This is a genomic window from Mesorhizobium sp. 113-3-9 (assembly GCF_016756515.1).
Classification (GTDB): Bacteria; Pseudomonadota; Alphaproteobacteria; order Rhizobiales; family Rhizobiaceae; genus Mesorhizobium.
Genome location: NZ_AP023246.1, coordinates 2,423,786 through 2,865,428 on the forward strand (window position 1 = coordinate 2,423,786; position 441,643 = coordinate 2,865,428).

At 62.7% G+C, this 441,643-nt stretch carries 442 protein-coding genes, 1 tRNA gene and 6 pseudogenes (2 of these 449 cut by a window edge); 226 read left to right on the forward strand and 223 right to left on the reverse strand.

The annotated features are described in order from the left end of the window. Positions 1-520, reverse strand: the 5' portion of a protein-coding gene (locus tag MesoLj_RS11690; RefSeq protein ID WP_140771579.1) for a GNAT family N-acetyltransferase. The gene continues 5 nt to the left of window position 1, outside the view; only the first 520 of its 525 coding nucleotides appear in the window; its start codon is at positions 518-520; its stop codon lies off the left edge, out of view. A 265-nt stretch (positions 521-785) separates the two neighbouring features. Here MesoLj_RS11690 and MesoLj_RS11695 point away from each other — a divergent pair, with 265 nt between their 5' ends. Next, positions 786-1,775 carry a glutathione S-transferase family protein gene (locus MesoLj_RS11695; protein WP_202326073.1) on the forward strand — a complete coding sequence of 330 codons (990 nt, stop codon included), beginning with the start codon at positions 786-788 and terminating at the stop codon, positions 1,773-1,775. Between the two features lies 1 nt (position 1,776). Here MesoLj_RS11695 and MesoLj_RS11700 read toward each other — a convergent pair whose 3' ends face one another. Further along, positions 1,777-2,271 (reverse strand): NUDIX domain-containing protein, encoded by a 495-nt coding sequence (locus tag MesoLj_RS11700; protein ID WP_202326074.1) that lies wholly within the window; start codon positions 2,269-2,271, stop codon positions 1,777-1,779. A gap of 71 nt (positions 2,272-2,342) precedes the next feature. Here MesoLj_RS11700 and MesoLj_RS11705 point away from each other — a divergent pair, with 71 nt between their 5' ends. Further along, on the forward strand, positions 2,343-3,272 hold the full coding sequence (locus tag MesoLj_RS11705) for a metallophosphoesterase family protein (RefSeq protein WP_202327252.1): 930 nt from the start codon (positions 2,343-2,345) through the stop codon (positions 3,270-3,272). Here MesoLj_RS11705 and MesoLj_RS11710 read toward each other — a convergent pair. The 4 genes from MesoLj_RS11710 to leuA all read right to left on the reverse strand — a co-directional run bounded on the left by MesoLj_RS11710 (position 3,256) and on the right by leuA (position 8,677). After that, positions 3,256-3,870: a hypothetical protein gene (locus tag MesoLj_RS11710; protein ID WP_140771573.1), complete on the reverse strand. Its 615-nt coding sequence runs from the start codon at positions 3,868-3,870 to the stop codon at positions 3,256-3,258. The genes MesoLj_RS11705 and MesoLj_RS11710 overlap by 17 nt on opposite strands. A 108-nt stretch (positions 3,871-3,978) precedes the next feature. Next, a complete protein-coding gene (locus MesoLj_RS11715) occupies positions 3,979-4,782 on the reverse strand; it encodes an alpha/beta fold hydrolase (protein WP_202326075.1) in 804 nt (267 codons plus the stop codon). A gap of 225 nt (positions 4,783-5,007) precedes the next feature. Continuing rightward, positions 5,008-6,759, reverse strand: a complete 1,752-nt coding sequence (locus MesoLj_RS11720) for a tetratricopeptide repeat protein (RefSeq protein ID WP_202326076.1) — start codon at positions 6,757-6,759, stop codon at positions 5,008-5,010. 250 nt (positions 6,760-7,009) lie between these two features. Further along, the gene (gene leuA / locus MesoLj_RS11725; RefSeq protein WP_202327253.1) at positions 7,010-8,677 is read right to left on the reverse strand and encodes a 2-isopropylmalate synthase; all 1,668 of its coding nucleotides are present in this window, start codon (positions 8,675-8,677) and stop codon (positions 7,010-7,012) included. A gap of 496 nt (positions 8,678-9,173) precedes the next feature. On the opposite strand from leuA, the gene MesoLj_RS11730 reads away from it, so the two are divergent. The 3 genes from MesoLj_RS11730 (at position 9,174) to MesoLj_RS11740 (ending at position 11,591) form a co-directional block, all read left to right on the forward strand. Further along, complete coding sequence (locus MesoLj_RS11730; protein ID WP_202326077.1) at positions 9,174-10,340, forward strand: ATP-grasp domain-containing protein; 1,167 nt, start codon at positions 9,174-9,176, stop codon at positions 10,338-10,340. Between the two features lie 5 nt (positions 10,341-10,345). Further along, entirely contained in the window at positions 10,346-11,122 is a 777-nt protein-coding gene (locus MesoLj_RS11735) for an esterase family protein (RefSeq protein WP_202326078.1), read from the forward strand. A 154-nt stretch (positions 11,123-11,276) separates the two neighbouring features. Then, the gene (locus MesoLj_RS11740) at positions 11,277-11,591 is read left to right on the forward strand and encodes a nuclear transport factor 2 family protein (RefSeq protein ID WP_202326079.1); all 315 of its coding nucleotides are present in this window, start codon (positions 11,277-11,279) and stop codon (positions 11,589-11,591) included. Between the two features lie 15 nt (positions 11,592-11,606). Here MesoLj_RS11740 and MesoLj_RS11745 read toward each other — a convergent pair whose 3' ends face one another. After that, positions 11,607-13,139, reverse strand: coding sequence for an MFS transporter (locus MesoLj_RS11745; RefSeq protein ID WP_202326080.1), 1,533 nt, complete (start codon positions 13,137-13,139; stop codon positions 11,607-11,609). A 148-nt stretch (positions 13,140-13,287) separates the two neighbouring features. Between MesoLj_RS11745 and MesoLj_RS11750 the strand changes: the two genes are divergently transcribed. The 6 genes from MesoLj_RS11750 to MesoLj_RS11775 all read left to right on the forward strand — a co-directional run bounded on the left by MesoLj_RS11750 (position 13,288) and on the right by MesoLj_RS11775 (position 18,253). After that, positions 13,288-14,175, forward strand: a complete 888-nt coding sequence (locus MesoLj_RS11750) for a LysR family transcriptional regulator (RefSeq protein ID WP_140771557.1) — start codon at positions 13,288-13,290, stop codon at positions 14,173-14,175. Positions 14,176-14,329: 154 nt separating this feature from the next. Then, entirely contained in the window at positions 14,330-14,791 is a 462-nt protein-coding gene (locus MesoLj_RS11755) for a MarR family winged helix-turn-helix transcriptional regulator (protein WP_140771555.1), read from the forward strand. Positions 14,792-14,843: 52 nt separating this feature from the next. Then, positions 14,844-15,407 (forward strand): cysteine hydrolase family protein, encoded by a 564-nt coding sequence (locus MesoLj_RS11760; protein ID WP_202326081.1) that lies wholly within the window; start codon positions 14,844-14,846, stop codon positions 15,405-15,407. A gap of 2 nt (positions 15,408-15,409) precedes the next feature. Beyond that, positions 15,410-15,739 carry a hypothetical protein gene (locus MesoLj_RS11765; protein ID WP_202326082.1) on the forward strand — a complete coding sequence of 110 codons (330 nt, stop codon included), beginning with the start codon at positions 15,410-15,412 and terminating at the stop codon, positions 15,737-15,739. After that, a complete protein-coding gene (locus MesoLj_RS11770; RefSeq protein WP_202326083.1) occupies positions 15,736-17,025 on the forward strand; it encodes an MFS transporter in 1,290 nt (429 codons plus the stop codon). Before MesoLj_RS11765 ends, MesoLj_RS11770 begins: the two co-directional genes overlap by 4 nt. A 148-nt stretch (positions 17,026-17,173) precedes the next feature. Further along, on the forward strand, positions 17,174-18,253 hold the full coding sequence (locus MesoLj_RS11775; RefSeq protein ID WP_202326084.1) for a siderophore-interacting protein: 1,080 nt from the start codon (positions 17,174-17,176) through the stop codon (positions 18,251-18,253). A gap of 22 nt (positions 18,254-18,275) precedes the next feature. Here MesoLj_RS11775 and MesoLj_RS11780 read toward each other — a convergent pair whose 3' ends face one another. From MesoLj_RS11780 to MesoLj_RS11800, 5 genes are all read right to left on the reverse strand, one after another. Next, positions 18,276-19,379, reverse strand: coding sequence for an AbrB family transcriptional regulator (locus MesoLj_RS11780; RefSeq protein ID WP_202326085.1), 1,104 nt, complete (start codon positions 19,377-19,379; stop codon positions 18,276-18,278). Positions 19,380-19,470: 91 nt separating this feature from the next. After that, the gene (locus MesoLj_RS11785; RefSeq protein WP_202326086.1) at positions 19,471-19,713 is read right to left on the reverse strand and encodes a type II toxin-antitoxin system Phd/YefM family antitoxin; all 243 of its coding nucleotides are present in this window, start codon (positions 19,711-19,713) and stop codon (positions 19,471-19,473) included. A 47-nt stretch (positions 19,714-19,760) separates the two neighbouring features. After that, positions 19,761-20,069, reverse strand: coding sequence for a putative quinol monooxygenase (locus MesoLj_RS11790; protein WP_140771544.1), 309 nt, complete (start codon positions 20,067-20,069; stop codon positions 19,761-19,763). A 64-nt stretch (positions 20,070-20,133) separates the two neighbouring features. Further along, positions 20,134-20,916: an SDR family NAD(P)-dependent oxidoreductase gene (locus MesoLj_RS11795; RefSeq protein ID WP_202326087.1), complete on the reverse strand. Its 783-nt coding sequence runs from the start codon at positions 20,914-20,916 to the stop codon at positions 20,134-20,136. Positions 20,917-20,979: 63 nt separating this feature from the next. After that, positions 20,980-21,417 (reverse strand): DsrE family protein, encoded by a 438-nt coding sequence (locus MesoLj_RS11800; RefSeq protein ID WP_202326088.1) that lies wholly within the window; start codon positions 21,415-21,417, stop codon positions 20,980-20,982. A gap of 95 nt (positions 21,418-21,512) precedes the next feature. Between MesoLj_RS11800 and MesoLj_RS11805 the strand changes: the two genes are divergently transcribed. Beyond that, positions 21,513-22,637 carry a hypothetical protein gene (locus MesoLj_RS11805; protein ID WP_202326089.1) on the forward strand — a complete coding sequence of 375 codons (1,125 nt, stop codon included), beginning with the start codon at positions 21,513-21,515 and terminating at the stop codon, positions 22,635-22,637. 135 nt (positions 22,638-22,772) lie between these two features. Here the strand turns inward: MesoLj_RS11805 and MesoLj_RS11810 are convergent, their stop codons facing one another. From MesoLj_RS11810 to MesoLj_RS36615, 3 genes are all read right to left on the reverse strand, one after another. Then, positions 22,773-23,720, reverse strand: a complete 948-nt coding sequence (locus MesoLj_RS11810) for a cation diffusion facilitator family transporter (protein ID WP_274609152.1) — start codon at positions 23,718-23,720, stop codon at positions 22,773-22,775. A gap of 4 nt (positions 23,721-23,724) precedes the next feature. Beyond that, a complete protein-coding gene (locus MesoLj_RS11815; protein WP_202326090.1) occupies positions 23,725-25,914 on the reverse strand; it encodes an anthranilate synthase in 2,190 nt (729 codons plus the stop codon). A gap of 127 nt (positions 25,915-26,041) precedes the next feature. After that, complete coding sequence (locus MesoLj_RS36615; protein ID WP_274609153.1) at positions 26,042-26,167, reverse strand: hypothetical protein; 126 nt, start codon at positions 26,165-26,167, stop codon at positions 26,042-26,044. Between the two features lie 68 nt (positions 26,168-26,235). Here MesoLj_RS36615 and MesoLj_RS11820 point away from each other — a divergent pair, with 68 nt between their 5' ends. After that, a complete protein-coding gene (locus MesoLj_RS11820; RefSeq protein ID WP_140771532.1) occupies positions 26,236-27,006 on the forward strand; it encodes an isocitrate lyase/PEP mutase family protein in 771 nt (256 codons plus the stop codon). 250 nt (positions 27,007-27,256) lie between these two features. On the opposite strand, the gene MesoLj_RS11825 is transcribed toward MesoLj_RS11820, so the two are convergent. The 3 genes from MesoLj_RS11825 to MesoLj_RS11835 all read right to left on the reverse strand — a co-directional run bounded on the left by MesoLj_RS11825 (position 27,257) and on the right by MesoLj_RS11835 (position 32,130). Then, the gene (locus tag MesoLj_RS11825) at positions 27,257-28,312 is read right to left on the reverse strand and encodes a succinylglutamate desuccinylase/aspartoacylase domain-containing protein (RefSeq protein WP_202326091.1); all 1,056 of its coding nucleotides are present in this window, start codon (positions 28,310-28,312) and stop codon (positions 27,257-27,259) included. Between the two features lie 113 nt (positions 28,313-28,425). Then, complete coding sequence (locus MesoLj_RS11830; RefSeq protein WP_202326092.1) at positions 28,426-29,601, reverse strand: MFS transporter; 1,176 nt, start codon at positions 29,599-29,601, stop codon at positions 28,426-28,428. A gap of 165 nt (positions 29,602-29,766) precedes the next feature. Continuing rightward, the gene (locus MesoLj_RS11835) at positions 29,767-32,130 is read right to left on the reverse strand and encodes a membrane-bound PQQ-dependent dehydrogenase, glucose/quinate/shikimate family (RefSeq protein ID WP_202326093.1); all 2,364 of its coding nucleotides are present in this window, start codon (positions 32,128-32,130) and stop codon (positions 29,767-29,769) included. Positions 32,131-32,303: 173 nt separating this feature from the next. On the opposite strand from MesoLj_RS11835, the gene MesoLj_RS11840 reads away from it, so the two are divergent. After that, positions 32,304-32,756 (forward strand): MarR family winged helix-turn-helix transcriptional regulator, encoded by a 453-nt coding sequence (locus MesoLj_RS11840; RefSeq protein ID WP_202326094.1) that lies wholly within the window; start codon positions 32,304-32,306, stop codon positions 32,754-32,756. A gap of 1 nt (position 32,757) precedes the next feature. Here the strand turns inward: MesoLj_RS11840 and MesoLj_RS11845 are convergent, their stop codons facing one another. Together MesoLj_RS11845 and MesoLj_RS11850 are read right to left on the reverse strand one after the other, a co-directional pair. Then, on the reverse strand, positions 32,758-34,134 hold the full coding sequence (locus tag MesoLj_RS11845; protein ID WP_202326095.1) for an FAD-containing oxidoreductase: 1,377 nt from the start codon (positions 34,132-34,134) through the stop codon (positions 32,758-32,760). Continuing rightward, on the reverse strand, positions 34,131-34,592 hold the full coding sequence (locus MesoLj_RS11850; protein WP_202326096.1) for a DUF4126 domain-containing protein: 462 nt from the start codon (positions 34,590-34,592) through the stop codon (positions 34,131-34,133). Before MesoLj_RS11850 ends, MesoLj_RS11845 begins: the two co-directional genes overlap by 4 nt. A 140-nt stretch (positions 34,593-34,732) precedes the next feature. Between MesoLj_RS11850 and MesoLj_RS11855 the strand changes: the two genes are divergently transcribed. Continuing rightward, positions 34,733-35,290, forward strand: coding sequence for a sugar O-acetyltransferase (locus MesoLj_RS11855; protein ID WP_202326097.1), 558 nt, complete (start codon positions 34,733-34,735; stop codon positions 35,288-35,290). Positions 35,291-35,292: 2 nt separating this feature from the next. Here MesoLj_RS11855 and MesoLj_RS11860 read toward each other — a convergent pair whose 3' ends face one another. Both MesoLj_RS11860 and MesoLj_RS11865 read right to left on the reverse strand, forming a co-directional pair. Continuing rightward, the gene (locus MesoLj_RS11860) at positions 35,293-36,624 is read right to left on the reverse strand and encodes an ATP-binding protein (RefSeq protein WP_202326098.1); all 1,332 of its coding nucleotides are present in this window, start codon (positions 36,622-36,624) and stop codon (positions 35,293-35,295) included. Beyond that, complete coding sequence (locus MesoLj_RS11865) at positions 36,621-37,280, reverse strand: response regulator (RefSeq protein ID WP_202326099.1); 660 nt, start codon at positions 37,278-37,280, stop codon at positions 36,621-36,623. Before MesoLj_RS11865 ends, MesoLj_RS11860 begins: the two co-directional genes overlap by 4 nt. 168 nt (positions 37,281-37,448) lie before the next feature. On the opposite strand from MesoLj_RS11865, the gene MesoLj_RS11870 reads away from it, so the two are divergent. Both MesoLj_RS11870 and MesoLj_RS11875 read left to right on the forward strand, forming a co-directional pair. Next, entirely contained in the window at positions 37,449-37,715 is a 267-nt protein-coding gene (locus tag MesoLj_RS11870) for a PepSY domain-containing protein (RefSeq protein WP_140771512.1), read from the forward strand. Between the two features lie 5 nt (positions 37,716-37,720). Next, positions 37,721-38,281 carry a cytochrome b/b6 domain-containing protein gene (locus MesoLj_RS11875; protein WP_140771510.1) on the forward strand — a complete coding sequence of 187 codons (561 nt, stop codon included), beginning with the start codon at positions 37,721-37,723 and terminating at the stop codon, positions 38,279-38,281. A gap of 52 nt (positions 38,282-38,333) precedes the next feature. On the opposite strand, the gene MesoLj_RS11880 is transcribed toward MesoLj_RS11875, so the two are convergent. Further along, positions 38,334-39,329: a GlxA family transcriptional regulator gene (locus MesoLj_RS11880; RefSeq protein WP_202326100.1), complete on the reverse strand. Its 996-nt coding sequence runs from the start codon at positions 39,327-39,329 to the stop codon at positions 38,334-38,336. Positions 39,330-39,455: 126 nt separating this feature from the next. On the opposite strand from MesoLj_RS11880, the gene MesoLj_RS11885 reads away from it, so the two are divergent. Continuing rightward, positions 39,456-40,100 carry a cysteine hydrolase family protein gene (locus MesoLj_RS11885; RefSeq protein ID WP_202326101.1) on the forward strand — a complete coding sequence of 215 codons (645 nt, stop codon included), beginning with the start codon at positions 39,456-39,458 and terminating at the stop codon, positions 40,098-40,100. 66 nt (positions 40,101-40,166) lie between these two features. On the opposite strand, the gene MesoLj_RS11890 is transcribed toward MesoLj_RS11885, so the two are convergent. From MesoLj_RS11890 to MesoLj_RS11925, 8 genes are all read right to left on the reverse strand, one after another. Then, positions 40,167-41,846, reverse strand: coding sequence for a formate--tetrahydrofolate ligase (locus MesoLj_RS11890; protein ID WP_202326102.1), 1,680 nt, complete (start codon positions 41,844-41,846; stop codon positions 40,167-40,169). A gap of 393 nt (positions 41,847-42,239) precedes the next feature. Next, positions 42,240-43,364, reverse strand: a complete 1,125-nt coding sequence (locus tag MesoLj_RS11895) for a DUF2333 family protein (protein ID WP_140771502.1) — start codon at positions 43,362-43,364, stop codon at positions 42,240-42,242. Between the two features lie 103 nt (positions 43,365-43,467). Further along, complete coding sequence (locus MesoLj_RS11900; protein ID WP_202326103.1) at positions 43,468-44,772, reverse strand: DUF6638 family protein; 1,305 nt, start codon at positions 44,770-44,772, stop codon at positions 43,468-43,470. A gap of 9 nt (positions 44,773-44,781) precedes the next feature. Next, a complete protein-coding gene (locus MesoLj_RS11905; protein ID WP_202326104.1) occupies positions 44,782-46,692 on the reverse strand; it encodes an AAA family ATPase in 1,911 nt (636 codons plus the stop codon). A 24-nt stretch (positions 46,693-46,716) separates the two neighbouring features. Beyond that, a complete protein-coding gene (locus MesoLj_RS11910) occupies positions 46,717-47,862 on the reverse strand; it encodes a hypothetical protein (RefSeq protein WP_172348911.1) in 1,146 nt (381 codons plus the stop codon). A 40-nt stretch (positions 47,863-47,902) separates the two neighbouring features. Continuing rightward, positions 47,903-48,991, reverse strand: coding sequence for a hypothetical protein (locus tag MesoLj_RS11915; protein WP_202326105.1), 1,089 nt, complete (start codon positions 48,989-48,991; stop codon positions 47,903-47,905). Between the two features lie 310 nt (positions 48,992-49,301). Continuing rightward, a complete protein-coding gene (locus MesoLj_RS11920; protein ID WP_140771493.1) occupies positions 49,302-49,691 on the reverse strand; it encodes a c-type cytochrome in 390 nt (129 codons plus the stop codon). A gap of 118 nt (positions 49,692-49,809) precedes the next feature. Next, complete coding sequence (locus tag MesoLj_RS11925; RefSeq protein WP_202326106.1) at positions 49,810-50,667, reverse strand: LysR substrate-binding domain-containing protein; 858 nt, start codon at positions 50,665-50,667, stop codon at positions 49,810-49,812. Positions 50,668-50,766: 99 nt separating this feature from the next. Here MesoLj_RS11925 and MesoLj_RS11930 point away from each other — a divergent pair, with 99 nt between their 5' ends. Then, positions 50,767-51,663 (forward strand): DMT family transporter, encoded by an 897-nt coding sequence (locus MesoLj_RS11930; protein WP_202326107.1) that lies wholly within the window; start codon positions 50,767-50,769, stop codon positions 51,661-51,663. A gap of 22 nt (positions 51,664-51,685) precedes the next feature. On the opposite strand, the gene MesoLj_RS11935 is transcribed toward MesoLj_RS11930, so the two are convergent. Further along, positions 51,686-52,297 carry a thymidine kinase gene (locus MesoLj_RS11935; protein WP_140771487.1) on the reverse strand — a complete coding sequence of 204 codons (612 nt, stop codon included), beginning with the start codon at positions 52,295-52,297 and terminating at the stop codon, positions 51,686-51,688. Between the two features lie 277 nt (positions 52,298-52,574). Here MesoLj_RS11935 and MesoLj_RS11940 point away from each other — a divergent pair, with 277 nt between their 5' ends. The 3 genes from MesoLj_RS11940 (at position 52,575) to choV (ending at position 55,680) form a co-directional block, all read left to right on the forward strand. After that, positions 52,575-53,510: a choline ABC transporter substrate-binding protein gene (locus tag MesoLj_RS11940; protein ID WP_140771485.1), complete on the forward strand. Its 936-nt coding sequence runs from the start codon at positions 52,575-52,577 to the stop codon at positions 53,508-53,510. Positions 53,511-53,647: 137 nt separating this feature from the next. Then, on the forward strand, positions 53,648-54,502 hold the full coding sequence (gene choW, locus MesoLj_RS11945; RefSeq protein ID WP_140771483.1) for a choline ABC transporter permease subunit: 855 nt from the start codon (positions 53,648-53,650) through the stop codon (positions 54,500-54,502). Beyond that, the gene (choV, locus tag MesoLj_RS11950; RefSeq protein ID WP_140771481.1) at positions 54,499-55,680 is read left to right on the forward strand and encodes a choline ABC transporter ATP-binding protein; all 1,182 of its coding nucleotides are present in this window, start codon (positions 54,499-54,501) and stop codon (positions 55,678-55,680) included. Before choW ends, choV begins: the two co-directional genes overlap by 4 nt. Positions 55,681-55,715: 35 nt before the next feature. On the opposite strand, the gene MesoLj_RS11955 is transcribed toward choV, so the two are convergent. Then, a complete protein-coding gene (locus MesoLj_RS11955; RefSeq protein WP_202326108.1) occupies positions 55,716-57,125 on the reverse strand; it encodes an ATP-binding protein in 1,410 nt (469 codons plus the stop codon). After that, on the reverse strand, positions 57,122-57,838 hold the full coding sequence (locus tag MesoLj_RS11960) for a response regulator (RefSeq protein WP_202326109.1): 717 nt from the start codon (positions 57,836-57,838) through the stop codon (positions 57,122-57,124). Before MesoLj_RS11960 ends, MesoLj_RS11955 begins: the two co-directional genes overlap by 4 nt. Before the next feature lie 270 nt (positions 57,839-58,108). Between MesoLj_RS11960 and MesoLj_RS11965 the strand changes: the two genes are divergently transcribed. The 4 genes from MesoLj_RS11965 to clpS all read left to right on the forward strand — a co-directional run bounded on the left by MesoLj_RS11965 (position 58,109) and on the right by clpS (position 59,621). Further along, positions 58,109-58,408 carry a hypothetical protein gene (locus MesoLj_RS11965; RefSeq protein WP_115142115.1) on the forward strand — a complete coding sequence of 100 codons (300 nt, stop codon included), beginning with the start codon at positions 58,109-58,111 and terminating at the stop codon, positions 58,406-58,408. 37 nt (positions 58,409-58,445) lie between these two features. Further along, positions 58,446-58,697 carry a hypothetical protein gene (locus MesoLj_RS11970; protein WP_140771475.1) on the forward strand — a complete coding sequence of 84 codons (252 nt, stop codon included), beginning with the start codon at positions 58,446-58,448 and terminating at the stop codon, positions 58,695-58,697. Positions 58,698-58,860: 163 nt separating this feature from the next. Further along, positions 58,861-59,175 carry a hypothetical protein gene (locus tag MesoLj_RS11975; protein ID WP_202326110.1) on the forward strand — a complete coding sequence of 105 codons (315 nt, stop codon included), beginning with the start codon at positions 58,861-58,863 and terminating at the stop codon, positions 59,173-59,175. Between the two features lie 140 nt (positions 59,176-59,315). After that, the gene (gene clpS, locus MesoLj_RS11980; protein WP_140772751.1) at positions 59,316-59,621 is read left to right on the forward strand and encodes an ATP-dependent Clp protease adapter ClpS; all 306 of its coding nucleotides are present in this window, start codon (positions 59,316-59,318) and stop codon (positions 59,619-59,621) included. Positions 59,622-59,878: 257 nt separating this feature from the next. Here clpS and MesoLj_RS11985 read toward each other — a convergent pair whose 3' ends face one another. From MesoLj_RS11985 to MesoLj_RS12000, 4 genes are read right to left on the reverse strand one after another with little or no spacing between them, the layout of a single operon-like run. Further along, positions 59,879-61,957, reverse strand: coding sequence for a hypothetical protein (locus MesoLj_RS11985; RefSeq protein ID WP_202326111.1), 2,079 nt, complete (start codon positions 61,955-61,957; stop codon positions 59,879-59,881). A 3-nt stretch (positions 61,958-61,960) separates the two neighbouring features. Beyond that, entirely contained in the window at positions 61,961-64,783 is a 2,823-nt protein-coding gene (locus MesoLj_RS11990) for a DUF4159 domain-containing protein (RefSeq protein WP_202326112.1), read from the reverse strand. Beyond that, a complete protein-coding gene (locus MesoLj_RS11995; protein ID WP_140771469.1) occupies positions 64,780-65,721 on the reverse strand; it encodes a DUF58 domain-containing protein in 942 nt (313 codons plus the stop codon). Before MesoLj_RS11995 ends, MesoLj_RS11990 begins: the two co-directional genes overlap by 4 nt. Beyond that, positions 65,721-66,725: an AAA family ATPase gene (locus tag MesoLj_RS12000; protein ID WP_056578023.1), complete on the reverse strand. Its 1,005-nt coding sequence runs from the start codon at positions 66,723-66,725 to the stop codon at positions 65,721-65,723. Before MesoLj_RS12000 ends, MesoLj_RS11995 begins: the two co-directional genes overlap by 1 nt. 142 nt (positions 66,726-66,867) lie before the next feature. Here MesoLj_RS12000 and MesoLj_RS12005 point away from each other — a divergent pair, with 142 nt between their 5' ends. From MesoLj_RS12005 to MesoLj_RS12015, 3 genes are read left to right on the forward strand one after another with little or no spacing between them, the layout of a single operon-like run. Beyond that, the gene (locus MesoLj_RS12005; protein ID WP_202327255.1) at positions 66,868-67,497 is read left to right on the forward strand and encodes a DUF1285 domain-containing protein; all 630 of its coding nucleotides are present in this window, start codon (positions 66,868-66,870) and stop codon (positions 67,495-67,497) included. Further along, a complete protein-coding gene (locus MesoLj_RS12010) occupies positions 67,497-68,129 on the forward strand; it encodes a CoA pyrophosphatase (protein ID WP_202327257.1) in 633 nt (210 codons plus the stop codon). The genes MesoLj_RS12005 and MesoLj_RS12010 overlap by 1 nt, the downstream gene beginning before the upstream one ends. Then, a complete protein-coding gene (locus MesoLj_RS12015) occupies positions 68,126-69,391 on the forward strand; it encodes a CCA tRNA nucleotidyltransferase (protein ID WP_202326113.1) in 1,266 nt (421 codons plus the stop codon). The genes MesoLj_RS12010 and MesoLj_RS12015 overlap by 4 nt, the downstream gene beginning before the upstream one ends. A gap of 159 nt (positions 69,392-69,550) precedes the next feature. Here the strand turns inward: MesoLj_RS12015 and MesoLj_RS12020 are convergent, their stop codons facing one another. Further along, entirely contained in the window at positions 69,551-69,736 is a 186-nt protein-coding gene (locus MesoLj_RS12020) for a DUF1059 domain-containing protein (RefSeq protein WP_056578017.1), read from the reverse strand. A 167-nt stretch (positions 69,737-69,903) separates the two neighbouring features. Then, on the reverse strand, positions 69,904-70,818 hold the full coding sequence (gene hemF, locus MesoLj_RS12025) for an oxygen-dependent coproporphyrinogen oxidase (RefSeq protein ID WP_202326114.1): 915 nt from the start codon (positions 70,816-70,818) through the stop codon (positions 69,904-69,906). 209 nt (positions 70,819-71,027) lie between these two features. Between hemF and MesoLj_RS12030 the strand changes: the two genes are divergently transcribed. Next, positions 71,028-71,285 carry a hypothetical protein gene (locus MesoLj_RS12030; protein WP_023770299.1) on the forward strand — a complete coding sequence of 86 codons (258 nt, stop codon included), beginning with the start codon at positions 71,028-71,030 and terminating at the stop codon, positions 71,283-71,285. 6 nt (positions 71,286-71,291) lie between these two features. Here the strand turns inward: MesoLj_RS12030 and MesoLj_RS12035 are convergent, their stop codons facing one another. The 3 genes from MesoLj_RS12035 to MesoLj_RS12045 all read right to left on the reverse strand — a co-directional run bounded on the left by MesoLj_RS12035 (position 71,292) and on the right by MesoLj_RS12045 (position 72,585). Then, positions 71,292-71,492 (reverse strand): hypothetical protein, encoded by a 201-nt coding sequence (locus MesoLj_RS12035; protein WP_202326115.1) that lies wholly within the window; start codon positions 71,490-71,492, stop codon positions 71,292-71,294. Between the two features lie 32 nt (positions 71,493-71,524). After that, the gene (gene soxR / locus MesoLj_RS12040; RefSeq protein WP_140771459.1) at positions 71,525-71,968 is read right to left on the reverse strand and encodes a redox-sensitive transcriptional activator SoxR; all 444 of its coding nucleotides are present in this window, start codon (positions 71,966-71,968) and stop codon (positions 71,525-71,527) included. 158 nt (positions 71,969-72,126) lie between these two features. Next, positions 72,127-72,585, reverse strand: a complete 459-nt coding sequence (locus MesoLj_RS12045; RefSeq protein WP_202326116.1) for a tRNA (cytidine(34)-2'-O)-methyltransferase — start codon at positions 72,583-72,585, stop codon at positions 72,127-72,129. 446 nt (positions 72,586-73,031) lie between these two features. Here MesoLj_RS12045 and MesoLj_RS12050 point away from each other — a divergent pair, with 446 nt between their 5' ends. Genes MesoLj_RS12050 through MesoLj_RS12070 form a run of 5 tightly spaced genes read left to right on the forward strand, consistent with a single transcriptional unit; the run spans position 73,032 to position 78,059 of the window. Then, positions 73,032-73,427, forward strand: a complete 396-nt coding sequence (locus tag MesoLj_RS12050; RefSeq protein ID WP_140772747.1) for a hypothetical protein — start codon at positions 73,032-73,034, stop codon at positions 73,425-73,427. A 53-nt stretch (positions 73,428-73,480) separates the two neighbouring features. Further along, positions 73,481-75,367, forward strand: coding sequence for an ABC transporter ATP-binding protein (locus MesoLj_RS12055; protein ID WP_140771455.1), 1,887 nt, complete (start codon positions 73,481-73,483; stop codon positions 75,365-75,367). Continuing rightward, the gene (locus MesoLj_RS12060) at positions 75,364-77,247 is read left to right on the forward strand and encodes an ABC transporter ATP-binding protein (protein WP_140771453.1); all 1,884 of its coding nucleotides are present in this window, start codon (positions 75,364-75,366) and stop codon (positions 77,245-77,247) included. The genes MesoLj_RS12055 and MesoLj_RS12060 overlap by 4 nt, the downstream gene beginning before the upstream one ends. Positions 77,248-77,251: 4 nt before the next feature. Beyond that, the gene (locus MesoLj_RS12065) at positions 77,252-77,746 is read left to right on the forward strand and encodes a GNAT family N-acetyltransferase (protein ID WP_202326118.1); all 495 of its coding nucleotides are present in this window, start codon (positions 77,252-77,254) and stop codon (positions 77,744-77,746) included. A gap of 1 nt (position 77,747) precedes the next feature. Further along, entirely contained in the window at positions 77,748-78,059 is a 312-nt protein-coding gene (locus MesoLj_RS12070) for a DUF6665 family protein (RefSeq protein ID WP_202326119.1), read from the forward strand. Between the two features lie 3 nt (positions 78,060-78,062). Here MesoLj_RS12070 and MesoLj_RS12075 read toward each other — a convergent pair whose 3' ends face one another. Beyond that, complete coding sequence (locus MesoLj_RS12075; protein ID WP_202326120.1) at positions 78,063-78,407, reverse strand: cupin domain-containing protein; 345 nt, start codon at positions 78,405-78,407, stop codon at positions 78,063-78,065. Positions 78,408-78,782: 375 nt separating this feature from the next. On the opposite strand from MesoLj_RS12075, the gene petA reads away from it, so the two are divergent. The 4 genes from petA to MesoLj_RS12095 all read left to right on the forward strand — a co-directional run bounded on the left by petA (position 78,783) and on the right by MesoLj_RS12095 (position 82,143). Then, positions 78,783-79,283: a ubiquinol-cytochrome c reductase iron-sulfur subunit gene (gene petA / locus MesoLj_RS12080; RefSeq protein ID WP_244735533.1), complete on the forward strand. Its 501-nt coding sequence runs from the start codon at positions 78,783-78,785 to the stop codon at positions 79,281-79,283. Between the two features lie 16 nt (positions 79,284-79,299). Beyond that, complete coding sequence (locus tag MesoLj_RS12085) at positions 79,300-80,601, forward strand: cytochrome b (RefSeq protein WP_140771444.1); 1,302 nt, start codon at positions 79,300-79,302, stop codon at positions 80,599-80,601. Positions 80,602-80,628: 27 nt separating this feature from the next. Further along, a complete protein-coding gene (locus tag MesoLj_RS12090) occupies positions 80,629-81,501 on the forward strand; it encodes a cytochrome c1 (protein WP_140771442.1) in 873 nt (290 codons plus the stop codon). A gap of 96 nt (positions 81,502-81,597) precedes the next feature. Next, on the forward strand, positions 81,598-82,143 hold the full coding sequence (locus MesoLj_RS12095) for an adenine phosphoribosyltransferase (protein ID WP_140771441.1): 546 nt from the start codon (positions 81,598-81,600) through the stop codon (positions 82,141-82,143). Positions 82,144-82,319: 176 nt separating this feature from the next. Here the strand turns inward: MesoLj_RS12095 and MesoLj_RS12100 are convergent, their stop codons facing one another. The 5 genes from MesoLj_RS12100 to MesoLj_RS12120 form a co-directional block, all read right to left on the reverse strand. Next, positions 82,320-82,781, reverse strand: coding sequence for a MaoC family dehydratase (locus tag MesoLj_RS12100; RefSeq protein WP_140771439.1), 462 nt, complete (start codon positions 82,779-82,781; stop codon positions 82,320-82,322). Beyond that, positions 82,778-83,248 (reverse strand): MaoC family dehydratase, encoded by a 471-nt coding sequence (locus MesoLj_RS12105; RefSeq protein ID WP_140771438.1) that lies wholly within the window; start codon positions 83,246-83,248, stop codon positions 82,778-82,780. The genes MesoLj_RS12100 and MesoLj_RS12105 overlap by 4 nt, the downstream gene beginning before the upstream one ends. A gap of 124 nt (positions 83,249-83,372) precedes the next feature. Next, positions 83,373-84,347 carry a magnesium/cobalt transporter CorA gene (gene corA / locus MesoLj_RS12110; protein ID WP_202326121.1) on the reverse strand — a complete coding sequence of 325 codons (975 nt, stop codon included), beginning with the start codon at positions 84,345-84,347 and terminating at the stop codon, positions 83,373-83,375. Positions 84,348-84,500: 153 nt separating this feature from the next. Beyond that, complete coding sequence (locus tag MesoLj_RS12115) at positions 84,501-85,289, reverse strand: APH(3')-II family aminoglycoside O-phosphotransferase (RefSeq protein WP_202326122.1); 789 nt, start codon at positions 85,287-85,289, stop codon at positions 84,501-84,503. A 65-nt stretch (positions 85,290-85,354) separates the two neighbouring features. Then, on the reverse strand, positions 85,355-86,689 hold the full coding sequence (locus tag MesoLj_RS12120) for a uracil-xanthine permease family protein (RefSeq protein WP_202326123.1): 1,335 nt from the start codon (positions 86,687-86,689) through the stop codon (positions 85,355-85,357). A gap of 135 nt (positions 86,690-86,824) precedes the next feature. On the opposite strand from MesoLj_RS12120, the gene guaD reads away from it, so the two are divergent. Beyond that, positions 86,825-88,189 carry a guanine deaminase gene (gene guaD / locus MesoLj_RS12125; RefSeq protein WP_202326124.1) on the forward strand — a complete coding sequence of 455 codons (1,365 nt, stop codon included), beginning with the start codon at positions 86,825-86,827 and terminating at the stop codon, positions 88,187-88,189. A 28-nt stretch (positions 88,190-88,217) separates the two neighbouring features. On the opposite strand, the gene yddG is transcribed toward guaD, so the two are convergent. The 7 genes from yddG to MesoLj_RS12160 form a co-directional block, all read right to left on the reverse strand. Further along, positions 88,218-89,123 (reverse strand): aromatic amino acid exporter YddG, encoded by a 906-nt coding sequence (gene yddG / locus MesoLj_RS12130; protein WP_202326125.1) that lies wholly within the window; start codon positions 89,121-89,123, stop codon positions 88,218-88,220. Positions 89,124-89,217: 94 nt separating this feature from the next. Beyond that, positions 89,218-90,321, reverse strand: a complete 1,104-nt coding sequence (gene ychF, locus MesoLj_RS12135; protein ID WP_172348948.1) for a redox-regulated ATPase YchF — start codon at positions 90,319-90,321, stop codon at positions 89,218-89,220. Positions 90,322-90,415: 94 nt separating this feature from the next. Next, on the reverse strand, positions 90,416-91,138 hold the full coding sequence (gene pth / locus MesoLj_RS12140) for an aminoacyl-tRNA hydrolase (protein WP_140777318.1): 723 nt from the start codon (positions 91,136-91,138) through the stop codon (positions 90,416-90,418). Positions 91,139-91,161: 23 nt separating this feature from the next. Further along, positions 91,162-91,800, reverse strand: coding sequence for a 50S ribosomal protein L25/general stress protein Ctc (locus MesoLj_RS12145; RefSeq protein WP_140777316.1), 639 nt, complete (start codon positions 91,798-91,800; stop codon positions 91,162-91,164). A 344-nt stretch (positions 91,801-92,144) separates the two neighbouring features. Further along, positions 92,145-93,089, reverse strand: a complete 945-nt coding sequence (locus MesoLj_RS12150) for a hypothetical protein (RefSeq protein WP_244735351.1) — start codon at positions 93,087-93,089, stop codon at positions 92,145-92,147. Then, positions 93,086-94,117 (reverse strand): glycosyltransferase, encoded by a 1,032-nt coding sequence (locus MesoLj_RS12155; protein WP_202326126.1) that lies wholly within the window; start codon positions 94,115-94,117, stop codon positions 93,086-93,088. The genes MesoLj_RS12150 and MesoLj_RS12155 overlap by 4 nt, the downstream gene beginning before the upstream one ends. A gap of 292 nt (positions 94,118-94,409) precedes the next feature. Beyond that, positions 94,410-94,850, reverse strand: a complete 441-nt coding sequence (locus tag MesoLj_RS12160; protein ID WP_140777312.1) for a MarR family winged helix-turn-helix transcriptional regulator — start codon at positions 94,848-94,850, stop codon at positions 94,410-94,412. A gap of 150 nt (positions 94,851-95,000) precedes the next feature. On the opposite strand from MesoLj_RS12160, the gene MesoLj_RS12165 reads away from it, so the two are divergent. Together MesoLj_RS12165 and MesoLj_RS12170 are read left to right on the forward strand one after the other, a co-directional pair. Continuing rightward, positions 95,001-95,858: an alpha/beta fold hydrolase gene (locus MesoLj_RS12165; RefSeq protein WP_202326127.1), complete on the forward strand. Its 858-nt coding sequence runs from the start codon at positions 95,001-95,003 to the stop codon at positions 95,856-95,858. Between the two features lie 238 nt (positions 95,859-96,096). Continuing rightward, positions 96,097-96,474 (forward strand): nuclear transport factor 2 family protein, encoded by a 378-nt coding sequence (locus tag MesoLj_RS12170; RefSeq protein ID WP_202326128.1) that lies wholly within the window; start codon positions 96,097-96,099, stop codon positions 96,472-96,474. Positions 96,475-96,696: 222 nt separating this feature from the next. Here MesoLj_RS12170 and MesoLj_RS12175 read toward each other — a convergent pair whose 3' ends face one another. Next, complete coding sequence (locus MesoLj_RS12175; protein ID WP_181180172.1) at positions 96,697-97,926, reverse strand: MFS transporter; 1,230 nt, start codon at positions 97,924-97,926, stop codon at positions 96,697-96,699. Positions 97,927-98,077: 151 nt separating this feature from the next. On the opposite strand from MesoLj_RS12175, the gene MesoLj_RS12180 reads away from it, so the two are divergent. Next, the gene (locus MesoLj_RS12180; protein WP_202326129.1) at positions 98,078-98,962 is read left to right on the forward strand and encodes an AraC family transcriptional regulator; all 885 of its coding nucleotides are present in this window, start codon (positions 98,078-98,080) and stop codon (positions 98,960-98,962) included. 252 nt (positions 98,963-99,214) lie between these two features. On the opposite strand, the gene MesoLj_RS12185 is transcribed toward MesoLj_RS12180, so the two are convergent. The 9 genes from MesoLj_RS12185 to MesoLj_RS12225 form a co-directional block, all read right to left on the reverse strand. Beyond that, a complete protein-coding gene (locus MesoLj_RS12185) occupies positions 99,215-100,150 on the reverse strand; it encodes a ribose-phosphate pyrophosphokinase (RefSeq protein ID WP_097572321.1) in 936 nt (311 codons plus the stop codon). A gap of 168 nt (positions 100,151-100,318) precedes the next feature. Further along, entirely contained in the window at positions 100,319-100,951 is a 633-nt protein-coding gene (locus tag MesoLj_RS12190; protein WP_202326130.1) for a hypothetical protein, read from the reverse strand. Positions 100,952-100,994: 43 nt separating this feature from the next. After that, positions 100,995-102,146 (reverse strand): M24 family metallopeptidase, encoded by a 1,152-nt coding sequence (locus tag MesoLj_RS12195; protein ID WP_140777284.1) that lies wholly within the window; start codon positions 102,144-102,146, stop codon positions 100,995-100,997. Then, positions 102,146-102,940: a peptidoglycan editing factor PgeF gene (pgeF, locus tag MesoLj_RS12200; RefSeq protein WP_202326131.1), complete on the reverse strand. Its 795-nt coding sequence runs from the start codon at positions 102,938-102,940 to the stop codon at positions 102,146-102,148. Before pgeF ends, MesoLj_RS12195 begins: the two co-directional genes overlap by 1 nt. A gap of 114 nt (positions 102,941-103,054) precedes the next feature. Then, the gene (locus tag MesoLj_RS12205) at positions 103,055-104,143 is read right to left on the reverse strand and encodes a class I SAM-dependent methyltransferase (RefSeq protein ID WP_202326132.1); all 1,089 of its coding nucleotides are present in this window, start codon (positions 104,141-104,143) and stop codon (positions 103,055-103,057) included. Beyond that, positions 104,140-105,000 (reverse strand): prolipoprotein diacylglyceryl transferase, encoded by an 861-nt coding sequence (gene lgt / locus MesoLj_RS12210; protein WP_202326133.1) that lies wholly within the window; start codon positions 104,998-105,000, stop codon positions 104,140-104,142. Before lgt ends, MesoLj_RS12205 begins: the two co-directional genes overlap by 4 nt. A gap of 134 nt (positions 105,001-105,134) precedes the next feature. Then, positions 105,135-105,368 carry a BrnA antitoxin family protein gene (locus MesoLj_RS12215; RefSeq protein ID WP_019860643.1) on the reverse strand — a complete coding sequence of 78 codons (234 nt, stop codon included), beginning with the start codon at positions 105,366-105,368 and terminating at the stop codon, positions 105,135-105,137. 191 nt (positions 105,369-105,559) lie between these two features. Next, positions 105,560-105,862 (reverse strand): type II toxin-antitoxin system RelE/ParE family toxin, encoded by a 303-nt coding sequence (locus tag MesoLj_RS12220; protein WP_202326134.1) that lies wholly within the window; start codon positions 105,860-105,862, stop codon positions 105,560-105,562. Further along, positions 105,859-106,119 (reverse strand): type II toxin-antitoxin system ParD family antitoxin, encoded by a 261-nt coding sequence (locus tag MesoLj_RS12225; protein ID WP_202326135.1) that lies wholly within the window; start codon positions 106,117-106,119, stop codon positions 105,859-105,861. The genes MesoLj_RS12220 and MesoLj_RS12225 overlap by 4 nt, the downstream gene beginning before the upstream one ends. Before the next feature lie 157 nt (positions 106,120-106,276). On the opposite strand from MesoLj_RS12225, the gene MesoLj_RS12230 reads away from it, so the two are divergent. From MesoLj_RS12230 to MesoLj_RS12240, 3 genes are all read left to right on the forward strand, one after another. Further along, positions 106,277-106,579, forward strand: a complete 303-nt coding sequence (locus tag MesoLj_RS12230; RefSeq protein WP_140745441.1) for an accessory factor UbiK family protein — start codon at positions 106,277-106,279, stop codon at positions 106,577-106,579. 344 nt (positions 106,580-106,923) lie between these two features. Beyond that, positions 106,924-107,424 carry a YbjN domain-containing protein gene (locus tag MesoLj_RS12235; RefSeq protein ID WP_013893499.1) on the forward strand — a complete coding sequence of 167 codons (501 nt, stop codon included), beginning with the start codon at positions 106,924-106,926 and terminating at the stop codon, positions 107,422-107,424. 11 nt (positions 107,425-107,435) lie between these two features. Beyond that, positions 107,436-107,795: a tRNA-binding protein gene (locus MesoLj_RS12240; protein WP_202326136.1), complete on the forward strand. Its 360-nt coding sequence runs from the start codon at positions 107,436-107,438 to the stop codon at positions 107,793-107,795. A 266-nt stretch (positions 107,796-108,061) separates the two neighbouring features. Here the strand turns inward: MesoLj_RS12240 and MesoLj_RS12245 are convergent, their stop codons facing one another. From MesoLj_RS12245 to MesoLj_RS12260, 4 genes are all read right to left on the reverse strand, one after another. After that, positions 108,062-109,084 (reverse strand): glycosyltransferase family 4 protein, encoded by a 1,023-nt coding sequence (locus MesoLj_RS12245; protein WP_202326137.1) that lies wholly within the window; start codon positions 109,082-109,084, stop codon positions 108,062-108,064. A 221-nt stretch (positions 109,085-109,305) separates the two neighbouring features. Next, the gene (locus MesoLj_RS12250; RefSeq protein ID WP_140777271.1) at positions 109,306-110,721 is read right to left on the reverse strand and encodes an ATP-binding protein; all 1,416 of its coding nucleotides are present in this window, start codon (positions 110,719-110,721) and stop codon (positions 109,306-109,308) included. A gap of 147 nt (positions 110,722-110,868) precedes the next feature. After that, on the reverse strand, positions 110,869-111,588 hold the full coding sequence (locus MesoLj_RS12255) for a response regulator (protein ID WP_115142172.1): 720 nt from the start codon (positions 111,586-111,588) through the stop codon (positions 110,869-110,871). Then, positions 111,575-112,108 carry a MarR family winged helix-turn-helix transcriptional regulator gene (locus MesoLj_RS12260; protein ID WP_172348963.1) on the reverse strand — a complete coding sequence of 178 codons (534 nt, stop codon included), beginning with the start codon at positions 112,106-112,108 and terminating at the stop codon, positions 111,575-111,577. Before MesoLj_RS12260 ends, MesoLj_RS12255 begins: the two co-directional genes overlap by 14 nt. Positions 112,109-112,368: 260 nt before the next feature. Between MesoLj_RS12260 and MesoLj_RS12265 the strand changes: the two genes are divergently transcribed. The 3 genes from MesoLj_RS12265 (at position 112,369) to MesoLj_RS12275 (ending at position 114,502) form a co-directional block, all read left to right on the forward strand. Beyond that, positions 112,369-113,262, forward strand: a complete 894-nt coding sequence (locus MesoLj_RS12265; RefSeq protein WP_140777267.1) for a branched-chain amino acid aminotransferase — start codon at positions 112,369-112,371, stop codon at positions 113,260-113,262. 145 nt (positions 113,263-113,407) lie between these two features. Further along, positions 113,408-113,722 (forward strand): hypothetical protein, encoded by a 315-nt coding sequence (locus MesoLj_RS12270; protein ID WP_140777265.1) that lies wholly within the window; start codon positions 113,408-113,410, stop codon positions 113,720-113,722. A 141-nt stretch (positions 113,723-113,863) separates the two neighbouring features. Beyond that, a complete protein-coding gene (locus tag MesoLj_RS12275) occupies positions 113,864-114,502 on the forward strand; it encodes an MBL fold metallo-hydrolase (protein ID WP_140777263.1) in 639 nt (212 codons plus the stop codon). A gap of 149 nt (positions 114,503-114,651) precedes the next feature. Here MesoLj_RS12275 and MesoLj_RS12280 read toward each other — a convergent pair whose 3' ends face one another. The 3 genes from MesoLj_RS12280 to MesoLj_RS12290 all read right to left on the reverse strand — a co-directional run bounded on the left by MesoLj_RS12280 (position 114,652) and on the right by MesoLj_RS12290 (position 116,017). Further along, a complete protein-coding gene (locus MesoLj_RS12280) occupies positions 114,652-115,080 on the reverse strand; it encodes a BA14K family protein (RefSeq protein ID WP_202326138.1) in 429 nt (142 codons plus the stop codon). A 187-nt stretch (positions 115,081-115,267) separates the two neighbouring features. Then, positions 115,268-115,480, reverse strand: coding sequence for a cold-shock protein (locus tag MesoLj_RS12285; protein ID WP_008877668.1), 213 nt, complete (start codon positions 115,478-115,480; stop codon positions 115,268-115,270). 324 nt (positions 115,481-115,804) lie between these two features. Beyond that, complete coding sequence (locus MesoLj_RS12290; RefSeq protein ID WP_006202520.1) at positions 115,805-116,017, reverse strand: cold-shock protein; 213 nt, start codon at positions 116,015-116,017, stop codon at positions 115,805-115,807. A gap of 502 nt (positions 116,018-116,519) precedes the next feature. Here MesoLj_RS12290 and MesoLj_RS12295 point away from each other — a divergent pair. Beyond that, positions 116,520-116,930, forward strand: a complete 411-nt coding sequence (locus tag MesoLj_RS12295) for a Kazal-type serine protease inhibitor family protein (protein WP_202326139.1) — start codon at positions 116,520-116,522, stop codon at positions 116,928-116,930. Positions 116,931-116,946: 16 nt separating this feature from the next. Here the strand turns inward: MesoLj_RS12295 and MesoLj_RS12300 are convergent, their stop codons facing one another. From MesoLj_RS12300 to MesoLj_RS12325, 6 genes are all read right to left on the reverse strand, one after another. Continuing rightward, the gene (locus MesoLj_RS12300) at positions 116,947-117,564 is read right to left on the reverse strand and encodes a flavodoxin family protein (RefSeq protein WP_202326140.1); all 618 of its coding nucleotides are present in this window, start codon (positions 117,562-117,564) and stop codon (positions 116,947-116,949) included. A 174-nt stretch (positions 117,565-117,738) separates the two neighbouring features. Next, the gene (locus tag MesoLj_RS12305; protein ID WP_202326141.1) at positions 117,739-117,957 is read right to left on the reverse strand and encodes a hypothetical protein; all 219 of its coding nucleotides are present in this window, start codon (positions 117,955-117,957) and stop codon (positions 117,739-117,741) included. A 92-nt stretch (positions 117,958-118,049) separates the two neighbouring features. Further along, complete coding sequence (locus tag MesoLj_RS12310) at positions 118,050-118,187, reverse strand: hypothetical protein (RefSeq protein ID WP_202326142.1); 138 nt, start codon at positions 118,185-118,187, stop codon at positions 118,050-118,052. Positions 118,188-118,228: 41 nt separating this feature from the next. Then, the gene (locus MesoLj_RS12315; RefSeq protein ID WP_202326143.1) at positions 118,229-118,495 is read right to left on the reverse strand and encodes a hypothetical protein; all 267 of its coding nucleotides are present in this window, start codon (positions 118,493-118,495) and stop codon (positions 118,229-118,231) included. Further along, positions 118,492-118,761: a hypothetical protein gene (locus tag MesoLj_RS12320; RefSeq protein ID WP_202326144.1), complete on the reverse strand. Its 270-nt coding sequence runs from the start codon at positions 118,759-118,761 to the stop codon at positions 118,492-118,494. Before MesoLj_RS12320 ends, MesoLj_RS12315 begins: the two co-directional genes overlap by 4 nt. A gap of 169 nt (positions 118,762-118,930) precedes the next feature. Continuing rightward, a complete protein-coding gene (locus MesoLj_RS12325; protein ID WP_140777249.1) occupies positions 118,931-119,137 on the reverse strand; it encodes a cold-shock protein in 207 nt (68 codons plus the stop codon). 329 nt (positions 119,138-119,466) lie between these two features. On the opposite strand from MesoLj_RS12325, the gene MesoLj_RS12330 reads away from it, so the two are divergent. Both MesoLj_RS12330 and MesoLj_RS12335 read left to right on the forward strand, forming a co-directional pair. Next, positions 119,467-119,691, forward strand: a complete 225-nt coding sequence (locus MesoLj_RS12330; protein WP_202326145.1) for a hypothetical protein — start codon at positions 119,467-119,469, stop codon at positions 119,689-119,691. A 186-nt stretch (positions 119,692-119,877) separates the two neighbouring features. After that, on the forward strand, positions 119,878-121,512 hold the full coding sequence (locus MesoLj_RS12335; RefSeq protein WP_202326146.1) for a tetratricopeptide repeat-containing sulfotransferase family protein: 1,635 nt from the start codon (positions 119,878-119,880) through the stop codon (positions 121,510-121,512). Positions 121,513-121,753: 241 nt separating this feature from the next. Here MesoLj_RS12335 and MesoLj_RS12340 read toward each other — a convergent pair whose 3' ends face one another. The 7 genes from MesoLj_RS12340 to MesoLj_RS12370 form a co-directional block, all read right to left on the reverse strand. Then, a complete protein-coding gene (locus tag MesoLj_RS12340) occupies positions 121,754-122,107 on the reverse strand; it encodes a DUF1428 domain-containing protein (RefSeq protein WP_140777245.1) in 354 nt (117 codons plus the stop codon). A gap of 102 nt (positions 122,108-122,209) precedes the next feature. After that, positions 122,210-122,626 carry a VOC family protein gene (locus MesoLj_RS12345; RefSeq protein WP_202326147.1) on the reverse strand — a complete coding sequence of 139 codons (417 nt, stop codon included), beginning with the start codon at positions 122,624-122,626 and terminating at the stop codon, positions 122,210-122,212. Between the two features lie 163 nt (positions 122,627-122,789). Continuing rightward, positions 122,790-122,972 (reverse strand): hypothetical protein, encoded by a 183-nt coding sequence (locus tag MesoLj_RS12350; RefSeq protein WP_056578894.1) that lies wholly within the window; start codon positions 122,970-122,972, stop codon positions 122,790-122,792. Between the two features lie 94 nt (positions 122,973-123,066). Then, on the reverse strand, positions 123,067-123,453 hold the full coding sequence (locus MesoLj_RS12355) for a nuclear transport factor 2 family protein (protein WP_140777240.1): 387 nt from the start codon (positions 123,451-123,453) through the stop codon (positions 123,067-123,069). Between the two features lie 107 nt (positions 123,454-123,560). Beyond that, complete coding sequence (locus MesoLj_RS12360; RefSeq protein ID WP_202326148.1) at positions 123,561-125,087, reverse strand: ABC-F family ATP-binding cassette domain-containing protein; 1,527 nt, start codon at positions 125,085-125,087, stop codon at positions 123,561-123,563. Positions 125,088-125,541: 454 nt separating this feature from the next. Beyond that, entirely contained in the window at positions 125,542-128,712 is a 3,171-nt protein-coding gene (gene uvrB / locus MesoLj_RS12365) for an excinuclease ABC subunit UvrB (RefSeq protein ID WP_244735352.1), read from the reverse strand. A 127-nt stretch (positions 128,713-128,839) separates the two neighbouring features. Further along, complete coding sequence (locus MesoLj_RS12370; protein ID WP_202326149.1) at positions 128,840-130,468, reverse strand: DUF2778 domain-containing protein; 1,629 nt, start codon at positions 130,466-130,468, stop codon at positions 128,840-128,842. Positions 130,469-130,985: 517 nt separating this feature from the next. On the opposite strand from MesoLj_RS12370, the gene MesoLj_RS12375 reads away from it, so the two are divergent. Genes MesoLj_RS12375 through MesoLj_RS12390 form a run of 4 tightly spaced genes read left to right on the forward strand, consistent with a single transcriptional unit; the run spans position 130,986 to position 135,852 of the window. Further along, positions 130,986-131,855, forward strand: a complete 870-nt coding sequence (locus MesoLj_RS12375; RefSeq protein ID WP_202326150.1) for a protein-L-isoaspartate O-methyltransferase family protein — start codon at positions 130,986-130,988, stop codon at positions 131,853-131,855. Positions 131,856-131,909: 54 nt separating this feature from the next. After that, the gene (locus MesoLj_RS12380) at positions 131,910-134,615 is read left to right on the forward strand and encodes a hypothetical protein (RefSeq protein WP_202326151.1); all 2,706 of its coding nucleotides are present in this window, start codon (positions 131,910-131,912) and stop codon (positions 134,613-134,615) included. Further along, entirely contained in the window at positions 134,615-135,550 is a 936-nt protein-coding gene (locus tag MesoLj_RS12385; protein ID WP_202326152.1) for a hypothetical protein, read from the forward strand. The genes MesoLj_RS12380 and MesoLj_RS12385 overlap by 1 nt, the downstream gene beginning before the upstream one ends. Positions 135,551-135,573: 23 nt before the next feature. After that, complete coding sequence (locus tag MesoLj_RS12390; protein WP_202326153.1) at positions 135,574-135,852, forward strand: hypothetical protein; 279 nt, start codon at positions 135,574-135,576, stop codon at positions 135,850-135,852. 28 nt (positions 135,853-135,880) lie between these two features. On the opposite strand, the gene MesoLj_RS12395 is transcribed toward MesoLj_RS12390, so the two are convergent. Further along, positions 135,881-136,810 carry a LysR family transcriptional regulator gene (locus tag MesoLj_RS12395; protein ID WP_202326154.1) on the reverse strand — a complete coding sequence of 310 codons (930 nt, stop codon included), beginning with the start codon at positions 136,808-136,810 and terminating at the stop codon, positions 135,881-135,883. A 100-nt stretch (positions 136,811-136,910) separates the two neighbouring features. Here MesoLj_RS12395 and MesoLj_RS12400 point away from each other — a divergent pair, with 100 nt between their 5' ends. After that, a complete protein-coding gene (locus MesoLj_RS12400; protein WP_202326155.1) occupies positions 136,911-138,110 on the forward strand; it encodes a clavaminate synthase family protein in 1,200 nt (399 codons plus the stop codon). 177 nt (positions 138,111-138,287) lie between these two features. Here MesoLj_RS12400 and MesoLj_RS12405 read toward each other — a convergent pair whose 3' ends face one another. Then, the gene (locus MesoLj_RS12405) at positions 138,288-139,544 is read right to left on the reverse strand and encodes a hypothetical protein (RefSeq protein ID WP_202326156.1); all 1,257 of its coding nucleotides are present in this window, start codon (positions 139,542-139,544) and stop codon (positions 138,288-138,290) included. 172 nt (positions 139,545-139,716) lie between these two features. Between MesoLj_RS12405 and MesoLj_RS12410 the strand changes: the two genes are divergently transcribed. Continuing rightward, positions 139,717-140,772, forward strand: coding sequence for a CapA family protein (locus MesoLj_RS12410; RefSeq protein WP_202326157.1), 1,056 nt, complete (start codon positions 139,717-139,719; stop codon positions 140,770-140,772). A gap of 210 nt (positions 140,773-140,982) precedes the next feature. Next, entirely contained in the window at positions 140,983-141,933 is a 951-nt protein-coding gene (locus MesoLj_RS12415) for a DUF3137 domain-containing protein (protein WP_202326158.1), read from the forward strand. A 13-nt stretch (positions 141,934-141,946) separates the two neighbouring features. Here MesoLj_RS12415 and MesoLj_RS12420 read toward each other — a convergent pair whose 3' ends face one another. Continuing rightward, a complete protein-coding gene (locus MesoLj_RS12420) occupies positions 141,947-142,441 on the reverse strand; it encodes a YegJ family protein (RefSeq protein WP_202326159.1) in 495 nt (164 codons plus the stop codon). 431 nt (positions 142,442-142,872) lie between these two features. Here MesoLj_RS12420 and MesoLj_RS12425 point away from each other — a divergent pair, with 431 nt between their 5' ends. The 3 genes from MesoLj_RS12425 (at position 142,873) to MesoLj_RS12435 (ending at position 145,803) form a co-directional block, all read left to right on the forward strand. Next, positions 142,873-143,115, forward strand: coding sequence for a DUF1344 domain-containing protein (locus MesoLj_RS12425; RefSeq protein ID WP_027047290.1), 243 nt, complete (start codon positions 142,873-142,875; stop codon positions 143,113-143,115). A 423-nt stretch (positions 143,116-143,538) separates the two neighbouring features. Then, on the forward strand, positions 143,539-145,164 hold the full coding sequence (locus tag MesoLj_RS12430) for an FAD-binding oxidoreductase (protein ID WP_202326160.1): 1,626 nt from the start codon (positions 143,539-143,541) through the stop codon (positions 145,162-145,164). 15 nt (positions 145,165-145,179) lie between these two features. Next, positions 145,180-145,803, forward strand: coding sequence for a hypothetical protein (locus MesoLj_RS12435; RefSeq protein ID WP_202326161.1), 624 nt, complete (start codon positions 145,180-145,182; stop codon positions 145,801-145,803). Between the two features lie 4 nt (positions 145,804-145,807). Here the strand turns inward: MesoLj_RS12435 and MesoLj_RS12440 are convergent, their stop codons facing one another. From MesoLj_RS12440 to MesoLj_RS12455, 4 genes are all read right to left on the reverse strand, one after another. After that, positions 145,808-146,329, reverse strand: coding sequence for a hypothetical protein (locus tag MesoLj_RS12440; protein ID WP_140774712.1), 522 nt, complete (start codon positions 146,327-146,329; stop codon positions 145,808-145,810). 135 nt (positions 146,330-146,464) lie between these two features. Continuing rightward, entirely contained in the window at positions 146,465-147,463 is a 999-nt protein-coding gene (locus MesoLj_RS12445) for an alpha/beta fold hydrolase (protein WP_202326162.1), read from the reverse strand. Between the two features lie 118 nt (positions 147,464-147,581). Further along, positions 147,582-148,712: a hypothetical protein gene (locus tag MesoLj_RS12450; protein ID WP_202326163.1), complete on the reverse strand. Its 1,131-nt coding sequence runs from the start codon at positions 148,710-148,712 to the stop codon at positions 147,582-147,584. Positions 148,713-148,718: 6 nt separating this feature from the next. Next, entirely contained in the window at positions 148,719-149,153 is a 435-nt protein-coding gene (locus MesoLj_RS12455) for a DUF4383 domain-containing protein (RefSeq protein WP_172348995.1), read from the reverse strand. 744 nt (positions 149,154-149,897) lie between these two features. Between MesoLj_RS12455 and MesoLj_RS12460 the strand changes: the two genes are divergently transcribed. Next, positions 149,898-150,836, forward strand: a complete 939-nt coding sequence (locus MesoLj_RS12460) for a diacylglycerol/lipid kinase family protein (RefSeq protein ID WP_202326164.1) — start codon at positions 149,898-149,900, stop codon at positions 150,834-150,836. A gap of 93 nt (positions 150,837-150,929) precedes the next feature. Here MesoLj_RS12460 and MesoLj_RS12465 read toward each other — a convergent pair whose 3' ends face one another. From MesoLj_RS12465 to MesoLj_RS12475, 3 genes are read right to left on the reverse strand one after another with little or no spacing between them, the layout of a single operon-like run. Continuing rightward, on the reverse strand, positions 150,930-151,847 hold the full coding sequence (locus tag MesoLj_RS12465; protein WP_202326165.1) for an NAD(P)-dependent oxidoreductase: 918 nt from the start codon (positions 151,845-151,847) through the stop codon (positions 150,930-150,932). Continuing rightward, complete coding sequence (locus MesoLj_RS12470) at positions 151,844-153,058, reverse strand: mandelate racemase/muconate lactonizing enzyme family protein (protein WP_202326166.1); 1,215 nt, start codon at positions 153,056-153,058, stop codon at positions 151,844-151,846. The genes MesoLj_RS12465 and MesoLj_RS12470 overlap by 4 nt, the downstream gene beginning before the upstream one ends. Next, positions 153,055-154,671 carry a GMC family oxidoreductase gene (locus MesoLj_RS12475; protein WP_202326167.1) on the reverse strand — a complete coding sequence of 539 codons (1,617 nt, stop codon included), beginning with the start codon at positions 154,669-154,671 and terminating at the stop codon, positions 153,055-153,057. Before MesoLj_RS12475 ends, MesoLj_RS12470 begins: the two co-directional genes overlap by 4 nt. Before the next feature lie 215 nt (positions 154,672-154,886). Between MesoLj_RS12475 and MesoLj_RS12480 the strand changes: the two genes are divergently transcribed. Next, positions 154,887-155,828, forward strand: coding sequence for a phosphoribosylaminoimidazolesuccinocarboxamide synthase (locus MesoLj_RS12480; RefSeq protein WP_202326168.1), 942 nt, complete (start codon positions 154,887-154,889; stop codon positions 155,826-155,828). A 127-nt stretch (positions 155,829-155,955) separates the two neighbouring features. Further along, positions 155,956-156,351: an acyl-CoA thioesterase gene (locus tag MesoLj_RS12485; RefSeq protein WP_140774704.1), complete on the forward strand. Its 396-nt coding sequence runs from the start codon at positions 155,956-155,958 to the stop codon at positions 156,349-156,351. Positions 156,352-156,887: 536 nt separating this feature from the next. Here MesoLj_RS12485 and MesoLj_RS12490 read toward each other — a convergent pair. Continuing rightward, positions 156,888-157,256 carry a winged helix-turn-helix transcriptional regulator gene (locus tag MesoLj_RS12490; RefSeq protein ID WP_172349001.1) on the reverse strand — a complete coding sequence of 123 codons (369 nt, stop codon included), beginning with the start codon at positions 157,254-157,256 and terminating at the stop codon, positions 156,888-156,890. A gap of 91 nt (positions 157,257-157,347) precedes the next feature. On the opposite strand from MesoLj_RS12490, the gene MesoLj_RS12495 reads away from it, so the two are divergent. Then, positions 157,348-157,953, forward strand: coding sequence for an NADPH-dependent FMN reductase (locus MesoLj_RS12495; RefSeq protein ID WP_056578821.1), 606 nt, complete (start codon positions 157,348-157,350; stop codon positions 157,951-157,953). Positions 157,954-158,028: 75 nt separating this feature from the next. Here MesoLj_RS12495 and MesoLj_RS12500 read toward each other — a convergent pair whose 3' ends face one another. Together MesoLj_RS12500 and MesoLj_RS12505 are read right to left on the reverse strand one after the other, a co-directional pair. Beyond that, on the reverse strand, positions 158,029-158,838 hold the full coding sequence (locus MesoLj_RS12500) for an MBL fold metallo-hydrolase (RefSeq protein ID WP_202326169.1): 810 nt from the start codon (positions 158,836-158,838) through the stop codon (positions 158,029-158,031). A gap of 69 nt (positions 158,839-158,907) precedes the next feature. Continuing rightward, the gene (locus MesoLj_RS12505; RefSeq protein WP_202326170.1) at positions 158,908-159,315 is read right to left on the reverse strand and encodes a winged helix-turn-helix transcriptional regulator; all 408 of its coding nucleotides are present in this window, start codon (positions 159,313-159,315) and stop codon (positions 158,908-158,910) included. Between the two features lie 97 nt (positions 159,316-159,412). Here MesoLj_RS12505 and MesoLj_RS12510 point away from each other — a divergent pair, with 97 nt between their 5' ends. Beyond that, the gene (locus tag MesoLj_RS12510; RefSeq protein ID WP_202326171.1) at positions 159,413-160,393 is read left to right on the forward strand and encodes a quinone oxidoreductase family protein; all 981 of its coding nucleotides are present in this window, start codon (positions 159,413-159,415) and stop codon (positions 160,391-160,393) included. Between the two features lie 79 nt (positions 160,394-160,472). Here MesoLj_RS12510 and MesoLj_RS12515 read toward each other — a convergent pair whose 3' ends face one another. Continuing rightward, positions 160,473-161,351 carry an SDR family oxidoreductase gene (locus MesoLj_RS12515; RefSeq protein ID WP_202326172.1) on the reverse strand — a complete coding sequence of 293 codons (879 nt, stop codon included), beginning with the start codon at positions 161,349-161,351 and terminating at the stop codon, positions 160,473-160,475. A gap of 240 nt (positions 161,352-161,591) precedes the next feature. Here MesoLj_RS12515 and MesoLj_RS12520 point away from each other — a divergent pair, with 240 nt between their 5' ends. The 4 genes from MesoLj_RS12520 to MesoLj_RS12535 all read left to right on the forward strand — a co-directional run bounded on the left by MesoLj_RS12520 (position 161,592) and on the right by MesoLj_RS12535 (position 165,527). Further along, the gene (locus MesoLj_RS12520; RefSeq protein ID WP_202326173.1) at positions 161,592-162,167 is read left to right on the forward strand and encodes a TetR/AcrR family transcriptional regulator; all 576 of its coding nucleotides are present in this window, start codon (positions 161,592-161,594) and stop codon (positions 162,165-162,167) included. 135 nt (positions 162,168-162,302) lie between these two features. Next, positions 162,303-162,857: a winged helix-turn-helix transcriptional regulator gene (locus MesoLj_RS12525; RefSeq protein ID WP_140774696.1), complete on the forward strand. Its 555-nt coding sequence runs from the start codon at positions 162,303-162,305 to the stop codon at positions 162,855-162,857. Beyond that, entirely contained in the window at positions 162,854-163,957 is a 1,104-nt protein-coding gene (locus tag MesoLj_RS12530) for an HlyD family secretion protein (RefSeq protein ID WP_202326174.1), read from the forward strand. The genes MesoLj_RS12525 and MesoLj_RS12530 overlap by 4 nt, the downstream gene beginning before the upstream one ends. Before the next feature lie 7 nt (positions 163,958-163,964). Beyond that, entirely contained in the window at positions 163,965-165,527 is a 1,563-nt protein-coding gene (locus MesoLj_RS12535; RefSeq protein WP_202326175.1) for a DHA2 family efflux MFS transporter permease subunit, read from the forward strand. A 42-nt stretch (positions 165,528-165,569) separates the two neighbouring features. Here MesoLj_RS12535 and MesoLj_RS12540 read toward each other — a convergent pair whose 3' ends face one another. Continuing rightward, positions 165,570-166,826, reverse strand: a complete 1,257-nt coding sequence (locus MesoLj_RS12540) for an RNA polymerase sigma factor (RefSeq protein WP_202326176.1) — start codon at positions 166,824-166,826, stop codon at positions 165,570-165,572. Then, on the reverse strand, positions 166,823-167,227 hold the full coding sequence (locus MesoLj_RS12545; RefSeq protein ID WP_202326177.1) for a YciI family protein: 405 nt from the start codon (positions 167,225-167,227) through the stop codon (positions 166,823-166,825). Before MesoLj_RS12545 ends, MesoLj_RS12540 begins: the two co-directional genes overlap by 4 nt. Positions 167,228-167,424: 197 nt before the next feature. Between MesoLj_RS12545 and MesoLj_RS12550 the strand changes: the two genes are divergently transcribed. Continuing rightward, a complete protein-coding gene (locus MesoLj_RS12550) occupies positions 167,425-168,339 on the forward strand; it encodes a DMT family transporter (protein WP_202326178.1) in 915 nt (304 codons plus the stop codon). Positions 168,340-168,365: 26 nt separating this feature from the next. Here MesoLj_RS12550 and MesoLj_RS12555 read toward each other — a convergent pair whose 3' ends face one another. After that, a complete protein-coding gene (locus MesoLj_RS12555; protein WP_095792834.1) occupies positions 168,366-169,676 on the reverse strand; it encodes a hemolysin family protein in 1,311 nt (436 codons plus the stop codon). A gap of 103 nt (positions 169,677-169,779) precedes the next feature. Between MesoLj_RS12555 and MesoLj_RS12560 the strand changes: the two genes are divergently transcribed. Then, positions 169,780-169,998 carry a hypothetical protein gene (locus tag MesoLj_RS12560; protein WP_202326179.1) on the forward strand — a complete coding sequence of 73 codons (219 nt, stop codon included), beginning with the start codon at positions 169,780-169,782 and terminating at the stop codon, positions 169,996-169,998. 12 nt (positions 169,999-170,010) lie between these two features. Here MesoLj_RS12560 and MesoLj_RS12565 read toward each other — a convergent pair whose 3' ends face one another. Continuing rightward, positions 170,011-170,718: an LssY C-terminal domain-containing protein gene (locus MesoLj_RS12565; protein ID WP_202326180.1), complete on the reverse strand. Its 708-nt coding sequence runs from the start codon at positions 170,716-170,718 to the stop codon at positions 170,011-170,013. 111 nt (positions 170,719-170,829) lie between these two features. Here MesoLj_RS12565 and MesoLj_RS12570 point away from each other — a divergent pair, with 111 nt between their 5' ends. Continuing rightward, positions 170,830-171,540 (forward strand): gamma-glutamylcyclotransferase, encoded by a 711-nt coding sequence (locus tag MesoLj_RS12570; protein WP_202327263.1) that lies wholly within the window; start codon positions 170,830-170,832, stop codon positions 171,538-171,540. Between the two features lie 7 nt (positions 171,541-171,547). Here MesoLj_RS12570 and MesoLj_RS12575 read toward each other — a convergent pair whose 3' ends face one another. From MesoLj_RS12575 to MesoLj_RS12585, 3 genes are all read right to left on the reverse strand, one after another. Further along, the gene (locus tag MesoLj_RS12575) at positions 171,548-172,351 is read right to left on the reverse strand and encodes an extensin-like domain-containing protein (RefSeq protein WP_202326181.1); all 804 of its coding nucleotides are present in this window, start codon (positions 172,349-172,351) and stop codon (positions 171,548-171,550) included. 110 nt (positions 172,352-172,461) lie between these two features. Continuing rightward, on the reverse strand, positions 172,462-173,505 hold the full coding sequence (locus MesoLj_RS12580; protein WP_202327264.1) for an extensin-like domain-containing protein: 1,044 nt from the start codon (positions 173,503-173,505) through the stop codon (positions 172,462-172,464). A gap of 198 nt (positions 173,506-173,703) precedes the next feature. Next, positions 173,704-174,129 (reverse strand): DUF3775 domain-containing protein, encoded by a 426-nt coding sequence (locus MesoLj_RS12585; protein ID WP_140774775.1) that lies wholly within the window; start codon positions 174,127-174,129, stop codon positions 173,704-173,706. A gap of 143 nt (positions 174,130-174,272) precedes the next feature. On the opposite strand from MesoLj_RS12585, the gene MesoLj_RS12590 reads away from it, so the two are divergent. Together MesoLj_RS12590 and greA are read left to right on the forward strand one after the other, a co-directional pair. Continuing rightward, a complete protein-coding gene (locus MesoLj_RS12590) occupies positions 174,273-174,812 on the forward strand; it encodes a tetratricopeptide repeat protein (RefSeq protein WP_140774689.1) in 540 nt (179 codons plus the stop codon). 273 nt (positions 174,813-175,085) lie between these two features. Beyond that, entirely contained in the window at positions 175,086-175,559 is a 474-nt protein-coding gene (gene greA, locus MesoLj_RS12595; RefSeq protein ID WP_008877613.1) for a transcription elongation factor GreA, read from the forward strand. Between the two features lie 264 nt (positions 175,560-175,823). Here the strand turns inward: greA and waaC are convergent, their stop codons facing one another. The 3 genes from waaC to rfaD are packed head-to-tail and all read right to left on the reverse strand — an operon-like array spanning position 175,824 to position 178,728. Further along, a complete protein-coding gene (gene waaC, locus MesoLj_RS12600; RefSeq protein ID WP_202326182.1) occupies positions 175,824-176,801 on the reverse strand; it encodes a lipopolysaccharide heptosyltransferase I in 978 nt (325 codons plus the stop codon). Continuing rightward, positions 176,798-177,805, reverse strand: a complete 1,008-nt coding sequence (gene waaF / locus MesoLj_RS12605; RefSeq protein ID WP_140774687.1) for a lipopolysaccharide heptosyltransferase II — start codon at positions 177,803-177,805, stop codon at positions 176,798-176,800. Before waaF ends, waaC begins: the two co-directional genes overlap by 4 nt. Beyond that, the gene (gene rfaD, locus MesoLj_RS12610; RefSeq protein ID WP_202326183.1) at positions 177,778-178,728 is read right to left on the reverse strand and encodes an ADP-glyceromanno-heptose 6-epimerase; all 951 of its coding nucleotides are present in this window, start codon (positions 178,726-178,728) and stop codon (positions 177,778-177,780) included. Before rfaD ends, waaF begins: the two co-directional genes overlap by 28 nt. A 157-nt stretch (positions 178,729-178,885) precedes the next feature. On the opposite strand from rfaD, the gene MesoLj_RS12615 reads away from it, so the two are divergent. From MesoLj_RS12615 to gmhB, 4 genes are all read left to right on the forward strand, one after another. After that, complete coding sequence (locus tag MesoLj_RS12615; protein WP_140704947.1) at positions 178,886-179,518, forward strand: LysE family translocator; 633 nt, start codon at positions 178,886-178,888, stop codon at positions 179,516-179,518. A 109-nt stretch (positions 179,519-179,627) separates the two neighbouring features. Next, positions 179,628-181,121 carry a D-glycero-beta-D-manno-heptose-7-phosphate kinase gene (gene rfaE1, locus MesoLj_RS12620; protein ID WP_202326184.1) on the forward strand — a complete coding sequence of 498 codons (1,494 nt, stop codon included), beginning with the start codon at positions 179,628-179,630 and terminating at the stop codon, positions 181,119-181,121. A gap of 7 nt (positions 181,122-181,128) precedes the next feature. Then, positions 181,129-181,701, forward strand: coding sequence for a D-sedoheptulose-7-phosphate isomerase (locus MesoLj_RS12625; RefSeq protein WP_140774684.1), 573 nt, complete (start codon positions 181,129-181,131; stop codon positions 181,699-181,701). Beyond that, positions 181,694-182,341 carry a D-glycero-beta-D-manno-heptose 1,7-bisphosphate 7-phosphatase gene (gmhB, locus tag MesoLj_RS12630; RefSeq protein ID WP_202326185.1) on the forward strand — a complete coding sequence of 216 codons (648 nt, stop codon included), beginning with the start codon at positions 181,694-181,696 and terminating at the stop codon, positions 182,339-182,341. The genes MesoLj_RS12625 and gmhB overlap by 8 nt, the downstream gene beginning before the upstream one ends. Positions 182,342-182,356: 15 nt before the next feature. Here the strand turns inward: gmhB and MesoLj_RS12635 are convergent, their stop codons facing one another. Together MesoLj_RS12635 and MesoLj_RS12640 are read right to left on the reverse strand one after the other, a co-directional pair. Next, the gene (locus tag MesoLj_RS12635) at positions 182,357-183,154 is read right to left on the reverse strand and encodes a glycosyltransferase family 2 protein (protein ID WP_202326186.1); all 798 of its coding nucleotides are present in this window, start codon (positions 183,152-183,154) and stop codon (positions 182,357-182,359) included. Between the two features lie 247 nt (positions 183,155-183,401). Then, complete coding sequence (locus tag MesoLj_RS12640; RefSeq protein ID WP_019860544.1) at positions 183,402-183,881, reverse strand: Lrp/AsnC family transcriptional regulator; 480 nt, start codon at positions 183,879-183,881, stop codon at positions 183,402-183,404. A gap of 254 nt (positions 183,882-184,135) precedes the next feature. Between MesoLj_RS12640 and trxB the strand changes: the two genes are divergently transcribed. Beyond that, positions 184,136-185,110, forward strand: a complete 975-nt coding sequence (trxB, locus tag MesoLj_RS12645; RefSeq protein WP_056578751.1) for a thioredoxin-disulfide reductase — start codon at positions 184,136-184,138, stop codon at positions 185,108-185,110. Positions 185,111-185,200: 90 nt separating this feature from the next. Further along, positions 185,201-186,097, forward strand: coding sequence for a LysR family transcriptional regulator (locus MesoLj_RS12650; RefSeq protein WP_027044146.1), 897 nt, complete (start codon positions 185,201-185,203; stop codon positions 186,095-186,097). Positions 186,098-186,154: 57 nt separating this feature from the next. Here the strand turns inward: MesoLj_RS12650 and MesoLj_RS12655 are convergent, their stop codons facing one another. The 3 genes from MesoLj_RS12655 to MesoLj_RS12665 form a co-directional block, all read right to left on the reverse strand. Beyond that, positions 186,155-186,652: a methyltransferase family protein gene (locus tag MesoLj_RS12655; protein WP_202326187.1), complete on the reverse strand. Its 498-nt coding sequence runs from the start codon at positions 186,650-186,652 to the stop codon at positions 186,155-186,157. A gap of 835 nt (positions 186,653-187,487) precedes the next feature. Then, the gene (locus MesoLj_RS12660) at positions 187,488-189,539 is read right to left on the reverse strand and encodes an elongation factor G (protein WP_140774679.1); all 2,052 of its coding nucleotides are present in this window, start codon (positions 189,537-189,539) and stop codon (positions 187,488-187,490) included. 201 nt (positions 189,540-189,740) lie between these two features. Next, complete coding sequence (locus tag MesoLj_RS12665; protein WP_202326188.1) at positions 189,741-191,273, reverse strand: putative bifunctional diguanylate cyclase/phosphodiesterase; 1,533 nt, start codon at positions 191,271-191,273, stop codon at positions 189,741-189,743. Between the two features lie 234 nt (positions 191,274-191,507). Here MesoLj_RS12665 and MesoLj_RS12670 point away from each other — a divergent pair, with 234 nt between their 5' ends. Next, entirely contained in the window at positions 191,508-191,903 is a 396-nt protein-coding gene (locus tag MesoLj_RS12670; protein WP_202326189.1) for a (R)-mandelonitrile lyase, read from the forward strand. Positions 191,904-191,968: 65 nt separating this feature from the next. Here MesoLj_RS12670 and MesoLj_RS12675 read toward each other — a convergent pair whose 3' ends face one another. After that, positions 191,969-193,171: a pyridoxal phosphate-dependent aminotransferase gene (locus MesoLj_RS12675; RefSeq protein ID WP_202326190.1), complete on the reverse strand. Its 1,203-nt coding sequence runs from the start codon at positions 193,169-193,171 to the stop codon at positions 191,969-191,971. Positions 193,172-193,387: 216 nt separating this feature from the next. Here MesoLj_RS12675 and MesoLj_RS12680 point away from each other — a divergent pair, with 216 nt between their 5' ends. The 3 genes from MesoLj_RS12680 to MesoLj_RS12690 all read left to right on the forward strand — a co-directional run bounded on the left by MesoLj_RS12680 (position 193,388) and on the right by MesoLj_RS12690 (position 195,868). Then, on the forward strand, positions 193,388-194,284 hold the full coding sequence (locus tag MesoLj_RS12680; protein WP_202326191.1) for an EAL domain-containing protein: 897 nt from the start codon (positions 193,388-193,390) through the stop codon (positions 194,282-194,284). After that, positions 194,281-195,129, forward strand: coding sequence for an EAL domain-containing protein (locus tag MesoLj_RS12685; RefSeq protein ID WP_140774675.1), 849 nt, complete (start codon positions 194,281-194,283; stop codon positions 195,127-195,129). The genes MesoLj_RS12680 and MesoLj_RS12685 overlap by 4 nt, the downstream gene beginning before the upstream one ends. A gap of 130 nt (positions 195,130-195,259) precedes the next feature. Then, positions 195,260-195,868, forward strand: coding sequence for a glutathione S-transferase family protein (locus MesoLj_RS12690; RefSeq protein WP_202326192.1), 609 nt, complete (start codon positions 195,260-195,262; stop codon positions 195,866-195,868). A 153-nt stretch (positions 195,869-196,021) separates the two neighbouring features. Here the strand turns inward: MesoLj_RS12690 and MesoLj_RS12695 are convergent, their stop codons facing one another. Together MesoLj_RS12695 and MesoLj_RS12700 are read right to left on the reverse strand one after the other, a co-directional pair. After that, entirely contained in the window at positions 196,022-196,309 is a 288-nt protein-coding gene (locus MesoLj_RS12695; RefSeq protein ID WP_342215824.1) for a hypothetical protein, read from the reverse strand. A gap of 162 nt (positions 196,310-196,471) precedes the next feature. Then, on the reverse strand, positions 196,472-196,684 hold the full coding sequence (locus MesoLj_RS12700) for a cold-shock protein (RefSeq protein ID WP_010910991.1): 213 nt from the start codon (positions 196,682-196,684) through the stop codon (positions 196,472-196,474). A gap of 274 nt (positions 196,685-196,958) precedes the next feature. On the opposite strand from MesoLj_RS12700, the gene MesoLj_RS12705 reads away from it, so the two are divergent. After that, entirely contained in the window at positions 196,959-197,285 is a 327-nt protein-coding gene (locus tag MesoLj_RS12705) for a hypothetical protein (protein ID WP_140774673.1), read from the forward strand. Positions 197,286-197,372: 87 nt separating this feature from the next. Here MesoLj_RS12705 and MesoLj_RS12710 read toward each other — a convergent pair whose 3' ends face one another. Continuing rightward, positions 197,373-197,942, reverse strand: a complete 570-nt coding sequence (locus MesoLj_RS12710) for a methylated-DNA--[protein]-cysteine S-methyltransferase (protein WP_202326193.1) — start codon at positions 197,940-197,942, stop codon at positions 197,373-197,375. Between the two features lie 181 nt (positions 197,943-198,123). On the opposite strand from MesoLj_RS12710, the gene MesoLj_RS12715 reads away from it, so the two are divergent. Beyond that, positions 198,124-199,101, forward strand: coding sequence for a lytic transglycosylase domain-containing protein (locus tag MesoLj_RS12715; protein WP_202326194.1), 978 nt, complete (start codon positions 198,124-198,126; stop codon positions 199,099-199,101). Positions 199,102-199,106: 5 nt separating this feature from the next. Next, positions 199,107-199,595 carry a GNAT family N-acetyltransferase gene (locus MesoLj_RS12720; RefSeq protein WP_202326195.1) on the forward strand — a complete coding sequence of 163 codons (489 nt, stop codon included), beginning with the start codon at positions 199,107-199,109 and terminating at the stop codon, positions 199,593-199,595. Positions 199,596-199,967: 372 nt separating this feature from the next. Here MesoLj_RS12720 and MesoLj_RS12725 read toward each other — a convergent pair whose 3' ends face one another. After that, positions 199,968-200,306 (reverse strand): hypothetical protein, encoded by a 339-nt coding sequence (locus MesoLj_RS12725; protein WP_202326196.1) that lies wholly within the window; start codon positions 200,304-200,306, stop codon positions 199,968-199,970. A 160-nt stretch (positions 200,307-200,466) separates the two neighbouring features. Here MesoLj_RS12725 and MesoLj_RS12730 point away from each other — a divergent pair, with 160 nt between their 5' ends. From MesoLj_RS12730 to MesoLj_RS12770, 9 genes are all read left to right on the forward strand, one after another. After that, positions 200,467-200,889 carry a lysozyme inhibitor LprI family protein gene (locus MesoLj_RS12730; protein WP_342215825.1) on the forward strand — a complete coding sequence of 141 codons (423 nt, stop codon included), beginning with the start codon at positions 200,467-200,469 and terminating at the stop codon, positions 200,887-200,889. 131 nt (positions 200,890-201,020) lie between these two features. Next, the gene (locus tag MesoLj_RS12735) at positions 201,021-201,764 is read left to right on the forward strand and encodes a DUF899 family protein (protein WP_202326197.1); all 744 of its coding nucleotides are present in this window, start codon (positions 201,021-201,023) and stop codon (positions 201,762-201,764) included. 73 nt (positions 201,765-201,837) lie between these two features. Further along, positions 201,838-202,239: an endonuclease domain-containing protein gene (locus MesoLj_RS12740; RefSeq protein WP_342215826.1), complete on the forward strand. Its 402-nt coding sequence runs from the start codon at positions 201,838-201,840 to the stop codon at positions 202,237-202,239. A 354-nt stretch (positions 202,240-202,593) separates the two neighbouring features. Continuing rightward, positions 202,594-203,547, forward strand: a complete 954-nt coding sequence (locus MesoLj_RS12745; protein ID WP_244735354.1) for a YihY/virulence factor BrkB family protein — start codon at positions 202,594-202,596, stop codon at positions 203,545-203,547. A gap of 165 nt (positions 203,548-203,712) precedes the next feature. Continuing rightward, positions 203,713-204,135: a pyridoxamine 5'-phosphate oxidase family protein gene (locus MesoLj_RS12750; RefSeq protein ID WP_202326199.1), complete on the forward strand. Its 423-nt coding sequence runs from the start codon at positions 203,713-203,715 to the stop codon at positions 204,133-204,135. A gap of 327 nt (positions 204,136-204,462) precedes the next feature. Next, positions 204,463-204,927: a cupin domain-containing protein gene (locus MesoLj_RS12755; RefSeq protein WP_202326200.1), complete on the forward strand. Its 465-nt coding sequence runs from the start codon at positions 204,463-204,465 to the stop codon at positions 204,925-204,927. A gap of 103 nt (positions 204,928-205,030) precedes the next feature. Beyond that, a complete protein-coding gene (locus tag MesoLj_RS12760) occupies positions 205,031-205,423 on the forward strand; it encodes a RidA family protein (RefSeq protein ID WP_202326201.1) in 393 nt (130 codons plus the stop codon). A gap of 72 nt (positions 205,424-205,495) precedes the next feature. Beyond that, a complete protein-coding gene (locus MesoLj_RS12765; RefSeq protein ID WP_202326202.1) occupies positions 205,496-205,888 on the forward strand; it encodes a RidA family protein in 393 nt (130 codons plus the stop codon). Positions 205,889-205,962: 74 nt separating this feature from the next. Next, positions 205,963-206,145, forward strand: a complete 183-nt coding sequence (locus MesoLj_RS12770) for a hypothetical protein (RefSeq protein WP_244735356.1) — start codon at positions 205,963-205,965, stop codon at positions 206,143-206,145. Here MesoLj_RS12770 and carB read toward each other — a convergent pair. The 5 genes from carB to MesoLj_RS12795 all read right to left on the reverse strand — a co-directional run bounded on the left by carB (position 206,117) and on the right by MesoLj_RS12795 (position 215,750). Then, complete coding sequence (gene carB, locus MesoLj_RS12775; RefSeq protein WP_202326203.1) at positions 206,117-209,620, reverse strand: carbamoyl-phosphate synthase large subunit; 3,504 nt, start codon at positions 209,618-209,620, stop codon at positions 206,117-206,119. The two genes, MesoLj_RS12770 and carB, sit on opposite strands and share 29 nt — an antisense overlap. A 272-nt stretch (positions 209,621-209,892) precedes the next feature. Next, complete coding sequence (locus tag MesoLj_RS12780; RefSeq protein ID WP_202326204.1) at positions 209,893-210,936, reverse strand: SH3 domain-containing protein; 1,044 nt, start codon at positions 210,934-210,936, stop codon at positions 209,893-209,895. A gap of 215 nt (positions 210,937-211,151) precedes the next feature. Beyond that, complete coding sequence (locus MesoLj_RS12785) at positions 211,152-211,907, reverse strand: metallophosphoesterase family protein (protein WP_202326205.1); 756 nt, start codon at positions 211,905-211,907, stop codon at positions 211,152-211,154. 91 nt (positions 211,908-211,998) lie between these two features. Beyond that, positions 211,999-215,238: a caspase family protein gene (locus MesoLj_RS12790; RefSeq protein WP_202326206.1), complete on the reverse strand. Its 3,240-nt coding sequence runs from the start codon at positions 215,236-215,238 to the stop codon at positions 211,999-212,001. 155 nt (positions 215,239-215,393) lie between these two features. Then, positions 215,394-215,750 (reverse strand): ArsR/SmtB family transcription factor, encoded by a 357-nt coding sequence (locus MesoLj_RS12795; protein ID WP_202326207.1) that lies wholly within the window; start codon positions 215,748-215,750, stop codon positions 215,394-215,396. Positions 215,751-215,945: 195 nt separating this feature from the next. Here MesoLj_RS12795 and MesoLj_RS12800 point away from each other — a divergent pair, with 195 nt between their 5' ends. Further along, positions 215,946-217,124, forward strand: coding sequence for an MFS transporter (locus MesoLj_RS12800; protein ID WP_202326208.1), 1,179 nt, complete (start codon positions 215,946-215,948; stop codon positions 217,122-217,124). A gap of 26 nt (positions 217,125-217,150) precedes the next feature. On the opposite strand, the gene MesoLj_RS12805 is transcribed toward MesoLj_RS12800, so the two are convergent. Continuing rightward, positions 217,151-217,606 carry a MarR family winged helix-turn-helix transcriptional regulator gene (locus MesoLj_RS12805; protein ID WP_056578667.1) on the reverse strand — a complete coding sequence of 152 codons (456 nt, stop codon included), beginning with the start codon at positions 217,604-217,606 and terminating at the stop codon, positions 217,151-217,153. Positions 217,607-217,822: 216 nt separating this feature from the next. Between MesoLj_RS12805 and MesoLj_RS12810 the strand changes: the two genes are divergently transcribed. After that, positions 217,823-218,617, forward strand: coding sequence for an SDR family NAD(P)-dependent oxidoreductase (locus tag MesoLj_RS12810; protein WP_202326209.1), 795 nt, complete (start codon positions 217,823-217,825; stop codon positions 218,615-218,617). Positions 218,618-218,857: 240 nt separating this feature from the next. Here the strand turns inward: MesoLj_RS12810 and MesoLj_RS12815 are convergent, their stop codons facing one another. Continuing rightward, positions 218,858-219,457 carry a LysE family translocator gene (locus tag MesoLj_RS12815; protein ID WP_202326210.1) on the reverse strand — a complete coding sequence of 200 codons (600 nt, stop codon included), beginning with the start codon at positions 219,455-219,457 and terminating at the stop codon, positions 218,858-218,860. 94 nt (positions 219,458-219,551) lie between these two features. Between MesoLj_RS12815 and MesoLj_RS12820 the strand changes: the two genes are divergently transcribed. Then, a complete protein-coding gene (locus MesoLj_RS12820; RefSeq protein ID WP_244735358.1) occupies positions 219,552-220,421 on the forward strand; it encodes a LysR substrate-binding domain-containing protein in 870 nt (289 codons plus the stop codon). Between the two features lie 35 nt (positions 220,422-220,456). On the opposite strand, the gene MesoLj_RS12825 is transcribed toward MesoLj_RS12820, so the two are convergent. Continuing rightward, positions 220,457-221,593, reverse strand: coding sequence for an FAD-dependent monooxygenase (locus tag MesoLj_RS12825; protein ID WP_202326212.1), 1,137 nt, complete (start codon positions 221,591-221,593; stop codon positions 220,457-220,459). Positions 221,594-221,680: 87 nt separating this feature from the next. On the opposite strand from MesoLj_RS12825, the gene MesoLj_RS12830 reads away from it, so the two are divergent. Beyond that, positions 221,681-222,328, forward strand: coding sequence for a TetR/AcrR family transcriptional regulator (locus MesoLj_RS12830; RefSeq protein ID WP_202326213.1), 648 nt, complete (start codon positions 221,681-221,683; stop codon positions 222,326-222,328). Positions 222,329-222,367: 39 nt separating this feature from the next. Here the strand turns inward: MesoLj_RS12830 and MesoLj_RS12835 are convergent, their stop codons facing one another. The 3 genes from MesoLj_RS12835 to MesoLj_RS12845 all read right to left on the reverse strand — a co-directional run bounded on the left by MesoLj_RS12835 (position 222,368) and on the right by MesoLj_RS12845 (position 225,393). Beyond that, positions 222,368-223,018 carry a dihydrofolate reductase family protein gene (locus tag MesoLj_RS12835; RefSeq protein WP_202326214.1) on the reverse strand — a complete coding sequence of 217 codons (651 nt, stop codon included), beginning with the start codon at positions 223,016-223,018 and terminating at the stop codon, positions 222,368-222,370. A gap of 117 nt (positions 223,019-223,135) precedes the next feature. After that, positions 223,136-223,978 carry a protein-L-isoaspartate O-methyltransferase family protein gene (locus MesoLj_RS12840; RefSeq protein ID WP_202326215.1) on the reverse strand — a complete coding sequence of 281 codons (843 nt, stop codon included), beginning with the start codon at positions 223,976-223,978 and terminating at the stop codon, positions 223,136-223,138. A gap of 50 nt (positions 223,979-224,028) precedes the next feature. Continuing rightward, entirely contained in the window at positions 224,029-225,393 is a 1,365-nt protein-coding gene (locus MesoLj_RS12845) for an Nramp family divalent metal transporter (RefSeq protein ID WP_202326216.1), read from the reverse strand. A 234-nt stretch (positions 225,394-225,627) separates the two neighbouring features. On the opposite strand from MesoLj_RS12845, the gene mntR reads away from it, so the two are divergent. Together mntR and MesoLj_RS12855 are read left to right on the forward strand one after the other, a co-directional pair. Further along, on the forward strand, positions 225,628-226,080 hold the full coding sequence (mntR, locus tag MesoLj_RS12850; RefSeq protein WP_056578997.1) for a manganese-binding transcriptional regulator MntR: 453 nt from the start codon (positions 225,628-225,630) through the stop codon (positions 226,078-226,080). 94 nt (positions 226,081-226,174) lie between these two features. Further along, positions 226,175-226,363, forward strand: a complete 189-nt coding sequence (locus MesoLj_RS12855; protein WP_140774647.1) for a hypothetical protein — start codon at positions 226,175-226,177, stop codon at positions 226,361-226,363. Positions 226,364-226,393: 30 nt separating this feature from the next. On the opposite strand, the gene MesoLj_RS12860 is transcribed toward MesoLj_RS12855, so the two are convergent. After that, positions 226,394-228,463: a hypothetical protein gene (locus MesoLj_RS12860; protein ID WP_202326217.1), complete on the reverse strand. Its 2,070-nt coding sequence runs from the start codon at positions 228,461-228,463 to the stop codon at positions 226,394-226,396. A gap of 185 nt (positions 228,464-228,648) precedes the next feature. On the opposite strand from MesoLj_RS12860, the gene ypfJ reads away from it, so the two are divergent. From ypfJ to MesoLj_RS12875, 3 genes are all read left to right on the forward strand, one after another. After that, positions 228,649-229,569, forward strand: coding sequence for a KPN_02809 family neutral zinc metallopeptidase (gene ypfJ, locus MesoLj_RS12865; protein ID WP_140774645.1), 921 nt, complete (start codon positions 228,649-228,651; stop codon positions 229,567-229,569). 155 nt (positions 229,570-229,724) lie between these two features. Next, positions 229,725-230,990: a TCR/Tet family MFS transporter gene (locus tag MesoLj_RS12870; protein WP_202326218.1), complete on the forward strand. Its 1,266-nt coding sequence runs from the start codon at positions 229,725-229,727 to the stop codon at positions 230,988-230,990. Continuing rightward, entirely contained in the window at positions 230,987-231,907 is a 921-nt protein-coding gene (locus MesoLj_RS12875; protein ID WP_202326219.1) for an aldo/keto reductase, read from the forward strand. The genes MesoLj_RS12870 and MesoLj_RS12875 overlap by 4 nt, the downstream gene beginning before the upstream one ends. A gap of 170 nt (positions 231,908-232,077) precedes the next feature. Here the strand turns inward: MesoLj_RS12875 and carA are convergent, their stop codons facing one another. Beyond that, positions 232,078-233,295: a glutamine-hydrolyzing carbamoyl-phosphate synthase small subunit gene (carA, locus tag MesoLj_RS12880; protein WP_202326220.1), complete on the reverse strand. Its 1,218-nt coding sequence runs from the start codon at positions 233,293-233,295 to the stop codon at positions 232,078-232,080. Positions 233,296-233,571: 276 nt separating this feature from the next. Here carA and MesoLj_RS12885 point away from each other — a divergent pair, with 276 nt between their 5' ends. Next, entirely contained in the window at positions 233,572-234,021 is a 450-nt protein-coding gene (locus MesoLj_RS12885; RefSeq protein WP_140774641.1) for a GatB/YqeY domain-containing protein, read from the forward strand. 297 nt (positions 234,022-234,318) lie between these two features. On the opposite strand, the gene MesoLj_RS12890 is transcribed toward MesoLj_RS12885, so the two are convergent. Continuing rightward, on the reverse strand, positions 234,319-235,053 hold the full coding sequence (locus MesoLj_RS12890) for an SDR family oxidoreductase (RefSeq protein ID WP_202326221.1): 735 nt from the start codon (positions 235,051-235,053) through the stop codon (positions 234,319-234,321). On the opposite strand from MesoLj_RS12890, the gene MesoLj_RS12895 reads away from it, so the two are divergent. Next, the gene (locus MesoLj_RS12895) at positions 235,046-236,035 is read left to right on the forward strand and encodes an AraC family transcriptional regulator (RefSeq protein ID WP_244735535.1); all 990 of its coding nucleotides are present in this window, start codon (positions 235,046-235,048) and stop codon (positions 236,033-236,035) included. The two genes, MesoLj_RS12890 and MesoLj_RS12895, sit on opposite strands and share 8 nt — an antisense overlap. A 9-nt stretch (positions 236,036-236,044) precedes the next feature. Next, positions 236,045-236,315, forward strand: a pseudogene (locus tag MesoLj_RS36815) (alpha/beta fold hydrolase); the annotation flags it as partial. A gap of 52 nt (positions 236,316-236,367) precedes the next feature. On the opposite strand, the gene MesoLj_RS12900 reads toward MesoLj_RS36815, so the two are convergent. Further along, the gene (locus tag MesoLj_RS12900) at positions 236,368-237,372 is read right to left on the reverse strand and encodes a hypothetical protein (protein WP_202326222.1); all 1,005 of its coding nucleotides are present in this window, start codon (positions 237,370-237,372) and stop codon (positions 236,368-236,370) included. Positions 237,373-237,613: 241 nt separating this feature from the next. On the opposite strand from MesoLj_RS12900, the gene MesoLj_RS12905 reads away from it, so the two are divergent. From MesoLj_RS12905 to MesoLj_RS12920, 4 genes are all read left to right on the forward strand, one after another. Next, positions 237,614-238,522, forward strand: coding sequence for an AraC family transcriptional regulator (locus tag MesoLj_RS12905; RefSeq protein ID WP_202326223.1), 909 nt, complete (start codon positions 237,614-237,616; stop codon positions 238,520-238,522). A 156-nt stretch (positions 238,523-238,678) separates the two neighbouring features. Next, positions 238,679-239,422: an SDR family oxidoreductase gene (locus MesoLj_RS12910; protein WP_202326224.1), complete on the forward strand. Its 744-nt coding sequence runs from the start codon at positions 238,679-238,681 to the stop codon at positions 239,420-239,422. A 217-nt stretch (positions 239,423-239,639) separates the two neighbouring features. Continuing rightward, positions 239,640-240,350 (forward strand): DNA helicase, encoded by a 711-nt coding sequence (locus MesoLj_RS12915; RefSeq protein ID WP_202326225.1) that lies wholly within the window; start codon positions 239,640-239,642, stop codon positions 240,348-240,350. Positions 240,351-240,399: 49 nt separating this feature from the next. Beyond that, positions 240,400-240,957 carry a GNAT family N-acetyltransferase gene (locus MesoLj_RS12920; protein ID WP_202326226.1) on the forward strand — a complete coding sequence of 186 codons (558 nt, stop codon included), beginning with the start codon at positions 240,400-240,402 and terminating at the stop codon, positions 240,955-240,957. Between the two features lie 136 nt (positions 240,958-241,093). Here the strand turns inward: MesoLj_RS12920 and MesoLj_RS12925 are convergent, their stop codons facing one another. Together MesoLj_RS12925 and MesoLj_RS12930 are read right to left on the reverse strand one after the other, a co-directional pair. Then, positions 241,094-242,122 carry a DmpA family aminopeptidase gene (locus tag MesoLj_RS12925; protein WP_202326227.1) on the reverse strand — a complete coding sequence of 343 codons (1,029 nt, stop codon included), beginning with the start codon at positions 242,120-242,122 and terminating at the stop codon, positions 241,094-241,096. 3 nt (positions 242,123-242,125) lie between these two features. Next, a complete protein-coding gene (locus MesoLj_RS12930; RefSeq protein WP_202326228.1) occupies positions 242,126-242,542 on the reverse strand; it encodes a MerR family transcriptional regulator in 417 nt (138 codons plus the stop codon). Between the two features lie 104 nt (positions 242,543-242,646). Here MesoLj_RS12930 and MesoLj_RS12935 point away from each other — a divergent pair, with 104 nt between their 5' ends. After that, positions 242,647-244,896, forward strand: coding sequence for a heavy metal translocating P-type ATPase (locus tag MesoLj_RS12935; protein WP_202326229.1), 2,250 nt, complete (start codon positions 242,647-242,649; stop codon positions 244,894-244,896). A 14-nt stretch (positions 244,897-244,910) separates the two neighbouring features. Here the strand turns inward: MesoLj_RS12935 and MesoLj_RS12940 are convergent, their stop codons facing one another. The 3 genes from MesoLj_RS12940 to MesoLj_RS12950 form a co-directional block, all read right to left on the reverse strand. After that, positions 244,911-246,095, reverse strand: a complete 1,185-nt coding sequence (locus MesoLj_RS12940) for an MFS transporter (protein ID WP_202326230.1) — start codon at positions 246,093-246,095, stop codon at positions 244,911-244,913. A gap of 98 nt (positions 246,096-246,193) precedes the next feature. Beyond that, positions 246,194-246,403, reverse strand: a complete 210-nt coding sequence (locus MesoLj_RS12945) for a DUF2061 domain-containing protein (RefSeq protein ID WP_140774630.1) — start codon at positions 246,401-246,403, stop codon at positions 246,194-246,196. 102 nt (positions 246,404-246,505) lie between these two features. After that, positions 246,506-248,170 (reverse strand): Na/Pi cotransporter family protein, encoded by a 1,665-nt coding sequence (locus tag MesoLj_RS12950; RefSeq protein WP_202326231.1) that lies wholly within the window; start codon positions 248,168-248,170, stop codon positions 246,506-246,508. Positions 248,171-248,557: 387 nt separating this feature from the next. Here MesoLj_RS12950 and MesoLj_RS12955 point away from each other — a divergent pair, with 387 nt between their 5' ends. From MesoLj_RS12955 to rpoD, 5 genes are all read left to right on the forward strand, one after another. Then, positions 248,558-248,926, forward strand: a complete 369-nt coding sequence (locus MesoLj_RS12955; RefSeq protein ID WP_140774628.1) for an RcnB family protein — start codon at positions 248,558-248,560, stop codon at positions 248,924-248,926. A 129-nt stretch (positions 248,927-249,055) separates the two neighbouring features. Further along, a complete protein-coding gene (locus MesoLj_RS12960) occupies positions 249,056-249,304 on the forward strand; it encodes a type II toxin-antitoxin system RelE family toxin (protein ID WP_027026768.1) in 249 nt (82 codons plus the stop codon). Positions 249,305-249,316: 12 nt separating this feature from the next. Then, positions 249,317-249,682: a helix-turn-helix transcriptional regulator gene (locus MesoLj_RS12965; RefSeq protein ID WP_140774627.1), complete on the forward strand. Its 366-nt coding sequence runs from the start codon at positions 249,317-249,319 to the stop codon at positions 249,680-249,682. A gap of 114 nt (positions 249,683-249,796) precedes the next feature. Then, complete coding sequence (gene dnaG, locus MesoLj_RS12970) at positions 249,797-251,731, forward strand: DNA primase (protein ID WP_140774626.1); 1,935 nt, start codon at positions 249,797-249,799, stop codon at positions 251,729-251,731. A gap of 439 nt (positions 251,732-252,170) precedes the next feature. Then, positions 252,171-254,195 carry an RNA polymerase sigma factor RpoD gene (rpoD, locus tag MesoLj_RS12975; protein ID WP_056578576.1) on the forward strand — a complete coding sequence of 675 codons (2,025 nt, stop codon included), beginning with the start codon at positions 252,171-252,173 and terminating at the stop codon, positions 254,193-254,195. Positions 254,196-254,293: 98 nt separating this feature from the next. On the opposite strand, the gene MesoLj_RS12980 is transcribed toward rpoD, so the two are convergent. Then, positions 254,294-255,349, reverse strand: coding sequence for a TauD/TfdA family dioxygenase (locus MesoLj_RS12980; RefSeq protein WP_202326232.1), 1,056 nt, complete (start codon positions 255,347-255,349; stop codon positions 254,294-254,296). Positions 255,350-255,650: 301 nt separating this feature from the next. Between MesoLj_RS12980 and MesoLj_RS12985 the strand changes: the two genes are divergently transcribed. The 4 genes from MesoLj_RS12985 (at position 255,651) to MesoLj_RS13000 (ending at position 257,848) form a co-directional block, all read left to right on the forward strand. Then, entirely contained in the window at positions 255,651-255,944 is a 294-nt protein-coding gene (locus MesoLj_RS12985; RefSeq protein WP_056578573.1) for a GYD domain-containing protein, read from the forward strand. 128 nt (positions 255,945-256,072) lie between these two features. After that, positions 256,073-256,342: a putative hemolysin gene (locus tag MesoLj_RS12990; RefSeq protein WP_202326233.1), complete on the forward strand. Its 270-nt coding sequence runs from the start codon at positions 256,073-256,075 to the stop codon at positions 256,340-256,342. Between the two features lie 35 nt (positions 256,343-256,377). Next, complete coding sequence (locus MesoLj_RS12995) at positions 256,378-257,442, forward strand: DMT family transporter (RefSeq protein ID WP_202326234.1); 1,065 nt, start codon at positions 256,378-256,380, stop codon at positions 257,440-257,442. Between the two features lie 13 nt (positions 257,443-257,455). Beyond that, on the forward strand, positions 257,456-257,848 hold the full coding sequence (locus MesoLj_RS13000; protein WP_202326235.1) for a thiol-disulfide oxidoreductase DCC family protein: 393 nt from the start codon (positions 257,456-257,458) through the stop codon (positions 257,846-257,848). 62 nt (positions 257,849-257,910) lie between these two features. On the opposite strand, the gene MesoLj_RS13005 is transcribed toward MesoLj_RS13000, so the two are convergent. Then, positions 257,911-258,168 carry a DUF2798 domain-containing protein gene (locus tag MesoLj_RS13005; RefSeq protein ID WP_202326236.1) on the reverse strand — a complete coding sequence of 86 codons (258 nt, stop codon included), beginning with the start codon at positions 258,166-258,168 and terminating at the stop codon, positions 257,911-257,913. Between the two features lie 273 nt (positions 258,169-258,441). Here MesoLj_RS13005 and MesoLj_RS13010 point away from each other — a divergent pair, with 273 nt between their 5' ends. Continuing rightward, positions 258,442-259,131: a PadR family transcriptional regulator gene (locus MesoLj_RS13010; protein ID WP_056578565.1), complete on the forward strand. Its 690-nt coding sequence runs from the start codon at positions 258,442-258,444 to the stop codon at positions 259,129-259,131. 69 nt (positions 259,132-259,200) lie between these two features. On the opposite strand, the gene MesoLj_RS13015 is transcribed toward MesoLj_RS13010, so the two are convergent. Both MesoLj_RS13015 and MesoLj_RS13020 read right to left on the reverse strand, forming a co-directional pair. Next, positions 259,201-259,461 carry a YiaA/YiaB family inner membrane protein gene (locus tag MesoLj_RS13015; RefSeq protein WP_027058679.1) on the reverse strand — a complete coding sequence of 87 codons (261 nt, stop codon included), beginning with the start codon at positions 259,459-259,461 and terminating at the stop codon, positions 259,201-259,203. Between the two features lie 62 nt (positions 259,462-259,523). After that, complete coding sequence (locus MesoLj_RS13020; protein WP_202326237.1) at positions 259,524-260,201, reverse strand: PspA/IM30 family protein; 678 nt, start codon at positions 260,199-260,201, stop codon at positions 259,524-259,526. A 178-nt stretch (positions 260,202-260,379) separates the two neighbouring features. On the opposite strand from MesoLj_RS13020, the gene MesoLj_RS13025 reads away from it, so the two are divergent. Further along, the gene (locus MesoLj_RS13025; protein WP_202326238.1) at positions 260,380-261,021 is read left to right on the forward strand and encodes a TetR/AcrR family transcriptional regulator; all 642 of its coding nucleotides are present in this window, start codon (positions 260,380-260,382) and stop codon (positions 261,019-261,021) included. 47 nt (positions 261,022-261,068) lie between these two features. Then, positions 261,069-261,365: an HlyU family transcriptional regulator gene (locus MesoLj_RS13030; RefSeq protein ID WP_202326239.1), complete on the forward strand. Its 297-nt coding sequence runs from the start codon at positions 261,069-261,071 to the stop codon at positions 261,363-261,365. Between the two features lie 209 nt (positions 261,366-261,574). Here the strand turns inward: MesoLj_RS13030 and MesoLj_RS13035 are convergent, their stop codons facing one another. Beyond that, on the reverse strand, positions 261,575-263,167 hold the full coding sequence (locus MesoLj_RS13035) for an ATP-binding cassette domain-containing protein (RefSeq protein WP_202326240.1): 1,593 nt from the start codon (positions 263,165-263,167) through the stop codon (positions 261,575-261,577). Further along, a complete protein-coding gene (locus MesoLj_RS13040; protein WP_202326241.1) occupies positions 263,164-264,774 on the reverse strand; it encodes an ATP-binding cassette domain-containing protein in 1,611 nt (536 codons plus the stop codon). The genes MesoLj_RS13035 and MesoLj_RS13040 overlap by 4 nt, the downstream gene beginning before the upstream one ends. 100 nt (positions 264,775-264,874) lie before the next feature. Between MesoLj_RS13040 and MesoLj_RS13045 the strand changes: the two genes are divergently transcribed. Genes MesoLj_RS13045 through MesoLj_RS13060 form a run of 4 tightly spaced genes read left to right on the forward strand, consistent with a single transcriptional unit; the run spans position 264,875 to position 268,235 of the window. After that, positions 264,875-266,446, forward strand: a complete 1,572-nt coding sequence (locus MesoLj_RS13045) for a cytochrome ubiquinol oxidase subunit I (RefSeq protein ID WP_202326242.1) — start codon at positions 264,875-264,877, stop codon at positions 266,444-266,446. 15 nt (positions 266,447-266,461) lie between these two features. Then, positions 266,462-267,616 carry a cytochrome d ubiquinol oxidase subunit II gene (cydB, locus tag MesoLj_RS13050; protein ID WP_202326243.1) on the forward strand — a complete coding sequence of 385 codons (1,155 nt, stop codon included), beginning with the start codon at positions 266,462-266,464 and terminating at the stop codon, positions 267,614-267,616. A 19-nt stretch (positions 267,617-267,635) separates the two neighbouring features. Then, complete coding sequence (cydX, locus tag MesoLj_RS13055) at positions 267,636-267,767, forward strand: cytochrome bd-I oxidase subunit CydX (RefSeq protein WP_096449042.1); 132 nt, start codon at positions 267,636-267,638, stop codon at positions 267,765-267,767. 24 nt (positions 267,768-267,791) lie between these two features. Continuing rightward, on the forward strand, positions 267,792-268,235 hold the full coding sequence (locus MesoLj_RS13060; RefSeq protein WP_244735361.1) for a hemerythrin domain-containing protein: 444 nt from the start codon (positions 267,792-267,794) through the stop codon (positions 268,233-268,235). A gap of 30 nt (positions 268,236-268,265) precedes the next feature. Here MesoLj_RS13060 and MesoLj_RS13065 read toward each other — a convergent pair whose 3' ends face one another. Further along, entirely contained in the window at positions 268,266-268,988 is a 723-nt protein-coding gene (locus MesoLj_RS13065) for a Crp/Fnr family transcriptional regulator (protein ID WP_342215827.1), read from the reverse strand. A gap of 203 nt (positions 268,989-269,191) precedes the next feature. On the opposite strand from MesoLj_RS13065, the gene MesoLj_RS13070 reads away from it, so the two are divergent. The 4 genes from MesoLj_RS13070 (at position 269,192) to MesoLj_RS13085 (ending at position 274,230) form a co-directional block, all read left to right on the forward strand. Further along, positions 269,192-271,630: a GcvT family protein gene (locus tag MesoLj_RS13070; RefSeq protein ID WP_202326244.1), complete on the forward strand. Its 2,439-nt coding sequence runs from the start codon at positions 269,192-269,194 to the stop codon at positions 271,628-271,630. 20 nt (positions 271,631-271,650) lie between these two features. Beyond that, positions 271,651-272,760, forward strand: coding sequence for a mandelate racemase/muconate lactonizing enzyme family protein (locus MesoLj_RS13075; RefSeq protein WP_202326245.1), 1,110 nt, complete (start codon positions 271,651-271,653; stop codon positions 272,758-272,760). Between the two features lie 116 nt (positions 272,761-272,876). Next, on the forward strand, positions 272,877-273,464 hold the full coding sequence (locus tag MesoLj_RS13080; protein WP_202326246.1) for a DUF308 domain-containing protein: 588 nt from the start codon (positions 272,877-272,879) through the stop codon (positions 273,462-273,464). A gap of 184 nt (positions 273,465-273,648) precedes the next feature. After that, the gene (locus MesoLj_RS13085) at positions 273,649-274,230 is read left to right on the forward strand and encodes a TetR/AcrR family transcriptional regulator (RefSeq protein WP_202326247.1); all 582 of its coding nucleotides are present in this window, start codon (positions 273,649-273,651) and stop codon (positions 274,228-274,230) included. A 72-nt stretch (positions 274,231-274,302) separates the two neighbouring features. On the opposite strand, the gene MesoLj_RS13090 is transcribed toward MesoLj_RS13085, so the two are convergent. The 5 genes from MesoLj_RS13090 to MesoLj_RS13110 all read right to left on the reverse strand — a co-directional run bounded on the left by MesoLj_RS13090 (position 274,303) and on the right by MesoLj_RS13110 (position 279,323). Continuing rightward, complete coding sequence (locus tag MesoLj_RS13090; protein WP_202326248.1) at positions 274,303-275,097, reverse strand: ATP-binding cassette domain-containing protein; 795 nt, start codon at positions 275,095-275,097, stop codon at positions 274,303-274,305. Continuing rightward, entirely contained in the window at positions 275,097-276,194 is a 1,098-nt protein-coding gene (locus MesoLj_RS13095; RefSeq protein WP_056578534.1) for an ABC transporter permease, read from the reverse strand. Before MesoLj_RS13095 ends, MesoLj_RS13090 begins: the two co-directional genes overlap by 1 nt. Before the next feature lie 53 nt (positions 276,195-276,247). Further along, positions 276,248-277,204, reverse strand: a complete 957-nt coding sequence (locus MesoLj_RS13100; protein ID WP_202326249.1) for a rhizopine catabolism ABC transporter substrate-binding protein — start codon at positions 277,202-277,204, stop codon at positions 276,248-276,250. 113 nt (positions 277,205-277,317) lie between these two features. Continuing rightward, the gene (gene iolE / locus MesoLj_RS13105; RefSeq protein ID WP_202326250.1) at positions 277,318-278,217 is read right to left on the reverse strand and encodes a myo-inosose-2 dehydratase; all 900 of its coding nucleotides are present in this window, start codon (positions 278,215-278,217) and stop codon (positions 277,318-277,320) included. Beyond that, the gene (locus MesoLj_RS13110) at positions 278,214-279,323 is read right to left on the reverse strand and encodes a Gfo/Idh/MocA family protein (protein WP_244735363.1); all 1,110 of its coding nucleotides are present in this window, start codon (positions 279,321-279,323) and stop codon (positions 278,214-278,216) included. The genes iolE and MesoLj_RS13110 overlap by 4 nt, the downstream gene beginning before the upstream one ends. Before the next feature lie 107 nt (positions 279,324-279,430). On the opposite strand from MesoLj_RS13110, the gene mocR reads away from it, so the two are divergent. Next, complete coding sequence (gene mocR, locus MesoLj_RS13115; RefSeq protein ID WP_202326252.1) at positions 279,431-280,900, forward strand: rhizopine catabolism transcriptional regulator MocR; 1,470 nt, start codon at positions 279,431-279,433, stop codon at positions 280,898-280,900. A 51-nt stretch (positions 280,901-280,951) separates the two neighbouring features. Here the strand turns inward: mocR and MesoLj_RS13120 are convergent, their stop codons facing one another. Beyond that, positions 280,952-282,658, reverse strand: coding sequence for an AfsR/SARP family transcriptional regulator (locus MesoLj_RS13120; protein WP_202326253.1), 1,707 nt, complete (start codon positions 282,656-282,658; stop codon positions 280,952-280,954). A 140-nt stretch (positions 282,659-282,798) separates the two neighbouring features. Here MesoLj_RS13120 and MesoLj_RS13125 point away from each other — a divergent pair, with 140 nt between their 5' ends. Together MesoLj_RS13125 and MesoLj_RS13130 are read left to right on the forward strand one after the other, a co-directional pair. Further along, on the forward strand, positions 282,799-283,467 hold the full coding sequence (locus tag MesoLj_RS13125; protein ID WP_202326254.1) for a peroxiredoxin: 669 nt from the start codon (positions 282,799-282,801) through the stop codon (positions 283,465-283,467). Between the two features lie 35 nt (positions 283,468-283,502). Further along, positions 283,503-284,636: an NAD(P)/FAD-dependent oxidoreductase gene (locus tag MesoLj_RS13130; RefSeq protein WP_202326255.1), complete on the forward strand. Its 1,134-nt coding sequence runs from the start codon at positions 283,503-283,505 to the stop codon at positions 284,634-284,636. A 69-nt stretch (positions 284,637-284,705) separates the two neighbouring features. Here MesoLj_RS13130 and MesoLj_RS13135 read toward each other — a convergent pair whose 3' ends face one another. Next, positions 284,706-285,908 carry an MFS transporter gene (locus MesoLj_RS13135; RefSeq protein WP_202326256.1) on the reverse strand — a complete coding sequence of 401 codons (1,203 nt, stop codon included), beginning with the start codon at positions 285,906-285,908 and terminating at the stop codon, positions 284,706-284,708. A gap of 148 nt (positions 285,909-286,056) precedes the next feature. After that, on the reverse strand, positions 286,057-286,515 hold the full coding sequence (locus MesoLj_RS13140) for an Lrp/AsnC family transcriptional regulator (protein WP_056578518.1): 459 nt from the start codon (positions 286,513-286,515) through the stop codon (positions 286,057-286,059). A 170-nt stretch (positions 286,516-286,685) separates the two neighbouring features. Here MesoLj_RS13140 and MesoLj_RS13145 point away from each other — a divergent pair, with 170 nt between their 5' ends. Together MesoLj_RS13145 and MesoLj_RS13150 are read left to right on the forward strand one after the other, a co-directional pair. Further along, on the forward strand, positions 286,686-287,420 hold the full coding sequence (locus tag MesoLj_RS13145; protein ID WP_202326257.1) for an AzlC family ABC transporter permease: 735 nt from the start codon (positions 286,686-286,688) through the stop codon (positions 287,418-287,420). Then, positions 287,417-287,716, forward strand: coding sequence for an AzlD family protein (locus MesoLj_RS13150; protein ID WP_140774599.1), 300 nt, complete (start codon positions 287,417-287,419; stop codon positions 287,714-287,716). The genes MesoLj_RS13145 and MesoLj_RS13150 overlap by 4 nt, the downstream gene beginning before the upstream one ends. Positions 287,717-287,745: 29 nt before the next feature. Here the strand turns inward: MesoLj_RS13150 and MesoLj_RS13155 are convergent, their stop codons facing one another. From MesoLj_RS13155 to MesoLj_RS13175, 5 genes are read right to left on the reverse strand one after another with little or no spacing between them, the layout of a single operon-like run. Beyond that, positions 287,746-288,804, reverse strand: a complete 1,059-nt coding sequence (locus MesoLj_RS13155) for an ABC transporter ATP-binding protein (protein WP_202326258.1) — start codon at positions 288,802-288,804, stop codon at positions 287,746-287,748. Between the two features lie 10 nt (positions 288,805-288,814). Further along, entirely contained in the window at positions 288,815-289,747 is a 933-nt protein-coding gene (locus MesoLj_RS13160; protein WP_202326259.1) for a 3-keto-5-aminohexanoate cleavage protein, read from the reverse strand. A gap of 30 nt (positions 289,748-289,777) precedes the next feature. Continuing rightward, entirely contained in the window at positions 289,778-290,626 is an 849-nt protein-coding gene (locus MesoLj_RS13165; protein WP_202326260.1) for a carbohydrate ABC transporter permease, read from the reverse strand. After that, the gene (locus tag MesoLj_RS13170; RefSeq protein ID WP_140774595.1) at positions 290,623-291,558 is read right to left on the reverse strand and encodes a carbohydrate ABC transporter permease; all 936 of its coding nucleotides are present in this window, start codon (positions 291,556-291,558) and stop codon (positions 290,623-290,625) included. The genes MesoLj_RS13165 and MesoLj_RS13170 overlap by 4 nt, the downstream gene beginning before the upstream one ends. A gap of 1 nt (position 291,559) precedes the next feature. Beyond that, on the reverse strand, positions 291,560-292,810 hold the full coding sequence (locus MesoLj_RS13175) for an extracellular solute-binding protein (protein WP_202326261.1): 1,251 nt from the start codon (positions 292,808-292,810) through the stop codon (positions 291,560-291,562). Positions 292,811-292,960: 150 nt separating this feature from the next. Here MesoLj_RS13175 and MesoLj_RS13180 point away from each other — a divergent pair, with 150 nt between their 5' ends. The 3 genes from MesoLj_RS13180 to MesoLj_RS13190 all read left to right on the forward strand — a co-directional run bounded on the left by MesoLj_RS13180 (position 292,961) and on the right by MesoLj_RS13190 (position 296,269). Beyond that, complete coding sequence (locus MesoLj_RS13180; RefSeq protein ID WP_244735364.1) at positions 292,961-293,884, forward strand: BadF/BadG/BcrA/BcrD ATPase family protein; 924 nt, start codon at positions 292,961-292,963, stop codon at positions 293,882-293,884. Beyond that, positions 293,885-294,907, forward strand: coding sequence for an SIS domain-containing protein (locus MesoLj_RS13185; RefSeq protein ID WP_202326262.1), 1,023 nt, complete (start codon positions 293,885-293,887; stop codon positions 294,905-294,907). A gap of 141 nt (positions 294,908-295,048) precedes the next feature. Continuing rightward, positions 295,049-296,269, forward strand: coding sequence for an ROK family transcriptional regulator (locus MesoLj_RS13190; protein ID WP_202326263.1), 1,221 nt, complete (start codon positions 295,049-295,051; stop codon positions 296,267-296,269). A 52-nt stretch (positions 296,270-296,321) separates the two neighbouring features. Here MesoLj_RS13190 and MesoLj_RS13195 read toward each other — a convergent pair. From MesoLj_RS13195 to MesoLj_RS13210, 4 genes and pseudogenes are all read right to left on the reverse strand, one after another. Next, positions 296,322-296,591: pseudogene (locus tag MesoLj_RS13195) on the reverse strand (NAD(P)H-dependent oxidoreductase); the annotation flags it as partial. A 70-nt stretch (positions 296,592-296,661) separates the two neighbouring features. Continuing rightward, on the reverse strand, positions 296,662-297,696 hold the full coding sequence (locus MesoLj_RS13200) for a hypothetical protein (RefSeq protein WP_202326264.1): 1,035 nt from the start codon (positions 297,694-297,696) through the stop codon (positions 296,662-296,664). Next, positions 297,686-299,392, reverse strand: a complete 1,707-nt coding sequence (locus MesoLj_RS13205) for a molecular chaperone HscC (RefSeq protein WP_202326265.1) — start codon at positions 299,390-299,392, stop codon at positions 297,686-297,688. The genes MesoLj_RS13200 and MesoLj_RS13205 overlap by 11 nt, the downstream gene beginning before the upstream one ends. 274 nt (positions 299,393-299,666) lie before the next feature. Further along, entirely contained in the window at positions 299,667-300,308 is a 642-nt protein-coding gene (locus MesoLj_RS13210) for an FMN-dependent NADH-azoreductase (protein ID WP_202326266.1), read from the reverse strand. A gap of 108 nt (positions 300,309-300,416) precedes the next feature. Between MesoLj_RS13210 and MesoLj_RS13215 the strand changes: the two genes are divergently transcribed. Then, entirely contained in the window at positions 300,417-301,373 is a 957-nt protein-coding gene (locus MesoLj_RS13215; protein ID WP_202326267.1) for a LysR family transcriptional regulator, read from the forward strand. Here the strand turns inward: MesoLj_RS13215 and MesoLj_RS13220 are convergent. Next, positions 301,306-301,932 (reverse strand): TetR/AcrR family transcriptional regulator, encoded by a 627-nt coding sequence (locus MesoLj_RS13220; RefSeq protein ID WP_202326268.1) that lies wholly within the window; start codon positions 301,930-301,932, stop codon positions 301,306-301,308. The genes MesoLj_RS13215 and MesoLj_RS13220 overlap by 68 nt on opposite strands. Before the next feature lie 66 nt (positions 301,933-301,998). Between MesoLj_RS13220 and MesoLj_RS13225 the strand changes: the two genes are divergently transcribed. Beyond that, entirely contained in the window at positions 301,999-302,424 is a 426-nt protein-coding gene (locus MesoLj_RS13225; RefSeq protein WP_172349113.1) for a VOC family protein, read from the forward strand. A gap of 9 nt (positions 302,425-302,433) precedes the next feature. Here the strand turns inward: MesoLj_RS13225 and MesoLj_RS13230 are convergent, their stop codons facing one another. Further along, positions 302,434-303,384: a S1C family serine protease gene (locus tag MesoLj_RS13230; protein ID WP_140774587.1), complete on the reverse strand. Its 951-nt coding sequence runs from the start codon at positions 303,382-303,384 to the stop codon at positions 302,434-302,436. 226 nt (positions 303,385-303,610) lie between these two features. Here MesoLj_RS13230 and MesoLj_RS13235 point away from each other — a divergent pair, with 226 nt between their 5' ends. The 3 genes from MesoLj_RS13235 (at position 303,611) to MesoLj_RS13245 (ending at position 306,092) form a co-directional block, all read left to right on the forward strand. Further along, complete coding sequence (locus MesoLj_RS13235; protein WP_202326269.1) at positions 303,611-304,483, forward strand: S1C family serine protease; 873 nt, start codon at positions 303,611-303,613, stop codon at positions 304,481-304,483. Positions 304,484-304,491: 8 nt separating this feature from the next. Further along, a complete protein-coding gene (locus tag MesoLj_RS13240; RefSeq protein WP_202326270.1) occupies positions 304,492-305,124 on the forward strand; it encodes a helix-turn-helix transcriptional regulator in 633 nt (210 codons plus the stop codon). A gap of 101 nt (positions 305,125-305,225) precedes the next feature. Then, positions 305,226-306,092 (forward strand): SDR family oxidoreductase, encoded by an 867-nt coding sequence (locus MesoLj_RS13245; RefSeq protein ID WP_202326271.1) that lies wholly within the window; start codon positions 305,226-305,228, stop codon positions 306,090-306,092. 150 nt (positions 306,093-306,242) lie between these two features. On the opposite strand, the gene MesoLj_RS13250 is transcribed toward MesoLj_RS13245, so the two are convergent. Both MesoLj_RS13250 and MesoLj_RS13255 read right to left on the reverse strand, forming a co-directional pair. Continuing rightward, positions 306,243-306,764: a TIGR00645 family protein gene (locus tag MesoLj_RS13250; protein ID WP_140774583.1), complete on the reverse strand. Its 522-nt coding sequence runs from the start codon at positions 306,762-306,764 to the stop codon at positions 306,243-306,245. A gap of 320 nt (positions 306,765-307,084) precedes the next feature. Next, positions 307,085-309,331 (reverse strand): OmpA family protein, encoded by a 2,247-nt coding sequence (locus tag MesoLj_RS13255; RefSeq protein ID WP_202326272.1) that lies wholly within the window; start codon positions 309,329-309,331, stop codon positions 307,085-307,087. A 198-nt stretch (positions 309,332-309,529) separates the two neighbouring features. Between MesoLj_RS13255 and MesoLj_RS13260 the strand changes: the two genes are divergently transcribed. After that, positions 309,530-309,976, forward strand: a complete 447-nt coding sequence (locus tag MesoLj_RS13260) for a YcgN family cysteine cluster protein (protein WP_202326273.1) — start codon at positions 309,530-309,532, stop codon at positions 309,974-309,976. A 196-nt stretch (positions 309,977-310,172) separates the two neighbouring features. Further along, complete coding sequence (locus MesoLj_RS13265) at positions 310,173-310,529, forward strand: hypothetical protein (protein ID WP_081295150.1); 357 nt, start codon at positions 310,173-310,175, stop codon at positions 310,527-310,529. Positions 310,530-310,685: 156 nt separating this feature from the next. Here the strand turns inward: MesoLj_RS13265 and MesoLj_RS13270 are convergent, their stop codons facing one another. Beyond that, positions 310,686-311,396, reverse strand: coding sequence for an SIMPL domain-containing protein (locus tag MesoLj_RS13270; protein WP_056578449.1), 711 nt, complete (start codon positions 311,394-311,396; stop codon positions 310,686-310,688). A 134-nt stretch (positions 311,397-311,530) separates the two neighbouring features. Here MesoLj_RS13270 and MesoLj_RS13275 point away from each other — a divergent pair. Further along, a tRNA-Ile gene (locus MesoLj_RS13275) sits at positions 311,531-311,606 on the forward strand. Between the two features lie 191 nt (positions 311,607-311,797). On the opposite strand, the pseudogene MesoLj_RS36245 reads toward MesoLj_RS13275, so the two are convergent. Then, positions 311,798-312,238 (reverse strand): annotated as a pseudogene (locus MesoLj_RS36245) (tyrosine-type recombinase/integrase); the annotation flags it as partial. Positions 312,239-312,415: 177 nt separating this feature from the next. Between MesoLj_RS36245 and MesoLj_RS36250 the strand changes: the two are divergent. Then, entirely contained in the window at positions 312,416-312,556 is a 141-nt protein-coding gene (locus tag MesoLj_RS36250) for a hypothetical protein (protein ID WP_244735366.1), read from the forward strand. Positions 312,557-312,802: 246 nt separating this feature from the next. Here the strand turns inward: MesoLj_RS36250 and MesoLj_RS13285 are convergent, their stop codons facing one another. After that, positions 312,803-313,051, reverse strand: a complete 249-nt coding sequence (locus MesoLj_RS13285) for a hypothetical protein (RefSeq protein ID WP_140774580.1) — start codon at positions 313,049-313,051, stop codon at positions 312,803-312,805. Between the two features lie 698 nt (positions 313,052-313,749). Between MesoLj_RS13285 and MesoLj_RS13290 the strand changes: the two genes are divergently transcribed. The 8 genes from MesoLj_RS13290 to MesoLj_RS13325 all read left to right on the forward strand — a co-directional run bounded on the left by MesoLj_RS13290 (position 313,750) and on the right by MesoLj_RS13325 (position 322,204). Then, a complete protein-coding gene (locus MesoLj_RS13290; protein WP_202326274.1) occupies positions 313,750-314,904 on the forward strand; it encodes a zinc-dependent alcohol dehydrogenase in 1,155 nt (384 codons plus the stop codon). 342 nt (positions 314,905-315,246) lie between these two features. Continuing rightward, positions 315,247-315,456 (forward strand): hypothetical protein, encoded by a 210-nt coding sequence (locus MesoLj_RS13295; RefSeq protein WP_202326275.1) that lies wholly within the window; start codon positions 315,247-315,249, stop codon positions 315,454-315,456. A 39-nt stretch (positions 315,457-315,495) separates the two neighbouring features. Next, positions 315,496-316,119 carry a diguanylate cyclase gene (locus tag MesoLj_RS13300; protein ID WP_202326276.1) on the forward strand — a complete coding sequence of 208 codons (624 nt, stop codon included), beginning with the start codon at positions 315,496-315,498 and terminating at the stop codon, positions 316,117-316,119. Between the two features lie 230 nt (positions 316,120-316,349). Beyond that, positions 316,350-317,513, forward strand: coding sequence for a DUF2252 family protein (locus MesoLj_RS13305; RefSeq protein ID WP_202326277.1), 1,164 nt, complete (start codon positions 316,350-316,352; stop codon positions 317,511-317,513). Between the two features lie 275 nt (positions 317,514-317,788). Beyond that, positions 317,789-318,289, forward strand: a complete 501-nt coding sequence (locus MesoLj_RS13310; RefSeq protein WP_202326278.1) for a DUF6894 family protein — start codon at positions 317,789-317,791, stop codon at positions 318,287-318,289. A 64-nt stretch (positions 318,290-318,353) separates the two neighbouring features. Next, a complete protein-coding gene (katE, locus tag MesoLj_RS13315) occupies positions 318,354-320,471 on the forward strand; it encodes a catalase (protein ID WP_202326279.1) in 2,118 nt (705 codons plus the stop codon). A 456-nt stretch (positions 320,472-320,927) separates the two neighbouring features. Beyond that, on the forward strand, positions 320,928-321,509 hold the full coding sequence (locus tag MesoLj_RS13320) for a cupin domain-containing protein (protein WP_244735368.1): 582 nt from the start codon (positions 320,928-320,930) through the stop codon (positions 321,507-321,509). Next, the gene (locus tag MesoLj_RS13325) at positions 321,506-322,204 is read left to right on the forward strand and encodes a hypothetical protein (RefSeq protein ID WP_202326281.1); all 699 of its coding nucleotides are present in this window, start codon (positions 321,506-321,508) and stop codon (positions 322,202-322,204) included. Before MesoLj_RS13320 ends, MesoLj_RS13325 begins: the two co-directional genes overlap by 4 nt. Positions 322,205-322,210: 6 nt before the next feature. Here MesoLj_RS13325 and MesoLj_RS13330 read toward each other — a convergent pair whose 3' ends face one another. Both MesoLj_RS13330 and MesoLj_RS13335 read right to left on the reverse strand, forming a co-directional pair. Further along, on the reverse strand, positions 322,211-323,407 hold the full coding sequence (locus MesoLj_RS13330; protein WP_202326282.1) for a glycosyltransferase family 4 protein: 1,197 nt from the start codon (positions 323,405-323,407) through the stop codon (positions 322,211-322,213). After that, on the reverse strand, positions 323,407-324,231 hold the full coding sequence (locus MesoLj_RS13335; RefSeq protein WP_202326283.1) for an amidohydrolase family protein: 825 nt from the start codon (positions 324,229-324,231) through the stop codon (positions 323,407-323,409). The genes MesoLj_RS13330 and MesoLj_RS13335 overlap by 1 nt, the downstream gene beginning before the upstream one ends. A gap of 179 nt (positions 324,232-324,410) precedes the next feature. Between MesoLj_RS13335 and MesoLj_RS13340 the strand changes: the two genes are divergently transcribed. The 3 genes from MesoLj_RS13340 to MesoLj_RS13350 are packed head-to-tail and all read left to right on the forward strand — an operon-like array spanning position 324,411 to position 328,328. Continuing rightward, positions 324,411-325,580 (forward strand): glycosyltransferase family 1 protein, encoded by a 1,170-nt coding sequence (locus tag MesoLj_RS13340; RefSeq protein WP_202326284.1) that lies wholly within the window; start codon positions 324,411-324,413, stop codon positions 325,578-325,580. Continuing rightward, complete coding sequence (glf, locus tag MesoLj_RS13345; RefSeq protein ID WP_202326285.1) at positions 325,573-326,700, forward strand: UDP-galactopyranose mutase; 1,128 nt, start codon at positions 325,573-325,575, stop codon at positions 326,698-326,700. Before MesoLj_RS13340 ends, glf begins: the two co-directional genes overlap by 8 nt. After that, on the forward strand, positions 326,700-328,328 hold the full coding sequence (locus tag MesoLj_RS13350; protein WP_202326286.1) for a hypothetical protein: 1,629 nt from the start codon (positions 326,700-326,702) through the stop codon (positions 328,326-328,328). Before glf ends, MesoLj_RS13350 begins: the two co-directional genes overlap by 1 nt. Positions 328,329-328,368: 40 nt before the next feature. Here MesoLj_RS13350 and MesoLj_RS13355 read toward each other — a convergent pair whose 3' ends face one another. After that, positions 328,369-328,872, reverse strand: a complete 504-nt coding sequence (locus tag MesoLj_RS13355; protein WP_202326287.1) for a YciE/YciF ferroxidase family protein — start codon at positions 328,870-328,872, stop codon at positions 328,369-328,371. A gap of 162 nt (positions 328,873-329,034) precedes the next feature. Beyond that, complete coding sequence (locus tag MesoLj_RS13360) at positions 329,035-329,754, reverse strand: Crp/Fnr family transcriptional regulator (protein WP_140774557.1); 720 nt, start codon at positions 329,752-329,754, stop codon at positions 329,035-329,037. Positions 329,755-329,888: 134 nt separating this feature from the next. Here MesoLj_RS13360 and MesoLj_RS13365 point away from each other — a divergent pair, with 134 nt between their 5' ends. Beyond that, positions 329,889-330,125: a DUF6894 family protein gene (locus tag MesoLj_RS13365; protein ID WP_140774556.1), complete on the forward strand. Its 237-nt coding sequence runs from the start codon at positions 329,889-329,891 to the stop codon at positions 330,123-330,125. A gap of 482 nt (positions 330,126-330,607) precedes the next feature. Beyond that, positions 330,608-330,718, forward strand: coding sequence for a hypothetical protein (locus MesoLj_RS36820; protein ID WP_446720306.1), 111 nt, complete (start codon positions 330,608-330,610; stop codon positions 330,716-330,718). 418 nt (positions 330,719-331,136) lie between these two features. On the opposite strand, the gene MesoLj_RS13370 is transcribed toward MesoLj_RS36820, so the two are convergent. Together MesoLj_RS13370 and MesoLj_RS13375 are read right to left on the reverse strand one after the other, a co-directional pair. Beyond that, positions 331,137-331,526 (reverse strand): MucR family transcriptional regulator, encoded by a 390-nt coding sequence (locus MesoLj_RS13370; protein ID WP_244735370.1) that lies wholly within the window; start codon positions 331,524-331,526, stop codon positions 331,137-331,139. A 219-nt stretch (positions 331,527-331,745) separates the two neighbouring features. Beyond that, positions 331,746-332,048, reverse strand: coding sequence for a hypothetical protein (locus MesoLj_RS13375; protein ID WP_140774555.1), 303 nt, complete (start codon positions 332,046-332,048; stop codon positions 331,746-331,748). A gap of 198 nt (positions 332,049-332,246) precedes the next feature. Here MesoLj_RS13375 and MesoLj_RS36255 point away from each other — a divergent pair, with 198 nt between their 5' ends. The 7 genes from MesoLj_RS36255 to MesoLj_RS13430 all read left to right on the forward strand — a co-directional run bounded on the left by MesoLj_RS36255 (position 332,247) and on the right by MesoLj_RS13430 (position 342,862). Further along, complete coding sequence (locus tag MesoLj_RS36255) at positions 332,247-332,444, forward strand: DUF1515 family protein (RefSeq protein ID WP_244735372.1); 198 nt, start codon at positions 332,247-332,249, stop codon at positions 332,442-332,444. Between the two features lie 1,329 nt (positions 332,445-333,773). Further along, a complete protein-coding gene (locus tag MesoLj_RS13385) occupies positions 333,774-334,481 on the forward strand; it encodes an outer membrane protein (protein ID WP_202326288.1) in 708 nt (235 codons plus the stop codon). A 343-nt stretch (positions 334,482-334,824) separates the two neighbouring features. Continuing rightward, the gene (locus MesoLj_RS13395; RefSeq protein WP_140774553.1) at positions 334,825-335,160 is read left to right on the forward strand and encodes a hypothetical protein; all 336 of its coding nucleotides are present in this window, start codon (positions 334,825-334,827) and stop codon (positions 335,158-335,160) included. 4,160 nt (positions 335,161-339,320) lie between these two features. Next, positions 339,321-339,536, forward strand: coding sequence for a DUF768 domain-containing protein (locus MesoLj_RS13410; RefSeq protein ID WP_202326289.1), 216 nt, complete (start codon positions 339,321-339,323; stop codon positions 339,534-339,536). Positions 339,537-339,839: 303 nt separating this feature from the next. Further along, entirely contained in the window at positions 339,840-340,241 is a 402-nt protein-coding gene (locus MesoLj_RS36260) for an SOS response-associated peptidase (protein WP_244735374.1), read from the forward strand. Between the two features lie 1,732 nt (positions 340,242-341,973). After that, positions 341,974-342,561 carry a CatB-related O-acetyltransferase gene (locus tag MesoLj_RS36720; RefSeq protein WP_140774547.1) on the forward strand — a complete coding sequence of 196 codons (588 nt, stop codon included), beginning with the start codon at positions 341,974-341,976 and terminating at the stop codon, positions 342,559-342,561. A 97-nt stretch (positions 342,562-342,658) separates the two neighbouring features. After that, entirely contained in the window at positions 342,659-342,862 is a 204-nt protein-coding gene (locus MesoLj_RS13430) for a hypothetical protein (protein ID WP_140774546.1), read from the forward strand. A 543-nt stretch (positions 342,863-343,405) separates the two neighbouring features. On the opposite strand, the gene MesoLj_RS13435 is transcribed toward MesoLj_RS13430, so the two are convergent. Further along, complete coding sequence (locus MesoLj_RS13435) at positions 343,406-343,696, reverse strand: hypothetical protein (RefSeq protein ID WP_140774545.1); 291 nt, start codon at positions 343,694-343,696, stop codon at positions 343,406-343,408. Between the two features lie 202 nt (positions 343,697-343,898). Continuing rightward, complete coding sequence (locus MesoLj_RS13440) at positions 343,899-344,237, reverse strand: hypothetical protein (RefSeq protein ID WP_202326290.1); 339 nt, start codon at positions 344,235-344,237, stop codon at positions 343,899-343,901. Positions 344,238-344,360: 123 nt separating this feature from the next. On the opposite strand from MesoLj_RS13440, the gene MesoLj_RS13445 reads away from it, so the two are divergent. The 7 genes from MesoLj_RS13445 to MesoLj_RS13475 all read left to right on the forward strand — a co-directional run bounded on the left by MesoLj_RS13445 (position 344,361) and on the right by MesoLj_RS13475 (position 356,496). Beyond that, complete coding sequence (locus tag MesoLj_RS13445; protein ID WP_140774543.1) at positions 344,361-345,317, forward strand: magnesium transporter CorA family protein; 957 nt, start codon at positions 344,361-344,363, stop codon at positions 345,315-345,317. A gap of 512 nt (positions 345,318-345,829) precedes the next feature. After that, positions 345,830-346,738: an ArdC family protein gene (locus MesoLj_RS13450; RefSeq protein ID WP_202326291.1), complete on the forward strand. Its 909-nt coding sequence runs from the start codon at positions 345,830-345,832 to the stop codon at positions 346,736-346,738. A 199-nt stretch (positions 346,739-346,937) separates the two neighbouring features. After that, the gene (locus MesoLj_RS13455; protein ID WP_446720307.1) at positions 346,938-349,154 is read left to right on the forward strand and encodes a ParB/RepB/Spo0J family partition protein; all 2,217 of its coding nucleotides are present in this window, start codon (positions 346,938-346,940) and stop codon (positions 349,152-349,154) included. Between the two features lie 158 nt (positions 349,155-349,312). Continuing rightward, positions 349,313-353,632, forward strand: a complete 4,320-nt coding sequence (locus MesoLj_RS13460; protein ID WP_202326292.1) for a strawberry notch-like NTP hydrolase domain-containing protein — start codon at positions 349,313-349,315, stop codon at positions 353,630-353,632. Further along, positions 353,632-354,690 (forward strand): DUF7146 domain-containing protein, encoded by a 1,059-nt coding sequence (locus tag MesoLj_RS13465; RefSeq protein WP_202326293.1) that lies wholly within the window; start codon positions 353,632-353,634, stop codon positions 354,688-354,690. The genes MesoLj_RS13460 and MesoLj_RS13465 overlap by 1 nt, the downstream gene beginning before the upstream one ends. Positions 354,691-355,045: 355 nt before the next feature. Beyond that, positions 355,046-355,975 (forward strand): DUF2493 domain-containing protein, encoded by a 930-nt coding sequence (locus tag MesoLj_RS13470; protein WP_202326294.1) that lies wholly within the window; start codon positions 355,046-355,048, stop codon positions 355,973-355,975. 353 nt (positions 355,976-356,328) lie between these two features. Beyond that, positions 356,329-356,496 carry a hypothetical protein gene (locus MesoLj_RS13475; protein ID WP_181180040.1) on the forward strand — a complete coding sequence of 56 codons (168 nt, stop codon included), beginning with the start codon at positions 356,329-356,331 and terminating at the stop codon, positions 356,494-356,496. A gap of 46 nt (positions 356,497-356,542) precedes the next feature. Here MesoLj_RS13475 and dinB read toward each other — a convergent pair whose 3' ends face one another. Beyond that, the gene (gene dinB, locus MesoLj_RS13480) at positions 356,543-357,628 is read right to left on the reverse strand and encodes a DNA polymerase IV (RefSeq protein WP_202326295.1); all 1,086 of its coding nucleotides are present in this window, start codon (positions 357,626-357,628) and stop codon (positions 356,543-356,545) included. Positions 357,629-357,687: 59 nt separating this feature from the next. Further along, on the reverse strand, positions 357,688-358,194 hold the full coding sequence (locus MesoLj_RS13485; protein ID WP_202326296.1) for an SOS response-associated peptidase family protein: 507 nt from the start codon (positions 358,192-358,194) through the stop codon (positions 357,688-357,690). A 58-nt stretch (positions 358,195-358,252) separates the two neighbouring features. Between MesoLj_RS13485 and MesoLj_RS13490 the strand changes: the two genes are divergently transcribed. Beyond that, positions 358,253-358,840 carry an SOS response-associated peptidase gene (locus MesoLj_RS13490; RefSeq protein WP_202326297.1) on the forward strand — a complete coding sequence of 196 codons (588 nt, stop codon included), beginning with the start codon at positions 358,253-358,255 and terminating at the stop codon, positions 358,838-358,840. Between the two features lie 56 nt (positions 358,841-358,896). Here MesoLj_RS13490 and MesoLj_RS13495 read toward each other — a convergent pair whose 3' ends face one another. From MesoLj_RS13495 to MesoLj_RS13520, 6 genes and pseudogenes are all read right to left on the reverse strand, one after another. Beyond that, on the reverse strand, positions 358,897-359,367 hold the full coding sequence (locus MesoLj_RS13495) for a DUF6496 domain-containing protein (RefSeq protein WP_140774534.1): 471 nt from the start codon (positions 359,365-359,367) through the stop codon (positions 358,897-358,899). A 79-nt stretch (positions 359,368-359,446) separates the two neighbouring features. Then, the gene (locus tag MesoLj_RS13500) at positions 359,447-362,719 is read right to left on the reverse strand and encodes an error-prone DNA polymerase (RefSeq protein WP_202326298.1); all 3,273 of its coding nucleotides are present in this window, start codon (positions 362,717-362,719) and stop codon (positions 359,447-359,449) included. Continuing rightward, positions 362,716-364,236, reverse strand: coding sequence for a DUF6504 family protein (locus MesoLj_RS13505; protein ID WP_202326299.1), 1,521 nt, complete (start codon positions 364,234-364,236; stop codon positions 362,716-362,718). Before MesoLj_RS13505 ends, MesoLj_RS13500 begins: the two co-directional genes overlap by 4 nt. Continuing rightward, a complete protein-coding gene (locus tag MesoLj_RS13510) occupies positions 364,151-364,903 on the reverse strand; it encodes an ImuA family protein (RefSeq protein WP_202326300.1) in 753 nt (250 codons plus the stop codon). The genes MesoLj_RS13505 and MesoLj_RS13510 overlap by 86 nt, the downstream gene beginning before the upstream one ends. Before the next feature lie 116 nt (positions 364,904-365,019). Beyond that, positions 365,020-365,407: pseudogene (locus MesoLj_RS13515) on the reverse strand (ATPase domain-containing protein); the annotation flags it as partial. A 191-nt stretch (positions 365,408-365,598) separates the two neighbouring features. Further along, the gene (locus MesoLj_RS13520) at positions 365,599-366,138 is read right to left on the reverse strand and encodes a sigma-70 family RNA polymerase sigma factor (RefSeq protein ID WP_202326301.1); all 540 of its coding nucleotides are present in this window, start codon (positions 366,136-366,138) and stop codon (positions 365,599-365,601) included. A 287-nt stretch (positions 366,139-366,425) separates the two neighbouring features. On the opposite strand from MesoLj_RS13520, the gene MesoLj_RS13525 reads away from it, so the two are divergent. Further along, positions 366,426-366,965 (forward strand): sigma-70 family RNA polymerase sigma factor, encoded by a 540-nt coding sequence (locus MesoLj_RS13525; RefSeq protein WP_140774529.1) that lies wholly within the window; start codon positions 366,426-366,428, stop codon positions 366,963-366,965. Then, the gene (locus tag MesoLj_RS13530) at positions 366,962-367,579 is read left to right on the forward strand and encodes a ChrR family anti-sigma-E factor (protein WP_202326302.1); all 618 of its coding nucleotides are present in this window, start codon (positions 366,962-366,964) and stop codon (positions 367,577-367,579) included. The genes MesoLj_RS13525 and MesoLj_RS13530 overlap by 4 nt, the downstream gene beginning before the upstream one ends. An 11-nt stretch (positions 367,580-367,590) precedes the next feature. Here MesoLj_RS13530 and MesoLj_RS13535 read toward each other — a convergent pair whose 3' ends face one another. Then, on the reverse strand, positions 367,591-369,015 hold the full coding sequence (locus tag MesoLj_RS13535) for a cryptochrome/photolyase family protein (protein WP_244735376.1): 1,425 nt from the start codon (positions 369,013-369,015) through the stop codon (positions 367,591-367,593). A 281-nt stretch (positions 369,016-369,296) separates the two neighbouring features. Between MesoLj_RS13535 and MesoLj_RS13540 the strand changes: the two genes are divergently transcribed. Both MesoLj_RS13540 and MesoLj_RS13545 read left to right on the forward strand, forming a co-directional pair. After that, positions 369,297-369,533: a hypothetical protein gene (locus MesoLj_RS13540; RefSeq protein ID WP_140774526.1), complete on the forward strand. Its 237-nt coding sequence runs from the start codon at positions 369,297-369,299 to the stop codon at positions 369,531-369,533. A gap of 1,034 nt (positions 369,534-370,567) precedes the next feature. Further along, complete coding sequence (locus tag MesoLj_RS13545; RefSeq protein WP_202326303.1) at positions 370,568-370,894, forward strand: DUF736 domain-containing protein; 327 nt, start codon at positions 370,568-370,570, stop codon at positions 370,892-370,894. A gap of 63 nt (positions 370,895-370,957) precedes the next feature. Here the strand turns inward: MesoLj_RS13545 and MesoLj_RS13550 are convergent, their stop codons facing one another. Beyond that, positions 370,958-371,263: a helix-turn-helix domain-containing protein gene (locus MesoLj_RS13550; RefSeq protein WP_244735377.1), complete on the reverse strand. Its 306-nt coding sequence runs from the start codon at positions 371,261-371,263 to the stop codon at positions 370,958-370,960. A gap of 139 nt (positions 371,264-371,402) precedes the next feature. Between MesoLj_RS13550 and MesoLj_RS13555 the strand changes: the two genes are divergently transcribed. From MesoLj_RS13555 to MesoLj_RS13565, 3 genes and pseudogenes are all read left to right on the forward strand, one after another. Beyond that, a complete protein-coding gene (locus MesoLj_RS13555; protein ID WP_244735378.1) occupies positions 371,403-372,074 on the forward strand; it encodes a hypothetical protein in 672 nt (223 codons plus the stop codon). A gap of 216 nt (positions 372,075-372,290) precedes the next feature. After that, positions 372,291-372,483 (forward strand): annotated as a pseudogene (locus MesoLj_RS13560) (CsbD family protein). A 64-nt stretch (positions 372,484-372,547) separates the two neighbouring features. After that, a complete protein-coding gene (locus tag MesoLj_RS13565; protein ID WP_140774525.1) occupies positions 372,548-372,883 on the forward strand; it encodes a hypothetical protein in 336 nt (111 codons plus the stop codon). Positions 372,884-372,985: 102 nt separating this feature from the next. On the opposite strand, the gene MesoLj_RS36730 is transcribed toward MesoLj_RS13565, so the two are convergent. Continuing rightward, the gene (locus MesoLj_RS36730; RefSeq protein ID WP_342215828.1) at positions 372,986-373,492 is read right to left on the reverse strand and encodes a helix-turn-helix domain-containing protein; all 507 of its coding nucleotides are present in this window, start codon (positions 373,490-373,492) and stop codon (positions 372,986-372,988) included. A gap of 274 nt (positions 373,493-373,766) precedes the next feature. Here MesoLj_RS36730 and MesoLj_RS13575 point away from each other — a divergent pair, with 274 nt between their 5' ends. Together MesoLj_RS13575 and MesoLj_RS13580 are read left to right on the forward strand one after the other, a co-directional pair. Then, positions 373,767-373,961 carry a transcriptional regulator domain-containing protein gene (locus MesoLj_RS13575; protein WP_140774524.1) on the forward strand — a complete coding sequence of 65 codons (195 nt, stop codon included), beginning with the start codon at positions 373,767-373,769 and terminating at the stop codon, positions 373,959-373,961. Between the two features lie 217 nt (positions 373,962-374,178). Further along, positions 374,179-374,517: a DUF2285 domain-containing protein gene (locus MesoLj_RS13580; RefSeq protein WP_244735379.1), complete on the forward strand. Its 339-nt coding sequence runs from the start codon at positions 374,179-374,181 to the stop codon at positions 374,515-374,517. A gap of 406 nt (positions 374,518-374,923) precedes the next feature. Here MesoLj_RS13580 and MesoLj_RS13585 read toward each other — a convergent pair whose 3' ends face one another. Together MesoLj_RS13585 and MesoLj_RS13590 are read right to left on the reverse strand one after the other, a co-directional pair. Next, positions 374,924-375,403, reverse strand: coding sequence for a hypothetical protein (locus tag MesoLj_RS13585; RefSeq protein ID WP_202326305.1), 480 nt, complete (start codon positions 375,401-375,403; stop codon positions 374,924-374,926). A gap of 74 nt (positions 375,404-375,477) precedes the next feature. After that, entirely contained in the window at positions 375,478-375,942 is a 465-nt protein-coding gene (locus MesoLj_RS13590; RefSeq protein ID WP_202326306.1) for an Hsp20 family protein, read from the reverse strand. A gap of 622 nt (positions 375,943-376,564) precedes the next feature. Between MesoLj_RS13590 and MesoLj_RS13595 the strand changes: the two genes are divergently transcribed. After that, entirely contained in the window at positions 376,565-376,774 is a 210-nt protein-coding gene (locus MesoLj_RS13595; protein WP_027145347.1) for a cold-shock protein, read from the forward strand. Between the two features lie 171 nt (positions 376,775-376,945). Continuing rightward, positions 376,946-377,221, forward strand: coding sequence for a hypothetical protein (locus MesoLj_RS13600; protein ID WP_202326307.1), 276 nt, complete (start codon positions 376,946-376,948; stop codon positions 377,219-377,221). A gap of 87 nt (positions 377,222-377,308) precedes the next feature. Here the strand turns inward: MesoLj_RS13600 and MesoLj_RS13605 are convergent, their stop codons facing one another. Then, positions 377,309-378,952 (reverse strand): putative bifunctional diguanylate cyclase/phosphodiesterase, encoded by a 1,644-nt coding sequence (locus MesoLj_RS13605; RefSeq protein WP_202326308.1) that lies wholly within the window; start codon positions 378,950-378,952, stop codon positions 377,309-377,311. Between the two features lie 259 nt (positions 378,953-379,211). Here MesoLj_RS13605 and MesoLj_RS13610 point away from each other — a divergent pair, with 259 nt between their 5' ends. From MesoLj_RS13610 to MesoLj_RS13660, 11 genes are all read left to right on the forward strand, one after another. After that, complete coding sequence (locus tag MesoLj_RS13610) at positions 379,212-380,063, forward strand: MEDS domain-containing protein (protein ID WP_202326309.1); 852 nt, start codon at positions 379,212-379,214, stop codon at positions 380,061-380,063. A gap of 597 nt (positions 380,064-380,660) precedes the next feature. Continuing rightward, on the forward strand, positions 380,661-380,987 hold the full coding sequence (locus tag MesoLj_RS13615; protein WP_140774520.1) for a DUF736 domain-containing protein: 327 nt from the start codon (positions 380,661-380,663) through the stop codon (positions 380,985-380,987). 302 nt (positions 380,988-381,289) lie between these two features. After that, entirely contained in the window at positions 381,290-381,571 is a 282-nt protein-coding gene (locus MesoLj_RS13620) for a helix-turn-helix transcriptional regulator (RefSeq protein ID WP_140774519.1), read from the forward strand. A gap of 16 nt (positions 381,572-381,587) precedes the next feature. Continuing rightward, a complete protein-coding gene (locus MesoLj_RS13625; RefSeq protein WP_202326310.1) occupies positions 381,588-382,637 on the forward strand; it encodes a replication initiator protein A in 1,050 nt (349 codons plus the stop codon). Continuing rightward, a complete protein-coding gene (locus tag MesoLj_RS13630) occupies positions 382,634-383,125 on the forward strand; it encodes a DUF2840 domain-containing protein (RefSeq protein ID WP_202326311.1) in 492 nt (163 codons plus the stop codon). The genes MesoLj_RS13625 and MesoLj_RS13630 overlap by 4 nt, the downstream gene beginning before the upstream one ends. Next, positions 383,122-383,667, forward strand: a complete 546-nt coding sequence (locus MesoLj_RS13635) for a S26 family signal peptidase (RefSeq protein WP_202326312.1) — start codon at positions 383,122-383,124, stop codon at positions 383,665-383,667. The genes MesoLj_RS13630 and MesoLj_RS13635 overlap by 4 nt, the downstream gene beginning before the upstream one ends. A 36-nt stretch (positions 383,668-383,703) precedes the next feature. Then, complete coding sequence (locus tag MesoLj_RS13640) at positions 383,704-384,033, forward strand: DUF736 domain-containing protein (protein ID WP_202326313.1); 330 nt, start codon at positions 383,704-383,706, stop codon at positions 384,031-384,033. Then, complete coding sequence (locus tag MesoLj_RS13645; RefSeq protein ID WP_202326314.1) at positions 384,030-384,806, forward strand: lytic transglycosylase domain-containing protein; 777 nt, start codon at positions 384,030-384,032, stop codon at positions 384,804-384,806. Before MesoLj_RS13640 ends, MesoLj_RS13645 begins: the two co-directional genes overlap by 4 nt. Positions 384,807-385,049: 243 nt before the next feature. Then, positions 385,050-386,789, forward strand: coding sequence for a relaxase/mobilization nuclease domain-containing protein (locus MesoLj_RS13650; RefSeq protein ID WP_202326315.1), 1,740 nt, complete (start codon positions 385,050-385,052; stop codon positions 386,787-386,789). Between the two features lie 141 nt (positions 386,790-386,930). Next, the gene (locus tag MesoLj_RS13655; protein ID WP_202326316.1) at positions 386,931-388,916 is read left to right on the forward strand and encodes a conjugal transfer protein TraG; all 1,986 of its coding nucleotides are present in this window, start codon (positions 386,931-386,933) and stop codon (positions 388,914-388,916) included. A gap of 5 nt (positions 388,917-388,921) precedes the next feature. Next, positions 388,922-389,362 carry a ribbon-helix-helix protein, CopG family gene (locus MesoLj_RS13660; RefSeq protein ID WP_202326317.1) on the forward strand — a complete coding sequence of 147 codons (441 nt, stop codon included), beginning with the start codon at positions 388,922-388,924 and terminating at the stop codon, positions 389,360-389,362. Between the two features lie 93 nt (positions 389,363-389,455). Here MesoLj_RS13660 and ehuB read toward each other — a convergent pair whose 3' ends face one another. Then, the gene (gene ehuB, locus MesoLj_RS13665; protein ID WP_202326318.1) at positions 389,456-390,328 is read right to left on the reverse strand and encodes an ectoine/hydroxyectoine ABC transporter substrate-binding protein EhuB; all 873 of its coding nucleotides are present in this window, start codon (positions 390,326-390,328) and stop codon (positions 389,456-389,458) included. A gap of 514 nt (positions 390,329-390,842) precedes the next feature. Here ehuB and MesoLj_RS13670 point away from each other — a divergent pair. Both MesoLj_RS13670 and MesoLj_RS13675 read left to right on the forward strand, forming a co-directional pair. Continuing rightward, entirely contained in the window at positions 390,843-391,181 is a 339-nt protein-coding gene (locus MesoLj_RS13670) for a hypothetical protein (protein WP_202326319.1), read from the forward strand. A 1,164-nt stretch (positions 391,182-392,345) separates the two neighbouring features. Then, a complete protein-coding gene (locus MesoLj_RS13675; RefSeq protein ID WP_202326320.1) occupies positions 392,346-393,365 on the forward strand; it encodes an ATP-dependent DNA ligase in 1,020 nt (339 codons plus the stop codon). A gap of 27 nt (positions 393,366-393,392) precedes the next feature. On the opposite strand, the gene MesoLj_RS13680 is transcribed toward MesoLj_RS13675, so the two are convergent. The 3 genes from MesoLj_RS13680 to MesoLj_RS13690 form a co-directional block, all read right to left on the reverse strand. Further along, entirely contained in the window at positions 393,393-395,024 is a 1,632-nt protein-coding gene (locus MesoLj_RS13680) for a M20/M25/M40 family metallo-hydrolase (RefSeq protein ID WP_210346667.1), read from the reverse strand. A gap of 150 nt (positions 395,025-395,174) precedes the next feature. Continuing rightward, positions 395,175-395,624 (reverse strand): GFA family protein, encoded by a 450-nt coding sequence (locus MesoLj_RS13685; RefSeq protein ID WP_202326322.1) that lies wholly within the window; start codon positions 395,622-395,624, stop codon positions 395,175-395,177. Between the two features lie 153 nt (positions 395,625-395,777). Next, entirely contained in the window at positions 395,778-396,017 is a 240-nt protein-coding gene (locus MesoLj_RS13690) for a hypothetical protein (protein ID WP_140774505.1), read from the reverse strand. Between the two features lie 107 nt (positions 396,018-396,124). Between MesoLj_RS13690 and MesoLj_RS13695 the strand changes: the two genes are divergently transcribed. Both MesoLj_RS13695 and MesoLj_RS13700 read left to right on the forward strand, forming a co-directional pair. After that, the gene (locus tag MesoLj_RS13695) at positions 396,125-396,340 is read left to right on the forward strand and encodes a hypothetical protein (RefSeq protein WP_202326323.1); all 216 of its coding nucleotides are present in this window, start codon (positions 396,125-396,127) and stop codon (positions 396,338-396,340) included. Next, complete coding sequence (locus MesoLj_RS13700; protein WP_202326324.1) at positions 396,337-396,645, forward strand: hypothetical protein; 309 nt, start codon at positions 396,337-396,339, stop codon at positions 396,643-396,645. The genes MesoLj_RS13695 and MesoLj_RS13700 overlap by 4 nt, the downstream gene beginning before the upstream one ends. A 30-nt stretch (positions 396,646-396,675) precedes the next feature. Here the strand turns inward: MesoLj_RS13700 and MesoLj_RS13705 are convergent, their stop codons facing one another. The 3 genes from MesoLj_RS13705 to MesoLj_RS13715 form a co-directional block, all read right to left on the reverse strand. Continuing rightward, complete coding sequence (locus MesoLj_RS13705) at positions 396,676-396,981, reverse strand: helix-turn-helix domain-containing protein (RefSeq protein WP_342215829.1); 306 nt, start codon at positions 396,979-396,981, stop codon at positions 396,676-396,678. A 35-nt stretch (positions 396,982-397,016) separates the two neighbouring features. Beyond that, entirely contained in the window at positions 397,017-397,850 is an 834-nt protein-coding gene (gene ku / locus MesoLj_RS13710; protein ID WP_446720308.1) for a non-homologous end joining protein Ku, read from the reverse strand. Between the two features lie 77 nt (positions 397,851-397,927). Continuing rightward, a complete protein-coding gene (locus tag MesoLj_RS13715) occupies positions 397,928-402,067 on the reverse strand; it encodes a GAF domain-containing protein (protein ID WP_446720327.1) in 4,140 nt (1,379 codons plus the stop codon). Between the two features lie 77 nt (positions 402,068-402,144). Here MesoLj_RS13715 and MesoLj_RS13720 point away from each other — a divergent pair, with 77 nt between their 5' ends. Further along, on the forward strand, positions 402,145-403,122 hold the full coding sequence (locus MesoLj_RS13720) for an SDR family oxidoreductase (RefSeq protein ID WP_202326325.1): 978 nt from the start codon (positions 402,145-402,147) through the stop codon (positions 403,120-403,122). Positions 403,123-403,375: 253 nt separating this feature from the next. Here MesoLj_RS13720 and MesoLj_RS13725 read toward each other — a convergent pair whose 3' ends face one another. The 4 genes and pseudogenes from MesoLj_RS13725 to MesoLj_RS13740 all read right to left on the reverse strand — a co-directional run bounded on the left by MesoLj_RS13725 (position 403,376) and on the right by MesoLj_RS13740 (position 406,201). Further along, complete coding sequence (locus tag MesoLj_RS13725) at positions 403,376-403,849, reverse strand: MgtC/SapB family protein (RefSeq protein WP_202326326.1); 474 nt, start codon at positions 403,847-403,849, stop codon at positions 403,376-403,378. 223 nt (positions 403,850-404,072) lie between these two features. Then, positions 404,073-405,182, reverse strand: coding sequence for a YihY/virulence factor BrkB family protein (locus tag MesoLj_RS13730; RefSeq protein ID WP_274609155.1), 1,110 nt, complete (start codon positions 405,180-405,182; stop codon positions 404,073-404,075). 235 nt (positions 405,183-405,417) lie between these two features. Beyond that, entirely contained in the window at positions 405,418-405,603 is a 186-nt protein-coding gene (locus MesoLj_RS13735) for a hypothetical protein (RefSeq protein ID WP_140774499.1), read from the reverse strand. A gap of 89 nt (positions 405,604-405,692) precedes the next feature. Then, a pseudogene (locus MesoLj_RS13740) lies at positions 405,693-406,201 on the reverse strand (YciE/YciF ferroxidase family protein). Positions 406,202-406,971: 770 nt separating this feature from the next. Here MesoLj_RS13740 and MesoLj_RS13745 point away from each other — a divergent pair. The 6 genes from MesoLj_RS13745 to MesoLj_RS13770 all read left to right on the forward strand — a co-directional run bounded on the left by MesoLj_RS13745 (position 406,972) and on the right by MesoLj_RS13770 (position 415,339). After that, positions 406,972-407,478, forward strand: coding sequence for a DUF6894 family protein (locus MesoLj_RS13745; protein WP_202326327.1), 507 nt, complete (start codon positions 406,972-406,974; stop codon positions 407,476-407,478). Positions 407,479-409,265: 1,787 nt separating this feature from the next. Further along, a complete protein-coding gene (locus MesoLj_RS13750) occupies positions 409,266-409,574 on the forward strand; it encodes a low affinity iron permease family protein (RefSeq protein WP_244735382.1) in 309 nt (102 codons plus the stop codon). An 87-nt stretch (positions 409,575-409,661) separates the two neighbouring features. After that, positions 409,662-411,062, forward strand: a complete 1,401-nt coding sequence (locus tag MesoLj_RS13755) for a phospholipase D family protein (RefSeq protein WP_202326328.1) — start codon at positions 409,662-409,664, stop codon at positions 411,060-411,062. A 589-nt stretch (positions 411,063-411,651) separates the two neighbouring features. Then, on the forward strand, positions 411,652-413,139 hold the full coding sequence (locus tag MesoLj_RS13760) for an ATPase domain-containing protein (protein ID WP_202326329.1): 1,488 nt from the start codon (positions 411,652-411,654) through the stop codon (positions 413,137-413,139). Beyond that, complete coding sequence (locus MesoLj_RS13765; RefSeq protein WP_202326330.1) at positions 413,136-414,176, forward strand: sensor histidine kinase; 1,041 nt, start codon at positions 413,136-413,138, stop codon at positions 414,174-414,176. Before MesoLj_RS13760 ends, MesoLj_RS13765 begins: the two co-directional genes overlap by 4 nt. Before the next feature lie 86 nt (positions 414,177-414,262). Further along, on the forward strand, positions 414,263-415,339 hold the full coding sequence (locus MesoLj_RS13770) for a sensor histidine kinase (protein ID WP_202326331.1): 1,077 nt from the start codon (positions 414,263-414,265) through the stop codon (positions 415,337-415,339). 281 nt (positions 415,340-415,620) lie between these two features. Here the strand turns inward: MesoLj_RS13770 and MesoLj_RS13775 are convergent, their stop codons facing one another. Further along, entirely contained in the window at positions 415,621-415,926 is a 306-nt protein-coding gene (locus tag MesoLj_RS13775) for a response regulator (protein WP_244735383.1), read from the reverse strand. Between the two features lie 400 nt (positions 415,927-416,326). Between MesoLj_RS13775 and MesoLj_RS13780 the strand changes: the two genes are divergently transcribed. Next, positions 416,327-416,494, forward strand: coding sequence for a hypothetical protein (locus MesoLj_RS13780; RefSeq protein ID WP_181180035.1), 168 nt, complete (start codon positions 416,327-416,329; stop codon positions 416,492-416,494). A gap of 1,783 nt (positions 416,495-418,277) precedes the next feature. Here the strand turns inward: MesoLj_RS13780 and MesoLj_RS13785 are convergent. Beyond that, entirely contained in the window at positions 418,278-418,673 is a 396-nt protein-coding gene (locus tag MesoLj_RS13785; RefSeq protein WP_140774490.1) for a response regulator, read from the reverse strand. A 661-nt stretch (positions 418,674-419,334) separates the two neighbouring features. Here MesoLj_RS13785 and MesoLj_RS13790 point away from each other — a divergent pair. Continuing rightward, entirely contained in the window at positions 419,335-420,492 is a 1,158-nt protein-coding gene (locus MesoLj_RS13790) for an extracellular catalytic domain type 1 short-chain-length polyhydroxyalkanoate depolymerase (RefSeq protein WP_202326333.1), read from the forward strand. 154 nt (positions 420,493-420,646) lie between these two features. Here the strand turns inward: MesoLj_RS13790 and MesoLj_RS13795 are convergent, their stop codons facing one another. The 4 genes from MesoLj_RS13795 to MesoLj_RS13810 are packed head-to-tail and all read right to left on the reverse strand — an operon-like array spanning position 420,647 to position 422,873. Further along, positions 420,647-421,183 (reverse strand): pyridoxamine 5'-phosphate oxidase family protein, encoded by a 537-nt coding sequence (locus tag MesoLj_RS13795; protein WP_244735384.1) that lies wholly within the window; start codon positions 421,181-421,183, stop codon positions 420,647-420,649. 36 nt (positions 421,184-421,219) lie between these two features. Then, entirely contained in the window at positions 421,220-421,876 is a 657-nt protein-coding gene (locus MesoLj_RS13800) for a hypothetical protein (protein WP_202326334.1), read from the reverse strand. Continuing rightward, positions 421,857-422,270 carry a phage holin family protein gene (locus MesoLj_RS13805; protein ID WP_202326335.1) on the reverse strand — a complete coding sequence of 138 codons (414 nt, stop codon included), beginning with the start codon at positions 422,268-422,270 and terminating at the stop codon, positions 421,857-421,859. The genes MesoLj_RS13800 and MesoLj_RS13805 overlap by 20 nt, the downstream gene beginning before the upstream one ends. A gap of 15 nt (positions 422,271-422,285) precedes the next feature. Further along, a complete protein-coding gene (locus MesoLj_RS13810; RefSeq protein WP_244735385.1) occupies positions 422,286-422,873 on the reverse strand; it encodes a hypothetical protein in 588 nt (195 codons plus the stop codon). 98 nt (positions 422,874-422,971) lie between these two features. On the opposite strand from MesoLj_RS13810, the gene MesoLj_RS13815 reads away from it, so the two are divergent. The 4 genes from MesoLj_RS13815 to MesoLj_RS36740 all read left to right on the forward strand — a co-directional run bounded on the left by MesoLj_RS13815 (position 422,972) and on the right by MesoLj_RS36740 (position 426,450). Further along, complete coding sequence (locus MesoLj_RS13815; RefSeq protein ID WP_140774486.1) at positions 422,972-423,235, forward strand: YMGG-like glycine zipper-containing protein; 264 nt, start codon at positions 422,972-422,974, stop codon at positions 423,233-423,235. A 412-nt stretch (positions 423,236-423,647) separates the two neighbouring features. Beyond that, the gene (locus MesoLj_RS13820) at positions 423,648-423,884 is read left to right on the forward strand and encodes a hypothetical protein (RefSeq protein WP_140774485.1); all 237 of its coding nucleotides are present in this window, start codon (positions 423,648-423,650) and stop codon (positions 423,882-423,884) included. A 658-nt stretch (positions 423,885-424,542) separates the two neighbouring features. After that, complete coding sequence (locus MesoLj_RS13825; RefSeq protein ID WP_140774483.1) at positions 424,543-424,938, forward strand: ArsR/SmtB family transcription factor; 396 nt, start codon at positions 424,543-424,545, stop codon at positions 424,936-424,938. A gap of 1,251 nt (positions 424,939-426,189) precedes the next feature. Then, a complete protein-coding gene (locus MesoLj_RS36740; RefSeq protein WP_342215830.1) occupies positions 426,190-426,450 on the forward strand; it encodes a PilZ domain-containing protein in 261 nt (86 codons plus the stop codon). A gap of 290 nt (positions 426,451-426,740) precedes the next feature. On the opposite strand, the gene MesoLj_RS13830 is transcribed toward MesoLj_RS36740, so the two are convergent. The 3 genes from MesoLj_RS13830 to MesoLj_RS13840 all read right to left on the reverse strand — a co-directional run bounded on the left by MesoLj_RS13830 (position 426,741) and on the right by MesoLj_RS13840 (position 428,295). Next, positions 426,741-427,355 (reverse strand): hypothetical protein, encoded by a 615-nt coding sequence (locus tag MesoLj_RS13830; protein ID WP_140774481.1) that lies wholly within the window; start codon positions 427,353-427,355, stop codon positions 426,741-426,743. Positions 427,356-427,543: 188 nt separating this feature from the next. After that, positions 427,544-427,711: a hypothetical protein gene (locus MesoLj_RS13835; protein ID WP_202326336.1), complete on the reverse strand. Its 168-nt coding sequence runs from the start codon at positions 427,709-427,711 to the stop codon at positions 427,544-427,546. 362 nt (positions 427,712-428,073) lie between these two features. Continuing rightward, complete coding sequence (locus MesoLj_RS13840) at positions 428,074-428,295, reverse strand: hypothetical protein (protein ID WP_140774480.1); 222 nt, start codon at positions 428,293-428,295, stop codon at positions 428,074-428,076. A gap of 313 nt (positions 428,296-428,608) precedes the next feature. Between MesoLj_RS13840 and MesoLj_RS13845 the strand changes: the two genes are divergently transcribed. The 4 genes from MesoLj_RS13845 to MesoLj_RS13860 all read left to right on the forward strand — a co-directional run bounded on the left by MesoLj_RS13845 (position 428,609) and on the right by MesoLj_RS13860 (position 431,012). Beyond that, positions 428,609-428,902, forward strand: coding sequence for a hypothetical protein (locus tag MesoLj_RS13845; RefSeq protein ID WP_140774479.1), 294 nt, complete (start codon positions 428,609-428,611; stop codon positions 428,900-428,902). Positions 428,903-430,310: 1,408 nt separating this feature from the next. Further along, positions 430,311-430,520: a hypothetical protein gene (locus tag MesoLj_RS13850; RefSeq protein ID WP_202326337.1), complete on the forward strand. Its 210-nt coding sequence runs from the start codon at positions 430,311-430,313 to the stop codon at positions 430,518-430,520. Positions 430,521-430,533: 13 nt separating this feature from the next. Then, positions 430,534-430,767 (forward strand): hypothetical protein, encoded by a 234-nt coding sequence (locus MesoLj_RS13855; RefSeq protein WP_202326338.1) that lies wholly within the window; start codon positions 430,534-430,536, stop codon positions 430,765-430,767. A 23-nt stretch (positions 430,768-430,790) separates the two neighbouring features. Beyond that, a complete protein-coding gene (locus MesoLj_RS13860; RefSeq protein ID WP_140774476.1) occupies positions 430,791-431,012 on the forward strand; it encodes a DUF768 domain-containing protein in 222 nt (73 codons plus the stop codon). A 486-nt stretch (positions 431,013-431,498) separates the two neighbouring features. Here the strand turns inward: MesoLj_RS13860 and MesoLj_RS13865 are convergent, their stop codons facing one another. From MesoLj_RS13865 to MesoLj_RS13875, 3 genes are all read right to left on the reverse strand, one after another. Further along, positions 431,499-431,762 (reverse strand): hypothetical protein, encoded by a 264-nt coding sequence (locus tag MesoLj_RS13865; protein ID WP_202326339.1) that lies wholly within the window; start codon positions 431,760-431,762, stop codon positions 431,499-431,501. Positions 431,763-431,954: 192 nt separating this feature from the next. Beyond that, entirely contained in the window at positions 431,955-432,098 is a 144-nt protein-coding gene (locus MesoLj_RS13870; RefSeq protein ID WP_244735386.1) for a hypothetical protein, read from the reverse strand. Between the two features lie 469 nt (positions 432,099-432,567). Next, positions 432,568-433,155: a hypothetical protein gene (locus MesoLj_RS13875; RefSeq protein WP_202326340.1), complete on the reverse strand. Its 588-nt coding sequence runs from the start codon at positions 433,153-433,155 to the stop codon at positions 432,568-432,570. A 122-nt stretch (positions 433,156-433,277) separates the two neighbouring features. Between MesoLj_RS13875 and MesoLj_RS13880 the strand changes: the two genes are divergently transcribed. Further along, on the forward strand, positions 433,278-433,490 hold the full coding sequence (locus MesoLj_RS13880; RefSeq protein WP_202326341.1) for a hypothetical protein: 213 nt from the start codon (positions 433,278-433,280) through the stop codon (positions 433,488-433,490). Between the two features lie 163 nt (positions 433,491-433,653). Then, positions 433,654-433,995 carry a hypothetical protein gene (locus MesoLj_RS13885; RefSeq protein WP_202326342.1) on the forward strand — a complete coding sequence of 114 codons (342 nt, stop codon included), beginning with the start codon at positions 433,654-433,656 and terminating at the stop codon, positions 433,993-433,995. Here MesoLj_RS13885 and MesoLj_RS13890 read toward each other — a convergent pair. Together MesoLj_RS13890 and MesoLj_RS13895 are read right to left on the reverse strand one after the other, a co-directional pair. Continuing rightward, the gene (locus MesoLj_RS13890; protein ID WP_202326343.1) at positions 433,966-434,781 is read right to left on the reverse strand and encodes a plasmid partitioning protein RepB C-terminal domain-containing protein; all 816 of its coding nucleotides are present in this window, start codon (positions 434,779-434,781) and stop codon (positions 433,966-433,968) included. The genes MesoLj_RS13885 and MesoLj_RS13890 overlap by 30 nt on opposite strands. Continuing rightward, entirely contained in the window at positions 434,778-436,271 is a 1,494-nt protein-coding gene (locus MesoLj_RS13895) for a recombinase family protein (protein WP_202326344.1), read from the reverse strand. Before MesoLj_RS13895 ends, MesoLj_RS13890 begins: the two co-directional genes overlap by 4 nt. A 313-nt stretch (positions 436,272-436,584) precedes the next feature. Between MesoLj_RS13895 and MesoLj_RS13900 the strand changes: the two genes are divergently transcribed. Beyond that, a complete protein-coding gene (locus MesoLj_RS13900; RefSeq protein WP_140774468.1) occupies positions 436,585-436,902 on the forward strand; it encodes a YMGG-like glycine zipper-containing protein in 318 nt (105 codons plus the stop codon). Here MesoLj_RS13900 and MesoLj_RS13905 read toward each other — a convergent pair. The 5 genes from MesoLj_RS13905 to MesoLj_RS13925 form a co-directional block, all read right to left on the reverse strand. Beyond that, a complete protein-coding gene (locus tag MesoLj_RS13905) occupies positions 436,896-437,525 on the reverse strand; it encodes a class I SAM-dependent methyltransferase (protein WP_140774467.1) in 630 nt (209 codons plus the stop codon). The genes MesoLj_RS13900 and MesoLj_RS13905 overlap by 7 nt on opposite strands. A 291-nt stretch (positions 437,526-437,816) precedes the next feature. Continuing rightward, positions 437,817-439,337, reverse strand: a complete 1,521-nt coding sequence (locus MesoLj_RS13910; RefSeq protein WP_202326345.1) for an ABC transporter permease — start codon at positions 439,335-439,337, stop codon at positions 437,817-437,819. After that, positions 439,334-440,437, reverse strand: coding sequence for a quaternary amine ABC transporter ATP-binding protein (locus tag MesoLj_RS13915; RefSeq protein WP_244735387.1), 1,104 nt, complete (start codon positions 440,435-440,437; stop codon positions 439,334-439,336). Before MesoLj_RS13915 ends, MesoLj_RS13910 begins: the two co-directional genes overlap by 4 nt. Before the next feature lie 79 nt (positions 440,438-440,516). After that, the gene (locus MesoLj_RS13920) at positions 440,517-441,482 is read right to left on the reverse strand and encodes an ABC transporter substrate-binding protein (protein ID WP_202326346.1); all 966 of its coding nucleotides are present in this window, start codon (positions 441,480-441,482) and stop codon (positions 440,517-440,519) included. Positions 441,483-441,638: 156 nt separating this feature from the next. Further along, positions 441,639-441,643, reverse strand: partial view of a trimethylamine methyltransferase family protein gene (locus tag MesoLj_RS13925; protein WP_202326347.1) — the 3' end only. Its footprint extends 1,552 nt past the window's final position; the window shows 5 of its 1,557 coding nt (coding positions 1,553-1,557); the start codon falls outside the window, past its right edge; the stop codon is at positions 441,639-441,641.

Genomic DNA, 441,643 nt, shown 5'->3' on the forward strand with positions numbered 1-441,643 from the left:
CGTGCTCGGCGAGCCTGGCCTGGCTGGCATGACCGACCTCGCCGGTGAGCCTGGCAACCGCGCCCGGCGTGATCTCGTGCGACAAAAGGCGGTCGAGGTCGACGGGACGCGGCATCGAGATCTGGCCGCGCGGGATGCGCTTGAAGCCGAGCGGCCCGTAATAGGGCTCGTCGCCGACCAATATGACGGCCGGCGCCCCGGACTTTGCGGCCGCCTCCAGCGCGATCGCCACCAGCCGGCGGCCGATGCCGAGATTCTTGAAGGCGGGCCGCACGGCAAGCGGCCCGAGCATCAGCGCGCGGCCGGCACCGGCGGCAATGCGGGTCATGCGTACCGAGGCGACGACGATATCGCCATCGACCGCGACAAAGGACAATCCACGCTCATGGCCGCCGGCCTCGCGGATCTTGTAGGCGGCAAGCACGAAACGGCCAGGCCCGAAGGCCTCGTCATTGATGGCTTCGATTTCAGGGTCGTGCGCCGGAGTTTCCGGCAGGTATTTAACGTCGGCAAGGCTCATGGTCTTTGCGTTCCGGTAGAGGAGGAAAGGTTGCTGCGAACGGCAGCATTCGCCAGTCAGCGCTTCAAGCGCGGGCGCCCTTTCGTCGTCGGTCAAACCGGATCAAAGCAAAGTCGAACATGCGGAGTGTCCGCTAGCATCAATTTTCGGCCGCCGCAATCGGCGCCTTCGCTGGCCCTACCGATTGACAATCTGTTCAGCCCTGAATGATTTCCGGCCTGCCGCATCGCGCTCTACATGAGGTGGAAACGCGAAAGGACATCTCATGGGATTGCTGGTCGACGGCAAATGGCAGGACCGCTGGTACGGCACCAAGGAAAGCGGCGGCAAGTTCGTGCGTCCGCAATCGCAATGGCGCGACTGGATCACGCGCGACGGAACGCCCGCCGGAGACCGTGGCCGCGGGTTCAAGGCCGAACCCGGCCGTTATCACCTCTATGTCTCGCTCGCCTGTCCGTGGGCGCACCGGACGCTGATCTTTCGCGCGCTGAAGAAGCTCGAGGGCATCATCTCGCTCTCGGTTGTGCATCATTTCATGGGCGCGAATGGCTGGACGTTTCTTGCCGAAGACGGCGCCACCGGCGACACGCTCTACGGCCTCGATTTCCTGCACGAGATCTATACCAGGGCAGATCCCGCCTATTCGGGCCGGGTGACGGTGCCGGTGCTGTGGGACAAGAAGGAGCAGACCATCGTCTCAAATGAGTCTTCCGAAATCATCCGGATGCTCAATTCAGCCTTCGACGAATGGGGCGACGCCAGCCTCGATTTCTATCCTGAAGCGTTGCGGGGCGAGATCGATGCGATCAACGCGCTGGTCTATCCCGCCATCAACAACGGCGTCTACCGCGCGGGCTTCGCCACCACCCAGGCGGCTTATGAGGAAGCGTTCGGCGAGCTGTTTTCGGCGCTCGACACCCTGGAGGATCGCCTTTCCAGGCAACGCTATCTGGCGGGCGATCGCATCACCGAGGCCGACTGGCGGCTGTTCACCACGCTGGTGCGCTTCGACCCAGTCTATGTCGGCCATTTCAAGTGCAATCTGCGCCGAATCGCCGACTATCCGAACCTGTCGAACTATTTGCGCGACCTCTACCAGGTACCTGGTGTCGCCGGCACGGTGAACCTGCATCACATCAAGGCGCATTATTACGGCAGCCACGAAACGATCAATCCGACACGGATCGTGCCGGTGGGGCCGGAACTGGACTATGGCGCGCCGCATGACCGGGCCCGGTTCGGGGAGCGGGCCTGATCTACCAGTAAGGCGATATCGGCTCTCCGCGAAAAACCTCGGCGATGCGCCGGAGCGTCGCCGGCGTCGTGCCTTCCGGCAAGCGATCCAGCGGGAAGAAACCGGCCTCGGCGATCTCGTGGTCCGGCTGCTTCGGCGCCGTCTGGCTGAAGTGCTCGATCAGGTAGAGGCCGACATGGTCGCGACGGCTGGAGCGGCGGTTGAAATGCATCGATTTGAGAACGGGCGGCGCGCTCAGCGCGATGTTGCCTTCCTCGGCCAGTTCACGCGCCAGCGCCTCGGCGAGCGTTTCGCCTGTTTCGACGCCCCCGCCGGGAAGCTGCCAGCCCGGCACATAGGTGTGCCGGATGAGGAAAACTGAATTGTTGGCGGCGTCATGGATGAGGCCGCGCACGCCGAGCGTCATTGGCCGCCGCAGCACGAAATAGAGATGGAACAGTCTGGCGCGCAGCCCCGGCCAACCGGTCTGGCGGAAGGCATCTTCCGGATTTGCCATCAGGTGCGAAACCGTGGGTGATAAGGAAACCTTGAGTGGAAAGCGGGACGCTGGTCGCCTATGAGGGATGGATGTTCAGGCTCGCGCATATTTCCGATGTCCATCTGGGGCCGCTCCCCGATGTATCCTATCGCGATCTCGCCTCCAAGCGCGTGCTCGGCTACGTCAACTGGCAGCGCAACCGCCGCCGCCACATGCATGACGCCGTCATCGATGCCATCACCGCCGATATCAAGGCGCAGGACCCCGACCATCTCGCCGTCACCGGCGACCTGGTCAATCTGGCGCTCGACGGCGAGATCGAGATGGCCAAACACTGGCTGGAGACGCTGGGATCGCCGCATGATGTTTCGGTGGTTCCGGGAAACCACGACGCCTATGTGCCTGGCGCCTTCGACAAGGTCTGCCGCGCATGGGCGGCCTGGATGAGCGGCGACGGCGTCAACGCGCCGGTCGACCGCAACGCGTTCCCCTATCTGCGCGTGCGCGGCAATGTCGCGCTGATCGGCGTCTCGACGGCGCGTGCCACGGCCCCTTTCATGGCCAATGGCTTCTTCATGGAGGGGCAGGCGGAGCGGCTCGGCAAGATCCTTCGCGACACGGCCGCGCAAGGCCTGTTTCGCGCGATCATGATCCATCATCCGCCGGTGCGCGGCGCCGTCTCGCAGCACAAGCGGCTGTTCGGCATCGCCCGCTTCCACAAGATCATCCGCCGGCACGGCGCGGAGCTCGTCCTGCACGGACATTCGCATCTACCGTCACTGTTCCAGATCGGCCCGCGCGACGCCAAGGTCCCGGTGGTTGGCGTCGCCGCCGCTGGCCAGGCGCCGGGCGGCAAGCATCCGGCGGCACAGTACAATCTGTTCGACATCGATGGCGAAAAGGGCAATTGGCGCATCCGCCTGACGCGGCGCGGCCTGACCGGGCCGGCGATGCCGCCTACCGATCTGCAGACCATGGAACTGGGTGTGGAGGCCAGCGCTTCTATTGCCGCAGGCTGAACACCATAGCCACGAGGCGGTCCCAGAACAGGGCAACCGACACCGCCAGGCCGACCAGGGCGCCGGCAGCGACCAGGCCAAGGCCTGATAGGAAGGCCGACCAGCCCTTGCCGCGCGTCGTCGAGCGCAGCGGCGGCTCGGCTTCCGCCACCTGGGCGCGCCTCATGCCGGCGACGGCCGGTTCGGCCCCGCCTTCCATCATCCTTTGCCGCTCGACGATGCGCTCGGCGACATAGCGTGTCACGGAATCGGCAACCGGCTTCATCTCCGTCGATTCGGCAAGCACCACGCGGCCAATACGGGTGTCCTTGAGGAAGCGATAGGTGCGGCGGTCGCGCCCCATCGCGACATGGCTGACGGCGTCGATCCACAGGCGCGGCTGCAGCCCCGAGGAAACGACGAAATCGAAATTGTCCATGTCGGCGGGCACGTCGGCGAAGACAGGCGCAAGCTCGGCTGCCAGGAGATCGAGGCGCATGCGATGCGCCTCGCGCATGTCGACGACGACATCGTCGCGGTCGGCGAAGGCGTTCTTCACATCACGGATGGCATCGGACAGTTTTCTCGACGGATCGATCTTTTCGCCTGCGTCCTTCATCGGCGTCTGCCTCGCGGGGTTGGTTAACACGCAGTTAACACAGCCGCCGGCAAAATGCACTGGCGAGATGGACGGCGCGCGGCGCGGGCACCGTTGCGCGGGAAGAACTCAACCAGTCGCGGTGGCGAGCCTCGGGCGAATGGGCCTGGCGCGACGGTTCATGTTGCGCTGGATGATATCAGCCACCAGATCGGGTGCTTCCTCGACCAGCATATGGCCGGCCTCCAGCACGTGATGCACATGAAAGCGCGCCGGCAGGTCGTCCGCCTGGGTGAAGGGCAGCACCGCGTCATCACTGCCCCACACCACCATCACCGGCATGGCCAGCCTCTCCAACTGGTCGCGCGGGATGACGCCTTGCCGGTCGTCCCTGGTCATGGCGGCGGCGATCTCGACGAGTTTTTCCAGTTGCCCGGGCCGTTTGCGCATGTCGCAGAGGGTGTCGGCAGCGTGATCAAAAGGCGGTGCCCGTGGCCCCGACATGGCAGCAAGGCAGGCGCGGATCTCGGATGGGCTGTGTGCGCCGGCATAGCGGCGCAACAATGGCCCGTTGATTTCCGGGCCGAAGCCACCGGGCGCCAGCAGGGTTAGCGAGGCCACCTTTTCGGGCTCGGCCAGCGCCATCAGGGTCGCCACCGCCCCGCCCATCGAATGGCCAACGAGATGGATCCGTTTGGCCGCGCGCGTCGCAAGATCGGCAAGAACGGCCCTTGCCGCGACCTTTGCGGGCCCGGCGCCCGGAAAATCGAGCGACAGGCCGTGCCCCGGCAAGTCGTAAGCAAGCGTGCGCATGGAAGGCGCGAGCGAGGCGACCACGTCTCGCCAGCCGTCGGAGCAGCCGCCGAAACCGTGCAGCAGGACGATGGTCTTCGAGCCAACACCCTGTTCGGTGGCATGGAGCGATGAGATCATGATCGCGGAAGGTGCTAGATTGCGGGAAAACTCGAAATGTGGCTGGATTGCTCCTTGTCCAGCCGGATGACCAGTAAAGTTTTCGCGACTGGCGCCCGGGCGCGAGCATGCCATTCCATGGCTTTGCTGGGCAAAGCCGGCTAAATCAGCGCGATTATGGCTTTATCCGCAGCGCGCGGGCGTCCAACTGTCCCATTGGTCCAAATAGGCCCGGTCTATTGGACATCAGCTGGCGTTGCCGAGTCCGGCGGCGCGCAAGGCGCCGACCAGGCGTTCGGTCAGGTCGGCCGGATATTTTCGGTCGATGAAGGTCGCACGCGGATTGGCGGCGAATCTCGGAAACTTGGCGCTCAGCTCATCGATCAGCTTTCGCGCTTGACCGTCCTGGCCGGAGATCCTGGCGCCGATCAGCCGGGCGGCGAGATAGTGCGATTTCGTCGCGGTCGTTCGCAGGGCGGAACTGGCGATGGCCGCCTTGTTCGTGTCGCCGAGCATGAGTTCGCCGGCGAACAGCCCGAAATCCCACCAGGTCGGATGGCCGCTGGAGGCATCCACCGCATGGGCCAGGATCGGCGTCCCCTCGGCGTACCGGCCGGTGAAGATCAGCCCATAGCCATAAGCGGCGGCCATGGCGAGATCGTAGGGGTTGAGGTCATAGGCCTTGCGCATCCAGCGCAGGGCCTCGTCGGCATTGCCGATACGCGAATTGATGTAACCGTAGGAGCGATGCGCATAGGGGCTGGTCGGCCCCATCTGCACGGCGCGATGCGCGAATGTCACCGCCTTCTCTATCGTCGCGTCCGGCGGATAGGCGTAGTGGTCGTTCACGGCCTCCAGATGCAGCGAGGCGAGCTCCGAATAGACCAGCGGCGATCTGGCGCCGTTGTCGGCAAGGGTTTCTAGGCAGCGATAGGCGGCCTCGTGCGTCTTGGCGTTCTGGTCGAGATAATACTTGTCGTTGAGCAACAGGCACTGCGTCAGGGCGGTCTGAATGCCGCTCTGCTCGATGTAGCTGTAGATGGTGCCGGACGCGGGAAGGGCCGAACTCAGTATGCCGGCGATACGGTCCTCGACGGCCGATGGCGCGCTGTCGGCGGTGGTCAGGTTGCGCGACAAAAGCACCCGTCCGGTCGCCACGCTCTGCAATTCGATGGTCACGTCGCCAGCATCGGGTCCAGGCAGGACATCGAAGATGAAGCTTGCCGCGCTGGCGGCCGAATCGGTCTTGTCGACTGTGTCGCGGCCGATGAAGTCGATCGTGTCGAAGCCGCTCAGACCGGCGCGCAGCGCCGCGGCGACGCGGCTGGCGTCGGCGCCGCTGGCCTTGACGGCGATATAGACGAGCGGCAAGGCCTCGCTCGCGGGCGACGATGCGATGCTGCTGGTCAGGCCGGCAGTCTCGACCGCGGCCGGCATGTCGCCGCCCGCGAGCAGCGCGCCGCTGCCCTGACGCATGATCAGAACGCCGAGCATGGCGATGACCAGGGCGATCGCCATCCAGAAGAACCTGAGATGGCGCGCCAGCGAGGGCACGGCAGGCAATGCCGCGGCGGGGTCAGCATCCCCGGATGGTTCGGGCAGAGCGGTCGGCGGTTCGGCCTGTCCGGCAGGCCCTGCGGTTTCCGGCAAACGGATCGCGTTTAGCTCATAAGCCGGCACGTAGCCGCCGCGTGGAATGGCGATGCGGACCGGTTCGGCGATGCCCTCATTGGCGAAATACTGCTGTAGCAGTTCGCGCAGCCTGCCTGCCTGCACTCGCACCACGGCATCGGTCGACGGATCGAAATCGCCGTCCTTGCCGAAGACATCCATGGCGATGGAAAAGCCCTTGAGCCTGTCGGCTTCGCCGGCCTGCTCGCGTTCGACGAGATAACGGATCAGCTTGCGCGCGCGCTCGGATCTTCCGAACGTTTCGCTGGCAAGCAGTCGCTCCAGTGTCTCGCGCACTGCGGGGGCGGCAGGCGTGGCATGCTGCAAGTGTCGATCCTCTCGAAGTCGGCACAGGTTGAGGCGCGATCATATAGTGCCCGCATCGCCACACAAGTATGCAGTCCTTATGCGATCGCGTACCTAACCGGATAATTTTCCGGTGGTTAATGACCGGGGCCGCCGCCGGTCACGGGACGACGCGGGTGGATGTGGACAAGCTCTTGTTCCGGCTTGAAAAAATAGCGGCGCGAGAGCCGGTCGAATCTCTCGCGCCGATAACCGGCAAATGCTACCGCGCCTAGCGGCCGACGATGCGGTTGGCGGCCGAAGTCACTGCTTCCAGCGATGCGGCGACGATGTTGGTGTTGATGCCGGCGCCGAACAGTTTGCCGCCGGGATATTCCATCTCGACATAGGAAATGGCCGACGCATTCGAGCCGCGCTGCATCGAGTGCTCGGAGTAATCGAGCACCGACATCTCGACGCCGACATGACGCGACAGCGCGTCGACGAAGCCGTCGATCGGACCGGTGCCGGTGCCGGATATGGTCACTTCCTTGCCGTTGTCGAGGATGACCGCCTCGACAACGCGCCGGCCCTTCACCTCAGTATCGGGATAGGTGTGGTGGTCGAGGAATTTCAGGCGCGCGCCCGGCTGGTCGACATAGGTCTCGAGGAAGCGTTCATGAATGCGCTTGACCGGAACCTCCTTGCCTTCGGCGTCGGTGATCGCCTGGATCGCCTGGCTGAACTCGATCTGCAAATTGCGCGGCAGGTTCAAGCCGTAATCGGCCTGCAGCACATAGGCGATGCCGCCCTTGCCCGACTGCGAGTTGATGCGGATGATCGCTTCGTAGCTGCGGCCGACATCGGCCGGGTCGATCGGCAGATAAGGCACTTCCCACAGGCTGGTGTTGGCCTTCTTCAAGGCCTTCATGCCCTTGTTGATGGCATCCTGGTGCGAGCCGGAAAAGGCAGTGTAGACGAGTTCGCCGACATAGGGGTGACGCTCGGGGATCTTCAACTGGTTCGAGTACTCGTAGACGTCCTTCATCCGGTTGATGTCGGAGCAGTCGATGCCGGGATCGACGCCTTGCGTGTACATGTTGAGCGCCAGGGTGACGATGTCGACATTGCCGGTGCGTTCGCCATTGCCGAACAGCGTGCCTTCGACGCGGTCGGCGCCGGCCATCAGGCCGAGCTCGGTGGTGGCGATGCCGGTGCCGCGGTCATTGTGCGGATGCAGCGAGATGATCAGATTTTCGCGGTTGTCGAGATTGCGGCACATCCATTCGATGCGGTCGGCATAGACGTTGGGCGTCGACATCTCGACCGTCGACGGCAGGTTGATGATCAGCTTGTTGTCTGAAGTCGGCCTGACGATCTCGGTGACGGCGTTGCAGATCTCCAGCGCCACTTCGAGCTCGGTGCCGGTAAAGCTCTCCGGCGAATATTCGAAACGGTAGCCGCCGCCGGCCTTGGCCGCCATGTCGGTGATCATCTTGGCGGCGTCGGTGGCGATGCGCTTGATGCCGCCGACATCTTTTTCGAAGACGACGCGGCGCTGCAATTCGCTGGTCGAATTGTAGAAATGCACGATCGGGTTGGTGGCGCCCTTCAGCGCTTCGAAGGTGCGGGTGATCAGCTCGGGCCGGCATTGCACCAGCACCTGCAGCGATACGTCGGCGGGGACGTTGCCTTCCTCGATGCACCAGCGGGCGAAGTCGAAATCGGTCTGCGAGGCCGAGGGGAAGCCGATCTCGATTTCCTTGAAGCCCATGTCGAGCAGCAGGCCGAACATACGTGCCTTGCGCTCATGACCCATCGGATCGATCAGCGCCTGGTTGCCGTCGCGCAAATCGACCGAGCACCAGATCGGCGCCTTGTCGATCACTTTCGAGGGCCAGGTCCGGTCGGTGAGGCCTACGGTCGGATAGGGCTGATATTTGCGGGCCGCATCCGGCATGCCCTGGGCTGACTCAGTCATGCCCTTTGCAGCGTTCTTGCCGGCTACTGCGGCATCAGGGCGGATTTCTTCTCGTGCGTTCATCGTCTTGTTCTCCCGGCGGCCCTCGGATCCGTCTTGGACGGATGGGTGGCGAGTGGCGCCTTTACCAGATTTTCGTTCGCTTGATATGACTGCCAAGGAGCATGCGCTTGCGCGGCGGTTCGACCGCCGGGCGCTCCTTCAGCGAACCCGGCGATCGCCGATAAGGCCGAGAAGAAGCAGGGTCGAAGCAAGCGCGCGCACGGTCTCGCCGGCAAAGCCGGTCTGACGGGAAGCGGTGGTGGCGCGCGTGTTCATGCCGGCTCTCATACAGGAGCGGCCCGTGAGAGGCAAGCGGGCCGGGATCCGTCGACTGTTATCCCCAATGCGGATGCTCTTTCCCGCGCGCCGCAAATGCGCCAGACTTGGGCGCCGGCGGGGCTGCGGTGCGCCATCGCCGGGAAGGGGGTCGTCCATGAATTTCGTGTTCTTCTCGCCGCATTTCCCCGCCAACGGCGCCGATTTCTGCGACCGGCTGAGGAAGGCGGGCGCCACCGTGCTCGGCATTGGCGACGCGCCTTACGACGCGCTGGACGGCAAGCTGAAAGCAGCACTTTCGGAATATTACCGCGTCGCCGACATGGAGGACTATGATGCGGTGTTCCGGGCGATAGGCCATTTCATCCACAAATGGGGCCGCATCGACCGCTTCGAATCGCTCAACGAGCACTGGCTGGAACTGGAAGCCAACATCCGCACCGATTTCAACATCTACGGCACCAAGCTCGATTTCGTGAAGAACCTGAAGCGCAAGAGCCGCATGCGCGCCTTCTTCCGCAAGAGCGGCGTCGAGACGATCGCGCAGCGCAAATGTTCCGACCGCGCCGGCGCCATGACCTTCATCCGCCGCGTCGGCTATCCCGTGGTGGTGAAGCCGGATTCGGGTTCCGGTGCCTCGAACACCTTCAAGATCTCCAACGCCAGGGAACTCGACCAGTTCTTCCGGGACAAGCCCGAGGATGTGACCTTCGTCATGGAGCAGTTCATCGAAGGGCTGGTGGTGACCTATGACGGGCTGGTCAACCGCGACGGCGAGGTCGTGCTGGCGGCCAGCCACCGCTATGACCAGAGCGTCATGGAGGTGGTCAACAAGGACCGCCACATGAGCTACACCTGCTTTCCCCGGATCCGGCCTGTTGTCGAGGAGGCCGGACGCAAGATCCTGAAGGCGTTCGACGTGCGCGAGCGCTTCTTCCACATCGAGCTGTTCGAGACCAGGGACGACCGGATCATCGCGCTGGAGGTCAACATGCGGCCGCCCGGCGCCTGGATGACCGACGCGATCAACTACACGTTCGATATCGACGTCTACGCGGCATGGGCCGATATGGTGGTCAAGGACGCTGCCGGCGGGCCCTATGAGGGCAAATATTTCACCGCCTATGCCAGCCGCAAGCGGCACCTCCACTATTTGCACAGCCATGAGGACGTGCTAGCGGCGCACCGCGACAAGATCGTCCACCATCAGCCGATAGAAGAGGTTTTCAGCCGCGCCATGGGAAATTACGCCTATCAGATGCGCTCGAAGGATCAGGCTGATCTGCGTGAGGCGGTCGCCTATATCCACGCTGAAAAGGCTTGAAGGCGATGGACATCTCCTATCATAAGCATTTCGCCCGCAATCTCGGCCGCGACATGGAATACAAGCGCTACGGCCATGCCGGCCGACCGGTGGTGGTGTTCCCGACCTCGCAGGGACGGTTCTATCAGTTCGAGGATTCCGGCGGGGTGGGCGCACTGGCCGAATTCATCGACACCGGCCGCATCCAGCTGTTCACGGTCGACGGCATCGATTCGGAATCCTTCTTCGACAAGCATCACGACGCCGCGCACCGCATCGCCCGGCACGAGGCCTATTTCCGCTATGTGCGCGAGGAGGCGCTGCCGGAATTTTTGTCCACCGCGGCGGCCGCCAATGGCGGGCGCAAGCTGAAGCCGTTGTTTTCAGGCTGTTCGATGGGCGGCTACCACTCTTCGAACTTCGTCTTCCGCTTTCCGGAACTGGCCAGCGGCGTCATCTCGCTGTCGGGCGTCTATTCGGCCCGCGATTTCTTCGGCAAGGCGCTGGAGGGCGACATCTTCTACAACTCGCCGCTCGACTATCTGCCCGGCATCGTCGATCCCAAGCTGCTGGCCCGGCTGAAGGCGCTGAGGCTGATCTTCTGCTGCGGGCAGGGCGCCTGGGAAGAGCGCATGCTGGTCGAGACGCGCCAGCTGGAGCAGATATTGCGCGACAAGTCGATTCCGGCCTGGGTCGACTATTGGGGTGGCGATGTCAGCCATGATTGGCCATGGTGGCACAAGCAGCTGGTCTATTTCTTCGGCCGGTGGCTGGATGATGACCTGATGCATCGGCTCGATTAAGGTGCATTGATATTCAGGTGATGCCGGTCTGCAAACGAAGGTTTCCTGCGCTTCCGGTGCTCACGTACTTCAAGTACGCTCCGCTCCGGTTCTCGGAAACCATCGTTTTCGACTCGGCCTGACCTGAATCTCAATGCACCTTGGGCGCTGACGAATGAACACACCCGACCCCATCCGCCGCTTTGTCGAGGCCACCAACAAGGGTGACGCGGAAGCCTTTCTCGATAGCTTTGCCGACGACGCGTTCCTGAGCGACTGGGGACGATCGTTCCAGGGCCGCGAGCAGATCGCGCGCTGGAACCAGTCGGACAATATCGGCGTGAAGTCACATCTGAGCATCGTCAGCATCACGCCGGCGGACGGCACTTATCGCGTCCGCATCGCCGTCAAGGGCAAGGGCTTCAACGGCGAGGGCGACATGACTTTCACGCTGGATGGAGACCGCATAGCGAGCCTCGTCATCACCTGATGTCGTCGCGGACGATCATGCCTCCTGGCACGCCGGCAGCGGGACTGCCTCGTGTTCCGCCGCCGATCCGCGGCGCAGGCCGAGGAAGACGACAAGGGCGGTGACGATGGTGATTACGGCCAGCACGATCAGCAGCCGGTCGAACGCCGTCTCATAGGCCTCGACCAGAGCGCCGGCATTGGCCAATGGCAGATGTTGCGCCGTTTCACCGACATTGCCGGTGACCAGCAACTGCGCCGCGGAGGCCGTATCCCTGGGAGATGCGCCTCGAGTGGCGAGTTGTACCGCAGTGAAGCCCGACAGGGTCGCCATGACGATGGCCAGCGCCACGCCCTCGCAGGCGACGCGGGTGGTGTTGAAGATGCCGACCGCCATGCCGGCGCGCTCCTTCGGCACGACGCTGACGGCGAGCCCGTCCATCAATCCCCAGGGCAGAGCGATGCCGACGCCGATCAGCATCAGCGGCGCCACCAGAGCGACCGCAACCGGCGGTGTCAGGCTCAGCCAGACGAGGCCGGCGGCAGCGATGAGCAGACCGACGCCGCAGATCGTGGCCGGAGCGACCCAGCGCGCCAGCTGACCGGCGAGCAAGGGCAGGATCAGCAGCGGCCCCGACAGGCAGATCATCAATTGCCCGGCCTTGACCTCGCTCATCCCTTCAATGCCGATGAAACGGATCGGCAGGAGCACGAGCAGGACGACGAAGCCGTAGGCAGGCGCCGCCGCCAGGAACTGGACGCCGACGAAGCGGGGAAAGCGAAACAGGGTGAGATCAAGCATCGGCCGGCGCACGCGCCGCTCGACGATGACGAAGGCGGCGAAGAAGAGGACTGCCGCCGCGAGCAACACGATGACGACGGGATCGGCCCAGCCGGTCTGCGGCGCCTGCAGCACGCCAAAGGTCAGCGCGGCCAGCGCGACGGTGAATGGGCCGGCTCCCGCCCAGTCGAGCCCGGTTGCATCCGGGTCGCGCGATTCCCTGATGGTGCGCAGGCCGAGGGTTGCCGCGGCGATCGCAAGTACTACAACCAGAACAAAGATCGACCGCCAGCCGAATGCGGAGATGAGCAGGCCCGAGGCGATGGGGCCGAAGGCCAGGCCGATGCCGAAACTGGTGCCGAGGAAGGAGAAGGCGCGCAGCCGCAGCGGCCCTTCGAATTCCTGGGCAAGTGCCGAGGCGCCGCCGGCGAAGGCCAAGGCACTGCCGATCCCTTGCGCGGCCCTGAACATGTCGAACCAGACGATGTCGGGCGCCAGCATCGCGCCGAGTGATGCCACGATATAGAGGCAGAGGCCGGCAAGGAAAACGCGTTTGCGGCCGTGGTTGTCGGCCAGCGCTCCCGATGCCATCAGGCCGGCGCCGAAGGTCAGCATGAAGGCGTTCGTCACCCAGTTGAGCGCGATCGGGCTGCCGCCGAGATCGGCGGCGATGCGGGAGAGCGCGACGGCCGGGCCGGTGAAGGTCAAGGGCATGGTCATCGCGGCAAGGCATACCGACAAGAGCACGAGCCATCTCGCGGTCGAGCCGGTTGTGGTCTGCAAGGTCATGGATTTTCCTATCTGAAGCAGCATCGGCCGGCATGGCGCACGGGTTGCGGCGCCGGTCGCAGCCACAAGATAGGTCGGCGGCCTTTCAGGAAAAATGGTATTATATCTCCTGATATACCGGACTAAAACGCTCGAATGGAAGAATGCGATGGATCGTCTCAGCGGCCTCATGGCCTTCGCCCGCACCGCGGAGCTTGGCAGTTTCATCGCCGCCGGGCGGGCGCTCGGTATTTCGGCTTCCGCCGTCGGCAAGAGTGTCGCGAGGCTCGAACAAGAGCTCGGCGTGCGGCTCCTGCAACGCAGCACGCGACGCATCGGGCTGACGGAAGAGGGTAGGCTGTTCAACGAACGGGTTCGGCGCATCCTCGACGACATTGACGATGCCGAAGCGATGCTGTCGCGGACACGAGAGACGCCGCACGGCCGGCTGCGCGTGTCGACCCCGATCGTCACCTACCATCTGCTGCTGCCGGTGTTGTCGGAGTTCATGGAGCGCTACCCCGAGATCGAGCTCGATATCGATTTCAACGATCGCATCGTCGACGTCATTGAAGAGGGCATCGACGTCGCCATTCGAAGCGGCCAGCTGCCCGATTCACGATTGGTGTCGAGACCCGTTGCGCCGTTTCGCATGCTTTTGTGCGCGGCGCCGTCCTATCTCGACCGCCATGGCACTCCCGGCGTGCCGGCAGATCTCATCAGGCATTTCGGCATCAACTTCCGCTTTCTCAACAGCGGCAGACTGCTGGAGTGGCCGTTCATCACCGGCGCCGCCGAACCGCAGATCCGCTCGATGCTGACCTGCAACAATATGGAAGCCTTGAAGGGCGCCACGATGGCTGGCCTCGGCATCGCCTGCATGCCCGATTTCCTGGTCCGCGAGGCGCTGCGCGACGGCAAGCTGCGGATCGTGCTGGACGATCATGTCGACGGCCGTGGCCAATTCCGGATGCTATGGCCGTCCAATCGCCATCTGTCGCCGAAGGTGCGCGTCTTCGTCGATTTCCTTCCCGAGCGCCTCGCCGTGGCGCGATAGGCGGGCTAGCGGGGCACGGGCTTCGGCCGGCTTGGGGCACGGGCTTCGGCCGGCCCGGGGTCACGGCCTTCGGCCGGCCAGAGGTCACGGTCTTGTGATTTCAGATATGAAGTTAAACTTTGAAGTTTAGCTTCATATCTACTACAAAGCCGCCATGAAAGATCAATTGCCCCCGCAGGACGACCCCGAAGCCGCGCATGCGCTAGCCCTGGCGGCCGAGCTTCGGGTGGTGGCCGGCAGGCTGATCCGGCGGCTGCGCGAACAGGCCGATACCGGTGATCTGACCACGTCGCAGAAGTCGGCGCTGCTGCATCTCGAGCGCGAGGGGCCGGCGACGGTGACGACGCTGGCGCGCGCCCAGGACATGCGTCCGCAGTCGATGGGCGCCATTGTGTCAGCGCTGCAACTGGCCGGTCTGGTGGAAGGCGCGCCGGATCCGGCCGATGGCCGGCAGATCCTCCTGTCGCTTACGGCTGCCTGCCGGGACATGATTGCGACCGGGCGGGCGGCCCGACAGGACTGGTTGTTCCGCGCCATCCAGGCGAACCTTGACCGCGAGGAGCAGAAGCAACTCGCGGGCGCCGTCGAATTGTTGAAACGGCTCGCCGACTCCTGACCCTTCAATATCCACGATCCACGCCGCCGTTCGATCGCCGAAAGGAAGCACAATGGCAGTCACCACGCTTGACCCGAAGACCGCACTTATCGTCATCGACCTGCAAAAGGGCATCGTTTCGCTGCCCTGTGCCCATCCGGTCGGCGACGTCATACAGCGGGCCGGCGCGCTCGCCGATGCGTTCCGCGGCCGCGCCTTGCCGGTCGTGCTCGTCAACGTCGCCGGCGCGCCTTCGGGCCGGACGGAGCAGGCGCCGCGCGTGCGGGAATTTCCCGCCGGCTGGACTGATCTTGTCCCCGAACTGAAGCAGCAGCGGGAGGATCACATCGTGACCAAACGCACCGTGGACGCCTTCGTCAACACCGATCTCGAAGCCTGGCTGAAGGGCGAGGGCGTCACCCAGGTGGTGATCGCCGGCGTCTCCACCAGCATGGGCGTCGAAGCGACCGCCCGTCACGCGCGCGATCTCGGGTTCAACGTCACGCTCGCCGTCGATGCCATGACCGACATGAGCCTCGATGCCCACACCAACAGCACCGCGAATATTTTCCCGAGGCTGGGCGAAAACGGCACGACACAGGACATCCTCGATCTCCTGGCCAAGGGGAGTGCCTGACAATGCAATGGATCGATTACGTGTCCTATTTCCTTGGTGGCGCCGTGCTGACGAATGCCGTGCCGCATTTCGTCAGCGGCGTGATGGGGCGGACTTTTCAAAGCCCCTTCGCCAAGCCGCGCGGCCAGGGCCAATCCTCCTCGACAGTGAATACACTGTGGGGATTTCTGAACCTGGCCATCGGTTACCTCCTGGTGGTGCGTGTCGGAGATTTCGACCTGCGATCCACGGCTGATGTCGTCGCGTTGGGGTTGGGCACCCTCCTCATGGGGGTGGCGACGGCACGCATGTTCGGCCGCTTCAACGGCGGCAATGCCCCGGTTGACGGATGAGCGGTCCGGCAAAAGGCACGTTCCGTTCGCTGGCCAATTTCAACTACCGGATCTGGGCCGGTGGCGCGATCGTGTCCAATGTGGGAACCTGGATGCAGCGCACCGCCCAGGACTGGCTGGTGCTGACCCAACTGACCCACAACAACGCGACCGCCATGGGCGTGGTGATGGCGCTGCAATTCGCGCCGCAGATCCTGCTGCTGCCATGGACGGGCTTTGCCGCCGATCATCTCGACCGGCGCAAGTTGCTGCTCGCCACGCAAGCCGCCATGGGCCTGCTCGCGCTCGGCCTTGGCCTGCTCACCGTCGCCGGGCTCGTGCAATTGTGGCACGTCTATGTGTTCGCATTCCTGCTTGGCTGCACGACGGCGTTCGACGCGCCGGCGCGCCAGACATTCGTCTCCGATCTGGTCGGCGAGACAGATCTGTCGAATGCCGTGGCGTTGAATTCCACCTCGTTCAATGTCGCGCGCATGATCGGGCCTGCCGTCGCCGGCGCCCTGATCGCCTCCGTCGGCTCCGGCTGGGTGTTCCTGATCAACGCGGCGTCGTTTGCCGCCGTCCTTGCCTCGCTTGGCCTGCTGCGCCTCAGTGAGCTTCACCTGAAAGACAAGACGCAAAGGAGCCGGGGCAGCCTTGCCGAGGGCTTTGCCTATGTCTGGAAGCGTCCTGACCTCAAAGCCATCCTTTTGATGCTTTTCCTGATCGGAACGTTCGGGCTCAACTTCCCGATCTTCATTTCAACCATGTCCGTTTCCGTCTTTCACGCGGGCGCCGGCCAGTACGGGCTGTTGACGTCGACCATGGCGATCGGATCGGTCACCGGCGCATTGCTGGCGGCCCGGCGCGAGCAGCCCCGCCTGGCGTTTCTTCTGGCGGGCGCCGCGATCTTCGGCTTTGGCTTCAGCCTGGCCGCGATCATGCCCAATTACTGGCTGTTCGGCCTGGCGCTGATTGTCATCGGCGTCTCGGCGCAGACGATGACCACCTCGACGATCGGCCTGGTGCAGCTTTCAACCGAACCTGCCATGCGTGGGCGTGTGATGGCGATCCTGCTGGCCATAACGCTGGGCGGCACCGCTCTCGGCGCGCCGGTGGTCGGCTGGGTGGCCGATGATGTCGGCCCACGCTGGGCGCTCGGCGTGGCCGCCATTGCCGGCTTTGCGGCGGCTCTCGTCGGAGTTCGCTATCTCGCGAGGTATCGCCACTTGCGCGTGCGGATCGAGGCCGGACGTCTCCGCGTCGACCTCGACGATGGCAAAGCCGAGCCGGCAGAGGCCGGATAGTGTCTTCTCCGGCGTCCTGATAAAAATATGATTACTTAAGTCAAGTTTTCGGTGGAAACCCCGCCGGCGCCGTGGCATGCCCCGTGATGGCAACGAGGCCAGGATCTTTCGGCGGCTTCGTTTGAAGCGCTATCGAGGGATTTCGGCGATGGACCAGTTGAGTGCGCAGACCCGCATCAGCGACGAGGCGATCAGGTCGGCGATCGAGCGTCTACGCGCCGAGCACCGCGAATTCGAGATCGAAACCGGTGCCGCCGATCGATGGGAGCTTCGCCTGTATTACGGGTCGGTGAGCGCGATGCGCGAGGGCGACGCCATGCTCATCCGTGTCGCGGCGATCGACGAGACCTGCCTCTCCTACATGAAGATGACGGTTGCCGGCCATGTCGCGCGGCATCTCGGCACGGCCAGCGGATTGCGCTGGCAAGGCGATGGCAGCGACGCCGGCACGCCGGTCTTCTTCCGCGAGATCACGGTGATGTCGTCGGCGCCGATTTCGCCGCACATGCAGCGCCTGCGCTTCGCAGGCACGGATCTCGACCGCTTCACCCATGGCGGCCTGCACATGCGGCTGCTGTTGCCGCCGCGCGGCCGGCGGCCGGTCTGGCCCTCCGTGGGCCCTGACGGCCTGCTTGTCTGGCCCGCGGGGGAGGATGCGCTCACCATACGGGTCTACACGATCCGGGCGATCGATGCGGCAAGCGGCTGGTTCGATGTCGATTTCGTGCTGCATCCCGGCCAGGATACGCCGGCCGCCATCTTCGCGCAGAATGCACGGGCGGGAGACGTGATCGGCATGATCGGGCCCGGGGGCGGCGATGCGCCGGAGGCAGGAACCCTGCTTCTGGTCGGCGACGACACCGCGCTGCCCGCCATCGGCCGGATCCTCGAGCATCTGCCGCCGTCAAGCCGCGCCGAGGCGCTCGTCGAGGTCGATGGGCCGGACGACCGGATCGCGCTGCCGCAAGGCGAGAACATCGATATCAGCTGGTTCTACCGGCACGGCCGTGAAGCTGGCACCGCCGGCCTGCTGCCGGCCGCCCTGCGCGAGCGCAGTCACGCAGCGCTTGCCGACGGCCTCTTCGTCTGGGCCGGATGCGAATTCACCGATTTCCGCGAACTGCGCAAGATCGTGCGCAAGGAGTGGGGCCTGCCACGCGACAGGCATATGGTCACCGCCTATTGGCGTCGCGGCGCGCAAGGCGAGAACGGCGGCGGCGAGGAATAGGGCGCCGATGCGCTGAAGCCGATCAGTCCCGGATGCTTCTGGCCACCAGACGCGCGACGCTCGGGCCGACGAGCAGCACGATCAGAAAGCGCGCTGACTGCAGCGCCATGATGAAGGAGATGTCGACGTTTTGCGCCGCGGCGGCAATGATGGCCACGCTGTCCATGCCGCCAGGGCTGGTCGCCAGATAGGCGGTCAGCGGATCGATGCCCAGGAGATGGCTGATCAGGAAGGCGAGCCCGCCGCAGAATGCGATCAGCGCCACGATCGAGGCGATGATCTGGGGCAAGGCCCGTGTCGCATGGCGCAGGATCGGCCTGGTGAAATTCAGCCCGATCGACCAGCCGACCATGGCGTAGCTGATAGCCAACAGCCAGGGCGGCAACTGCATCTCGACGCCAAGACCGAGATGGATGACGCTGCCGAAGATGAAGGTGCCGAGGAAGGAGGGCGAGGGCAGCCGGCAGAGCTTGCCCGCCAGGCCGCCGACCAGCGCGATGCCTGACGTGGCGGCGAAGGCCTGGGCATCGATCGGCGGAAACCAGATGATGGGCGGGATTTCGATGCCTGACGTGTCGACCCACATCTTGGCGACGATGGCGGCCGTCATCGAAACGAAAATGACGCGCAGATACTGCATGAAAGCGACAAGCCGCTGGTCGGCGCCGAAGGCGCCGGCCATCAGCACCATGGCGGTGGCGGCACCCGGCGAGGAGCCCCAGACGGCGGTGGTGCCGGGCAGGATGCGCCAGCGGCTGATCAGCCAGCCAAGCAGGCTGGAGGCCGCGACCGTGGCGATCACAACGCCCAGGAACAGCGGCCACTCTGCGTAGAAGACGGGAAAGATGTCGGCCGAGATCGACGCGGCGACGAGACAGCCGACAATGGCCTGGGCAGAGCCGAACAGCAGGCGCGGCACGCGCACCGTGGCGCCATTGGTGCCGGCGACGATCGCCGCCAGCATCGGCCCGATCAGCAGCGCCGCCGGCAGAGCGGCGAGTTCGAGCGCACCGGCAAACAAGGCGGAGATGGTGAGCAGGACCAGCCATTGCCACGGCTTGCCCATCCGCGCCATGCGCTCGGTGGCGGGCTGGTCCTGGGGTGGAGACTCTGCCGAGGAATCCATAGTTTGGTCTTAGACCTGGCGCGTGAAAATGCGAACCACGGTTTGCCGAAAAAATGATAGTTTCACGCGTCCAGGCGCCGAGTAACAGCTTTCATATGTCGGCGCCGAACCGTTGCTCGATCTCATCGCGACCCATGCGGTCGAAATCTTCAGCGACGGAAAGGCCGGTCATAAAACCAACCCGTCGCTTCTGCGGTGCGGGCTGATCGATAGGCACGATTCTGGCCAATGGCTTGCCGGCGTTGGTGATGATGAACGACTCACCTTTGGCTACCTGTCTTACGAGGCGCGACGGATGGGCTTTCGCATCGCGAATGTTGACCGTCCGCGTCAAAGGTTGCTCCTCAATGACCGACACTGTGCGGGCCTTAGCTGTCCGGCTCAGCTCGTCTTGCCGTCGACCAACCCGAAGCCGCCGACGGGGTGGGTCTCCACCTGGAACTCGAAGCCGGCGATGAAGGGGCGGGCCTTGGCGATGGCCGCCTGGACTTCCGGAAGCTGCAGGGAGGCCTTGTGGCTTGCCTGATCCGTCCACACTTCGGTCACCCAGATCGCGTCGGCATCGGCCGGATCGGTGGCGACGATGTAGCTCAGGCAGCCGGGCAGGGCGCCGGTGCTGGCGCGCAGCACATCCATGACCGCGTCGCGCTGGCCGCGCGCCGCCCGCATCTTGCCGATCAGTCCGTACATTCCTTGTCTCCCCCTGGGATTGGCGCGAAAGGAGTATGCAGGGCGCCAGTATGCAATTCACGGGTCACGGCATCAACTGGCCGCCATTCACCTCGATCACCTGGCCGGTGATGTAGCCGCTCAACAGGTCCGATGAGAGGAACAGATAGGCGCCGACGCAGTCTTGCGCCGTGCCAGCCCGCCCCTGCGGAATTGTGGCGACCATGCCCTTGATCTGCTCCTCTGTCGAATAGCGCTCGTGGAACGGGGTGAGAATGGTACCGGGCGCCACGGCGTTGACGCGGATGCCGAAGCCGATCAGCTCCTTGGCCATGCCGCGTGTCACATTGGAGACGAAGGCCTTGGCCGAACCGTAGAGACCGGCACCGCCGCCCGCGCCATTGCGCGCGGCGATCGAGGAGGTGTTGACGATGAAGCCGCCCTGCTTCTTCAGCCACGGGATTGCCTTGCGCGAGGCGGTCAGCACCGAGCGGGCGTTGAGGTCCATCACCGCGTCGTAATGCGCTTCGGTCTGCTCGGCGTAGGGTATGCGGCCGAGCATGCCGCCGGCATTGTTGACCAGTCCGTCGAGACGACCGAAATGCCGCGCACTGTCCTCGACGACGCGTTCGACATCGGCGGGCAGAGAAAAATCGCCCTGGACGAGGAAGACCTCGCCGCCGCTGTCGCGAATGGTCTTGCCAAGTTTCTCGGCGGCCTCCTGGCTCGAATTGTAATGCAGCGCCACCTTGGATTTCTGCGCGGCATAGGCCAGCGCGAGTGCCGCGCCTATGCCGGTCGAGGCGCCGGTGACCAGCACCGCCTTGCCGGCGAGATCGGGGATGGTAAGCGCGGTCGTGGTGGGCACTGTCGGTCCTCCGGAGCGTTCAACGGGACCAGCCGTTCCAGGTCCCATGGTCGAGACTGTGCACTATGGCCGGAGATAGGCATAGCCCTGGCTTTGCAGTTCCGCGAGCTTGACGACGCCGCCCTTGTCGGCGGCATGGAAGCCGTCGAGCAGGTCGGCGAGCGAAATGTCCATGCCTTGCATGGTGTTGGCGCAGGCTTGCGGCTCGAGCCCCTGCTTCACCAGGCCGGCGAAGCGGCCGGAGACCGCGGCCGATATGCCCTTAGACTTGAAGGCGGCCAGGGCCGGGCCATGCACGACCAGCACGATGTCGACATTGCCGCCAGTGCCCTCATAGTGGTTCTTGATGTTGCCGAGCACGAAATTGACCTTGTCCACGTCGCTCAGGTGATAGGCGACCTTCAGCCTGACGGGCTCGGTGGCCGCCGCCTGCACCGCCCGCAAGCCAAGAAACGTTCCGGTTCCGGCAAGAACCGCGCGGAACATGTCACGCCGGCGCATGGCTTCCTCCTCCAATTTCACCGCGATTTGCGTGGCTCCGGCCGCAATACTAGCATAAATTGACGCTACGTCCTGTCGATGCGAGGAGGGATCACATGACGTTCAGGGCAGGGGAATGGAGGACGATTGCGGGCGCTGGATTTGGCGTGGTGCTGCTCGGTTTGCTGTCAGGCACGGCAGTCGCCGGCGACACGCTTAAACTCAGGGAACTCAGCCCGAACGGGGCGGATGCCTGTTTCGGCCGGGTCTATGACGCAGCCCATCTCAAGGCGCATCCGAAGCAGAAGGTGGCGCGGATCTTCTTCTACTACGGCCATGACCCGGTCAGCCGGCCGAACGAAGAGCCCACGGCAAACGCCGACACGTCCTACAATGGCTTTCTCTCCACCACGGTGCGTGGCGCCAAGGCGCCGGAATGGGCCGGCGGCTGGTGCAATCATGAATCCGAGGACGGCACATCAGGCCCGATCCGTTGTGGCATGGATTGCGATCGTACGCTGGCCTCGCTGAAAGTCGACGACAAGGGTCGGCTGCTCCTCTCAGATCTGTCTTCCGATATCTACCTCGATCCGGACTCGGAGGAGCAACTCGGCAAGGCGGAATACAACCGCCAGGCGCTCGGCTCGGAGGACGACAATTTCCGCCTTGACCCGATGCCGGCCGCGACCTGCAAGGCCGAGTTCGCACGCATCGATCCCATTGATCCGGCGCTTGGGGACCCGTTGCGCGTGCGGCTGAAGCCAGACCAGCCGTTCTGCTATGGGCGCGACTATGACGCGGCCCATATGAGTTCGCACCCCAACCAGCTGACGCAGTCGATCCGGGTTTTCCGCGGACCGGTGGAGCTGGCATCCTTCGCCTCCAGCGGCGACGCCGCCAACTGGCCCGACGGCGCCGACATTGCCGTCTCAGTGACGACCAGAAAGAATGGGACCAAGGTCACGCAGACCTATTCCTGCCAGGGCGAGGCCGACCAGTGGCGTTGCGCGGCAAGCTCGAAGATGAGCGATTTTGCCTGCGACATCGCGCAGAAGGAAATCTACCTCAAGCGCGGCGCCAACGGCATGATGATGCTGGCCAATCCCAATAGCAGCCTGGCGATCGTCGATCTGTGCTCCAAGGCCGCCGACGGCAAGACGAAGTCGGACGACAAGGTCTATCGGCTGGAGCCAATGCCGCAATCGGCCTGCGCACCTCGAGGCCTGCCGATATTCAGGTGAGGCCGGCCTGCGAATGGCGGCTTCCTGCGCTTCCGGTGCTCACGTACTTTGAGTACGCTCCGCTCCGGTTCTCGGAAGCCACCATTCTCGACTCGGCCTGACCTGAATCTCGACAGGCCTCAGGCTAGCGCGAGGCTACGCGAATGGCACGGCGGTCGTGCCCTTGGGCAGCTTCGCCTCATCGTCGGGCTCGACATGGATGGTGACGCGCACCGAGGGGATTTCGGCTTTCAGCGCGTCCTCGATGCGGTCGCAGATGACGTGGCTGGCGCCGACGGACATGTCGGCGTCGACGACCAGATGGAACTCGATGAAGGTGGCGCGGCCGGCGATGCGTGTCTTGAGGTCGTGCACCTCCAGCGCGCCCTTGCAGTTGGCCGAGATGATGTCGCGGATGCGCATATGTTCCTGCGTGTCGACGGCGCGGTCCATCAGCCCGTTCATCGACGAGCCGATGACGTGCCAGCCCTGCCACAGGATGTTGAGCGCGACGATGACGGCAAGTGCCGGATCGAGGATCTGCCAGCCGGTCAGGATTGCGCCGACCAGGCCGCCGAAGACGCCTATCGAGGTCACCACATCGGTCATGATATGATTGCCGTCGGCGACCAGCGCCGGCGATTTCTCGGCCCGGCCGACGCGGATCAGTGTCCAGGCCCAGAAGGCATTGATGGCGGTGGCGACGCCATTGATGGCAATTCCTTTCCAGGGCTGCTCGAGCGGCGCCGGCGTTTGCCAGGAGCGCCAGACCTCGCTCAGGATCAAAAGCGCGGCGACGACGATCAGCACGCCTTCAAGCACCGCCGAGAAATACTCGGCCTTGTGATGGCCGAACGGGTGGTCCTGGTCGGCCGGCTTGTAGCTGACCTGGATCGCCCAGAAGGCGGCGACCGAGGCAATGACGTTCACGATGGATTCCAGCGCGTCCGAATAGAGCGCGACGGAGCCGGTGACGTACCAGGCGGCGACCTTCAGCGCGAGCACGACAAAGGCGATCACGATCGACCAGAAGGCAAGGTTGGCGACCTTGCGCTTGCCGGCGGCTTTCGTCGCGATCATCATGGCGTTCTCGGCTTCGGCCATTTCGTCAGGCTGCCTTTTCCTTGGCCTTGCGCGGCAAATGGGCGACGATGTTCTCGATGATGCGCATGCCGGCATTGTGGCCGAGCGTCATGATCGATTCCGGGTGGAACTGCACCGCGGCGATTGGCTCCTTGCGATGCTCGAAGGCCATGATCACACCGTCCTCTGTTTCCGCCGTGACGATGAAGTCGTCAGGCAGCCGCACCGGATCGGCAAAGATCGAATGGTAGCGGCCGACGGTGACTTCCTTGGGCAGGCCGGAGAAGATGATACCCGGCTTGGAGACGCGGATGCGCGAGGGCTTGCCGTGCATCGGGATGTGCAACTGGCGCAATTCCCCGCCATAGGCCTCGGCCAGCGCCTGCAGGCCGAGGCAGACGCCGAAGATCGGCAGGTCGCGCGCGCGCGCCTTCTTGATGGTGGCGGCGCAGTCGAAATCCTTCGGCGTGCCGGGTCCGGGCGACAGCACGACGAGATCCGGCTTCAGCCGCTCGAAAACTTCCTCCGGCACCGGCGTGCGCACGGTCGAGACATTGGCGCCGGTCTGGCGGAAGTAGTTGGCCAGCGTGTGGACGAAACTATCCTCATGATCGACGAGCAGGATGTTGACGCCGTCACCGACGCGCGCGGTGGTGCGCTCGGTGCTGGCGGAATTGCCCGTCTTGGCGTCGCGGATGGCGGAGAGCATGGCGGATGCCTTCAATTCGGTTTCGGCTTCTTCTTCCTCGGGAATGCTGTCGAAGAGCAATGTGGCGCCGGCGCGCACCTCGGCGATGCCGTCCTTGATGCGGATGGTGCGCAAGGTCAGGCCGGTGTTCATATCGCCGTTGAAATTGACCATGCCGATGGCGCCGCCATACCAGGCGCGAGGGCTTTTCTCGTTCTGCTCGATGAAGCGCATCGCCCACAGTTTCGGCGCGCCCGTGACGGTGACCGCCCAGGCATGCGAGAGAAAGGCATCGAAGGCATCCATGCCTTCGCGCAGCCGGCCCTCGATGTGATCCACGGTATGGATCAGGCGCGAATACATCTCGATCTGGCGGCGGCCGATGACGCGCACCGAGCCCGGCTCGCAGACGCGCGACTTGTCGTTGCGGTCGACGTCCGAGCACATTGTGAGCTCGGATTCGTCCTTCTTGGAGTTGAGCAGCTTCAGGATCTGCTCGCTATCGGAAATAGCGTCGTCACCGCGCTTGATGGTGCCGGAAATCGGGCAGGTCTCGACACGGCGGCCGTTGACGCGCACGAACATTTCCGGCGAGGCGCCGATCAGATATTCGCCTTCGCCCAGATTGATGAAGAACGAATAGGGCGAAGGGTTGATCGACTTCAGCTTGCGCGAAATCTCGGATGGCTGCGTCTCGCAACGCTCGTAGAACATCTGGCCGGGAACGACCTCGAACAGGTCGCCGCGCTTGAACGAGTCCATCGCGCGCCGCACAAGGTTGGCATATTCGCCAGGCTCATGGTCGCCGCGCGGCGGGATGCGGTCGGCGGTCTGGAACGGCTCGGCGATTTCGTCGCGCGGCAGGCCCTCGGTCGAAAAACCCTCGCCTGAATAATCGTAGCGGTCGGTCCAGGCCTTGGCCGAATAATGGTCGACGACCAGGATCTCGTCAGGCAGGAACAGCACGAGGTCGCGCTGGCTCGGCTTACGCTCGAGCTTGTAGTCGACCGGGTCGAACTGGAAGGCGAGGTCGTAGCCGAAGGCGCCATAGAGACCGAGATTGGCGTCTTCCGCTGTCTTGAACAAAGCGGTGATGGCACGCAGCACGGTGAAGACCGAAGGCACGCGGCTGCGCTCCTCTTCGGTGAAGACACGGCCCGGTTTGGCGACATCGAGGCGGATCAGTTTCCTGGTCGTCTCGGCGATGGTGACGTCGGCAAGGCCACCCAGCGTCTTGGCGATGACCGGCAACAGGGCTTCGCCACGCCCGTTCAGCGCCTCGATGCGCATGGCGCGACCGCGCGCGGAGATGACCAGAGGCGGATCGATGATGGCCGTGTCCCAGCGCGTATAGCGGCCGGGATATTCGTAATTCGAGGAAAACACGGCACCGCGGCGCGAATTCAGCCCGTCGACGTAAGTGTCGATCGCGCCTGCATAGGGCCGGTCGTGGCGCTCGCGGGTGATGGTGATGCCACCCGCCGTCACGAAGCTTTCAGCGCCGTTTTCCAGAACCTTCATCGTCATTGCCGTCTCCATCTGGCTTGTTGGGGCAACGGACCCGGGACTGGCTTGGAAAAAAACAAATGGCCGCCCGGACTTTCCGTTGCGGCCACCCTCTCTTTTCACGCACGCGCGTTCGAACAGGCCGCTGTCAGCAGGCCCACCACCAAATGGTCTTGGTCGAACGCATGTTCATGGCGAAATCCATAGCGGCGAAAAACTGGATGCGCAACTGATTTGAAAAGCCTCTTCGGTGGCCGCCGGTTCCCAGGCTCATGGCACATCGCCAGAGCCGGCGGTCGCGTCTAGGCTGGACCTTCAACAATACGAAAACGGGAAACACCGATGACCGAACAGGCCGAGCGCGCGCGGACGTTCCATTCCCTTCACGTGAAGGGCAACCCGATCGTTCTCTACAATGCCTGGGATCCGGGCTCGGCGAAGATCGTGGAGAAGGCGGGCGCCAAGGCGATCGCCACCGGAAGCTGGCCGGTCGCAGCAGCGTTCGGCTATGCCGATGGCGAGAAGATCCCGCTGGAGCTGGCACTCGACAACATCAAGCGTATCGTGGCGGCGGTCGATCTGCCGGTCACCATGGATCTCGAGGGTGGCTACGGCGTCGATCCGGAATTCGTTGCTCGCACGGTGACGTTGGCATTGCGCGCCGGTGCCATCGGTTTCAATTTCGAAGACCAGATTGTCGGCGGCAGCGGCCTGCACGACATCGTCGTCCAGGTAACGCGCATTGAAGCCGCCGCCGCTGCCGTGAAGGCTTCCGGCATTCCGGCATTCCTAAACGCACGCACCGACATTTTTCTCAAGGCGAAGCCGGACGCGCATGACGACGAACTGCTCGATCAGGCCATCGAGCGGGCGCAGGCATATGAAAAGGCCGGAGCGAATGGCTTTTTCGCACCGGGTCTTGGCGACGAGGGCTTGATCGAGACGCTCTGCAAGTCGACGAACCTACCGGTCAACATCATCGCACTGGCGCATGTGCCGCCGCGCCAGCGGCTGGCCGAACTCGGCGTCGCCCGCATCAGCCATGGCCCGGTGCCTTACCGGCAGATGGCCGAATGGCTGGAGGCGAAAGCGCGGCTGGCGATTTCTGGCTAAGTGAAAGCATCCCCAACTTCGTCATCCTATGGCGGAGCAAGGAGCGTAGCGACGCCGCGCAGACCATAGGATCCATTCCGTGACCTTGCTGGCGGGTGCAGCGGGGCAAAATTCTGCACCGCAGCGGCGCATCGAAGTCGCGGCATGGATCCTCGGGTCTGCGCCGCGTCGCTACGCTCCTTGCTCCGCCCGTGGATGACGAAGCGATGAGCGTTTTCCGCTAATCACCGAGGCAGGTGCCTTCGAGAGCTCAATCCTCCAGCGTACCCGACCTTGCGTCGGCGCTCTTCCTGTCGCCGACCAGCTTCAGAAGGTCCTCGCCGGCGCGGACGATGCGGCGCGAGCGGCGGGTCAGGATGATGCCGTCCTGCGGCGCGAACACTTCCGCGCGGCCATCGGCTTCGCCCGGCGCGTGGACGATGGTGGCGAGGCGCGTGCCCCTGGCGACACGGTCGCCGGGCTTCACGTCATAGAGCACAGCACCGGCCCGTGGCGCGGGCATCATGTCGATGTTTTCCAGGGGGGCCACAGTGCCGGTGAAAGGGCCGGGTGCGGGGAGCGCGCTGTCGGCGATCACGCCGCGCGCCACCAGCAGCCGGTAGAGGCCTTCGGCGTCGGCTTTGGCCAGGGCGCCATCGACGTCGATGATGCCGCGATATTCGACCGTGGTGGCGACACGCCGGTCGAACCTCGCCACATCGGCGGGAACGTTCTGGTACGGCATGATCGAGGCGCCCTCGAAGGTGCCGTCGGTATCCTCGCTCCACAGCACGACCGCATCGACACCCATGGCGGCGGCGCAATCGGCCATATCAGGCCACAGGCTGGTGTGGACGTAGAGATAGGCAAGTCCCTCGTCATCGCAATGCAGGTCGAGCACGATGTCGTGGCCCAGCGACAACTGCACCAGGCGTGACTTCAGCCGCTGGTCAGCGCCGCCAAACGCGGTGTCCGGCAAGAGCTTGGTGTCGGGCGCGGCAAGCAGCGGAAAGCCGCGGTTGAAATTGGTGCGGGTACCCAGATGGAAGCGGCCCTGGTGCTCGCCGAAATGATATTGCGCGCGGCCGATCGGGTTGGCCCAGGGCACGATGGTGATGCTGCCCCTGATGCGGCCCTCGGCCTCCGCCTTGTTCAGCGCCGGCATCAGCGCGTCGATGGCGACGACGCCTGGCAGTTCGCCGGCATGGAGTGCCGCCTGCAGATAGGCCGAGGGCGCCGCCTTGTCGCTGCCTGTGAAGTGGAACACCGGGAATTCGTAGGAAACGCCTTCGCTATCACCGGCGATGCGTTCGATCGATTTCTGCATGACTTCCTCCATCAAGAGCAAGAAGACATGCCCATTTGAGGCCATCGATGTCGATTGGTCCAGCAGGCCGCGCTATGGGCGCAAGATTTCTGTCCCTCTGACGAAAGAGACGTCTATTCCGCGGCAGCCTGGAGCGGGACGGGCGCGCGCCGGTCCAATGCCTGCGACAGCACTGCCACGGTGACAGCCAGCAAGGCGAGCACCGCGCCGACCAGCGGCAGATTGGCGTAAGAAACGCCTGCCGACAGTGCCACGCCGCCAATCCAGGCGCCGCCGGCATTGCCGACATTGAAGGCGCCTTGGTTCAGCGTGGCGGCAAGGTTCGGCCCTTCCGAGGCCGCCTCGACGACGCGGATCTGCAGCGGCGGCACGACGACGAAAATGAGCAGGCCCCACAGGAAGACGATGCCGATGGCCACACTTGCGATGGCGCCGAACTGCATGAAGCAGACGAACAGCACCGCCATCAAAAGCAGCGTGCCGATGACGGTCGGCATCAGCTTCCAGTCGGCCAGCCGCCCACCAATGATGTTGCCGATCGTCATGCCGGCGCCGAAGAGCAGGAGCACCCAGGTAACGGCCGAGGTGGACAGGCCGGACACTTCGGTCAGATAGGGCTTGATGTAGGTGAACACGGCAAACAGGCTGGCCGAGGCCAGCGAGGCGATCAGCATCGCCAGCCAGACCTGCAACCTGCCCAGCACGCGCAGCTCGCCGCGCAAGCCACCGCCGCTCGGCTCCGCGACATCCGACGGCACCAGCCAGGCGATGGCCGCGACCGAGATCAGACCGATGCCGACAACGGCGATGAATGTGGAGCGCCAGCCGAACGCTTCGCCAAGGGCTGTGCCAGCAGGAACGCCCAGAATGTTCGAAAGCGTCAGGCCGGCGAACATCAGCGCCATGGCGCTGGCGCGCTTGTTGCGCGGCACCAGGCTGGCGGCAACGACCGAGCCGATGCCGAAGAAGGCGCCGTGCCCAAAAGCGGTGAAGACACGCGCCGCCATCAGCGTCCAATAATCAGGCGCGATGGCGCAAAACAGATTGCCGACGACGAATGAAGCCGTCAGCCCGACCAGCACCGGCTTGCGCGGCAGATGCGCGGTGGCCATGGCGACGATCGGCGCGCCGAAGACGACGCCCAGTGCATAGCCCGTGACCAGCAAGCCGGCCGACGGGATCGACACGCGAAGGTCGGCGGCGACCTCCGGCAGCAGGCCCATGATGACGAACTCGGTGGTGCCGATGCAGAAAGACGCAATGGCAAGCGCAAGGATCGGCAAGGGCATGGGGCGTCCAGACTGAATCGGTTCAATTCTGAGTCTGCGCGAGGAGCCGTGCCGGGCGCAATGTATATTGCTGCATTGCAGCGATGCAGAAAGCGTGGAGCAGATTGAAACGAGGCGCCGCGGCGCCTCGTTTGCGATCAGCCTTAGGGAACGAGCCTTTCCCGATCATGGCGCCTTTGGCAAGGCATAGGCGATGATGTAGTCGCCACGATCGGGCGACTGACGCGCGCCGCCCGCCGAGACGACGACGAACTGGCGGCCGCTTGCGGGCGAGGTGTAGGTCATCGGCGTCGCCTGCGCGCCGACCGGCAGGCGGCCTTTCCAAAGCTCCTCGCCGGTGGCGACGTCGATGGCGCGCAGATAATAGTCCTGCGTGCCGGCATAGAAGACGAGCCCGCCCGCCGTCGTCACAGGGCCGCCGAGCGACGGCATGCCGATCGGGATCCGCAGGCCGGTCTTCATCTCAAGCGGGCCGGTGTCCTGCAGCGTGCCGGCCGGAACCTGCCAGACGAGTTTTCGCGTGTTCAGGTCGATGGCGCTGATCGTGCCGTAGGGCGGCTGGTGGCAGGGCACGCCGAGCGGCGACATGAAGCCGTTCTTGAGCGCGCCATACGGCGTGCCGAGCTGGGTGCCCAGACCGTCATGCGCCGCCGAGGGGCCATAATTGTCGGCCACCGCGCGCGGCAGCAATTCGACGAATTGCGGCATGCGGATATCGTTGACGATCAGGTAGCCATTGGCCTCGTCGATCGAGGCGCTGCCCCAGTTCATGCCGCCATAATAGCCGGGAAACTGCAGCGAACGCGTCGGGCCCGGCGGTGTGAATTCGCCCTCGTAACGCAGCTTCTTGAAGCCGATACGGCAATAGAGCTGGTCGAACGGAGTGGCGCCCCACATGCTGGCCTCGGTGAATGGCTTATCGCCGATCGAAGGCATGCCAACCGAATAGGGCTGGGTCGGCGACAGGAAATCCTCCTTCGCGCCGCCATCCTGCGGCACCGGCTTTTCCTGCACCTCGGCGATCGCCTTGCCGTCGCGGCGGTCGAGCATGAAGATCTGGCCGCGCTTGGTGACCTGGATCAGCGCCGGCACCTTTCCGCCCTTGCCGTCGGGCACGTCATAGAGCGCCGGCTGCGAGGGGAGGTCATAGTCCCAGAGGTCATGATGCACGGTCTGGAATTTCCAGCGCTCGCGGCCCGTGGCGATATCGAGCGCGACGACCGAAGCGGTGTAATCCTCCGCCGCCTTGCTGCGCTCGGCGCCGAAGAAGTCGGGCGTGGCGTTGCCGGTCGGCAAATAGACGAGGCCAAGCGCGTCGTCATAGCTCGGCGTCGACCAGACGTTGGGCGTGCCGCGCGTGTAGCTCTGGCCTTCCGGCGGCAGTTTGGTGATCGCCGGATTGCCGAGGTCCCAGGCCCATACCAGCTCGCCTGTCCTGGCGCTGAAGGCCCTGACGGCGCCGGACGGCTCACCGGTCTCGACATTGTCCCAGACCCAGCCGCCGACCATGATCAGGTCGCGCATGACGGTGGGCGCCGAAGTCTGGAAGTAGAAACCGGCCTTCACCTCGCCCATGCCTTGCTTGAGGTCGACGGTGCCGCCCTGGCCGAAGTCCGGGCAAGGCTGGCCGGTCTTGGCATCGATCTCGATGAGCCGCGCATCGATGGTGGTCATGACGATGCGCCCGGCACAGACCGCTGGGGCGCCACTGGCCGCGGCATCGGCCGCCGGCTCGTAGTAGCTGACGCCCCGGCAGCGCTGCCACAGCGGCGCCGAAGCCTTCGGGTCGAATTTCCAGCGCGGCTCGCCGGTTTCGGCGTTGAGCGCGTTGACGACATTTTTCGAGGAGCAGGTGTAGACCGTGTCACCGATCTGCAGCGGCGTATTCTGGTCCTCGGCGCCCTTGACCGGTATATCGCCGGTGCGGAAGGTCCAGGCGACCTTGAGGTCCTTCACATTGTCCCTGTTGATCTGACCGATCGGCGCATAGCGCGTGCCGGCGGGCGTGCGGCCGTAATGACGCCAATCGGTGCTGGAGGCGGCCGCGGCAAGCGGCGGCGCTTCGCTGGCGGCGACCATGTCGCGGATCACGCCATGCGGCTGGAAGGCGTAGGCGGCAGTGGCGATCAGGCCGAGCATCAGGACACCGGCAACGGCGAACGGGCCGCGCTTGCCGCCGCCGGATGACGGGAACAGCGGCGCCAGCAGGAGGGCGATCACGGCCAGCACCGCCGGTGCGACCAGCCGCGGCACCAGCGGCCAGAAGTTCAATCCGGCCTCCCACAATGCCCAGGCAATGGTGGCGAGGAAGATGAGGAGGTAGAGCCAGAAGCCTGCGCGCCGGCGCAAGGCGAAGAGGAAACCGGAAACGATGATGCCGGCGCCGGCCAGCGCATAATACCAGGAGCCGCCAAGACCGATGAGCTGGACGCCGCCATATAGCAGCGGCAGGCCGATGATCATCAGCACCAGGCCGAAAAGCACGAGCAGCCAGATGCCGCCGGAGCTGTTGGAATCTTGTTTCGACATATCGGTCCTCACGCTTTTCCGGGGGGCGGCGCCTCGCGGTCGCGGCGGCCGAAAAGGGCCGTCAGGGCGATCTTTGGAGCTCGGTCGTCGGCTTCCGGTTCTTGGCGACTGGGGCTTCGCCAGGGAAAAGAATTTTATCGCAACCTAATAAATAGCATGTTATCTTTTTCACCATGTCCAAGCAAGACCCGGATCGTGCCAGATTTGGCCAACTGGTTATATCAGTCGCAAGGCTTTGGCGGCGCGCGGCCGACAAGGCGCTCGACGATTGCGGCCTGTCGCATGCCACCGCCATGCCACTGGTGATGCTGTCGCGGCTGGGTGACAATCGGCGCCAGGGTGTCCTTGCCGATCATCTTGGCTTCGAGGGGCCGTCCCTGGTACGCATCGTCGACCTGCTGGTCGAGGAGGGGCTGGTGACGCGCACCGAGGATGCCGCCGACAGGCGGGCCAAGATCCTGTCGCTCACCGATGCCGGGCGCGGCCGTGTGACCGAGATCGAGCGCCTGCTGGCGGTGCTGCGCGCCGAGCTGCTCAGCGATATCGGTGACGCTGAACTGAGAGGCGCGATGCTCCTGCTCGGCCGGTTGGAGGCGAAGCTGACCGGACCGGACACCATCGAATAAATCAGGCCAGCGGCTTCAGTTCCTGGGCAATCGTGGGCAGCAGTTCCGAGACGGTGGGGTGGATGTGCACCGCGCGCGCCAGAGTGTCGACGGGTGCCTTGGCGTACATCAGGTCGAGCACGCAATGCACCGCCTCGTCGCCGCCGGGACCGAGCACCGAGCAGCCGAGGATTTCGCGCGTGTCGGCATCGACAAGGATCTTCATGAAGCCTTGCGTCTCGCCCTTTTCCACCGCGCGGCCGACGCGGGTCATCGGCCGCTGGCCGACCAGCGCGCGACGCCCGGATTTCTTCACGGCTGACTCGGTCATGCCGCAGCGGCCGAGCGGCGGGTCGATGTAGAGCGCATAGGCCTCGATGCGGTCGCTGACCTTGCGTGGGTCGTTGTCGAGCAGATTGGCGGCGACGATTTCGTAGTCGTTGTAGGAGGTGTGGGTGAAGGCGCCCTTGCCGTTGCAGTCGCCCATTGCCCAGATGCCCGGCACGCTGGTGCGCAACTGGTCGTCGACGGTGACGAAGCCGCGCTTGTCGACCGCGACGCCGGCTCTGTCGAGGCCGAGATCGTCGGTGTTTGGGGTGCGTCCCAGCGCCAGCAGCACGTGCGAGCCGACCGCTGGCGGCTTGCTGGCCGAGAAAGTCACCGCGATGTCGGTGCCTCGCTTGGCGAAGCCGATGTCGTCGGCGCCGACATGGACCGCGATGCCTTCATTCTCGAGGATCGACAGGATGGCGGCCGAGACATCCTCGTCCTCGCGGCCGGTCAGGCGCGGGCTCTTCTCGATGACGGTGACGTCCGAGCCGAAGCGACGGAACATCTGCGCGAATTCGAGCGAGATGTAGCTGCCACCGACAACGATCAGGTGGCGCGGCAGCACGTCGAGATCCATCATCGAGGAATTGGTCAGGTAGTCGATGTCGTGGATGCCGGGCAGGTCGGGCACGGACGCGCGGCCGCCCGTGTTGAGGAAGATATTTTCGGCGCTCAAAAGGTCGTCGCCGACACGCACCGTGTTGGCGGATTCGAAGCGCGCATGGCCGCGGTAGAGGGTACAGTCCTTCATGCCGGCGATCCATGTCTCCAGATTGCCGCGGGCGTCGTTGGTGACCTTGTCCTTGCGCGCCTTGATCCTGGCATAGTCGACGCCGACCGGGCCACCGAGCGTGACGCCATAGTCGGCGGCGCGCCGCGCCAGATGCGCGGCATAGGCGCTGGCGACCATGGTCTTGGTCGGCATGCAGCCCGTGTTGACGCAGGTGCCGCCGACCAGCTTGCGCTCGATCAGCGCCACGCTCATGCCGGCGGCGGACAGGCGGCCCGCCAATGGCGACCCGGCCTGGCCGGCGCCGATGATGATGGCGTCGAAGGTTTTTGCCGTCATACGACCGCCGCCACGATCAGCAGGCCGCCGATGATCGCCACCGCGTCCTCGATGAAGGCGGCGGGCGGATCCTTGCCGAAGGCGGCCGCCAGCCGGCCGCGCGCTTCGGCGCCGCCCAACGTGCCGATGACCGCGCCGATGGCGCCGGCGATCAGGCCGCCTATGGTGGAACCGCCGGTCGCACCGATCACCGCGCCGCTGAAAGCACCAAGCAGGATGCGGGCGCCGAACTGCTGCGGCACCTTGCGGCTTGGCGTCGACGGCAGCTGGTCGGTGACGAGCTCGACGATGGCCAGGATGGTGAAGATGCCGACGGCGGCCCAATGGCTCATGAAGCTGGCCCAGGTGCCGGCAATCGGCAGCCAGCCCAGATACGCGCCCCAGGCGACCGCGGCCGGCGCTGTCATGGCGCGCAGGCCGGCAATGACACCGATCAGAAGTGCAAGAAGCAAGAGCATGTTGATCCCCCTCGATCACTGGCCAGGACGGCCTTGAGACTACAGGCTACCATAGGTCCGATATTTGACCAGTACTGGGATTGGCGCTTTCCTGCTGGCCGCACTCGTGCTTTTCAAAGACGTCAATGGGAGACCACGCCATGGCTGGAAGCGAGCGCGCGAAGATGGCGGCCGGCGAATGGTACACTTGCCTCGATGACGAGCTGGAGGCGCTGCGCGTCGCGGCGCGCGAAGCCGTGTTCGAGCACAATTGCCTGCCGCCGCGACAGCGTGGCAATCTCGGGCCGGGCCTGAAGGCATTGCTCGGCGGCGTGGGCGAGGGCGCCCGAATCGAGGCGCCGTTCCACTGCGCCTACGGCTTCAACATCGTTCTCGGCGACGGCGTCTTCCTCAATGCCGGCTGCACCATCCTCGACACGGCAAGCGTGCGCATCGGCAGGGGAACGCTGCTTGGCCCCAATGTGCAGATCTATTGCGCCGAGCACCACAAGGAAGCTGCGGGGCGACAGGCGGGGCTTGAGATCGCCAGGCCGGTCGAGATCGGTGCCCATGCCTGGATCGGCGGTAGCGCCATCATCCTTGGCGGCGTCAGCATCGGCGAAGGCGCCATCGTCGGCGCCGGCGCCGTGGTGACGCGTGATGTGCCCGCGAACGAGACGGTGGTCGGCAATCCGGCGCGACCGGTCAAACGCCGTTGACGTTACACCTTGGGAAACCGGATCGTTGCCTCAAAACCATCCTGCCGGCCGGATGCTGGCGAGTTCAGGACCAGCGTCGCATCGATCTGTTGCAGGATCTTGTTGACGATCGCCAATCCGAGGCCTGACCCCTCGGCACGAGTCGCGCCGCGTTCGAACCGTTTGATCAAGCTCTCCGGGGCCGGAACCACCAGGCCTTGGTTGATCACACTGAGCCGGGCGTCCTCGTCGATGCGCACGACAACTTCGCCGCCTTCGGCGCCATGCCGCAAGGCATTCTCGATGAGGTTGCGCAGGACGATGGCCAGCGCATCGGTGTCGATCGCGGCGTATGCCTTGGCCTTCGGCGTTTCAAGGCGAAGGCGGCCCTTGTTCTGGCCGCGCTGCTCGAAGTCTTCGACCACCAGTGCCGCGACCTCGGCAAGATCGGCTGGCTTGCCGGCGACCGCCACTCCGGCATCGGCGCGCGCCAGTTGCATCAGCTTTTCCGACAGGTCGGCGAGGTCGGACAGGGCCCGCTTGATCTGGCGTGGGCGTTTTCGCGAGGCCTCGTCGGGAGCTTCGGCAATCAGGCGCTCCGTCTGGGCCAGCGCGCCGGCGATCGGCGTGCGCAATTCATGCGCGGCATTGGCGGTGAATTCTTTTTCGGCGTCGAGTGCCATGTCGAGGCGCCGCATCAGGCTGTTGACCGACTTGGCAATGGCGGCAAGTTCCGAGGGCAGCTCCTCGGCGTGGATGGGCGCCAGATTGTCGCCGTGGCGGGCGCTGATCTCCCGGCGCAGTGTGGCGATTGGCCTGAGCGAACGCGCCACGGTCAGCCAAGCGACGATTGCACTCAACGGGATGAGGATGATCATCGGCACCAGGAACCCGGTCGCGGCTTCGAATGTTTCCTCGTTGCGCCGCGTGTCGAGTTCGGCGACCTGAACAAAGACCGTGCCGCTGACCGCGGGCTCGGTGTAGATGCGCCAGCCGGCTTCTTCCGAGAACCCTTGCGCCAACCGGGCGGTCAGCGGCTGGGTTGGAGCGCCATAGGAATGCATCAGGATGCGGCCGGCGCCATCGCGGACCTGATAGACCATGCGGCCGCCGTCATCATCCGGAACGGCCTCCGCCAGCCCGCGCGGTGATTGCGACGTGTCGCGCCCGAAGAGATCGTCGATGACGAGCGGCAGCAGGCGGCGGGCTGCTTCCTGCATCGAGCTGTCCATGGCTTCGTTGATCTCCCGATGCAGGGTGATGCTTCCAGTGGCCGCGGCAATCAGACCAAGGGCCACCGTGACCAGGATCAGCGAGGCAACGAGGCGACCGGCAAGGCTGTTGAGGACCCTCATGGAGATGCCAGGCGGTAGCCCAGCCCCCTTACGGTCGTGATCGTCTGGCGCCCGATCTTCTTGCGCAGGCGGCTGACATAGACTTCTACGGTGTTGCTTTCGATCTCCGCGCCGAAGGCATAGAGCGCGTCCTCGATCTGGTTCTTGCCGACCGTCATGCCGGGCCGGCGCAGGAACTGCTCCAGTACCGCCCATTCGCGGGACGTCAGCATGGCCTCAACGCCGTCGACGACAACACGGCGTGATGCCTGGTCGATCTCGACCGGCCCAAGCCGTAGCAAAGGGTTCGGGTTTCCGGCGTAGCGGCGCGCAACCGCTGCCAGGCGTGCGGATAGCTCGCCCAGATCGAACGGCTTGACCAGATAGTCGTCCGCCCCGGAATTCAGCCCCTCTATGCGGTCGGAGAGCTGGTCGCGCGCGGTCAGGATGATGACTGGCGTATCGATGCCCCCGCGGCGCAGCGTCTTCAGGAATTCGAGGCCCTTGCCGTCGGGGAGATGAAGATCGAGCAGGATGAGTTCATAGGAGACGACATGCAGGTGCTCGCCGGCCTCGCCCAGCGTGATGCTCCAGTCCACGGCATGGCCATCGGCGGCAACGTGATCGCGCACCGCCTCGCCCAGCACGGGGTCGTCTTCGATCAGCAGGACGCGCACCTTACCTCCGTGTTCACGGCAACACGCCGCCTTCATGCTGCACAAGGCTGACAGGAAGCTGAACGAAAGCCAATCGCCGCTTTTGCACGAGGCGAGGGGCGTTCAGGTGGCTGTCAGGTTCCACAGCCAAGTTCCGCGACATCGGAATTGGCCGATGGAGAAAACAAGATGAAGACCTTGATCCTGACCGCGCTGGTGATGGCTGTTGCCGGGCCAGCCTTCGCCGCGGACAAATGCGATGTGCCGACCGATCAGTGGCAGCCGCGCGAGGCGCTGCAGAAGAAGCTTGAAAGCGAGGGTTGGAAGGTTCGCAGCATCAAGACGGAGAATGGCTGCTATGAAGCCAAGGCGCTCGACGCCAACGGCAAGAAGCTGGAAGGCGTGTTCAATCCCAAGACGCTCGAGTCGGTCGGCGCCGATTCCGACGACGGTTGATCGCCATGAACGCCACCGTTTCGACACGAGAACAATTGGTCAAGGTCTGGAGCCCTTACGTCCGCCTCTTTCACTGGTCGCTGGTCCTGTGCGTCGCGGTGGCGTGGCTGTCCTCCGGCGAGATCATGAAGGTGCATGAGCTGGCGGGCTACAGCGCGGGCGTTCTGATAGCCTCGCGCTTGATCGCCGGGTTGGCGGGATCGGGATACACGCGCTTCCGTCAGTTCGTTCGCGGGCCGCGCGCGGTGAGCGCTTATCTCGCCGACGTGGCGCAGGGTGATGAGAGGCGCTATCTAGGCCACAATCCTGCCGGCGGCGCCATGGTGCTGGCCCTTCTGGCTTGCGTGGCAGGGATCGCGCTGACCGGCTGGATGCAGACCACCGATGCCTGGTGGGGCGTGGCCTGGGTCGAGGGCACGCACAAGATCCTGGGCAATGGCATCCTGGTGCTGATCGGGCTTCATGTCGGCGGCGTGCTGCTGGCCAGCCTGCGTCACCACGAGAATCTGGTTCGCGCCATGGTCACTGGCCGCAAGCGTGCGCCATCGCCGGAAGACGTTGCCTGATCCCGGCGGTTGGAAATGCAAAGGCGCCGTATCGATACGGCGCCTTTGCCGTTCAGGATGAAAGGACGTGCGCCATGCGCGTGTCCTGATCGGCCCGCCTGGAAAACTCCCGCCGGTATTGCGCCGGCGATGTCCTCAGCCTTGCAGCGAAATGCTGGCGCAGCGATGTGGCGCTGCCGAAGCCGGCCTCGAAGGCCACGATATCCATCGATTTCTCCGTGGCTTCCAGCAACCGTTGCGCCAGTTCGATGCGCTGGCTGGTCAGCCAATCGCCAAAACTGGTGCCGATCGATTTCTGGAAGCGGCGGGTGAAGGTGCGCCGGGTGAGGCCGGCCAATTCGGCGACGCTGTCGAGGCTGTGTGTTTCGCCGAGCGTCGTGCGCACCGCGTCAAGCGCCTGGGTGAAGCGGTCGGCATTCGCGCTTCTTGCCACGGGGCGTTCGATGAACTGTGCCTGCCCGCCCTGACGGTGCGGTGAGAGCACGACGTGCCGGGCGAGCCGCAGTGCCGCCTCGGCGCCATAGCGGGCGCGCACGATATGCAGGCAGCAGTCCAGCCCGGCCGCGACCCCGGCGGAGGTAACGATGTCGCCGTCATCGACATAGAGCACATCGGCATCGACTGAAATGTCGGGGTGCAGGGCCTGCAACTGGTCCGTATAGGCCCAATGCGTGGTCGCCTTGCGGCCCGACAGCAGGCCGGACGCGGCGATGGCAAAGGTGCCGAGGCACAGGCCGACGATTAGCGCCCCGCGCCGGTGCGCGCGGCCGAGTGCTTCGTTGATTGGCCTGGCCAGCGGGGCTTCGAGATCCTTCCAGCTCGGAATGATGACGATGTCGGCGTCATCGAGCGCGGAGAGCCCATGCGGGACAAGGATGCTCAGCCCGGCATCCGTCTCGATCATGCCTGCCTCGGCCCCGCAGACGCGGAAGTCGAAGCGCGGCAGGCCGAGCCTCGTGCGGTCCGCGCCGAACACCAGGCAAGGCACGGAGAGGTGGAACGGGCTGATGCCGTCGAAGGCAAGCACTGCAATGATCGGGGCGGTCATGAGCGTTTCCAGTGTCGGAAGCTGGATTGTCCCAATTCTTTCGAATGATGTCAATCGGGCCACTTTTGGTTGCTTGTCGACCGGTCTATTTTCGGCCCATCGCATTCAAGCCGGAAGGAAAACACCATGTCTGACAGAGCCAACACCACACCGCGCCGCGCACTCGTCGTCGTGGACGTCCAGAACGACTACGATGGCGGCAACCTGGCCATCCAGCATCCGCCGTTCCGCGACAGCGTCGTCAATGTGGCGCGCGCCATGGACGCCGCGGCCGCCGCCGGCATCAAGGTGGTTGTTATCAAGCAGATGGCGCCCGAGACGTCACCGATCTTCGCCAAGGGCAGCCATGGCGGCGAACTGCATCCGGAGATCGCCAGGCGCGGCCGCGACCATTATGTCGAGAAGATGCTGCCCTCGGCCTTCACCGGTACGGACCTCGAGGACTGGCTGCGCGCCAATGCCATCGATACGATCACGGTGGTTGGCTATATGACGCATAATTGCGACCTGTCGACCATCATCCACGCCGTGCATATGGGGTTTGCCGTCGAGTTCCTGTCCGACGCGACCGGCTCGGTTCCCTATGCCAACAGCGCCGGCTATGCCTCGGCCGAGGAGATCCACCGCGTGGTCACAATCATCCTGCAGTCGCGCTTCGCCGCGGTGCTGAAGACCGCTGAATGGGCCGAGTGCCTGAAGACCGGTGCCCTCCCGGAACGCGATACGATCTACGCCTCCAATCAGCGGGCGCTGGCGCGCAACGCCGCGTAGGAATATCCGCAAACACAAAGGGCGCCGCATCTCTGCGGCGCCCTTTGTGTTTGGAATTGAAGGATTTTAGAACAGGCCTTCGATCTGGCCGGCCTCGTTGAGGAATATCTTTTCCGAGGACGGCGCCTTGGGCAGGCCGGGCATGGTCATGACCTCGCCGCAGATGATGACGACGAAGCCCGCACCCGCCGAAAGCCTGACCTCGCGGACCGGCACGGTGTGGCCGGTCGGCGCGCCGCGCAGGTTCGGGTCGGTCGAGAACGAGTACTGGGTCTTGGCCATGCAGACCGGCAGATTGCCGTAGCCGGCCTGCTCCCAGGCGTGCAACTGGTCGCGCACCGACTTGTCGGCGATCGCCTCCGAGCCGCGATAGATGCGCTGGACGATGGTGTTGATTTTCTCGAACAGCGGCATGGCGTCGGGATAGAGCGGCGCGAACTGCGAGGCGCCGGATTCGGCCAGCGCCACCACCTTGTTGGCGAGGTCCTCGATGCCGGCCGAGCCGTGGGCCCAATGCTTGCACAGGATGGCTTCCTCGCCCATCGAGGCGACATAGTCCTTCATCGCCTGGATTTCGGCGTCGGTGTCGGAATAGAAGTGGTTGATGGCAACCACCGCCGGCACGCCGAACTGCCTGATATTCTCGATGTGGCGGCCAAGATTGGCGCAGCCCTTCTTCACCGCCTCGATGTTTTCCTTGCCGAGGTCTTCCTTCTTGACGCCGCCATTCATCTTCATGGCGCGCACGGTGGCGACGATGACGGCCGCCGCCGGCTTGAGGCCCGCCTTGCGGCACTTGATGTCGAAGAATTTCTCAGCGCCAAGGTCGGCGCCGAAACCGGCTTCGGTGACGACATAGTCGGCGAGCTTCAGCGCCGTCGTGGTGGCGACGACCGAGTTGCAGCCATGGGCGATGTTGGCGAACGGGCCGCCATGGACGAACGCCGGGTTGTTCTCCAGCGTCTGCACCAGATTGGGCTGCATGGCGTCCTTGAGAAGCACGGCCATGGCGCCGTCGGCCTTGAGGTCGCGGGCATAGACCGGCGACTTGTCGCGGCGATAGGCGACGATGATGTCGCCGAGACGCTTTTCCAGATCATTCAGGTCGGTGGCGAGACACAGGATCGCCATGACTTCGGAAGCGACGGTGATGTCGAAGCCGGCCTCGCGCGGGAAACCGTTGGCAACGCCGCCGAGCGAGCAGATGATTTCGCGCAGCGCCCGGTCGTTCATGTCCATGACGCGGCGCCACACCACGCGGCGGGTGTCGATGCCGAGCTCATTGCCCCAGTAGATGTGGTTGTCGATCAGCGCCGAAAGCAGATTGTGCGCCGTTGTGATGGCATGGAAGTCGCCGGTGAAATGGAGGTTCATGTCCTCCATCGGCACCACCTGTGCGTAGCCGCCGCCGGCGGCACCGCCCTTGACGCCGAAATTCGGGCCAAGCGAGGCCTCGCGAATGCAGACGATCGCCTTCTTGCCGATGCGGTTGAGGCCGTCGCCGAGGCCGACCGTGGTGGTGGTCTTGCCTTCGCCGGCCGGGGTCGGGTTGATGGCGGTGACCAGGATCAGCTTGCCGTCCTTGTTGCCCTTCACCGACTTTATGAACTCGGCCGATATCTTGGCCTTGTCGTGGCCATAGGGCAGCAGGTGCTCGGTCGGGATGCCGATCTTCTGGCCGATCTCCTGGATCTGCTTTTTCTTGGCGGCGCGCGCGATCTCGATGTCGGACTTCACTTCGGCCATGACGGCTTTCCTCTGGATTGGACGGTGGAGGGGACGGGGTTGATCTCTATCGCACGCAGGTTGGAACCGGGAGCGCGGGCATGTTCTAACCCTGTCGCTGCCGTGGCGTCAACTTTCATGCAACTATGTTTCCTATAGAGAAAATTCCTCTGCGGTCGGCCGACCTGCTCTCGGTTCTTTCTGGCTCCGCTTGCCGCGCCGTATAGAAGCCAGAGCAGGGGCGCTTCCGCCGTCTCAAAACAGCCGCACAATGCACGGAATGCGACAGAAGCGACGGCGCAAATTCGCCATCGCCAGACTAAAGCGCTTCGCGCTTCAGCCTTTTGTCTTGCGCATGTCGTTCTCCCGAAACCGGGACCACTTTTGGGCGACATGCATTGCGGCTGGCGAAGGCTACTGCGTCAGCACGTTGCTGATTTCGACCATGTTGGAGCGCACGCGCAGGATGTAGAAGCCCATCGTCGTCAGGTGCGTCGGCAGCAGCCAGCCATCCTCGCGGCCATTGGCGATGATGAAGGGCTGGATGCGCAGGGCCGAGACGAATTGCGCGTCCATCGTGTCCCACAGGCTCTGCAGGTGCTTTTCCTTGAGGACGTCCTCGAAATCGGCCTGGGCGCCCTTCATCAGCCCGTAATAGGCATAGAGCTGGCCGTAGGCGAACCAGTAGCGGTCGTCGGCGCGGGTGTCGAACCAGCCATTGTTGTGGTTCTCGGCGCGCTCCTTCAGGATGGCGGAAGTCGAGCCGATATCCGATGCGATGCGGTCGATATACTGCTTCAGATTGTCGGCGCGGGCATCGAAAGTGGCCTGGCAGGTGGCCAGCCGTGCGTTGAACGAGCGCAGCTTGCGCACGGCGTCACGATAATAGCTCGGCGTCGGCGTCTTCGGACCGAACGGGCTCACGCCGAAATACCAGGTGTATTCGTCGAACTGCAGATTGCCGCGCGCGTCCTGCAGGTCGGCATCGATCTGCGAGGTCGTGCGCACGCGGCCGAGATTGTCGGCAAGCTCGGTCGCCGTGCGTCGCACCGCCTGATTGATGCCACGCTGGAACGAGGCCTTGTTGTCCATCCACGGCGTGTTGTCCCAGTCGATGCCGAACAGGCCAAGCTTGTAGAGGATCATCGACGAGATCCAGGCATTCTGGTTGACGTTGAAGTCGGTCAGGTCCGCGGCCACCTGGGCAATGCCCGAATTTCCGCAAGTCTTGGCCGTGTCGGTGCCGGTGCCCGCGGTCACCTGCTCACCGGCGGAAACGTTGCGCTTCTCGAAAGTGTAGGTGTCCGGATAGTTGGGGTTGAAATTGTTCCACCACTGGGTGGCGTAGAAGAAGTTGGCGTAGAGGCCGATCAAGACCAGCAGGGCCAGGCCGACCACCGCCTTGAGGATCCAGCCGCGTTGCGTATACCAGCGTCCGGCCCACATGAAAGGCCACAGGATGACGCCGATCAAAAGGCCGATGCCGCGGCCGATCCATTGGAAAATCCGGGTGAAGAAATTGACGATCGGATCGAGCATGGCTGTGTCACCCCCCAGCATGATGCCAAAAAGTTGCAGACTTTTTGGATAACATCATGCGCCAAAACAATAAGTCAGAACGAAATGACGGGTTCATTTCGTTCTAGTCAGTCAGGCCGTAGAGGCGTGTGCGAAACGCCACCTTGTCCTTCAAATATGTGGTTTTCAGAACGTCCACAACATGCGATCGCCAGGCGTCGCTGAAGCCGTCATAGTCCTTGTAGAAGCCCTGCTTGTTGAAAATGTAGCGCGAGACGAAGTCGGTCGGCACGAAATCCGAGATCAGCCGGTTGGTCAGCCAGGCGTCGGGATGATCCGGCTTGGCGCGGATCACCAGGAAGCGCTGCTGCGGGAACACATCCTCGATCTTGAGATGGCCAAGCTGGGCGATTTCCCGCTTGGCGGCGTTGAGGAAGGGAAAGTTGCCGTCCCTGGTGATCAGGTCGGCGTGGCTCTGGATCCAGGTCTGCAGCCAGACCTTGTCGACATCGGTCAAATTGCGGTTCGGCTCGGCGTCGCGAATCAGCGCACGCACCACCATCTCTGCCCGATGCTCGAGATAGCCCGACGCCTCGATCCAGGAGGCGCGCGGCAGTTCGATGCGGCCGGTGCTGGCCAGGAACTTGAACACCTTGTCGGCGTCGTTGATCGAGAGATAGCTCACCTGCCACGGCCGCGAGCGGCGGAAGCCGGGGGCGGCAGGATCGCTGATCACCGTCGTCATGTCGGGATCGACGAACACGTAGAGCCCGCCGAAATGGCTGGTCCAGTAGGCATTGTGGCGGAAGATCACCTGGTCGGGCACCAGCGCGTTCTCGCGGATATCGCCGCAGATCTTCGCCAGGTCCACCATGCGCGTCAGCATGGCATTGTCGCGCCAGGCGTCCGGCTCCTGCTTCAGCCGGTCGACCAGCTTGCCGAGTTCGGCGGCCTTGCCCAGCACATCCTCCGCCGACAGCACCTTGAACTCGACCTGGTTGATCGACAGCAAGTCCTCGATGTCGTTGACCTTGGGAACGGAGTCCTCGATCTCGCCGTAGATGACGTCCTTGATGGTCAGCGCGTCGATGGCGCGCTGGTTCTTGGACATGAACTCGAACATCAGCTGCGAGGTGTTGGAGAAGGCGGTGTGCACCACCGGCAGTTCGATCTGCGACGGCGTCAGGATGATGAAGCGGCGATTGACCTCGTTGGGGTCGAGATAATCGTAGTCGCCGCATTCCTCGGCCACTTCGGGCGAGAAGCCGGTGCGGTCGATCTGGAAACTCTTGAGCTTGGTCGGCTTGAGGCCGAAGGCGGCAAGCGCCTTGTTGTAGCGCTGGATGAGATGCGGCTCGTCGACGGTGAGCAGCCGGCCGTAGATCAGCTCGTTGTCGCGAAGGAGGTCGGGTTTTTTGGCGGGGGTCATTGCGTACCTTTAGGCATTCCAACTGCCCTTCTTCTTCATCTCCTCCATCTCGCGTGCCGCCCTCTCGCGCAGGCGGGCGTCGCGCAGCAGCTTCTCCACGGCTGCGTCGTCGGACTTGTCGGAATAGCGGAACTCCGAGTCGGCGTAGCGGTTGATCTCCTGCATGACCATGTCCATCGAGAACGGACCGCGCAGTTCCTCGATCATCGCCTTCTTCTCGTCGTAGCCCTTGTGCATGAAGGCTTCAGGCTTTTCGAACCAGTCGTCGGGTAGCTCGATGTCCATGGCGCGCATCTTGATGGCGTCGGTGACGTTCTTGATGGCGCGGCCGGTGAAACGGGGCTCGGCATCCTTGATCAGGTGCAGGTAGGTGCCGATGTCTGCCATCGTCTTGGGCGCGCCATTTTCCTTCATATAGCGCTCATAGACCTTCATCAGCCCGTCTTCCTGCGGCTTCTCGTGCTCTTCATAAGCCTCGGTAACGGCGCGCTGGATTTCCTGCGCGGCGTAGAGTTCGTGGTCGCCGAGCGGTATCTTGTGGTTCTTGCCGGCGAGCAGCACGAAGATGTCGATATAGTCGTCGCGGGTCTGGGGTCCGTCGACCAGCCAGCGGGCGCCGGCGCGCTGGCGCAGCGCATCATCGACGTTTTCGGGATAGTTGGAGAACATGCCGAACGAGCAGTTGCCGCGCACAACTGTAGCCGCGCCGGCGAAGGCGTCCATCAGGACGCCGGTGATCTCCTGCTGGCCGGCCGAGGCGCGGTCGTCGGAGCGGCGTGCCGCCACCTGGTCGATGTCGTCGATGGTGCCGAAGCCGATGACGCGCGGGTTCAAGACATTGTTGATGAACTGCCGGCAGTTCTGGCCTGACTTGCCCTGGTAGGACGAAATCTGGTCGACGCCGAAATTCTCATAGGCGAAGGGATAGCCGGCGACCTGGCAGTAGCCGTTGACGAGGCCGGCGATCATCTGGATCAGCGTCGTCTTGCCGGTGCCGGGCGCGCCGTCGCCGATGAAGGTGAACAGGAAGCCGCCGAGCTCGACGAACGGGTTCAGCTCGCGCTCGAAATCATAGGCCATCAGCATCTTGGCGAGCTTGACCGACTGGTATTTGGCGATGTGGTTGCCGACGACCTCTTCCGGTTTCTTGAAGGTCATCACCAGCGGCTTGGAGCGCTTGCCGGGCGCGACGTCGAAGCCGTCGAGGGTGAAGTCGTCGGCGTCGATGCGGATATGGGCGTTCTCGAACGGGCCGATGCCGTCGAAGCGGCCTTTGCGCGCCAGCAACCCATCGATGGCGACGCGGGCGAAGGCGCGTGTCCGCGTCACCAGGTCGGCATCGTCCTTCGAGCCCGCTATCGCCTTGTCGAGGCCGGCCAGGATCGACTTCACCGCATCCTGCGGCGTGTCGAAGAGAAAATCCGGCTCGGGGATGTCGTTGGGCGCCTCGCCGTCGCTATCGATAAGCTGGAACAGATAGGAGGCGAGGCTGAAGGCCGAGATGTAGGCCGAGGCCGAAAGGAGTTTCTTGAAGGCCGACGCCTCGTCGCCCTCGAGCGGGGCGCGGGTGTTTTTCGCCTGCAGGCTTTCGAGGTCCGAGCCTTCGGCGAAAACATCCGATACGGCGAGCGCGATCGCCGTGCCGCGCCGGGCGCGAAACAGAAGCGTGTGCTGCGGGATGGTGAGCAACTGGTCGTCGGGATGGACGGCGCCGACGGTCTTCGACAGCTCGACCTCGCGCGTGCGGCGCACCGAGCCGACCGAGACGGTGGAGACGAAGCGCCGATTGGTGCCGGCCAATGCCGTGCCGGATTCGCGCGAGGGATCCTCCAGCACGACGATGCGGGTGATGAAGCTCTGCGCGGTGGCGCGGTGCTTCTCGATCGCCGCTTCCGGGATGGTGGTCAGGCCGGTGTCCATGAAGGATGCTCCGTGGTGTTACGGTCAGACGTCTGAGATGACCTGTCCGTTGGACAGGATGTGGACCTTGTAGCCGCCGAAGATCTTCTGTGCCTCGCCGGCGGCGTAGAGCGCCTGGTAGGCCTCGTGCGGGATCAGCGCGTGGTTCTCGTAACTCGACACGCCCTGGCGCGCGGCTTCCAGGTCGTCGGTGTTGATGAAGAATTCCTGCGTCGTCTTCTCGCTGGAAAACAGCCCTTTGCGGCCGGGCTTCTCACCCTTGGAATAGACCTCCTGGATGGTCCAGGTCAGCAGCCAGGCGTTTTCCGGCTTGCGCACCTTGGCCAGCACTTCCGTCACCGTCGAATTGTTGTCGGTAATCCCCGCGGAATAGAAGGGGCCGAGCACGACACGGCGCAACTGCTTGGGGTGCAGGGGCTCGAAATCCTTGTCGAGATTGACCGCGATCGTCGCCGGCGACAGCGTGTAGGCGGAATTCTTCTCGGTGAAATCGTCGAAACGGTGCGCAAGCTCGGGATTGAGCAGGCCGTCGACCGGCAACGGGATGTCGACCTTTTCGTTGAGCTTGCCGTCCCGGTCGACGAGCTGGCGGATCATGCTTTCAGAAGAATCCTCCACCGTCACCATGTAGACCAGCGGCAGGTTGGCGCTGCCGTCGAAGGTGGCCCAATGGACGAGATAATAGGGCCGTGCCGTCTTCGGATTGACCGAGACCTTGGCGGTCTGCGCCAGCGTGAAGGGACCAAAGGTCTGCTCGCTCTTGACGTCTTCGAGGTAAAGCCGCTCGGCCATCGACTTCTGCAACGCTTCGGGGAATTCCTTGTGGCGCAGGATGAAGTCGGCCATTTCCTCGCGCAGCTCGCCGGCCAGCGGGATGTTGGCAAGGCGTGCATCAGCCTGTCGGCGGTCGTTCTCCAGTTCGAGCAGGTTCTGGAACACCGGGAAACCGCTTTCGGCGCGCGAAATGCGGAACGTGTCCATGAAGCCCAGCCGGTTGCGCCAGCAGGAGAAGGATTTGTCGAGCCGGGCGATATATTCGGCGACAATCTTGGCGACGATGCCGTGCCGGTAGAGCGGCGAGCGGTCGTCGCGCATGAACACTTCAAGGCCGCTGAGCGCGGCCGTGATTGCCGAGAAATACCGCGCCGCCGCGTCGTTTTCGGGGGTCATGCTGTCAGCCCTGGGATTGTCGCACCGATGCGCGCGGCAATTATGACTGCACGTAGTTGGCCGAATTGTGCTTCTTCAGCACTTCATCGAAGCGGCGGGCAAAGGCGTCGTCGGCCAGCTTCTTGCGGCGCTGGATATCGGCGCTGGCGACCATGTTCTTCTCATGCATCTCGAGCAGGTCGCCAATGTGTTTCTGCGAGGCGGCACCGATGCCGGCCATGGTTTCTTCCGCCGTGTTGTCGACCTGGCTGCCCAGCGTGTTGATCTTGTGGGCGACATCCTGCTGGGCCGCCGTCTTCAGCGAATCTTCCAGCGCCTTGTAGAGCACGATGCGCTGTTCGGTATCGATGGTCAGCTTGTTGATCAGCGTCGACTGCGCGGCGATCTGGTTGTTGAGCGAATCGACGAAGGTCTGGAACATCGAGGTGTAGCGCTCCAGCGTCTGGCTCTCCGCCAGCAGTTCCTGCTCCTTGGCCTGCTTCTCGTTGTATTCGGTGGCGAGCACCGAGCGCTCGCCCTCGAGCTGCGTGCGGTCCTTCTGATTGGTCGAGACGGAGATCTTGTTTTCGATGTCGAGCAGCATCGGGTTGAGCTCCTCGATGCGCTTCTGCACGGCTTCGAGGTTGGACATGGTGGTCTTGCGGCGCTCGATGACCTGCGACAGGCTGGCCTCGGAGGTTTTGTAGCGCTGGTCGAGGACCTCTTTCTGCGCCTTCAGGATACCGACGATGGTGTCGGACTTGGCCAGCAATTCCTGCAGATTGCCGGCCAGCGACATGTTGCGGACGCGGTCGGTGCGCAGGCGCTGCTTGCGCTGCGCGGAAAAGATGCCGACGAAATTTTCCCAACCGGAATAGTTCTTCATGCTCTCGAACTCGGCGCCGAAGACGTTGGTGGCATCCTCGAGGCCGATGATCAGGTCGGCGATGTTGCCTTCCATCACCTTCTGCTGCTTCAGCACGTCCTCGATGCGGGCGTTCTCGATGTCGAAATTGGCATCGCCGATCTTCTTGTCGGCGGTGGCGAGTGTGTCGAGCACGGTGCCGGACTGCTCGATCTTGGCTCGCATATCCTGGACGACCTGCTTGGTCTTGGCAATTTCGGCGTCGAAATTCTGCAATGTCGCCATAGGGGCCTCCCGCTTCGGCTTCCGGTCGCTGGTTGCGAACAGCGGCGAATATATGTGGGGCTTCCGGGGATTGAAAGACGTCAAGACAAGGGTCGCATGAAAACAAAAGAATCCGCCAAGGCCTTGAAAGACAATGCAGGTGGGGTCATGGAGTGATTAGCCGGTCCGTCGGGACTGGTTCAACTGTCATTGAACTTTCATGCGGGCAAAACAGTCAGCCCCCGCCGGCGCGGAAATGCTGAATTCGACAGGGAATTTAACCGGTTGCAGGCAAACAGATTGACGCGGCCGCAGCCGCACCGGCGCGCATTCAGGGCTTGGGATCGGCCTTCAGATAGGCAATGACATTGGCGATGTCGTCGTCGTTGGTCAGGCCGCCAAAGGCCATCTTGTTGCCGGGAACCTTGAGCTTGGGAGCCTTGAGATATTCGGCAAGATTTGCCTCGTCCCAGACGAGACCGGCAGCGCCCGCGCTCTTCATCGCTTCGGAATAATGGCCAAGGAAGCTCTCGGCTGTACCGGCGGTGCGGCCGACCACACCCATGAGATGCGGGCCGACCTTGTCGCGGTCGCTGGCCGCTTCATGGCAGGCGATGCACCGGTTGAAGACGTGCTTGCCCTGCGCGGGGTCGCCGCCGGCATGGGCGGCGATGGAGCTGGCAAGCAGAAGAAGACTGGCTGTGGAAACGGCTCGAAGCATGGCTGACCCCGAAGAGCTTGGCTGACGGCCTTATAGGACCGAGGCCTTAACAAACGCTGCATCGTGGCGGGTTGGCAAGGCGGACCTCCGGCCGATCTCCCACAACCGGATGATGACCTCAGGCCTGCTGCGCCAGATCGCGGCGCAGGAAATCGTGCAGCCGATCGACCGCTGGCGTCGTCGACAGCGGGTTGCGCAGGATGCCGATTTCGAGATCCGGCAGTACTGGAAGCCCTTCATTGCCGCCGATGATGCGCAGCGACGGCGGCACGCTGCGCTGCGCCAAACCGGCGACCGCCAGGCCGGCCTGCACGACCGCGACCAGGCCCAGCAGCGAGGCGCTGGAATAGGTGCAACGATAGGCGCGATCGGCGTCGCCAAGCGCCTGCAGGACACTCATCCTGGCGGCGCAGCCCGGCTCGAACAAAGCGACGGGCAAGGGATCGGTCTGCCAGGCGACGTGGTTGGGCGAGGCGACCCAGACGAAGCGTTCCAGCCGGATCACGTCAAGCGGCTGCTCCGGCAGCCGGGTGACAATCGCCAGATCGAGCCGCCCTTCCGCCAGGGTTTTCACCAGTGCGGTCGACTGTTCGCAGATCAGTTCCACCGTCACCAGCGGGTGATCCTCGGCGAAGCGTGACAGGACGGGTGGCAGCAGGAACGCGGCATAGTCGTCCGGCACGCCAAGGCGCACGCTGCCTGTCTCCTTTGGCCGGGTGACGCTCGCCCATGCCTCATCCGACAATTTCAGCAGCCGGCGCGCATAGATCACGAAATCCTCGCCGATCGCGTTGGGCGTGACGGTTCGCGGACCGCGCACCAGAAGCTGGTTGCCGACCATCTCCTCCAGCCGCTGCATCTGCATGCTGACGGCTGACTGGCTGCGGCCAACACGCGGTGCCGCATTGGACAAGCTGCCGCTCTCGACGACGGCGACAAAGGTTTTCAACAGGTTGAGGTCAAGCGGAGCGGCCATGGTGCTATCAGCATATCGAATAGGTTGCTCCAAATCTATTCGCTTGTTTGAAAGCTGTATTGCTGGCCAGATGGGGCTCGCGCGCTTGAGGAAACGTCGATGAAGGACCTGTCAGCTTCCCGTTTTCCGGCCGCGAGTCTCGCCTTTGCGATGACGATCGCCGGCACGGTCGGCGCCTTCGTCACTGAATCGGGATTGCATCCCGTCACCGTCGTCTTCTGGCGATGCGTGTTCGGCGCCGCGTTCCTCGGCGCTTGGTGCCTTCTGCGTGGCTATCTGCCGGACCGCACCCTGTCCTTGTCCCGCCTCGCGCTGGCAGCGCTTGCCGGGGCCTGCATGGTGCTGAGCTGGACGGCCTTCTTCGCCGGCTTCGCCATGACGTCGATCGCCACGACGACGATCGTCTATCACGTCCAACCCTTCTTCGTGGTCATCATCGGGGTGGTCTTCCTGAAGGAGCGTATCTCGCTCGACCAGATGCTGTGGATGCTCGGCGCGTTCCTTGGCGTCGTGCTGGCCAGCGGGCTGGTGGTTTCCCATGCGCAAGCCAGCACGGCATGGGCGCTGGGCATCGCACTGACGCTGGTCGCCGCGCTGCTCTATGCGGTGGCGACGATCCTGGCCAAGGGTCTGGGCCAGCAGCGCGCAGAGGTCACCGTGCTTTGCCAGACGATCGTCGGAATTGTCATGCTAGCGCCCTTCGCCGGGATCGGCCAGCATGTTCCCGCGCATTCATGGGGCTGGCTGGTCAGCATTGGCGTGCTGCACACCGGTATTGCCTATGTGCTGATGAATTCGGCGTTTCCGCGCCTGACGACGCCGGTGATAGGCATCATCACCTTCATCTATCCGGTCGTTGCCATCATCATCGACTGGGCGATCTACGGGCATCCGCTTGGGCCGGCACAGGCCGCCGGCATGGTACTGATCGCAGTGGCGACGCTCGGTGTCCGGTTGGGCTGGCGGTTTCCGCGACGGCGTGTCTCGGCGGCCTGACGCGGATCACAGGGAAGCGTGTTCAGGGTTCCATGAAGCCGATGAAATCGTCGGGCGCGGCGCGTCCCATTTCTTCCTCCCAATGGCGGCGGCAGAGCGAGACATAGACGTCCTTGCCGATCGCCACCTGGTCGCCCTGGCGCGCAACCTTGCCGTCGGCGCCGAGACGCACGACCATCGTCGCCTTGCGGCCGCAGCGGCAGATGGTGCGCACCTCGCGCAGGTCGTCGGCGATCGCCAGCAGCGCACGCGAGCCAGAGAACAGCTTGCCCTGGAAATCGGTGCGCAGGCCGTAGCACATCACCGGAATGTTCAGCCGGTCGGCTATGCGGGCCAATTGCCAGACCTGCTCTTCCTCGAGGAACTGCGCCTCGTCGACGAAGACGCAATGCACCGTCGTGTGGTCGTGATGCTCGGCGACGCGGGCGAACAGGTCGTCGCCATCGCGAAACATCTCGGCTTCCGTCTCCAGCCCGATGCGCGACGAGATCAGGCCACTGTCGCCCTTGCGGTAGTGGCCGGCGACGAACAGCATCGTGGTCATGCCGCGCTCGCGATAATTGTACGATGCCTGCAGCAACATCGTCGTCTTGCCCGCATTCATCGTTGCGTAGTTGAAGTAGAGTTTGGCCATGCCGCTCTTTTAAGCCGAGTTGCCTCGGTGCGGGGAGGGGCCGCCGCGGCATTCCCCTGAAAAAGCCGGCTCGCTTTCGAAAAAGATGCCAAGCCTCTTAAAAAAACACTTGGCACGATAAAAGCGTCAACCGTGTCGCTGATTGGCCAGTCCGCGCCGTTGATCGTGATTGCCTTGGCGCTTGAATCCAAAACAGAATGGTGTTTGGCTGACGAAACAAGGCGGGCAGAGAAACCGTAACTACGCTTCGCCAAAGAATCACAATGGGAGACTGTCTATGTCGCGTATGAATTCCTTCGTCGCCGGCCTCGGGCTGGCGGCTCTGTTGTCCACGAGCGCGGCCTTCGCCGGTGACGCCGAAAGCTGCAAGACCGTGCGTCTTTCCGATGTCGGCTGGACCGACATCCAGGCCACCACCGGGGTTGCCTCGGTGCTGCTCACCGCGCTCGGTTACGAGCCGAAGGTGATCCAGCTGTCGGTGCCGGTGACCATGGCTTCACTCAAGAACAAGGACCTCGACGTCTTCCTCGGCAACTGGATGCCGTCGATGACCAACGACATCAAGGACTACACCGCCGATGGTTCGGTCGAGACCATCAGCACGAACCTGACCGGTGCCGGCTACGGCATCGTCGTGCCGACCTATGTCGCGGACGCCGGCGTCAAGTCGCTGACCGACCTTGGCAAGTTCAAGGACAAGTTCAACGGCAAGATTTACGGCATCGAGGCCGGCAATGACGGCAACCGCATCATCCTCGACATGATCAAGAACCCGAAGGACAACCTCGACGGCTTCGAACTGGTCGAATCCTCGGAGGCCGGCATGCTGACCCAGGCCGAGCAGTCGATGAAGAACAATGAGTGGATCGCCTTCCTCGGCTGGACGCCGCATCCGGTGATGGGCGCCATGAAGATCACCTATCTCGACGGCATGGGCGACAGCGGCTTCGGCGCCGCCACCGTGTTCACCAATGTGCGCAAGGGCTACACCACCGAATGCCCGAATGCCGGCAAGTTCATCGCCAACCTCAAGTTCAATCTGGACATGGAAGGCCAGATGATGGACGCGATCCTCAAGGGCGGCGACGCCCAGACGGTCGCCACCGACTGGCTGAAGAAGAATCCCGACGCGATTGCGCCCTGGATCGCCGGCGTGACCACCTTCGACGGCGGTGATGCGGCAGCGGCGATCAAGACCGCCCTCGGAAGCTGAGCCGACTTTGCATCCGGCATGACCGGATGAAGATGGGCAGCCGTTTAACAAAGGGCTGCCCTTTTTCACATCCTGTGACAAGATGACGTTGCGACAGCACGGGGCCGAAAGCAGAGCTCCGGTGGAAGAGGGGTGAGATGGATCCGATTTCCAAATTCATGGTCGATCACAAGATCCCGATCGGGGCCTGGGGAAAGTCCTTTTTCGGTTTCCTGACCGACAATTTCGACACCATCTTCAGAGCCTTTTCCAACGGCCTGAATTTCATCCTCGACGGGCTGGTCGACCTCCTGCTGATGGTGCCGCCGGTGCTGCTGGCGCTGGTCATCGCCGTCATCGCCTGGCTGCTGCAGCGCTCGCGGCCGCTCGCCATCGGCGTCTTCCTTGGCCTGATCTTCATCATCAACCAGAACCTGTGGAAGCAGACGGTGCAGACGCTGGTGCTGGTCGTCGCCGCCGCCGCCATGGCCATGGCCATCGGCGTGCCGCTCGGCATCTGGGCGGCGCACAAGCCAAAGGTCTACCGCGTCATGCTGCCGGTGCTCGATCTGATGCAGACGCTGCCGACCTTCGTCTACCTGATCCCGGTGTTGACCCTGTTCGGTCTCGGTAACGCGCCCGGCCTCATCGTCACCATCATCTTCGTCATCCCGACCGCGGTCCGGCTCACGCATCTGGGCGTCGTCTCGGTGCCGAAGTCGATCATCGAGGCCGGCGAGGCGTTCGGCGCGACCAAAAGGCAGCTTCTGTGGAAGGTGGAACTGCCCTCGGCGCTGCCCACCATCATGGCGGGATTGACGCAGTCGATCATGCTGTCGCTGTCGATGGTGGTGTTCGCGGCCCTGATCGGCGCCGGCGGCCTGGGCACCGAAATCAACCGCGCGCTCGGCTCGCGTCGCATCGACCTCGGGCTTGAAGCGGGCCTGGCGATCGTCGTGCTCGCCATCGTGCTCGACCGAATGACCCGCATTGGCGTTGGAGGCAAGAAATGACCGTCGCCGTCGATTTCAAGAACGTCGATATCGTCTTCGGCGCCGACCAGGCCGGTTCGCTGGCGATGATCGACAAGGGCGCCACGCGCGCCGAAATCCTCGAAAAGACCGGCAATGTGCTGGGCTGCGCCGACGCCAGCCTGACGGTGCATGAGGGCGAAATCTCGGTGCTGATGGGCCTGTCGGGCTCCGGCAAGTCGACGCTGCTCAGGGCCGTCAACCGGCTCAACGTGGTGTCGCGCGGCCAGGTTCTAGTCAAGGACGGCGACAAGATTGTCGACGTGGTCACCTGCGACGAGCCGACCTTGCGGCGCCTACGCCAGAAGCAGGTGGCGATGGTCTTCCAGCAGTTCGGCCTGCTGCCATGGCGCACGGTCGAGGAAAATGTCGGGCTTGGCCTCGAACTTGCCGGCGTGCCGGAAGCCGAGCGCAAGGAACGCGTGCACAAGCAGCTCAAGCTGGTCAATCTCGACCAGTGGTCGAAGAAATACGCGCATGAACTGTCGGGCGGCATGCAGCAGCGCGTCGGTCTCGCCCGCGCCTTCGCCACCGAGGCGCCGATCCTGCTGATGGACGAGCCGTTCTCGGCGCTCGACCCGCTGATCCGCACCAAGCTGCAGGACGAATTGCTGCAGCTGCAGGCCGAGTTGAAGAAGACCATCATCTTCGTCAGCCATGACCTCGAGGAGGCGCTGAAGATCGGCAGCCACATCACCATCATGGAGGGCGGGCGTATCGTCCAGACAGGCGCGCCGGAGGACATCGTGCTGCGGCCCGCCAACGACTATGTCCGCGACTTCATCGCCAATGTGAACCCGCTCTCGGTGCTTACCGCCTGGAACGTGATGCGCGACCGCCGCGACCTCGAAGAAGGCAAGGACGGCTGGGTGTGGCTCGACCGGCGCAAGACGACGCGCTTCAAGATCGACGAGCACGGGCTGGTGGCGGCGGCCGAGCGCGACGGCAAGCCGGCGGTGTGGGTATCTTGCGCCGATGTCGAGACCCAGTCGGAGGAAGCGGCGCAAGTCTTCTGGGCCACCCCCGGCACGTCGCTGAAAACCGTGATGCTGGCCATGCACCGCTCGCAGACCGCACCGGTAGCGCTGTTCGACGACCAATCGCGCTTCGTCGGCGCCATTGGTATCAGGGATGTGCTGAGCGCGGTGCTGCGTCGGTAGGCGCCTCGCAATCTCCTGTTTGACGCAATCCCGCGTCAGGCCGCCAGCGGCAGGCGCAGCTCCGTCAGCAATCCGCCGTCCGGATGATTGGACAGGCGGATCTCGCCGCCGGCGGCGCGCGCGATGTTGCGGGCGATGGTGAGGCCCAGCCCGAGGCCGCCGGTCTGGCGGTTGCGGGACTGTTCGAGGCGCACGAAGGAGCCGAACACGGCATCGATCTGGGCCTGCGGTATCCCCGGTCCTTCGTCGCGGATGGTCAGCGTGATCGTGCCGTCCGAGCGGTGCAGGCTGAGATGCGCCTTCTTGCCGTAGGTGACGGCATTCTGCACCAGATTGGTGACGCAGCGCCTGAGCGCCACAGGGCGCGCGATACAGATCAGGCCGCGCGAACGGGTGTCGTCATTGTCGAACGAGACCTCCGGATAGGGGTCGGCGATCGATTCCACGAGCGACCAGAAGTCGATGCGCTCGGGCTTTTCCTCGTTCACCTCGAAGGTGGCGAAGTCGATCACCGAACTGGCGATGCTCTCGACATCGGCAAGATCGTGCGCCAGCGCCTCGCGAACCGCCGATTTGCGCAGCAATTCCAGCCGCAGCCGCATGCGCGTCATCGGCGTGCGCAGGTCGTGCGCCAGTGCGGCGGCAAGATGCTCGCGGTCCTCGACATATTCGCGCAGCCTGGCCTGCATGGCGTTGATTGCTCTCGCGGCAGCCTGAACCTCGCGGCTCCCGCTTTCGGCGATCGGCGGGCTCTTCAGGTCCTTGCCGATCCTGTTCACGGCGGTTTCCATCATCCGGTAGGGCGCCGTCAGCCGGCGCAGCGACCAGATCGACATGATCACCACCAGCCCGGCGATCAGCGCATAGAGCGGCAGGCTGTCGAAGCTCAGGATCGGGCCAATCGGCGTGATCGGCTCGGTGAAGTTCAGCCACTGGCCGTCGGCGAAGCGCAAGGAGGCCGTCAGCTTGTCGCTCTGGGCGAAATCGGCGGCGAGCACCAGAAGGTCGCGCTCCACCTGGCCGATATCGGGGCCGGATGCGGTGCCGCTGGCGTCGTCGGCCTCGCGCGTCGCCGGGTCCCGCCGCACGCGCGCGTCGGTGACGCCGAACTTCGACAGCCGGCCAACGAGGATGTCCTCCAGTTCGGCCAGTTCGTCGTCGCCGGCGATCGAGGAGGTGACGGCGGGCGTGTCCGAGACGGTAAGGGCGTAAGTCGAGTTGAACAGGCCTGCCGCGGTCGCCTTGCGCTCCTCGGGCGTGGCGCCGCTCATCAGCTGCACAAGCGAGAAGGCGCGGTCGTTGAGGCGGTAGAGGTCGACCACGTCGTTGGCGGCGGCGCGGTCGCGCGACACGATATAGAGGGTCGCAACCTGACTGATCAGAAGGCCGGCAATGACAATAAGCAGCACCCAGGCAGGCAAGGTCCGCGGCAGGAGACGTCTCATTCGGAGGTCGTCTCGGGCAGGAACTGGTAGCCGCCGCTGCGCACCGTCAGGATCAGCTTGGGCGTTTTGGGGTCATCTTCCATCTTGCGCCGCAGCCGGCTGACGAGGATGTCGATGCTGCGGTCGAAGGAATAGTCGCTGTCGCCACCGGACAGCTCGATGAGCTGGTCGCGGGTCAGCACGCGCTGGGCGCTCTTGACGAAGGTCTGCAGCAGGTTGAATTCGGCCATGGTCAGCTCGACCCTGACATCGTCGGGCGCGGTCAGCCGTCGCCGCGAACAGTCCATCGTCCAGCCGGCGAAACGATAGATCTGCTTGGTCGCGGCGCGTTTCGGCTCGGCGGCGCCATTACGCCGCAGCACGGCACGGATCCGGGCCAGGAGTTCGCGCGGATCGAAGGGCTTGGGCACATAGTCGTCGGCGCCCATCTCCAGGCCGACCACGCGGTCGGTGGTCTCGGTGACGGCGGTCAGCATGATGATCGGCGTCGTGTACTGGGCGCGCAGGTCGCGACACAATTCCAGCCCGCTCTTGCCGGGCAGCATCACGTCGAGCACGATGAGGTCCACCTGCGAGCGGCGCAGGATGGTCTCCATCTCGGTGCCGTCGGCGGCAACCGAAGTGTGCAGGCCCCGCTTCTGGAAGAACTCCTGAAGCAGGTCGCGGATGCCCTTGTCGTCGTCGACGATCAGTATGTGTGCGTCGGATTTCACGAGGTACCCTGTCCCGGTTGCCGGCCAAGCCATTCCTGGCAGGTGAGCCACACGATAGAATTCGGGCCATATGTTGGCCAGTGCCTTGGATTTCAAGGGAGAACGAATTCCGCCTTCTCCACATGGAAAGCGGTGGGGTCCCGGCAGACACAATCCAGAAACAAAATTCTACAATCGGGAAAAACTCCTGAAAAGGTAAGGCGGCATAACGGTGCCGTGGCGGTCAGGTTATCGGCTGCGACGCTAATCTCCGGGTTTACGGAAAAACCGATGCCAAGGTTGTCGATCAGTTTGTTGGGTGCGTTGCTGGGTCTTGGCCTGGTCACTGCCGCTGTTGGACAATCGGACGCAAAGGCGCCGCTCACCCGGAGCGAACGGTGCGCCAATCTCAGCCACCAATTTGATGAAGCCCTCGAAACCCACGCCACGGCAACGCAGGTCACCGCGGCAAAGGCACTTCAGAGAAAGGGCAACCGGTACTGCGCCGCCAAGAAACAGGCACAGGGCATCCGGATGCTCGCCAATGCTTTGAAGCTGCTTGGAGTGGCACCGAACGACCCGGTCCAGTGACACTCAGAATCGACCCGCATAAAAAGGAAATGAAGCCATGAAAAAGTCCATCCTGTCCGCCACCGGTCTCGCCGTTGCCCTGGCTTTCGCGATGCCCGCTCTCGGCAACGCCGCTGCCACCACGACCGCTGCTCCGGCTGCCTCGACCACGACGACCACCACCGCTCCGGCTGCTGACGCCACCGCCAAGCCCCCGGTGAAGAAGGTCGTCAAGAAGGTCAAGCACAAGAAGGCTCCTGCCAAGAAGACCGTGAAGAAGGCCAAGGACAAGGCTGCTCCGAAGGCCTGATCCGGGTCCGACGACACTTTCCTATCAAGGCCGCTCCAGCCGCACTGGCTGGGGCGGCCTTCTGCCAGGTACCCGATCGAGCGGCTGAGCACCGGCGGCCCACGGCCAGCAATCTCGATCTGACTTAACCCGTTTTCAACGCCGGCCGTGTAGGACAATCCGCATGAAGAAGCGGCTTTCGTCCATTTTGCGTTCAATGGTGATTGGCGGCCTGGTTGCCACCGGTGTCGCCAGGGCGCTGATTCTGCTCACCGCGAGCCCCGTGCCCGATCCTGCCAGTGGCCGCACCGAGCCCTCGCTGTTCGCGCCGATAATCTCCAGCAACTGGGACTACATCACACCTGTCCAGGCGTGGCTGCTGATCGTGCTTCTTACCGTGACGCTGGTCTGCGTCGCCGGATGGCCGATCGCGGCCTGGATGGAACGCCGGGCGGACGCCGGCGCAAACCGCCGCGTCTTCGGCCGCCAGGGCCGTTGAACCGCGGCCGACAATCTCCCACATGATTGTGAATGACCGGGCCCGCCCGCCGGCGGTCCCGCACGCCAATCAAAATGGACGATCGCTGCCGCCCGTGGCAAAATACGCGGCGAAGCCAGATCGCGAGACTGTCGGTTCCGATGCCAGAGATCACCACAAAACCGCGCGTCCAGGTCAAGCCGCAAACCGAACGGCCAAAGCTCTACAAGGTCATCCTCATCAATGACGATTTCACACCGCGCGAATTCGTGGTGACGGTGCTGAAGGGCGAATTCAAGCTCAGCGAAGACCAGGCGCACCGAATCATGATCACCGCGCACCGGCGCGGTGTCTGCGTGGTCGCGGTGTTTACCAAGGATGTCGCCGAGACCAAGGCGACGCGGGCCACCGATGCAGGCAAGGCCAAGGGCTATCCCCTGATGTTCACGACGGAGCCGGAAGAGTGAGGAGGAGGGGTTCTTCCCTTCTCCCCTTGTGGGGTGAGAAGCGGTCCGCGCAGCGGACGAAAAGCCAATTGCTTGGCTTTTCGAGTTTCGAACGCCCTGAGCCTGCGAAGGGCCAGGTGGTGGCCGATCCACCTGCCGGGTCCCCGCTGCTTCGCAGCGTCCCGGCGTTCGCCGGCCTTTCATCGTGCCACTGGCACGATGAATTCGCTTCGCGAACCGGCTGCTCACCCCACAAGGGGAGAAGGAAAAAGGCGCCGCTACCGTCCCTCGCGGTACCACATCGAGCCCATCGCCAGGAGCAGCAGGCCGAGGCCGAGGAAGCCGCCGAACAGGGGCACGCGCGAGACGGCCTTCAGGACGCTATCGTCGGTGGTGCGCAGGCCGATCCAGTCGCTGCCGGAGGCATCGCCGGCCGAGCGCACCGGCACGATGGAAGGTAGGGTCACGCCGTCGCCGGGGGCCGTGGACGAGGCCAGCCGGCGCACGCTGCCGCCAGTGGCTTCAGCCGGCGCCTTCAGCCGGTCCTCGGTGGAGATGACGTCAGCGAATTCCGGGGCGTTGACCGGTCCGACATGGGCAAGCGCGGTGAGATCGCCATTGGCGACCTGGAACAGGCCAATCTCATTGGTCTGGACGCTGCCAAGGAAGACACCGGGCTCGGATTTGTCGAGCTTGACGGTCACGGTCTTGCCGGAGGGCGTGATGATCTGCGCGGGGCCGGGATCGTCGGCCATCGTCTGGCGGCGGATCTCCAGCACCATGCCGCGTCCCTCGGCGGTCAGCCGCTCTTCCTCGAGCTCGGGTTCCTTCATCAGCCAGTGGGCGATGCGCCGGTAGAGCTGGACATGCGGGCCGCCGCCCTCGAAGCCGCGCGCCCACAGCCAGCCCTGGTCGGACAACAGCATGCCGACGCGGCCTTCGCCCTTGCGGTCGAGCAGGAGCAGGGGCCGGTTGTCGGCGCCCTTCATCACCACTTCGCCTTGCGGATTCTGTACGCCGATGGTGCGGAACCAGCGGCTCCAATGCGGCGGCTCGGTGGCCGAACCGTCGAGGCCGCGCGTCACCGGATGACGCTGGCCAAGGTCGGTCAGGCGCGGATAGAACGCTTTTTCGACCACCTCGCCGGTCGGCATGGCGGGCAGGGCCGACATCAGCGGGGTGCGCGCGATCGAAGCCTCGCCGGCATATTCGGGGCCGGCGGCGATCAACAGGGCGCCGCCCTTTTCGACATATTCGGAGATGTAGTCGTAATAGAGGATCGGCAGCACGTCGCGGTGTTGGTAGCGGTCGAAGATGATGAGGTCGAAATCCTTGATCTTCTCGACAAACAGCTCGCGGGTCGGGAAGGCGATCAGCGACAATTCGTTGATCGGCGTGCCGTCCTGCTTCTCCGGCGGCCGCAGAATGGTGAAGTGGACGAGATCGACCGAGGCGTCGGATTTCAACAGGTTGCGCCAGGTGCGCTCGCCGGCATGCGGCTCGCCGGAAACCAGCAGCACGCGCAAATTCTCGCGGATGCCGTCGACCAGCGCGATGGCGCGGTTGTTGGTGTCGGTGAGTTCGCCCGGTTCGCGGTCGATGGCGAGTTCGATGATGTTGCGGCCGGCGCCCGGAATGGTCACCTGGAGCGGCATGGTCTGGCCGACAGTGGCATGCTCGACGGCGACCTGCTCGCCATTGACGGAAACGCGCACATCGACCGGGCCGGCCTCGTTTTCCGTCGAGATGACGCGGTAGGTCATGTCGAGCGGCTTGCCGACAAGGCCGAAGCGCGGTGCGTTCTCGAAGCGGATGCGGCGGTCCTTTTCGTGGTCGTTGCCGGTGATCAGCGCGTGCAGCGGGGCGTTGAAATCGGGCGTGCCTGACGGCGCGTCATGCACCTCGCCATCGGTGATCATGATGGCGCCGCCGATGCGCGAGGGCGGCACGTCGCGGAAGGCGCCTTCCAGCGCGCCGAACAGCCGGGTTTCGGTGCGCTCCTCGGCGGCATCGGACTTGCCGGCCTCGACGACGCGGACGTCGAACTGCTTGAAGCGGCCAAGACGCTGCTGCAGCCCGGCCAGCGCCTCATCGGTCTGCCTGGTGCGGTCGCCGATGTCCTGGCTCTGGCTGCGGTCGACGATCAGCGCAACGACGCTCTTCAGCGGCTCGCGCTCCTCATTGAGGAACACCGGGTTGAACAAAGCGGCAGCAAGCGCCAGCAGGGCGACGAAGCGCAGGACGCCGCCGCGCTGGCGAAACCACAGGCCGACGAGCGCAAGCAGTGCCAGAGGCACCAGCACCAAGGCGAGCAGCAGCCAGGAGATCAGCGGTTCGAGGGAGATGGACCAGTTCATCCGCTATTGCCCCAATCGTTCGAGCAATATGGGCACATGCACCTGGTCGGATTTGTAGTTGCCGGTCAGCATGTACATCATGATGTTGACGCCGGCGCGCAGCGCGTAGATGCGCTGCATCGGATCGGCCGGCACGGTCGGCAGCAGAGGGTCGCCGTTCTCGTCGACCGCCCAGGCGCCGGCGAAATCATTGGCGGTGATCATGATCGGCGAGACGCCGTCGCCGGTGCGCACCGGCCGGTTATCGGCGTTGCTGGCGTCGAGCGATGCCTCGACCCAGAGCGGGCTGCCGGCGAAGCGGCCGGGAAATTCGGGCAGGATGAAGAAGGACTTGGTCAGCACGTGGTCCGACGGCACCGGCTCCAGCGGCGGCACGTTGAGGTTGCCGAGGATGTCGCGCAGCCGCTCGGTCGCCGGGCTGGTGGAATCGGCGCCGATGCCGTTGGCGAACTGGTCGCGCGTGTCGAACAGCACCGTGCCACCTTGCTGCATATAGGCATCGATGCGGGCGATCGCGGCCTGGCTCGGCATCGGTGCCGCCGGATCGATCGGCCAGTAGATCAGCGGATAGAAGGATAGCTCGTCCTTCGAAATATCGACGCCGGCCGGCGCGCCCGGTTCGAGCGCGGTCTTCTCGATCAGGAAGCGCGTCAGGCCCTCGAGCCCGGCGCGGCTGATCGAATCGACGCCCGGCACGCCAGTCAGCACATAGGCGATGCGGGTCTTCGAGATCGCCGCGATCGCTGCCTCGTCGCCCGGCTTGGCATCGTCGGCGCGGGCGTAATCGACATGGCCGAACAGCGTGCCAAGGGCAATCAGGACTGCCGCGGTGGTGGCAACGGCACCGGCACGGCGCGGCCGGCGTGAAAACAGGCCGCCCATCCAGAATACCGCCAGCGTGTCGAGCAGCATCAGCACCAGTGCGGCGGCGACCAGTGCGCCTTTCAGGTTGCGGGATTCGTCGAAAGCATACTGGATCGTGGTGACCGGAACGGCGACTTGCGGGCGCGCCAATGGCTCGAACGTGGTTGCGGCATCAAGCAGATTGTGGGCGAAGACGCCGGTCTCGGAACCATAGAGGCCGGGCGGGTTCTCGAAGGTCACCGGCAGCGGGCCGGCTCCCGGCACCAGCGGCCGCGCATCCGGCGTCGGCGGCACCAGCGAGCCGTCGGCCGCGATCATGCGGTAGGGGGCCAGCGAGGTGGCGGCGGCTTCGGCATTGGCGATCGCCGCGCCCTGGTTGCGCGACAGCTGGACGATGCGGCGCAGCATCTCGACGAAGCTGCCCGAGATCGGCAGGTTCGACCATGTCGCCTCGGGCGTGACGTGGAACAGCACCAGCGTGCCCTTACCTTTCTTCAGCCCGGTGACCAGCGGTGTGCCATCGGCGAGCGCCGCCCAGGTGCGCTCGACGATGTCGGGTGTCGGCTCGGCCAGCACCTGCCTGCTCACGGTGACCTCGGTGGGCGGCGCCAGATCGGCGAAGGGGCCGGCCTTGGGGAATTCGGTGACCGGCTGCGGCGACGTCCATGACAGCGCGCCGCCGAGCGAACGCTCGCCGATGCGCAGGCGAACCGGCAGCAAATCGTCATCATTGCCGGCGGCCGCCAGCCGCGAGCCGGCGAAACGCACGAGCGTGCCGCCATTGTCGACCCAGTCGACCAGCCTTTGCCGGACCTGTGCGGGAATGGTGCCGATGTCGGCCATGATGATCATCGCCGGCTTCTGGTCGAGGATCTGCGGAATGGCGTCGGCGAGATCGGCACTGGAGGGTTCGACCAGGTCGGCGAAAGGCTGCAGCGCGCGCCTGATGTAGTAGAGCGGCGACAGAAGCGGCTGCGCCTGGTCTGCCTCGGCCTGCGACAGCAGCCCGACACGGCGGCGCTTGGAGCTTTCGTCGAGCACGCGCACCGCACCCGCCTGGCGCTCGCCGTCGAGCGCGATCGAGGCGAAATCATTGCGCAGCTCGAAAGGCACGGCCATGGTGCCGGTGGCGGTGGCTTCGCCGGGCGCGAAGGTCAGCGTCGCATCGGCGATGCGGCGGCCCTTGTCGTCGAAGGCGCCGGCGGTGACCTGCGCGGGGGCCGGGTCGCCCGGGGCGCGGATGGCGGTGAGGGCAAAGCCGTCGACCTGGTTGTCGGCGGCGGTCAGGCCGGTCAGCGAAAGCCGGTCGGCGGTTGCCCAGACGATGCGGGCGGCATTTTTCGACAACAGCGTGTTGAAGGCGGCCTCGTCGCCCTTGGCCGCCAGGCCGTCGGCGAGCACGGCGACGCTGGCGCCGGGCAGGCCCTCCAGAACGCCGGCGACGCGGGCATAGACGGCGGGCCGATCGGTCGGGATTGGCCGCGGCTTGGCGGCGCGCAGGCGGTCGAGTGCGGCGGCGGCATCGAAGGGGCCGATCTCCGCATTGGCCTTTTCGGCGGTGAAGGCGATGATGACCGGCACACCGTTCGAGCCGGCGTCGGCGATCAGCCGTTCGGCGGTGGCGACGCGCTTGTTCCAGTCGGCGGCACTGGCCCAGTCATTGTCGATGACCAGCGCAAGGGCTGCACCCTCGGCCGGCAACTTCTCGCGCGGGTTGAAGACCGGTTCGGCCAATGCCGCGACGATGAGCGCGGCCATCAGCAGCCTGAGCAACGTCAGCCACCATGGGCTCTGCTGCGGCGTCTCCTCGCGCTTCAGCACCCGCGCCAGGATCTTCAGCGGCGGGAAGATCTCGCTCTGCGGCTTGGGCGGCGTCAGCCTGAGCAGCCACCATATCACCGGCAATGCCAGCAGGCCCCACAGCACCATCGGAGCGCCAAAGGAGAGCGGCAGCCAACTCATGCGACAGCCTTCCCCGGCTGACCACTGCCTGCGTTCAGCCCGGTAAAGGAGCCATCGGCGGTCATCGCCATGTGCAGGCGCACCAGTGCGTCGGACGCCAGCCGATCGGTGTGGTTGACGGTGAAACTCCAGCCGAGCCGCTTGCACCAGCCGGCCAATTCCGCGCGGCGGGCGGTGTAGAGCAGGCGATACTCGTCGCCGAGCATTTCGGCACGCCCGGCGGTCAGTTTTTCGCCGGTCTCGGGATCGGTGAACTCGGTGCGGCCGGCATAGGGGAAGGTTTCCTCGGCCGGGTCGGCGACCTCGATCAGATGCGCGCGCACGCCGTGGCGGGCAAGCACGTCGAGCCATTCCATCGTCTCTTCGACCGGATCCAGGAAGTCGCTGGCGATGACGATGTCGCAGAACCGCCTGATGTCCGACAGATCAGGCTTGGCCGGCAGGTCACCGGCATGCATCAACTGGGCGGCTATGCGCTCGGCGCCGTTGCGGGCCGTGAATGGATCGGTCAGTCCCGGCCAGGCGATGCGCTCGCCGCTGCGCGACAACAACTCGGCCATGGCCAGCGCCAGCACCAACGCGCGCGACTGCTTGGAAACGCTGGCACCGGTCGACTTGTAGAGCATGGACGGCGAGGGATCTGCCCACAGCCACACCGTATGGGCGGCTTCCCATTCGCGGTCGCGCACATAGGTGTGGTCGTCGCGCGCCGAGCGGCGCCAGTCGATGCGCGAGGAATCGCCCTCGACATAGGGCCGGAACTGCCAGAAATTCTCGCCGATGCCGCGCTTGCGGCGGCCATGCCAGCCGGCGATCACGGTGTTGACGATGCGGCGCGCCTCGACCAGCAGGTCGGGCACAAGCGAAGCCCGCAACCGGCCACGGGCGAGCGCGTCGCGCGTCGCTGCCGGAGCCTGGACCTCGCCGATACGCGTCATCAAATCCCTTTCACAAGCTTCGCCACGACATCGCGCACGCTGGTGCCCTCGGCGCGGGCGGCGAAGGTCAGTGCCATACGATGCTGCAGCACCGGCTCGGCCAGGGCTCGCACATCGTCGATCGAAGGCGCCAGCCGCCCATCGTAGAGCGCGCGGGCGCGCGTGCACAACATCAGTGCCTGGCTGGCGCGCGGGCCGGGGCCCCAGGCGACATGCTTGTCGGTCTCGGCATTGCCCTGGCCCGGACGCGCCGAGCGCACCAGGGTAAGGATCGCCTCGACGACGCTTTCGGGCACCGGCATGCGGCGGATCAGCGTCTGGATCTCCTTCAGCCGTGCCGGCTGCAGCACGTTCTGGGCCTTCGCGTCCTCGATGCCGGTGGTTTCCAGGAGGATGCGGCGTTCGGCCTCGATTTCGGGATAGAGGATGTCGACCTGCATCAGGAAGCGGTCGAGCTGGGCTTCGGGCAGCGGATAGGTGCCTTCCTGCTCCAGCGGATTCTGCGTCGCCAGCACGTGAAAGGGCGCGGGCAGATCGTAGCGGGCGCCGGCGATGGTGACGTGATATTCCTGCATGGCCTGCAGCAGTGCCGACTGCGTGCGTGGCGAGGCGCGGTTGATCTCGTCGGCCATCAGCAACTGGGCGAAGATCGGCCCTGAGATGAAGCGGAAGGAGCGCTTGCCGGTCTCGTCCTGCTCCATCACCTCGGAGCCGAGAATGTCCGATGGCATCAGGTCGGGCGTGAACTGGATGCGGCGCGAATCGAGGCCGAGCACGACGCCCAGCGTCTCGACCAGCTTGGTCTTGGCAAGGCCCGGCACACCGACCAGCAGCGCGTGGCCGCCGGCCAGCAGCGCCACCAGAGTGCGCTCGACGACGTTCTCCTGGCCGAAGATCACCCGGCCGACCCCGTCGCGGATCCTGGAAATGTCAGCCAGCGCCTTCTCGGCCTCAGCGATCATGTCCGTTTCGCTGATCGGGCTTTCCTTGACCATCACGCTCATGTCGTATCGATCCCTTTGGTTGGAAATACCGGCCCGCACCATATCATAGGTTGCCGCGATTCGGCCTCGCGTAGCGCCTATGGTCGAACTTAAATCACAGACTTAGGCTGACAAGCGGAACAACAGTGACTATTTCGTGACGATGACGGAACACGACGAACATCGCCAACAAAGCCTTACGCAGGCAACCGAGGCACGCGGCCTGGAGGCGCTGATCTCGCGCGCGGCGCGGGCCGGCAAGGGCGCGGCCCCCGTCGAACGCTGGAATCCCGACTTTTGCGGCGATCTCGACATGGAGATCAAGGCCGACGGGACCTGGTTCTACCTGGGAACGCCGATCGGCCGCATGCCGCTGGTGCAGCTTTTCTCCTCGGTGCTGCGCAAGGACGCGGACGGCAGGACCTATCTGGTGACGCCGGTGGAAAAAGTCGGCATCCGCGTGGCCGACGCGCCGTTCATCGCCGTCGAACTGGATGTTTCGGGCAGCGGCGAGGAACAGGTCATCACCTTCCGCACCAATGTCGGCGACGTGGTCGAGGCCGGACCGGAGCGGCCGCTGCGCTTCGTCGACGAGAACGAGACCGGCGGCCTGAAGCCCTATGTGCTGGTACGCGGCCGGCTGGAAGCGCTGGTGGCGCGGCCTGTCATGTACGAACTGGTCGGGCATGGCGAGGAGATCGAGGTCGGCGGCGAGACCATGTTCGCGGTCCGCTCGAAGGGCGCCGTGTTTCCAATCATGCCGGCTGGCCAGCTGAAGCGGCTGAGCGCATGATGGACCAGGTGTCACCGGCGCCGTTTTCATCGGCGGATTTCCGCGCGCGCTTTGCCGCGCAGCCGCAAGCGCATGCCGGTGACGACTATGGCGACCATCGCTTCAATCCTGGCCATCCGCGCCTCAACCAGGGCAAGGCGCTGCGCAATGCGGCGGTGCTGATCCCGGTGGTCGATCATGATGGTGAGGCCACGGTTCTCCTGACCAAACGGGCCGAAAAGCTGCGCAGCCATTCGGGACAGGTGGCCTTTCCCGGCGGCACCATCGACCCGACCGACGCAAGCCCGGAAGCGGCGGCGCTGCGCGAGACCTTCGAGGAGATCGGGCTTGGCCGGGACCGCATCGAGATCATCGGCCGCATGCCGGACTATGTCGCCGGCAGCGGCTACAGGATCGCGCCGGTGCTCGGCATCGTCCGGCCCGGTTTCCAACTGACCTTGAACGCCGACGAGGTCGATGCCGCCTTCGAAGTGCCGTTGCACTTCCTGATGGACCCGTTGAACCACAAGCGCGACAGCCGCATGTGGAACGATCTCGAATGGTTCTTCTACGACATGCCCTATGGCGACCGGCGCATCTGGGGCGTCACCGCCGGCATCATCCGTACGCTCTATGAAAGGCTTTATGCGTGAGTGTTTCGATCGCGGGCAGGGCCGACTGGCTCACCGACAAGCATTTGCAGCGCCTGCTTGCCGCCCTGGCTGAAGGCGGCGAGGAGGCGCGTGTCGCCGGTGGCGCCGTGCGCAACACGCTGATGGGCCAACCGGTCGCCGACGTCGACATCGCCACCACCTGTTTGCCCGAGGAAACCATCCGCCGCGCCGGGGCGGAAGGTTTCAAGCCGGTGCCAACCGGCATCGAGCACGGTACGATCACCGTCGTCGCCGGCGGCAAGCCCTATGAAGTCACCACCTTGCGCGCCGATGTAGAGACCGACGGCCGCCGCGCCAAGGTGTCGTTCGGACGCGACTGGAAGCTGGACGCAGAGCGGCGCGACTTCACCATAAACGCGCTCTATGCCGATGCCGATGGCTCGGTCGTCGACCTGGTCGGCGGCATCGCCGACATCGAGGCGCGCCTTCTTCGCTTCATCGGTGATCCGGAGGCGCGCATCCGTGAGGATTATCTGCGCATCCTGCGTTTCTTCCGCTTTTTCGCCTGGTATGGCGAGGGCCGGCCGGACGCCGAAGGGCTGAAGGCCTGCGCCCGGCTGAAGGAGGGTTTGGTCCAGCTTTCGGCGGAGCGCGTCTGGTCCGAGCTGAAGAAGCTCTTGTCGGCACCTGACCCGTCGCGGGCGCTGCTGTGGATGCGGCAGGCAAGTGTGCTGACCACCGCGCTGCCGGAAAGCGAGAAATGGGGCATCGATGCCATCCATGGGCTGACCAAGGCCGAAAAGGATCTCGGCTGGGCGGCGGATCCGCTGCTGCGGCTGGAGGCGATCGTGCCGCCGGATGCCGCGCGCATGCAAACGCTTGCCGAGCGGCTTCGGTTTTCGACTGATGAAGCACACCGCCTGCGCTATTGGGCACTCACCACCGCCGTCGAACCGAAGATCACCGAGGGCGAACTGGCCAAGCGGCTCTATCGCGGCGACCGCAAAGGGTTTGTCGATCGCCTGCGGCTGTCGCTTGCGGCGGCGCGGGTGCGCGCTGTCGAGAACAATGACGCGCTGCTGGAGGCCGGCGGCTTTTCGCGCCTGCTGGCCTTCGCGCTCAGATGGGAAAAGCCGGTGTTTCCGCTGAAAGGCGCCGATCTGACGGCGCTCGGCGCGACCCCTGGACCGAAGCTGGGCGAAATCCTCAAGAACCTCGAGGCGGAATGGATCGACGCCGGATTTGCACCGGATCGCGGCGCGCTGCTCGAACGCGCCGCGCAAGCCCTGAACGCCGGATAGGATATTAGAGCACTTTACCGTTTCACGGAAACGGCGAACCGCTCTAACCCCTTGTTTTGACGCAATTCCCAAGGGCAAGCGCTACGCGCTTGTCCCGGGAAAACCGCTCACATTTTCCTGGAATTGCTCTAGCAGCGATTCCTCGGGGAATGCTTCAAGTCAGGCTGCGTCGCGGACTTTTTCGATGCGCGAGCGGATCGCCTCGATCATCGTTTCGCGGATAACAGTCTCGCCATGCGTCTCGCGCATATGCTCGACGGCACGGCGCATCACTTCGGCTTCCTCGTCGGCACGGGTGTGCCAGTCACAGCCGGGAACGAGCGACCCGCAGTGGAATTGCTTCATCGGATTTCTCCTTTTTCCTCCGTGGAGCCGGTCAAGGCTCCACCACTCTTTGGCCCACGGTCGATTACAAGGTGAGGCCTTTGGACCATGAGCGGGGCAAAGACGATAACACGGAAGCGGCGGTCTGGTTGCATCAAAGCTCCGTGCGCCTTGCGCTTACCTGACATTTACGGCCAGCGGACCTCAGGCGGCAGGCTGGACAGGATCGAGGCGACATTGCCGCCGGTTTTCAGGCCGAAGATGGTGCCGCGGTCGTAAAGCAGGTTGAATTCGACGTAGCGGCCACGGCGGATGAGCTGTTCGTCGCGGTCGCCGTCGGTCCAGTTCTCGTTGAAGTTGGCGCGCACGAGGTGGCCATAGACGACAAGGAAGGAGCGCCCGACATCCTGGACGAAGTTGAAGTCGGCATTCCAGCCGCCTTTCTCCTCGCCCGAATGCAGCCAGTCAAAGAAGATGCCGCCGGTGCCGCGCGGCTCGTTACGGTGGGCTAAGAAGAAGTACTCGTCGCACCAGGTCTTGAATTTCGGATGGTCGGCGACACCGGCGTTCTTCTCGCACGCGAACTGCATGGCGCGGTGGAAGGCGACGGTATCGGGATCGTCCTGGGTGCGGCGGCGGTCGAGCACAGGGGTCAGGTCGGCGCCGCCGCCGAACCATTGGCGCGAGGTCACCACCATGCGTGTGTTCATGTGCACGGCCGGCACGTTGGGATTCCAGGGGTGCGCGATCAGCGAAATGCCGGACGCCCAGAAGCGCGGGTCTTCCTCGGCACCGGGCATCTGCTTCCTGAATTCAGGCGAGAACTCGCCATAAACGGTCGAGGTGTGGACGCCGACCTTCTCGAAGACGCGGCCATGCATCATCGACATGGTGCCGCCGCCGCCCTTGCCCTGGTCACGCTCCCAGGGCGTCTTCTCGAAACGGCCCGGGGACCATGAGGCCAGTGGACCCTGGAGATCCTGCTCGATCTGCTCGAAGGCGCCGCAGATGCGTTCGCGCAGCGCCTCGAACCACAAGCGGGCCTTCATCTTCTTTTCTTCGATGTCGGCGGGCAGGCCGGCAGGTATTTCGGGTCGTTCCAAGTGCCGTCTCCGATTGCGGGGCGGTGAGTCGACAAAAGACTCGTCTTTTCCGGGCGCGATCCCTAATCTCTTGAGGAACAGGGTCAAGTCCCGCTGCGGCGCCGCGCGTCTATTGGACGCGCAGGGAAGGCTGCGGGACTTTAGTTTTGCGCGTGATCCTTTCCGAAACCTGGCTTCGGATCATGCGCTGCGGTGCAAGGAGTTTTTTCGTGCGCACCCCGGCTAGACCGCCGCTGGATGGCTTGAAGAAAAGGCTCGATCAAAGCCGGGCCGAGCGCGCACGCATGCCGCGCGACGGTTTCCTGCGCGAGACCTTCGTCCTGCCGCGCTCGGATGCGCGGCTCAAGGCCAAGGAATGGTTCGAGCGCTTTCCCAAGCAAGCCTACTGGACCGAGATCGAAAGCTGGTTCGAGCGCCCGGGTGATTTGATCGAGTTCACCATCAGGCGGTTGCCGGCGGCGGATTGATTGCTGTCACGACGAGAACAGGTCGCGCAATCCTGGAGAATCCAAGATCAGGTTCTCGCCAAGCAGCCGCCCGAATTTCTCGAACCCCATGTTCCGCGCCTCCTCGAAACTCACTGAGGTGTACAGGGTTGGCATGCCGCCGGAGTCGACCCGGTAGATCGTGATCAGCTGCGTCCCTTCCTCTGCTTGAATCAGATGTCCCAGCACTCACCTACCTCCTTTGTCGGGCCGCATTCCACTCAGCGTGCCACCAGCCGTCTCGCGCCGGTGCCTTCCCTTGCCAGCCGGTCGCCCTTGTTCCTCAACGGGCATTTGTCGATAGACATGCAGCCGCAGCCGATACAGTCGGTCAGCCCGTCGCGCAGTTTCTTCAACTGAGCGATCTTGTGGTCGAGCCCATCGCGCCAGGCTGTTGAAAGCAGGCTCCAGTCGTCGCGCGTCGGCGTGCGGCCTTCCGGCAGTGATGCCAGTGCCTCGCCGATCTCGGCAAGCGAGATGCCGACCTCCTGGGCGATCCGGATGATCGCCACCCGCCGAAGCACATCGCGGCCGTAGCGCCGCTGGTTGCCCGACGTGCGATGGCTGCGGATCAGCCCGCGCGCTTCATAGAAATGCAGCGCCGATACCGCGACGCCGCTGCGCATGGCCACCTGGCCGACCGTCAATTCCGTTACTGGAGCCATTTCCGATTTTCCGCTTGACCTCAAGTTAAGTTGAGCTTGTAGCGAAGAAATGCTGATCGGGCAAATGACAGGAGAAGGCGATGTGCGCCTGGGTGAGAATGACCGGAGAAACCACTGTCGTCGGCGACGGCAAGGGCGTTGTCGATGGGCCACGGGTGCTATCCGAGCTGCCGGATGGCTTCGCCCGCCACCATGGCGACGGACAACGCGACGTTGATACTGCGCGCGGTGCCCTGCATGGGGATGGTCAGCCGCGCATCCGCCGCCTGATGGACAGGATCCGGCACGCCTGCGGATTCGCGGCCAAACAAGAGGATGTCGCCGTCGGCGAAGGTGAAGCCGGTATAGGCGGTCGTGGCTTTGGTCGACAACAGCACCAGCCGGTGCGCGCTGGCCTTGCGCCAATCCTCGAAGGCCTGCCAGTCGACATGGCGGGTCAGGGCAGCCATTTCGAGATAGTCCATGCCGGCGCGCTTGAGCGCCTTGTCGGAGAGCGGAAAGCCGGCCGGCTCGATGATGTCGACGCCGAGCCCGAGGCACGCGGCGAAGCGCAGGATTGTCCCGGTATTGCCGGCAATGTCAGGCTGGTAGAGCGCGATGCGGAGACGATTGTTCATTTCCGCGTCCTTCTAATAAGTGGCAGATCGGCCACAGGGGCCTCTCGGTTTTGGAAATTCCTGGACCTGCGGGTGGCCATATTTTGCGAAGTCGGGTATACGGCCAGCATTGTCAACCCGAACCGATGGAGGGGTAATTCATGATGACCATGCACATCCAGCGCCCCTCTCGTGGGCTTGTACGCCTGCCGGCGGTTTCGGTACGACGATTCTCCTGACTCTCTAAGACTTGATCGCACCGATTCCCGCCGAAACACCTTTTCGGCTCTCGAAGGAATCCTGCGATGTTTTTCAAAAAGTCAAAAGGGCTGAACGCCCAATCTGAACATGTCCAGACCGATGCCTGGCGTCGTGTCCGGACCGACGCAACCCATGCCTCCGGCCGAATGCCGGCGGAGGATGTTGCTTCGCCTTTTTATCTCTATTTTCACACGGAGGACGGACCGATGTTCGATCCCTACAGAATACCGGGCTCCAGGAGCCTGCATATCCACCGGCTGCCGACCTGGGCGCTGCTGATCGGCGACACCTATTCGTCGGCGGTTCATGCCGAAGTCCGCCGCCGCCCGCATCGCGGCATGCTGCCGGATGTCGATTTCTCGCGCGCGGTTCCCGATCCGAGCCGACCTTCGCTGGTGCGCCGGATCATCCGGCTGATCCGACCGGGTGCGAAAATCCGGCTTGTCGATACCGCGCCGTCAGGATCGGCAAACGAGCCTGTCGGCGAAAAGCCCGCGAACCCCTATATAGCGCGAAGCAGGGCCGACGGTCCGGGTGATTCCGGACCGTCGGCCCTCGGCGCCATGCGGGCCGGGGACTTCGTACGTCGCCAAGCCGCGTAAGCGGAAAACAGATTGGCCGCGTGAGCGGAAAACAGAATTTACAGGCATGACTTATGTTGTTGTTTAGCTGGTTTGAAAGAAGGCTCGATCCGTTCCCCGCTGCGGAACCGGTCGAGCCGCCCAAGACCCTGGTTGCCTTCTGCCTGCATTATACGCGCGGGGCATGGCCCTATATCCTCATCGATGCGGTGCTGGTGACGGCGATCGCCATCGCGGAAGTGTGGATGTTCGGCTTCCTTGGCCGCATCGTCGACTGGCTGTCGGGGCAGAATCGCGAAACCTTCCTGCAGACGGAGGGCTGGAAGCTCGCCGGCATGGCCTTCATCGTGCTGTTCGCGCTGCCGGGCACGGTGTGGCTGCATTCGCTGCTCAACCAGCAGACGCTGATGGGCAACTATCCCATGCGCATCCGCTGGCAGGTGCACCGCTACCTGCTCAAGCAGTCGATGAGCTTCTACCAGGACGAGTTCGCCGGCCGCATCGCCACCAAGCTGATGCAGACGGCACTCGCCGTGCGCGAATGCGTCATCAAGGTGATCGACGTCCTGAACTACGTCATCGTCTACTTCCTCGGCATGCTGTTCATCGTCGGGTCGGCGGACTGGCGGCTGGCCGCGCCGCTGGGCGTCTGGCTGGTCGGCTACATACTGTTGCTGCGCTTCTTCATTCCCCGGCTGGGCAAGGTCGGCGAGGAGCAGGCCAATGCGCGCTCGATCATGACCGGCCGCGTTGTCGACAGCTACTCCAACATCCAGACGGTCAAGCTGTTTTCCCATGCGCGCCGTGAGGCCACTTTCGCCAGGGAAGGCATGATGGGCTTCCTCGACACGGTCTACCGGTCGATGCGGCTGGTGACGGTGCTTTTCGGCACACTCTACATACTGAACGCGCTGCTGCTGTTCTCGGTCACCGTCATCTCGTTGTGGCTGTGGATGGGGCAAGTGGTGACGATCGGCGCGGTCGCCGTGGTCATCGGCCTGGTGCTCAGGATGTGGGGCATGTCGCAATGGATCATGTGGGAAATGTCGGGCCTGTTCGAGAACATAGGCACGGTGCATGACGGCATCGCCTCGATCTCGCTGCCGCGCCTTGTCGAGGACAGGCCGGATGCGAAGGAGATCGCCGTTTCCAAGGGTGAGATCCGTTTCGAGGATATCCGCTTCCACTACGGCAAGCAGAAAGGCGTCATCGAAAACCTGTCGCTGGCGGTGAAGTCCGGCGAGAAGGTCGGCATTGTCGGCCGCTCGGGCGCCGGCAAGTCGACGCTGGTCAATCTCTTGCTGCGCTTCTACGACCTGGAGGGCGGCCGGATCCTGATCGACGGCCAGGAGATCGCCGGTGTGAAACAGGATTCGCTGCGAGCCCAGATCGGCATGGTCACGCAGGACACCTCGCTTTTGCATCGTTCGGTGCGCGAGAACATCCTCTATGGCCGCCCCGACGCCACCGACGAGATGCTCGTCGAGGCGGCGCGGCGGGCAGAGGCTCTGGACTTCATCGGCGGACTTTCGGACCACAATGGCCGCAAGGGGTTTGACGCCTATGTCGGCGACCGTGGTGTCAAATTGTCCGGCGGCCAGCGGCAACGCATCGCCATCGCTCGCGTTATGTTGAAGGATGCACCGATACTTATCCTTGACGAGGCGACGTCGGCGCTGGATTCCGAGGCCGAAGCGGCCATCCAGGAGAATCTCTACAAGCTCATGCAGGGCAAGACCGTCATCGCGATCGCGCACCGGCTGTCGACCATCGCGGCGATGGACAGGCTTGTGGTGATGGATCAGGGTCGTGTCATCGAGGAAGGTTCGCACGACGAACTGGTCGCCAAAGGCGGGCTTTACGCGCAGCTCTGGCAACGCCAGTCGGGCGGGTTCCTGCTCGAGGATATACCGGCCGAAGTCGCCAACGACGCAATTGCAAAGGGCCAAGCTGCCGAATGATGACAGCCGTCTATCGCTGGTTCGAGAACTGGGTCTATCCGTTCAGGGAGCCGGCGAATCTTCGGCCACCGGCGAGCGTCGGCGGTTTTCTCTGGCATTATGTCGGCCAGGCGAAATTCGCCTTCTTCGCCATGCTGGTCATCGGCGGCATCGCGCCGCTGGTCGAAGCCGGCCTGTTCTACTTCGTCGGGCGGCTGGTCGATATTCTCGACCAGCTTCCCGGCGAGCGCAGCTGGCATGCGCTGTGGACCGCCGCCGGCCCGGAGCTTGTCTTCATGGTCGTGGTGGTGCTGGTCATCCGCACCATCGTCGTCGGCCTGTCGGCGCTGGTCGACGAGCAGACCATCACGCCCGGTTTCTACAATCTGGTGCGCTGGCAGGCGCATCGCCACGTCTCGCGCCAGTCCTACGCATTCTTCCAGAACGATTTCGCCGGCCGCATCGCCACCAAGGTCTGGCAGGCGGGCCAGGCCACCGGCGACCTGATGGAGAGCTTCATCGAGGTCGTCTGGTTCATGCTCGTCTATACGGTCACGACGCTGGCGCTGGTCGCGGGGCTCGATCTCAGGCTGGCGGCGCTGGTGGTGATCTGGATCGTGGCCTTTGGCTGGCTGGCCAGGCTCTATTTGCCGGCGATCCGCAAGCACGCCGAGGCGACCGCCGAGGCGGGCTCGATGATCAATGGCCGCATCGTCGATTCCTATTCCAACGTGCAGACGCTGAAGCTGTTCGCGGCCGATGGCGACGACCGCTACATCAGGAACGGCTTCGACATCTATCTCGACGCGCTGCGTCCTTTCACCCGCAGGCTGACCGGCGTGCGCATGGCGCTGACGACCTTGTCGGGCATCATGATCACGGCGATCGGCTGTTTTGCCGTCTATCTCTGGGTCGAGGGCTCGATCACAGTCGGCGCGGTCGCCTTCACGCTGTCGCTGGTGCTCAGGCTCAACATGCTGCTCGGGCGGCTAATGATGCAGCTCAACAGCATTCTGCGGAATCTCGGCGTGCTGGAGAATTCCAAGGCGCTGATCTCGCAGCCGCTCGGGCTCACCGACGCACCCGATGCGAAGGAGCTCGTCGTCGCCGGCGGGCGCATCGACGTGAAGAATGTCGAGTTCCACTACGGCAAGGGGTTCGGGGTGCTGAACGGCATCGACCTTGTCGTGCGGCCGGGCGAGAAGGTCGGGCTGGTCGGGCCGTCGGGTGCGGGCAAGACGACGCTCGCCAATCTGATCCTGCGGCTCTACGACCTGGAAAGCGGCTCCATAACCATCGATGGCCAGAATGTTTCCCAGGTGACGCAGAACTCGTTGCGCGCCAATATCGGCGTCGTCAGCCAGGACACCGCCCTGTTCCACCGCTCGCTGCGCGACAACATCAAGCTCGGCATGCCCGACGCGACCGATGCCGAGGTGATCGCGGCGGCCAGGAAGGCCGAGGCGCATGATTTCATCCTGGGCCTGCGGGACAACCGGGACCGTGCCGGCTACGAGGCCTTTGTCGGTGAGCGCGGCGTGAAACTGTCGGGCGGCCAGCGCCAGCGGGTGGCGATCGCGCGTGTCTTCCTCAAGGACGCGCCGATCCTGATCCTCGACGAGGCGACCTCGGCGCTCGATTCCGACATCGAGGCGGCGATCCAGGAGAACCTCACCCGGTTGATGGAGAACAAGACGGTCATCGCCATCGCCCACCGGCTGTCGACGATCGCCGCGCTCGACCGCCTGGTGGTGCTAGATGGCGGCCGGATCGTCGAACAAGGCACGCATGACGAACTGGTGGCGCTCGACGGGCTCTATGCGCGGCTGTGGAAGCGGCAGTCCGGCGGCTTCCTCTATCACGAGGAAAGCGTGCTCGAAGAGACGCGGCCAGCGGAGTAGGCGCATGGGTGGAACGCTCAAGGCCAGCCCAGGGATCGGTTATGAGATCAAGCGGCTGCGGCCGACCACGCCGGCCTTCGACAGGCTGAAGGACGAGAGCCGGCTGGAAGGCTATTGGATGCTGGTGCGGCTGGCGGATGGCTGGACACGCGGGAATAGCTCTGGCGGCCGCAACAAGTTCCTGAAGCGAGGCGAGGCGCTGTTCGGGGCATGGCATGGCACCGAACTCGCCGGTGTGTGCGGGCTGAACATCGATCCTTATGTCGAGGGCAGGGAGCATGGCCGGGTCCGGCACCTGTTCGTCGGCGCGCCCCACCGTCGCGCCGGCCTTGGCCGCATGCTGGTCGAGACCGTCATCGATCGGGCACGCCGCTATTTCACCGTGTTGAACACCCGCGCGCCGCCGGAAGCCTTCATTTTCTATGAACGGCTTGGCTTTCAGCGCGTGGAAGGCGAAGAATTCGTCACCCACCGCATGGTGTTCGGAAAGGGGAACTGAAATGTCCTTGCGTCCGCCATCTGATCTTGCCGGCACCTCGGCCGCTGAAGCGGCCTTCGACGCGCTTGGCCATGAGGTCCTGGCCGAGAAGGCGGCCGCGCTCGGCCGTGCCGGACAGCGCGTGGAAGAAACCCTGGCCAGACTGCGCGACAATGGCGACGAACAGTTGCGCCCCCTTCTGCTCAAGGAGGCGGCCGCCGCGGTGCATGGCTATTTCATCCAGCGAGAACTGTGCGGCCTGCGAAAGCACGACGCCGTGATCCGCGAATACGACATCCCCAAAGCCGTCCTGGTCAGGCTCGGCGCCATGTAGGGATCACTCCAGCCATTTCGTGATGAAGCTGCCGTTCTCGTGGATGTCGGTGGTCTCCAGCGGCCCCGGACCGAGATTGGTGAATTTGTGCGGCGTGTGAGGTGGCACGATGACAATCTGGCCGGCGGAGGCCTCGATTTCCTTATCGCCGATGGTGAACAGGCTGGTGCCCTGGTGGATGATGAAAATCTCCGCATAGGGGTGGGAGTGCAGCCGCGGGCCGCCGCCGACATCGGGCAGGTAGTTGAAGATCAGGCAGGAGTTGGAGCCGTAGGCGCCGCATTGCAGCTCGCCCTTCCAACGGTCGGAACGAACGGCCCATTCCTCGCGGTCGATGACGTGCGCCATGCCAGCGAAGATAGATCACACCGGTGTCCTGTGTCGAGGTAAACAAGGACGCCGGATTTTGCTGATATTTCCCGGTTGTTTAGCCTCCTTTCGCGGCCGTTGCCCGCCTTGCCGCGCAATAGGGGATTTTGTCCCCGCGACAATCTGCCCTTGTGCCTTGACCCGTCTGGACAAAAACGGGCTTCACGCATAAACCGAAGTCCAAATGCCGGAGGAATTCGCTAGCCTGTTCGCCATGCGCTGTCGGGTTGGCGTGATTGAGCGGGGAACAAGGCTCGGCCACCGGCGCGGAAGAGGCGAAAGGATCAGGCACCCGTGAGCGCAACCGACATCCACGATCCCAATCGTCGAGATTTTCTTTACGTCGCCACCGGCATGGCGGCCGTGGTCGGAGCCGGTGCCGTCGCCTGGCCGTTCATCGACCAGATGCGCCCCGATGCCTCGACGCTGGCGCTCGCCTCGGTTGAAGTCGACGTCGCCTCGCTGACGCCGGGCATGTCCTTGATCGTCAAGTGGCGCGGCAAGCCGGTGGTGGTGCGCAACCGCACCGAAAAGGAAATGAAGGACGGCGAGGCCGTCAACCTTTCCGATCTCAAGGATCCGATCGCCCGCAACGCCAATCTGCCCGCGGACGCGCCGGCGACCGACGCCAACCGCACCACGCCCGGCAAGGAAGCCTGGATGGTGATGGTTCAGGTCTGCACGCATCTGGGTTGCATCCCGCTCGGCCAGGAAGGCGATTTCGGCGGCTGGTTCTGCCCATGCCATGGTTCGCAATACGATACCGCCGGCCGCATCCGGAGAGGCCCGGCGCCAGAGAACATGGCTGTGCCGGTATTCAAGTTCATTTCCGATACCAAGATCCTTATCGGTTGAGGCAGGGGATATTTCGATGAGCGAGGGACACTCGACCTATACGCCCAAAACCGGTCTCGGACGCTGGTTCGACGCCCGCATGCCGCTGCCGCGGCTGGTTTATGACAGCTTTGTCGCCTATCCGGTGCCGCGCAACCTCAACTATGCGTGGACCTTCGGCGGCATCCTGTCGATCATGCTGGTGGCTCAGATCCTGACCGGCATCGTGCTGGCCATGCACTACTCGAACGACACCACGCTCGCCTTCGATTCGGTCGAGAAGATCATGCGCGACGTGAATTCCGGCTGGCTGTTGCGCTACATGCATGCCAACGGCGCCTCGTTCTTCTTCGTCGCCGTCTATATCCACATTTTCCGGGGCCTCTATTACGGCTCCTACAAGACACCGCGCGAACTGCTGTGGATCCTGGGCTGCATCATCTACCTCCTGATGATGGCGACCGGCTTCATGGGCTACGTGCTGCCATGGGGGCAGATGAGCTTCTGGGGCGCCACCGTCATCACCGGCTTCTTCAGCGCCATACCGCTGGTCGGCGAGTGGATCCAGCAATTGCTGCTTGGTGGCTTCGCCGTCGACAATCCGACGCTCGGCCGCTTCTTCGCGCTGCACTATCTGCTGCCGTTCATGATCGCAGGCGTTGTCGTGCTGCACGTCTGGGCGCTGCATGTCGTGGGCCAGTCGAACCCGACCGGCATCGAGGTCAAGTCGAAGACCGACACCGTCGCCTTCACGCCTTACGCGACTATCAAGGACGCGTTCGGCATGATCGTGTTCCTGTTCTTCTTCGCCTATTTCGTCTTCTACCTGCCGAACTATCTCGGCCATCCGGACAACTACACGGTCGCCAACCCGCTGAAGACCCCGGCCCACATCGTCCCTGAATGGTACTTCCTGCCGTTCTACGCGATCCTGCGCGCCATCACCTTCAACATCGGGCCGATCAACTCCAAGCTCGGCGGCGTGCTGTGCATGTTCGGCGCCATCGCCATGCTGTTCCTGGTGCCGTGGCTCGACACTTCCAAGGTGCGCTCGGCCGTCTACCGGCCCTGGTACAAGCTGTTCTTCTGGCTGTTCGTGGCCGATGCCATCCTGCTTGGCTGGCTGGGCTCGCAGCCGGCGGAAGGCAGCTATGTGTTCATGGCGCAGATGGCAACGCTGTTCTACTTCGCCTTCTTCCTGATCATCATGCCGGTTCTCGGCCTGATCGAGACGCCGCGCAGGCTGCCGAACTCGATTACCGAGGCGGTGCTGGAGAAGAACAAGGGTGGCAGCGGGCATCCGGCGGGCGCCACGGCCGCACCACAGACCAAGGGCTGAGCGGTAGAGAATCTAAGGGGATTTGGCATGAAAAAGATTCTCACCTCGCTTGCGCTGGTCGGCCTTGTGGCCGCCGGCACTGTGGCTGCAGGTACTTGGGCGTTCGCGGCCGAGGAGGCGCACAATGCGGCGGCTCCGACGCATTTCCCGATCAACGAGCCTAAGGAAATGGACTGGAGCTTCACCGGTCCGTTCGGCACCTATGACAAGGCGCAGCTGCAGCGCGGCCTGAAGGTCTACAAGGAAGTCTGCTCGGCCTGCCATTCGATGAACCTGGTGGCGTTCCGCACGCTGTCGGACCTCGGCTACAACGACGCGCAGATCAAGACGCTGGCGGCCGAATACACCATCCATGACGGCCCCAACGATGCCGGCGACATGTTCGACCGTCCCGGCAAGCCGTCGGACCATTTCCCGGCGCCGTTCGCCAACGAGCAAGCCGCTGCCGCCTCCAATGGCGGCGCTGCCCCGCCAGACATGTCGCTGCTGGCCAAGGCGCGCGGCGTCGAGCGCGGCTTTCCGCAGTTCGTCTTCGACATCTTCACCCAGTATGACGCCGGCGGTCCCGACTACATCCATTCGCTGCTGACCGGCTACGACCAGACGCCGCCGGCCGGCATGGTCATCCCGGAAGGCACGCACTACAACCCGTACTTCATGTCGGGCGTGTCGCTGAAGATGCCCAAGCCGCTCTCCGACGGCCAGGTGACCTATGATGACGGCTCGCCGCAGACCGTCGACCAGTATTCCCGCGACGTGGCGGCCTTCCTGACATGGGCAGCCGAGCCGCATATGGAGGCCCGCAAGAAGATGGGCTTCCGTGTGCTGGTGTTCCTGCTTCTGTTCGGCGCGCTCGTCTACATGACCAAGCGCAAGGTGTGGGAAGGCGTGGCGCACTAAGCAGCGCCGGCACCTGAAAATGCAAGGGCGCCGAAAGGCGCCCTTTTCTTTTCGGCCGCTTACCGGCAAAACTGTAAGGCAACGGAACAATTGCCCATGAAATCCTCCCTAGAAGAGACGCTGCTCTCGGCCATCCGCACCATTCCGGATTACCCCAAGCCAGGCATCCTGTTTCGCGACATCACCACGCTGCTCGGCAATGCGCGCGCTTTTCGCCGCGCCATCGACGAGCTGGTGCATCCCTATGCCGGGCAGAAGATCGACAAGATCGCCGGCATCGAGGCCCGCGGCTTCATCCTGGGTGGGGCCGTTGCCCATCAGCTCTCGGCCGGCTTCGTGCCGATCCGCAAGAAGGGCAAGCTGCCCTATGAGACGGTGCGCGTCGCCTACAGCCTGGAATACGGGCTGGACGAGATGGAGATGCACAAGGACGGCGTTTCACCGGGCGAAAAGGTGATCCTGGTCGACGATCTGATCGCCACCGGCGGCACGGCGGAAGCGGCGGTCAGGCTTCTGCGCCAGATCGGCGCCGATATACTGGCGGCATGCTTCGTCATCGACCTGCCGGATCTGGGTGGGCGCGCCAAGCTCGAGGCGCTGGGTGTTCCGGTGAGGACGCTGATCGGGTTCGAGGGACATTAAGGGAGCGGTTCTTCCTTCTCCCCTTGTGGGAGAAGGTGGCCTCGCGAAGCGAGGTCGGATGAGGGGTGTTCCAGAGAACATCAACGTCTCACTCCGCTGGAACACCCCTCATCCGTCTCGGCGCTAACGCGCCGATCCACCTTCTCCCACAGGGGGAGAAGGAAGAAGCGTTGCCACTACTCCACCTTCACCAGCACGGCGCTCTCGAACTCCAGCACCTTGTCACCGGTCGAATCGAAAGCCTCCGAGCGCAGCGACAAAAGCCGCCAGCCTGGACGCGACGAGACCGGACGGTGGGACAGCGCGGTGCGGGTGAAGGTGACGGTCTCGCCGGCGAAGACCGGTTTCAGCCATTTCAGGTTCTTGAAGCCGGGCGAAGGGCCGAATTCGGGCGCCGGGCCCGGACCGGTCCACTCGGCGCCCATCCGGCTTTCGAGGTTGAGCTTCATCCAGGTGGCGGCGGTGTGCCAGCCGGAGGCGCAAAGCCCGCCGAGCAGGCTTTTCCTGGCCGCCTCCTCGTCGATGTGGAAGATCTGAGGGTCGTATTTGCGGGCAAACGCCTTGATCGCCTCGGCTTCGAACTTGTGCGAGCCGAGCGTGACGGTGGTGCCGATGCGGAAGAATTCGTCCAGGGTCATGCCATATTCCCCGCCGCGTCACGCGTCAGGAACATGACGGAGTTCTCCAGCTCGAAGACGCTTTCGCCACGCTGGTTGACCAGCTCGCTGCGCAAGGTGATGAAACCGAGATGCGGCTTCGACTTCGACAGGCGCTTGGCAAGCACGACCATGGTGCCGACCAGCCTGTCGCCGGCCAGGACCGGCTTCTTCCACCTGACCTGGTCGACGCCGGGCGCACCCTGGCAGGTGGAGTCCAAAAGGAATGTGTCGCACCACATGCGCATGAACATGGCGCAGGTGTGCCAGCCGGAGGCCGAGAGGCCGCCCAGGATGCTGGCCTTGCCGGCTTCCTCGTCGAGATGCATGGGCTGGGCATCGAATTCGCTGGCGAATTCGATGATCTCGGCGGCGGTTACCTGTTTGGTGCCGAGGTCGAACGAGGCACCCTCGACGAAATCCTCATAGGCCCATGTCTTTCCGGTCATGGTCTGCAATCCCTGCGGAACGCGCGACCCGCATGGATCGGCAAACCCGGATGCAGGCCACGGGCGATTTGGTCAAGTCCTTTCTGGTAAGCCAGCGTCAGGGAAAGGCTGCCGGCGGCAGCGGTCAGAGCCAGCCGCGGCGGCGGAAATACCAGAAGGGCAGGATCGCCGACAGGATCATCAGGCCGATGGCGAAGGGATAGCCAAGCTGCCATTTCAGCTCGGGAATGATATCGAAATTCATGCCGTAGATCGAGGCGACCAGCGTCGGCGGCAGGAAGATGACGGCTGCGACCGAGAAGATCTTGATGATAGCGTTCTGCTCGATCGAGATCATGCCGAGCGTGGCGTCGAGCAGGAAGGAGATCTTCTGCGACAGGAAGGTGGCGTGGTCGGCGAGCGACAGCACGTCGCGCGACAAGGTCTTGATGCGGGCGCGCACGTCCTTGCTCATCTTGGTCTGGGTGGCGACATGGGCGAGGAAGCCGGCAAGGCGCTGCAGCGAGATCAGGCTGTCGCGCACGGAAGAGGCGATATCCTCCTTGCGGCCGATGGCTTTGAGCAATTCCTGAAAGTCGCGGTTGCGCTTCGACACCTTGGTGGAGCGTGCCTGGAATATGTCGCGCGAAACCCCCTCGATGTCGCGGCCGGCGCGCTCGAGGATGTCGGCGAGACGGTCGACGATCGCCTCCAGCAGGCCAATCAGGATGGTGTCGCCGCTGGTGCAGCCGGTTGCCACCTTCTCGGCGCGCTGCGGGAAGGTCTTGAACGCCTTGGGTTCATGATAGCGAATGGTGATCAGCCTGTTGCCGGCCAGCGCGAAGGTGACCGGCGACATCAGGGGATCGTCGACCTCGGTCTGCGCGGGCAAGGTGGCGGTCATGAAGTAGGCGCCGTCCTCGATGTAGAGGCGGCTGGAAATCTCGATCTCCTCCATCTCCTCGCGGCTCGGGATGGCGACGCCGAGCCAGCTTTCGATGGTGGCCTCTTCCTCCTTGGTCGGATTGACCAGGTCGGCCCAGACGACCCTGTCACCATCCGCCAGCAGGTCGTCGACGACGCGCAGGCGATCATTGTCCACGACAAATGCCTTGATCATCGCCAGATCTCCCCTGCGAAGGTGCGTTCGGATTGCGCGTCGTGTCGGATTGCACGGCTCTTCGTCGTGTGCGCGACCGTGTGCCAGCCGCTTAGACCCGTGACATGACAAAATCAAGACAAGCCCCACCAGGGACAGGCCGGTATCGGCCGCTCAGAAAAACTCGTCGAGGAGCCGATACCAGGAGAGCTTCGCCGGCTCCGCTTGCGGTGGTCCGTAGCGCTCGAGAAAGGGCTCTATCCAGGTCTCGCCGATGTTATAGCGGATGCTCGAGCAGGCGAGCGCCAGATCCTGGTGGCGATCGGCGACGCCCAGCCGGCCGCAATCGATGAAACCGCTGAAACGGCCGCGGGCAGCCATGACATTCGGCAGGCAGGCATCGCCATGGGTGACGACGAGATCCTCGGTCGTTGGCTTCAGCGCCTCAAGCTCGGCGAAGGCTTTTGCGGCGGTCCAGCCCTGCCTCTCATCGTCGAAATCGCTTTCGTCGACCTCGCCGGCCTCCATGCGGGATCGCGCGGCCGCGATCCGCCTGAAGAGGCGATGGTCGAAGGGACAGGAGCCGATATCCAGCGCGTGCAGATCGCGAAGCGCGCTGGACATGATCTCGATGACATCAGCCGGATCGATCGGCGCCGACGCCAAATCCTCGCCGGCGACGGCCGGCATCAGCAGCCAGTCGTGACCGGCATGGCTTTCCAGGGCGATCACATCGGGGCAAGCGATGCCTTGCCCGGCAAGCCAGCGCAACCGCGCGGCTTCATCGGCGAGTTCGGCAAAGGGACCGTTCCGCTCGCATTTCAGGAACAGGGCCGGCTTGTCGCCGGCTACCAGCCGGAACACGCCGGCCTGTGATCTGCCGATGGTTTGCCGGTGCCAGCGATAGCCGGAGAGCCTGTTCTTCAGCTCCTGCGGCAGTTCATTTTCGGGGGCGAAGTTCATCGACAAGGATCGGGAGGCCGGGGATTGGGGAGGCCGGGCCTCTGGTGCCCGGCCTCCCGGTCTCTCTATCGGGCGTTCGGCAGGATCTGGTGGAGCACGATGGCCCAGACGGCGCCGAAGGCGATGGATGAACCCAGAATGTACTGCACGATATCCGGAAGCGTCTTGACGAAATCCGGTGGCGCCAGCGTGGCAAACAGTGCCATCAGGATCGGCAGGCCGATGACCAGCATGTTCCTCTCGGTCAGCGGCGTGCCGCGCACCACGCGAAAACCGTTCATGGCGATAACGACGCAGAGAACGCCGAAGACGCCGCCGATGACCGGCCCCGGGATCGAGGCGATGACCGCCGAGAGCTTGCCGATCAGTCCGAACAGCACCAGGAAAATGCCGGCCGCGGCAAAGGCGGCGCGGCTGGCGATGCCGGTGATGGCGATGATGCCGGCATTGGACGAGTAACCGGTGACCGGCGTGCTGCACAGCAGGGCGCTGATCAGGCAGCCGAGGCCTTCGCCGGTGGCGCCCCTGTCGAGCTGGTCATCCGACAGCGGCTTGTCGATGACGGCGCCGACCGCGAACCAGGTGCCGGTGGTCTCGGCAAGGACGACGATGTAGACGATCAGCATCGTCAGCGTCGCCGACAGCGAGAAGGTCACGTCGAGGTTGAGGAATGCAATGCGCGGCATGGAAAACCATGTCGCGGCGGAAACGCCCGTCATGTCCAGCTGGCCCATGAAGGCGGCTGCGACGCTGCCGGCCACAAGCGCGATGATGACGGAAAGCAGGCGCAGCCACGCGCCCTTCGCGCCGAGTGCCATGCCGGTCAGCATGCAGCCGACAAGCACCGCCGCGGCGATGAAGGCGAGGATGATGTTGCCGCCGACGGTGGCGGGGCCGTGGACGGCGAAGACGCTTTCCTTGAGTGCCACCGGCATCAAGGCGACGCCGACCACGATGATGATGGCGCCACCGACGATGGGCGGCACGAAACGGTTGACGAGGCGATGGAAGATCCTTGTCGGCGATCCGAGCAGCATGACCAGTATGGCGCCGGGAATGAGCGCGCCGATCACCGCCGACAGCCCGCCAATGCCGCCGCCGGCGCCGAAGGCGATCGCCAGCACCGCGCCGATCGGGACGAAGGAGGGTCCTTGCACCACAGGCAGCCGCATCAGGAACTGCGACTGGATCAGCGTCGCGATGCCCGCCGCCACGAAGGCCGACTGGATGAAGGCGCCGGCATCGCCGACGCTGAAGGCGAGCACCGATGCGATGATGAACGGCACGATGTAGACGTCCATCGCCAGCACATGCTGGAGGCCGAGCAGGGCGGCCTTGCCCAGGGGCAACGGATCGTCCGGCTGGGCGATCAAAGTGATTTCTGGCGCAACGCGTTCCATGATGTCCCCTCTGGAAATCTCTACACGATCATGTGATCAGTCGCCGGCAAAGGACAGCGGCACAAAGGTTTGCCAACTGCTTTTTAGTGGGCCACGCAGTGACGGTCTCACGCGCCAGCGCAACCGGAGCGACAGATGACAAGAGAACCTTTCACGCTGCTCGGCACTGCCTTCCACACGCCGGAGCGCGGCAGGCTGGAGGTGCTGGAAGATCATCTCTTCAGCATCGATGCGCAGGGGCGGATCGCCGAGATCCTGGCGCCCGGCCATCCGGACTATGCGGTGCGGGAAAGCGATGCCCGCCTGTCCGGTACGCTGGTGCGGCTTGCTGACGGCCAGTTCCTGCTGCCCGGCCTTGTCGACCTGCACATCCATGCGCCGCAATGGCCGCAGATGGGCAAGGCGCTGGATGTGCCGCTCGAAGTCTGGCTGCAGAAATATACATTTCCGCTCGAGGCCCGCTACGCTGACGTCGACTATGCCCGCGAGGTCTATGCCGATCTGGTCGACAATCTCCTGGCCAACGGCACCACCACCGCGCTCTATTTCGCCACCATCCATGTCGAGGCGAGCCTGGCGCTTGCCGGGATTTGCATGGAAAAGGGCCAGCGCGCCCTGGTTGGCAAGGTGGCGATGGACGATGCCCGGCAGTGCCCGCCCTTCTACCGCGACGCCGATGCGGCGAGTGCCGTTTCGGAAACCAGGCGTTTCATCGTGGCGGTCCAGTCACTGGATCCTGGCGAGAGGCCGCTGGTCCAGCCGGTGATCACGCCGCGCTTCATCCCGAGCTGCACGGATGCGGCCTTGCAGGGGCTGGGTGAACTCGCGACCGAATTCGGCTGCCATGTGCAGACGCATTGCTCGGAGAGCGACTGGGCAAAGCAATTCGTGGAGGAGCGCTTCGGTCAGACCGATGCGGCCAGCCTGGACGGTTTCGGCCTGCTCACCCGGCACACCATCCTGGCGCATTCGAATTTCATCGACGGCCAGGACATGGACCTTATCAAGGAGAAGGGTGCCGGCGTCGCCCATTGCCCGCTCTCCAATGTCTACTTCGCCAATGCGGCGTTTCCGCTGCGCGCGGCGCTCGACCGGCAGATGCATGTCGGGTTGGGAACGGATATTTCGGGAGGCTACAGCCCGTCCCTGTTCGACGGCTGCCGGCATGCTCTGTCGGCGTCGAGGACGCTGCAAAGCGGCGTGCATGCCGGCCTGCCGCCCGAGCAGCGCGGCGCGCCCGGCGAGCCGATCACGCATCAGGAGGCGTTCTGGCTGGCAACCGCGGGCGGTGCCGAAGCGCTCGACCTGCCGACAGGCAGTTTTCGCGTCGGGCACGAATTCGACGCGCTGTTGATCGATACCGGGGCGCGCGCCTCGAACATCCACATCAACGCCGCCGACGACACGCTTGACGATGTCTTCCAGAAGATCGTGCTCAACGCGACGCGGGCGAATATCGCCTCGGTCTGGGTGAGCGGCCGGATGGTGGCGGGGCGATGAAGGGTGGCGCCCCGCGAAGCGACCTGGACTAGGCGCGCGCTGCTGTTTCCGCAGCGGCCGCTCTTTTTGGCTTGAGCAACATGTCCTTGGCGGCAATCAGCGCGCCAACGGTGATCAGCCCGCAAGCCAGCGCCACGGACCAGTGGAAGACGCCGAAGCCCGCCAGCAGCAGCACGATCACCGAGAACAGCGGCGCGGCATACGAGATCGCGCCCAGGATCATGATGTCTCCGTGCTTGCAGCCATAATCCCATGCGTAAAAGCCGGCGCCGAGAGGGATCACGCCCAGAATGGCGATGGCGCTCCATTGCGTCGGTGTTTGCGGCCAGACCGTGGTCTCAAGCGTGAGATGCAGCGTGAGGGCGACCGCCGCGGTGATGAGGCAGTAAACCGCGACCACATCGGTCGGGACCTGGCCAAAGCGGCGCGACAGGACGGAATAACCGGACCAGACGAAGGCACAGAACAGCGCGATGACGTGGCCCGGCTTCACCCCATCGGCAAGCCCGACGCTGCCGCCCTTCGTGATGACGACGATGGCGCCTGCCAGGCCGAGGACCACACCCGCAATATGGTGAGGTTTAAGCCGTTCTCCCGGCAGGAAGGCGGCGAAGACAACGATCAGCAACGGCCAGAGATAGGCGATCAGGCTCACTTCGACGGGCGGGGCCGACTGGATCGCGAAAAAGTAGGCGCAATGGTAGATGCACAGCCCTGCCGTGCCGATTGCCCAGACCTGCCATGGCTGCCGCAGCGACTTGATCGCCGAGGGCCGAACGATCCAGCTGGCCGCTCCGACGGAGCCGCCGAGCAGAAATGTCATGGCGGCGAGTTGAAAGGGCGGAATCGGTCCGGCCGCGGTCGAAAGCAGCGCGAGGAACGACCAGGTCAGAATGGCCGAGAAACCGACCAGGGTTGGGATCGTCCTGTTCATGTTCGCCCTTCCGCTTCATTGATTGGATAGCGGAAAGGACCGGCTGATGGCAGCCGCGTACGGACTCACCCTGTCGGGAATGCGACGCGGCTGTTCAGGTGTTGAACTTGAACAGCATGATGTCGCCGTCCTGGACGACATATTCCTTGCCTTCGTCGCGCGCCTTGCCGGCTTCCTTGGCCGCCACTTCGCCGCCCAGCGTGACGAAGTCGTTGTAGGCGATGGTCTGGGCGCGGATGAAGCCGCGCTCGAAATCGGTGTGGATGACGCCGGCGGCCTGCGGGGCCTTGTCGCCCTTGTGGATGGTCCAGGCGCGCGTCTCCTTCGGCCCGACGGTGAAATAGGTGATGAGATGCAAAAGCTCATAACCGGCGCGGATCACCTTGTTGAGGCCCGGCTCGTCGAGGCCGAGGGAGGACAGGAATTCCATCTCTTCCTCGTCGGAGAGCTGCGCGACTTCGGCCTCGATCGCGGCCGAGATCACCACCGTGCCGGCACCCTGCGCGGCGGCCATCTTCTCCACGGCCCGGGTGTGCTCGTTGCCGGTGGCGGCGTCGGCCTCGGCGACGTTGCAGACATAGAGCACGGGGTGCGACGTCAGGAGGTTCAAGCCCTGCAGGATGCGCAAGTCTTCGGCCGAGATGCCTTTGAGCAGCACGCGGGTCGGTTTGCCCGCCTGCAGCAGTTCGAGCGCGGCCTCCATCATCGGCAGCACGGTCACCGCTTCCTTGTCCTTGCTGCCGGCGCGCTTGCGGATCTGGACGATGCGGCGCTCCAGGCTGTCGAGGTCGGCGAGCATCAGCTCGGTCTCGACCGTCTCGGCGTCGGCGACAGGGTCGATGCGGCCCTCGACATGGGTGATGTCGTCATCCTCGAAGCAGCGCAGGACGTGCACGATGGCGTCGACCTCGCGGATGTTGGCGAGGAACTGGTTGCCCAGCCCTTCGCCCTTGGAGGCGCCGCGCACCAGGCCGGCAATGTCGACGAAGGAGATGCGGGTCGGAATGATCTCCTTCGACTTGCCGATGGCCGCGATCTTCTGCAGGCGCGGATCGGGCACCGCCACCTCGCCGGTGTTCGGTTCGATGGTGCAGAACGGATAGTTGGCGGCCTGCGCCGCCGCCGTCCTGGTCAACGCGTTGAAGAGCGTCGACTTGCCGACGTTGGGCAAGCCAACGATGCCGCATTTGAAACCCATTGTGTCCGGTCCTATCGGGAAAACGAAATTTGATGAGGGCTATGGGCGATAGGGGTGATCAACGTCAAGCCCTGTAAGGCCGCATGCGTGGCGCTCAGTCCTTGTTGCCGAAGAGTTTCTTCAGCATGGCGGCCATCGGGCCGGATTCCGGCAATTTGACCGCCGGCTGCTGCGGACGCGCCTGGCGGACGTGACTTTGCTGCTTGGGTTCCTGCTTCCGCGCCGGCTTTTCCGGTTCGGGCGCGGCCTTGCCCTGGACGGCGAGGGCGGCCTTGTTCATGAAGCCGGATTCGTCGCCCTTGACGATCATGGCGGCGTTGTCTGCGATCGCGTCGAGCAAGGGATCGAGCCATTCGCGGTCGGCCTTGGCGAAGTCGCCGAGCACATGGTGCTGGACCATTTCCTTGACACCGGGGTGGCCGACGCCGATGCGCACGCGGCGATAGGCGTTGCCGACATGGCCATCGATCGAGCGGATACCATTATGGCCGCCGGCGCCGCCGCCGGTCTTGATGCGAAGCTTGCCTTCGGCAAGGTCGATCTCGTCATAGAAGACGGTGAGCGCGGAAACGTCGAGCTTGTAGAAGCGCAGTGCTTCGCCGACCGACTGGCCGGACAGGTTCATGAAGGTCTGCGGCTTGATCAGGATGATCTTTTCGCCACCGAGCGTGCCCTCGGCGATCAGCCCCTGGAATTTCTTCGACCAGGGCGAAAAGGAATGGCGGCGGGCGATAGCGTCCGCCGCCATGAAGCCGACATTGTGCCGGTTATCAGCGTATTTCGCACCCGGATTGCCGAGGCCTGCAAAGACAAGCATCGTCTGCTCCGGGCGGGAAAGAGTTACTTCTCTTCGGCGGCGGGAGCCGCCTCAGGTGCGGCCTCGGCCGTCTCTTCCGTCTCCGGCTTCATCGCCGACGAACCGGCAATGGTCGCGATGGTGAAATCGCGATCGGAGATCACCGGCTTGACGCCGGCCGGCAGCTTGACCGCCGAGATGTGGATCGAGTCGCCGATATTGGTGCCGGTGAGATCGACGGTGATGAATTCCGGGATCGCATTGGCCGGGCAGTGGAACTCGACTTCGTGACGCACGATGTTGAGCACGCCGCCGCGCTTGATGCCGGGCGACTTGTCCTCATTGATGAAGTGGACAGGCACGTCAACATTGACCTCGGTGTCCTTGCCGATACGCAGGAAGTCGACATGGACAGGGAAATCCTTGACCGGGTCGAGCTGGAAGTCCTTCGGCAGGACCTGGATCTTCTTGCCGTCGACATCGATCGTGGCGACCGTGGTCAGGAACCCGCCGCCATGGATCTTGTAATAGATGTCCTTGTAGGTGAGAGCGATCGCCAGGGGAGGCTGCTTGTCACCATAGATTACTGCAGGCACTTTACCGTTGCGGCGAACTGCACGGGCGGACCCCTTACCGACCTGTTCGCGCGCTTCGGCCTTGAGCTCGTAAGTATCGTGGCTCATGGCTTTTCCTTTCGCGTTTTATGGAGCGTTCGCGGTGGGCAATGTGCCCGAGCCGTAAACGTCGAAAGCCGCCGGTCCTGGATTTCCGAATGAAGGCTACCGCTTTGAGACGGACCTTTGTTCGGGATCACAGGGGAAGGCAGCCTTCCGCCGCGTTGCCTCCAAGGGTGTCTACGCGGGTGGCGGCTCTATAGCGGAAGGCAGCGAGAGGCGCAAGCGGTTGGGCTGTAAGGCTTGAAAGGCAGTTCCAGGATCGACGATATACCCGGATGGTCTCATCATCCGACAGTCCGCCAAGGAGTCGCCAAGCCTGCGTTGGGAGAGGCAACGACCGATGGCAGGCATCATTGCCGCGACATAGGTTTTGACAACCAGCGGCGAAGCTTTTGGGTCAAAGTGCGTTTGGATCGTGCCCGGAAGGTAATTTGCACGCGCCAATCAGGAATATCATTCGCGGATTCCGTGCTTGCCGTCCGGGCCTTCCGCGCCAGCCATGGCACGTCGACAAGCGCGCATCCATTGGCCCGCAGCCGGTTGGTGAGCATCTGTTCATTGAGAATAGCCCGGGCCTTGCTTTCGAAAAACGGTAGCGTTTCCGCCGTAAGATCGAACCTTGAATGCCAGACTACCTCTTTGCCGGCTCTGTCGCCGGTGAGCCAACGCAGCAAAAACTGCTGATATTCTTGCGAGATCGGTGCGTCATCACGAAAGGGTTGCCGAGGGTTGCCGCTGAAAATCGGTGCGCTCCTCCCGACGCTTACCAAGGATCCCAGGCTGCTGAGTTGCCGCGGGTGCATCAGGATGAACGAGCTGCGGAGCCAGGCCTGCGAAGCGGTTCCGAAGATCGAGATGGCCTCGCCGTGAAAATCAATGCAGCCCAACGCCCCTTGCAAGCCGAGTAACGCCCGCAACGAGCCACCATCAATCAATTTGAGATGGTCGGATGTCGATGCTGCGAAAGCCGAAGTGGCCAAGTGAATGAGATCGTAGTGATGAAGTTCGGCGCCGATACGGTTGATGCCGAAGTCCCACGCGGAGAACTCCCAATCTTCGTTCGACGCGCCGATCAGTTCGACCCCGCAGTCGAGATCAGAGCCATGACCGACTGGCAGCGAATTGTCGATCACGAGCATGCGATGCGCTACGTCCGGGATCTGGTGGGCGAACATGGCTCGCAAGTCCCGCCATGCGGTCGGATACTTCTCGGTTCCGTGACGCACCAGAAGGGTCAAAACACGAAGCGGCTGGGTGTGCATGGCGAATCCGGACGCGCCGGTTTCCGGCGTCAACGCGTTCTTCCCGTCAAGCGCGAGCGGATTTTTCTCAGGGTCTTCTTGAGACGGGATGGCCGCTTCGGTCGAACTGCCGGTCCGGCGGCCTGGGCGGACGTTTGACGGCGGTCGGACCTCAACGGGTTATGAAATGCTTCCATCTCCTTGCGGACGGCGGCGAATATTGCCTCTCCCTCAGGCCCGCCGCGGGTCTCCCAAAGCTTCGCTCGGTCGGCAATATCGTAGGTTGCCTCCAATTCCGCGCAGACGGCGGCGAATGCAGCGTCGCCATCAAGGCCATCCTGCGCTTCCCATAATTTTACCCGGTCCACTATGTCGTAGACCGCCCGCAGCAGCGCGGTGGCGACAACGTAGTCCGACCGCGACCTGGATTGAGCCAGCCAGTACGCTATGCGTTCTTGTCCGAAAGTCTCCAAGGGGGTGCTGGCGTCGAAGAACGAGACCCTGTCTCGCTCGCTCGTATAACGATTGGTTTTTTCAATCCATTGATGCGCATCCCGATGCGACAGATTGTGGATGCACACGCCTCCATCATGCGGGACATCGTAGACCTCGCTCGTTATTCGTCCGACCTCTTCATGCAGCGTCGAGACGAATTCCGCCGCGCCGCGGCGAAAGGCGCGCACATTGTAGGACGGCCAGTAATACGCACCATCGTCGTGGCGTCCCATAATGTATTCGCGCTTGGGTATGCGAAACACGCCGGCCGGATGGGAGCCGGCATTTTCCCTTACCCAGCGAATAGCCTCGACGCTGAGGCATTCGTCGTGATCCAGATAGAGTATGAAGTCGTGTGAACATGCATCGTAGGCGACAAACCGCGTCTCGGTGGGCAATGGCGACCAGGGCACGGAGATGACTTTGTCGGCAAAGCCGGCCGCGACAGCAGCCGTGCCGTCAGTGGATGATTTGTCGACAACAATGAGCTCATCGACAAAGCGCAAGGAGCGCAAGCAAGTCTTGAGAATTTCTCCACTGTTATAGGTTATGACGAAGCCACTTATCTTGGGGCTGTTGACACCCATTACCGCACCTTTGCCGCAGAATTGCTCGGGCTATACCCTACAGCGGAATAGAGGTCCCATAGGTCAATTCCGCACGAATCATAGCTCCAGTTTCGTTCGCGCGGGTCTGAACACAAGAGGGCGAACGAAGTAAGTATTTCGGTTCCGCTTGATTGCAAGTCCGTCAACGAGCGTTGCGATTGGCTGGCCCGCACTCACCAAATCAATCGACGTTGACATGACGCAAATGCAATCCGCTTTCGCGCCGCATCCGCCGCGAGCGCAGTCCAAGCTGCGCCGAGCCATTCAAGCTTCAGCTGGTGGCGGCCAGATTGCCGCTTAACGCGTCGCGCAGCGCCTGGACCTGGCGGTTCAGGGTGTCGAGCTCGGCGAGCGTCATGCCCGAACGCTCGATTAGCGTCTCGTTCAGGCAGTTGCACTGGACGAGCAGCGCGCGCCCGGCCGGTGTCAGGTCGACCTGGACCTGGCGCTCGTCGGTCTGGCTGCGCTGGCGGGTGACAAGGCCAGCCTGTTCCATGCGCTTGACCAGCGGCGTGACGGTGCTTGATTCCAAGGCCAGCCGGTGGGCGATCCCGCCGACCGACATGCCATCGGCCTCGCCCAGTGCGTTCAGCACGAGATATTGCGGATAGGTGATCCCCATCTCGTCCAGCATCGGCTTGTAGGTGCGGTTGATCGCCATGCTGGTGGCATAGAGTGTGAAGCAGAGCTGGTTGTCCAACGGGAGAGGCACGACGCGTTCCTTGTTTGCCGACGTAGGAAATTCGCTACCACGAAAAATGATATCGCGATACATATTTTTGTAGACAGCGGTTCAAGGCTGCGCTAGTCATATAGTTATCGCGATATTGTTTATCGCGAAAAACAATCAAAGGAGATTGAGATGGCTTCGCAGACAAAATCCGGTTCCGGCAGCGGCACGATCACCACCAAGGACGGCACGCAGATTTTCTACAAGGATTGGGGAACCGGCCAGCCCATCGTCTTCCATCATGGCTGGCCGCTGAGCAGCGATGACTGGGACGCCCAGATGCTGTTCTTCCTGGCACAAGGCTACCGCGTCATCGCCCATGACCGACGCGGCCATGGCCGCTCGACGCAGACGGATATCGGCAACGAGATGGACACCTACGCCGCCGATGTCGCTGAACTCGCGGCGCATCTCGACCTCAAGAACGCCATCCATGTCGGCCATTCGACCGGCGGCGGCGAAGTGGCGCGTTATGTGGCACGGTATGGCTCGGGCGGCCGCGTCGCCAAGGCGGTGCTGATCGGCGCGGTGCCGCCGATCATGCTCAAGACCGCGGCCAACCCCGGCGGCCTGCCAATAGAAGTCTTCGACGGGTTCCGCACTGCCCAGGCGGCCAATCGCGCCCAGTTCTTCCGCGACGTTCCGGCCGGTCCGTTCTATGGCTTCAACCGTCCGGGTGCCGAGGTTTCGCAGGGCGTCGTCGACAATTGGTGGCGTCAGGGCATGATGGGCGGCACCAAGGCGCATTATGATTGCATCAAGGCGTTCTCGGAAACCGACTTCACCGAGGATCTGAAGGCAATCGACGTGCCGGTGCTGGTCATGCATGGCGATGACGACCAGATCGTCCCCATCGCCGACTCGGCGCTGCTGTCGATCAAGCTGCTCAAGAAGGGCGAGCTCAAGGTCTACAAGGGTTTCCCGCACGGCATGGCGACCACCCACGCCGATGTCATCAACGCCGACCTGTTGGCCTTCTTCAAGGCATAGGCCGCACCCGGTATAAAGGGGCACCCGCCATTGCGGCGGGTGCTTCGGTCGGCTTCAGACGGTGCTCATGCCGAATGCGCGCCTGGCAGCGCTGGCGGCCTGTAGCAGTTGCACCTCAGCCGGGCGTTGCATTGCGCGCGGCCGTGAACGATAGTTTCTTGACCGGACAGGCGAGAGACATTGGATCGAGCCTTGTGCCGTCCGCCGGCTCCGGCATTCGTGATCCGGAGGATGGAAGATGAACGCGGAATCGATCGACTATAACGGCCTGATGCAGGCTAACCTTACGCGGGTATTCGGCGAACGCGACGCCGACCGGCGCCTTGTGGCGATCCGCGAACTCTACGCCGGCGATGCCGTGCTTTACGAGCCGGATGCTTCGGCAACGGGCCATGCCGCCATTAATCATTCGGTGAGTAAGCTGCTGTCGAGCCTGCCGCCGACCTTTGCCTTCACGGCGACGGGCCCTGCCGTCGGCCATCACGGCGTCGGGCGGTTGCGCTGGCAGTCCGGGCCGCTCAACGGCCCTGTCGCCGTCACCGGAATTGATGTCGCGCATTTCCACGGCAACCTCATCCAGTCGCTTTTTGTTTTTCTCGACCCCGCCGGCGGCTGACGCGCCCGTTCACTGAACGAGTTGCCATGCCCAAAACCTGCCTGGAAGCCTTGCTTCGCCGCGTGAAAGGGCGGGCAACGCGGCGTCTCATCCTATCGACGCCTACGCTGCCTCCGTCTCTAGCAACGAATGTCTAGAGCTCTTTGTTTTGACGCAATTCCCAAGGGCAAGCGCTAGGCGCTTGTCCCGGGAAAACCGTTTCACACCTTTCCTGGAATTGCTCTAGGCTTTTCTTGCTTCCTTCATGTTCGGCAGGAACACAGTCAGCAAGCCCAGGAACGGCAAATACGAGCAGATCTGGAAGACGAAATCGATGCCTTTCATGTCGGCGACGACACCCAGCACGGCGGCCGCGATGCCGCCCATGCCGAAGGCGAAGCCGAAGAAGATGCCGGCGATCATGCCGACGCGGCCCGGCACCAGTTCCTGTGCGAAGACGACGATGTTGGAGAAGGCCGACGACAGGATCAGTCCGATCAGCACGGTCAGCACCATCGTCCATTCCAGATTGGCGTAGGGGAGCGCCAGCGTGAAGGGCAGGACACCGACGATCGAGAACCAGATCATCGCCTTCTGTCCGTAGCGGTCGCCGAATGGGCCGCCGAGCAGGATGCCGAGCGCCGAGGCGCCGAGGAACAGGAACAGCATCACCTGGCTCATCTGCACCGACACCCCGAACTTATGGATGGAGTAGAAGGTATAGTAGCTGGCGAGGCTGGCGATATAGGCGTTCTTGCTGAGCACCAGCAGGGTCAGCACGATCAATGCCGACATCACCTTGCGGCGCGGGAAGGGGGAGACGAAGCTTGCCGCCTTGCGGTTGCCTTGCGCGGCGCGCAGACGGCTGTACCAGCCGCCGACCTGCCACAGGATGACGATGCCGATCAGCGAGCCGACGGCGAACCAGGCGATGCTGGTCTGGCCGAACGGCACGACGATGAAGGCGGCCAGCAAGGGGCCCATGGACTGGCCGAAATTGCCGCCGACCTGGAACAGCGACTGTGCCAGGCCAAACCGGCCGCCAGACGCGAAGCGGGCGATGCGCGAGGATTCGGGGTGGAAGATCGCCGAGCCGATGCCGATCAGCGAGGCGCCGATGAGGAGCAGGTAGTAGTGCCCCGCATAGGCCAGTACAACCAGCCCGATCAGCGACGCCGCCATGCCGTAAGGCAGGGAATAGGGCATCGGCCGCTTGTCGGTGATCATGCCGATGATCGGCTGCAGCAAGGATGCCGTGACCTGGAAGGTGAAGGTCAAAAGGCCGATCTGCCAGAAGTCGAGGCCGTAATTGTCTTTCAGAAGCGGGTAGATGGCCGATAGCAGCGACTGCATGATGTCGTTGATGCAGTGGCACAGGCTCACCGCCAGGATGACGGTGAAGGCCGTCGCCTGGGCTGAAGCGTGACTGGCGCTCGTTGATGGCGCGACGCTGGTGGCTGTCGTATCGGTCAAGGGTGGCTCCGTGGTCTTTTTGGCGGGCACGCCCGCAGGTAATCTGGCGGCCGCTCCTGCGGCAGCCTTAGGGACGGTTGCCTTATAAGCTGCTTGCAGGGCGACTTCTTTCGTGGTTTGGTCCAATAGTTTCGCGAGTGGGCCATAGCCGATGCCACATGGCAGAGAAATCTTCCACGCCGGCAACGCCGATCTCGGCAAGTTGCACGAGAGCCGCTGGCAGTGGCTGGAACAAGTGGCCGGGCCGGCGGTGGCCTTGCCGACCGAATATCCTGACGGCTACCATGTGCCGCAACATCGACACAGCCGCAGCCAGCTGCTGCACGCGTTGGTCGGCGTCGTGCTGGTAAAGACGCGGCACGGGCGCTGGATGGTGCCGCCCGACCATGCAATGTGGATTCCGGCCGGCATCGAACATTCCGTCGAGATGCTGGGCGACGTCTCGATGCGCTCGGTCTATGTCATGCCGGGTGCGATCCCCGGGCTGCCCGAAGGCTTGCGCGTCGTCGGCGTCACCGAACTGATGCACAGCCTGATCGTGGAGTCGGAGAAACTGCCGCAAGGCGGCGAGTTGGAAGGACGCGGCGGGTTGATCATGAACCTGCTGCTGCATGAAATCCCGACCTTGCCGGAACGGCCGCTCGGGCTCCCATTCCCGTCCGATCCGAGGCTGGCGGCGCTGTGCCGTCGCTTCGTCGCGGCGCCTTCGCCGCATGCAACGATCGACGAATGGGCCGATGCCGTCGGGATGAGCCGGCGCTCCTTCACGCGCGCCTTCCAGCGCCAGACCGGCCTGTCCTTGTCGACATGGCGCCAGCAGGCGTGCCTGTTCGCGGCGCTGCCGAGGCTCGCCGATGGCGAGCCCATCACCAGGGTGGCGCTCGATCTCGGCTATGACAGCGTGCCGGCCTTCATCACCATGTTCAAGCGCATGCTGGGCTCCTCGCCGCGCGGATATATGCGCGGCGCGCGCGACAATGGCGAAAGTGTTCGTCGGCCAAGCGTGCCGGCGCGGCTGGAAGGTCCTGCAGCCTAGAGCAATTCCAGGAAAAGTGTGAAACGGTTTTCCCGGGACAAGCGCGTAGCGCTTGCCCTTGGGAATTGCGTAAAAACAAATAGTTAGAGCGGTTCTGCGATTCCGTGAAACGCTGAACCGCTCTAGAGCAATTCCAGGAAAAGTGTGGGCGGTTTTCCCGGGACAAGCGCGTAGCGCTTGCCCTTGGGAATTGCGTCAGAACGAAGAGTTGGAGCGGTTCGCCGTTTCCATGAAATGGTGAAACGCTCCAGACTAGTCGAACAGGCTCGACACCGATTCCTCGGTCGCCGTGCGCGAGATCGCCTCGCCCATCAGGTCGGCGATCGAGATGACGCGGATATTGGGAGCGTCGAGCACGCCTTGAGTCGGCTGGATGGAATCGGTGATCACCAGTTCCTGCAGCTTCGAGCCGCTGATGCGGGCGACAGCGCCGCCCGACAGCACGCCATGGGTGATATAGGCGGTGACGCTGGTGGCGCCGTTGGCCAGGAGCGCATCGGCGGCGTTGCACAGCGTACCGCCGGAATCGACGATATCGTCGATCAGCAGGCAATCCTTGCCGGCCACCGCGCCGATGATGTTCATGACTTCCGATTCGCCCGGGCGCTCACGGCGCTTGTCGACGATGGCCAGTTGCGCATCGAAACGCTTGGCCAATGCGCGGGCCCTGACCACGCCGCCAATGTCGGGCGACACCACCACGACGTTGCCGAGCTGCTTGTATTTCGCCTTCACGTCGCGGGCCATCACCGGCACCGAGAACAGATTGTCGGTCGGGATGTCGAAGAAGCCCTGGATCTGGCCGGCATGCAGGTCGAGCGTCAGAACGCGGTCGACGCCGGCGCGGGTGATCATGTTGGCGACCAGCTTGGCCGAGATCGGCGTGCGGCCGGAGGCCCGGCGATCCTGCCTGGCATAGCCGAAATAAGGAATCACCGCCGTGATGCGCCGGGCCGAGGAGCGCATGAAGGCATCGATCATGATGAGCAGTTCCATCAGATGATCGTTGGTCGGGAACGAGGTCGACTGCAGGATGAAGACATCCTCGCCGCGCACGTTTTCCTGGATTTCGACGAAGATTTCCTGGTCGGCGAAGCGCCTGACGCTGGCCTTGCCCAGCGGGATGTTGAGATAGCGGGCGACCGCTTCGGCCAGCACCCTGTTGGAATTGCCCGCGAAGAGTTTCATGCACCGTTCCTGGTGGGGGATGGGAAGGCCTGACAGACTCTCCCGCACCTTTTAATCGGGCTTTTAGCGGCCCGCGCTGGTATTGCAAGCGCCGAGATCGGGAATCCGCCGGCTAAGCTGAAGAAAGGTTCGTGCCATCGCCGAGAGGCAACACTCGAGCATGCCTTGTCAGCCAGCCTTGCCGCCCAGAAATGCCGCGAACTGGTCGATGGTCTGGTCGGCGATCGCCTGCATGGTGGCCGGCGAGACGCCCTTCCAGCTGTCGGCGCCAGCGCCGGCGCCGGAATTGACCGAAGGCGCCTTCATCTGGCCGTTGATGCGGTGCAGGCGGTTGCCGGCCGGGTCGTAGACGTCCCAGACATAGATGACGGTGGTGTCCTTGCCCTCCGAAATCGCCGAGAAATAACCTTTCAGCACATGAGTCGCGGTCTGGTCGGCGCTGCCGGCAAGCGTGATGCCGCGCTGCCTGGCGCGCGTCTGCAGTTCCGCCGTCAGCGGGGTCGCGGCCTCCACCGAAGCGCCGACGATCGGCGCGATCTGCAGCCGGGTCTTCGACAGGATGGCGGCACTCTGGGCCGAGGTAAGCGGCGTGGTGGTGGTCGCGGACGCCCCCGCCGTGGTGGTCGCAGGCGCAGTTGCCGATGGGGCGGGAATGGTGGCCGCTGTGCTGCCCGGCGCCGCCGGCGTCGAGGTCGCAGGCGGGGTGATGGCGGAAGGTTCGAGAACGTCCTTTGCGTTGGTGCAGGCGGCAAGAGCCAATGCCACAAGCAATGACACGGTCGTCACATGCGATCGTCTCATTTGCCTTCTAACTCCTTGGCGAAGAACGCCTCCCATTATGGATTCACTGTACGATCAAGTCGAGATCATGGCGGGACAGCGGCTTCGGCTGGGATTCGGTGGTCAGGTAGGTGCGGCCAAGCGTCATTGCCGTCTCGGTCTCGGAATCCATGATGATCATGTGGGCGAACAGCGTCATGTGCGGCGCGATCGGCTCGGGGTTGCCCTGGTAGAACATCGGCATGTCCATCCAGGACGGCGTGAAGCGGGCGCCGACGGAGTAGCCGCAGGCGTTCAGCCGGTGCTTGGTCAGGCCGTGTGCCTCCATGGTGCGGGCATGCGCGTCGAAGACGTCGCCGAAGCTGTTGCCCGGCGTCATCGCCTTTTCGACGGCGAGAAGGGCCGCGCGCGCTGCGTCGAACAGCTCCTGGTGGCGCTTCGAAACCTTGCCGGTCAGCACCGTGCGCATCATCGGCGCATGGTAATGATGGAACACGCCGGCCCATTCGAGCGTCAGCTGGTCGTTCTTGGTCAGCTTGCGCCGGCCCGCCTTGTAGCGGCAGAGCAGCGCATCGACACCGGAGCCGATGATGAATTCATTGGCCGGATAGTCGCCGCCACCGGCAAAGACCGCGCCCTGCATGGCAGCCAGGATCAGCGCTTCGTCGCCGCCCTGCTTGATCAGGGGCAGCGCCGCGTCCAGCGCATCGTCGGAAAGGTTGGCGGCCTTCTCGGCCTTGGCGATTTCGGCCGGGCTCTTGAACAGGCGCAGCCGCCCGACGATGCCGGACGCGTCGGCGATCTGGCCAAAGGTCTGCAACTGCTCGTCCAGCCGGCGGCCATTGTACGCGGTCAGCCCGTGGGTGTCGTATTCGACGCCGATGCGGGCGCCAAGCAAATTGAGATCGTTGAGCAAATTGCGCAGGTCGACCGCCGGGTTGGCGCCGTTGCGGTCGGTCCACAGTACGATGTTGTCTATGATGGAGGTGTGGCGCGCCTGGCGCAGGTCGGCCGAGCGGGTCAAGAGCACCATCGAGCCGTCGGCCTTCACCACGAGGCACTGGAAGAAACAGAAGCCGAACGTGTCGTAGCCGGTCAACCAGTACATGCTTTCCTGCGCGAACAGCAGGATGGCATCGAGTTTCTTCTCGGCCATCTCGATCATCAGCCGGTCGCGCCGCGCGTCAAATTCCGACCGTTCAAAATGCAGCGCCATTATTCATTCTCCAAAACGATGGCCGAAACCTGCCGGCCGTAATCGGGCTCCTTGCGGTGCGTGGTGCGCCGGTAGGAGTAGAACAGATCTTCCTCGGCATAGGTGCAGCGGCCAAGGCCCTCGGCGGTCACGCCGGCCCTTGCCAGCCGGTCGACCGTATAGCTGGCGAGATCGAACATGGCATGGCCTGATGTGGTGGAGGGCGCGAAGTAGCCGATGTTTTCGGCGTCGGCCTCGACGAAGCGGGCAATGAATTCCGGCCCGACCTCGTAATTGCCGGGGCCGATCGAGGGGCCGAGCACGGCGACGATGTTTTCGCGCCGGGCACCCAGGCCTTCCATGGCTGCGATGGTGTTTTCCAGCACGCCGGTGAAGGCGCCTTTCCAGCCGGCATGCGCCGCGCCGATGATGCGCGCCCCGGCATCCGCGAACAGCACCGGGCCGCAGTCGGCGGTCGAGGCGCCGATGGCGATGCCAGGACGGTCGGTGACGATGGCATCGGCCTTGGGCCGTTCTCCGGCAAAGGGTTCCCTGGCGATGACGACGTCGGGGGAATGGATCTGCCAGGCGGTCAACAGATGGTTCGTCGGCACGCCCATCCAGGCGGCGACGCGGGCGCGGTTCTCGGCCACCAGCGTCTGATCGTCATCCGATCCGGTGCCGATGTTGAGGCCCTGGTAGATGCCGGTCGAGACGCCGCCCGCGCGGGTGAAATAGCCGTGGCGGATGCCTTGTGACTGCGCCTTGTCCAGCAGCGGGGACCGAACGGGATCCGGTTTGGTCTGATTGAGCATGCGGGCGTTGTTGTCCGTATGGGCGGTTTCGTCAAGAAAAAGCAGAAGCGAGGCGGCCGGCGGTTCGGCCGCTCTCTTGCCGGACGGGAGATTGGAAGGGGCAGCGGCGAAAAGTCAATCCGCTGTCGCGAAGGGCCGGACGGCGGCGCCGCGCGGCACGACCGCAAGCACCTTGAACAGTTCGCCCATCGCCTGCGGCCCGGCGAGGCGCTCGACATCCTCGGTGATCTTGTCGCGGGCGGCCTGGCCGGCATCGGCGCCAAGCCGGCCGGCACGCTCGAGTATGCCCATGCCGAGCAGGAAACCGCCCTGTGTCGACAGATGGGCGTCGAGACCATGCGCGCGCACGATCGCGGCAAGGGCGGAGAAATCGACATGCGAGGTGAGGTCGGCTTCGCCTGGATTGGCCAGCACATCTTCGTGATTGTGCCGGCGCAAGGCCTGCAGCGTGTCGCCGACACCCGGTTGCAAGTGGCCATAGTCGAGGAACAGCCCGGCGCCGCCGTTTCGGGCCATGCGGTCGGCAATGGCCGCCATCAGGGCGGTGCGGGCGGGCGCCACCTCGACGATCGCCCCTTGCGGCGCTTCAGCAGCGTCGACGGGCAGCAGCGTCGGGTCGACCGAGCCGGCGCCGGCGAAGAAACAAAGGGTGTTCTCGTCGTCCAGGCTCACCATGCGCTCGCGCCAGCCGGCGCCGGCGCGGACGAACTGGCGGATCGGTATGGCGTCGAACAGTTCGTTGCCGACTAGGAGCAGCGGCTGATGCGGCAAGGTGTCGATGGTCTCGTGCCAGCGAACCGCAAAAGGCGTCGCGCCAAGCGTCTGTTTCTGGACTTCGGTCAGGCGTGGACTGGTCTCGATCATGGCGAAGGCGGCGCCATTGGCCAGGGTCGGATCAAGCCGCGACAGCGTGCGCAGCATGTCCTTCATCAGCGTGCCGCGACCGGGGCCGATCTCGGCGATGGTGACCGGCATCGGCCGGCCGATCGCTGTCCAAGCCTGGTAAAGCCACACGGCGACGAGTTCGCCGAACATCTGGCTGATCTCCGGCGCGGTGATGAAGTCGCCGGCGGCGCCGAACGGTTCGCGCGTCGTGTAGTAGCCGTCAGCGGGGTCGAACAGGCACAGCGCCATGTATTCGTTGACGGGAAGGGGGCCCAGCGCCTCGATCAGGTCGACGATACGGGTCTTCAGCCGCGTCATGTCGCCTGCGGCTGCGCTTGCGTCACCGGCTTGGCTGTTACCATCGCCCAGATACCGATCAGCACCATCGGGGTCGACAGGATCATGCCCATGGTCAGCCAGTTGGTGCCAAGGAGGTAGCCGAGCTGCTGGTCGGGTTCGCGGAAGAATTCGACAAAGACGCGCGACAGGCCGTAGCCGCAGATGAAGGCGCCGCCGACGAAGCGCGGCGTCTTCAGCTTGAGGCGCGAATGGGTCAGGATGCGCAGGACCAGGAACAGCACCAAGCCTTCGAGCAGGGCCTCGTAGAGCTGGCTCGGATGGCGGGTGAACGGCCCGCCATTGGGGAATTCTATCGCCCAGGGCACGTCAGTCGGCCGGCCCCAAAGCTCCGAATTGATGAAGTTGGCGACGCGCACCAGGCCGAGCCCGACCGGCACGCCGGCGGCCACGACATCGAACAGCGACCAGGTGCGGATGCCGCGCTTGATGGAAAACAGCGTCATGGCGAGGATGACGCCGAGCAGGCCGCCATGGAAGGACATGCCGCCTTGCCAGACCGCGAAGATGTCGAGCGGATGCTGGATATAGCGCGCCAGGTCGTAGAACAGGACATAGCCGGTGCGGCCTCCGAGCACGACGCCGATCGCCGCCCAGACGATGAAATCGTCGAGGTCCTCCGGCTTCATCGGCAGCACGCCGTCGGGCCACAGTTTCGGGTTGGCCGCAAGCCGCTTGGCATACCACCAGGCAAACAGGATGCCGACAATGTAGCCGACGCCATACCAGTGCACCGCCAGCGGCCCGATCTGGATGAGGATCGGGTTGATGTTGGGGAAAGGCAGCGAGGCCAGCGGCAGCAGGAAATATTCGTTCAACGGGGAGCTCTCGGTTGCGTTCGCATTCGGGCGCGGACCATGCGGCAGGGTTTTGGCAGGGTCAAGGCAAGCCGGTCGCCGTCAAGTGTCGCGACGGATCACCATTGCGAGCCGTCGCGCCGTGCGTGGTCAACTCACCCCTTGGCGGCCACCCATTGCCGCAATGCGTCGTTGATCCTGTCCTGCCAGCCGGGCCCGTCTTCCTGGAAATGGTCGAGCACCGCCCGGTCGATTCGGATCGAGACAAGCTCGCGGACATTCGGGGCGGTCGAGGGTTCGCGAACTGGCGCTGCCGGCTTCTTGACCGGCTTGAAGGCCGCTTCGGCGGCTGCGAACGGATTTGTCGGTCGGCGCGGGGGCGTTGCCATTGGGTGATCCTGATTGAAGACGACTCGTGCTTGGCGCAAGCCGCGAGAAAAGACGCCACAATAGGCAACTTGGTGCGATCGCGTAAGAAGGCAGCTGCTTGAACGTCCCGCAGACGCGGGTTCTGTGTTACGCTCGACTTCGAGCGCAGACCATGCCGCAGGACTTTGGCTGGTCACGCAAGGTCGCGCCGTCAATTGTCGGGGAACAAGATCGCCCCTAGGTCCGTTGCACCATGCAGAATATGCAGTATTTCCACGGTATCGGCACTGGCGCGGTAGAAAATCAGGTAGTTGCCATGGACGCGCCGGCGGATGCCTGATGATCGATGCCGCTCAAAGAGCGGATATCGCTCCGGCATGGTGTGCAATTCCATACAATCGCGGCGCAATTCCTGGATGAACGTGACGGCCCGAAATGGGCTGTCGAGCGCGATGTAGTCGCCAATGGCTTCGAGGTCTGCCTCAGCCTGGTTTGTAAAGACCAGCCGCTTCACTTGGTTTTGGCTGCCATTATCTTGTATTTGGCCTCAAGCCTGTCCAGCACCTCGTCGCCGGGCTTAACCCGGCCGGCATCGGCATCCGAAATGCCTTTGGCTAGGGCTGCATCGAGGGCGGCGAGCCGCTTCTCTCGTTCTTCAACGAGGCGAACGCCCTCTCGCAGCACTTCACTCTTCGAATTATAGCGGCCGGTGCTCACGAGCTGGTTGACGATATCTTCGAGACGACTGCCCAAGTCTGCGCTGATGGCCATAACGACGCTCCTGAAAAACATTCAAGAAGAATAATAATAGTTATTGATCGGGTTTGCCAGTGATTTGGGTGGCCGACTTGATGCCGCACCAGCCCTCAACGTTCTTGCATTCCTCGCCCCGCGCCACTACGTCATTTCGAGCAAGCGAGGATTTGCCATGTCGACCGGACCGAACCGCATTCTCGATGAATTCGCCAAGCTGATGACCGACGCAGCCGGGGCCGCGCAAGGCGTTCGGCGCGAGGTGGAGACCGCCTTCAAGGGCCAGGCGGAGCGTATCCTCAATTCGATGGACGTGGTGCAGCGCGAGGAATTCGAGGCCGCGCGCGAGATGGCCGCCAAGGCTCGGGACGAGAATACCCGCCTTGCCGCCCGCATCGAGGCGCTCGAGGCCAGGCTCGCCGAACTGGCCGGCGATGCCGCACCAGCGGCGGCGGCGAAGCCCCGCGCAAAAAAATAATCGTTAAACTTTTCCACATAGTCCGAGCTTGAAAAGCGCTTTGCCGTGAATCGCTTAACGGCATTGCATGAATCTTTGTGACAGCGCCTTTCCACATGCGAATGACGCAGTGCGAAAAATTGGGCTGTTCACGCGACTCCCGATCAATAGACTGAATTTGTTGCATGATTCGGAGCAGGGTCATGCGGCCGGGCGGTGGGGTCCGGTCTGGGGTCTTTGCGTCGAGAAGTAGTCTTTAGCGCGAAGAAAGTCCTGGCCGTCCGAGTTCTAGATCAGATTGTTCGTTGTGTGTGCCCTCCCGCGGAGCGTGTGGCGGCGCTCCTCAGAACGACAGGAAGCATTCCATGGAACTTCTCGAACTCGAATTCTCCCGCGAAATCCATCCGGTGGATGTTATCGAGCAGGTGGCCCACAACAATGACTGGTCCTTCGAACGGGCCGGCGATGATGAAATTTCGATCTCGGTCGCCGGCAGCTGGACCGACTATCACGTCTCATTCTCCTGGATGGAGGATTTCGAAGCGCTGCATCTGGCCTGCGCCTTCGACATCAAGGTGCCGGAGACCCGTGCGCTGGAAGTGATGCGGCTGTTGTCGCTGATCAACGAACAGATGCTGTTCGGTCATTTCGACCTCTGGGAGCAGGAGGGCGCGATCATGTTCCGCCAGTCGCTGCTGCTGGCCGGTGGGGTCGAGCCCTCAAGCCAGCAGGTCGAGGTGCTTTTGTCCTCGGCGCTGGAAGCCTGCGAATGCTATTTCCAGGCTTTCCAGTTCGTCGTCTGGTCGGGAACCTCGGCCAAGGATGCGCTGGCGGGCGTGCTGTTCGAGACCTACGGCAACGCTTGAGCGGTACGCGAATGAGTGCAAGCAAAGAGCGTAAGCCCGAGATCAGTTTTGCCGATTTCGATCGTGTCGACATCCGCGCCGGCACGATCGTCGAGGCCGAGCCGTTCCCGGAGGCGCGCAAACCGGCTATCAAGCTGAAGATCGATTTCGGACCCGACATCGGGGTGAAGAAATCCTCGGCGCAGATCACCAAATATTATGCGCCGGAGACGCTGGTCGGCCGACAGGTGTTCGCGGTGGTCAATTTCCCGCCACGCCAGATCGGGCCGTTCATGTCGGAAGTGCTGACGCTCGGTTTTCCCGACGAGGAGGGCGCCGTGGTGCTGGGCGCCATCGAGCGCAAGGTGCCGGACGGCGGGCGCCTGTTCTAGCCTTCGTCATCCACGGGCGGAGCGGGCGCGAAGCGCACGCGCAGACCCGAGGATCCATGCCGCGACAGTGGCCGAAGAGCGGGGCGGTCCAGAAAGTCGTCTTACCCCTGATCCAGCATAAATGGCTTCGCGGCTACTCATGGCCGCAGAGTCTTCACCGAGCGGACACTTGCAGGCCACGGAATGGATCCTCGGGTCTGCGCGCCGGCTTCGCCGACGCTCCGCCCGTGGATGACGAAGGAGGGAGGCATCCTGTGCGCCAGGCTTCAGGCCGCCAGCTTGCGCGTTGTACCCAGCGCTTCCTCGACCGTATCCATGAACATCTCCGCGCAGGCTTTCCAACTGTAGCGCATGGCGCGTTCGCGGGCCTGGTCGCGGCTGACGTTGAGCGCTGCAAGCGAGGCTTCGCGCAAATCGTTGGAGACCGCGCCGCCAAAGCCGTCGCCGACAATGTCGATCGGCCCGGTCACCGGATAGGCGGCGACCGGCGTGCCGCTGGCCAGCGCCTCGATGATGACGTTGCCGAACGTGTCGGTGCGGCTGGGGAAGACGAAGACATCGGCCGAGGCGTAGATCTCCGCCAGTTCGTCATTGGGGCGGTGGCCAAGGAAATGCGCATTGGGGTAGCGCGCCTTGAGCTTGGCAAGCTCCGGACCCTCGCCGACCACCACCTTGCTGCCGGGCAGGTCGAGGTCGAGGAAGGCAGGCAGGTTCTTTTCGATGGCGACGCGGCCGACGCAGAGAAACACCGGACCGGGGAAGCCGAGATCCTTCCTCTTGTCGGGACGGAAGTGGTCGGTGTCGACGCCGCGCGTCCATGGCCTCAGCTTGTTGAAGCCGCGCGCCGAAAGGTCGTCGGCGAGCGACTGGGTGGCCACCAGCGTGCCCTGGCCGGAATTGTGGAAATCGCGCAGCCAGCGATAGGCCCAGCTCTCCGGCACCGGCAGGCGGGCGCTCAGATATTCGGGGAAGCGGGTGTGATAGCTGGTGGTGAATGGCCGGCCGGCATTGCGGCAATAGCGGCGTGCCATGATGCCGAGCGGCCCCTCGGTGACGATGTGGACGTGGTCGGCCTTGTAGCCGTCGATCAGCTTCGCGACATGGCCGGGCGTGGTCAGCGCCAGGCGGATGTCGGGATAGGTCGGCAGGGGCAGCGTGCGAAAGATGTTGGGCGTCAGGAAATCCACCGCGACGTCGAAGGATTTGAGCGTTTCGGTGAGCCGCTCCAGCGTGTGGACGACGCCGTTGACTTGCGGGCGCCAGGCGTCGGTGACCATCAATATGCGCATGGCGGCCCTTTGCTGGAAAGGTCGACGATTGCCTTGAGACGATGCCGGAACGGCGACCAGCCTGCCGCCCTCGCTTCGCTCCAGCGCACCCGGGTGGGCACGGGGTCGAAGTGAGGCGGTTGGGCCGAATCAAGTGTGGTCGCGCGCTTCATGCGCGCTCTTCACCATGATTTCATGACGGGCGGATGAAGCCTGATGCTTCGCCTGGTACTTGGGCTCGCCTAGGCCGGGACCTTGATGACCGCGCGCAGGCCGCCGAGCGGACTGTCGTCGAGGGTGATGTCGCCGCCATGGCTGCGGGCGATGTCGCGGGCGATCGACAGGCCGAGCCCGGTGCCGCTGGCATCGAGGTTGCGAGCCTCGTCCAGTCGCACGAAGGGCTTGAACACGTGCTCGCGCCTGTCGACCGGAATGCCGGGACCGTCGTCGTCGACGGTGACCACAAGCGAGCCGCGGCCGTGGTTGGCATTGACCTCCACCGTCTTGGCATAGCGGAATGCGTTGCCGATGACGTTGGACAGCAGCCGCGCGAAGGCGTTTGGCCGTACATGCACCGTCGGGTCGCCGGAAAGCGTCGTCGACAGCTTGCATTTGCGCAGGGCGGCTTCCTCGCCGAGCTTCTGGAAATAAGCCTCGAGATCGAAACGTCCCGGGTCCTCGGAGGCTTCGCCGCGGGCAAAGGCGAGATAGCCTTCCAGCATCGACTGCATGTCATCGATGTCCTGGTTGAGCGCCGCCTTGGTCTCGGTCTTGCCGCCTGCCAGTGCCAACTGCAGCTTGAAGCGGGTGAGGATGGTCCTGAGATCATGGCTGACGCCGGTCAGCATGGCGGTGCGCTGTTCTATCTGGCGCTCGATGCGCTCGCGCATCTGGATGAAGGCAAAGCCGGCACGGCGGACTTCCTCGGCGCCGCGCGGGCGAAAATCGCGCGGCATCGGCCGGCCCTTGCCGAAGCTTTCGGCGGCCTCGGCGAGCGTGAGGATCGGCCGGATCTGGTTGCGCAGGAAGGGGATGGCGATCATCAACAGCACCAGCGAGGTGCCGACCATCCAGATCAGGAAGATATGGGTGTTGGACGCATAGGCCTGGCTACGGCGCACGAAGACGCGCAGCACCTTGCCTTCGAGCTGGACGCGCACCTCGACGATGTTGGAATTGCCGACCGTGTCGATCCAGAACGGCCGGTTGATCTGGCGGGTGATCTCGGCCGAGAGAACGTCGTCGAGGATCGAGAAGAACGGTTTCGGGCCGGGCGGTGGCAAGGGATCCGGCGGCAGCAAATCGACCTTCAACTGCATGCGGTCCTGCGCGATGCGGATGATGTTGGCGTAATCGGCGTCGTGCGGGTAGGTCTCGATCAGGTCGATGATGGCGGCTATGTCACGCACGGTGGCCTGCGACAGGCGCTGCGTCACCGTTGCCCAGTGGCGTTCCATGAAAACGAAGGCGACCACTGATTGCAAAAGGATCATCGGCGCGATGACGATGATCAGCGAGCGCGCATAGAGGCGCTTGGGCATGTAAAGCGAGACGAGGCGCCAGAACCGGTTCCAGATGCGCGGCACCGCCTTGAGCGCTCGCGTGGCGCGTGCGCTCAAGCCGTCAGGCCCCGGCTCTTCCAGTTCCGTCGTCGCCATTGGCTCTTTTCATTTCGTCCACGGCACTAGATCAGAACGACGTCTGGTTCAATCGCCTTACTGATCCAACTCTTTGTTGAAGCATGATCTTTTCCGAAAACCGGTTCCCACTTTTCGGGGTCATGCTCCAGAGCCGCAGCCGCCATTCTATTCCACGCTGAGCCGATACCCAATACCGCGCACGGTCTGCAGCCAGACGGGGTTGGACGGATCGCGCTCGATCTTGCGGCGCAGCCTGTTGATCTGCACGTCGATGGTGCGCTCGCCGACTTCCGAATCGTCGCCGACCAGTTCGTGGCGCGGGATGGTCTCGCCGGCCCGCGCCGCGAAGATCGCCAGGATCTCCTGCTCGCGATCGGTCAGCTTCAGCGCCTCGCCGCCTCGCTTCAGTTCGCGCCTGGCGATCTGGAAGGTGTAGGGACCGAAGACCAGCTGTTCGACCTTGGGCGTCGTCGCCGGGCCGCCACGGCGCAGGATGTTGTTGATGCGCAGGATCAACTCGCGCGGGTCGAAGGGCTTGGGCAGGTAGTCGTCGGCGCCGGCCTCCAGTCCGGAGATGCGGCTGTCGGTCTCTGAAAGTGCGGTCAGCATCAGGATCGGCACGTTCTTTTCGGCGCGCAGCGATTTAGTGAGATCGACGCCGCTTTCGCCGGGCATCATGACATCGAGTACAAGCAGGTCGAAATCGAGGCCGGCGAGCTTGCGCCTGGCTTCGCCGGCATTGCCGGCGACGGTGACGCGAAAGCCGTTTTCGGTCAGATACTGCTTGAGAAGATTGCGGATGCGTGTGTCATCGTCGACCACAAGCAGATGCGGCGCGTCGTCGTCCGGTGCGGCCGCCTGATCGACCCTCTCAGTGCTCTCCATGGCTTTTCCCTGACATTTTTGCGGACCCAACGTCGATCTGAGCTCTCAGTTCCGGATTGACCATCGCTTCGAGGAAGCGTTCCACCAAGGTCCGTTCGGCGGCGCCGGAATCTTCCAATGCAGCACGGATGCGGCGCGACTGTGGCCGCGCCAGCGCCAGTGCCAGCGCCCGACCCTTGGCTGTCGGGTAGAGCTCGCGCTGGCGGCGGTCGCGCGGGCCTTGCAATTGCACGACATGGTCGGTGTCGATCAGTTGCTTGAGCACCCGCGCCAGGCTCTGCTTGGTGATCTTCAGCACGTCGAGCAGTTCGGCGACCGTCAGGCCCGGCCTGCGGTTGACGAAATGCAGCACCCGGTGGTGGGCACGGCCGAAGCCATAGTCGGCCAGTATCTGGTCGGGATCAGAGGTGAAGTCGCGATAGGCGAAGAAAAACAGTTCGATGATGGCGAAGTCGATGCCGTCCTCGACTGACATCGCGGTCCTGATCGGTTTTCCGGCAGAAGGGCTTCGATCCGTCATCATTTCTCCATGGGAACGGGAGATTATGTCAGTACTATTGACGTAATTTCCCTGCAATGGTAATTTTTGACAAGCTTTTGGGCGGATTGCGAACGAAAAGGCAAGTCAGGCCGGTTTTTCCGGAATTTCCTGAGTTTGCCAGAGCGCGATTATCCGCCTACGCTTCGAGACACCGGCCGGCGTCTCAAATCGCATGGCGCGGCCAAAAAGAACACGCAACGACACTGAGATATGCGGGCCGTGGCCCGCGGGAGGTTACCATGGCATCCGTTCCCTTCGACCAACTGGACGGCTTCATCTGGATGAATGGCGAGTTCGTCCAATGGGGCGACGCCAAGATCCACGTGCTGACCCACGGCCTGCACTACGCCAGCGCGGTCTTCGAGGGCGAGCGCGCCTATGGCGGCGAGATCTTCAAGCTCAACGAGCACACCGAGCGCCTGCATGAATCGGCGCGCCTGCTCGGCTTCAAGATTCCCTATTCGGTCGCCGAGCTCAACGACGCCTCGGCCACGCTGTTGAAGAAGCAGGGCTTCCAGGACGCCTATGTCCGGCCGATCGCCTGGCGCGGCAGCGAGCAGATGGGCGTTTCGGCGCAGAACAACCGCATCAACGTCGCCATCGCCATCTGGCAGTGGCCGAGCTATTTCGATCCGGCGCAGAAGCTGAAGGGCATTCGCCTCGACGTGGCGGAGTGGCGCCGGCCCGACCCGCGCACGGCGCCGTCGCGGTCGAAGGCCGCCGGCCTTTACATGATCTGCACCATGTCCAAGCATGCAGCCGAGGCGAAAGGTTATGCCGACGCCATGATGCTCGACTGGCGCGGGCAAGTGGCGGAGGCAACGGGCGCAAACATCTTCTTCGTCAAGGACGGCAAGATCCATACGCCCAAGCCCGACTGCTTCCTCGACGGCATCACCCGCCGCACGGTCATTGGCCTGGCCAAGGATCGCGGCCTGGAAGTGATCGAACGCGCCATCATGCCGGAAGAACTCGAAGGCTTCGAGCAATGCTTCCTGACTGGAACGGCGGCGGAAGTAACGCCGGTTTCGGAGATCGGCCCTTACCGATTCGAGGTCGGCGAAATCGCCAAGAACCTTATGAACGACTATTCTGCCGCGGTTCAGCCCAAGCACGCGATCGCCGCAGAATAACGATAGTCACAGCTTTTCACGCAAGCAGGGGCGGTTTTCGAGCCGCCCCTTTTATTCCAGCGTTTCTGCATTTGACTTTCATCCAATTCGGCGTCTCATGATGGTGTCGGCCCGGGAGGCTGGCAGCTATGGAGGGACTAATCATATGGACATGAACACGCTTCTTCCGATCATCATCCAGATCATTACGGGCATCATCGGTGGTCAGGCGGTCGGCGCGGCAATCAAGACGGCGGCGCTGGGGCAGCTTCCCAAAATCCTGGGTGGAGCCGTTGGCGGCGTCGGCGGCGCGGCGATCCTGGGCAGCCTGCTCGGCCACGGGATTGATCCCGCTGCGGCCGCGGCGGCGACGAGCGGGCTGGGCAGCTCGCTTAACCTGCAGAACATCGTCGGTGGCGCCGGCGGCGGCGCGATCCTGACCGGCATCATCGGCGCGGTCATGGGCGCCATGAAGAAGTAAGCCTGACGGTCTCAGGTTTGTTCAAATGGGCGGCTTCGGCCGCCCATTTCTGTTTTTCAGACGACTGACTGTTCGTCTTTCGAGGGGTGGACGCGTTTCGCCGGCACCTCTACATCACGCCAGGGATACGAAAGGACGATCATGGGTCAGCTCAATGCCGGCATCGTGCCGGTCACTCAGTTTCAGCAGAACTGCACCATCCTGTTCGACATGGACGACAAGCGTGGTGTCGTCGTCGATCCGGGCGGCGACATCGACAAGGTGCTGGCGGTGCTGAAGGACAATGCGATCAGGGCCGAGGCAATCTGGATCACGCATGGCCATATCGACCATGCCGGCGGTGCCATGGAATTGAAGGAGGCGCTCGGCATCGACATCATCGGTCCGCACGAAGCCGACAAGCCCTTGCTCGACAATCTGGAGAACCAGGGCAAGCGCTATGGCATTGTCGGCTCACGCGACTGTGTGCCCGACCGGTTCCTCACCGAGGGCGAGACCGTGTCGTTCGGCGGCCACGTCTTCGAGGTGCTGCATTGTCCCGGCCACGCGCCGGGCCACGTCGTCTACTACAACCGCGCGGCCAAGTTCGCCCATGTCGGCGACGTGCTGTTCCGGGGCTCGGTCGGCCGCACCGACCTGCCGGGCGGCGACCATGCGACGCTCATCGCCTCGATCAAGGACAAGCTGTTGCCGCTGGGCGACGATATCGGCTTCATCTGCGGCCACGGTCCCGGTGGCCGCTTTGGCGAGGAGCGCAGGACCAATCCATTCCTGACCTGAATTTCAACACATCCGGGCGCCCAACAAAAAAGCGCTGGCCTTGCGGTCAGCGCTTTTTTTCTGGGGCAGGGAAGCCCTAAGCGCTTTCGCGCTTTGTTTGGTGCAAGTCGTTGTCCCAAAACCGCTGCGCACTTTTGGGCGACATGCACTTAGTTGGCAGTGCAGAAATGCTGCTCGCCGTCATTGCCGGTGAAGGTGCCGGTGCGGGAGTTGAAGGTGCGGTAGCGGTCCGAGCAGTATTCGTACCAGTCACGCGTCCACGGTTCGGCATAGCGATCGGCATAGACCACCCGCGGCTCCGCATAGTAGCGGCGGATCGGAGCCGGGCGGATCCGCACGTCACGATCGTAATAACCGTCATCGTAGTAGCGGTCAGCGTAAGGCGGTGGCTGGTCATTGGCCAGCGCGCCACCGATCAGGGCGCCGGCTGCGAGGCCAAGCACGCCGGCGGCAATGGCGTCGCCGTTTCCGTGGCGATGGTGATGGCGCCACTCATCGGCGTTGGCCGCGGGCAGGGCCACGAGCATGGTCGCGGCCATGGCGGCGGACAGCACGGCTGTCTTGAAAATTCTGTTCATCTTGGTCTCCTTCGTACCGGGCCGTGCAGTTTTGCAGGGGATGCGGTCCGGCTTTACCCAAGACTAATATGCGACCGTGGCTGAACGGAGGCTGAACGGATTTCGCCCCGCCTGTCCGAGAGGGCGTCAAGAACCACGCTCGAAACGAGCTGGGCCGCCCTGCCGGAGCCGACAGCGTGAAGCCGGCTCAGCCCACAGACAGGTTGACAGCCTTGGGCCCCTTGCCGCGCTTGTCCGGCTCGGTGTCGAATGTTACTTTCTGCCCATCTTCGAGACCGGGAAGACCCGACGCCTGCACGGCCGAAATATGGACGAAGACATCCTTCGCGCCATCGTCAGGCGTGATGAAGCCGAAGCCTTTGGCATGGTTGAAGAATTTGACGGTGCCGGTCTGCGGCATGGGAAGCTCCTTTGATCCCATAAACTCCAGTCTCGGGCCGGCAAATGCCCGAGAGGAAATTTGTCCTTTATTTTAGCGCCATCGGCAAGAGAAAGTTTTTTAGGCACTTAAAGCGCGTCACGCTTTAAGCCCTTGTTATGATGCATGTCGTCGATCCAAACCCGGATCCACTTTGAGGCGACATGCATTCATGCTGCATCGCGGGCATGAAAAAGGCGCGACGAAAACCGCCGCGCCTTTCAAAATCTGTCTGCGTGCCCAGAGGCTGGGCAAGCTCTGGAACCTCGTTCGCTCGCCCTCAAGGACGCGCGGCGTGCCGATGGTTCAGGCAGCGCGGAGGTTGACCGCCTTCGGGCCCTTGCCCATGCGATCCGGCTCGACGTCGAAGGTGACCTTCTGGCCGTCGACGAGCGTGCGCAGGCCCGATGCCTCGATCGCGGAAATATGGACGAACACGTCCTTGGCGCCGCCGTCGGGCGTGATGAAACCGAAGCCTTTGGTCGCGTTGAAGAATTTAACGGTGCCGGTCTGGGCCATTGGGGAAACTCCTTCACCCGTTCAGTCTTTGGTGGTCCTGCCCGCCACCTGGCGTCGAGGGCAGTTCCCGGTGGTTGCTTCGGCAGTCATGCATTGGCGCATGGTCAAACCCCCCGCCGAAAACGGGGCCGTCAGAGATTCACAGTATCGGGGAAAGGTCGTCCAAAACGTTCCGCTCTCCGGGTCGCAAATGCCCGAACACGGAATTTATCGCACGGAAACGTGAAGGTTGCAAGATAGCGCCGCGGGCCGCCACACTGGGCGCATCCCGACGCAAGAATCGACCGATCTGAGCGTCGACCGGCCGCAGATAGGCCTGCTTGGCCGGGCGGTCATCGGCCCACGGACGGGGTCACGCATGGGCCAGGGTGGCCAGCGGTGCGATCGAATGCCGCCATGGCCAACCATGCCGATTGCCGTGTGGATAGCCGCGAACGGGGTTGCATTTGAAGGGCGAATGGCGAGGATCGCTATCGGGGATGGGATCGAGGGAGAGATCAGCATGAAATTCCTGGCGTCGGTTTTTTCGCGGCAAGGGTTTGCCGTCCTGTTCCTGTCGGCACTGCTGGCCGCCTGTACCGTCGTCGTCGATGACGGGCCAGGACCTCGTCCACGTCCGCCGCGTCCCGAACCGCAATTCTGCACCAGGCAATACGAACCGGTCTGTGCCCGGCGCGGCGGCGATCGCCAAACCTTCGCCAATGCCTGCCTTGCCGACCGCGCCGGTTACCGCATCGTGCGCGACGGTCCTTGCCGCGACGGCGGTGGTGGCGGCGGCGGGGGAGAGCAGACGTTCTGCACCCGCGAATACGCTCCGGTCTGCGCCCGCCGCCACGGCGAGACGCGCAGCTTCCCCAATGCCTGCGAAGCCCGCGCCGCGGACTACCGCATTGTCGGCGATGGGCCATGCTGAGGAGGCGGGAACTCCGTTACTTGTCCACGCCGATATAGGCTTTGCCCTTCAGCAGGGCAGCCAGATGTGCCGCATTTGATGCCGCCATCTCGATCATTCCGGCGACCTTTTCGGGGGTCGCCGGCAGGTCGACATAGTTGACGTCGCCCATGGCTTCGCCCACCCAGTAGACGCCGCCATTGGCCGGTATGGTGAAGCCGACATCGTTGAGCGCCTGGAAGCATTCGGCATGGCAATGGTGCGCACCATCCTCGTTGCCGACGATCGCCACCAGCGCGACCTTGCCGGCGGCCGGCATACGGCCCTTGTCGTCGGTTTCGGAGAGGAAAGCGTCCATGCGCTCCATGACGCGCTTGGCGACGCTGGAGGGTTGGCCCATCCAGATCGGCAGGCCGAGGATAAAGATATCGGCGGAGATGATTTTCTCGCGCAGGGCGGGCCAGCCGTCGCCCTTGCCCATATCGGAGAGCACACCGGCCTTGATGTCGTGATCGAGGGCGCGCACGACCTCGCCCTTCACCCCATGCGGCTTGAGCGCCGAAAGCAGATCGGCGACGATCTTGTCGGTGGAGGATTTTTCCTTGTCGCCCGAGGCTTTCAGGGAACAGTTGATGACAAAGGCGGTGAGGGACATTGGCGGCTCCTGCGTGTCGATGTGCAGGGTCAACGTCGCGGGCCGGTTGCGGTTGCGCGGCAATGATGCAGGTGTGGCTGCCTGGAGCAATTCCAGGAAAAGTGTGAACGGTCTTCCGTCCGGAGTTGCGTCGAAACAAAGAGTTGGAGCGGCTCGCCGTTTCGGTGAAATGCGCTAGACCGGATACGCTCCGTCGGCCGGACCGGCATAAAGCTCGCTGCCATGCTCATCCGAAATGCGCAGCCGGTCGGGGATTTGCGGCATGGGCAGGCTATGGAACAGAGCCGCCGCGCCCTGCAGGGCGGTGCGTAGCGTCGGTGCTTCCAGCGAAACCCTGTCGAGCGTCGCTTCCTCGGCGTCGCGCGACCGGTAGAACTCGATGACGAAGTTCAAGCAAGCCTCCGTGGCAGGACTTGGCAAGGCCTTTTGTGTCAGTTCGTCGCCTGCTTCGGAGCAGGGATGGGGCGCGCGAAGCACCCAGGCTGTCAGCCCTTCGATTTCGGCTTCAGGCCGCTCTCGGCCTGCTTGACCGACGAGCCGAACGGAGAGGCGGGCTTGGCCGCCACCTTGTCCTTCTTGGGTTTGCGTGTTTCGCGGTTGCTGCGCTGTTGGCCCTTGGCCATATTGTCTCTCCTCGTGCGGGTTGTCTGACGTTGCTGGGGTCTCAGGCCGCCGGATTGTTGCCAGCCACCGGATTGCCGGCCGGTTCGAGATTGTCTTCCGTGGTGACCCGTTCGTGGGTCTCCTGGTCACTGCGGATACGGTATTGCGGCGAGCCGTCCTTGACCGGCAGCCTGCTCTTGATCTCGAACAGTTCGGCCGTCTTGAGGAGGAGGCCGCCACGGCTTTTCATGCGCACGGTCTGGCCGATGGCGAAGAGATGAGAGGGGGTGTCTGTGCGCGGGCGCGCATTCTGCTGGAAACGGATCATGCTGCATTCTCCCGGTCGCGCTTCAGCGCGTTTTCGAGTTCGAGGTGGTCGATGGCGACAAGCTGGCTGGTGTTCGGGTTCTTCACCGCCCTTGCCGGCAGGTGAATGAAAGTGGCGACGCGGCGCCAGGCAATGCGCGACACGCCCTCGATCAGTTCTTCGTCCTGATCGATGTCGTAGTCGCCGGCCGGCAACGGCCCCTCCAGTCCGCCAAGCACGAAGGGGGCAGCGAAATGCGCGATGGAATGGGTGGTTCGGTCCGACATTGTCCTGGCCTTGATGTGCCCACGCGTTGGGCGTCAGGTAAAACCGCTGCCTGAATGCAAAAAAAGCGGGGACAAGCCCCGCTTTCCTATTTCCGGCAATCGCTGGAAATAAGCCTGTTTCGAGAGCTGCCAGTACATCCGTGGTCAGCGTTCATCGAATTCGGCCTGATCAGATCAGTTGCAGATTGGCGGCCGACTCGCGGCCCTTGCCGTCACGCTCCAGTTCGAACTGAAGCTTCTGGCCTTCCGCAAGACCCGGGAAACCGGCGCGCTCCAGCGCGCTGACATGGACGAAAACGTCCTTGCCGCCATCGGCCGGCTGAATGAAGCCGAAGCCCTTCTGGCCATTGTAGAACTTCACGGTTCCGGTGTTCATATCCAGTCTTTCGCGTATTGAGAGATCGTCGCGCGGCGAAGGTGCGGCGCGTCCGGTAGCAACGATTTGGAATGAGATTTGGCGGGTCGAGAACCTCTGACGCCGCGAGATGCCAATTCTGGCCAAAACGATCCTCTTTATATATAGCGATATGGCTGTCTATTCAAGTAGATTTCTGAAATTTTCCGACTTGGATCGAAAAATAGATCGCTATGAATATTCGCGCAATTCTGTTACCGTCTCGGATTATTTCCAAAAAATATTGAAAATTCGCAAGGGTATTTCCCTTGCGTGCCGTTTTTTATTTACTCCGAAATGAGGACAAAACCATGAATTCCACAAGAGGCTCAAGAGGGAAGACCGTCGCGATCAACCCTATCGCCAAGCCGGGCACCATACACGCCATTGCCGTTGGCCCGACCGGCCAGCCTATGATCGTCAAGTCGGCACGGCTGACCATCAGAAGCGATGAGGCGGCAAGGCGAACGATCGCAGATACCGTTGGCGCCATAAGGCGGGCCAGACAGGTCGCCGAGACCAACCGCCTGATCTGATCGCATTCATGGCGATGGAAGGCCGCGGAACCACACGGAGACTTGAACCTGCCGCGCCAATGGCCTAGATCGCGGGAGGCGGACAAACACGGCAGGTTTCCCATTAACAGAGATCAGAGACGAGCGGCGGGTGCGGGAGCCAGGTCTGGCGCGGGCGGACAACCGCCGCTGGGCCTCGACCAGTATGTGCAGCAGGCGCTGCAACTGCACCAGGCAGGGCGCCGGCAAGAGGCTGAGTCAATCTACCGGCAGGTGTTGGCGCGTCAGCCCAGACACGCCGCCGCGGCCCATTTCCTGGGGCTGCTGCTGCATCAGACCGGACGCAGTGAGGAAGGGCTGGATCTCCTCGAACAGTCCGTGAGCCTGCAGCCCACGAATCCCGATTTCCTCAACAATTTCGGCACGGTGATGCGCGACCTCGGCCGCGTTGCCGCGGCCATCGATTTCTTCCGTGGCGCGGTCGATCTGCGGCCGGACCAGCTCGCGGCGCGCGACAATCTCGGCTCGTCGCTGAATCAGCTCGGCCAGTTCGAGGAGGCCGAAGAGATCTATCGCGGCACGGTCGCGCGCAATCCATTCCATGTGCGCGCCCGCATCGGGCTTGCCGAAACCCTGCAGGAAGCCGGGCGGCTGGATGAGGCGCTGGCGGCTTTTCGCGAGTCGCTGACCATTCGCCCCAAGGATGCCGACCTGCTGCACGGGCTCGGCGTCGGGCTTATGGAAAAGGGCAAGCTCGACGAAGCGGCCGATCTGTTCCGACAGGCGCTGGCGATCAATCCCGGCATGGCCACGGCCTGGCTGATGCTGACGCAGGTCAAGCGCCAGAAGGAGCGCGATGCTGAATTGGCCGGCATGGAAGCCCAGCACGCCAAGGCGCCGCAGGACAGCCTGGCACGCATGCAGCTGTCCTTCGGCCTCGGCAAGGCCAATGACGATTTGAAGGACTATGACAGGGCGTTCGATTATTTCGCCGAAGGCAATGCTATTCGCCGCAAGGTTATCAACTACGATCCCGTCAGGACGCGTGCGGATTTCGAGGCGATGAAGACGGTGTTCGATGCCGGCTTCTTCCAAAGGCACAGACCGAGCCCAATCACCGATGACGCGCCGATCTTCGTCGTCGGCATGCCGCGTTCGGGCACGACGCTGGTCGAACAGATCATCGCCAGCCATCCGAAGGTCTATGGTGCGGGCGAGCTCAGCATCCTGAAGAAGGTGGTCGGGAATCAGTTCCCGTCGACCATGCCGGGTGGCTTCCCCTGGGGTGTATCGGACGTGGACGATTCGGATTTTGCCGCGGCAGGCCAAGCCTATCTCGACATGCTGCATGCCCGCTATCCGCATATCAGCCATGTCACCGACAAGATGCCGGGCAACTTCCTGCTTATCGGCTTCATCCACATGATGATGCCGAAGGCCAGGATCATCCACTGCGCCCGCGATGCGGCGGCAACCTGCCTGTCGATCTACAAGGTGCATTTCCGGGGCGACAGCCACCGCTACGGCTACGATCTGGGCGAACTGGCTGACTTCCACAATCTCTACACCGACATCATGGCGCATTGGCACAGCGTTCTGCCCGGCGTCGTGCATGATGTGCGCTACGAGGATTTCGTCGCCGATCAGGAAGGGCAGAGCCGGGCCCTCATCGACTATCTCGGCCTGCCATGGGACGATGCCGTGCTGTCCTTCCACGATACCGACCGGCCGGTGCGCACGGCTTCCGCCGCGCAGGTGCGCCAGCCGATGTATCAGGGCTCGGTTGATCTGTGGAAACGCTATGGGGATCGGCTGAAGCCGCTGCTGGATAGGCTGGATTAGCGCATCGTTCGGCGATGGGCCAGAGCCCTCACCGCTTCGTCATCCTATGGCGGAGCAAGGAGCAAAGCGACGCGGCGCAGACCATAGGATCCATGCCGCGACGTTAAATCATTGAAAACGGTACAGAATTCTGCTCAGCTGCGTCCTTCGATCGAGGTCGCGGCATGGATCCTCGGGTCTTCGCGACGCCGCTTCGCGGCTGCTCCGCCCGTGGATGACGAAGCTGAGAGGGCTCAGCTGCTCAAAGCTCGATGAACGGCTGGAAGCCGCCGAAGATCATGCGCTTCATATCGAAGGGCATGGGGCCCCAGTCGGGTGTCAAGCGCGGGTCGGCCATCACCTTGGCCATCACCGCATCGCGGCTTTGCCTGGATTCATAGACCGCCCAGGCAAAGACGACGATCTCGTCGTCCGTTGCCTGAACGGCACGTGGAAACGAAGTCACCTCGCCATAGGGCACGTCGTCGCCGATGCATTCGACATAGGCCAGCGCGCCGTGTTCCATCCATATGGGGCCCGCGAGGTTGGCGAGCTTCTTATAATCGTCGAGTTTGGCTTTTGGCACGGCAAGCACGAAACCATCGACATAGGACATGATAAACTCCTCTGTTGAAAAATGAGCGCCGGGTCGGCGGGGGTACGACCCGGCGCGGTGAGCGCGTCGGCCCTGTCGGGCGACGCCTGCTCGCCAGGGAACCTATTTCACTGGCGCGTTCATCGCCCAGGCGACGCCGAAGGGATCCTTCACCTGGCCCCAGCGGTCGCCCCAGAACATCACCTGCAGCGGCGTCACGATTTCGCAGCCGGCATCGACGGCGCGTTGCCACCAGCCGTCGATATCGTGGTTGCCGAGATGGAGCTGCAGCGTGTAGCCCTGCGCATCCTTATGCGGGTGGCCGTGTTCGGGATAAGCGTCGCCCAGCATCAGCGTCGAGCCGTTGATGTGGAGGTGGATGTGCATGGTGCGGCCTTTTTCGTCGGCCGGATAGGCAAAGACTTGCTCGGCTCCAAATGCCTTCTTGTAGAATTCGGCGGCCTTGATGGCGCCGTCGACCTGCAGATAGGGGGTCAGTCCGCCAAGCACTTCGGCTCGTGGTGGGGTCTGGTCGGTCATGTCTTCTTGCTCCTCTTTGCGTTTGGCTTGGCCTTGCAAAGCCTAGGACGCACGAGGTGACGGCAATTCTACACGGCCGCGAAAATTTTTTAGCGGGCCGGGCCCGGACACACCGGGCAACCGGAGGTTTTGAGCGACAATCGCATGGACAGGCTGCTCGCGGTCATATGACCTTGGCCGTGAAGGTGGTTGCACGACGGCTGTTCTGGGCGTCGAAGAGTTCCGGAAAGCCGATGTCCTTGCGCAGTTCGGCTGGCAGCGAGAGCAGGATGCGTTCGCTGCGATGGCGGGCACGTGCCGCCGCATATTGGGTTGCGATGCGACCGATGGATGAAAGGACGGACATGACAAGGTTCTCCCTGGGTTGATGCCGGCATCATCGTGTAGGCATCCCAAGGACGAGGCAGGTTCAGGCGATCCGACAGGTCGTCGAAATTATTTCAGATGACCGAGGCGGCCAGTGCCGTGTCGTAATACTCCACCATCTCGATGACCTTGCCGTCGCGCAGGGTCCAGAAGTTGGCGGCGCGCATGACGAATTCCTTGCCGGTGGTTTTTCGCGTCAAATGGATTTCGACCTGCGCCGCGACCTTGTCGCCACCGTCGATAATCTCCACCGGGACGAAGTTCCGGTATTCGAAATCACCGTCGAGCGCCATGAGGCGGGCAAGGAATTCCTGCTTGCCGTTGCCCGTCCCGATATAAGGCGCCTGCGGTTCGGCGACCCAGCGGAAGACGACATCGTCGGAGCAGTGGGCCAGCGCGCCCACGATGTCGCGTTTCGCATAGGCATCATAAAGGGTTTTGACGACGTCCACCGCGCGCATGACCGGTCTCCTCCCTCGGCTTGCGGAACCTTCAGGATGCGCCTTTTTCGGTTGGCGGGAAAGTGCGGGCCGGCAAGCTCGAATGCCGGCCCGGCCGAGGCATCGCCTTAACCACCCGCTTCAGCCACTTCGCGGAAAAAGTCCTCGGGGTCTTCGACCTCGGTCAGGCGCCGCTTCTCGATCAGCCAGAAGCGGTTGCCGATGGCGCGGATGAAGGAGCGGTCGTGCGAGGCGAGGACGCAGCTGGCCTGGTGCTTGAGCAATTCTTCCTCCAGCGCTTCCTGGCCATCGATATCGAGATGGTTGGTCGGTTCGTCGAGCAGGTAGAAGTTGGGGTTGGCGAGCCTCAGCGCCAGCATCATCAGCCGCGCCCTCTGGCCGCCGGACAGGACGCCGATCTTTTTCTCCTGCATCTCGATGACCACGCCGGCGCCGGCAAGCAGCGAGCGGGCGCGCTGTTCGCCGACATCGTAGCGGCGCGACACCATCGCCAGCGGCGTGTCGTCGCTGCTGATGCCCGACAGCGCCTGGTCGCTGTAGCCGAGCACCGTCGACGGCGTCACCTTCACATTCTCGATCGTGTCGGGTTCGACGATGGCGTTGCGGATCAGGCTGACGAAGCGCGACTTGCCGACGCCATTGCGGCCGAGCAGCACGATGCGGTCGCCCTGGCAGATGTGGCGCTTGCCGGTCCTGAACAGCAGCGCGCCATCCGGCGTTTCGACGGCCGCATCGTCGAGCGTGATCAGCACCTTGGCGTGGGTGCCGCGATTGGCCAGTTTTATTGCGCCGGCCGATTTCTCGCGATGCGCTGATACCGCCGCCTCTTCCAGCTTTTCCGCCCGTTCCTTGAGCTGCCTGGTTTTCACCGTCAAAAGGTCGCTGCCGGAATTGATGCCGATGTTGTTGAGCTTGGCGGCCTGTTTTCGCAACTGCTGGACGACCTTCATGTCACGCTCGAACTTGCGAGCCGTAGAGGCGTCGACTTCGTCGAGCGCCTGCCTGGCGCGGGAGTAGGGTAGCGCGAACACCGGCGACTGCTCCGGCCGCAGGAACAGCGTCCGGTTGGTGGTGGCGTCGAGGAAGGCGCGGTCGTGGCTGGCGATGACAACAGGCACTTCGCGCGGCAGGGCGTTCAGCCAGCCTTCCAGCTGGCTGATGCGGGCAAGGTCGAGATGGTTGGTCGGCTCGTCGAGCAGCAGCACGTCGGGATCGGTGACCCAGACGCGGGCAATCAGCGCCAGCCTCTGCCAGCCGCCGCTCAGCGCCCGCATTTCCCGTTCGCGCATCGGTTCAGGCACGTCGAGCGAATCCAGCACCACGTCGACGCGCCACATCTCGCTGTCGGCCTGCTCGGGCGGCAAGGCGTCGGCCACCACCTGATGGAAGGTGCGGCCGAGCAGGGCAGGGGCAACGGCCTGCTCGACATGGCCGACGCGCAGGCCGCGCGTGCGGGTGATGTCGCCGGAGGTCGGTTCCATCTCGCCGGTCAGACATTTCAGCAAGGTCGACTTGCCACGGCCATTGGCGGCGACGATGCCGAGCCGGTCACCAGTGCCGATGGTGAGGTCGAGGTGAGCGAAAAGCGGCGCACTCATGGTGACGCCGAGGGATTTGAGGCTGATCAGGGCCATTTTGATTTCTCTGGTCTTGCCGGAGACATCTCCGGATGCACTTTGACGGTGCACGTGCTGGCCATCAGGCTCGGCGTTGCGCACCACGAAGGGCAGACCAAAAAATCGAAGCGGGAAAAACCCCGGACCGTCCCTGGTCAGCCCTGCAAGCTAGCTCGCAGGGCAGAAATCGGGCCACGCTGACGATGGTGACGAAAAAACGTAAACACGTGAGCCCTCCTTTCAAGACAAGACGATTGAGTGTGTGGAGCGATTACACCAAAGGCGGGGGTGGAGGCAAGTGGAGCGCGCTTTTCCTTCTCCCCTTGTGGGAGAAGGTGGCCGAGCAAAACTCGGTCGGATGAGGGGTGTTCCAGGGAACACCAACGCCTCGCTCCGCTGGAACACCCCTCAACCGTCTCGGCGCTACGCGCCGATCCACCTTCTCCCACAAGGGGGAGAAGGAAGAGGCGCTCTACTTCCCCGGCCTGCCTGTCTTGTCCGGCCGGCGCTTTTCGCGGCGGGCGTCGCCTGGGTCCTCGTAGGAGCCGATACCCGCGCGCTGGCGAACGATTGGTTTGGCGGAATCGTCGCGTTCCTTCGCCACCCCCTCCGTCCTGCCGGCCACCACTTGAGCGGAGATCGGCTGGGGCTTTGCCGGCACCTTTCCTTCGACCGGCTTTTCGGTGCGCCGCACCGTCATCTCGTCGAGCGAGTTTTTCTTGAACAGCGGTTTGACCGGCTCGCCGGGAATGCCGAAATCGGAGCCGTGTGCTTCCTGGGCGGACTGTTTCTTGAACAGCGAGCGCGACACAGCACCCGCCGGCGTCGGCATGTCGGTGCCCGGCCCCATGTCGTCAATCGATGGTTTGGCGAAGAGCGGCTTCTTCACCGGCACGGCGCCATCGGCGCCCATCTCGTCAAGCGCCGGCTTGCGGAAGAGGTTGGGCCGGGCCGCCTTGGCTGCCTCTTCGGCGGCACGTGCTTCGTCGAGTTTGCGGAAACGCTCCTGTTCCTCCGCCGTGCGGTGCTTGGCCACGCCCTTGTTGTGCTTGCCTTTTTCGCGGCCCGAGACCGGGCTTTCCATGTCGGCGTATTTGGCAAGCGGGTCTTCGGAGATCGAGAGTTCCATCTCGCGCAGACGCTTGATCTCGTCGCGGATGCGGGCGGCCTTCTCGAAGTCGAGATTGGCGGCGGCGTCGCGCATCTGCTTCTCCATGGCGTCGAGATGGGCCTTGAGGTTGTTGCCCATCATGGCGCCGGCGCTGTCGGTGAACTGCGAGATGTCGGCGCGGACGTGGTCCTTTTCGTAGACCGAGTCGAGAATGTCCGAGATGCGCGACTTGACCGATTCCGGCGTGATGCCGTTGGCGGCGTTCCATTCCATCTGCTTTTCGCGGCGGCGGTTGGTCTCGGCCATCGCGCGCTCCATCGAGCCGGTGACCTGGTCCGCATAGAGGATGACCTTGCCGTCGACGTTGCGGGCGGCGCGGCCGATGGTCTGGATCAGCGAGGTCTCCGAACGCAGGAATCCTTCCTTGTCGGCGTCGAGAATGGCGACGAAGCCGCATTCGGGGATGTCGAGGCCCTCGCGCAGAAGGTTGATGCCGACCAGCACGTCGAAGGCGCCGAGGCGCAAATCGCGCAGGATCTCGATGCGTTCGAGCGTGTCGATGTCGGAGTGCATGTAGCGCACGCGCACGCCCTGCTCGTGCAGGTACTCCGTCAAATCCTCGGCCATGCGCTTGGTCAGCACCGTGACCAGCGTGCGGTAGCCGGCGGCGGTGGTCTCGCGGATCTCACCGACAACATCGTCGACCTGGCTTTTCGCCGGGCGCACCTCGACCGGCGGGTCGATCAGGCCGGTCGGGCGAATGACCTGCTCGGCGAAAACGCCGCCGGATTGTTCCATTTCCCAACCGCCGGGTGTCGCCGAGACGGCGACGGAGAGCGGGCGCATGGCGTCCCATTCCTCGAAACGCAGCGGCCGGTTGTCCATGCAGGAGGGCAGGCGGAAGCCATATTCGGCCAGCGTCGCCTTGCGCCTGAAGTCGCCGCGATACATGCCGCCGATCTGCGGCACGGTGACGTGGCTTTCGTCGATGAAGACCAGCGCATTGTCGGGAATGTATTCGAACAGGGTCGGCGGCGGATCGCCCGGCTGGCGGCCGGTGAGGTAGCGCGAATAGTTCTCGATGCCGGCGCAGGAGCCGGTGGCTTCCAGCATTTCGAGGTCGAAGCGGGTGCGCTGCTCCAGCCGCTGTGCTTCGAGCAGGCGGCCGGCCCGCTCCAGTTCCACCAGCCGGTGCTTGAGTTCTTCCTTGATCGATTTGATCGCCTGGTTCAGCGTCGGGCGCGGCGTCACATAGTGCGAGTTGGCGTAGATCTTGACGCTTTTCAGCTCGCCGGTCTTCTGGCCGGTCAGCGGATCGAACTCGGTGATCTGCTCGATCTCGTCGCCGAACATCGAGATGCGCCAGGCGCGGTCTTCCAAGTGGGCCGGAAAGATCTCGATCGTGTCGCCGCGCACGCGAAACGAGCCGCGCACGAAATTGATGTCCTGGCGCTTGTATTGCTGGGCGACGAGATCGGCGAGCAAAGCGCGCTGGTCGAGCCGGTCGCCGATCTGCATCTGGAAGGTCATCGCCGTATAGGTCTCGACCGAGCCGATACCGTAGATGCAGGACACCGAGGCGACGATGATTACGTCATCGCGCTCGAGCAGAGACCGTGTCGCCGAATGGCGCATCCGGTCGATCTGCTCGTTGATCGAGGATTCCTTCTCGATGAAGGTGTCGGTGCGCGGGACGTAGGCTTCCGGCTGGTAGTAGTCGTAATAGGAGACGAAATACTCCACCGCGTTGTCGGGAAAGAATTTCTTGAACTCGGAATAGAGCTGCGCGGCCAGCGTCTTGTTGGGCGCCAGGATCAGGGCGGGGCGCTGCGTCTCCTCGATCACCTTGGCCATGGTGAAGGTCTTGCCGGAACCGGTGACGCCAAGCAGCACCTGGGTGCGGTCGCTGTTGTCGACGCCTTCGACAAGATCCTTGATCGCGGTCGGCTGGTCGCCGGCCGGTTCGAAATCCGACACCATCTTGATGGCGATGCCGCCTTCGGACTTTTCCGGCCGGGCGGGGCGGTGCGGAGTCCACAGGACGCCGTCCTTGTGCAGCGGGTTGCCGGATTCGATCAGTGCCGACAGAGCTGCGACCGTAGCGGTGACGCCGCTCGACGTCATCGTCTCGGCTTCTTCGAGCGAAACATCGAGGCCGGCGACCGGATTGAGGCCCGCCGCCGCGCGTTCGCGGGCGGTGGCCGCGCCGCCCATCGAGGTGCCGCGTGCCGTGCGTCCGGGCGCGGCGGAGCGTTCGGGGATCTTCTTCGACGGCTTTGGCGATTTGCCGCCGTCGCCCTTGCCGACCTGGCGCCCTTCGCGTTCTGCCTCCTGCTCGATCTGTTCGGCCCAATCTGCGATCGAACCGCTCAGCGGCGTGCCCGAGAGTTCAGGCTGCGGCATCTCGGCGAAGCCGCCCCTGTGCAGCGGTTCCGAGGCGTCGAGGAAATCGGTCAGCGGGCTGCGCCGCTTCGGTGCGGCGCGGTCGTCATTCGCCGTCGGCGGCGTTCTTTTATCGGGGGATTTGGCCATGACCCGAATATGGGAGGTCTTGGCGAAAATGGAAAGAGCGCGATGAGGCAAGCCGCATGCCCGGATGCAGCTCCTGACAGAAGGCTGTCAGGAGGAGGCAGTGCCAAGGATTGCCTGCCTGTCGCGGTCAGGCGCCGCGCGCGTTGTCCGTCGCCACGCGGGTCGCCGATCCGTTCAGGCGCGGCACCACGACGAGCCGCGTGACCTTGCCCTTCTTGAAGGCGGCGAGGAAGCGGGCATAGTCCCGGAAGACGACACAGCCATTGGACTCGGCGCGGCCGCCGCGCAGCATGTAGGTGTGGGCGAGCAGGCCGTTGCGGTTGTACTTGTTGCCGCCATTCACCGGCGTCAGGCGTATGGCCTCGACACCATGGAAGCGGGATTCGCGCAGCGACAGATTGTAGGTGTTGGGCGGCGTCGGGCCGCGATCCTTGACGTCGACATAGCGCGGCTGGTCGACCATGGCGCCGAGGCCCGAATGTGCCTCGAGCCGCTGGCCGTCGGGCATGTAGACGGTCTTGGCACTGATGTCATAGACGGCGACGCCGTGGCCGGCTCCGCTTCCGGCGGTCGGCCCGTTGAACAGGTTCCTGAATGCCTGGCCAAGGCCGCCAGAGGGCGTGTCCGGCTTGGCGTAGGCCAGCACGTCGCCGCCTTCGCCAGACCGGCCGGCGCGGGCCGGCCTTGCCGGCTGGGCTTGCTGGACCGGCTTTGCCTGCGGCGCCGGCTTCTGCTGGGCGAGCTTGGGCTGAGCAATCCTGGGCTGCGGAGCCGGCTCATCCTGCTCCACGGCCTTGGGTTGCGGCGCGTCATATTGCGGGCGACGGGTCGGCAGCGGCACGTCGTCGGTCAGCGCATCCGGCAAGGAGGCGGCGTCGCCGGGCTGTTCCTGCTGGGTCTCGACAGGCGCAACCGCGACATCGGCTGAGGATTCGGTCATCGGCAGTGGCGAGGCGAATGCCTCATCCTCGACGGGCATCGACTGCACGAGGGCCAGCGCCAGTTGCGCGTTGTCAGGCGTCTCCGACTGGGCAAGGCCCATCGGCGCGGGCGCGGTCTGCACGACAACGGAACCGGTATCGGCACGAGCGAAACGTTCCGCTGCCGGAGCCGGTATGTCATCAGACAGGCTGGCCATGACCTGAACGGAGGGCACCAGCGATGCCTCGGTAATATGCGGCGCGGCCTTGGAAATCACCGGGCGGGCGTCGGCCGTGGCAACAGGCTTGCCGGCACCGGCAAAGACGGCGGCAAGCTTGGTCGGCGACAGCGACGCTTCCACGCGTTCGAAACGCTCCTGCGCCTTCGACTTCAAAATTGGCTGTTCCGGCTTTGCCTGCGCCACGAGGCGCGCGGATTTCTCCGCCAGCGGGCTCACGCGGGCCAGCTTGAAGCAACTGGCGCCGCATTGCACTGCGTGGTCATGCAGGGCCTGCGCGCCGCCATGGGCATTGGCGAGTACGAAGGGCGCCGAGGATCTGAGGAAATGCTGCTTCAGCGGATCGGCCAGCGCCAGCGAGCCAGGCATGGACAGCGTCTGCGGCAGGCCGCCCGATGTCGCCGACAGCGAGGCGCCGACGGAACTGAGGCCGGCCATGGTGCCGATCAGCCAGAGGCCGACGGCAGCGCTGACACCGGGCACCGCGACCCAGCGGACCATCCGTTGCGGGTTGAAGGAAGGGATGCGCGGCGCATCGACGAACTCGCCGCCCTCGCGCTGGTCCCAGATTATTTTTCGTTTACTCGACAACGCCATGCAACCAATCTTGCTCCAATCGGTTTTCCCCGTACGTGGCCTTGTCAGCCGCGACGACCATTCTGTGAGTGATCCCAGGTGGTCCCCGACGCGTTTGCCGCGCCTGTCGTTGGTTGCCGATTGCTTCAAAATATGGACAAAGTTGGTTAACCAATCCCTCTCAAAACCAACCAAGAGACGTGGACTTTGTGCCAAAAAAGGCTCGTCCACGATCATGCACGCGGTATTGCAGCCCTTCCGAAGCAAGTTTGCTGCCTGTTTTTGGCGGCCGAGTCAAGCAAAACGGCCTGCGCCAAATCAGCAAAAAGCCACCCGGGATCACGCCGGGTGAGGGTGCTTGCCGATCGCTTCGGCTGAAAAAGGCCCCGTCGACCGGCCAAACTGTTGCCCTACTGCCACAAAATCCCAGGCCGGGCGGCTGCCTTCCGACGGCCATTGACTCGTTTTGGGAGGCGGTGCAATCGGATTAAAGTGCTTGGTTTTGGGGTGGCAAAGGCCACTTTTGGAGGCTTTTTCCATGAAGCGTCGGGACTTCTTGGCGCTGTCGGCGGGTGCTGCGGCGTTTTCCATTCTTCCGGCCTCGGTCAGGGCCAATGTGCCGGTCCCCTACGACCGCAACGCCGAACTCCCATTCAACGACAAAAAATCGTTCATCGACTGGATGGTGGCCAATCGGGGCGAGGATCCGAAGTTCCTGGCCGAGCGATTCGATCGCTTCCAGATCATGGTCTACAACAAGGACGTGCTGGACGACCGCAACAAGCGTGCTTTCCTCGCCACGCCGCGCGAGGAGTTCGTGCTGCCGCAGAATCTGGCGCGCGCCTATGATCATGCCTTCCTCGACATCGGCTACGGCGTGACCATTTCCGGCCCGCACCTCGTCGGGCGCATGACGACGGCTATCGACGTGCAGTTTGGCGAAGCCGTGCTCGAGGTCGGCACAGGCTCCGGCTACCAGTCGGCCTATCTGGCCAATCTCACCGACAAGGTCCACACGATCGAGATCATCAATCCGCTGGCCCAGCGCACCCGCCGCACCTATGACGCGCTGATCGATCGCGGCTACAGCGTGTTCGGCTCCGTCACCAGCCGCAATGCCGACGGCTATTATGGCTGGGAGAGCGTCGGCCCGTTCGACAAGATCATCGTCACCTGCGGCATCGACCACATCCCGCCGTCGCTGCTGCAGCAGCTCAAGCCCAATGGCGTCATGGTCATTCCGGTCGGTCCGCCGGGTGCCCAGCATGTGCTCAAGGTGATCAAGCAGCAGCTTGCCGACGGCACGTTCAACATCGTCCGCTCGGACATCTACAATGGCAAGGTGGTGCCGTTCGTGCCGTTCACCAAGCTGGAAGGCGACCAGATCGTCGGCACGCACAACGGATGAGTTGCCGCGCCGGTCCAAGCCTGTTGAGCTGAACCGCCGCATCAAGGGGCTTGAATGACGGCTGTCGTATCGACCTCTCGGCCAAGCATCGCCTCGCTGGAGGCGCCGCGGCTCGCGCACTATCTGGCGGTCGGGCTGATCGCCGGCGCGATCATCGCGCTGCAGATCGCGGTCATGCGGGTGTTCGCCGTCGGCAGCTGGTCGCATTTCGGCTCGCTGGTGGTCAGCCTCGCCATGCTCGGCTTCTCCTTGTCCAGCGTCGTCATCTTCGCCGGCAAGGGCTGGTTCGACCGCCATTGGCAAGGGGCCGCCACGGCGGCCCTGCTGCTGATCGGCCCGCTCGCTGTCGGCTCCAACCTCGTTGCCCAGACAGTGCCGTTCAACGCCATCTTCCTGGTTTCCGACCCGGCGCAGAAATGGCGGCTGCTCGCCAATTTCCTGCTCTATCTCCTGCCGTTCCTGGCCGGCGCGTTCTTCCTCGGCATCGTCTTCCTGAAAAGCCGCACCGCGTTCGGCCGGGTCTATTTCGCCGACCTTACCGGCTCGGGGCTGGCCGGCCTCGTGGTTCTGGTATCGCTTTATCTGTTCGCGCCGGAAACCATCATCGTCGTGCCGCTGCTTTTGTGGGCGGCCGGGTCGCTGCTGTGGTTCTTCGCGTTCGGCGCCTGGAAGAGTGTCGTCGCCGGCGTGGTCGTCGCGGCGCTGTCGATATCAGGCTATCTCGTGCTGCCCGGCCTGCTTGGCATACCCGACATCGCCGTGTCGCAGTACAAGGGCGTCGCCTATGCCCGCAACTTTCCCGACGGCAAGCGCATCTACCGCAGCGTCTCGCCGTTCGGCGACCTGCAGGTCTATGCCAGTTCCTACATGCATTTCGCGCCGGGCCTGAGCGACAACGCCGCCTTCGGCATGCCCGAGGTTCCGGCCAACACCTATGTCGGCATGTACCGCGACGGCGACGGGCCGGAAGGCATCATGCGCAATCTGGCGCCGGCCGAGCAGGTCTATTTCCGCTACCTGCCGATGCACTATCCCTATGTGATCAAGGACAAGCCCAAGACATTCGTCGTGCAGTTCGGCGGCGGTATCTCGACGCAGGCCGCACTCAATGCCGGATCGACCTCGGTGACCGTCGCTGAGAGCAACCCGATGACGTTGCGGGCGTTCCGCGATCCGGTGCTGAAGGACGTGACCGGCGACATCCTGGCCGAGCCGCGGCTCAAGGTGATCGACTATGACGGGCGACTGTTCCTTGCCAACACGACAGAGCGCTACGACGTCATCGACCTCAGCCTCGCCGACAGCGTCGGCCTGTCCAATCCAGGCGGCTTCGCCATTTCGGAGAAATACGCCTACACGCATGAGGCGATGCTGAGCTACATGCACGCGCTGGCCGATGGCGGCGTGCTGTCGGTGACCTTGTGGAACAAGGAAGAGCCGCCGAAATCGGTGCTGAAGCTTTATTCGACCATCGCCGAGGCGGCCAGGACGTTCGACAGCCAAGGCGCGGCCAACGACATCTTCGCCGTGTCGAGCTACCTGTCGACAACAACGGTGCTGTTCAAGCGCGGCGGTTTCACCGAGGCCGAAATCAAGACGCTGTGCGACTACACCAGGTCGATGTCCTGGGAGGAAGTCTATTATCCGGGAATGGTTTATGACGGTTCGGGCGCGCAAAAGGTGCTCGACGATTACCGCGCCTCGATCTTCGGCAGCGGACAGGACGCGACGCTGACGCAGCCCGCCGCCGATGCGACAGCGCCAGCCGACGCTACCGCGCCCGCAAACCCCGACTGCGATCCGACGGCTCCTGCCGATCCGACGCTCGATGCCTGTGCCGGCGCCGGCGGTGAGGCCGGCCCGCAGGTGTTGCCGGCGACGGAACTGCAGCGCATGACCTGGCATGCGCTCTTGACCGGTGGCTGGCAGAAGCTTGCCAGCGATTATGTCTTCGACGCACGAGCGCTGAGCAACGACCAGCCCTATTTCGCTGCCTATGTGAAGGTCGCCGACCTGCCGCGCACGCTGGACCGGCTTGACCTGTTCCAGGACGATTGGGGCTACCTGCTGATCTGGGCGACGCTCGGAATCGCCTGCATCACGGCGGCTTCGCTGGTGCTGCTGCCGGTCATTTTCGGCTGGCGCATCGTGTTCTCGCGCTCGCGCGGCAAGCTCGGCACCATCCTCTATTTCGCCTGTCTCGGCCTCGGTTACATCATGGTCGAGGTCGGGCTGATCAGCCGCTTCACCGTGGCGCTCGCCAATCCGACCGTGTCGGCCTCGGTGCTGATCTCCTCGATGCTGGTGTTTTCCGGGCTCGGCAGCCTGTTCGCCGAGCGTATCTTCGACCGCGCCAGGACGCTGCTGCCCGTCGTGCTGCTGGCGGTCTGCGTGCTGCTGTTCGCCTATGGCTTCTATCTGTCGCCGGTGCTCGACTGGATCGGCGCCTATCCCTATGCGGTGCGACTGCTGCTCTGCTTCCTGCTGGTGTCGCCACCGGCCTTCCTGATGGGCATGCCGATGGCCACCGCCATGACCTGGCTGGCGCGGCTCGGCAAGGAGCATCTGTTCGTCTGGGCCTGGGGCATCAATGGCTGTTTCTCGGTCATCGGCTCCGCTGCCGTGCCGATCATCGCCACCAGCTTCGGGCTGAGCGCCGTGCTGCAATGGTCGGCGATCGCCTATCTCATCGCCATCCCTGCCTTCTTCGCCGTGCTGTTGCCGTCGAAGGCGCCTGGTGTGCGGCTGGTGGCGGCCTGATGCCGGACCGGCGCGCCATCGTTGCCGGACTGCTGGCCACGGCGGCGTTTCCGGTGGCAAGCCAGGGGGCGCGCTTGCACAAGGCCATCTCAACCATCGTGCCGTTCAAGGCGTCACCCTTTCCCTACCGGGGTAAGCTGCCCGATGGCTCCGCGCCGTTTCTCGACGTGACGGCGGCGGACGGAAGGCGCGGCCACACCTCGCCGCGCGGCGGCATCTATTGGGAAGACGAGACCTATTCCGATCGCTCGACGCTGCTGGCCGTGCCAAAAGGTTTCGATCTGGCAAAGCCGGCAGTCATCGTCGTGTTCTTCCATGGCAACGGCGCGACCTTGCAGCGCGATGTCGTCGGCCGCCAGCGGGTCGTGGCGCAGGTCGAGGCGTCCGGCCTCAACGCCGTGCTGGTGGCGCCGCAATTCGCCAGCAATGCACAGGATTCCAGCGCCGGCAATTTCTGGACACCGGGCTATTTTGCCAGATTCATGGCCGAGGCAGCGCAAGGCCTGGCCAAGTTGAGCGGCGCCAAGGCGGCAAGGTTCGACGCCATGCCCGTGGTGCTGGTCGCCTATAGCGGCGGCTACAACCCGACGGCTTTCGTACTCAGGAATGGCGACATCAGCGGCCGCCTGCTCGGCGTCCTCCTGCTCGACGCCGTCTTCGACGAGGCCGAGATCTTCGCCAACTGGGTCGCGCAGCACCGGAAGCGTTTCTTCGTCAGCGCTTATGGCAAATCCTCGGCCTCCGGCAATGCAGAGATCAGGCAGTTGCTGGCGGGCCGGGGCATTAACGCCGGTTCCGATCCGCCACGCCGTCTCGAAGCCGGGACGGTTGCCTTGCTTGCCTCCGATGCCGCGCACGACACCTTCGTCACCCGCGCCTTCGTCGGCAACCCGCTGCAGTGGTTGCTCGCCCGGCTGCCCGGGTTCCAGCGCTAGATTTGGAGGTTCAGTTCCCGCCCATGCTTCTGACCGCCATCGTCATTGCCCAGATATTGGACCCGCTCAGGATCCTGCTGGTCGGGATCGCCTATTTCGTCAGCCGGGTGGCCAAGCGGCCAAACGTCGGCTGGCTAGGGTTGCTCGTGGCGATTGTCGTCATCGCCGCCGGATTTCCGTTCATGGTCCTTGGCCAGTCCGGCGACATCGCCTGGACGACCGCGGCGATCGGCGTGATCTCGAACGCGCTGATAGTCGCCGCCCTGGCCGGGCTTCTACGGCTACAGCGGCTGTTTTTCTAAAGCGCTTCGGGCCGCATCCATCAGGGTTTCATCGCGGCAGGGCGCCATCGATGCCGGTGCCGGCCGCTGCCAGAAGCGCCGCCGCCACCGTCGCGGCGCGGCGCGCCTTCGGGCCGTGTTCGGGCCAGACGATGCGGCGCCTGATGGTCAGTGCCGGTACTTCGCGCGCGATCTCGATGAGATGGCCAGCGTCGAGATGGCGGCGCAGCACCAGTTCGCTGGCCAGCAGCGCGCCCATGCCGGCGATCGCCGCCTGTGCGGCGACGATGGTCAATCCGAAGCGCGGACCCTGGTCAATGTCCTTCCTTTGCCGCGCCGCCGCAACGAACCAGTCCCGCCATGTGGGATAGACATCATCGCCCATCATCGGGTCGATATGCAGCAGCGGCATCCTGTCCAGCACTTCGGCCCTGTCCGGCCCGGCATGATCCTGGACCTGCGCCGGTGCGCAGGCGGGGATGACCCGCTCGGTGAAGAGGTCGAGTGAGGCGATGTCGGATGCCGATCCCTTGCGATAGCTGATGGCAAGGTCGACGCCTTCCTCGGCCATGACATCGAGCGCAACGGACGCGACGATGCGAACCTCGAGCCGCCCCAGGGCCGGCCGCACCATGGCCAGGCGCGGCGCCAGCCAGAGCGAGGCGAAAGACGGATCGGCCGAGATGGTGAAGGTTTCGGTCTGGCGTTCGAAGCGCAGCCGGCGCATGCCGGAGGCCAGCGCATCGAAACCGCGATCGATATCGGGCAAGGCGGCCTCGGCGGCGCGGGTGAGCACGATGCCGTTGCCCTCGCGCCGCACCAGCTTGACGCCGAGCCGCTCTTCCAACTGCCGGATCTGATGGCCGATAGCGCCGGGCGTGACGCCCAACTCCTCGGCCGCGCGCGTCAGGCTGCCGGCCCTGGCGGCGGCCACCAGCGCCCGTAATCCGGAAAGCGGCAGATCCCTCAGAGTCATCATGTTTTGAATTTACCTCAAAACTTGTAGAAGGGAACTCGTTTGAGTGCGGGATTTTCCTTGCCTAGGTTGGTCGAAGAAATTCAACCGCAGGGGACACCAGATGCTCGACACGCCAAAGCAACAGCAAAGACATGCCGTCGCGCCAATCCGCGCCATGCGCGCGGAAGGCGCACGCATTGCCGTCGAGCTGGCGGACGGCCGATCGGCGAAACTCTCGACGCGCTGGCTGCGGCTGGCCTGCGAATGCGAGCAATGCGGCGACACCGCCTCGGGCAAGAGGTGGCTGACGCCGGCCGATGTCGACAAGGCAATCCATGCGGAAAGTTTCGATGTCTCCATGCCGGGGCAGGTCACGGCCATCTGGCAGGACGGGCATGTGTCGCATTACGATCCGACCTTCCTGGCAGGGCATGTCGGCGGCTCGGGTCCGGTCCGTTTCCGGCCGCAACTTTGGAACAACGATCTCACCGCACGGCTCGGCCGCTTCGCTTTCGACGCGGTGGTGGCGGATGACGAAGCGCTGTTCCAGTCGCTCCGGGCGCTAAGGGATCACGGCATCGCCATGCTGACCGGCGTTCCGGCCGAGACGGAAGCAACGGCGCGGGTCGCGGGCCGCTATGGGCCGATCCGCGAGACCAGTTACGGCAAGGTGTTCGACCTCATCTCGCGGCCGGATGCGCGGGTGGCGGGCGAGACGGCGCGGGCGCAGATCCCGCACACGGACGAGCCGTTCCGCTACGCGCCGCCGGGCTTCATCTTCTTCCATGCCATCCGCACGGGCGCCGGCGCCGGCGGTACGTCGCTGATGGTCGACGGCTTTCATGTCGCCGAACGGATGCGGACGCGCACGCCCGACCTGTTCGATCTCTTGACGCGGCACGGCGTTACCTTCCACCGCGAACATGAAGGCGAGGTGTTCTTCAGCGCCGAGGCGCATGTCATCAGCCTCGATGCGGCAGGCGCGGTCACCGGCATCCGCTACAATGACCGCTGCCTGGCGCCGCAATGGGCGCCCCTGGACCGGATCGATGGGTTGATCGAAGCGCTGGCCGAACTGACGCGGCTGATCTGCGATCCCCAGAACCAGTTCCAGCACCAGTTGCAGCCCGGCGAAGTGCTGGTCTTCGACAACCAGCGCGTCCTGCATGGCCGAAGCGCCTTTGATCCAACGCTTGCAGTGCGGCATCTCAGAAGCTGCAACATCGACCGCGACGGCGTGCATAGCGCGTTTCGGTCGCTGGCCAGACGGTTCGCGCCCGAGGAGGCCGAGGCGGTGCTGTATCAGGGGGCGATTTTTTGAGGCGCATTGATATTCAGGTGATGCCGGTCTGCAAACGATGGTTTCCTGCGCTTCCGGTGCTCACGTACCCAGAAGTACGCTCCGCTCCGGTTCTCGGAACCCACCGTTTTCGACTCGGCCTGACCTGAATCTCAACACGCCTTGCAGCGCGCTCCTCTCGACTTGAGATGGCTTTTCTTAGTTAAACCACAGCGCGAACGTCAAAAACCCGCCGCCGCCGAACTCTCGTTGGATCTGGTCGAAATCCTCGCTGGTCAGGATCCTGCCGGTCTCGAGATAGGGCGCGATTCCGGGGCCGGTGATCGACAGCACCAGGTCGAAGGGTTTTGGTTCGTCGAAGAAGCGCTTCATGTTGATGCCTTTGCCGGTGATGCGGAAATGCGGCAGCAGCGCGCGGCCTTCGAGCAGGTCCTCGGCCATGGTCAAGGTGGCAAGCCAGGCCTGTACCTGCTCCTCGCCGACTTCGAGGCCGGTGAGCGGGTTCGCGCCCTTCTGTTGTGGGCCGGGCAGCCATTCGCGGTCATTGTCCGTCTCGGCGCGGATCGCCTTCCAGTCCTCGCGCGACAGCCGGATCATTTCGAGCAATTCCTGGCGCGCCGCCTTGCGGCGTTCCGGCTCGACCACCGGCCAGTTGATCATGTGCACCATCGAGATGAAATCGGCGATGCGCCATTCAGAGGAGAAGATGTTCGAGCCCATCTCGCTCGGCGGCGGCACGAGAATGTCCTGCAACGGCAGCCTGGCGCGCGGGAACAGCATGTGGAACGAGCCATCGAAAGTGTTTTTGAAATCATGCGCCAGCCAGAAATCGGCCTGTGCCATCAGGAACTCGGCATAGCCCTGCAGCCAATAGCCATCGGCGCGGTCGAAGCGGAAGGTGAGCGCGGGTGCGCTATCACCTTGCGAGATACTGCCACGCGACAGCGCGGCCATGTTCGCCGCCATGCTCTCATCCGGGGCGATGGTGCCGTCCTCATTGAGGTCGATGCCGACATGGGTAAGGTCGATGACCATGCCGATATCGGCATCGGCCGGCACCGAGCCCAGCGTCGCAGCGGATTTTTCCAGCCGGTCGCGGAAGGCAACCAGTATGGCGCGGAACTCTTCGTAGGTCAGCGGCTCGGGGTCGGGATTGGGCGGCACGGGCAGCTGCATCAGCGGCAGCATGAAGGATTGCGGGCTTTCGAAGCCGTGCCGGTGCAGCCCGCTGGCGAGCAACTCAAGTGCCGTGAAGAATTCGCCGGCGCCGGCGGCATAGGCCGATGCCGGATCTTTCGCCGCGGCGGCCTCCAGCGTCGACAGGGCGCTGTCGCGCGCGGCCACGGTCTTCGCCTCGAATAGCGCGGTTGCCGCGTCGGGTATGGCGGCGCCGGCGGAAGACAAGGGCAAAAGCACAATGAAGGCGGATGCCAGCAGGCTCGAAATTCGGTTCATCTTTCCCCCAAAACATATGTGTCGCGCCGAGCAAATATACACCATTTGTGGCGTCGCGCCCGTCGGTGTCGGTGTGGCCCAGCGGGTCATCGTCGAAGATGTGCGATTGTCGACGGACACGCTTCAACCTGTCCGGCAGACCGTCTACACAAGGCAAACGATTGGGCATCGCGTGTCGAATTATCCGCTTTCCTACAAATTGTCCTGGCTGCCGCGTTTCCTGAAACCGTCACTTGGCGGTGGCGCTGATGGGTTTGCGCCGGCGTCGGGAACGCTCATGGAGCCGCTACCCAGACAGACCGTGCGGCTGGCCTTCGTCGGCGACATTTCGGCGGTGGCCAACCGCCGTGCGCCGGACTGCGACCCGGTGATCAAGGCGTTGCTTGGCGGCGCCGACCTTGTGATCGGCAATTGCGAAAGCCCTGTCGTGGACAGGCCAAGCGCGGTGCTGGGCACGAGGCTCGGCACGCATCATGCGATGAGCGAGCGGTTTCTGGCCGAGGCGCTCGCCGCGACCGGTCTTGCGCGCGAAAAGCTCGTGCTTTCGCTGGCCAACAATCATGTGCTCGACCAGGGCGTCGCGGGTTTCGACGAGACGGTGGCGGCACTGAAGCGGCTTGGCATCCGCACCATCGGCCTGGCCGCCAATGGCCCGGTGCAGACGGTCAAGGTGGGGCCGCTGGAGGTCGGCCTGGCGGCTTTCACGCTGTGGCGCAATGCAGATGAGAGCCTGTTTGCCGGGCGTGTGTCGATGGGCAGCGATCTGGCCGGCTGGCCGCGCGTCGATCTTCTCTGCGCGGTGCCGCATTGGGACTGGGAGTTCCGGCATTTTCCGCGCGCCGGGACGCGGGCATTGGCCAGGCGCCTGGCCGGGCAGGGCGTCGGACTGATCGCCGGCCATCATGCGCATGTGGTGCAGCCGGTGGAACGGATCGGCGACGCGATCGTCGCTTACGGCCTCGGCGATTTCCTTGGCACCGCCTTGGCGCGACAGCCGTGGCCGGGGCGCATTGGCGGGATTTTCGTCGTGGATGTCAGCGCGGAGGAGGGGACGCGTGGTGCTGTAGCTGCTTACCGGATGCAGCCGTTCGTACGGCTGCGGGACCGTGATCACGAGTGGCTGGTGCCGGTGGAGGGGTTGGACGGTGCGATGAGGAGGAAGGTCGAGGGGCGGTTGCGCGCGGTTTTCCCTTCTCCCCTTGTGGGAGAAGGTGGATCGGCGCGATAGCGCCGAGACGGATGAGGGGTGTTCCAGCGGAGTGAGACGTTGGTGTTCCCTGGAACACCCCTCATCCGACCTCACTTCGTGAGGCCACCTTCTCCCACAAGGGGAGAAGGGAAGGTCGCGCTCGTTGCCTACGGCTGGCGACTTTCCCGGAAATGCAGCTATCATGCGATAGTATTGGCAGCGGGGGTGGCGGTGGAAACAGCGGATTTCATGCCTGATGACACTGTCATCGCCGGCATCCGGATGAACATCGAGGCCTATGAGGCGGCGCGGGCCTTGGCGGTGCGGCAGGTGCGCTGGCGGGTGCCGCTGTTCATCGGGCTGACATTGGTGGCCGTGGTGGTTATCGCCTGGCTGTTCAACAAGGTCGCCGATCCCAACGAGCAATGGTTCTCGACGCCGCATGTGTTCCTCTATGTCATCGGCTTCGCCGCTTCGATCCTGCTCTACTTCCAGGCCATCAAGCCGGCGACGCGGCTGCAGCAATCGTTCCGCGACACGCTGCTGCCGATCATCTTCGGCTTCATCCGCGAGGTGCGTTACCAGCATGGCGACAGGCCGAATTCGTTCGACCGGCTGCCGCGCGAGGCGGTCGGGGCTTTCAACCGGCAAGCCTTCGACGATGTCGTTTCCGGCCGCTACGAAGAGTTTCCGTTCGAGCTTTACGAAGCGGAACTGCGGGAAGGGACCGGCAAGGGCTCATCGACCGCCTTCAAGGGCGTCATCGTCGCCTTCGAGGCTGTCGAGCCGTTCCCGGGAATCCTGGTGGCGACGCGGCGCACAAACGCTGTCGTCGGCTTCTTCCGCGGCCTGTTCGGGTCCAAGCTGCAGGAGCTGTCATCGGGGGAACCCTTGCTCGACGCGGCTTATGAATTCCGCACCGACAACATCGAGGCGGCACGGCCGCTGGTGACCGGCCGGCTGGCGCAGGCGCTGAAATGGCTGGGCGAGACCTGGCCGGACGATCCGGCCCGCGTCGCGCTCAATGGCAGCGATGGTTTCCTGCTGTTGCCGCAGGCGAAGAACTTCTTCGAGCTGCCCGAGATTTCGGTGCCGCTCGACTACACCAGGCATGTGGCGCCGATGATCTCGGACATGGGCGCCGTGCTGGCGACGGCCGCGCTGGTGCGCAAGATCGGGGTGAAGGACGAAGCCAGCTAGTCGGCCGTCACGATCAGCAGTCAAATCCGTATTTGCCGCGCATGTAGTCTGCTTCTTCCTTGGGCATTCTCTTGAACATGACACAGACGGTGAAGCTGCCGACCTGCCGTCCGTCCCGGGTGTAGCCCCAATCGGAAACATCGTCCCTGGTGAATTCGATATTCTGGCCGAGGACGACATTGCGAACTTCTTCCGGCTGGTTCGCCAATATGCCGGCAAAGCCGGTCTCGGTGCGGCGGAACGGGATGACCCAGAAGTGCTCGGTGACGTTGCCGTCACGCACCTTGACCTTCAATTTGAACCGCTCGGTGCCGGAGGGAGGCGCTTCGGCCAGGGCCAGGAATTCATCCAGGCCGGCAAGTGCCTGCGCGGTCGCCGCAGTCATTTCAGGATCGCCCGGGGCGAAGGTAACCGTCTTGTCATCGCCCGGATCAGCGCCTTGTGCGCCTGCCAATCCCGGCGCAAGCGCCAGCATCAGGGATATGATGGTTCGAACTGCCAGTTTCATGGTGGCCCCCTGGTCGCAGCGTTGGAATGATCCTGCATTTATTTCGAGTTTGCAACCATAGCGAGAGTTTTTTCCCTTTTTTTGTAGTCCTGGTTGAGCTGATCCGTGAAACAAAACTTGTATCAATGGAAGATCGGCAGGCTGTTGCGTGATGCAATCCGGGGTGGATTGTGGCGGCTGCGTGATGGCCGCGAGGGGGCCGCCGCAATCTGCTAAGCGATTCTTTTCGTGGACGAACGGCGGGCGTCGAGGCCAACGATACGGCTGGAAATCGCGTCGGCCGCATGCAATGTGTCGGAATTAAGCCTATGATTTCCTTTGCTAAAATTCACCGAATGTGATTTGCGGGCGGCAGGCTTTCCGTTTCAGTTTCGGGTCGTCCGGCCCAGTCAAGGCGGCCCGGAAAATTGAAACAGCACGGAGTGCTATCGATGAAGAAGACCCTCGCAACCACCGCCGCTCTGCTCGCCTTCCTCGGCACGGCCTATGCCGCGTCCGTCCAGGGCACCATTCAGGCGGTCGATCCGACGACCAAGTCGATCACGCTCGACGACGGCAAGATCTACCAGCTGTCGCCGGAAGCGAAGATCGGCAAATTGAAGGTCGGCGCCAAGGTGGCGGTAACCGTCGATGACAAGACCGGCATGGTGACGTCGATCAAGAAGGCTTCGTAGAGGCTTCTCCTTCTCCCCGTTCACGGTAGGGCAATCGCATATGAAACTTCTCGAAGGTTTGCCCGGCACGTACCCCCACCCCTAACCCCTCCCCACAAGGGGGAGGGGGACTCTGTAAGCGCTGATTTCAGGAAGTTACCGAGGCTTGATCAGGAAGATGTCAGGGCGCGCGGCAGCGTTCCCTCCCCCTTGTGGGGAGGGTTAGGGTGGGGGCCCTCTTCGAAAGAATCCATATCCGATAGCCCTGCCGTAAACAGGGAGAGGTGCCAGCAGGCGGATGAGGGCAGCGCAACCCAGCGAGATTAGCCCCGTGATGTCGGAACATCAGCCACCCTGATGCCGAACTGGCGCCATGGCTCTGCCCGGCGCCCCTATGGTTTTCGCCAAAGAGCCGCGCTATCCCTTGGGCAATGGGGGATCCGCATGGCTGACGAACATAAAGGGTTTCGCCTGTCGCGCCGGCTGGTGCTCGGCGCGGCGGTGGTCGGCGGCGCGGTGCTGTGGGGCGGCACCACCATGGCGCGGCTGGCGCGCGGGCCTTCCGGGCCGAAGAATGCCGGACGCATCGCCGATATCGACGGCATTGCCCTGCCGCTGAAGCCGATCGCCAGTCCGCCAGCCTATGACCCCTCGCTGCCCTGGTCGGCCAGGGGCGGCGATATCAATGATGCCAGCGGCCTGTCGCGGACGCCGGTCTATGGCGTGGTCGAGGTCAGCGAGGAAGATCATATCGCCAAGGCGTTGGCCTTCGCGCGCGCCAACGGGCTGAAAGTATCGCTGGCCGCCATCCGTCATTCGATGGGCGGGCATGCCTTCGACGACAACGCCCTGGTGCTAGACCTCAGGAAATTCAACAAGGTCACCGTCGACGCCGCGGCCAGGACCATGACCTTGCAGCCGGGCGCGCGCTGGCATGACATCCAGAACCTGCTGCATCCGCGCTTCGCGGTGAAGGCGATGCAATCGACCGACATCTTTTCGGTCGGTGGCTCGCTGTCGGTCAACGCGCATGGCATGGACCATCAGGCGGGCTCGGTGGCCGGCTCGATCCGCTCAATGCGGGTGATGCTGGCCGACGGGTCGGTATCCACGTGCTCGCCGAGCGAGAACACGGACCTGTTCCGCCACGTCGTCGGTGGCTACGGCCTGTTCGGCGTGGTGCTGGAGGCGACGCTCGATATCGTCGACAACGCCGTCTACCGCACCTCGCGCGAAATGATCAAATCCGACGATTTCCCGAAATTCTTCGCCGAGGTGTTGGAGCCGAACAAGGATATCGGCCTGTTCTACGGCCACTTGTCGACGGCACCGGGCAATTTCCTCGAGGACATGATCGTCTATCGCTACGACAAGGTGGCTGACCAGCCGCCGACCGATCAGCCTGAAATCGGCGAGCCGGAGGGCGTCGGACTGAAGCGGGTGATCATCAATCTGGCGAAATGGGGCAGCGTGTTCCAGGAGCTGAAGTGGTTCACCGAAAAGACGCTGGAGCCGAAGTTCGAAAGCTGCACGGTGGCGCGCACCTCCGCCATGGCGCAAGGCGAGGCCTGCTTCGTCACCCGCAACAATCCGATGCACGATTCGGTGCCGTATCTGTTCAACGATCTGGCTGACGAAACCGACATCCTGCACGAATATTTTATTCCACGCGCTGCCTATGTCGGGTTCATCAGCGAAGCGCGTGAGATCCTGAGCAACCAGCAACTGCCGGTGCTCAATGCCTCGGTGCGCATCGTCCACAAGGAGGATGTGGCGCTGACCTACGCGCCGGAGCCCGCCTATTCGCTGGTGCTCTACATCAACCAGCCCACCGATGCCGACGGCAATGCCAGGATGCGGGCGCTGACACGGGCGCTGATCGATGTGACGATCAAGCATGGCGGGCGCTTCTTCCTGCCCTACCAGCTGCATTACACGGCCAGGGAGTTGCTGGCCTCCTATCCCGAACTGCCGGCCTTCCTGGCGGCGAAGCGGCAACATGACCCGACGGAACTGTTTTCCTCGACCTTCTACCGTGCCATCAAGGCGCTGAGCGGGGTTGCGTCGTAAGCAGGAGAACAATCAATGCGTATGGTATCAGCGGCAGCCCTCACTCTTATCGCGCTGTGCGCTGGACCGGCAGGGGCCGAGGACCTCAAGGCGTTCAGGCTGACCATCGACGGCGTGGCGGTCGATATCGATCCCGGTGAGATCACGACCATTACGCTGCCCGGCGGCAAGCAGAGCAAGGTGACGCTCGAGCGCAACGACTTCGCCACCTTTTCCGGCGACAGTTTCTCCTTCGTCCATCCAAGCGGCATTTCGGTGACCAAGACCGATCTGGGCGAAAACATCACGCAATATCTGATGGCCTCGGCGCTGGGCACGATCGTCGTGGTGCAGGAATACGGCAAGATGAACCCGGTGTCGCTCAACCAGCTGATGCTGCAGGAGATGACGAGGGAATCGGTGCAGGCCGGTGCGGAGCTGACGCAGCAGCCGACGACGCGCAAGCTTGCCGACGGCAAGGAACTGACCGGCATCCGCGCCGAGGTGAAGACGCGCACCGATACCGCTCATTTCGAGATCGTCGGCTACGGCCTCGCCGATCAGGGGCTCTTGTTCATCACGCGCGTCGCCGGCGAGGATGCGGCCACCGAACAGCCACTGATCGACAAGTTCTGGGAGAGCCTGAAGCTGAAGATGTAGGGGGCTACAGTCCCGTCGGCACCAGGCCGGCCAGCCAGTTCACCGAGCGTTTGGCCGCGTCGGCGGTCGCGGAAGCCGCGCGGCCGAGATCGGTCTTGACCACGGCATAGCCGTTCTTGGTGCGATAGAGCACGCCGGTTCCGCCATCGACCACCTGTTCATAGGCGACAGGCCGGGCAGCGTCCGCTTCGACCGCCGTCGTCGGCGAGCCGACCGGGACGCTCGGCCGATGGCTCAGTTCCGGCGGCAGCGGGCTTTCTGTCCTGACGACCCTGCTGGCGGGCTTCAGTTCCGGCTGGGATGCAATCGCGGCCAGATGCGAGGACGACGACGAACCCTTGGCGCGGCAGATGCCGGAGACCAGCGGATAGTCGAAGTTGCGCTCGTGCAAGATCTGGCTCTTCATCGCGGCTTCGCATTCGGCGATGGTCGACCATTTGGCGGGCGTCTCGCCGATATATTCGCACAGTTTGGCGTCGCAGTCGCAGCCGACAATGGTCATGGCGACAAGGGCGGTCTTGATCACGGTCTTGTCCCTTCGAGATGCCGCCCGGGCGCCCATTCAGGTGCATGCCGGGCTTTCAGGCGGCTTGCACCCTCCATCGCGCGCGAACAAGGCGGGATTTGGCCGCGATTGTGGAATGAGCATGGCGGCGCGTGTCTATTGGGCTGCCGGCAAGGCCCGTTTGAGAAAATTGGCGATCAGCCGCACCACGTCTTGCGGGCGCTCGACCTGCGGGATGTGGTTGACGTCATCGAGAACGGCCAGCTCGGCATGTGGAAACAGCGAGGCGATCTCCTGGCCCTGTGCGAGGGGCGTGGTCGTATCATCTCGCCCCCATATGACGAGAACCGGCGGCGTGAAGGCGCGATAATTCGCCCGATTGGCGGCAAGCGATTTCCGCTCGTCATTGTAGAGGCCGCTGAACAGCCAGTGGCCAACGGCATTGGTGGTGCCCTTGACGTTCAACGGGCGCGTGTAGATCGCAATGCGCTCCGCCGTGACGAGATCGTCATTCTCGATGAACTGGCGCAAACCGAATCCGGTCATGAACGGATTGGTGAAGGTCGAGGCGGTCAGGAGCTGGCGCGGCCAGTCCCTGTCGAGCAGGGAGGCGAACGGCACGGCCGGCGCCTCGGTCTGGCCGAGGCCAAGCGCCACGTCGAGCAGGATCAGCGCGTCGATGCGATCCGGGGCCGAGAAAGCGGCCTCGATCACACCGCCGCCACCATAGGAGTGGACGCCGACGCTGAAATGGCGAAGGCCGAGCGCGTCGGCGAAGCCGAGGACGCGCTTTGCGTGGGCGGCGCGCGAATAGTCCTGGTCGGCCGGTCTTTCCGAATAGCCGAAGGGCGGCATATCGACGGCGATCACGCGAAAGCCCTGTTCGCCCAGCGGAGCGGCGATATCGCGGTAGGTTTCGGCCCAGGAGACCGTCCCGTGGAACAGAAGCAGCGGTGGCCCGTCGTGCGAGCCCCAGACCTGATAGTGCATCTTCAGCCCGCCGACGGTCGCGAACAGGGCTCCCGGCGGAGCGGCCTCCTGTGGTGACCGTGTTTCGCGCAAGGCCGCGGCGCCGCGAAAGCCGATGGGCGCGACAACGATTAGCACGACCAGCGTGAGTGCGAGCCAGCCGACAATCCGGATCAGTCGACGCATGGCTAAAGCACGTCGCGTTGAAACGGATTCATGCGACGCGCTTTAGATCTTTGTTTTTATGCATGTCGTTCTCCCAAAACCGAGGTCACTTTTGGGCGACATGCATTGGGCTGTCGCCTCAGTAGTCGTAGACGTGTTCGAGCCTGGCGCCGGCCTTCATCAGCGACGGCAGCACCAGGTGCAGCTTGCGCACGGCAACGACCATGCCAGTGCGGCGCGTCGAGGGGTCCGCCGGCAGCGGATAGCTGAACAGGATGCGCATGCCTTCGGGAACGGTGATCGCGTCGGTCGAGAGCATCGTGACCATGATCTCGTCATTGCCGCCGATCTCGACGAAGGAGACACCCTTGTCGATCAGCCGCGGGATCATGTCGGTGAAGACCTGATAGCGCTTGGTGACGAAGACGGTGCCGTCGGCTCCCATGTCGCGTTCCAGCAAGGTGTCGGGCTCGTTGCGGGTGGCTTCGCCGACCGGTCCCTTGGCCCAGACATGGATGTCGAGAAAAGCCGGGTCGGAGGTCGCGGCGAGCGCCTGCTTTATCAGGTCGGCATAGCCCTGCTTGATGGTGTCGGCGAGACCGAAGGCGAGCTTGCGCTCGCTGGTGCGTACGGAGCTGTCTCCTGGCGCCGGCTGCACGGCAAACAGGCCGGCGCGTTTCTCGCCATAGGGGAATTGGTACCACGGCACCTGGTCGAGAAAGCCTGCGTATTCGGCCGCCACCTTGGCCTGATAGATGTCGGCGGCGGTGCGCTTGGCCGATGTCGCCTCGGTGATGCGGCCGACCGTGTTCTCATAGGCCCATTGCAATATATGCTCGATCGAGTGGCTGGTGCCGATGATGACCAGCATCTGGTGGTTGGCGTAGTTGAACTTGTAGGGAGAACTGGCGCGGATCACCGTGGCGTAGTCCTGCCAGAAGCGGCCGACATAGGACCAGTAGGGAAAGCCGCTCGGCTGGTCCTTGGCGACGAAGCCGGCATATTCGCGCGCGGCGTAGACGATCGCCCATTCCGGATAGGTGAGGAAGGTCGATTCCTCCGGCCGCTGGTAGCCGGGGATCTCAGCGCGGACCTTGTCGGCCAGCGCCTTGGGTGGCGCGCCATCGGCAATGCCGGGCAGCGGCGTCTTGTCGAACGATGGAGTCGTCAGGAAGCCGTAGGCGAGCCCCGCGACCGGGATCAGGATGACGATGACGATCAGCCAGAGGATCGTCTTGATGAGGCGCTTCAGCCAGCGGAACAAGAACATGGCCGGTCAGGCCGTGGCGAAGTGGTCGTGTATGCGCTTCGACAACCAGAAGCCGACATAGACGGCGAAGCCGCCAATGACGATGTGCGGCAGGTTGGCGAAGAAGCGGGCGGGGAATTCGATGTCGTTGAGGGAGCGGAAGCCGTTGATGAAGATGCCGGCATCGAGGCAGCCGGAACCGGTGATCAGCCCGAGCACGCCGTCGAACAGATAGACCGAGCCGAACAGCTTGAAATAGAACACCGCCTGGCGATGCGAGATGAAGGCAGCGGCCAGCGCCCAGACACCGGAGAAGGCGTGCAGCAGGTCATCATACCATTGCAGCGAAAACAGGCCGAACAGATTGCCGTTGGCGTCGTTGAACGCCGGTATGTAGCCGACGGCGACGACGGCGAAGAACAGGAAGGCATAGCCAACAGCAAGCTTCTGGATGAGCGTCATGAAGTCTCCCCCTTCTACGAGTTCGTTTTCAAACGGACTCTGACGGCATCGAACGTTAGCCGATTTTGCCGCCGGTTGCAGCCCCAGCCGAAAACACCGTTAAAATTGTGGGAGATAGACCTCAAAGACAGTCGGCGCCGGGATTTCTCCCAGCGCCTCCCTGTCAGATCAGGACACGGTCGCGGCAGCAACTTCCGTAAAGTCGTCGCGCCATGCCGGCCTTGATTTTGACGGTCCTGCCAGCCACCACCCGAAGGCAGCGTCCGTTCCAGACCACGCCGGTCTTGGCCCTTGCAGGCCTTGCCCTGCGTGCCATCGAAGGTTCTTGCCGTCCTTCATGGCAGCATCGGTCCGCCGTCGGCGTTGGCACGCTTTCCGCGGCCCCGTAGGTCTCGGCTACCGTCCCTCAAAACAGGCAAGCCTGCTCTCGCTTCGGGCCGTACGGGCCTCAGGAAATCCGCCTTTCACTTCCGCCTTTCGGCTTGGCGATCGGTAGCCGCCTGAGATGGGTTTAACTTACGCCGGGTAAGGGTCTCGAGGAATGGCCAAGGGCCTGTGGATAGCGGGATTATCGGGGACCGTTTGCCACAAGCCCGGAATTCCGGCGCCGGCTGCCTTAGACAGCCTGCCCGCTTTTCAACGCTCGCAACGACAGCGCCCCTTGCTCCGCCGGCGGGGGCGGGTTTCAATGCCGGCAAAGGATCGGGTGCCGCCTGCAAGGCGCCGTCCGGGGGAGGATACGCATTGAAGGTCGGGGTGGTTCTCAATCCGATTGCCGGTGGCGGCTGGCTGAAGCGGCATTGGCCTGACGTTGCCGCCTCGCTGAAAAAGCATTTTGGCGATTTCGAGCTGCGCGAGACGCAGGCCGAGGGCGACGCCGAACGCCTGGCGATCGACCTCGCGGCAAGTGGCTTTGACCTGGTGATCGCTGCCGGCGGCGACGGCACGGCAAGCGAGGTGGCCGATGGATTGCTGCAGGCATTCCAGGAGAGCGGCAGGACGACCGAACTCGGCCTTCTGCCATGCGGCACCGGTATCGATTTCGCGCGCGGGCTCGGTCTGCCGAAGGCGGTGGACGCGACCCTGAAGCGGATCGCGGAGGCGAAGGCCAGGGCCGTCGATGCCGGCCGCATCTGCTACATCGACGATCATGGGGCGCTGGCGAGCCGCCACTTCATCAACATAGCCAGCCTTGGCCTGTCAGGCGCTACCGACCGCGCCGTCAATGCCGACAAGCGCAAGGGCAAGATGTCGGCCAAGACGCTGTTCCTGTGGCGTACCGTGGTCGAGTTCGTCCGCTACCGCTTCCAGGATGTCCGGATCACGGTCGACGACGGCACACCTGTCGAAGCACGCATGGCGCTGGTGGCGGTGGCCAACGGAAAGTTCTTCGGCGGCGGCATGATGATCGCGCCGGATGCCGAACTGACCGACGGAGAGTTCGACATCGTCATCCTGCGCGCGGCGGGCAAGCTGAAGCTGATCTGGGATATCAGGCTGCTCTATGGCGGCCGGCATCGCAACCATCCGGCAATCACGATCCTGCGCGGCAAGAAAGTGGTTGTCGAACCGCTGGGTGATGGGGCAGAGAACGACGCGTTGGTCGACATAGACGGCGAGTCGCCCGGGCGCATACCGGCAACCTTCGAGATCCTGCCTGGTGCGCTGACGCTCAGATATTGAATCAAGGCGTTGCCAGATTGATTCAAGTGTTTTCGAACCTGAATCCGGCTATCGATTCAAACTATTGAAATCGCTTTGTTTTCTGGCTTATGGTCAGATTTCCAATTTGGCCGGGAAACCCGGCGCGCGCAGGTCGGTACCGACGGCATCCTCAAGCAATTTGACGATCTGGGTCGACCAGGCACCGCCGCCATAGGCTTCCTTGCCCTGTTGAAAAATCGCGTTGACGCGTGACGCCAGCTCGAGCGGCACGCCGGATTGTTCGGCCATGCCCAGCGCAAAGCCAAGGTCCTTCAGGGCCAGGTCCATGGTGAAGCCGATGTCGTAGGAGCCGTTGAGGACGAGCTGGCTTTCGGTCTCGTGGACGAAGCTGTTGCCGGAGGACGCGACAATCGCATGGTAGGATTGGGCGAGGTCGAGCCCGCCCTGCTTGGCCAGCATCAGCGCCTCGCCGGCGGCGACGAGATGGATGAAGGCCAGCATGTTGGTGATCACCTTGATCACCGCCGCCGAACCGGTCGGCCCCATCAGGAAGGAGCGCGCGCACATCGCTTCGATCGCCGCGCGATGGCATTCGTAGAGCACGGCATCGCCGCCGACCAGGGCGGTGATTTTTCCAACCGCCGCCAGATGCACGCCGCCGGTGACCGGGCACTCCAGCGTGTCGACGCCCCTGGCCGAGGCGAGGGCGGCAAGCCGCACGATCTCGTCGCGGCCATTGGTCGACATCTCGATCCAGGTCCCGCCCGCAGGCAGGCCTTCGAGCAACCCGCCTGGGCCGGCCAGCACTGCTTCGCTGACCTTTGGCGAGGGCAGGCAAGAGATGGCGTTGCCGGCGCGGGCGGCCGCTTCCGCTGGACTGCTCGCGGCGGTGGCGCCGAGCGCAACGAGGCGCTCGACCGCCGCCGGATCGCGGTCGAAGACCGTGACCGCAAAGCCATTGCGGATCAGGCTGGCGGCAAGGTTGCCGCCGAGATGGCCGAGGCCGATGAAGGCGTAGCTTTCGCTCACGGCATCAGCGGCGTCTGCATCATCTGCAGATGCAGGTCCTTGCCGGTGTAGGGATGCGCCTCGCACACCGCCTCATTGAGCTCGACGCCCAGCCCCGGTTCCTTCGACGGGATGACATTGCCGTCCTGCCACTCGATCTTCTTCTTGAGTAGCGTGGCGTGGAAACCGTCCCACTGCTTCAGCGATTCCAGGATCAGGAAGTTGGGCAGCGTCACCGCCAGCTGAATGTTGGCGGCACCGACGATCGGTCCGCAATAGCAGTGCGGCGCGACCTGGATGTGATAGGCCTCGGCCATGGCGGCGATCTTCTTGGTTTCGAGAATGCCGCCGGAGCGGCCAAGATCCGGCTGCAGGATGGTCGCGGCGCGGTTCTCGATGACGCGGGCGAATTCGAACTTGGTCGTCAGCCGTTCGCCGGTGGCGATCGGGATCGAGGTCGCGCGGGCAACTTGGGCCATAACCTCCGGCATGTCGGGCGGCACCGGCTCCTCGAACCACAGGGGATCATAGGGCTCGATGGCGCGGGCCATGCGCAGCGCGCCGGAAGCAGTGAATTGGCCGTGCGTGCCGAAGAGGATGTCGGCTCGGTTTCCCACCGCCTCGCGGATCGCCTTGACCATGCGGGTGGAGACATCGATGTCGAGCAGGCGCGGTTGGTGGCCGTCGAAGGCGGTGTAGGGACCGGCCGGGTCGAGCTTGACGGCATTGAACCCCTGCTCGACATATTCGAGCGCGCAGGCGGCCGCCATTTCGGGGTCGTTGTAGACGTTCCTGCCGTCCGGCGCGTCCTCGGAATGGACGCTGCCGGTGTGCGGGTAGAGATAGGTGTAGGAGCGCAGCGTCTCATGCACCTGGCCGCCGAGCAGCTTGTAGACCGGCTTGCCGGCTTCCTTGCCGACGATGTCCCAGCAGGCCATTTCGAGTGCCGAGAAACAGCCCATGCCGGTCACGTCGGGACGCTGGGTGAAGCCGGAGGAATAGGCGCGGCGGAAGAAGTTCTCGATGTCGTGCGGATCGTGGCCGATCAGATAGCGTTCGGCCATGTCCTCGACCAGCTTGGCGGTGACATGGGCGGAGAAAGTGGCGTTGTAGGCCTCGCCATAGCCGACCACGCCACCGTCGGTGGTCAGCTTGACGAAGATGAAATACTTGCCGCCGATGCCGGGCGGCGGGTTGCCGACAACCCAGGTCTTGACGTCGGTGATCTTCATTTTTGGTCCTCCAGAACCAGTTCGGCGCCTTTCCATCCGGTCATGACCGAGGCGGCGTTGGTGTTGCCGGTGATGTTGTCGGGAAAGATCGAGGCGTCGATGACGCGCAGGCCTTCGAGCCCATGCACCTTGAGGCGCGGATCGACGACGGAGCGCGAGGGATCAGGCCCCATGCGGCAGGTCGAAACCGGGTGATAGACGGTGCCGGAGCGTTTCCTGAAATCCGTGATCAGGTCGGCGTCGGACTGGATCGACGGGCCGGGCAGGACTTCTTCCCTGATGATTTCCGCCATGGCCGGCATCGAGGCGATCTTGCGCACGAACTTCACCGCCGCCAGCATCTCGTCGACGTCGGCGTTGGTGGAATAGGCGTTGGCGACGATCCTTGGATATTCCAGCGGATTGCTGGAGCGGATCATGATCTCACCCCGGCTCGACGGACGGCAGTTGGACAGGCCGATGGAGAAGCCCGGCCAGGGGTCAGGCGTCAGGATCGGCCGCTCGCCGCTCTTCGGGATGACGGTCGAGAACGCCTGGAAATAAAGCTGCATGTTGGGGCGCGTAAATGCCGGGTCGGTGCGGAAGAAGCCGCCGCCATGGTTCATCGACAGCGACAGCGGACCGGAGCGGGTCAGGATGTACTGCATGCCGACCAGCAGCTTGCCCCACCACGGGCGCAGGATCTGGTTCAGTGTCGGCACATTGCCCTTGAAGGTGTAGTTGATGCCGACATGGTCCTGCAGATTGGCGCCGACATTCTCGTTGGCATGGACGACCGGGATGCCCAGCCCCTTGAGCAAAGCCGCCGGACCGATGCCGGAAAGCTGCATGAGCTGCGGCGAGTTGATCGAGCCGGCTGACAGGATGACTTCGCGACCGGCGCGAGCCGTCTTCGTCTGACCGTTCTGCAGATATTCGACGCCGACGGCGCGCTTGCCCTCGAACAGGATGCGGGTCGCCAGTGCGTTGGTCTCGACGCGGACGTTTGCGCGCTTCATGGCCGGGCGCAGGAAGGCGCGGGCGGCGGACATGCGGCGGCCGTTCCTGGTCGAGATCTGGTAGGTGCCGACACCTTCCTGGGCAGCACCATTGAAATCAGGGTTGAGCGGCAGGCCGGCCTGCTGGCCGGCGGCGAGATAGCGCCTGGTCAGCGGGTGGACGGCGTTGGTCGTGTTGCTGATGTGCAGGGGGCCGCCGGTACCGCGCCATCTATCGGCGCCCGCCTCATTGTCCTCGAGCGCCTTGAAGACGGGCAGCAAATCGTCATAACCCCAGCCGGGATTGCCGGCGGCGCGCCAGTCGTCGAAGTCCTCGCGCGCGCCGCGGATCCAGACCATGGCGTTGATCGAGCTCGACCCGCCGAGCAGCTTGCCGCGCGGCCAGTGGTCGACATTGCCGCCAAGGCCTGGGTCAGCCTCGGTCTTGTAGTTCCAGTTGACGGCGGGATCGAAGAAGGTCTTGCCGTAGCCAAGCGGCATCTGCACGTAGAAACGGCGGTCCGTGCCGCCGGCTTCCAGCACCAGCACCGAGAAACGGCCCGAGGCCGAGAGTTTGTCGGCGAGCACCGAGCCAGCCGAGCCGGAGCCGACGATGATGAAGTCAAAAGTCTGCATGATGGAAATGGGTGGCTCCGGAAATCTGGCCGCAGCCTAGACGCGACGGGTTCGCCGCGTCGCCGCGCCTTCCGGCATGCGTTGTGAAAAATGCGACTGGGATGCCGGGTCGAGTTGCGGGGAATCCCGACAATCGCGCTTGATATGCATGGGGTCGACAGCTTATGCGAGGGCATTCGTTTGTTCTGGCCACTCTGCGGAAGGCAGGAAATCATATGCGGACCCTGTCGGATGCCTTCATTCCCGAGCTGCCGGGCCACTACAAGGGCAAGGTCCGCGAAAACTACGACCTCGCGGACGGGCGGCGCATCATTATCGCCACCGACCGTCTCAGCGCGTTCGACATCATCCTGACCTCGATCCCGTTCAAGGGCGAGATCCTCACCCAGACGGCACGCTACTGGTTCGAGGAAACCGCCGATATCTGCCCGAACCATGTGCTCGAATACCCCGACCCGAACGTCGTCGTCGGCACCAGGCTCGACATCCTGCCGGTCGAGATCGTCGTGCGCGGCTATCTGGCGGGAACCACCAGCACCTCGATCCTGACCCGCTACAAGCGTGGCGAACGCGACATGTATGGAATGCGGCTGCCGGACGGCCTGCGCGACAATGAGAAGCTGGCCGAGCCGGTGATCACGCCAACCAGCAAGGCCGCGGATGGCGCCCATGACGAGCCGCTGTCGCGAGCGGAGATCCTCGAACAAGGTCTTCTCACGCCGGCGCAATGGGACACTGTCTCGGATTACGCCTTGCGGCTGTTCGCCCGCGGCCAGGCGCGCGCGGCCGAGCGCGGCCTGATCCTCGCCGACACGAAGTACGAATTCGGCACCGACAAGAACGGCACCATTATCCTGGCCGACGAAATCCACACGCCCGACAGCAGCCGGTACTGGATCGCGGCGAGCTACGAACAGGCCCTGGCCAGCGGCACCCGGCCGGACAGCTTCGACAAGGATTTCATCCGCTCCTGGGTGGCGGCGCGCTGCGATCCCTACAAGGACCCGATCCCCAGGATTCCCGGCGAGATCGTCGAACAGGCTTCGCGCATCTATGCACAAGCTTACGAAGCGATCACGGGGAAGGCGTTTATTCCCGACGTTTCCGGTGCGACGGTTCTCGACCGCATCCGGACGAACCTCGCCCGCTATTTCTAGCGGTCAGGCGGGCTGCAATACGGTGTGCGTCGACCGGCCGCCGATGGCGCGTTGACGCGTTCGCGCCGTGACGCTACGGGATCGAGGGCAATCGATCTCGAGCCATCGACCTCAGGGGATTTCTCGCATGGTGCACTACGCGGACGGACGGCCGATCGGAGACCTGACGCTGCGCACGCTAGCCATGCCTTCGGACGCCAATGCTGCCGGCGACATTTTCGGCGGCTGGGTGATGGCGCAGATGGACCTTGCCTGCGGCATCCGCGCCGCCGAGCGGGCCAGGGGCCGCGTGGTGACGGCGGCGGTCAAGGAGATGTCCTTCGCCAAGCCGATGAAGATCGGCGACACGCTGTGCATCTATACCCATGTCGAACGCGTCGGCCGCACTTCGATGACGCTGAAGGTCGAGGCCTGGGCGCAGCGCTATCTCTCCGACCTGATGGAAAAGGTGACGCACGCCGATTTCATCATGGTGGCGCTGGACGGCGAGGGCAAGCCGAAGGCCGTGCCGGCTGAGAGTTGACGAAAGCCCATTCTCGCAAGCCCCCGTTCTTCCAGTCCCAGTTCTTCCAGTCCCCGTTCTCCCAGTCCAGGGGCAATTGTAACATCATCCGCGCGGACGATGCGCTCCGCGACATCCAATGGTTGCCTTCACGTCTGATTGTGCCGGCGTTGGAGGGGCGACAATGCGTCAACACATACTGAACAGCTGGCTGGTGGCAGCCCTTGTCGCCGTGATCTGCCTGCTTGGCGTAACCGCCTATGCGGCAGTCAAAGAGGACCTTCCGCGCACCTCCTGCCTGCGTGCCAGCAAGGGCGTCAGGCAGCCAGCCGCGACATGCGCGATCTGTAGCCCGGCGCCTTGCGAGAGCTTGGCGCCAAGAAGCTGAATGGTCATCTTGGGTTTACGATTGTCTTCATCGAAGCAGCGCCGAGCGTTGGTCGGCCTGAAGCGCCATCGGACAAGGTTGCGAGGCCTCGTTTAGAGAGCCGCGAATTCCCGGCCATCAGACAACTTCACGCAAGGCGAAGCGCCCGACACCTTGCCGTGCAAGGGTTTCAGCCGTGCATGCCGTCGAATTTCTCGCGTGCCGCCCGCACACGCTGCGTGTTCCTGCGCGCCCATTCGCCAAGCGCGCTGACCGGGATCAGCAGTTCGTGGCCGAGTTCCGTCAGCTCGTAGTCGACGCGCGGCGGGATGGTCGGAAACACGGTACGGGTGACGAAGCCGTCGCGTTCCAGCCCGCGCAAGGTCGTGGTCAGCATCTTTTGCGAGATGCCGCCGACAGCGGCGCGCAGCTCATTGAAACGCAACGGTCCGTCGCCGAGTTTGCCGACCACAAGAACGGTCCATTTGTCGCCGACGCGCTGCAGGATTTCGGAAATGGCGCGGCAGTCTTCGGTGCGGTGCGGGTGCCTCAGTAACAAAAAGGTGCCTCCTTGCGTCGCGAGTTGACAGTATCTCATATAGCTCCGGTATCTAAACGATACCAGCATTTTACTGGAATGGAGAGCCCCCATGTCAAAGCCGAAAATCGCCATCATCGTCGGTTCGACGCGCGCCGCGCGCTTCGCCGATGTGCCCACACAATGGATCGCAAAGATCGCCAAGTCGCATGCCGACATCGACGTCGAGATCGTCGACTTGCGTGACTTCCCGCTGCCCTTCTTCGACGAAGTGGCCTCTTCCGCCTGGGTGCCGTCGACCAACGAGGTGGCGCAGCGCTGGCAGAAGAAGGTCGCCGAATATGACGGCTTCATCTTCACCGCCGCCGAATACAATCACGGCCCGACGGCCGTGCTGAAGAACGCCATCGACTACGCCGCCAACGAATGGAACAAGAAGCCGGCCGGCTTCGTCGGTTACGGCAGCGTTGGTGGCGCCCGCGCCGTCGAGCAGCTCCGTCTCCATGCCGTCGAGTTGCAGATGGCGCCGGTCAAGTCGGCTGTCCATATCGCCTGGGGCGATTTCCTCGCCGTGCGCCAGGGCGAGAAGAAGCTCGAAGACCTCGAGCACCTGAACCAGGCCGCCACCGCGCTGGTCAACGACGTTGCCTGGTGGGCCAAGGCTCTGAAGAAGGCGCGCGACGCCGACGTGGTCGACGAAGAAATCAAGGCGGCTTGACCGCCGGTCGAATTATCCTCCCAAGGGATAGGGGGTGGCGCTTGCGCCGCCCTTTTCAATTATAGCGTATAGCGGCTATAGCGGTTCAAATCGAAAGCCGCCGCCAGACCGCACGACACGGCCAATGCCGGGCGAGTCCAGATGCGCGCCGGCAACGAAACAGTGATCGTCCGCCGCAAGCGCCAGCAGCCGCAACCGGCTCTCGCGGGCCTGGTCCTGATCTTCGTCGAATTCCCACGTCACCTCAGGCCGGTCGAACTGAAGCGATGGGACGTGGACGGTGTCGCCCCAGATCAAAATGTGTTCGCCGCCGCTCGAAACGCGAAAGCAGCTGTGACCGACCTCGTGGCCATGAGCGCCGATAATGTCGACATGGGTTCCGAGACGGTCTCCGGCTTCGAAAGGTTGCGCCATCTCGTGAAATCGCTTGAGCCGCGCTTCGGTGCGGAAGAGGCCGAGTTCCTGCCTGGGAACGAGCAGGCGCGCCAGGCGCGGGAAAGCGTCCCGGCCGTCGGCAAGCACAAGCCCATGGATGTGGTCGAGATGCGTATGGGTGAAGCAGACGGTGCGGACTTTTTCGACATCGATGCCGGCTTCGTCCAGCGCCTGGGGAAGCCGGCCCATGGTCGGGTGCCAGGCATTCGCGGCGCCGGTATCGATGAGTATTATCTCATTCCCATCGTCAATCGCGAAGGCGTTGACGGAGAGCCTGAGCTGACCGCCAAACAATGGGACCTGTTCCGGCAAGTCATCGCCAAATGGCTTGGCGCCGCGTTGCCGGAGCCGACCGACCGGCATGTCGACATAGCCGTCACGCAAGGCGGTGATGCGCAGGTCGCCAAGAGTGTAGGTGGAATGAAGTTCGCCCGAAGTTATGCGGTGCATTTGCCGATCCTTTCGGGAGACAGTCTGCGATGGGCAACCGGCGTCGGCAACCCGTCCTGCCAATTCGATTCAGGCCGTGTGTGCGTGCTGCGCCTCCCTTGGCCGGATGATGCAATCGGCGAGGCGATGCTTCTCGTTTAGCTCGTCGGCGTGGTGCTGGCCCCACTGACAGAGCGCAAGCAGGATCGGCTCGAGGCTGAGGCCGAGGCTGGTCGCCGAATATTCGACGCGGGCGGGCACTTCGGCGAAGATCTCGCGGCTGACGAGACCGTGTTCCTCCATTTCGCGCAGCTGCTGGATCAGCACTTTCTGGGTGATATCAGGCATCATCGCCTTCAGCGCCGACAGCCGCCTTGGACCATCGAAGAGATGGTAGAGGATGACCGCCTTCCAGCGCCCGGCGATCACCTTCAGCGCCCGTTCGGCCGGCAGCATCGGCAGTCGCTTGATCGGCTTCTTCCTGGCTGGACCGGCCATGGTCACCTCCTGGTCAGCAGCGGACAAATGAGTGTGTAGTCGCGGCCTCGCAGATAGTGGCAAACCACCAGCGATGCCAGTGCGATTGGAGTTTGCCATGAAAGCCGTTCAACTCAGCCGCTTCGGCGGTCCCGAGGTGCTGGAGGTCGTCGAGTTGCCGGAACCGGCGCCTCAGGCCGGCGAGGTGCTGGTCCGGGTGAAGGCGGCGGGCATAAACTTCTTCGAGGTGCTGATGCGCGCGGACCGCTACGCCGTAACGCCGCAACTGCCGATGTTTCCCGGCGTGGAAGTGGCGGGGGTGGTCGAGGCCATTGGCCAAGAGGTCGATGCGGGGCTGCTCGGACGCCGCGCGGCGGTGCCGCTCTTCGTCTCGCAGCGTCCGCATGGCGGCTATGCCGAGCAGGTGACGGTGCCGGCCGATCTCGTTGTGCCGCTGCCGGATGCCGTCCCGTTCGAAGAGGCGACAGCCCTCATGGTGCAAGGGCTGACGGCCCTGCTTCTGCTGCGCCAAAGCCCGCCGGGGGCCAGGTCGGTGCTGGTGCCGGCCGCGTCGGGCGGCGTCGGATCGCTGCTTGTCCAGCTTGCCAGACAAAAGGGGGCAAGCAAGGTGATCGCCGCCGCCAGCGACAAGGCAAAGTTGGATTTTGCCTTGTCGCTCGGTGCCGATTTGAGCGTCGACTACAGCCAGCCGGATTGGCCGGCCCGTGTCCGCGGGCTTACGGGCGGCGAAGGCGTCGGCATCATCTATGACACCGTCGGCGGCGCGCTGACGGCGGCATCGCTGCAGGCGTTGGCTGCGGGCGGCGAACTGGTGTTCGCGGCGCTCGGCCGCTACGGGCTCGCGGCGTCCGATCTGGAAGCCATGATCGGCCGCAACCAGTCGCTCAGGGGGTTCGCCCTGCTGCCGCTATTGTCCGCGGATGTGCTGCGAGCCAGCCTGTCCGAGCTGTTCCAGCTGGCGGCGAGCGGGCGGCTGCGGATCGCGATCGGCGGCCGCTTCCCACTCGACCAGGCCGGCGCGGCGCACCGACTGCTGGAGGAGCGCCGCGCGACAGGGAAGGTGGTGCTGGTGCCTTAGCCTAATCCGCGGCTACACCATCCACCGCCTGTGGTCACATGCGGTGCGGGCCGGCATGGTGCCAGCCCGCATTATGCATTCAAGCCGCCGCAGGAACCTTCCGGGGTCTGTCGAGAAAGCCGAGGCCAAGACCCTCAAGCAGCTTGGCCTGGATCGGCGCCGCCTGGGCGTTGATGTCGTCTGCGCCGAAGGATTGGCCGACGACCACGCGCGGCGGACGTGCTCCGCTGGGCAATTCCACGATGCGGACAATAGCCTCGGCCACGCCGTGCGGATCGGGGGCGTTCTCGCTCTGGAAGAGCTCCATCAACGTGCCCACCATCTTGGCCGGTATGCCGCCGATCTCGCCATAGCCAGCATCGCGGGCAGGGTCGCCGGGCTGCTGGGCGCTGGCGAAGATGCTCGTCGGATAGTTGCTCGGCTGGACGAGGACGACGTCGATGCCCAGTTGCGACAGCTCGTAGCGATAACCTTCCGTCAGCGCCTCGAGCGCGAATTTCGACGCGCCATAGAGGCCGAAAAACGGGAAGGTCAGCCGGCCGAGGATCGAGCCGAGATTGATCACCAGGCCTTCACCCTGGTGGCGGAATGCCGGCAGCACCGCCCGCATTGTCCGCTGGATACCGAGCACGTTCACATCGAAGAGCGCGCGCAGCTGCTCGGTGGTGAAGGATTCGGAGATGCCGGCGGAGCCGATGCCAGCATTGTTGACGAGGACGTCGAGACGCCCCGCCTCAGCCAGCACCGAGGCCACGCCGCGCTCGACGGAGGCGTCGTCGGTCACGTCGATCTCGACGGTTTGGATTCCCTTGGCGCGCAGCGCTTCCGCATGTGAGCGGTTGCGGCCGGCAATGTCGCGCATGGAGGCGAAGACGCGGTGGCCAGCGCGGGCAAGCGTCTCTGCCGTGTCGCGGCCGAAGCCGGTGCTGGCGCCGGTGATGAGGATGGTCTGGGACATGATGACTGCCTTTCAAGGGCTGGGGAGGGGGGACGACAGTCGAGCCTCTTAGAGGATGGTCGACATCTAAATTAGATGTTGTATGAAATCTAAAATGTCAAGCGGCGTCGTGATCTTCACCAGCCGGGCACGAAAAAGCCGCGCTGGCACTGGCGAAGGGACGTTCCTGGGATTAGATTTCACTTGGCATCTATAGCGGGCGGCCGCTGTTGCCGCTGCGCGGTGGAAAGGGCGAACGGCATGAGAAAATCGAGGGAAGAGGCGGCGGAAACCCGCAAGCGCATCGTGGCAGCCGCATCCGCCGAGTTTCGCCGCAACGGTATTGACGGAACCGGCCTGGCCGACCTGATGGGCGCTGCCGGACTGACGCATGGCGGTTTCTACAAGCACTTCGGATCGAAGGAGCAGGTGGTCGAGGAATCACTGGCGCTGGCCATCGAGACGATGGTGGCGGGGATCAGGGACACCATCGCGGCCGCGCCCGGAAAGGACGGACTGGATGAGGCGATTACGGACTATCTGTCGCCCGAATATCGCGACAATCTGGCGGGCGGTTGTCCGTTTGTCGCGCTGGGCAACGATGTGGCGCGTGGGGGCGCCGCCGTTCGCGAGGTGGCGACGTCGGGCTTTCTCGATCTGGTGGACACGATTGCCGGTCAGCTTCAGGGCCTGTCGCCAGCCGACGCCAGGAATGAGGCACTGGTGATGCTGTCGACGATGATCGGCGCGGTGACCATTGCGCGGTTTGTCAGCAACCCCGGCCTTTCGGACACCGTCCTGCGTCAAGCCCGCCAGCATCTGACCAAGTCATCCTGACGGCACGTCACGGGCATTCTTCCTGCCGATCCGAAGTCGTCACGCTGCGCCGGCTCCAGTGATCACGGCTGAGTGACTTGCATAATGCAACTAACTTGGCTAATAGTCACTTTCATATTGAAAGAGACTCCGGCCATGGTCGCAAAAACAAGCTTCGAAACACGCCCGTGCCCCATAGCGCGCAGCCTCGACGAGGTTGGCGAGTGGTGGAGCATCCTGTTGCTCAGGGACGCATTCCAGGGGCTGACGCGCTTCGATCAGTTTCAAAAGAGCCTGGAGATCGCGCCCAACATTCTGACGCGCCGTCTGAACAGCCTGGTCGAGCGTGGGTTGTTCGAAAAGCGCGCCTACTGCGAGCGGCCGCTTCGCCATGAATATGTGCTGACCGCCAAGGCGCGCGATTTCCGCCCGGTGCTGCTCTCCCTGCTCGCCTGGGGCAACAAGCATCTCGCGCCCGAAGGCCCGAGCCTGGTGGTGGTGGACAAGGCCGACGGGCGCTGGGCCGAGCCCGTGCTGGTCGACCGCGAGAGCGGCAGGCAACTCGACAGCGAGGGTTTCACCATGGCGACGGCGCCCAAGGCCACCGATCGCATGCGGCGGCGCTATCGCTTCAGCAGCGAGGGCTCCGGCCTGCCGCTGATCGACAACACTTTGGTTGATCAAAGCCGCGAAGAGGCGCGGGGCAAATGAACAAGGTTCTCTCGGCTGCCGAGTTGCAGCCAGCGCAGCCGTCGGTCGTCCAGATTCCCGCGCCTGCAAAGAACCGGCGCAAGCCGTTCGTCATGCTGAGCGCCGCGATCGCGATCGGCGTCGCCGGCTGGTATGGCTTTCAGTGGTGGCAGGCCGGCCGTTTCCTGATGTCGACCGACGATGCCTATGTCGGCGGCAATGTCACGCCGCTGGCGCCACGAGTCGCCGGGCACATCGATCAGATCCTCGTCGAGGACAACCAGCATGTCGCCGCCGGCCAGCTCATCATCCGCATCGACGACCGGCCTTTCAAGGCGGCGGTGGAGCGTGCGCAGGCATCTGTCCAGCAGCAGCAGTCGGCGCTCGACAATCTCCGCGCCCAGGTCTCGCTGCAGAATTCGCTGATCGAACAAGCGCAGGCTGATCTCGAAGCCAAGAGTGCCGCCGCAACGTTCACCGAACAGGACGCTCAACGCTATGCGGTGCTGGCCAGCACCAAGACCGGATCGCAGCAGGACGCGCAGAGAAGTCTGGCCGCCGACGGCCAGGCCAAGGCTTCCGTCGCCGCCTCGCGCGCCGGGCTTGCAGCCGCCAAACAACAGCTCAATGTGCTCAACACGCAGATTACGGAGGCGACCGCCGCCGTGGCGGCCGCCAAGGCCGATCTCGATACGGCTGAGCTCGATCTCGGCTTCACGCAGATCCGCTCGCCCATCGACGGCCTCATCGGCAACCGGCTGGCGCAGGTCGGCACCTATGTCTCGCCGGGCAGCTATCTCCTAACGATTGTCCCGGAGACGGGCTTGTGGGTCGATGCCAATTTCAAGGAAGACCAGCTGCGCAGCATGGCGGACGGCCAGATGGCGACGGTCTATACCGACATTGCCCCCGACGCGCCGCTCAAGGGCCATGTCACCAGCCTGGGACCGGCGACCGGGGCGATCTTCAGCGTCATCCCGGCGCAGAACGCGACCGGCAATTTCACCAAGATCGTCCAGCGCGTTCCCGTCCGGATCACCATCGACCCGGATCAGGCGCACAAGGTCGCGCTGCGGCCGGGCCTGTCCACCGTCGTGACGGTCGATACCGGCTCGCACTGAGGACGCCATGCCCGAGCGCGCCGATCCACAATCCTTCATCGCCAGCATCCTGCCGTTCATGGTGATGTGCGTGGGGATGTTCATCGCGCTGCTCGACATCCAGATCGTCGCCTCATCGCTGCAGGATATCGGCGGCGGCCTGTCGGCGGCGCAGGACCAGATCGGCTGGGTGCAGACCTCCTATCTGGTGGCGGAAATCATCGTCATTCCGCTGTCGGGCTGGCTCACCCGGGTGTTTTCGACACGCTGGCTGTTCACCTTCTCGGCGGCCGGCTTCACGTTGGCCAGCATGCTGTGCGGCTTCGCCTGGAGCATCGAAAGCATGATCGTGTTCCGCGCGCTGCAAGGGCTGCTCGGCGCGTCGATGATCCCGACGGTCTTCACCTCGTCGTTCCACTATTTCCAGGGGCCAAGGCGGGTCTACGCGGCCGCGGTGGTCGGCAGCATCGCTTCGATCGCGCCGACGCTCGGGCCCGTCATCGGCGGCTGGATCACCGACACGCTGAGCTGGCACTGGCTGTTCTATGTCAACGTCATTCCAGGCACCATCATCACCGTGCTCGTCGCGTTGCTGGTCAAGATCGACAAGGCCGATCCGTCGCTGCTGAAGGGCGCCGACTATATCGGCATGGTGCTGATGGCCGTCAGTCTGGGCACGGCAGAATACGTTCTGGAGGAGGGTACGCGCTGGAACTGGTTCGACGATGCGACGATCCGCAACGGCGCCATCGTTGCCAGCGTTACCATGGTTCTGTTCATCATCCGCAGCCTGACCTACTCGCAGCCGGTGGTCGACTTCCGCGCCTTCGGCAACCGCAATTTCGCCATTGGCTGCTTCCTGTCCTTCGTCACCGGCATCGGCATCTTCGCAACGATCTACCTGACGCCGCTGTTCCTCGGCTATGTCCGCGGCTACGACGCATTCCAGACCGGGGTGGCGGTGTTCTCCACCGGCGTCGCCTCGATGATCGGCGTTCCGGTCTACATCTTTCTGGCCAAGCGCTTCGACACGCGCTGGCTGATGATGTTCGGGCTTGCCTCCTTCGGCGCGTCGATGTGGAGTTTCAGCGCCATCACCAGCCAGTGGGGCGCGGCCGAGCTTCTCATCCCGCAACTGTTCCGCGGCTTCCCACAGGTCTTCGCGGTGGCGCCGAGCGTCAATCTCGGCCTCGGCAGCCTGCCGCCCGAACGGCTGAAATATGCCAGCGGCCTGTTCAACACGATGCGCAATCTCGGCGGTGCTGTCGGCATCGCCATTTGCGGCGCGATCCTGAACGACCGCACCAACTTCCATTTCCTGACGATCGCCTCGCATCTGACGCCACAGAACGAGGCCGCGATGCGGCTCGTCGACAATGTCGCGCTGCGCTATGGCCAATTGCCCGGCGCCGTCGCAGATGGTCACACGGCTTCGCTGAAGCAACTCTGGGCGCTGGCCTACCGCGAGGCATCGACCATGGCTTATGCGGATGCGTTCCTGGTGATCATGGTCGCCTTCGTCATCGCGACCGCGCTGGTTCCGTTCCTGCGCAATGTCGCGCCGAAGGCGCCGCCGCCGGACGCCCATTGAGGCCAAACTCACCACACCACCAGCAGAGTGCGGGCATGTGGGCTAGTCGCCCGCGCGGGCAAGCAGCAGCGCGCGTTCCCTGTCATTGCCGGTCAATTCCGCGGCCTGGCGGAACGCGGCGCGGGCTTCCGCCCGATATCCCAGTTTCTCCAGGAGATCGCCGCGCACCGTCGGCAAGAGATGCGAGTCCTTCAGCCGCGGCTCGTCCTTCAGCGCCTCGACGATAGCCAGCCCCTGCGCGGGTCCGAACGCCATGCCGACGGCCACCGCGCGGTTGATTTCGACGATGGGCGAGGGGGCCGCCAAGGCAAGGGCCTGATAATAGGCTGATATCGCGATCCAGTCGGTGTCGGCGGCCGTTGCCGCGCGGGCATGGCAGGCGGCGATCATCGCCTGCAAGAGATAGGGCCCCGGTGTCGACGTCAGGGCCAGCGCCCGGTTCAGGCCGTCGAGGCCGTGCCGGATCAGCGACCAGTTCCATCGGGTGCGGTCCTGGTCGAGCAGCAGGATCGGTTCGCCCGCTTTGCCGGTGCGGGCGGGGAAGCGCGAGGCGTTGAGGTCCATCAGCGACACCAGCCCCTGCACCTCGGGCTCATCAGGCATCAGCGCTGCAAGCGAACGGCCGAGGCGCTGCGCTTCGCCGCAGAGATCGGCGCGCAGCCAGTCCGGCCCCGTGGTCGCCACATAGCCTTCGTTGAAGGTGAGGTAGACCACCTCAAGCACCGCGGCGAGGCGTCCGCGCCGCTCCTCGCCACGCGGCGTCTCGAACGGGATGGCGGCATCGCGAAGGGTCCGCTTGGCGCGCACGATGCGCTGGGCGACGGTGGCCTCGGGCACCAGGAAGGCGCGGGCGATCTGAGGCGTCGACAGCCCGCCCAGCAGCCGCAGAGCGAGTGCCGCGCGCTGCTCGGCGGGCAATACGGGATGGCAAGCGGTGAAGATCAACCGCAAAAGATCATCGTCAATATCCTCGTCGAGCGCGGCCTCGATATCGGGCATCTCGCGCTCCAGACCGGCGAGGTCGATGGCAAGTTCGCGGTGCTTGCCATCGATCATGGTGGTGCGGCGCAGCCGGTCGAGCGCCCGATTCCCCGCGACCCGGGTCAGCCAGGCGGCCGGATTGCGCGGAATGCCGTCCCGGGGCCAGCGCTCCAGCGCCAGCAGGAAGGCATCCCCCGCGATCTCCTCGGCCAGTCCGATATCCCTGAGATAGCGGGCGAGCCTGGCGGTGAGCTTCGGCTGCTCGATCCGCCAAACCGCTTCGATGGTGGCCGCTTCGATGGTGGCTGTAGCCGTCAACTCTTCAGCTCGCCAAAACCTTCAGCTACCTTCTGGACGTCCTCGGGGAAATCGCTCATCTCAAAGACGCGTCGAACCTCGATCAGGTCATTCGCGCCGGCGGGGCAGCGGCGGGCCCATTCTATGGCCTCTTCACGCGAGCGCACGTCGATCAACCAATAGCCGCCCAGCACTTCCTTGACCTCCGCGAAGGGCCCATCGGTGACAACAGGCTTTCCGCCCTTGAAGCTGACCCGCGCTCCCTCGGACGGCGGATGCAGCCCGTCGAGCGCCAGCAGCACGCCGGCCTTCTTGAGCTCCTCATTGTATCGCATCATCCCGTCCACCGCCTCGGCGCCGGGCCTGACATCGGGCGCCGCCTCTGCGTAGCCGCCGGGGATCATCAGCATCATGAACCGCATGGTCTTCTCCTTGGTTGGGTTGGTTCGATCATACGACGAACGGGGGATGGCGAAATCGACAGGAGTGGCAAAAAAGTTCAAATCCCCGGTCACGCCAAAGGCCGAGGGTGTTGGACCGCCATATGGGCGAGGCTGCCATCTGGCCCTGCCAGTTTGCCCTGATATGTCAGGCTGCGATCCCTCACTCGAGCAAATCCGTGAAGTCATCCAGCCTGGCCGGCGCAATCTCCCCAACGATCCCGGTGCTTGTCTGCGTGTTTGGCATCTTCCTGCTGTCCGGCATGGACGCGGCGATGAAGGTGCTGGTCATCGCGGTCGGCGTGTACAACACAGTGCTGTGGCGCAGCATGCTGGCGACCTTGGTCGCCGGCGCGGGCTGGCTGGCGGGGCCGCGCTCGCTTCCAACACCCTCGGTGCTGAGGCTGCATGTGCTGCGTGCGGTGGTCGTCAGCTTTGTCCTGCTGTGCTTCTTCTGGGGGCTCGCGCGGCTGCCGCTGGCGGAGGCGATCGGGCTCAGTTTCGTGGCGCCGCTGTTCGCGCTCCTGCTGGCCGTGCTGCTGCTCGGCGAAAGGATACAACGCAAGGCGATCTGGGCCTCTCTTGCCGGCATTGCGGGTGTCGCGATCATCGTGGCCGGCCAGTTCGGGCAGAAAACCTATGCCGGGGATGCGCTGCTCGGCACCACGGCGGTGCTCGCGTCGACGGTGTTCTATGCCTACAATCTGATCCTCGCCCGGCAACAGGCGCTGTTGGCCAAGCCGGTCGAGATCATGCTGTTCCAGAACCTTGGCGTTGCGGTCACCCTGGGTCTTGCAGCACCCTGGCTCGCCATTGCTCTGCCTGGCGATCTCTGGCTTCCGCTCGCCGGAGTGACGGCACTGTCGCTCGCCGGCCAGTTCCTGATGAGCTGGGCCTATGCGCGTGCCGAAGCACAATATCTGATCCCGACCGAATATTCGGCCTTCATCTGGGCGATCGCGCTCGGGTGGTTCTTCTTCGACGAGGCGGTGACCTGGACCACGTTGGCCGGAGCCGGCCTCATCGTGGCAAGCTGCCTGATCGCCGCGCGCTCCAACCCCAGGCTGGCCGAGCCGATCGAAGCCGCGGTTTGATCAAGCCGAATGCATATTCTTGGCGGTCACCGCACCGCTTCGCGGTGGGTGCCGGGCAGGCGGGTGGCGATCAGCTTGTCGATGCGGCGGCCGTCGAGGTCGACCACCTCGAAGCGCCAGCCTTGGGCGTCGACGCATTCGCCGGTCGCTGGCAGATGGTGCATGTGCGACAGCACATAGCCGGCGACGGTCTCGTAGTCGCGGTTTTCGGGCAGGTCGAAGCCCAGAATCTCGGCCATCTCGTCGGCCTGCATGTAGCCGGCGAGCAGCCATGAGCCGTCCTCGCGCTTGACGGCGTTTTCCTCGTCGCCGGCATCGAGGTCGGCGCGGAACACGCCGGTGATGGCTTCGAGAATATCGGCGGGCGTGACGATGCCTTCGAAATGGCCGTACTCGTCATGCACCAGCGCCATCGGCACATCGGATTCCTTGAGTTTATGCAGCACGTCCAGCGCGTCGGCCTGGTCGTAGACGATGGGGGCGGCGCGCACATGCTTGCGCGGGTCGAGTGTGCGGCCGGCAAGGATCGCGGCCAGCACGTCGCGCGTCTGGACGACGCCGACCATCACGTCGACGCCGCCATCGCCCGCCGGCAGGCGCGAATGCTGGGTTTCCATCAGCAGCTTGCGGATCGTCGTGTCGTCGGACTGCAGATTGATCCAGTCGACCTCGGTGCGCGGCGTCATGACCGCGCGCACCGCACGGTCGCCAAGCCGCATGACGCCGGCGATCATGCGCCGCTCGTCGGATTCGATGGTGCCGTGATGCTCGGCCTCGGCGACCAGCATCTTGATCTCCTCGTCGGTGACCTTCTCCTCGCTTTCGCCGCGCTGGCCAAGCAACCACAATATGGCGCGGCCGGAAATGTCGAGCAGGAAGACCAGCGGTGCCGAGATGGTGGCAAGGATGGTCATGGCCGGCGCCGCGCGGGCGGCGACGCGCTCGGGGTCGCGCAGCGCGATCTGCTTGGGCACCAGTTCGCCGACGATCAGCGAGAAATAGGTGATGATGGCAACGACGATGCCGACGCCGAGCGGATCGGCGACGCTTTCGCGCATGCCCGCCGAGGCCAGGAACACAGACAGCCTGTCGCCCAGCGTGGCGCCGGAGAAGGCGCCGGAAAGCACGCCGACCAGCGTGATGCCGATCTGCACCGAGGACAGGAACTTGCCGGGATTAGAGCCAAGATCCAGCGCCCGGCCGGCGCCGTTGACGCCACGGTCGATCATCGCCTTGAGCCGTGCCGGGCGCGATGAAACGATGGCGAGTTCTGACATTGCCAGAAGGCCGTTCACACAGATGAGGACGACCACGATAGCGATTTCAACGTATAGCATGAGGGCTCAATAGCATTGCGGCGGGGCGCTCGAAAATAGCGGGTCATCATTTTTAGAATATGACGCGTGTCTTTCAGACATTATCCCACGACGGCGCCGAAAAATGTTCGACGAGAGCGTCGACGACAACCCGTACTTTTGGCGCAAGCGCACGCGTCACTGGCCAGACGGCGTGCACGACGACGTTTTGAACCGGACAGTCCGGCAGGACCATCTCGAGATCGCCCTGCCTGAGGCGGTCTTCGGCTTTGACGAGGTTCCGCGGGCCTTTCAGCATCCGGAGAAGGGGCCGTTCGACAAGATCATGATCAGCACGGCCTGACCTTGGCGTCTCTCACCGTGGCTGTTTCAGCACGCCAATGATTGCCTTGCCATCGGTGAAATAGGGGTCGCCGCCGCCATTGCGGCCGGTCCTGGTGGCGCCGATGCCCGCCATATCGCTGGTCGATGCCAGCAGACCGGCCGCGTTCAGGTCGCCGATCAGGAAGTCGCGCTCGGCATCGATGTCGGGACCGATGTGATGGGTGATCGCGCCCGTGTCGTGGCTGAGGCCGACGCCGCGATCGAAGCTGGCGGCTCCCAACCAGAGTGGACGGCCGTCATCGCCGACCGTTTCCGTCTGCCAGAAACGGACATGGTGGCGTCGGTCCGCACTGTCGCCGACCGGCTTTTCGAAAGCGAGATCCTGGGCGCGGCCTTCGAACAGGAGGCGGCTCATCGGCGCATCGGGATAGGGACGCGAAAACAGGACACTTTCGCCGATATCGATGGCGGTTCTCAAGGTGACGGCATCGGCGGTGTCCCAACCGGCGACGGCGAAGGCATGGACCACCTCTTTCTCGGTGCCGACCAGGCCGACATTGATCGGGTCGCCGGGAATGCCTTGCGGCGTGTGCGTCACCATCTCGAAGCGCTGGTCGCGAAAGCCGCGCTCCCGGAATGTCCAGAATTCCGGCGCCGCGAAATAGGCAAGCGCGAGCCAGGCGGCCAGCAAGGCAGCTACCCAGATTGCTATGCGGCGCTTTATGCTTCGTTGGCCCATTTGCTGCGGCTCGATCCGTGCGTAGCTGTCCTCTGACAGGCCTTGAAAATCAATGGCCAACCGCATGCGGTTGGTCTATCGTCGGCCATCTTTTGCATTGGGTGGGCAGGAATGAGGCTGGGGCGCAGGTCAATGGCGTTGACCGCCGATCTTGTCGCGCGGGTCGAGCGTGTCGAACCCGACCCCGGTCCCGAACCTGGAACCAGCGAGCACACCGATGCGGAGTTCGATGCCTTGGTCGAACAGCTGCTTTCGCAGTACCGGCCCGAAACTCTCTGGGTCTTCGCCTATGGCTCGTTGATCTGGAATCCCGAGTTCGTCCATGTCGAGCAGCGTCCCGCCACGGCGTCGGGATGGCATCGTTCATTCTGCCTCAAACTGACACGTTGGCGTGGGACGCGCGAATTGCCTGCCTTGATGCTGGCGCTGGACCGTGGCGGCAGTTGCAATGGCATCGTCTACCGGCTGCCCGACGAAGATCATTTCGGGCAACTCGGCCTCCTGATGCGCCGGGAGATCGATGCCAACCCACCAACCAACGTGCCTTGCTGGATCAAGGTCAGGACAAACGAAGGGTCGCTGCGTGCCCTGGCATTCGTCGCTGCTCCAGACGGCAGGGCCTATGCAGGACGACTGCCGTTGGAGCAGGTAGCGGATACGCTCTCGCGGGCAGCCGGGCACTGGGGCTCATCGGCGCAGTATCTTTTCCGAACCGTCAGCAAGCTTGAGGAAAGCGGCATCCGGGACAGGAATCTCTGGCGCATCCAGAATCTGGTGGCTCAGCAGATCACTGCTTCAAGCTCAGGCGCCGATCCCGAGTGATATCTTCTTACCGGCAGGCGCGATAGCCGTTCTTGCGGTTCTTGATGTCGAAGTGGAAATGGTTGCGGTGATCGTAATTGTAGCCAGGGCCGAGCACGGTGGTGAAATACTGGCAGCCGTCGGCGCGCACATTGTTGAGGAAGCCGCGGGTGCGGAAGGCGAAGAGGCCGGGCTTGCGCACGTCGATGTCGTCGCCATTGTTGAGCTCGATGCTCATGACGTCAAGCGCGTTGCCCTTGCCGTGCTCGGACAGCACGCCTTCGCCGGCGATGTTGCGGCAGGAATAGCTGGAGCCCTGGTGGATGGTCTTGACGCCGGAAAAATAGCGCCAGCGGGCGGAAGGAACGAGTTCGTTCTTCGTCCAGGCGGCGAAGGTGGCGGCCATGTCGCAGGTCAGCGTTGCGGCCGGCTTCATCTGGATGCTGCCGATGGAAGTGACCTTGACCGGATAGTCGATGCCGCACTGGCCTTCGTGGATCGGCGCCAGGTCGGTATAGGCGACGTCGAGGCGTTTCAGTTGCTGGCGGCAATCGGTTTCGCTGGCCGGTATCTGCTCGACCGGCGACATCGGCTCGTCCATGCGCGGATAGGCGGCCTGCGTCATGTAAGGGTTGGAGGGGACAAGCCGTTGCATGCCCGTATATTGCGGCACCGCCGACGTTTGCGCGCCGACATCGACGGCCGGCTGCAATGACAGCACGCTGCCGGTGTTGCAGGCCGAGACCGCGGCCAGCGCCAGACTGGCGGCCACCATGATTACGGATTTTGATCGGCGCGCAACCCTGGCGGCGGCGCGGAATGTTCCGGCCATCGGCGGAATCCCTGTTCCCAGATATCCGGTATTTTAACGATCAAGGGTAAAGGAAAACTCAGCGCCCGCGTTCATTCCTGAGGCTGAATTGCGGCGCGCTGCCTGTGCGCCTATTTGCAGAACGTGCCGCCGTGCCTGCGTGGCTCGAGATCGAGATGGAAATGCAAGGCGTGATCGGCGTCGGCGCCCGGCCCGAGCACCGTCTTGAACGGCCCGCAGGCGGCCTTGCGCACGGCGTTGAGGAATTTGGCGTCCTTCTCCGGCGGTGACGGGCTGATCTCGATTTTCCTGCCGTCCGACAAGGTGAAGCCGGCGATGTCGAGCGCGTTGCCGAAGGCGTGCTCAGACAGTTTCCTGGTGCCGTGGCGCGGCCGGCAGACGAAGGCCGAGGCCTGGCTGATCGATTTCACCTCCGTGCCGAACTCGGCCTTGGCTGCCGGCTGAACAACATCGGCGGTGAAGCGGGCGGCCGCCTCGGCCATCGAGCAATTCAGCTCGGTGCCGGGACCGATGGCGACCGACTTGTTGAGCGTCTTGATGACGATCGGATAGGGGATCGAGCAGCCGATTTCGGGATCGCTTTCAGCCTTGTGCTCCTCGAATTCGACGCCAAGCGCCTTCAGCCGCTCGCGGCAGGCGACTTCATCGGCAGGCATGTTTTCGCCGGGCCGGTCGGCCGAGCGCGGGTCGGGAAGCATCTTCCTGTCGCCGCCATCCGCCGGTTTTTCTGGCGGCTGCGGTGCCACATCAGGCGGCTCGGCCTGAGGTTCAGCGGTGTTGTCGGGCCTTTGTGTCGGGATAGGCACCTCCGGTGGCGGCTCCGGCTCGCTTTCCGTTTCGACTGACGGCTCTCGGGCTGAAGGTTCGGGGGGTGACGGCTCGGGACGTGCCTCCCTTGCCTGACGGGACTTTTCTTCATTAAGCTGGCTGGATGCGTCCGGGGCCTTTTCCGTCTTTTGCTCTTCCCCCGTTGCGGCGCCGGTCTTTTGAGCGTCCGCGGGACGCGGCTCGGGCACCGGGACATCGGCGGGCGAAGTCCGCTCGTCCGGCGTTTCCTGTTGTGTCTTTTGCGGCTGCCTGCCCCTTGATCTCACGCGCTGCTTGCCCTTCGGCCTAAGCGGCTGGTCCAGGTGCTGCGTCAATGGCTGCGCCATCCTGGGTGATTGCGGCTGGCTATACCTGTGACGATGCCTGGCGTCGGCCGGCGTCACCAGCAGGACCGCCGCCGCCAGAGGCAGCGCCAGGATGCAAAATCGGGAAAAGCTCAGCGTTGCCATCGCTCCGAAACGGCGCCGGCATGCCGAAGTTGCCTGGATGGGCGCTTGCGGCGATCACAATCGGTTACTTCGGCGTTACGCGCCGATCGCTTCGAGGCCTTCCTCCAGCCAGTCGGCGAGCAGCGGCATGCCAAGCAGGTATTTTGCCGTGCGCTTGTTGGCGCGTTCGCGCGCCGCGGCAAGCGCATCCGCCCATTCGGCGGCATCGTAGTCGCCGCGGCCGACCCACGCGAGAGCGACGAGTTCAGCCGCTTCGTCGACGTTAAGGTCGTTGATCAGTTCGCGCAGCTCTTCCTCGGTCAGGTTTTCCGAACTTTCCTCGGCAAGGCCGTCATGATGATGATTGTCGCGCGTGTCCCCATCGAACTCGATCTCGTGTTCGGCGCCGTCGACATAATCCTCGTTGACGGCGGCACTCAGCGCCTTGGCCTTGAGGATGAACAGGCGCACGGTATCGGGGCCGATCGAGAGTTCCCAGTCCTTTTCACGCCGCCGCTGCACGGGCCATCTCCGTCAGTCGTTTGCCGGATGATAGCGGATTTGCGGCATCCGTCACCTGATGTTCTCCACTCGAATTTTTTTCCGGGATGAAACGCGGGGCGCTTGGCGTTAGTGTTGCATTCTCACCCCTCAAGGAGGCTTCGATGCATAAAAGAATGCTGATCCAGGCCGCGACTGCCCTTGTCGCGCTGCAGTTCTTCGCTGTCCCGGTGTTCGCGGCGGGCAGTAGCAGTGGTGGCAGCGACCAGACCGTCACCCAGTGCAAGAAGGGAGAGGTGTGGGACAAGAAGAAGAAAAAGTGTGTCGCCCCCCAGGAAGGCATGCTGGACGACGATAGCATCTATGATGCAGGCCATGCGTTGGCTATGGCCGGGCGCTATGACGAGGCGATCTCGGTGCTCACTCTTGCAGCCAACAAGCAGGATCCGCGCATTCTCAACTATCTAGGCTACTCGCACCGCCATTCCGGACGTGTCACCGTTGGCCTCGGCTACTACGAGGAAGCGTTGCGCATCGACCCGAACTACACGCTGGTGCGTGAATATCTCGGCGAGGCGCACCTGCAGATCGGTGACCTGGCCGGTGCCCAGCAGCAGCTGATGGAAATCGAGAAGCGGACCGGCAAGGATTCGCGCGAATACGGCATGCTGTCCGAGCAGATCGAGCATTTCATGCGGAGCTGATCAGGCTCCCAGGGCTTGTCGAAGCGGCCGCGAGCGATCGCGGCCGCTTTTTTGTTGCCTCCAGCCTCATTGTCTGCCTCCTCTTGGTGAAAGCGGGGATGATTTTTGCAAAACCGATTTTTGGGCGTGAAAAACCCGCTGACATTGCTATATTGGGGGAAATTGTGGTGAAACGGTTCCGTTAGCCCGAGGCTGCCGGACCGTTTTCTTTTTGTACCCATCGACAAGGCTTTCCCCGAAACGCGGGGGTGGCGGCAGGAAAGGTCAGGCATCATGAACAAGGTCCCGATGACAGGCGAGGGGTTCGCGTCATTGAAGGAAGAACTGCGTTGGCGCCAGCAGGAAGAGCGGCCGCGCATCATCGAGGCGATCTCGGAAGCGCGCTCGCATGGCGACCTGTCCGAAAATGCCGAATATCATGCCGCGAAAGAGGCGCAGAGCCTGAATGAGGGCCGCGTCAACGAGCTCGAGGACCTGATCGCGCGCGCCGAAGTCATCGACGTCACCAAGCTCAGCGGCGACAAGGTCAAGTTCGGCGCCACGGTGGTGCTGGTCGACGAGGACACCGAGGAAAAGAAGACCTACCAGATCGTCGGCGACCAGGAAGCCGACGTGAAGTCCGGCCGTATCTCGATCTCCTCGCCGATCGCGCGTGCGCTGATCGGCAAGGAAGTCGGCGACGCCATCGAGGTCAATGCGCCCGGCGGTGCCAGGGGCTATGAGATCGTCCAGGTGCAGTTCATTTAAGGGATTTGGGCAGGGCTTGGCCCTGAGTTGCATTATGCCAATCCAAGGTTTGCGCTGCCCCTCATTGCCCTGCCGGGCATTTCTCCCCGTATAGTGACGGGGAGAAAGACGCCTTCATCGGCGGTTTCGCTAATTTTTCAACATTGCAAGAAGGTGCGCCGGGCGCTGCGCACAGCTGCCTTCTCCCCGTCACTATACGGGGAGAAGGTGCCGGCAGGCGGATAAGGGGCGGCGCTGGCCTTCCGATTGAATTGATTGAGCAAATCAACTTCTACTGGCTACCTGTCCAAGCTCCAGCAGCCTCTCCGCCTCCGCCACCACCTCAGCCGGCGCCAAACGCCCACCAGGAGCGGCAAGCAGTGTCGATGCATAGGGTCCGCGCGGACCGGTCAAACCCGGCTCCGTCGCCAGGAATACCGCGACGGTTGGCAGGCCGAAGGCGCTGGCGAGATGGGTCAATCCCGTATCCGCGCCGATCACCAGCGTCGAGCGGCCGAGGATGGCGGCGATGTCAGCCAGCGGTGACCTTGGCACTACCACCGTGGACGGCACGGCCTTGCCGATCGCTTCCGCCACGGCCTTTTCACGTTCGTTCGACCAGGTGGTAACCGGAATCATGCCGCGCTCGACCAGCAGGCGGGCCGTTCCGATCCAATCTTCGACGGGCCATTTCTTGTCCTCGCGGCTGGTGCCGTGCAGCAGGAAAGCGGTTTTTCCGATGGCGTTGGCCAGAGTGCCGGGTGGCGGCACGATGCCGGAGTTGAGCGTCGACAGATCGGGCTGATAGCCAAGCGCCAGCCCGAACAGCCGCCTTGTCCGCTCGATGGCGTGCAGCTCGCGCGGCACGGTGTAGGTGACGTCATAGAACAGCGTTGCCGAGGGTTCGCGCGCGCTCGACCGGTCGAAGCCGGCGATCGGCGCGCCAGCCTGCCGCGCCACCAGGGCCGATTTCAGCAGGCCCTGCGCGTCGATGACCAGATCATAGCGGCATTCGCGCAACGTGCGGCGCAACGCGGCTGCCTCGCGCCAGGTACCGCCATTGAAAAGCGCCTTGCGCCAGCGCCGGATCGCCACCGTGTGAATCCTAGCGATCGCCGGGTGCAGACCGACGATGCCGGCGAACGCTTCCTCGACGCACCAGTCGAAGGATACGTCCGGCCGGTTCAGGCTGGCATCCTCGACGGCAGGAAAGGTGTGGATGACATCGCCCATCGACGATGTCTTGACGATCAGGACCTTCATGCCGCTGCCGGAAGTTCCAGCAGCCGGTCCGCCGCCGCGGCGACCTGGCCGACTTCCAATGTCTTCAGGCAGTTGAGATGGCCGAGGGGACAGACCTTCTGGTGGCAGGGCGAACAGGAGAGGTGAAGCCAGACCAGTTCGCGGCGTTCCGCCAGCGGTGGCGTATTGTCAGGCGAGGTCGAGCCATAGACGGCGACGATCGGCGTGCCGACGCCCGCGGCGACATGCATCAGCCCGCTGTCGTTGGAGACGGCGAGCCTTGCCGCCGCGATCAGGTCGATGGCGTCCTCCAGTCGCGTCTGGCCGGCGAGGTCGACGGCACCGGGGGCAAGGGCTGCGATCTCCGCCGTCACGGCGCGGTCGTTCTTCGAGCCGAACAGCGCGACCTTCAATCCCTTGCCCATGAACTCGCGGGCCAGGCCGGCATAGCTTTCACTCGGCCAACGCTTGGCCGGGCCGAATTCGGCGCCAGGCATCAGGGCCACAAATCCCTGTGGGGTCAACCCGAAACGGTGGAGCAAAGTGGCCTGGTTGCCTGCATCCACGGTCAGATGAGGCGCGCGAAAACTGCCGCCCTTGGCGAGGCTGAAATAGGCCTGCGCGGTGCGCCGTTTCACAGCGTCCGGCAGCGGCACGATGTCGGTCAGAAGGCCGTAGCGCATTTCGCGCAGATGGCCGAAACGGCGCGGGATGCGGGCAAAGAACGGGATCAGCGCCGATTTCCAGCTGCCCGGCAGGATATAGGCCATGTCATAGCGGCCGCGCAGCAGGCGGCCGAAGCGGCGGCGATGGGTGAATTCGAGCGCGCCGGGCTTCAGCGGAAAGTCGATCTGCTGGCGGATCTCGGGCATGCGCTTGACCAGCGGTGCGGCCCAGGCCGGCGCCAGCACGTCGATCGCGGCGTTGGGATGCAGCTCCTTCAGCGCCGAGAACAGGCACTGCGCCATCACCATGTCGCCAACCCAGCGTGGGCCGATCACGAGGATCGTTGGGCTTTCAGCCATTCGACATAGTCTCTGACACCGGTTTCCACTGTCCGGAATTGGCCATTATAACCGGCCGCGCGCAAACGGGACATATCAGCTTGCGTAAAGCTCTGGTAGCTGCCCTTGAGGTGGTCGGGGAAGGGGATGAACTCGATCTCGCCCTTGCCCAGCGTGTCGATGACCGTCTCGGCGATGGCACGGAAAGGCTGGGCGCGGCCGGTTCCGCAATTGAAAATGCCGCTCGAGCCGCGGTTCCAAAGCCACAGATTGACGTCCGCGACATCGCCGACATGGATGAAGTCGCGGCTTTGCTCGCCGGGTCCGAAGCCGTCATAGGCGCCAAACAGTTTCGGGTTCTGGCCTTGCTCGACCTGGTTGAACAGATGGAAGGCAACCGAGGCCATGGCGCCCTTGTGCGCCTCGCGCGGTCCGTAGACATTGAAGTAGCGCAAGCCGGCCACAGGCGAATGATCGGTGTCGAAAACGGTGCGCCTGACATAGTCGTCGAAGAGTTTCTTGGAATAGGCATAGACATTGAGCGGCCGCTCCAGCTCAGCTTCCTCGCGAAACTCGGACCCGCCACCGTAGACGGACGCGGAAGAGGCGTAGAGGAAGGGCACGCGCAGCGCGAGACACTGATGCAGCAGCCGCTTCGAGTAGGCGTAGTTCACCTCCATCATGAACTTGCCGTTCCACTCCGTGGTGGTCGAACAGGCGCCCTGATGGAAGACGGCCTCGATACGGCCGAGCTCGCCGGCCTCCAGACGTGGCAGGAAGTCATCCTTGTCGAGGTAGTCGGCTATGCTGAGATCTGCGAGATTGGCGATCTTGTGGCCGTCGGTGAGATCGTCGACGACGAGGATGTCGTCATGGCCCTCGGCGTTGAGCGCGGCGACGATGTTAGAGCCGATCATGCCGGCGCCGCCCGTGACGATGATCATGAAGGCCTCTGGTTGCTTGCGATTCCGGTCCTTATAAGGGAGGTCAGCCGGGCTGTCGACAAAGCAGGTGCGGGAGGGCGGGCGCGCATCACAGTGGCGCCCCAAGGCTTTCGCTTCTGTAAATTCGATCCGCAGGCCAGGATCATAGGGGACAAGAATGCCGTCGACCGAATTGCTCATCGCATTTTTCGCCACGACGGCGATCTTCGCCTACATCCCGGGTCCGGCCATGCTTTATGCCGCGGCGCAGACGATGGCGCGTGGGCGCTGGTCAGGCCTGACGGCCGCACTCGGCATTCATCTTGGCGGCTACGTGCATGTCTTTGCCGCCGCCGCCGGCCTGTCTGTGCTGTTCCACGCCGTGCCGCCGCTTTACATGGCGGTCAAGCTGGTCGGCGCGCTCTATCTGATCTGGCTCGGTGTCTCGCTGTTCCGCAAGCGCGTCGAGGGCGACGTGGCACTGCCCGCGATCGAGCGCAAATCGGCGCGCCGCGCTTTTTTCGAAAGCATCACCGTCGAGGTGCTCAATCCGAAAACCGCGATCTTCTTCATGGCCTTCCTGCCGCAGTTCATCGACGCCTCGGCGGCCTTCCCGGTCTGGCTGCAATTCGTCGTGCTGGGCACTATAGTCAACCTGATGTTCTCGTCGGCCGACGTTGTCTGCGTGTTCCTGGCCGGCCTCGTGATCGGCCGGCTGCGGCGGTCGAGCCGGGCGCAGCGCCTTATGCAGCGGGCCGGTGGCGCGGTGCTGGTCGGGCTCGGCGTCCACGTTGCCCTGCAGAAGAGCTGACGGGCATCGCCGTTGCGCCGGCTCGAATTGCGGTATATCGGCAGGCATGAACGGCCGCCAGCCGACCCCTATATTCCAGAGACGGTTTTCCAAGCGCGTTGCCAGTGACATGATCAAGCACAATCCGCCTTCACCCGAACCCCTGCACCGTGCCATTGCGCGCTTTGGCGACGTCGCCGTGCTGGTGGTCGGCGACATCATCCTCGACCGCTTCGTCAACGGCGTCATCGAGCGCATCTCTCCGGAAGCGCCGATCCCGGTGTTGCACGGGCGCGGCGAGACCTCGGCGATGGGTGGCGCCGGCAATGTCGTGGCCAACATCATCTCGCTCGGCGCGCGCGCCATTCCGGTTTCGGTGGTGGGCACCGACACGGCCGGCAACAGCCTGGTGCGGATGCTGGGCGAGCTTGGCGCCGACACGGCAGGCCTGGCGCAGCAGGGTGGTCGCATGACCTCGTCGAAGAGCCGTTTCAGCGCACTGAACCAGCAGGTGCTGCGCTTCGACGAAGAAGAGATCAAGCCGCTCGGCGAAACGGAGCGGGCCGGATTGATCCGGCATTTTCGCGCCGCACTCGCGGCGGCCGACATCGTCATCCTGTCCGATTACGGCAAGGGCATCCTGCTTGATGGCGTCGCCGCCGAACTGATCGCCATCTGCCGCGAGGCGGGCAAGCCGGTGCTGGTCGACCCGAAGGGCAGGGACTATGCGCGCTATGCAGGCGCGACCGCCATCACCCCCAACCGCAAGGAGCTTGGCGAGGCCGTCGGCCGTGCGGTGTTCGCCGATGACGAGATCGTCGCGGCGGCCCGCGAGCTGATCTCGGCGCACGGCTTCGACTTTGTCGTCGCCACACGCAGTGAAAAAGGCATGAGCGTCGTCGGGCCGGATGAGGCGCGCCACATCGCCACCCAGGCGCGCGAAGTGTTCGACGTCTCGGGCGCGGGCGATACGGTGATTGCAACATTCGCGCTGGCCCTTGCGTCGGGTGCCGATCCCGTCGCGGCGGCCTCGATCGCCAATGCCGCCGGCGGGGTTGTCGTGGGAAAACGCGGCACCGCGCGGCTGACGGTCGAGGAACTCACCGGCGCGCTGTTCCGCTCGCATGGACCGACCGCCCACAAGGACGCCATCCTCGATGCCGCGTCGGCCGCGCGCATGGTGGCGGCCTGGAAGGAAGAGGGCCTGAGCGTCGGCTTCACCAATGGCTGTTTCGACATCCTGCATGCCGGCCATGTCAGCCTCTTGCACGCGGCGCGCAGCCAGTGCGACCGGCTGGTGCTTGGCCTGAACAGCGATGCCTCGGTGCGGCGGCTGAAGGGGCCGGGCCGCCCGGTCAACGATCAGCACGACCGCGCCTGCGTGCTCGCGGCCCTGGCCTCGGTCGATGCCGTCGTTGTCTTCGAGGAGGATACGCCGCTGGCGCTGATCGAGGCGCTGCTGCCCGACATACTGGTCAAGGGCGCGGATTATACGATCGACACCGTGGTCGGCGCCGATGTCGTCCAGAAGGCGGGCGGACGCGTCGTGCTGGTCGATCTCGTCGCCGGCAAGAGCACCACCGGCACCATCGGAAAACTGCGCGCGGGCGGCAGCACCAACTGAGGGTTTCATGTCTGAACTGAATGACTATCTGGTCCGCTCGGCGGCCGCGATCACGGCGATGGTCGAGCGTGACCTGACCGGCGAGATGGAGCGCGCGGCGAGCGCCGTGGTGACGGCGCTTGCGTCGGGCAAGGCCTTCCTGATCGCCGGCAATGGCGGTTCGGCCAGCGATGCCATCCACATAGCCGGCGAACTCGTCGGCCGTTTCCTCAAGGAGCGCAAGGCCTACAATGTCATAGCGCTGCCGGCCAACGCGGCGGTGCTGACCGCCTGGGGCAATGATTACGGCTTCGACACGGTGTTTTCGCGCCAGGTCGAGGCGCATGGCTCGGCCGGTGGCGTGCTTCTGGCGATCTCGACCAGCGGCAATTCGCCGAGCATTCTCGCCGCCGCCGAACAGGCGCGGATGATGGACATGACGGTGATCGGCCTGACCGGCGACACCGGCGGCAAGCTCAAGCCGCTGTGCGATATCCTGCTCAACGTGCCGTCGACCTCGACGCCGATCATCCAGCAGGGGCATCTGTGCCTTTACCACCATCTGTGCGAGGTGGTCGAAACGCGCCTGCACAATGGCTGACGGGGTATTGCACCCGCTGGTCGAGCCGGGGGTGTGGATCGAGCGGATCGGCGACCGGGTTTTTCCGCAGCACGTGCCGGCGCTGTTCCTCGACCGCGATGGCACCATCAACATCGATACCGACTATCCCAGCGATCCGGCCGAGATCGAGCTCAGGCCGCCGATGCTGGCGGCGATCGCAGCCGCGAACGAGGCCGGGATTCCGGTTGTCGTGGTCACCAACCAATCCGGCATAGCGCGCGGCTATTTCGGCTGGAGCGTCTTCGCCGCGGTGAACGGCCGCGTCCTCGATCTGCTGCACGATCAGGGCGTGTTCGTCGACATGGTGCTTGCCTGCGCCTACCACGAGGCGGGTGTCGGGCCACTGGGCGTATCGGATCATCCAATGCGCAAGCCCAATCCGGGCATGCTGATCGAGGCGGGTAAACGCCTTGACCTCGATCTCCAGCGCTCGCTGATCGTCGGCGACAAGCTGGCCGACATGCAGGCGGGAAAGCGTGCTGGCCTGGCACAGGGCTGGCTGGTCGACGGCCAGGCGGCGGTTCAACCCGGCTTCGCCATCAGGCCCCTGCGGGACAGCTGCGACCTCGGTGGCCTGCTCGCAGCCATTGAAATGCTCGGCCGGTACAACAGGTCCTGAGCCAGGACAGGCAGCTCATACAGGATCGTTGCGTTCAGAGGCTTCGTAGAGCTTGGCTTCGGTGGCGAAGGAATAGATCATCACCGACATCGAGTAGACGAAACCGTGCCGGCCGCACAGGAAGTAGCGCTTGGCCAGGTAGAATTTCAGGAAATTGCCGAACGGCGACAGCACCAGCCGCACCAGGCCGGGCTTCTTGCCCTTCTCGACCAGCGTGACGGCCTTGAGGCCGGAATAGGCGTTGGCCCGGGCAAGATCCTCCTCGACCGATATTTCGCGGCGATGCAGCAGGACGCCCTCTTCGATCGTGCCGGTCTCGCCCGGCACGTGGAAAGCTTCGTGCACCCGCGCGGTGAGATCCATGGTGGCGCCTTCCCGGCGGAAAAGCCGCATCAGCCTGTTGTGCAGCACCCAGCGGTGCGCATACCCGTAGCCCTTCAGCCAATCGCGGCGGCGGATGTACCAGCCGCTGACCTTGTTATCGGCAGCAGCCTGCGTGATGGCCACGATCGACTGCCGTAGCTGGTCATCGACGCGCTCGTCCGGGTCGATCGAAAGACACCAGGGCTGCGTGGCATGGTCGAGCGAGAATTGCCGCTGACGGGGAAAGCCCGGCCAGTCATTGTGCAGCAGCTTTATCGGGTAGCCCTTGGCGATATAGCCTTTCACGCATTCGACGGTGCCGTCGGTCGAGCCGGAATCGACAACGATGATCTCGGCGCAGAAATCGATGCTTTCCAGGCACGGGCCGATCATGTCGGCCTCGTCCACGCAGATGATGAGCGCCGAGACCGGGCTTGCAAATCGAGTCATGGTCCCCTTCCCATGGCGGGCCGTCCCCGGAGCAGACGCTGCTTTTGCCATCTGTTCTTACGCAATCCCGGGCGGAAAACCGTTACACATTTTTCCAGCAATTGCTTGAGAAACCAATCAGGCGGTCAGTTCAGCGGCGAAGTCCGGCAGAGCCGTCCAGCCTTGTACATCAGCCTCTGTCGAATACCAACGCGGCACCGGTGTGGCGGAGACCAGGAATTCGCGGGCGCGCGGGCGGTCGTCCGGTTCAGGGGCGCTCGAAGGAGACCAGGCCTTCATCCTTGACCCGGCGGATGGTGAGCGCGGTGCGCACCGTGTCGACATTCGGCGTCGAGGTCAGTTCCTCGATGACAAACGTCTGGAAGGCACCGAGGTCGCTTGCCACGCAGTGCAGCAGGAAATCGGATTCGCCCGAGACCATCCAGGCATCGCGCACGATCGGCCAGCCGCGCGTGCGCTCGGCGAAGGTGCGCAGTTCGGCATCGGCCTGATGGTGCAGGCCGACCAGGCAGAAGGCGACGACATCGAGGCCGAGCGCCGGGGCGTTGAGCAGCGCGCGGTAGCCGCGGATGATGCCGGCTTCCTCCAGCCGCTTGACCCGGCGCAGGCAGGGTGGGGCGGAAATGCCAACGCGGTTCGACAACTCGACATTGGTCATGCGTCCGTCGGCCTGCAATTCGCGCAGGATCTTCCAGTCGATGGCGTCGAGGTCGGCTTTCAGGGGCATGGTTGTCTCTGCTCGGCGCAAGAATCTTTCGCGATTTTGTAATTAAACGACTTTTGTGTTGGCGCCAGCCCTCATCAACGCGATTTTTGAACCGTAACGAAAGCGGCGATCATGCGAATAACCGCTTGGGCCGAAGCTTTCCGGGGACGACGGCCCGTTCGTCTTGCTGGCGTGGTTGGCAACCCTTACATTAAGCGCGAATTCCACGTCTTTCTCCAAGGCACCCCCGATTGTCCGCCCCGCTGAGGCTTTAAATGACCACCAAGCACGCGCCTGTTCTCATCATCGGTTCCGGCCCTGCCGGCTATACCGCGGCGGTCTACGCCGCGCGCGCCATGCTGAAGCCGATGCTCGTCGCCGGCCTGCAGCAGGGCGGCCAGCTGATGATCACCACCGATGTCGAGAACTATCCCGGTTTCGCCGACCCGATCCAGGGCCCGTGGCTGATGGAACAGATGCTCAAGCAGGCCGAGCATGTCGGCACCGACATCATCAACGACATCATCACCGAGGTCGACCTCAACGTGCGGCCGTTCCGCGCCAAGGGCGACTCCGGCACGACTTATACCGCCGATGCGCTGATCATCGCCACCGGCGCGCAGGCCAAGTGGCTGGGCATCCCGACCGAGCAGGATTTCATGGGCTTCGGCGTCTCGGCCTGTGCCACCTGCGACGGCTTCTTCTATCGCGGCAAGGATGTCGCTGTGGTTGGTGGCGGCAATTCGGCGGTGGAGGAAGCACTCTATCTGTCGAACCTCGCCAAGAGCGTGACGGTCATCCACCGGCGCAGCGACTTCCGCGCGGAGCGCATCCTGCGCGAGCGGTTGCTGCAGAAGGAGAATGTCCGCGTCATCTGGGATACGATCGTCGACGAGATCACCGGTCGCCCCGGCAAGGCGCCGCTGCCGCCTTCAGTCGAGGGGCTGAAGCTCAAGCATGCGGTGACCGGCGCCGAAAGCCACCTCAAGGTGGATGGCGTGTTCGTGGCGATCGGCCACGCACCGGCCGTCGAACTGTTCGTCGGCAAGCTGAAGCAGAAGCCGAACGGCTACCTCTGGACGGCACCGGATTCGACCCGCACCGACGTGCCCGGCGTGTTCGCCGCCGGCGACGTGACCGACGATGTCTATCGCCAGGCGGTGACGGCGGCGGGGCTTGGCTGCATGGCCGCGCTCGAGGCGGAAAAGTATCTGGCCGGCATCGAGGTGCATCGCGAAGCAGCGGAATAGATGCCGCTGTAGGTTGTTAAAAAAACGGCTTAAAGACGCCGTGTAAAAGCCTGATTTTTCATTCAGACGCCAAACAGAACGAGGGGAATCATGGCGTTGGACTGGGACAAGCTACGCGTGTTTCACGCTGCGGCGGAAGCGGGGTCGTTTACGCACGCGGCCGAGACATTGCACCTGTCGCAATCGGCGATATCGCGGCAGGTCAGTGCGCTCGAGCATGATGTCGGCGTGCCGCTGTTCAATCGGCATGCGCGCGGCCTGGTGCTGACCGAGCAGGGCGAGATGCTGTTCCGCACGGCGCATGACGTGCTGATGAAGCTCGAGACCATCAAGTCACGCCTGACCGAGACAAAGGACCGGCCTTCCGGCGTGCTCCGCGTGACGACGACCGTCGGCCTCGGCGCGGGCTGGCTGACCGAGCGGGTGCAGGAATTCATCGAGCTCTATCCCGAAATCAGCCTGCAACTGATCCTCGCCAACGAGGAACTCGACCTCACCATGCGCCAGGCCGACTGCGCCATCCGGCTGCGCCAGCCGCAGCAGCCGGACCTGATCCAGCGCCGCCTGTTCACCGTGCATTTCCACCTGTACGCGGCGCCGTCCTATGTCGCCAAGCATGGCAAGCCGGCCTCGGTCGCCGAGCTCAGAAACCATCGCATCGTCACCTTCGGCCTGCCGGTGCCGTCGCATCTGTCGGAGTTGAACTGGCTGGAGACGGTCGGCGATTTCGAGGGCGGCCAGCGCGTGCCGTCGCTGCAGATCAACGACATATTGTCGATCAAGCGCGCCGTGCAGGGCGGCGCCGGCATCGCCATGTTGCCGGACTATGTGATCAGTAAGGACTCCGGCCTGGTGCAGTTGCTGCCGGAAACCGAGGTGCCGTCCTTCGACACCTATTTCGCCTATCCCGACGCGATGAAGAACCAGGCCAAGCTGCACGTGTTCCGCGACTTCATCATTGCCAAGGCCAGAAGCTGGTCCTTCTGAGGGCATTCAGCCTGACCTGAACCTCGACATGCCCTGGGCGGCGCTGCTCGCTGCTCGTCAACCGCGCCAGGGTGTCAGGCGCGGCAGCCAGCCAGGGACGTTGCGGCGGTAGGTTTCATAGTCGGCGCCGTAGCGGCTTGCGAGCGTGGGCTCCTCGTAGAAGCTGACGAAGGAGCCCATGGCTATCGCGCCGATGACGGCATAGGCGACAAGCGTCCAGTTCGAGAACAGCAGTGCCTGGCCAAGGATGATCGACAGCACGGCGACATACATTGGGTTGCGGACATGGCGATAGACGCCGCCGATCACCAGCTTCTCGGTCGGCGCGATGGGGGCCGGCGTGCCCAACCCCTCCAGCGCGAAGCGGGCGAAGGCATGCAGCAGCACGGCGGCCGCGGCGACGATGAGGAGGCCGCCGGCAAGGACAAAGCCCGGTATGGTGGACCACGGCAAGCCCCAACGGTCGCTGAGCAGCCAGGGGACAAGTCCGGCAACCACACCGGGCGCCGCGATCAGGAAAACGCCGCTGCCGGCAATGGCTGAAAAAGGACGCATTGGCTGCTTCCCGCCTGGTTGCCTCAGAATTGAACGGCCGCTGCCTGATTCCAGGTCATCAGGAGTTTTCGGCATTTTGGAGCAAAATCGGCCTGGATTGACGCTTTTCACAACGACAAATGGTCCCCGGCGCGCTCCGTTCTGCGAATTCTGCTGGTCCTATTGGCTTTCGGAATGGGTTAGACCACAGCCTGCGTCTTTTTGCATGCGTGTGTTGCAAAATAGATGCTTGTTTCTTGGGCATGATGAGCAGATACATACATCATCTCCTGGGCGCGTTCTCCTCCCATTAGCGCCCTCGAGTGTTCCCCTCTGGAGGTTAGCCTTAACAGGCACTTCCAATCAAACTCAGCCGGATCTTCGTTGATCCGGCTTTTTTGTTGCCCGGACCTTGCCGGGGCGACCGAGGAATTCACCAGAATTGCCACGTAACAGTGTCATGTAACCTCTGGTAACATGACAACGAAGCCTTCCGATGCTATGTAGAGGCTAGGACGCGGTGTGGTTCGGACGAGGGATGGGGGCATCACTCGGACGGCCCGGGCTCAGGCGGCTACCGCGTCCGAACCTCTTTCCGCCGAAATCCGGCGACGGCATATGCGGCGGACCTGCCGTTTCTCCTCCCAAGAAAACGGTCCGCAAACAAAACGGCGTCCGGCCCCCCGGGCGTCGTTTTTGGTTTTATGCATGTCACTGTCCCGAGGCCGCGGCTCACTCTTGGGCGGCATGCGTCGGTCCCGCTGGTCATGAGCTTCCCCAACTTTGACGCCGCCCCTCACTGTCCCGCCAGCCACCTCTCCCCGTACACAGCGAGAGGTGGCGGATAGCGGCGAAATCAGGCGGCCTTGCCGTTGGTGTTCATCGCTTCGTCGGCGAGACGGCCGGTGAGTTCGGCCATGTGGTCGAAGGCGGCGCGATAGCTGGCGACGCCCGCCGTTGCCGAGCGCAGCTCAATGATCAGGTCGCCGATCTCGGCTTGCGGCATGGTCGCCTCGACGACATCCCATCCGGGCCAGCCGGGCCGGGCGTCATAGCCGAGGATCTGGCCGCGCCGCTGCGGGATGAGCGCGATGATCTTCGAGGTCGCGTCCGACGGCGTGACGATCTCGACTTTCATCACCGGCTCCAGAAGCACCGGCGAGCAGGCGGCCATGCCTTCCTTCATGGCGAGCTTCGCAGCCATCTGGAAGGCCATGTCGGAAGAATCGACCGCATGATAAGAGCCGTCCGACAGGTTGACGGCGACGTCGACCACGGGGAAGCCGAGCGGGCCGGTCTTCAAGTAATCGCGTATGCCTGTTTCGACCGACTGGATGTAGGTCTTGGGCACGACGCCGCCGGTGATGGTGTCGGTGAACTGGAAGCCGGAGCCGCGCGGCAGCGGCTTGATCTCGATCACCACATCGCCGAACTGGCCGTGGCCGCCCGACTGCTTCTTGTGGCGGCCACGCTGCTGCGCCGATTTGCGGATCGTCTCGCGATAGGGCACGGCCGGGGCATGACCTTCGACCGGGATCTGGTTCTTGCCCTCCAGCCGCTCGCGCACGACGCGCAGATGCATCTCGCCATGGCCAGACAGCACCGTCTCGGCCGAGTCCTGGTTGTGGCGCAGGCTGAGCGAGGGGTCCTCCTCCGCCAGCCGCTGGATGGCGGCCGACATCTTGACCTCGTCCTTGCGCTCCTTCGGCCGCAGCGCGAAAGCGAATACCGGCTGCGGTGGCTCGAATGCGAACAGCTGTTTGGTGCCGCCCTTGGCCGAGGTCAGCGTCTGGCCGGTCTTGACCTCGTCAAGCTTGCCCAGCGCCACGGTGTCGCCAGCCTTCGCGGCGGTGAGCTTGAACTGGTCCTTGCCGAGCATCTTGTAGATGCCGGAAACCTTCGCCGTCTCACCGCCGGGCAGCCAGAGTTCAGAACTGTCGGCGACCTGGCCGGACAGGATGCGCGACACCGACAGCTTGCCGCCATGCGGTGTGTGGATCGTCTTCATCACCTGGACCAGGGTGGCGCCACCGTCGGGGGCGCCAAGCCGCTTGCGGGTGGCCTCGATGTCGGGTGCGTCGTGGCGGATCGTCTTCAAGAGGCGCAGCACGCCATTGCCCTTCTCGGCGGTGCCGATCAGCACCGGCGTCACCACGCCATCGCGCAGGTCGGCGGCAAGGTCGTCGAAGATGGCGTCCTTCGGCGGCTCGATCTCCTCGAGCAGCTGTTCCATCAGCTGGTCGTCATGGTCGGCCAGGGTCTCCAGCATGGAGAAGCGTGCCTCCAGTTCGCGCGCCTTGTCGTCGCCCGGTATCTGGGCCACCTCGCTTTCGGCGTACTCGCGGTAGATGTAGGCACGCTCCAGCGCCAGATCGATCGAACCGATGACGACGCCGTCCTTGCGAAGTGGAATCTGGCGCAGCAGGAGCGGCACCGAGCTTGCCGGCTGCAGCATCTTCAGCGTGTCGCGCACGCCCGCTATCGCCTTGTCGACCTTGTTGAGGAACAGGATGCGCGGCACGCCGAGATCGTCGAGCTTGCGCATGATGAGCTGCAGGGCGGGAATCTTCTTTTCGTCGGCCTCGGCCACGACCACCGCGAGGTCGCAGGCGGCCAGCACCGGCTCGGCCTCGAAGGAGAATTCGATCGAGCCGGGACAATCGACGAAGGTGATCTGCTCGCCCATGAATTCGGTGGTGGCGACGGTCGCCTCGACGCTCATGGCGTGGGCGCGTGCTTCCGGCGAATGATCTGAGACAGTACTGCCCGAGGAGACCGGGTTCTGGCGGGGAATGGCGCCCGTACGGGCCAATATGGCTTCGAGAAGTGTCGTCTTACCGCTTGCAAAGGGACCGACTATGGCAATGCATTTCGGTCCCGTGCGTCGTCCTCCGGCGCGAGTACCCATGGCTGACCTCCACTCAGGCGTTTCCCTAGGGACCGACTGGCATGCATGGTTCAGGCGTGGTCAATCGGTCCTGAGCGGCGGCCGGCCTGTTCGACCGTCGCGGGCGGGGTTCTTTTCTTGTCGCCACCTGCCCTGTCGCATCGTCCCACTTGTTTGCCGGCAGGGCAAGGAAAATAGAAATCGGGTGCCCGCACAGTGCCCTCAGGCGCTCAGCGCCATGGGTCCGGCATCATCGATGGCGCGCAAGGGGCCCATCTTGTCGCGCGGCGCCGGCCTGCCGAAGAAATAGCCCTGGAAACGGTTGCAGCCGGCGGCCTTGGCCAGCGTGAACTCTTCTTGTGTCTCGACACCCTCCGCCACGATGGTGACGTCCTGGATGCGCGCGATCTGCGCCAGCGCCGAAACGAAGATCTGCGCCACCTGGTCATGGGCAAGGCTGCGGATGTAGGAGCGATCGATCTTGATGCTGTCGATGGGCAAGGTCTTCAGATAATTGAAGCCGCAATGGCCGGTGCCGAAATCGTCGAGCGCGATGTGGAAGCCGAGGCCGCGCAACGCTTCGAGGCGCCGCAGGATCTCTGGCGTTGCGGCGGTTGCCACCGTCTCGGTAATCTCGATGATGAATTGAGCCGCCGAACGGCCGGTTTCCTTCAGCACGCGGTCGCACATGGTGACGATCTCGTCGCGCTTCAGCTGCTCGCCAGAGACATTGATCGAGATGCGGCGCCCGGGGAAATGGCCGATATCGGCGCAAGCCCGCTTGAACACCCATTCGCCGAGCATGTCGATCAGGGTCGAGCGTTCGGCGATGGGGATGAACTCGGCCGGGGAGATCAGGCCGCGAACCGGATGGCGCCAGCGGATCAGGCCCTCGAACGCATAAATGGACCCGTCCGGGTTGACGATAGGCTGATAGTGCAGCTCGAGCTCGCCGAGATAGACCGCGGCGCGCAATTCCCGCTCAACCAGGCGGCGGTAGCGCTTGTCGGACAGCATCTCCTCGTCGAACACGGTGACGCGGCCACGGCCCGCCGCCTTGCTCTCATAGAGCGCCAGGTCGGCAACCAGCATCAGTTCCGTCGTGTTCGAGGCATGGGCCGGCGCCAGTGCCACGCCAATCGAGATGGAGAGCGGAATGATCTTGCCTTCGTGTGATTTGCCGGCCCGCATGGCATCCAGCAATTGCCTGATATCCTTGTTGATGGCGGCGAGATCGCCGTGCGGGATGATGACGCCGAATTCGTCGCCGCCGAGCCGGCCGACCATGCCGCCGGCAAAGATGCGCTCGGTGGTCTTGACGAGATGCGCCAGGGTGCGGTCGCCGAACTGATGACCGAAGGTGTCGTTGAGCTGCTTGAAATGGTCGAGGTCGATCAAAAGCAAGGCCGCATCGCGCCGGTCGCGCATGGTGCCCAGGCTGTTGCCGAGCGCTTCCAGGAAATAGCGGCGGGTCATCGCCCCGGTCATCGCGTCCCTGGTCAGGAAATGATGCTTTTCCGCCTCGGCGGCGGCGGCGGATCTCAGGCTGTGAACGACGCTGCTGCGCATGTACATCAGCGCCAGCAAGGCGAGCCCCGTGGCCAGGATCGAGACCGCGTAGGCGCTGTTGGAGGGCAGGTTTTCCGACATCTCGGCGGTGCCAAGCAACGCGGCGCCGATGCTGATCAAAAGCAGGGCCTGGATGGCGCGGTAGATCCGGCCGCTATGGTCCTTGATCGTCGCCAGTATGCTCATCTCATCGCCCCCTGCAATGCAGGCTCACGGCTAGTGCGCAGCCGTTAAGAAGACATTGAATTCGCCCTTGTTTCGCCTTGTTGCGCCATGCGGGAAAGGTTCATGGTTAAGGAGAGAAAACCGCGTCTTCGTGATGGCGGGCCGAACGGCCGGTTGCGCCTTGGGTGATATCGGCCGAGAATGCGGTTTGCCCCGATGAGCGGGTCGCCTCACCACCAGTTTCAGGATCAGACGATGAAGATCATTGCTTGCGGCAGCGTGCCGACCATCATAGCGCCGGACAAATACTTCACCGGCCGGGTTCTGCAGACGCCGATCATCGAGACGGAGGCCCCGGCGCGGCTGAGGGCGACGCTGGTGAGCTTCGAGCCGGGCGCGCGCACCCACTGGCACACGCATCCGTTTGGCCAGACGCTCTACGTCACCTCTGGCGCCGGCCTTGCCCAGACATGGGGTGGCCCGATGCAGGAGATCAGGGCAGGCGACACCATCTGGTTCGCGCCTGGTGAGAAGCACTGGCATGGCGCGGCGCCGAAATCGGCGATGACGCATATCGCCATGCAGGAAGCGCTCGACGGCGTCGCTGTCGACTGGCTGGAAGCGGTTTCGGGCGAGCAGTACGGCAACTGAGCGCCGAGGCTTGCGGAAAACCCGGCGATGGCGCCGGGTTTTCAGTTGTCTTCAGGTGGGGCTGATCAGGTCAGGGATGCCGTGAAACGCTGGATGCGCGTGCAGGCCTCCTCCAGCAGCGCGTCCGAGGTGGCGTAGGAGATGCGGAAGTTGGGGCCGAGGCCGAAGGCCGAGCCGAACACCACCGCCACACCTTCCGCCTCGAGCAATTCCGAGCAGAAGGCTTCGTCGGTGTCGATCACCTTGCCGGCCTTGGTCTTCTTGCCGATCAGCTGGGCGCAGGACGGATAGACATAGAAGGCGCCTTCCGGCGACGGGCACGTGATGCCGCGCGCCTGGTTGAGCATCGACACGACCAGATCGCGCCGGCCCTGGAAGATCGCCTTGTTCCTGGCGATGAAGTCCTGCGGGCCGTTGAGCGCCTCGACCGAAGCCCATTGCGCGATGGTGCAGGCGCCCGACGTCTGCTGGCCCTGGATCATGTCCATCGCCTTGATCAACTGGACCGGACCAGCCGCATAGCCGATGCGCCAGCCGGTCATGGCATAGGCTTTCGACACGCCGTTCATGGTCAGCGTGCGCTCGTAGAGCTTCGGCTCGACCTCGGCGATGGTCTTGAAGACGAAGTCGCCATAGGTCAGGTGCTCGTACATGTCGTCGGTCAGCGTCCAGACATGCGGATGCTTGAGCAACACATCGGCCAATGCGCGCAGTTCGGCCTCGGTGTAGGCCGCGCCCGACGGGTTGGACGGCGAGTTCATCAGCAGCCATTTGGTCTTCGGCGTGATCGCCTTCTCCAGCACCTCTGCCGTCAATTTGAAACCGTTGTCGATCGAGGTGTCGGCGAACACCGACGTGCCGCCGCAGATCGCCACCATTTCAGGGTAGCTGACCCAGTAGGGGCGGGGGATGACGACCTCGTCGCCGGCGTTCAGCGTCGCCATGAAAGCGTTGAACAGGATCTGCTTGCCGCCGGTGCCGACAATGGTCTGCTCGGGCTTGTAATCGAGATTGTTCTCGCGCTTGAATTTCTTCGCGATCGCCTCGCGCAGCGGCACGATACCAGACACGGGCGGGTACTTGGTCTCGCCGCGCCGGATCGCCTCGATCGCCGCGTTCTTGATGTTGTCGGGCGTGTCGAAATCCGGTTCGCCGGCGCCGAGGCCGATAATGTCACGGCCGGCATTTTTCAGCTCGCGCGCTTTCTGCGTCACCGCGATGGTGGCGGAAGGCTTTACGCGGGAAAGGGTGTCGGCAAGAAAGGCCATGACCTTTTATCTCTCCTGAGAAGATCGGCGCGGCCAGGAGCGGCCGCGGCGCTTCTCATGTCGCATCATTCCCGCCAGTGCAAGCCTTCTCGGCTGGGCCAGGTGCGACGGCGCGGTCAATGAGGCGTGATCTGCAACACTTAATTCATTAACGGGCGGTAGAGGCTTGCATGGCAGGATCGCAATCCATTCCGCCAATCCGCGGAGCGAGGAACCGTGTCGCGCAGCATCGGGCTTGCCCACATCATCCGTCATGATGACGGCACCTCGTCAGGTGTCTGGGGCCTCTACACGCTGCAAAGTGCCTTCCAGCCGATCTTCGCCTTCAAGGAGGGCAAGCTGTCGGTTGCCGCCTTCGAAGGACTGATCCGGCCGTTCCGTGACGGCGAGGCGCAATCGCCGATGACCTTCTTTTCGACCTGTCCGGCCGCCGACCGCTTGCATGTCGAGGCGCTGACCAGGACGCTGCATCTCCTCAACGCCGGCGCCTGCCTGCCGCAGGAGGCATCGATCTTCGTCAATTTCGACCCGTCGGTGTTCACCGAGCGGGCGGTCGCCGACAATGCCTTGCGTGAAATGCGGCTGGTGCTGCACGAGGCCGGCATCGATCCGGGCCGCGTCGTGTGCGAGGTGACCGAGCAGAGATCGGCATCGCAGGAGACGCTGCACGGTTTCGTCGCGGCGCTGCGCGGCAACGGTTTTCGCATCGCCGTCGACGACTATGGCGCCGACGATTCCGACATCAACCGTATCAAGGAGTTGAAGCCCGACATCGTCAAGTTCGATGCCCTCTGGATCACGCAGCTGATGGAATCCGGCGCCGGTTTTGCCCTGCTGACCTCCATGGTGAAGAGCTTCGAAGAGCAAGGCATCCGCACGGTGTTCGAGGGTATCGAAGAGGGGTGGCAACTGGAACTCGCCGAGAAGTCCGGCGCCTCAATGGTGCAGGGCTTCGTACTGGCGCGGCCCGAGCTGGCGCCAACGAGTTTCCGTGTTTTCGCAAAAAGCAGTCCGGGCTCTGTTGCCGCTGCAAGTGATGCGCCCACTGCCCACACCGTCGCCCGGCGTACGGCGCGATCGACGAAAGCCTTCGGGCGCCGGGTAACGCCATGAGGATCGAGCGACGGCGCAATGTTGGCGACGCGATCTTCGTCGACGAGGTCGGCATCGAATACGGCGTCCATGGCGACTTCCGCCTGCGCAGCGCCTACCAGCCGATTTTCGCGCCGCTCGGCGGCACGCTGCACGCGGTGGCGGTCGAAGGGCTGATCGAGCCGCACCGTGACGGCCGGGCAGGGTCGCCGCGGGCGTTCTTCGAAAGCATTGCGGCATCGGACAGGCTGTTTGTCGAAACCATGTGCCGGGTTCTGCATCTCAGGAATTTCCAAAACATCGGCGTCGACGGGCTCGACCTGTTCTTCAACTACAATCCGATGGTCAACGACCACCCCGGGCGGGCGCTGGCCGAGATCCGGCTGATGAGCCGGCATCTCGGCGAGCTCGGCCTCGCCCCCGGCATGCTGGTCTGCGAAATCACCGAACAGGCGGCGGACAACGCGCTTCTGGCCCGGCTGGTGCGCGAAATGCGGCGCGACGGCATCCGCATCGCCATCGACGATTTCGGCACCGGCCACTCGACCGAGGAGCGGGTGAGCCTGCTCCAGCCCGATATCGTGAAGATCGATGGCGGCTGGTTTGGCGAGTTCTGTCGCCACGCCGCCGCAGAACGCTTCTTCAGGCCGCTGGTGTCCAGCCTGCACGATCGCGGCGCCAGGGTGCTGGTCGAAGGCATCGAGCAGCCCGCCCATCTGCGCGTCGCGCTCGACGGCGGCGTCGACCTGCTGCAGGGTTTCCTTCTGGCCCGGCCGGCGCTGGCCGGCACCATCTTCGACGAAAAGCCGATCGCCATCGATGCGCTGCTGGGCAAGGAGAACAATGTCGTGCCGCTGTTCGGCTAGGCGACCTCGACGATTGGCGAAAGCGGTGCGCTCTCATCAGCGCCGCTGATGGTCGCGCCAAAACAAATCATTGGTTGAAGGCACGGCGGCTGCGATAATCCCCTGCTCAAGGCAGCTCCGGGGATCGTCCATGATACTCTACAGCATGATCGACAGCGGCAATTGCTACAAGCCGCGCCTGCTGATGGCCAAGCTTGGCCTCGCCTTCACCACGATCGAGGTGAGTTCGCATACCGGCGACACGCGAAAGGCCGACTTCGTGGCCAAGAACCCCAACGCAATGGTGCCGCTGCTCGAACTCGACGATGGCCGCCGGCTGGCCGAATCCAACGCCATCCTGCTCTATCTGGCCGAAGGCACGCGCTTTCTGCCGGCGGACAGATACGAGCGCGGGCTCGCCTATCAATGGCTGTTCTTCGAGCAATACAGCCACGAGCCTTACATCGCCGTGCGCAAGGCGCTGCTGACCTTCCCCGAGCGGGCCAGGGACGCCACGCCCGAGCGGCTGGCCGTGACGCTGGAGCGCGGCAACAAGGCGCTCGGCGTGATGAACAAGTATCTGGAGAACAACGCCTTCTTCGCCGGCAACGCCTTCAGCGTCGCCGACATCGCGCTCTATGCCTACACGCATACGGCCGAGCAGGGCGGCTTCCAGCTCGACGCCTATCCGGCGGTCGTGACTTGGCTTGGTCGCGTCGAGGCGGATCCGGGGCATGTGCCGATCGGCTGGGTGGGTTGAGACCTTCTCAATAATTCTACTCTGGCGGCCACCTAGCGCGGTTTTCTGTGCTTCCGGTGCTCACGTACTTAAATGTACGCTCCGCTCCGGTTCTCGAAAACCACGCTATCTGACTCGCCAGAGCGAATTCTTGAAAAGGTCTCGGCGCCGCGGCTAAAGACGTCGAAAGTTTCCGGCTCGAACCTCGGCCAACGCCTTTTCGGCAAACCCGTCCAGTCGACCTGCCTTTGCGTCGGCCTCGATCTGCATATCCCATACATCTGCCTGGAACACCGCGAACCATTTGGCAAAGGCCTTCAGCTCTTTGGGGCTTAGGGCTGCGATGGATCTTTCGATCTGTTCGAGCTTGGTCATGAATTGAAAATAACATGATCGGCGTTGCGAAGCGAAATGGCTCAACCCCAGACAAACAAAAAAGGCGGGATAAATCCCGCCTTCCATGCTTGGTAGCCTGATCGGGAGCGTCCGGTCCGGGCTGGCAGCTATCTGCTGTTCCAGCGTATCGGGTCTTTCCGCTCCGGGCGCGCTTCTCGCGCGACCGTCAGTACATCCGTGACTTGCCGCGCGCCCCGAGCTCTCGCCCGGCGCGCGCCATTCGCAAAATCAGGCTGCCTTGCTCAGAGATCCAGCGGACGACTTGCCAGTGCGGCGGTCCTGCTCGATCTCGAAGTTGATCTTCTGGCCTTCGACCAGGGTCGACAGTCCAGCGCGCTCGACAGCGGAGATGTGGACGAAAACGTCCGCGCCGCCCGCGTCAGGCTGGATGAAGCCGAAGCCCTTGGTGGCGTTGAACCACTTGACCGTTCCAGTTGCCATAAAAATAGTCCTTGCATTTGCTTTGGTTTGACCAGACCGAAGTCCAGCCGGTGTGCATCGAGATTTTGGAGATAGACGTCAGCAAACGCGAAGATCGCGAGGCCCGGATCGATCGGCCGAAATATCAATGGGGCTGATATAGGCTGCTTTCGCACCAAAAACAAGACTGTGTGAGAAAGCCGTGATTGCGGGACTGCCCAACGGCCGCCCCAATCTGGTGAAACCGTTGCCACAGATCGCGCTGTCCTTGGGTCGCGGATCAGGGGAGAGGACCATGAAAACCATTCTGCTTGCCGCCTGCCTGACGCTGGTGGCCGCCGAGGCGCAGGCAATCTCGCGCTACGACCCGACGCATATGAGCTGCGGCAAGGTGCAGTCGACGATCGCGCGCCAGGGCGCGGTCATCCTGCGCTACCAGTCGACGCGCGTGCCGGGGCTGCCGCTTTACGACCGCTATGTGCAGAGCCAGCAGTTTTGCACCATGGGCGAGGTGAGGACGCGGGCCTATGTGCCGAGCGCCGACACCAAGTCCTGCCCGGTCTACAACTGCAAGCGTCCGGACAATGAGCATTTCCGCCGCCGCTTCCCGCGCCGTCACTAAGGCGTGCTGATCTCAGGTGACGCCGGTCTGCGAGCGCTCTCGGCTCGGCCGGACCTGAATCTCAACACGCCTCAAGACCAAGGCCCTCTAGAACCCGAAGGACACCTGCGCCGGGGGCGGCGGGCCGACGCGCACGCCTTCCATGGCCAGCATCTTTTCCTTGGTGACCGAACCGCCGGGTGCGGAGAAACCGCCGATCTTGCCGCCGGCCGCAAGGATGCGGTGGCAAGGAATGACCAGCGGCACCGGATTGGCGCCAAGGGCGGCACCCGTTTCGCGCGGCAGGCCGGCATGGCCGGCGCGCTTGGCCAGTTCGCCATAGGTGGTGGTCTCGCCATAGCTGAGTTTGCGTGCCGCGTCGTAGATGGCGAGGCGGAACTCGTCGACGCCGTCGAGATCGACCGGGACGCCGGAGAAATCGACGTCCTCGCCGGCGGCGTAAGCCTTGATCGAGGCGATCAGGTCGACCACCCATGACGGCTGGGCGGTGGAGGTGGAAACGCCGGCATGGCGCATCAGCCGACGCTCCACCGCTTCGCGGCTGCGTTCGGGCAAGCAGAGCCGGATCAGGCCCTTTTCGCTCCAGGCAATGCCCATGAAACCGATCACTGTTTCTAACACTGCGTGGCCGGCTGTGATCGAAGATGTCGTTTCCATGATGCGCTCCTTTCCGCAAAGCGGCGAAATCCGGGATTCCATCCAGTACATATCAGGAACAATATGGCATCGCCGCCCCGGCCCCGCCACCCGAAAACCACCAGATGGCCCCGATTGCCCCCCAGGAATCGCTGGTGTAAGGGAAATCTTAACGACCCGACAAACCGGACCAGAGCGCGGCTTGCCAGCAAAACATACCCTTATCGCGATCGGCGTGATCATGGCGGCGGCCAGCATGAGCGGCTGCACCTCGACCTCGCAGATGAAAGCCGCGCCCGCCCTGACCGAGACCGCGACTGTCGCCGGTACCGATGCCGGCTTCACCATACCGCTGCCGGACACTGTTTCGGTGCTGCCGCAATCCTCCGGCATCGCCCCCGTCCAGACCGCCGAACTCGCACCTGGCGCCGTCATTTCGGAAGGCGAGGCAGCAGTCTCGCCAGCCAGCCATCCGGCCGCCGCGACCGCGGCCTTTGCCGGCGCGACGCCGACGGCTCCGGCCGTGCCCGCCATCATGATCGCCAGCCCCAGTGCCTGGCAGGCGCCGCCGCCCTCCAAGGCAGGCCAGCCGGTGAAGGCAGCTCAGCCCGTGATCAAGTCCGCCGAGACCTATACGACAGCCGGCCTCGTCGTGCCGGCGGTCGTTGGCGGCCAGAAAGCCATGCCCGGCGTGCAGCAGGTGGCCTATGTCGTGCCGCAGAACCCGGCTTCCCTCGTGCAGTTCCCGTCGGCGCCGCTCAGCCCTGCCGCACCGGAAGAGCACACGGGCATGCGCGGCGACGTCGACCGACTGATCGTCAAATACGCCGCGCTCTATGAGGTGCCGGTGGATCTGGTGCGCCATGTCGTCAACCGTGAAAGCACCTACAACCCCAAGGCCTACAACAATGGCCATTGGGGACTGATGCAGATAAAGCACGCGACGGCGCGCGGCATGGGCTATGACGGGCCGGCCAAGGGCCTGTTCGACGCCGAGACCAATCTCAAATACGCGGTCAAATATCTGCGTGGCGCCTGGCTGGTGTCCGACGGCAACGCCAAGAAGGCCGACTGGCTCTACCAGACCGGCTATTATTTCGACGCCAAGCGCAAGGGCCTGCTCGAGGCGACCGGCCTCGGTGTCGACCGCAAGCGGCGGCGTCTGCAGCCAGACGCCTGAGCGCGATGCCTGAACCGCGCCCGCCGGCCCTCAACGACATCCGGCTGCGCAAGATCCTCGACGAGACGCTCGTTGCACCGCATTGGCCGGACGGTTTTGTGATGCGCAGCTTCGAGCCCGGTGACGCGCCGCCCTTGCATGCGCTGCTGAGCGAGGTGTTCGACGACGACGCCGACGGCCCGTTCGACGAATGGTGGCCGCGCATCTCAGGCGACCCCGAATTCGACCCGGAATTGTGCTTCCTCGTCATCGACGCCAAGGGCCGGCTGGCGGCGGCAGCACTGTGCTGGACGTCTGCCTTCGTCAAGGACCTCGCCGTTCATCCCGAGGCGCGCGGCAAGGGCATCGGCGAAGCGCTGATGTGGCATGCCTTTGTTAGCTTTCGCGACCGGGGCGCTGACCGTGTCGACCTGAAGACCAATACGGTCGAGAATCCCGCCGCGGTACGGCTCTACGAGCGGCTGGGGATGACGCCGGTCGCCTGGGAAGGCTAGATCAGTTCACAGTTCGACGGAAACGGCGAACCTCTCCAGCTCTTTGTTTCGCAATTCCCCAGGGAAAGCGCACCGCGCTTTTCCCGGGAAAACCCGTTCACACTTTTCCTGGAATTGCTCAGGGGGCCGATCGCTTCCTGTCAATTGGTGCCGGCCGATTTTCCCGCCGCCGAGCGGAAACCCCAGCGCTCTGTGAACTGCTTCACAGAGGCGGTTGCCTGCCCATGCTAACGAAGCGTCATGACGCCTTCAGCTGATCCGGGACCGCAGATCAGCTGGGCACAGGAGGAGGCCGCACCGGCATGTGCCTGCCCCTCCACGGCAGGTCCCGGTGCGGGGTTCCGGGGCCTGCCGTACTGCGCGGCCTTCTTTCTAGATATCCGGCGCATTGCCGATCTTCTTCTTGAGCTCGAGCGCCCAGGCGCGGCCCTCATCGCCGCCCCACAGCAGCCAGGCGATATGGCCGGCTGACGGGTTGTCCTCATTGCCGTAGTTTTTACCGCGTTTGTCGACCTCGTGGCGCGCGAAATAGCTGACCATGCGGCGGATGGTGGACGGCGCGAGCTTCTCGCGGTTCTTCAGCTCCGTCGCCCGTGCCACGCCGATCTCGGTGCCGCCACGGCCGAACCGCTCGCGCAGCCTAAGCCCCCTGGCGGCATTGTCGGCCACCACTTGCGGGCAGCGCAGGTCGATCTCGTCGGCGTCGTGCATTCTTCTCCCCAGTCCCGCAAGCCCTAGCCGATGGAAGCAATGCGGGAAAGGCGGTGGGGTTCCAACAGGCGAAAGAAACTATCCACCAAGGTGGCACGTCGCATCTTGCCCGAGGTGGCTTGACGGTTAAGCTCCGGTCTCGACTGAAACCGGAGGAAACATGATGCGGCTTATGCTCTCCACCCTTGCCACCCTGGTCCTTGCGGCCCCGCTCCTTGCCGGCGCCGCGCGGGCCGCCGACTGCGCCAATGCGCAGGACCAGGCGACGATGGATCAATGCGCCGGCAAGGATTTCGATGCGGCCGACAAGAAACTCAACGAGGCCTACAAGCAGATCCAGACGCGGTTCAAGAACGATGCGGCATCGAAGAAATTGCTGGTCGATGCGCAACGTGCCTGGGTCGGCTTCCGCGACTCCGAATGCAAGTTCCAGGGCGGCCCGATCGACATGGCGGGCAGCGTCTATCCGATGGTCGTCACCAATTGCCGGACATCGCTCACCAACAACAGGCTCAAGGATTTCCAGGGTTATCTCAACTGCCCTGAAGGCGAATTGAACTGTCCGGTGCCGACGGCGCAGTAGGGTCTTCGGGAAGGCGTGCTGCCCCGTCGCCGCAAGCCGCGCAAGAATGTCGGAACCGATCGCGGCCAGACGTCCTTGGGTCGCAGAGCAACCGCGCCGGGACGCCGGCGCGCGGACCCAAGGAGCCGGTCATGATTACCTTTCCCAACGAATCCGCCAGATACCGCACCGCACGCGAAAAGCTCCTGAAGAAGGAAATCGAGCTGCGCCGTGCCATGGAAGCCGTGGCCGAGGCGCGCCGTACGCTGCCGCCGGGCGGGCTGATCCGCCAGGACTATGTCTTCGATGCGCTCGATGCCGGAGGCAGTCCGGCGAAGGTGAAACTGTCGGAGCTGTTCGCGCCCGGCAGGGATTCGCTCATCCTGTACAACATGATGTTTCCGCGCCATCCGCTGGAAACCCGCGATGTGGCGATATCAGGCGGCACGGCAAGGCTCGCCCGGCCGGACCAGCCATGCCCGTCCTGCACGGCGCTGCTCGACCAGTTCGACGGCGCGGTCGGGCATCTCGAAGCGGCGGGCTTCAATTTCGCCGTGGTCGCGAGAGCCGCGCTGGAAAACCTCGTCACGCTCGGCCGCGATCGCGGCTGGCGCAACATGCGGCTGGTGTCGTCGGCCGCCAACAGCTTCAAGCGTGACTACAATGCCGAGGATGCCGACGGCGCGCAGATCCCGCTGCTGTCGGTGTTCCACCGGGACGGTGATGGCATCCGCCATTTCTGGTCGTCCGAACTCGGCTTCGCGCCAACGGAGCCCGGCCAGGACCCGCGCGCCATCGGCACCTGCGAGACCCTGTGGAACCTGATGGATTTCACGCCGGAGGGCAGGCCGGATTGGAATGAGCAGCTGCAGTATGGGGTGGGGTGTTGCCATTGAGGGGTGCGGCCTCCCTTCTCCCCTTGTGGGAGAAGGTGGCCTCGCGAAGCGAGGTCGGATGAGGGGTGTTCCAGTGAACGCCAACCTCACTTATTGTCTCGCAATGCCACACCAACCTGTCCTGCCAGAAAAGAGACGTTTTGCCCGAACCTTGCGGCACGAGCCGACCGAGGCCGAGGACAAGCTTTGGCATGAGTTGCGCGGTCGAAAACTGGATCGGATCAAGTTCCGCCGCCAAGTGCCGATTGGACGTTTCATTGCTGACTTTCTATGCGCGGAGGCAATGCTGATCGTTGAGATAGACGGTAGCCAGCACGCAGACTCTGTCCACGATCGTGAGCGGGGCGCCGAAATGAAGTTGCGAGGGTTCCGCGTGTTACGCTTCTGGAATGATGATGTGTTGCGAGAGATGGATTCAGTCTGTGACACCATCATCGCCTATGTTCGGGACACAAGTTTGCAGCCATGGCGCTGATGGAGGTGCCTTCTCTCGCTGAGAAGAAAACGGGGCGGCAGTCGTTCTGCTTCGTCTTCCGGCATTGAAGGGGTTTTGAACAGGCGCATCGCCAAGCTGGAACACCCCTCATCCGACCGAGCTTCGCTCGGCCACCTTCTCCCACAAGGGGAGAAGGGGGTTCTTGGCTGCTCGCCTTGCGCACGGTTTCCGCACCATTGATCGTGCGCCTCACATCGCTGGTGAAGCTGTCGCTCAGATCGGCCGGAACATCGGAAGATGCGCCGCATTGATAGTAGACGGTTTGCGACCCCCCTTCACGGATTCGAAGTGCGACTCACAACTAGAAACGTATGGGACCTGGTGCGAGAAAGCGTGGTTGGCTTTGTCAACGACAATGCCCTCAGTCATGGCGCGGCGATGGCTTTTTATGCCGCAACGTCGCTGGCCCCAGTCCTGATAATTGTCGTTGCGATAGCTGGCATAGCCTTTGGTCATGACGCAGCGCAGTTGGCTTTGTCTGCCCAGATATCGGGGCTGATGGGTTCAGAAAGCGCAGCACTCCTTCAGACAGCGCTCGAAGGGGCATCCAGCAAATCATCGGGGACCCTGGCGGCCATCGTTGGTGTGGCCACCTTGCTCGTCACCGCCTCCGCGGTCTTTGGCGAGATGCAGCAGGCCCTGAATGCAATATGGAAAGTTGAAACGAAAGGGAGTTCGCTGTCGCGTCTCCTGCGTGCGCGTGCGGCAAGTCTCGGCCTGGTCGCCGCACTCGGCTTCATGTTGCTGGTATCCCTGGTTGCGAGCGCCGCGATCTCGGCTCTGGGCAACATGATCAGCGCTCAATTGCCATTCGGCGAGTTTGTTCTGAGCGCGGCCAACACCTTGATTTCCTTTTCCCTGATCTCCGTGATGTTTGCCGCTATCTACAAAGTCTTGCCGGATCGTGCCTTGGAGTGGCGGGATGTCGGGATCGGTGCCGTCGTGACCGCCGCACTGTTCACGTTGGGGAAGTCGCTTATCGGTTGGTATATCGGCACAAGTGCGATCGCATCGTCATATGGTGCGGCCGGAGGGCTGCTCGTCATACTGCTCTGGGTCTACTACTCATCAGAAATCTTTCTGTTCGGCGCAGAGTTGACCCGCGCCTATTCCGTTCGACATGGCAGCAGGTCCGACCTGAACGGGCTGGTTCAAAATGCGCCCACTCCAGGACAAACTGTTTCAATTCGCCAGGAGGCCAGCTCTTCGGGTGCCGTTGCGTTGTTGGCGGTGGCGTGCGTGAGTGCAGTGATGACGGCCTTTCTGCTGGGGCCTCGTCGCCCATAGCGTCGAGATGGACAGGCCATGCGTGTGACGGTGCGCGGCTTCCGCACGCCCGCGTTGCCGCGCCAATGATTGTTGGCGGATGAATGTTTGGCGCCCGGGAAATTCCTGAGAACCAAAGGGGAGATCGCACGTTGCCCTAGCCAACCCCTTTGACAGGAGCACACCATGCCCAACCGCAGCCTTGCCGAAATTGCCGAGAAGATGCGCGACATCGATGTCGCCATGCTGTCCACCCATTCCGAAGGCGGCGCTATCGCCGGCCGGCCGATGAGCAACAACCAGGACGTCGAGTATGACGGCTCGTCCTACTACTTCACCTGGGAAAAATCGGAGGTGGTGGCCGAGATCGAGCGCGACGCCAATGTGTCCTTGGCCTTCAAGGGCCACGATGGTTTCTGGGTCGCCGTCGCGGGCAAGGCCGAGATCATCCGCGACAAGGCCGCGTTCGAGGAACACTGGAACGAGGACATCGACGAATGGTTCGAGCAGGGCACCGATACGCCGGGACTGGCGATGATCAAGATCGAGGCCACGCGCGCGCATTACTGGGACGGCGAGGATGAGGGCGAGGTGACACTGCGGTCGTGAACCTGTTTTTCCTTCTGGTGGCGATGGATTGGAGAACGAGGTCGGCGCTCTACGGCGCCCCCTCTGTCCTGCCGGACATCTCCCCCACGAGGGGGGAGATTGGCAGCGTTGGCGCCAGTTCTCTTCTTTTCTACGATGAAAATTAGCGAAACCCGCGACGACGGCCAATCTCCCCCCCTGTGGGGGAGATGTCCGGCAGGACAAAGGGGGGCGCCGTAGAGCGCGACGGTGGATGTTCCCCCCTTTGGCGAACAGAGCACCGCAAGATGGCTCTGTGCCTGCGCTTGCCGAGCATTAGACTGCGCCACCCAATCCGAGGAGGCACCCATGCCCAAGATCGACCTCTCGGCCGTGCCCGTCCGCAAGGGCTCCGGCTATCCCGCGCCCTTCGACGCCCCTTGCGACACCCGCACGCGCCGGCGTCTGGGCGACGCCGGCGGCCTCACCGATTTCGGCGTCAACCTGATGACGCTCCCTCCCGGCGGCTGGTCGAGCCAGCGCCACTGGCACAGCCATGAGGATGAGCTTGTCTATGTGCTGGAAGGCGAGTTGACTCTGGTCGAGGATGGCGGCGAGACGCTGCTCAAGGCGGGCTATAGTGCCGCCTTTGCCAAGAACAGCGGCAACGGCCATCACATGATCAACCGGTCGTCGGTTACAGCCCGCTACCTCGAAGTCGGCTCGCGCAACCCGGCCGATGTCATCACGTGCTCCGACATCGACATGATGAGCCCGAGTTCGGATGGACGCTTCCTGCACAAGGACGGCACGCCGTATCCGGGGCAGGGGTGAGCGCTGGACGGCGCTACCTTTTCCTTCTCCCACAAGGGAGAAGGAAGAACTGCGCTGGCGTTCCGCCAATGCTAAGCTCCCTGCCAACGCAGGGAGAACCACCATGAAGAAGGAAGTTGTCGAAGTGCCGGTGCTGTCGGCGGCTGTGCGGGCGCTTGGCGTGCCGCTGTCGCTGGTGACCAAGGGCGCGGGACTCGTCTTCGTGTCCGGCACGCCGCCGCTCGATATCTCGACCGGCAGGCTGGTCAAGGGCGACATCGAGGTGCAGACCGAGGCGTCGCTGAAGGCGCTGAAACACTGCCTGGAAGCGGCCGGCACGTCGCTAGACAATGTGGTGATGGTGCGCATCTACGCCGTCAACTCCGGCTTCTACAACGCCATCAACCGGGTCTACGCGAGGCATTTCCCCGAAAACCCGCCGTCGCGGACTTTCGTGCCGGTGGCGTCATGGCCCATGGAGTTCGACATCGAGATCGAGTGCGTCGCGGTGGCGTGAGCTTTGGACCATGCCTCGGCGCTGGCGTTCGGCCGGTGGCGCTATAAGCTCCCCGCAAACGGGGAGATTGCCATGAAGAAGGAAATCATCGAAGTGCCGGTCATGTCGGCCAAGGTGCGGGCGCTCGGCCTGCCGTGTTCGACGGCGGTGAAGGCCAATGGCTTCGTGTTCATTTCGGCGACGCCGCCGGTGGACATGGTGACCGGCGAGATGGTGCGCGGCGACATCGAAACGCAGACCGAGGCGTCGCTGAAGGCGCTGAAACATTGCCTGGAAGCGGCCGGCACCTCGCTCGACAATGTGGTGATGGTGCGCATCTACGCCGTCAATTCCGGCTTCTACAACGCCATCAACCGGGTCTATGCCAGGTACTTCTCCACGAACCCGCCAGCGCGGAGTTTTGTGCCGGTGGCGTCATGGCCAATGGAGTTCGATATCGAGATCGAGTGTGTGGCAGTGGCGTGAGTTCTGGACCATGCCTCGGCGCTGGCGTTCGGCCGGTAGCGCTATAAGCTCCCCGCAAACGGGGCGAGATTGCCATGAAGAAGGAAGTCATCGAAGTGCCGGTCATGTCGGCCAAGGTGCGGGCGCTCGGCCTGCCTTGCTCGACAGCGGTGAATGCCAATGGCTTCGTGTTCATCTCGGCAACGCCGCCGGTCGACATGATGACAACCAAGCTCGACTTGAACAGCGTCAAGCAAAATACTCCTGCAGCGGCCTGACCTCCAGGCTCCCCGCCTTCAGCGCCGCGATCGCCTCCGCCACGGCCGCGGCACCCGACAGCGTCGTATAATACGGTACCTTCTGCATCAGCGTCGCCCTACGCAGAGACTTGGAGTCCGATACCGCCTTCTGGCCGTCCGTGGTGTTGAAGACGATCTGGACCTGGCGGTTGCGGATGGCGTCTTCGATGTGGGGCCGGCCTTCCAGCACCTTGTTGATCTTCTGGGCGTCGACGCCGTTTTCGGCGAGGAAGCGGGCGGTGCCTGAGGTGGCCAGGACCTTGAAGCCGAGGCCGGCCAGGCGCTTCACCGCCGGCAAGATGCCCTTCTTGTCCTCGTCGCGCACCGAGACGAACAGCGTGCCGGAGCGCGGCAGGTCGACGCCGGCGCCGAGCTGGCTCTTGGCGAAGGCCAGCGCGAAATCGCGGTCGAGGCCCATGACCTCGCCGGTCGAGCGCATTTCCGGTCCGAGCAGGATGTCTACGCCGGGGAAGCGGGCGAAGGGGAAGACGGCTTCCTTGACCGCGATGTGGCCGGGGTTCCTCGGATCGGGCATGGCGCCATAATGGGCGAAGGCGTCTTCCAGCGTCTCGCCGGCCATGATGCGGGCAGCGATTTTCGCAATCGGACGGCCGATGGTCTTGGCGACGAAGGGCACGGTGCGCGACGCGCGCGGATTGACCTCCAGCACATAGACCGTGCCGTCCTTGATCGCGTACTGCACGTTCATCAGCCCGCCGACATTGAGCGCGCGGGCGAGGGCCGCCGTCTGGCGCTCCAGTTCGTCGACCAGCTCCGATGGCAGCGAGTGAACGGGGAGCGAGCAGGCCGAGTCGCCCGAATGGATGCCGGCCTCCTCGATGTGTTCGAGAATGCCGGAGACGAAGGTCGCCTTGCCGTCGCAGAGGCAGTCGACATCGACCTCGATGGCGCCCGAGAGATAGGTGTCGAACAGCAGCGGGTTCTTGCCCAAGAGCGTGTTGATCTGGCCGGTCTTGTCGTTGGGGTATTTCTGCTTGATGTCCTCCGGCACCAGGCCGGGCACGGTGTCGAGCAGGTAGGTCTGCAGCATGCCCTCGTCATGGATGATCTGCATGGCGCGGCCGCCCAGCACATAGGACGGGCGCACGACCAGCGGGAAGCCGAGCTCGCCGGCGACGAGGCGGGCCTGCTCGACCGAATAGGCGATGCCGTTCTTCGGCTGGCTGAGGTTGAGCTTGTGCAACAGCTTCTGGAAGCGGTCGCGGTCTTCGGCCAGATCGATCATGTCGGGCGAGGTGCCGAGGATCGGGATGCCGGCCTTCTCCAGGGCGTCGGCGAGCTTCAGCGGCGTCTGGCCGCCGAACTGGACGATGACGCCGACCAGTTCGCCCGACGCCTGCTCGGCGCGCAGGATCTCCAGCACGTCCTCCGCCGTCAGCGGGTCGAAATAGAGCCGGTCCGACGTGTCGTAGTCGGTCGAGACCGTCTCCGGATTGCAGTTGATCATGATCGCTTCATAGCCGGCGTCGCGCAGCGCAAAGGCGGCGTGGCAGCAGCAATAGTCGAACTCGATGCCCTGGCCGATGCGGTTCGGGCCGCCGCCGAGGATGACGACCTTCTTGCGCGACGAGACCTGTGCCTCATTGGCGAGCGCGCCGGCGAAGGGCACTTCATAGGTCGAGTACATGTAGGCGGTGGGCGAGGCGAACTCGGCGGCGCAGGTGTCGATGCGTTTATAAACTGGATGAACGTCGAGCTTTTCGCGAATCTTCTGAATCACTTCGGCGTCGGTCTTCGTCAGCGACGCGAGGCGGGCATCGGAGAAGCCCATGGCCTTCAGCATGCGCAGATTGACCGCATCCTGCGGGATGCCGTGCTCGCGGATGCGGGCTTCCATGGCCAGGATGCCGGCGATCTGTTCGAGGAACCACGGGTCGATCTTGCACATGGCGTGCACGTCTTCCAGCGAGGTACCCATGCGGATCGCCTGCGCCACCATGCGCAGCCGGTCGGGCGTCGGCGTGCCAAGGGCGGCGCGGATGGCGTTGCGGTCGTCGGCATGGTTGGCAACTGTCGCCCCATGGCCGAGACCGGGGATCTCGATCTCGTCGAGACCGGTGAGGCCGGTTTCGAGACCACGCAGCGCCTTCTGCAGCGATTCCTGGAAGGTGCGGCCGATGGCCATGACTTCGCCGACCGACTTCATGGCGGTGGTCAGCACCGGCTCGGCGCCGGGGAATTTTTCGAACGCAAAACGCGGGATTTTGGTGACGACGTAATCGATCGACGGCTCGAAGGAGGCGGGCGTGGCGCCGCCGGTGATGTCGTTCTCCAACTCGTCCAGCGTGTAGCCGACGGCGAGCTTGGCGGCGATCTTGGCGATGGGGAAGCCTGTCGCCTTCGAGGCCAGGGCGGAGCTGCGCGAGACGCGCGGATTCATCTCGATGACGACCAGGCGGCCGTCGGCCGGGTTGACGGCGAACTGCACGTTGGAGCCGCCGGTCTCGACGCCGATCTCGCGCAGCACCGCGATCGAGGCGTTGCGCATCATCTGGTATTCTTTGTCAGTGAGCGTCAGGGCAGGGGCGACGGTGATGCTGTCGCCCGTATGCACGCCCATCGGGTCGATGTTCTCGATCGAGCAGACGATTATGCAATTGTCCGCCTTGTCGCGGACGACCTCCATCTCATACTCCTTCCAGCCGAGCACGCTTTCCTCGATCAGCACTTCGGTGGTCGGAGAGGCGTCGAGGCCGGACTGGACGATCTCGTAGAATTCGGCCCTGTTGTAGGCGATGCCGCCGCCGGTGCCGCCCATGGTGAAGGAGGGGCGGATGATGGCGGGCAGGCCGACATGGTCAAGCGCCTGGGCGGCGATCGCCATGGCATGGCTGATATAGCGCTGCTTGCGGTCGCCTTCGCCGAGGTTCCAGCGGGTTTCCAGCGCGTCGAGCGCGGTATCGAGATCGGCCGGCTTCTCGGCTTTCAGTGCCGCGCGCTCGGCCTCATGCGTCTTGCGGTCGGCGTTCTTGACGTCGGTGGCGTTGGCCAGCATCGACTTCGGCGTTTCCAGGCCGATCTTGCTCATCGCCTCGCGGAACAGCGCGCGGTCCTCGGCCTTGTCGATGGCCGTGGCGTCGGCGCCGATCATCTCGACATTGTAGCGCTCGAGCACGCCCATGCGGCGCAGCGATAGCGCGGTGTTGAGCGCGGTCTGGCCGCCCATGGTCGGCAACAGCGCGTCGGGCCGCTCCTTGGCGATGATCTTGGCGACCACCTCGGGCGTGATCGGCTCGATATAGGTGGCGTCGGCCAGTTCCGGGTCGGTCATGATGGTGGCCGGGTTGGAATTGACCAGGATGACGCGGAAGCCCTCTTCCTTCAGCGCCTTGCAGGCCTGGGTGCCGGAATAGTCGAACTCGCAGGCCTGGCCGATGACGATGGGGCCGGCCCCGATGATCAGGATCGACTTGATGTCGGTGCGTCTTGGCATGTCATAGGTCCGTTCGGCGGGCGGCTTGCACAAAAAACCGGGACGGGAAGACCCGGCCGGTTGTGCTCGCGATTCTGGTATCAGGCTAGGTGGGCCTTATAGGGAAGAGTTTTGGGAGATGTAACCCCGAAAATGAGGGATTAGGGCAGTAGGGCAGTAGGGCAGTAGGGCAGTAGGGCAGTAGGGCAGTAGGGCAGTAGGGCAGTAGGTAGGGGCTCGAGTGCCCTTTAAACATATTGCCTTACTGCCCTACTGCCTTACTCCCCTGGCACTTAGTGCCCGAAGGCCACCGTGTCCGTGATCTCGAAGCGTTCGGAGACGCCGATGCGGATCATGCTGAGGCTGCCCTCGCGGGTGAAGCGGAAATCGCTCTTGGCGTTCGAGCCGGCCGGCAGGCCGGCATAGAAGGAGATGACGCGGCTGCCGCCGTCGGGCCATGTCACGGTGACGTCGGCCTTGTCGGCGCCCTTGTGCACGACGGTTGCCGCGCAGGGCGTCATTGGCTGGCCGACGTAGCGGGCGCAGGGAATCGCGAGGGTGCCGCCAGAGGCAAGGGCGGCGGGTTGTGGCGGCAGTTCGGCAACGGTCTGCGTGTCGACGGCGGGCGCGGCATCGGCGGATTCCGGCCGCGGCGTGGGAACGGGAACGGATCCCGCCGCCGAGCCGCTGTCCGCGGCCGTGCCGGCATCGCCGTCGGGGGCCGGGATTTCCCCGGTCGGCGGCGTTTCGCTCGCCGCCAGGGCCAGGCCGTAGGCATCCTGCATGGCGATGGTGGCGGCGGATTTCACCGGAGCTTCAGGGGCAACGGGTTGGGCCACGCCGCCCAGCCTTGCCGTCAGGTCGGGCGGCGTCGTGGCGCTGCTCGATGCCTGGGCGGCAGGAGGTGTCGCCGCGGCTGGGTCGCCGGCAGCGGGCACGGCCGCATCGGCAGCGGCGCTCGCGGTGGTTGGCGCATCCGCTGCCTGGTCGGGGGTTGGCACGGTTGCCGGATTGACGGGAACGAGGTAGCGCGCGGGCGCCCAGCCGGTGGCTTTGGGATTGTCTGACTCGACCTTGCACCATGGGTGCCCGTCAATGTCGTTGCAGCCAAGGTTCCTGACGCTTGCACCGGCAGCCAGACGGGTTTCGGTCTTGCCGATCGCCGATGGCTTGGCGCGGATATTGAGCAGGTCGTCGGGGGCGAGGCCGGTGACGATGGAGATGAACGGCGCCTCTTCGGCCTGGGCAGGCGCGACAGCCGGCCACGCCGCCATCAGCAACGGAGCCGCAATCAGCGCATGCAAACTTTTTCGGAGCGTAACTGTGCGCCTCTTCATTTGGCCGTGCGCCGATACTCAAATCACCATGCCGTGGCGGTTCCGCCGCGTGCCCGGCCGGTTTTATAAGGGACGAAGCGCCGCCATGTAAGTCTGAAAATTCAAGCGAGCCATGATGCTGGTCGGGCGGGAGGAGCCCTGCCGTTGCTTCCAAAGCCCCGGCGGCGGTGCGGATTCATGGGTCAGGATCATGGATTTTGGCCGTGCGGGGAGGCTTACGGCATGAAGCCGGTCCGGAGCGCATGGGCCCATTCCGGACGTCCCGCCTGTTCGGCCTGTCGCGCCGCCGCCCCATGGTCGTAGTCCACGGCAATGGCCTCGAAACGGTCCGGCCGGCCTTCGCCGCCCAATGTGACGATGCCGTAGCGCGCATGCGGCGAGCCCTGTTCGGAAACATGCGCCGGCGGGGTGGAATCATCATAGGCGGGGCAGCCGATGCTGCCCGGATTGAAGATGACGGGACCGCTGGGGACGCGGATCAGCTCCGGGCGGTGGCTGTGGCCGCAGAGCGCGATACGGCAGGCCGGGTCGAGTGTCTTCAGCCGCCGCCGGATCGCAGCCAGCGGCGCGCGCACCAGCTGGCCATCAACGACCGCGTCGAGTAGATATTTCTCGTCATGGTCGGGGCGGGCGTGGAAGGCGACGATGCCGGGCGCGATCTCCAGCGTCAGCGGCTGGGCGAAGAGGACCTGGCGCTGCGCCTCGGTCAGCCGCTCCTTTGCGTAGACGTCGGACGCCCACATGGTTTCGTCCGCGGGATCGGCGGCGACGCGGCGGTCGTGGTTGCCGCGCACCGTCGGCAGGTCCAGCGCCTCAAGCCGGGCAAACGTCTCGCGAGGCCAGAGCGGGCCGGAAACGCTGTCGCCGAGATTGACGGTGAGGTCGGCACCGCCACGACGCGCCAGGTCCTCCAGCACGGCGTCGAGCGCCAGGACATTGCCGTGGATATCGGCGAGGACGGCAATGCGCATGAGGGGAGGCTCCGCTAATCCGGGGGATCGCATAGCAGCATGACAATCGTGAACCAATCCCGGCAGGTTGGCGCCAGGAGTAGCCCGCCGATCAGTTCAAGCTCGCCAATTCGTTGTCCGCATAGTTCAGAAGGCTGGTGAAGAACGTGTCATACTGGCTATAGCCCGCGGCTTGATACACGTCCCTGGCGGCCTGCACGGCGTTGCGTCCTTCAAGAACCAGATCGCGCGAGCGGCTGCCCACGCCAAGACCGATCAATGCCCGGCCGAGATTGGCCTGCGTTTGTCCCCAGTCGAGCGGCTGGCTATCGCGCGTGCGCACTTCGAGCGTGGCACGATAGGCGGTGATGGCTTGTTCGAGAACCGCGGCATCACCCGTGCGATCGGCAAGGAGCTGAAGCGCATCGCCAAGATTGTACTGCGTCTGTGCCCAATAGAACGGCACGTTTTCGCGGGTCACGACTTCAAGAACCGAACGATAGGCGTCGGTGGCCTCCTGCAGTTGAGGCGTGCCGTCGACATGCTTGCCGATGGCAAGAAGCGTATTGCCGAGATTGTACTGTGTCTGCGCCCAATCGAGTGGCACGCGCTGACGGGTGCGTTCTTCGAGCGCCGCGCGAAACGCCGCAACGGCGTCCACCAACCTTGTTGTGTCGCTGCGCTCGCCGAGCAGTTCAAGCACGCTGCCGATGTTTGTCTGCGTCGCTGCCCAATCGAGCGGAACGCGTTCACGGGTGCGCTCCTGGAGCGCGGCGCGATAGGCGACGAGCGCCTCTTCCAGCCGCTCCGTGCCGTTATCACGTTGTCCGAGCGCCGCCAGGGCGATGCCGAGATTGTTCTGCGTCGTCGCCCAGTCGAACGGCTTGCGCTCGCGCGTCATTTCCTCCAAGGCCGCCCGGTAGGCGGTGACGGCCTGCTCCAACAATGTCGTGTCGCCATTGTGCAGGCCGATTCCCGCCAGAGCACGGCCAAGATCGGATTGCGTGGCGGCCCAACCGAGCGGCACGCGTTGGCGCGTGCGCTCCTCCAGTGCAGCGCGGAAGGCGATGACCGCCTCCTCCAGCCGCGTGGTGCCGTTTTCGCGCTCGCCCAGGGTCATCAGGACGGTGCCTAGATTGGTCTGCGTTTCCGCCCATTGCAGCGGCGCGAGTAGGCGTGTCTGCGCTTCGAGCGCAGCACGATAGGCGATGACCGCTTCCTCCAACCGCACGGCGCCGCTTTCACGCGCGCCCAGCACCGATAGTGCATTGCCGAGGTTGTTCTGCATTCCGGCCCATTGCACGGGATAGCGCTCGCGCGTCTGCTCCTCGATCGCCGCCCTATAGGCGGTTACCGCTTCCTCCAGCCGCGTGTTGTCGGGTTCGCGCCGCCCAAGCGCCACCAGCGCGTTGGCGAGATTGTTTTGCGTTCTCGACCAGTCCAGCGGCACGCGCTCTCGTGGACGTTCCTCAAGAGCCGCGCGAAAGGCGACGATGGCTTCCTCCAGCCGCGCCGTGCCGTTCTCGCGCTCGCCAAGAGCGATCAGCGTGCTGCCGAGATTGTTCTGTATCGTGGCCCATTGAACAGGCGCGCGTTCACGGGTGCTTTCCTCGAGTGCCGCGCGAAAAGCGACAATGGCCTCCTCCAGATGTGCCGTGCCGCTCTCGCGTTCGCCAAGAGCAGCCAGGGTGCTGGCGAGATTGGACTGGGTGCCCGCCCATTCAAGCGGGGCGTGTTCGCGGGTGCTGACCTCAAGCACCGCTCGGTAGGCGGCGACCGCTTGCGTGAGACGCCGCGTATCGGTGTCTCGCTGGCCGAGAGCCAGAAGGGCATTGGCAAGATTATTCTGGGTCGTGGCCCAATCGTCCGGTGCCGTGTCACGCGGCGCGAGCGCCAATGCCTCCTGCATCACGGCGATGGCATCTGCCAGCGCAGCATTGTCGCCACGGTAGTCGCCATGGTTCATGAGTGCTGCCCCCTGGGCGAGCTTGTACCGTAAGGCCAGCCTCTTATCCCAGCGCTCGACCTGTTCGAAGGCCTTGGCGTAGTCGCCGGCCGCCGGCAGATAGTCCCCCTTGAGTTCATTTGCGTCGGCCGTGCTGGCAAAGATCGCGCCGCCTTCGAGCCGACGGGCCTCCAAATTTGCCTCGGTGGCGTCAAGGCTTGCCGAGACGGCCGTGAAACGGGCTTTCGCTGCTTCGCGCAAACGCAGATTTGCATCGAGCGCGCCTTCGGAGAGCGCCTTGTCGGCCAGGGCGGAGAGCCGCACGATCTCGGGATCCTGGCTTTTCAGTGCCGAGCGCTCCGCCATGATGCCCTTAAGCCGATCGGCCTGGTCGCGCAGCAATTTTTCGAGTTCGGCCGGATCCCTCGGCGTCTCGGCGCCCATGGCGCGCAGCATGGCGTAGAGCGCGTCCATCGGCACGCCGCGGTCGGCGGCGGTGGCTTCGATCTGCTTGCGGTCGGCGTCGGGCAGGGCGGCGATCGTGAGCAGAAGCTGGCGGCGCTCCTTGAGGATGTCGCCATCGTCGCCGGTTGGTTCGGCCGGTGCCTTGCCGAAATACAGCAGCCGGCGGAGGCTTTCGTTGACCCAGGGCCGCTGCTGGCCGTTGGTCTTGAGATAGACCTCTTCGGCGACCATGCGCATGACGGTACCGAATTCCTCGCCCTGCATTGCGTCGAAGTGGCGAAGGATGGCGGCGGCGTAGGGGCTGTTGCCGCCGGCGGCGCCGTCGAGCGCGGTGTGGCCGGGCGCCGCGGCGAAGGCAACGACCGCACCGACGCTCTCATCGGCTGGCGTGGCGCCGGCGGCGGGTTGCAAGGGAGCCGCGCCGCGTGCTTCGCTCAGGCCGGCGCCGATGGGCGCGGGCGCCGCTCCTGGCGCGGCGCGGACAACAGCACCGGACGGGAATGGACTGGTGCGGCAGGCATCCAGCATGACGATGGTTACGGGAACCGTCGCCTGGAGTTTGGCGACCAGCGCCGAGAGCGGCACCAGTCTTTCGTCCGCCGCGTCGAGCGCGGAAACGTCGGCATCGATGGGCACGAGATAGTTCTCGCCGCCGGCCTCTATTCCGTGGCCCGAATAGTAGAGCACTGCGACATCGGCATCCCTGGCATCCTCGGCGAAACGCTGGAGATCGCGGGCGAGGCGGGATGCATCACGGTCGGTGGAGACGGAGGTGTCGAAGCCAAGGCTATCGAGCAGATCCTCGATGGCGTGCGCGTCGTTCCGCGGATTGGGCAGCGGCTTCAGATGCTCATAGGCGCTGTTGCCGACAACCAGCGCCACACCGCGCAACCTGGCGGCCTCAGTGGCCGACGCAGTGGCAAGCCAGCAGCCGCAGGCCATGACCGCCGCCAGGCAGAGAAGGAACCAAGATTGTTCGCAAAGCCGCCGCTTCACACCGCAACCCCCAAAGCTAGGCGGATTGTTTTACCCGATCTGGGCAGCATAAGGGCATTGGCTGTCGCAGCAAGCCGTTCCGCGACCGGCGAGGCCTGTCGTCAGGCCGGCATCTCGATATCGTGGCCGCCGACCGCCGGCAGTGCGGGGTCGTCCACGGCCGCGGCGATGACGCTATCGAGCAGGCCGGGGAAGCGGGCGTCGAGGTCGGCGCGGCGCAGCGTGATCATGCGGTTGGTGCCGGCCACTTCGGCGCGGGTGACGCCGGCCTCGCGCAGCTTGGCAAGGTGGTAGCTGAGATTGGTCTTGGAGGCGAGGTCGAGGAACTGGCTGCAGTTCAGCGGCACGCCTTCCTTGCTGGCGAGATAGCGCACGATGGCCAGCCGCGTCGGGTCTCCGAGCACGCCAAGCACGATGGGCAGGCTGATCTGGTCCGTATTGGGGTGTGGCAAGGTCATGGCTGGAACCTAAGCACAGTTCGGGCCGATTTCAACGCGTCTGTCCCGCCGTGGCCGTGCACATTGTTTCTCCGTTCTGGGACCCGTGCTGACACAGGGCTGTCAGGATGGTTCAGCTATTTTCCCCTGGCTTCATTGACATCATGGCCTGTTATGTCCAATTGTTCAACAACTTTTGAACTAAGGACATCTGCCATGGACAAGCGGCTCTTCTGGCTCGCGCTCGGATCGTTCACGATCTCGACCGAAGGCTTCGTCATCTCCAGCCTTCTGCCCGACATCGCCCGGGATGCCGGCATTTCCATCCCGCTCGCCGGCTCGCTGATCACCGCCTTCGCGCTCGCCTATGCGATCGGCACGCCGATCCTGGCGACGCTGACCGGCGAATGGGACCGGCGTCGCGTCATCTTGTGGACGCTGGTGTTCTTCGTCATCGGCAACGTTGTTGCCGCCTTGAGCTCATCCTTCGAAGTGCTGTTGGCCGCGCGCATCATCATGGCGTTGTCGTCCGGCCTGTTCGCCGCGACCGCGCAGGGCACGGCGGTGGCGCTGGTCGATGACCATCACCGGGCGCGTGCCATCGCCGTCGTCGTCGGCGGCACCACCGTGGCCGTCGCTGTCGGTGCGCCGCTTGGCGCGCTGGTGGCGGCCTTCGCCGGCTGGCGCGGCACTTTCTATGCCATTGCCGGGCTTGGCGCGCTCGCCGGCGCGATCCTGTGGTATCGGCTGCCGCGCGGCATCGTCGGCACCAGGCTGCCGCTCAGGCGCCGGCTTGCCGCGGCGATGCGGCCCGGCGTGATGCCGATCCTTGTGACGACATTGCTGGCGCTGACCGGCGCCTTCACCGTCTTTGCCTATGTCGCGCCGCTTGCCATCGAAGGCGCCGGACTGAGCCAGATCGCGCTGCCCGGCATGCTGCTCGCCTTCGGCGTCGGCGCGGTCATCGGCAACATCGCCGGCGGCCAGGCGGCCGACCGCTTCGGTGCCACGCGCACCGTCGGCTGGTCGTTGACGCTGAGCGCGGCCATGCTGGTGATGCTGTCGGTCGTGCCGAACTTCCTGCCGCAGCATATTGCCGGCCCGGCGCTGATGGCGATGATGGTGCCGTGGGGCATCGTCGGCTGGGCTTTCCCGCCGGCGCAGGCCAGCCGCATCATCAAGCTGGCGCCCGACGCGGCCCCGATCGTGCTGTCGCTCAACGGTTCGGCGCTCTATCTCGGCGTGGCGCTGGGCGCGGTGGTTGGCGGGGGCGTGCTGCGTTACGGCGCGCCGGCCGACCTCGGCCTGGTCGCCGCCGCCTTCCCGTTGATCGGGCTCGGCATCGTGCTGGCCGGACGGATGCTGGCGCGGCCGGTCGCGATGCCGGCTGAGTAGGACCTGTCTTGAACCCGCCGGTCAGCTCAGCTGGCTGGCGGAAGATCAAAATCCAGCGCGGAAATATCATCCAGCGCCGCGCGCAACTTCGCGGCCTTCTCCTTGCCGACCATGTCTTCGAAACGCTGCTGGGCGACCTGCCACAGCTTCATCGCCTCATCGAGCTTGACCAACCCTCGGGGCGTCAGCCGCACCCGCTTGATGCGGCGGTCGGCCGGATCGGCGAAGGTCTCGACATAGCCGTCGCGGATCAGCGGCTTCAGCGTGTGGCCGAGCGCCGACAGGTCCATGATCAGGGCAGACGCAATGGCGCCCATCGCCGGTTCGTTGGAGATGTGGATCTGATAGAGCAGGCCCTGCTGCGTGGCTTTCAGGCCCGAGGGCGCCAGCACATCATCGTAGTACTGGCCAATCTTGCGCGTCGCGCGACGCAGCATGGCGTTGTTGCAGAGCGACAGTCCGGGCAGGGCCTCTTTCGACATGGCGATTCCCTCGGCGGCGCGGACATGATGTCCGGCTGCTGGCTGACAAATAATCCCGGATGCGCTCATTGACAAGATAGTGGCATATGCCTACTTCATTAATAGTGGCATATACCACTAAATCAATCAGGCGGCTTGCCGGCAAGGTGAGGGCTGACGTCCACGGTGCCGGCGGCCAGATCGAAGCGAACAGTTCGAGATAGAAGGAACAGGACAATGAGTGGACAGGCAAACAAGGGCACTGCGGTCGTCACCGGCGCCTCATCGGGCATCGGCGCGGTCTATGCGGACCGGCTGGCAGGGCAGGGTTATGATCTCGTTCTGGTGGCGCGCCGCGCCGACCGGCTCGAGGAACTGGCCGAGAAGCTGCGCTACGCCTACGATCGCAAGGTCAGCTTCATCACAGCCGACCTGTCCGATGACGACGACGTGCGCCGTGTAGAGCGGCTGATATCGGCCGACGACAGCGTGACGCTGCTCGTCAACAATGCCGGCCTTGGCGGCCAGCAGGTGGTGGCGACGGCCGACGCCGACGCGGCCGAACGCATGATCAAGGTCAATGTCATCGCCTTGACCCGTTTGACCCGGGCCGTGCTGCCGGGTCTTCTGGCGCGCAACCGCGGCGCCATCGTCAACATCGCCTCGGTGCTTGCCTATGAGACCTCGTTCGGCGGCATCTACAGCGGCACCAAGGCCTATGTCGTCAACTTCACCGAGGCCCTGCACCGCGAGGTCGCGGGCACCAATGTGAAGGTGCAGGTGGTGCTGCCGGGCGCGACCCGGACCGATTTCTGGGAACTCGCCGGCAGCGATATCGACCAGCTCCCGAAGGAAATCATCATGTCCGCCGAAGATATGGTCGATGCGGCGCTCGTCGGCCTGGCCAAGGGCGAAGCCGTCACCGTGCCCGCTCTTGCCGACGCCGGCAAGCTGGACACCTTCCTTGGTGCCCGGCAAGCCTTCTACGGCAGCCTGCACGCCGACAAGCCGGCGGCGCGCTACGGGGTTTGAGAGGTGAGCGAAGAGGCTGGTTCGCCGAGCGAACCAGCACCCCCACCCCGCTCACTTCGTTCGCGACTTGCCGGGGCGAGCCACGGGTTTCGCCCGTCCTTCGGACCCCCACAAGGGCGAGGACGAGCTGCGGCACCCCCTTTGAGGCGTGGAAAAGGCGCGCTCCCTACCTCCCCCTTGTGGGGAGGTCGGACCGCAGGTCCGGGTGGGGGTACTGGCGCGGATTTGGCTTGAGCGCTTCTAAACCGACCGCCACATCGGAATGATCGACGCCGCCAGCACCAGCGCCAGCACGATGTTGAGCGCGCGCCATTGCCACTCGGTCTTGAGCAGCCGGGCCAGCACCATGCCGGCCACGCACCAGACGGACAGCGAGATGGCGGCGGTGAGGCCGAAGGTCGAGCCGAGAAGCAAGGCCAGCTGTCCCGGGCCGTCGGCCAGGGCGGCGAACGAGGCCGCCGCGCCCAGCCCCATCGCCCAGCCCTTGGGGTTCATCCACTGTATACCGGCACCGCCGAGGAAGCTGTTCGGCCTGGCCATGGTCACGTCGAGATTGGGCGGCCCGGCGCGGCCGATCTTGAGCGCCAGCCAAAGGAGATAGAGCGAGCCGGAGATCTTCATCGCCAGTTGCAGCGAAGGCACCGCAAGCAGCAGGCCGGCGAGCCCAGCGGCGGCCGCGCCTGTCACGGTGGCGAGGCCGGCGGCACTGCCGATCATCAGCGGTACGGACCGGCGAAAGCCGAATTGTGCGCCCGAAGCGGTGGACAAGGTCGTGGCGATGCCTGGTGTGGCGGTGGCCACGAAGGCAAACAGGATGAGCGGCAGGATGGGCTGGAGCATGGGGCGTCCTTCTCGGAGGCTCCATGGTAGGCTTGGGCCGACATCAGTAAATGCAATGTTTGTGATATCAGGCATTAGCATCTATAATGCGGATATGATCCGCAATCTCGATACGGCGCTGATGCGCACCTTCGTCACCGTCGCCGACAAGGCCAGCATGACGGCGGCCGCCAATGCGCTGCACCTGACGCAAGGCGCCGTCAGCCAGCAGGTGAAGCGGCTGGAGGAGACGCTCGGCTGCGGCCTGTTCGAGCGCGACCGGCGCGGCCTGCGCCTGACGCGGTCGGGCGAGCGGCTGTTCGACAAGGCCAAGCGCCTGCTCAGCCTCAACGACGAGATCTGGGCGGAGATGGCGGGCTCGGCGGTCGCCGGGCAGGTGCGGCTCGGCGTGCCCTACGATCTGGTCGGAACCTTGCTCGCGCCGGTGCTGAAGGCCTATGCGGAGACCTATCCGCAGGTCGAGATCTCGCTGGTCTGCGCCTCGTCGCCGGAACTGGCGTCAGCGCTCGCTGCCGGAACCATCGACCTCGCGGTGATCGAGGAACGGGTCGGCCCGACATCAGGCGAATGCCTGGCCGTCGACCGGCTGGTCTGGGTCGGCGCCAGAGGCGGCACTGCGCGCGCCAAGCGGCCGCTGCCGGTGTCGATCGTCGCCGACACCTGCGCCTTCCGGCCGGTGGTGCTGGCGGCGCTCAACGAGCATGGGCTGGAATGGCGTACCGTGTTCGAGAACGGCAATATCGACGCAACGACCGCAACCGTGCGCTCCGACCTTGCCGTCACCGCATGGCTGGCTTCGACCGTGCCGGCCGATCTCGACATCCTGCCGTTCGAAACCGGCCTGCCGCCGCTGCCGAATTTTTCAATCAATCTGCATTTGCCAAGGCACGGCGTCGGGCCGGCGGTGCAGGAATTCGCGCGGCATATTCGCGATGGGCTGGCGCGACGGCCTGTCGCGGCCTGAAGGTTGTCGAGAAGGGCTGCCGCCGCCAGGATCCATTACCAGGGTTTAGGCTGCGTGTTTCTTTCGCGAATGGCTTCTTCGGTTTGTGGAACAAGCACGTCCAGATTGCGTGCGGCGTCCGCTTGCACCTTCTCGATATAGGGGCGAAAGGTCTGGTTGTAGTGCTGGAATGCCAGTTCGAAGTTCCCGCCATGCTTCTCAAACGCGCCGGCCAAGGCGGCTGCGCCGATTATGGCCAGCGATCCACCCATGCCCGCGGCTGGCGAGGCGCAGTACGCGGCGTCGCCCACCAGCGCCACCCGGCCCTTTGTCCATGACGGCATTTTTATCTGGCATACCTTGTCAAAGTAGAACGTCCTGGAATGCTCCACTTCCTCCAACAGTTCCGGTATTCTCCAATCCTGTCCGGCGAACTGTTGGGCGATAATTTCCCTCTGTCGCTTCTCGTCGCGATAATCGTAGGGAATCTCGCTGGCGGATGAAAAGCAAAGAACTATGTCCGTCTTGTTGTTGTAGGCGTTAAGCATCACTGCCTTGCCCGGGACGTTATACATCTGAGTGGTATTTTCCTTGATCAGCAGCTTGTTGATGATCGTTATGGAGAAATATTGACGAAGGAAATGCGTGTACCCGGATTCGTCTCCGAATTGGATTTTTCGAACAAGGGAATGATTGCCGTCGCAGCCGAATATCAAGGAAAATGAGCGTCGAGTGCCGTCCCTGAAGGAGACACGGACATCGTCCGCTGTTTCTTCCAGCCCTTCGATGCTGTTGCTGAAAACGAATTCAACGTCGTCTTTCACGGCATCGAACATGATATCCAGCAAGGTATTGCGCTCGATTTCCCAGTCCTCGTCGGATCCTTCGTTGCCGGGCTCACGATGGAACCATCCTTCGGTCGCATCGTCGGAATTTTTGAATTCTGTGCCTTCCATCACCAGGCAGTTTGCCTGGATCTGTTCGAACAGGCCCATGCGCTTCACGATGTCTATGACATCACCACCGATATTGACTGGCGTCCCGCCTTTCTTGAGGCCTTTTGAGACCTCGACAACCGTCACGGCATAGCCGAGCTTGTTCATCCAATATGCGGTTGCCAGTCCTGCGAAACTGGCACCTGAAACGAGTACGGCTCTGTCTGGCGCGGTTACCGTCGCGGCTTGCGTTTTCATATATTCCATCCGATCATGTACGTAAGATCAATATATATCGAATCTTATGTTGTACTGAGTACATAAATGGAGCCTTGAAGCTTGTCAATGCCGATTGACCGCCGGACCCGGAAGCGCCTTGTGACGCGGCAAGCCATCTCCGATGCTGCCACGCTCCTGTTCATTGAACGCGGCTTCGACAATGTGACGGTGGACGAGATCGCGGAGGCCGCCGACGTCGGGCGGATGACGGTGTTCAATCATTTTCCGCGCAAGGAAGACATGTTCTTCGATCGCGACGAAGAAGGCCGCGAGAAGCTTCTCGATGCCTTGCGCCAGCGTGATACCAATGTCGCTCCAATCGAGGCGATACGCCGGTTCGCTCATCGGGCCGCTACGGAAGACCCCATCTACATAGTCTTCTTTCCAGGAAGCCAGAGCTTCGTGGAGACGATCGAGAAAAGCCCGACCCTTATTGCGCGGGCAAGGGCAATACGCGACGAACTCGCACAGACCGTCACGGTGGCACTCGCCGAAAGCGTGGGGAGAGAACCGACTGATCCCGATGCTCATTTGGCGGCCAATCTGGTCCTGGCAAGTTGGACCGTGGCTTTCATCCAGGCGCATCGGGTCTATCAAGAGAGCCAGGATGCCGAGAAGGCGAAATCCATCTTTCTCTCGGTTATAGACAAGGGAACCAGGGGTATCGAAGCCGCCATGGCAGGCACGCCCTACGCCCAGGCAAGCCTGTCCTGAAGCGCATCGCGGCACACTTCAGGTTTGTTTTATGCTCCTCTATTTCCAGTTCCTGCGCCGTTCGAGTTCGGCGTCGGACGGCTCCCCGGTGACAAAGGAGCCGACCTCGATTTCGCCTGATCGCTCGTAGGTCGCGATGATGACGCCGGTGCTGGAGGTTCGCGACCTGGCAAGCCTGAAGGCGGCCGGCATGGCGTCATCGCCGAACAGCCGCTTGCCCTTGCCCAGCAGCAGCGGGAAGATCATCAGCCGGATCTCGTCGATCAGCCCGTTTGCGAGCAGGGTCTGGATCAGATTGCCCGATCCCTGGATGAGCAGGTCAGGTCCATCCTCCTGCTTGAGGCGGCGCAGTGTCGCGACGATGTCGGGCCCAAGCGATTGCGTGTTCTGCCAGGTGAGGGTGTCAGGCCGATGCGTCGCTACATATTTGGTCGCCGGATTGAAGGCATCCGCGATCGGATCTTTCTGATACGGCCAGTACGCGGCGAAGATGTCATAGGTCCTGCGGCCGAGCAGGAGGGCGAAGGGTTTGGAGAAGAGTTCCTCCATTGCCGCGCCGCCCACCTCGTCGAAGTAATGGAAGGTCCAGCCGCCGAACTTGAAGCCGCCGACCGGATCCTCCTCCGGCCCGCCCGGCGCCTGCATGACGCCGTCCAGGCTGAAGAAGGTGGCGGCGATGATCTTCCTCATGGTACTCTCCCTTGTTCCATCCACGCCGTCGCGGCCGGACCATGGCCCAAGGACGGGCCGCCCTCGGCCATCCCGACAGGGTTCGCGAAATTTCCGAAAAGCCTGCCCATCGATCCGTCAGGTGCCGGGTTTGGCGCGGAGATTCTTCGATGAGAACCAGACGTCGCCGAAGATGGCCGTGGCGGTGCGGTCCGGCGCCTTGTCGCTCGTCAGCCATATCGAGCGGCTGCGCGCGGCTTGCTCCCGGGTCGGGATCTTCGCCGCAAGATCCGCAACCGAGGCGCCGAAGCATGGGATGAACCAGGAGCGCATGAAGGGATCGCAGGCGAAGCCCTTCTGGGTGCGGGTCACCATCACCGCCAGCGGGACGCGCTCGGCCGGGCGCCAGGGGAAGATCATGCGGCCGCCGGGGCGCAATGCCTTCAGCCATCCGGCCGGAGGGGCGACGACGCCGGCGTTGACATAGATGATGTCGGATGGCGGCAAGGGCGTGGTCACGGCGTCGCCATGGACGACAGTCGCGTTGCCGTAAGCTTTGAGATTTCTGCGCGCCAGATCGGCCAACTTGTCGTCGAGTTCGAAAGCGGTGACGGTGCCGCCGGGTGACACCAGCCTGGCGAGCAAGGCTGTGTAGTAGCCGGTGCCGGCACCGATATGGGTGACGGTCTCACCGAGTTTCGGTGCCAGTTTTCCGATCCACATGGCGTGCAGGAACGGCTCGCCATTGTTGATGCCCTTGTCGGCATCGAGCGCCACCAGCACGTTCTGGTAAATATGGGAGGGGTCGGCGCTGGGCGTCGTGACCCTGCCGTTGCCGGCGACGATCGTCCATGGTCCGGGGCCGAGAAAGGCCTCGCGCGGCACGCTGGCGAAAACCTCTTCCAGGCGTGGATCCGATGAGGCGGCATTGGCCGCCATCAATCGCGCGTAGAATCTCCTGATGTCTCCTATCGTGCTCATGGCGGCAAGATAGCGCGATTTGCCGGTTTGTCTCGCGGTCCGGTGGAACCTTAGCCGACCCCGAACATAGTGTCGTAGAGCAGCTTGAAATTGAGCACGAGGATGACCGCGGCGACCACCCAGGCAAGGGCCGCCACGGCGCGCGGGATGGCGAGGCTGCCCATCTTGTTGCGGTCGGAGACGAACTGCACCAGCGGAATGACCGCGAAGGGCAACTGCATGGACAGGATGACTTGGCTGAACACCAGCAACTGGCCAGTGCCCTTTTCGCCGTAGAGCGCGGTGACGACCACCACCGGGATGATGGCGAGGCCGCGCGTCAGAAGCCGCCGAGCCCAGTTGGGGATGCGCAGGCGCAGGAACCCTTCCATGATGATCTGGCCGGCAAGCGTCGCCGTCACCGTCGAGTTGAGGCCGGAGGCAAGCAGCGCCACGGCGAACAGGATCGAGGCGATGCCCAGGCCCAGGAGCGGCGACAGCAACTCGAAGGCCTGGCCGATCTCGGCGACATCCTGGTGGCCGGTATCGTGGAAGGCGACAGCCGACACGATCAGGATGGCGGCGTTGACGAACAGCGCCAGCATCAGGGCGATGGTGGAGTCCATCGTCGCCCATTTGACGGCGTCGCGCTTGCCTTTTTCCGTGCGCTCATAGGCGCGGGTCTGCACGATCGAGGAGTGCAAATAGAGATTGTGCGGCATGACGGTGGCGCCGATGATGCCGATCGCGATGTAGAGCATCGCCGGATTGGTGACGATCTCCGGTGACGGCACGAACATCGAATGCAGGATCGTGCCGGCCGGTGGGGCGGCGACGAAGATCTGGATGGCAAAGCAGCTGAAGATGATGATCAAAAGCGCGATGACGAAGGCTTCGAGATAGCGGAACCCCTTGTTCATCAGGAGCAGCACCAGGAAGGCGTCGAGCGCGGTGAGTATGGCGCCGCCGATCAGTGGAATGCCGAACAGCAGCTGCAATGCGATCGCCGTGCCAATGACTTCGGCGAGGTCACAGGCGATGATGGCGAGTTCGCAGGCGATCCACAGCACGAAATTGACTGGGCGCGGATAATAGGCGCGGCAGGCCTGGGCGAGATCGCGGCCGGTGGCGATGCCGAGGCGTGCGGCCAGCGCCTGCAGCAGGATCGCCATCAGGTTGGACAGCATGATGACGAACAAAAGCGTGTAGCCGAACTGGGCGCCGCCGGCGAGGTCGGTCGCCCAGTTGCCGGGGTCCATATACCCGACCGAAACCATGTAGCCGGGGCCCATGAAGGCGAACAGACGGCGGAACCATACGCCGGAAGTCGGCACCGCGACGGAGGAATTGACCTCGCGCAGGCTGGGCTGGTCGTCCTCGTCCCGTCCGGCGAACCGCCATTCGGACCGGGTGGCTGTAACGTCTGTTTCTGACATGGAAAGGCTTTCCGCGACTTCCGGGGGATGTCCGCAACCTATGCCATGGCTCAACATTATGCAATAGGCTATATTTCATTGTCGGTGCTTTTTAGCGGATGCTCCGAACCGCGTGTGCAAGCGCCAATCTGAAACGCCGGTTGCGCCCGTGGGGGATTGCAAATAAACGGCCTGAAGAATCAGAGCCCGTGCTATAAAAGCGCCGACGGCCAAACTCCCGAGGAGGAGCGCGCATTGGCGCTGAAGAACAGACCGGTTCCGCGCGAGCCATTGCCCGACGCCGATGTCCATTCGGAAGGGTTCAGGCAGACGCGCGAAGCGCGCCGCAGCGCGCTGGTCGAGGACTATGTCGAGCTGATCGCCGACCTGATCGAGGACGGCAACGAGGCGCGCCAGGTCGACATCGCCGCGCGGCTCGGCGTCGCCCAGCCGACAGTGGCCAAGATGCTGACGCGACTGTGCGCCGACGGGCTCGTTTCGAGAAAACCCTATCGCGGCGTGTTCTTGACCGATGCCGGCCGCAAGGTGGCTGAAGAAAGCCGCATCCGCCACCAGACGGTGGAAGCCTTCTTGCGTTCGCTGGGCGTCAGCGCCGAAACGGCGCGCATCGATGCCGAGGGCATCGAGCACCATGTCAGCGCCGAGACGCTGGAAGCATTTCGCAAGGCGATGACCGCGCCGCGCTAGGCCGCTGAGCCGTTCTCGGACGGCGGCCGGAACCACCGCGCCTTACGCACGTTGCTCCTGACATCGCGCTGATGTCGCACAAAGGGAGGAAGCAATGGGCGTTGAACAAGCTCCGACCGCCAAGGGCAAGCAAGCCGCCAAAGGGTTGAAACAAGCGGCGGCGAAGGACGAGCGCAAGACCGAGGCCGAGACCGGTCATCCCCTGAAGAAGGGCGCCGCGCGCTTCGAGGAACGCTCGAAAAGCTCCGACGGCAAGAGTGCCGGCGCAAAGCAGAAGGGCTGAGGCCGGGCCGGCCTCAAGGCGCCCGCATCTTCACTCCCGCACATCCTGCACCCAGCTTCTGGGATGTCCGTCGACGCGGAACTGGAAGATGAAGTAGGGCGGGATGCAGGTGCCCTCGCCAGGCTTGGCCTCCGGCAAATCGTCATAGCCGGCGGTGCAGATATAGTCCTCACGGCAAGGGTGGGCCTTGTCGCAGGCGCGCAGGCCGGCGGTCTTGGTGAATTCCCTGGTGCAGAATTTGTGGTCCTTGCCGGATGCGACGCAGTCGTTGAAGCCGGTCTTGGCAAGCCGGCCGCATGTCGCTTCGTCGGGAAGCCTGTCGCAGGTCGCCTTGCGCAGCATGCCGCCGGGAAACCCGCCGGTCTTCTGTTCGGGGTTGTCGTAGCGCTGCCGCGCGGCGCCATAGCCGGCGAGTTTCACCACCGGCTTCTTGTCACGCGCCGGATCGATGGCGCATGCCTTGGCGGTGGCCGGCGACAGGCGGCAATACTGGTCGTTGCCCCATGTCGACATTTTTATCTCGCCGAACTCGACGGGATCGCCGACCGCGGTGCCCTTCTCGCTGACGCAGGTGCCGAAGCCCGGATGGATGGCGCTTTCATGGACGCCGGCGCAACGCAGGCCGGCACCGCAGGTCCAGTCCTTGAAGCTTGCGTCGTCGCCGCGATAACAAATCGATCCCCAGCCATTGTAGAGGTCGGTGCCCTTCAGCGCTTCGGCATATTTCTGGTCCGGACGGGCAGCGAAGCCTCTGGTGAAATCCGGTTGGCCGCCGGCGGCGAATTGCTCGACGATGGCGCGGCGGCGCGGCAGGTCGGCGAAGAACACCGCCGAGCCCGGCACGAAGACGGCATTGCGGCGCGGTTCACTGGCGGGGTCGGCGCCGGTGTAATGGAAGCCGGCAATGCCATGCGTCTGGTGGCAGCCGGTGCAGCTCATTTCGTTGAGCCGTAAATTGAAGCCGGCCACCGACTTGATGCTGGCGAGCGTGTTGCCCCGGGCGACATAGTCCCGCAGCGCCTTGTCGATATCGGCGTCGTCGACCAGCCCATAGGCGATGTTGTTTTGCGAGCGGCTCAAGCCTCCGGGCGCGACGGATACGGCGCTCTTGCTCAGGAACTGCTCGTCGATCACGAGCCGGCCATGGTCGAGGTCGTAGATGTTGCGGTCGGTGAGCAGCCATTTGGCGAAGGACTTGACGTCGGCCAGCACCGTCGCCCGGTCGATCTGGTTCTCCATCTTCGCTTCATGGAAGCTCGAGGTCGCCGGGTCCCATTTGAAGATCTTCAGGAGATATTCGGCATGGCCGCCGAAATCGCGCCGCGTCGAGGCCGACAGCCGCAGCACCTGCATGTTGAGTTCGAGCCGCATGATCTGCGAGGAATTCAGCATCGCGCCGGACAGCGGCCCTTCGTCGGAACGCAGCCAGGCGGCCAACTGCTCGGGCGGCAGGTCCTTCTGTCCGGCTGCCAGCCAGCGCTGTGCAACGTCGGCGCAGGATACGTCGGCGGCACTTGGCAAATCCTTCGAGGCACGGGCCTGCGCTCGCGTCGGCTTGGCATTGAACACCAGGCTCATGGTCAGCGGCAGGCGCGATGAGATGCGCTGTGCGACCTTTCCCTTGGCCGGCTTTTCGGCGACAGAATAGTGGAAGCGGTAGATCAGCCTGATCTCGCCGCATTCGGTGTGGCCGAGATAGCCGCGATCCATGCGGTTGACGACGCCTGTCAGGTCGAGCGTCGAGCCGTCATCGTCGATGTATCTGGGGTTGAACTTCTGGCTGGTGTCCTTCGATCTGGCCATGGCGGCGACATAGGGGTCGGGGCTGGTCTTCGGCTCGTCCGATATCTCCTGCTTGACCGTGTCGCGTACCGTGGCCAGCGCCGGCACTGAAAACAGGCCGTGATTGTCGACGTCGCGAGTGAGACCGAGCGCGGGTCCGAGCAGCCGGCTGATCGACAGGCCGCCACGCTCAAGTGCCTGCAAGGTGGCGGGGTCGGTGACGGCAACGCTGGAATCCAGCGTCACCGCGCCGGCGCCTGGCAGGCCAAGGCAGAACAGCGCTGCCAGCAGCGACAGGAATTGACCGACCCTCTTCAAGTCTCGCACGCCCCCGGTTTGCGGGCGATGCTACAGGCCTTGCGGGCTCTCGGCCAGAGCACCATGCCAGGCACCCCGGCGGTCTCGAAAAATGCTGTGACTTGGCGCAACCATTGGGATAATTGTTTGTTGGGTTGAGCCGGTCTGCCGGAGCAACGGGAAAGTTTGCAGCGCGAGGAGTTGCCATGCTCTGGAGAGGCCGTCGTCAGAGTGACAATATCGAGGACGACCGCAGCGACAGCGGCGGTGGTGGGATCGGCGGCGGCGGCCAGTTCCGTCTCCCGATCGGCGGCCGTACCGGTGGCGGCGGCAGTATCCTCTTCGTCATCTTGGTGGTGATCGCCGGATGGTATTTCGGCTTCGATCCCTCGGCGATCCTGGGCGGTGGCGATGGTGGCCTGCTGCCGGGCGGTGGCGGCCAGATCACTGACAACAGCGGTGGCCAGGACAGCGGCACGGCACCCGCCAATGACGAGATGAAGCAGTTCGTCGCAACCGTGCTGGCCGAGACCGAGGACACCTGGACCGGCATCTTCAAGTCGCAGGGGCTGACCTATGAGGACCCCAAGCTGGTGCTGTTTTCCGGCCAGGTGCGTTCGGCATGCGGCTTTGCCTCGGCGGCCGCGGGGCCGTTCTATTGTCCCGGTGACCACAAGGTCTATCTCGACATGACCTTCTTCCAGCAGCTCGACCAGCAGTTCGGCGCTTCCGGCGAGTTCGCCCGGGCCTATGTGGTCGCCCATGAGGTCGGCCACCACGTGCAGAACCTGACCGGCATCATGTCCAAGTTCAACCAGATGCGGCAAGGCATGAGCGAAGCCGACGCCAACCAGCTGTCGGTGCGCATCGAACTGCAGGCCGATTGCTTCGCCGGCGTGTGGGCTCACTACACCGCGCAGAAGGGCATATTGGAACAGGGCGACATCGAAAGCGCGCTGAACGCCGCCAAGCAGATCGGCGATGACACGCTGCAGAAGAAGATGCAGGGCTATGTCGTGCCGGAAAGCTTCAACCACGGCACCTCGCAGCAGCGCCAGACCTGGCTGGCGCGCGGCTACAAGAGCGGCAAGCTTTCGGACTGCAACACGCTGAGCGGCCCGATCTGAGCACTCGCATCATGGCAATACACTGACGGCGAAGACGCCGTCAGGGAGTGTCAGGATCGGCGATTTCCGCCTGTTCTTGCATTGTTCCTTTTTGCGGGCTCGCCTATAAGGTTCGTCCGCCTGCGCCCCGGGGCGGCCGGAGGAGCTTGACCATCATGATCGACCCCAAAACCGCCAGGCGGGGCCTCGCGCTGGTTTTCACCACGCTGCTGCTCGACATTATCGGGTTCGGCATCATCATGCCGGTGCTGCCCGCCTATTTGCAGGAATTGACCGGGGTCGGCGTCAGCGAGGCGGCCATCGAGGGCGGCTGGCTGTTCTTCGTCTACGCCGCCATGCAGTTCTTCTTCGCACCCATCATGGGCGGCCTGAGTGACCGCTTCGGGCGGCGGCCCATCCTGCTTGCCTCGGTGCTGACCTTTTCCATCGACAATCTGATCTGCGCCATCGCCTGGTCCTATCCGATGCTGTTCATCGGGCGTGTGCTGGCCGGCATTTCGGGCGCCAGCTATTCGACGACATCGGCCTTCATCGCCGACATCTCGAACGACGAGAACCGGGCAAAGAATTTCGGCCTGCTTGGCATCGCCTTCGGCGTCGGCTTCGTCATAGGACCGGTGCTGGGCGGATTGCTCGGCACGTTCGGACCGCGCGTGCCGTTCTTTTTCGCCGCCGGGCTCGCTTTCGTGAACTTCCTGATCGCGATGGTCTTCCTGCCGGAAACGCTCGATGAAAAGCATCGCCGCCGCTTCGAGTGGAAACGCGCCAACCCGGTCGGCACGCTTCTGCAGATGCGCCAATATCAAGGCATCGGCTGGATCGGGCTCGTCTTCTTCCTGATGACGCTCGGTCACATGATGTACCCGGCGGTGTGGTCGTTCGTATCCAGCTATCGCTATGGCTGGAGCCAGCAGCAGATCGGCTTCTCGCTCGGCGCCTTCGGCCTGTGTGGCGCGATCGTCATGGCAACGGTGCTGCCGCGCGTGGTCACGAAGCTCGGTGAATGGAAGACGGCGGCAATCGGGCTGACCTTCACGGCGGCCAGCGCCTTCGGCTATGCCTTCGCCACGCAGGGCTGGATGGTCTACGCGGTGATCGTCGTGGGTTGCCTGGAGGCCTTGGCCGATCCGCCATTGAGGAGCCTCGCCGCCGCCAAGGTGCCGCCTTCCGCACAAGGCGAACTGCAGGGCGCGATGACCTCGATCTTCTCGATCACCTCCATCATCACGCCGCTGCTCTACACGGCGATCTTTTCCTGGTTCACGGGGCCGAGCGCGCCCGTGACCTTTGGCGGCGCGCCCTATCTGGTCGGTGCGTGCTTCCTGGTCCTGGCGCTCATCGTCTTCGTCACCAGGGTGGCGAGACCGGCGACGATCACAAATGCCACGACCGACGTCGCGGAAGATGGAGCACAGGCATGAGCCATGACAGCCGCATCGCGCTGACCAAGGACGGAGTGTCGCTGTCGCGGCTGGTCTTCGGTGCCTGGCGCCTGCTCGACGGTGACGCCCGCCCTGATGCCGATCAGGTCGGGAGGCTGATCGGTGCCGCTGTCGATCTCGGCCTGACCAGTTTCGACCACGCCGACATCTACGGGAATTACGAGGTGGAGGCGGCGTTCGGCGCCGGGCTGTCACGCTGGAAAGGCAAGCGCGAGGAGATCGAGCTGATCTCGAAATGCGACATCATGCTGGCCTCGGCCAACCGGCCGCGAAACCGGCTGAAGCACTATGACACCAGCGCCGCCCACATAACCGCCTCGGTCGACCGCTCGCTCGGCAATCTCGGCACCGACTATCTCGACCTGTTGCTGCTACACCGGCCCGATCCGCTGATGGATGCCGACGAGACGGCGACGGCGTTGGCCGCGTTGGTCAAGGCCGGCAAGGTGAGGGCGGTCGGCGTTTCCAATTTCACGCCGTCGCAGTTCGATCTGCTGGCCTCGCGGCTGCCGTTTGCGCTCGCCACAAACCAGATCGAGATGTCGGTGCTGAAGACATCCGCATTGACCGATGGCAGTCTCGACCACGCGCAGCGCCTGGGCTACGCACCGATGATCTGGTCGCCGCTCGGCGGCGGCTCGCTGTTCACCGGCAAGGAAGCCCGGGAAGCTCGCGTGCGGGCAGCACTGGCGGAGGTTGCCGCCGAAGTCGGAGCCGGCGATCTCGCCACTGTTGCCATCGCCTGGTTGCTACGCCATCCGGCCCGGCTGGTGCCGGTGCTCGGTTCGATGAAGCCGGAACGGTTGGCCGCCATGGTCAAGGCGCTCGGTATCGTGCTCGACCGCCAGCAATGGTTCGCGATCCTGGAGGCGAGTGAAGGCCGGCCGGTGGCGTGAGGGTGGGCATTTGCCGAGGTTGTGAGGCGTTCGCGCCGCCCCTCATTGCCCTGCCGGGCGTTCGTCACTCGAAAAGCCAAGCAATTGGCTTTTCGTCCGCTTCGCGCACCGCTTCTCAACTCCCCGTGTAGTGACGGGGAGAAAGACGCTGTATCGCCGCTCGGATCGAGTTAAGCCCGCTCGGCCAGCAATTCCTCGCCGCGCTTTTGCCGGATCAGGTTGACGAAGCGGCGGAACAGATAGTGCGAATCCTGCGGGCCAGGCGAGGCCTCGGGGTGATGCTGGACCGAGAACACCGGACGGCCGGTGAGCGCAATGCCGCAGTTCGAGCCGTCGAACAGCGAGACATGGGTTTCCTCGACACCCTCGGGCAACGAGTCGGCATCGACGGCGAAGCCGTGATTCATCGAGACGATCTCGACCTTGCCGGTGGTGTGGTCCTTGACCGGATGGTTGGCGCCATGATGGCCCTGGTGCATCTTGGCGGTCCGGCCGCCGAGTGCCAGCGCCAGCATCTGGTGGCCGAGGCAGATGCCGAACACCGGGATGTCGGTCTTCAACAGATCCTGGATGACCGGCACGGCATAGTCGCCGGTGGCTTCCGGATCGCCGGGGCCGTTGGAGAGGAAGATGCCGTCGGGCTGCATGGCGAGGATTTCCTCGGCACCAGTCTTGGCCGGAACCACGGTCACCTTGGCGCCAAGGCCGGCGAGCAGCCGCAAAATGTTACGCTTGACGCCGTAGTCGATGGCCACGACGTGCAGCGACGGATCAGTCTGTTCGCCAAAGCCTTCGTTCCACACCCAGGGCGTCTCGCGCCAGACCGAGGACTGGCCCGAGGTGACTTCCTTGGCGAGGTCGAGCCCGATCAGGCCCGACCATGCGGCGGCGCGCTGCTTGAGGTCGTCGAGGTCAAAGACGCCGTCCGGCGCATGCGCGATGACGGCGTTGGGCATGCCCTTTTCGCGGATCAGCGCGGTCAGCGCGCGGGTGTCGATGCCCGACAGTGCGACGATGCCGCGCTTCTTCAGCCACTGGTCGAGATCGCCGGCGGCGCGGTAGTTGGACGGGTTGGTGACATCGGCCTTGAACACGGCGCCGACGGCGCCGGCGCGGGCGGCCGGATTGAGATCCTCGATGTCCTCGCCATTGGTGCCGATATTGCCGATATGCGGGAAGGTGAAGGTGACGATCTGGCCGGCATAGGAGGGGTCGGTGAGGATTTCCTGATAGCCGGTGAGTGCGGTGTTGAAGCAGACTTCGGCGACGGCGGAGCCGGTGGCACCGAGCCCGCGGCCCTCGATGACGGTGCCGTCGGCCAGCACCAGAAGGGCGGTCGGCTTTTCGGTGGCCCAAGGTGGGGTCAGCGCGGGCGTCGTCTCGGCCATGGCGGCACTCCTATCAGGCTGCGCGCTGCAAAGGCCCGGCGGGCCATCCGCGCAGCAAACGGCGCGGAGCGGCGATTTCGCGGCCTCCACGCATTCAAGCTTCAGTTCATGCAAGGCCCAGTACATAGGGGAAGGGGGCAGGGCGGTCAATGATCATGCGAAATGCCGCCATGATTTATTTCATCAAGCAATATCAGAGACTTGATCCACAATATCTGGGTTTGCCTTGGCCAGGCCCCGGCGCTATTGTCCGCGCCGACCGAAGGAGAAAGCATCATGCGCGGAAAAATCGCCGAATCCCTGAAGAGCGCGATGAAGGCGCAGGACAAGCACCGTCTGCCGACATTGCGGCTGATCCAGGCCGCCATCCATGATCGCGATATCGCCAATCGCGGTGCCGGCAAGGATCCCGCCAGCGACGAGGAGATCCTGCAGATCCTGGCCAAGATGGTGAAGCAGCGCGAGGAATCGGCCAAGGCGTTCGAAGACGGCAAGCGGCCGGAACTGGCGGCGCAGGAGCGCGGCGAGATGGAGATCATTCGCGGCTTCCTGCCGACCCAGCTCGATGATGCCGCGATCACGGCCGCGGCGCGCCAGGCGATTGCCGAGACCGGTGCCGCCAGCCAGAAGGACATGGGCAAGGTGATCGCCGCGCTGAAGCAGAAATACGCCGGCCAGATGGATTTCGGCAAGGCGAGCGGCATCGTCAAAGGGCTTCTGCAGTGAGCCCAGGCGTTCTGGCCGTAGGCGCCACCAATGTTCAGGAGCCACGTGGTCCGCGATGTCGGTTACCTTCTCGACCTGGATCCATCTGTGCGCGAGTGGTCGTGTCTCTCGCAGGTTCTCCGCTGCGTCGGCTGTACGGTGCTCATCGCAGTGATCCCCCGCAGCGGAGTTGCCGCCAACGTTGCGCCTGTCATATCACATCGGTTCATTTTCAACGCCTTGATCGGTCGTGAAACTTTGACCGCTTGCCGAGGGAGGCAGGAAGCGGCTGTCGATCCATCACATGAAACCAAATCATCAATCCTGAGCCGTCGGCCGTATGACGATGCTGCCGACGTCCACATCGGCCGGTTGCTCGATCGCGTAGGCGACACCGCGAGCGATAGCATCGGGCGAGATGGCGAGGTGGCCGATGCGGCTGCCCATGGCTTCCTTGACGGCAGGATCAGTCATTGAATCTGCAAAGTTCGTCGAGATCATGCCTGGTGATATTTCGGTAACCCTGAGGTGTGGTCCACTCTCCTGCCTCAGGGCTTCGGTGATGGTGCGCACGGCATTCTTCGTCGCCGCATAGACGCCCATGGTCGGGAGGATTTTGATCCCGGCCGTCGAGACAATATTGATGATGTGCCCTGACTGCCGACGTTGAAACACTGGCAGCGCAGCAGCGATGCCATAGAGCGTGCCGCGCAGATTGACGTCGATCATGGCGTCCCAGTCTTCCACGCGCAGAGCATCGAAGCGCGATATGGGCCCAATCCCTGCATTGTTCACGATGACGTCGAGCTTGCCGTACTGCTCGATCGCCAAACCGACGAGGGCCTCGAGATCGCCGCGCTGGCGGACGTCGGTCGTCTTGTATACGGCCTTGCCCCCCGCGGCCGCGATCTCGTCGACTACGGCGGCCAGTTCATCCTTGCGGCGGGCGCCGAGCACGACGAACGCCCCACGTCGCGCGAGAAGTTTTGCTGTCGCACGCCCAATCCCGCTGCTTGCGCCTGTGATGGCGATGACCTTGTCCACTATGCTCATTGCAATTCTCCTTCACGACAGAGATAAGGCATCGGGCAAGATTTTATATATCGGAATGTCCATGATTTTATCGCAATCGTCTAACACGACGACTGATCCTCTATCCGACGTGCTGCTCGCCCTCGGCGCGACAGTGACTCGCCGCACCCGGCTGGAAGCCACGGGACAGTGGGCCCTCGAATTTCCGGCTCTTGATCGACTGAAGTTCGTGGCGCTGCTGAGAGGAACCATCTGGTTGACCGTGCCGGGGCAAGACGCTCAACCGATGAGCGCAGGTGACGTCTGCCTGATCGGACGTACGACCTACGCGGTGGCCAGCGACCCGACACTGCCGCCTCTCGACGGTCGAGCCCTCTATGACGGCCGCGACGCCGTGCGTCTTGGTGGCGACGAGACAATCGTCCTCGGTGGAAGCGTCACGTTCTCGCCGGGAAACGCGGACTTCCTGCTCGACATGCTGCCGGGCTTCCTGCTGGTTCCTCGGTCCTCGACGGCATCTGGTGCGGTGACGACAATCCTCACGCTTTTGAATGGCGAAATGGAACGGGCCGCCATGGGAACTCAGATCGTGAGCGCCCGCCTGGCCGATGTGCTTCTGGTGGAGGCGATCCGCGCCTACGCGGAAGGAGCACAGGGCATCCAGACCGGATGGCTTGGCGCACTCTCGAATCCAGGGCTCGGCCGCGTGCTCCGCGCCGTTCATGGAGATGTTGCCCGGCCATGGACGGTGGCGCAACTCGCCAGTGTGGCCGGCATGTCGCGAGCAGCCTTCTCGGCAGCGTTCACCCGCCAAGTGGGACAGCCGCCGCTCGGCTATGTGCGGGCGTGGCGCCTTGCTCTGGCTCATGCGGCGTTGGCCCGTGGCGATGCTGACATAGCAGGCATCGGCAGTAAGCTCGGCTACATGTCGCAGAGTGCCTTCACCCACGCCTTTCGCCGCGCCTTTGGCACTACCCCGAAAACTGTCGCGCGAGCACGATGATCGGCGACGGCCAACGAACCGGTCATCGGTCTCGACCGGAAAGGTTTGGCTGGCCTGTTCGCCGCCGTTCGCGATGCCGACCTTCGGAGTACGGTAGCGCTGATCAACCGGCCGACGCTGGTGATCGCCGGCCAGCACGACACGGTGACGGCGGCCAGCCATGGCGAATTGATCGCCGCAGCCGTGCCGGCGCGAAGCTGCTTGTCCTGCTTGCGGTTACCTGTCGAACGTGGAGTATCGGGCAGAGTTCATAGAGGCCGTACTCGATTTCTTGCGCTGACCGAGAGTCTGGTCTCGTGGGGTCTGCTGTCTCGCGACCTGGAGCAGCGACCTCACGGCGCCTTGCACATCGGCAGCGGCTGCACGGGTGGGGCGGGGTGATCCTTCTTGTACTGGGCGATCACCGGCTCGAGGGTTTTTCGCGGCCAGAATTTCGGCGCGCCGATTTCCTTGAGGCATGATGCGTTCCAATAGGGCGTCTCGCCGGATGGCGAATGGCCTTTGGCCGCCTGCGCGACGGCGGCGATGTCGCGCGATTCCGGATAGATGTAGAGTGTCGTCGGATTGTCCTTCACCATCGCGATGATCTGCCGCGCGTCCGCCGGCGACCAGCTGGTGCAGCCATTGCTGCGACCACCGGCATACTCGACCAGCTTGCCGAACGGTACCAGGCCATCGTGGTCGGCATAGGAGCTGTTCGGGCTTTTGCGCATGCACGTGGCGCGCAGCACTTGCGCGGCATGGCCGCCGATCACCCGTTGTCTCGCATTGGCGGCTTCGCCCTCGCCGTCGAACTGGATGAAGGTGCGCAGGAAGGCGGCATCCTGTTTCGCGCCGGTGCTGTAAAAGCCCTTGAAGGAGGTCTTCGCCTCGCGGGTGACATAGGCGCCGCCGGCGGTCAGCTCCGAATCCATGGCGTTGCCGAAGTTCTTGGAGCAGCGCCTGCCATTTGAAAAATCGGCCGTGCCTTTCAGGTTTTTTCCGCTGCCGTGACCTGACGCGATGGCGCGAAACGATTGGCTGGCCTCGCAGACGACATAATACCGGCGCCCCAGCACGCCATTGCCGAGATCGCCGGGACGTGTCGCGTCCATGGCGAAGTAACAGGGATTCCTGACCGCGCCTTGCGCCACCTTTTTCAGGTAGAGCGCACGCGCCCGCTCCAGCACCACGGCCGAGATCTGGCCGTCGCTGTCGCCGACATGGGCCTGCAGCCAGGCCGGAACAGCTGATGGCTGCAAAGCGGCGAAGGATCGGGCCGTCGCCGTCAAGGCGATGACGATGACAAGAAGGCTGAGGGTGACGACCACACCCAATGGGACAGATCTCAACCGCACCGGATCAATCCTCCTGCCGAAGCCATGCGAATCCTTGCGGCGTCATGTCCGCGACCAATCATAAAATGTCCCGCGCCCATCGGCGAGACACATCTTGTTTAGCTTGCCTGCAGCGATCGTTTTGCCATCGGCCAGCGGGATGGCGCACTGCGGGGACGCCTGCGCGCCACCAAGCCAAACTGGACAGGCTGGGAGGACGATCTATAACTACCGAGCGCAAAATAATTATGGATCGTCTGAAATGGATCCCCTCAGTGACATCATTGCCCTTTTGCAGCCCAGCACGGCGATTTCCAAGCCCATCAAGGGGCGTGGCCGATGGGGCGTGCGTTACGCCGCTTATGACGCGCCTGGCTTTACAATAATCGTGGAGGGGGCGTGCTGGATCGCCTTTGCGGGCCAGGATCCGGTCAAGTTCGAGAAGGGAGACTTCCTCCTGCTGCCTTCCACGCCGGCCTTCTCGCTCAGCAGCCATCCGGGCATCGACTGTGAGCTCCGAACGCCAATGGACGTTGCCATCCAGCATGGCGAGCAAGATGGAGACCCGGATTTTGTCGCGCTCGGCGGGACGTTTCGAATCGAGCCGGTCAATGCCGCGCTTCTGCTCGCGCTCCTTCCGAGCGTCATCCACGTGCCGGGATCGCAGGGGCGCTCCTCCAGGCTTGGCAGGGTCATCGGCCTCATCATGGAGGAATGCGAGAACGAAGATCCGGGCAAGGAAATGGTCTTGCAGCGACTGCTCGAGGTTCTGCTCGTCGAAGCGCTGCGATGGCGTGGCATCGCTTCCGGCGCGGCCGGCCTGCTCGGCGGGATGCGGGATCCGGCGCTGGCGCGCGTGCTCCGCGCCATGCACGAGGATGTCCGGGCGGGTTGGACGGTCGCGGAACTCGCCAGGATCGCGGGACTCTCGCGGTCGGCCTTCGCGGCTCGCTTCGTGGACGTGCTCGGTTGCGGCCCGATCGAGTACCTGGCTCGCTGGCGCATGGCGCTGGCGAAGGATGCTCTCATTCGCGGCTCGAAAACCCTGGACAAAATAGCCGGTGAGATCGGCTACGAGTCCGCCAGCGCCTTCAGCACTGCTTTCAGGAAACGGCTTGGTTGTTCGCCGGGAAAGTTCGCCCGCGACGGTGGCGCTCGCTTGACCGCATAAGCCGTGCCTCTCGCGGCTGGCCTCTTCAAAGGTTCACTTACTCCCGCCCACTATGAGTCATTTTTGGACAGTTGGAAATAAAAATAGGACTATTGATTATAGATCGTCTGCGTTGGCAAGCCTAAAAAAGGCGCATTGAAACCAACGGAGCTTAGCATGCAAACGATCCTGATCACCGGCTGTTCATCTGGCTATGGCCTTGAGACAGCCCGCCATTTTCTCGTCAACGGGTGGAACGTCATCGCCACCATGCGGACACCGCGGGCGGACACACTGCCGCGCTCGGAGCGCCTGAGGATCCTGCCGCTGGACGTCACCAGCGAGGCCAGCATCTCGGCGACCGTCGAAGCCGCGGGTCCGATCGATGTTCTTGTCAACAATGCGGGCATCGGCGTGGTCGGCGCCTTTGAAGCGACGCCCATGTCGCACATCCGCAAGGTCTTCGAGACCAATACGCTTGGCGTGATGGCCATGGCGCAGGCCGTGATTCCGCAGATGCGCGAGCGCCGGTCCGGCGCGATCGTCAACGTCACCTCAAGCGTCACCCTCGCTGCAATGCCCCTGGCGGCCGCCTACACCGCCAGCAAGCAGGCCATCGAGGGCTTCACCGGATCGCTCGCGCACGAACTTGCCTATTTCGGTATCCGCGCAAAGCTGGTCGAGCCGGGATACGCGCCGACAACACGGTTTACGCAAAATACTTCGGTGCGCATCGAAGACATGATCCCGGAGGCTTATGCCGATTTCGCGGCCCCTATCTTCGCGGCCTTCGCCCAGCCCGCGCTGACCACCAAGGAAAGCGACGTTGCCGAGGCCATCTGGGCCGCTGTCCACGACACTTCGGGCAAACTCCGTTTTCCGGCAGGCCAGGATGCGGTCGCCCTGGCAAACGCTGGCTGAAGTCTCCCGGTGCCCGTGCGGGGTGCAACGATTTTCGCTCCGCCAATTCTACGTCGGTTCGGATTGGGCTATCATCTGATTCTGGCGTGGCCCACGCCTCCTCCCTCCACCGGGAAAGCATTCGTTCATGCGGGGCACTCTCATCACCGAACCGACTGTTCGAGCACCAGGCATAAGGAGGGGTTGCGGAAACTGCTCGCACCAGGAGGTTTTTGAGATGATTCTATCCGCGCCCGTCTACCATCTGAAGCGTCAAGCCAGGCTGTTGTCGCGCGAGGCAAAAATCCCGCTCCACCAGGCGCTTGACCGGATTGCCGCGCAAGAGGGATTCGCCAGTTGGAGCCTGCTTGCGGCGAAGCTGTCCGAGACGGCGCCCGCCAGCAGGTTGTTCGCGCAACTGACACCTGGTGATCTGGTTCTGGTCGGCGCGCGACCGGGCCATGGCAAGACGCTGATGAGCCTCGAACTGGCGGTCGAAGCGATGAAGTCGGGCCATCGCAGCGTGTTCTTCACGCTGGAATATACGCAGCGCGATGTGCTGGAGCGGTTCCGCGCCATCGGCGTCGACCCGGCCCGGTTCAACCGGCTGTTCGAATTCGACACTTCCGATGCCATCAGCGCCGGCTATATCGTCAGGGTGTTGGGGTCGGCGCCGCGTGGCACGCTGGCGGTCATCGATTATCTGCAACTGCTCGATCAGAAACGAGAGAATCCCGGCCTGATGGACCAGGTCCGCACGCTGAAGGCTTTCGCGCGCGATAGCGGCGTGATCCTGGTCTTCATCTCGCAGATCGACCGGTCCTACGATCCCGCGAAGAAGCCGGTCCCGGATATCAGGGATGTTCGCCTGCCCAACCCGCTTGATTTGTCCCTGTTCGACAAGGCCTGCTTCCTGAACGAGGGCGAGATCCGCTTCCAGGCGGCTTGAGCGCTCCAGCGGCCAAGGCTATCCCTGCGTGACTGGGAGAGCATGGATCATGGTCGAGATCGTCAAACCGGCGCTTGAACATCTGCCGTCCTACAAGGCGGCGCTCGAGCGCGGCTGGTCGCCGGACAATGTCCGGCTCATGGAGGCAACGCGCGAGCAACTTGCCGCCATAGAGGATGATCCGGTGGCCTTCCTGGCCAGCCTCGATGATCCCGAAGCCAGGGGCGCCCCGATCTCCTTGCCCGATGGCACGCAAGTGTCGCGCCTGCCAGGATTCCGCCGCTGGATCTGGGATGGCGAGGCGTCAGGCTCGATCGGCTTTCGCTGGCAGAAGGGGACGGCGATGCTGCCGTCGCATGTGCTTGGCCATATCGGCTATGCGGTGGTGCCCTGGAAGCAGCGGCGCGGCTACGCCACCGAAGCCTTGCGGTTGATGCTCGACGAGGCAAGGGCGGTCGGCCTTCCCTATGTCGAGATCACCGCCAAGCCGGGCAATCCGGCGTCACACAAGGTGATCCTGGCCAATGGCGGCAAGCTCGTCGAGCGCTTCTTCGAGGACGCCGCCTATGGCGGGGTGGAGAGCCTGCGGTTCCGGATCGATTTGTAGGCCGCCTTGTCGCCAGAGCGGTTCAGCGTTTCACGGAATCGCAGAACCGCTCTAACTATTTGTTTTTACGCAATTCCCAAGGGCAAGCGTTACGCGCTTGTCCCGGAAAAACCGTTACACTTTTCCTGGAATTGCTTTAGGCCTGAGCGCGCAGCCAGTCGGCCAGCGATGCACGGTGCTTGCCGGCCCTGCCGGTGAAGGCTTCGGCAGACAGCATGGAGCTCAGCACGGCCTCCTGCGTGGCTTCCGCCGCCGCCCGAAAAAGGATGTCGATGCGCGCTTCGTTGAGCGCCAGCAGTGGTACAAGATCGCGGCTTTCGTCGTGGTCGACCAGATTGCCGGTGCTGAAGGCAATGGCGATGTCGCCGCTGCCATGGCCCCAGAAGGAGCCAAGCGTGGCGATGCCTGCTCCGGCGCGGCGTGCTACCCTTTCGAGCTGGCGGTGTTCGAGCGGCACATCGGTTGCCAGCACGACCATGATCGAGCCGCGTTCGGCCCCGGCCAGCCGTCTGGGATCGGGCCGGCGCCCATCGGGCAGAATGAGGTCGCCCGGCCTGCCGAAATTCGAGAGCACGAGAACGCCAAGGTGATGTTCGCCGCCAAGCGCGATTCTCCTGGACGCCGAGCCGATGCCGCCCTTGAAGCCGAAGCAGCTCATTCCCGTTCCGGCGCCGACATTGCCCTGTTCGACCGCGCCTTCGTGAGCATCCGCCAGTGCGGCGAGGGCGTGTTCTTCGGTTACCGCCAGGGCCTGGATGTCGTTCAGCGGACCGTCATTGCATTCGCCGACCACCGGATTGACGGTTCCGGTGGTGCGGCCGATATCCGGATTCTGGCGGATGGCGTCGCGGATCAGCGCCGTGGCGCAGGTGCCGACCGAGAGCGTGTTGGTCAAGAGAACAGGCGTTTCGAGGGTGCCGAGTTCCTGCACCTGCGTCAGGCCGACCGTCTTGCCGAAACCATTGATGACATGGCTTGCCGCCGTCACCTTCTTGCGGAACAGATTTCCGCCATGCGGCAGGATAGCGGTCACGCCGGTGTTTATGTCGCCGCCGCGCAGCGTGCGGTGGCCGACGCGCACACCGGGCACGTCGGTGATCGCATTCAGCGCGCCCGGCGGCAAGGTGCCACAGGTCAAGCCGAAATCCCTGACAGTTCCGGTCATGCGTCAGATGTGCTCATCGGCGCAGAGCGCGTGGTCGGACAGCGCGCGGATGACGTAGCAGTCGCCGACCGTGTTGCCGTCGCAGCAAGAAGCGATACGCTCCAGCTCGGTTTCCAGCCGCTTCAGCTGGGCGATCTTTTCGCGCACGGAAACCAGCTGCTCCTGCGCGATCTTGTCGGCATGGCCGCAAGGCTGCTCGGGATGGCTGCTGAGCTCGATCAGCGAGCGGATGTCCTCGACGGCGAAGCCCAGGTCACGGGCGTGGCGGATGAAGGCCAGCCGTTCCAGTTCCTGCCTGGAGTAGCGACGCTGGTTGCCTTCCGAGCGCTCGGGCGCCGCGACGAGGCCCATCTGCTCGTAATAACGGATGGTCGGCACCTTGACCCCGGTGCGGCGGGAGAGATCACCGATCGAAAACATGTTTTTGCCTCTTGAAGCTCTAGTGACTAGAGCAATTACATTGGCTGACATCAAGGTTCAAGGCCCGGCGCGTCAAGCCGGTGAAAGAGCAGACAGGTGATGTGATGACGGCTCCTCTAAAGCAGACACGGTTCAGGATCGGCGGCATGGATTGCGCCTCCTGCGCGGCCAAGATCGATACGGCGGTGCGCCGCCTCGACGGTGTGGCCGATGTCTCGGTTTCGGTGACCGGCGCCTCGATGACCGTCAGCCATGGCGGTCCGCTCAACGATGACAAGGTGCTGCAGCAGGTGGCGCGGCTGGGCTACGGCATCGTCAAGGCGGAGGCCCGGACCGGTGGGCCGGCGGCCAGGGCGCATGATCATGCCGCTCATGACCACGAAGGCTATGACCACGAAAGCCATGACCACGAAGGTCACGACCATGGCGGCGGCCAACAAATCACCAAGGAGGCCGCAGGGTCATCCCATCTCCACAGCCATGCCGAGCCTGGGCAGGCGTGGTGGCGCAGCCGTCGCGCGGCGCTGACGCTGGCCTGCGCGGCAGCGCTTCTGGCCGCCTATGGCATCGGTCATCTGTATCCCACGACCGAGCGCTGGGTCTTCCTGGCTGCCTTGCTGGTCGGTCTCGTTCCGATCGCGCGGCGTGCGCTGATGGCGGCACTGGCCGGCACGCCGTTCTCGATCGAGATGCTGATGACCATCGCCGCTGTTGGGGCCGTGATGATCGGTGCCACGGAAGAAGCGGCAGCTGTCGTGGTGCTGTTCCTGATCGGGGAGCTTCTCGAGGGTGTCGCCGCCGGCCGTGCGCGGGCCAGCATCCAGGGTCTTGCCGATCTGGTGCCGAAGACGGCGCTGGTCGAGCGGGAAGGCGGCACGGTTGAAGTTCCCGCCGAACAGCTTGCTGTCGGCGACGTCATCACGGTGCGGCCGGGCGACCGCATCCCGGCCGATGGCGAGATAACGGAGGGTTCGAGCGACATTGACGAGGCGCCGGTGACCGGCGAGAGCACGCCGAAGCGCAAGAGCGTTGGAGAGCCCGTCTTCGCCGGTACGATCAACAGCGACGGCGTGCTGAAGGTGCGGGTCACTGCGGCCGCTTCCGACAACACCATCGCCCGCGTCGTGCGGCTGGTGGAGGAGGCGCAGGAGGCCAAGGCGCCGACCGAGCGCTTCATCGATCGCTTCTCGCGCTATTACACGCCAGGAGTGCTGGCGGTCGGCGCGCTGGTGGCGCTGCTGCCGCCGCTCGTCGCCGGCGGCGACTGGAACGAATGGATCTACAAGGGACTGGCGATCCTTCTGATCGGCTGTCCCTGCGCGCTGGTCATCTCGACGCCGGCCGCGATCGCCGCGGGGCTGGCCACCGGCGCCCGGCGGGGCCTGCTGATGAAGGGCGGCGCGGTGCTGGAAGGCTTTCGCCGGATCACGGCGGTGGCATTCGACAAGACCGGCACGCTGACCGCGGGCAAGCCTGTCGTGACCGACATCGTCGCCTATGGCCGCGACGAGCGCAGCGTGCTGGCGTTGGCGGCGGCACTCGAGCAGGGCTCCAGCCATCCGCTGGCGGTGGCGATCCTGGACAGGGCCAAGACTGATAAGGCGCCGGTCCCGCCGGCGCTGGCAGCGAAGGCGATCTCCGGCAAGGGCGTCGAGGGCAGTGTCGGCGGTGTCGCCGTCTTCCTCGGCTCCGGCGCTGCGGCGGGTGAACGCGCCGACATGACGCAAGCGCAGCGCCTTGCCATCGACAGCCTCAACGGCCAGGGCAAGACCGTGTCGGTGCTGGTGGCCGATGGCGTGGTGGCCGGGCTGATCGCCATGCGTGACGAGCCGCGGCCGGACGCGGCGGCGGGCATCGCGGCGCTGAAGGCCGAGGGCATCCGCGCGGTGATGCTGACCGGCGACAATCGTCGTACCGCTGAAGCCATCGCCGTCTCGCTCGGCATCGAGGCGCGGGCGGAATTGCTGCCGCAAGACAAGCAGCGCATCGTCGGCGAATTGCAGCGCGAAGGGCTGACAGTGGCCAAGGTCGGTGACGGCATCAATGACGCACCGGCGCTCGCCGCCGCCGACATCGGCATCGCCATGGGCGGCGGCACCGATGTGGCGCTGGAAACGGCGGATGCGGCGATCCTGCATGGCCGCGTCACGGACGTTGTCCGGATGGTGCGGCTGTCGCGTGCGGTGATGGCAAATATCGGCCAGAATATCACCGTGGCGCTGGGGCTGAAGGCAGTCTTCCTGGTCACGACCATCTTGGGCATCACCGGCCTCTGGCCGGCGATCCTGGCCGACACCGGCGCCACGGTGCTGGTCACCGCCAACGCCATGCGCCTCTTGCGCTGGCGCGGGTGAGGGTTTGTGGTGGGCTACTCGGCCGGGGCCGTGAGCGGCGGTGTGGCGTTGCTGCGCCCTTCCCAGACCTGGGAGACGACGGCCACGACCACTGCGACCAGCATCGCCAAAGCTCCGACTACCGGCAGGCTGCGGTAGCCGTAGCCGGCATTGAGCATGGCGGCGCCCAGCGACGCGGCAAGCGCGATGCCGACATTGAACCCGGACGGGATCAGCGAGGAGGCGAGGTTGGCGGCATCCGCCGTCCACGCCAGGATGCGGGTCTGGATCGGCGTGCCGATGGCGAAGTTGAGGCCGCCCCAGATGACGATCGCGATGACCATCGGCACGGGGTAGGGGCTGACGACGTAGATCACCGCCAACGTCACCGCCTGCAGGCCAAGCATCGTGATCAGCGACGGCATCAGCTTCCAGTCGGACAGCTTGCCGCCGAGGAAGACGCCGAGCGTGGCGCCGACGCCGTTGAGCAGCAGCACCCACGGCACCAGGTTCTCGTCGAGTCCGGTGACCTCCAGCAAAGTCGGGGTGATATAGGTGAACAGGCAGAACTGGCCGAGCATCAGCATCAGCATCAGGATCAACGAGGTCCAGACCTGCTGGCGTGCCAGCACGCGGACCTCACGGGCAAGGCCGGCGGGCTTGGCCGATGAGCCGGTGGTGCGCGGCAACAGGGCGGCCATGGCAAGAGTTGCCGCCACGCCTAACCCGCACATCACCCAGAAGGTGGCGCGCCAGCCCCAGATGTTGCCGATCGCAGTGCCGGCCGGCACGCCGATGACGTTGGAGACGGTGAGGCCGGACAGGATGACCGCCACCGCCATGCCGCGTTTGTCTTCGGGAACGAGGCCGACAGCGACCACCATGGCGACGCCGAAATAGGCGCCGTGCGCAACCGCGACGGCAATGCGCAGAAGCAGCATGGAAGTGAAGTCTGGCGCCAGCGCGCAGGCCGCCTGGCCGATGGTGAAGGCGACGGCGAGGCCGAGCAGCAAGGTCTTGCGCGGCAAGGACTTGGTCGCGAGCGTCAGCAGCGGGCCGCCAATGGCGATGCCGCAAGCATAGCCGGAAACGAGATAGCCGGCGGATGGGACCGAGACGCCAAGCCCTTGCGCCACTTGCGGCAGCACGCCGGCAATGACGAATTCGGTGGTGCCGAAAGCGAAAGCGGCGATGAACAGGGCGATAAGCGGAAGCGACATGGGGGAAGCCTTGGCTGGAACGGCCTCAAACCACGGATGGACCGCGGGAGCAATCCAGAAATTTTTGTCGCGACTTTAGGTTTTCTTGACCGGCAGCTTCAGGCTGTGGTCTTGCGGCCATAGGGGATCTTCAACCACGCTCGTTCATGGAAATAGTAGAGCAGGGACTTGGTGAAGACCTCGGTTATGCCGATGGCCGCGGCGAGCTTGACGCTTCCGGTCACGACCAGGGAAATGATCAGAGTGTCGATGGTGCCGGTCATGCGCCAGGACAGCGCCTTGGCAAAACTGCGCGAATGGGTGTCCATCGATTCCTCCGAAAGCCTGGGCAGCCGATCCTTATCCTGACTGGCGGAAGCGGAGCAAAGGTATTTTGCCGTCAAGTGAGGACGGCAGCCGGTGGGGTGACTTCAGCTCGCCTTCAACCTTGACCCCGTCAGCAGGCCGCGCTCTTCGAGCACCGGGTAGGCCATCGACGCCAGCAGCGAGTTGATCTGCTTCAGGTCGCGAATGGTGTCGAGATGGATCGAACTGGTCTCGACGCTCTTGGCGGTGCCTTCGCGCAGCCGCAGGAAATGGCTGGCGCTGGTTTCCTTCTCGCGGTCGCGCAACTGGTCCTTTTCCAGCACCAGCTGGCGGGCGGTTTCGGGGTCGCGCGAGACCAGCACGTTGAAGGCAAGCCTTGCATTGGCCAGCACCGAGCTGTGGAAGGCGCACAATTCGCTCCAGCCTTCGTCGGTGAATTCCAGCCCGCGATCGAACTTCTTCTTCACATGCACCAGCATGTTGCGCACGATGATGTCGCCGACCTGCTCGAGCTTGACGCAGGCGCCGATCAGTTCCTGGCAACGCAGCGCCTCGTCCTCGGTCAGCGGGTTCTTGGTGACCTTGGCGAGGTAGAGTTTTATGGCGGCATGCTTGCGGTCGACGCGGTCGTCGAGGGCGGCCAGCGCCTTGATCTTGTCGGCGTCGGCGCTCTCATAGAGCTCGATGATGCGTTTCAGCATGATCTCGACCGTCTCGCAGACCCGCACCACCTCGCGCGTGGCGTTGGCCAGCGCCTGGCTCGGCACGTCGAGCGCGCTCTCGTTGAGCGCGGACAACTCGACGACGTCGAGCGAGGCCGTCGGCTCCGGCTTGGTGCCAAGCGCCACGATCTTCTCCGAAGCGCGGTAGACGAAACCGGCCAGCGGCAGGCCCGCCAACAGGATGATGACGTTGAACAGGATGTGGGCGTTGACGATCTGATCGGCGGCCGTCGCGCCGAGGAAGCCGACATGCGGCCGGAAGATCATGAACAGGATCAGCATGACCAGCGAGCCAAGCCCGCGCATCAGGAGATTGCCGATCGGCACGACGCGTACGGCGGGTCCGGCCGAGCGGGTCAGCATCGGCGCGATGATGGAGGAGCCGAGATTGACGCCGAGGATGAGCACGACGCCGAGTTCCGGGCTGATCAGGCCACGGCCGGCCAGCGTCGCCATCAGCAGAACCGCCGCGATGCTCGACTGGAACAGCCAGGTGATCAGCGCCGCCAGCAGGTAGGCGGTGATGGAATCGCTGGAGAAGTAATTGATGATGACCGGCATGAGCTGGCTGTTGCGCAGCGGCTCCGACGCCTGGCCGATCATTTCCAGCGACAGGATCAAAAGGCCGATGCCGACCAGGATGCGGCCGGTCTGGCGCCAGTCGCGCCGTTCGGTGGCCATGAACATCACCGTGCCGGTGATCAGGCAGAGCGGCACCAAAAGCGTGAGGTCGAAGGTCAGCAGCTTGACCACCAGCGCCGAGCCGATCTCGGCGCCACGCACGGCCAATTGGCCGGCGGCACCCGAAACGATGCCGGAACCTGCGAAGGAGCCCACCAGAAGCGTCACGGCGGTCGAGCTTTGCAGCGCTATCGCAAGGCCGGTGCCGGCCAGCACCGCCATGATTGGATTGCGCATGGTGGCGCGCAGACGATGGCGCAGTACATCACCATAAGCGCGTTCGACGCCGGTCTTGACCATGCGGGTGGCAAACAGCATCAGCGCGACCGCGCCGGCCAGATGCAGAAGGACGACGGAACCGCTCATTGCGGCGCCTGCAAGCGGGCGGGGCGCGCGGTGCGGACGGCGCGGCGATCAGGAAGGAAAGCGAGGGTACGAATCATGGTCATGGCAGTCGTCATCTATAGCCGAAATATTTTAGCCGGATAATAAAATCTTGTCGATTTCAAGGGGCCGCCGCAGGGCGACAGGCCGTGTCGGGAAATGGACGGGTGCGCAAATGGTTGCATCGCCGGGTCGCGGCGGGGCGGGGCGGCGGCCGGTTCGCCATGCTTGTGGCCGCTGTCTTTGCGATCATGTTCAGATATTCGAAATAAGCGGAGGATTTCATTACACAATTGTAATGCTGCCGTTCAGTTTCAGTTCATCCCTTGGTCGCTATTCCTCGGGCATCGACAACCAAGGAGACTTCTCATGAAACGCATTGTCCTTTCCGCTCTCGCTGTCGCGATGCTGGCCGCCACCTCCATGACCGGTCAGGCCGCGCCGATGAACGCGCCGGTCGCGCCGCAGTCGAATTACACCAAGGTCGACTGGCAGAAGCCGGGCCACCACAACGACGTGAGGAAGCGCGTCTACAAGAAGAAGGTCGTCGTGAAGCGCAACAACTGGCGCAACGGCCAGAAATATTCCGGCTGGAGGCAGCACCAGCCGATCCGCGACTATGGCCGCTACGGCCTGCATCGTCCCGGCCGCGGCCAGGAATGGATCCGCGTCGGCAACGACTACGTGCTGGTCGGCATCCTCTCCGGTGTCATCTTCGGCGCGCTTGCCGCGCAGTAAGGTTCGATCGCCGGATTGAGCTGGGAAGGGCGGCCCGCAACGGCCGCCTTTCTTTTTTCCGTTTGCATCCAGCCTTTTGCACGATGAAGTCGGCTTGCCTCAAATATCGCAATATGCGATATTCTGGGAGTGAAGCGGGTTATCCTTCTCCCTCTGGCTGCCAAGGCACTGCGAAAGCATCGGGCGGACGCGGAGAGAATCCTGTCGAAGATAGAGGCATACGCCGATGACCCGAGCAGCCTTGCCAATATGGTCAAGGCCTTGCAAGGGTCGACTGCCCTGCGTTTGAGGGTCGGCGACTATCGGGTGGTGTTCGAGGAGACGGATCAGGAGATCATCGTCACCAAGATCGGACCGCGCGGATCGGTCTATGATTGAAGGAATGCCGAGATGAGCAACATTGCCTATGTCACGACCCCGGGCGGCGAGGAACTGGCTATCCTGCCGCGCAGCGAACTGGACGCTTTGCGTGAATCACTGGAGCATGCGCAGGCGCTTGGTGGGTTTCGTGCGGGTCAGCTTCCTGGCCTTGCGCCGGATGAGGCACGCGATCTTGTGGTCGCAACCTCTCCACTCGCCTTCTGGCGCAGATATCGCAAGCAGACCCAGGCCGTGCTTGCCGCCTCCGTTGGCGTGACCCAGAACTATCTCTCGGAAATCGAGAATGGAAAGCGCGGCGGGGACGTCGCGCTTTGGCTGCGGCTGGCTCGTGCTCTCGAACTGCCGGTCGAGAGTCTGGTCGACGAAGGCGATTGATCGACGGAATCTCTGCGCCGCCGCCTTTTGCCCTGTGGAAACCGGGTATGGCCCGTATTGGGGGTCGTCGGATTTCGCTGGTATGCTTATATGGTGGGGAAACGAGTTCCCTCAATGCGCTTTCCGCCCGCCTTTCTTGACGAGATCCGCGATCGCGTGCCGATTTCATCTGTTGTCGGCCAGCGCGTCGCGTGGGATCGCAAGAAGACCAATACGTCGCGCGGCGACTATTGGGCCTGTTGTCCGTTCCATGGCGAGAAGAGCCCGTCCTTCCACTGCGAGGACAAGAAGGGCCGCTACCATTGCTTCGGGTGCTCGGTCTCGGGCGACCATTTCAAGTTCCTCACCGAACTCGACGGAATGAGCTTTCCCGAAGCGGTCGAGAAGATCGCCGACATGGCCGGTGTCCCGATGCCAGTCCGCGACGTCCAGGAGGAACGGCGCGAGAAGGAACGCGCCAGCCTGACCGACGTCATGGAAATGGCGACCGCCTTCTTCCAGGAACGGCTGCAGGGACCCGAGGGCGCCAAGGCCCGCGCGTATCTGCGCGACCGCGGGCTGACGCCGGCGACGCAGCATTCGTTCCGGCTCGGCTTCGCGCCCGACAGCCGCAATGCCTTGAAAGAGCATCTCGCGGCAAAGGGCGTGCCGAAAGCCGATATCGAGGCCTGTGGGCTGGTGCGCCATGGCGACGACATTCCGGTCTCCTATGACTGGTTCCGCGATCGCATCATGTTTCCGATCCCGGATTCGCGCGGCAAGATCATCGCCTTTGGTGGCCGGGCGCTGGCCCCCGATGCGCTGGCCAAATACATGAACTCGCCCGACACGGAGCTCTTCCACAAGGGCAATGTGCTCTACAATTTCGCCCGTGCCCGCAAGGCTCTGGCCAAGGGCGGCACGGTGATTGCCGTCGAAGGCTACATGGACGTGATCGCGCTGGCGCAGGCCGGCTTCGAGAATGTCGTGGCGCCGCTCGGCACCGCGCTCACCGAAAACCAGCTCGAGCTGTTGTGGCGCATGGCGCCGGAGCCGATGCTGTGCTTCGACGGCGACAAGGCCGGGTTGAAGGCGGCGTGGCGTGCCGCGGATCTGGCATTGCCCTCGGTGCAGGCCGGGCGCTCGGCGCGCTTCGCGCTGCTGCCGGAAGGCAAGGATCCCGACGACCTCGTCAAGGCCGAGGGGCCGGACGCTTTCCGCGCGGTGCTTGCCGATGCACGGCCGCTGGTCGACCTGTTGTGGATGCGCGAGACAGCGGGCGGTGTCTTCGACACGCCGGAACGGCGGGCGGAACTGGGAAAGACGCTGCGGGAGTTGACCAGCCGCATCCGCGACGAAAGCACGCGCTATCACTACCAGCAGGAAATGCGTGAGCGGGAAAAGAGCTTTTTCGGCTCACAGCGCGATGTGCGGCAAGGGCGCCAGGAGTGGAAACCGGGGCAGGGCAAGGCAGCCGCACCCGGCGGACAATTCGCCAAGCCTGGCGGCGGCCGCATGGCGATCACCGAAAGCCTCGGCCAGTCGGCGCTGGTCAAGCGCGGCAGCGAGGGCATGTCGGTGCGCGAGGCGACGATCATCGTGGCGCTGGTCAACCATCCGGCGCTGATCGACGAGAACTTCGCCCATGTCGAATTTCTCGACCTCGCCAATTCCGAGCTGCAGCGGCTGCATGCCGCCATCCTCGACGCGATGGCGCATGACATGGCCAATGACCGCCATGCCGTGGTGACGACGATCGAGCGCGCCGGCTGCGCGGAGATCTGGGAGCGCGCCGTCGGCCTGATCCGGCGGGCGCGGCAATGGCCGGCGCTGGAGACGGCCGCACTCGACGATGCCCGCGATGCTCTGAACCAGGCCCTGCACTTGCAGCGCAGCGCGCGCACCTTACATAAGGAGCTGAAACAGGCGGAAGCGGCTCTCGAAGCGGATCCTTCGGACGAAAACTTCCGCCATCTGATCGAAATTCAGGCGCAATTTCAGGATGTACAGGCGACGGAAGCGCTGATCGAAGGATTTGGCGTTTCGTCGGGCAGGGCCGGGCGAGCCTAAGTGCAGCTGAGTACAGGAATGAGAGCGTGGCCGGGCTTCCCCAAGGGGCAGGGCGCGCTAAGTCGGGTAATTGATTCGCTTTTTTCATGCGAATCATGCCAGAGGCGCTTGACCTTCCGACAGAATGGCGGAATCAGGACGATTCGAAACGTTAACCCGCACCCGCGCCGACGGGAAATGAGCGATGTGAGGTACTGGTCACTGGACAGGCAGGCCGCCTGCCACAGATATCAGGGTTAATCTGGACTTAATGCATGTCGCCCAAGAGTGGTCACCCAAGAGTGGAACCGGTTTTTGGGGTGACGGCATGCACCAAACAAAAGAGATGATGCGGTTAGTGGCCCGGTGAGGCGCGTTTCAAAAAACGAGCGTATCCGATTTGACTGGTCCGACAGCTTACGCGGCCCCAAAGTTTGGCCGCTAGGAGAAGATAAAAATTATGGCGACTAAGGAAAAGGAAGAGGTCGAGACCGAACGCGAAGGCGCCACCGATGGCCCTCTGCTCGACCTTTCCGATGATGCTGTCAAGAAGATGATCAAGGCCGCCAAGAAGCGCGGCTATGTCACGATGGACGAGCTGAATTCGGTGCTGCCTTCCGAGGAAGTGACCTCCGAGCAGATCGAGGACACGATGGCAATGCTGTCCGACATGGGCATCAATGTCGTCGAGGATGACGAGCAGGGCGAAGAGGCCGAGGCCGGCGACACCGCGGCGGACGCCGAGGAAGACGCCAACGAACTGGCCGAACAGACCGGTACGGCGGTCGCCGCCACCACCACCAAGAAAGAGCCGACCGACCGCACCGACGATCCCGTGCGCATGTATCTGCGCGAGATGGGCTCGGTCGAGCTGCTGTCGCGCGAGGGCGAAATCGCCATCGCCAAGCGCATCGAGGCCGGCCGCGAAACGATGATCGCGGGCCTGTGCGAGAGCCCGCTGACCTTCCAGGCCATCATCATCTGGCGCGACGAACTCAACGAATCCAAGATCCTGTTGCGCGAGATCATCGATCTCGAAGCCACCTATGCCGGCCCCGAAGCCAAGCAGGCGCCGGTGGTCGAGCGCATCGAGGAAGCGCCCAAGGCCGAGGAAAAGCCGCGTCGCGGGCGCGACGATGAGGACGACATCACCAATGTCGGCGCCGATACGCGCGGCATCGGGGACGACGACGAGGAAGACGAGGACGAGGCCAGCCTGTCGCTGGCGGCGATGGAAGCCGAACTGCGCCCGCAGGTGATGGAGACGCTCGACGTCATCGCCGACACCTACAAGAAGCTGCGCAAGCTGCAGGACCAGCAGGTCGAGAACCGCCTGGCCGCCGCCGGCACGCTGTCGCCCAGCCAGGACCGCCGGCTGAAGGAGCTGAAGGACCAGCTGATCAAGGCGGTGAAGTCGCTGTCGCTCAACACCGCGCGCATCGAGGCGCTGGTCGAGCAGCTCTACGACATCAACAAGCGCCTGGTGCAGAACGAGGGCAAGCTGTTGCGGCTGGCCGAAAGCTACGGCGTGCGGCGCGAGGAATTCCTGAAGGAATATCAGGGCTCGGAGCTCGACCCGAACTGGACGCGCTCGATCGCCAACCTGACCTCGCGTGGCTGGAAGGAATTCACCAAGAACGAGAAGGATGCGATCAAGGACCTGCGCGCCGAGATCCAGCACCTGGCCACCGAAACGGCGATCTCGATCCTGGAATTCAGAAAAATCGTCAACCAGGTGCAGAAGGGCGAGCGCGAAGCCGCGATCGCCAAGAAGGAAATGGTCGAGGCCAATCTGCGCCTCGTCATCTCCATCGCCAAGAAATACACCAATCGCGGCCTGCAGTTCCTCGACCTGATCCAGGAAGGCAATATCGGCCTGATGAAGGCGGTCGATAAGTTCGAATACCGCCGCGGTTACAAGTTCTCGACCTACGCGACATGGTGGATCCGGCAGGCGATCACGCGTTCGATCGCCGACCAGGCCCGCACGATCCGCATCCCGGTGCACATGATCGAGACGATCAACAAGATCGTGCGGACCTCGCGCCAGATGCTGCACGAGATCGGCCGCGAGCCGACGCCGGAAGAACTGGCCGAAAAGCTCGCCATGCCGCTCGAAAAAGTGCGCAAGGTCTTGAAGATCGCCAAGGAGCCGATCTCGCTCGAAACGCCGGTCGGCGACGAGGAGGATTCGCATCTGGGCGATTTCATCGAGGACAAGATGGCGATCCTGCCGATCGACGCGGCGATCCAGGCCAATCTGCGCGAGACCACCACGCGCGTTCTGGCCTCGCTGACGCCGCGCGAGGAGCGTGTCCTGCGCATGCGCTTCGGCATCGGCATGAACACCGACCACACGCTGGAAGAAGTCGGCCAGCAGTTCTCGGTCACCCGCGAGCGTATCCGCCAGATCGAAGCCAAGGCGCTGCGCAAGCTCAAGCACCCGAGCCGGAGCCGCAAGCTGCGCAGCTTCCTCGATAGCTGAGTTTTATCCGCCGCGAAGAATTGAGGGCGCCGATTGGCGCCCTTTTTCGTTTTCAGGCATCAACGGAAAGCCGTTTTCAGACTTTTGTGGGAATTGCTCTACAACGGCACGTTCAGCCGCGTCCCCTTGACGATGATGCCGCCCCGGTCGCCGATCTCTATCGAGCCGTAACGCTGCCTGAAACATTCGGGCAGCGGGCGGTCGCCGGGAACCGATAGCCACAGGCGCAGCATGTGGCGCCGCTTCTCCGGGGCCGGCCAATCGCGAAACCCCATGCGGTCGTGAAGCAGCGAATGATTGTAGACGAACTGCATGTCGCCGGGCCGGAGTCGCATCGACAGGTTCAGCTTCGGATCGTTGGCAAGGCTGTCGAAGAGATCCAGCGCTTCGACATGGGCGGCGCTCAGCCGCATGGCATCCGGGAAGCGCTGCGCGCTGTCGATGTACTGGCGCTGGTAGATGCCGGTTAGCAATCCCGCATGCCAGTTGAGGACCGGGATTTCGAAGTAGGGTTTTTCGCCTTCCGGGATCTCGCCGCGCCGGTCGGTGGCGATCGGATCGAACAGCAGTCGGACCAGGTCGGGCCGGCTTTTGCGCATCTCATTGTAGATCGTCACCGTGCTGACCAGCAGGGATTCGCCGCCCTGCATGGCATCGCGCAGGCAGAGCAGGCCGACGACATCGGCGGAATCGGTGTGAAACGTCTGGCGCTCCGCCGTCTGGTAGATGCGTGTCGTGGCGTCCTTGGCGTCGGCGCCGATGTCGCGGACATGGCCGAGAATATGGCCCTGGGCATTCTGGGAGCGTGCGCTTCCCAGATGCGCGCCAACGCCGCAGAAGATGGTTGCCGCCATTTCAGCGGAATATCTCTCGACCGGGAGGCCGCGCAGCACCTCGAACCCGATGCCGGCGATCAGTTTTTCGCGAAGGGCGGCAAGATGGCCGGCAAGCCGGGGCAAGGGGAAATCGGCCTTGGCCAGGCCGCCAATATCGTGCGAGCCGGCGAGAAAGCTGGTTGCCGCCAATTCCAGTTCGGCGACGTCGCCAGCGTCCAGTTCGACCAGCCAACGGTCGGGATGCTTCGCCATGTCCTCGCCGGTCCATGCGGAGGGAATTTCGATCGATGCCGGCGGCAGGTCTGTTGTCTCGCGCATGAAGCCCTCCGGCGGCTGATCGGCCTTGTACATCGGTCTTGTACATCGGTCTTGGACATCAGCCTGGGATTTCCACCATGGCCACGAAGGAGATTGCAGCAATCAGGCGGGTTTTTAAACCGGATTTCCCTGGCCGTCGCCGAAGTGTCACTTCCAGCCCGCAAATGATGGCGTGGATGCGTCCTTGCAGGACGTTCGCCGCAGGAGGATAATTTCACGTCGGATGCATTTTCTGGGCGACAACCCGGATGCCCGCCCCGGCGAAGCCGCCGTGCTCCGTGGCCCCGGAGGGAGGTGAGCCATGACAAGCTACATCGTGCTGATGAACTGGACGGAGCAGGGCGCCAGAAACGTGCGCGATTCACCCAAGCGGCTCGACGCCGCCAGGAAGCAGTTGGGAGATATGGGCGGCTCGTTCAAGTCGTTCTATCTGACCATGGGCGAATACGACATGGTGGCCGTGGTCGAAGCCCCCGACGACGCCGTGCTGGCGCGTTTCTCGCTGATGCTGGCGGCGAGCGGTAATATCCGGACGCGAACGCTCAAGGCCTTCCCCGAATTCGCCTATCGCGAGATCATCACTTCGCTCGGATAGTGTTTGCGGACAACCGGATCAGGTGCCGCCTTGATGGCACCTGATCCGGCGCGCGTACCGACATATTTGACAGTTGCCTCGGGACAGGATGCCTCGCCGTGGTAGATATGCGGCCAGGAGGGATCGCGATGAACAATTTTTCGATACTGGCCGGTGCTCTTGCCTTGATATCGCTGATGCCGATCGACGTCGGCGCCGCCGCGACAAAACCGGTCGGCATGGCCAATCCCGCCTCGGTCCATTGCGGCGAGATTGGCGGCCGCCTGACGATGAGGAAAGACAAGGCCGGCAACGAATATGGCTTCTGCCGCTTGCCTAATGGGCGCCTGTGCGAGGAATGGGCGCTGTTTCGCGACAACAAATGCATCGGCCCAAAGGCCGCGATGCGCCGCAAATAGCAGCCACGTCGCCGCCTGGGTACAAGGATAGGACCATGTCAGAGCCGCACTCGCATTCCCATCTGTGGCCCGGCGTGCCGCTTGCCCTGTTTTCGGCCGCATTGTTTGGCGCCACGCCGCCCCTTTCCAAGCTGCTGCTCAACAGCGTCAGCCCCTTCATGCTGGCTGGCCTGCTCTATCTCGGCGCCGGCATCGGCCTTGCTCTCTATCGCCTGCTTCGCGGCAAACAGGCCGCGGCCGGCGAAGCGCAACTGGCCGCCAGGGATGTCCCCTGGCTGGCGCTGGCGATCGGCATGGGCGGCATCCTCGCGCCGGTGCTGTTGATGTTCGGCCTCAGCCTCAACACGGCATCCAGTTCAGCGCTGCTGCTCAACCTGGAAGGGCTGGCGACGATGGCGATCGCCTGGCTCGTCTATCGCGAGAATGTCGACCGGCGGCTGCTTGTTGGCGCCTTCGCCATTCTGGCGGGCGCGGTACTGTTGTCATGGCAGGGCGAGGGTGTCGCCTTCAATCTCGGTGCGCTGCTCGTCGCCGGGGCCTGCCTGGCATGGGGACTGGACAACAATTTCACCCGCAAGATCTCTGCGACCGACCCGGTGGTGATCGCCATGCTGAAAGGGCTGGTGGCGGGCGCGGCCAATGTCGGGTTGGCGCTTGCTGCCGGCGCGTCGTTTCCCGCGGTATCCATTGTCGCTGCCACGGCCGCCGTCGGCTTCCTTGGCATCGGCGTCAGCCTTGTGATGTTCATCCTGGCGTTGCGTCATCTTGGTACCGCGCGGACAGGCGCCTATTACTCGCTGGCTCCGTTCATCGGCGCGCTGCTGGCCATCGTCATGCTGGGCGATGCCGTCACCTTCAAGCTGGCGTTGGCGGGACTTCTGATGGGCGTCGGCCTGTGGCTGCATCTGTCGGAGCGCCACGACCATGAACACGACCACGGGGCGCTGGACCATGAGCACAGCCATGTGCATGACGAACACCATCAGCACGATCATGACGGGCCGGTGAGCGAGCCGCATTCGCACTGGCACCGGCATGCGCCGATGCGCCACCGCCATCCGCATTATCCGGACCTGCACCACAGGCACGGCCACGGCTGAGCATGCCAAGATCATGCTCAAGCAAAACCCAAGGCCTGACCTGACCGTTTGGTACAACACGCGGTGCCCCGTCTGCGATGCCGGCATTACCAGGCAGAAGCGGCGGCTGATCGAAGCGGTCAGGGCCGGGCGGATCGAATTTCGCGACATCAATCTGGAGCCGGCGGCCCTGGCCGGACACGGCGCCTCGCTGGAGGACATCCGCCGGCGGCTGCACGCCACCGATGCGGATGGCCGCTTGGTGATCGGCGCCGATGTCGCCATCGCCGTGTGGCAGATAACGCCGGGCGAGGGCTGGCTGGCCACGCTTTTCGGCAACCGGTTGACCTTGCCACTGACGCGCCTTGCCTATGACCGGTTTGCTGATCTGCTCTACGCCTGGAACCGCCGCAAGGGCCGCTGGTAGCACGCGGTGACGCGCACGGGTCCGGTGGGTGTCTCCGGACCCCGGACCTTTGTCCGCTGGCTTTATCGGCCAGCCGGCTCGCATAGCGCGCCGACGATGCGGCGCACCATGGGAAGCACCAGCAGCAACGTCGGAAACGCCACCAGCCAGGACAGGCCCCAGCCGGTCATCCAGATGGATGGCAGGCTGGGGTGGAGGCCGAGGCTCTTCAGCGTCGAGATGAACGAGACGATGAAGGTCATCAACAGCGACAGCACCAAGGGGCTGAGGATCGCGGCATAACGCGCAGGCAGCTTCCTGCGCTGATGTCTTGCAGTCATTTTGGGAGTTTCCCTGAAGGGTCCGGTCGTTCGCATGTGGCATCCGTTCGCCGGTCTCGGCGTAACTGCCCGGAAGGACCGGGGTTGGATGCGTTGCTTGACGTCAGACGCTTACGGAGCGGTCATCGACCCTCGAAGCGCCTTCTATCCGTGCGTTCCGGCGAAAGCAAGCCTCTGGCACGGCATTCAGATACATCGTAAGATATATCTTGACTCGACGGGAAAGTGCGCCTAATTAAGATATATCGTAAGATAGAACTCAAGGAGCAATCAATGCACAAGGATAATCATTTCGGACGCGGCCATTTCGGCGAACGCATGTTCATGCACATGGCCGGCAAGTTCGGTGGCAGAGGGGGCGGCGGCTTTGGCCCGTTCGGGCACGGCGGTCGCGGTGGCGGCCGCGGCGGGCCGGGGGACATGTTCCGCGCCGGGCGGATGCTGGCCGACGGCGACCTCAAGCTGATCACGCTGTCGCTGCTGGCCGAGGCGCCACGCCACGGCTACGACATCATCAAGGCGCTGGAAGAGCGCACCAGCGGCATCTACAGCCCGAGCCCGGGCGTGGTCTACCCGACGCTGACCTTCCTGGAAGAGGCCGGCTATGCCGTCTCGTCGAGCGAAGGCAACAAGAAGGTGTTCTCCATCACCGAGGCCGGGCAGGCGCATCTCGCCGATAATCGCGAGATGATCGATGGCGTCCTCGACCACCTCGAACGCTTCGGCCGCAAGATGGCCAAGGCGCGCGACTGGTTCGGCTGGAACGACGACGGCGAGGACCGTCGCGGTGGCCGTGGCGGCCGTGGCGAGCGTTCGGAGACGCGCGACGAATTCCGCGCCATCCGCCACCGTCTACGCGCTGCGCTCGGCGACATCGTCGATGCCCCGGCTGAAAAGCAGGCCGAGGCGATCGCCATCCTCGAAGCCGCGGCGGAAGCGCTGGAAGCGCTGACGCACCGCTGATCTCGTCGCGTAGAATGCACAAAAAAGCCCGGGGCGACCCGGGCTTTTCTGCGTCAGGGCAGGCCGGCATCATTCCTTGCCGACATACTCGCTGATCAGCTTTTCGTTGCGGGCCTTCTCGATCTTGGCGGTCATCTCGGCCGACAGGCGCTCGTCGGTGCGGTACTTGACCAGGTTCACCAGGCTGCCGGTCAAGAGCAGGATGCCCATGGCCCAGTAGCCCTTGGTCGACAGGTCTACCGGCGCCAGCCACAGCGACAGGCCGAGCATGAAATAGGCGGCACCGACCGCAGCGGTGTTGAACATGATGTAGGTCTGATTGGCGTTCATGGGTGTTCTCCGTTGGTTTGATGATGTTGGATTTGATGAAGTCAGGTCTGCAAGGCGGGTTTTCAGTTGATGGTCTTCAGGCGCTCGAGCACGTCCTTGGCGCGTACCTTCACCGCCGCGCCGTGCCCGGCGTCGGCAAGGCGGTCGCGGATTGCTTCGTGACGCAGCTCGCCGTCGATCTCGTCGAGAATGCCGGCCTCCTCGAATGGGTCGCCGGCTCCCTTGATGCGGGCCAAAAGCTCCTCGGCGTCGTTGAGGCTTGCCGAATGGCCGATCGACCTGACGAGGCGTGACTGCGCCTTGCGCTCGGCATCGATGGCGCGGGCCGAGATCATGCCCTGGTTGAGGTCGATGATGCGGCGATGCGCCCGCTCCACCGAAACGCGCATCCGCAACGTCTTTTCGCCAAGGCCCTGCACGGTGGCGCGGCGGACCTCGCGTTCATTCTCCAACTCGGCGACGGCCGCGGCACCGCTTTCGGCAAGCCCGTTATTGCCGGCGGCGAGCGCGCTGATCGTGCGGGTTTCCAGATCGGCATGGCGGCGGTCGAGCTGGTCGAGACCGGCCTGCTCGGCACGGTGGCGCATGATCAGCGAGGCGAGCGTCTGCTTGGCGGCGGCAAGTCCCGCCTCGGCGTCGCGGATGCGTTGCGCCAGAAGGTCGATGGCGAAGCGATCCTTCAGGCCGTCCTCGGCCCGCGCGCTGGCGCCGTCGAGCAATGTTCTGATCAGGCTAAGCATGGTTCTTCTCCCTTCGAATTGTTGCGTGAACAATGTTCACGAAGTCAACATAGCAGGAAATGAACGTTGTTCAAGAGGTTTTTGAACGCTGTTCACGAAACCATACATATGGTAAACAGAGGCAAATCGCGTTCGAACCAGCGTGCCGCGCAAGGCATTCGCATCCACAAGGACTGATATGGCACTGGACAAGGAAGAGACGGGCGAGCGGGTGCTGGCGATTGCCGAAGTGCTGCTCAACGAGGGCGGCATGGACAATCTGAAGGCGAGGACCATCGCCGAGCAGGCGGGCATCTCGGTCGGCTCGGTCTACAATCTGTTTTCCGATCTCGACGGGGTGCACCGCGCCGTCAACATGCGGCTGCTCGACCGGCTGGGTGCGGCAGGGGCGGCGGCGATGGTCGATCTCAGCCAGCGCGGCATCACCGATGTGCGCCAGCGCCTGCTGGCGCTGGCCGGCGCCTATGTGCGCTTCGTCGAGGCGCATCCGGGCAGCTGGCCCGCATTGCTTGCCTTCAACAGGCGGCGTCCGACACTGGCCGAACCGGATGCCTACGAGGCGCGGCTCGACCAGTTGTTCGAGATCATTGCCGGCGTGCTCGCCGGCGGCGATTTCGACCTCGACGCCGACACGCGCCGGATCGCCGCGCGCACCTTGTGGTCAAGCGTGCATGGCATCGTCACCAGTGGCTATGCGGCGAGATCCGTTCGCCGGCAGGCTGACGAGATCGACCAGCAGATCGAACTCCTGGTCGCCGTCTTCATCAGGGGGCTGGAACGTGGCGGCACATTCGCGCATGCTGGGACAACAGCGTCGTGAATCGCGAACAGACCGTGGTTTGCAGGACGAACAAGGAGATTTGAGCAATGTCTTTTCTGAAGCGTCTTTTCGGTGGTGGCGGCGGCGGTGAGACGGCCGAGCCCAAAAGTGCGGCGCCAGCCAAGCAGGTCGAGCACAAGGGTTTCCTGATCAGCGCCACGCCCTACAAGACCGACGGCCAGTACCAGACCTGCGGTGTCGTTTCCAAGGAGGTCGACGGCGTGATGAAAGAGCACAAATTCATCCGCGCCGACCGTTTCGCCGGGCTCGACGACGCCGTCGACATTTCGATCAAGAAGGGCATCCAACTGGTGGATGAGCAGGGCGATCGGATCTTCGGTTAGGCGGACTGGTCGAGGCGACCGCCCGCATTGCACCAGAGGCCGCCAATGCTGGCGCGGCCAAGCTTGGCCCGAGGCTTGCTCGCGGAGCAAACTCTGTAACGCCTTGCCCGTTCAAACCGCACCCGAATGCCGGGCATTGCCGGAGGCCAGACAGCCGTCGAAATGCGACGCGATCGTCCAGGCCATGAGAGGCCCATCCTTGCCGGGGGTCAAGATTTCAGCTCGATTGTGCCTATGTCGCGAAGCGGGAACGCGCGATGGGTGGAAATGGCGACGATCCGGTCGCTCAGGTGGCCGAGCAGCCGCTCCAGGATGCGCTCGCCCTGCTCGTCGTCGAGATGTTCCGTCGGCTCGTCGAGCAGCACCAGCGGCATGGCGGACAGCCAGGCGCGCGCGAGGTTGATGCGCTGCACCTCGCCGAGCGAAAACCGGTCCTGCCTGATCCAGGCATCCAGCCCGCCGGCTTCACGGATTCGGCTGTCCATCTCGACGGCTTCCAGCGCACGCCACAGGGCCGCGTCCGGCGCGTCGCCGACGAAGAGGTTGGCGCGCACGGTGTCCTCGAGGATGACCGCATCATGCAACACCAGTGCCGAGAGCGCCCGCCGCTCGCCTGCCGACAGGATGCGGTCGCCGGCGGCAAATCCATCCTCTGCGATCCAGCCGGCAACCTGCTTGAGCAGGCTGGTCTTGCCCGAGCCGCTGGCGCCGACGAGCACCGTCGGCCGACCTCTTTCGAGCGTGAGCGCGACCGGCGCCCCAATGGGCCGGCCGTCCGGCGCGCGGCGCTGCAGGGCGCCGTGGCGCAGTTGGCGCGGTTCGTCCGGCATGTGCGCTTGCCTGTCCGCCGAAGCGACCTCGGTCCACTTACCGATCTCGGCCCGGGCGGCATTGCGGCGAAGCACGGCCACCAGCATGCGCGACGCGCCGTTCAGCGCTTCGCCCAGCGCCAGCCACGAGAACGCGAGCAGCATCGGCAGGAGAAGCTCCGTGCCCTGCCGTCCGGCATACCAGGCGGCGGCCATCACGCTGATGCCGGCAAGCGGTCCGAGGGCGGCGCCGAGCGTGTCGAGCCCGGCCTGCAGGCGGCGAAGCGCAAGCATCTCGCCATCCGCGCGGGAAAGCGTGGCAAGCGCTTCGCCACACTCATGGCGCCAGGCACCCTCGGCCTTGAGCGGAACGGCTGACGCCATGGCGGTGCCAAGCCTGCCCGCGCCCCCGCGACGCATCGACCTGGCGCGCTCCCATGCCATGGCGCCAGCCTTGGCCACCCGGTTCCCCGCGAACAGGATGGCGAGCAGCAGAAGCATGATCGGTAGAAGGGAGAGCGGTGCGAGCATCGCCGAACCCGCGATGAGGACGGCGAGGCCGCAGGCCAGCGTCAGCGCCGGCAGTCCGGCACGCAGCCGGGCGTAGTCGAGGTCCTCGACATCGTCGAGATAGTCGGCCAGCCTTGCGTCATCGCCGAGCTGCCACCCGGCCCGGCGCACGGCAGGCGCCGCCGCCATCGCGGCGAACAGTTCGACGCGATGCGCGACCTGGTCCGCAAGTGCTGCCTTGTGGCCGGCCAGCCGCTCGCCATAGCGGGCGGCCGTGCGGCCCACCGCGAACAGCCTGACCAGCGCGGCCGGTATGTGGAAGTTGAAGGTGAAGGCGGTGGCGGAAAGGCCGGCGATCGCCACCGATCCCAACAGCCAGGCGGAAACACCGCCGAGCAATACGCCGCAGCAGAGTGCCGAGAACGCAAAGCCCGTCGCCAGCCGCCACGACTTCCGGCTCGAGGAGTGAAGGACAGTGTTCATGCCGCCACCTCAATGGCATCGTTGGGAGTGAGATCGACCGTCATGTCTGCGGCGGCGGCGAGATCGCGGTCATGGGTGGCCACGACGACCAGCCGCGACCGCGAGATCGCGAGCAGCATGCGTCGCACCGCTTCGGCCGTCTGGCGGTCGAGCTTTGCCGTGGGTTCATCGGCAAGCACGGTCCGGCCGGAAAGCTGCGCGCGGGCGACCGCGATGCGCAGCCGTTGCCCACCGGAAAGGTTGGCTCCGCCCCGGTCCAGCCTGGCTTCGAGGCCGCCCGGCAACAGCGCGTCGTCGAGCAGGCCGATCGCGCCGGCGGCTGCCTTGAGATTGTCCCCGGCAGGCGCGGCGATACTCCATGAAAGGGCTTCGGCAAGCGTTCCTTCGGGCACGCAGCTGTCGGTGGAAACCCAGGCGATTTCCCGGCCGGCGAGTGCATCGGCGTCGAGCGATCCGCCTGGCTCGAGCCCGGCCAGTCGGCGCAGCAATGTCGACTTGCCCGATCCGCTCGGGCCGACAACGGCGACGAGGCCCTGTTCCGGCAACGCCAGGGACAGGCGGTCGAGAACCGGCAAGGTCTTTGCCGCGACCGGCTCGGCACCGAGCAGCCGGTCAAGTGCGGCCGCCGCGGCGAGGCCTTCCGCCTTGGCGTGATATTGTTCCGAAAAGCGCCGGAAGGGTGCGAAATATTCCGGCGCGATCATCAGGATGAACAGGCTCTGCCAGAGCGCGAGGTTGGAGAAGCCGGGGATCATCGCGAGCTTCAGGTGACCAAGGCCGAGGAAGACGGCGAGGATGGCGATCGACAGCGATGCGAAGAAGTCGATGATGCCGGCATTGAGGAAAGCAATGCGCAGCACGCCCATCGTCTTGTCCGCATAGGCTTCGAGGCGGCGGGCCAACTTGGCGTCCTCGCTGGCCATCGCGTGGTTGGCGAGGATCGTGGGCAGCGTGCGGATGCGGTCGGCGAACTGGCCCGCCAACCGGCCGAAGGCGCGTTCCTGGGCGTCGGCGCGCCGGCGGATGGCATTGCCCACCAGCGCGAGGAACAGGATCATCACCGGCGTCAGGCAGATGACCAGCAGCGCCGCCTGCCAGGAGACGAGGAAGAGTGCGGTGGCCGCAAGCAGCGGTCCGGCACCCATCATCGTGCTGGCCGCGCGATGGCCGACGACAAGGCCGGCCACCGCCTCGGGATGTCGCTGCATCGAGACAATGACGCCGCCGACCGACAGCGATTGCAGTTGCCGCGCCGGCATGTCGTTCAGGCGCTCGCCCGCATGCCCGCGCAACCCCGCCGAGACGGCGGTTTCGGCCGACGCCTGCGCCCTGTCGGACGCGAGCCCGGCGAGGCAGGCAGAAGCGAGAAGCACGACCACAGCCGCGACCAGCCATGGGTCGACGGGATCGCCCATCACCAGCCGTCCGGTGGCGATCGCCGCCGACGCGGCGAAGCCGAGGCGCAGCCCGGTGCGCGCGACTTGCAGGATGAGCAGCCGACGCAAGCCGCGCCTTGCCAGCCGTTCGCCGGTCGACAGTGCCTGGAAAAGGGCGGGGCCGGAGGGGGCGACCTTCGGATCCGGAGCGGGAGCGGCTGACGTTTTCATGCCCCGGTTCTCGCACGCGCAATGATGAAACGAATTGATCCAGATCAAGCCGCGGATCTTTGCGGCGCGTTATGAGCGGGTATCCAGAAAGGATGCTCCCATGCCCGACTTTCTCCTCGTCGACCTGTCCCGGCTGCAGTTCGCGCTGACGGCCCTGTACCATTTCCTGTTCGTGCCGCTGACGCTGGGCCTCTCCATCCTGATCGCCATGATGGAGACCGTCTATGTCATGACCCGCCGCACCATCTGGCGCGACATGACCAAGTTCTGGGGCGTGCTGTTCGGCATCAATTTCGCCCTCGGCGTCGCCACCGGCATCACCATGGAATTCCAGTTCGGCATGAACTGGGCCTACTACTCGCACTATGTCGGCGACGTGTTCGGCGCGCCGCTCGCCATCGAGGGCCTGATGGCCTTCTTCCTGGAGGCCACCTTTGTCGGGCTGTTCTTCTTCGGCTGGGACAGGCTGTCGGCCCGCGCGCATATGATCGTGACCTGGTTGATGGCGCTTGGCACCAATTTCTCCGCGCTCTGGATCCTGATCGCCAATGGCTGGATGCAGAACCCGGTCGGCTCGGCCTTCAACCCGGACACGATGCGCATGGAGGTCACCGACTTCATGGCGGTGATCTTCAATCCGGTGGCGCAGGCGAAGTTCGTGCATACCGTTTCGGCCGGCTATGTCTGCGCCGCCACCTTCGTGCTCGGCGTTTCGGCCTGGTACATGCTGCGCGGACGCCATGTCGAACTCGCCAAGCGCTCTTTCGTCATCGCCTCGGCCTTCGGCCTGGCCTCGTCACTCTCGGTGATCGTGCTCGGCGACGAAAGCGGCTATGCGCTGACCGACAACCAGAAAATGAAGCTCGCGGCCATCGAGGCCATGTGGGAGACGGAGCCCGCGCCGGCGTCCTTCACGGCATTCGGCATTCCCAGCCAAAGCGACCGCCAGACGCATTTCGCCATCCGCATCCCTTGGGTGATGGGCATCATCGGCACGCGCTCGATCGACAGGCAGATCGCCGGCATCGACGAACTTGTCGCCCATGCCGAAATGCGCATCCGCAATGGCATCGCCGCCTATGACGCGCTGGAGAAGATCAAGGCGGATCGCACCGATACCGCCGCCCGCGCCGCCTTCGATGCCAGCTCCAGGGATCTCGGCTATGCGCTGCTGCTCAAGCGGTACCTGCCGGATCCGAGGCAGGCGAGCGAGCAGCAGATCAAGGATGCCGCCTGGTCGACCGTGCCCTACGTGCCGCTGCTCTTCTTCGGCTTCCGGCTGATGGTGGCCTGCGGTTTCGTGCTCGCCGCGCTGTTCGCGGTGTCGCTGTGGCACACGACACGGGAGACCGAGGCGCCGCGCTGGCTGTTTCGGGCCGCGCTCATCGCCATGCCGCTGCCCTGGATCGCCATCGAGGTCGGCTGGTTCGTGGCGGAGTTCGGACGCCAGCCCTGGATCATCGATGGCGTGCTGCCGACCTTCCTCGCCACGTCCGAACTTGGCGTCACCGACCTGGCGCTCACCATCTCCGGCTTCACGCTCGTCTACGGCGTGCTCGCCCTCATCGAGGTCAAGCTGATGCTGGCCGCCATCCGCAAGGGGCCCGAGATCGCCAGCGTCATCGATGACCTGCGCCCGAACGCCGACCCCGCACTGCAACCCGCAGAGTGAAAAAGGATCACGACGATGATCGACTTTCTCTTCGACTATGAAACGCTGCGCGTGATCTGGTGGATCCTGCTCGGCATCCTCCTGATCGGCTTCGCCGCGACCGACGGTTTCGACATGGGCGTGGGCGCGCTGCTGCCCTTCGTCGCCAGGACCGATGCCGAACGGCGTGTGGCGATCAACACGATCGGCCCGGTCTGGGAAGGCAACCAGGTGTGGTTCATCCTCGGCGGCGGCGCCATCTTCGCGGCGTGGCCGGCGCTCTACGCACTGAGCTTCTCCGGTTTCTACCTTGCCATGTTCCTGGTGCTCCTGGCGCTGATCCTGCGACCCGTTGCCTTCAAGTACCGCTCGAAGCGGCCCGATCCCGCCTGGCGCAGGCGCTGGGACTGGGCGCTTTTCGTGGGCGGCGCGGTGCCGGCGCTCATCTTCGGCGTTGCCCTTGGCAATACGCTGCAGGGCGTGCCGTTCCATTTCACGCCGGATCTGCGTCCCATCTATGAAGGCAGCCTGTTCGGCCTGCTCAACCCGCTCGCGCTCTATTGCGGCCTCGTCTCGGTCGCCATGCTGATAACCCACGGCGCGGCCTGGCTCGCGTTCAAGGCGGAAGGCATTGTCGAAGACCGTGCGCGTGCGATCGGCGCCAGGTCCGCTGTCATCACCTCGCTGCTCTTTGCCGGCGGTGGCGTGCTGGTCTGGCTTGGCCTGCTCGGCGGCTACCGCGTGACCTCGCCGATCGTGTGGGACGGGCCGTCCAATCCGCTGCTCAAGACGGTGTCGGCGGACAGCGGTGCCTGGCTGGCGAATTTCCATGCCCATCCGCTGCTGTGGGTCGTGCCGGCGCTCGGTGTCGTCGCACCGCTGCTGGCGGCCATCGGCTTCCGGGCCCGGCGTGAAGGCTGGACCTTCCTTGCCTCGCAGTTCGGCGTCGCGATGATCATCGCGACGGTGGGGCTTGCCATGTTCCCCATCCTTCTGCCGTCGAGCAGCAATCCCAGCCATTCGCTGACCGTGTTCGATGCCTCTTCGAGCCGCGCCACGCTGCGCAACATGCTGATCGCCACGGTGATCTTCCTGCCGCTGATCCTTGCCTACACAGGGTGGGTCTACAGCGTGCTGTGGGGCAAGGTCGGCGAGAAGAGCGTCGAGAAGGCCGGCTCGTCGGCCTACTGATTCAACCGGAGTTTTGACCATGTGGTATTTTGCCTGGATCCTCGGCCTCGGACTGGCCGCTTCCGTCGGCATCCTCAATGCGCTCTGGTATGAGCTGCGCACCGTCCGCGAGGAGCCCGCCAAGGACACCGTCGCCCTGCCCACGCCTTGAGCCCGCCGTGATGGAGGAGGCATCATGAGCGAGTCTTATCTCGGGCCGCTGCGCGGGCCGGCGGACATGAAGCGGGCGCATGTGCGGATGCTTGCGCTCTGTCACATGCTTGAAGGTATCGCCGACGACCTGCCGTCGCGCGTCGACCGCTTCCAGTGCCTTGCCGTGGCGGCCGATCTGTTGCCGGTGCTGCGAGAGTGCCATCGCTTCGAGGAAGAGACCGTCTTCCCCGCCTTCGCGCGGCTCCAGGGTGGGGAAGACATCGTCGCGCGGCTCAAGATGGAGCATCTGGAGGACGACTGCGCGGCGGCTGATCTCAGTGAGGTCCTGCTTGCGCATGGCCACGGGAGGCCTATCGAGAACCCCGAGGCGCTCGGCTACATGCTGCGCGCGCTGTTCGAATCCATGCGGCGCCATATCGCCTTCGAGCGCGACCATGTGCTGCCGGGGATTCTCGGGCAGCGCTGAGCGCTTCATCGCATCGCGTTCGGGCGGCGATCAGTCCCCGGAACGCGCTGCCAGGCGCGCGAGGTCGCCGACGACAATGTGACGGTTGTTGTCGATGCGAATGACGTTGTCGCCCCGCAGCCTGGTCAATTGCCGGCTCACCGTTTCGATGGTCAGGCCGAGGAAATCCGCGATCTCGGCGCGCGACAGCGGCAGGTCGAAAGCGGCGGCGCGGTGTTCCGGGCCAGCGGCCGGATCGATGTTGCGCGCGATCATCAACAGGAAGCTCGCGATCTTCTCGGCGGCGGTCTTGCGGCCGAGCGCCACCATCCAGTCGCGCGCCTGGTCGAGTTCGCGCAATTTCTGTTCGAGCAGCCGATGCTCGAGATCGGGTTGTTCTTTCAACATCCGCTCCAGCGTCTGGCGCGGAAAAGAGCACAGCTCGACATTGGTCGCGGCTTCCGCGGTCAATGTGCTCTCGGCCTGGAACGGCCTGCCCAGGAAATCAGGAGCGAACTGCAGACCGACGATCTGCTGGCGGCCGTCGGACAGCGTCTTGGTAAGCTTCACGGCACCGGAAAGAACGTTCGAGAACCGGTCGACGCTTCCGGCGTCGCTCATCAATTCCTTGCCGGTCTCCGCCTTGTGCCGTTTCGTCGACCTGGACAGGACGACAAGCTGATCGGGGGTGAGGGCGCCGCAAATGCCGCGATGCCGCGCTTCGCATGAAACGCAGAGAACAGGAATGCCCTTCGTATGAATGTCTTCGCGCACGATGGTACATCTATAGTGTTACCAGCCGGCAGCGGCAACGCATGGGCAAGGACTTTAGCGACGGCGCATATGCGCTATCGAAAGGACCCAGCTGCATAAATCCAGCTTATCATCATCCCCAGTTTTTGAAGACGTTACAGGGGCTTTCGCCGCCTGTAGCCTCGACGATGGTTCTTTGAAAATGCCAGGGATTTGGTGGATCGATGCAGACACATGCGCGGGTGGTGATTGTTGGCGGCGGGTGCGTCGGCGCGGGCATCCTTTACGGCCTGGCAAAGCGCGGCTGGACCGACGTCGCGCTGCTCGAACGCACGCAACTGACGGCCGGCTCGACCTGGCATGCGGCGGGCCTCGTCCCATCCTACGCCCGCAACATCAATATCGGCCGGATGATCAACAAGACCATCGAGATCTATGAAGGGCTGGAGGCCGAGACCGGGCAGCCTGTCGGATGGCACAAATGCGGCCAGCTGCGCATCGCCAATTCCAGGGACCGGCTCGACGAATACAAGAGCTATATGAGCGTCGCCGACGTTCAGGGCATGCGGGCGCATCTGCTGTCGCCGGCGGAGGCGAGGGCGCTGTGCCCGCTTCTCGACAACAAGCATATGCTCGGTGCGCTCTATCATCCCGATGACGGCCATATCGCGCCGGCCGACGTGACCCATGCCATGGCCAAGGGCGCGCGGGATCTGGGCGCCAAGATCTACCTGAACACGGAGGTCACCGGCTTTCAGCGGACCGCGGGCGGCGAATGGCGGGTCCAGACGAACAAAGGCGACATCACCTGCGAGCATGTGGTCTGCGCGACCGGCAATTACGCGCGCCAGACCGGCGCGCTGCTCGGCCTCGAGATCCCCGCCATCCCGATCCTGCACCAGTACTGGATCACCGAGCCGGTGCCGGAGGTCGTGGAGCGCAAAAAGCAGGGACGGGCGGAAATGCCGATCCTGCGCGACGAAGGTTTTGAGGGCTATCTGCGCGAGGAGGGCGACGGCTTCATGTTCGGGCCCTATGAGCGGACCGAACACCTCAAGCTATTTGCCGAGGATGGCGTTCCCGCCTGGTTCGGCGCCGACCTCGTCGAAGAGGATTTCGAGGCGGTGTCATGGAACTGGGAGCAGGCAACGCAACTTGTGCCGTCACTGGGACGCGCCGGCATCAAGGCCAATGTCCGCGGCCCCTTCCAGATGACGGCGGACGAGCTTCCGCTGATGGGCCCGGCCTGGGGCTTGCCCAATGTGTGGCTGGCCGAGGGCGTGCCGGGCGGCATCCTGTGGGGCGGCACGATCGGTTACTATCTGTCGGAGCGGATCGTCGAGGGCGGCAACAGCCTCGACACCTCGGACTTGGATCCTCGCCGCTTCGGCGACTACACCAACAAGGCCTGGACGCGCGAGAAAGTCCGCGAGGCCTGGGGCACGCATGCGGAGCAGAAATATCCCGGACAGGACATGCCTGCCGCCCGGCCGCAGAAGACAGCGCCATCCTATGCGCGGCTGAGCGAGTTGGGCGCGGTCTGGGGCGTGCTCAACGGCTGGGAGATGCCCAACTGGTTCGCGCCCAAGGGCGTCGAGACCAAGGACCAGTATAGCTGGCGCTGGACCGCCAAGGGCGTTTTCGTCGGCGAGGAAGTGCAGGCCGTGCGCAATGCCGTCGGCCTGGTCGAGATGACGCCGATGACCAAGTTCGAGGTCTCGGGACCAAACGCGGCCGCCTGGCTCGACGGGATCCTTGCCAACCGCCTGCCAGCAGTCGGCAGGGCTGTCCTGGCGCATCACCTCACCCCTGCGGGCGGGGTGCAGGCGGAATACATGGTGGCGCGCCTCACGGACGACGGCTTCTATCTCATCTCGACGCCGCGCGCGGAGCGCTGGAATTTCGACGATCTCTCAAAGCTGCTGCCCGCCGACGGCGGTGTCAGCCTGAAGAACGTCACCAATGAGCGCGGCTGCTTCACGGTCGTCGGGCCGAAGGCGCGAGATGTGCTGCAGGCGCTCACCGAGATCGACCTGTCGAACGCCGCCTTTCCTTGGTTCGGCGTGAAGACCGGCAGCGTGGCGCTTGCCAGCGACGTGCGGATGCTGCGCGTCAACTACGAAGGCGAGCTCGGATGGGAGCTCTATCATCCCATGGCCTACCAGCGGCAATTGCTCGATGCGATCCTGAGTGAGGGCGAGAAACACGGCATGCGGCTCGTCGGGCTGCATGCGCTGGAATCGCTGCGGCTGGAGAAATCCTACCGCGCCATGTACCGCGACATGAATCCCGAGCTCAACGCGCTGGAGAGCGGGCTAGAGCGGTTTATCCGCCTCGACAAGGGCGATTTCGTCGGCCGCGAGGCGGTGCTGAAATACAAGGATCGTAACGACCAGCGCCGATCGGTGACGCTCAGAATAGAGACCGACGGCGCCAGCACGCTTGCCAACGAGGGCCTCTACATCGACGGCGATCTCGTTGGGCGCATCACATCGGGCGGCTATGGCTATACGCTCGGGCATGATGTTGCGCTGGCGCTGTTGCCCGAGCGCCTCGGCAAGCCCGGCACCAAGCTCGACGTGGCGATCCTGGGCGAATGGAAGGTCGCCGAGGTGATCGCGGACTCGCCCTACGACCCCAACTCGGCCAGGGCGCGCAGTTGATCGGCAAGGGCTGAGCGAAGATGCGCATCGACCGGATCAACGTCTACACGGCGCAGTTGCCCGTCAAGGGCGGCGCCTACCGGATGGCCAGCGACGACGTAAAGTCGCTGGACAGTACCCTGGTCGAGATCGTGACGGATGACGGCCTGACCGGCTGGGGAGAGACCTGTCCGATCGGGCCGGTCTACCAGCCGCATCACGCGCTCGGCGCCCGCGCCGCGATCGCCGAAATTGCCCCAGGTCTGATCGGTGCGGAGATTGCCTCGATCAGGCTTCTGGCGAAGCGGATGGATGAGCGCCTGAACGGGCACGGCTACGCCAAGGCCGCGTTCGACATGGCCTTTCTCGACCTCCTCGGCCAGAAGCTCGGCGTGCCGGTGTCGACGCTTCTGGGCGGTGCGCTCACGGATCGCGTGCCGGCCTACTATTCGCTGATCGTCGGCCCGCCCGATGAAACGGCCAGGATCGCGGCCGACAAGGTGAGGGCAGGCTATCCGCGTCTGCAGGTCAAGATTTCCGGGCGTAATCTCGAAGAGGACGTGGCCACTGTCCACAAGGTCTGGGAAGCGGTCGGCTACAAGGCGCGCATCGCGGTGGACGGCAACAGAGGCCTGACGGCGGCCGCGGCAATCCACCTCGACAGGCTCTGCCAGGCGATCCCGTTCGTCCTCGAACAGCCCTGCAACACGATGGACGAGGTCGCGACGCTGAAGGGCCGCGTGACACATCCGGTCTATCTCGACGAGAGCACCGAGGACCAGAACGCGGTGCTGCGGGCGATCTCGCTGGGCATTGCGGATGGTTTCGGCTTCAAGGTTACCCGCCTTGGCGGCCTCACCAAGATGACGACCGTGCGCGACCTTTGCGCCATCCGCTCGCTGCCGCACAGCTGCGACGATGCCTGGGGAGGCGACATCATCGCGGCGGCCTGCGTCCATCTCGCGGCGACCGTCGAGCCGCGCCGCATGGAAGGCGCATGGATCGCCCAGGAGTATATCGATGGGCATTTCGACCCTGGCAATCCGGTCGTCATTCGCGAAGGGCATATCGCCGTGCCGCAGCGGCCGGGCCTCGGCGTGAAGCCCGAGCCCGGCATGTTCGGCCAGCCGATCGCCACATACGGAGCCTGACCAGGGGGCGGTTGCCGCTGCCGACATGGCTCGCATTCAGCCGATCTTGCTTGTTGACTCCGGTCTGTCTACCTTCTAGTAGGTAGACATCATCAACCAGCATTGGACAAACAAGCATGCCTTCTCAAAAAACCGACACCCTCGCTCAAGCTTCGAACACATGGCTCAAAAGTTATTATTTTGTGCGGTTCGCCGTCTCCGCGGCATGGGTCGCACTGGCCTTCACCGTCGCCAGGACCATGCCGCCGCTGGCCGCGATCATGCTGGTAGCGTATCCCGCCTGGGACGCCCTGGCGAACTTCCTCGATGCCCAGCGCACGGGCGGGCTGAGCCGCAACAAGTCACAGTTGCTGAACTTTGTCATCAGCGCGCTTACCACCCTGGCGGCCGCTGTCGCGCTCACCAGGAGCATGAACACAGTGCTCGCGGTCTATGGCGTCTGGGCCGTGCTGTCCGGCGTATTTCAACTGATTACCGCGGTGCGGCGCTGGAAGACCAATGGCGCGCAATGGGCGATGATCCTGAGCGGCGCCCAATCGGCGTTGGCGGGCCTCTTTTTCGTCAAGATGGCCGGGGGCATTGAAGATATCGGCATCACGAATGTCGCACCCTATGCCGCGTTTGGCGCATTCTACTTCCTGGTGTCGGCGGTATGGCTGACGGTCAGCGACATCCTTCGCAAGTCACCGCGAACCGCCAGCTAAGGTGCGCCCTTGAAGGAGCCGTTCGACATCCTGCCCTGCTTTTCCCACTGACCGGTCATGCGCCGTCTTCATGAGAGGCGGCGCATTTCCTGTCGAAAGGATTGGCGCGCCCTTGGCCCGCCAATCGGACAAATCTTGCAAGGGTCGGCAAAATTTCCTACCTCGACCTATTGGAAGGTAGACAATGAACATCGCACTCAGTGACACCGCGGGCAAGTTGGTTGGCGGAGCCGCCCAGCTCATCATGCGTGTTGGCTACAACGGCTTCAGCTATGCTGATCTGTCGGAGCGCTTTGGCATCCGCAAGGCCAGCATTCACCATCACTTTCCGTCGAAAGTCGATCTGGTGGTGGCCGTTGTCGAACAAGCGCGTGCCGGTATCCGGGCTCAGCTCGCGGCGCTGGACGAAGGCTCGCCGGTCGCGATGGATCAGCTGCGGTTCTACACCGGGTATTGGGAACGCTGTATCAAGGACCAGTCCGCTCCCTTTTGCCTGGCTGCCGTGCTGGCCGCCGAATTGCCGGGTCTACCCGAAGAGGTGGCGCTTTCCGTTCGCGGCCATTTCACCGATCTCGGCAGATGGCTGGAGCGGTTGTTCGAACTCGGTGTGGAGCAGGGGGCGGTGCGTCTCGAGGCATCCCCCGACGTCGAGGCACAAGCATTCATGGCGACCGTATACGGGGCCATGCTTGCGGCCCGGGCGTTTGATGATCCGGAACGCTTCGACGTGATTGTGGAAACGCTTTTTCGTCGCATCCGCGCGTGACGGCTGGCGCCAAGGGCTTCGAGCCGCTGGGCAGTCATGCGCCATTTCGTTGCCTGCAAGGCGCGCCGCGCCTCAAGCCGTACCGTTCTTGGCCGACTTCGCCAGTTCCTGTTCCAGGTCCACCAGTTCCTTGCCGCCGGCCATCAGGTTGAGCAGCTGGTCGCGGTTGATTTCGCCCTTGGCGTAGGTGCCGGTGCTCCGGCCACGCTTCAAGAGCGTGAAGCGGTCGCCCACGACATAGGCGTGATGGACGTTGTGGGAAATGAAGATGACGCCGATGCCGCGCGCCTTGGACTGCACGATGAGCTTCAGGACCACGGATGCCTGATGGACCCCCAGCGCCGATGTCGGCTCGTCGAGGATCAGCACCTTGGCGCCGAAATAGACGGCACGCGCAATGGCCAGGCATTGCCGTTCGCCGCCCGACAGCGTGCCGACGGGCTGTTCGGGATCGCGCAGCTGGATCCCCATGGCCGACATCTCGTCATAGGCCGTGCGGTTGGCGAAGTCGGAGTCGAACTGGCTGATCGGCCCGAACTTGCGCATCGGTTCGCGCCCGAGGAAGAAGTTGCGCGCCACGCTCATCAGCGGCACCAGCGCCAGGTCCTGGTAGACCGTTGCGATGCCGCTGTCGCGCGTATCGGCGGGCGAGGCGAACCGTGTCGGCTTGCCCTGGACGCGGATCTCGCCTTCGTCCGGCGTGTAGACGCCTGACAGCGTCTTGATCAGCGTCGACTTGCCGGCGCCATTGTCGCCGAGCAGGCAATGCACCTCGCCGGGGCAGACATCGAAGGACACGTCCTTGAGTGCCACGACCGAGCCGAAATATTTGCTGACCGATTTCAGTTCGACATAGGGCTCGGCCATCACCGGCTCCTCATGGCGCGGTTGCGCACATAGCTGTTGAACAGCACCGCGATGACCATCATGGCGCCCATGAACAGCTTGAACCAGTCCGTATCGATGCCGGTGTAGAAGATGCCCATCTGTACCACGCCGAAGATCAGGGCGCCGAACATGGCGCCGATGGCCGATCCATAGCCGCCGGTGAGCAGCGTGCCGCCGATGACGACGGCGATGATGGCCTCGAACTCCTTCTGCGTGCCGCGCAGCGTGTCGGCCGAGCCCGTGACCAGCACCTGGATCGCCGCGAACAGGGCCGCCGCGAGTGCCGTCATGACGAACAGCGTGATCTTGGTGCGCGCCACAGGCACGCCGAGATTGCGCGCGGCATTGGCTTCCCCGCCGGCGGCGAAGATCCAGTTGCCGAAGCGGCTGCGCGTCAAGAGCCAGGTGCAGGCCAGTGTCAGCACGATCCACCACACGATCGACACCGGAATGCCTGATATCGAGGGCAGGCCGTCGGCCCGCTTGCCGATCAGGCCGATGTCGGAAAGCCAGGCGATCAGACCGGAGAACACCTGTCCCGAGAACAGGCTGTTGAGCGGATCGTGCAACGCCAGCTCATGCACTCCGGAGACCTGGGTTCGGCCTGAGATGCCGCGCGTGAGGCCAAGCGTGAGGCCGCGCAGCATGAACAGGCTGCCGAGCGTCACGATGAAGGAGGGCAGGCCGGTCCTGACGACGGCGAGCCCGTTTAGCGCGCCGATGCCGCCGCAGACGGCGAAGGTGAACAGCAGCGAAAGCCAGATCGGCCAGCCCCAGAACACCGAAGGGATGGCGATGAGGATGCCGGCAAAGCCGATCATCGAGCCGACCGACAGGTCGAACTCGCCGGCGATCATCAGCAGGGCCACGGGTGCGGCGAGAATGCCAAGCTGGGCCGAGACTTCGAGGAAGTTGACGATGCCCTTGGCACTGAAAAGTCCCGAGCTTCCCGCCGTGACGGCGAAGAACACGAAGACCAGCACGGTACCGGCCGCCGCGCCAAGTTCCGGCCTGCTCAACAGGCGGCTCAGGCGTGACACGGACCGGACCCGCTCGTCGCGAATCTCTGAAACCATGACTGCTTTACCTCAAGAATGCGACGGCCGGAGCGAAGCCCCGGCCGCCAGTGTCAGCGCTTGCCGAGTTTCGACAGCTCGATAACCGAGGCGGCGGTGTCCTTGGTGACGAAGCCGGGGCCGGTCGGATAGTCGGCGATCGGCATGATCTTGTACTTCTTCCAGAGGTCGAACATCGCGACCGGGATATAGCCCATGGCATATTGCTGGGCGTCGATGCCCCATTCCATCTTGCCGGCGACGACGGCCTGCAGGATCGTGGGCGAGAGATCGAACGTGCCGGTCTTCACCTTGCCCGAGAGGCCCATTTCATCAAGGGCGGCCAGTGTCGGTTCGGCACCGCTGGCGCCGACGGCGAGGATAAACTGTGTGTCGGCATGAGCGGTCATGTAGGCGATCACGCGGTTCTTCATTTCGGTCGGGTCGATGACGCCGTTCATCACCGGAACGTCGACGCCCAGACCCTTGGCAAAGCCGGCGCAGCGATCGTCAAGGCTCGAATTGCCGACCTCGTGGTTGGCGCAGACCGCCTTGGTGAGGCCGAGCGCCTTGATGCGCTCGCCGGCCATGACGCCCGCCTGGAATTCATCCTGCCCCATGAACAGCAAGCCGCCAAGGTCATGGGTCAGCTTCGAGCCGCCGGAATCGATGACGATCACCGGGATGCCGGCGGCGACCGCGTTCTTGACCGGCGTCGAAAGGGCGGCCGCATCGGGGATCGAGACAACCATGCCGTCAGGCTTCGAGGCCGTGATGGCGTCGATCATCTGCGCCATCTTGGCCATGTCGAAGGTTTCAGGCGCCAGGTATTCGGCCTTGACGCCCAGGGTCTTGGCGGCATCGTCCATGCCGTTCTTGACCACCGACCAGTAGGGATCGCCGCTCTGGCCATGGGTGACGAACACCACGCGCGTCTCGTCGGCGGCCGCTAGGGTCGTGGCCGCCGCCATCATCGTGAAGCCGGCCATCAGGCCGAGCGCAGGCTTTATTAATTTCGCAAGCGAAAACATAGAACCTCCTGTTTGTTTTCCGCCGCCGCAATTACGGTCGACGGTTCCAGTTGCCCCTTTATTCCAGTTCCATTCCTCAGCACTGGTTCCCTGGGGGCCGCACGCGGCCCCAATCATTCGATGACGGTAAATCCGGCTCCCTTCGCCATGCGCGACAGGTTCTGGAAGCCCATTGTCGCATAAGTCAGCGGATTGGCCTTGCTGGGATCCTGCTCAGCCTCGACGACCAGCCAGCCGCTGTAATCATTGTCGGCCAGCACGCGCAAAATGGCGGGATAGTCGATGAAGCCGTCGCCGGGAACGGTGAAGATCCCTTCCATGACCGCATCCATGAAACTCATGTCCTCGGCGCGGGCTCGATCAAGCACGGGTTTGCGTGCGTCCTTGCAATGCACATGCACGATGCGTTTGACATGGGCCTTGACCAGGGCCAGCGGGTCGCCGCCCGAAAAGATGGAATGGCCGGTGTCGTAGAGCAGGCCGACCGCTTGCCCGGTGTGGCGCATCAACAGGCCGACCTCGGCATCGGTCTCGACGATGGTTCCCATGTGGTGGTGAAAGGCCATGCGCACGCCGAAATCCGACATTCTTTCAGCAAGTACAGTCAGCTTGCGGCCATAGGCCGGCCATTCGTCCGGGCTGAGCGCAGGGCGCTGCGAGATCGGCCCCCAGATGGCGTTGTGGCGCCCGCGCGAGGTGTCGGCATAGACGACATGGGTGGCGCCCATGTCCTTCAAAAGCTGGAGATGCGGCGTGATGGCATCCATCTCCGCGCCGACATCCTTCTCGTCGCAGCGGCCATCATACCAGCCGGAAATCACCGCAAGGCCATGGCGCTGCATGATCGGCTTCAGATCGGCCGACTGGCGCGGAAACTTCCCGCCAAGCTCGGTGCCGGAATAGCCGGCCTGCCTGGTTTCGGCGAGACACACTTCCAGCGGCGTGTCGCCGCCGAGTTCCGGCACGTCGTCATTGGTCCAGGTGATCGGATTGATGCCGATGCGAACCTTCACGGGCGAACTCCTGATTGCTTCGACTGGGCAAGGTGATGGCGGGCGAGGCCGGCCAGCAGCGTCATGTCGCGGCGGGCATGCTCGGCGGTGTTGCGCACGGGCGTGCCTTCGACGATCGCAGACCAGAAGCCTTTCAACTCCTCGACGAACGCCTCCTGGTAGCCGCTGCGGATGTCCGCGCTGGAAAGCGTATGCCCGCTGCCGGTGCGAACCGTCAGCCGCGTCGGCTGGTGGTTGAGATAGGGCGAGGGGAATTCCAATTCGAGCGAGGCGTCGTCGAAGTAGAGCGTGATGCGCTCGCGATAATCGGGCAGCCTCGGAACGGCGACATGCGCCATGGTCCACAGCGCCTGGCCGTCGAGCAGCCGGACAGTGCCCTGGCCGCCTTCGCCTCTGGCGAAAAGCGAGGCGCCGACAATTTCGCCGTCGGCGACGCCGAGCGCATCGAGCAGCCCATGGACGGCGTTCACGTCATGGACGATCGAGGAACAATAGGCGCCGACAAAGCCGCGAAAGGCGTCGGGATCACTGATGCCGGGCACCGCGCGGTCCACCTGCTCACGCTGCCTGGCTTCGGTCGAGGCAACCAACCCCTCCGCGACGTCGTCACCCCGGCAAGTGGAGGTGTGCCGGATGAAGGGCCAGGCGTCGGGATCGTTGACCTCGACCGAAATGTAGCGAAGCGTCCGCGCCGTGCCCGGCAGCATTTTCAGCGCCGCCTCGTAGCTCGGGTCGAAACGCTTCATGTAGCCGACTTGGAGCACCTTTCCGGCGCGATCCCTGGCGGCGATCAATTCGTCGATGTCCGCGGCGCTGTAGCAAAGCGGCTTTTCGCAGAAGACATGCAGCCCCCGGGCGAAGGCGGCGAGACTCTGTTCGCGGTGCAGCGCGTCCGGCGAGGCGATGACCACGGCATCGAGCGGCATCGCGAGAAGCGCGTCGAGATCAGGGAATGTCTCGAGGCCGAATTCCTCGCCGACGAAGGCACGGACCTTGCGCGACGGATCGTAGACGCCAACGATCTTGAACTGCCGGTGCAGCTTGAGCAGGTTCGGTATGTGCTCGACCTGGGCGACACCGCCCGCCCCGATCACTCCCACTTTCATGCACTGCATCGGCCAGCCCCATCTGAATCCGAACGCTTTTTTTCTTGAGCCTAGGACGCCTTTGGTTCCATTGTTAGAACCAGATTCCATTGATTTTTGGGAACCAGATGAAGACCAGTTTTCCCATCGACGGCATTGCGCTCGATCGCGACAGTCCCACAAATCTGCACCGGCAGCTCTATGTCCAGTTGCGCGGACTGATCGAACGGCGTGTGCTGCCGAGCGGCCACGCGCTGCCCTCGACACGGGTCATGGCGCGGGACCTGAATGTGGGGCGCAACACGGTGATTGCCGCTTGCGACCAGCTCGCGCTGGAGGGCTACCTGGCCATACGGCCACGCAGGCCCTCGGTGGTCATGGACCTGCCGACCCGTTCAGTGGCGGCGGAACATGTGTCCGTCGAGGATGCCAATCCGTTATCGTTGCGCGGGCAGACGATGCTCGCCCAACCCTATCATCATGGCCGGCCGGGAATGCTCGCCTTTCATCCCGGCATGCCGGATCCGGACAATTTTCCGTTCAACACCTGGTCGAAACTGCTCAGCCGCCGCGCCAAATTCGCGCATATCGATCTTTTCGGCACCTATCACGTCAAAGGCTATCCGCCGCTTTGCGAGGCGATAGCACGCTACCTTACCGCCTCGCGGGGCGTGAAGTGCACCGCCGAGCAGATCGTGGTGACCAATGGCGCCCAGTCGGCTTTCGATCTGCTGGCCCGGTTGCTGATCGATGAGGGCGACACGGTATGGATGGAGGAGCCGGGATATTATGGCGCCGGTTCGGCCTTTGTCTCGGCCGGGGCGAAACTGGCGCCGCTGCGCGTCAGCAATGCAGGCTGGAACCTCGATCCACCGCCTGTCATTCCGCGCATGATTTTCGTGACACCCTCATGCCATCACCCGCTCGGCATGACCATGCCGATGGAACAGCGGCTCAATCTGCTGCACATGGCCGAGACCTGGCGCTCGTGGATCATCGAGGACGACTATGACGGCGAGTACCGGTTTCAGGGACAGCCTATCCCGGCGCTGCAAGGCATCGGCGCGTCAAACCGCGTGGTGTATGTCGGGACCTTCGCCAAGATCCTCTTCCCGGCCATGCGCCTCGGCTTCATGGTGGCGCCCAAGGCGATCGATCACACGATCGTCTCGGCGCTCAGCGTCAGCGGCCAGTTCGCCCCCTTGCTAACCCAGGCCGCGCTCGCGGATTTCATGAATGAGGGGCATTTCACCCGTCATCTCAGGCGCATGCGGCGCCTCTACGCGGAGAGGCGGCAGTTCTTCCTGGAAAGCGCGCAAAGGCATCTCGGGGAATGGCTGGATTTCCACACGACCGAATCCGGCATCCAGGTCGTCGGGATTTTCCGCGGAAGATGCAGCGACAGGGCGGTTGCCGAGGCAGCCCTCCAGCAAGGCATCAACGTCTCGGCGCTGTCGATCCAGTACCGTCATGGCACGGAGCAGAACGGTCTTGTCATGGGCTTCGCGGCGGCCGATGCGCAGACCACCGAAAAGACGATGCAGAAGTTTCGCGCGGTGCTGCAAAGTTATTTTTCGCGAATGAACAATCCGGGTTAAGCCACTGGGATTATTCGATTTTTCAAGATGGAATCGTGCTGTTGGGCGATGCTAGCCCGGATTTGCCATCCGTGCCCGACAGCGCACCTCGTCGATCGGCCTGCCAAGCGCGGCAAAGCGCGAGGCCGCTTCTTCAAATGCCGCCACGGCCCTGGTTTCGTTACGCTCGGCCCGGCGCTGCACGCCGCGCGCTTCCCAGACGGCAGCCACCCAGGGGCCGCCGTTCCACATGCCGGCGACCCGCTCAGCCTCGTCGAGCCGGCGGTTGACCTGTTCGATCTCGCCAGCCTCGGCCAGGGCCATCGCGGCCGCGGTGCGAAACGTCATCGAGCAAGGCTGGCAATTGCAGCCCGATGACAGCATGCGGTCACCTTCCCGAATGGTCTCGGCGATCCTCTGGGAGGTGGCGGCGGCGCGAACCTCGAGCCCTTTCAGGCTGATCAGCAGGTGCGGCGCCAGCCAGGAAGAATGGGCAAGGGTGGTGGCGCGGTGGATCAACCGGCCCGCCTGCCATTTCTGGCGGCGGGCAAGCGCGAGTTCCGTCAGGCGCTGGAGCGCCAGTACTCGGCCGGCCACGGCTCCCACCTGCGCGTAGAGTCTTTCGGCCTCCGTCAACATGCGTTCGGCCTCGGCCAACTGGCCCGAGAAGAGCGCTGCTTCGCCCAGCACGAGCGAGGCGAGGCCGCGCCCGGCGACCGAGCCGGCGCCCTCGGCCACCGACAGGAGTTCTCGGGCGGAGGCGGCGATGTCGTGGTGGCCCTTGGCACTGCAGAGGCAGAATTCGGCCAGGCACAGATGCCCGTCAAAAACGTTGGAGACGAAGGCTGGCTTGGAGCGGACCCATTCGATGAACTCCGCCCTGAACAGTTCGCGCCACTGGCCCTGCATGTGGGCCACTAGGCCGATCAGGGCGCTGGCCTCGCCAACCTCGCGGGCCAACCCCGCGCCCATGGCCAGTTCGCGGGTTTCCCGGCCAACCTGGCCGGCCCTGGCGAAGTCGCCGCTTTGCAGGTGCAGCAGGCCCCAGGCCAGCGAGGCGCGGATGCGGTCGCTCAGGCCGACAGGGTCGATAGAGGGCACGGCAAGCGCCTTTTCGTAGAGCTTCACAGTCTGCGCGCCGGGGCCGACGCCGAGGTCGATCCGCAGGCACTCGCTCAGCTGATTGAACAGCCTGATCGCTTCGGCCCGGTTGCCGGCGTCGAGCGCCGCCTGCATCAGGGCGCATTGCGCCTGCTCGTCGGCCGGGTCCAGCCCGATCAGGCGCTGCCAGAGCTTGCCGGCCCGCAGCACCTCGGCATAGCGCTGACGCAGGGCCTGGCGGGGCGTTTCGAACCAGTCGACATAGGGATCGTCCGGCAGCAGGTCTCCCAAATAGAGATCGGCGGCAGCTTCGCAGGCGGCGGGATCTTCGCCGCGCAAGGCAAGCCTGGCGGCGGCCTCGAATGCATCGACATCGATTTCGAGATCGCCAGCGGGGGCGAGCGCGATGACATCGGCCGTCTGCTCGATGAGGTCATTGGCGCCAAGCGCGCGGCGGGCAAAATGGATGGCCTTGCGCAGGTTGGCACCCGCGGCCTCGGGATCGAGATCCGGCCAGAACGCCTCCATCACCTGTTCGCGGTGAATGCGGTGGGAGCGGGTGACGGCCAGCAGCTTCACCAGTGCCGCGCCACGGTCCCGCCGCCACGCCGTGGCCGGGATGAGCTGATCGCCCAGACTGACGCTGAAGCCGCCAAGCAATTGAATTCGGACACGCAATCGAAAGCCCCTTCCAGGATGCGAGGCCCGCACGCCCGAAATCGGCCGTCACAAGCACCTGTGGGGCGGGGAACGCTGGCGGAACATAGGTTGCCTAAGCTGCACCCGTAGTCAATTCCGACCACTCACAGGAGGATCAAATGTCTCTTCGTATCGCCGACACCGCGCCCGATTTCACCGCCGAGACCACACAGGGCCCGATCAACTTCCACGAATGGCTGGGTACATCCTGGGGAATCCTGTTTTCCCATCCCAAGGACTTTACCCCGGTCTGCACGACCGAACTCGGTTACATGGCCAAGCTGAAGCCCGAGTTCGACAAGCGTGGCGTCAAGATCATCGGGCTCTCCGTCGATCCGGTCGAACGTCATTCCGGATGGGCTGATGACATTGCCGAGACCCAGGGGCACGCGCCGAATTTCCCGATGATAGGCGACCCGATGCTGGCCGTTGCCAAGCTCTACGACATGCTGCCCGCCACGGCCGGCGACAGCGCCGAAGGGCGTACGGCGGCCGATAACCAGACGGTGCGCCATGTCTACGTCATTGGGCCCGACAAGAAGATCAAGCTGATGATCGCCTATCCGATGACCACCGGGCGAAACTTCGACGAGATCCTGCGTGTGGTCGACTCCATGCAACTGACCGCCAAGCATCGCGTCGCCACGCCGGTGAACTGGCGGCAGGGCGACGACGTGATCATCGCGGGTTCGGTTTCGAACGATGAAGCCAAGGTGCTCTATCCCGAAGGCTGGAAGCAACCCAAGCCATATATCCGTATCGTCCCGCAGCCTCGCGGCAACGCCTGAGCCTTGCTCGAGGCCCAGGCAACAGGAGGTTACCCATGAAAACCCGTATCCTTATCCTTGGCGCCGGTTTCGGCGGGCTCGAGCTCAGCACGTCCTTGTCCGAAGCTTTGGGTGACAGCATTGCTGTCACCCTGATCGACAAGTCGGATTCCTTCGTGTTCGGCTTTGCCAAGCTTGATCTGATGTTCGGCCGCGCAACCGAAGCGGCCGTGCGGCTGCCTTACGCCGACTATGCCAAGGCCGGCGTCACGTTGAAGCGCGAGACCGTCACCGCCATCGACCCGGAACGGCGGCGCGTGACGACGGACAAAGGCGTGCACGAGGCGGACATATTGGTGATCGCTCTCGGCGCCGACTATGACGTCTCGGCCACACCCGGCATCACGCTCGGCCGCAACGAATTCTACTCGGTTCCGGGCGCCGCCCACATGGCCGAGGTGCTGCCCGGTTTCACCCACGGCCATGCCGTGATCGGTGTTTGCGGCGCGCCTTACAAATGCCCGCCCGCGCCCAGCGAATGCGCCTTGATGCTGCATGACTACCTGACCGAGAGGGGCGTCCGGGGCGACTGCCAGATCACCTATGTGAACTCGATGTCGAGCCCGGTGCCGCCTTCTCCCGAAACGTCAAAGGCGCTTCTGGCCGCCTTCGCCGATCGCGGCATCACCTTCATCCCCAGCACCCGCGTGGTTTCCGTGGACGAGGGCCGCAAGGTTGTGGCGCTCGACAATGGCGGCGAACTGCCCTGCGATCTGTTCCTGGGCGTGCCCCGGAACCGCGCGCCCGATGTCGTCGTCGAGGCCGGCATCACCGAGGGCGGCTGGGTCACCATCGATCCGCGCACACTCGAAACCCGCTTTCCCGGCGTCTACGCTTTGGGGGATCTGGCCAATACGGGCGCGCCGAAGGCGGGGGTCTTCGCCGAGGGCGCCGCGCGCACCGTTGCGGCGAACCTGATCGCCAGGCTCCGCCATGAGGAACCGACGGCGAGGAACCCGGGCGCGGGATCCTGCTACATCGAGTTCGGTGCCAACCGGATCGCCAGGGTGGATGTGGATTTCTTCTCTGGTCCAAAACCCACCGGTGCTTTCTACGAACCATCGGAGGCCTTGCGGGTCGACAAGGTAAATTTCGGCTCCAGCCGCAAGGCCCGCTGGTTCGGGCATTGACCTTGGACAAAGGCGGGGACCGACCAAGGCGGATGCCGATGACTTGTCACCTCCGCCCGTCCCGTTGCTTCAGGCCATCTGCACTTCCCGTCGCGGCAGCGGCGGGAAGGCGATTGCTATGCCCGCCGCTCCGAGCCCGATCAGGGCCGAGCCGATGAACAGCCAGTGATAGCTGGCGTAGGCGTCGAATATCATGCCGCCGGCCAACGGTCCCAAGGCCATGCCGAGGCTGGACAGCATGGTGGCGGCGCCGAATACGGTGCCGAGGATGCGCTGGCCGAAATATTCGCGCGCCAGCACGGCATAGAGCGGCATGACGCCGCCATAGGTGGCGCCGAAGATGACGGCAAGCATATAGAACTGGTCGAGCTGGCTGATCGAGAGATAGGCGGCGATGACGATCGCCTGGATCGCGAGGCCGGCGACCAGCACCGGCTTGACGCCGAGCCGGTCGGCCAGCACGCCGTAGAGAAGCCTGCCACCCAGGCCGGCGAGACCCTCGACGCTGTAGATCGTGACCGCCGCCATGGGCGCGACGCCGCACAGCATGGCATAGCTCACCATATGGAAGATCGGGCCGGAATGGGCCGCGCAGCAGGCGAAAAAGGTCAGCCCGAGCACGATGAACTGCGGCGAGCGCAATGCCTGGCCGACGCTCATGCCCGCACCCTCGGCGGCGGGCGTGGAACCCGTATCGGCAACAGCGGGCTTGGGCGGCTGGCGCACCAACAGCACCGCCGGCAACAGCAGCACCCAGGCCATGATGCCGATGTCGAACATGGCGGCGCGCCATTCATAGGCCGAGATGAGCCAGCGGGCGAAGGGCGAGATCGTCATCGGGGCAACCCCCATGCCGGCCGAGACCAGCGAAACCGCGAGGCCGCGGTGGGTATCGAACCAGCCCGTGGTCAGCGCGATCATCGGCGCGAAGAAGGCGCTGGCCGCAAGTCCGACGAGGACACCGTAGGTGATCTGGAAGGTCAGGAGCGAGCCGGCGCGGCTGGCCAGCACCAGCGCCAGCCCGAGCAGCACGGCACCGATCGTCACGACGAGGCGGGCGCCGAAGCGGTCCGAAATGGCACCCCAGGCGAAGCCGCCAAGGCCCATGACCAGGAAATTGAGCGTCATGGCGCTCGAAATGCCGGCGCGCGACCACTGTGTGTCGAGTGCCATCGGTTCAAGAAAAATCGCCAGCGAAAACATCGTGCCGATGGCGACACAGGACATCAGCGCGCCTGCCGCGACGATGACCCAACGATAGGAAAGGTTCATGCAAATCTCCCATGCCAGAGCGCAGCGCCGAGCGCTGCTTGCGTCCGAAGGACGCTTCCGTCGGGGCCGATCCTACAATCTGGTTGCATTTTTTATCCAGTTTGGAATCGCGCTGTTTCCAGGCGCCCCTGCGCCTTGCGGGCACCCGTCAGATCGGCAGTTCCAGCGTGTATTTGATCGTCTGGCTGGGGACGTCGGTCTTGACGTTCTGGACGCCCTTGATGCGGCTCAGATGCTCCGACTGGAAGCGGCGGTAGTCGTCGATGCTGGCCGCCACGATGCGCACCATGGCATCGCAGTCACCCAGCATCAGATAGCATTCCATGACCTGGGGCAGTTTGGCCACTTCGGTGGCGAAATGCTCGATCGTGTCTTCGTCCTGCGCCTTCAGCCAGATGCGGGTGAAGAAGGTGAGGCCCTTGCCGATGCTGGCCGGGTTGAGCACGGCGACATAGCGGTCGATTACGCCGGCTTCCTCCAGCAGCTTGACGCGCCGCAGGCAAGGCGAGGGCGACAGGCCGACCTCGTTGGCCAGATCGTTGTTGGCCATGCGGCCGTCGCGCTGCAGCGCGCGCAGGATCCGTTTGTCGATGTCGTCGAGCTTCATGGCTCAAAATTCCATTTTATCGACTATGCGTGACATCAGATGCCAAAATTTAACGACTTACAACAATCTTCGCAACCAAATTGCGGAGAAGTGTGGGTATATTTGCCGCCGGTATCACGAGAGTTCAAACGCAGGGAAGCGGCGGCCGCGAGGCCGGCCGATGGCAAGCCATGAGCATTTCACAAGCAGTCGAAGCGGCGGGCGATGGCTCGGGGTCGGAGTTCCGCCGAGGCGTGGCGTCCTGCGCGCCGGTGCTGTTCGGCACCATTCCCTATGCTCTTGTGCTTGGCGCCCAGGCGACCCAGAAAGGACTGAGCCCGGTCGAATTGTCCATGATGACGGGGCTGAATTTCGCCGGCGGCTCGGAATTCGCGGCGATCCAGTTGTGGACGTCGCCGCCGCATATCCTGCTCATCGTCGCCATCACCTTCCTGGTCAACAGCCGGCATTTGCTGATGGGCGCGGCCCTGGCACCGTTCCTGCGCGACCTGCCGCGAAGCAAGGTGTTTCCGGCGCTGTTCTTCCTGTGCGACGAAAGCTGGGCGCTGGGCCTAGCCGACGCCAAACGGCGTGCCGCGGCGGGCATCACGCCGGCCTTCAGCTCCCGCTACTACATGGGCGCGGCCCTGGCGATGTATCTGACCTGGGTGGCCTTCACCACGCTGGGCGCCTTGCTCGGCCCGATGCTCGGCCATGTCGAGACCTATGGTTTCGACATGGCGTTTCCGGCCGTCTTCCTGGTGCTGATGCGCGGCATGTGGAAAAGTGTTTCGGCGGCGCGGCCCTGGCTGGTCAGCCTGATCGTTGCCGCCCTTGTCTATCTCTTCGTTCCCGGCGCCTGGTATGTCGCGGCGGGCGCGGTGTCGGGGCTGCTTGCTGCCTGGCTGATGGCAGGTGACGCATGATCGACATGGCAACCCTGCTCACCATCGTGCTGATGGCCGGCGTCACATATCTCACGCGGATCGGCGGCTATGTCGTGCTGCGCAACCGGGTGCTCAGCGCGCGCGCCACGGCGGTGATGGAGGCGGCACCGGGCTGCGTGCTGATCTCGGTCATCGCGCCGGCCTTCGTGTCGCGGAACCCGGCCGACCTTCTGGCGCTGGCGATCACCTTCGTCGCCGCGACGCGGTTGTCCATGCTGCCGACCGTGTTGATCGGGGTCGCTTCGGCGGGTCTGCTGCGGCATTTCATAGGCTAAACCCCCGGCAGCCAGGCCAGCGCCCGCGTTCACTGAATAGTGGATGTGATGCGCCGACCCTTGGTGTTGAACAGATGCAATTGGGTCAGGTCCGGCGCCAGGAAAACCTGCTGGCCAGGCATTACGGGAATCCGCTCGCGCAACAGCGCGCTCAGCGTGTTGTTGCCGGCCCTGGCCATGACCAGCGTTTCGGAGCCGGTCGGCTCGACCACTTCGACCACGGCCGGCACGCCGCTGTCGGCGAGCCGGAGATGTTCGGGGCGGATGCCCCAGGCAGAAGCGCTTTCGCCCTGTTCGGGCGCCGGCAAGGGAAACACGGTGCCGTCGCTGGCCGTGAAGCCGTCCGCGGTCGTGCGGCCCTGCAGGATGTTCATCGACGGCGAGCCGATGAACTGGGCAACGAACAGATTGGCCGGCCGGTCATACAGATCGAGCGGGGCGCCGACCTGTTCGACGATGCCGCCATTCATGACGACGATCTTGTCGGCCATGGTCATGGCCTCGACCTGGTCGTGGGTGACATAGACGATGGTGGTTCCCAGGCGCTGGTGCAGCGCCTTGATTTCGGTGCGCATCTGCACACGCAGCTTGGCGTCGAGGTTGGAGAGCGGCTCGTCGAACAGGAAGACCTTGGGATCACGCACGATGGCGCGGCCCATGGCGACACGCTGGCGCTGGCCGCCGGAGAGCTGGCGCGGGTAGCGGTCCAGCAGATCCTGTAGCCCGAGGATCGTCGCGGCGCGCGTGATCTTGGCGTCGGTCTCGCTCTTGTCGGTCTTCTTCAGGGTCAGCGCGAAAGCCATGTTCTCGCGCACCGTCATATGTGGATAGAGCGCGTAGTTCTGGAACACCATGGCGATGTCGCGCGACTTCGGCGCGACGTCGTTGATGACCTTGCCGTCGAGCGCGATCTCGCCGGCGCTGATGTCCTCCAGCCCGGCGATCATCCTGAGCAAGGTCGACTTGCCGCAGCCGGACGGGCCGACAAGGATGACGAATTCGCCCGACGCGATGTCGACCGACACGCCGTGGATAACCCGCGCCTTGCCATAGGCCTTCTCGACATCGGATATGGTGACCGCACTCATATGTTGTTCCTCAGAAAGAGACCTTGTCGCCGCCCTTGAGCTGCAAGATCTGCCGCGCCTCGTCAGGGGTGGCCACCGAGGCGCCGAGCCCCTCGATGATCTGGCGCACCTTCTTCACCTGCTCGGCGTTGGATTTCGCCAGTTGGCCCTTGCCGATCCACAGCGAGTCCTCCAGGCCGACGCGCACATTGCCGCCGAGCGCAATCGCCTGGGTGGCGATCGGCAACTGGCTGCGTCCGGCGCCCAGCACCGACCATCGGTAGTCCTGGCCGAACAGGCGGTCGGCGGTGCGCTTCATATGCGCGACATCCTCCGGATGGGTGCCGATGCCGCCCAATATGCCGAACACGCTCTGGACGAAGAACGGCGCCTTGACCAGGCCGTGCTCGACGAAATGGGCCAGCGTGTAGAGATGGCCGATGTCGTAACACTCGATTTCAAAGCGCGTGCCGTTTTCCGCGCAGGTGCGCAGGATGTGTTCGATGTCGCCAAAGGTGTTGCGGAAGATGCGGTCGCGCGAGCCTTCGAGATAGGGCCGTTCCCAGTCGTGCTCGAAGGTCTTGAAGCGTTCGAGCATGGGATAGAGGCCGAAATTCATCGAGCCCATGTTGAGCGAGGCAACTTCCGGCGCAAAGGTCGCCGCCGGTTTGACCCGCTCCTCGACGCTCATCGTCGCGGCGCCGCCGGTGGTGATGTTGACCACGCAATTGGAGCGCTGCTTGATCACTTTCAGGAAGGGCGCGAAGGCCTCGGTCGACTGGTCGGGCCGGCCATCGGCAGGATTGCGCGCATGCAGGTGGACGATGGCCGCACCGGCCTCGGCCGCCCCGATCGCGGCGTCGGCGATCTCTTGCGCGCTCACCGGCAGATGCGGCGACATGGACGGCGTGTGGATCGAGCCGGTAACCGCGCAGGTGATGATGATCTTGTTCTGGTTCGCCACTTGAAAGGATCCTCGTTTGTTTGACCGCGCCTATTTCACCGCGCCCTGGGTGATGCCCGAGATGAACTGCTTCGACAGCACGATGTAGAGCAGCGTGATCGGCAGTGCCGCCAATGTCAGCCCGGTGAACAGCACGCCCCAGTCAGTGGTGAACTCGCCGACGAAGACGGTGAGGCCCTGCGGCAGCGTCTTGAGATTGTCCGAGGTGATCAGCACCAGCGGGAAGAAGAAGTCGTTCCAGATCGGAACCGCGTTCTGGATCGCGACGATGACCAGTGCCGGGCGCGCCAGCGGCAGCATGATGGAACGCATGATGCGGAATTCGCTGGCGCCGTCCATGCGCGCGGACTCTTCCAGTTCGCGCGGCAAGGTCCTGAGGAAGCCGGTCATGATGAACACCGCCGAGGGAATGCCCATGGCGACATAGACCAGCACCAGGCCGGCATAGCTGTCGACGAGGCCAAGCGAATCCAGCTGGATGAACAGTGGAATGATCGCCAGCTTCAGCGGCACGGTCATGCCGCTCAGGAAGAACATCAGCACCAGCGCGCTCAGCCGGAACTGGTAGCGGGCGATCGCATAGGCGGCCATGGTGCTGAACAGCAGGATCAGCGCCACCGCGGCCGCCGTGATGCCGACGGAATTGGCGAGGTAGCGCACGAAATTGGTTTCGCTCCACACCCGCTCGGCATTGGCCAGCGAGAAGTGCGCCGGCAAAGCGAAGGGCGAGCTGAAGATCTCGGCATTGGTCTTGAAGGACGACATCACCATGATGAACAGCGGATAGATCATGATGACGGCGTTGATCGCCAGCATCAGCTGGATGGCGCCGTTCTTCAACAGCTCGCCGGGTTCCCTGGTGCCGACCGCTGTGCTCACAGTTCGATCTCACGACGGCGCAGGTAGCGAAGCGCGATTGCGGTGACGCCGGCAACGATGATGAACATCATCACCGCCAGCGCGCTGCCCTGGCCGAAATCCTGGATGCCTGTCGTCGTCGAGCCGAAGGCGGTGCGGTAGAAATAGAGGCCGAGCACGTCCGTCGCGCCGCCGGGCGAACCGGTGAGGCCGGCCATGACATAGGGGATCTCGAACCAGTTGAAGCTGCCGATGAAGGTCAGGATGGTGACGATGGTGACGCTCGGCGCGATCAGCGGCCAGATGATCCGGGTCATCAGCACATAGTCGCCGGCGCCGTCGAGGCGGGCGGCCTCGATCACTTCCTTGCTGATGCGCTGCATGCCGGCGAGCAGCACCAGTGTCGGGAAGCCGAGCCAGTGCCAGATGTTAGCGAACAGGACGCTGCCCAGCGCCGTCGATTCATTGCCGAGCCAGGGGACGGCGCCGATGCCGACAAGCGCCAGCGTCTGGTTCACCAGACCGAACAGCGGATGCAGGAACAGCTTCCACAGGAAGCCGACGATGACCGCCGACAGCACGACCGGAAGAAAGACGATGACCTGGTGGATGCGGTGACCGGGCAGCGCCTTCAGCAGCGAATAGGCGAGCAGGAAGGCGGTGCCGTTCTCGAACACCATCAGCGCCACGAAAACGATGATGTTGTGCTTCAGCGCATTGTAGGTCCAGCCGCTATAAGGCTGTTCAAACAGGACCTTGCGGAAGTTTTCAAAGCCGATGAATCCGGTCGGCTGCAAGCCGTTGAATTCATAGAAGGCAAGGCGGAAGGCCGAGAGCAGAGGCCACAGCACGAACAGTACCATGACCACCAGGGCCGGTGTCAGCAGGGACGCGATCCAGAGTGACCGGCGCCACGGAAAGGCTTTTGTGGTGTGGCGCCGGCCGATGTTCATGTCACTTGCCCTGGAAAGGCTTGTACCATTTGGCGAGGCCATCGGTCAGGTCGGCGGCCAGCTGGTCCGGGGTGATCGAACCCGACATCATCTTGGTGATGTCGCCCTGCAGCAGTTCCGATCCCGTCGGCTTCTCGAAACGGAAGTAGACGACATTGATATGCGGCATGGCGGTTTCGTTCAACTTGGCGACGTGGGCGAGCAGCTCGTCCTTGATGACGACGCCCTTGATGGGCGAGATGTTGCCGAGAAGGGCGGAGAACTTGTCGCCGAACTCCTTGGTGCCCATCCAGTTGACCAGCTTGAGCGCCGCCTCCTTGTTGGCCGACTTGGCGTTGACCGCATAGCCGCCATCGAAGAACTTGGTCACCTGCGGCGTATCGCCGGCCTTGGCCATGGGCGGGGCGACGAAGTCCATGTTGATGGCCGGGTTCTGGCTCCTGTAGGTGGCGATGTCGAAGCTGCCGCCGGCCAGCATCGCCGCCTTGCCGCTGATGAACAGCTGGCCCGCGGTGTCGTAGTCGATGCCTTCGAAACCGGGAGGCATGTAGTCGCGCAGTTCGAGCAGCTTGCCGAGTGCCGCGACATAGCGCGGGTCCTTGAAGGTGGTCTTGCCCGACGTCAGGTCACTGACGAAATCCTGGCCGAGGAACGGGTTGGTGAAGATGGCCACGAACATCTCGTTGAACCAGCTGGTGCCCATGCCATTGGCGAGGGGATAAATACCCTTGTCCTTCAGCGCCTTGCTGACGGTGATGAATTCATCCCATGTGGTCGGCGGCGTCAGCCCGGCCTTGGCAAAGACGTCCTTGTTGATGAACAGGCCGAGCGTCTGCGAAGCGAAGGGCAAGGAATAGACCTTCTTGTCGGCGCGGTAGGTGCCGGCTACCAGCGCATCGGCGGGCTGGTTGGCGAGCGAGGGCACCGTGGTCAGATCCTGCGGCTCGAAATAGCCGGCCTTCACGAACTGCTCCAGCCAACCGTAAGCATGGGTGTGGATGACGTCGCCGCCCTTGCCGGCGGCCAGCGCCGTCGAGACGATGGTCGGATAGTTCTCATCCGGGAACGACTCGAACTTCACATGGATGTCCGGGTTCTCCTTGGTGAAATCGGCGAAAAGTTCGTTGTAGGCGGCCTTGTCTTCCTGGCGCCAGGTCCAGAACGAGATGTCGGTGGCATGCGCCACACCGGCTGCCAATCCCCATGCGAAAGACGCGGCCGCGAGGGCCAGCCCAATCCTTCTCCTGCTCATGTTGCAATCTCCCAATCGCGCTTGATGCGCTTTTTACGATGATTATCAAATCATAGTTCTTGCCGTCTGGAAAGATAGTTTGTAAAGTTTCCTAACTAATGTGAATTGGACGCGGCAACCCGCTTCGTCCGGCGTGCGCGGTGGATATCGGTGACCCAGAAAATCATTGCAGGCGTGGATATCGGCGGCACCAAGACGCGCATCATGGCGTATCTGGGCGAGCGCATGATCGCCGACGAGGTGCTGGTGACGGAGAGCTGGCGCATTCGCCAGATGGAGACCGATGCGACGACATTGGCCGGCATCGTCACCAATCTGTGCGGCGGCGTCGCGCCCGCCGCGTTGGCGGTCGGCGCCCATGGCTGCGACACGGGGGAACAATGCCTGCGCTTCCAGGCGCTGCTGGCAGACAGGACCGGCGGCGCGGTGCAGGTGGTCAACGACGCCGAGCTGATGGTGCCGGCCGCTGGCCATGTCGATGGCATCGGTGTCGTCTCCGGCACCGGCTCCATCGCGGTGGCGCGGACAGTCGATGGCAAGATGCTGGCGGCCGGCGGCTGGGGCTGGATCCTCGGCGACGAGGGCAGCGCGCCGGCCCTGGTGCGCGAGGCCGCGAAGGCGATCCGGCACAGCCTCGATCGGGGTCAGCAGGGCGATCCGCTGATTGCCGCGCTGATGCGCGAACTCAACACCGACGACCAGACCAAACTCGGTATCCTGCTCAACGAAACGCGTGGCGCGGCGGTCTGGGGTCGCTATGCCAACGCCGTGTTCGATGCGGCGATCGCCGGCTCGGCGCTGGCAACCCGCGTCATCCGGGAAGGCGGGGCAGGGCTTGCCGCGCTGGTCGAGCTGTTGATCGAACGCGGCGCCAATCCCGCCCTTGTCGTGGCCGGTGGCGGTGTCATTTCAGAGCAGCCGATGCTGATGACGGCATTCGTCGAGGCCATGGCAAAAGTGTCGCCGTCGAGCCAGGTGCTGCTGTTGCGCGAGCCGCCGGTGCTTGGCGCGGTCGCCTTGGCCAGGCGACTGCTCGTCGGCCAAGGGTTGTCCTCACAAATTGGAGCCATTTGAATGCAGAAGCGTATCGGCTATCGCCAGGCGGTGGCGCGCCAGACGGAAAGTCTCGAGGTCGGCCGGGGTTCGGTGGCCGCGGCGCTCGAGGGGCTCGATCTCAGTGCTTTTGCCGGCAAGACGATCGGGCTTGCAGGCATCGGCGCCAGCTATCAGTCGGCGCTGGCCGGCGCGCTGTACCTGCGCGCTTCCGGCATCAGGGCTTTCGCCTACACGCCGACCGATCTCTATGGCCGCACGGATGAAGCCGCCGATGCCTTCATCGCTCTGTCGGCTTCGGGGCAGAGCCGCGAAATCTACGATGTCATGCGCGAGGCATCAGCGGCGCCGCGCCTGGCGGTTTGCCGGGGCAGCGACAATCCGCTGGCTGGTCTGACCGGCGCGGTGCTGGCCGCGGATTCGGGCGCCGACAATGGGGCGAGTTCGACGGGTTACACGGGGACCTTGCTGGCGCTCGGCATGCTGATCGACAGGCTTGCCGGCAACAGTTTTGACTGGACGCGTTTGCCCGGTGCCGTCGCCACCGTCCTCTCCGGCGCGCAACGGGCGGCCGGGCAAGCGGCGCGGCTGCTGCAAGGCAGAACGTCAATCGATATTGTCGGCGCCGGTGTCGGCTTCGCCAATGCCGGCGAGGCGGCGATGCTGATCCGCGAAGCCGTTCGGGTGCCGGCCTCGGGATGGGATACGCTGAACTATCTGCATGGGCCGATGGAATCGCAGGATGCGGCCACCGGCGTGATCGCCATCGGCGACGGCCGCGAGGTCAAGATCGCGCAGGACATGGCGGGCTTCGGCTGTCCTTGCGTGCTGGTGACGAGGCGCACGGATGTCGCCGATGCCGAAAGGCTGGTGGTGATCTCCATCCCAACCCTCGGCAACGCGATGGCGGACGCGATATTGGAAATCATCGCCATCCAGCTTGTCGTTGGCGACATGCAGGATGCGGCCGGGCTCACCGACATCACCTTCCGCTATCGTCAGACCGACACCAAGCTGAAGCCGTGGTCGCCGACGGAAGTCTGACGTCTCTGCTCGGATGGCGTGGAAATTGCCAAACCGGCTGGCAATAGGGCATTGAGGGAGGGATGCGGCTTTCGAGTCGGGGCGGCAATCTCGCTTTCACCGACTGGAGGCAGGATTTCGGGCAAAGGTCGAACGGCTGAGATGGCGGCTGTGGAAATCCCCAATCTGACCGACAGCGCCCGCGCCGTGCTGCGCCTGCTCGCTTCGCACGGGCCGGTGACACGGCCGAAGCTCGGCGCCATGCTCGACCTGTCGAAGCCGACCATGTCGGCGGCGGTCTCGGAACTGAGCGCGCTCGGCCTCGTCGCCTCGCGTGGGCTGGAGCGCGGCGCCATCGGCCGCACGGCGACGATCTACGGCATCGGCCCGGGTGCGGGCTATGCGATCGGCATCGATGTCGGCGCCGCGCAGGTGCGCGCTGTGGCCTATTCGATGGACGCACAGAAGCTGGCGTCCGCGGAACAGCCCATCCCGGAAACGATAGCCGGCGATGCCGACGAGGTCGGTGCCGTCGTGCTGTCGGTGGCGCGTGCCACAATGGCTGGGGTGGCCAGGAGTTTTCGCGCGCTGCGCGCCATTGCGGTGGCCGTGCCGCGCATCGTGTCCAACGATCGTTTTGACCGCCCTGGTGGGCCGTCCGCCGTGCTTGGCCTGCTGCGCCGCAGCATCGAGGTGCCGATCATCCTGGAAAACAACGTCAACTGCGCGGCCATTGGCGAAATGCATTTTGGCGCCGCGCAAGGCCACCAGACCTTCGCATTCCTGCAGGTTGGCGTGCGGGTCGGCCTCGGCTTCATCACCGAGGGGCGCCTGTTTCGCGGCGCCGGCGGTGCGGCCGGCGAAATCGGCCGCATGCCGTTTCCGTGGTCGACCAGCGAGACGCCCTATCGTGAGGGGCTGGAACACTATCTCGGCTCGCGGGCGCTGATCGAGCGCTGCCGTGTCGACTGGCCAGCACAGGAAGGAGCACCGCCGGACTCGGCCAAGGATCTGTTCGCGCGTGCCCTGGAGGGCTCGCCGCCGGCGGTGGCGGCCGTGGCGCGCCATGCCGCCGATATCGGTAGGTTGGCGGCGGGCTGCATCGGTATGCTCGACCCCGGGCTGATCGTGCTTGGCGGCGGTGTCGGCAGAAACCCGCTGATGACGGACAATGTCGCGCATGTCGCGGCGGAACTTGCATGGCCGACGCGGATCGCCGTCAGCTCGCTCGAAGACGGCGGCACGGCGCTCGGCGCGATGAAGCTGGCTGTCGATTACAGCCTTGGGCTGATGCTGCGCGAAGGCCGCCATCCGGCTGTTGTGTTGCCGCCGCTGTCCGAAGCGACGCAGGACGCGACGGTCGCTCAGGCAAGGGGCGCCTGAAAAAAGAAAGGCAGGCGCGGGCGCCTGCCTTCGAGTTCAGATGCTCGGTGCTTTAGGCAGCCGCGGCAACCTGCTGGCCAGCCACCACGGCGTCGACCTTGGCGGTCGCCTTGGCGAGCGCTGATGTCACCGCGTCAGGGCCCATGCCGACACCTTCGATGCGGATGACGTCGACATCGGTCATGCCGAAGAAGCCGAGCACGCCGCGCAGATAGGTAATGGCGTGATCGAACTGCACGGCCGCGCCTTCCGAATAGATGCCGCCCGAAGCCAGCACGATATAGACCTTCTTGCCTGTGACGAGGCCCTTGGAGCCGCTCTCGAGGGCCTGCGGTGCCAACATGGCACCGATTGTTGATCTTCCCCCGATTTCCGTTCGATAATTTTTTGGCTTATGGCTTCGGTATCCCAGTCATCTTTTTGAAACATCCGTCAAACGACAGATTACGACAGAGATCGCCAAGAACGCCTGCGGGTACTTGTTGTGTGGCATCGGGTCGCGGGAATGTTTTCGCGGGCTCATTTGAGCCCGAAAGAGCGGCGGCAAGTTTGATGAGCACAAAGATGACCATAACCCATAGCCACCCGGTAACAGGTGATCGACCCGCCGAACCGGTGGTTTGGCTCGATGGTGCGATCGTTTCGGGCTCAGGGTCCTGTCGCGGCGTGGACGCAATACGATATTGGGGTGCCGTCTCAGGATCGATTAGCGCGTGCAACCAGTCAAGCTGTTGACGCTCCCAATGGTTCGATCCGCGATTGCGTGTCCAGCGAAATCGTTCGTCAAGCAAGTCAAGCAGGCGCGGCGTCATCCAGGGCTCGGCCAACGGACGCTGCCGCTCGCCAAAGCCTGATTGCTCGCAAACATAGGCCCGCATGCGGGTTTCAAACTCTTGAATGTCATCGATCGTCTGTAGGAACTCGCCATCCAGAATTGCCAGCCAACTATCTATTCTCTGCCATTTCGATGGTTCGGCGATAAGTGTTTCGACAGCTTTCATGGCGCGCAGGGCGGGCGCTTCGATGGCAATTGAAGCCGTGCGGGCAAGAGCCGTTTCTTTCGACGCATTTGGTTCGATGTTTTCGATAAGGAGCGTCTCGATATCATCTTCCATGGTCCGCAAAGCGTGTGCTTCGAGGATAGTGGGAACCGCACTCTCGTCGGATAGTGGCACGTTCTTCAACGCGGTCGCGTCGGTGTCTTCGGCAATTTGTGTCTCGTCAGGCGAAGTAATTTCCCTGAAATACTCCCGTCTTTTGACTTGATCGCGCGCCTGCTCGAATGCCTGACGCAATGCAATGAAGCCGTCGCGATCCTCATTGACGTTGATCAGTTTGAGTTTTGTAGCGTATGCGCGCTTGATTTCGCCTTCGGTGACGTCTTCCCGGTCGGATATTCCGAGCATGGAAAACGCATCAATAGACATCGTAATTCTCTAACGCTTCGAGCTCTTCCGTAATCTGGGATCGCGCGGCGGCGATTTCCTTGGGATATTGCCGGGCAAGGATCGCCTCGAATTCCCCAAGCCATGTCGACAACACCTTGCGTTGCGGACCCAAGGCATTTTCAAAAGCTTTCGTGATGCGCGCGACAAGCGCTGCGTTAACCGCTTCTTCGCGTGGATGGATCTTGATCCGTTCAAGTTCCGCCAGGCGTTGCAGAATGTCTTTTTGCGAAAGAGCGCCCGGATTACCTTCTATGACAAGTCGATGAGCCTTGCCATTGGTGACGACCGTTGCGATGACTTCGAGCACTCCGGACGTATCGTAGGTAAATCGAACATCGACCGCTTCATTTGCATTGCGGTTGACGGGAATAGGAACGCTCAATGTGCCTATCTTAACATTGTCGCGTACCAGCGGCGCCTCACCCTGAAAGACATTGAGTTTCACTTCTTTCTGGCCGGGAGCTACAGCATGGAAACGCTCAACCCGGCTCGCTGGAATAACCGTGTTGCGCTCGATGATTGGAGCAAAATACCCGGGCAGCGTCGGGTCGTTCGGTCCAACTCGATGGCTTGTCTCGATACCCAAGGTGAAGGGTGCAACATCGGTCATGACGATGTCGTCGAGTGCCTGATGCCGGGAAGCAAGCCCGGCCTGTACCGCCGCGCCCAGGGCCACGACATGATCGGGGTCGTGATCATGTTCTGGAAAACGCTTGAAAAGCTTGGTTATTGCAGACTTGATGATTGGCATTCTCGTTGCGCCGCCAACGAGTATGATCCGATCGATCTGGTCGTTGCCCAAGTTTGCGTCGCGCATCGCGCGCTGTAAAGGGGCCTTCATCCGGTTGACTAACTGCGTCGTTGCCTCCTCAAAGCGATCGGCATAGACAGAAAGATGCTTCTGTTCGCCGTCCAGGACATATCGGATATCTGCGTCTTGGCTGATTGAAAGCTTGTGCTTTGCTTCGTCAGCCAGCGCACGCAGCCGTGACAGATCTCCCTTTCCCAAATCATCACGGCCAAGATCCTTGGCCAGCAACGCTACAAGGATATCCGTGAAGTCTTCTCCGCCCAGAAATGCGTCCCCGGCCGACGCCCGCACCTCCATGACGCCAGAAAACATCTCCAGAATTGAAACGTCGAATGTGCCGCCGCCAAGATCCACGACAAGAAAGGTGCTTTCATCGCCCTTGCGATGCAGCCCATAAGCCAAGGCCGCCGCGGTCGGCTCATTGATCAGCCGGCTTACCTTAAGGCCCGCGAGTTGTGCGGCAGCGATCGTTGCCTTGCGTTGCACGTCGTTGAAGTAGGCCGGCACGGAAATAACCGCATCGTCAATAGGGCGCTGGAGATGCGCCTCGGCGTCTGCTTTCAAGGAGCGCAGAATGAACGCGGACAACTCTTCCGGACGAAATGTCTTGCGTCCGAGACGAACCATATGGTCCGTGCCCATATAACGCTTGAATCGTGCCGTGCTTAAATCGGGATTGGACACGAGCCTGTCCTTGGCGGCCTGGCCGACCAGCAAGTCACCACTGTCGCTAAGCCCTACGGCAGAAGGCGTCAGAAAACCGCCGACAGCATTGGGGATCAATATGGGGCCTTCGTCGGTAAAATGAGCGACCAACGAGTTGGTCGTGCCAAGGTCAATGCCGAGAACTGGGAATTCGGACAAACAAGTCTCCGTCAGAGGTTTTGAGGTAGCTTGTCATTTTTAACGCATGTGACTTGCGCATGCTATACTTGGCAAAAAACTTAAAACTGGACTTATCTGAATAATCAGACACATGTGAAGAGGATTCGACGACAGCGCGCACAAGGTTACGTGGCGATATCGCGGCGCGTCCCAATATACGCGCTGCTCTGTTCCAGTCGACGTTCGTGGAACAACAAAAAAGGCAGGCGCCGGAGCGCCTGCCTTTTCAAGTCAGGTCTAGAATGGCTGACGCTTACGCAGCCGCTGCGACCTGCCCTTTTGCGGTCGTCGCCGCCACCGCGTCGACCTTGGCGGTCGCCTTGGCGAGCGCGGCGGTTACCGCGTCAGGGCCCATGCCGACGCCTTCGATGCGGATGACGTCGACATCGGTCATGCCGAGGAAGCCGAGCACGCCGCGCAGATAGGGTACCGCGTGATCGAACTGGACGGCAGCACCTTCCGAATAGATGCCGCCCGAAGCCAGCACGATATAGACCTTCTTGCCGGTGACGAGACCCTTGGGGCCGTTCTCGCCATAGGCAAAGCTCCTGCCGGAACGGGCGATGTGATCGACCCAGGACTTCAGCGTCGAGGAGATGTTGAAGTTGATGAAGCCGGTGGCCAAGATCACCGTGTCGGCGGCGAACAGCTCGTCGAGCACGACGTCGGAGACGCCGACGACTTCAGCCTGGCGCGGTGTGCGGGCTTCGGCGGGCGTGTAGATGCCGGTTGAATAGTCGGCATCGATATGCGGCAGCGGGTTGGCGACGAGGTCGCGCACGACAAGCGTGTTCGACGGATCGGCGGCGAGGAGTTTCTCGGCGAATTCGGTGGCGATGCGGGTTGAATGCGAGGCAGCGCCACGCGGGCTCGAGGTTACAAGAAGAATGGACATAGCGGGTCTCTCCAGTGGAATGAATTGTCCCGCCACATATGGGGCTATTAACCCATCAGATAAACTGGTATATTTTCTATACGATCCATCCACAAAATAGATACAGTGATGCAGCCAAATCCGACCCTCGATCAGCTTCAGATCCTTGTCGCCGTCGCCGATACCGGAAGCTTCTCGGCCGCCGGCCGCAAGCTCAACCGGGCCCAATCGGTCATCAGCTATGGCATCGCCAATCTCGAGGCGCAGCTTGGGCTGAAGCTTTTCGAACGCGAGGGCACCCGCGAGCCGCAGCTGACCGAGATCGGCCGGGCGATGCTGGAGGATGCAAGGCGAATGATCGGCGTCCTGCAGCGCATGCGCTCTCGGGTCGATGGCCACCATCATGGGCTTGAGGCGGAAGTCGCGCTGTCGGTCGATGTGCAGTTGCCCGCACCGGTGCTGGTGCGCGTGCTGAAGGCATTCGAGGCGCAGTTTCCGACCGTGATGCTGCGCCTGCATATCGGCACGCTCGGCGTGATTCCAGATCACGTCGTCAGCGGACAAGCCGATCTTGGCATTGGTGGCCTTCTCGGCGAGGTCGACGTGCATCTCATTCGCATTGGCTTCATGACACTGGTTCCGGCCGCTGCACCCAGCCACCCGTTGGCACAATTGCCGAAGCCCGTGGCCATCGAGGATGTGCGCGAGCATATCCAGCTTGTCGTCACCGACCAGTCCGAGCGCACCAAGGGGCGCGACTATGGCGTCTTTGCCTACCGGACATGGCGGCTGACGGACGTGCGCACCAAACACATGCTGATGCGCGAGGGGCTGGGCTGGGGCGGGCTGCCGCGTTGGCTGATCGCCGACGACCTGGCTGCCGGCCGCCTCGTTGAACTTGATCTCGAACCCTACAAGGAAGTGAATTCGCCGCTGTTTGCCATGCACCGCACCGATCGCAGCCCGAAGCCCGCCGCCGCCTGGCTGATCGAGCAGTTCAAGCGAGAACTCGGCTGCTTCAACGAGTTCGAGCCGGGCGAGATGCCTGACGAGGAGCTGGAGACAATCCGTCAATCAGCGCCATGAGCACGGCGCGATAATCCTCGGCTGAAGCGCCGGCCTCGATGGCGAGCGCGGCGCGGTCGAAGGCGGAGGCAAGCATCGCGGTCAGTGCATCCACAGGCAATCTCGCCACCATGTTGGCCCGCATCGCCGCGACCAGGCCTTCGCGCAGCGAGCGGTTGCCGTGGCGGTTGTCGACCGCATCCATGGCGGCGCGGCCGAGCACGGCCGGGCCGTCGAGCAGCAACAGCCGCGTGCGGCCGGGCAGGCGCATGGCGGCGAGATAGGCGTCGGAGCCGGCGATGAGCGCATCGCGGGCTTCGAGCGAGGGTGGCGAGGCTCGGTCGATCTCGTCCGCCACCGCCTGCGCCTCCTGCTCGACCACGGCGGCAAACAGAGCCTGCTTGTCGGCGAAGTGGTGGTAGAGCGCGCCGCGCGTCACGCCGGCCGCGACGACGATCTCCGGCGTGCCGGTCTCGGCATAGGATTTCTCGGTGAACAGCTTCCGCGCCGCCGCGATCAAATCGGCGCGCGTTGCCTCGGTGCGGTCGCGGTTGGAACGGCGTCCGGAATCCTGTTGCATACATACAGCCTGTATGTTAATTCGACTTACATACAGACTGTATGTTATGCCCAGGGAGAAGGAAAGATGAAGACCACCAGCTATTACCCGGTGCTGATGACCGGCGACGTTGCCGGCACGGCGGCCTTCTACGTCAAGCATTTCGGCTTCCAGCCGCTGTTTGAAAGCGACTGGTACGTGCATCTGCAATCCGCCGAGAACAAGCGCGTCAATCTGGGCATCGTCCAGGGCGACCACGAAACCATCCCGGAAGAGGGGCGAGGGCGCACCTCGGGCCTGCTGATCAATTTCGAGGTTCGCGATCCTGATGCGGTCTACGAGCGGGTTCTGGCCGCCGGCCTGCCGGTTCTGCGAACACTGCGCGACGAACCCTTCGGCCAGCGCCATTTCATCACCAGGGATCCCAACGGCGTGCTGATCGACGTCATCAAGCCGATCCCGCCCAGCGAGGAATTTCTGGCGCAATATGCCGAGGGCGCCGCCGGGGCTTGAGCGACGGTCTCACCCAGCCCGTGCCACCGGCGTCACCGTCACCTGGCTGACGCCGGTGCGGCGCACCACCGTGCACAGCGTCTCGCGGCCGATGCGCTCGGCGTCGAGCATGCGCACGAGGTCGTCGACGCCGGTGACCGGGCGCCCGTCTATTGCCGCGATGATGTCGCCCTCCTTGAGGCCGGCCTTGTCCGCCGGGCCATTCTTCTCGACGCTGCGCAACCGCACTGCCGTGCTGGTCGACACCTGCGACAGAAGGGCGGCGCGGCGCGGCAGATTGGTGGTATCGGCCGAGATGCCGATGAAGGCGCGTCGCACGCGGCCGAAGCGGATGATCTCCGAGATGACGAAATTGGCCGTGTTGGAGGCGACCGCGAAGGCGATGCCTTGCGCGCCGTGGATCATGGCGGTGTTGACGCCGATGACTTCGCCCGCCGACGACACCAGCGGCCCGCCGGAATTGCCGGGATTGAGTGCCGCATCGGTCTGGATGACGTCGTCGATCAGCCGGCCGGTCGAGGCGCGCATCGAGCGGCCAAGTGCGGAGACGACGCCTGACGTGACCGTCCATTCGAAGCCGAGCGGATTGCCGATGGCAATGGCGATCTGGCCGCGCCTGAGCCGCTTGGAATCGCCCAGCGGCGCGACATCGGCAAAGCTGCCGTCGGCCCGCACCAGGGCGATATCGGTGTCGGGGTCGCGGCCGAGCACGCGGCCCTCGCTGGAGGCGCCGTCGGGCATCGACACGCGCACTGTTTTCGCGTCACCCACGACATGGAAGTTGGTGACGACCAGCCCGTCCGGCGCAATCACGAAGCCGGAACCATGGCCGCCCTGGCCACCAATGCGTTCGATGCGGCAGACGGCCGGGCCGATGCGGTCGACAGCGTCGGCGACCGTCATGGAATAGGCGTCGAGCAGCGTGTCATCGGATTGGAATTTGGCGGCGGCGAGGGCCATGGGCGGGCTCCGTGTTTTCAGGCGTAACGACGCCTTTTGTCTTGTGCATATCGTTGTCCCAAAACCGCTGAGCACTTTTGGGCAACACGCACTATATGTGCGGAGCGGCCGGAACCGCCGCGACCTGACCAGATGGCCAGTCAAACCGCCAACTAGCCGTCAGGCGAGTACCTCCAGGGGCGCCGTCGGGCGATATCTGGGACATGACGAACCCCAGGAGACCATCATGAGTGACTTCAATCTGAATGCGTTTTCGCAAGCCGTTGCCGACCTTGCGGCACAAGCGGCGCCGGTGACCGCGAGCTTCACGACCCATCATCACCGCACGGCAAGCGCCTTCCACTGGAGCGACGGCTATTTCGTCACCGCCGAGGAGGCGGTCGAGGCCGGCGAGGAGATCGAGCTGACGCTGGCTTCGGGCGAGACGGTGAAGGCCGAACTCACCGGCCGCGATCCTTCGACGGGCGTTGCCCTGCTGAAGCCGGCCACTGCCGTGAATGCCGCGCCGCTGGCCAAGGCCGACGCGGTACGGCCCGGCAATGTCGCCATTGCCATCGGCAACAGCCAGGGCTCGGCGCTGGCCGTGTCGGGCTCGGTCGGCGAAGTCGGCCCGGCCTGGCGCTCGATGCGCGGCGGCACGATCGACCGGCGCATCAATCTGGCCGTCGGCGCCGGCGGCCGTTTCGAGGGCGGTCCGGTGCTCGACGCCAAGGGCGGACTGATCGGCATGCTTCTGTTCGGGCCGCGCGGCCGTGCGCTGGTCATGCCTTATGAGACGATCGAACGCGCGGTCGCGACCCTGCGCGAGAAGGGGCACGTCGCCCGCGGTTACCTCGGCGCTGGCCTGCATCCGGTGCGCGACCGTGACGCGAAGGGCGCGATGGTGATGAGCCTCGACGACAATGGCCCGGCCAAGGCCGCTGGCCTTTCCCTCGGCGACATCATCGTGGCCTGGAATGGCGAGGCGGTGCATGGCCCGCGCGACCTGATCCGGCGGCTCGGCCCTGACAGCGCCGGGGTTTCCGTGACGCTTGGCGTGGTGCGCGGCGGTGAACAGCGCGATGTGACATTGACCATCGGCGAAAAGCCGCTGAGCTGAGAGGATTGATGGAAGCGCTCTCCAGCGACCGGATCATGAGTGACGGTGCTGCTTCGCGGCGGCTTGTGGTGCTGATCGCGCTTGGCGATGCCGCGCGCGCCGAGCGCCTGGCCGCCACGCTTGCCGCCAGCGATGACCTGCTGCCGGTGGTGGCCGGCGGCGGCAGGGCCGACGTCGCCATCATCGACGACAGGAGCGGAGATGCCGTGCCGGCCTCGGTTCCACGGGTGTTGCTGGGGCGTGCTGGCGGCGAGCGGCCCGCCGGTGAGGTGTTCGCCATAATGCCCGCTGGCGCCGATGATCTGCTGATCGCCGCGGCGGCGCGGCTGGCGGCGGCCGGCTATCGCGTCACCGGCGATGGCGGCCACGGACGCGATGAGGATTTCCATACGGGCGAGGGTGCGCCGTTCGAGGATGAACCGGCCGACGACCATGCCGTTCGCCCGGCACTTTCGCCGCGCGAGGCGGAAGTGCTGGCGCTGCTCGCCGAAGGCGCGCCCAACAAGGTGATCGCGCGGCGGCTCAATATCTCCGTGCACACGGCGAAGTTCCACGTCGCCGCGATTCTGATCAAGCTCGGCGCTGCCAACCGCACCGATGCCATCGCCATTGCGATGCGGCAGGGGCTGGTGCTGGTTTAGCCTCCGCTGCGTAACCCACATGCGGGCATCTCGGGCCTTGCGCTGTGGTCGCCCGCCGCGCAAAGGTTCGCGCCTGCCATGTTGCAAGGGAGGCGCAAGGAATGTCGCTCAAGGGAAAGACGCTGTTCATCTCCGGCGGATCGCGCGGCATCGGACTGGCGATCGCACTGCGCGCGGCGCGCGACGGCGCCAATGTGACGATCGCGGCCAAGACCGCCGAGCCGCATCCGAAGCTGCCCGGCACGATCTATACCGCCGCCGAAGAGATCGAGCAGGCCGGCGGCAAGGCGCTGCCCGTGCTGTGTGACATCCGCGAGGAGGCGCAGGTCGCCGAGGCGGTTGCAAGGACCGTCGAAAAATTCGGCGGCATCGATATCTGTGTCAACAACGCCAGCGCCATCCAGCTCACCGGCACGCTGGAGACCGACATGAAGCGCTATGATCTGATGCACCAGATCAACACGCGCGGTACCTTCCTGGTCTCCAAAATGTGCATTCCGCACCTGAAGTTAGCCAACAATCCTCACATCCTGAATCTGGCGCCGCCGCTCGACATGAAGGCCAAGTGGTTCAAGAACCATGTCGCCTACACCATGGCCAAGTTCGGCATGTCGATGTGCACGCTGGGCATGAGCGCCGAATTCGCCAAGGACGGTATCGCGGTCAATTCGCTGTGGCCTATCTCGACCATCGATACGGCGGCGGTGCGCAATCTGCTGGGTGGCGCCACGGTGGCGGCAATGAGCCGGTCGCCCGACATCATGGCCGACGCCGCGCATGCCATCTTCATGCGGCCGTCGCGCGAGGCATCAGGCAATTTCTACATCGACGAGGAAGTGCTGCGCGCCGAGGGCGTCAGCGACTTTTCGGTCTATGCGCCCGATGCGACCGGACCGCTGGCTGGCGACTTTTTCGTGCCGGACGAGGTGTTTGCGCGGACGGACAGCAAGATCAAGAATATCTACTAGCCCTTCGACGCAGAGCACTTCATTTCGAGATTGGCTCGAACAGGCGTAGCTTCGTCATCCTAGAGCGAAGCAAGGAGCGCAGCGACGCGGCGCAGACCCCGGCTCTGGGATGACGAAGTTGGGGAGGCTTTGGCCAGTCCGCGTCGAGTATCAGCCTATCTCGTCCTTCTTGCCTTTGCTCAGGCCCATCAGGCGGTCGATATAGGCCAGCATCAGCGCCGACACGACGAAGGTGAGGTGGATGATGGTCAGCCACATCAACTGGTCGGTCGAATAGGAGGACGAGTTGAGGAACACCTGCAAGAGGTGGATGGAGGAGATGGCGACGATGGTCGAGGCGACCTTGACCTTGAGCGATCCGACATCGATCGTGCCCAGCCAATGCACGCCGCTGCCATCCGGGTCGTCGAAGCGGCTGACGAAGTTCTCGTAGCCGGAGATGATGACCATCACCACCAGCGAGGCGACGAGGGCGGCGTCGATCAGGCCGAGCATCTTCAGGATTGTGTCGGTGTCGCCGAGCAGGAACACCATGGTGATGAACTCGTAGAGCTTCTTGGCGAACGACAGCGCATAGACGGCCAATGCCAGGCCAAGACCGATATAGAAGGCGACCAGAAGCCAGCGCGAGGCGAGTATGATCGATTCGATGGCGAGTTCGAGACGCTTCATAGAGTGGTTCCAGTTGTTCTCGGGTCGGTGATCAGGCCGTATTTCGACCACGCGAACGCTTTTTGCAAGATAGCAAAAAACCCCGCCGGAGAGGGCCGGCGGGGCTCAATGCGTCCCGCTGGAGTCGGGACGGGGCAGGGAACGCCCAGTCCTGAATCTGGGGTGAGCGGGCCCGCGATTCAATGAGCCGGCTTTAATGCCGGGACAAATCTTCTTGAGCCGAAGCTCCGGATCCGAACCTTTCCCATCCCCCGCCGAGCCGGGGATGGGCGCTTCCAGCGTTGAGTCCGCAAATCAGGTCATGATTTTGAAATCATGATCTAATTGTTGCTGGCAACGGGTGCTACCAGCGAGGTGATACGGCGGATGGCGACACGCCGGTTCTCACGGTTGGGCGCCGAGGTGTTTACCTTCAGATACTCCTCGCCATAGCCCTGCGTCGTCAGGTTCTCCGGCGGGATGCCGAAGGCATTGGTCAGCGCTTCGGCAACCGCTTCGGCACGGCGATCCGACAGAGCAAGGTTTGCCTCCGGCGTGCCGACGGCGTCGGTGTGGCCCTCGATCAGGAAGGTCTCGGCCGGGTTCTTCTTCAACAGCTTCTCCATGGCGTTGGCGACGCCCTCAAGCTTCTGCACCTCGGTGTCGGAGATCGAGGACGAGCCGAATTCGAAGTTCAGCGTGTCGAGGTCGACGCGGCGCGCAATGTCGCGCACACGGGCCGAGCGCTTGACCTCGTCGATCGAATAGAGGCGCTGGACCCTTTCCACCGGTGGCTGTTCGAGGAAGGTGTAATAGTCGTCAGGGCTTTCCACGTCCTCGGAATCGAGGATGTAGTCACGGCGCGGGATGGTCAGCCGCATCGGCGGCAGGTCATCGCCGGGATCGCGCCAGTCGCCCTCATCCTGATAGTCCTGCTCGTCGACATAGCTCAGAACATATTCGCGCCCGTCAGGCGTGATGCGTGAACGCTGGATGACATCGCCATAGCGGTTGCGGATGGTGACGATCCGGATGCCGTTGTCGCGCTCGACCGTCTCGCGCGTACGGTTCTGCGGCAGGTCCTCGTAGTAGACGTCCCTCGCACCGCGATTCATACGCGGACCGTCATTGCTCTGGACGATCGTCTGGCCGCCGAGCTGGATGATGACGCGGTTGCCGATCTCCTTGAGCACGTCAACGCCCTGGGGGCGGCGGCGGTCGCGGATGTTCTCATCGGGCGCACGGTCACGGCGTTTGCCCTTCTCTTCCGTCACCGGGACAAACTTTTCGGGCTTGATCTCCTGCTGGGCTGCCTTGTCGTCGGTTGGAGGCGGCCCCTGGTCGACGGGAGCGACCACAGGCTTCTGCCCCTGATCACCGCCTTGCTGGGCGTTCTGGCCACCATTCTGCTGCTCGCCATTCTGCTGGCCGTTCTTGTCGCCATGTTTGCGGCCGCCGCCCTTGCGTTCGGCGTCCTTCTGGCTGTCGAGGAGGGGGGCAGCGTTCTTGTCGGCGGGAGCTTCGCCCTGTACGGGATTTTCGCCCTGGACAGGCGCGGCCTTGCCGCCATTTGCCGGCTGTTCGCCATTGACCGGCTGTTCGCCAGTGGCTGGCTGTGCGCCCGTGGCCGGCTGTTCGCCATTCGCGGGCTGTTCGCCCGTCGGCTTCTTGCCGTGCTTCTTTGTCTTGTCCTGGGGCTGCTCGCCCTGTGTCGCCGGCTGTTCGCCGGCCGGAGCCGTTTCAGCCTTGGGCGTCGTCGCTTCGCCGGCCGGAGCTTCCTTCGGCGTCGGAGCGGCTTCCGGCGTCACTGCCGGGACGGCGGGCGCCTCTTTCTGCTGGTCCGCCTTGTGTTTCCTGCCGGGCTTTGTCGGCTGGTTGTCGTTGGCGGGCTCTGCCTGCCCCGCGGGAGCCTGTTCGGCCGGCGCCTGCTCGGTCTGCTGCTGCTGGTCGCGCTTCTTCTTGCGCGGCTGCTGCTCCTGGGCGGCCGGGGCGGCCTGTTCGGCCGGCGCCTGCTCGGTCTGCTGCTGCTGGTCGCGCTTCTTCTTGCGCGGCTGCTGTTCCTCGGCGGCCGGCGCGGTCTGTTCGGCCGGCGCCTGCTCGGTCTGCTGCTGCTGGTCGCGCTTCTTCTTGCGCGGCTGCTGTTCCTCGGCGGCCGGTGCGGTCTGTTCGGCCGGCGCCTGCTCGGTCTGTTGCTGCTGGTCGCGCTTCTTCCTGCGCGGCTGCTGTTCCTCGGCGGCCGGTGCGGCCTGTTCGGCGGGAGCCTGTTCGGCCTGTTGCTGCTGGTCACGCCTCTTCTTGCGCGGCTGCTGTTCCTCAGCGGCTGGAGCGGCCTGCTCGGCTGCCGGCGCTGCCTTCTCGGCGGGGGCCTGCTCGGTCTGCTGCTGATCGCGCTTCTTCTTGCGCCGCTGCTCCTGGTCGCTCTGTTGTCCCTCGTCGGCGGGTGCGTCCTGGGCCAGGATCAGCGGCGTTCCACCGCGCTGCATGGGGTCGAACGCGGCACTTCCCTGAAGCGGGAACGCGCCCAACGGCGCGGATGCCATCAGCAGGCCAAGTGCGGTGCCTGCCAGAATCCGTGGTTGGCGTTTCATCGAAAACTCTCCTTGTGGGGTCCCATCCTTGCCGAAACCGATCTTGGACCGATTGGTTCCAGTTTGGTGGGGATAGATGCCGTACAGGGCGATTGGCCGGCCTTTTGAAGGCAACTTCGTGTCATTAGACCAGCCTAAGGTCCGATTCCAGCCCTTACCGCGCTTGACCTCGGCGGCGGCCGGGGCCACATCCGCGAGATGGAAACGCCATTCTGGAAAACAAAGACGCTGGAAGCGATGAGCCCGGCCGAGTGGGAATCGCTGTGCGACGGCTGCGGCAAATGCTGCCTGTCGAAGCTCGAGGACGAGGATACGGGCGATATCTATTGGACAAGTGTCGGCTGCAGGCTGTTCGATGCGCAGAGTTGCCGCTGCGCCGACTATGCCAACCGGCTGGCGCGCGTTCCCGATTGCGTCGGCCTGACGCCGCAGAATGTGCGCACCATCAGCTGGCTGCCCAGCACCTGCGCCTATCGGCTGGTGGCCGAGGGCCGTGATCTCTATTGGTGGCACCGGCTGGTGTCGGGCAGTGCCGAGACCGTGCACGAGGCCGGTATCTCGATGCGCGGCCGGGTCAAGGCGAGCGAGACTGAACTGGCCGAGCCCGAAGATTACTTTGACTATATACTCGACGACGAGCCTTGAGGCTGGTGTCCGCCAGGAATCGGGGCAGGGCATCGGGGCCGTATTGTTGTTGTTCGAAGACCGGCGGAGGTTTTTCTTGCCGCCACATGAACCGCAGATGAACGGCGAGTTCGTAAATAGTTCAGACAGGCCAGTGCATTGTCCCGCCATCGGTTTCACGAGGACGGGCGCAAGCCCGCAACAAGGAGAGAGAAGCATGTACACCAAGATCAAGACGGCAGCCCTTTCGGCGCTGGTCGGCCTCGGCACGCTGGCCGCCATTCCCGCCCATGCCGACAGCCTCTATCTCGGCTTCGGCAACAACCAGGATCCGCGCTTCGGCGTCTATGCCGGTGATGACGGCTATCGCCACCGCCGTGACGAGCGCCGCGACGACTGGCGCCGTGGCTGCTCGCCCGACCGCGCCCTCGACAAGGCCGAGCGCATGGGGCTGCGCCGTGCCCGCATCGTCGACGCCAACCGCCGCGTGGTGAAGGTGATGGGCCGCCAGTATGGCGATCGCGTCGTCATCGTCTTCGCCAATGAGCGCGGCTGCCCGATCATCAACCGCTGAAGCTTCTTGATGGCGGAGCCCCCGTCCGATCGGACGGGCGCGGCTCGAAAAACCCCGCGGGAGCGATCCCGCGGGGTTTTTACTTGCATCGTATCGACTGCAGGTCATCCGTCCCCGGCACCGCCGGCGACGGATGATCGTTGCTTCAGCCGGCCGTTATTTCAGTTCGAAGGTGACGGTCACCTGGACATTGTAGGCGTTTTCGCCGGCCTGGGTCGGCACCGCCGACCGGGCCGCGTCGAATGCCTTGGCGTTGATCGCCATCGGCGCCGGAGCGATGTTCTGATCGGAGATTTCCAGCACCCGGCCGATGCTGACACCGGCGGCCTCGGCCAGCGTCTTGGCCTTGGCGATGGCGTTGGCAACCGCCTTCTTGCGGGCTTCGGTGATGGTGGCATCAGGATTGTCGTTGGTGAAGGAGATGCCGCCGCCCTGGTTGACGCCGAGAGACACAGCCTTGTCGAGGATCTCGCCCGTCTTGTCGATGTCGCGCACGCGAACCGCCAGCGTGTTGGTGACCTGGTAGGCGACGAGCTCGGCCTCCTGGCTGCCGTCGGGCTTGTTGGTGAAGTTGTAGCGCGGATTGATCTGGATGCCGGCGGTCTGCAGGTCGCGATCCTTGATGCCGGCCGCCTTCATCGCCGCGATCACCGCGGCCATGGCGTCGTTGTTGGCATCGAGCGCCGCGCGCGCCGTCTTGGCCTCGCGCATGACGCTGAGCGACAGCAACGCCAGGTCGGGAGGCGTGGTCGCTTCGCCTTCGCCCGATACGATGATGCGGGCGGGCGTCGGCGAATCGGCGGCTCCAGCCATCGCCGGAAAAGCGATTGCAGCGGCGAGCGCGAGGGGCAAAAGATGTCTGGTCATGAAAATCTCCGTGGTATGCGATCAGGTCGCAAGCGTCGCGTAGAGCGCGATTATGGGTTGATTTGGGCGATCAGCGAAAGCCCGTCGCGAAAGCCTTGTGCCGCGATGCGAAAAACATTAATCCAGCCGGCGTGGGGCCTGTAGCTCAATGGTTAGAGCCGGCGGCTCATAACCGCTTGGTTGGGGGTTCGAGTCCCTCCGGGCCCACCATTATCGTTATTTATCAATGCTGTATGGGGTGGTTCGCCACGAGGTTCGCCAATAGGTTCGCCAAGCATCGGCCTGCGCGTCACGAGGCGTACGACTCGATCCATCCCCTGGACCGCCAGCCGAACCTGCGATGCCTCGCGCGAATAGAGCTCGGCATGATCGATATCGTCGTGACCGAGAACGTCCATGAGCTGCCGGGTCGAGGCTTCGGCCTCCGCCAGATAAACACCAAGAGACTTCCTTAAGCCATGGAGGGTCAGGCCCTTCGGCAGGCCCGCAAGCTTGCACCAGTGCGCCATCATTCCAGTCAGCGACTTGGCGGAGAATGGGTCGCCGTAACCGTTGACCAGGACAGTCTCGCCGCGCCTGTCGGCCGCATCCAGGATCTCAGACAGCATCGGCGTGATTGGCACAAAAAGCCGTTTGCCACCTGTTCGTCCCTTGTTCTTGGCCTGAACGATATCAAACCCGTCGAAGTGACGCTCGACACCGTCGATGAAGACGCGGCGGGTGACCCTCTGGTCCCAGCGCAGGCCCGCGACGTCGCCGCGCCGGTTGCCGAGCCAAAGTGCCAAACCATAACAAGTGCGCGCCGCCGTGCCCAGCGGCCAACGGTTTTCGAATTGCGCCATCGCTTCGCGCGACCAGGCTTTCCAACCGGCATATGCAGGCCGCCACTCGACCGCCGCTGTGGGATCGATTTCGATCCAGTCTTGCCTTAGCGCGACATAGACCAGCTTACGTATGCCCACCAACAGGTGCTTAGCTTTGTGAGGTGTGGCAATGAAGCGGCCAAGCAGCTCTTCGACATGGATACGTCTGAGATTCTTAACCGCTACGTCGCGCCAGATGAGCGGGTGATCTCCGACCACCCGCAGTTTCAGAAATTCTTCGATCAGCCGCGTGTTCTTGCGCTTGGTGGCTTCGTCCAGCGCCAGCCACTTGACTGAGATCTTTAACCGTTGAAAGGCCGCTCCAAATGTGCCGGGCAGGGCGGCTCCAGGCATACGGACGACGGGAGCCTTGGAAACTTTCCGGCCCTCGACCGCCGCCTGGTACGCCTCCTTGAATCCGGGTTGATTGGGCGCTGGCAGACTGACTACGCGCTCTTTCGTCCGATAGCGCCAGCGAAGTTTTCCATGGCGATCGGTGTAGGAGGATAGGCCAGGATATTTGTCGGTCATGGCAGAATGAGTCTATTCCTTGCGATGATTCCCTTGCAACAGAAAGTCGACGATATTCTCGTCATCGTCTCCAGGTAGTTCGGCAAACGCCGCTTCGAGTTTGAGGCGATCCCAAATCACGCGGCCGTCAACTTTCTTCGGCTTCGGCATGCGCCGGTCAGCAACCATCTGGTCGAATTTGGTTATGCCCACGCCCACATATCGGGCGGCTTCTTCGCGTGAGAGGCCGCGAGGAGGATAGGAGATAGGGTCGCTTTTCATGATCTCGCCGCCGGCCTGAGTCCGCTTTGGTGCACGGACTGTCAGAGATCAGGATCTAGATTGTCTCAACCTCTGCCGGGAAGGCGCCGATCAAGCCCTACGGTAAATTGTGGTCACAGCGTATAAATAGGACGGTTGTGTGCGTTTAGGGTTCATGTCGGGAGACCGCTACCTCGCAATACCCGCTATTGAAGAGGCACTCTCTCGCTATCGTCGGCATGCCGCCTAACAGCTAGTTCTGCCTCCTTTCTTTTTCGAACTTATTAGGTCGCGTCTCAGGCCGAACTAAATGCGCTTACGGTAGTAATTCGAATATCGGCTTTAGACAAAAATTCGACTAGATATCGCAGCTTGGGATTGCCGGCATGGCCCAGTAAGGCGCCGGACGAATACCGCCGAGGATGAATCAACGTCATATGAGGTTTGGCTTGCTGAGCGTTGTCCGCACAATAGAATTCCGCGCACGGTTTCCGTACACGAAGCCATTCTCGGACCGCGAATCGCGCGCCACCTACGGCGACGTACGGTTATCGGTCGTTTCCCATACCCAACGGTGACTTAAGTAGGGCAAACACGAAAGGGGTTTTGGAATCTTGTTTAAGTAAAGTCCCATTGCCCGGATTATTTCTAAATCCGACTGGCTCAGGAACGTTTCGCCATGAGGTAGGTTAGCCCGCCACAACCCATGGAGAATTCGGATGAAAGCACTAACGTGGCACGGCAAGGGCGACATACGCTGCGAACAAGTCAAAGATCCTACAATCGAAGACGATCGCGATATCATTATCAAGGTTACGGCGTGCGCGATCTGCGGCTCGGACCTGCATCTGATGGGCGGGTTTGTACCGGAAATGCATACGCATGATGTGCTCGGTCATGAGACGATGGGCGAGGTGGTCGAGCTCGGCAAGGCGCATTCTAAATTCAAGATTGGCGACCGCGTCGTAGTGCCGTTCACGATCGCTTGTGGCGAATGCAGGATGTGCAAATGGCAGCTTTTCTCGCTTTGCGAGCGGTCGAACCCTGCCGGTGCCAAGCAAGCAAAGCAGATGGGCTACCCGACCGCAGGCCTCTTTGGTTACTCCCATATGTATGGCGGTTTCTCCGGTGGTCAGGCTGAGTTCCTGCGCGTGCCCTACGCCGACGTCGGACCGATCGCGGTGCCGGACGGCTTAACAGACGAGCAGGTGCTGTTCCTGTCCGACATCTTCCCAACCGGATACCAGGCAGCGGAGAATTGCAACATTCAAGCCGGCGATACAGTCCTGGTTTTCGGCTGCGGTCCTGTCGGCCAATTCGCCATCAAGTCTTCGTTTCTTCTCGGTGCCGGGCGTGTTATTGCACTCGATGTCGTTCCTGAGCGGCTCGCTCTGGCACAGGGGTCTGGCGCTGAGACGCTCAGATATGATGACAACGACCTGCAGAAGCGCATCCTGGATATGACTGACGGCAACGGCCCAGACTCCGTGATCGAGGCGGTCGGGATGGAAAGCCATGGCCCTGGCGGCGTTATCGAGACCTTGCAGACCGATCTTACGGCCATGGAGCGGCCTTACGCGCTGCAGCAGGCGCTAATGGCATGCCGGCCCGGCGGTACCGTCTCGCTTCCCGGCGTCTTCGTCGGCAGCGTGACCGTGCCGATGGGTATATTCGTCGGCAAAGGCCTGACGATGAAGACCGGGCAGACGCACGTCCAACGCTATCTCGAGCCCTTGATGAAGCTGGTCGAGAATGGCCAAATTGATCCGTCGTTTCTGATCACGCATCGCATTGGCCTAGAAGAAGGGCCTCAAGCCTATAAGACGTTCCGCGATAAAAAGGACGGTTGCATCAAAGTGGTCATCAAGCCTTAGCCCACGAGTCCTTGGCCGCTCGAAGGCCTACGTCGGAACAATTGCGACTAGCGCGCATTGAGTCATCTAGTTCGGTCGGTCTTTTCTCGCATTCCGGGCCAGAAGAGCCCGCCATCACCGCCAAGATGGCGGGCTCTTTCGTTGACTTGCCCAGAGCTGCGTGCGACGTGAGGCAATGGCAACACCGCACGTGCTTATCCTCGGGGACGAAGCGATGATCGGCATGGACCTTGGTCCGAGCTCAAAGGCGCCGGGTATGCTGTGACGGTCGCTCTATCTTGCGCCGGCGCGTCAGTATTTCTCGCTCAGATACGACCAGATGTTGCGATTCTAGATGTTCGATTGAGCGATGGCGAGTGCACAGCAGCCGCGAAAAAGCTCTTGGCAGACGGCGTGCCTTTCATAGTGCATTCAGCCTTTGTTGCGAATGACGCGGATGGTGTTTTCCGTTCGGGCACGTTCGTCTCTAAGCCGACAGGAACGCCGGATATTGTCGAGGCAGTGAAGAATTTGCTTGCCCGGGTTGCCAATGGGGCGACATCGCAGAATTGACAAATGTTGGACTGCAGCATGCAAACCGCAGGAATATGAATGCTATCTGATCCAACCGTTCTGATTTTGATGTACTTTATCCTTCCCCTCTGGCTGATCGCAGGGTTTGCCGACTGGCTGTGTCACCGCGCTTCCCATATCGAGACGACGACAGGACCGAAGGAGTCCCTAATCTATCTCCTGATGTTCGTGGAGGTTCGCATTCCATTGCTTGCCGGCATGTTCCTCGACATCAATGCGTTGATCATCTCTGCCATGCTCGTCGCCTTCATTGTCCACAAAGCCACTGCCATGTGGGACGCGAGCTACGCGACCACCGCCAGGACCGTGACGCCACTCGAGCAACATGTTCACAGCTTCCTTGAGATGATACCGCTCATGGGGATTGTTATCGTCGTTTCCCTGCACTGGAGCCAGTTCCTGGCGCTCTTCGGCATGGGATCAGAGCCGGCAAAATTCGCTCTTGTATGGAAATCGGAGCCACTTCCCGTGGCTTACATCGTAACAATGTTGGTCGTCATCTTGCTGTTCGAATTGCTTCCTTACATTGAGGAATTTATCCGTGGTTACCGGGCAAATGGCGGCAGACTAGTGCCTGACAAAGCGCGAAGGGCAGAGCCTTGCCAGACAACCCCACCGATAATGCCAAACGCGCCCGGTTGAGCACCCGGTAGGGATGTTGGACCGCTGGCTGCGGGGGCGGGCTGCATCATTTGCAAGTGCAGTGACGTGTCGTTGAGCCTAAGGACCATTTGGTCAGTCCTGCGAGGTATTGCTGCAGCGGAGGACGCAATGAACAACGTAAAGAACAACCCGGTTGTGGAACCGTCAAAATCCCGTCTTCTTGGCGTCCTTTGGCATGTCTGGGCCCTTATACAGCGGCGGGGCCAGAAATGGCAGTCATGAACTTTGCCGATCGGCCAAGGTATCTGGAACGTGTGCGCAATCGCAAGATGGCCGAGTCGCAGCATGCGTTCGTGCGCGGCAGCACGTCGCTATTCTACGAATGGCTTGACAAGCATGATGAAGGATTGCCGCAAGGCCCTGCGATATGGATTTGCGGCGACTGCCATCTCGGTAACCTGGGAGCACTGGCTAACCTCGACGGTGACGTTGCAATTCAGATCAGGGATTTCGACCAGACCGTCATCGGAAACCCGGCGCACGACCTGGTGCGCCTAGGCCTATCGCTGGCTTCTGCCATCCGAAGTTCCGATTTGCCCGGCGTGACCACGGCGCGCATGCTCGACAACCTTCTCGCCGGCTATGTCGAGGCGCGTGCCGTCCCTTCGGCGACGGGCCGATCGGACGACTTGAAAAAGCTACTCAAACGCGCCGTTCGGCGTCGTTGGCATAACCTCGCGACTGAGCGGTTCGAGGGCAGCCACGGAGCGTTGCCGCGAAATCGCCGGTTCTGGCCGCTGCACCGCGCGGAGAGGGGCCAAGTTCTGTCGTTCTGTCACAGTCTCGATATGTTAGCGCTCGCACCCGAGGCGGCGCAACACGGGAAGGCCAGCTGGAAGGTCCTAGACGCGGCTTTCTGGATCAAAGGATGCAGCTCTTTGGGGCATCTACGGTTCGCGGCGCTCTTGCGCGGCAAACACCATCGCATGGCGCTGCTCGACGTCAAGGAAGCTACGGTAGCGACCGCTCCAGCAGCGCCGCAGGTCCCCATGCCCAAAAACCATGCGGAGCGTGTAATCGCTGGTGCAAAGGCCATCTCGCCGAATCTCGGCGACCGCATGGCATGCGGCCAACTCGAAGGGAAACCGGTCTTTGTCAGAGCCATTTCGCCACAGGACATGAAGCTCGAAATCAATAGTCTTACCGGGAAACAGACGCAGACGATCGCACACCACCTGGGGGCGATCCTAGGCTTGTCGCATCGTCAGCAGATGACAGACGCTGTCTGGCAGAGCTGGACCAAGGACTTGCGTCGCTCGGCGAACGCCAAAGCCGATGCGCCCAGCTGGCTATGGGCGAGCGTAGTCGACCTGCTTGCAAGTCACGAGCTTGCTTATCTTGAGCATTGCCGACGGTTCGCGCTTGCGAAGTAGCGGTTTTTCGCGAAACGCCAAACCGCTGGAACCTCCGCGCATATCGCTAGTTCCTCCCTGAGATGGGAGATAGCGCCATGATATCATCGGACAAGAATGCCCAGGCCTCCAAGGCCACGTCTCCACCAAAGCCCACGACGCCGTCGGCTGCCACCGAGAAGGTCTCTGGTGCCGGGCCCGCCCTTTCCGAGCATTCCAAGGATGCCAAGGCTCCTAAAGGCGGCCGCCAGCCAAGTGCCTATGTCAAAGACCGCTCATAACCGGCTGCGGCGGGGATGCAAACGATGCAGATTTTAGAGACGATCGTCGACAACGGGCCCTTTCCGACAGTGCGTTTTCTGGGGGAGGGCGGCGAGGCAATTTCGGTGTCACTCGCGTTTGAGGCGTCGCTTGAAGACGCGCAACTCATTGCCAAGGCGAAGGTGTTACTCTTGCACGCGGCGGGCTTCGAAAATCCTGAGACTGGTCACACCGCCGATCGGCCGGAACCCGTCCGCGATGCGTCCTATACGCTTGAGTATCGGGATAACGGACAAGTGCGCGACCTTGCCGGCCTCACGTTTCCAACGCTGGACGCCGTTCTCGAAGAATGTCGGCGTTCCGCAGACGATCTGTGGCAGGACGCACTTTCGCGCGGCCATGCACCGGTGGGCTGGGCCGTGCGGGCACGGGATGCAAAGGGCGACATCGTTGCCACCGTTGAGTACGAAGATATCCGGAAGACGCATGAGGCGGACACTGCCGACAACAGCGAGTCTACTCCCTCGCCTCTCTAGTCACTTTGACCGGGACTGGCCTGCGCCAGCTGGTTTTCAGTCAACAAACCCAAAGGAGGACGCCGTGGCGCGTAAACCATCGAGCAGAGAAGGCAATGCGGCCGTTGTATCCATCCATGATCAGAGCCTGTCGCGCGGCGAGGGGGGCGAGCTTCACCAAGTCGCCGAGGGCAAGACCGAGGTCCTGACTACCGCCCAAGGCAGCCCTGTCGCGGACGACCAGAACACACTCAAAATCGGTGCGCGTGGTCCCACCCTTATCGAAGATTTTCATTTCCGCGAGAAGATCTTCCACTTCGACCACGAACGCATTCCCGAACGGGTCGTCCACGCCCGCGGCTATGGTGCACACGGGTTTTTTGAGACCTATGAGTCCTTGGCCAAGTATACCCGGGCCGATATCTTTCAGCGCGCCGGCGAGAAGACACCGGCGTTTGTGCGCTTCTCGACCGTCGCCGGCAGCAAGGGTTCGTTCGACCTGGCGCGGGATGTGCGCGGCTTTGCGGTGAAGCTCTACACCAAGGAAGGCAACTGGGACCTGGTGGGCAACAACATCCCGGTGTTTTTTATCCAAGACGCTATCAAGTTCCCGGACGTCATCCACTCCGTCAAGCCCGAGCCGGATCGCGCCTTCCCACAAGCGCAGTCAGCACATGACACCTTCTGGGATTTCATCAGCTTAACGCCGGAATCCATGCACATGGTGATGTGGGTCATGTCCGACCGCGCCATCCCACGTTCGTTCCGGTTCATGCAAGGGTTCGGCGTCCACACGTTTCGCCTGGTGAACGCCAATGACGAGTCGACCTTCGTCAAGTTCATCTGGAAGCCTAAGCTCGGCATGCAGTCGGTGGTCTGGAACGAGGCGGTCAAGATCAACGGCGCCGATCCCGACTTCCATCGCCGCGATCTGTGGAACGCCATAAAAGCAGGAAATTTCCCGGAGTGGGAGTTGAACGTGCAGCTCTTCGACCAGGAGTTTGCAGACAGCTTCGATTTCGATGTGCTCGATGCGACTAAGCTCATACCGGAAGAAGCTCTGCCGCCGATCCCGGTCGGCCGCCTGGTGCTCGATCGCATGCCTGATAATTTCTTCGCAGAGACCGAACAGGTGGCGTTCATGACCCAGAACGTCCCGCCCGGCATCGACTTCAGCAACGATCCGTTGTTGCAGGGGCGCAATTTCTCCTACCTTGACACCCAGCTGAAGCGCCTCGGCAGCCCGAATTTTACTCATTTGCCAATCAATGCCCCGAAGTGTCCATTTCATCATTTTCAGCAGGACGGCCACATGGCCATGCACAACCCGACAGGACGTGCAAATTACGAGCCCAATTCGTTCGGGGCAGGACCGCGGGAGTCACCGGAGCGCGGGTTCCGTTCGTTTGCCGACGCCGAGGACGGTCAAAAAGTCAGGCTGCGGCCGGAGAGCTTTGCCGATCACTACAGCCAGGCGACCCAGTTTTTCCAAAGCCAGACCGCGACCGAACAACGTCATATCGCTATGGCCCTGACGTTCGAGTTGAGCAAGGTTGAGACACCTGTCATCCGCGAGCGGATGATCGCCCATCTCTTGAACATCGATGAGGAACTGGCCACGACGGTCGCCGACAAGCTCGGCATTGCCGACCTGCCTGAGCCGGCGGATGCTGCCGTCGCGCCGCGCAAGGACCTCGATCCATCGCCGGCCTTGAGCATCATTAAAAACGGGCCTGAAAGTTTCGAAGGCCGCAAGGTCGGCGTGCTTGTCAGCAATGGCATCGACGCGGGTCTGTTCAAAGCTTTGCGGGCGGCCATCGAAGCCGAGGGCGCCACAATGGAGGTCGTTGCCTTAAAGGTCGGCGGCGCCACGGCCGCTAATGGCGACAAAATCCCGGCGCACCATATGATCGACGGTGGACCATCAGTCCTGTTCGATGCGGTGGCTCTGCTGCTGACAGAAGAAGGCGCCGAACTTTTGAAGGGTGAGGCTGCCGCGCGCGATTTCGTTGCGGATGCTTTCGCCCATTGCAAGTTCATCGCCTTTACGCCGGGCGCGGTGCCGCTTCTCGCCAAGGCCGGCGTCGAACCGGGGGCGGACGAGGGGTTGATCCCTCTCACTGATAAAGCGGCGGCCGCGGCGTTCGTCGAGGCTTGTCGCAAGCTCCGCTTGTGGGCGAGAGAAGCGGCTGTGAAGCTCTAGATTTCGTCCCGCCGCCCAGCGAGAATGTGCACTGGAATCCGGTGCACATTTTTTTGCGGCCGGCTCTGTGGCGGCCATTTAGGATCTCCGTGTTGGTGATTGTGCCCGCTTGGTGCAGACTCCTTGTCCAACTTCTCGTGTCATGGGCGGTTCCGGCTCGCGGCGGAGAAATCGGACAGCGGCGGCCACCATCGTTGCTGTCCCACGGAACCTTGCCGCCGACGCTAAGTTCTGGCTTCAAACGGAGTTTGGATCATGCCTAATCGAAAACCTCCCTCCCAACCGTCCGCCGAGTCGGATGCTCGAGGGCAATCAGAAAAGGAGCATAAGGGCGGCGCCAACAACGGGGCTTCTAGTGTTGACCTCGGGTGATCTCGGGAGACGAAGACGGGGATGCGATTCAACACAGCAAGCAGCGTCCCCAAATCAACTAAACTCGGGAAGGGGAGGAGAACGGTGCAGGCTGTCAAAGCTCTCGAGGAGCGACTAAGCGGGGGAACGCCCGGCGATGTGACCGCTTTCGTGAGGCCCCGCAAAGCCAACACAATGCGCTTCGACGATGACGGACTCATCCCCAATCACCCGGCATGGCCGCTGCTGATCTATCGCACCCCCGTAAAGCTGTCGAAATCCCTTGGTCCGGTTGCCGTAATGGAAGCCGTGTTTGAAACCAACGGATGGGGCGACAGCTGGCGGAACGGCATTTATCCCTATGTCCATTACCATTCGCGTATTCACGAGGTTCTCGGTGTGGTACGGGGTAAAGCCAGCGTGCGGTTTGGTGGCAAAAAAGGGCGCACAATCTTCCTCAAGGCCGGGGACGTTGCGGTCTTGCCCGCTGGGACCGGTCATCAATGTCGTGCTGCGTCGGACGATTTTCTGGTGGTCGGCGCGTATCCGCCCTTTGGCACTTATGACGAATGCACCACGGTTGAACGGCATGCGGCGGCCGTAAGGTCCATCTCCGCTTTGCCTCCTGCCGAAACCGATCCGGTGTTCGGGTCCAAGGGACCACTCATAGAGCTATGGCGGCCATGAGTGCCGCGCCAGCCGGTCATCGCGCCCTCCCGACGCCGGGCACGGTGCGCTGGGGCGATTTAGATGAGGTCGAGCCGATCAGCCGGGCGTTTGGCGGTGACCGCGGCACGCCGGTTGACCGGTATTACATTAAAGCCTTTCTGGATCAGTTCTCCGCCGATATTAAGGGCCACGTCGCAGAGATCGGCGACAACGCCTATACCCGGCGTTTCGGCGCGGACAAGGTGACACGCTCCGACATTATCGATGCTCCCGGGAGTTCCAATCCGCATGCAACTCTCAGGGTCGATCTTCAAGCAGAAGATTCTCTGGCGGGATGTGGCTTTGACTGTCTGATTGTCACGCAGACGCTGCATATGATTTACGACCTGCGCGGGGCTCTAGGCACGATCCACCGTTCGTTGGCTCCCGGTGGGACGGTGCTTGCCACGGTACCCGGGATCACGTCGATTGATGCCTATGACGGCCCAGAGAAGTGGTTCTGGGCGATGACCCAGTCGGCAGCCCGGCGCCTATTCGCCGAGCAGTTCGAGGCCTCGAACGTCCAGGTGTTTCAGTACGGCAATGTGCTGGCGGCGACGGCATTTTTGCAAGGTCTTGCCTTTGAAGAATTGGACCCCGCGAAATTGGACATCGTCGATCCACTCTATCCCGTGATTACTGGGATTCGGGCCGTAAAGGCTTTAGTCGTCTAGGCGCGGTCATGGCACCGAATGCAGACGGGCCTTGTCCTGGCGGGTGCGAACGAGTTGCCGAAAAATCTGGGCGGTAAGCACTGCAGACTGGCGGATATCGTAATGGCTCTGCGCGCGCTTAACGCTCGCTTCGGCCATGGCCCGCAACCGGTCGGGTTGATCAAGGAGGGCGAGTGCGGCGTGTGCGACCCCCTCCCAGTCGCCGGGATATTCGGACACGATCCCCGGCCATTCAGCCGTGCCAACGAGGATGCCTGTCTCGCCGGCCGCAACGATTTCAGGGATACCGCCAACCCCGATCGCCACCACCGGCACGCCCGACGCCATGGCTTCCAGAATGGTCAGGGGCATGGCATCGGCGCGCGACGTATGGAGAAGCAAATCGAGTGCCGGATAGATACGGCTCGGATCACGCGCCAAGCCGACCATATGGATGCGCGAGCCAAGTCCATGCTGGCGCACAAAGGTCAGAAGATTTCGTTCCATCGACCCGGTGCCTATGACAGCAAAATGGACTTCGGGCCGCTGTTGAAGAACGAATTCCGCGGCTTTGATGAACTTGTCGGGACCCTTTTCCCACGCGAGCCTGCCGACAAATCCCACAAGCCTGTCGGTAGGACCCACACCAATCGACTGGCGAAATTCCGTAGGCTCGGCCGAGAGGGGATGATACACGCTGAGGTCGATCCCGTTGGGAACCAGACTGACCGAGTCGAAGGGCAGCCCGACAGCTAGCGCTTGTGACCAGGCTTCGCGGCACACCACAATGGTGTGACTTCCCGTCGTGCGTGCGACGCTGATTTCCTGAGGCTGGAGGCTCATGCCGTGAAGGGTCGCCACCACGGGGGTACCGCTCAGCCTGCCGGCGATTGCCGCAACAGTGTGTGCGTTCATGAGATGGGCGTGGATCAGATCCACCCCGGTCTCCCGCACCAGTGTACAGATGAGCTCGATCGATCTCCACGGCGGATCATCGCGCAATGGCGCGATGTAAACGTCGCGGCCGGCTGCGCGCAGACTATCGGTCAGCGCGCTTTCAAAGGGACAGACAAGTGAAACCTTAAACTCATCGGCCGACAGGTTGGCGGCAAGGTTGCGCACATAGCTTTCCATACCGCCCACAATCGCGTTGCCGAGCACCTCAAGGATGTGGAGACGCTCATCAGGCTGCCCGCCGCTGAGCACACGTGGGGTCCGTCCCATCAAGCAATTTCCTTTGCTTCGGGAAGTCTCAGCCAGTCGGCGGCCGTCCCGCCCATGATCGCTTCCCGGTCATTATGTGTCACACCAAGCTCGTCGAGGAGCTCGGTCACCTCATCCACGGCACTCCGAATATGAGCCCCGGGACAGGGTAAAAACCGGTCGCTGCCGAATTGCAGAGATCGTGGCCCGATGACATCCAAAGCCTTGCGAAAGACCTCCGCCCGGTAGATCGGGGGCGGCCCAAACGACAGGTCGAACCGGAACTGGCTTTCAGCAGGTGCAACGCCGTTGATGCGGTCAATCACCCCGACAGCATTGGCTTCGTCGCACCACGGCCATCCCAAGTGGGCCAAGGTGACGCGAAGGCCTGGGTGGTCGCGCACGGCTTCATAAAAGGATGGGCGGCAATAGCGGCCCGAACGCCCGTCGATGAAGATCCCACTGTGGAAGAGGATCGGCAGCTCAAGCCTGGCAGCCACTTCATAAACACGGTGAGCGCAGTCATCATAGGGGTACCACCCGGTCGGCACCATCTTCAGGGCCCGGATTCCTGGGAGGCCTGCGGCTTCCTCGATATCCCCCGCCGCTTGCGGGTGCAGGGGATTGACGACCGCAAATCCCACAAGGCGGTCAGGTTGGTGCTTGACCAATTCGGAAAGATACCGATTGCCGGCCCGCAACGACGCTCTGTCGTTCAGCGAATAGGGGGCAGTAAGGAACGGGGCGAGCAGAAAGGCGATATCAACGCCTGCTTCATCCAAGGACTGGAGCACGCCGTCGGTCGTCTCCTGGCCGGACGTGTGCAAGTGGGCATCAATGATCATGGGCGCTCTCCGCCCGCTCAACTTGCGTCGACCAAGGTCGTTCCCGCCGAAGCGTGAAATCGCATCGTCCCGGGACTCACCGGCTAACAAACCGAAAAATGACTGTCGGGTTGGAACCGGACACCTGGACGGAGCTTCCTGCCAAGAAGACCACCCCACCCTCAATGCGGATGAGTGCAATGGATCAGACTGTATCCAACCCTTTACTATTGTCGCGCCACACCCCTCTACTCCTCTGTCTTTCGCACCTGCGGTGGGACTTCGTCTTTCAACGCCCGCAACATCTCATGACGCGCGCAGCGGCTACGTGCCGCGTGGTGTTTTTCGAGGAGCCGCTGTTCGAGCCCGTGGCTGTGCCTGTTCTCCGTAGGCGCTCAGTTGCGTCCAACCTCGATGTCGTTACACCGATGTTGCCGATCGGATACCCGTCTTCAGCGACCGATCAGACCCTAACCGACCTTTTGGAGGACCTGGTCGCCGGGATCGATCACGACCACCTCGTGACCTGGTACTACACACCGATGGCCCTTAAGTTCAGCGCCGGCCTGGAAGAAGATGTCTGTGTCTACGATTGCATGGATGAGCTTTCAGCATTCAAGAACGCGCCGGCAGAGCTGACCAAACTTGAGCATGACCTTTTCGAGAGAGCTGACGTCGTATTTACGGGAGGCAATAGTCTCTATCAGGCCAAACGTAGCCAACATCCGTCGGTACACGCTTTTCCGAGCAGCATCGATACCACGCATTTTCAAAAGGCGCGGCGTCCGCAGCCTGATCCGGCTGACCAACAGGCAATCGCACGGCCCCGCGTGGGATTCATGGGTGTCATCGACGAGCGCTTCGACATTGATCTCGTGGCGCGGACGGCCGAGGCGATGCCCGACGTGCAGTTCATCACGATCGGGCCCGTGGTCAAGATTGATCCCGCCTCACTGCCACGCCGGCCCAACCTCCACTGGCTTGGCCCAAAGCGCTACGCGGAACTGCCTTCCTATATGGCGGGCTGGGACGTCGGCTGGATGCCTTTCGCGCTGAATGAGGCTACAAGGTTCATCAGCCCCACGAAGACACCTGAATTTCTCGCCGGAGGCCTGCCAGTTATATCCACGGCAATCGTGGACGTGGTCCAGAGTTATGGTCGGCGCGGGCTGGTACGCATCGCGGACGCCGATTCAATGAGCAGCGCCCTGCGATCCGCAATAGGCACGAGGGGAGGGGGGCTCGCTGCCGCCGATGCGTTCCTGGCCCGCTCATCATGGGATTCGACGTGGAACGCGATGGCGGACCTTGTTGAGACGGCAACGATCACAACGCAGGCGCCGGCCGGCGCGGTGGTCGGCTATGTTTGATTGGCTGATCGTCGGAGCCGGCTTTGCCGGGAGTGTGTTGGCGGAGCGTCTGGCGAGCCAGCGGGGTGACACCGTCCTGCTGGTGGATCGCCGAAGCCATATCGGGGGTAATGCCTTTGACTGGTATGATGAGGCCGGCATTCTCGTGCACCGGTACGGCCCGCACATTTTCCACACCAATGCAGCGTCTATCGTCGCCTATTTGTCTCAATTCACCGACTGGCGACCCTACGAGCACCGCGTCCTCGCCAACGTCGACAGCCAGCTGGTACCCATTCCGATCAATTTGGATACGATCAATCGGCTCTATGGGCTGGATCTCACCTCGTCGGAGATGGAGGCGTTCCTCGCCGCGCGGCGCGAGAATATCGCGGAGGTGCGCACGGCCGAGGACGTCGTAGTCGGCACCGTAGGGCGAGAACTCTATGAAAAGTTTTTCCGAGGCTACACCCGCAAGCAATGGGGCGTTGATCCCTCGCAGCTTAGCAAGTCGGTGACGGCACGGGTCCCGACGCGGACCGATCGCGATGACCGGTATTTCAGTGATAGCTTCCAGAGTATGCCTGCCGGCGGCTACACACGCATGTTCGAGCGGATGCTGGCGAATCCCAAAATCAAGGTAATACTGCAGACCGACTATCGGGAAATCCGCGACGTCATCCCGCATCGCCGTCTGATCTATACCGGTCCTATTGATGAATTCTTCGATTTCGGGCTCGGAAAGCTTCCCTATCGGTCCCTGCGCTTCGAGCATGTCACGCTTGACCGGCCCCAGTTCCAGCCGGTGGCAGTCGTCAACTATCCCCAGACCGAGGCGTTCACTCGGATCACGGAATACAAGCATCTGACCGGGCAACACCATCCAAAGACCAGCCTGACCTACGAATACCCGACCGACAAGGGCGATCCCTATTACCCCGTTCCGCGGCCCGAGAATGAGGCGCTGTACAAGCAATACGAGGCGCTGGCATCGCGCAGCGAAACGCTTTTTGTAGGCCGGTTGGCGACTTACCGGTACTACAACATGGACCAGGTGGTCGGACAGGCCTTGGCCACGTTCGCGCGCATTCAAAAAGCCCACGCGGAGGACACCCTCGAACGCCGGGCCGCGGGGCCCTGATGGTTGATGTCTGGGGTGGTATCGAATGCAGCTTTGTCAGGATCGGTGACACGGTCCGCGACCAGGTTGCTGAAACCGGTCATGCCGATCGCGTGGATGATCTCGATCGTATCGCCGCGCTGGGGATTCGTACGCTGCGCTACCCGGCATTGTGGGAGAAAGTCGAAGCCATCAGTGGACAGCACCATTGGCACTGGCTGGACGAACGGTTAGGCCGATTGCGAACCTTGGGCATCTTGCCTCTGGTCGGTCTGCTGCATCATGGAAGCGGCCCCAGTTGGACGCACATACTGGCACCAGATTTCACCGACTGTCTCGCCGATTTCGCGGGTCGCCTGGCACTCCGCTACCCATGGCTTACGGTCTTTACCCCTGTCAACGAGCCGCTCGCGACAGCACGGCTTTCGGGAATTTACGGCCTCTGGCAACCTCACGGCACCGACGAGGCGACCTGCTTTCGGCTGTTGGTTGCGCAATGCAGGGCAATTGCCAAAGCAATGGTGGCCGTCCGGCGCGTGACCCCGCAGGCCCGATTGCTTCAGACTGAAGATGTTGGAAAGATATTCGCAACGCCGTCGCTCCAGTATCAGGCTGATTATGAAAACGAGCGACGCTGGCTGTCGTTGGATTTGCTCTGCGGACGTATCGATGAAACCCACGCTTTTTACGACCGTTTTCTCGCGGCGGGTGTTGAGCCGAACGACCTGGCTGAACTCAGCGCGGTACCATGTGCTCCAGACCTCGTCGGCCTCGATTATTATCTAACCAGCGACCGCTACCTCGACCACCGTGTCGAACGGTATGCCGGCGAGCCAGTTGGTGGCAACGGAGTTGAGCCGTATGTCGATATTGCGGCGTTCCGCGGCGACGTTCCTGCTGACGAACTGGGCCTGCGGCCCAGGCTTAACGAGGTCTGGAACCGTTATCGGATTCCTCTTGTGGTCGGCGAACTGCACAATGGCTGCACGCGCGAAGAGCAACTTCGTTGGTTCCTTGAGGGCTGGCGCGCGGCTGAGGAATGCAATCGCGCGGGCGCAGACATTCGGGCTGTGACAGCCTGGTCGCTGTTCGGCGCTTTTGACTGGAACTCGATGATGAGTCGATCGGATGGCTACTACGAGTGCGGCGTGTTCGACGCCCGCGCAGAACCGCCACGTCGGACGGTCATTGCAAATGCCATTGCCGCGCTTGCGCGTGGGCAACCGTACGACCATCCGGTTCTTGCGCAGACCGGCTGGTGGCGTACGCCGCTCGGGACCGGGGCCGCCGCGCCCACAATTCAAATTCGCGGATTTGGCCGCTGGCTATCCACCCTCTCGGAATGCTGCAATCGCAGGCGCCTTGCTGCGCAGGCAGCGCACGAACGGGTAGGGGAGCGAGCAGCCTGGGTCGAAATCTCAGTGGGAGCCGGGTCCGCGCCTCTCTTGCACGCCCGCTATAGCGATGGCGCGACCTTCGGGTTTCATACTTACGGTGAGGTTGACCGGATGGCCGCCTGCAACGCTTTCCTCGATCTCGTGGTCGATGGGCTCGTTGGCCAGTTCCGATTGGTGGAGGCGTTCGCCAACAATCAGTACAGGATTATCGAACTCGCCGAAAACGCCGCCGTAGGTTCCCGCCGAGAATAGCCAACGGGGCCTCGATACTGTCGCGGCCCCGTTTTGCGTTCTATGCGGCCTGCTGGTTGACACTGCTTTCCGCCAGCTGAGTCAACTTCTGGTCGGTTTCCCGCTCCTCTTCCAAGGTTTCGGCCAGGAGCGTAGCCGCCTCCTCGTTGCCGAGCTGCTTCGCCCACGCGATGAGCGTGCCGTAACGCGTCATCTCATAGTGCTCGACAGCCTGCGCCGAAGCTATCAGGGCAGCGTCGAGGACCTGCTTGTCATCGACATCGCCGCTGACGTCATCGGCCTCTTCAAGGATGCCATCGATTGCCGGGCAATCCACACCCTTGACCGACTCGCCGATCAGCTCGAAGACCTGTTCAAGCTTGGCAATATGACCCCTGGTCTGCTCGAGGTGCTCTTCAAATCCGGCCTTAAGATCTGGAGCCGTGGCTTTCTCAGCCATAGTCGGCAGGTTTTTTTCGATCTGCTGTTCGGCATAGTAGATGTCCTGCAGGGTGTGCAGGAACAGGTCATTGAGCGTCTGGATGTCTTTTGAAAACAAGCCCATCGGTAGGTCCTTTCGAGAAATTGCGCATTAGGCCTGTTCAGCCCATATGCTCCATCGGTTATTCGGTGGTGTGAAGGCAACGTCGCGTGTGGGGAGCGGTTCCGGTCACGATCATTTTCCTCGCGTTCCCGCGTCCCGCCAGCTTTCGTCGACTTCGGCGGGCTATCGCGGCTCGCGGACCATGCTGAGATAGGTGGGATCAAATTCCGCGATTTCGCGCAGCCGATCCCAATCGATGATGGTGAGGATATGGTCAACCCAACTGACGACACCGATCTTGCGGAGTTCTCCGACAATCCTGTTCATATGGACGACGGACAGCCCCAAGACATCTGCGAGTTCAGCTTGGGTCAGGGGAAGGCGGAAGCTACGCCCCTGTGTTCTTTTCACGACCTCCAGGCGCACGAACAATTCACAGATCAGGTGCGCGAGATGTGCGGTTTTCGACCTTCTTCCCATCGCTACAATCCATTCCCGGTGGATGGCACCGTCAACGAGTGTATCGAGCCAGAGGAGACGGGTCAGGTGGGGTGCCGTTTCCGTGATCCTTCGCAACCTCGCGTGCTCTGCGACGGCGACGCGGCATGGTGTCAAGGCAACAATCCCGTGATCCATGGTCTTCAGCAGGAAGGCGTGAAGGTCAACAAAATCGCCGGGGACCTGCAGGGCGGTAAACTGCCGGCCGCCGTCCTCCAAGACCTTATATCGGGCCGCAATCCCGTCCAGCAGCAATGTGCTGAAGGTCGGCCTCGAACCAGCCGAGACCAAGTCTTGCCCAACCTTGAAATCTCGCCCCACCACTACGGTTTCGGCCAAGATGGCCCTCTCGGCCTCTAGAACAACATCGTGTTGTTCAAGCTGCAAAAACAAGGGCTCAAGCATGGTTCCTCTAAGCCGCCTGCGGTGGTTGCGAACCGCACGAGGATGTCGACTTTGGCCTAACTGATACTAAAAAGCCAGACGAGAGGAACTGCGTGTGAAGCCGGAGATTGAGGACTCGACAAGGCACGCCCGCGATGAACCGCTATTTTTTCGACGTATACAACAACGAAGGAGCGGTTCTCGACCAGGAGGGCCAACTCTTCATGTCCGCAGAGGTTGCACGAGCCGAGGCGATGCGGATCCTTTGTGATGTCGCCCGCGACGAAATTAGCGATCAGGCGTTTGCCAAACTCGTCGTCCGGATGCGAAGTTCAGCCGGCTCGCTAATCTTCGAGGGTTCTCTGGTTTTGACTTCTCGATGGATTGGTTGAGTGGGGCTATGGATGGGACAGCCCGGTCTAGTTGATCGTTTCCCCGTACCCCAATTCCTTCAACTGCTCCGCCGCTACTGCTAGAAGTCCCATGCCAATCTCGGTCGGCGTCCACCCAGACTGAAGGGCCAGTTCACGGAGACGCACGACGTGGGGCACCAACGCTTCTTTGCATGCTTGGCCCCGGGGTAAGTTGCCGCATGGACCTAGTACGGTGGCGTTCCACTTGGGATTCTTCATCGTCCCGCTCCGTCGTCTGAAGAGAAACTTTAGGATCCGTGTGTAGTTCCCGACATCAAATCCTCTCTTCGTAACGCATGATGTTGTCAGGGCTCGCCATCACTGGAACCCTCCCGTTTTAATTCGGGGGGACACGGATGCCGTTTGTCGCCGACCCTGAACCATTGTCTCGTATGGCTGAGGTACTCGACCGTCATTGATGCCGCCATGGCATGGATCAAGCCACGCAGACGAGCGACCATATGATCCGCGATCTGAATGGGTCTCTGGAACCTGGCGTAGAATGGCAAATGGATGTTACCGATCACGCCGGCGAAGTAGTATTATCGCTGAATTTTTCAGCATGGTCTTGAAAATCTAAATTATAATGATGATTTGGCATAACATATATTATAATAATGCAACTATTTGATGGTTTGCATAATTTAGTTATATAATTAACTTCTGTTCTTTTACGGCGCCTACCGAGGTTAGCTTTTTCGAACTTCTGCTTTCTGACCGTCGTTGTATTTTGGGCGCTGATGAAAAATTGACGGTTTGGATCCGCAGTGTTGTGACTTTGATCGAAGCTATTATGTGGGCGTCCGAGCGGGAGACCGCCACCTCGTGAAACCAACTATTGAAGAAGCGCTTTTTCGCTATCGGAGGAGCTCAGTCGATAGCAAAGCTCGCCGAGGATCCCAAGCACAAGATAGCGTGCGGCCGGTACGCCGACGGCGCCCGGTCGACAACAGAACGTCCGCGGTCAGGCGCCTCAGAGGTTTGTCGCCATTAGGCCTTCGGCCTGCGGTTTGCAGAACCGTTGTTGGCGAAGATGGGCTGCGGTTTGCGTCCGAGCCCCGCAGCTTTAGCGAGCGTTGATCTTTGAGCCGCGTAGGTCGGTGCGATCATCGGGTAATCCGGCTTCAATCCCCATTTCTCGCGGTATCCGTCCGGACTGGCTCCGTAGCGCACCGCGAGATGCCTTTTCAGTGATTTGAACAGGAACCAGGCAACGATCCATGACAGTATCGAGGAGCTGGCGGACAAGATCGACGCGGTGCTGTGCCGGCGCCGATCGAGGTGATGGATGGCAGGAATAAGCACCGACAGCTTCTCGTCGATCGACAGCTTTCCGTCTTCGGCCGTATGGCGGTGCATCGGATCGCGGAACATTACCATCTGACATATCCCTGACAATGAGATTTGCTGCAACGTCCAACGCGCGACGAGGTTCCGGGCGAGAGTAGTCATGGCAGGCGTGATCCAGGTTATGACCCCGCTGGAGTTCCTGGGATTGGACCGTAGGCGCATGGTTGCGGCTGCGGTTACGTCCCCTAGTGACAGCATGTTCTGCGCGTATCTGGTGGGGTCTACGAGGTGGCTAGCCACCCGCCGAAACTAGGTAATCTCATAGTAGAAATCGCAGATCAGATCGGCGACTTTCACAGCTTCGAAGTCCGTCATGTGGGCCGCGTTTTCGACAGCGACCGTCTCCAAATCATCCTGATCGATCGCCAGGAGATCCAGCAATTTTGCAAATTTTATTTTGAGTTCGCGGTCGCCGTCGAATTCATCGATCGTGACGTTCAGAATGTTTTCGTTCGCCTCAATCAGCCTGGCCTGAATGCTATCTGTGGAGGCTGCTAGCGCCCGGATCGCAACGAAGAAGTGTTCACGGGCATTGGTATAATTGTCGTCCATTTTGGCACCTCAACGGGTAACAGCGCGCCCTGGACGTGGGGTGCGACCTGCGACGTACGCCGTTCATAGGGCAGGTGTCAACAACCCGGTGCCAGCTAAGCTGCATCAAGGACAGCGATCCCGCGCCGCGCTCCGCTACGAACAATCAGAGCAGCGCGCTGCCGCCAGACGGGCGAAAATGTACCAGATACCGACGAGTTGGCGGAGCGCGTCATCGCCGCCGAAAGCGCGGTCAGCAAGCTCAATGCAGACCTGACCAGCGTCAAGGAAGTGACTGCTGAAGTGACCCGATGGATGCTGATGGGGCTCGGCGCCTTGGGCATTACCGGCATGGCGGCGGCGGCGCTTGGCGTCACTCCTCACGGCCTATTGGACCGATATCTGCGAGGCGGCTAGTCGGGGCGTCAGAACTTGCAATCCCAGACGCAAACGCAGATCTCGGCGAAGGCGAAGGCATCTGGCTCACGTTCGAAACTCTGGAATAGGTGTTGCCACCCGTTCCCACTATCCTGGCTGGCGCAGCCACCATCGTGACCAAAGTGCAGAAATCAGATCATTACGGTCTCCCCGATTTTAGTAAAGACCCATAGCGCGAACGCAATGATAGCGATGAGCACGGCGTATTCCAAAATACGAAGCAAAGGGGCCATACCAATCGCTTTCCAACGCGTGACGGCACTGCTTAAAGCCGGCCGCCTGCCGGACCAATATTCTCGCAACCAACCCCGCTGCCGCTCGTTTTGACCGCTGCTGGATGATCCCAGCGCACTTCTTGAACTTGCCCGCTGATCTCCTCCAAGGGATAGCGGGCCTTTTTTGTTCCATCAGCGGAACCTGATATGCGGCTGCAAGTTTCCGTGACGGCAGTCCGAGAGCGATTGCCCGCCAAGTTTCCACCAAGCCTTGGCAGGACTCGCCTCTTCCCCAAGTCGAGGTAAGCCCACTACTGCGTGATGACGTCTGCCCGCTGCCGAAAGGTGGCGGGCTTTTTTGGTCCAGTTTGCAGATCGCGCGACGCCAGATGGAACCGCAGTACGAGCGTGAATGTTGTTGCTCCGCGCCGTTCCTTCCTCCGAATGGCGTTCCCCAAACTGACCCGCCGCCTCCCAGGCGCGGGTTTTTTTGGAACCAATTGCGAGCGGAGAAGTTTTGTTCGTGCTCGGCTGCCCCCTCGACCGAGTAGAAATAAAAGCCCGTCACCCGCCCCCGCGATGGCGGGCTTTCCATTAGATGGCGACTAGGTGAGTTGTCCGGAGGTTAAATTAACTCATTCCGGTAAAGTAAAAGGATATGCCGGCACCGATAGCCGCAAAGCCGATGATGAAGACCATGAACGCCTCAAACCCGTTGCTGCGGTTCCCGATTCTGTCCATGGGTCTGCCCTTCCTTAGCGATCAGCAGAATTTCAACGTACTTCGCCAAAAAAGGTTGCGGGCGGCCCTAATTGATAACCGCATCTTTGCACCTCCTGCATAAGGCAGCTCGCGACTGTGCGGCTGTTCGCGTGCTCATGTTTAGGTCTCCTCAACGATGCCACCTGATGACGGGAATGTAGGCTTCAGGGATGTGAAACCCAAATGATGATCGGGGCATTGGTCGGCAAGTTCGATGGTGACAGCCACCGGATGGAGCAACGGCCAGTCGCACCTTTCGATTTCATTAAGCAGGGCCTAGACTTCTTATTTCCCGTACCGCAGGCTGCTGCCGGGATTTAGGGGGTATTGTATGCGATTGTCGAAGCGCCTTTCAGGCTTCGTATTGGGCGGTTTGTGCGGCGGTCTTTCAGGCGAAGCTCTTGCTGCCGAGACAGTAACTTACGACTGGAACGGCGCTTATATCGGCGTGCAGGCCGGCAAGGGTTGGAGTAAGCCCAAATGGGATGCACCGCCTCCAGTCACCGTATTCAGCAGCATTGACGGAGACGGTTCGCTCGGCGGCATCTACGGTGGTTACAATTTCCAGGTCGGTAACTGGGTTTTGGGCGTCGAGGGCGAATTCCTATTCGCAGATATCGATAAGTCCGGCGATAGACTCGCCAACTGCGAAGAGGCCATGGCCCTCTGTGCCAGCAAGATCAAATGGACGGGAGACGTATCGGCGAGGGCAGGTGTAGCGCTTGATCGCGCTCTGCTCTACGCGACAACCGGCGTGGCCTTCGTAGGTATGGACAACTACATCGGAGGCCAGGAAAACGGACCAAGTCCAGGCGCACTCTATGTGAAGGGATCGGACAATCGCGTTGGATGGACGGTGGGCGCAGGTTTCGAGTACGGATTTTCCAAACACCTCACTGGTCGGTTTGAATACAGCTATTACGATTTTGGTTCGGCTGCCAAGCCAATGCAAGAGATCGGCACCTCAGGCGAAATTCCCGGCTTCGACCGCAGCCTCACAGCACAGGCGGTTAAGTTTGGTATCAGTTACAAGTTCTGAAACGAGCGCCGTTTGAGTGCCATGGCAGCGGACGACCGCTGCCCATCAAAGCGCGTTGCAAAAGCATCCCGACCAGCGGCCTGTGGTGAAGATATAGCCCATCGCATATGGGGGGCACTCGCAACGCTGTCACCAAGCTCAACGACGACATGGCGACCGTCAAGGAAGTGATGGCCGAGGTGACGCGCTGGAAGCTGACGGGGCTTGGCGCCCCTGCGGGATGGGTGCGACGGCGCTTGCATCGCTGGTCACGGCGTAGTGGACGACATTTGGCGAGTGCAGCGCGGTGGGTGAGGGAACCTTGAATGTCTGAAGTGGTTTGGCTTCAAAGGAGAACCATGCCATGCACCCGAAATCATCGCGCGATATGCCCGGCCCCAACACCCGCAAGGACACAGACCGGGAGACTCGAGAAGCGGTCGTCAAAACGCCCGACAAGACGAACGACTGGGATCGTGATCAGGTCCATGGCGAGGGCGAGACCATCGGCATCGAATCCGAACGCGACGACAATCTCGCAACAGCCGAAACCAATACCGGTATTCAAATGGATGGCGAAGTTGTCGAGGAAGACGATGACAACCCGTATCAGAACAGCGACGACGCATTGCCTGACGATGAAGAAGAGGCCGCCATCACCCGTCATCCGACCCGGGAAGGTCGGTTTGACGAGACCTAGCTACCAGGCGCCAGCGTACCGGGGCCGGATATGCCTAAATTCTGAGACGGTGCGGCACCCACGTCCTTGTGGTCGGCTTACCATGGCATCAACGCGCAAGAAATGTCTCGCAAGTTAAAAATGCCGGTGAAAGATGATCGCAACCAGCTCCACCGCCGCCCGTTGACTAACGCTGGGTTTGTGATCCCAGCACTCCTGAACTTGCCCGCTGATCTCCCCCAAGGGACAGCGGGCCTTTTTTGCCCATAAGCGGAACCTGACATTCGCAGGCTGGTTCTTGCGGTGCGGCATCCTCCGCTGCGGCTACGGGGATTTGCTCTTAGCCGGGCCCGCTTCTACCGCCATTGCGGCGGGCCCACTTGACTGCGTACCTCGTCTCCTCTGCCGAAGGGTGGGTTTTTTTGGACCAAGGGAACATTGCCGAGGAGCCAGCGGAATCGGTAGAGCACCAAGGGTATTGAAGCGCTGTACTTTCCATTCAGTACTCCCCAAACTTGCCGCTGCCTTCCCTGCACGGGCTTTTTGTTGGAACCGATCACGCCGGGGGAAGTTCTCAAAGTGCTCGGTGTTCCCTCCGCCGAGCGGACAAACAAGGCCCGTCACCATTTTCGTGGTGGCGGGCTTTTCGTGTTCTCGGGTCGACCAGCTCACGTTGCGGAAGGCACTTTGCCGGCTTGAGGGCCAACCGGGGGATATCCATGAAGAAAGCTTACCAAAAGCCTGAACTCACCAAGCGCGAGAAGCTGTCGAGCGTTGTAGCTCAAGCAGTGTCGCCACCGCCACCTCCTCCTCCTCTCTTCTAGACTGAGTGATTTTCGAAACGACAGCATCAGCCCGCTGGTTCCGGCCGGCGGGCTTTTTGTTGAACGGTTCTCAAAGTGCCTGGTCGTCCCTCGTCTAAGCGGACAAACAAGAGCCCGTCGCTGACTTCAGACCCGTGGCGGGTTACTCTTTTTTGCCCGCAGATCTCCCCTCACAGCGGTGCGTCTTTTCAATTTTAGTTTGTATGATTGGCAGGCCCGGAGCGAGGACGCCATCTGTGGCTGGGTTTTGCAGAAGGGGGTTCAATGCGAAAGAGTTACGCTCGTCTGACACTGGTAAGAAAGGACCGGCTGTCGAGTGTCACCGCCACCCCTGGCGCTTCCGGGATTACAGGTCCCACTGGCCCAACGGGTCCCACTCGCCCAAGAGGTCCTACGGCCCCCACCGGTCCTCTCTAACATATAGGGTTGGCGTGCAGGCGGGTTTTGCCCGTCACACGTTAGTTGCGCCCCTGGCCGGCGTGCTGTGAGGATGCTGCTCGTCGCCCTTGTGATGCTGTTTTTCATGGCCTTTTGATTATGGCTGGTCTGATTTCCGGCCCGGACACGGCCCCTATTACCGGCGCCCCCGGGAGCCTGATGATCCTGGCGCCGTCCTTGGCTTAGCGACTCATGCCCTGGCTCTTCGTGCCGACACCTCGCGCAAGTCGCGCTGATCGACTGCCTGACCGCAACTCGGACAGGGTCTCAGTTTCTTCCTCTCTACTGGCTCGCTTCCGTGGCGCTTCCCGGGGATCGGTGGTCCAAGGTCTGATAGCTTGGTCATCACTGACCTTTAAGAGCCTTCGCCGCCAACTCCAACGCGTCGCGATCGTTGCTGTGCTTTGCGATTGCGGGCCTTTTGTACCTTCCGCTCGGTGACACAAATGATGAATCGGTGCTAGAAATCGGCTCGCCGATCCTTTGCGGCAGTTCCATAGCTCGCCCGCTGCTCTCCCCTGAGCAGCGGGCTTTTTATCTTATCAGCACACCGGAACAGCGCGGTAACTAGCAGGTTGAGGCATATGCAGCGCCCGTCCCTTGGTCGCGCTGCTGACCAAGGGCAAACTTGGTCGGCCCGCGCATCCCCAAGGTGTCGCGGGCCATCCTGCGATGGTGAGAACATGGTCAAAATTAGAGCGAAAGCTGCGATAGGGAAGCCTCTCCTTGGGATGCTGCTGGGCGGGTTGTTGCTCGGAGTGATCGGCTGGGGGATCGGCAGGCCGGACGACGAAGAGGTCATGGCCCGCAACTCCGCCGGCGCCGCTATTGTCCACCAGTTATCGGGAACCAATTCTCGCCCATGAGATCGAATATCCGCTCGGTTGTCCTTCGACCGAGCGGGCAAAAGAGAACCCGTCAGTCACTGTTTTCGCAGTGGCGGGCCTTCCCGTGCCTTATGCTAGACGGCATCAGGCGAAACGCGGGGAGGGGCGTCGAATGCGGCTGGTGATATTCACGGTTGTTGGGCTGTTCACGGCATCCGGCTTTTTGCTGGCAGCTGAACTTGTGATCGGTGGCCGTAGGTTGACAGCCGGCGCCAACGCAAGGCAGTTTGCCGGCGAGGGTAAGCGAGGAGCATATAATGAAGAAGACGTATGAAAAGCCGGTTCTGACCAAGCACCAGCGCCTGCCGACGATCACTGCGCAGGCCATTCCTGTCTCACCAGTTCAGAATACCTAAGCGCCTGGTAAGGTGAAACCACACCCGCTGGCTCCGGCCGGCGGGCTTTTTCTTGTCGATCGAAGACCAGAGCAAGACCGCCAAGAAGGGATCGAGCGCCTCCGGTGCAACGCCCCTCGGGGCCTCCACGCCAAGAAATCGTCAGCGGTGGTTCGGTCCGTTGGATCGGGACCGACGCCACCGAGAGCATGCTCGACATAAAGGTGCATCTCCGATGGGGAGAAGCGGAGTCGCCAGTCTTTGTCTTCGGCGAGAACGAGCGTTCGAGTGGCGCGGTCTCCTTTTTGGGAGATGATGGCCATCGGATAGTGAGCGCGTCAATCGTCAGAAATCCGTCTTGCCTTGCAGGAGGCCCTTAAGCGGCCTTAACTCGTCGAACGGTCGCATGGCCATCCCTTTCGGCCGAATCGAACCCATCTTACCGTTCACACGGACTTCTAGCGCGACGGCATCGGGTAAAATGGTTTCGACAGAATTCGTGGCCAAATTCGAAGGGGTAGCTGATTTCTTGGAGGCGGTCGGGCATCCGACCAGATTATTGATCTTGGCCCATCGTCTCGATGGCGAACCCGGGTAAACGTGTTGTTAGACAAGCTGGGCTTTGACCTTTCACAAGCGTCCCTCCCCATCATCTGGCTAAGCTGCGCAAAGCTGGACTGGTGAATGCCCGCCGGGATAGCTAGTGGATATATTATTCCTGTCAATCGGCCGCTGTGCACGCGTTGTTCGCGTTCGCGCAATATCTGTCGATGCCCGCACCGATGCGTGATAGATCCGTTCAAGCGCCCGTTTGCCGTTACCCATTCCAGTTGCACCTGTCCGCCGGCTCCGGCCTGCCTCGTCGGCTCGTACCTAGAGGCTGAAACTATACTCAAAGACGTGGCCACGCTGTTCGTCGGTCACGCGGACCCATATAGGCTCGTTGGTGCGCAGGTTAACTTCGCGCTCAGTTGCTTCCCGGGCGGCCCTTAAAGGCGTGGTCGCATTAACAACGTGCGTTGCGGTAACGGCATCGCCGTCCATCTCCTCGACATGATATTTAGGCACTATAGCGCTCCCAGGCGTTAATCCAGACGCGCAACGTCCAGATCAGGTCTTTGTTGCAGCGATGCCTCGCATCAGACTGCGGAAAGCGGTTGCCAACCTACGGTCGTTGCCTGACCACCGCCGCTAAGAGCGACCGCTCCTCACGGACCCCACTCCGAAATAGGGCGAGAATTCGAGCTGCCAGGATTTGGTTGTCGATCGACGAAGGGTCCAGACCTAAGTCGCGGCAGGCATGGTCAAAAACTCGTTTGCACATATCGACGTCCTCAGGTTCAAGAACCCCTTCCAGGATGCGGGTCGGCATCTTGTCTATTCAACCTCCTCTGTTGAAGCCGCAGTTCGTGGAACGAAATACATCCGATGCGCTCAATAACAAATGATGGATCCGGCGGAAAATTTCGCTGGGAACCATTTTAATAATCAAGCTTTCTTGGGCCCGACAGACCTGAGGAGGCAGTCATGACCCGACGAAAGGTTGACCGCGAAAAAATCGAAAGGGCTGACCGTGAATGCAAAGCTATTTTGGACGCGGAGCGCAGAGCCAGGGAAGCAAAGACAGCGAGATTGAGGGCGCAACGTCTCGCAGCGAAGGAGTCGGAACCGAAGGCCAGTCGCGAGCTTAATGCTCCATGAGCAAGCGCGGCATCAACTTTCTTGACGAGTGGATGGCTGAAAACCTGCCCGATACCATAACTGACGATCCAATAGCGATCGGCGCCCTTGCTGATCGAGCGCTGGAAGCCGCGCGAAAGGCGGGCATCGCCAGCACGGAAATCAGCGAGGAAGTCCCGAGCGTGTTCGAGGTCATCGCCGAAGCAATGGCCAGGCACGATGGTATGCCTTGACCTGATACGCACCGATTGACTCGTTTCCCAAGCGTTCCCATTTTGGTCTTCCGCAGCGGTAGGACGGTGCTTTGTGCATGCGTCGCCGACATGGTGCGGCGTTCGAGTTTTCCCACACCTGGCGAGGCCGGTCTGGAATGGTCGCCCGGCCGACACCTATCCGATCATCATCCGCGAAGAGCTTTCCACATCCATGGCCCGCTTCATGTCAGCCAAGTGGGGACTGGTTCCCGGATGGGCGCGCGATGGCAGCGGCCGTCCGCGCCCGTCAACGCGCGTTGCTAGACAATCGCGACCAGCGGCATGTTCCTTAAGGGTTACACTTCAAGGCGCTGCAAGGTGCCGGTGGACGGCTGTTTCGAGTGGCAAAAGCTCGATGCACCGGGCAAGAAGAAGCAGCCCTATGCCATCGCCATGAGGTCGGGCGAGCCCTTCGCCATGGCCGGCATCTGGAAAGAGTATGCCGACAAGGCGACAGCCGGGTTTGTCCGCACCTTTGCCATTGCGCCCTGCGAGCCGAACGAACTGATGGCGACCATCCAAGATCGGATGCCTGTCAGCCTGGCGCCCGAGGACTACATGCGCTGGCTTGGGCCGCAGTCGGATCCATCGGACCTGTTGAAACCGTATCCATCCGACCTGATGAAATATGGCCGATCGCCTATGTGGGCACTCGCAACACGCGCGACATCATCGACGAAATAGGTGTGGGCCAGCCACGCATTCGACGTTGAGAAGCCATAGGAATATTATCTTGGTCGCAGTTCTCCTTTTTCACAATCATCTATCGTACAGCGTGCGGCTTCAGGGATGTTACCGGCCCAATGATCCAGGAAGTTGATGCCGCGTGTGCTCATCGGTCATCAATTTCGATCTCCACCAGCTTATGTTCCAGCCTTGTCGATGGTATGTTGATCCCGTCATGACGATGCTCTCTGACCTGGGGCCGCCAACCCCCGGCAAGCTGCACGGCGGGGACATCCCGGAAGAGCAGCATTTCTACCAATGCCCTTATTGCGGCCAGGAGGTCGACCAACGCGACTTGCGTCAGGTTTATTACCATGAAGGGCCAAGGCACGAGCCGTTGGAGCTGGAAGATGGCGCCACAATTATTATATTTCCGAGGCTCCAGGAATAGAATCGCCGCGACAAGAAAGCCCGCCGACCCGAGCCAGCGGCTGTTTGCGAGCCGGAACTAACGACACCGCAACGGTAACAGCCTCGTTTGCTTGGGTTTGGGTATTCATTCAGCCGGGGGACCAATGGGCTCTTGTTTCCGAACGGCGCAGGACACCGCGCCAGGCCTAGATGCGTGTTGTAGACGACAACCCCAGCCTGGTGAGTTGCCCATCCGCGAAGCACAGAGCATCCGCCTCAATCGCGAAAACTCTTGAATACGCATTGCCCTTCCGTTCGGTGATCGTTACGTGCCATTCGCCCAAGGAACAGCCAAGCTCTACCGATGGCACGGCGGGAGAGGCTTTTATGATTGCCATGGCTGTTCCCTAACATCGACGGGCGGCTTAGCGTGGCCCGCGCCCTGTCCAAGCAACGCACGGGCCGACCAAGTTCCGCAGCTTGGCGAGCGGCGAGGCCGCTAAAGGAGCCGGGCCGCGTCATCGCTAACTTGCGGCCCGCATATTAGGTTCCGCTTATAAGCAAAAAGGCCCGCTGTCCGTCGGGGAGATCGGCGGACAATATATGCGTGGTACTCCGCTTTGCGCCAATGGGTTGGTTGCTCGCTTTATGCTATGATTCGAGCCGTGGGAAAGAAGCAAAAACCAGTCACCGGAAGCGTCGCCGATCTCGAGATTACCACCGAGGCCCGATACTTTGCCCGCAAGTGCGGACTTAGTCCGGAAGAGGCTCAGAAACTTCTCGACGAAGCCAATAATAAGGCTGGATCACATTCTGTCGATCACAAAAAAGGGCCGCCACCGGAGAGGTCTTGGTAGCGGGCAAGTTGGGAGTGCTGGGATCATCCAGCGGCGATCAACGATCGGAGGCGGAGTTGGTTGCTGGCTGATCAATTGACGGGACGTGTCCCCGTCTCACCCCACAAGCAAGCGGCGAGCTTTCCACCGTTGCGGTGGAGGACCTTCTCGATCGCGGACGCTCAGCTTTGAATCTCCATTGGTTCAAGTTCTTTGTCTACCACACTGTTTGCCATATCATCCGCCATTGGCCGTTTGCCCTATTTCAGTTCGGCACGGCGCGCTGCGCCAGCGTTTGTATGCAGGTCGCATTCCGCTCGGGTGTAAGCTTCACAGCGCAGCCAGGCGCCACGGTGCGATCGATCCTGATCGGCAACCGTCTTGCCTGTGCGGCGTTGATGGGCTGTGGGAGGTCAAAGGCGAGCGGGCCCAGCAATGATGGCGCTCTCGTCACGGACACGCTTCGCAAACCGAACTGACCAGTAACCGTGGCTTAGACGCAAATGGGCTTTGCAAGGAAACTTCGGACCGCGCTCGGGCTCAGACGAAAACCCGACGCAATTCCGCTGCATGCATCAATAGGGAGAAAAACGGAGTTCTACACAAAGCCAAGCAACATATTTGGCTGTGACGAAACTTCCCCGCTACGGATAGGAGCATTCTGCTCCATCGCCGACGAAGCGCTGTTCCTTTGCCGCGCCAATCATCCGATGCACTTGGTCTCAACTTATGCATTCCAAGTTCACATCACTAAGACGATGGGCTTCTTCGAAGATTTGGTGCCAGCCGGACCGACCGAAATTGGCAACGACGTATGGATCGGCCGACGTGCAATCATCATGCCAGGAATACGGATTGGAGACGGCGCCGTCGTCGGGGCCGGCTCGATCGTAACGAAGGACGTGGCGTCTTACGCGATCGTGGCTGGAAATCCCGCCAGGTTCATCCGCAGCAGATTTACCGACGCCCAGATCGAGAGCTTGCTCGAAATCCGATGGTGGGAGTGGAGCGACGAGAAGATCATAGCCGAACAGCCTCGCTTCTTTGGGCCGATAGACGCCTTCATTGCAGCCCACTCTAACGGCTCTTAGCTGTCGTCTACGATAAGCTGGGTGTCGCCCGTATTCAGGCCCATGGGATGTTCCTTCATTTAGAGATTGGCTATGGTCGGCGCCGGGGAGCGGGCCGATGAAACGAAACTGGGTAAAGCTGCCGAAGCCGTGGGCGGAATTGCGCTCCGGCCTACGCGATCACGTTGCCGCCAAGGCAGGCGAGATCCACACCTATGATGGCGGGTACGTGAGGCTGGTGGATGGTCTGTGGCAGGTTGTGTTCAGCGGCGACGCAAACGATGCGGATATGGTGCTGAATGCGCTGCGGAAGCCGAATTGACGCTAGAATTGCTCTTAGGCCGGCTCCTTTCCGGAATTTCGATTGACCGCAAAGATGTAAAGAGCAGCCAGCAGGAGTTCGAATGCGGGCGTGAGAACAATGATCTCTACCAGGCCCCAAGCCAGGATTAGGATCATCCCCACAAAGATCCCCCGCCGAAGATCAGAAGCCCCCGCCGCCTTCGCAATTTCTCGCATCGCGAGCCAGACATAGGAGCAGTACGAGACAACGCCGATCTGCCCAAAATTTACCGCTAAGCACAACACAGAGTTATGGGGTTCCAGGTCATGCTGTTGCCCAACTCAACCAAACCACCGAGCGCGGCGCGCCAGTCAGTGGATGCCACGACTGCTTCAATTCCGGAGCGCCAATACGCTAACCTCGCCAGTATCGACGCCGCTCCTGGAATATGCGGCACGTAACCTCGCACGGAATAGAGAATAGCAGCGCGACGGCGATGAGCGCTGCCGCCGAAACCGATGCCTTCAAGGGTCGACCTTCCTCCTCGCGAGATAGATGCTCCAAGTTGGAAAGGCGGCGCGATTAGCCAGACCGCATGACGCCCGGCTCCTCCGTCGGCGGCTCGCTGGTTTCCCTCAAGGGTGAATTGTCGAAAACCACATCTGAATAATTGACTGTAGCGACCAGATAGCCCGCCTCGTCATAGACCCTTGTGACCGATCCGGATTGATCGAGGCCAGTGGGAGCACCCGCGACAAGTGCCGCGTGAGCCCTTTCGACTGCTCGCGGGCTAGCCAGGTCTGAGCTCGCCAACTCTTCCACGGATATCGTGGTCTGGTCGAATTCGGTGGTTTCAAAGCGGAACTTTGGCATCGACATCTCCTGTTACCAACCAATGTCCGTCGAGGCGTTGCGTTCCCAAGCATGGTCGGTTGCGCGGTCCGCTGGATGCTGGAAGGCAAACGCCGTCACTGCTGGTTTCAGCACAGGCTCGTGCGGATGGATTATGCGAACGTCTCGAACCCGGGTGAAGCGATGACGATAGCGCCGCGGTGCTCGCGCGGGGGGTATAAAGTCAGATCTCGACCCAACGCGTCTCAAGGTTGGCCGGCTCTATCTTGAGGTTGACCGATCGGTCTCCCAGAGGCCTTGTCTTGTGAATGACACCCTTGGGGACGGTTACCAAATCGGCCGGGCCAAGTTCAACCGACGAATCCTCGAATTCGACGAGGGCCGTCCTGTCTATACCGACAAAGATTTCATCTGAATCTGGGTGGGAATGCAGCCCGTACGGTTCGGTCATAACGCTGAGGCGAAGGACATGGTCGTTCAATGCGGCAACCACGACGTTCCGGTACTGGCTTGCCCCGGCGGCTTGCACTGCAATTGAGAAGAGATTGGTTTTGTCGGCCATTGATCTATCTTCCCCGATTACGCAGTGCCTTAACGTCGCCGGGCCCGATCGCGTTGCCTCGCCCCGGAGCGGTCTCGGCATGGTAGCCACGACTTTGCGCTCGCTGAAGGGGCCGCACGTTAGATGTTGAGCCTATATCCGCAAAGCGATGCTCGAAAGGCCCAGGCCAGGCCGATTTGGTGCGATCTAGAAGATCCGCAACCTGCGGAGATTGCCGAGGTCAAAAAGACTGCCGGTGTCGACGTGCCAAGTCGCGAAAGTCTAAGCGAGATCGAAAGTTCAAGTCGGCTGAGAACCCGCGACGGTGTCCTCTCCATGAGCGTTCCCATGGTGACACATGCCGAAGGCGTCGGTCCGCAGATCGCGCCGGTCGGTTTCATCCTTACGCGCAAGCTCTTGGTCACGGTCCGGTTCACCGCCCTTCCGGCTTTTGATGCGGTGGCCTCACGTTTTGACAAGCCTGCGGAACGTCCAGGTTCGAGCCTTGAGGTGTTCATCGATTTATGTAGCGAACTCATCGATCGCCTGGCCGACGGCCTGGAAGAGGCGGCGACGGAGTTGCGAAGCCTGTCGACAACCGCCTTCCACGCGCCCGACGGGCAGGGCCGGAAATCCGTACGCTCCAACAAGCTTGTGCGCGCCCGATTGCGCCAGGTCGGTCGGCTGGGAGACATTCTTTCGGAAAAGCGGGACGTGCTTCTTGCTCTGGGCCGGGCTGTCGATTTTGCTTGTGAAATGACCGCAGAATGGGACGACGGAAAATTGAAGCCGCGTATGGCCGACCTGAAACAGGACGTCGCTTCGTTGAACGACTACGAAGTTCACCTGTCCGACAAAGTGCAATTCCTGCTTGATGCCATCGTTGGATTGATCGGGATTGCCCAGAACGACATCTTCAAGATCCTCACGATCGTTTCGATCGTCGGCATTCCTCCGACGCTGATTGCAGGTATCTACGGCATGAACTTCAAGTTCATTCCAGAATATGACTGGGTCTACGGCTATCCCTATGGCCTGGCTTTAATCGCCCTGAGCGCGATTGCGCCACTCGTATGGTTCAAATGGAGGGGATGGTTCTGAGAAGGGATGCGAAAGCTGAAGTGCACTTTCTTGGACCTCGTCATCCGTCATATCTCCATCCCCGCGCAGCCTCCGCCAACGATAGCGCCTGTCACTCAGCGGGCGTGAGCATGGTCGTAGCGCTTTGATTTCCACTTGCGCCGTGACGAGTTCGAGCGCTCCCGTTTTCGTTCCATGAGGAGACATCGCAGGGCTTGATGGTCGCCCGAGCCAGCTTCATATGGCGCCCTTCACCGGGGGCTGTCGGTCCCGCATCCCGCCTCACGGCGGCGCTATGCTGATGCTCCTTCGGCCGCCCTGTTTAGCCGGTCTCAGGGCCACGAACCTGCTCCAGCGCCGAACTGACCAATTCCCGCCGGCGGACATTTCGATGCTTCCGCCTTGTACGCCCTTTTTCACATTGGTCGGGAGAGGAGGCGCTCTCCCGACGGAGAGTTAGAGAAGGGTCGGTTTTTTCGCGACGGGTTGAATGCGGAAGGAGAGGCCTTCTGCGCCCGTCGCGGAGAACCGCGATGTCTGTCCAGACCAATCGAACCCACGCCGGCGCCGACCGGTCGAACCTCTACGACGAGATCACCGGCAAAATAATAGCTGAACTGGAAGCGGGTCGTTTTCCCTGGGTTCAGCCATGGGGGACTTCCGTGGCAAAAGCGTCGCTCTCCCTGCCGCAGAACGCCAGTACGCGTCGCGCGTATAGCGGGATCAACGTGCTTATCCTCTGGGGTGCCGTGGTCGAACGTGGATTCCCAACACAGAGTTGGATAACCTATCGACAAGCTTTCGCGCTCGGTGGCAACGTCCGCCGAGGCGAGCACGGGACAACGGTCGTTTATGCCGATCGTTTTGTCCCGGACCACGAGAAGAAGCGCGCTCGCGACACTGGTGAGGATGCCCAGGCCATACCGTTCCTCAAGCGCTTCACCGTTTTCAACATCGAGCAATGTGAAGGACTACCTGACGAAGTGGCAGCCTCGGCTGCGCCGCCGGTGGCAAGCCCGATCGAATCGCGCGTCGAGGCGCTGATCAAGGCCACCGCTATCGATTTCCGTATTGGCGGCGACAAGGCGTTCTATGTGCCTACTCACGATTATATCCAGGTGCCCCCGCGCCAGGCTTACTTCGAGCCGATCAATTGGCATCGGACAGCCTTGCATGAGCTCGGACATGCCACTGGCCACAGTTCACGCCTGGATCGCAAATTCTCCGGCTCTACCGCCTCGAGAAGATACGCGTTCGAGGAACTCGTGGCCGAGATCAACGCGGCCTTCTGCTGCGCGGCCCTGGGCGTCGTGCCCACGGTTCGGCATGCGGACTATATTGGCTCATGGCTAGAGGTTCTACGCGAGGACAATCGTGCCATCGTTCGTGCAGCCAGCCAAGCCAGCAAGGCGGCCGAGTGGCTTCTAGGCCACCTACCGTAAAAGGTCGAAGCATCAATCGAGTTGGGCGAAGGCAACGATAGAAGGGCTGCATAACCATCGTTGACCGGAAACCTCACGGGCCGTCCGGTCGGCCACGCCTCTCACCATCGTTTCAAGCGGAAACCGCGTTCACCGCCACAGCCTTTCGCAAGCGTGCCCGCCGTGCCACGTCGGCGGTCGATCGACGGCGTGCCGGATCGTGCTGGCAGGAGAGGGAGAGGGTTGGAGGGATTTCGTGACGGGTTCAAGACTGAGAGAGAGGCTCTCGGCGGCCCGTCGCGGAGAAACATCGATGGCCAACGCCGTTCAGAAGATCACCCTGTCGCCTTCGCGCGATATTCCTTTCAACAAGCTGGTGCTCGCCCAAACCAATGTCAGACGTATCAAGGCTGGAGTCTCGATAGAGGAACTCGCGGAATCGATCGCCCGCCGCGGTCTGATCCAGAGCATTCATGTTCGTCCCGTGCTCGATGCTGGCGGCGAGGGGACAGGAATGTTCGAAGTCCCCGCCGGCGGACGCCGTTATCGCGCGCTCGAGATGCTTGTGAACCAGAAACGTCTCGCGAAAACCGCGTCCGTTCCCTGCGTCGTCAGCAATCCGTCGGGCCCGATCCTGGCGCAGGAGATCTCCCTCGCCGAGAACATCGAACACGCGCCGCTCCATCCCCTTGATCAATATCGCGCGTTCAAGGACATGCTGGATGGCGGCATGTCGGACGAGGAAATCGCAGCCGCGTTCTTCATCTCAACCAACGCAGTAAAACAGCGCCTCAAGCTGACTGCAGTGTCGCCGGCGCTTCTTGAGATTTACGCCGATGACGGCATGACGATCGCCCAGCTCGAAGCATTCTCCGTCAGCAACAACCACGCCCGACAGGAACTCGTCTGGGACGCGATCAAGAACAGCTGGTCGAAAGAGCCGTACCAAATCCGCCGCATGCTGACCGAGAACACCGTCCGCGCCTCCGACAAGCGGGCTGTCTTCGTCGGCCTGGAAGCCTATGAGACGGCAGGCGGCGACGTGCTGCGCGATCTGTTCCAGTCGGACGATGGCGGGTGGCTGCAGGACGTCCCGCTGCTTGAACGGCTGGTCACCGAAAAGCTGCAGATGATGGCCGACGAAATCGCCAATGAGGGCTGGAAGTGGATCGAAGTCGCCGTGAGTTTTCCCTATGGCGCGGCAAATGGCTTGCGCGAGCTCGACGGCACGCCGATCGATCTCACCAGCGACGAGCAAGCAACGCTCGATGCGCTCCGTGAGGAGTTCGACAAACTTCAGACGCAGTACGAGGAGGCCGACGAGTTGCCGGATGACGTCGACCAGCGATTTGGCGAGATCGAAACCGCGATCAAGTCGATCGAGGCGCGTCCCGTCCGCTTCGATCCCACGGAAATCGCGCGTGCGGGTGTCTTCGTCAGCATCGATATGGACGGGGCGCTTCTGGTCGAGCGCGGATTTGTTAGGGCGGAGGATGAAGCACCTACCACGCCCGAGGCCGGCACCGATCCCGGCGTCGACGGGTCCGACGTCCAAGCGACTGGCTCGGTTCAGCGGGCCGTCATCACCATCGGTGGCCAGCTGGCCGACCCTGATGAGGATGAGGAGGATGGCCACAAGCCTTTGCCGGATCGCCTGGTCATGGAACTGACCGCCGATCGCACACTGGCTCTGCGCGACAAGCTCGCAAACGATTCCGCAACCGCCTTTTTGGCTGTGCTTCATAAGTTTGTCCGCGACCTGTTCTCTCGCTACAGGGCGCAAGGCGTGGCGATGGAAGTCTTTGTCCGCAGCACGGTCTTTCCAGTCCAGTCCGAAGGGCTTCGCGACACGACCTATGCGCGCTCGATCCAGGCCCGCCACGAGGCCTGGGAAAAGCGTCTTCCAACTGACGTCGCCGACCTGTGGGACGCGCTCTCTGCACTGACAGGCACCGAGCAAGCTGAACTGTTCGCCCATTGCTCATCCTTTGGCGTCAACGCACTTTACGAAAGGGCTGATCGCTACGGCAACGGGGCCATCTCAACGCACGGCGTCCAGCAGCGGCTTGCCGATGCCAATCACCTTGCCCGGGCCGTGGGGCTCGACATGATTGACGCCGGATGGCGCCCCACTGTCGGCAACTACCTTGGCCGCGTCACCAAGGCGCGTATCCTCGAAGCCGTCCGGGAGGGTGCTGGCGAGGGCGCCTCACAGCTCATCAATCACCTGAAGAAGGGCGACATGGCCAAGGAAGCCGAACGCCTGCTGGCCGATAGCGGCTGGCTGCCCGAGCCTCTGCGGCTTGCCGACGGTGATCTCAAAGCAATCGACACCAACGCTGGCGACGAAGATGAAGCTCTGCCTGAATTCCTGGCAAGTGACAACGATGCCGTATTGGCCGATCAGGAAGAAAAACGGCTAGACGCTGCCGAGTAGCTGACTTCTTACCGCGCCGATCGCCCGGCTCTCGCAAGGGGGCCGGGTGTTTTTGCGTGCTGTGTTGAGAGTGAGTGTCCGGCCGGGACGGGTTGAGCCCGTGCGGTCAGAGAGAGCGCCGATGGGCTTTTCCGGTCTCGCTCTCCAGAGGATCTCCAATGAACTTCTTGTCTCCGACAGCGACCGCAGATGCGACCGTTTCCGCCGCTACGCATGTCGATCCAGCCACAGCAGTCTACGCAGCGGCCCGGCGCCTACTCCCCCACCTCGAATGCGGCCGCCGGGTCGATGCCACCGTTCTGCGGAGCGCGATGGAAGCCTCATTCGGGGCGTCCGACACAACCGGCGCCTGGGACTGGAAGACGGCCTATGATGCATGCGAGGCCGCGACCGTCCTCTTCCTTCGCAAATACGGCAGGTCGCTTCTGCGCAAGGCCGGTCCCACGGCGTCCGCCTTGCCGTTTTTCAGCCGGATTGCGGACCTTCTGCCCACGCATACCCGCCGCTCCGAGGAAGCCCAGGCGCTGCAGCAATTCTCGACTCCTATCCCGCTGGGCGTCGCAGCCGTCCGCGCGGCCGGCATATCGCCGGCTGACCGGGTGCTCGAACCTTCCGCCGGCACCGGGCTGCTTGCCATCCTTGCCGAGATCGCGGGTGGCTCACTTGTTCTGAACGAGTTGGCGGAGATGCGTGCGGGTCTCCTGTCCAATCTCTTCCCCTCCCTTACGGTCACGCGGTTCGACGCGGCCCAGATCGATGATCATCTCGACCCCGTCAGCTTGCCCACCGTCGTGCTTATGAATCCGCCTTTCTCGGTCCTCGCCAATGTGCGTGGTCACGTCGCAAATGCGGCTTATCGCCATGTCGCCTCAGCACTCGCCCGGCTTGCCGATGGGGGGCGGCTGGTCGCCATCACCGGTGCGAATTTCGGGCCGGAGATGCCGGCGTGGCGCGCTGCCTTCGTGCGCTTCCAGGAGCACGGTCGTGTCGTTTTCACAGCCAGGATCGGCGGCGCTGTCTACGCCAAACATGGCACGACGATGGAGACCCGGCTGACGGTGATCGATAAGGCGCCCGCTCGAGATGCCTCCGTCATCCCAGCTTCGCCCGGCTCTGCGCCGGATGCCGCCACGCTGCTTAGCTGGATCGAGAAGCACGTCCCGGCACGACTGCCGGTCGCCGAAGCGGTGAAGGTCGTCCCCGCCGCTACCGCTCCCCGCACGGCCCACGGTCATCTCGCCCGCCCTGTCGCAGGCCAAGTTCACCGGCAGTTTCCCCAGCCCGTCGGCGTTGAACTGTCATACGAGACGGTCGATTGGACGCCCAGGGAGGGAGCAGGGCTGACCGACGCGATCTACGAGGACTATGGATTGCAGACGATCCGTATTCCCGGCTCACAGGCACACCCGACCAGGCTGGTCCAGTCCGCGGCAATGGCGTCGGTCGCGCCGCCAAAGCCCATTTATCGCCCGACCCTGCCCGGCGATATCCTGACGTCGCTCTCCGACGCCCAGCTCGAAACGGTGATCCTGGCCGGCGAGGCCCATTGCGCATTTCTCGCCGGATCGTGGTCGGTCGATCACACGCTCGATGTTGTCACCGCAGCACCCGATGACGCGCCGGCAGCCGTGCGCTTCCGGCGCGGCTTCTTCATCGGCGACGGAACCGGCGTCGGCAAAGGCCGGCAGTCGGCGAGCATCGTGCTCGACAACTGGCTGCAAGGCCGGCGCAAGGCCGTGTGGATTTCGAAGTCAGACAAGCTGCTCGAGGACGCGCAGCGCGACTGGGCCGCGCTCGGCATGGAGCGTCTGCTCGTCACGCCGCTTTCGCGCTTCGCGCAAGGGCGCGCCATCACGCTGCCAGAGGGCATCCTTTTTACAACCTATGCCACGCTACGCTCCGACGACCGAGGCGAGAAGGTTTCGCGCGTCAGGCAGATCGTCGAATGGTTGGGCCCGAATTTCGACGGAGTGCTCATATTCGACGAGGCGCACGCGATGCAGAATGCCGGCGGCGGCAAGGGAGAGCGTGGCGATGTCGCGCCCTCACAGCAAGGCCGGGCCGGTTTGCGCCTGCAGCATGCTTTGCCTGGCGCTCGTGTCGTCTATGTCTCGGCCACCGGCGCGACCACCGTCGCCAATCTGGCCTACGCTCAAAGGCTTGGCCTCTGGGGCGGCGAGGACTTCCCGTTCTCGACCCGCGCGGAGTTCGTCGAGGCAATCGAGGCGGGTGGCGTGGCGGCAATGGAGGTGCTGGCCCGGGACCTTCGTGCGCTCGGCCTCTATACGGCGCGCTCGCTCTCCTTCGACGGGGTCGAGTACGAGCTGGTCGAGCACGAACTGACGCTTGAACAACGGCGCATTTACGATGCTTATGCCGGCGCCTTTGCCGTCATTCACAACCATCTCGACGCAGCCATGCAGGCGGCCAACATCACCGGTAATAGCGGTACATTGAACCGTCAGGCCAAGTCCGCCGCGCGCTCGGCCTTCGAAAGCACCAAGCAGCGTTTCTTCGGCCACCTGCTGACGTCTATGAAGACGCCGACGCTGGTCCGCGCAATCGAGCAAGACCTCCAGTCCGGGCATTCGACCGTGATTCAGATCGTCTCCACCGGCGAGGCGCTGATGGAACGCAGGCTGGCCGAGGTGCCAACGCAGGAATGGAACGATGTCCGCGTCGACATCACGCCGCGCGAATATGTGCTGGATTACCTCGAGCATTCCTTTCCAGTGCAACTCTACGAACCGTTTACCGACTCGGAAGGGAACCTGTCGTCGAGGCCGGTGTTTCGCGACGGCCAACCCGTCGAAAGCCGCGAGGCGGTCGCGCGCCGCACGGGCCTGATCGAGAAGCTGGCGAGCCTGCCACCGGTTCCTGGCGCGCTCGACCAGATCGTCCAGCGCTTTGGCACCGACGTGGTCGCGGAGGTGACGGGTCGTTCGCGACGCATCGTCAGGAGGGGCGAGCGCCTGATGGTTGAGGGCCGCGCAGCCTCAGCCAATCTCGCCGAGACGCAGGCGTTCATGGATGACGTCAAGCGCATCCTGGTGTTCAGCGATGCAGGTGGTACAGGCCGCAGCTACCATGCGGAGCTTTCGGCAAGGAACACACGCCTGCGGGTCCACTATCTTCTCGAGCCTGGCTGGAAGGCCGATACCGCCATCCAGGGTCTTGGCCGCACGCACCGGACCAATCAGGCGCAGCCACCGCTGTTCCGGCCGATCGCCACAAACGTGAAAGCCGAGAAACGTTTCCTCTCCACGATTGCCCGGCGCCTGGATACGCTGGGCGCAATCACGCGCGGCCAGCGCCAGACTGGCGGACAGGGCATGTTCCGGCCGGAGGATAATCTGGAATCGCATTATGCGCGCGATGCGCTGCGCCAACTCTATCTGCTGATCGTTCGCGGCAAGGTGGAGGGCTGCTCACTCACGCTGTTCGAGCAGACCACGGGGCTGACCCTGACGGACGAGAACGGCATCAAGGACGAGTTGCCGCCAATCACCACTTTCCTCAATCGCCTTTTGGCGCTCACCATCGAACTGCAGGACATCCTGTTCGCGGCTTTCGAGCAGCTGCTCACAGCCAAGGTGGAAGGCGCCATCGCGGCTGGGGTGTATGATCTTGGCCTCGAAACGCTGCAAGCCGAGAGCTTCGTCGTCACCGATCGGCGGGCGATCTACACCCATCCGGGCACAGGCGCCGAAACGCAGCTCCTCACCATCGATCAGCGTCAGCGCAACCGACCCGTGCGCGTCGAGGAAGCTGTCGCCCAACTCGACGACCAGCGCGCCATCCTGCTGGTCAACGAACGCTCAGGGCGTGCAGCCGTGCAGGTGCCCGCGCCATCGTTCATGCTCGATGATGGCGAAATCGAACGGCGGGTGCGGCTGATCCGGCCGATGGAACAGCACCATGCGTCCCTGCGCATGATGGAGGACAGTCATTGGCAGCAGGCTGATCGCGAGACCTTCACCGCCGCCTGGAGTGCCGAGGTCGCGGCCGTCCCGGCGTTCTCGGACTCGACCATCCACATTGTCGCGGGACTGCTGCTGCCGATCTGGAAGCGACTTCCAAACGAATCGAGCCGGGTCTATCGGCTCCAGACCGACGAGGGGGAGCGTATCATCGGACGCAGGGTTTCGGCCGCATGGGCCGCCGGCGCGCTCGCAACCGGCGTCAGCACCCTGACGGCGCAAGATGCCTTCAACGCCCTTGCGGACGGACGAACGATGCTCGACCTCGCAGGGGGACTTCATCTGCGCCGCGTGCGCGTCATGGGCGCCAATCGCATCGAGCTGTCGGGCTTCACCGATAGCATGCGCCAGCGGCTAACGGCCTACGGGCTTTTCCACGAGATCATATCCTGGAAGCTGCGCATGTTCGTGCCTGCGGACGCAAGCGGACCAGCGGTGCTTGGCAAGGTCATCGAGCGTCATCCGATAGAGCGCATCAGCGAGAGGGAGGCCAGCTAATGCCGGTTCGCGATGCATCCGAACTGGCACGCCGTCTAGCCCAACGGGCGGAGGCGGTGTGCCGCCGCTATCTTTCCAACGGTCGCCGCGAGGGCCGCTACTGGCTGGTTGGCGACGCCCGCAATGCGCCGGGGCGCTCGATGTTTGTCCGTCTCATAGGATCGGATTCCGGCCAGGGCGCCGCCGGGAAATGGACTGACGCTGCCACCGGCGAGCACGGCGACCTTCTGGACGTCATTCGGGAATCGCTTGGCCTTGTCGATTTCAAGGACGTTTCGGACGAGGCGCGAAGCTTTCTGTCGATGCCCCCGACGACGAACGAACCAAACGACCGGTGGGAGCAAGCGGTTCCCGCTGCCGGCGGCTCCACCGAAGCAGCACGGCGGCTGGTCTCCATGTCGCAGCCGATACTAGGAACGCTTGTGGAGACGTATCTGCGCGGACGCGCGATTACAGCCTTGCATGAGACCGAGAGCCTTCGGTTTCATCCGCGCTGCTATTATCGGCCGGAGCACGGCCCGACCGAAGCACGACCCGCGATGATCGCGACGGTCACGGACCTCAAAGGCAAGCTCACCGGTGCGCACCGCACCTGGCTCGACCCAGGCGGATTCAGCAAGAGCCATCTCGGGCGCGCTCCGATCGACACGCCGAGACGAGCCATGGGCGACCTGCTCGGTCACGCCGTCCGCTTGGGCTGCTGCTACGACGTCATGGCCGCCGGGGAAGGTATCGAGACCATGCTGTCGCAACGCACGATCCTGCCGGCCATGCCAGCGATCGCAGCCTTGTCGGCGGCGCATCTGTCAGCAATCTTGTTCCCTGACACATTGCGACGGCTTTATATCGCCCGCGACAATGATCCGGCAGGCGATGGAGCCGTGGCAACCCTCATCGAACGCACCAGCGCTGCCGGTATCGAGGCGATGGTCCTGACGCCACGGCTGGGCGACTTCAACGAGGATCTGCGTCTGCTCGGCACGGATGCCCTGAAGGCGATCCTGCGGGTCCAGATCGCTCCGCAGGATGTCGAACGTTTCATGAAGCTGGCGGCCTGACCGGAAAGGGAAGGGAGCGGCGGCATTTGCGATGCGTATCTCGGTGCGCAGGAGGAGCTCCGCAGGGTGAGGGCCGGCCCACGGCCTTCCAGAGGGCGATCGGGCGACGGCCGATCCGGACAGGCAATGGCTGCGCCCGGCTATTTTCCGGCGGCCCTTGCCACCCCGTGCGGCAAGCCGCACGGGGACCCGTCTTCGGGCCTTTCCATCGCGAGGCAAAATAGCCGGGCTTCGCCATCCTCCACTGCCGTTCCGGCCCTGCGCTGACGCTGCGGGTGCAAGTCCGGATCGTCCATCGCCTTCGTCGTCATGAAGGCCGCGATGGGCGCGGCCGATCCGACGAAGGCAAGCCGCCATGAGCACCGAGCACGATATCGAATATGAACCGCAGCCCGCAACATCACCCATCGAACACGTCCTTCAGGAGCTTCAGCTCTACGGCTACCGTCCCTTCGACGACGAACCCGATCCGCGCCCGCTTCCGGAAGGCCGGGTCGTGGCAGCCAGCATCGCCGACATCTTCGACGCTCTTGTGGTGGCGATGGCCGACACACGCCTTGAGCCCGATCTTGAAGAGCTGCTGTGGGGTACGGTCAATCTGTTTCATCGCGCGACCAAGCGGATCGAACGCGAACTCGATGAAAACGAAGTTGGCCAGCGACGGCGGCAGCGCGAACAGGATGGATCAGAGGTCAAGTCGGTCGAGCTCGAGAACCTCATCGCCCAAGGTCAGACACTTCTTGAACGCCGCGGCGCCTTCGAGTTGATGCGCGACCAGGCCTCCGAACACTACGAGCGTCACACCCACTCGATCTGGCGGCCGCGTTCGGGCTCGGTCGTCAACCACCGCAACCTGACCGCGGCACTGATCGACAGCAGGGACTTCGTTGCCGCGAGGAAGCATGCAGACAGCCATGTGCTGTTGCCACCCGGGCCTAAAGTCGCCTTCACCGGCGGGCTCGATTTCAACGATCATCGGCTGATCTGGTCCAAGCTCGACCAGGTCCATGGCAAGCATCCGGATATGGTCCTGCTACATGGCGGATCACCAAAAGGTGCCGAATTGATCGCGGCCAAATGGGCTCACAGCCGAAAGGTGCCACAGATTGCCTTCAGGCCGGACTGGACCAGGCATGCCAAGGCCGCGCCCTTCAAACGCAACGACGCCATGCTCGACACCTTGCCGATTGGCGTCGTTTATTTCCCCGGCTCTGGCATTCAGGACAACCTCGCCGACAAGGCCCGCAAGCTCGGCATTCCGGTGATGAAGTTCGGCGCCGCGTGAAGCGGCCACCCGTCCACGCGCCTCAAATCGCTCGCTCCGATTTCTGTCGCTGACGGCGCGTTGATCGGACGAGCGCCTGCTGATGTGGCGTCGATGAAGGCAAGGCGACGGACCACCAGGTTCACATCGCATCTGGTCCTGCAATGGAGAACAGACAACCGATCGCCGCGTTTGTCGGCGCAATTCCTCGATCCGGTCCGAGGGCCTGATGCCATCAACCCATAAAGGGTCGGACTACGCAAAGCGTGCCGCCGTTTCGGCCTTGCCTTCACGGTGATTGCGGCCCTCGGCCGGACACATCGGGCGCCTGTCACGCGGGGATCGCTCCCCGCTTCCAAACAGGAGCCGGAAAAATGTCCCTCGTAGAAGCCAGCGCTTTCGCCTTCAGCCTCGCCACCAGCCTGATGGTCAGCATCGTCATCTTCCGCGCCGGCGACGGGACGCTCACGGTCGTGCCGGCGGACGAGTATGACGGAGACGCCTCCCAGATCGTCCGCGAGATTGATCCACACGCGCGCTGATCCGGAGAGCCATGTCGGCCGGGTTTATCCCGGCCGACATGGCTCCCTACAGTTCAAACCGCAACTGCCGTTGATCCGGCGGCGACGCGTCGCCCAGCGACGAGAGTGTTATACCCAAAAGGCGGATCCCTTTGCGTAGCGGAAATACCGACCTCAGGAGATCGGCTGCCAGCTCTTCGAAATCAGGAAGTTCGATCGGCGCCGCCACTGTACGACTGCGCGTGATCTGCTGGAAGTCCGTGAATTTCACCTTCAGCGTGACCGTCCGGCCCCGGATGCCCTTGCCTTCACAATATCCCCAAACCTTGGCGACCAGCGGCTTGAGTTCGGCGATTGATGCATCGAGATCGACGATGTCGGTTGTGAATGTATCCTCGGCGCCGATCGATTTGCGCGGCCGAGCCGGTTCGACGGCGCGTTCATCGATGCCGCGTGCGATCTGATAGTACCAGAGGCCCGACTTTCCGAAATGCTGCTGCAGGAAGGGAAGCGACTTGCCCTTGAGATCGGCGCCGGTCTCGATGCCGAGCGCTTCCATCTTCGCGGCGGTCGCGGGGCCGACACCGTGAAATTTCTTGACGGGCAAAGTCTCCACGAAGGCCGGCCCATGACGTGGCGTTATGACGAACTGGCCGTTCGGCTTGTTCTGGTCGGACGCCATTTTGGCGAGAAATTTGTTGTAAGAGATGCCTGCGGACGCGGTGAGACCGGTCACCAGCAGGATCTTCGCCCTGATCATCTCGGCAATCGTTGTGGCAGACGCAATGTTGAGCCGGTTCTGCGTTACATCGAGGTATGCCTCGTCAAGCGAAAGCGGCTCGATGAGATCGGTGTGTTCGGCGAACACGTCGCGGATCTGGGCCGAGACCGCTCGGTAGACCTCGAAGCGCGGCGGCACGAAGATCAGTTCTGGGCATTTGCGCTTTGCCGTGACCGAAGGCATCGCGGAACGAACACCAAAGGCGCGGGCCTCGTAGCTGGCGGCCGCGACCACGCCGCGGGCGGCGGCTCCGCCGACGGCAAGCGGCTTGCCGCGGAGTTCTGGATTGTCGCGCTGTTCGACCGACGCGTAGAACGCATCCATATCGACATGGATAATCTTGCGCGGGTCGGCGCCGCGTTCAGGGACCATTTGCCTGCAATGTCATTTCGCCAGGGTCTAAGCTTCGTACCCGAGAGATCCTATAATCTTCAGATCGCAAATTCAGCCTGCGTGCGACCCTGGCGGAGACGCGAAACTGCAAAACTTGCTCTTGGAAGGGGGCGAAGAACCTCTTGCTCCGGATGCGTCATGTCGAGCCAAGCCGAGCGTTCGTCCCGACGCAGCACCGCCATCTGGCGATCATGATGGGGCGCAATGTCATCGTTGGCCTGGATTGTGAGGATTGCGTAGGCTTCCGGCCAATCGCGCGTGGCCGGCCGCCAGATACCGGCGAAATAGAACCAATCACCGTTTGCAAGGCGAAAGCTGTAGTTCTTTCCCTGGCTGCGGTGCCGGAATTCGGACGCTGGCACCAAACAGCGATGGCTCGGAAACGAACGGTCTTCTGCACGCACTACCGTGAAAGGGCGCCCGCCTGGTTCCTTAGGCTGAAGTCCCCACGGCAACTCAAGCATCTCAACATCGCCGCCATAGCGTCTTATGATGATGCGGCGTTCGTCGAGCGGTGCATCGGAATCGAAAGCTCTTGCGTTCATGGTCAAAAGAACATAACAGGAACAGGATTGCCGCGCAACGCCGAGAAACAGGTGACACATGTGCAATGATTACCGGCTGATGGTGGACGTTGCCTCGATCGTCGAGGACTTCGCCGATCTCAAGATCAAGATCCGCTTCAGCGAGGGCGCGCCGAATATCGAGGCGCGCGAAGATATCAAGATAACGGATATAGGGCCGATCATCCGCGCGGTCGGCGACGCGAGCGGCGAGGGTGATCTGGTCCAGCGCCGATGGAGCTGGCCCGGGCAAAAAGGTCCGGTCTACAACTTCCGCTCGGATGGTCGCGAGTTCGCCTCGAACCGCTGCCTGATTCTGGCCGATGGCTTTTACGAATTCACCAATCCGACGGAGAAGGGCAAAAAGCGAAAGGACAAGTGGCTCTTCACCAAGCGCGACGAGCGGATCTTCTGCATCGCTGGTATCTGGCGCGAGACCACGGATGTCGGCGAAGCCTTCACGATGCTGACAATGGAGCCCGGTCCCGACATTGCGCCCTATCACGATCGGCAGATCGTCATCCTGGAGCGGAAGAATTGGGCTGCATGGCTCGACCCATCGGTCTCGGCCAAGTCTCTGATCCGGCCTTTGCCAGCAGGGACGCTTTCGGTCGAGCAGGTCGGCTGATCTGACTCAGCAGTCCCTCTTTGCTAGTTGATAGGAGCGGTGCGTCTTCGCGATTTTCACGAGATGCCCAAGGCGTTCTCCAGTTGCTGCTTGGTCATCTTTGACCGGCCCGCGATCTTCTGACGTTGCGCTCTTGCGTAGAGCTCATCATGCGTATGGCCATCCGGTCGATGGGCACGGGTGGCGGCTGATTTCTTTCCGCTGGACGTCGGCTTGCGGGCGTCCTTTCCGCCCATGGACTTCGAACTTTCGCGCTTGCCGAAGGCGCCGACATGCGACTTTCCTTCGCTCTCCTGTTGACCTGTCTTGCCTTTGGCTTCCTTGGCTTCCGTCCGGTGAAGGTTCTTCTTGTTGCGACGATCGCTCTCATATTTGGAGTCGCCGGCCTCCTCGAGCGCGATGGCTATCGCTTGTTTTCTGCTTTTGACCGGTCCGCCTTTTCCGCCGGGGCCGCTTTTGAGTTCGCCATGTTTGAACTCATGCATGACACGTCCGGTAATGCGCTTCTGTCGGGCTGATTCCGCCATTTCGGCCTCCTGATCGGTGATCCGGGAAAACGAAAGTGTGAACCACCGGTTCCAACGCCATGGCGATCACGACGCTGCTTCAGCGAAAATCGCGCGTTTTGACCTTGATGTTGTCGATGTGGAGATCCGGAATGTAGATGTCGCGGGTTCGCAGTCCTTTGGGCGGCAGCTCGCGCGGATCGGGTGCGGAGCCGCCATTGGTCACCTCATCGCCATGCGCATACGGAACGGGAAATTTGCCCTCACGCTCGCCAACACTGGCCAATTCGGCGGATAAATCGAGGATGCGCCGCGCGACGAGATGAACTACCTCGCCCTCCCGCTGAATCCGGCCCCGCACCGCGACCATGCCCGCCGACAAAACGGTGCGCCGGTGCTGCTCGAACACCTTCGCCCAGACGACGAGGTTCGCGATACCAGTCTCGTCCTCGAGCGTGATGAACATCACGCCCTTGGCCGAGCCAGGACGCTGCCGGACGAGCACGATCCCTGCCGCTTCCAGCCATCGGCCGTCGCGCTCATCCATAGCCTCGGCGCAGGAGACGATGCGTCGGCGTCGAAGGTCGTCGCGCAGGAAGGACACCGGATGGCTGCGTAGCGTGAGGCCGATGTGGCGGTAGTCTTCCACGACCTCACCGCCGGCGGTCATTGGCCGAAGTAACACCGCCGGTTCGTTGATCTCGGGCACCACCTCAGTCTCACGGGCCGACGCGGCCGCGAACAGCGGTAGCGGCTCGTCACGCAGCGCCTTGATCGCCCATAGCGCCTCGCGCCGGGCGAGACCGTGTGCTGGCCGGAACGCGTCTGCCTCGGCGAGCTGAACGAGTGCGGCCTGCGGCACGCCGGCGCGCCGCCAGAGATCGTCGACGGAGGCGAAAGGCTGATCGGCGCGCGTTGCGACGATTGCGCTGGCATGCCCATTGGCGAGACCGCGCACCATGCGCAACCCGAGCCGAACGGCGAAGCGGCCATCATCGTCGACGGGCTCGAGCGTGCAGTCCCAACGCGAGGCGTTGACGCAGGTCGGCCGGATCTCGATCCCATGCGCGGCCGCGTCGCGCACGATCTGCGCCGGCGCGTAGAAGCCCATCGGCTGGCTGTTCAGCAATGCCGCGCAAAAGACGTCCGGGTGCCAGCATTTAAGCCAGGCCGAGGCATAGGCGATCAGCGCGAAGGACGCGGCATGGCTTTCGGGAAAACCATAGGAGCCGAAGCCTTCGAGTTGCTTGAAGGTCTGCTCGGCGAAGTCGCGCTCGTATCCATTGTCGACCATCCCCTCGATCAGCTTGGTCTTGAAGGACGAGACGCCGCCGGTGAATTTGAAGGTGGCCATCGATTTGCGAAGCATGTCCGCTTCGCCCGGCGTGAAGCCGGCGCATTCGATGGCGACCCGCATCGCCTGCTCCTGGAACAGCGGCACGCCCAACGTCTTGCCGAGCACCTTTTCGAGCTCCGGCTTCGGGTAGTGCACCGGCTCCAGCCCTTCGCGCCGGCGCAGATAGGGATGGACCATGTCGCCCTGGATCGGTCCGGGGCGCACGATCGCCACCTGCACCACCAGATCGTAAAAGGTCCTCGGCTTCAGCCGCGGCAGCATCGACATCTGCGCCCGACTCTCGATCTGGAAGGTGCCGAGCGTATCGGCCTTGCGGATCATGGCGTAGGTGCGCGGATCCTCGGCAGGGATGGTGGCCAGGTCGAGACGGATGTCCTTGGTGTCGGCGAGGAGATCGAGGCCCTTCTTCATGCAGGTCAGCATGCCGAGCGCCAGCACATCGACCTTCATGAATTTGAGCGCGTCGATATCGTCCTTGTCCCATTCGATCACCTGTCGGTCCTTCATGCTCGCCGGTTCGATCGGCACCAGGTCGTCGAGACGGTCATGGGTGAGCACGAAGCCGCCCGGGTGCTGGCTGAGATGGCGCGGCGCGCCCATCAACTGACGGGCAAGGTTGAGCGTCAGCCGCAGGCGGCGATCGGCGAGGTTGAGATTGAGCTCCTCGACGTGATGATCCTCGACGCCTTCCTCGGACCAGCCCCAGACCTGGCCGGACAGCGTGCGGACGAGATCCTCGGGAAGGCCGAGCGCCTTGCCGACATCGCGCAGCGCGCCCTTGGTGCGGTAGCGCACGACTGTGGAGCACAAGGCAGCGTGGTCGCGGCCATAGGCGTCGAACACCCATTGCATGACGATCTCCCGCCGCTCGTGCTCGAAATCGACATCGATGTCGGGCGGCTCGCGACGCTCTTCGGAGACGAAGCGCTCGAACAAAAGGTCGTTGCGGCCGGGATCGATCGAGGTGATGCCCAGCACATAGCAGACAGCCGAGTTGGCGGCCGACCCACGGCCCTGGCACAGGATGTCCTTCGAGCGCGCGAAGCGTACGATCGAATTCACAGTCAGGAAGTAGGGTGCATAATCGAGCTTCTCGATCAGCCGCAATTCGTGGCGCAGCGACGCTGCGACGCTATCGGGCAGACCCTCGGGGTAGCGCGTGGCAGCGCCCTGCCAGGTCAGTTTTTCGAGCGCCTGCTGTGGTGTCAGCGACGGGTCGTCGCGCTCTTCCGGATATTGGTAGGCGAGCTCATCGAGGGAGAACCGGCAGCGGTCGGCGATTTCGATCGTGCGTGCGAGCGCCTCCGGATAGCGCGCGAAGAGCCGGTGCATCTCCGGAGGCGGCTTGAGATAGCGGTCGGCATGCCGTTCGCGGCGCTCGCCGAGCGCGTCGATGGTGACGTTGTGCCGGATTGCGGTGACGACGTCCTGCAGGATGCGACGGCCCGGCTCATGGAAGAGCACGTCGTTGGTCACGACGGTCGGCACCTTCATCCGGAAGGCGAGGGCGGCCAGGTCATGGATGCGAAGCTGGTCGTTGGGGCGGCGCCTGAGCGCTAGCGCCATATAGGCCCGGTCGCCGAACGCCTCGCGCAGATGCCGCAGGCGTAGCGCCAGGATCTCGTCCGCCAGATCAGGTAGGAGCACAGCGAGGAGGCCGTCGCCGTAGGCAACGACGTCGCTCCAGTCGAGCCGGCATTTCGCCTTGCCGGCGCGGCCCTTGCCGAGCGACAGCAGCCGGCAGAGCCGGGAATAGGCGTCGCGGTCCGTCGGGTAGACCAGCAGCGACATGCCGTCGGTGAGGTCGAGCCGGCAGCCGACGATGAGGCGCACGCCGGTCGTCCTCGCTGCCTCATGGGCGCGGACGATGCCGGCGAGGCTGTTGCGATCGACGACGGCCAGCGCCTCGATGCCCATAAGCGCTGCCTGCGAAAACAGCTCCTCGGCTGACGACGCGCCGCGCAGGAAGGAGAAATGCGAGGTGACCTGCAATTCGGCATAGCGGACGTCGGTCATCCGAAGACCCCGTGCAGAAACCACCGGTGTGAGCCCGTCGCAGCATCTTCGCCGTCGCCGGCGCGGTAGAGCCAGTAGCGCTCGCCGGCATCGTCCTCGACCCGAAAATAATCGCGCACCGCCACAAGCTCGGCGTCGCGCTTCCACCATTCGCCGAAGACCCGCTCCGGACCGTCGGCGCGCTTCACGCGCCGGCGCACCCCACGCCAGGTGAAGGACACCGGCGGATGGTCGGGCAGCAGCGCCACCGTCTCGACCGGATCAGGCTGCGCCAGGAGGCGCGATGGCCGCGGCCAATGGCCGGGCCAGCCCGCGCCGGTGTCGGCGGCCATCGCCGCGATCTTGCCGACCGAACGCTCCGGCACGTCGCTGGCGACAGGCGCAAGCCGGTAGACAGCCCGCTCGCCGACGCGGTTCATCAGCGTATCGATGAGGTCGGACACGTCGGGCACGCTTTCCTCAATTAAGGAACTTACCGCCTGACTGCGCTCCAAATGCTCAACCGATGTCGCCGCCAGGATCATCGTCTCGATGCCGAAACCGGGCACGACGGTCTCGACCTTGTCGCAAAGCAGCCGCGTCAGCCGCTTGGCGTCGCGGACGGGCTTTGCCATGCCGACGCGGATGGCCTGGGCCTGGCTGTCGACGCGCTGGCAGATGAGGTCGATACGGCGCGCGCCGAGGCCGCGCCGCTCCATCAGTTCGCAGAGCTGGGCGGCGAGCTTGCCGATGTAGCGCGCAATTGTCTCGGCCGCGCCGATCGGCTCGGCGAAGGCGCGGCGGACTTCGACGATATCGGGCGGGCGAACCGGGTCGATCGGCTCGGCGACATTGCCCAGCGCCTGATCGATACGGCGGCCGATCTCCGGACCGAAGCGCAGGGCAAGCGGCGCGCGCGGCTGGTTCAGAAGATCGCCGATGCGTTGGAAGCCAAGCCGTCGCAGTTCGGCGGCCGTCTCAGGCGCGAGCCGCAGCGCCTCGAGCGCAAGCGGTTCGAGGATGGATTGGCCGTCGCCGGCCGGTGCGATGCGGATCGGCTGGCCACCATAGCGGGCCAGCGCATGCGCCGCGCCCCAGCTGTCGGCGATCGCCGCGCGCGCGACAATGCCTGACATCGCGAGCCGCCCGACCATGCCTTCCAGCATCGCGTCTTCGCCGCCATGGAGGTGGTCGGCGCCTGTCGTGTCGATGACCATCCCGTCGGGCGGATCGGGCGCCACAATCGGCGCAAATCGAAGCATCCAGACCGCCAGCCGATTGAGACCTTCGGCATCCGCCTGCGGGTCGGCGTCCTGGATGGTGAGGCCCGGCACCAGCACCTGCGCCTTTGTTACCGGCATGCCGGGCCGCAGGCCCGCGGCGAGTGCGGCCGCGTCGGCCGCAAGCACCACGCGCCTGTTCTTGTCGCGGCCGATCAGGATAAGCGGCGCCTCAGCCGGCGCCGCTGCGCCGCCGGCCTTCCGCCGCACCCGGTCGGTCGGCCAGGTCGGCAGGAACAGCGAGACGACCCGTGCCATCGCACGCCTCCAATTCGAAATCGGCACTTTCGCCCGCGCGGGCGCGGATCAATTCGACCAGCCATCGGTGCCGGCCGACGCCTGGCACGGGCAGCGGCGCCGAGGGCAAGACAGAGACGCGCCAGCGCGTCATCGCGGCGGTCGGCTGCCCGAAATCGGCTGCCTCCGTCTGCCGCCGCCATCGTCGCAGCGCGATGCCGACCGTGTGGGCTTCCTCGGCGGCGAGTTGCAGCCGCCGCGAGGCGGTCATGGTCAGGCGCGCAACTTCACCGACGACCGCGCCCAGCCCACCATGCCGGATGCCTTCTTCCATGCAAGCGAGGATGGTCTTGTCGTCGCCGGCCTCGACATAGATGACACGGTCCGACCCCAGGCCGGCCTGCGCCAGTGCTGGAGCGAAGAGGTCGGGCCGGGTGATGCACCACAACACCTTGCCTCTTGTGCGCGCCGCGACACCGCCCGCGAATAGGGCGGCTGCCGCACCGTCGATGGCGCCGTTGCCGCCGCCCGCGATTTCATGTAGCGCGCCGAGCGCCAGTCCGCCGCCCGGAAGCCGAGCATCCAGCTCGGCAATCCCGAATGGAAGCACCGATCTGGCGCGTCGGCTCCGGCCTTCGATCTTTTCGATCTGCGCGCGCAGTGCGTCGATGGCGGGCTCCGGCCGCAAGATGGTCGTTGACCTCCGTGAAAGCGTATATATCCATGTTCTCTATTTGTTCTATCATTGCAGGATGGGAGTCAAGGGGTATGGGCGACCGTGCGCGGCGCCGCTTGCTTATTGCGCCGCTCCGTGCGGATGACGCCGTGCTGATCGAATGTAGGTTGAGATCGTCATGTTCAGCATAAGGTCATCCAGTAGAAGCACGGTGGCGTTGTTCAGAAGGAAGAAGCTCTTCAATGCCAAGACCTGCCGCCGGTAGCGCAACGACCCTTGGGACAACAATCGAATTTCCGAAAGCGAGTCGAACACCACCCGATCTGGTTTGATACGCTCGATTTCGGCAAGCGCGGACTGCACCGTCTCACCCAATTCCGCTCCTTGGATCAGGAACTGGAGACCAAGGGTTGTTTTACCTGAACCGGGCCTGCCCTCGACGAGACGTGAGCGGAATTTTGCGTACCCGCCCCGCAGGACAGCGTCATCCTGGTGCGCGTGGCCTCGCTCATGCATTTCTTGAACAGCCTGACGGATGGCGATTTCAATGGTTCCGCTTCGCACGGCAAACGAGGCCGTGTTTCAAGCTCTGTCCAAAGCAGCTTTGCGCCGATTACCGGGCGCGGATGGAATCGTACTCATCGGAACAAGCCTTTGACCCCGCGAGGCAGCAGCCGCGGGATACGTTCGGTTACAAGAACCGAGTTTCAATCCTCCACTGCCTGCCTGAGTTTTATCAGACTTCGGCGTAACCATGTTCGCATCGTGTTGAGCGGTACGTTGTATCGCGCCGCCAGTACCGCATAAGATTCGCCATCGAAATATGCACTTCGAACGGCTTCCGCTTTTTCTTTGGGCAGATGGTCGATGCATCGATGAACCAGCCTGACACAATCGCAGGCAAGGATATGTGCCTCCGGCCACGGAGAGGGATCGGCTACATCTCTCGCCTGGTCGATCTCCAGAGACGGCGGGCGGCGCGATCGGATGCGATCTATTGCTTGGTTGCGCGCAATCGCAATCAGCCATGAAATAGGGCTCACCTCCGATACTGCGAAGCGGTCGGCCTTTGCCCAGACCTTTAAAAACACCTCTTGCAGCGCTTCCTCGGCGTCCGCTCGGTCGCCAAGAATATGCAGACATACGCCGAACAGCTTGCTGCTGGTATGCCGGTAAAGGAGGTCGAAGGCAGCCCGGTCCTGTTTGCTTGTTCTCAAGATCAGTTTGGTTATGCCATCGCGCGTCATTGGACTTGACCTGTCAAGCTTGACTGCTGGCGACCCGTGATAGACTTGGCTCATCCTATAGACCCGCTTTCGGCCCGCTCGTCATCGAGCGCTAATCTGCATGTGCGCGTTCTGGGAAATACGTCTGTCGGTTCGAAATGGATCACTTCGACGGATTAAATGTTGCGATCCCAAACAGGCGTAACGCACCTCAGTGATCCAAACGATCGTCTGGAGCGTAATGAAGAAGGAGAAACAGCGGCTCAGCCTTGCTAGCCGGAGCAAGCTTGCGCATCTATTAGAGAGCGATGGAAGAATTCGACCCAGCCCGGCTGATCAATCGTGTCGGGACGACACAGGATCGGGATGCGTTTGTGGAGTTGTTCGAACACTACGCGCCGCGGGTGAAAGCCATGTTGATTAGGCGTGGCGCAAGCCCTGATCGCGCCGACGATCTCGCGCAAGAAACCCTGGTCAGGCTTTGGCGAAAGGCCGCACAATATGATCCGTCGCGGGCTTCCGCCTCGGCGTGGGTCTATGCGATTGCCCGCAACGTCAGCGTCGATGCGGTGCGCCGCGACGGTCGCGTGGCACCATGGGCCGGAGACGAAGGCGTGGACCTTGATGAGCCTGAGCGTCAATTACTCTCGGCAGAGCGCGAGGCGTTGGTTAGATCGACAATGGTGTCTCTACCGGCGGAGCAGTTGCGCGTTATCCGAATGTACTTCTTCGACGGCCTCCCCCATTCGCAGATCGCGGATCTGCTGGGGCTACCGCTCGGGACAGTCAAGTCGCGGATCAGGCTGGCCTTGCAGCGGCTGAAAGAGAGACTTGGTGATTTGATATGAATCCAATTACCCACCATCCGACTGAAGAAACGCTTGCAGCCTTCGCTTCCGGCACGCTTGACGAAGGGCGCAGCGTTGTCGTTGCAGTACACGCGTCCTTATGTCCTGCCTGCAACGGCAAGACTGGTCGGTATGAGGCGATAGGGGGCGTGCTTCTTGATCAGACATCGCCGGCGGCGATGAAGCCTGATGCCCTGCAAAAGGTTTTGGGATTGATCGATACGAATTTGCCGGCGCCCATCGCGACGCCGGAAGAACCGCTCGATCGCTATCAGCTTGGAAAATGGCGATGGGTCTGGCCGGGCGTGAGGCAGCGGTCGATATCCGTACCCGTGGTCTCGAATATCAAGGTCTTCATGCTGAAAGCTGAACCGGGGATTCAACTGCCACATCATAAACACACAGGTTATGAGTGGACATGCGTGCTGGAAGGGGCATTCGAGCATCAGTTCGGCCGCTACGGCCCCGGCGACTTCGACGAGGCCGACGAGACCCTCGAACACAAGCCAACGATATGCCAAGGCGCTACGTGTGTCTGCATCGTCGCGCTACAGGGGAATATCAAGTTTCAAAGCGGCTGGGGGCGGATGATACAGCCGCTTCTTCGGCTGTAATCGGGAACGCTCTAACCGCCACGAGTATATTTATAGGCCTCCAACGCGCGTTCTCTTGCCGCCGCATGATCGATCAAGGGCGAGGGGTAGTTTTCTCCTAGGGTAACTCCGCATTCTGCAAGCAGCGAGGCAGGGGCTTCAAACGGCCGGTGCACATACCGGTTCGGCAGGCGGGTCAATTCCGGCACGTAGCGCCTGACATAGGCGCCCTCAGGATCGAACTTTTCGCCTTGAAGGATCGGGTTGAAGATACGGAAATACGGAGCAGCGTCAGCACCCGAGCCAGCTACCCACTGCCAGCTGGCTGCATTGTTCGCGGGATCGGCGTCGACCAGCGTGCCCCAGAACCACTCTTCGCCATCGCGCCAGTCGACGAGAAGGTCCTTGATCAGGAAGGACGCGGTGATCATGCGCACTCGATTGTGCATCCATCCAGTCTGCCAGAGTTCCCGCATTCCCGCATCCACGATCGGATAGCCTGTTCGGCCACGCTGCCAGGCCTTAAGAGCCGATGGCGCGCTTCGCCAATTAAGTGAGTCGAACTCGGGGCGGAAATTTTCAAGGTGCAGTTTTGGCCTATTGAAAAGCAGATGGTAGGAAAACTCGCGCCAGCTTATTTCCTTGCGGAAGGTTTCTGCGCCCTTAGCGCGCCGATGCCGCAACGCCGCCATGATCTGAAATGGCGAAATCTCGCCGCGCGCGAGATGTGGTGACAGACCGGAAGTGCCTTCGACACCTGGAACGTTGCGGTCATCAGCATAACTGTCCAGACGTTCCTCGAGAAATAGTTGCAGCCTGTCTTTTGCGCCCGCTTCGCCAGGGTGCCAGCGTTCCGCAAGGCCAGAAGACCAGTTTGGCTCTTTTGGCAGCAGATTGAAGTCATCAAGATTCTCTGAACGCAAGGTTCCCTTCCACGCCGTGATCTGTGACGGCATATCAACCGGATCTCTCGGATCTATTTCCGAAAGCCGGTTGTAGAAGGGTGTGAACACTTTGTAGAAGTCACCGGACCGCGTTGAAAGCTGCGACGGCTCATGCAGAAGAAATCCGTCAAAGCTTTCTGCCTTCAATCCATTTGCGCGCAATGTCGACTTCAAAATCGTGTCCGCGGCGATGTCTGGCGGAGAATAGCGCCGGTTCCAGAACACAGCGTCAGCGCCAGTAACCCTGACTGTCTCAGCGACAATCTCAGGTGTCGAACCTTGGCGCAGCACCAGGTTCGCGCCGAGCTTTTCGAGCGCATTTGAAAGCGCCAAGAGCGAGTGATGAAGCCACCACCGGCTGGCTGCCCCTGCCGGGCGCGCATCTTGCAGGCCTTCGTCAAAAATGAAAAGCGTTACGAGGGGTCTGCCCGCGTCGACTGCGGACGAAAGTGCCCGATTGTCCGAAATTCGTAGGTCGTTGCGGAACAGAACGATGATGGGATCAGGTCTCACTCGCGTCAGTCTCTCTTGTGCGGCGTGGCGATATTGGTTTATCGCCCCATCCTCTTACGCATGATGGACGATTACGCTCGAGCAGCTGGATCGGATCACTGCAATCAAGCGTCTATCAGCGTTCTGCCTTCGTAGCGCCAAATGCTCATGAACGAATCCGGGTACATCATAGTTTAATGACGGCCTGTAGCGACGCTGCCATAACGATGAAGCCCGCGACCCTGTTTGGGCATCGCTGGTTGGGAGTGACTATCGCACTCTCCCGTCTTTGGAGGCGTCTGATGCATAACCGACACGTGCGCTCTTACTGCGAAGCATTTTATCCCAACGACCTCGACACACTAAAAGCTGTTTTTGACTGCTTGTGTGCTGAATTTCATGTGCTTCCCGACACCTCCCATGCGCACGAAATCGCTGGGGAACTCATTAGGCTTTTCCAGACCGGCATGGCTGATGAAGACATGTTGAAAATTGCGATGCGAGCCCGCTGGAATAATGACTGCAAGGTAGCTGGTTAGGACTTTTGGCCGCTATCTCTGTCACAATCCGGCGGCGGTACGGATGTTGGGCGCAACATACGGACACTTTGGCATCAGGTTGCTGTATATCCGCTTCGCGTCGTCCACCTTTGTAGCGACGGTCGGCAGTCGGTCCGAATTCATCTCAGAATGTGAGGAATTGCGATCCCGTAACGAACAATCCCAGTATATGCGCGATTGTCGCGAAGACGTGGAGCAGGAGGATGCCAACGAGCCTGGAGCGGAACGGCTCCTTGCGCGTCTTGTGCCGGATCGTTTGCTGAGTGATCAAAGTCCGATGCTACACCCGATGAAGGCGAGGTACAGAAGCGTCGACTCGGGAATGCGTTGCGACCTGTTCTCGGCGCTAGCCTGTCGAACACCATGGCGGCGTATGCCAGAAAGTTTACAGCCACAACGTAGCCGACGACTGCGATTGCGAACTCCTCCGCATGTGCTGCTCCATCTTCCGACCAGCATAACCGAAGCCGGTTAAATCAAAACGAATGACAGCAGGTCCATTCCAAAAGGGTTGTTTGAAGCCTCATTCGATCGTGACCGAAGGTCGGCTTTCGCCGACAAGGCCCAAAAGCCGACCGTCCGTTCTCGGCCCCAAATGAGACATTCGGAGTACTCCGCCGCGCACTGCTGCCACCGGGTGGGCGGAAGCTTTCATTCGGGTCACGCCAGGAGGTGAACGCCGGACATCTCGTCTATTAATGCGCTTCAAGTCTCTGGATAGCCAGTGCTGCCGTCGCCTCCGTTCTTCAATTCGCGGAGCGCACCAACGACCTCTCGAACGGGCTGATCTGGCCGAAGGACGGCTGAAGCCTCGACCGCCTATGCCGCAATGGCGCGTCGCGCGTTTCTTCCCCTGGGCAAGCCCATTCCTCGCGGAACCAAGAAACGCGCGTCTGCGCCATCCTTCGCTTCGCTGCGGTCGCGAGCGATGCGGCGGCGGACGCCTTCGGCCTCTCGATCGCCATCGAGATCGCATGGTGCGGGCTCGGAAACGAAGAAGACGGAGACTGAAAATGGCTACCATCGGCACCTTCAAGAAGACCACCGCAAACGAGTTCACCGGCGAGATCGTCACCCTCAGCGTCCAGGCCAAAGGCGTGCGCATCGTCCCCGACGCCCGGGCCAGCGGCGAGAACGCTCCAAGCCACCGCGTGGTGGTCGGCAAGGCCGAAATCGGCGCCGCCTGGTCCAAGCGCTCCAACGAGGGCCGCGACTACCTCGGCCTCAAGCTGGACGATCCGAGCTTCACCGCTCCGATCTACGCCAACCTCTTCGCCGACGAGGAAGGCGAGGGCCACAGTCTCATCTGGTCCCGCCCTAACCGCCGCAACGGTGACTGAATCGCCAGACGCCTCGCCCGGTACCGGGCGAGGCGTCTCCTGCGGGTGACTGCGGAAGCTCGCCTATGATTGATCAGAACGTTTGGCGAGCCGGACGCCAGCGCCACCACCATTCTCTGGAAGAAACCGTATGCCTGCGGATTCGAATGCGCGCCGCAATGCGTCGATAGTCACTTTGTTTGCCTTTATCGGACCGGCCAAAGGCTCAAGTCGTTTGATTGTAGCTACGGAGACCTTCGACCGTTCAGCAAGCGTTTTCTGATCCCATTGAAGCAGAGCGCGTGCGGCTCGCACTTGTCCACTTGTGAGTTCACCTATACCAAAAGTATCATTTGATGCCATAGGGCTTGATTTTTTGTCTGCGTTCATCTAAATCACCACTGTTACCGATGCATGCGGCCGGGGATGGATGATCTCCAAGGTCGGCTATGCTGCGGTGAGCTGCCGAGCAGGGTGCAGCAACACCTTGCCCGACCTGACCAAAGCCAAGCTGTGTGGAGCTCGGATCATGGCTGATTCCGACAATACCACGACTTTGCCTTCCGTCACGCTCGGACGGGAGATGCAATCTCCATTGACCGGCGTGCATGCCAGCCTTTCTGATGACGCTTCGTTGTCGACCGATCCGGTGCTTCTACTGTCCCATGCTTGGATCGACGCTCACTTAGCGATGCTGGCTTCCTGTGTCCGGCAGGAGCAGGCGAAGGATGGGCTCTCGGAGCGCAGCGCGCTCTTCGTCGCCGGGGAGGCCATCGGGTGCGGGGAGGGGGCTGGCGGCGGCCGCGATTATCTCGATGCCCGAGCGGTGGAGCCGGATGATGCCGAGAAGGCCGACGCCTTGCTGGCCGAGCTTGCGGTGACGCCTGCGCAATCCTTGGCAGGCGTGGTTGCCAAGCTCGCGGTGATCCTGCGAGAGGCGAGTGACAACACCGACCTTTGCGAATTTCCGCTCCCGCAGATCCGCTCTGCCCTGGCCGATCTGCGGCGCCTCACGCATGAGGCGGTAAGCGAACAGCCGGCCGGCTGGCCTGCAGGCAACCAGCCGATCGGTGCGCTGTTCGAGCAGCCTGCATCGTCCTTCGCTGCCTGGCGCGCCTTCAGCGCCTGGAGCCAGGGTGATGACGAGGCCTATCGCGCCTGGGCGGACACGTTCAAGACACTGCAAGGCGCGAGCCAGTAGATACCTCAACGTCCCGATTTACGGGCGCCGCTGCAGCGGCCGAGTGTGGCGTAGCGGTCTCCTGCTACGCGATTTAGAACAGTGAGCAGTGGTCGGGTTCTCGTTCTACAGCGCGTTTGCTATTCGCCCGACGGCGGTGTCCCGAAAAATGGAGCCAATTGTCGATGAGCGGCGTCTTTTGCGGAGTGAATGCGTGAATCCGAAAGGAAGCTGAACATGGGAAGCACGTCGGACAAGGTTAAAGGCAAGGCCAACGAGGTCGCCGGCAAGGCACGTCAGGCCATCGGCAAAGGCCGTGCACAATCACGAGGAACAGGCGAAGGGCAAGATCCAGGAAACCAAGGGCAAGGCCCAGGTCGCCAAGGGTCAGGTCAAAGACGCGGTGAAGAACCTGGTCGACAAAGCCTGATCCATCAATACGCAATTTTGACACAAGCCCGCGGCGACGCGGGCTTTTCCTTTGGAGAAACGAAATGCGGATAGAGACAATCGCGGCATCGGTGGTTTTCGTGCTGCTGGCAGGAAGCGCCCATGCTCAGTCGACTGACGACCCGGCCGTCACTGCATGCAAATCGACTGGTCTGCTGGCGCTCCAGGAGAAGTCTAAGGACATCAGCGATCTCGTGATCGACATGGAGAGTATCGCCGTCAGCAAGGCTGACACCAAAGTGGAAGATGTGCCGGTCAAAACGGTCATCCTTGGCGAGGCCTATATCGCTCGCAACGGGAAAACCGGAGCGGCTGATCGCTTCGTTTGCCTGCTCGGCGAAAAAGGCAAGGTGTTGCCGACCTTCTACACCGCCCAGTGAGCCAACACCGGCTTGCCAGATTCAAGAGCGTCGTTAGGGACTCACCGTTTTCCGTGACTGCCTTGAGTGCTGCACATTCAAGCTTTGCAGTCGAGCACAACTCTATTCCGTGTCTTTGTAGGATTTCGCGGCTTCGTCGATCTTGCGCCAATCGTTTCCGTGGCGGCGCACCAACTCTCGCGCTTGGGTCGGCAAGATCTCGTGTATCTCCACGATGTGCTTGACCTCGGCATCTTCACCCTTCAACGGCCGACTGCGTGGCTTTTTCGGCGCCCGCTTGGCGGATCGTTTGTCAGCTATTGGTGCGTCAGCTGGCCGGTTTGCTTCAGCGAGTGGCGAGCCAGCCGAGGTCGTTGACAGCAACGGGCCGCCGACCGTGAACGTTACGCCGGCCGTCTCGAAGGCTTTGCGAAGAGCTGCGATCCTTTCCGCGCGCAGGATGCGCCGGCCGCTTTCAAAGTCGCGTATTGTAGATGCGCTTAGATTGGACCTCGCGGCCAAGCGCAGCTGGGACCAGTCCAACAGTGCACGCGCAGCCCGGCAATACGCCAAGGAGAACTCCTGTCGGCTGGCTTCGACAGATTGCTCGGATTCGTTTGGCTTCGTCATCTATGATGAACATTCAATGAGGCTAAAATGTTCCGGGACGCGGTCGAAGGTTTGAAGCGCTCTTCAGTTTCGAAGACTGTGTACGGCTGAGAGCATTCCCCTTGACCTCCATCGGAAGATCTAGAGAGCTGCCCGGTCGCCTTTAAGCGTCACGAAAGTCTCCATCTGATCGGTCCGCCGAGAGTTCTCCGCGCCCATTCGTCAATGACGGAATCCAAGGATTTCGCTCAAAGCCACGTCCCCCTATCAAATCCTTGAGAAGGGAAGGATGCGGATGAAGCCGGATACATCGCAGTGGCGTGACCCACAGGCATATGCGTTCGTCAAAGGCGCGGCCGCTGATGAGATTGCCTGGGAGTTCCTGCGCCGCAATCCCCAGTACCAGCATGACTTCGCGGCGTCCCGCTCGGCCAACGCAATGCGCGCATTGCGCAAGCGCTGGGGGTTGCAATTTCGCCGCGAGGCCTGACCAATCCGCAGTCGAGCAGCCCGTCTATTGGGCGCCGCAGATCGACCCTGGGGTTGTGAACCTAATCAAAGTTCCGCCAGATGTGCGAGCGCGGGAGGTCAGCGCCCTCGGCGTTCCGATAACCGCGGGGCAGCGTGATGAAGTCGGTCTTCACCTGCGCTCTTCGCCGGGCGGAGCGCAGCTGGCGCTTCTCGGCGATGCGCAGCCAGGCGAACCGTTGGCCGCCATAATTCCACTCGACGACATGGCGCACGACCGGCTGCAGGCGATCGAGCGGTTCATCCGCTCGATCCACAGGCAGCATCTTCCCGACGCCCGTTTGTCCAAGGCACATCGCCGGCGCCTAGGCCTTATGCTGCAATGCCTTGACGGCCGTGAGGAGGAGGCATCTCATTTCGACGTCGCAACCGCCTTGTTCGGCCGGCGGCTAGTCAGCGCCGACAACTGGCACGACTCGGCTTTCCGCTATCAGACGCAACGCCTCGTGCGCGACGGTGTGAAAATGGTTGAGCGCGGCTATCGGCAATTGCTGCGTGCGCGGCGGCGCAATTCCTGACGAGCGCCGCCGGTCGCGTTGTCCACCTCCTGCGCTGTCTCCAAAGAGCCGCCTACTCTCAATCCTGAAGCGAATGGCGGCTTTACGCCTCCATTCGCTCATTCGTGCCAAAGTTCTTTGCTCCCAAAAGCCGCCATTTAGTCACCTGGCCGCATGTTCGAGCTTCAAAGGACGGCAAGCGCCTCGACCAAAACTGGATTGCAAAGACTGGGGACGGTGCTGATGGAGATGCCGGACGATGATGAAGACACACGGCCGTGCATTGCAGCCGGAACGCTGGGCACTTCAGGAAATAGGCGGCGTTTGCAGGGTCATCTTCAAAAGCAGGGCGGAAGGCCTGCCTTTGCGAACCCGCTGCGAACCGGCGCAGGGGTTGCTATGTGCCTTTTCGCCAACGAGCGCTTGGTCAGGCATAGGCCGGCTCGCGATTGGCCATCACATACGCGCCACTTTGCCCGCCACCTGGTACGCGCGGCGCGACGGCGACGGGGCAAGGCGGCGGATCATCATCATCGTCCCTGCCGGTAAAGCGCCGTCTGCGCGGCGATCCATTGATGCGCCGGTCATGGCGATCGAACGCCACGGTCCGCGGCATTGCCCGACGCGAAAGAACCTTGCCGGCGGGGCCGACTTGATCCAGCGCCTTCAGGCATCGCAAGATATCGTCGACGGGGACGATCTTGCCATTGTCCAGTTTGCGTAGGGTGGGGCGATTTTCGACGGCATGCGCATCCGATGCCCATGATGCGAGCAAGGCGCGCTTTTCGTCCAAGGTCATGCGTGGATGCTTGAGCACATCGCCCGGGCTGTCGAGAAGGCAAAAAAGACCCTCTAAACGCCCGGTGCGTCGGGTTGGGGCGCGGAATGTTTCAGTCTGCTGATTCATCTCCAATCTCCGCAATCGAGGCCTCCCGACCGAAGCCGGGAGGCGACCGCAGTGTTCGTGTTGAAATATCGGCGTCAGGCAACCTTACGCGGTTTCTCGACGTCCTGGATGATCTGCTTGCTGAACGCCATAGCGTCGCCAGAGCCGATGCTGATGCGGCGAGGTTTCAGTTCCTCGGGGATTTCCCGCACGATCTCGACGCTGAGCAGGCCATTCTCCAGGGACGCAGCGACGACCTTCATGTGGTCGGCCAGCTTGAACACGTGTCTGAAGTTGCGCAAGGCAAGGCCCTGGTGCAGCACCTGACGCCCCTCCGTGTCGGCGGATTTCTGGCCGACAACCACAAGTTCCGGGCCATTCTGCGTCAACTCTACCTCTTCGGAACTGAAGCCGGCGATAGCCATGGCGATACGGTAGTCGTTTTCACCCGTCTTCTCGATATTGTAAGGCGGCCAGTCGGTCCTGGCGCTGTTTTCGAGCATGTCGAAAAGACGATCGAATCCGACGGTGGTTCGATAAAGGGAGTCAAAGGTTCTCATAGCCACATTCTCCTTGAAGCAACATGGGTACAAGGTGCGCCGCCCAGCGGCAGCGCCCGTAGTCGAGCTATACAGCCTCGACGGCGGACGATTTGGGCAGCGTCGAAAACAGCTTCAAGACCCCTGCGCAAAAAAGATTTCCATGCATCTTGATGGCGTGAAAACCTGTCGCCAGAAGGGGTGGCGACGGCCTGGATATCATCTTGACCACGGAGCAGCGCGGCTCGCATTGCGGCGCTGTATTGGAAAGGACCGGATGGCCGACGCGATGAGTTTCGACAAGGTCTGGCCATTGGGCAATGGACAATTTCGTATGGCTGCCTTCATGGCTCAATGGCCGTTTCTATCCCCTGCATCAGCATAATTCATTTCTTGGGCGTTCGGCCGGTTTGCATCCTCGACAAATACAACAAAAAGTTGAAATCGCATTTTCCAAAATCAAAAGTTGACGTAGCTATGGAAGCAGGATATGAATTGCCCTGTCGATATTGCTTGCTGAGCTTTGGTTATCGCGCGTTTGGCATCGTGCCCTGAACGAACCTTCCCTTCAAAATCGTCATCGTCACAAACGGCTTCGCGGTTGCGTTGCCGTCGTTCAATATTGCTATGAAAAGGGTTCATCATGACCACTGGCACAGTTAAATGGTTCAATTCCACCAAGGGCTTCGGCTTCATTCAGCCTGACAATGGCGGCGCCGACGCCTTCGTTCACATCTCTGCCGTCGAACGCGCCGGAATGCGCGAAATCGTCGAAGGTCAGAAGATCGGCTACGAGATGGAACGCGACAACAAATCGGGCAAGATGTCGGCCTGCAATCTCCAGGCCGTTTGATCGGTTCAGCTTTCCTTTGACCACGGATGTACTGGCACTGTTGAAAGCATGAGACCAAGCGAGGTCAGGCAAAGTTGCCTGACCTTTTTTATGTCCGGCCGACCGATCCAATTTAAATCCCGTGCGCATCGCCGCACCTTGTCGACGGCCGTCAAGATTAAGGAGATCTGGATGACCGAAACGACGAACGAGCTTCAGACGATCAACACCGCCTGGCAGATCGCCATCCAGGAAATCCTGCGAATGATTGTCCGCGATATTTACAGGACGGGCGACGAAGCAGCATTCAAGTCGCATATCAAACGCATCGAAGAGGCCGCGGTAGACAGCATTTACACGGGGCTGATGCTGCGTGGGACCGACGAATGGACGGAGACGCTCGTCAAGGAAAAGGCGAGCAACTTTGTGACCACGCTTCTGACATCCTTCACGTTCGATCGGGCTTAGTAATTTGATGGCGGCTTAGGCCAGCGCCCACCCGCGCGGTCAACGGCGCCATGCGGATCGAGCTGTTTTTCCGCTCCAGAGAATCGCTCAAGCCAGCGATGCAAATCTTGCAGCGTCAACCGGCCGACCGAACAGAAATCCTTGCCCGAAATCACAGTCCATGTCGCGCAACAGCGTGCGTTCGACCTCTGTCTCTATTCCCTCGGCGACGACATGAAAGCCGAGTTCTCTTGAAATCCTGATGATGGACTCAATGATGACCCGCTTGGAACGGCTTTGCGCCAGTCCTTTGACAAAACCGCGATCGATCTTGATCTCCGTGAGGGGGAAATCTTCGAGGTAGCGCAGATTGGCGTAGCCGGTGCCGAAGTCATCGATGGACAGGCCGACGCCCAGTTCGCGCAGATGTCTCATGATCGACAGCATTTCCGCGGAACTTTCGACCATCAGGCTCTCGGTGAGCTCTAGCTTGATCCATGCAGCATCGGCGCCGCTGGCCGTGAGCACGTCGGAGACAAATTTCGGCATGTCACGAAGCTTGAACTCCAGCGGCGAAACATTGAACGAGAAGGCTATCGGCACTTGTCGGTCCCGGTTCACGCGCGCAGCAAAGTCGGCGACGGTGCGAAGACCCCGGGCGCTGATGTCGAGTATGAGGCCCGTGTCTTCGGCATGGCCGATGAACTTGTCAGGCGACTGTATCCCAAACAGGCCATGGTGCCATCGCAACAGGGCTTCAGCACCGACAATCGTTCCCGTGGCGAGGTCGACCTGCGGCTGGTAGTGAAAATCGAACTCGTCATGTTCCAGGGCCTGCTGCATTTCGCTGGTCATGCGCAGTCGGTTCCGGGCACGCCTGTCGTCCTCGGCACTGAATGCGCAGATATCGAGGAACGCCGACGACTTCGACCGATGCAAAGCGGCACCGGCACGACGAACCAGCGTGATGGCGTCCGTCGTCTGGGTGCCAACGACATAGCCCATGGCGAAACGTATACCGATCGTTGCGCCCGCAACGAGGTATCGCGGCGCCAGCGACTGCCGGATCATTTCGATTGCCGTTTGGGCCTCGTCGGCATGGCCAAGCGGCTGGGCGAGCGCAAACTCATTGGATCCCGTGCGGCAGACCAGTGCAGCGCCTGTGTTGGTCAGGCGTCGGGCAATCTGCATCAGCACTTGGTCGCCAACGTCATATCCGTACCCTTCGTTGATGTCATGGAAACGAGCCATGTCGATCTTGATAAGCAGCATCGGCCGTTCCCCCTGACGCAACAGGATGTCGACGTCCTCGACAAAGGCGTACCTGTTGAGCACACCGGTGAGCATGTCGGCGCGGGTGCTCTGGGCAATTTGCGCGGCCGCGACCCTGCTCGTCGTCACGTCCCGCATCAGTCCGATATAGTGCGTCGGCTCACCACCAGAGATGCTCATGGGTGAAAGGCTGAGTTCGTTCCAGAACCAGCTACCGTCCTTGCGATAGTTCTTCAGCGTGACGGTAACATCCGCACGCCGGGCGATGGCTTCGCGAATGGACTGGATTTCGGGTTGAAGGCGATCGCTGCCTTGCAGGAAGCGGCAGTTTCTGCCGATCAGTTCGTCGCTGGAATAGCCGGTGATGTCCTGGAAAGCCCTGTTGACGTAGACGAGCGCCATACCCTTTTCACGCAGATCGCTGATGGCCAAACCATCTCTCGACAGATCGGGCAGCCGGGCCGCGATCCCTTCCGGCACGCCATAGCGGCGCGGGTTGGCGACCGCGGTACCGCGGATCAGATTGCCGAACCCGGCCTTGAAAATCTCTGTCATGTTGGGGCCAGGGCTGATACTGTCCGGAGATGCATGCCCCCATAGATGGCCAGCTATCGCGAATATTCTACTGGCACGATCAACAGGTTCCGTAACGGAATGGCCGACGTGGCGTGGGCCGCCGTCTGCTGCGACTGATTTAGTGGCTCAGTGACGTACTCGTGCCCCGGAAAGCGGCATCGACATGACCGATGAGCCTGCCCACGCGCTCCGCAAGTCCGGCATCCGCGTCATGGGCGAGATGTCCTGGGGCACACACATCTGCGTCTTCTACGAAGCGGAACAGGACCTGCTTGCAACCAACGCTTCCTATTTCTCAGCCGGGCTGGAGGACAACGAATTCTGCATCTGGGCGGTCTCCGATCCGATCGACGCAGAGACGGTGAAGGATGCGCTACGGCAATCCATCCCCGACATCGATGCACGCCTGACTGCCGGCCAGATGGAGATCATTGCTGCTACGGACTGGTACCTTCCGGGCGGCGAGTTCGACATACAGCGCATCACCGGTGGCTGGAATGAGAAGCTGCGCGCAGCGTTGAAACGGGGCTATGCCGGGATCAGAATCAGCGGCAACGCATTCTGGATCGGGACCAGCCACTGGCAGGAGTTTTGCCAATACGAGCATGAACTCGACCACTCGCTGGCGGGTCAGAAGATGCTCGTTTTGTGCACTTATTCCCTGTCGGAAAGCAGGGCGGTGGACCTTCTCGATGTCGCACGAGCACATCAATTCACCATCACCCGGCGAAACGGAGAATGGGAATTTCTCGAGACGCCGGAGCTCCAGGCCGCCAAGCAGGAAATCAGGAAGCTGAATGGCGCATTGAATATCCTGGCGGACACCAGCCGCGCCACGTTCACGGCTCGCGAGCGTATCGTGCTCGCCCAAATCGTCAGGGGCTATTCGAGTAAGGAGATTGCTCGCACCTTGAAAATTGCCCCACGAACGGTCGAGTTCCATAGGGCGAACCTTCTGAAGAAAACCAACGCGCGGAGCACGGTCCAGCTCTTGCACATGGTTCTTGGCGAGTAGCACAAGTCCGGGGTTGCTTCTGCGATGGAAGCTGGACCGGAGCCTGCGCTCCAACGCGGCCTGCGAGTGCTGTTTTGCCCGGTGATGAAAACTGCGATATGCGATGCGTTTCCGGGCAGCCTCTGCGGGTTCAACGTCCGCTATCACTTCTCGGCAGCCACAAGTCGCCAGTCCGCTTCCGGCCCAAACCGGACCTTCGTAATGTGGCGTCGTATGCTCTTGGCACCGGACGGACATACGCTTTGATGCGGGGCAAGCCGTTGTAGGTTGACGTCCTTGCGGACCGATCCACTTCGTCTCTGAGCGGCCGACGCCGCCATTGCCTCCTCCTTCATTTCACAGAGCGCACCAACGACCTCTCAAACGGGCTGATCTGGCCGAAGGACGGCTGAAGCCTCGACCGCCTATGCCGCAATGGCGCGTCGCGCGTTTCTTCCCCTGCGCAAGCCCATTCCTCGCGGAACCAAGAAACGCGCGTCTGCGCCATCCTTCGCTTCGCTGCGGTCGCGAGCGATGCGGCGGCGGACGCCTTCGGCCTCTCGATCGCCATCGAGGTCGCATGGTGCGGGCTCGGAAATGAGAAGACGGAGACTGAAAATGGCCACAATCGGCACTTTCAAGAAGACCACTGCAAACGAGTTCACCGGCGAGATCGTCACCCTCAGCGTCCAGGCCAAAGGCGTGCGCATCGTCCCCGACGCCCGGGCCAGCGGCGAGAACGCTCCAAGCCACCGCGTGGTGGTCGGCAAGGCCGAAATCGGCGCCGCCTGGTCCAAGCGCTCCAACGAGGGCCGCGACTATCTCGGGCTCAAGCTCGACGATCCGAGCTTCACCGCTCCGATCTACGCCAACCTCTTCGCCGATGAGGAAGGCGAGGGCCACAGTCTCATCTGGTCCCGCCCCAGCCGCCGCAATGGCGAATGAAAAGGCAGACGCCTCGCCCGGTACCGGGCGAGGCGTCCTTTGCGGGGACCGCGGAAGCTTTCCACGCCGCCGGCCGTCTGACCGGGCTTGCTGTCATCGGATGGGTCGACTGATGCGCGATGGCTTGAAGATGGCTGAGCGCGGCTACAACCCACTGCCGCGCACGCGCCGGTGCAACGCCTTAAGGCCTCGTCGCGGTGCGAAATAGCGCCCCGCAATTGCGCACCTGATCGCGGTGCCCTTGCTCCTCCATCCTGGCCATGGATCGCCGTTCAATCGCGACGGCAGCAAGGAGACACCCCATGAATGCCGACGCCGCGCCATTGCCGCCGCGCTACCTGCGCACTTCCGAAGCTGCGCATTTCCTCAGCCTCTCGGCGCGCACGCTGGAGAAACATCGCACCTACGGCACCGGGCCTGCCTATCGTAAACTCGGCGGCCGCGTCGTCTACGCCGTCGACGACCTCCAGGCCTGGGTCCAGCGCGGCGCCATGAGCTCGACATCCGATCCGCATGGCTCGGTGCTGCCAGCCAAGCCGCAATCGGCCCGCCTGATCGCCTATGCCGGACGCGAAAGGCGCTGACGGGCTGATCTCCCCAATGTCTGGCCGCGCACGCCAACCGTCGGAACGCGGACAGCTTGATCTGTTCCACGCGCTGCCCGGTGTCGTCGCGCCACGCGATGCGCAGGACCTCATGGCCTATCCCTTCTTTTCCCTTGCCAAATCCAGGCGCGTCGCGCCGATCGATTTCCACGCCGGCGATGTGGCGATCCGCGTCGAAGCGATGCCGGACCACGGCATGGCGACGATCTGGGACGCCGATATCCTGATCTGGGCCGCAAGCCAGATCGTCAGCGCGCGGGATGCCGGATTGCGCACGTCGCGCCTGATGGCTGCAACGCCTTATGAAATGCTGACCTTCGTCGGCCGCGGTGTCTCGAAGCGAGACTATTTGCGCCTCAAGGCGGCGCTCGATCGCCTCCAGTCGACAAGCGTCGTCACCTCCATTCGCCAAACCGCGGAAGGCCGGCGCCATCGCTTCTCGTGGATCAATGAATGGCAGGAGCGCGTCGATCGAAACGGCCGCCCGCTCGGCATCGAACTGATTTTGCCTGATTGGTTCTATCGCGCCGTCATGGACGACGCGCTGATCCTGACCATTGACCGGGCCTATTTCCGACTGACGGGTGGGCTGGATCGGTGGCTCTATCGGCTGGTGCGCAAGCATGGCGGACGTCAGCGCGCTGGCTGGCGTTTCGACATCCGGCACCTGCATCTGAAGTCCGGCAGCCTCTCGCCGCTCAAACGCTTCGCCTTCGAGCTGCGTGACATCGTGCGCCGCCAGCCTTTGCCAGGATACCTCCTGTTCACGGAGGTCGAAGCCAATGGGCGTGTGTTGCTGGCTTTCGAACCGGTGCCCGCGCCAGTGGACAGGGTCGTGCCATCGGGAACCCGAACTATCGTGCCATCGGGAACCGGACCCTCGTGCTTTCGGGAACCGAGATCGGCCTTAAGGGACCGGACCGCAACGGAAAATCGCGCCCCTAACTTAGAGTCTAACGCTCAATCTAACAGTCTTGCAGGTAAGCGCGGCGATGAGGAGCGGCCGTCGCGATGCGTCGACCGGGTTGAAGGAGACGACACATGACGTCGCCTCCTCAATCGACGCCGCGCGACGACCTCACGACGGTCGAGCTGACCTGGATCGAGAAGCGTATCGAGCATCGCATTCGCTTCGGACATCCTGTCCATGAGACGATCATCGACAAGCGGCGGCGCGTCGTCGGATTTGCGCCAGGCAGTATTTTTGCGTTCGTGCGCTGGGCGGCCAATGACTTTGGCACTGTCGTTTCGCGCATCGACATCGTGCGCGCGGTCTTGGCCGCTGAACCTTATCAGACGCTGCCCTACATTCGGCCAGGCGGAGAGATCCTGCTCAAAATCGCAGGCTGGGACAAGGTTGAGCGTGTTCTCCAGTTGATCGATGCGATCGAGGCGATCGGCCTCGATCCGGCGGAGGCCGCGCCGGACTATTGGCGTCAGACCCACAACCGTCTCGTAGCCGGCGGAACGCCGCGTATCTATTCGGTCGAGCAGCACCGGGCCTTTCTGTTGCGCAAGCGGGGGACGCCATGAGCCGCACCGCTTGGGTGGCCGCAGCGTTTGCCGCCGTCGTCATGTCGGCCGCTCCCGCTGTCGTGGAGGCGCCGCCGCTGCTGCTGTGGAACGCGTCGGCCAGCGCGCCTCTTGGGCTCTACGCGATCAAGACAATGACCGTTCCGGCGGCTGGCGCGCTCGCGGTCATCCAACCGCCAGAGAAGGTCGCCCGGTTCGCCGCCAAGCGTGGCTACCTTCCGCTTGGCGTGCCGATGCTGAAACACGTCGAAGGGCTTCCTGGTCAGCAAGTCTGCCGTCTCAGTCGCGTCATCATGGTCGACGGGTTGGCGGTCGGTGCTGCACTGGAGCGCGACCGCCAGGGGCGTGCCCTGCCTGACTGGCAGGGCTGCCGCATCATCGCCGCTGGCGAAATCTTCGTCATGAACCGGAAGCTCGGAGACAGTCTCGACGGCCGCTATTTCGGTCCGTTTCCGGCGAGCTCGATCGTCGGACGCGCACTGCCGCTTTGGACCGACGAGAGGGGCGATGGTCACTACACGTGGCTCGCTCCGTCGAACTGAAATTCAACCCAGCCCTCAAGAGGAAGGAGATTGTCCATGGCCGAGATCGGCGTCTTTCAGAAAACAGAATCGGGTTACTCCGGACGCATTCAAACACTGCTCGTGGATGCCGAGCTGGTGCTCGTGCCGACCAAAACACTTGACGCAAAGACGCCGGATTTTCGCATCCACATCGGCGATGGCAACGGCCCCGAGGTCGGCGCGGCCTGGCAGGAAACCGGGCAGACCGCTGGCGACTATCTGTCTTGTCGATTTGACGATCCGCTGTTTGGCCGGCGCTTCCGCGCTGGTCTGTTCCAATCCGATGGCGGCTCCTGGTCGCTGCGCTGGCTGCGGCCGAAATCGCGCCCGGAGCGTGTTCGATGAACGGGTCATCGGCGCCGGACTGTGCGAACGGAAGCCGCCCCGTCAGTCGGTTGGCTGGTCGGCGAGAGGCATTCTGCCTTATCGGCGGCATGCTGATCTTGTGCAACGCCATGACAGGGGCTGTCGCACAATCCGCCCCGGCGCCGCACAAATCGGCAGGCGATCCTTATGCCGCGCATATCGCCGAGGCTTCGCATCGCTTCCGCGTCCCGCAGCTCTGGATACGGGCAGTCATGCGCCTCGAAAGCGCGCGGGACCCGCGCGCGGTTTCGCGAAAGGGCGCCGTGGGCCTGATGCAGATCATGCCCGCAACCTGGGACGAGCTGCGCCTTCGTCACCAGCTCGGCCGCGATCCTTACGATCCACACGACAACATCCTTGCCGGCACCGCATATCTTCGCGAGCTGTATGACCGATACGGCTCACCGGGCTTTCTGGCTGCCTACAATGCCGGTCCAGGGCGTTACGAAGTCTCCTTGAAGGGCCGACCGCTCCCTGCTGAGACCCGAGCGTATGTCGCGAAACTTCGCCCTTTCTGGGGCGGCGGTGACGCGCCCGGCTCGCTCACCGCCGGACATGCCGAGGCCGTGACGTGGAGGGCAGCGCCACTGTTTATGGCGCGATCGGCCTTCGACGCAGGATCCGATTCCGCATTCGGCAAAGATGCATCCGGCCAGCATTCGGCGGCACATTTCGCCGGCGATCTTTTTGCGGCCGGTGCGCCACCGCGCGAACTTTTCGCGATGTCCCGAGCCGGAGTACCGGCACAATGATGGCGAACAGTCCAAATCGTGCCGAAGCGTTGTCCTGGACGTCAGGGCGAACGAAATGGGGAGGGCACGAGGCAACAACCGAGGGATGGCAAGATAAAAGGCAGCACATTGTGCGGCGGCCGGTTGGTTGGATTTGCTGGGTTTCTTGCCGCTTTCCGCACATTGCAGCGTTTCCAAACAATGTGCGGCCAATGCGCAAAGCGTTGTGTTCGCTCTGTTCTTGCCAGTGTGTGGGCGTACGCCGTGTCCGATGAGCACGAGTTCCGCGTCCGTCCCGGGCGCATTCGCTCAACGCGCGCCCAGGCGTCGCGACCCTTCATCGCCCAGGCTCTTGCTGCCGCCCGGAAGGCCGGCGGCAGCGTGTCGCGGTCAGGCCCGATCGGCTCGGGCAAGCGCTCACAATTCGGGCGGGGCAGGGCCGCCTGCGTCCAGGCGAACCGTTTGCTTACCGGCCGCTCCCGCGTCGCCGTGATCAAGACCCGCGTGGTTCGCCATTCGAAGCGTGGCGCGCCGCTGGCGACCCACCTCAATTATCTGCGGCGCGAGGGCGTCACACGCGACGACGCGAAAGCCCGTATGTTCGGACCGGACGTCGACACAGCATCAACCACGGATTTCGTCGATCGCTGCAAGGACGACCGGCATCATTTCCGCTTCATCGTCTCGCCAGAGGATGCCGCCGAGATAGCCGACCTGAGATCCTTCACCCGTGATCTCATGGGTCGTATGCAAAACGATCTCGGCACGGCGCTCGACTGGATCGCGGTCGATCATTGGAACACCGACAATCCGCATGTCCATGTCATCCTGCGTGGCCGGACCGAAGACGGCCAGGACCTGGTGATCTCGCGCGATTACATCAGCCGCGGCATGCGTGATCGCGCCAGCGACCTCGTCACGCAGGAGCTCGGCCCCCGGTCCGATCTCGAGATGCGCCGCCATGTCGAGCGCCAGGTCGAGGCCGAGCGATGGACAGTGCTCGACCGCCAGTTGCGCCGGGATGTCGGCGACAACGGTGTCATCGATCTCGCGCCGCATGCCGATCGCCCGCCTGATGAATTCATCGCGCTCAAGGTCGGGCGATTGAGCCGACTGGAAACGCTTGGCCTCGCCGAGCAGCTCGGTCCAGGCCAATGGGTTGTCAGCGACAGGGCCGAGGCAACACTGCGCGAGATGGCTGAGCGCGGCGACATCATCAAGCGCATGCATCGGGCATTCTCGGTCCGCGGTATCGAACGCGGGAGCGCCAGCTACGTGCTGGCCGCGGAGACCATCGACGCAGCGGTTACCGGCCGCGTGATCGAGCGCGGCCTGGATGACGAACTCAAGGGCTCGGCCTATGCGGTCATCGATGGCGTTGACGGCCGCTGCCACCACATCAGGCTCGCCGATATCGAGGCGGCGGGCGACGGCGCGCCGGGCTCGATCGTTGAGCTGCGCAGATTCGAGGACGCTCAGGGACGCCGGCGGCTGGCGCTTGCGGTGCGCTCCGATCTCGACATCGACAAACAGATCGTCGCGCAAGGCGCGACCTGGCTGGACCGGCAGGCGCTCGCCCGTCCTACGGCGTCTCTTGCTGACGGCGGCTTCGGTGCCGAGGTGCGCCAGGCGCTCGATCGGCGCGCCGAGTACCTGGTCGGGCTGGGCCTGGCGGAGCGGCAGTTGGGCGGGACCGTCTTTGTCGGCAACCTGATTGAGACGTTGCGCCGAAGGGAACTCGATGCGCTGGGAGAGAGCCTCGCGGCTCGAACCGGTCAAGCATTCAACCGTGCGGGCAAGGGCGAGTTCGTCTCGGGCACCTACAGCCAGCGCTTTGCGCTCGCATCTGGTCGTTTCGCGATGATCGATAACGGCCTCGGCTTCCAGCTCGTGCCCTGGACACCTTCGCTGGAGCGTCATCTCGGCAATCACGTCACCGGCGTCGTTCGCGGTGATGGCGGCGCCGATTGGAGTTTCGGCCGCAAACCCGGTCTCGGCCTGTGACGGCGCTCTCACGGGCCAGCAGAATTCAAGGCTGCCGATCCCCGGTCTTCCTCGCCGACGGCGCGACACAACGCGATTTGAGCGAGCCGGCTGTTGAAATTCGCATCAACCTTGTTGACCTCTCGGCATGAGGAGAACCCAATGTCGGGAACGAAAGTCCTTTGGGGGCAGATCGTCCTTGTCTTCCTGATCGTGCTCTTCACGATCTGGGGATCGACGCAGTGGTCCGCGTGGCAGCTGGGCTACCAGGTGCAACTGGGGGCGCCGTGGTTCGTCGTCGGCGGCATGCCGATCTACTATCCGCCTGCCATCTTCTGGTGGTGGTATTTCTATGATGCCTATGCGCCTGGCATCTTTGCGCGCGGCGGTCTCATTGCCGCCTCGGGTGGCTTCATCGCGATCGCCGTCGCGATCGGCATGTCGCTCTGGCGTGCCCGTGAGGCGACGAAGGTCGAGACCTATGGCTCGGCGCGCTGGGCTGACAAGCGCGAGGTGCAGGCGGCAGGCCTGCTCGCCCCCGACGGCGTGGTGCTGGGGCGGTATGGGTCCCACTATCTGCGCCATGATGGGCCCGAACATGTGCTTTGCTTTGCCCCGACGCGTTCGGGCAAGGGTGTCGGCCTTGTTGTCCCCTCGCTGCTCACCTGGCCTGGCTCAGCCATCGTCCATGACATTAAGGGCGAGAATTGGAGCCTCACCGCCGGCTTCCGTGCACGACATGGCCGGGTGCTGCTGTTTGATCCGACGAATGCCAGATCGGACCCTTATAACCCCTTGCTCGAGGTTCGCCGGGGTGAATGGGAAGTTCGCGACGTGCAAAACATCGCCGACATCCTGGTCGACCCCGAAGGCTCGCTTGAACGGCGCAACCATTGGGAAAAGACGAGCCATGCGCTTCTGGTCGGCGCGATCCTGCATGTCCTCTATGCTGGACCGGACAAGACCCTGGCCGGCGTCGCGGCATTCCTGTCCGATCCGAAGCGGCCGATCGAATCGACCTTGGCAGCGATGATGACGACGGCGCATCTGGGGCAGGGCGGTCCGCACCCCGTCATCGCCAGCGCGGCCCGCGAGTTGTTGAACAAGTCCGATAACGAGCGCTCCGGCGTGCTGTCGACGGCGATGTCCTTCCTTGGGCTCTATCGCGATCCGGTGGTGGCCGAGGTGACCCGCGCCTGCGGCTGGCGCATCGCCGACCTGGTCGGCGACCTTCGTCCGGCGACGCTCTATCTCGTTGTCCCACCCTCCGACATCAGTCGCACCAAGCCGCTGATCCGTCTCATCCTCAACCAGATCGGCCGCCGCCTGACCGAGGATTTGCGGGCGAGGGCGGATCGCCATCGATTGCTTCTGATGCTTGACGAGTTTCCGGCGCTCGGACGGCTCGACTTTTTCGAATCCGCGCTTGCTTTCATGGCCGGCTACGGACTGAAGAGCTTCCTGATCGCGCAGTCTCTCAATCAGATCGAGAAGGCCTACGGGCCGAACAATTCCATTCTGGACAACTGCCATGTGCGCGTCAGCTTCGCGACCAATGATGAGCGCACGGCAAGACGTGTCTCAGACGCGCTTGGCACGGCAACTGAGCTGAAGGCGATGAAGAACTATGCCGGTCATCGGCTCTCACCATGGCTCGGTCATCTCATGGTTTCGCGTTCGGAGACGGCGCGACCATTGCTGACGCCCGGCGAGATCATGCAACTGCCGGCTGGGGACGAGATCGTCATGCTGGCGGGCACGCCGCCGATACGGGCGAAGAAGGCGCGCTATTTCGAAGACCCGCGTCTGCGAGAGCGCATCGTCCCGCCGCCTGCTCCAAGCGAGCGAGCCGAGCCGCAGCCTGACGACTGGACGGCGCTTGCGTCGCCGCTTCCGCCAGCGGCGAAGACGACTGCCACCGTGATGGCGAAAACCCGGTACGAATCGACGGACTCCGAGTTGCGGCGTCAGCCCGAACTCGATCCCATTCTGCCGGGCGCAGTAGAGCCGCAACTCATCAATGAATTCGAGATCGACGCGCCTGAGGAAGCGGATGATCTCGCCGCGAGCAGCAGCCGGATGGCTGGCCTTGTGCGGGGCGTGGCGCGTCAGATCGCGCTCGATCCGGACGATGGCATGGAGCTGTGACGGCCGTGCCGCCTACAAAGAAAAAGGTGCAGATTTCCGTCTATCTTGATCCTGCCGTGATGGCGGCGCTGCGCGAATATGCTGCCCGGCGCGATCGCTCGCAGTCGCTCATCGCCGAAGCGGCGATCACGTCTTTCCTCTCGCCAGATGCCGACGCGCAACGCGAGGCGGCGATCTCAAGGCGTCTCGACCGGATCGACCGCCGGATCGCGCGGCTGGAACGCGATGCCGGCATTTCGATTGAGACACTGGCGGTATTCATCCGCTTCTGGCTCGCGACCACGCCTGCGCTGCCCGAACCGATGGCCCAGGCCGCGCGCGCCAAGGCAAGCGAGCGTTATGAGGCATTCGTCGCTGCTCTTGGCAGGCGCCTCGCCAAGGGGACAACCTTGCGGCAGGAAATCCCCGAGGACGTTGCGCCGTCCAGCGATGCCGAACGGCAATGATCCGAAGAGCATGTCGGCGCGCAGAGGGGCCGCCCGAGGTCGCGCGGCGCCACGCTCTGTCGTTGCCAGTCGGACCCCCGTTTCTGACGCCGGTCAGTTGGCGGCCCCGCACAATTGCGACGTCGTCAATCCTGGCGGCACGTTTTCCGTGGGGCCAAATCCGTATTTCGCCATAAGGTTTGCGATCGTACCGTTCGACATGATCTTCGCCAGACCCTGATTGTAGAGGTTGCGCAGATCGCCATCGTCCTTCCTGAACGCGATCGCGATATAGCTGATCGATTTCTCACCCGTCGTGAATGGGTTGGCGCGCTCCAGGTCGGGGCTCTTGTTGCCAGCCAGCAGACCGATCACTGTCGGGGAAGAGAACAGAGCGGCGTCGATGCGGCCGGCGCGCAGTGCCGCGATGTTGGTCTCGATGTCGGGGAACTTCAGGATGCGGTCCTCCGGTACACCTTCGGCGATGGCGTTCTCGATGACGTTGCTGCCGCGGCCGCCACCCATGATCGCGTCCGATTTCCTGGCAAGATCCGCATAGCTGTGGATCGCCTTGGGGTTGCCGGCGAGCACGAGCGCCGCGTCGTCCGATCTCAGGTCGGGCGCGCCAAAGGCGACTTGCTGGCATCGCTCGGGTGTTATCGACAGGCCGGACGCCACGGCATCGAAACGGCCGGCCATCAAGCCCGGGATCAAGGCACCGAACTCAGTGACCTCGAAGTCGACCTGCTTGACGCCAAGATCGGCGAAGGCCGCCCTGAGCAGATCCGGATGCCAGCCGAGCAACTCGCCGGTTCCCTCCTTCTTGTAGCCCCATGGTGAACGGTTATGGATGCCGATCACGATCCGTCCTTCCTTCAGGACGCGTTCTTTTGTGGTCTCTGCCGTTGCCGGCAGCACGGATCCGACAAGCGCGGCATAGGCGATGCAGGCCAGGCCAATGGCGGCCGATCGGGCTCGGAATATCATCGGTGCAGTCCTCCCATGTGATTGAGTTGTGCACAGGCGTTGCGCCTGGGCCATCCAACGCTACGTTCGAAGATGGCAAATCGTCAATCTAAATGTACAAAATATGTACATAATATTGCGATGACGGTTGTCGGAGGCTACTTGAAAGCGCCGGCCTGACGGACACATGCGATCTCGAGCTTTTGGTTGCCCAGCCTTCCTTAAAGCACCATGCTTGGCGTTGGCTTGGGATCGCTCTTTTCGCCCCTTGGAACAACGCGGATGCACTCAGGGTAATTGAGTGCGTGATCGACAAAGCGGATGAACCACTCTCGGCCGGCTTTGAGCACCTCAACGCAACGACTGACCGCCCCGAGAATCGCCAGGCCCAGCGCCCAACCAGTCGAGCATCGACGGCGGGCTGACCATTCGGTTTCCAATAACAGTCGGCCATTCGGAACCAATTGCCGATTTGCATCTTCCCATGGGGCGTTAGTTCCCGCCCTAGGGTGAGGCGTCCGTTTGGAGGATTGATATGTGGTTCCATAAATTCGCGGCGGCGTTTTTCATTCTTGGACTGTCGACAGGCCGCGGGCTATCGCAGACCCCTATCGACGCAGCGATTACCGCTTGCAAATCAACGGGTCTTTTGGCTCTGCAGGAGCAGGCCAAAGACATCAGCGACCTGGTCATTGACATGGAAAGCGTTGCGATTAGCGCGGCTGACACCAAGGTAGAGACTGTGCCGATTAAGACAGTCGTCCTCGGCGAGGCATACATTGCTCGAAATGGCAAAACCGGTGCACCGGACCGCTTCGTTTGTCTGCTTGGCGAAAAAGGGAAGGTGCTTCTAACCTTCTTTACGGCTAAATGAATCCTTGGAGATTTGCGTGCGCTGGGAAACGGGACGCTTGGCCACACCACAATGACGTCATTTGCTGTGCCTCGCTTCTCCGCGGAAAAGCAGACTTGCTGCTCAAGCGTAACGAGCGCCGATCGCATTTGAAGCGCCGATCGCATTGACTTGATGCGCCTCGAATTGCCTATGAGCGCTGCCTAAGCCCGGCATCTGCGGCATTGCGGAGAGATGTCCTGGGCAAACATCTCTGCGCGGCGACGACACTTGGACCGGACTTTCGCGTCACCAACGCGTCCTAGTTAACGGCTGGTCTGAAGAAAGCAGTTTTCCCCCTCACGGTTGCGTTATTGAACAGATTAGACCATCTCGTTGGTCGAGCAGCCCGGTTCAAGACCATTCCTGGCTTCGGCGCGATCGCTACGCGCGTGACCTTTAAGGTGATTGGGCCACTCCGCACGTGGGACTGGCCCGCGCCACTCGGCAGAGGCGCGGGCCGATCAAGATTGGGTCTTGATCGCAGCAGGAACCGCTGAAGAACCTGCCGCTCACCCCCAAGCTCTCATAGTCGCTTAAGTTCCCTCCCAACCCGAAAAGCCGAGAAGGTGGCAGGACACCTTTTTTCAGGCCGATGGCGATTCTTTTAGATGGTCAGTGAGTCCTCTGGGCCGAGCGGACGAACAAGAGCCCGTCACTGCCTGCCTAGTGACGGGCTTTCCATACCTGACGTGGTACAGCACGTAGCAACTGAGGGGGCGCAGCGTGCGGCTGATACTATTCGCCATAGTGATCGGGCTTTTGGTGGCATCAGGCTTTTGGCCTGCAGCCAAGTTGGTGACTGGCAGCGACGCAGGAGCGATGCCGGTTGACCGCTTTGGTTCATGAAAGCATTTAACCGGCTTGAGGAAACTGCGGGATTCCCCTCGAGATGCTGAACCCACAACTCACCTCCGCCGGCGAAGGGTTTACCTCCGAAAAGCCTGGATCTGACGAAAAGCCAGCGACTGCGGACGAATGGAACTAAACTCTCCCGATAGAGCTTATCGCGCATGATCCAAGGCTATAGACGGTCCAAACAGTGCCTGGCTTGCTGAGGAGGACGGGAGCCTGGACCGACGGGGACTCTTCCGAAAGGTCGAGCAGCACAGCAATCAACCGGCTTGAGCCTGCGAAGCTCGGATCATGAATTCGAAGACAGAAAGACCTGCTTTCGCCGTTCCATTGGAGACAGAGCCGATGGAGGCAAAGACCGCGGACGCCTTGCCGGTTGATAGAGGCAAATGGCAGTACGAACCCAAATGGGATGGCTTCCGGTGCCTTGCCTTCAAAGCCGGCGATGCCGTGCACTTGCGGGCAAAATCGGGCAAGCCGCTCGGCAGATACTTTCCGGAGGTTGTCTCGATGTTGCGTGAGCTGAAGGCCAAAGATTTCGTGGTCGATGGTGAGATTGTCATCGCCATCGACGGCTCGCTGTCTTTCGCTGCGCTGCAGATGCGATTGCATCCAGCGGAAAGCAGGATTCGGAAACTGTCTGTCGAAACACCGGCCAAGCTGATCCTGTTCGATATGCTGGCAAGTCCGGATTCCAGCCTGATGCGCCAACCGCTGTCTGCGCGGCGCGAGGCATTGGATGCGTTCGTCAAGTCAGCGGGACATGCTGATCTCGAATTGTCACGTTGTACCCGGGATTTGACAACGGCAACGGAATGGCTTCGCGAATCTGGTCACGGTTCAACAGACGGCGTTGTGGCCAAGCTTGTCGACGACGAATATCGGCCCGGCGAGCGCGCCATGCTCAAGGTCAAGCGGCTGCGCACTGCCGATTGTGTGGTCGGTGGCTTTCGCTACTTGGCGAACGCGCGCGAGGTCGGATCGTTGTTGCTTGGGCTCTACAACGACCAGGGCAAGCTCGACCATGTGGGATTTACGTCAACGATCACCCAGCAGGATCGATCAGAGCTGACCCGACAACTCGAGGCCTTGCGCGCGCCCCCTGGCTTCACCGGTAAAGCGCCGGGGGGGCTGAGTCGTTGGAGCACCGAGAGGAGCGGGGAGTGGGAGCCATTGAAGCCCGAACTGGTGGTGGAAATCCGGTTTGACCATGTCACCGGCGATCGCTTCCGACACGGCACCAAGTTCATGCGGTGGCGCCCTGACAAGGCTCCGAAACAGTGTACCTTCGCGCAGATATTGAAAACATGAGGCATCCGTCATCGGCGGTGCCATACATTACTGGATATCGGGATTGAGGAGTGCCTCGCAGACATCCCGGAGAATCCGTGGCAGGACGTCAAACGCATAGACTGTGTGCAAACGTTCCAGCGGCGTGTGATAGTCTCTTCCCCATGGGCCGATGTTGATGGTCGGTATATCAGCTAACCCATTTGTCTTCGGCCATCGAACCCCGTCCCTCCACATTGGCGTGTTCCTGCCGACCACATCGAAACCCGACGAGGCGGCCTCGCCAAAGAAACTCATGTCCGAAATGCCGGCGAAGTACTCCGTGCAACTGACCGTGCTGCCATAACGCACGCTCGATCCATCCCTTATGTCGGAAGCGATTGCCCTCAGTCTCGCTGCTGTTGGCGCATCTGAGAGGGTCGTGGCCAGATAAGGGATCGAGCCAAAACCCGTGATCATTGCCGGGCCCGGGAGCTGGCTCAGCTTCCAGGCTTCCTCGGTCACGATCCGGGACTGTTCTGGCAGAGAAAGAGCGCCGGCGGCGACGGAAGCGCTCAGCGCCTCAAGCTTCGATATATCTTCCCGCTCAAGGCAGCCCAGCACGGTTTCGTATCGATACAGAGGGATGCTCCCGGCGATGAAATCGCTGCGCCTCGAACCGATGCGTCGAGCAAGTTGCGCCCGATAGTCTCTCGCCGCATCGAGGCATAGCCTGTCGAAACGCTCCAGCACCTCGTCTGGCGCTCGCCGATAGCTTAGCACGTTGAACGTGGCAAAGGCTGTCGCCGGCGTGGTCACGTCGTAGCCGGCCTTGCCATCGCGGATACTGAGAAGGCTTGGCGGCGTTCCCGGCAGCGCCTGGGAACCGTCGGTAAGCTCCGGCGCCCATTCAATGCGCGCTGCAATGGCGGCAGCGAGCGCGCCGGCATTGACCCCATTCAATGGAAAGCCGCTATGAGCGGGAACGCCCGCCACGAAAACTGTCGGCAGCAATTTGCCGACTGTTCCCAACGCAATGACGCGCCCCTTGCTGCCGTCGCCGTCGTCGCTAATGGCGTCAAGATTGATGGCCGCCGCAATATCGAGGTCATGCTCCCTGGATAGTTCAGGGAGCACCTGGACAGCCCTGCGCGCGCCTGCGGAATTGTTCTCTTCGTCGGGCACGGCGATGAAGAGCAAGTTGCCGACAGGCCCAACACGCTCAGCGAATTCCGCGCAGACGGCCAATCCAGCGGCAAGGCCAGCCTTCATGTCCAGGAGGCCACGCCCGGCAAGAAACTCTCCTGAGGCGAGATCCGTTTTCGCCAGTTGGGCGGCGGACGTCTCGGCCATGTGCAAGCTTTTGGCCAGGGCAGGGGTGAGCTCTTCAGGTTCCGTCGCCAGGTCTTCCAGTTGACCATAGTCATGGGTCGAGACGGTGTCGTAGTGCCCTGTCAGGACAATGGTGCCTTGCCCCGTACCCCGGACCAGCATTGCCACGCAGTGGCGGCCGTCCCCAGGTTCGATCTCGATCGTCCAGATTTTTGCATCCCGAAACACGGTCTCCGCGCCAAGCATGTTGGCAAACCACAACCCGAACGACGCTTCGCCATCGGTTCCAGTAACACTTTTCTGCTGCGTCAAGGCGATGGCCCAACGCCTGGCGCGTCCAAACAGATTGCTTGCTGGCGCGTTGCCCATCATGTCCCCCGTCAAATGGCGAAATTCGATAGTAGAGGTTGGGGACGGGGCCTCAAGTGCATGGATGGCCGTGTGTGATGGGCCACCACCCATCGCTCATCGCTTGCTATCGACCTGGATGGTTGACGGGCAGGACACGCCTGGTTGCAGTCAACGATCCGGCTGCTGAGGTGGAACTGGGATCTCAGGCTCAATTGATGGCGCGTCGATCGCACGCGGCTCTCGGTCATGCTCAAACTGCTCAGCCCACTGCAAATCCATCAGCCAAGGTTCCCGACGGCCGATCCAAAGTTCATAGCCGGGTATGATATCGCTGGGGGCACTATCGAGGGTCCCAAGCATGATCTCGGCCTCGTCCCCCCGCAGCGAGGCAACGCGCGCTCCGCATTCTGGGCAAAAGCTCCGTCCTTCGAAAGCCCGCAGGTTTCCAGCGCCTTGATAAGCAGGTCGCGGCCAAACGCCGAAGAAGGTGAACGCACTGCCGCTTGTGCGCCGACAATCCTGGCAATGGCAAAGTCCGACGCGCAGGGGTGCGCCTTTCACCAAAAAGCGAACCGCACCGCAAAGGCAGCCACCGCTGCGCACCGTATCGATGCTCATTGCAGAGCTCGCTTTGGGGGATCGCGGTTCTCGTCGGGATTGGGGAGAGGAAGTTCGTCCGGCAGAAGATCCGGGTCAGGCTCTCTCACGTCGGGAGTCCAGGCCGGGGCATCTACCGGTGGTTCTTCATTTGGCTCTGGTTTGGGCGGCATGTTATTCTCCCGGTCGGTTGGTCGCACGTGGTGTTTTGCCGGCCACCGGCCGCGCATCGATTGTTCTGGCAGGGAAGGGTTCTGCCAGCGGGCGTTTGTTTCTAGGAGAAGCACCTGCGGGCTTAGGGGTGTGTGACGCTTGATCCTCGTCGCTGCCGTTCAGGCCTTTGCGCGCTATTTTGGCGGCGGCTGGCTCCGGCTCCCTGACAATCGCCGCGCCGACGTTTTTGATCTTGGCCATTTCCGTGTCTCCTTTCTGGCCAACGACCGGCCGTGGGGAATGTTCCATCTGGAGCGGAACTAGCAATGACGGGGGGTGTTATCTTTAACCACATGGAGAACCAACACATGTCTGACCACGAAAACCATCGCGAAACCGGGGCAACAAAATATCCGGCAAAGACCGGCGCCGATCCTTCGGATGCGTTCTCTCAGGACGCGGCGGGAAACAAGAAACCCAAGAATGGCGTTGGGCTGACGCGACCCGTCAATGAGGTGGACGACAAGACTCACCAGTCAGACGGGCAAAACCCATCCGACCAAATAAAGAGTGCCAGGCCATGAACGTCGCCAATCTTCAGCTTGAAGGTCTGATGATGGCGGTTGCCTCAATCAACAATTTGCTGGTCCACAAAGGCCTGCTTTCAGTTGACGACATCGATATCGCCTTGCGGAAGTCCGAAGCCAATTTCACGGGCGATGAGCGCACCTACGAAGACATGCCGCTGGCCAATCGCGACGCCATCTGCTTTCCAATCCGTCTTCTGCGGATCGCGAACAATTCCCAAGGCGAATCCGACATTCTACCGTTTTCGGAGCTGGCGAAGATGGTTGGACAAACGAAAGAGCCCTACAACGATCAAAGGTAACGTCACCGATGGGCCGGTCCAAGCGGCGGCTTACATTTCGCTGTTCTGAATAATTCCCGCTTCGCCATCCTCAATAGGCGAGCGCGGCGCCGTTGGCGTCTTGAGCCGAACGCCTGGTCCGCCGTGGATCGTCTCTCCATCACCTAGAAAGGCGACTCCCGCCCGCTCAAGTGCGGATCGCATCGCAACCAGCATGTCGCCGGACGGAACGCGCTTGCTCTTCTCGAAGTCCCGAACGGTTCCCTCACTGACCTGCGCTTTGGCGCCGAGCCTGGCTTGTGACCAGTCCACCAGAGCCCGCGCCGCCCGACATTGCTCGACAGTCAATTGGGTCACAAACGGCTCCTTAATCGCGTCTGTGCGGTTTTGCACTAAGCGCTCTTGCGCTTCGGGTTGCTCGTCTTAGGCGTCGCTAATCCTTCTTGCGTGAGGCTCTTCTTGAGCACCTCGGCCAGGTTGATGACGTTCTCCTGCGGCTTGGGCGCCGCCTTTGGGGGCGCCTTGCCCTTGCGCTTCGCGTCGATCATCGCGATCAGCGCATCTTCGTAGGTGTCTTCGAATTTCGAGGGATCGAAAGTGGTCACCTTTTTGTCGATCAGCATGCCGGCGATTTCGAGCAACTCTGGATCGTATCTTGCCTTGGTCAGACCGTCGAAGACACTCTCTTCGGAAACCATCTCGTTGTGGTTTCGAAGTTCGGTCATCACCATGCCCTTGCCGTAGGGCTGGATCACAACCTCCCTGCCGCGCTGGTAGAGCACGATGCAGGATCGGGCTGCGACGCTCTTGTTTTTCATGGCATCGCGGATCACGCCATAAGCCTCGACGGCCGCGCCGTCGGCTGGAACGAGGTAGTAGGGCTTCTCTAGATAGCGGGTGTCGATCTCGCCGAGCGCCACGAACTCACCCACCTCCAATGTGTGATCCGAGGTGAGCTTGAGCGCCTTGATGTCGTCCGGCTCGATCTGCAGGAATTGGTCCTTCTCGATCTCGAAACCCTTGACCTGGTCTTCCGTCTCGACCGGCTGCCCTGTAGTCTCGTCGGCGTAGACGCTTTTGACAGGCAGGCCATCCTCGCGGTTCAAGATCTTGAAGTGAATCTTCGAGGCTTCGCTTGTGGCGCCGACAATCTTGACCCCGCAGGTGACCGAGCCGACCTTCAAAAAACCCTTCCAGACGGCACGCGGCGCGATCATGTCATTCATCCTGTTTCCGGTCAGGTGCAACGACAGTGCATCTAAATCGTTCCATCGAGCCGGCCGAGCTGCCGGCTGGGTGCAGGCTATGTAGGATCATCAAGAATCGTCCTCACCTTTTCAGCGAGGTCTTCAAGGCTGAATGGCTTCGGTAAAAGCTGCGTTCCAGGATCGAGGATTCCGTTATGAACGATGGCGTTTCGCGTGTAGCCGGTGGTGTAGAGAACCTTGAGCTTGGGGTTGTCCTTGCGCAAGATTTCCACCAACTGGCGTCCGGACATCTCGGGCATGACGACGTCGGTAAAAAGCAGGGACAATTGCTGCCCAGCTTCAATCATCTTGATCGCTTCGGTGGGACCACTGGCTTCGACGACGGTGTAGCCGAGCTCGCGCAAGGCTTCCGAGGATACAGCTCGCACCCGGTCCTCGTCCTCGACCACCATCACGATTTCACTCGGAAGGCCACCAGCGATCGACTTTGATCTGGGCTCGGGGGAGTCTTGATGCGTGCTGCCATAGTACCGGGGCAGATAAATCTTGATCGTCGTGCCCACGCCGGGCTCGGAGTATATCTTCACGTTCCCGCCCGATTGGCGGACAAAACCGTAAACCTGGCTGAGGCCGAGTCCAGTGCCCTTGCCCACACTCTTGGTCGTGTAGAAGGGATCGAAGGCCTTGGCGAGAACATCCGCAGTCATGCCCGTACCGGTATCGGTCACGGCAATCAGCACGAATTGGCCTGCTGTGATGGCGGACTCACGAGCGTATCGCTCATCGACATAGGCGTTCGACGTCTCGATGGTCAGCTTACCGCCGTTGGGCATGGCGTCCCGCGCGTTGACCGACAGGTTGAGCAAGGCGCTCTCCAACTGACCGGGATCGGCCTTGACCTGCCAGAGACCGGCTCCGAACGCCGTCTCCACTGTGATCGTTTCTCCGAGTGTGCGCATCAACAGCTCGGTCATTCCGCCGACCAGGCGGTTGGCGTTGATAGGCTCCGGCTTGAGCGGTTGTTGTCGAGAGAAGGCCAGCAGCCTCTGGGTAAGGGCGGCCGCGCGATGCGCCCCATCCATGGCGCCTTCCACAAATCGGCCGACGTCGGTCTCGCCTTTGGACAATTTGCGCTGAAGCAGATTGAGCCCGCCGATGATGACCGCAAGCATGTTGTTGAAGTCATGCGCAATGCCCCCGGTCAACTGGCCGACCGCTTCCATCTTTTGAACTTGCCGCAGTTGCTCCTCTGCCTTCGAACGTTCCGCCACCTCATCGATGACGCGTTGTTCGAGTGTGGAGTTGAGTGTCTGCAGTGCGGCTTCGGCACGCCGCCTTTCAGCCAACTCGCGCTCACGTGACTGGAAGAGGCGCGCATTGTCGATCGCCGTTGCTGCATGGCCTGCGATGCCAAGCAGAGCACTTTCATGTTCAGGGCGAAACTTGCCGGTCTCCGCGTGACCAAAGAACAAACCGCCCAGAACTTCGCCGGAGTTAGACACGACCGGTACCGCCAGATAGGAGCGAACCGGCAGATGGCCGTCCGGCATGCCTTTGCGCGGCGCGTTCTTGCCGTATCGCGGATCCTTGAGAATATCGTCCGATCGAACGACGCCTGTCCCGAGGAAGGTCGGTTCGAACACAGCCGTCGCGCGTGGCATGGGGTAATCCTGGAAGGCCGAACGTGGAGCACCCGACAGGGCATAGAGCATGTAGCTGCCGCCCTGATCGTCGAGCACATTGTAGAAGAAAGCCCCAAACTGGGCTCCGGAAAGTTCCAAGCCGGCATCGGTGGTGATTTGCACGATCTTGTCGAGATCGAGTTCCGCAGCGACCGCCGCTCCGGTGTCGTTCATGATCTTGAGGTGGCGCTCGGCCTTCTTGCGATCGGAAATATCGATAACGGTGCCGATAAATCGAACGGCTTTGCCGGCTTCGAAAATGGCATGCCCGCTTGCCGCCACCCAACGCTCGATACCGTCCTCCAGGCCAATGGTTCGGTACTCGATGCTAAATCCCTCCAGGCTCTCTGGAGCGATTGCCCGCCGGACTGCCTCATCTGCGCGGATGCGGTCGTCTGGATGGAGGCCGGCGATGAAGGAGCCCTCATACGAGACCTCATCGGTCGACGTTATGCCGAACAATGCACGGCATTGCGCGTCCCATCGCAAACGGTTGGTGACCGGGTCGTAGTCCCAGATTCCGATTGCCGCCGCCTGGGTGGCCAGGCTCAGCCGTTCAGCAGTCTCGGTAGCGCCCTGATCCGACCTGACCCGTTCTATATGCGCCCACGACCGCTCGGTTACCTCGGTGAGAAGTGCAAGCTCGTTTTGCGTCCAGACCCGCGGAGCGCTGTCGTGGATCGCCATCAGCGCACTCAGGCGCCCCTCTTTGACCAGGGGCATGCAGATCGTTGCAGCGATGCCGATGGTCTGGAATGTCGCGGCCTCTTCAGGCGGCAACTCGGCGCGATTGTCGTTGATGATCAAGGGCAGGCCCTGATGAAGCTTGTGGACGGCGAGCTGGCCAAAATCCCGGAGACTGTAATAGCCGAGGATGCTCGAAGAGCCTTGTCGGTGCCAGTCTCCCCGAATCGTAAAGTGGTCCTGGTCAGGCTCCATATCGGCATAGGCGCAGATTGCGACGCCGAGATGCTCGCCAAGCATCCTGGTCGTGATCTCAAGCACCGCGTCCGCGTCCGCACTGTTCGACGTTTCCTTCCCAAGTCGGTCGAGGAAGCGCAAGCGAGCTTCATTCTGTCGCAGCTCCGCCTGTGCACGCCGTCGTTCGACCGCGGTGCGCGTACGCTCCGCCATTTCGCGAACAAACTCGACCTCTTCCTCGGTCCAAGCGCGGGGCCTGTCGTGATTGAGGTAGAGCAGTGCCACAAAACCACCCCGTTCGGTGACGGGCATGTTGATCAAGGATTGAGCGCTGATCGCTTTCAGAGCATCTGGATTTTGGCTTGTTCGAGGATCTGTATCCGCGTCCTCGACGACAACGGTAATGCCGCGCTTTAGGTCATCGATGTACGTGCCGTAGTCGCGGAAGTGCAGCACTCCAGCCAGGCTCTTGATCCCAGGTGCATTCCAGTCGCGTTCGATGGAGATGGTCTCGTTCGCCAGATCGATCGTGCCATATCCGGCCCGGCTGACATCCAGCTCCCTGCCAATGATTTCGGCCGCGGCATAGGCAAGCTCGTCAGCGTCTTCGACCAGGCGCACAACGTCGCCGAGTTCGGCGAGGGCAGCACTGCGCTTTCTCGCACGAAATGTTTCGGTGACGTCAAACCCTTCGCAGAATATTCCCGTGATTGTATTCTCGCCATCGTACAGGGGGGCGTAGATAAATGTCAGGTAGCGCGTCTCCTCGGCACTATCGGCCGAGCGGCGGAATCGGACCGCAACCCCTTGCGCTTCAAAAGTCGTACCGCTTCCGAAGACATCGTCGAGGCGTTCGAAGAAACCTTGTCCCTCCAAGCTGGGAAAGGCATCCCGTATCGGCTTGGAGAGCCAGTCACCGCTGTTGAACACCTGGCGATGGGCATCATTGACGAATTCGACCACATGGTGTGGCCCGCGCATGATAATGATGAAACCAGGGGCCTGTTCGAACAAGTGGAGCTGACGTTCAGCGGCAAGGCGCTCGCGCTTTTCGGCCAGAAATCGATCGGTGGTTTCCGTGCAGACCCCAAACAGGCCGCCGACAGTCCCGGTCTCCGGCTGCGTGATCGGGTTGTAGGAGAATATAAAGTGTGTTTCTTCGGGCGCGCCATGCTTGTCAATTCGGATCTCGAGGTCATCCATATGGACTGACTGGCCCTGGTAGACTTGATCAAACATCGGGCCGATCGTCTCCCACGCCTCTGCCCAGACCTGCTGGCTGGGCAGACCAAGAGCCATCGGATGCTTGCGGCCAAGGATCGGAATGAAGGCATCGTTGTAGAGCCAGATGCGATCCTGGCCCCACACGACGAACATGGGCTGTGCGGAGCCTAGAAGGAGATCGACGAGTGTCTTGAGCTCCGTTGGCCACGAAGCGACGGGTCCGATAGACGTGCCGTTCCAGCCAAACGAGCCGATACGTTGAGCCATTTCTCCGGCGCCGCGAAACGCGGCGCCCGCCTTGCCGTCGCTGGATGGTTCCAAGATATCCCCCGAAATATCGACCCGACAAAACGGCGCAACGCGGTTTTGGTTGCACGGCCAGGCGTGATGGGGAGCAGGTGCAACCATCAAGCGGACGTCTTATCGACATTGCCATTCAACTTTTTCGTTGAACACACGTTGTCTCTGGAAACCAGGAGACAACGATGCCGAGCACAATCAAGTCCGACACGTCCAAAGTGACGCAAAAGCAACGGCGCATCCAACGTAAAGTCGATGCGGACGATCGCGCCAAGCCAAAATCGAAACCAGCTCGCGCCATGCAGGCTGGCGCCCGAAAGTACCCGGCACCACCCTTTCCCAAACAGCACCACCCAAAGCCCGGCCATGAAGCTGAAATCAAACCGGCCCCGTTATATGACGCGCCGTTCTGGCGCGGCTCGGGCAAGCTCGAAGGCAAGGTCGCGCTGGTGACTGGCGGCGATTCCGGCATTGGGCGCGCGGTTGCTGTCCTGTTCGCTAGAGAGGGCGCCGACGTCGCAATCGTCTATCTTTCGGAGGATGGCGATGCGGAAGTCACGAAGCGAGCGGTGGAAGGCGAAGGCCGTCGCTGCATCACGCTCCGCGGTAACGTCGCCGACCGCAGCTTTTGCCGCAAAGCGGTGGCCGCGACGGTCAAGCAGTTGGGAGGCTTGGACGTGCTTGTCAACAACGCAGCTTTTCAGCTGCATTCAAGCGACTTCGCCGAGTTGACCGAGGAACATTTCGACACCACGTTGAAGACCAATCTATACGGCTATTTCCATATGGCACAGGAATCGGTGGGGTACATGAAGCCGGGCTCTGCGATCGTCAATACCGGCTCGACGACCGGCATAGACGGGTCGAAGGAATTGGTCGATTACTCGATGACGAAGGGCGGAATCCATGCCTTTACAAGAGCGCTGTCGGGCAATCTTATCGACAAGGGAATTCGCGTGAACGCCGTGGCGCCGGGCCCGGTCTGGACACCCCTCAACCCATCCGAAAAACAGGCGAGCGATGTCACGAAGTTCGGCGCAAAAACGCCCATGAAGCGGCCCGCACAGCCCGAGGAAATTGCGCCGGCTTATGTCTTTCTGGCATCGCCACAGTGCTCCAGCTACATCACCGGAGAGATCCTGCCTGTGATTGGCGGCTACTGAGAAACCGCCTCCCTTAGCAGTTGCGGCGATGGCAGTAGAGTCGTCTCAGAATTCGCTTTGACTACTCCACGAGATTAATGGGCAAATATTCCGGCGGGCGCAAGGAAACCATCGCGAAGTAAGCGTAACTCGGCTGTGTAGCGACAGTATGCGTGAATGCCAATTTGAGATGAAGGGATAAGACCCGGTTGCGACCTGTGCAATGGTAAAAGCGAATGCGCAGTTGACCGGCCCGATAAGGAGTCGCCCTATTTCAATCCTTCTTCCCTACTTGGACCAGTTGCAGAACCCCCAGCACGATCAGCGCCAGTACGGTCGCTAGCGAAGCGATCTGCCAGAAGCCGAGTCCTACCGCTAAACCTATGGCTCCGGCCAGCCACATTCCGGCACCCGTGGTAAGCCCCTGAACTTCTCCCTTCGAAACGAAAATGATGCCGGCCGCCAGAAACGCCACTCCGGCGGTCGTGGCTTCAATGAGCCGGAGCGGATCAATCGCGACTTCCTGACCATCAAATACGTGGAGGTGGGTAATCTCGATTGCCAGGATGGCGATCACTGCGGTCGCAACGCAGACTAGAATATGGGTCCTTAATCCCGCTGGCCGGTTACGCCATTCGCGCTCGGCACCGACTACGGCTCCCAGCAGCGTCGCTAGCAAAACACGGGCCGAAATTACGGAAAAGGGTAGCCAAGTCGTTTGCCCAAATCGCTCAATGAACTCGTCCATGAGGTCAAGAACGCGGCGTCGGTAGCTCGGTTCCCTCCCATCGTTGCCAGAGGGGCTCCCATGTCCGTACTACGCGTCCGTCTTTTCCAAGCGATGACGAGCAGCAAGGCCGTTTGCGCTGCATGCCCGCTGGTGAACTTTCGGCAAGATTAAGAAAATCGCCGGGGCACTCAGACCGGCATGGCTCGTATCTGAACGGCTACGCTTGTTTGAGAACTCAGCTTCAGTCTGCGGTCTTGCCCAATGTATCCGCCACCACCGCGCCACGCTTGCCCATGGGTAGTGGCGGGCCTGTGGTCGAGTCGACCGCTGTCTGATGCTCCATCTCCGCATTGATGGCAGCGCCAGCAATAAGGATGATGACGGAAATCCATGTCCACATCATCAAACCGACAACGGCGCCGAGCGAGCCGTAAGTGGCGTTGTAGTTGGCGAAATGTTGCAGGTAGAAGGAGAACAGCCAAGACGCCGCGATCCATGCGACCGTCGCAATCAAGGCACCCCAGCTTAGCCAGCGCCACTTGGCTCGCTCGCGACTCGGCCCGAAACGATAAAGCAATGAGATTCCAGTCAGCATGGCGCCAACAAGGAGTGGCCATCGAGATGCCGCGAAAAGCGTTTCCGTCCATGCATCAAGATAGAAATACCGCAGAAGTGCCGGAACGAGGCCTACCGTCAACAGCAGCACGATGCCGATCAGCAGCGCTCCAACCGTGAACAGGATCGACATCAGGTTGAGCGTGACGAAGCTGCGTTTTTCGCGCTCCTCATAAGCAATATTCATGGCATCAAAAAGAGCCTTCATGCCGCTGTTGGAGCTCCAAAGCGCGATGCCCAAGCCGATGAAGAAACCTATGCCGAGAGCACTGGGTTTCTGGCTGGCCAGGGCTTGCAACTGACCGCGAATAAGGTCTAGCCCGCCTGATGGAAGCAATCCGCCGAGGTATGCCACATGGTCCGCAACTGTAATTGGATCGGCGACAAATCCGTAAATCGAAATAAACGCGGCTAGAGCCGGAAATAGTGCTAGCAGTAGGTAAAATGTGGCACCCGCCGCCACGAGCAGCACCCGGTCCTTGTTGAATTCTTCCCACAAGCGCCAGACGATATCCTTCCATCCAAGCGCAGGAATCTGGGATGGCCAAGCTGCGCCGCGACCGCGGTCTCCATCCTCTGATTTCAGCGCCGCCTTGCTCTCTTGCGTTGTCGCGGCAGCGCGACGGACCGCCTCTCCATCGATTAACGAGGCCTCGTTGCCCGTCGGTTGCTGACCTCCGTTTGCTTTTGAAGTCACGCGGCTGGCCTCATGGTGCACAGATTCGCCAGGGTTCATGTGTCTGAAGCCATTGCGGACCCTTCCCGACCTAGCGTTGGCTTGCCAAGAAGCCTCGGCACGAGTTCTCTGATCACGCCCGGCCAAGATTGGACTGCGTCCCACACAACGTCATGACCGCCATGGCTGTTCCCGCGCTGGTACGCCCAAGACGCGAGGCCACCAATCGCCGCTGGCGTTACAGCGTGGCCAGATGCGACCGGGACAACGAAGTCTTGTCTCAGACCACTCGACGTCAGACGTCTGACTTTTTTCGAGCTGCTGCCGGATTTTGACCAGTCGCTGCCGACGTCCTGGCATCCTTGGAGTGAGCCGCGATCGCGGGACCCGCGCCTGTCGCTTGACGCATGTCGCCACTTGGTTTTTTGTCGGCTGGTGCTTTGCGGCTTAAACCTGAAAAATATTTGGCAAAAAAACCCATTTCACACTCCTGTTGGGTTCTGTTTGGGGGCGCCATGGATGAGCCTTGTAGAAAATCCATCAGTCCTCATCCATGGACGGTTATCGTCATTAAGCGGCTTCTGCAGCGATATTGACGGCGGACCCTGCCAACTTGCTGAGCGCGACGTCTGTCTTTTCTCTTCGGCCAAGGTGAGGTCCAAAAGTCGGACCGCCTCGCTCAATCCAAGCTCTGCCGCCCACGTCGGCGTGCTTCCGTAGCGAGAGATTTCATAATGCTCGACAGCCTGTGCTGCGGCCAGGAGACCAGCGTCAAGGGCCGGGCTGCCCTTATACTGCTCGATGATCTCCGCGCCCTCCTGCGTGATGCCCATGATGGCAGCGCAGCTCTTGCCTAGGGGCTTCTTGTCGAGAACTTCGAAGATTTCTTCGAGCCGGGCAACATGTTCCTGCGTTTCACCATGATGCTGCTCGAAAGCCCTCATTTCCGAACTCTGGGTCGCCTCGGCCATTTTCGGCAAGGTAGAGAGAATCGTCCGCTCCGCGAAGTAGATATACTTGGAGGTATCATGGAATAGTTGGCCTAGACCCTTGGTCGCGGCCTGTCTGGTCGCTGCCATGTCGGCTTCTCCTGGTTTGTTGGCCTTTGTCAATCAAGGCACAGCAGGAACTTCGCGTTAGCTTGCAGGTTCCGGCATCACCCCAAAAAGGGAATGCAGAATTCCAAGTGGCCAGGCAACCGACACTTGGCTCGGGCATTTACGATGCCGGGCGGCCGGAGATGGACAAGGTGCGAGTGTGAGTTTGGGACGACGGACCCGCAATGCGGGCATTTTGAAACCAGACGACGTCTTGATGCTTAGGCGACTTCTGGAAACGACGCTGCCTATTGGAGCCTCGGCAAACGAACGTGAGGCTCACGCCGCGACGCTTGTCACATTGTTCCAGTCTGGAGTGACGCGGGAGGATGAACTCGTTGAAACCTTCGCCGGCAGTCGTTCTGGGAGCGCCAGTTAGGACATGGTCGCTGAAGGAGTCAGTTGCCGCGAATGGTCCTCCGCAGCGACTCTTATGGTCGATCAGATCATCGTCATGTGGAACGTGCGTTGTGCAGCTCGTCGATCCATCTTTCTATGTCGCGGCGAAACGACCTCAGTCGATTGGGAACCCTTAGCGCTTTGGGAGATTGGAACTGACCCCACTCGATGACGAGATGGTCTTCGGACCGCACCAGTCACACACGGCTTGCTAGCAGTGAATTGACGTCGGCGATTCTGGACGGGGGCGACGATCCACGGTGTTGGTGACGAAAAGGTCAGCACCGATTTTGATCCGCGACGGGTCCGGCGTCATCCGGCCGTTCGTGATTGTAAAAGCCTCGGAGCCTGCCATGGAAATCGTTCGTACCCAAGTCTTGAATGCCACTACAGCGGACGGGCAGGCGATCTTGCGCGTCGTGTTCTGCGGCCAGGGCGGTGAGTGCGTCACAGTGGATATGGCGGATGCCGACGGGAGCGAGGAGCTTGCGCTGAACCGCGCAAGGGCCATCCTTGTTCAAACCGCGACTTTCGGCTTCGCCCTCAACGAATACGATGCAAACAGTAATGGCAACTTCGACGAGGTTGCGGTCACGTCGGTGAGCGATTCGTCTGGCGATGTGTATGTCTTCGATTATCGAGACGGCGACGCCAGTTTGCGGATCCCCCCGTCCCGAATGCCGAGCTTTGAAGCAGCTAAGTGTGAAGCGATCCGCTGTGCAGTCGACCTGCTGGTCGATCTGCAACCGGGCACCGACGACTTGACCGGCTGGCTGGTACGCCTGTCCGACGAGAGAGGTGAACTTCTCTACACCGTGAATGTCCATGAGGCTGAGACGGCTCGTAAAGCTGCAAAATAGCGCCATCGAACGCGGTCTCCAGTCGTTTCACCGAATAGTCTGGCCAGATTGCCTTGGCTGGTTCAATAGCGGGTCTTGAGCGTTCGTCCTCCTCGTGAACCGCAAATCTTTGAGCAGGGCGCGCAGTGAAGGCATGCGCCCGAGCTCCAAGGCTTACAAAGCCATTCATCTGCTAGTTCACAGTGGAGCAATGTTGCCATTCTGCTGCTTGGTCTGCGCAGCCGGTCATGGTCTTATTGACGCATCAGAGCCTGTCGGCAGGGTGGCTGGTCGGCATTTTACTTAAAACATAGCGACTTCATTGCGAGTTTGAAAGCCCTCACGACCAATAGGGAGTGGTTGATTGGCTCAAAAACGAGATTGGCAAGTTGTCTTCACACAGTCATTTGCGGCTGTTGAAGTCAACAAATGGAGAATTACATTAATTCCCTCAATGAAAGACTTGCCAAGACTTTGGCTGGCAGCTTGTTGGCGCTGACATTATCCTTGCCTGCGACCGCCGCCGGGCTTGGCGCTGGAGCCGGCGCATCGGTCGGCGGCGCAGGCGGTGTCAACGCGGGCGCCGGAGCATCCGTCGGCGGTAGCGGTGGGGTTGGCGTCGGAGCGGGCGCATCGGTCGGCGGCAGCGGCGGCGTGAACGCGGGGGCCGGTGCGAATGTCGGGGGGGCCAATGGCGTCAGTGCGGGGCTGGGCGCTTCGGCCGGCGGATCCAACGGCGTCAACGCAGGCGCCGGCGCGAATATCGGTGGCACAAACGGCATCAATGCGGGCCTCGGCGCGACAGTGGGGGGAAATACGGGAGTTGGGTTGGGTGTTGGCGTGGGCACCGGGGGCGTCACGTCTGCTGGGGTGTCTGACCCCGCCAGTCCATCAAGCGCGGCAAATCCTGGCCTTAAGGGCACTGTCGCCCGGATGTCGGACAGCCAAGTGGCTCGCATGAAAAAGCGTTGCGTAGACGTGCTCAGCAGCTCTGGCTCGTACGATCGTGACCTTCGTCAACTTTGCCTTCTGATCGCACGTCGATAAGAAGCCCATTGGGCCCGCTGTGCCGTCTCGGAGCAGCGGGCTTTTCGCGGCTTGCGGGATGAACCAAGTAATTCTCATTAATCTCGGAGCCTCTCATCATTGATAAGAGGATGGAGACTGGCGCACGAAAAGCCTTCACCTGAAGCGCCATCGTTCGTGGGGGCTTTTGGCTTTGTCTCGGAACTTCGACGCCTTCAACAGGTTGTCGCTCATGCGGCATCCCTGCCTGGGCGGCAACTTTATCGCCCGGCGCCCACAGAGGTTCGGCCAATCCTATTTCCGCGAAGGTGCAACAACATGACGACGAACATCCCAGAAAAGAAAGCCCGCCAAGGTGGGTTGGGTCGACCGGTCTTGGGCGTTCTTTTAGCCGCACTTTTTCTGGCCATCGTCGCTTGGGGCGTCGCCGAAATATATGGCGAGAATGCCAAAACGCCGGCTACGCAAGAGTATGGTGGGTCGGCAGCGCCCGCAAATGTCCCAGCGCCTTCGAGCTAGAACCCGGGCGGGACAGACCCGGTGAAATCCAAGACCGACAATGTCAATTCCGAGGTCAATACCGAGCGGTTGGTTTCCTCTTGGCTGTGCCTATTTGCGTCGCTCTCCCTGACAACCCTATTCGCCCTGGTCAAGATATGATGGTGTGATGTCTCCCAGGCGTTTGGCGCAACCTCCGAATTCACAGTTAAGCTCTCGCTAGAATGAACCGTTTCCTCTTCGTGGCGGCGGCCTTCCTTTCCCGGCCTCCAGGCTTCTAGGTTATGATGGTCGCGATGGTGTTATGCACCGCGCTGGTGCCTGTCGGAATGACGAACGCGGTGGTCTATGCGCTGTCGGCGGCCGCCATTGTGATCACCCGCGTGGTCCTTATACAGGGCTATCGCGATACAGCCGCCATCCACGCAAAGCTGCATGAGATTGTGGTTTCACTGAGCGAGAGCAGAAACGACATTAGCAGCCTGGAACACGCCGAGCTGGAGGAAATCCGCGAGATGATTGCGATGCTTGGACAAGAGGCCCCGCAACGAACTGGGCGCGCCACCTGGTTATCGTGCACCGAGCTTTCGTGAGGGCTCAACTGTATCGTGCAACCAGATCGACGCTTGCGGGTTCTCTTGTCTAGCCGAACGCTGCCTCGCTCCCGAAAATGGTCATTCATGGACGTCTCGATCACACAAATAATGGCCGATAAAATCAAAGCGGGTAAGAGTGGCTTGCTGCTGATCTCGGACAATTATGATGCGTTCGCCGCGCGTGTTTTGGCGGCCAGGGGCGCGGCTCGCACCCTAGATCTCATGTATTATCTCTGGCATGACGATCACACGGGGCGTTTGCTTTTACAGGAAGTCGTCCGGGCGGCCGAGCGGGGCGTGCGGGTCAGGATGCTGCTCGACGACGTCAATCCGCGCAAGAGCGATGCCGCGTATTTGGCGCTGAGCAACCATCCAAACATCGAACTCAAATTGTTCAACCCGAGCGGCATCAGAGCGCGCGGCATCATGCGCGGCGCTGAGGTCCTTTTGCGGCTTTTTGCATTGACAAGGCGGATGCACAACAAGGCATGGATTGCCGACGACAACGTCGCCATCGTCGGCGGGCGCAATATCGGCGATGCCTATTTCGACGCGGCGGACACGAATTTCCGTGACCTCGACATGCTGCTACTCGGTCCCGCAGTCGAGCAAACCGCACAAATCTTCGAGACTTTCTGGGCATGCCGGGACGCGAAGCCAATAGGTGAGCTCAGTTCGACCGCGCCATGCACGCAGACCCGTTATTTCGAGGGAAGCGACGCGAAAACCGAGTCGACTCTTTTGAGCGGTATCGGGGGGAAGGGCTCCATCGCCGAGTTTATAGCGGCGAGCAGCGACGTGCATTGGGTCCGGCGAGTGCGCGTGATCTCAGACCCTCCGGAGAAGGTTCGAGGCTGGAGACCGCGCGGTTGGCTGATGAAGGAGTTGCTTCCAATCATTCAGTCGGCGCGAAAGCGTGTCGAAATCGTGTCCCCGTATTTCATCCCGGGCAAGAGGGGGGCAAGAATCCTCGGCGAACTCGTGGACGGCGGCGTGCAGGTCTCTGTTTTGACAAACTCGTTGGCGGCGACCGATGTCGCCGCCGTCCACGGCGCCTACGCCAACTATCGCAAGCGCTTGTTGAGAAAGGGCGTGCAGCTCTTCGAACTTCAACCCTTTAGCCGGCAACCCAAAATCTCTGTATTTGGGTCCAAAGGCGCCAGCCTGCATACCAAAGCATTCTGTGTCGACGACCACATTGGTTTCGTGGGATCCTTCAACTTCGATCCGCGGTCCGTATCGTTGAATGCGGAAATGGGAGTGCTTTTTGAACACGAGAAGCTGGTCGCGGAACTGCGGCACCGGTTCAAATCGGAGATAGCGCCGGAAGCGAGCTACCGGCTTGAACTGAAGAACGAGATTTTACACTGGCACGGTTGCGAGCAGGGTAGACGGCAAACCTATGCTCGCGAACCCGAGGCAACATTGTCCCGCCGCATCCTGGCCGCCCTGGTCAGATACCTCCCGATCGAATCCCAGCTTTAGCAATCTGCCGGCAAGTCTGGAAATGGTGGTGGCAATTGGGTGCCGCAACCCCGCTCACGAGAATTGGCTGAGGCAAGGATGAGCCGTTCGCAGGCCCTTCATGACGCCGGCGCGGCGCCGCACAGCGTGCACCACCTGAGGCAGGGCTCGCACTCAAGCAGGTTCCCTCCCGCGCAGGTCACCGCAAGGACTTTCGAACTCGGCTTGCGAAGCCTGCCAGGCCGGAGAACCAGCGGAAATCCGTCCGCGGCGCGTGTCCCGAAGACGGGAACGAGACCCGCTGCAAGCATTCCCGCGATAAGCCTTTTGTTGTCTGCGCAGAAGCACCGCTGATCCGCGACGGCGGGGGAGGGCAGCGCCTCCCGAGATGCCGCGCTCGAAATCGTGGATTGGTTCTCTTTCGCGCCCGACCTGACTGTTGATAGTTACGGGTGCCAGACTGGAGGTCGCTAGGCATCACCGCGTTAAGCCGCAGTGCGCTAGAGCCCAGAGAACGCGACGTGGAAATGCCCGTTCCCCTTCTCGTCTCAAGACGGAACCATCGAAATTGTTATCCGTTTAGCTGCTCACGAAAAGCAAGCGGGGCAACGTGGATCAAGACGACGCTTCACCAATATCATCTGGCGTGGATGGCCTCGACTATGTCCTGCGAGGCGGATACGCGAAATTCCGTTCGCATCTTGTAGAGGGCAGGCCTGGTTCAGGTAAGACCACCCTTGGTCTCCAGTTTCTGATCCAGGGCGCGTCGGAAGGCGAGAAATGCCTTTATATAACGCTGTCCGAAAGCAAGCGTGAGCTGCATTCGGTCGCGAAGCGGCATGGTTTTTCTCTTGACGGTATTGAAATCCTCGAACTGGTCCCGCCAGAGCTGAGCCTCGATCCGTCGCAGCTACAGACTCTGGTTCATTCGTCCGATCTGGAACTGGGTGAGACGGTGCAGGCCGCACTTGCCGAGATCGAGCGCATGAAGCCGGATCGGGTGGTGTTCGATTCCCTGTCGGAAATTCGTCTCTTGTCACAGGGCTCGTTACGCTATCGGCGGCAGGTCCTGGCTTTGAAAAGCTTTTTCCTGCTCAACAACGCAACGGTGCTTCTGCTCGACGATCTCACCGCTGAACATGACGATCTAAACCTCCATTCGATCAGTCATGGGGTCATCCGGATGGAACAGCTGTCGCCGATCTACGGCGGAGAGCGAAGGCGGCTACGCATCATCAAAATGCGCGGCGTGCAAATTCGCGGCGGCTTTCATGACTTCGTCATTAGACCGGGCGGCGTGATGGTCTTCCCCCGCTTGGTTGCCTCCGAACACGAGATGGCCGAGCATGGGGCACCGGCAACCGGTAATGGTTCGGTCGACACGCTCGTGGGTGGCGGGCTGGATCGCGGCACCAGCACACTCCTGATGGGACCCTCTGGCGTGGGCAAGTCGACGATCGCGTGCAGCTATTGCCATGCGGCTCTCAAGCGCGGCGAACATGTGCTGGTGCTTCTGTTCGATGAAACCAAGCGCATCTTCCTGGCGCGCGCTTCAGGCCTTGGGATGGATCTGGCACCGTTCACCGCCAATGGCAGCTTGATCTTGGAGCAGATCGATCCGGCCGAATTGTCGCCTGGCGAATTATCATCGCGCATCCAGTCGGCTGTGGAGCGCTCAAATGCGAGGATAGTCGTTATCGACAGCCTTACCGGCTATCTCAATGCCATGTCGGAGGAGCAGCATCTTGTGCTGCAGATGCATGAGATCCTGACCTATCTCAATCAAAAGGGCGTTGTGACGATCCTTCTGCTGGCCAATCATGGGCTGATAGGGCAAATGTCCGCCCCTGTCGACATGACCTATCTCTGCGACTCCGTAATGCTCCTGCGCTTCTTCGAAAGCGGCGGGCGTCTGAGACGGGCTATTTCCGTGGTCAAGAAACGGGTCGGGCCGCACGAGGACACCATTCGCGAATTCAAGATAAGCGCGGCCGGCCTGGCCGTCGGCGAACCTTTGGAGGAGTTCCGGGGGATTCTGACTGGCGTCCCCACCTATGAGGGAAAGCAAGGCAACCTGCTACAAGACAAGGCTCTTTGATGCCCTCAGACCGGAGTGTGCTGGTTCTTGCGCCTGTCGGGCGCGACGCGAAGGTTGCGTCCTCCATCCTCTCGGAGAACGGGATCAAGTCACAGATCTGTCTCACGCTCGACGAAGCAGTTCCGCTATTGGACAAAGTCCACTGCCTTTTGGTTGCTGAAGAAGCGTTGATCAGTTCTGACCGAAATGAGTTCGCATCCTGGCTCAAGCATCAACCAACGTGGTCGGATTTTCCGATCGTGTTGCTCACAATGCGTGGAACGGAGATGGACAAACGACTGGCCTTTCTGGATCGCTATCTGATCGTTCTCGAAAGGCCCTTCCTGGCGTCGAGCCTTGCAAATTCGGTGCGCTCGGCCTTGCGTGCCCGCGCCCGCCAGCTTGAAGTCAAATCCTACATTGAACAGAAGCAAGAGGTCGCGGATCGGCAGAAACTGTTGATCAGGGAGTTGCATCATCGCGTCAAGAACACGCTGGCAAATGTCCGCGCGATGATGGGGGCCACGGCCAAGTCGAGTGGAAGCGTGGACGATTTTGTGCGCGATTTCTCCGCCAGGATCGTCTCTCTCGCCGATACGCACTCGATGCTCACCGATGACTATTGGCAAATGGCTTCCTTGCACAAGCTGCTGGAGTCGGAACTGCGCCACTACGACACGAGCGACAAATCGCGTGTTATGCTCGACGGACCAGACGTAGCACTGGTCGCCGATATCGCTATCCCGATCGGGATGGCCTTTCACGAACTTGCGTCCAACTCCTCGAAATATGGCGCGTTGTCCCGCTCACAGGGCCGACTCGAAGTTAGATGGTCGGTGAACAATTTGAACGACGAGCGAATCCTCAATCTGGATTGGCTTGAAAAAGGCGGGCCGGAGGTCGAGAAGCCAAGAAGGCGCGGTTTCGGCACGACGCTACTGGAGAGGGTCGTTGCTGTGCAGTGCCAAGCCAAGGTTGAGTTGAACTATCATCCTGAAGGCCTGCAGTTTACAATGGCCTTGCCGCTGCGAGACACAAGGTTGGTCCCGGCCTATTGACCTCTCCAAAGGTCTGTGGCTTCGGCGGTGGCCTATCCGCCCTATCGCTGATACTGGTGGGCGTTCCTTACAGGATAGGCGCAAAGATGCCCTTGGATCCAGGCAAGCCCGAGGCGGTCGAGCAGTTACTCGACACCCCCGAACTCGCGACCGCGCTGGAGAGCGAACAATTCAAGAAATTCCTGGACCAGATACCGATCGCGATTGCCGTTTCAGACCTGATCAAAACGGAACGCGTCGTCTATGCCAATCCGGAATTCGAAAAGCTTTCTGGCCTGACGGCCGCCAGCCTGGCACGACGAAACTGGGCCGCGCTGTCCGGTATCGGGATTCGTGAACAGCAGGGCAAGGCACTGGCCGAGAGCGTTGTCCAAGAAGCGGATTTCGTTGGCACTTTCCGCCTGGAGCGCGGTGTCGGCGCCCCGGCAATCGTTGACGCCTATTCAAACTTGATAGTGGACGACCACGGCAAGACGTGTTTCCGGCTGGTTGCCTTGGTGGACGTATCCGTACACGGGGAAGAGGCGCCCTCGGTCGAAGAGCGTGTTCGCGAAAAGGATACGTTGCTGCGGGAACTGCAGCATCGGGTAAAGAACAATCTCCAGATGATCACCGCACTTATCCGGCTGGAAACCCGCAATGCGGCGGAACCCGATCAGAAACGGTTCGAGAGGTTGGCCGGGCGCGTCGACGCTCTTGCGATACTCTACCAGGCGCTGTCGAACGACGAGCAGAAAGATGAGGTTGATCTCGGTGTCTATCTCAGCCAGATAGCATCTGCGGTAATGGCTTCGCACGCGGTCGAGGGCATCCGGCTTGACATGAAGGTGGACACCTATCCCGTGTCGATCAACGTTGCCATGCCTACTGGTCTGGTTGTGAACGAACTGCTGACCAATGCGCTCAAGCATGGGTTCAGGGGACGAGAGGGCGGCACGATCACACTCCACAGCATCGTCGATGGCGACGGATGCCGCATCACGATCGCCGATGACGGGGTTGGATTGCCGGAGGGCGAGACATGGCCGAAACCCGGCAAGCTCGGGGCGCTGATCGCGCGCTCCTTGACCGAGAACGCCAAAGCGCAATTCGAAGTCAAATCCAGCGCCATCGAAGGGACCAAAGTCACCATCGTTTTCAAACGGTCCGCGGCGGCGAGCTGACGTTATTTTAAGGGTCGTTTGAATGGCTTGGCCGGTCCAAAAAGATGCCGACAGGAAACGGTCAGTTCGCTGGTGGCTTGCTCGTCCAAGCCAATGGTCGCGCTGACGGCGACGTGCGTACCCCGGTTCTCGTTCTTGTGCGTGACAGCCCGTTGGCAGTCCGACAGGAGATCGGCACCGACAATCTATCTGGCAGGCTGCGAGAAAAGCGACCCGCTTTATGCCGTGGATGTCGCCCATGTTAAGGCCGCCCGCGCCAAAGCACGAGTCGGCAAGCACGGCTACAAGTCCAGCACCAATCGGACCTTCTGCGCCAGAGCTTGCAATGTGGCGGGCTTCTGAAGAAGTTGCACGTTTGGATCGACAATGCCGTTGCTGACGATTGCATCCCTCGCATAGCCAGACGTAAAGAGTACCTTGAGATCCGGTCTCATCTCAGCCGCGGCGTCCGCCAGTTCCCGGCCATTCATGCCGGGCATGACGACGTCGGTAAGCAGCAGCGAAATATCCCGCCGGCCCTGGAGGATGTACAACGCTTCTGCTCCGTCTGCCGCGCAGATCACCGAATAGTTCAACTCCTCGAGCATCTGCAGCCGTTTCCCATCTGGCCCTAAGCCCTCTGTGGCCATTCCGCAGCGCCATCCCGGAGCATTTCGAGATGCGCTAAATACCGCGCGAGACTGGTGCCGACGTCGTCTTGCCTAATGGCGATCGTGTCGGACATCTGTTGTCAGTGGTTTATGTCGTCGGCAAATACGAAAGACGAATAGAACCTCGCTGGACGATGAAGCATCGAACAAATCGTCTTGGGGAGACTTTGGATTGCGGGGCGTTTGCGCCAGACCCGATCGACCAACATCCCATCCGGTTCGCGCCCTATCGAAAAGCTGAGCATCGCGACAGTGCCGGCTATGATCTCCCTTTTCGTATCCCTGCGGAACGCTAAGCAGTTTCGAACGCTTTAGTCTTCGAAACGGAAATTTTATGATGCCCGAGACACCAAAGACATTTGATCCGAAAGCCGAGTTTGTACGTAAAGTCGCGCGCGAGACTGGTATTTCCGAGATACAGGTGAGTGAATTGATTTTAATGGTCGGCTACGATCATTCCTCGCTGGTGCGCGAAGCCCGAATACTCAAGCAAGGCCAGCAATAAAGCCCATCTGCTCCCTGATCTAATCGGTCCGCCATGCGCGCGCAGATCGACAGCGCGCGCCTGCCTGGGCGTAGGCTGTTGGTCGGAGCCGCCGAATTTGCGAGGATTCGACAAACGGTTTGGAACATTAGGCAGTTCTAAATGTTCAGCTCTGCGTGGACATAGACCTAGGCCAGGACAGCTTGGTCTGCTTCTCAGTTGGGAGACGATTCAATGAACAGCATAATCTACATCGTAGGACTTGTCGTGGTTGTCCTTGCAGTTCTGAGCTTCTTCGGCCTCAGAAGGTAATCGGCCTCGGCCGTATGTGCTCAGGCAGCCCCAAGACATCAGGAGCCCGGGGAGCGAGGCGGGTCGGGCCATCCATAGTTCGCCTGCGTGCAAAACACCCGATGCTGCTGTTCTTTAGTTTCATTTCTGTCTCCCGGCCATGGAGGCCGAGGACTAAAATGGCCTTAGTGCGGATATGGCCAGGAGAATGACGACCAACGCGACCACGATTGCGATTCCGCACGCAACAACCGTGATCGTCGCGCGCCGCCGTCTTTTGTGAAAAGGGCTTTCCGCCATAGACGACCAAACATGCTTTTAGGCTAAAAGTTCCAAAGCTAATTTAGCGCTTACTTACGATCGTTCGCGTTGCAAGTGAAATCGAATTGACGACAGATCTATGTCGAGCTCACCTTGCGGGAATGTCCAACTGGCGCCCCCTTACCGATAAACAACTCCCGCAATCAGAACTCGATGGCAGCCTCGAAGCGCCGGCGTCCGCATATGGCCTGTTAGCTTCCTATTGAGGTCGGCAAGCCAACGGAACTGGCAGGCCGCGGCAGCGAAGGGACAAACTGGGTATTCCTACGTTGCCGATTCCCCATCTAACTACGCAGTCGGCGCCTCAAACGGTAGAACAACGGGGAGCTTTGCAGGTCACGCGCGGCATGCGTCATGAACAGGATCATGAACAAAATGAGGAAGGCGAAAGCAATTCCGGCGACTACAGGCATTGGACTGTCTCTTATAGAGGCTTTGTGCAGTGGTTCTTAAAAACCAGATGATTGTCTCAGTCAGGCCAAATTATATGACTCGGTTATGCGGACACGACCGACTGGCTGCTTGCGGCGTTGCCACGATGATCACGTTTGAGAAATTCACTGTGTCGATCGGCGGCCGGCCTCATCCTAGACGGTTGCGGCGGATCCGGATTGGTCGAGAGCCCTTGAGGAGCCGGCAACCACTGCAGAGCCTCTTCGATCGCCCGCAGCATCGCCAGATTCGGGCCTCCCGGCTCTTCCTCGGACGTTGTCGTCTCGTCGAATTGACATGGACATCTCCTTTTACAAAGCAATGCCCGTGCGCGAATTGGGTTCCCTAGAGCCAACGAGTGGAAGGTTGCCCCCGATTGTCCGCTGCCTTGATCACGTCAAGGTACATATGCGTGCATGGGTGCCCGCAATCAGCCCTTATAGCGGCAGAGGCATGCACCAGAGGTTGAGGCCGCGACACACCGGCTGTCCTACCGAGCTTTCCTTCTGCTGCTTGACCTCGACGAAATCGACAGTCTAGTCGCTCGCCGTGGCTCGTTTCGCGCAACCGGTTCAATTTTTTCAGTTTTGCCGACCGCGACCGCGGCGACGGTTCCGGCGGCGCGCTCAAGGCTTATGTCGAGCGCCATCTTGGCATGGCTGGCATCGAGAGGCCGGGGAAATCGGAGATCCCGTCAAGCACGGAAATCAGGCGAGACGCATTGCGAATTTTGCGGCCACTGGACCGACGTCGTTCCGTGTTACTTCATTTCGCTCTGGTCGGGATGGTGTTGATTGAGCAGAGTCGACAAGGCCGTGATGATTTGAGGCAGGAAAAAGGGCTTGGTGATCATGACGCTCTCAGGAACGCCTTCGGCGCCCCAGTCAATGGCGCTATCGCCACTCATGTAGATCACGGGTATCGTTGGGTTGGCTCGGCGCAGATGCCGGGCAACTTCCCAGCCGGACTTGCCCGCCCCAAGGCGAACGTCTGTGACGACGCCTTTGAACTTGCCCGGATCCGCGTCGAAGGCCGCCAAAGCCTGGGCCGCGTCGCAAGCCGTCACGACTTCGAAACCTGCCTCTTCCAAGCCCGACTCGACGTCAAGCAAGATCAGCTGCTCATCCTCGACGACCAGGACCGCGCCGATGCCCATTCGGATTCCCCCTCGGAAGTGCCGCACCGTCTCGACAGTCTCACACTACGGCTTCGACCTCGATTTGGTTCCATATAGCTAGTCAACAGAATGTGAGGCTAATCTTGAGTCTTGCGTCCGAATAAGTTCGGCGGCCAGCCACGCGGAACTGATATGGATCCGATAGCCGCTCACAAGCAGCTCCGCCCTGATACTCACAGCATGCCTCCCGGGGCGGCGATTAACACCCAAGCTCTCGCTACAGTACCGAGTTAGCTTGATAGTACGCAGTTAGGCTGTCGGCGAAGCGCTGTTGAACTCTGGGCCGAAGGTGGACGTCAGGACACAGCATCGATACACGGTCTCGGACGTGTCTCCGCGCGAGCAGGTCCGCCAGTCGCGATTATTCTTCCCGGGCCCAATCCGAGGCAAGCATAGCCTTGAACGCCTTAACCCGACCCCGCCCGGGCCACGCGAAAACTGGTAACATTGCCAATTCCTGTGCGGAAGGTGCCTAAAAAGTGAGGGTCTCCAGCCCTGATCGACGGTGTTTGCGTTGTCGGGCACTTAAATCATGAGCAAGTGACCTGGCGTAAGCTTGATATTGTGCAGTGCAGCAACGATGTTCCTCCAGGTGCATAGTGCTCGGGCTTCCGCCATCCCGGCGGTCTAGGATCTCGATTTGCGGAACATCTCAGATACGATCGCTCGCCTTTCTGCCATGCGAGGCCGGACGGCATTTTCCCAACAAGGCCAACCTGACCGTCTGTCGCATCTGGTCGCGTTCGGAGCCAATCCAGGCGACTTGCAGGCGCGCTTCCACGTTCCTGAGAACTTGCCGGTTGGGGCAGCACTGGTCGTCGTCCTCCACGGCTGCACGCAGACGGCGGCGGCCTATGATCACGGGTCTGGGTGGTCGCGCCTCGCAGAAGAGGAAGGGTTTGCGGTGTTGATGCCGCAACAGCAGCGCGCCAACAATGCCAATCTTTGTTTCAACTGGTTCGTGCCCGAAGATGTTACCCGCGATCGCGGTGAGGCGCTCTCCATCAGCCAGATGATCGAAGCGATGGTGAGCAAGCATGGCTTGGACCGCCGGCGTGTTTTCATCACCGGCCTTTCTGCCGGCGGTGCCATGGCGGCGGCGATGCTGGCAACATATCCGGAAATGTTCGGTGGCGGCGCGGTCATTGCCGGCCTTGCCTATGGCAGCGCATTGACCATCCCGGAAGCCTTCGATCGCATGCGTGGGCATGGTGGCCCAACGCCGGTCGAACTCCAGAGACGTCTGGCTCAGGCGTCTCCACATAAGGGACCGTGGCCGACGATTTCGATCTGGCACGGCACGGCCGACCACACGGTGGCGCCGTCCAACGCCGACTCCCTTGTCGCTCAATGGCAGAGCGTTCACCGCACTGGGACTATCCCGACTCTTGAAGATGCGGTTGATGGACAAGCGAGGCAGGTCTGGTTCGATGCCGACGGCAATCCGGCAATCGAGAAATACACCATTGCCGGCATGGGCCATGGCACTCCCTTGAAGACGACCGGTGAGGGCGCCTTGGGCCATGCCGCGCCGTTCATGCTAGAGGTCGGAATATCCTCGACGAGGCGTATCGCGGCCCTCTGGGGTCTATCAAATAGGGGTGCCAAAAATCGGGAGACGTCGCAGCACGCCCCTGGCCATCCCGTTTCAGACACCGTTTTGGTCCCATATTCTACCCCGCTAATGTCAAGGCCAGTGCACGTCGACCGGCTGCGCCAGACGCAGACACATGAAGCCCCCACAGGCGTTGCAAGGGTGATTGAAGATGCTCTCCGCGCCGCCGGCTTGATGCGTTAGCCAATCACGCACGCCTGGCGAAATTCGCGCTTGTTGCAGATACGAATTTCTGGGCTGCTGCGCCAAAATCGTAAGCCATTGCACGATTGCGCGTCGGCGTTCGGCAACCAGCTATCGTTGGAAGTTCGGTATGACGCAATCAGCTTGCCGGTTCTTACAGGTCGACTTTTGCGTTTTCGCCAACATCAGGCTTGGCGCCAGTGATAGCGGCGAACGCCATTTTCGCCGTGGCGACAATCAAACCCGGGCTATCCCAAAGTTCGCCTTCATCCGGTCTTACGGTAATGAGACGGATCTCGGGGTCGTTGGCATCGTGCCACCAGGCCGCGTCGGTTTTCTCCCACAGCGCGGTGATTTTTGCTCTGTCATTTGTGAGCGCAGCCGAGCCTGAAATGGTGACGTATTTGTAGTGTCTGCTGTCACTCCAAGCCAACGTCACCTTTGGATATTTCGACAATTGCTTGTTCTTCGCACTGTCGTCATTGACGAGAAAATAGATCGCGCTCTCGTCACGGCGCACGCGCGCGGAGAGTGGCCTCGCGCGATTGTATTCGCCGTCCCAGGTAACGAACATGCAGATGTCGATTTTCTCGGCAAGTTCCCAAACGCGATCCGTCGCCTCGGCAGGTGTTAGATCTGCTTTCTGCTCTCTACGCTTGTTCACAGCACGTCCTCCAAAATGAATATCCACTTAAAACTCGGGCGCCTCGGATTTGCCGCATAACCTTCAGTCGGATCGGTTGCCAGGCGGATTTCCAATATCCTCACTTCGCACGAAATAGTCGCTGGCCACGGCCAGAATTGCCAGCAACGTGGCTCCGTATCCTGCGAAGCCAAAAGCCTCCGCGGCGGCGAGTTTGGCGCCGCGCGTGTGTTCACTGATAAACTTGGCCGCCGCACCCCGAACTTCGTCGCCGGCGCCGCCGAATAGGGCGCGTTCTTTGGCAGTCGTCCGAAAAGCCCGTCCAATTACACGCCCGAACGAAAGCGCCACGGCCGAGCCGGCAAGTACCTTTACCCGATCGAGTTCTGTCACCGTCCGGTGCGCGGCCGAAACGGAATGGCTGGGACCCGCATCGGCATGCCCTGGTCGAGCAAATGTTTCGGCGCCATCGTCGCCGCGGATGACACTTCTTCTTCCGGCATCGAAAACAGCAAAGGCCCCCAGGGCCACGGCGCCCGCAGTGCCGCCATTTTCCTTGACAGCATCCGAGATGAGACCGAGTGCCCCGGCGACCTTCTGTCTGGCGCAGTCTTTAGAAACTTGCACCAGATGTCTGGGTTGCAGCCTGCGGCTCAACTCGCTTACCGGCCCAAACAGAGCCTGCCTTCCAGCTCGACTTTGGGCCAGGATGTCCCGGATTTCATTGCTGGGTTGAGCCATAGCGAATCCCCTGCTTTAAGGCTACGAGGTCGGTCCGCACCTGGTTGACGGTCTCAACAGGCGTAATGGTCCATCCGATCAGCGCGCGCTTGGCCAGATAAAGGGACAGCATTCCTGCGCCGATCAAAACGGCGCCGACGATCAGACAGGCGAACATCCCGTCAACCCCGAAATGGATCATCGCAAGAATGAGGAATTGAATCAGCGCGAACGCCGCCAGAACAAAAAACAGCGCGGCTGCTGTGCCACATGCAACGGATGACACGATCGTCGTTGTCTTGGCCCGCATTTCCGCCTTGAGCAGACGTAGATCGAGGCGCATCAACGAAGCGAGTTGACCTATCGCATCGTTGAGCACGCTCCCGAAGGGCCGGTGATGCGTACCATCATCCATCCGAATGGGCCTTCTTCAGGATCGGTCTGAGCTTCGTAGCAGCCGCGTCAGGACCACGCCGGCGAGGATTCCAACGCTAAAAAAGGTGGCTGGCTGGCGTTGCGCGAACTTGGTGACGGAATCGAGCAATTCGCCCACATTGCGGTCTCTGATATCGCTTGAGACGCGCTCGACGCCTTCGGCTGCACTGCGCACCATGCCCGCAATCTGAGGCGACTGCTTTTCGATGCCATCGGCCGCGCCCTTCACGGAATGGGCAATGTTGGCGATGGCATCTGCACCTGCGGTCTTGTTGGCCTCGACAGCGTCCTTGAAGGCATCGGCGGCGCCCGAGGCGACGGAGCCGGCGTAGTCCTTGGCGTCGCTCGACATCGAGGCGGCGGCAGTTTTCAGATGCGAAGCGGTTTCCGCCGCACTCGTCTTCAAATTGCCGATCGCTTCCTTGCTGGCCGAGCCACGTTCAGTGGACGGATTGCCCTGCCATGCGTTCTCTTTGGCGAGTCCTGATCCCGAAAGATCGTCTGTGTTTAAGGTGTTCACGGTGAGTCGCTCCTGTTGGGTCAAGAGCTGAACTTCGCCCGCATCAAGCGGTTCCTGGTGCAAGCGAAAATCGTTTCATATGCTGTTGGCTTGGGGCGATGGATCGAAACTCCGAATGGCGCATTTAAGCTTCGGCTAATAGTGGCCTCTGGAGACACTAGATGAAGAAGACATTGCTGATTTTGGGTCTGCTTATCCCGCTCGCGGCATGCTCCCGCACCGAACAGGGCGCCGCCGTCGGCGGCTTGGGAGGAGCAGCAATTGGCGCCGCGGTGGCCGGAAATCCTGTTCAGGGAGCGGTTGTCGGCGGTGCGGTTGGAGCACTAGCCGGGGCGGTCATCGGGCACGCCAGCGAAACCGGCCAGTGCAGATATCGTGATCGCAATGGCCGCGTTTACGTTGCACGGTGTCCGGACGGTTACTGATCTCGAGGCGCGTGGTCAGGTTCGACCACGCGCCTTTCAATGTGGACGAAAGGCAATGGCGTATAAACACCTGGTGAAGTTCTGGTATGGCGGTGTCTGCGCGCCGTGAATTGCTCGGCAGTGTCTGACTATGCAGGCCACTCAGGAGCCAGCTAATTGCAAATGGAAAATCCCGCGTAATCTATAGTTAGCCGTACGACACGTAGTGGCTTCACGCTCACCCTTGGGAAGCGCCTCGGCAACCACACATATTTTATCCGCGATGCTAGACGCAACGGCCTAACGCGCACCCGGTTTTTGGCGGCCGCAGGACTTCAGTCGGGTGGCTTCTCGGACCTTAGCCTCACGGCGGAACGCATAGGGTCGGATGCCGTTACTCGAGCGTCATAAATGGAAACTGGAGAGGCAAATCATGGCGGACGGACCAACTGTTGTAAATTCGGGAGGCGGCGGTACTGCGATTGCCATTGTGATCGCGATCATCGCAATCGTCGTCTTGTTGATCTTCACCGGCGTAATCAACATCCGGGGCGGCGGTGGGCCGGACATCAACGTAAAGGTTGAAGCGCCCAAGGTTGATGCTCCGGCGAAGCCAGCATCACCTGCACCAGCGGCGCCAGCTCCGGCACCTCCCGCCAATGGCGGCTAAAGATCTGGACGAACGGGATACAGGAAATCTCCGGTGTCCCGATAGCGTCGAAATCACCGAAAATATGGGGGAGTGGTTTGTGCGGGTGGTGCGCGATGGCAAAGTGGAGATTACGGTTTTTCAGGTGGAGGCCTATGCAGAATCATTCGCTGCGGGACAACGCGCCGGACTAAATTCGGTGAGGAAGCCGCCAGCCCCGAGCATTAAGGCATAGACTCGCAAAAAGCCCGTGGGCCGCAGCCTGCGGGCTTTTTTGCGACGGCCTCTTGCTATGGTTCCCTTCTAGGTCGACAACCAAGCCCTATCCCTTGAGCATCCCAAGCATGCACAAACGCGACTGCCGCCAAGGCCTCTTTTCGGTGGCGGGCGTTTTGTGAGTAAAACGGGATCCAGGCTTGCGATCGGGGTCGTCGAGAATTCCTGGGCCTCTTCTGGCCAAGGCCGCATTTGCGGGCGGCTTTGACGTTCTTCCCAGTGCAGACCGCACCACAAAGGGGAGCGGCCAATTTATTCGCTGCTCGTTTGAGCGGTGCCCCGATCGCAGGATACTGCATCGTTGCCCGCTTCTCACCAAGGGACAGTGGACCTTTCGTTGAAGCAGCTTGACGATTGAAGGGATCGCAGCGATTTTTGCCGCGCCGCGGAAACGGGAGCAACCATGGCGTCGTACGTCAAACAACGACTGTCGGAAATTCGGGCCAGTCCCGCTCTTCGCCGCGCCCCGCCCGGGCACGCCAGTTTCCGAAGCCAGGCAGCGTCTGCCGCTCGCTGGCTCGCCAGCTTGGGCAACAGCAAGCGCCTCTTGACTGTTGTATGTTTGATGGACGGCGAAAGAGCGGTGGGGGACCTCGCGTTGGAAATGGGTCTGAGCAATTCCGCCATGTGCCAGCATCTAAGCATTCTGCTCGAACAAGGAATCGTCGAATGCCGAGCCGAGGGCGTTTGGCGGTATTATTCCTGCAAGTCGGAAGAGGCCAAGGCTATCATCCGGTTGCTGGATGATTTAGCCCGAAGTGACAAGCTCCCCGAAATGTCGCCTGGCACTGGACAGTGACCGTGAAGCCTTCCGCGCACTGTTCCCTTCAGACATCGTTCCACACCAGCCTGAAGTCCCGTTGTGAGGCTTTTGTGCCCCGTTGGCACGCTGCCTACGCAGGGCAAAGGGGCAGCCTTAAGATGGCCCAGGGGATATTTGAATGAAGAAGACTTACATTAAGCCGGTGCTGACGCGACGCGAAAAGCTCTCGGCTATCACTGCCGGCTGCACACCATCGACCTGTCCCTGATGACCGCTGCTTGAGTTAATAAGCTCGCTGCCCATCCAGGCACCCGCTTTCATGTTGGAACCGATTACCCTCAGCGGAATTCTTAAAATGCTCGGGCGTCCCCTCGACCGAGCGGACAAACAAGGGCCCGTCACTGTTTTCGCGGTGGCGGGCTTTTTATTCCAGATGAACCGTTGGCGCTTGCGACACCGCTAGCGGACAATTCCGGCGATCCGAACTGCGAGTGCATCGAGCCCGCCGCTGTAAATACTCGTCAAGACCTGTTCTGCAACTTCAGCTCTCTGCGCAGTGCATCCGATCAGGTCTCCGGCGCCCAGTCTTGCCGGCTTGTTGCCGACGCAGTCCCATACGCCCCATGATCCGTCAGCCTCGATATGGCAATAAAATCTATGCTGGTGATTTTCCATATAGCCCAACCGTTCAACCTGGGTTTTGGGTCCACGCTATCCATGACAGTGGTTAATGGACCAGCGGCTGTCGCTTCCAAGAAGCCGGAACTGACCAGGCCTGAGAAGCTGTCGAGCGATGTGGCTCAGGTGGCGTGTCCACCGCCGATCGACACTGAGCCCACGTAATCGCTGTGGGCCTGAATCGAGGCCCGCCGGCTCCGGCTGACGGGCTTTTCTCGTTTCTGTGGCATGTTTCCGAACTCGAAATCGTTGCTGTGGGCAAGCGGCTAATGTCGATGCGTGTCGTGCCAGACTACCCTCGCGAGTCCCGTTGATGCATTTTATGTCCGCTGCGGGAGGGTAGAAATTTTCCTCGCCGGCGTTGCGCTGCCACGCTGATTGAATCGCAACGTGCGTCAAACCGTTTTGTTTATGGGCAACAGCGGTTATGGGAACTATTTTAGGGCGTGCTGATTGAAACGCTGTTGTCGTGCCTCATTTTGCGCGTTTGAGATTTGTCGAGCCATTGCTACCGACGCTGGTGAGAAAGTCTCCCGAAGGCGAAGACCGGACATAAGAAAGGTGTTCGACAGCTGCCTCTCTCGCTGTTGGATTTTCCGGGAGAACGTTATGAGAAGCGCTGATGATCCCCCTGTAGAACGACGTGCTTATCCTCGCAGGGCCGTCTTAAAGGACGGAATTATCGTCGCTGACAACGTGAACATTGCCTGCTCTATCAGGAACCAGCACCTGCACGGAGCAGAGTTACGAGTTGATCCGGGCGTCATTATTCCTGACAGGTTCGTTCTCCATGTCCCGGCGGATGACATCTCATATCGTGCAGTGGTTCGGTGGCGAAGAAATGAGCGCCTCGGGGTGCAAATCTATTGAATGACCGGAATAACGCCGGTTGTGACCAAGCAGCCCGGGGGAGCGCCGGTCGGAGATCGATTTACTTGTCGTCCGGAACGCGAGGCGTGTAGGCGCTCACAGTTAAGTCGAATTGCATGGCGGGTCGCGCATTGCGCCCGAGCCTATCGAACTGATGGTCTTCGGGGCTACGCCTGTTCGAAGCTTCGCCGTTTAGACACGAATGCCGAGCAGATCTTCGTACCGCACCGCCGCGCACTCTGGTGAACGACTATTTGGCGCTTTTTTGGGGAGTCGCGACGGGCGGCTGGTCACGACGTTCTCGTTGCATCGAAGGCCCACTTTCCTATCGCGCCACCGCCGTAACAGACCAAGTGGATATGGTTCTCGTCAACCAGGTTCAAGTCACACTGCGTGGCTGGCGGACTTCCTCCATGTTCAACGGAGGTGTGGCCCTTTCGCCCACTATAGGTCCCGTAAGCCGCGCCATCCACGTAGATCGTTCCGGATTTCATGGAATACGTTGACTCGCCGTCGGACCAGGTTCCGTCAAAGCCATGTGCCGCCGACGAGCCATGTTCGTCCTGTCCGTTGCCTGCGTCGCCTTCGCAAACCTCACATTGCCGCACTGACAGGCTGACGGTCTTGCTCTTGTCGAAGACTGTGACGGCTTCCAGAGATACCCCTCCTCGGAACACGGAAATGTAAGGCGTATTGTCGATATCGAAAGTAACTTTAGCGCATTCGGCCGTGTCGGCCCTCACAGTTGCCATCGACTGCTTCTTGTTGAACGACAGGGATGCGGTGCAGCTGCCGATGACTTTTGTGCAGTCGCAGTCGGGTGTCTGGGAATATGCTTGCTCCGCGCGGACGACACCAACTGCTACGGCAATGCCCACGGCGATCCAAATTGTGCGTAGTGACATGATCTCTCCCAAACGCACCTGAAGGATCAAACAGCGCCGAACGTCGGTAAAGAGCGACAGGATGTCGCGATGTCACGACTCGTGCCCCCGCACAAAGAATGCCCATGAGTGCTGGTCCATCCTGATGACCGCAGGACGGCACTCCAACATGTAATGCGGCGTGGGGACCGCTTACCGCAATTGAACCATCAATGTTTGAGGGAGGCCGCACCACCCGAGATGCGTCGGTTATATTCTGCAGCCGCTTCTGCGGTCTCAAAGGCAACCGCTGTAATTCTGCCTTTTACAAAAGCCACCGCCAAGAATGGAAATCCAGTGACCGGCGGCGGATAGACCGCGTAGGTTGGCGTTTTCATCCGGTCACACCTCTGCTGTCTCGGCCAACTCAACCCGGCAACCGCCTCATGGTTCCAGACAGAAATGAGCACGAGCGTTTTACGCCCATCGCTTCAATGCCGGGACGGGACAGGCAGGGCTGAGCCACGTCGCAAACAACGTGGCGCCACAAGAGCCGTCCAGTGCGTGAAAGCCAATCCCCTCGGATCGCCGGCCGTGACGTCGCAGGGATCGCGCCTCCGGAACGGGATTGGCAAAAGTCAGCCTGCTATCCGACCGCTTTCGGTTGTGCCAATCAGCCAAACATCCGAAGGCGCGGCAGTTCTGAGCCGCCGGTCATCCTGGCAGCCAGGCGGCCCCAACGCGTCCAGAAATTTCGACCTCAACCGATCGCTCCTTCGATCTCGTCGCGATCGGGTTCAAACCAGCTCATCGTGCTGCCGTCTGCGTGCGTCACCCTGATCCATTCGCCGATATCGGGCTCGTCGCCGAACGGGATCGTTACTAGCCCCCACGTCTTCGCGGCCGCGACAACGTCATCGGCCTGAACCTCCGCGCGCTCTACGGCTTTGCCGTCGCGTATCAACTCGACGGTAAAAATCATCTGGCGGCCTTCCTCCGGCCGCAATCATATTCCCAATCCAAGAGAAAGGAAAATCCACGGTTGTCTCGGTGAACGAGTTGCCTCGTGCGTGTGGGCAACCGAAAGAGCGGAGCGGCGCCGCGACAAGCGGAGCCCTCATATATACTGTCTTGCTGCGATACGTGGCCGCGACGGCTTTACCGCCGGTAGGGGTACTCAGGTCGGATAATCATGTCGAACTGGCTTTCGCGGCGCTGCTGGCGAAACTTTTTCCGTATCGGGAAGTTCATGGAACAAGCTACCGCTGTGGTAGCCTTAACCGGAGGATTTTTCTATGAACTCCAAGATGCTCACCATGGGCGTATTCGCGCTCGCCATGGTCACTGGACAGGCGCTTGCAGGCAGTGGAACCGGCACGTCCGCGCTTGATGATCCGGCGAAGATGTCGCCGTTCTTCACCGATGCCGGTATGAAGACTATGAAATCCGAGGCGGAGTTCAAAGCTGCCTGGATGGCAATGAAGGAAGAAGATCGTGCAGGCCTCATGAAGGAATGCGGCGACGAGGCCATTGCCAAGTCGCACGACAATTTCTGCAAGATGACCAAGCAACTCGGCGGAGCAAACTGACAGTTGTTGTTCGCCGCTCCCGAAAGGTGGCGGCCTGGCCTTGGGTGCCTCAGCCGATCTGACAACTAGGAGCCCGTCACCGCTGCGGCAGTGGCGGGCTTTGCATTGCGTTAGGGCTCACAAATTCGGTCTGCGACAGGATACCAAGGGCGGTGCAACCTTTTGAGACTCGATGGTCCAAGGAATCGCCGGCTCAGTCTTCTTGCCAAGAGCCTGCGAGCCGCCATTCCCAACAGTATTGTGGTTTGAACCTTATATCCGGTCGAAATCGGCGAGCCCGAGCTGTCTTCGCTGGCCCTCGGCAGCAGGCGAAAACGTCACGCTACCCAGACTTGCTCTTGCTGGCCGGGCGACAAGAAAGGCCCGCCGCGTGAAGCAACGGGCCTCTCGGGAAGGCATAGGTGGGTTTATAGCCTCGCCCTCCATGCGGGTTTTGCCTCAATCGCAAGAAAGCTGTCAACGCCCGGTGGACGCGGCTGTTGGGACCGCCAGATTCGGGGCGCCGCTCCCCTTGTGCATCTCTTGAGGGAAAAAATCGCCAACCCCATGTCGCGGTCGGGCGCCTACCGTTACGGTTCCGCCAATTCGGTGTCCGCTTCGAACTTGGCGGACCTGACCTCGTTGGTTCACGGCCAGCGATTTGGGGCTGGATTGACAAAATTTTCCGGCTCGAACAGATTCCATTCGAGGGAACAAAGCGAGGGTACCATATGAAGAAGACATACCAAAAGCCGGTCCTGATCAAGCGCCAGCGACTGCCGACAATCACCGCGCAGCTCATCCCTGTGTCGCCGACGAACAACCAAGCCTGATCGGCTCCAAGTCTATCAAGCCCGCTGGCTCGCGCAGGCGGGGTTTTGTGTCGGCAAGGCTGGTACCAAGCCTCTGGCAGGCTTCTGTTCACAGCTTGGGGCTTGTGGGCGCCGACGGCGCGACTACTCGACATGGACTTGGAGGATCGCTGCGAGATCCTGGAAGGTAACATCGATCCGGCGAGCAAATACCGCCGAGGCAGGTCATATCCAGCGAAGCCAAGCCAAACTACCACCCGACACACGAAGCCGGCATTGAGGCGCGGTGTCGAAGCGACCCGATAGCGACTATCGCAGCGGCTGGTCGGGCAATTGCCTGAAGATCAAAATGCGGTCGAGGAATTCGAGATGCTGGGATGTCGCCCGCGAGCCGGGCAAGCCGGTGCTCACGTTCATGGCGCATCGAAAGACGAGTAAGTATACCGTTCCCGCCCCTTAAAATTCGCGCGGCGCTGTCGGCGATCGGTGTTGGAAGCGCGCAGGAGCATGCAGGACCCGCCAACGGGTCAAGGCGTCCATCATCCGTCGGGTGAAGTGCTTGCACGGCGCAGAAGATTTGCGGCACGCTGCGCCACAGGACATCCGGGAGGAGAATCATGCCGATAAGGACAAGGGCGAATGAAGCCGGTATTTTCGATCCAGCGGAACTGGCGTTGCTCGCCAGGGTCTTCGAGCAATTGCGGCTCGACAACCAATCCCCGGATGCCCGTGACGCGATCGCTTCCCGGATCATCGCCAATTACATGGCGGGCATCCGGGACGAGACGGAATTGCTCTCCCTTTCAAGGCAGCCACTGGGGCGCTAGCAGGAGGAAGACAATGGCGGTCGCCAAGAAGGATCAGGAACGCGCGAATTATGCCTGGATGTATGGAGTACAGGCGCGCAAGGACGATAGGGAGCGCGTCGTGCCCGACTTCTGGCGGGAGCATGCCGAGGCCTGGCTGCAGGGCTTCGACGGTGTGGCCTTGGACGGCGCTGACAAACCCAAGGCCGTTGGCGCGGAGATGGAAGCAGAGGTCGATGATGCGGCCGTGGCCCGCGGCGGAACCTAAGCCGACGATCGAGCTTAAGCTTGATGAGCACACGCGGGATAACCTTTCTCGACAAATGGATCGCCGACAATCTGCCAGAAACGGCCGCCGCCGACGTCATCTCGGTCGATAATCTGACCAACCGCCTGATCGCAGATGCCAAGGCGGCTGGCATCAAGCGCGACGAGATCGACGAAGAAGTCGACAGTCTCTATCGAACAATCCTCGATGCCATCGTGCACTATGATGCGGGCCTGCCGGAATGATCACCTAGACGACAGCGGGCGGAGGAGGGGGTGCGGACCTATAGAGTAGAGGTTGTCGCCGCAATGATGGTGGTATCGACAACTCAGATTCCGGCCATCCTTCCGTTCAAGGCGGCGGAGCAAGTAGCGGGGCGGCCGGTAACACTCCGAAGGAGCGAACAGGAATGGATTCGGGTCACGGAGTTGAGTGGCGAAAAGCGCAGCTTCGCGTATGTCGTTCGTCGCCGTTCAGTAGTTTTCATCTTTTCAGGGTGCCTGCTTAAGGCCGCTTCCGCGGCATTTTGAGCAGATAACTGTCGATCCCTTACAGCCTTCGCGATGTACCCCGTGGGGGCAGCATGTGCCGTTTGAAGCCAGCCACTTCTCGCAATTGAAAACCTTGCCAGCGCCGAGACATAGCCGACATTGATGCTTCCTGAACTCTGACAAACTCACCTGCCGCCCTTTGAGAACGGCAATAACGCGCTAGCCGATTTTTAGTTTCAGCTACTCCATATCCGGAACGTCGCCGGCGGTGAAAAGAACTGTTGGCGGCCCATAATCGCCCAACGCCGGATCGGCGTCGCGGCTCCAAGCTATGACTCCAACATGCTGGCCGGCAAGCGCCTTCGCCGCGCGGGTTGCCCGCTCTTCGCTCTGCTGGTCAGTCGGGCCATAGGCCGTGAACAATTCGCCATCGTCGCCGCGATCAAACGCCACGACAACGACCAGCTTCGGTTTCTTCTGGCTTGGGAGGACGTGGTCTGACATCGGTGCTCCTATAGGTAGATGTCGCCGGCGGCACGGTGCTCGAAGCAAAACCAGTGCGATTACCTTTGGAGTCTGGCGAAGCCTCAACCGGCGACCTTCCGGCATGCGTTGTGCTCACAGCTGTGACCAAGCACGTTGATGCGGTCGCGCTGCGCCTGCGTCATGCTTTGGGAAAGTTTATCGGTTCGTCGCTCATCCATAGCGCTTGCCGACGGACGGTGCATTCAGGGCCTCGAGCTGTTCCTGAAGGCGGCCGTTGAGGACGACCATCTCCCTGAGAACCTTCATCGTGTCGCCCTTGTGCAAGGCGACGAATCCGTCTGCGATGGCATGCAAAGCGGCCTCCTGGCGGCTGTAGGGCGCTCGTCCATTGGCGGACGGCTTCTCGGTTGGTGGTAAGATTGTAGAGATTGCACATGCTTCGCCCCTGGTGCGTAGGATCTCTGGGACACTGAGCGGGCCGCGATCGAGGATGCGCCTGTACTCATCGGTGCGACGTCAGACGCCACGTACTTTGCCATTCTCCCGGTCGCGTTTAGGAACGAAGATCTCTCCAGAGAAATGGTCGCAAAACGCCTTAGCCGCCTCGCTGTCGGCGAAGCAGTGGAGGGGTAGTTTTCGTACTTGCCGTTTTGCCAGACCGCCTGGAAATGCCTTATTTGAAATCTCATGCCGCGATCCTCACAGAACTTGGTGATCACGGTGAAGTCGCAGTCTGTGCAGATGTCATCCGGCAAGACGACCTGGTGCGGCCAATCCAGGTCGATGACCGAGGACGCCGGGATGCTGCGGCCGCGCTGGACCATCAGTGCGAAGTCGTTTTCTCTGTTGCCGCCTCGAGTGCGTCGATCGCGTTTCTCACAGCCTGGCGCTTAGGCTCGATCGGCTCGTCAGGGTGGAAATGAGAAAGCGAAAGCCTGGTGAAGGCGACAGTCAGGACGCCGATGAGGTCTCGCATTTTGAACCGATCTTCGACATCGGCCGCGACGCGCCACGCCAAGATGGCATCCCTTCCGCTATGCGTACCTTTGCCGTCTCGCTCGAGATCTTCGCGGAGCATCGTCAACGCCGTGACGCGGTCGGCAAGCTGCGTTTCCGGATTGGTCAGCAGCTCCAGGTCCACGTCTCGAGGCTTGCGCTCTTCAGGCCAGCCGGCGCAGCACGCCTCCAGAGCGGCGGTATGGGCCTTGGCCCAGGCGTGTGCGGCGTCGCCGGCCCGATCGTCCAACCCATCCTCTGGAAAGCCGTTGATGTCCCAGCCTTCGAGCGCAAAGGCGCCATCTGCCGCTTCCTCGGCTGTGAAGCCGGAGCGCTCCAAGGCCGCCTCCGCTGCGGCGATCCCGCGCGCAATTTCCTCGGGCGAAGCGCCCGGAACTGACAAGATCAGATCCATGACATCCTCCTGTGCCTATTTTCAGCTACAGTGAACGAAAAGAGAACATAGAGTCAAGTCCGCGCTTGACGACAGATGAATTTGTTCCTTATTTCTGACGGTGCATCTGAGCAGGAAGGCTAATGGGAAAGCGCCAAAACGCGCCGAACGGTGAAGCTGTGTCCGAATTGGAACAAGCTGCTCAGCGCGCAATAGAGGCGGCCGGCGGCGACGCTGTGATCGCATTGCTGAAGGTGCTCGCCAGAAACGCCGAGCTTGAGCACGAGCTTGCTCTGTCGCGTGGGGCGGTCTCGAACGGCTTCTCCAGGGGCTGGCACAGGACGCGGCCATTATGACCAGGAATGATGACAGCTGCTCCACTACAACAGCCGGCACGTTATGGAAATGATCCTGACGCCGGGCGAGGTGAAGCGGGCGCTGTTTTGCACGAGTTGCTAGAGAGGTGGCGCAGTTCGGCTGGAAATCCACAAACTTCCAAGCAATTGAAGGGATCTGGCAATGCACGACTTAATCGACTTCTTCCAGGCCAATGGGGCTCTGGTGATCGCCAACCCTATAGCCTTCCTCACTTTCGCAGTCCTTTTTGGAGGTGGAGGATTCATCGTCGGCCGCTATTTCCTGACCGAACGCATAGCCAATCTCGAGAGCCGGATTGCGCGGCGAGATGATGAGATCGCGGCGTTGAAAACACGCAAGGGCAAGACGGCAGACCCGTCACTGATCCCAATCATAGGTACCTCGGCAATTGGTGAAAACGAGGCAACCCCGCTGTTGGGAAAATGGCCTGATCGGCGTCGGCCGGGGACACTGTCAGCGCCACCGCGTCAACGTCGTGGCTAAGCTGCAGCTGGTGGGGTCGATCAACTTCTGGAATTCAGACAAGGTCTCGGGAAAACTCCGCGCGAGATAGCGAACAATGGGAGCGTTATCCATCAGGCGGTTGAGATAGCCGCGTGCCGCTACAAGTTCGAGGCCCCATGGACCAAGGCGCTCGGCGGCGTTCAGGAATTCCAGGCTCAGGGCGGCCAATTCGATTTCCATCGCTGCAATGTCGCTGGCAGTGATACCCGCGAACTGCATTCGCGGGACCGAAGGGGCCGCGAGCTGCGATTGCGGTGTAAGACCGACCAGCACCCTTGCCCACAGGAGCCTCACCCTGTCCAACCCGATCATCAGGCGTGTAATTTCCATCTGCCGGCCCGGCACGACCTTCCGCAGCAGGCTAAAAATCCCCGCCGGCACAGGGCCGTCCTCCAACAACTCGAGAGCATCGAGGCAAATCCCCGCAATCAGCTGTCGGTTGGTGAGCAAGGTCGGTTTCTTCCCAGTAAAGGGAAAATCGGCGCGATTGCCTCTTATTCTTTCCGCAAGCTGAGTTGGAATGGAATCAAGGCGTTCCGCCTCTATCAGCGCTCGAAACGCCACTACAGTCGTCAGTTTTCCAAAGAGCGCGGCCATCTTCTCCAGGGCTTTCTGGGACGCGTTTGCCTCTCGGATGAATAGCCGCATTCTTTCACATTGACAGTCATAGGTGGCACGCAGCTGGTATGAGTAGAGCTTATGCGGCCCCTGCGAATCGCTGGCCAGAGCGACGGCGTGGCGGCTGATCTTTGCGCCCTGCGTCATGACAATGCGGGTCCCTTCAAACGAACCCGCCTCGACAACTCGACCAAAGGGTCCATCGACTGAAAAAGAAACGCATCGACGCCGGCATGGTTGTTTGCTGTCAGCATAGTTGTCCGGCGTTGCACCTGATACGTCGGGCCGATCAGGTAGTCTCGGACCGAGACATTGTCAGGATACATTCTGATCAGTACCGAAATGTCGGCTTCGGGGAGACGCTCCTGCGAATATGCCCAATGAGGATAGCCGAAACGCTTGGGATGACAGCGCGCGATCCAGGCCGCAACGGTGAACTCGTCATTGATGCTGACGAGTTTGGTCTCGGGGTCATAGCGCGCCACCCCTCCGGCTAGGCCAATCGAGGCAACAAGGTCTTCAATGATTTCCCGGCGTCGTCGATGAAGCTGGTCGTTGATATCGAACCACCCATAGTTCGGCGGGGGGTCAAATCCGACCAGTTTGTAAACCGCGTAGAGGCTTCCGAAACGGGCTTGATAGGTGCTGACACTCACACAACCTGGTGCCGAATTGATAATATGTTCCGACAGCTTTCCTCGCTCAGCCAGCAGATTGGAAAGGTCAGCCAACATCTGCTCGTTGCTGAGGGGCGTGCGCGCATCCGCGACGGCCCTTGCGCGCAGAAACACCTTCCGGTCGAGGATCGGCTCGCAAGCCTCTTCCGCGCGAACCCATGCAGACGGCGGATTTCTCGCCCGCTTGCCATGAAGCTTTTCGGATTTTCTGTTCCATACGATGTTGCCGATGTAGCGTTCATTCGTCAGGACCGTATGCACCGTATTGCTCGTCCATGTCCGGCCCATCTCCGTAAGCACGCCCCTTTTGTTAAGCGCGCGCACGATCTCGATCCGGGATTTGCCCTTGACAAACTGGCTGAATATCCAGCGCACGACCGCAATCTCTTCCGGCGGACCGGGCACCAGCACAACTCGGTCGGATCCCAGGCCTTTGTACTGTCTGCGTTTGAGAATGAACTTCGGCTCGCCTGATTCATCCACCAGGAGCCGCCTAAGACCGTAGCCTGCGAGACCACCCCCGCAGAAACCCATTTTCACCACGCGCCTTTGACCGAGAAAGACCTTTGCCGAGAGCATGCGGCTCAACTCGGCCGCCATGCTACGCTTGATAGCCTTCAGCACGTCTGAGCCGATGGTGCCATCGTTCGCGAACTGCTCGGCGCAGAATTCGATGCGCACGCCAGCCACCTGGCAGCGGTATTCATAAGACGCACTTTCATCAATATTCTGAAAACGCCCCCAACGGCTCACGTCATAGACGACCACGGTCTCGAAATCGGCGTTCCCGCTTTCAATATCGCTCAACAGCCGTTGCAGACCGGGCCGCCCTTCGATGTTGAGTCCACTGCGACCCGGATCCTCGTAGGTGGCGACAATGTCGTACCCCATGATGTCGGCATATTCGCCGATGGCATCTCTCTGGTTGTGGATGGAATAGGTCTGAGTGTCGGTCGACATCCGCAGATATTGCGCAGCCCGGATCCTCGGCCTAGGCGCCGGACCCTTTGGAATCCCCGGGTTCCTGTCCATCGCTTGTGCACAATGTTGCGGAGCGACAGCATACCGACATTGTGCCTGTTGTTTCGTTATGCTTTCCCAAACAGTTTGTGTCGAATGCTGCTTCTGCGCGGCCCTGATCGGCGGCCGAGTATTTGTTCAACCAGCGAGAAACCATGTCTCATATCGTGAGCGGGCATGCCGCCGTTCCGCCGCAATGCAGCCGCACTTGGCTGGGCATCGGCCCGCGCGGCCTCAAAAGGAGGTTCTTCAGATGATTATCAAGAAAGCGATTTTGGCCGTCCTCATGACCGCGGCACTTGCGGGCTGCGAGACGCAAACCGAAGGCCAGCAGCGCGCCACCACGGGCGCCCTGCTCGGCGGCGCCGGTGGCGCTCTTGTCGGCCAGGCGATCGGCGGCAACACCAAGAGTACGGTCATCGGCGCTGCCAGCGGCGCCCTGCTCGGCGCCGTCGTCGGCTCGGCCACCACGCCGCAGCCCCGCGGCCAACAGATGTGCCGCTACCAGGACCGCTACGGCCGCATCTACACAGCACCCTGCGACGACCGCTACTACAACGGCAATTATTGAGGCCCCGCTGACGCCTTCTTTGCGAAGGCCCAGACCATCAGCGGGTATTCCTCGTCATTGCTGAGGTCTCGCCAAAGGCCGTAGGCGCGCACAGGGCCACCGATGTGGGCCCTGGCGCAGGCCTTGTTGCCCCAGCCATGCACCTTGACGTTGGCTTCGGCGAAGCCGCCCTCGACCATCAGCTGCTTCAGGCCGGCGGGCGTCCATCTGTTGTAGTCGTGCGGCCTGGCATGCACGCGAAACAGGAACGGTGTGGCCACCATCGCCCAGCCGCCAGGCCTGGTCATGGCGTGGATGTTTTGCACCGCCGCCATCGGCCGCTGAACATGTTCCAGCACCTGGTCGGCGATGACAATGGAATATTGTTCCTCGGTGCGGTCCCTGCAGATGTCGAAGGCGGGGAAATCGACCGAGCGGTAGTTGGGGCACATTGCCCGCCAATAGCGGTTCCAGCCGGGCGAGATCTCGATGACATCGGAGGCCTTGCGGTTTCCGGCTTCGAGGAAGAGCGTGAACGCCTCGATCTGGCGGATGCGCAGCCAATTGCGGGAATCGTAGCCAAGCAGGCGTTTGGCCATATGTTTTCCGCGGTTTTTCAGGGTGCCGGCAAGGCTTGTCGTCATCAGATCGACCTCCTCCAAAGCCCGCCGTGCCGGAGTCTCTAACACCGCCAGGTGGGCAAAAGATGACAGGACAGCTGATCTCGTTACGAGTGCCAAGACGTGATCAGCCATACATATAGACCGATAGGAAACGTTGACCTTCAGCGACGAACATAATCTGTGTTTGCCAATGGGTTATCAGAAGTCCGCCAAACTCGCTTCAAGAAGCTATTCCGCCGAGTCGGGAACGGGAGCTTTGCGCCTCGCTCCGGTCGTCCGAGCGGCCATCCGCAAAGGCAAAGATGGACATGGCTATCGATTGCGGCCCTGGACGATGCGGTCGATCACCATGGCGCAGAGCAAGATGGCGAAGCCCGCGAGCAGCCCCTGGCCGACGGCGGCATATTGCAGGGCGTTGAGGACATCCTCACCCAGCCCCTTGGCGCCGATAAGCGACGCGATCACCACCATCGACAGGCACATAAGGATGGTCTGGTTGATTCCGGCCATGATCGACGGCATGGCGAGGGGCAGATCGACCCGCGTCAAAAGGAACCATCGCGTGGCGCCATAGGCCTGCGCCGCCTCCCGGATCGCCGGCGAAACGCCTTGAAGACCAAGTGCCGTAAGTCGCACCACGGGCGGCGTGCCGAAGATCAGTGTCGCGATCACCCCAGGCGGCTTGCCGATGCCGAACAGCGCAATGACCGGGATGAGATAGACGAAGGCCGGCATGGTCTGCATGAAGTCGAGCACCGGCCGCAGCGCCGTGTAGACGCGCGGCCTGCGGCCGCACCAGATGCCGAGCGGGATGCCGATTGCCAGGCACAGCACGGCGGCGGTTCCAAGCAGCGCGACCGTTTCCAGGCTCTTCTCCCAAAAACCGAGCACGGCCAGATAGGCGAGGGCGGCCGCGGTGAAGATGGTGACGCGCGGCCCGGCGAGTTGCCAGGCAAGGATCAGGATCACCGCCATGGTCACCGGCCATGGCATTCCGGTCAGCGCGTAGGAAAGCCCGTCGAGCACCAGCGATATGCCGCCAGTGATGGCGCCAAAGAACCCTTCACCGGTATGCGAAATTGCTTCCATCAACCCGTCCAGCGCCGATGACAGGCTAACTTGCCAGTCGCGGTTGGAAGGTGCCGCCACGATCCAGGCGCCCGGACTTGCCCCGGCAAAACGGTAGACTGAAAGACCGTAGGCCAAGATGGAGAAGACCAGCGCGCACAGTGCCAGCGGATAGTTCAGGCCATGCCGCAAGGCCGGGTTGGATCGCCAGCGCGTGAAGCGCCGCTCGAGCAGCCGGTTGGCGAGAAACCCGCTCGCCAGCCTTGCAAGAAGCAGCGTGACGAAGCCGGCGCCGATGAGCAGAGGGGCTTTCCCCTTGGCGGCCTCCGCCTGCGCTTTTGCCGCGTCCGCCGCTCTCTGCAATGCCGCGGCAGACGATTTCAAACCCTCGGCATTTTCCGCATTCGCGGCCTGCGCGGATTTCGCCTGCTCGGCTCTTGCCTCTGCCTGTTTGGTCAGCCGCTCCGCGCGAGCCTCCTCGGCCGCGCCGAGATTGCCGGCCACACCGATGCCGAACTGGACGACCGCCAGCATTTCAAGGAAGAAGACGATCCAGAACAGCACCGCGACACCGCGCGCCGCCGCCCAGACGGATCCGAGCAGCGCTGCCGCGACATTGAAGGGCCATACCGTATGGCGCGCCCGCCGGATGCGGGCGAACCGATCGACGTAGTAATCCTGATTCTGGACGACGAATTCCTCGACCAGACGGTTTTCCGCCAGCGGTTCGAACTGGTGCGAGGGCTGCGGCTGATAGGCGTTCACGATTGTCCGCCCTTTCGCAATCCGTTCAAGAGGCGCTGCCTGTCAACCACGCCGACAACCGTTCCCTCGACGTCCGTCACCGCCAGCGGCGCGTCATCCTGAGCCGCGAATTCCACGAGTTCGCCTAGCGGCTGCCGCACGCCAACTCGGCGCAAGGACTTCAGGTCCGCCTGCGGAACTCTCGCGCTGAAACTGCGGACGGGCTCCATGATGCGGCCGGCGGTGATCACCTTCAGGCGCGAAATGTCGGCGACGAATTTCGCGACATAGTCATGCTTGGGTGCGGTCACGATGTCTTCGGGCGTGTCGATCTGGATGATGATGCCATCCTTCATGATTGCGATGCGGTCGCCGATGCGGATTGCCTCGTCCAAGTCATGGGTGATGAAGACAACCGTCTTGCCCATGGAACGTGACAGCGCCAGGAACTCGTCCTGAAGCTGCCGCCGGATCAACGGATCGAGCGCGCTGAACGGCTCGTCCATCAGCAGGATCGCCGAATCCGCCGCCAGCGCGCGGGCCAAGCCAACGCGCTGCTGCATGCCGCCGGAAAGCTCGTGGCAGTAGCGATCGCCCCATCCAGTGAGATTGACCTTCGCAAGTGCCGCGTCGGCGACATCGAAGCGCTGCTGCTTGCTCGCCGCCTGGATCTCCAGGGGCAACGCCACGTTGTCACGCACTGTACGGTGCGGCAGCAGCCCGAAGCTCTGAAACACCATGCTGACCTTGCGCGACCGCAGCGTCCTCAACTCCGCCGGTGTCTTCGTCATGATGTTTTCGCCGTCGATGAAAATCTCGCCGGCGGAGGGTTCGAGCAGTCGGTTGATATGGCGGATCAATGTCGACTTGCCGCTGCCCGACAGGCCCATCACGCAGAAGATCTCGCCGGGTGCGACCGAAATGCTGACATTGGCCACGCCGATGACGCAACCGAAGCGCCTGGTCACTTCCTCCTTGTCCAGCCGGTCGCGCAGGATGGACGCCATGGCCTCCGGCGCGCGGACGCCGAAGACCTTCCAGACATCCTTCATCACAATGGCGGCCGGGACAGCGGCGCCGCCGTGCTCGGATCGCGAAATCCTCGTCGACATGGCGTCCATGTCTACTGCTTTCGCCCGCTCATCGGCAATTCGGCTGGCGAGAGCCGAACCTGGCTACAGGCGCCGTGCGGTGCTCCGCTTAGTGGCCGAACCACTTTGCCACGTCGTCCGGATGAGCCTTGATCCACTCCTTGGCCACTTCGTCGGCGGCCTTCTTGTCGACGATGATCGCATAGGCCCATTTGGAGATGTCGTCCGGGTTGAAGCTGATGCGCTCCAGCGCCGCGGTCAGTTCGGGCTGGCGTTGTGCGAGCGAGGCAGCATAGGCGACGTGCACGGTGGTGTCAGCATAGGCAGATGAGACCTTCGACTTCTCGAACCATTGCGGATCGTCATTGGGCTGCACGACCACGAATTTCGCCGGATCATTCTTCGGCTCGGTCAGGAAGGCTAGCTTGTAGCGCGCAAAATTCTGGTGCGGGCTGTAGCAATAGCCGACCCATGGTTTGTCAGCCTTCGCCGCGCGGTCGAGCGAAGCCGCCGCCACCGCCTCGTCGGTCACCTGCAGGTCGAAGAAGTCGGCGAAGCCATAATCGCGCGCCCTGACCTTCTCGATGTTGGTCGACTGCCAGCCCGATGCGCCGATCCAGATTTCGCCCTTGCCGTCGCCATTGGTGTCGAACAGCTTGGCATTGTCCGGATTGGCGAGATCGGAAACGTCCTTGATGTGGTATTTGTCGACGGTGACCTGGGTGACACAGTAGCCCTGCTTGGCCTCGTAGCCATTCTGGGCGAGTTTTACCGTGCCAGCGCCCTTGACGTATTTGTCGACCAGGCCTTGCTGGTTCGGCAACCACACATCAGGCCAGATATCGACTTCACCCTTGTTGCGGTCCATCGCCTCCCAGATCACCGGAACGGCGGTGGTAGTTACCGTGGAAACATCGAGGCCCAGTTCCTGCTCGGCCGCGTTCTTGATGACGTTCATGACCGCCGTGGCGGTGGCATAGTTCGGATCCGGCATGGTCACATCGGCGGCCAGCGCCGAGGATAGAGGCGTCAGCAACAGGGCGCTCAATGCGGTTTCGACAAGGTAACGTTTCATGATGTTCCCCAACGGAGTTGCGCTGATTTCGTTCAGTCTATCCATCAGGTTAGCGGAACACGCAGGCAATCCATCCCAAATTTCACCGCATTAGGAAAAACGATGGAGCGCATAAGGTCACCACCTCGCGGCGACATGCTCCAGGGGTGGACGGCTCTAGA

What these genes read in the sequence shown, in the direction of transcription:
- MesoLj_RS11695 (WP_202326073.1), top strand. Translation starts at nt 786, where the DNA reads ATGGGATTGCTGGTCGACGGCAAATGGCAGGACCGCTGGTACGGCACC.
- MesoLj_RS11700 (WP_202326074.1), bottom strand. Translation starts at nt 2,271, where the DNA reads ATGGCAAATCCGGAAGATGCCTTCCGCCAGACCGGTTGGCCGGGGCTG.
- MesoLj_RS11705 (WP_202327252.1), top strand. Translation starts at nt 2,343, where the DNA reads ATGTTCAGGCTCGCGCATATTTCCGATGTCCATCTGGGGCCGCTCCCC.
- MesoLj_RS11710 (WP_140771573.1), bottom strand. Translation starts at nt 3,870, where the DNA reads ATGAAGGACGCAGGCGAAAAGATCGATCCGTCGAGAAAACTGTCCGAT.
- MesoLj_RS11715 (WP_202326075.1), bottom strand. Translation starts at nt 4,782, where the DNA reads ATGATCTCATCGCTCCATGCCACCGAACAGGGTGTTGGCTCGAAGACC.
- leuA (WP_202327253.1), bottom strand. Translation starts at nt 8,677, where the DNA reads ATGCCGGATGCGGCCCGCAAATATCAGCCCTATCCGACCGTAGGCCTC.
- MesoLj_RS11730 (WP_202326077.1), top strand. Translation starts at nt 9,174, where the DNA reads ATGAATTTCGTGTTCTTCTCGCCGCATTTCCCCGCCAACGGCGCCGAT.
- MesoLj_RS11735 (WP_202326078.1), top strand. Translation starts at nt 10,346, where the DNA reads ATGGACATCTCCTATCATAAGCATTTCGCCCGCAATCTCGGCCGCGAC.
- MesoLj_RS11740 (WP_202326079.1), top strand. Translation starts at nt 11,277, where the DNA reads ATGAACACACCCGACCCCATCCGCCGCTTTGTCGAGGCCACCAACAAG.
- MesoLj_RS11745 (WP_202326080.1), bottom strand. Translation starts at nt 13,139, where the DNA reads ATGACCTTGCAGACCACAACCGGCTCGACCGCGAGATGGCTCGTGCTC.
- MesoLj_RS11750 (WP_140771557.1), top strand. Translation starts at nt 13,288, where the DNA reads ATGGATCGTCTCAGCGGCCTCATGGCCTTCGCCCGCACCGCGGAGCTT.
- MesoLj_RS11755 (WP_140771555.1), top strand. Translation starts at nt 14,330, where the DNA reads ATGAAAGATCAATTGCCCCCGCAGGACGACCCCGAAGCCGCGCATGCG.
- MesoLj_RS11760 (WP_202326081.1), top strand. Translation starts at nt 14,844, where the DNA reads ATGGCAGTCACCACGCTTGACCCGAAGACCGCACTTATCGTCATCGAC.
- MesoLj_RS11765 (WP_202326082.1), top strand. Translation starts at nt 15,410, where the DNA reads ATGCAATGGATCGATTACGTGTCCTATTTCCTTGGTGGCGCCGTGCTG.
- MesoLj_RS11770 (WP_202326083.1), top strand. Translation starts at nt 15,736, where the DNA reads ATGAGCGGTCCGGCAAAAGGCACGTTCCGTTCGCTGGCCAATTTCAAC.
- MesoLj_RS11775 (WP_202326084.1), top strand. Translation starts at nt 17,174, where the DNA reads ATGGACCAGTTGAGTGCGCAGACCCGCATCAGCGACGAGGCGATCAGG.
- MesoLj_RS11780 (WP_202326085.1), bottom strand. Translation starts at nt 19,379, where the DNA reads ATGGATTCCTCGGCAGAGTCTCCACCCCAGGACCAGCCCGCCACCGAG.
- MesoLj_RS11790 (WP_140771544.1), bottom strand. Translation starts at nt 20,069, where the DNA reads ATGTACGGACTGATCGGCAAGATGCGGGCGGCGCGCGGCCAGCGCGAC.
- MesoLj_RS11800 (WP_202326088.1), bottom strand. Translation starts at nt 21,417, where the DNA reads ATGCGCCGGCGTGACATGTTCCGCGCGGTTCTTGCCGGAACCGGAACG.
- MesoLj_RS11805 (WP_202326089.1), top strand. Translation starts at nt 21,513, where the DNA reads ATGACGTTCAGGGCAGGGGAATGGAGGACGATTGCGGGCGCTGGATTT.
- MesoLj_RS11810 (WP_274609152.1), bottom strand. Translation starts at nt 23,720, where the DNA reads ATGGCCGAAGCCGAGAACGCCATGATGATCGCGACGAAAGCCGCCGGC.
- MesoLj_RS11815 (WP_202326090.1), bottom strand. Translation starts at nt 25,914, where the DNA reads ATGACGATGAAGGTTCTGGAAAACGGCGCTGAAAGCTTCGTGACGGCG.
- MesoLj_RS36615 (WP_274609153.1), bottom strand. Translation starts at nt 26,167, where the DNA reads ATGAGCCTGGGAACCGGCGGCCACCGAAGAGGCTTTTCAAATCAGTTG.
- MesoLj_RS11820 (WP_140771532.1), top strand. Translation starts at nt 26,236, where the DNA reads ATGACCGAACAGGCCGAGCGCGCGCGGACGTTCCATTCCCTTCACGTG.
- MesoLj_RS11825 (WP_202326091.1), bottom strand. Translation starts at nt 28,312, where the DNA reads ATGCAGAAATCGATCGAACGCATCGCCGGTGATAGCGAAGGCGTTTCC.
- MesoLj_RS11830 (WP_202326092.1), bottom strand. Translation starts at nt 29,601, where the DNA reads ATGCCCTTGCCGATCCTTGCGCTTGCCATTGCGTCTTTCTGCATCGGC.
- MesoLj_RS11835 (WP_202326093.1), bottom strand. Translation starts at nt 32,130, where the DNA reads ATGTCGAAACAAGATTCCAACAGCTCCGGCGGCATCTGGCTGCTCGTG.
- MesoLj_RS11840 (WP_202326094.1), top strand. Translation starts at nt 32,304, where the DNA reads ATGTCCAAGCAAGACCCGGATCGTGCCAGATTTGGCCAACTGGTTATA.
- MesoLj_RS11845 (WP_202326095.1), bottom strand. Translation starts at nt 34,134, where the DNA reads ATGACGGCAAAAACCTTCGACGCCATCATCATCGGCGCCGGCCAGGCC.
- MesoLj_RS11850 (WP_202326096.1), bottom strand. Translation starts at nt 34,592, where the DNA reads ATGCTCTTGCTTCTTGCACTTCTGATCGGTGTCATTGCCGGCCTGCGC.
- MesoLj_RS11855 (WP_202326097.1), top strand. Translation starts at nt 34,733, where the DNA reads ATGGCTGGAAGCGAGCGCGCGAAGATGGCGGCCGGCGAATGGTACACT.
- MesoLj_RS11860 (WP_202326098.1), bottom strand. Translation starts at nt 36,624, where the DNA reads ATGAGGGTCCTCAACAGCCTTGCCGGTCGCCTCGTTGCCTCGCTGATC.
- MesoLj_RS11870 (WP_140771512.1), top strand. Translation starts at nt 37,449, where the DNA reads ATGAAGACCTTGATCCTGACCGCGCTGGTGATGGCTGTTGCCGGGCCA.
- MesoLj_RS11875 (WP_140771510.1), top strand. Translation starts at nt 37,721, where the DNA reads ATGAACGCCACCGTTTCGACACGAGAACAATTGGTCAAGGTCTGGAGC.
- MesoLj_RS11880 (WP_202326100.1), bottom strand. Translation starts at nt 39,329, where the DNA reads ATGACCGCCCCGATCATTGCAGTGCTTGCCTTCGACGGCATCAGCCCG.
- MesoLj_RS11885 (WP_202326101.1), top strand. Translation starts at nt 39,456, where the DNA reads ATGTCTGACAGAGCCAACACCACACCGCGCCGCGCACTCGTCGTCGTG.
- MesoLj_RS11890 (WP_202326102.1), bottom strand. Translation starts at nt 41,846, where the DNA reads ATGGCCGAAGTGAAGTCCGACATCGAGATCGCGCGCGCCGCCAAGAAA.
- MesoLj_RS11895 (WP_140771502.1), bottom strand. Translation starts at nt 43,364, where the DNA reads ATGCTCGATCCGATCGTCAATTTCTTCACCCGGATTTTCCAATGGATC.
- MesoLj_RS11900 (WP_202326103.1), bottom strand. Translation starts at nt 44,772, where the DNA reads ATGACCCCCGCCAAAAAACCCGACCTCCTTCGCGACAACGAGCTGATC.
- MesoLj_RS11905 (WP_202326104.1), bottom strand. Translation starts at nt 46,692, where the DNA reads ATGGACACCGGCCTGACCACCATCCCGGAAGCGGCGATCGAGAAGCAC.
- MesoLj_RS11910 (WP_172348911.1), bottom strand. Translation starts at nt 47,862, where the DNA reads ATGACCCCCGAAAACGACGCGGCGGCGCGGTATTTCTCGGCAATCACG.
- MesoLj_RS11915 (WP_202326105.1), bottom strand. Translation starts at nt 48,991, where the DNA reads ATGGCGACATTGCAGAATTTCGACGCCGAAATTGCCAAGACCAAGCAG.
- MesoLj_RS11920 (WP_140771493.1), bottom strand. Translation starts at nt 49,691, where the DNA reads ATGCTTCGAGCCGTTTCCACAGCCAGTCTTCTTCTGCTTGCCAGCTCC.
- MesoLj_RS11925 (WP_202326106.1), bottom strand. Translation starts at nt 50,667, where the DNA reads ATGGCCGCTCCGCTTGACCTCAACCTGTTGAAAACCTTTGTCGCCGTC.
- MesoLj_RS11930 (WP_202326107.1), top strand. Translation starts at nt 50,767, where the DNA reads ATGAAGGACCTGTCAGCTTCCCGTTTTCCGGCCGCGAGTCTCGCCTTT.
- MesoLj_RS11935 (WP_140771487.1), bottom strand. Translation starts at nt 52,297, where the DNA reads ATGGCCAAACTCTACTTCAACTACGCAACGATGAATGCGGGCAAGACG.
- MesoLj_RS11940 (WP_140771485.1), top strand. Translation starts at nt 52,575, where the DNA reads ATGTCGCGTATGAATTCCTTCGTCGCCGGCCTCGGGCTGGCGGCTCTG.
- choW (WP_140771483.1), top strand. Translation starts at nt 53,648, where the DNA reads ATGGATCCGATTTCCAAATTCATGGTCGATCACAAGATCCCGATCGGG.
- choV (WP_140771481.1), top strand. Translation starts at nt 54,499, where the DNA reads ATGACCGTCGCCGTCGATTTCAAGAACGTCGATATCGTCTTCGGCGCC.
- MesoLj_RS11955 (WP_202326108.1), bottom strand. Translation starts at nt 57,125, where the DNA reads ATGAGACGTCTCCTGCCGCGGACCTTGCCTGCCTGGGTGCTGCTTATT.
- MesoLj_RS11965 (WP_115142115.1), top strand. Translation starts at nt 58,109, where the DNA reads ATGCCAAGGTTGTCGATCAGTTTGTTGGGTGCGTTGCTGGGTCTTGGC.
- MesoLj_RS11970 (WP_140771475.1), top strand. Translation starts at nt 58,446, where the DNA reads ATGAAAAAGTCCATCCTGTCCGCCACCGGTCTCGCCGTTGCCCTGGCT.
- MesoLj_RS11975 (WP_202326110.1), top strand. Translation starts at nt 58,861, where the DNA reads ATGAAGAAGCGGCTTTCGTCCATTTTGCGTTCAATGGTGATTGGCGGC.
- clpS (WP_140772751.1), top strand. Translation starts at nt 59,316, where the DNA reads ATGCCAGAGATCACCACAAAACCGCGCGTCCAGGTCAAGCCGCAAACC.
- MesoLj_RS11985 (WP_202326111.1), bottom strand. Translation starts at nt 61,957, where the DNA reads ATGAACTGGTCCATCTCCCTCGAACCGCTGATCTCCTGGCTGCTGCTC.
- MesoLj_RS11990 (WP_202326112.1), bottom strand. Translation starts at nt 64,783, where the DNA reads ATGAGTTGGCTGCCGCTCTCCTTTGGCGCTCCGATGGTGCTGTGGGGC.
- MesoLj_RS11995 (WP_140771469.1), bottom strand. Translation starts at nt 65,721, where the DNA reads ATGACGCGTATCGGCGAGGTCCAGGCTCCGGCAGCGACGCGCGACGCG.
- MesoLj_RS12000 (WP_056578023.1), bottom strand. Translation starts at nt 66,725, where the DNA reads ATGAGCGTGATGGTCAAGGAAAGCCCGATCAGCGAAACGGACATGATC.
- MesoLj_RS12005 (WP_202327255.1), top strand. Translation starts at nt 66,868, where the DNA reads ATGACGGAACACGACGAACATCGCCAACAAAGCCTTACGCAGGCAACC.
- MesoLj_RS12010 (WP_202327257.1), top strand. Translation starts at nt 67,497, where the DNA reads ATGGACCAGGTGTCACCGGCGCCGTTTTCATCGGCGGATTTCCGCGCG.
- MesoLj_RS12020 (WP_056578017.1), bottom strand. Translation starts at nt 69,736, where the DNA reads ATGAAGCAATTCCACTGCGGGTCGCTCGTTCCCGGCTGTGACTGGCAC.
- soxR (WP_140771459.1), bottom strand. Translation starts at nt 71,968, where the DNA reads ATGGCTCCAGTAACGGAATTGACGGTCGGCCAGGTGGCCATGCGCAGC.
- MesoLj_RS12045 (WP_202326116.1), bottom strand. Translation starts at nt 72,585, where the DNA reads ATGAACAATCGTCTCCGCATCGCGCTCTACCAGCCTGACATTGCCGGC.
- MesoLj_RS12050 (WP_140772747.1), top strand. Translation starts at nt 73,032, where the DNA reads ATGTTCGATCCCTACAGAATACCGGGCTCCAGGAGCCTGCATATCCAC.
- MesoLj_RS12055 (WP_140771455.1), top strand. Translation starts at nt 73,481, where the DNA reads ATGTTGTTGTTTAGCTGGTTTGAAAGAAGGCTCGATCCGTTCCCCGCT.
- MesoLj_RS12060 (WP_140771453.1), top strand. Translation starts at nt 75,364, where the DNA reads ATGATGACAGCCGTCTATCGCTGGTTCGAGAACTGGGTCTATCCGTTC.
- MesoLj_RS12065 (WP_202326118.1), top strand. Translation starts at nt 77,252, where the DNA reads ATGGGTGGAACGCTCAAGGCCAGCCCAGGGATCGGTTATGAGATCAAG.
- MesoLj_RS12070 (WP_202326119.1), top strand. Translation starts at nt 77,748, where the DNA reads ATGTCCTTGCGTCCGCCATCTGATCTTGCCGGCACCTCGGCCGCTGAA.
- MesoLj_RS12075 (WP_202326120.1), bottom strand. Translation starts at nt 78,407, where the DNA reads ATGGCGCACGTCATCGACCGCGAGGAATGGGCCGTTCGTTCCGACCGT.
- petA (WP_244735533.1), top strand. Translation starts at nt 78,783, where the DNA reads ATGGCGGCCGTGGTCGGAGCCGGTGCCGTCGCCTGGCCGTTCATCGAC.
- MesoLj_RS12085 (WP_140771444.1), top strand. Translation starts at nt 79,300, where the DNA reads ATGAGCGAGGGACACTCGACCTATACGCCCAAAACCGGTCTCGGACGC.
- MesoLj_RS12090 (WP_140771442.1), top strand. Translation starts at nt 80,629, where the DNA reads ATGAAAAAGATTCTCACCTCGCTTGCGCTGGTCGGCCTTGTGGCCGCC.
- MesoLj_RS12095 (WP_140771441.1), top strand. Translation starts at nt 81,598, where the DNA reads ATGAAATCCTCCCTAGAAGAGACGCTGCTCTCGGCCATCCGCACCATT.
- MesoLj_RS12100 (WP_140771439.1), bottom strand. Translation starts at nt 82,781, where the DNA reads ATGACCCTGGACGAATTCTTCCGCATCGGCACCACCGTCACGCTCGGC.
- MesoLj_RS12105 (WP_140771438.1), bottom strand. Translation starts at nt 83,248, where the DNA reads ATGACCGGAAAGACATGGGCCTATGAGGATTTCGTCGAGGGTGCCTCG.
- corA (WP_202326121.1), bottom strand. Translation starts at nt 84,347, where the DNA reads ATGATCAAGGCATTTGTCGTGGACAATGATCGCCTGCGCGTCGTCGAC.
- MesoLj_RS12115 (WP_202326122.1), bottom strand. Translation starts at nt 85,289, where the DNA reads ATGAACTTCGCCCCCGAAAATGAACTGCCGCAGGAGCTGAAGAACAGG.
- MesoLj_RS12120 (WP_202326123.1), bottom strand. Translation starts at nt 86,689, where the DNA reads ATGGAACGCGTTGCGCCAGAAATCACTTTGATCGCCCAGCCGGACGAT.
- guaD (WP_202326124.1), top strand. Translation starts at nt 86,825, where the DNA reads ATGACAAGAGAACCTTTCACGCTGCTCGGCACTGCCTTCCACACGCCG.
- yddG (WP_202326125.1), bottom strand. Translation starts at nt 89,123, where the DNA reads ATGAACAGGACGATCCCAACCCTGGTCGGTTTCTCGGCCATTCTGACC.
- ychF (WP_172348948.1), bottom strand. Translation starts at nt 90,321, where the DNA reads ATGGGTTTCAAATGCGGCATCGTTGGCTTGCCCAACGTCGGCAAGTCG.
- pth (WP_140777318.1), bottom strand. Translation starts at nt 91,138, where the DNA reads ATGCTTGTCTTTGCAGGCCTCGGCAATCCGGGTGCGAAATACGCTGAT.
- MesoLj_RS12145 (WP_140777316.1), bottom strand. Translation starts at nt 91,800, where the DNA reads ATGAGCCACGATACTTACGAGCTCAAGGCCGAAGCGCGCGAACAGGTC.
- MesoLj_RS12155 (WP_202326126.1), bottom strand. Translation starts at nt 94,117, where the DNA reads ATGGGTGTCAACAGCCCCAAGATAAGTGGCTTCGTCATAACCTATAAC.
- MesoLj_RS12165 (WP_202326127.1), top strand. Translation starts at nt 95,001, where the DNA reads ATGGCTTCGCAGACAAAATCCGGTTCCGGCAGCGGCACGATCACCACC.
- MesoLj_RS12170 (WP_202326128.1), top strand. Translation starts at nt 96,097, where the DNA reads ATGAACGCGGAATCGATCGACTATAACGGCCTGATGCAGGCTAACCTT.
- MesoLj_RS12180 (WP_202326129.1), top strand. Translation starts at nt 98,078, where the DNA reads ATGCCACATGGCAGAGAAATCTTCCACGCCGGCAACGCCGATCTCGGC.
- MesoLj_RS12185 (WP_097572321.1), bottom strand. Translation starts at nt 100,150, where the DNA reads ATGAAACTCTTCGCGGGCAATTCCAACAGGGTGCTGGCCGAAGCGGTC.
- MesoLj_RS12190 (WP_202326130.1), bottom strand. Translation starts at nt 100,951, where the DNA reads ATGAGACGATCGCATGTGACGACCGTGTCATTGCTTGTGGCATTGGCT.
- MesoLj_RS12195 (WP_140777284.1), bottom strand. Translation starts at nt 102,146, where the DNA reads ATGGCGCTGCATTTTGAACGGTCGGAATTTGACGCGCGGCGCGACCGG.
- pgeF (WP_202326131.1), bottom strand. Translation starts at nt 102,940, where the DNA reads ATGCTCAATCAGACCAAACCGGATCCCGTTCGGTCCCCGCTGCTGGAC.
- MesoLj_RS12205 (WP_202326132.1), bottom strand. Translation starts at nt 104,143, where the DNA reads ATGACGCGGCTGAAGACCCGTATCGTCGACCTGATCGAGGCGCTGGGC.
- MesoLj_RS12215 (WP_019860643.1), bottom strand. Translation starts at nt 105,368, where the DNA reads ATGGCAACGCCCCCGCGCCGACCGACAAATCCGTTCGCAGCCGCCGAA.
- MesoLj_RS12225 (WP_202326135.1), bottom strand. Translation starts at nt 106,119, where the DNA reads ATGGCCATCAGCGCAGACTTGGGCAGTCGTCTCGAAGATATCGTCAAC.
- MesoLj_RS12230 (WP_140745441.1), top strand. Translation starts at nt 106,277, where the DNA reads ATGTCGACCGGACCGAACCGCATTCTCGATGAATTCGCCAAGCTGATG.
- MesoLj_RS12235 (WP_013893499.1), top strand. Translation starts at nt 106,924, where the DNA reads ATGGAACTTCTCGAACTCGAATTCTCCCGCGAAATCCATCCGGTGGAT.
- MesoLj_RS12240 (WP_202326136.1), top strand. Translation starts at nt 107,436, where the DNA reads ATGAGTGCAAGCAAAGAGCGTAAGCCCGAGATCAGTTTTGCCGATTTC.
- MesoLj_RS12245 (WP_202326137.1), bottom strand. Translation starts at nt 109,084, where the DNA reads ATGCGCATATTGATGGTCACCGACGCCTGGCGCCCGCAAGTCAACGGC.
- MesoLj_RS12250 (WP_140777271.1), bottom strand. Translation starts at nt 110,721, where the DNA reads ATGGCGACGACGGAACTGGAAGAGCCGGGGCCTGACGGCTTGAGCGCA.
- MesoLj_RS12255 (WP_115142172.1), bottom strand. Translation starts at nt 111,588, where the DNA reads ATGGAGAGCACTGAGAGGGTCGATCAGGCGGCCGCACCGGACGACGAC.
- MesoLj_RS12260 (WP_172348963.1), bottom strand. Translation starts at nt 112,108, where the DNA reads ATGACGGATCGAAGCCCTTCTGCCGGAAAACCGATCAGGACCGCGATG.
- MesoLj_RS12265 (WP_140777267.1), top strand. Translation starts at nt 112,369, where the DNA reads ATGGCATCCGTTCCCTTCGACCAACTGGACGGCTTCATCTGGATGAAT.
- MesoLj_RS12270 (WP_140777265.1), top strand. Translation starts at nt 113,408, where the DNA reads ATGGACATGAACACGCTTCTTCCGATCATCATCCAGATCATTACGGGC.
- MesoLj_RS12275 (WP_140777263.1), top strand. Translation starts at nt 113,864, where the DNA reads ATGGGTCAGCTCAATGCCGGCATCGTGCCGGTCACTCAGTTTCAGCAG.
- MesoLj_RS12280 (WP_202326138.1), bottom strand. Translation starts at nt 115,080, where the DNA reads ATGAACAGAATTTTCAAGACAGCCGTGCTGTCCGCCGCCATGGCCGCG.
- MesoLj_RS12285 (WP_008877668.1), bottom strand. Translation starts at nt 115,480, where the DNA reads ATGCCGCAGACCGGCACCGTCAAATTCTTCAACCATGCCAAAGGCTTC.
- MesoLj_RS12290 (WP_006202520.1), bottom strand. Translation starts at nt 116,017, where the DNA reads ATGGCCCAGACCGGCACCGTTAAATTCTTCAACGCGACCAAAGGCTTC.
- MesoLj_RS12295 (WP_202326139.1), top strand. Translation starts at nt 116,520, where the DNA reads ATGAAATTCCTGGCGTCGGTTTTTTCGCGGCAAGGGTTTGCCGTCCTG.
- MesoLj_RS12300 (WP_202326140.1), bottom strand. Translation starts at nt 117,564, where the DNA reads ATGTCCCTCACCGCCTTTGTCATCAACTGTTCCCTGAAAGCCTCGGGC.
- MesoLj_RS12310 (WP_202326142.1), bottom strand. Translation starts at nt 118,187, where the DNA reads ATGGCCAAGGGCCAACAGCGCAGCAACCGCGAAACACGCAAACCCAAG.
- MesoLj_RS12315 (WP_202326143.1), bottom strand. Translation starts at nt 118,495, where the DNA reads ATGATCCGTTTCCAGCAGAATGCGCGCCCGCGCACAGACACCCCCTCT.
- MesoLj_RS12320 (WP_202326144.1), bottom strand. Translation starts at nt 118,761, where the DNA reads ATGTCGGACCGAACCACCCATTCCATCGCGCATTTCGCTGCCCCCTTC.
- MesoLj_RS12325 (WP_140777249.1), bottom strand. Translation starts at nt 119,137, where the DNA reads ATGAACACCGGAACCGTGAAGTTCTACAATGGCCAGAAGGGCTTCGGC.
- MesoLj_RS12330 (WP_202326145.1), top strand. Translation starts at nt 119,467, where the DNA reads ATGAATTCCACAAGAGGCTCAAGAGGGAAGACCGTCGCGATCAACCCT.
- MesoLj_RS12340 (WP_140777245.1), bottom strand. Translation starts at nt 122,107, where the DNA reads ATGTCCTATGTCGATGGTTTCGTGCTTGCCGTGCCAAAAGCCAAACTC.
- MesoLj_RS12345 (WP_202326147.1), bottom strand. Translation starts at nt 122,626, where the DNA reads ATGACCGACCAGACCCCACCACGAGCCGAAGTGCTTGGCGGACTGACC.
- MesoLj_RS12350 (WP_056578894.1), bottom strand. Translation starts at nt 122,972, where the DNA reads ATGTCCGTCCTTTCATCCATCGGTCGCATCGCAACCCAATATGCGGCG.
- MesoLj_RS12355 (WP_140777240.1), bottom strand. Translation starts at nt 123,453, where the DNA reads ATGCGCGCGGTGGACGTCGTCAAAACCCTTTATGATGCCTATGCGAAA.
- MesoLj_RS12360 (WP_202326148.1), bottom strand. Translation starts at nt 125,087, where the DNA reads ATGGCCCTGATCAGCCTCAAATCCCTCGGCGTCACCATGAGTGCGCCG.
- uvrB (WP_244735352.1), bottom strand. Translation starts at nt 128,712, where the DNA reads ATGGCCAAATCCCCCGATAAAAGAACGCCGCCGACGGCGAATGACGAC.
- MesoLj_RS12370 (WP_202326149.1), bottom strand. Translation starts at nt 130,468, where the DNA reads ATGGCGTTGTCGAGTAAACGAAAAATAATCTGGGACCAGCGCGAGGGC.
- MesoLj_RS12375 (WP_202326150.1), top strand. Translation starts at nt 130,986, where the DNA reads ATGAAGCGTCGGGACTTCTTGGCGCTGTCGGCGGGTGCTGCGGCGTTT.
- MesoLj_RS12380 (WP_202326151.1), top strand. Translation starts at nt 131,910, where the DNA reads ATGACGGCTGTCGTATCGACCTCTCGGCCAAGCATCGCCTCGCTGGAG.
- MesoLj_RS12385 (WP_202326152.1), top strand. Translation starts at nt 134,615, where the DNA reads ATGCCGGACCGGCGCGCCATCGTTGCCGGACTGCTGGCCACGGCGGCG.
- MesoLj_RS12390 (WP_202326153.1), top strand. Translation starts at nt 135,574, where the DNA reads ATGCTTCTGACCGCCATCGTCATTGCCCAGATATTGGACCCGCTCAGG.
- MesoLj_RS12395 (WP_202326154.1), bottom strand. Translation starts at nt 136,810, where the DNA reads ATGATGACTCTGAGGGATCTGCCGCTTTCCGGATTACGGGCGCTGGTG.
- MesoLj_RS12400 (WP_202326155.1), top strand. Translation starts at nt 136,911, where the DNA reads ATGCTCGACACGCCAAAGCAACAGCAAAGACATGCCGTCGCGCCAATC.
- MesoLj_RS12405 (WP_202326156.1), bottom strand. Translation starts at nt 139,544, where the DNA reads ATGAACCGAATTTCGAGCCTGCTGGCATCCGCCTTCATTGTGCTTTTG.
- MesoLj_RS12415 (WP_202326158.1), top strand. Translation starts at nt 140,983, where the DNA reads ATGCCTGATGACACTGTCATCGCCGGCATCCGGATGAACATCGAGGCC.
- MesoLj_RS12420 (WP_202326159.1), bottom strand. Translation starts at nt 142,441, where the DNA reads ATGAAACTGGCAGTTCGAACCATCATATCCCTGATGCTGGCGCTTGCG.
- MesoLj_RS12425 (WP_027047290.1), top strand. Translation starts at nt 142,873, where the DNA reads ATGAAGAAGACCCTCGCAACCACCGCCGCTCTGCTCGCCTTCCTCGGC.
- MesoLj_RS12430 (WP_202326160.1), top strand. Translation starts at nt 143,539, where the DNA reads ATGGCTGACGAACATAAAGGGTTTCGCCTGTCGCGCCGGCTGGTGCTC.
- MesoLj_RS12435 (WP_202326161.1), top strand. Translation starts at nt 145,180, where the DNA reads ATGCGTATGGTATCAGCGGCAGCCCTCACTCTTATCGCGCTGTGCGCT.
- MesoLj_RS12445 (WP_202326162.1), bottom strand. Translation starts at nt 147,463, where the DNA reads ATGCGTCGACTGATCCGGATTGTCGGCTGGCTCGCACTCACGCTGGTC.
- MesoLj_RS12450 (WP_202326163.1), bottom strand. Translation starts at nt 148,712, where the DNA reads ATGTTCTTGTTCCGCTGGCTGAAGCGCCTCATCAAGACGATCCTCTGG.
- MesoLj_RS12455 (WP_172348995.1), bottom strand. Translation starts at nt 149,153, where the DNA reads ATGACGCTCATCCAGAAGCTTGCTGTTGGCTATGCCTTCCTGTTCTTC.
- MesoLj_RS12470 (WP_202326166.1), bottom strand. Translation starts at nt 153,058, where the DNA reads ATGAAGATCACCGACGTCAAGACCTGGGTTGTCGGCAACCCGCCGCCC.
- MesoLj_RS12475 (WP_202326167.1), bottom strand. Translation starts at nt 154,671, where the DNA reads ATGCAGACTTTTGACTTCATCATCGTCGGCTCCGGCTCGGCTGGCTCG.
- MesoLj_RS12480 (WP_202326168.1), top strand. Translation starts at nt 154,887, where the DNA reads ATGCGGACCCTGTCGGATGCCTTCATTCCCGAGCTGCCGGGCCACTAC.
- MesoLj_RS12485 (WP_140774704.1), top strand. Translation starts at nt 155,956, where the DNA reads ATGGTGCACTACGCGGACGGACGGCCGATCGGAGACCTGACGCTGCGC.
- MesoLj_RS12495 (WP_056578821.1), top strand. Translation starts at nt 157,348, where the DNA reads ATGTCAAAGCCGAAAATCGCCATCATCGTCGGTTCGACGCGCGCCGCG.
- MesoLj_RS12500 (WP_202326169.1), bottom strand. Translation starts at nt 158,838, where the DNA reads ATGCACCGCATAACTTCGGGCGAACTTCATTCCACCTACACTCTTGGC.
- MesoLj_RS12505 (WP_202326170.1), bottom strand. Translation starts at nt 159,315, where the DNA reads ATGGCCGGTCCAGCCAGGAAGAAGCCGATCAAGCGACTGCCGATGCTG.
- MesoLj_RS12510 (WP_202326171.1), top strand. Translation starts at nt 159,413, where the DNA reads ATGAAAGCCGTTCAACTCAGCCGCTTCGGCGGTCCCGAGGTGCTGGAG.
- MesoLj_RS12515 (WP_202326172.1), bottom strand. Translation starts at nt 161,351, where the DNA reads ATGTCCCAGACCATCCTCATCACCGGCGCCAGCACCGGCTTCGGCCGC.
- MesoLj_RS12520 (WP_202326173.1), top strand. Translation starts at nt 161,592, where the DNA reads ATGAGAAAATCGAGGGAAGAGGCGGCGGAAACCCGCAAGCGCATCGTG.
- MesoLj_RS12525 (WP_140774696.1), top strand. Translation starts at nt 162,303, where the DNA reads ATGGTCGCAAAAACAAGCTTCGAAACACGCCCGTGCCCCATAGCGCGC.
- MesoLj_RS12530 (WP_202326174.1), top strand. Translation starts at nt 162,854, where the DNA reads ATGAACAAGGTTCTCTCGGCTGCCGAGTTGCAGCCAGCGCAGCCGTCG.
- MesoLj_RS12535 (WP_202326175.1), top strand. Translation starts at nt 163,965, where the DNA reads ATGCCCGAGCGCGCCGATCCACAATCCTTCATCGCCAGCATCCTGCCG.
- MesoLj_RS12545 (WP_202326177.1), bottom strand. Translation starts at nt 167,227, where the DNA reads ATGCGGTTCATGATGCTGATGATCCCCGGCGGCTACGCAGAGGCGGCG.
- MesoLj_RS12555 (WP_095792834.1), bottom strand. Translation starts at nt 169,676, where the DNA reads ATGCTATACGTTGAAATCGCTATCGTGGTCGTCCTCATCTGTGTGAAC.
- MesoLj_RS12560 (WP_202326179.1), top strand. Translation starts at nt 169,780, where the DNA reads ATGTTCGACGAGAGCGTCGACGACAACCCGTACTTTTGGCGCAAGCGC.
- MesoLj_RS12565 (WP_202326180.1), bottom strand. Translation starts at nt 170,718, where the DNA reads ATGGGCCAACGAAGCATAAAGCGCCGCATAGCAATCTGGGTAGCTGCC.
- MesoLj_RS12570 (WP_202327263.1), top strand. Translation starts at nt 170,830, where the DNA reads ATGAGGCTGGGGCGCAGGTCAATGGCGTTGACCGCCGATCTTGTCGCG.
- MesoLj_RS12575 (WP_202326181.1), bottom strand. Translation starts at nt 172,351, where the DNA reads ATGGCCGGAACATTCCGCGCCGCCGCCAGGGTTGCGCGCCGATCAAAA.
- MesoLj_RS12580 (WP_202327264.1), bottom strand. Translation starts at nt 173,505, where the DNA reads ATGGCGCAGCCATTGACGCAGCACCTGGACCAGCCGCTTAGGCCGAAG.
- MesoLj_RS12590 (WP_140774689.1), top strand. Translation starts at nt 174,273, where the DNA reads ATGCATAAAAGAATGCTGATCCAGGCCGCGACTGCCCTTGTCGCGCTG.
- greA (WP_008877613.1), top strand. Translation starts at nt 175,086, where the DNA reads ATGAACAAGGTCCCGATGACAGGCGAGGGGTTCGCGTCATTGAAGGAA.
- waaC (WP_202326182.1), bottom strand. Translation starts at nt 176,801, where the DNA reads ATGAAGGTCCTGATCGTCAAGACATCGTCGATGGGCGATGTCATCCAC.
- waaF (WP_140774687.1), bottom strand. Translation starts at nt 177,805, where the DNA reads ATGGCTGAAAGCCCAACGATCCTCGTGATCGGCCCACGCTGGGTTGGC.
- rfaD (WP_202326183.1), bottom strand. Translation starts at nt 178,728, where the DNA reads ATGATCATCGTCACGGGCGGCGCCGGCATGATCGGCTCTAACATCGTC.
- MesoLj_RS12615 (WP_140704947.1), top strand. Translation starts at nt 178,886, where the DNA reads ATGCCGTCGACCGAATTGCTCATCGCATTTTTCGCCACGACGGCGATC.
- rfaE1 (WP_202326184.1), top strand. Translation starts at nt 179,628, where the DNA reads ATGATCAAGCACAATCCGCCTTCACCCGAACCCCTGCACCGTGCCATT.
- MesoLj_RS12625 (WP_140774684.1), top strand. Translation starts at nt 181,129, where the DNA reads ATGTCTGAACTGAATGACTATCTGGTCCGCTCGGCGGCCGCGATCACG.
- gmhB (WP_202326185.1), top strand. Translation starts at nt 181,694, where the DNA reads ATGGCTGACGGGGTATTGCACCCGCTGGTCGAGCCGGGGGTGTGGATC.
- MesoLj_RS12635 (WP_202326186.1), bottom strand. Translation starts at nt 183,154, where the DNA reads ATGACTCGATTTGCAAGCCCGGTCTCGGCGCTCATCATCTGCGTGGAC.
- MesoLj_RS12640 (WP_019860544.1), bottom strand. Translation starts at nt 183,881, where the DNA reads ATGCCCCTGAAAGCCGACCTCGACGCCATCGACTGGAAGATCCTGCGC.
- trxB (WP_056578751.1), top strand. Translation starts at nt 184,136, where the DNA reads ATGACCACCAAGCACGCGCCTGTTCTCATCATCGGTTCCGGCCCTGCC.
- MesoLj_RS12650 (WP_027044146.1), top strand. Translation starts at nt 185,201, where the DNA reads ATGGCGTTGGACTGGGACAAGCTACGCGTGTTTCACGCTGCGGCGGAA.
- MesoLj_RS12655 (WP_202326187.1), bottom strand. Translation starts at nt 186,652, where the DNA reads ATGCGTCCTTTTTCAGCCATTGCCGGCAGCGGCGTTTTCCTGATCGCG.
- MesoLj_RS12660 (WP_140774679.1), bottom strand. Translation starts at nt 189,539, where the DNA reads ATGGGTACTCGCGCCGGAGGACGACGCACGGGACCGAAATGCATTGCC.
- MesoLj_RS12665 (WP_202326188.1), bottom strand. Translation starts at nt 191,273, where the DNA reads ATGAGCATACTGGCGACGATCAAGGACCATAGCGGCCGGATCTACCGC.
- MesoLj_RS12670 (WP_202326189.1), top strand. Translation starts at nt 191,508, where the DNA reads ATGAAGATCATTGCTTGCGGCAGCGTGCCGACCATCATAGCGCCGGAC.
- MesoLj_RS12675 (WP_202326190.1), bottom strand. Translation starts at nt 193,171, where the DNA reads ATGGCCTTTCTTGCCGACACCCTTTCCCGCGTAAAGCCTTCCGCCACC.
- MesoLj_RS12685 (WP_140774675.1), top strand. Translation starts at nt 194,281, where the DNA reads ATGAGGATCGAGCGACGGCGCAATGTTGGCGACGCGATCTTCGTCGAC.
- MesoLj_RS12690 (WP_202326192.1), top strand. Translation starts at nt 195,260, where the DNA reads ATGATACTCTACAGCATGATCGACAGCGGCAATTGCTACAAGCCGCGC.
- MesoLj_RS12695 (WP_342215824.1), bottom strand. Translation starts at nt 196,309, where the DNA reads ATGGAAGGCGGGATTTATCCCGCCTTTTTTGTTTGTCTGGGGTTGAGC.
- MesoLj_RS12700 (WP_010910991.1), bottom strand. Translation starts at nt 196,684, where the DNA reads ATGGCAACTGGAACGGTCAAGTGGTTCAACGCCACCAAGGGCTTCGGC.
- MesoLj_RS12705 (WP_140774673.1), top strand. Translation starts at nt 196,959, where the DNA reads ATGAAAACCATTCTGCTTGCCGCCTGCCTGACGCTGGTGGCCGCCGAG.
- MesoLj_RS12710 (WP_202326193.1), bottom strand. Translation starts at nt 197,942, where the DNA reads ATGGAAACGACATCTTCGATCACAGCCGGCCACGCAGTGTTAGAAACA.
- MesoLj_RS12720 (WP_202326195.1), top strand. Translation starts at nt 199,107, where the DNA reads ATGCCTGAACCGCGCCCGCCGGCCCTCAACGACATCCGGCTGCGCAAG.
- MesoLj_RS12725 (WP_202326196.1), bottom strand. Translation starts at nt 200,306, where the DNA reads ATGCACGACGCCGACGAGATCGACCTGCGCTGCCCGCAAGTGGTGGCC.
- MesoLj_RS12730 (WP_342215825.1), top strand. Translation starts at nt 200,467, where the DNA reads ATGATGCGGCTTATGCTCTCCACCCTTGCCACCCTGGTCCTTGCGGCC.
- MesoLj_RS12735 (WP_202326197.1), top strand. Translation starts at nt 201,021, where the DNA reads ATGATTACCTTTCCCAACGAATCCGCCAGATACCGCACCGCACGCGAA.
- MesoLj_RS12750 (WP_202326199.1), top strand. Translation starts at nt 203,713, where the DNA reads ATGCCCAACCGCAGCCTTGCCGAAATTGCCGAGAAGATGCGCGACATC.
- MesoLj_RS12755 (WP_202326200.1), top strand. Translation starts at nt 204,463, where the DNA reads ATGCCCAAGATCGACCTCTCGGCCGTGCCCGTCCGCAAGGGCTCCGGC.
- MesoLj_RS12760 (WP_202326201.1), top strand. Translation starts at nt 205,031, where the DNA reads ATGAAGAAGGAAGTTGTCGAAGTGCCGGTGCTGTCGGCGGCTGTGCGG.
- MesoLj_RS12765 (WP_202326202.1), top strand. Translation starts at nt 205,496, where the DNA reads ATGAAGAAGGAAATCATCGAAGTGCCGGTCATGTCGGCCAAGGTGCGG.
- MesoLj_RS12770 (WP_244735356.1), top strand. Translation starts at nt 205,963, where the DNA reads ATGAAGAAGGAAGTCATCGAAGTGCCGGTCATGTCGGCCAAGGTGCGG.
- carB (WP_202326203.1), bottom strand. Translation starts at nt 209,620, where the DNA reads ATGCCAAGACGCACCGACATCAAGTCGATCCTGATCATCGGGGCCGGC.
- MesoLj_RS12780 (WP_202326204.1), bottom strand. Translation starts at nt 210,936, where the DNA reads ATGAAGAGGCGCACAGTTACGCTCCGAAAAAGTTTGCATGCGCTGATT.
- MesoLj_RS12785 (WP_202326205.1), bottom strand. Translation starts at nt 211,907, where the DNA reads ATGCGCATTGCCGTCCTCGCCGATATCCACGGCAATGTCCTGGCGCTC.
- MesoLj_RS12790 (WP_202326206.1), bottom strand. Translation starts at nt 215,238, where the DNA reads ATGGCCTGCGGCTGCTGGCTTGCCACTGCGTCGGCCACTGAGGCCGCC.
- MesoLj_RS12795 (WP_202326207.1), bottom strand. Translation starts at nt 215,750, where the DNA reads ATGACCTTGCCACACCCCAATACGGACCAGATCAGCCTGCCCATCGTG.
- MesoLj_RS12800 (WP_202326208.1), top strand. Translation starts at nt 215,946, where the DNA reads ATGGACAAGCGGCTCTTCTGGCTCGCGCTCGGATCGTTCACGATCTCG.
- MesoLj_RS12805 (WP_056578667.1), bottom strand. Translation starts at nt 217,606, where the DNA reads ATGTCGAAAGAGGCCCTGCCCGGACTGTCGCTCTGCAACAACGCCATG.
- MesoLj_RS12810 (WP_202326209.1), top strand. Translation starts at nt 217,823, where the DNA reads ATGAGTGGACAGGCAAACAAGGGCACTGCGGTCGTCACCGGCGCCTCA.
- MesoLj_RS12815 (WP_202326210.1), bottom strand. Translation starts at nt 219,457, where the DNA reads ATGCTCCAGCCCATCCTGCCGCTCATCCTGTTTGCCTTCGTGGCCACC.
- MesoLj_RS12820 (WP_244735358.1), top strand. Translation starts at nt 219,552, where the DNA reads ATGATCCGCAATCTCGATACGGCGCTGATGCGCACCTTCGTCACCGTC.
- MesoLj_RS12825 (WP_202326212.1), bottom strand. Translation starts at nt 221,593, where the DNA reads ATGAAAACGCAAGCCGCGACGGTAACCGCGCCAGACAGAGCCGTACTC.
- MesoLj_RS12830 (WP_202326213.1), top strand. Translation starts at nt 221,681, where the DNA reads ATGCCGATTGACCGCCGGACCCGGAAGCGCCTTGTGACGCGGCAAGCC.
- MesoLj_RS12835 (WP_202326214.1), bottom strand. Translation starts at nt 223,018, where the DNA reads ATGAGGAAGATCATCGCCGCCACCTTCTTCAGCCTGGACGGCGTCATG.
- MesoLj_RS12840 (WP_202326215.1), bottom strand. Translation starts at nt 223,978, where the DNA reads ATGAGCACGATAGGAGACATCAGGAGATTCTACGCGCGATTGATGGCG.
- MesoLj_RS12845 (WP_202326216.1), bottom strand. Translation starts at nt 225,393, where the DNA reads ATGTCAGAAACAGACGTTACAGCCACCCGGTCCGAATGGCGGTTCGCC.
- MesoLj_RS12855 (WP_140774647.1), top strand. Translation starts at nt 226,175, where the DNA reads ATGGGCGTTGAACAAGCTCCGACCGCCAAGGGCAAGCAAGCCGCCAAA.
- ypfJ (WP_140774645.1), top strand. Translation starts at nt 228,649, where the DNA reads ATGCTCTGGAGAGGCCGTCGTCAGAGTGACAATATCGAGGACGACCGC.
- MesoLj_RS12870 (WP_202326218.1), top strand. Translation starts at nt 229,725, where the DNA reads ATGATCGACCCCAAAACCGCCAGGCGGGGCCTCGCGCTGGTTTTCACC.
- MesoLj_RS12875 (WP_202326219.1), top strand. Translation starts at nt 230,987, where the DNA reads ATGAGCCATGACAGCCGCATCGCGCTGACCAAGGACGGAGTGTCGCTG.
- carA (WP_202326220.1), bottom strand. Translation starts at nt 233,295, where the DNA reads ATGGCCGAGACGACGCCCGCGCTGACCCCACCTTGGGCCACCGAAAAG.
- MesoLj_RS12885 (WP_140774641.1), top strand. Translation starts at nt 233,572, where the DNA reads ATGCGCGGAAAAATCGCCGAATCCCTGAAGAGCGCGATGAAGGCGCAG.
- MesoLj_RS12895 (WP_244735535.1), top strand. Translation starts at nt 235,046, where the DNA reads ATGCTCATTGCAATTCTCCTTCACGACAGAGATAAGGCATCGGGCAAG.
- MesoLj_RS12890 (WP_202326221.1), bottom strand. Translation starts at nt 235,053, where the DNA reads ATGAGCATAGTGGACAAGGTCATCGCCATCACAGGCGCAAGCAGCGGG.
- MesoLj_RS12905 (WP_202326223.1), top strand. Translation starts at nt 237,614, where the DNA reads ATGGATCCCCTCAGTGACATCATTGCCCTTTTGCAGCCCAGCACGGCG.
- MesoLj_RS12910 (WP_202326224.1), top strand. Translation starts at nt 238,679, where the DNA reads ATGCAAACGATCCTGATCACCGGCTGTTCATCTGGCTATGGCCTTGAG.
- MesoLj_RS12915 (WP_202326225.1), top strand. Translation starts at nt 239,640, where the DNA reads ATGATTCTATCCGCGCCCGTCTACCATCTGAAGCGTCAAGCCAGGCTG.
- MesoLj_RS12920 (WP_202326226.1), top strand. Translation starts at nt 240,400, where the DNA reads ATGGTCGAGATCGTCAAACCGGCGCTTGAACATCTGCCGTCCTACAAG.
- MesoLj_RS12925 (WP_202326227.1), bottom strand. Translation starts at nt 242,122, where the DNA reads ATGACCGGAACTGTCAGGGATTTCGGCTTGACCTGTGGCACCTTGCCG.
- MesoLj_RS12930 (WP_202326228.1), bottom strand. Translation starts at nt 242,542, where the DNA reads ATGTTTTCGATCGGTGATCTCTCCCGCCGCACCGGGGTCAAGGTGCCG.
- MesoLj_RS12935 (WP_202326229.1), top strand. Translation starts at nt 242,647, where the DNA reads ATGACGGCTCCTCTAAAGCAGACACGGTTCAGGATCGGCGGCATGGAT.
- MesoLj_RS12940 (WP_202326230.1), bottom strand. Translation starts at nt 246,095, where the DNA reads ATGTCGCTTCCGCTTATCGCCCTGTTCATCGCCGCTTTCGCTTTCGGC.
- MesoLj_RS12945 (WP_140774630.1), bottom strand. Translation starts at nt 246,403, where the DNA reads ATGGACACCCATTCGCGCAGTTTTGCCAAGGCGCTGTCCTGGCGCATG.
- MesoLj_RS12950 (WP_202326231.1), bottom strand. Translation starts at nt 248,170, where the DNA reads ATGAGCGGTTCCGTCGTCCTTCTGCATCTGGCCGGCGCGGTCGCGCTG.
- MesoLj_RS12955 (WP_140774628.1), top strand. Translation starts at nt 248,558, where the DNA reads ATGAAACGCATTGTCCTTTCCGCTCTCGCTGTCGCGATGCTGGCCGCC.
- MesoLj_RS12965 (WP_140774627.1), top strand. Translation starts at nt 249,317, where the DNA reads ATGAGCAACATTGCCTATGTCACGACCCCGGGCGGCGAGGAACTGGCT.
- dnaG (WP_140774626.1), top strand. Translation starts at nt 249,797, where the DNA reads ATGCGCTTTCCGCCCGCCTTTCTTGACGAGATCCGCGATCGCGTGCCG.
- rpoD (WP_056578576.1), top strand. Translation starts at nt 252,171, where the DNA reads ATGGCGACTAAGGAAAAGGAAGAGGTCGAGACCGAACGCGAAGGCGCC.
- MesoLj_RS12980 (WP_202326232.1), bottom strand. Translation starts at nt 255,349, where the DNA reads ATGCGCGAGACAACAGACCTGCCGCCGGCATCGATCGAAATTCCCTCC.
- MesoLj_RS12985 (WP_056578573.1), top strand. Translation starts at nt 255,651, where the DNA reads ATGACAAGCTACATCGTGCTGATGAACTGGACGGAGCAGGGCGCCAGA.
- MesoLj_RS12990 (WP_202326233.1), top strand. Translation starts at nt 256,073, where the DNA reads ATGAACAATTTTTCGATACTGGCCGGTGCTCTTGCCTTGATATCGCTG.
- MesoLj_RS12995 (WP_202326234.1), top strand. Translation starts at nt 256,378, where the DNA reads ATGTCAGAGCCGCACTCGCATTCCCATCTGTGGCCCGGCGTGCCGCTT.
- MesoLj_RS13000 (WP_202326235.1), top strand. Translation starts at nt 257,456, where the DNA reads ATGCTCAAGCAAAACCCAAGGCCTGACCTGACCGTTTGGTACAACACG.
- MesoLj_RS13005 (WP_202326236.1), bottom strand. Translation starts at nt 258,168, where the DNA reads ATGACTGCAAGACATCAGCGCAGGAAGCTGCCTGCGCGTTATGCCGCG.
- MesoLj_RS13010 (WP_056578565.1), top strand. Translation starts at nt 258,442, where the DNA reads ATGCACAAGGATAATCATTTCGGACGCGGCCATTTCGGCGAACGCATG.
- MesoLj_RS13015 (WP_027058679.1), bottom strand. Translation starts at nt 259,461, where the DNA reads ATGAACGCCAATCAGACCTACATCATGTTCAACACCGCTGCGGTCGGT.
- MesoLj_RS13020 (WP_202326237.1), bottom strand. Translation starts at nt 260,201, where the DNA reads ATGCTTAGCCTGATCAGAACATTGCTCGACGGCGCCAGCGCGCGGGCC.
- MesoLj_RS13025 (WP_202326238.1), top strand. Translation starts at nt 260,380, where the DNA reads ATGGCACTGGACAAGGAAGAGACGGGCGAGCGGGTGCTGGCGATTGCC.
- MesoLj_RS13030 (WP_202326239.1), top strand. Translation starts at nt 261,069, where the DNA reads ATGTCTTTTCTGAAGCGTCTTTTCGGTGGTGGCGGCGGCGGTGAGACG.
- MesoLj_RS13035 (WP_202326240.1), bottom strand. Translation starts at nt 263,167, where the DNA reads ATGAACACTGTCCTTCACTCCTCGAGCCGGAAGTCGTGGCGGCTGGCG.
- MesoLj_RS13040 (WP_202326241.1), bottom strand. Translation starts at nt 264,774, where the DNA reads ATGAAAACGTCAGCCGCTCCCGCTCCGGATCCGAAGGTCGCCCCCTCC.
- MesoLj_RS13045 (WP_202326242.1), top strand. Translation starts at nt 264,875, where the DNA reads ATGCCCGACTTTCTCCTCGTCGACCTGTCCCGGCTGCAGTTCGCGCTG.
- cydB (WP_202326243.1), top strand. Translation starts at nt 266,462, where the DNA reads ATGATCGACTTTCTCTTCGACTATGAAACGCTGCGCGTGATCTGGTGG.
- cydX (WP_096449042.1), top strand. Translation starts at nt 267,636, where the DNA reads ATGTGGTATTTTGCCTGGATCCTCGGCCTCGGACTGGCCGCTTCCGTC.
- MesoLj_RS13060 (WP_244735361.1), top strand. Translation starts at nt 267,792, where the DNA reads ATGAGCGAGTCTTATCTCGGGCCGCTGCGCGGGCCGGCGGACATGAAG.
- MesoLj_RS13070 (WP_202326244.1), top strand. Translation starts at nt 269,192, where the DNA reads ATGCAGACACATGCGCGGGTGGTGATTGTTGGCGGCGGGTGCGTCGGC.
- MesoLj_RS13075 (WP_202326245.1), top strand. Translation starts at nt 271,651, where the DNA reads ATGCGCATCGACCGGATCAACGTCTACACGGCGCAGTTGCCCGTCAAG.
- MesoLj_RS13080 (WP_202326246.1), top strand. Translation starts at nt 272,877, where the DNA reads ATGCCTTCTCAAAAAACCGACACCCTCGCTCAAGCTTCGAACACATGG.
- MesoLj_RS13085 (WP_202326247.1), top strand. Translation starts at nt 273,649, where the DNA reads ATGAACATCGCACTCAGTGACACCGCGGGCAAGTTGGTTGGCGGAGCC.
- MesoLj_RS13090 (WP_202326248.1), bottom strand. Translation starts at nt 275,097, where the DNA reads ATGGCCGAGCCCTATGTCGAACTGAAATCGGTCAGCAAATATTTCGGC.
- MesoLj_RS13095 (WP_056578534.1), bottom strand. Translation starts at nt 276,194, where the DNA reads ATGGTTTCAGAGATTCGCGACGAGCGGGTCCGGTCCGTGTCACGCCTG.
- MesoLj_RS13100 (WP_202326249.1), bottom strand. Translation starts at nt 277,204, where the DNA reads ATGTTTTCGCTTGCGAAATTAATAAAGCCTGCGCTCGGCCTGATGGCC.
- MesoLj_RS13110 (WP_244735363.1), bottom strand. Translation starts at nt 279,323, where the DNA reads ATGAAAGTGGGAGTGATCGGGGCGGGCGGTGTCGCCCAGGTCGAGCAC.
- mocR (WP_202326252.1), top strand. Translation starts at nt 279,431, where the DNA reads ATGAAGACCAGTTTTCCCATCGACGGCATTGCGCTCGATCGCGACAGT.
- MesoLj_RS13125 (WP_202326254.1), top strand. Translation starts at nt 282,799, where the DNA reads ATGTCTCTTCGTATCGCCGACACCGCGCCCGATTTCACCGCCGAGACC.
- MesoLj_RS13130 (WP_202326255.1), top strand. Translation starts at nt 283,503, where the DNA reads ATGAAAACCCGTATCCTTATCCTTGGCGCCGGTTTCGGCGGGCTCGAG.
- MesoLj_RS13135 (WP_202326256.1), bottom strand. Translation starts at nt 285,908, where the DNA reads ATGAACCTTTCCTATCGTTGGGTCATCGTCGCGGCAGGCGCGCTGATG.
- MesoLj_RS13140 (WP_056578518.1), bottom strand. Translation starts at nt 286,515, where the DNA reads ATGAAGCTCGACGACATCGACAAACGGATCCTGCGCGCGCTGCAGCGC.
- MesoLj_RS13145 (WP_202326257.1), top strand. Translation starts at nt 286,686, where the DNA reads ATGAGCATTTCACAAGCAGTCGAAGCGGCGGGCGATGGCTCGGGGTCG.
- MesoLj_RS13150 (WP_140774599.1), top strand. Translation starts at nt 287,417, where the DNA reads ATGATCGACATGGCAACCCTGCTCACCATCGTGCTGATGGCCGGCGTC.
- MesoLj_RS13155 (WP_202326258.1), bottom strand. Translation starts at nt 288,804, where the DNA reads ATGAGTGCGGTCACCATATCCGATGTCGAGAAGGCCTATGGCAAGGCG.
- MesoLj_RS13170 (WP_140774595.1), bottom strand. Translation starts at nt 291,558, where the DNA reads ATGAACATCGGCCGGCGCCACACCACAAAAGCCTTTCCGTGGCGCCGG.
- MesoLj_RS13175 (WP_202326261.1), bottom strand. Translation starts at nt 292,810, where the DNA reads ATGAGCAGGAGAAGGATTGGGCTGGCCCTCGCGGCCGCGTCTTTCGCA.
- MesoLj_RS13185 (WP_202326262.1), top strand. Translation starts at nt 293,885, where the DNA reads ATGCAGAAGCGTATCGGCTATCGCCAGGCGGTGGCGCGCCAGACGGAA.
- MesoLj_RS13190 (WP_202326263.1), top strand. Translation starts at nt 295,049, where the DNA reads ATGGCGGCTGTGGAAATCCCCAATCTGACCGACAGCGCCCGCGCCGTG.
- MesoLj_RS13200 (WP_202326264.1), bottom strand. Translation starts at nt 297,696, where the DNA reads ATGTCTATTGATGCGTTTTCCATGCTCGGAATATCCGACCGGGAAGAC.
- MesoLj_RS13210 (WP_202326266.1), bottom strand. Translation starts at nt 300,308, where the DNA reads ATGTCCATTCTTCTTGTAACCTCGAGCCCGCGTGGCGCTGCCTCGCAT.
- MesoLj_RS13215 (WP_202326267.1), top strand. Translation starts at nt 300,417, where the DNA reads ATGCAGCCAAATCCGACCCTCGATCAGCTTCAGATCCTTGTCGCCGTC.
- MesoLj_RS13220 (WP_202326268.1), bottom strand. Translation starts at nt 301,932, where the DNA reads ATGCAACAGGATTCCGGACGCCGTTCCAACCGCGACCGCACCGAGGCA.
- MesoLj_RS13225 (WP_172349113.1), top strand. Translation starts at nt 301,999, where the DNA reads ATGAAGACCACCAGCTATTACCCGGTGCTGATGACCGGCGACGTTGCC.
- MesoLj_RS13230 (WP_140774587.1), bottom strand. Translation starts at nt 303,384, where the DNA reads ATGGCCCTCGCCGCCGCCAAATTCCAATCCGATGACACGCTGCTCGAC.
- MesoLj_RS13235 (WP_202326269.1), top strand. Translation starts at nt 303,611, where the DNA reads ATGAGTGACTTCAATCTGAATGCGTTTTCGCAAGCCGTTGCCGACCTT.
- MesoLj_RS13240 (WP_202326270.1), top strand. Translation starts at nt 304,492, where the DNA reads ATGGAAGCGCTCTCCAGCGACCGGATCATGAGTGACGGTGCTGCTTCG.
- MesoLj_RS13245 (WP_202326271.1), top strand. Translation starts at nt 305,226, where the DNA reads ATGTCGCTCAAGGGAAAGACGCTGTTCATCTCCGGCGGATCGCGCGGC.
- MesoLj_RS13250 (WP_140774583.1), bottom strand. Translation starts at nt 306,764, where the DNA reads ATGAAGCGTCTCGAACTCGCCATCGAATCGATCATACTCGCCTCGCGC.
- MesoLj_RS13255 (WP_202326272.1), bottom strand. Translation starts at nt 309,331, where the DNA reads ATGAAACGCCAACCACGGATTCTGGCAGGCACCGCACTTGGCCTGCTG.
- MesoLj_RS13260 (WP_202326273.1), top strand. Translation starts at nt 309,530, where the DNA reads ATGGAAACGCCATTCTGGAAAACAAAGACGCTGGAAGCGATGAGCCCG.
- MesoLj_RS13265 (WP_081295150.1), top strand. Translation starts at nt 310,173, where the DNA reads ATGTACACCAAGATCAAGACGGCAGCCCTTTCGGCGCTGGTCGGCCTC.
- MesoLj_RS13270 (WP_056578449.1), bottom strand. Translation starts at nt 311,396, where the DNA reads ATGACCAGACATCTTTTGCCCCTCGCGCTCGCCGCTGCAATCGCTTTT.
- MesoLj_RS36250 (WP_244735366.1), top strand. Translation starts at nt 312,416, where the DNA reads ATGGATACGTCTGAGATTCTTAACCGCTACGTCGCGCCAGATGAGCGG.
- MesoLj_RS13285 (WP_140774580.1), bottom strand. Translation starts at nt 313,051, where the DNA reads ATGAAAAGCGACCCTATCTCCTATCCTCCTCGCGGCCTCTCACGCGAA.
- MesoLj_RS13290 (WP_202326274.1), top strand. Translation starts at nt 313,750, where the DNA reads ATGAAAGCACTAACGTGGCACGGCAAGGGCGACATACGCTGCGAACAA.
- MesoLj_RS13300 (WP_202326276.1), top strand. Translation starts at nt 315,496, where the DNA reads ATGCTATCTGATCCAACCGTTCTGATTTTGATGTACTTTATCCTTCCC.
- MesoLj_RS13305 (WP_202326277.1), top strand. Translation starts at nt 316,350, where the DNA reads ATGGCAGTCATGAACTTTGCCGATCGGCCAAGGTATCTGGAACGTGTG.
- MesoLj_RS13310 (WP_202326278.1), top strand. Translation starts at nt 317,789, where the DNA reads ATGCAAACGATGCAGATTTTAGAGACGATCGTCGACAACGGGCCCTTT.
- MesoLj_RS13325 (WP_202326281.1), top strand. Translation starts at nt 321,506, where the DNA reads ATGAGTGCCGCGCCAGCCGGTCATCGCGCCCTCCCGACGCCGGGCACG.
- MesoLj_RS13330 (WP_202326282.1), bottom strand. Translation starts at nt 323,407, where the DNA reads ATGGGACGGACCCCACGTGTGCTCAGCGGCGGGCAGCCTGATGAGCGT.
- MesoLj_RS13335 (WP_202326283.1), bottom strand. Translation starts at nt 324,231, where the DNA reads ATGATCATTGATGCCCACTTGCACACGTCCGGCCAGGAGACGACCGAC.
- MesoLj_RS13340 (WP_202326284.1), top strand. Translation starts at nt 324,411, where the DNA reads ATGGATCAGACTGTATCCAACCCTTTACTATTGTCGCGCCACACCCCT.
- glf (WP_202326285.1), top strand. Translation starts at nt 325,573, where the DNA reads ATGTTTGATTGGCTGATCGTCGGAGCCGGCTTTGCCGGGAGTGTGTTG.
- MesoLj_RS13350 (WP_202326286.1), top strand. Translation starts at nt 326,700, where the DNA reads ATGGTTGATGTCTGGGGTGGTATCGAATGCAGCTTTGTCAGGATCGGT.
- MesoLj_RS13355 (WP_202326287.1), bottom strand. Translation starts at nt 328,872, where the DNA reads ATGGGCTTGTTTTCAAAAGACATCCAGACGCTCAATGACCTGTTCCTG.
- MesoLj_RS13360 (WP_140774557.1), bottom strand. Translation starts at nt 329,754, where the DNA reads ATGCTTGAGCCCTTGTTTTTGCAGCTTGAACAACACGATGTTGTTCTA.
- MesoLj_RS13365 (WP_140774556.1), top strand. Translation starts at nt 329,889, where the DNA reads ATGAACCGCTATTTTTTCGACGTATACAACAACGAAGGAGCGGTTCTC.
- MesoLj_RS36820 (WP_446720306.1), top strand. Translation starts at nt 330,608, where the DNA reads ATGATCCGCGATCTGAATGGGTCTCTGGAACCTGGCGTAGAATGGCAA.
- MesoLj_RS13370 (WP_244735370.1), bottom strand. Translation starts at nt 331,526, where the DNA reads ATGGTAATGTTCCGCGATCCGATGCACCGCCATACGGCCGAAGACGGA.
- MesoLj_RS13375 (WP_140774555.1), bottom strand. Translation starts at nt 332,048, where the DNA reads ATGGACGACAATTATACCAATGCCCGTGAACACTTCTTCGTTGCGATC.
- MesoLj_RS13385 (WP_202326288.1), top strand. Translation starts at nt 333,774, where the DNA reads ATGCGATTGTCGAAGCGCCTTTCAGGCTTCGTATTGGGCGGTTTGTGC.
- MesoLj_RS13395 (WP_140774553.1), top strand. Translation starts at nt 334,825, where the DNA reads ATGCACCCGAAATCATCGCGCGATATGCCCGGCCCCAACACCCGCAAG.
- MesoLj_RS13410 (WP_202326289.1), top strand. Translation starts at nt 339,321, where the DNA reads ATGAGCAAGCGCGGCATCAACTTTCTTGACGAGTGGATGGCTGAAAAC.
- MesoLj_RS36260 (WP_244735374.1), top strand. Translation starts at nt 339,840, where the DNA reads ATGTTCCTTAAGGGTTACACTTCAAGGCGCTGCAAGGTGCCGGTGGAC.
- MesoLj_RS36720 (WP_140774547.1), top strand. Translation starts at nt 341,974, where the DNA reads ATGGGCTTTGCAAGGAAACTTCGGACCGCGCTCGGGCTCAGACGAAAA.
- MesoLj_RS13430 (WP_140774546.1), top strand. Translation starts at nt 342,659, where the DNA reads ATGAAACGAAACTGGGTAAAGCTGCCGAAGCCGTGGGCGGAATTGCGC.
- MesoLj_RS13435 (WP_140774545.1), bottom strand. Translation starts at nt 343,696, where the DNA reads ATGCCAAAGTTCCGCTTTGAAACCACCGAATTCGACCAGACCACGATA.
- MesoLj_RS13440 (WP_202326290.1), bottom strand. Translation starts at nt 344,237, where the DNA reads ATGGCCGACAAAACCAATCTCTTCTCAATTGCAGTGCAAGCCGCCGGG.
- MesoLj_RS13445 (WP_140774543.1), top strand. Translation starts at nt 344,361, where the DNA reads ATGTTGAGCCTATATCCGCAAAGCGATGCTCGAAAGGCCCAGGCCAGG.
- MesoLj_RS13450 (WP_202326291.1), top strand. Translation starts at nt 345,830, where the DNA reads ATGTCTGTCCAGACCAATCGAACCCACGCCGGCGCCGACCGGTCGAAC.
- MesoLj_RS13460 (WP_202326292.1), top strand. Translation starts at nt 349,313, where the DNA reads ATGAACTTCTTGTCTCCGACAGCGACCGCAGATGCGACCGTTTCCGCC.
- MesoLj_RS13465 (WP_202326293.1), top strand. Translation starts at nt 353,632, where the DNA reads ATGCCGGTTCGCGATGCATCCGAACTGGCACGCCGTCTAGCCCAACGG.
- MesoLj_RS13470 (WP_202326294.1), top strand. Translation starts at nt 355,046, where the DNA reads ATGAGCACCGAGCACGATATCGAATATGAACCGCAGCCCGCAACATCA.
- MesoLj_RS13475 (WP_181180040.1), top strand. Translation starts at nt 356,329, where the DNA reads ATGTCCCTCGTAGAAGCCAGCGCTTTCGCCTTCAGCCTCGCCACCAGC.
- dinB (WP_202326295.1), bottom strand. Translation starts at nt 357,628, where the DNA reads ATGGTCCCTGAACGCGGCGCCGACCCGCGCAAGATTATCCATGTCGAT.
- MesoLj_RS13485 (WP_202326296.1), bottom strand. Translation starts at nt 358,194, where the DNA reads ATGAACGCAAGAGCTTTCGATTCCGATGCACCGCTCGACGAACGCCGC.
- MesoLj_RS13490 (WP_202326297.1), top strand. Translation starts at nt 358,253, where the DNA reads ATGTGCAATGATTACCGGCTGATGGTGGACGTTGCCTCGATCGTCGAG.
- MesoLj_RS13495 (WP_140774534.1), bottom strand. Translation starts at nt 359,367, where the DNA reads ATGGCGGAATCAGCCCGACAGAAGCGCATTACCGGACGTGTCATGCAT.
- MesoLj_RS13500 (WP_202326298.1), bottom strand. Translation starts at nt 362,719, where the DNA reads ATGACCGACGTCCGCTATGCCGAATTGCAGGTCACCTCGCATTTCTCC.
- MesoLj_RS13505 (WP_202326299.1), bottom strand. Translation starts at nt 364,236, where the DNA reads ATGGCACGGGTCGTCTCGCTGTTCCTGCCGACCTGGCCGACCGACCGG.
- MesoLj_RS13520 (WP_202326301.1), bottom strand. Translation starts at nt 366,138, where the DNA reads ATGACGCGCGATGGCATAACCAAACTGATCTTGAGAACAAGCAAACAG.
- MesoLj_RS13525 (WP_140774529.1), top strand. Translation starts at nt 366,426, where the DNA reads ATGGAAGAATTCGACCCAGCCCGGCTGATCAATCGTGTCGGGACGACA.
- MesoLj_RS13530 (WP_202326302.1), top strand. Translation starts at nt 366,962, where the DNA reads ATGAATCCAATTACCCACCATCCGACTGAAGAAACGCTTGCAGCCTTC.
- MesoLj_RS13540 (WP_140774526.1), top strand. Translation starts at nt 369,297, where the DNA reads ATGCATAACCGACACGTGCGCTCTTACTGCGAAGCATTTTATCCCAAC.
- MesoLj_RS13545 (WP_202326303.1), top strand. Translation starts at nt 370,568, where the DNA reads ATGGCTACCATCGGCACCTTCAAGAAGACCACCGCAAACGAGTTCACC.
- MesoLj_RS13550 (WP_244735377.1), bottom strand. Translation starts at nt 371,263, where the DNA reads ATGAACGCAGACAAAAAATCAAGCCCTATGGCATCAAATGATACTTTT.
- MesoLj_RS13555 (WP_244735378.1), top strand. Translation starts at nt 371,403, where the DNA reads ATGGCTGATTCCGACAATACCACGACTTTGCCTTCCGTCACGCTCGGA.
- MesoLj_RS13565 (WP_140774525.1), top strand. Translation starts at nt 372,548, where the DNA reads ATGCGGATAGAGACAATCGCGGCATCGGTGGTTTTCGTGCTGCTGGCA.
- MesoLj_RS36730 (WP_342215828.1), bottom strand. Translation starts at nt 373,492, where the DNA reads ATGACGAAGCCAAACGAATCCGAGCAATCTGTCGAAGCCAGCCGACAG.
- MesoLj_RS13575 (WP_140774524.1), top strand. Translation starts at nt 373,767, where the DNA reads ATGAAGCCGGATACATCGCAGTGGCGTGACCCACAGGCATATGCGTTC.
- MesoLj_RS13585 (WP_202326305.1), bottom strand. Translation starts at nt 375,403, where the DNA reads ATGAATCAGCAGACTGAAACATTCCGCGCCCCAACCCGACGCACCGGG.
- MesoLj_RS13590 (WP_202326306.1), bottom strand. Translation starts at nt 375,942, where the DNA reads ATGAGAACCTTTGACTCCCTTTATCGAACCACCGTCGGATTCGATCGT.
- MesoLj_RS13595 (WP_027145347.1), top strand. Translation starts at nt 376,565, where the DNA reads ATGACCACTGGCACAGTTAAATGGTTCAATTCCACCAAGGGCTTCGGC.
- MesoLj_RS13600 (WP_202326307.1), top strand. Translation starts at nt 376,946, where the DNA reads ATGACCGAAACGACGAACGAGCTTCAGACGATCAACACCGCCTGGCAG.
- MesoLj_RS13610 (WP_202326309.1), top strand. Translation starts at nt 379,212, where the DNA reads ATGACCGATGAGCCTGCCCACGCGCTCCGCAAGTCCGGCATCCGCGTC.
- MesoLj_RS13615 (WP_140774520.1), top strand. Translation starts at nt 380,661, where the DNA reads ATGGCCACAATCGGCACTTTCAAGAAGACCACTGCAAACGAGTTCACC.
- MesoLj_RS13620 (WP_140774519.1), top strand. Translation starts at nt 381,290, where the DNA reads ATGAATGCCGACGCCGCGCCATTGCCGCCGCGCTACCTGCGCACTTCC.
- MesoLj_RS13625 (WP_202326310.1), top strand. Translation starts at nt 381,588, where the DNA reads ATGTCTGGCCGCGCACGCCAACCGTCGGAACGCGGACAGCTTGATCTG.
- MesoLj_RS13630 (WP_202326311.1), top strand. Translation starts at nt 382,634, where the DNA reads ATGACGTCGCCTCCTCAATCGACGCCGCGCGACGACCTCACGACGGTC.
- MesoLj_RS13635 (WP_202326312.1), top strand. Translation starts at nt 383,122, where the DNA reads ATGAGCCGCACCGCTTGGGTGGCCGCAGCGTTTGCCGCCGTCGTCATG.
- MesoLj_RS13640 (WP_202326313.1), top strand. Translation starts at nt 383,704, where the DNA reads ATGGCCGAGATCGGCGTCTTTCAGAAAACAGAATCGGGTTACTCCGGA.
- MesoLj_RS13645 (WP_202326314.1), top strand. Translation starts at nt 384,030, where the DNA reads ATGAACGGGTCATCGGCGCCGGACTGTGCGAACGGAAGCCGCCCCGTC.
- MesoLj_RS13655 (WP_202326316.1), top strand. Translation starts at nt 386,931, where the DNA reads ATGTCGGGAACGAAAGTCCTTTGGGGGCAGATCGTCCTTGTCTTCCTG.
- ehuB (WP_202326318.1), bottom strand. Translation starts at nt 390,328, where the DNA reads ATGATATTCCGAGCCCGATCGGCCGCCATTGGCCTGGCCTGCATCGCC.
- MesoLj_RS13670 (WP_202326319.1), top strand. Translation starts at nt 390,843, where the DNA reads ATGTGGTTCCATAAATTCGCGGCGGCGTTTTTCATTCTTGGACTGTCG.
- MesoLj_RS13675 (WP_202326320.1), top strand. Translation starts at nt 392,346, where the DNA reads ATGAATTCGAAGACAGAAAGACCTGCTTTCGCCGTTCCATTGGAGACA.
- MesoLj_RS13680 (WP_210346667.1), bottom strand. Translation starts at nt 395,024, where the DNA reads ATGGGCAACGCGCCAGCAAGCAATCTGTTTGGACGCGCCAGGCGTTGG.
- MesoLj_RS13685 (WP_202326322.1), bottom strand. Translation starts at nt 395,624, where the DNA reads ATGAGCATCGATACGGTGCGCAGCGGTGGCTGCCTTTGCGGTGCGGTT.
- MesoLj_RS13690 (WP_140774505.1), bottom strand. Translation starts at nt 396,017, where the DNA reads ATGGCCAAGATCAAAAACGTCGGCGCGGCGATTGTCAGGGAGCCGGAG.
- MesoLj_RS13695 (WP_202326323.1), top strand. Translation starts at nt 396,125, where the DNA reads ATGTCTGACCACGAAAACCATCGCGAAACCGGGGCAACAAAATATCCG.
- MesoLj_RS13700 (WP_202326324.1), top strand. Translation starts at nt 396,337, where the DNA reads ATGAACGTCGCCAATCTTCAGCTTGAAGGTCTGATGATGGCGGTTGCC.
- ku (WP_446720308.1), bottom strand. Translation starts at nt 397,850, where the DNA reads ATGAATGACATGATCGCGCCGCGTGCCGTCTGGAAGGGTTTTTTGAAG.
- MesoLj_RS13715 (WP_446720327.1), bottom strand. Translation starts at nt 402,067, where the DNA reads ATGGTTGCACCTGCTCCCCATCACGCCTGGCCGTGCAACCAAAACCGC.
- MesoLj_RS13720 (WP_202326325.1), top strand. Translation starts at nt 402,145, where the DNA reads ATGCCGAGCACAATCAAGTCCGACACGTCCAAAGTGACGCAAAAGCAA.
- MesoLj_RS13725 (WP_202326326.1), bottom strand. Translation starts at nt 403,849, where the DNA reads ATGGACGAGTTCATTGAGCGATTTGGGCAAACGACTTGGCTACCCTTT.
- MesoLj_RS13730 (WP_274609155.1), bottom strand. Translation starts at nt 405,182, where the DNA reads ATGAACCCTGGCGAATCTGTGCACCATGAGGCCAGCCGCGTGACTTCA.
- MesoLj_RS13735 (WP_140774499.1), bottom strand. Translation starts at nt 405,603, where the DNA reads ATGGGTTTTTTTGCCAAATATTTTTCAGGTTTAAGCCGCAAAGCACCA.
- MesoLj_RS13745 (WP_202326327.1), top strand. Translation starts at nt 406,972, where the DNA reads ATGGAAATCGTTCGTACCCAAGTCTTGAATGCCACTACAGCGGACGGG.
- MesoLj_RS13750 (WP_244735382.1), top strand. Translation starts at nt 409,266, where the DNA reads ATGATGGTCGCGATGGTGTTATGCACCGCGCTGGTGCCTGTCGGAATG.
- MesoLj_RS13755 (WP_202326328.1), top strand. Translation starts at nt 409,662, where the DNA reads ATGGACGTCTCGATCACACAAATAATGGCCGATAAAATCAAAGCGGGT.
- MesoLj_RS13770 (WP_202326331.1), top strand. Translation starts at nt 414,263, where the DNA reads ATGCCCTTGGATCCAGGCAAGCCCGAGGCGGTCGAGCAGTTACTCGAC.
- MesoLj_RS13775 (WP_244735383.1), bottom strand. Translation starts at nt 415,926, where the DNA reads ATGCTCGAGGAGTTGAACTATTCGGTGATCTGCGCGGCAGACGGAGCA.
- MesoLj_RS13780 (WP_181180035.1), top strand. Translation starts at nt 416,327, where the DNA reads ATGCCCGAGACACCAAAGACATTTGATCCGAAAGCCGAGTTTGTACGT.
- MesoLj_RS13785 (WP_140774490.1), bottom strand. Translation starts at nt 418,673, where the DNA reads ATGGGCATCGGCGCGGTCCTGGTCGTCGAGGATGAGCAGCTGATCTTG.
- MesoLj_RS13800 (WP_202326334.1), bottom strand. Translation starts at nt 421,876, where the DNA reads ATGGCTCAACCCAGCAATGAAATCCGGGACATCCTGGCCCAAAGTCGA.
- MesoLj_RS13805 (WP_202326335.1), bottom strand. Translation starts at nt 422,270, where the DNA reads ATGGATGATGGTACGCATCACCGGCCCTTCGGGAGCGTGCTCAACGAT.
- MesoLj_RS13815 (WP_140774486.1), top strand. Translation starts at nt 422,972, where the DNA reads ATGAAGAAGACATTGCTGATTTTGGGTCTGCTTATCCCGCTCGCGGCA.
- MesoLj_RS13820 (WP_140774485.1), top strand. Translation starts at nt 423,648, where the DNA reads ATGGCGGACGGACCAACTGTTGTAAATTCGGGAGGCGGCGGTACTGCG.
- MesoLj_RS13825 (WP_140774483.1), top strand. Translation starts at nt 424,543, where the DNA reads ATGGCGTCGTACGTCAAACAACGACTGTCGGAAATTCGGGCCAGTCCC.
- MesoLj_RS36740 (WP_342215830.1), top strand. Translation starts at nt 426,190, where the DNA reads ATGAGAAGCGCTGATGATCCCCCTGTAGAACGACGTGCTTATCCTCGC.
- MesoLj_RS13830 (WP_140774481.1), bottom strand. Translation starts at nt 427,355, where the DNA reads ATGTCACTACGCACAATTTGGATCGCCGTGGGCATTGCCGTAGCAGTT.
- MesoLj_RS13835 (WP_202326336.1), bottom strand. Translation starts at nt 427,711, where the DNA reads ATGAAAACGCCAACCTACGCGGTCTATCCGCCGCCGGTCACTGGATTT.
- MesoLj_RS13840 (WP_140774480.1), bottom strand. Translation starts at nt 428,295, where the DNA reads ATGATTTTTACCGTCGAGTTGATACGCGACGGCAAAGCCGTAGAGCGC.
- MesoLj_RS13845 (WP_140774479.1), top strand. Translation starts at nt 428,609, where the DNA reads ATGAACTCCAAGATGCTCACCATGGGCGTATTCGCGCTCGCCATGGTC.
- MesoLj_RS13850 (WP_202326337.1), top strand. Translation starts at nt 430,311, where the DNA reads ATGCCGATAAGGACAAGGGCGAATGAAGCCGGTATTTTCGATCCAGCG.
- MesoLj_RS13855 (WP_202326338.1), top strand. Translation starts at nt 430,534, where the DNA reads ATGGCGGTCGCCAAGAAGGATCAGGAACGCGCGAATTATGCCTGGATG.
- MesoLj_RS13860 (WP_140774476.1), top strand. Translation starts at nt 430,791, where the DNA reads ATGAGCACACGCGGGATAACCTTTCTCGACAAATGGATCGCCGACAAT.
- MesoLj_RS13865 (WP_202326339.1), bottom strand. Translation starts at nt 431,762, where the DNA reads ATGTCAGACCACGTCCTCCCAAGCCAGAAGAAACCGAAGCTGGTCGTT.
- MesoLj_RS13875 (WP_202326340.1), bottom strand. Translation starts at nt 433,155, where the DNA reads ATGGATCTGATCTTGTCAGTTCCGGGCGCTTCGCCCGAGGAAATTGCG.
- MesoLj_RS13880 (WP_202326341.1), top strand. Translation starts at nt 433,278, where the DNA reads ATGGGAAAGCGCCAAAACGCGCCGAACGGTGAAGCTGTGTCCGAATTG.
- MesoLj_RS13885 (WP_202326342.1), top strand. Translation starts at nt 433,654, where the DNA reads ATGCACGACTTAATCGACTTCTTCCAGGCCAATGGGGCTCTGGTGATC.
- MesoLj_RS13890 (WP_202326343.1), bottom strand. Translation starts at nt 434,781, where the DNA reads ATGACGCAGGGCGCAAAGATCAGCCGCCACGCCGTCGCTCTGGCCAGC.
- MesoLj_RS13895 (WP_202326344.1), bottom strand. Translation starts at nt 436,271, where the DNA reads ATGTCGACCGACACTCAGACCTATTCCATCCACAACCAGAGAGATGCC.
- MesoLj_RS13900 (WP_140774468.1), top strand. Translation starts at nt 436,585, where the DNA reads ATGATTATCAAGAAAGCGATTTTGGCCGTCCTCATGACCGCGGCACTT.
- MesoLj_RS13905 (WP_140774467.1), bottom strand. Translation starts at nt 437,525, where the DNA reads ATGACGACAAGCCTTGCCGGCACCCTGAAAAACCGCGGAAAACATATG.
- MesoLj_RS13915 (WP_244735387.1), bottom strand. Translation starts at nt 440,437, where the DNA reads ATGGACGCCATGTCGACGAGGATTTCGCGATCCGAGCACGGCGGCGCC.
- MesoLj_RS13920 (WP_202326346.1), bottom strand. Translation starts at nt 441,482, where the DNA reads ATGAAACGTTACCTTGTCGAAACCGCATTGAGCGCCCTGTTGCTGACG.